Consider the following 454,146-nt stretch of genomic DNA (forward strand, 5'->3'; position numbering starts at 1 on the left):
AACAACGAGCGCGTCGACGAGGCCCTCTCCCTCAACCCGGACATCGTCTCCACCGCCTGCCCGTTCTGCCTCGTCATGCTGACCGACTCGGTCAACGGCAAGAAGAACGAGGGCAAGGCCAAGGAGTCCGTCACGGTCGTGGACGTGGCCCAGCTGCTCCTCGAATCGGTGAAGACCCCGGCGGAGCCGGAGCCGGAGCCCGCGCCGGAACCGGAGCCGGAGCCCGCGCAGTAGTCACAGGGGTACGTACACGAGGACGGCCGTCCCGCGGAAACGCGGGGCGGCCGTCCTCGTTCCGTCTCACACGGTCTTCTGCGCGGTGTACTTCTCGATCAGCTTGCCCTGGAAGTCGTAGACCCAGCTGTTCGCGCCCTGCTTCGGGGTGTCGATCGCGGCGAGCTTGTAGTGGTGCTTGCCGGCGTCGACGAGCTTGTAGGTCCAGCCGTGGTGGGCGGCGGTGGGGTGCTTCAGGTCGAGGGTGCCGACGGCGGGCCCGTCGGGCCGGTCGATCTCGACGCGGGGCCAGGTGTTCTGGCCCTTGCTCTTGAAGAACCTGGCGGTGTTGCCGTCGGGGAGGGTGACCTTGGCGTACGCCTGCTGCACGGACTTCTGGTGCGGGGTGGGCTTGGGCGCGGGCTTCGGGATCGGCTTGGGGGTCGGCTTCGGGGTCAGCTTGGGGGTCGGGTCCGGGGTGGGCTTGGGGGTCGGGTCCGGGGTGGGCTTGGGGGTCGGGTCCGGGGTGGGCTTGGGGGTCGGGTCCGGGTTCGGGGCGGTCTCCAGCCAGGAGGTCACGGTGCCGTCCGGCTGGAGGGTGACGTGGAGGCCGTTGTTCTGCCCGTAGGCCGGCTGCCCGGTGGTGGTGAGGGTGTCGATCAGGGACCCGCCCGCGTAGATCTCGGCGGAGAAGCGGCCCGGGCCGTCCTGGTAGACCTTGGCGAGCGAGCCGTCGGCGAGGTCGACGTTCCGCCACAGGACCGACTGGTCGCCCGCGGGCTCGTCGCTCGCGGTCCGGTCGCTCGCTGTCGGGGCCGGGTCCTGGGCCGGACCGTCGGCGGCGAAGGCCCCGGCGGCCGGCAGGAGGAGGGCGGCGACGGCCCCGGTGGCGACGGCGGCGGTACGGGCGGAACGACGGGTGACACGCATCGGAAGAGCTCCTTGCTCGGGTCGCTGACATCTCCGAAGCTACGAGGCCGAGATTGAGGTGATACGTCGGATTTGTAACAGCGGCCGCGCGTCTGACCGCCGACCGTGTCACGGCCCCGGCGGCCCCCTAGGGGTCCCTTAGGGGATGTCACAGCTCAGTGGCAAGGACCGGCCGGACGAGCGCCTCCACAGCCCGAGCGGGTACGTTCAAGGCGTGGCTGGATTCAGGAACGGACGCGGCCGGGACAACAACCGCCCCCCGCAGCAGCAGCAACCGCAGCAGGCGCCCTACGGGTACAACGCGGCCCCGCCGCCGTACCCGCAGCAGCAGTGGCCCCCGCAGAGCGGTCAGTACGGCGGTCAGGGCCAGTACGGCGGACAGCAGGGCCCGCAGCAGGGCGGCGGCCAGTACGGCCGCCCGCAGGGGCAGCCGCAGCAGCCGTACGGAGAGCCGGAGTACTTCGGGGACCCCTACGGCCAGCAGCAGCCGCAGTCCCAGCAGTCGCACCCGGGCACGGCGAACAACCCGGGCCACACGCAGATGTTCAGCGTCGACGACCCGTACGGCGACGCCGGGGGCTACCAGGCCGCCCCCGTCCCCACGGGCCCCCGCCTTCCCTGGAAGGGCCTCCTGAGCGGCATCGTGCTGCGCCCGGCGGACACCTTCCTCCGGATGCGGGACCACGCCGTCTGGGGCCCGGCGCTGATCGTCACCTTCCTCTACGGCCTGCTCGCGATCTTCGGCTTCGACACTGCCCGCGACGAGGCGATCAACGCGACCCTGTCGACGGCGATCCCGTACGTCCTGATGACGGGCCTCGGCTTCGTCGTCGGTGGACTGATCCTCGGCTCGGTCACGCACACGCTCGCGCGCCAGCTCGGCGGCAACGGCTCCTGGCAGCCGACCGTGGGCCTGTCGATGCTGATCATGTCGATCACGGACGCGCCCCGGCTGGTCTTCGCGCTCTTCCTGGGCGGCGAGAACGGCCTCGTCCAGGTCGTCGGCTGGGTGACCTGGCTGGCGCTCGGAGCCCTCCTCACCCTGATGGTGAGCCGCTCGCACGACCTGCCGTGGCCGAAGGCGCTGGGCGCGTCGGCGATCCAGCTGGTCGCGCTGCTGAGCCTCATCAAGCTGGGCACGCTGTGACCCCGTAGCCCCCGCACGCACGGGCAAGGGCCCCTCACCGCACGGCGGTGGGGGGCCCTTCCGCCTGCTCAGCGGCCCCCTGCTCAGCGGCCCCCTACTCAGCGGCCCCCCTGCTCAGCGGCCCCGGCCGATGCGCCACCAGTCCTTGTGGTCCGTCGTCCCGTCGTCGGCCCAGAACTCCAGGAGGTCGCCCGGTGCGAGCCCGAGGGCGCGCTCGATCTCGCCGGGCGTGAGGCTGCGCAGGGAGTCCGACAGCGACCTGGTCAGGTCGAACCAGTAGCCGCGCAGCGTCGACTCGCTCACGAACAGCTCCCTCGCGACCTGGGCGTAGCTCAGCCCGCGGGCACGCCCGTGCAGGATCTGACGCTGCCGCTCGCTCAGCAGGGTGATGCAGTCGCGCCGGACGAGCACTTCGAGGATGCCGACGACCGGCTGCGGCACGGCGGTGCCGCCGGCGGCGACGTCGAGGAAGAGCTCCTCGGCCCGCTCGCGCGGCAGCGCCTTGGAGACGATGCCGCTCGCGCCGGCCGCGACGCACGCCGCCAGCACGAACCGGCGCTCCTCCTGGCTGTAGACGCAGACGCGGTGGCCGCGGCCGGTCAGCGTACGGATGGCGGCGATGCCCTGGCGGACGTCGGGCTGCTGTTCGAGGTTGGCGAGGTGCAGGTCGAGCAGGACGAGGTCGACGACGGGGTCGCGGCGCACCAGCTCCTCCACCGTCGCGACCGCGGCGACGACGTCGAGACCGGGCATGAGCAGGCCGATCGACTCGCGGATCAGCGACGCGTCGTCGACGACCGCCACCGCGGGCCTCATGGCGCGTCCGCGAAGGCGGCCCACACCGTCGGACGCGTGGGCCCCGCCGGACCGGCCTCCGGTCCCGGGCGGGACCGGACCGTCACCGTCGTCCCCTCCCCCACCGCGGACGCGATCCCGACGCCGAGGCCCCGTCGGCGCAGCTCGCCGACGACCACCTCGCGCAGCCCGACTCCTGCGGCCACCGAGGCCGGCTCAAAACCGACGCCGTCGTCGTGCACGGTCAGCGTCCAGCCCACGGCCCGGCGCCCGGCCCCGTCCCCGACCCCGGCCCTGGCCTCACCCGCGCCCGCGCCCTCGCCCGCGCCCTCGTCGAGGTGCACCACCACCTCGTTCGCGTGGGCGTGCTCCCGGACGTTCAGCAGCAGGCTCTCCAACGCGCGCTCCAGCGCCTCGGCCCGCGCGGCGGGGATCCGCAGGCCGGTGCCGAGATCGAGCGAGGCGACGACGTTCAGGTCGGCGAAACGGTCGCACACCCGCTTGACCATCGGAACCAGCGGAACCGCCGGAGCCGTCGGAGCCGTTCGAGCCGTCGGAGCGAGCCCGTCCGAAGCACCGCTCTCCGAAGCGCCGCCGCGCAGATACGACCGCATCCGCCGCAGCTCCACCTCGGCCTGGCCGACGAGCCGGGCCCGCGAGACGTCGTCCCCCTGCTCGGTCAGCAGGCGCATGACGGCGACGCCGTTGTGCATCATCACCTGGGCCCGCCGTTCCTCCTCGCGCCGCGCAAGCTCGGCGGCACGCGCGCGTGAGGCGTCGGCGTCCCGCGCGATGCGGCGGGTGTACCCGAAGAACATGCGGGCGACCAGCGCGTACACCACGTACGTCAGGACGTTCCCGATGGCGGTCGAGGTCATGTCGCTCCCGACCTCGCCGCCGAGATAGACCCAGTAACAGACGGAGACGGCGAGCAGGCCGGCCGCCCAGACGCCGAGGCCGCGCACACCGCCGGCCGTGATGATGACGCACAGCGCGTATCCCGGCTGGAAGGCGGTCCACGTGCCGAAGCGGTCCCAGGGCGCGAGCACCAGGGGGCCGAGGAGGAGCAGGGCGCAGGCGAGTGCGAAGTCGAGCACGGACACGGCCGTGCCCAACGGCCGCCGGCGCACCAGCGTCACCACGCTGACCGCGACCGACGCCAGGGCGGCGGCGCCCCAGCACGCGAGGTAGGCGGCCTCGTGCGGCGACCGGTCCGCACCGAGCTGCACGGCGGGAACCATCTGGGCGACGGTGCCGAGACGGACCCCGGCGGTGAAGTACGAGAAGGCCCTCTCGACACCGGCCCGGGTCGTGGGCAGTTCGGCGACCCGCCACAGCCCGCTACGGCTCGTCATCGTCCTCCTCGGCTCCGGGGCAGCCTTGTGACACGCAACGATGAAGATAGTTGAGCAAGACCGGCCGGGGGAGGCCTGATGACGGAAGAGTGCAGGTCCGGCGAACTCTCGCGAACCTCGGCCGCGGAGACGGACCCGGACCCGAACCGGCCCTCGGAAACGACGAAGGGCAGGGCCTCGGTCGGAGGCCCTGCCCTGGTGGAGTCGGAACGTGCCGGCTCAGACGAGCCTGGCGAGCGCCGCCCAGGTGTTGGTGCCGGGGACGCCGTCGACCGGGCCCGTGTAGCCGCCGAGCTGGGCCATCCGCTGGAGCGCGGAGTACGTGGCGTTCCCGGGCACGCCGTCGATCGGACCGGTGTACCCGTAACCGGAGAGCAGCTTCTGCGCGCCCTTCCACGACATGGTGCCCAGCACGCCGTCGGCCGGGCCGGTGTAGCCGCCGAGCTTGGCCATCCGCTGGAACGCTGCCCAGGTGTTGGTGCCGGGAGCGCCGTCGATCGGGCCGGTGTAGCCGAAGCGGCGCAGGACGGTCTGCACGCCCTTCCAGGAGTTGGTGCCCATCACGCCGTCGACCGGGCCGGTGTAGCCGCCCTTCTGCGCGAGTCGCTGGAGTGCGGAGTACGTGTTGCCGCCGGGCGCGCCGTCGAGCGGGCCGGTGTACCCGTACCCCTTCATGACCTGCTGCACGCCCTTCCAGGTGTTCGTGCCCGGCACGCCGTCGAGGGCCCCGGTGTAGCCGCCGGCGCCGGCGATCTTCTGCAACGTCAGCCCCTCGCCCTGGACGGGGGGCGTACCGCCGCCCGTGACGGAGAGCGGGTTGACCCGGACGCCGCTCGCGTTGATGACGTGCCAGTGCAGGTGCGGCCCGGTCGAGTTGCCCGCGCCGTCGGCGCCCGCGGCTCCGCCGGAGAGCCCGACGACCGTCCCGGCGGCCACGGAGGCGCCGTTGGCCAGCAGGAACCTCGACAGGTGCATGTACTGGCTGCGGTATCCCTCGGCGTGGTGGATGGTGACGGTGTGGCCGCCGGTGCCGTTGTAGGGGATGTTCTCGATCGTTCCGGCGCCGCAGGCCGGGAGTGAAGTCCCCACGGCCATGCCGAAGTCGACGCCGTTGTGGTTCGGCGGGTCCCACGGGCCGGTGATGGCGTACGCGCCGAACGGGTTGTAGAGCGCGGGGACGGCGTACGCGCTCGTGGGCAGGACGAGCCCGCCGGCGGCCAGCGCTCCGCCGCCCACCACCGCTCCACGCAGCAGGGTGCGCCGGCTCATGCCCGCCGGGACGTGATGGTCGTCCTGGCCGCCGCCACAACGGTGCCGTGCCTCGTTCTCGGTCAACGCTTCTCCCTGAGCTGTCTCGACTAGCGGGTCATCTGACGGGTCATCAAGCAGGGTGTTACGGAAGATCACGAGCCCGCTCATCCCATCGGGCCGCCCCGACGCCGACAACCCAACGAATGCGCGGAATCGGGGGCTCGACTTCCGCGCGTTCGTTGGGTTGTCGGCGTACGGGCGATGGGGTGGTCTTGACCGGTCCGAGGTTCGGCCGGCGGCACAGGGGATTCCAGGAGGTCAGATGCCTGAGCGGGTTGACGGCGAGGGGCGGGGACCCGAACCGGGTCCGGGCATGTCCCGGCGGTCCGTCCTGCGGACGGCCGGCGCGCTGCTGCCGGGACTGGTCCTGGGGGTGGGCGCGGGCGGTACGGCCTCGGCGGCGAGCGTCCCGGAGGCCGCCACCGCCGCCGGCAGCGGCATCCGGGGGGCGTTCTCGGCGCCCGGCTACGGCTGGCCCGCCACGACACCACGGGCTCCCGCCGCGGCCCCGGCCACCGGCGTGCTGTTCGTCCTCACCTCCGCGCACGGCCGACCGCTGGCCGGCCGCCGGGTGCGGTTCTCCCTCGGCTCGTTCCACGCCGCCCGTCCCGGGCTCTGGTTCGAGGTGTCGGAGGGGCGGAAGTCCCCGGGCCGGCACGGATATCTGGACCTCGACACGGACGCGCAGGGGACCGTCTTCCTGGACCGCTGGCTCCGGTACGGCGCGGTGCCGACGGCCGCGGCGGGGGCGCGACCGGTCGTACGGGCCCAACTGGTCGGATCCGAGACGATCCTCGCCGCGGCCCACCTGTCCGTTTCCTGACACGGACACCTGACACCGACCTGAGGGGCGCGAGTTGACGAGAACGGTCGCCGGGGCTGAGCAGTGGGCTCGCCTGCACGTCACCGACGGTGGTGACGCCGGCTTCGACAACGGCTACAACTGGTCCGACATGTGCCAGTCCCTGATGTTCCGGGCCTGCGACCTCAGCAGCTCGCGGGGCACGGCGTACGACGCCTGGGAGGCGTCCGGAGAGGGGCACCCCGACTACTCGGCCGCACCCCGCGGGGCCTTCCACTGGTGGGCCAACGCGGTGCGGCTCACCCCCGGCCACGTGGCCCTGGACCTCGACGGCGGCGGCACCCGCTGTCTGATGGCGACGGGCCACCTGTCGGGCGGGGAGGACTTCGCCCCCGGCGGCTACCGCATCGGGACCCAGTCCGTCGCCCGGTACAACGCGCTCGCCGGCCTGGTGTACCTGGGCTGGACGCTGGACAACGTGGGTGCGCGGATGGCCGACGTGGGCACGCCAGGGCCGGGGGGCTCCACGTACGTCCTGACCGCGGACGACCAGCGGGTCCTGCAGACGCTCGCCCAGCGCGGCGGCTACACCGGACCGGTCGACGGCGCGATCGGCGTCAACGGCTGGAAGGGCGTGCAGACCGCCGTCCGCGGCTACGGCTACACCGGCCCGATCGACGGCGTGCCCGGCTCCGCGACGTACAAGGCCGTCCAGGCGCTCGCCCGGGACGGCGGCTACACCGGACCGATCGACGGCCTCCTCGGCCCGAACACCATCCTCGGCGTCTCGGCCTGGCTGTCCGCGCACCCGCCGTCCACGCCACCGGCGCCGGGCCCGGCGCCGACCCCCTCACCTACGGACGCGGTGTACGGGATCGACGTCGGCACCAGCCAGGCCGACCTGGACTTCCTGGCCGCGCGCAGCGCCGGATTCCGGTTCTGCGTCGTGAAGTCCGGCGGCTCCAACGACGGCACCCACCAGCCCTACACCTCGCCCCACTACGTCCGGCAGGTCGACGAGGCCAGGGCCGCCGGGTTCCTGGTCGGCCACTACTGGATGACCGGGTGGGGAGCGGCGGCCACGGACGCCGAGTACTTCCTCGCCCACCTGCGCGGCTACCGCCCCGGCGAGCCGCTGATGGTCGACGTCGAGGGCGTCGACCAGAGCCCGGTGTGGACGGACGCCCAGACGGCGGAGTTCATCGGCATCGTGAAGGCCCGCCTGGGCACGACCCCCTTCCTGTACACGTACTCCTCCCTGCTCACCTCGCGGTCCTGGCCGCTGACCCGGGCGACGGGGGCGAAGCTCTGGATCGCGGACTACGGCGCTCCGGCGGGCAGCCCGCGGATCGGCACCGCGTATCCGGACTGGGCGATCCACCAGTTCAGTGACTCGGGGTCGGTCAAGGGCGTCGCCGTCGACCTGAACCAGGCGAAGCCGGACGCGTTCGGGTCGGCGGTCCTGCCGCCCCCCGGGCCGAACCCGATACCCGACCCGGCGCCGGACATCCCGCTCGCCGACGGAGTGACCCTCCAGCGGATCGCGCAGCTCGGCGGGTACACGGGCCCGCTCGACGGCGTCCTCGGCCCGAACAGCTGGAAGGGCGTCCAGACCCTCCTCACCCAGCTCGGGCTGTACGGCGGCCCGGTCGACGGCGTGCCCGGCACGAACACGTACAAAGGCCTCCAGCAGCTGGCCCAGCGCGGCGGGTACACGGGTCCGATCGACGGCGTCATGGGCCCGAACACGTACGCCGGGCTGCGCGGCTACCTCACGCAGACCGGCGGGACGGGCGTGACGATCTCGACGGAGGACGCGAAGACGCTCCAGCAGGTCGCCCAGCGCGGCGGCTACACGGGCCCGGTCGACGGCGTCATGGGCACGAACAGCTGGAAGGGCGTCCAGACCGTCCTCGCACAGGGTTACTCCGACGGCCCGATCGACGGCACGCCCGACCCGGACACGTACAAGGGCCTCCAGCTGCTGGCCGCCGACTACGGCTACACCGGCCCGATCGACGGCGTCCCCGGCCCGAACACCTTCGCGGCGCTCCGCACCTACCTGAGCGTGACGAGCGGCGGCCCCGGCCCGATCTCGACGGCCGACGGAACGACCCTGCAGAAGATCGCCAAGGCGGGCGGCTACACGGGCCCGATCGACGGGGTCCCCGGGACGAGCAGCTGGAAGGGCGTCCAGACGGTCCTGCGCGGCTACGGCTACACGGGCCCCCTCGACGGGGCGCCCGGCACGAACACGTACAAGGGTCTGCAGACCCTGGCGACCGCCGGCGGCTACACGGGCCCGATCGACGGCGTCATGGGGGTCAACGGCTGGAAGGGCGTCCAGACCGTGATGCGCCGCTTCGGCTACACGGGCCCCCTCGACGGCGCCCCGGGCACACAGACGTACGCGGCGATGCAGCGGATGGCCGCGCTCGGCGGCTACACGGGCCCGGCCGACGGGGTGCTCGGCTCGTACAGCTGGAGCGGCATCCAGGCCTGCCTGCGCGGCTGGGGCTACTCCGGCCTGATCGACGGCGCCCCCGGCACGGCGACGTACGTGGCGCTCCAGCGGCTGGCCCAGACGGGCGGCTACACGGGCCCGCTGGACGGAGTGCCCGGCACGAACACGTACCGGGCACTGGGCAACCTGGTCACCTGAGCCGACTCGGGTGACCGGGTGCGGCACGCAAGGGAAAGGGCCCCGTCGACCGAAGTCGACGCGGGCCCTCTCCTCCACCGCGATGGTGCCCTCAGGCGTCGAGGACCTGGCCCTCACGCCTCACGACGGGCGGCTCGACCGACCAGGGGAAGTTGATCCACTCGTCGGTCTTCTTCCACACGTACTCGCACTTCACGAGCGAGTGCGACTTCTCGTAGATGACGGCCGAACGGACCTCGGCGACGTGGTCGACGCAGAAGTCGTGGACGAGCTTCAGGGTCTTGCCGGTGTCGGCGACGTCGTCGGCGATCAGGACCTTCTTGTCGGAGAAGTCGATCGCGTTCGGGACGGGCGCCAGCATGACCGGCATCTCGAGAGTGGTCCCGACCCCGGTGTAGAACTCCACGTTCACGAGGTGGATGTTCTTGCAGTCGAGCGCGTAGGCCAGACCGCCGGCGACGAAGACGCCGCCCCGGGCGATGGAGAGCACGACGTCCGGCTCGTAACCGTCGTCGGCGATGGTCTGCGCCAGCTCGCGGATCGCGTTCCCGAAGCCCTCGTACGTCAGGTTCTCTCGTACTTCACTCATGCCGGCTACCGCCTCACACCTGGGTCCGATGGAAGTTCATGAACGAACGGGAGGCCGTCGGCCCACGCTGGCCCTGGTACCGCGAGCCGTACCGCTCGCTCCCGTACGGGAACTCGGCGGGCGAGCTCAGCCGGAACAGGCACAGCTGGCCGATCTTCATGCCAGGCCAGAGCTTGATCGGCAGGGTGGCGAGGTTCGACAGCTCCAGGGTCACGTGCCCGGAGAAACCGGGGTCGATGAACCCGGCGGTCGAGTGGGTCACCAGACCGAGCCGCCCCAGAGAGCTCTTCCCCTCCAGCCGCGACGCGATGTCGTCCGGCAGGGTGATGACCTCGTAGGTCGAGGCGAGCACGAACTCGCCCGGGTGGAGGATGAACGCCTCGTCGCCCTCCGGCTCGACCTCGCGCGTGAGGTCGAACTGCTCGACGGCGGGGTCGATGTGGGGGTAGCGGTGGTTCTCGAACACCCGGAAGAAGCGGTCAAGCCTCACGTCGATGCTCGAGGGCTGCACCATGGATTCGTCGTACGGGTCGATGCGCACCCGACCGGCATCGATCTCGGCCCGGATGTCCTTGTCTGAGAGAAGCACGCCCCCACGATACGCAGAGGGCGCGGACCTGCCCCAATCGGCAGGGCTCCGCGCCCCCGGCACCCTCAGCGCTGTCCGAGCACCACGGGCACCGCATGCCGCAACCGCGCACACCGCGGACACCGAATGAGCCGCCCGGGCCCGATCCGCCCGGCCCCGAGCTGCTGAAGCGGGAACGAGGCGGTACTGAACACGTGCCCTTCGGCACAGCGGACGACGGTGCGCTCCATGGAACCCATCAAGTCCCTTCCCCTACACATGCGGTGGACAAGACAGCCACATTAGGGGATCAACAGGACACCCTCCAGGCGGCACTCCGCACACGCGGAGGCGTGAGCTTCGCCTCAAGTGGCGCATGGGGTACAGTGTGCAACGATGCGGCACGGATCATCCGGCCGCTGTGCGGATGTAGTTTAATGGTAGAACATGAGCTTCCCAAGCTTATAGCGCGGGTTCGATTCCCGTCATCCGCTCTTCCACGAAGCCCCAGGTCAGAGACCTGGGGCTTCGTCGTTGTCTAGACCTCTCGGCCCTCGCCAGTCTCGCGTCGCGAGACGCGTTCTCGATGCCCTGCGTCACACCGCTGCCTCCGTCGCGTGAATTCGCTTTCAAAAGGGGGCGGTTGGCCGGAGGGGTTGACTCCGACCCTCGGGGCCACCTAGTCCTCCTTCCCCGCCAACACGCGATCGGCGGCGCAGTGCGGGCAGGAAGGGAGGTGCCACGTCACCGTCACCCGGCGCCGGTCGGCGGCGATGGTACGGGCCTGCCCAGTGGCCGGGCAGGCCGCACAGTGCGGGCAGACGACGGTTTCGAACTTCAGCTCAGCCATCACCTACGCCACCCTCCCCGCCAACGGTGCTCGCGACGAGGATGCCACGTCTCCCAGCGGGACGGGCTTCACACACCGGTCCCCACTGGCTGCACGTCGCAACTGGCGGACGCCTTGCTACCGGAACGCTGCTCTCGGGGGGAATCAATATCTATCCCCGCGATCAGAGAGTTTAATGGACCCCGCAGGGAGAGTTTTTCCGAACCGCACACGATGGAGATATTCCACGCACACAAACCGCTGCAGCGTGCTACTGTCGATCTCGGTTGCAGTTTTGGTACCCAAAAACTTCAGGCGCTCCAGTCGGCCTCCGTGCCACATTCGAGCGCTTTATATTTCCGGTCATTTTTCCGGCGGGGCATCATCGCGGCGACACGGTGTCCGTACAGTGCGGATGCTGGTGTACTGCCCCAAAGGAGATATGACATGGCATCTGGCACCGTGAAGTGGTTCAACGCGGCAAAGGGTTTCGGCTTCATCGAGCAGGACGGTGGCGGCGACGACGTCTTCGCCCACTTCTCGAACATCGCCGCCCAGGGCTTCCGCGAGCTGCTGGAAGGCCAGAAGGTCACCTTCGACATCGCGCAGGGCCAGAAGGGCCCGACGGCCGAGAACATCGTTCCCGCCTGACGCTGACGCGCATTTCGTAGCTGGGGCCCGCATCCTTGGGGTGCGGGCCCCAGCTGCACGCATTTCCCGCAGTGGTGTCACCTGCGTGACGAAGTATTCAGGGTCACAGCCTGCTCGGCGCTTCACACCCTAGATTTTTCTTGGTTTCGCGTCCACATGACGCCACCCCATCTCAGCGCATGCGCCCGTACAGAATCTCTGTAGGCCAGAGTCGCTTTCGCATTCCATTCGGCCCGTTCTTGTGATTCCCCGCGCTGCGTTTCTGCTGCCGGAATTCCTTGATATGTGCCGCATCAAGGAAGGTTCTGAATGAACCGCACACGTACGAACGACCGTTCCTCTCGCACCCGCAGCCGCACCGGCGGCCCCGCTTTCGGCGCTGCCACCGGTTCGGAGCGGGGCAGCCGCTTCGGCTCGTCGGCCCCGAGCCGTTCCGGAGGTCCGAGCCGCTCCGGCGGCTACGGCCGCCGGCCCGCCGCGATCCAAGGCGAGTTCGCCCTGCCGAAGACGATCACTCCCGCTCTGCCCGCCGTCGAGGCTTTCGCCGATCTCGACATGCCGGCCGAGCTGTTGGCGGCCCTTGGCGCGCAGGGCCTGAGCGTGCCGTTCCCGATCCAGGGAGCCACCCTGCCCAACACCCTCGCAGGCCGCGACGTCCTCGGCCGCGGCCGCACCGGCTCCGGCAAGACTCTGGCCTTCGGCCTCGCCCTGCTGGCTCGCACCGCCGGGCATCGCGCCGAGCCCCGCAAGCCGCTGGCCCTCGTCCTCGTCCCCACCCGCGAGCTGGCCCAGCAGGTGACCGACGCCCTCACGCCGTACGCCCGCGCCGTGAAGCTGCGTCTGACCACGGTCGTCGGCGGCATGTCGATCGGCAAGCAGGCCGGAGCGCTGCGCGGAGGCGCGGAGGTCGTCGTGGCCACGCCCGGCCGGTTGAAGGACCTCATCGACCGTGGTGACTGCCGGCTGAACCAGGTCGCAATCAGCGTCCTGGACGAAGCCGACCAGATGGCCGACATGGGCTTCATGCCGCAGGTCACCGCTCTCTTGGACCAGGTGCGTCCCGAGGGGCAGCGGATGCTGTTCTCCGCCACCCTGGACCGCAACGTCGACCTGCTGGTGCGCCGATACCTGACCGACCCGGTCGTGCACTCGGTGGACCCCTCGGCCGGTGCGGTCACCACGATGGAGCACCACGTGTTGCACGTCCACGGCTCCGACAAGCACCGGACGACGACGGAGATCGCGGCGCGCGAGAGCCGGGTGATCATGTTCCTGGACACCAAGCACGCCGTCGACCGGCTGACGCAGGACCTGCTGAACAGCGGTGTCCGGGCCGCCGCCCTTCACGGCGGGAAGTCGCAGCCGCAGCGCACCCGGACCCTCGCGCAGTTCAAGACCGGACACGTCACCGTGCTGGTCGCCACGAACGTCGCCGCCCGCGGCATCCACGTCGACAACCTCGACCTCGTCGTGAACGTCGACCCGCCGACCGACCACAAGGACTACCTCCACCGCGGCGGCCGCACCGCCCGCGCGGGCGAGTCCGGCAGCGTCGTCACCCTCGTCACCCCCAACCAGCGCCGCGACATGACCCGCCTCATGCAGGCCGCCGGCATCACCCCGCAGACCACCCAGGTCCGCTCCGGCGAAGAGGCCCTGAACCGGATCACCGGCGCCCAGGCCCCCTCCGGTGTCCCCGTCGTCATCACCACACCGGTCGTCGAACGCGCCAAGCGCGGCGCGGCCTCCCGTGGCAGGCGTCGGCCCGCTTCGACCGTCCGGCGCGTGAGCGTGCGGCAGTCCGCCTTCGATGCGGCGGCCTGAGAACCACGTGATCAGGAAACTGACCCATCTCTGCAGGAGGCACGTTTTGACGCTGGTCCAGATGCAGCCCCGCTCGGCGAACACCAACCCTGTGCACCGGACGGTGGACGACGCGATGGAGGCGGACGGTCCACAGATCTGTGACGACATGACGGTCGAGGTGGCCCTGGCCGTCATGGCCGGCGCCCGCGTGGGTCATCTGCTCGTCTGCGACGAGGACGGCCTGTGCACTGGGCTGGTCACGCAGGCCCAGCTCACCGCCATCCGCGACAGCACGGCGTACACCGACCGGGTCCGTCTCCGCGACCTGCTGGGGGACCGCGGGCCGGTCGCCTCACCCGTGACCACGATGGCCGAAGCCGAACACGCGATGCGCTACCGCCGGCTCGATGCCCTGCCGGTCATCGATGACCAGGGCAGTGCTCGGGGCGTCCTCGCCCTTGCCCGCTGAACAGCCTCACCACGGCACGACCGTCCCCCTTTTCTTCTTCCTGTGAGGCAACATGCGCTGTGTCATCGCCCGTTTCCCGTTCGACCTGACCAAGAGCGGTGTCCTGGAGTCGATGAAGGGCATCAAGCCCGAGCAGGTCGTCGGCGAGTCAGTGATCATCGGCCGCCGTACCTACCCCGTGAAGCAGGTCGGCCAGGTCATCACTCGGCAGGACCGCCGTGACTTCAGCGCCGGTGAAGTCCTCCGGGCCATGAACCAGCTCGGGTTCACCTGCCGCGGCCTCCCCCGGGCCGCCGTGCCCACGCGCGTCCTCGGCCCGCTCCAGCAGGCCTCCGCGATGCTCGGCACCCCGGTGACCGTCTGACGGACAGGACCGGCGCAAGCCGACACCCGAACAGCGAGGAGGGCCCGACCGGCACGCGCCGGTCGGGCCCTCCCGTATACCGGGGGTTACGCGAATGTCGGGTCAGTGGTCGGAGTAGCTGAAGTCGCCCATGGTCCAGGCACTGACAGCCGCGATCGAGACGCGATACATCCCACCCGTCTCCGGGATCCCCACCGTGCCCTGAAGGATGCGGGCCACATGGAAGTGCAGATGAGTGGGCGGCCCCTCTTGGGGTGTCGTGGCGGTGAAGACGGCGGAGAACTCGCCCAAGCGGGCCGAGTCCGTCAGGACCTCCGACACCCGCTGCCTCCACACGGCTTCGGGAGCCAGCCGACCGGTGATGACAGCACCACCGGTGACCACGGTCAGGGACATCTGATTGCTCTGCCCGGACTCCACCAAGGCAGCGACGTCAACGAGCAGCTCGTCAGGCTTCGACATGAGAGCCGATTTTATGCACCGGTCGTCCCGCTTCTCTCGACCGGGAGGACTACCGGTCGAGAGAAGCACTCACCGTCTTCTTCCCGCCGGAGGCCCGACGGGGGACAGCGGCCGCTCGGGCGAGGCGGTTGACCATGGGCCAGCCGGATCCACCGGTACCGCCGTACAGGTCAGGGGTGCGCATACGCGGCGCGTACGAGCTGGAGTCGTGAACGGCCACTTCGATGCTCTCCGCGTGGGCCCGTCAATTCCAAGGGCTCTCCTCGGCGGGCACGAAAATCTATGACGGCTGGAGTAGACATTGCATGGTGGCGTGGTTATGGTTTCTCTCGTAGCCCAGAGAGACCGCAGGGCCTGGCAGAGACGAACTGCCGGGCAGCAGTACCCGCAGTCGCAGTTCGCAGGACGGTGCGGTGGTGGAGTTCCGAAGCCAGGGTTGTTGCAGGACGGCGACGGGACTGACGACCGGACCGGGTGGCCCGCAGTGATCAGGGGCCGCCGTGAGCAGTACGCAGCAGTGAAGTAAGTGAGCAGCACCTCGGTGAAGGCGTCGGCTGCGGACGCGCGCACCGGGAAGTTCGGCAGTGGGGTTCCAAGCCAGAGCAGACGCAGGACGGGCAACGGGGCTGGCTGCCGAAGAGTGGCGCTGACGCAGGCCACCAGCAGTACGCAGTAGAGCAGTACCAGCAGTACGCAGTTGATCACCGAGGGAAGAACGGAGGAGCCGAACACCATCAGGATCGCCCGGGCGGAAGCCTTGAGCCCGGGTACCGCAGGACATCGATAGTGAGGTGGTCTCCGGTCAAGCAACCGCGATCCCCGCACTCCCGGCAGCATCTCGGTCGGGTCGGCGGAAACACAGGGTCGGCGCAGTATCAGGGCCGACAGATGGTGTAGTAGTTCCTTCGGGGCCCTGGTGCCGTACGGCACCAGGGCCCCTCCACGCGTTCCATGAGAGAGGTTCAATGACAGCAGACGACTCGTTCGGCCGTCTTGACGACGACGATTACCCCGCCTACACCATGGGCCGGGCGGCAGAAATGCTCGGCACCACCCAGGGCTTCCTCCGTGCCCTCGGAGAGGCCCGCCTGATCACCCCGCTCCGCTCAGGCGGCGGCCACCGCCGCTACTCCCGCTACCAGCTGCGCATCGCCGCCCGCGCCCGGGAACTCGTCGACCAGGGCACCCCCATCGAGGCCGCCTGCCGCATCATCATCCTCGAAGACCAGCTCGAAGAAGCCCAGCGCATCAACGCCGAGTACCGCCGCGCCGCCGAGTCATCCCCTCCGCCGCCCTCGGCCTGAACCGAGCGTGCCCGTCCGGATCGGCGGGCCTCGGTCGTCGAAAGAGTGCTATTCGGGCGCGGACGCCTCCGCCAGGTCCGCCCCGGCGTCAGCGCTGCTGTGACCTGGTGGGTACCGTGCCAGTCCAGGCACATGACCGTCGCGTCGTCCTGGAGACGGCCGCCGTGGGCGTGAAGAATCTCCGCGACCAGAGCGCGGGAGGCCTCGCGGGGGTGGAGATCGCCCGTACGCACGATTGTGAGCGGTGTGTGGATGTACGTGCAGGACAGCGGCTACACGTCCCGGCAGACACTGGTGGGGTTCACGGTTGAGGCGGCTGACGGAACCATCGGGCACGTGGACCGCCAGCAGGACCAGCCCGGCATGCAACACCTGGTCGTCGACACCAGCGTGTGGATGTTCGGCAGGAGCATTCTGATCCCGGCCGGCGCCGTCGCCGGTATCGACACCGAAACACGGACGGTAAAGGTGTCAGGGACCCGGGAAGAGATCAAAGCCGCTCCCGGTTCACCACCGACAGCGAAATGGCTGACCACCGCTTCCGCCGTCGGCAACTACTACCTCTCCCTGCGCCGCCCCCTCGCACCCTGACCCGAAGCCAGCAAGGCAACTCGCCCGCCCCAGGGCGACAGCAGCCCCCGGGCAGAACATTGCCGTGCTCAGTAGACGGTGAAGGAGATGGCGATGTAGTGCGCGGTGAAGGCTGCGACGGTCAGGGCGTGGAACACCTCGTGGAAGCCGAACCAGCGGGGTGAGGGGTTGGGGCGCTGGAGGGCGTAGACGACCGCGCCCGCGCTGTAGAGAAGCCCGCCCGTCACGATCAAGGAGACTACGGCCGCCCCGCCGTTGTGCAGGAAGTCGGGCAGGTACCGCACGGGCGCCCAGCCCAAGGCCAGGTAGCAGGGGGTGTACAGCCAGCGGGGAGCTCCGACCCACAGGACACGGAATGCGATGCCGACCAGAGCGCCCGTCCACACGATCCACAGCAGGACGGTCCACTGGTCGCGGGAGAGCAGGAGCACGGCGAGTGGGGTGCACGTGCCGGCGATGATCAGGAAGATGTTGGCGTGGTCGAGGCGACGCAGAACGGCCTCGCCGAGTGGTCCCCAGGAGCCGAGGTGGTAGACAGCGCTGGTCCCGAACAGCAGCCAGGCCGTGACGGAGTACACGGTGCAGGCCAGCACGGCCTGAGGCGTCCCTGCCAGGCGGATGAGGACGATGCCCGCGGCCAGCGATGCGGGAACCATGCCGGCGTGAAGCCAGCCGCGTAGCCTCGGCTTGACGGGTTCCACCAGATCGGCCGCCCGCTCGACCAGGTCGGCCACCGGGCGGGAGTTCTCGGCGGCCCCGTCGCGTTGCGATCCCGAAGACAGGCCGGTCGAGTCGCGTCCCTTGATCGTCGGTGGGGAAGAAACACTGCAGGCTTCGGCGTCGTCTCGGGACACTGCTTCCCCTCCCGCACCGGACTGCTGGGTATCACGGGCAACCATGCCTACATGCTAGGAACCTGCCCGCACCGAAATCCCAGAGGCCCACCTCATCGCTGCCGCCGCCTCGGCCGGCGTGGCACCGCGGTCCGCAAACAGCGGGCGTGCCAGGGACGCCGCCGGACACCGGCTCCGACCCGCGACGCCCGCCCCGGCCGACGGTTCGCTGTGTAGTGGGGTCCGGCCCATGGAGGTGCAAGACATGGAGCGCAGTCAGGACAGTGCGGCTCAGCCCAAGTCGCGGGGGCGGCGTCTGGCCGACAGTCGTGTGGTGGAGGTCGCGTCCAGGGTTGGGCTCTGTGCCCGGGGAGTGATCTACGTACTGGTGGGGATTCTGGCTGTGCGGATCGGCCTCGGCAGCGACAGCGGCCAGGAGGCCGACCGGTCCGGGGCGGTGGAGACCCTCGGCGAGCAGCTGTTCGGCCAGGCTCTGCTGTGGGCGCTGGTGGTGGGGCTGGCGGCGATGACGCTCTGGCGGCTGCGCGAGGCGGCGTTCGGGCAGACGGTGGAGGACGGGGAGAAGTGGTCTCGTCGTCTGGGTTCTTTGGGGATGGCGGTGCTCTACGCCGTGATCTGTGTCGGCGTGGTGCAGACGGCGCTGGTCGGCGGTTGCGCCGGGGGGCGCCCCGGTGACGAGACGTCGAAGGAGTACACCGCCAGGGTGCTGGACTTGCCGGGCGGCCGGGTGATCGTCGGCGTGTTCGGGGCCGTCCTGATCGTCGTGGGCGCGGTGATACTGATGCGGAGGTTCGAGAAGGATCTCCGGACGGAAGAGATGCGCCCGGCGACGCGGCGGGTCCTAGCAATACTGGGCATCGTCGGCGGCGTGGCATGCGGCGTGGTCGCGACCGGGGCCGGCCTGTCCGTCCTGTTGGCCGCGGTGCGGTACGACCCCAGCCAGGCGAAGGGCCTGGACGAGACGTTGCGTTCGTTCGCCGCCACGCCCGCGGGGCCTGTCCTGTTGATCGCCGCCGCTGTGGGTCTCGTGCTGTTCGGCCTCTACTCGTTCTGCGAAGCCCGCTGGCGCAAAGCCGCTGCGCACGAGACTCCGGCTGAACAGCCGGCCGGGTCTGCGGACTCGGGGACACGCCCCGGTGCGTCCTAGCAAGGAGAACTCGTCCGGCGGCGTGGGCCGTTCATCTCTGTTCGGGCGGTTGCGCCGCACGTCCCGCCGTGTGGGGGCCGGGTGCCGACGGATACCCGGCAGTTGACGTTCGCGGGCTCCACCGCCGCCGCCCGGGAATCGACGCCGCGGCCGGGCGCGTCCACGAAGGCGCCTCGGCTCTGCGGCCGTGCCCCCTGGCACCGTGCCCCATCCGTGCCCTTCGGAACGGTGAACAGCGGTCAACACGGGTATCGGCGGACCACCGGAACGAGCCGCGAGAAGGCGCGTTTCCGCAGGTCGGACACCCTATGACCGACGTCAGCGGCGGTGATTCCCAAGCTTATAGCGCGGGTTCGATTCCCGTCATCCGCTCTTCCACGAAGCCCCAGGTCAGCGACCTGGGGCTTTGCCGTTGTCTCGAATCAAGGGAGGAGTAATCCGCCCCCGCTTCCCGGCTCCGCCGCCTGTCGACTTGACGAGGAAGCCCCCGGAACGGATACGTGAGCGGCAGCACACCGATCCCCCGCCCTCCTGGCTAAGCCCCAGGTCAGGGCGGCCTCGGGGCTTTGTCGTCGCCCCCCTCCCCGCGTAGCGACCGCCCCCCGATCCACGCGCCTCGCCCACTAAGGTGAACAGCCGCACACGGGAACACACGCACGAACGGCGCGACGAGCGGGGGCTCATGATGCTGAACGCCGATCTGGACGTCTCGGGGGACGCTCTCACGAGGCTGGCGAACGATCTCGACGAGATGCAGCGCTACCTGGAGCAGCAGACCCGTGCCATGGACGGGGTCGTCGACAGGGTCGCCGCGGGCTGGCAGGGCCCCACCGCCGCCGCGTACCGCTCCTTGCACCGCGGTGTCGCCGAGGACGCCGTGCGCATCCGGCAGGTGATGGTCCTCCTCGAAGCGGCCATGCGTGCTTCGCGCGACGGCTTCACTGAGCAGGAGCTCGACACCCTGGCCCGGATACGGCGGATGCAGGACGGCGAGGACGTGTCCGCCGCCGCCCGCGACCTCACCGTGCCCGACCCGGCGTCCGGTCCGGGCACCGGCCAGCCTCAGAGCCGCATTCTGGACGTCTGAACCACGGGGGATCAACACCATGTCGGACGAAGACCGGATCACCGTCGACTTCGCCACCCTGCAGCGCCTTTCGGGGGACCTGGAGGACATCCTCCGTACCCTCAACGAGAAGCTGGACACGCTGTACGGGCGGGCCACCAAAGTCGTCCTGAGCTGGGACGGCGAGGCCCGCGAAGCCTTCATCGACGAGCTGGACACGTGGAGCCGTTCCGCCGACGACCTCAAGGCCGCCCAGGCCTGGCTCCACGAGGTCGTGGTGAAGGGGCACCTCAACTACGCCGCCGCCAACAGGTCCGTGCTCGAAGGCTGGGGAGGCGGTGCCTGATGGCCGGCCCCTCCACCCCCGCCCAGTCACCGGGCGGCAGCGGCACCATCGACGTCAAGCCGAGCGACCTCTGGTCGGTCTCCGGCCGGGTCGCCGCGCAGCAGGACTTCCTGATGCGCGGCGCCAACAGACTCCTGGAGGAGCTGGGCACGTACCCCGACGCCGGAGGCGCCGGCACCGAGGCCCAGAAGTTCGCCCAGGCGTACAAGAAGATCGGCGACCGCTGGCTGGAGGTCTGGGGCCGGTCCGTACTCAGTGTCGGCGGCGTCGCGGTCGGGTTCACCGAGACGGCCAACGCCTACACGCAGGCGGACGCGGCAGCCCACCCCCAGCCGGGGAAGACAGCCGAACAGCGACCCCGGCCCGCGGTCATCGACAAGGACCCGGCCTTCGGCTCGATACCCGACATCAAGTGGGGCGACGACGACGGCGGCGACGACATCCTGCGCGGCCTGATGGAGGGCATCCCCGAGATCGTCCGCGACGTCCTCCAACCGCTGTGCAAGCACGTGTTCCGGATCGGAAGGGTGGCGGACGTCCACCCCTTCCCTCAGCAGCACTACCTCAACTCCCTGTGCCACAGCTGGATGAACGTCTCCATCGTCGCCACGACGGGGGCGGACCAGCTCACCCAGGCGGTCGGCGCCATCACCAACCACCAGCAGGCCGACTGGGAAGCCGCCATGCGGACCTTCTGCAGCGCGCTGTGGGGCGCGACGGACTGGGGAAGGCCGCTGCACGGCTACCAATGGGCACACACCGCCGACTCCGGGCCGGGCACACCCAAGGCGCCGACGGGCAGCGAGCCCGTCATGGCCGTACTGAAGGACACGGCCGACACCATCGCCACCCTCCTGCGCGAGTACGCGGAAGCCGCCGTCGACCTGAACCGCGACGTCGAGGACGAGCTCCACCGCGCCATGGCGAAGGCCGCCAAGGAGATCATCGAGGACCTGGCCAAGCCCAAGGACGCCAAGAGCGCCCTCAGCGCCGTCACGAACGTGATCGGCAAGGGTGTGGGTCTGGTCCTGTCCTTCGAGGTCAAGACCGTGCTGAACTTCGACACGGCCAAGCTGAACCGGATCGTCAACACGTACACCGGCATCCTGGACGGGCTGACCACCCGCATGGAGGCCCAGAAGGGGCCGCTGGACGAGGCATACCTGAGCGCCCCCAAGTTCGAGGCAGGCGTCGCCCGTGCCCACGGCTTCGGCGCCCGGGCCCTGAACGAGTTCAAGCACGAGCAACAGTGGACCGAGGCCGGCTCACAGGGCAATCACGCGTTCGACCTGGCGAGCAGCGAGTACCTGGGTGGCGGGCACACCTTGGACAAACACGTCGGCAAGACGGACGAGCAGCTCGCCCAGCGGCTGCGCGACCAGGCCGACGACAACAACAACTGGCCAGAGCAGCGCAAGCCCTCGATCGGCGGCTCGTCGTCCTTCAAAGACATGGCCAGTGCACAGAGGCTGACGGAACACAACCTGCGGACCAGACAGTCCGATATCGACGCGTGGCTGGCCACCAATCCGCCAGAGGGGAGAACGCAGTCGTTCACGAGTCCCGCACCCAATGACGAGGTCAGCGGCACCTACGTGAAGAAACAAAGCGTTCCCGATCCGAGCAACCCGGGTCACAACATCCCGGGGATCGGGTACAAGGACAACGGGCTCAGCGCGAAGGCGGTCGACGTCAAGAACATCAAAACGGTCCTGAAGTACGATTCCAGGCTCGATCCGCCCTACATCATCTACACGTCCATGCCCGCCCCGTGACCGACGGACCGGAAGCCGAATGCATCCCGACGACAGCATTGACATCAATGGCCGCCCTGTCTGGTGCGCCGCACTGGAGCGGCTCCTCGACGATGTGTACACCTTCGCGATGGCCGGGCCTCGACTGCACGACGACTGGGGACGGGACGTCCTGGCTGTCATGGACCGGTCGGTCGCCGATCCCCGGGGCTGGCGGACATTGGAGTGGCAGATCGACAAGGAGGGGCGCGAGAACGTCCGTCCCTCTTATCCGTTCCTGCCGCTCACAGCCGAGCAGGTGCACGCATGGACGTATCCCATCACGGCCAGTGCCGCCGCCGAACTGCTCGCCTCTCTGACCCAGGAGTGGTTCTTCGAGGACCGCCCCGTCCGGACGCGCCTCGACCGTGAGGACGTGCTGACCGATGCCCGGACGCTGCTCGGCCGTTTCGGTACCGAGGCCGTCTTCCGCACCTCCTCGGATCTGGCCCGGACCTCCGAGTCGCCGGACTTTCTCGCCGATGAACTCGCCGGTGGCCGGGCCTTCACCGACTACTTGATGGACCTCGGACTGATCGTCGTGGGCACGGACGAAGTCGGAGTCTTCTGGTCGTTCAACGCGCAGTGAGAACACGCTGAGCCGGAAACCGGCCGCTCCCCCACACATGGAAGTAGGTGACCATGCTGACGCGATCCGCCACTTATCCCGACCGGGAGACCGCCCACTGGGCCACCCAGCAGGTGGTGACCGCCAACGAGCAGGTCATCCACCGCTGGCTCGCCCAGAAGACCCGGGCCCGCCTCACCATCGAGGCCGCCTGGCCCTCCCGTGAGGAGCCCGTGGGCCGGGTCCAGTTGGAAGCCGAGCTGCTTGCGGGCCGCGGGCCCGTCGAGGTCCGCGCGGCGCGGGTGGTGCTGCGCCGCGAGCCGTCGAGCCCGTACGGCTTCGTCGTCCACACGACCGTCCCGTTCTACCTGTAGGGGTCGCACGCACATGCCCATGAAGCCCCTCGAACACGACCGCCGGTACGGCGAGCTGGACCAGGTGATGCGCGCGTACCTTGGGCAGCCGGCCGATGACACCCCGGAGCGGCGCAGCCGCGCCCTTGATGCGTATCTCCGTCACACCTGGCACACCCGCCCCTCGGCCATCGCGGAGGCGGAGCGCCAGCTGCGCGAGTACAGCCGCAACCCTCCGGGCCGCATCCGGCAGGAACTGGGCGAGTTCTACGCGATCCCCGACACCGGCATGCCCCAGTCCGAGATCGGCGACTGGCTGATGGTCCTGGCCGACCACCTGAAGAAGAGCGTCGAGGAGGGCGACGCACCGGAACCGTCGTCCCCGCAGACGCACTGGGAGTGGCACGCGCGCTTCCCCGAGACCGCGCAACTGCTCGGCGGCTGGTTCTCACAGGACATCGTCGACGAGTTCCCCGACCATCACGCCGCCGTCGCCGACTACGCCGCCACCACCCACCCCCAGCTGATCGCCCGGCTCGTGGGCGAACTCCATGAGCTGCTCGCTCTCCCCCTGGACGAGGGCGACTACGCCCTGGCCGCCGCCGAACTCGGCATGGAGGTCGGCCCGCCCGAGCCGTTCTCCCACGGCGCATGGTTCCAGTCGCTGGCGACGACGCTGTCCGACGTCTGATCCGTTCCGGACTCGTGCCCCGGCCGTGCCCTTCAGAGCGGACAACAGCGGTCGACAGGGGCGTTCACGGGCTTGCGGGATTAGGCGCCACCCGAGTGCGTTTCCGCAGGTCAGCGGCGAGATGACCGGGCTTGGTGTCGGTGATTCCCAAGCTTATGGCGCGGGTTCGATTCCCGTCATCCGCTCTTCCACGAAGCCCCAGGTCAGCGACCTGGGGCTTCGTCGTTGTCCAGACCTCTCAGGGCTCGGGCCGCCCACGCCTCGGTGGCCGCACCCCGTCGACTGGATTGCCCCCTCCTTGGATACAACGCCGTTTGCGACCATCGGCACCGAATGTCGCCGTGAAGCGGATAACTCCCCCTTAAAGGCACCCGGGCGCACTCCGCCCACAGCGCCAAGATTGAAGAAGAAACCGCTCGACGGGGTATTTGCTACACGCAATAAGCGGAATCAGAGATACCGTTAATTCACATCCTCGGGTCCGAGATACCGTACTCGACCTGCCAAGTCCACAAAATCCTCCACCTCACGATCATTGCGGCAGGTCGGAATCAGTAGCGGCGTATCTCAGATGTACCTCAATTCACTTCCGTTGCTCATGGTCCGGATGTTTTGCTCAGGCGAAGCATTCGACCAAGGGGGGCGAATGCAAACGGGAGGGAACATCATGCGTAGCTTCATACGCGGGGGAGCGTTCGCCGGATCATTGGCGCTCAGTGCCGGTCTGCTGCTGGCACCTACGGCATCGGCCGGCGTGCAGGCGCCGGAGGCGTGTCCGCCGGACGTCTGGTACAAGGTCGTCGCCTACCCGGCCACGCACGAGGGGATCGGCAGCACCGCCGGTAAACGCAACGCCGGTTCGGCGTCAGCGACTCTCCGCTACGACATGTCGACCACGACGGCGAAGCAGTCCACGTGGACGGACGAGCTGGGTGGGTCCATCAACTTCGGTATCGCCGAGGTCACGGCCAAGACCAGCCACGAGATCACGAAGTCGACCACGAAGGGTGTGACGGTCTCCAACACGATGAACGTCCCGGGTCGCCAGTACGGGTACACCACCCCCAAGATCGAGCGCCGGACGTTCATCGTTGAGAAATGGCAGGACACGTCGACCTGCGGAGCCAGGAAGCTGGGCAACATGGGGAAGTTGTGGGCCATCACCGCCTACCCGTTCTTCTCCGAGTGCGTCGCGACCGGGCCCTGCACGCCAAAGCCCTGACAAGCTGTGGTGGGGGGCGGCACGACCAACCGCCCCCACCCCACAGTCACGACCTCTACCAACCCACTGGGGGATACGGGATGGCCACAGCACAGGGCTCCCTACGAGACACCCGTCACCGCCGCCTCGTGGTTGTCTGCGCCGTCACAGCGCTGGCCGCCGTCGGGGCCTCCGGCTGCTCGCAGGACGCCGCCGACGAACAGCCCTCCCAAGGCGTCGTGGTGAACCTTGGCGGCGAGATCGCCGTCCTCAAGGGCATAGACGGCAAGCCCGAGATCGTGGGCCAACGGCCAGACGGCACCGAGACGTTGGACACGTATCGGCTCACCGCTCCACGCCAATTGAACACCGGTGACATCGTCGGCATCCGCGATGGTGGGGCCGTGGCCATCTCACCCGACGATCCCGTTAAGGCAACCTTGCTCGGACAGGCGACCGCATGGTTTCCCAGCGTTGACAAGGGGAAGGTGTGGACGGTTACCGAGCAGACCGCTGCGGCCTGCGAGGGCCAGGGACTGCCCACAACGGTGCGCGCGAAGTACACCATCGCCGAGCACGAGACCTCTGGCCGCCCTGCGCGCCGAGTCGTCTCCATGCCCTGCGGCATCGAGCCTGCGGCTCAGACGTCCCAGGGCATCGTCGCCCACCAGACCACGGGTGATGTCCCTGGCTCGGGAAACGCCTCTCGGGCCCGGACATCGGTTGTCCTACTCGACAAGAACGGTGCTGTCAGTTCGGTTGTCGCGGAAGCGGCCACCGTCCTTGCTGCAGACGCGGATCAGGTCGTGTGGCGAGCCGACGAATGCCCCACAGGCACCTGCACCAAGATCTACGACGCACAGGCCAAGAAGTCGAGGAACGCACCCGCCTGCGAAGCCGGAGACCCTGTCGGAACGGGCACTCTCGCCCCCGGCGGGCGCTGGTACGCCACAGCCGTTCGTGCTGACAACGGCACCCACCTGGCAGTTCTGGACCTCGGCGAGAACTCGTGTCGCGACCTCGGCGCATTCGCAGCCCTGGACAAGACCACGGACCTGGACGAGAGCCTCGCGGCGACATGGTCCCGAGCCAATCTCCTCATGATCGACCAGGGAACGGGGGAGCTCATCGAACACAACGCCCCCACCGGGCGTGTGGAGCGCAGGCGCGAGGCACTGCCTGTAACCAACGGAGCGCAAGTGTGGGGCGCTCACAACGCGTAGCTGTGTCCGGGCCGGAGTTTCCAGGCTGCCGTCCGGCCGGGCAAGCCGTGCGATCTCCCTCGGGCCTCTCGTCCTGCACTTGAGTGAGCGCTCTGCCTGTGGAACGAACAGCCCTTGGGGTCGTAGGAGACCTCCGCCGCTACGTGCCTTCGGTGGGTGGCGGCGGAGGTACAACGCTCTTCCGCGAAGCCCCAGGTCAGCGACCTGGGGCTTCGTCGTTGTCCAGATCTGTTCAGCGGCCTCTCCGAGGACCGGCCGATGCCGGCGGCTACGAGCGGGTGCCGGTGCGCTTCGACAAGCGGGTGGACAGCACCTGGCCCAGCGCCAGCACGCTCAGGGCGAACATCAGGATGCCCAGGGGGACGTGGAGCGACGGCATGTGTGCGATGCCCAGCACCACCTGCACCGAAGCGAGTACGAGGAAGCCGGACGCGTACAGGATGGGGCGGGGCGACCCGCCGCCCGGCCGCCACGCCAGGATCGCGGCGAGCACGTACAGCATCGACGCGCCGTACATCACGCGCGATCCGATGTCGTGCATGCGGTAGCCGAGGGACGAGGACAGCAGCAGTCCGGCGGTGGACGCCTGGAAGAAGAGGGCCAAGGTCTGCAGGACTATCGCGACCTGCAGGAACGTGAACCGGCCCCGTACTGGCGTCGTCTGTGTGGCCATGGCGCGGCCCCCTCTTCTGCCTCGCGGCGTTGGATCGTCGGTGTCTCGACAGTCCGACGAAGTGGGCCCGCGAAATGTGAGGCGCGGCGTGGAGCCCACCATCCGGTGCGGCGTTTCGTCGCCCGTTCAAGCCCGGCGCGGCCAGGCAGGCCACGGGGACCTTTGAAAGGGTGTGGCGCAGGTCACATTCCGATCCTGTCAGGGAACGGGGGGCTGTCCGGTTCAAGGTGCGGAACCACGCCGGACAACGGCAGCAGCCCCCGCCCAGACAGGAGCACGGACATGCAGCACCGCATCGTCGTCCTCGGAGCCGGATACACCGGCGCCGTCGCCGCCGGCCGCCTCGCCAAGCGGCTGCACCACGAGGACGTGACCATCACCCTCGTCAACCCCGAGCCCGACTTCGTCGAGCGCGTCCGGCTGCACCAGATCGCGGCCGGCCAGGACCTCAGGCCCCGCCCGTTCGGCGAGATGTTCGCGGGCACGGGCGTGGAGCTGAAGCTCGCGAAGGTCACCGCCGTGGACGTGGACCGCAGGACGGTGACGGTCACCGCCGCGAGCGGGCCCGAGGAGCTGGCGTACGACACTCTGGTCTACGCCCTCGGCAGCGGCTGGAACGACGGGGGCGTCCCCGGTACCGCCGAACACGCGCACGAGATCTCCAGCCGCCCCGGCGCCCTCCGCCTCCGCGATCGCCTGGCCGCCCTGGACGCCGGCCGGCCCGTGGTCGTGGTCGGCGGCGGTCTGACAGGCGTGGAGGCCGCGACCGAGATCGCCGAGGCCCGCCCGGACCTCGACGTCGCCCTGGCCGCCCACGGCGCCCTCGGCGACTGGCTCTCGGAGAAGGGCCGCGCCCACCTGCGGAAGGTGGTGGACAAGCTCGGCATCACGGTCCACGAACACACCGCCGTCAACGCCGTTGAGGCGGACGGCGTGACGACGGCCGACGGCCTGACCATCGCCGCCGAGGTCACGGTCTGGACCACCGGCTTCGCCGTCCACCCGATCGCCCGGGCCACCGCCCTGGAGGTCACCGACCGCGGCCAGATCGTGGTCGACACCACGATGCGCTCGGTCTCCCACCCGGACGTGTACGCCGTGGGCGACGCGGCGATGGCGATCGGCCCGGGCGACAAGCCCCTCCGTATGTCCTGCGCCTCGGGCGTCCCCATGGCCTGGCAGGCCGCCGACGCCATCGCCGCCCGTCTCGCCGGCACCAAGGTCCCCCACGTCTCCATCCGTTACGCCCAGCAGTGCATCTCCCTCGGCCGCAAGGAGGGCCTGATCCAGTTCGTCACCGACGACGACCGAGCGGTCGACCGCGCCCTGACGGGCCGCGTGGCCGCCCGCTACAAGGAACTGATCTGCAAGGGCGCGGCCTGGAGCGTCGCCAACCCGACCGTGGGCATGCCGTCCCGGCGCCGCCGTGTCGTACAGCAGGAGACTCGGAGCGCCGCACGGGCGGAGGCCGCAGCCTGACCTCGCCACGGCCGTCGAACCCGGCATGGAGGCCGGCCCGCCCGAGCCGTCCTCCCTCGGCGTCTGGGCCCTGATCCGGTGCGGCGGGTCACCGGACAGGGCGGCGGTGGGTGGAGCGGCGCATGCGCAGGGCGATGTAGATGAGGTCCGCCACGAGCAGCAGGATGCCGATGATCAGCAGGAAGAGCAGTCCGTCGGCGGTGGCGCCGATGATGCCCAGCACGATCGCGACGATGATCAGGGCCAGGAAGAGCGTCATGAGGGCTGCCCCCTCGGTCGGTCGGGGAGTTCAGCGGCGGGCCAGCTGGCGTTCGCCGTTCGCCCCGGGCTGGTAGGGGAGGTCGTAGTACCGGAAGACCGCTTCCTCGTCCTCGGCGGGAAGTACGTCGTCGGTGCCGACCGAAGGGCCCCGTTTCACCAGCGCCTTGTCGTGGGCGACCCTCACGTAGCCCGGTCCCACCGTCGCGCCGTCCAGGGGGACGAACACCAGACGGTGCCGGGTGGGCAGGCCGACGCGGACCGTGGCCATGGCCGGCTCGTCGGTGCTGGTGTCGACGTAGACCGCCTCCAGCTCACCGATCCTGTGGCCCCGCGTGTCCACCACGTCGTGGGTCCGCCACTCGCGGATGTCCGCCATCTGGATCATGCCGACTCCCGGTGGCCCGGCACTGGTTCGGGAAGATGGGCGACCAGGATCTCGGCGGCCCGGGTGACGTTACCGGCGTCGACCGCACGGGCCATGGCGTCACGTGCCGCGTCGGGCGCCGTGTCCGGGGGCACCGCCAGGAGGGCGAAGTGGTCGTTGTCCCCACGGGTGATGAGGACGGTGTCGTCGCCGACGGGGAAGGAGTCGAGGTGGACGACCCGGTCGTCGACGACCACGCGCGTCGGGACCTCCTCCCAGGCATCGACGTCCAGGCCGACCCGCGTGATGGGGCCGAGGTGCGTGGTGAGCGCCCGGATCAGCTCGGGCAGTTCGGTCGCGACGTCCCGGGAGCGGGGCCACCACGCGCCGTCGAGGACGCCTTCGCGGGAGTGCGTCGTCTGGAGCCTGAGCAGGGCCGTGCCGGGTTTCACCGCTCGGTGGATCTCGTCCGGAAGGAGCTTCCTGGGGGTGGGAGTGTCAGATTCGGCCATGGTGGTCCGCCTGCCTACGCGGGGACGCCGATACCTCATGGGCGGCGGGATACCGCCGTGGTCTCACGGTACTCCGCGAGCCTGCGGTCCTGCCCGCGGCCATCGGCCGGGCGGTGGCGCCGGGGGAAATCAGCTGGTCAGAACGGCTCGTCCGACCACGGGTCGGAGTAGGCTGGTGATACCGGGAGTAACTCGAACACCCGCTCCCACGCGGACGTCGTTTCCGGCGATCAAGACACTGGGCCGTCCTGCAGGACGGCCCGGGGACGGGTCCGCGATCATGACCACCGCCTACGCACCCCCGCTCGCGGCGCGCCTGTCGCTGACTCCGAAGACCACACTCGCCGGCCTGCTGGACGGCGCCTGGTGGCCTCGTTCGCGTGACCTCGCCGTCGAGCTTCCGCCCCTGGTCGACGCGCTGGAGGAGCCCTGCGGACGCATCACACGCGTCGCGGTGAACCCCACCCGCTGGCCCGTCGTCCCGCACAAGGTTCCCGCCACCGGGCACACCGTGCACGTGGGCTGGTTCGACGAACAGGATCCCGACAAGATGATCCTGCTCTCCTACACCGTGGGCCGTTGCGACCTGCTGGTGATCCCGCCCGAGACCGAACCCGCCGCAGCAGCCCGGCTCATGGCCGCCGCAACCATCCCCGGCAGCGTTCTGGCCGCCGGTGTCCTGATGTCCGACGAGGCCGCGACCGGCCGCCGTATGCGGGACGCCCGGAGCAGCGAGGACGCCCGGAGCGGCGAGGACGCCTGGGAGGCCGACGGCGGGTCCGCCCCGCCACCGCTCCGGCACCCGGTCGTGGGCTCGCGGATGATCCCCCTGCCGGGGAACGCGCGGCGGAGGAGGTGACGTCATGGAGACCTTGATCGCGCTTGCGGCAGTCGCCCTGTTGATCGCGCTCGGCATGCGCCTGATCCACCGGCTCAACGCCCAGCACGACGCACGCATCGCGGCCCACCACTTCAGCGACCCGTACCCGGCCATCTTCCGGCCGCCCGACCACAGCCACCACACGCCGACGGGGCAAGCCTCCCGCCGACAGGTCACGGGCACCTGGCCCTGACCACTCGGACCACTCCTCCGACCGAAGGCCGCGGGTGGGGCACCCGACACCCGGGACAACCCACCCGCCGGCTTCTCGCACGCCCGTGGAGGGAGGACGCCCCTTGCACCCCACCGACGCCGCGACCCTGCCCTCGGCCGGACACGCCGAGATCCGCATCGTCGCCGCCACCCCCGAAGCCGCCCGCGCCGTCGCCGAAGCGATCCGCCGTTCCTTCGCCGGGACGGAGCAGCGCAGCTACCCCGTCTCCGAGGGCGGCACCCGGCTCCACCTCACCGTCGACACCGAGGCCGCCGCGGAACCCGCCCACTCCTGGCTCACCACCAGCAGACCGTCCACTCGCACCGGCACCCACGTCGACGAGGTCTGAGACGCATCGGGCCCTCACACGACGAAAGGACTCGGTCATGGCGACACTCCGCGAGCGACAGGGCTTCCGCGAACGGGTCCTGACCGCCCTCTACGAAGCCACCGAGGGCAACCGCCTTCTCGGAGTCCCGGGGCGGAAGCTGCGGAACGACCTGCGCATCCCGGAGGACGACCTGGCCGCCGCCTGCACCTACCTCGCCGGCGAGGGTCTGATCACCGTCGACTGGGAACCGGGCAACACACCCTCGATGGTCTCCCTGACCCACCAGGGAATCCGCCGTATGGAGACCGAGGAGGAAGAACGCGGCTGAGTCGGCCGGCCGGACCGCCCGATGGCCGCTCTGCCTCGCAGCCTGTCCGCTCTGCCTCGCAGCCTCTCCGGCTGCCTCCCAGTCCGTCCGGCTGCCTCCCAGCCTGTCCGGGCCCGCAGTCGTACAATGGGAAATGGATCGAGCACGCTCACGTGTGGCGATCCGGAAGGGCGGCCTCGGCGGAGTGAATGCGCTGGGGCCGTTGTGACGCCCGCCTCCATGAGCCCGGCGCACCCGCGGATCGGCCCCCCTCCCGGGCGACCACGCCCAGACGCCCCAGGAGCCCAGGCGCCGCCCCGGGGCCGTGCCTGATCCACCTCCTCGCCTCCGAAACGCTCCACTCGGGGTGAATGAATACCTGTGTTCGCGATCTGAGAATTTAACCGCCCTCGCAGTGAGGGTTTTTGCCGCGGCGCGCAGGGCGGGATTATTCTGCGCGCAGAAGCCACCGCAGCATGCTACTGTCGAACTCAGTTGCAGTTTTGGTACCCAAAAACTTCAAGCACCTCCGGTCGGCCTCCGTGCCGTATGGAAGTGCTTCGTATTTCCGGTCATATTCCGGGCTGGGCATCATCGCGGCGACACGGCTTCCGTAAAGTACGGAAGCCGGTGTACTGCCCAGAGGAGATATGACATGGCTGCTGGTACCGTGAAGTGGTTCAACGCTGAAAAGGGCTTCGGCTTCATCGAGCAGGACGGTGGCGGCCCCGACGTGTTCGCCCACTACTCGAACATCGCCGCCCAGGGCTTCCGCGAGCTGCAGGAAGGCCAGAAGGTCACCTTCGACATCGCGCAGGGCCAGAAGGGCCCGACGGCCGAGAACATCGTTCCCGCCTAAAGCTGACGCGTAGTTCGTAGCTGGGGCCCGCATCCCTCGGGGTGCGGGCCCCAGCTACACGCATTTTCCGGCAGCGGTTTCATCGTGCAGGACGACCGCCGATGACCGCCGACGACTGCCGCCCACGGACCCTCCAGGGACGCCTACCGCTTCGAACTTGTGTCCCGCCGTTGTCCTGGATTTCGACGTTCGTTTGACGTCACTTCATTTCAGATTTCAGCGCCTGCGCCGACACGGATTCCATGCGGGCGAGATTCGCTTTCGCATTCTCTCAGGCCCGTTCTTGTGGTTCCCCGCGCAGCTCCACCGTTGCGGGAATTCCTTGATGACGTGCCGTATCAAGGAAGGTTCCGAATGAACCCCACACGTACGAACAACCGCTCCTCCGGCAACCGCCGTCGCACCGGCGGCTCCGCTTTCGGCGCCACCGCCGCTCCGGTCCGGACCGGCCGCTTCGGTTCGTCCGCCCCCAGCCGCGCGGGAGGCCCGAGCCGTTCGGGTGGCCACAGCCGCCGGCCCGCCCCGGTACAGGGAGAGTTCGCCCTCCCGAAGACGATCACCCCCTCGCTGCCCGCCGTCGAGGCGTTCGGCGAACTCGACATGCCCAGGGAGCTCCTGGCCGCCCTCACCGCGCAGGGCGTGTCCGTGCCGTTCCCGATCCAGGGCGCGACCCTGCCGAACTCCCTCGTGGGTCGTGACGTGCTGGGCCGCGGCCGGACCGGCTCCGGCAAGACCCTCGCCTTCGGCCTGGCCCTCCTGGCCCGCACCGCCGGGCAGCGCGCCGAGCCCCGCCGGCCGCTCGCCCTCGTACTCGTCCCCACGCGCGAGCTGGCCCAGCAGGTGACCGACGCCCTCACGCCGTACGCACGCGCCGTCAAGCTGCGCCTGGCGACCGTGGTCGGCGGCATGCCCATCGGACGCCAGGCCGGCGCCCTGCGCGGGGGCGCCGAAGTCGTCGTCGCCACCCCCGGTCGCCTCAAGGACCTCATCGACCGTGGTGACTGCGCGCTGAACCAGGTCGCGATCTCCGTCCTGGACGAGGCCGACCAGATGGCCGACATGGGGTTCATGCCCCAGGTCACCGCCCTCCTGGACCAGGTCCGCCCCGAAGGCCAGCGGATGCTGTTCTCCGCCACCCTGGACCGCAACGTCGACCTCCTGGTCCGCCGCTACCTCACCGACCCCGTCGTCCACTCCGTCGACCCCTCCCAGGGCGCGGTCACCACGATGGAACACCACGTCCTGCACGTGCACGGCACCGACAAGCACCGGGTGACGACGGAGATCGCGGCGCGCGAGGGCCGGGTGATCATGTTCCTGGACACCAAGCACGCCGTGGACCGGCTCACCCAGGACCTCCTCGACAGCGGGGTCCGCGCCGCGGCACTCCACGGCGGGAAGTCCCAGCCCCAGCGCACCCGTACCCTCGCCCAGTTCAAGACCGGACACGTCACCGTCCTGGTCGCCACGAACGTCGCCGCCCGTGGTATCCACGTCGACAACCTCGACCTCGTCGTCAACGTGGACCCGCCGACCGACCACAAGGACTACCTCCACCGCGGCGGACGCACCGCCCGTGCGGGCGAGTCCGGCAGCGTCGTCACCCTGGTCACCTCCAACCAGCGCCGCGGCCTGACCCGCCTCATGGCCGCCGCCGGCATCGCCCCCCGGACCACCCAGGTCCGCTCCGGCGAGGAAGCACTCCACCGGATCACCGGTGCCCGGACCCCCTCCGGCGTCCCCGTCACCATCACCGCGCCGGCGGCCGAGCGGCGTAAGCGCGGCCCGGTCTCCCGGGGCCGGCGCAGTGCCGCTTCGGCTGCCCGGCGCGGGGGCGTGCGCCGGCCCGCCTTCGACGCGGCGGCCTGAGCGCCACATGACCGGGAAGCCGACCCAACTCCGCAGGAGGCACCTTTTGACGCTGGTCCAGATGCAGCCCCGCTCGGCGAACGCCACCCCCGCGCGCAGGTCGGCGGCCGACGCCGTGGACACGGACGCACCGCGGGTCTGTGACGACATGACCGTCGAAGTGGCCCTGTCCGTCGTGACCAGCGCCCGCGCGGGACATCTGCTCATCTGCGACGACGACGGCCTGTGCACCCACCTGGTCACCCGGGCGCAGCTCGCCGCCGTCCGTGACGGCGCCGCGTACACGGACCGAATCCGGCTGCGCGACGTCCTCGTCGTCGACGGACGAGGCAGCGCTCCGGACATCCTCGTCGTCGACGGACGAGGCAGTGCTCCGGGCGTCCTCGCCCTCGCGCGCTGAACCGCCTCACCGCGGCAGACCCCTTCCCCTCTTCTCCCTGTGAGGCATCGTGCGCTGCATCATCGCCCGTTTCCCGTTCGACCTGACCAAGAGCGGTGTCCTGGAATCGATGAAGGGCGTCAAGCCCGAGCAGGTCGTCGGCGAGTCCGTGATCATCGGCCGACGCACCTACCCCGTCAAGCAGGTCGGGCAGGTCATCACCCGCCAGGACCGCCGAGACTTCAGCGCCGGCGAAGTCCTCCGGGCCATGGCCCAGCTCGGCTTCACCTGCCGCGAAGCTCCCGGGACCGCCGCGCCGACGGCCCACCTCAGCCCGCTCGAGCAGGCATCCGCGATGCTCGGCGTCCCGGTGACCGTCTGACCCTCCGGCCGTCTGACCGACGGGAGCGGCGTTCGAGCCGACAGCAGAACAGCAGCACAACTTTGAGGGCCCGACCGGCATGCCGGTCGGGCCCTCACCGCGTACCGGCGGGTTCTTCCGAGCGGCGCCGGGTCAGTGGTCGGAGTAGCTGACGTCGCCCACGGTCCAGGCGCTGACGTCCGCGATCGAGACGCGGTACATCCCGCCCGTCTCCGGGATCCCCACCGTGCCCTGCAGGATGCGGGCCAGGTGGAAGTGCAGGTGCGTGGGTGGTCCGTCCCGGCGTGCAGTGGTGGTGAAGACGGCGGAGAACTGGCCCAGGCGGTCGGAGTCCGTCAGGACCTCCGACACCCGCTGCCTCCACACCGGTTCGGGAGCCAGCCGACCGGTGATGACAGCACCACCGGCGACCACGGTCAGGGACATCTGATTGCTCTGCCCGGATTCCACCAGGGCGGCGATGTCAACGAGCAGCTCGTCAGGCTTCGACATGGGAACCCATTCTATTCACCGACCGTCCGGGTCGTGCGTCCTCGACCGCCCGCCCAGGTCTACCTCACCTCAGGGCCCAAAAAAATCTATCTCGGCCAGAGTAGACATTGGGCTGTGGCGTGATTATGGTTTCTCTCGTAGCCCAGAGAGACCGAAGGCCCGGGCAGAGATGAACTGCCGGGCAGCACTACCTGTAGTCGCAGTTCGCAGGAGGGTGCGGTGGTGGAGTTCCGAAGCCAGGGTTGTTGTCGGACGGCGACGGGACTGACGACCGGACCAGGTGGCCCGCAGTGATCAGGGGCCGCCATGAGCGGTACCGCTGTCATGGCAGTCGCGGTACCCGAAAGTGCAGTACGCAACCAGTTGGCAGGTGGTTGATCACCGAGGGAAGAACGGAGGAGCCGAGCGCCATCAGGATCGCCCGGGCGGAATCGTCGATGCCCGGGTACCGCAGGACATCGATAGTGAGGTGGTCTCCGGTCAAGCAACCGCGATCCCCGCACTCCCGACCCCATATCGGTCGGGTCAGCGGAAACAGAAGGCCGGCGCAGTACCAGGGCCGGCAGATGGTGTAGTAGTTCCTTCGGGGCCTTGGTGCCATACGGCACCAAGGCCCCTCGACGCGTTCACCAGAGAGGTGCAAGTGACAGCAGACGACTCCTTCGACCGTCTCGACGACGACGACTACCCCGCCTACACGATGGGCCGGGCCGCCGAGATGATCGGCACCACCCAGGGATTCCTCCGCGCCATCGGCGAGGCCCGCCTCATCACCCCGCTCCGCTCCGGCGGCGGCCACCGCCGGTACTCGCGTTACCAGTTGCGCATCGCCGCACGCGCCCGCGAGCTCGTCGACCAGGGCACCCCCATCGAGGCCGCCTGCCGCATCATCATCCTCGAAGACCAGCTCGAAGAAGCTCAGCGCATCAACGCCGAGTACCGCCGCGCCGCCGAATCGTCGAACCCGACGGACGCTGCGTGAGGAGGCCGGGAACGGTCGGCTCGCGAGAGGCTCCGCGGCGGCCGCTCACCGGCCTCGCGCCCTGACGCACTCCCCCGACCGCCGGAGCGACGCACCGTGGTCGGGCGTGGGCCGCCCTCGGTACGGCCCGCCCTCGGTACGGCCCGCCCTCGTACGGCCGCCGGCCCGCACGGAGACCCGTGTGGCGTACCCGGCCGCCGAGGAGCACCCTTGAAGCGCACAGGGGTACGGCCCGCCACCAAGCCGTTTCGGCGACGAAGGGCGGCGACAGGGCCGGGGAACCACGTGCGGGCATCGGGTCGGAGAAACGTTGCCGCACAGTCGGGCCGACACGTGCGGCGGCACCTGACGAGGGCCACGCCGCCGGCCCGCCGCCCGGTCGGAGGTAACTGGATGGCAGCCGGACAGCGCGGGGATCCAGACCGCTCCGAGAGCTTCGGGGAGGAGCTTCTGGGCGGGTTCCTGGACGGGGCACACGAGCTGCCGCCTCATCTGGTCGCGCCGCACGTCGCCGGCACCGTGGCACGGCTGGGGGCCCGCGACCCGCAGATCCTGCTCCAGGACTACGGACAGCAGCGACTGGTCCCCCTGCCCGGCGAGGGCCTGGCGGCCGGCGATCCGCAGCCCATCGACAGCTCCGAGGCCGGCCGGTGCTTCCTCGACTCGCGTCCTGTCGAGCTCGCGCTGGCCGACGGCGTACGGATCCACCTGCCGCTGCTGCACGGCGGCGATCCGGCGGGGGTCCTGTCCGTCACCCTGGATCGGGTCGACGACGACGACCGCCGCATCCTGCGCAGGATCGCCGGCCTGGTGGCCGACATGATGATGATCAAGAACGGTTACACCGACCTGTTCTTCCGCACCCGTCGCACCGAGCCGATGAGCGTCGCCGCGGAGATCCAGTGGTCCCTGCTGCCGCCCCTGGCCATGGTGATGCCCCGCGTCGCGGTCGCCGGGGTCCTGGAGCCCGCCTACGACGTGGCGGGCGACAGCTTCGACTACGCCTACAACGGGGACACCCTCCACCTCGCCATGATCGACGCCATGGGCCACGGGCTGGACGCGGCCACGATGGCCACCGTGGCCATCGGCGCCTACCGGCACGCCCGCCGGACCAGCATCGAGCTGTCCGAGATCTACGCCTTCATGGACCGGGCCGTGGCCGACCAGTTCGCCCCCGACCACTTCGTGACCGCGCAGATGATGCGGCTGGACACGAACACCGGGAGCCTCCAGTGGGTCAACGCGGGGCACCCCGCTCCGCTGCTGATCCGCGGACACCGCGTCGTACGCCGGCTGGACAGCCCGACGACCCTCCCGGTCGGCTTCGGAGGATCGGAACCCCAGGTCAGCGAGCTGCCGCTGGAGCCCGGTGACCGCGTTCTGTGCTTCACCGACGGTCTGGTCGAGGAGCACGAGAGCGGGCAGGAACCGTTCGGCGAGGAGCAGCTGATCGACCTGGTGAACCGGCTGGAGGAGACGGACCAGGGGGTCCGCGCGGTGGCCCGGGACCTGTCCCACACGCTCAGGCGGGCCCGCGGCGAGGCCACCACGGACGACGCCACGCTCCTCCTGGTCGAATGGCGCGGATGACCACCGGGGTGAGTGCCGCGTGCTTCCCGGGCTCGTGGCGCGGTTTCGGTTCCCGTCGTCCGCTCCCCCGCGAGCCCGGGTCGGCGACCCGGGCTTTCGTGTTGTCCGAATCTCTCCACGAGGTCGCTCGGTGGCGGCTACGCTGGGTCACATTCACAGGTCAGCGACCCTGTGGGGCTGTTCCGTCCGGGCCTTTCCGCGGCTCGCGGACATGATCCGTACCGAAGAGCGGGGGCCGACGGCCATCGCGAACGGAGAAGCCGGGCGCATACTGGTCTCAATGACGAATCCAGCTGCACCGAAGCGCTATCTGCCTACCAGTCCCTTCAAGGCCCCCGTCGCGCTGCCTCCCAAGCAGTTCGCCGTGGGCGACCAGGTCACCCACGACATGTACGGTCTTGGCCGAGTGATCGGCATCGAGGACGGAATCGCGGCGCTCGTCGATTTCGGTTCGGTGCGACAGCGGATCCTTAGCCCGTACAACAAGATGAGCAAGCTGTAGGCGGCCCCACGCAAGGGAAGCCGACTGCTCGATGAAGGCCCAGGTCAGTGACCTGGGCCTCTGTCGTTTCCCGGGCCCTGGCGAGGTCTCGGGTCCCTCCCGGGAACTGCGGGAGCGCGGCTCGCGCGACGGCCCGCTGCGGATGCGGAATCTCCGGACGGCCGGGATGCTGGGGACGTCGACTTTTCACGAGGAGGACGGTTATGTCCATGCTCGACAAGCTCAAGGGCATGCTCAAGGGCCATGAGGACACCACCCGTCAGGGCGTCGAGAAGGCGGGCGACGCCATCGACGCGAAGACGGGCAACAAGTACCAGAGCCAGGTCGATACGGCCCAGCAGAAGCTCAACGAGCAGCTGGGCAAGCAGGAGCAGCCGCCCCCCAACCCGTAGCCCTCCCGTCGAACGACGCCATCGAACGACGCCGTCGAACGACCGACCGACGAGGCCCCGGGGGAAGCCCCCGGGGCCTCGGGCGTTCCCCGATCCGGCCCGATCCGGCCCGATCGACAGGACGTCTCCGGACAGGCCCTAGCGCGGCGCCGTGTCGTCCGCCGGGAACGCCGGGCCGTGGCCGGGGACGATCACGTCCGCGGCGGCGAGCACCCGGAGCCGGGAGTCGCGCAGGATCGTGTGGTCCGGGGCGACCGGGTCGTCCACCGGGCCGTTGGGGCGCCACCAGAGGTCGCCCACGAAGGCGACGACGTCCGTGTCGGTGCCGGCGAGCAGGGTGATGTCCTCGCGGCTGTGGCCCGGCGTGCGGATCAGCTTGAGGGACGGGGTGAGTTCGTAGCCCTCGGCGTCCCGGTCGGTCCACTGGTCGTTCTCGTAGATCGCCTTGTGGTCGTGGACGCGGGCCCGGCCGAAGAGGCCGACGTTCATGGTGTTGTCCGGGTGGTGGTGGCTGAGCACCACGTCGGTGATGTCGTCGGGGCCGAGGCCCAGTTCGGCGAGCGGGCCGAGGATCCGGTCGCGGCCGGCCACCATGCCCGGGTCGACGATCACGTGCCGGTCGCCGTCGTGCACGTAGGAGACGGTGGCGGCGACCCCGGGGCCGGTGGAGAGGGTGTAGCCGGTGGTCAGGATCGTGTGGCGGGCGGTGCGGCCGCGAGGTACGTCGTCGTTGTCCATGCCCCAAGTCTTCGCTTTCGGCAGGGCCTTCACGAGTGGCCGTGCTGCCACCGATCGCGTGAATCGTGCCATCGCCGTACCCGTCGTCGCGCTCTCGCCGCGCCGTCGCCATGCCGTCGCCGCGCCGTCGCTGCTCACGGCCGGCCCGGTCCCGCGTGCCACACTCCTTCCGTGCCGCCCTTCGTGACCGTCGCCGCCTACGCCCCGCACAGGGTCGGCATGCTCGGAGCCGGCATCGTCTCCGAGGTGTTCGACGCCCGCGGACAGGGCCTGCCCCTCTTCGACTTCGCCCTCTGCACCGACCGGCCCGGCCAGGTCCGCACCGATGTCGGGCTGCCGCTCGTCGTCGAGCACGGCCTGGACCGGCTGGCCTCGGCCGATCTGGTCATCGCCCTGCCGTGGGCCGACTTCCGTACGCCCCCGGCCCCCGCCGTCCTCGACGCGCTGACCGCCGCCCACGAGCGCGGCGCGCTGGTCGCGGCCCACTGCGTCGGCGCCTTCGCGCTCGCCGCGGCCGGGCTCCTCGACGGGCGGCGGGCCACCACCCACTGGCGGTTCGCCGGGCTCCTGGCCGAACGCCACCCGGAGGTCACCGTCGACCCCGACGCCCTGTACGTCGACGAGGGCAGCGTCGCCACGGGCGCGGGCGCCGCCGCCGGCTTCGACCTGTGCCTGCACCTCCTGCGGCGCGAGTACGGCGCCACCACGGCCAACGCCATCGCCCGGGACCTGGTGCTCCCCTCCCACCGGGACGGCGGGCAGGCCCAGTACCTGGCCACCCCCGTACCCGAGGACAGTCAGGACGAGCGGCTCTCCGAGGTCCTCGCCTGGGCCCGGGAGCATCTGCACGAGCCACTGCCGGTCGCGGAGTTGGCGCGCCGGGCCCTGATGAGCCGGCGCTCCTTCGCCCGCCGCTTCGCCGCCTCCACGGGCACCACCCCGCACGCCTGGCTGCTCGGGCTGCGGCTCAGCCGCGCCGAGGAGCTCCTGGAGACCACGGACCTGCCGGTCGAGGAGGTCGCCCGCGCGGTGGGCTTCGGCAGCGCGGCCGTCCTGCGCGCCCAGTTCGTCCGCCGCCGGGGCGTGCCGCCCCGCTCCTACCGACGCTCCTTCGCCCGCACCCCCCGCTGACGGGGGGCCTGCCGCGCGTCGGACCAGGGCGAAGGACGGCTGGGGGGCCGACACGCCGAGGACGGCGAACACCCGCCGGACAGGCCCTAGCCCGTACGGGTGTCTCCGGTTGCCGGTGCCCGCGGGCCGATCGAGCCTGAGGTGATCGTGTGACCTACGGGAGGGCCCATGAGCAGCATCGACAACCCGGCCGACGTGCCACAACCCCGGGCGGCGGTGGCCAGGGTCGCCGCACCGAGCACCATGACCTGGGTGACGCTCGCCCTGATGACGACCGCGTCGGTGGCGAGCCTGCGGGCCGCGCCCACCATGGCCGTCTACGGTCTGGCCTGCGTCTTCCTCTACCTCGTCCCAGCCGTCGTGTTCCTGCTTCCGACGGCGCTGGTCTCCGCCGAACTGGCCTCCGGCTGGAACGGCGGCGTCTACCGCTGGGTCTCCGAGGGGCTCTCCAAGCCGCTCGGATTCCTCGCGGTCTGGTGCCAGTTCGCGATGACGATCTTCTACTACCCGAGCCTGCTGGCCTTCGTGGCCTCCACCATCGCGTACGTCATCGACCCGTCCCTGGCCTCCAACGGCGTCTACACCGCGATCGTCATCATGGTCCTGTACTGGACCGGTGTCTGGGTCTCCTCACGCGGGACGAAGGCCCTCGCGGGACTGTCCAGTTGGGGCCTGGTCATCGGGACGCTCGTGCCGGGCACGCTCCTCGTCGTCCTCGGCATGATCTTCCTCGGTCAGGGCAACCCGTCGGCCGCCCCCATGAACGCCGACCACCTGCTGCCGCAGTGGACGGGCCTCGCCAGCCTCGTCCTGATCGTCAACAACTTCCTCTCGTACTCCGGCATGGAGATGAACGCCGTCCACGTCTCCTCGCTGAAGAACCCGGCGAAGGAGTACCCGAAGTCGATGTTCCTGGCCGTGTGCCTGGTGCTGCTGATCTTCATCCTGCCCGCGCTCGCGATCAGCTGGGTCGTCCCCGCGGACCAGCTCAGCCTCACCGCGGGCGTGATGCAGGCGTTCGACGCCTTCTTCTCGTACTTCGACATCGGCTGGATGACGCCGATCGCCGCCGTCATGCTGATCTCCGCCTCGCTGGCCGGCATGCTGACCTGGCTCGCCGGCCCGTCCAAGGGCCTCCTGGAGATCTCCCGCAGCGAGGGCTACCTGCCGCCGTTCCTGCAGCAGCTCAACAAGTTCGGCGTCCAGCAGAACATCCTGGTCACCCAGGGCGTCGTGACCTCGGTCATCGCCCTGATGTACGCGCTCATCCCCAACGTGTCGAGCGTCTACTGGATCTTCTCCACCATCACCACGCAGGTCTATCTCATCGTCTACCTGCTGATGTTCGCCGCCGCGATGCGACTGCGGAAGACCCACCCCGACCATCCGCGCGGCTACCGGGCACCCGCCCTGGGGCTGATCTGCACGGTCGGCCTGCTCTCCTCGCTGGCGGCCCTCGCCATCGGCTTCGTACCGCCCTCCCAGTTCGGCGGCGGCAGCGTCTGGGGATACGTCCTCTTCATCGGCAGCGGCCTGTTCATCCTGGGGCTGCTCATCCCGTGGCTCTTCCTGAAGTTCCGCAAGCCGGGCTGGCGCACCGCCGCCGCCACCGCTTCGACCGAGGGAGGCCGGTCATGAGCCCCACCCGTTTCGCCTCCGAGCACAGGTGGCTCTACGTGGGCGCCATCGTGATCCTCGTCGGCCTCGCCGTGGCCGGGGTGATCAAGTACAACAAGGTGACGACGAACAGCCAGACGCTCTCCAAGGCCAACCAGCTCCAGGAGGAGCTGGTCCGGGCCGGCTACCCCTCCCCCGACACCGACACGGTCGAGGAAGTGCTCGGCACGGACGGCGGCCCGGTCTGCGAGGACCCGGGCAACGCCCTGAAGACGGCCCTCTGGAAGATCCACCAGTCGAACGGCGCCACCGGCCCCGGCCAGCGGCCCGTCATCTCCGACACGAGGGCCGTCGAGGTCGAGCGGATCGTGCTGGAGGTCTACTGCCCCGACGAGCTCGACGATTTCCTCGAGGACCTGGACGACCTGAAGACGGATGACACCGTACGGCGCTGACACCGCCGTACGGCGCTCGTACCGAGCTGATCCCGCTGCTCACGAAGAGGGGGCCTCCATCGGAGGCTCCTTCTTCTCGTGGGGCCCGTGGGGCTTGTGGGTCTCGTTCGACTGCTCCGCCAGGAAGGCCACCACCGCCAGCGCGAAGAGCAGGGCGAGGGCGAGGCCCAGCACGACCCAGCCGGTGGGGTGGGGCCAGAAGACGCAGGCCACGGCCGCCGCCGCGACGAGGATCCAGGTGATCCAGGTGCGGTACCGGCGGACGAAGGGACCCACCGGGCCCGTGCGCAGGCCCGCGCGGTCCGCGGTGGCGCGGGTCGCGGAGATGCCCGAGTCCCAGAGGCCCCGGACGAGGGTCGCCGGGCGGCTCGGTCCCGAGAGCCAGGCGGCGAGCGCGATCAGCACGCCCAGGGCCGCGAACACCCGTACCGAGGTGCGGAGGTAGCGGACCAGGGTGTCGTAGACGGCTCCGGCGGCGGCCGGGGAGACCCCGGACGGCAGGGCGTTGAGGTAGACCGTACGGAAGACGGTGAGCGCGATGCCGAGGAAGAGGGCGGCCGCCGCGATGCCGAGGGCCCCGGCGATCAGGGTGCGGCGCCTGCGCGTGGCCAGCAGGACACCGCCGGCGACCAGCAGCACCGAGATCACCGGCAGCCACACGCCCATCGCCTGGAGCAGGGAGAAGCCGGTCTTCACCTTGCCGATGTCGTCGGCCTGGAGAACCGTGAAGCTGGTGTGGATCTCGGGGATCTTCCCCGCGACCGTCAGGCCCGCGTCGACGAGCCGTTCCTTCACCCGGTCGATCACGGGCGCCAGGTCGATCGTGACCGTGTCCGTGTTGATCCGCACGGCCCCCTCGTCGCTGCCGGTCAGGGCCCGGTCGAGCGAGGTGTGGATCGCCCTGTTGGCATCGATCCAGATCGTCTTGAAGGCGGAGGAGGCCACCACGTCCTGCGCCCGGTCGTGGACGAAGCTGGAGACCGCCCCCTCCAGGGAGTTCCCGAGCTCGCCGAGGGCCTTCTCGAGCAGCGGCCGCTGCTCCGGAGCCACCCCCTCCAGGAGGGATTTCAGGTCGATGTGCTCCATCACGGCGCCCGTCACCCGGGTCGCGACGGCTTCCTGGACGGCCGGGTCGGAGGCGAGCGGCGTCACCGTCTGCACGTACCGGTCGGTGTCGCCGACGATGTCCGCGGTCCAGGAGGCGACGAGGCCCAGCGGCGTCAGGACGCAGCCGATGACGACGAGCAGGGCGGCGAAGAACGAACGTAGGCGGTGGCGGGGTGGCCGGGCCGTCGCCGCGCTCGCCTCCAGGGCGGCGATCCGGGCCCGGAGCGCCGCCAGTTCGTCCCTGTCGGAACCCGCGTCGTTGGCGTCCACGGCACCCACTCCTCACAAAGAGAGACAAGTCAGGGCAATTCTCCGTGGGGTGGGCGGCTCTGTCGCTCCGAGCGTGGCGTACGTGGGTACGCGGGTAGGGATGCAGGCGCCTCCGCACCTACCTGAGTACGCACGCGTGCGCGATCATGCGGTCATGAAGCTGCGCTGTGCCGTACTGGACGACTACCAGGGCGTCGCCCTCTCCTCCGCCGACTGGAGCCCGCTCGCCGACCGCGTCGAGGTCCGCGTGGTGCGCGAGCACCTCACCGACCGGGACGCGCTCGTCGCCGCCGTCGAGGAGTGCGAGATCCTCGTCGTCATGCGGGAGCGGACCCCCGTCGACGCCGCTCTCCTCGCCCGGCTCCCCCGGCTCCGGCTGATCGTCACGTCCGGGCTGCGCAACGCCTCCGTCGACGTCTCCGCCGCCCGCGCCCGGGGGATCACCGTCTGCGGCACCACCAGCAGCTCCGCGCCGCCCACCGAGCTCACCTGGGCCCTGCTCCTCGGTCTCGCCCGGCACGTACGGACCGAGGCGCAGGCGCTGCGCGAGGGCGGGCCCTGGCAGTCCACCGTCGGCGCGGACCTGGACGGCCGGACCCTCGGTCTCGTCGGCCTCGGCAAGATCGGCGGCCGGGTCGCGCGGATCGGCCTCGCCTTCGGCATGGACGTCCTCGCCTGGAGCCCGAACCTGACGGAGGAGCGGGCCGCGGAGCACGGCGTACGGCTCGCGAAGGACCGGCGGGAGCTGCTCGGGGACAGTGACTTCGTCTCCCTGCACCTGGTGCTCTCCGACCGCACGCGGGGCCTGATCGGGGAGCCCGAGCTGCGGGCGATGCGCCCGTCCGCGTACCTGGTCAACACCTCGCGGGCGGGTCTCGTCGACGGCGGGGCGCTGCTGCGCGCGCTGCGCGAGGGGTGGATCGCGGGGGCCGGGCTCGACGTCTTCGAGACGGAGCCGCTGCCGGCCGGCGACCCGCTGCGCACCCTGCCGAACGTGCTGGCGCTGCCGCACCTCGGCTATGTGACGGAGGGAAACTACGGGCGGTACTTCGGGCAGGCCGTCGAGGACATCGAGGCCTTCCTGGCGGGCGCCCCGGTGCGCGAGCTGGGCTGAGGGGCGGCGCCTTCCCCGTACGCGCCACGTCTACGGGGAAGGCACCACTCCGGAAGGCGCCACTCTGGAGGGCACCACGCTCGAAGGCGCCATGGTGCAAGGCACCACGCTCGAAGGCGCCATGCTGCGAGGCGCCACGCGGTGCCTCAGGCCGGGACCGTCTCCGCGACCGCGGGGCGGGGTGCGGCCGGGGCGAGCAGTCGCTGGGCCAGGGAGCCGAAGGCGACCGCGAACACCGCCCACAGGACCGCCTGGATCCCGAGGGTGGCGAGCCGGAACTCCCAGAGCACGGCGGCCGGGAAGCCGGCCTGTACCGCGTCGTCGTTGCCCGGCAGGAACGCGCAGGCGACGGCGACGGCGACGACGAAGCCGGCCCCGGCGACGAGGGTCGCGTTCCAGTTGCCCAGGCGGGGGGCGAGGCGGCGGCCGGCGACGACCGCGGCGACGCCGAGCAGCACGCTCAGCAGGATCATCAGGAAGAAGAGCGTGGTGCGCTGCCCGATGGTGTCCGGGTTGCCGACGGCCGGCGGGGTCGCCGGGTACTTCAGGAACGGCACCAGGTAGACGGTCGTGAAGGCGGCGGCCGCGACGAGCGCGGCGGTCGCCTTCGGCGTGAACCGGCCCACGCGTCCCAGGACGAAGGCGAACGCGAGGGAGGCGATGCCGCCGAGCGCGACACCGTAGACGAGGACGCCGGTGGCCAGGCCGGCCGTGGACTGGACGCCCCGGCTGACCAGTTCCTCCTCTTCGGCTTCCCCGGCGGCGGCCGCGCCGTGGCCCGCGTGCTCGGCCTGTGCGGCGGCCTCCTCGACGGCGATCGAGGCGTCGACGGACGGCTCACCGACGGCGTACGCGACGGCGAAGGCGAACAGTCCGGCGATCAGGCCCGCGAGCATGCCGCGGACCAGCAGTCTCCTCACGGTGGAGGACGTCGTGTCGTACATGTGCGTGAGCTCCTCTACCGCGATCAGTGGCAGGGGAAGCCGAGCAGATGACGACCGTCGTGGACCCACTCGTGCACGTCGCTGCCCGCGAAGACGGACAGGGCGCCCTGCTCGGCGCCGACGAAGTAGAGCGCGACCACCGCCAGGAGCCCGGCGAACAGGGCCCAGGGCAGCACGGTGCGGACCGGCAGGGAAACCGGCAGCGCGACAGGGGTGGTGGGGGTGACGGACGGGGCGACGGCCTCGGCCATGGCGGTACCTCCTCGGGAACTCGCGTCCCAGTACGGTGGTGCGCGACGACGGTCGTCGGGTCTGACTCGCCGTGTCCCGGGGGTGCCGGGGCGGCTCACAGTGGCGCGACCGTGCCGGTTTTCCACCGGACTTCCGTGTCGCCGTCGTCGGTCTCTGGAATTGTCGCCGTGACCGTACCGCGCCCGCCGTGCCGCGCCAAGGGCGCATGGGCGGCCAATCGACCACTGAGGGAAGAATCACCTGTGAACGCGCCCCCGCCGGAACGGACCGTACGGCTCGTCCTCGTCGCCCCCGCCATGAACGCGGCCCTGCGCGAGGCCCGGTTCGACGACGGCTCCCCGGTGGAGCCGGTGAGCACCGACCCGGTCCGCCTCGGACGGTCGGCCCGGGTGCTCACCTCACCGTCCCCGCGCTGCCGGGGCACGGCCGAACTCCTCGGCCTGACGGGGGCCGAGGAGGTGGCGGCGCTCGCGGGCTGCGCGATGGGCCGGTGGCGGGGCCGGCGCCTGGACGAACTCGTCGCCGAGGAGCCGGAGTCGGTGGCTGCCTGGCTCTCCGACCCGGACGCCGTCCCGCACGGCGGCGAGTCCCTGAGCTCCCTCTGGGCCCGGGTCGCCGCCTGGGCGGACGCCCTGGAGCCGGGCACCGTCTGGGCCGTCGCCGAGCCGGACGTGATCCGGGCGGCCGTCGCGCACGCCCTCGGCGCGCCCGGGGCGGCCTTCTGGCGCCTCGACGTGCGCCCCCTGTCGTACGTGGAGCTGACGGGCCGCTCCGGCCGCTGGAACGTCGGGATCGGCTCCCGCCTCAGCTGAGGCTGGTACGGGCGAGCTCCAGGAACTCCGCCTCCGTCAGGCCCAGTTCGCGGGCCTCGGCCGCCGCCTCCCGCAGCCGGGAGACCAGCCGGGCGCGGTCGGGGGCGGCGGCGCCGGGGACGATGACGGCGCCCCGGCCGCGGCGGAGTTCGATCAGGCCCTCCTCGCGGAGCCGCTGGTAGCCGCGGAGGACGGTGTGGACGTTGACGCCCAGGGAGTCGGCGAGCTCCCGGGCGGCCGGGAGGCGTTCGCCGGGCTCGGCGGAGCCGTCGGCGAGCGCCCCGCGGACGCAGGCGGCGATCTGGTCGCCGAGCGGGACGGAGGAGGCCGGGTCGACGCGGAAGAGCACGGTCAGACCTTCCCATGCCGCTCGGCCAGCGCGTTCAGGAGGGCGGCGGCGGTGCGCGCGTCGGGCACGGTGACCGCGAACTCGCGGCCGCTCTCCCGCCGTACGACGAGGGCCTCGCCGGAGCGCAGCACCACGCCCGTGCGGTGGGCCCGGACCCGGTAGCCCCAGCCGCCGAAGTCCGCGAGGGCGTCGACGTCCCGGACGCTCGCGGCCTCGACGGCGTCGAGCGGGACCCGGACGCGGGGGCGGGGGACGAGGGCCGAGCGGACGGTGAGGCCGTGCCGGTCGACGGTGACCCGGACCCGGGCGAGCGCCAGCCCGGGCACCCCGATGACGAGGCCGAGCAGGCCCAGCAGGGCGCCGGGCCAGGTGGCGAGGAGCAGGGTGAAGGGGGCGGCGGCGAGGGCGAGCACGGCGAGGGCGGTGAGCAGCCGGGAGCCGGTGTCGCGGGACCAGCCGGCGACCTCGCCCGCGGCGAGCGGGAGCCGCGGGTCGTCCGCCGCGGGGCCGGGGCCGGCGGCCGGCTCCTCCTGGGGGACGAGCGAGGTGAGCGCCCAGCCGGCGGCGCCGGCCACGGCAGCGGCCGTGAGGGCCACGCCGAGGTCCATGCCGGGGGAGAAGACCTGCACCTCGAACTCGTCGCCGACGTTGGCGCGGAGGAGCTGGACGAAGAGCCCGCCGGTGAAGCCCGCGGTGGCCCAGGCGCCCCACAGCCCGCGGCGCCGCACGGTCGTGGCCCAGCCGGCGGCGAGGGCGAGGAGCAGGCCCGTACTGATGAGGACGTAGGCCGTCGGGCCGGTCCAGCCGTCGGCCCGTCCGTCGTCCCCGAGCGAGAAGTGGGTGGCGAGTTCGGCGGGGAACTCGTCCCGCCAGCGGGCGAAGAGGAGCAGGTGGACGGCGAGGGCGAGGACGAAGGGGAGCGCGGCGAGCGCGCGGAGACGCGGCGTTGCACGGTTCATGAAAACCTCCTTGTTTGCACTCTACTAGAACAATGAGATTTGTCATCGGGTCTTCGAGAGGGGTCTTCGAGATGCGAGCCCGCGGTACAGGTTGTTGACTGGGCCGAACGCAGACACATAGGGAGACTTCATGCGCCGCCGGTCCACCGGTCGTCGACGCGGCGGCGGCGAAGGTCGCGAAGGACAAGTGACGGTGACCCTCGCCTGTGGGACGGTGGAGACATGCCCGTACCTGTGATCCTCGACTGCGATCCCGGTCACGACGACGCCTTCAACATCCTGCTGGCCGCCGCCCACCCCGCCGTCGACCTGCTCGCGATCACCACCGTCGCGGGCAACCAGTCGGTGGAGAAGACCACCCTCAACGCCCGCCGCGTGTGCGAGGCCGCCGGGATCCGGGGCGTGCCGATCTCGGCGGGCGCGGCGGGGCCGCTGCACGCCCGGCCGCAGGGCGCGCCGCTCATCGCGGAGAACATCCACGGCGGCTCCGGGCTCGACGGCCCGAGCTGGGACCCCACCTTCGGCGAGGCCGACCCGACCGTGCCGCAGGACCCGCGCGACGCGCTCACGCTCCTCCACTCCACCCTGACCACCCACCCGGCCCCGGTGACGCTCGTCCCGACGGGCCCGCTGACCAACATCGCGACGCTGCTCCTCGCGTACCCGCGGCTGACGGCCAGGATCGAGCGGATCGTCCTGATGGGCGGGTCCGTCGAGCGCGGAAACACCACCCCCGCCGCCGAGTTCAACGTCCTCTGCGACCCGGAGGCGGCGGACATCGTCTTCGGCTGCGGTGTGCCGGTGACGATGTTCGGCCTCAACGCCACCCATCAGGTGCGGGCCACCCCCGCGGTCGTCGCCCGGCTCGCCGCGCTCGGCACCCCGCTGAGCCGGCTCTGCGTCGAGCTGCTCACCTACTTCGCGTCGACCTACCGCGAGGTGTACGGCTTCGACGCGCCCCCGCTGCACGACCCGCTGACGGTGGCCCATCTCATCGACCCGTCACTCGTCAGCCTGGTCCGGGCGGCGGTGCGGGTGGAGCTGGCGGGGACGTGGACGCGAGGCGCGACCGTCGTCGACCTGGACGGGGTGACGGGGCTGACGCCCAACGCGGAGGTGGGCATGGAGGTCGACGCGGACGGCTTCTGGGACCTGATCGTCGAGGCGGTACGGGTGCTGGGCGGCGCCCCGCGGACGCCGTAGCGCCCGCACCAGACCCGCGGCGGCGCCGGCGAGCAGTACGCCCCCCGGACGCGGGCGCGGTGCGGGCCCCCGCCCGGGTCGGAGTGCTCCGCCAGGAGACGGCCCCGCCCACCGACCCCCGTACGGTGAGCGAGGCCGCGCTCGCGGAGTACCGGGGCACGCGGATCGTGGTCAGCCACGACCGGCGGCTCCGGGAGGGCTTCCGGGGCCGGCGCCTCGAACCGGCACCGGCCCGGGAGCAGGTGACGGGCTAGCCCTCGTCGCCCTCGTCGTCCGAGGATCCTTCGAGGTCGCCCTCCGTCTCCAGGAACACCTGGCGCAGGGCGGCCAGGGTCTCCGGGTCCGGCTTCTCCCACATGCCGCGCGACTCGGCTTCGAGGAGCCGCTCCGCGATGCCGTGCAGGGCCCACGGGTTGGCCTCCTTCAGGAAGGCCTGGTTCTCCGCGTCGAGCACGTACTCCTGCGTCAGCTTGTCGTACATCCAGTCGGCCACGACGCCCGTGGTGGCGTCGTACCCGAAGAGGTAGTCGACCGTCGCCGCGAGCTCGAACGCGCCCTTGTAGCCGTGGCGGCGCATCGCCTCGATCCAGCGCGGGTTGACCACGCGGGCCCGGAAGACCCGGGAGGTCTCCTCGACCAGCGTGCGGGTGCGGACCGTCTCCGGGCGGGTGGAGTCGCCGATGTACGCCTCGGGGGCCGTGCCCTTCAGCGCGCGGACGGTCGCCACCATGCCGCCGTGGTACTGGAAGTAGTCGTCGGAGTCCGCGATGTCGTGCTCGCGCGTGTCCGTGTTCTTCGCCGCGACCGCGATCCGCTTGTACGCGGTCTCCATCTCCTCGCGCGCCGGGCGGCCTTCGAGCCCGCGGCCGTAGGCGTAGCCGCCCCAGACCGTGTAGACCTCCGCGAGGTCGGCGTCCGTGCGCCAGTCGCGGCTGTCGATCAGCTGGAGGATGCCCGCTCCGTACGTGCCCGGCCGGGAGCCGAAGATCCGGGTCGTGGCGCGCCGCTCGTCGCCGTGCTCGGCGAGGTCGGCCTGCGCGTGCGCCCGTACGTAGTTCTCCGAGGCGGGCTCGTCCAGTCCCGCGACCAGCCGTACGGCGTCGTCGAGGAGGCCGATGACGTGCGGGAACGCGTCCCGGAAGAAGCCCGAGATGCGGAGCGTGACGTCGACGCGCGGGCGGCCGAGCTCCGCGAGCGGGATCGGCTCAAGGCCGTTCACCCGGCGGGAGGCGTCGTCCCAGAGCGGGCGGACGCCCAGCAGGGCGAGCGCCTCGGCCACGTCGTCGCCGGCGGTACGCATCGCGCTCGTGCCCCAGAGGGAGAGCCCGACGGAGGTCGGCCACTCGCCGTTGTCCGTGCGGTAGCGCTCCAGGAGCGAGTCGGCGAGTGCCTGGCCGGTCTCCCAGGCGAGCCGGGACGGCACGGCCTTCGGGTCGACCGAGTAGAAGTTCCGGCCGGTCGGCAGGACGTTGACCAGGCCGCGGAGCGGGGAGCCGGACGGGCCGGCCGGGACGAAGCCGCCGTTCAGGGCGTGCACCGCGTGGGTGAGCTCGTCGGTGGTCGCGGCGAGCCGCGGCACGACCTGCTCGCAGGCGAAGCGGAGGACGTCCCGGACCTCGGGGCCGTACGCGGCGGCGACCGTCGCGACGGCCTCCACCGACCAGTCGGCGGCCTCCATCGCCTCGACCAGCTCGCGCGCCTTCGCCTCCGCCTCGTCGGCGGTGGTCCGGGTCGCGGCCGACTCGTCGAGACCCAGGGCCTCGCGCAGGCCGGGCAGCGCCTGCGTACCGCCCCAGATCTGCCGGGCGCGCAGGATGGAGAGGACCAGGTTGACCCGGGCCTCGCCCTCCGGCGCCCCGCCCAGGACGTGCAGACCGTCCCTGATCTGCGCGTCCTTGACCTCGCACAGCCAGCCGTCGACGTGCAGCAGGAAGTCGTCGAAGCCGTCGTCCTCCGGCCGGTCCTGGAGCCCCAGGTCGTGGTCGAGCTTGGCCGCCTGGATCAGCGTCCAGATCTGGGCGCGGATCGCGGGCAGCTTCGACGGGTCCATGGAGGAGATCTGCGCGTACTCGTCGAGGAGCTGCTCCAGGCGCGCGATGTCGCCGTAGGAGTCGGCGCGCGCCATCGGCGGCACCAGGTGGTCGACGAGGGTGGCGTGCACGCGGCGCTTGGCCTGCGTGCCCTCGCCCGGGTCGTTGACGAGGAAGGGGTAGATCAGGGGGATGTCGCCGAGGGCAGCGTCCGGGCCGCAGGCGGCGGACAGGCCGGCGTTCTTGCCGGGCAGCCACTCCAGGTTGCCGTGCTTGCCCAGGTGGACCATGGCGTCGGCGCCGAAGCCGCCGTCCTCGGCACGGGCGGCGATCCAGCGGTAGGCGGCCAGGTAGTGGTGGGACGGCGGCAGATCGGGGTCGTGGTAGATCGCGATCGGGTTCTCGCCGAAGCCGCGCGGCGGCTGGATGAGGATCAGCAGGTTCCCGCGGCGCAGGGCGGCGAGCACGATGTCGCCCTCCGGGTTGCGGGAGCGGTCCAGGAACATCTCGCCCGGCGGCGGCCCCCAGTGCTCCTCGACGTCCGACCGCAGCTCGGCGGGGAGTTCGGCGTACCAGCGCTTGTAGTCGGCGGCCGGGATGCGGACCGGGTTCCGGGCGAGCTGCTCCTCGGTCAGCCAGTCCTGGTCGTGGCCGCCGGCCTCGATGAGGGCGTAGATCAGCTCGTCGCCGTCGCCCGACACCAGGCCGGGGAGCTCCTCGACGGGACCGAAGTCGTACCCCTCTTCACGAAGGCGGCGGAGGAGGGAGACGGCGGAGGCGGGGGTGTCCAGACCGACCGCGTTGCCGATGCGGGAGTGCTTCGTCGGGTACGCGGAGAGGACGAGCGCCAGCTTCTTCTCGGCGTTCGGGATGTGCCGCAGGCGCGCGTGGCGGACCGCGATCCCGGCGACGCGGGCGGCGCGCTCGGCGTCCGCGACGTACGCGGGCAGACCGTCCGCGTCGATCTCCTTGAAGGAGAAGGGGACGGTGATGAGCCGGCCGTCGAACTCGGGGACGGCGACCTGGCTGGCCGCGTCCAGCGGCGACAGGCCCTCGTCGTTCTCCTCCCAGTTCGCACGCGAACCGGTCAGGCAGAGCGCCTGGAGGATCGGCACGTCGAGCGCGGCGAGCGCGCCCGCGTCCCAGGCCTCCTCGTCGCCGCCGGCCTGCGCCTCGGCGGGCTTGGTGCCACCGGCGGCGAGGACGGTGGTGACGATCGCGTCGGCCCCGCGCAGCCGGTCGAGCAGCTCGGGCTCGGGGGCCCGCAGGGAGGCCACGTACAGCGGGAGCGCCTGGGCGCCGGCGTCCTCGATCGCCTCGCACAGGGTGTCCACGAAGGCGGTGTTCCCGCTCATGTGGTGGGCGCGGTAGTAGAGCACCGCGATCGTCGGGCCGTCCGTACGCCTCGGGGTGCGCGCCAGCGGGCCCCAGGTGGGGGCGGCGGCCGGGGCCTCGAAGCCGTGGCCGGTGAGGAGGACCGTGTCGGAGAGGAAGCGGGCCAGCTGCTCCAGGTTGCCGGGGCCGCCGTGCGCGAGGTAGGCGTGCGCCTCGGTGGCGACGCCGACGGGGACGGTCGAGGTCTCCATCAGCTGGGCGTCGGGGGCCTGTTCGCCGCTGAGGACGACGACCGGCTTCCCGGTGGCGCGGATCGCGTCGATCCCCTCCTCCCAGGAGCGGAGGCCGCCCAGGAGGCGGACGACGACGAGCTCGACGCCGTCGAGGAGGCCGGGCAGGTCGGCGAGGGGCAGCCGGGCGGGGTTGGCGAAGCGGTACTCCACCGGCCCTTCGGCCGAGACGGCGTTCGCCGCACGGGCGCTGAGCAGGTCGGTGTCGGAGTGCGACAGCAGCAGAAGCATGGCGTGCGCAGGCCCTTCCTCGGGGTTGTCCGCGCCCCGGGTGGTCGTGTGGACGGCGGGAGTTCCTGACTCACCGGTCCCGTCGCCGGGGCCGGCTCACAGTGGCGGGACCGCGCCGGATTCTCACCGGGCTTCCTCCCCGGGGTCCTGGAACCCCATGCCGATCTGCATAGTAGATCGTGCCGTCGGCGGGGCGGGGCGGGCCGTGGAGTCGGCCGGATCACACCCGGTGGCGGGCCGGTTCCCCGTGGGTATGCTCGCCGCCATGCCGCCCACCCCACCCTCTGCGCCCGAACGGGGCGAAGCTCGCATACGGGACCGTGGCGACGCCTGCCCCGGGGCGCTGCGCCTGCACACCGCCGACGACGGCCGGCTGGCCCGACTGCGGCTGCCCGCAGGGCGGTTGACGGCACGTCAGATCGAGACGCTCGCGCACGCGGCGGAGTCCCTCGGCGACGGGCGGATCAGTCTCACCTCCCGGGGGAACGCGGAGCTGCGCGGCCTCGCGGAGGGCTGCGGCGCCGAGCTCGCCGCGCTTCTCGCGGAAGCGGGCCTGCTGCCCTCCCCCACCCACGAGCGCGTCCGCAACATCGTGGCCTCGCCCGCCGCCGGCCTCGACGGACTCGGCGGCCCCGAGGTCCAGTTGTGGGCCCGTGAGCTCGACGAGCTGCTCTGTGCCGAACCCTGGACCGCGGCGCTTTCCGGCCGTTTCCTCTTCGTCCTCGACGACGGACGCGGTGACGTGGCGGGACTCGGGGGCGATGTGACCTTGGTCGCAGTGGAGCGGGGTTCCTCCTCTGTCTCCTCCGCCTCTTTCTCCTCCTCCGCGCTCCTGTACGTCGGCGGGCGGGCCTTCCGGGTCGGCGGAGCCGACGCGCCGCGGGCCGCGCTCGCCGCCGCCGGGGCGTTCCTGGACGCCGCCCGCGAGGCCGGGAACGGGGCCTGGCGGGTGCGGGAGCTGCCGGCGGAGTGCGCCCCGGACGTGGCGGGCGCCCTCGACCGCGCCGGGATCGCGGCGGAGCCCGTACCGGCGGCGGAGTCCCTGCTGGTCCTGGGCCCGCCGCCCGCGCCCGGTCCGCTCGGCCCCACCGCCCTGTACGTCCTGGCCCCCCTCGGCCGCCTCACCGCCGCCCAGCTGCGCGCGCTGCTGCCCGCCGAGGAGGTGCGGCTGACGCCGTGGCGCGGAGCGGTCGTGGTCGGGGCGACAGCGGAAGCCGGCAGGCTCGCGGGCCTCACCTCGTACGGGCTGATCACCCGCCCCGACTCCCCCTGGGCGGGCGTCACCGCCTGCACGGGGCTGCCCGGCTGCGCCAAGTCCCTCGCGGACGTCCGCGCCGACGCGCACCCGGGGGCCCTTGGACTCCCCGTCCACTACTCCGGGTGCGAGCGCCGCTGCGGCCACCCGCACGGCACCTGGGTCGACGTCGTCGCCACCGCCGACGGCGCCTATCTGGTGGACGGCGCCCCCATCCCCCGTACCGCCCTGCCCGAAGCGGTGACCACGGCCCGCACCACCACCCCCGCCACCACGACGACGAGATGAGCGAGAGCAACAGGATGTTCGATTACGAGAAGGACGGGACGGAGATCTACCGCCGGTCCTTTGCCACGATCCGCGCCGAGGCGGAGCTCGCGGGCCTGCCCGCCGACGTCGCCCAGGTGGCGGTCCGGATGATCCACGCCTGCGGCATGACCGACCTCGTCCAGGACATCGCGTACTCCCCCCAGGTCGTCGCGAACGCCCGCGAGGCCCTGCGCGCCGGAGCGCCGATCCTCTGCGACGCGCAGATGGTCGCCAGCGGCGTCACCCGCAAGCGGCTGCCCGCCGACAACGAGGTGATCTGCACGCTCTCCGACCCGGCCGTGCCGGGCCTCGCCGCCGAGCTGGGCACCACCCGCTCCGCCGCCGCGCTCGAACTGTGGCGGGACCGCCTCGAAGGCTCCGTCGTCGCGATCGGCAACGCCCCCACCGCCCTCTTCCACCTCCTGGAGATGATCGCGAAGGGCGCTCCCCGCCCCGCCGCCGTCCTCGGCATCCCGGTCGGCTTCATCGGCGCCGCCGAGTCCAAGGACGCGCTCGCGGAGCAGACGCTCGGCCTCGACTACCTCGTCGTACGGGGCCGGCGCGGCGGAAGCGCGATGACCGCCGCCGCGATCAACGCCCTCGCCCACGAAGCGGAGATCCAGCAGTGACCGGAAAGCTGTACGGGGTCGGGCTCGGCCCCGGCGACCCGAACCTCATGACGGTCGCGGCCGTGAAGGCCATCGCCGGAGCCGACGTCATCGCCTACCACTCCGCCCGCCACGGCCGCTCGATCGCCCGCTCCATCGCGGCCGAGCACATCCGCGAGGACCACGTCGAGGAGCGGCTCATGTACCCGCTCACGGTCGAGACCACGGACCACCCCGGCGGCTACCGCGGCGCCCTGAACGACTTCTACGAGGAGGCGGCGGCCCGCCTCGCCGCCCACCTCGACGCCGGCCGCACGGTCGCCGTCCTCGCCGAGGGCGACCCGCTCTTCTACGGCTCGTACCAGCACATGCACAAGCGGCTCGCGGACCGCTACGACACGACCGTCATCCCTGGTGTCACCTCGGTCAGCGCAGCCGCCGCCCGCCTCGGCGAGCCGCTCTGCGAGGCGGAGGAGGTCCTCACGATCATCCCCGGCACGCTGCCGGAGGACGAGCTGACGGCCCGCCTCGCCGGGACCGACTCGGCCGTCGTGATGAAGCTCGGCCGCACCTTCCCCACCGTGAAGCGGGCCCTGGAGCGGGCGGGCCGGCTCGACGACGCCCGGTACGTGGAGCGGGCGTTCATGGCGGGCGAGCGGACCGGCGACCTCGCCGGCATCGACCCGGACTCCGTCCCGTACTTCTCGGTCGCGGTCCTCCCCTCCCGCGTCGACCAGGAGCCCGTCGTACGGGAGCGGGGCGAGGTCGTCGTCGTCGGCACCGGCCCGGCCGGCGCGCCCTGGCTGACGCCCGAGTCGCGCGGCGCGCTCGTCAACGCCGACGTCCTCGTCGGCTACACCACCTACCTGGACCGGGTGCCGGTGCTGCGCCCCGGGCAGATCCGGCACGGCTCCGACAACAAGGTCGAGTCCGAGCGCGCCGAGTTCGCCCTCGACCTGGCCCGGCGCGGCCACAAGGTCGCGGTCGTCTCCGGCGGCGACCCGGGCGTCTTCGCCATGGCCACCGCCGTCCTGGAGGTCGCCTGCGAACCGGAGTACGCGGACGTGCCGGTGCGGGTCCTGCCCGGTGTGACCGCCGCCAACGCGGCCGCGGCCGCCGCGGGCGCCCCGCTCGGCCACGACTACGCCACCATCTCGCTCTCCGACCGGCTCAAGCCCTGGGACGTCATCGAGGCCCGGCTGCGCGCCGCCGCCGGCGCCGACCTGGTCATCGCGCTCTACAACCCGGGCTCCAAGTCCCGCACGCACCAGGTGGCGGCCGCCCGTGACCTCCTCCTCGACCTCCGCTCCCCCGAGACGCCGGTGGTCGTCGCCCGTGACGTGGGCGGCCCCGAGCAGTCGGTCCGGGTGCTGACCCTGAAGACCCTGGACCCGTCCGAGGTCGACATGCGCACCCTGCTGCTCATCGGCTCCTCCCAGACGCGCGCGGTCGAGCGCGCCGACGGCCGGACGATCGCCTGGACGCCGCGCCGGTACGCGTAGGAGTCCGGGGATTCCCGGTGGACAGGGGGGCAACCTTCGCCGCACCTCATCGGTCACACAGGTGTCCGAAGGGCGGGAAGGTCCGCCCTCCTGTCTCCACCCGAGGACTCCTGGGGGATTCGTGGCACGTCTCCGTGCAGCTCTGGTCACCGCGACCGCACTCGTAGCCGGCGTCGTCCCGGCCACCGTGGCGGCCGCCGCCCCGGTCACGGCCGGATCGCTTCCGGCCGGATCGGTGACCGCCGGCACGACCGAGGCCACCGAAGCGGGCACGGTGGTCCAGGAGGGCGGCCCGCTGGTCGTCCGCACCGGCGAGGCGGCGGTGACCACCCGGATCACGGTCACGCTGCCGGAGTCCGTCACGGGCACGGTGACCCCCAAGTTGGACATCGGCCTGCCCCTTCCCTCGGCCGGTGACGAGTACGTGCCCGACACCTCCTGCTCGGTCAACCGCGAACCGTTCGAGGACTGCGGCTGGGGCTGGTGGAACCCGGAGAACGTGACGCCCCTGCCGGCCACCATGGCGCAGAGGACGATCACCTACGACATCCGTGTCAGCGCCCTCGCCTACTACGCCCACGCCGGAAAGCGCGACGGCAAGCTGGAGATGAGGGACGAGAACGGCACCGTGGTCGCGAGCGGGCCGGTGGGCTTCCACTTCGTCCGCGGCACTCCGGAGGCTGGGGACCGCACGACGCTGCACGCCCGCGACAAGGACGGTGTCCTCTGGCAGTACGAGAGCACCGCCGACCCCGCCCACCCCCTCAAGCCGCGGACGCGCGTCGGCGGCGGCTGGAACGGCTACACCGCCCTCACCAAGCTCTACTACACCACCGCGTCCGGCCACGGCAGCCTGGTGGCCCGGGACAAGGACGGTGTGCTCTGGTACCACGAGGGCTCCGGCAATCCCGCGGCCCCGTTCAAGCCGCGCGTCCGCGAGGGCGGCGGCTGGAACATCTACACCTCGATCTCCGCCGGCTACCACGGGCTGATCGCCCGTGACCGCGACGGCGTCCTCTGGAACTACCCATACGAGAACGGAGACAGCACCGGTGCTCCGCTCAAGCCCCGCGTGCGGGTCGGCGGCGGCTGGAACGCCTACAACCTGATCAGCACCATCGGCAACAGGGTCGTGGCCCGCGACAGCGCCGGAGTGCTCTGGTCGTACGAGCCCAAGCCGTGGGCGGCGCCGGGAGTGGACAGCGCCCCGTTCAAGCCGCGCGTCCGCGTCGGCGGCGGCTGGAACACGTACAACGCCGTCCGCGGCACCGGCGACCTCGACGGCTGGAGCTCCACGGACGGCGTCGCCCGCGACGCGGCCGGCAACCTCTGGCTCTACAAGGACTCCCCGACCGCCGCCCGCACCAAGATCGGCTGGAACTGGCAGATCTACAACGCGATCGTCTGACCCGCGCTCACACGTTCACGCGTTCACGCGCTCATCGGGTGCGGGTGAAGGTGCCGAGGCCCTCGCCGTCCAGGTACTCGACGCGGACGGACTTCCCGTCCGGGGAGAACGTGACGCCGGTCGGACCGACGGCGTTCTCCCCGCGCGTCGTGAAGCTGAACGTGTTCCCGTCGTAGTGGGTGAGCCGGTACGTCTGGGGCTCCGGCCCCAGCCGCAGGACCAGGCCCCCGGCCTCCGCCGCCACCGTCAGCGTCAGCGGACCGTAGTAGTCGCTGGTGTACGTGCCGACGTAGGCGTCGTCGGCCTTCGCGGGAGCGGCGCCGGCGGGCGGGTGGGCGTAGTCCGTCTCGGACCGGCCCGCATCCTCCTGCTGCTGGTTCGAGGCGGCCGACCGCCCGGTCCACGTCCGCCCGGTCGAGCACGGGAGGCGGCTGCGGCGGGGGCGGGTCGGGGGTGGGGGTGGGGGTGGGGGTGGGGGTGGGGGTGGGGGTGGGGGATCGGCGCGGCGCCCAGCAGCGCCACGAGCCCCGCCGTGACCAGCCAGCGGACGGTACCCACCACCCCATTGAACGCCGGGCGGAATCCCCTGTCGCGCGGAAGGAACACGCCGGTAGAGTCGCCCACCGGCGAACCCGCACACGCATGCGAACCCACGCCGTTTCCCTCAGGGCAAGTCCCAGGTCCGGAAAGGGCCCTTCTCTCTGTGATGACTCGTATCCGACTGAGCGCGCTGGCCACGACGGCCGCCCTCGTCGCATCCGGCGGTCTGCTGACCGCCACCCCGGCGGTCGCGGCCGTCACCTGCGTCTCCCCCGTGTGGAAGGCGGAGTACTTCGCCAACTCCACCTTCACCGGCACGCCCAAGCTGACGTCCTGCGACAGCGTCATCGCCGAGAACTACGGCTATGGCGACCCGGCCGGCGGCCGGCTTCCCAAGGACAACTTCTCCGTCCGCTGGACCGTCACCCGCGACTTCGGCTCCGGCGGCCCCTTCACGCTCGCCGCCGAGGCGCAGGACGGGCTGCGCGTCCACGTCGACGGCGTCCGCAAGATCGACCTGTGGAGGGACGTCTCCACGACGCAGAAGAAGACGGTCAGCGTCACGATCCCGTCCGGACGCCACACCATCAGCGTCTACTACGCGGCCTGGACGGGCGCGGCGAACGTCAAGTTCGCCTACACGCCGAACACTTCGGCGACCGTGGACAAGGTCCGCCCGCTCGCGCCGACCGGCGCCACCGTCGCGTACGACCGGACCCTGAACAAGGTCGACCTGAAGTGGGCGGCCAACAAGGAGATGGACCACGCCGGTTACCGCCTCTACCGGCGGCTGCCCACCACCGCCTGGGCGAAGGTCAGCAGCGCCACCGCTCTGATCACCGGCACCTCGTACGTGAACTACCCGCCGCCCACGGGCCAGACGTACCTCTACGAGCTCCGCGCCGTCGACAGGGCCGGCAACGAGTCCTGGGGCGGCACCGACCTCACGGTGGCCTCCGTGGACCGGACGGCCCCGGGCGCTCCGACGGGCCTGAAGGCGGTGGAGAACGACACCTCCGGCGCCGTCCTCACCTGGACCGCGCCCACCGCCACGGACGTGGCCGCATACCGCGTCTACAACGGCTCCACGCTCCTCGACACCGTCTCCGGCACGCAGTACACCCAGGCCGCGGTCACCCCCGGCACGACGTACAACTACACGGTCAAGGCCGTGGACCGGGCCGGCAACGTCTCCGCCGCCGCCGCGGTCTCGCTCACGACCGAGGGCGATCTCGTCGCCCCCGCGCCGGTCGCCGGCCTCACGGCCACCCCGCGCGAGGACGGCGTGCTCCTGGAGTGGACGCCGAACGCCGAGCCCGACGTCAAGCTGTACGAGGTCTACAAGGCCGTGCAGGTCGACGACGGCGACGGCAACCTCGTCTGGGTCGCGCACCGCGTCGAGTACCTCACCGCCGGCGCCTCGTCCTACCTCCACGGCAGCGCGGCGGACGGCGAGACCGTGCTCTACGGCGTCATCGCCATCGACACCTGGAACAACCAGATCTTCTGGAACGACCCGGAGTTCGACTGGGTCGAGGTCACCGAGCTCGGCACCCCCGAGACCGGCTGACGCACCCCGGGGTCTGCTGACGCGCCCGGGGCCGGCTGACGCGCCCGGGGCCGGCGACACGCCCCGAGGCTCAGCCCCGCAGCACCAGGGCGGCGGCCTCCTCGGGGGTCGTCGCCACCGGGACGCCCTCCGGGACCGGCGGGCGGCGGACCACCACGACCGGGACGCCCGCCTCGCGGGCGGCGGTCAGCTTCGGGGCGGTCGCCGCGCCGCCGCTGTCCTTCGTCACCAGCACGTCGATCCGGTGGCGGGCGAGGAGTTCCCGCTCGCCGTCCAGGGTGAAGGGGCCCCGGTCGAGGAGGATCTCGGCGCGGGCCGGCACCGGCGCCTCCGGGGCGTCGACCGAGCGGACCAGGAACCACTCGGGGCGGGCCGCGAAGGCCGCGAGGCCCATCCGGCCCGTGGTCAGGAAGACCCGGTCGCCGAGGCCGGTCAGGGCCCTGGCCGCGTCCTCGAGGGACGCCACCTCGCGCCAGTCGTCACCCTCCACCGGGACCCAGCCGGGGCGGCGCAGCGCCAGCAGGGGAACATGGGCGGTGGCGGCCGCCCGGGCCGCGTTGAAGCTGATCCGCTCGGCGAAGGGATGGGTGGCGTCGATGACCGCGTCCACGGCGTGCTCGCGCACCCACTCCACGAGCCCCTCGACGCCGCCGAAGCCGCCGATCCGCACCTCGCCCGCGGGCAGCCGCGGCGAGGCCACCCGCCCGGCGAGGGAGCTGGTCAGCCGGGTCACCCGTCGGTCGGCGTGCAGCAGTCCGGCGAGCGCGCGGGCCTCGGTGGTCCCCCCGAGAATGAGTATGTGCACAGGAGCCTCTTCGTGATGTCGGGCGGCGGGCGCGAGGCCCAACTCAAGCACACCGGTCTGCGCCCGGGGTGGACGACCGGTGCCTGTGCGACGGCGGCGACGACCGCCGCGTACACGGCCCTCCTCACCGGTGATTTCCCGGACCCGGTGACGATCACGCTGCCGAAGGGGCAGACGCCGGCGTTCGCGCTCACCGCCGAGTCCCTGTCGGACGGATCGGCCATGGCCGCCGTGGTGAAGGACGCGGGCGACGACCCGGACGTCACCCACGGGGCGGTGATCCGCTCGACGGTACGGCTCCTGCCGCCGGGCTCGGGCGTGGTGTTCCGGGCGGGCGAGGGCGTCGGCACGGTCACCCTGCCGGGCCTCCCCCTCGACGTGGGCGAGCCGGCGATCAACCCGGTGCCCCGGCAGCTGATGCGCGAGCACGTCGCCGAGGTCGCCGCCCGGCACGGGGCGCCCGGGGACGTCGAGATCACCGTCTCCGTCGACAACGGCGCCGAGATCGCCCGCTCCACCTGGAACCCCCGGATCGGCATCCTCGGCGGTCTGTCGATCCTCGGCACGACCGGGGTCGTCGTCCCCTACTCCTGCTCGGCGTGGATCGACTCGATCCGCCGGGGCGTGGACGTGGCCCGCGCGGGCGGCCTCACCCATGTGGCGGGCTGCACCGGATCGACCTCCGAGCGCACGATCGCGGGGATGTACGAGCTTCCGGAGATCGCCCTGCTCGACATGGGCGACTTCGCGGGCGCGGTCCTCAAGTACATCCGCCGCCACCCGGTGGACCGGCTCACGATCTGCGGCGGCTTCGCCAAGCTCTCCAAGCTGGCCGCGGGCCATCTGGACCTCCATTCGGCCCGCTCCCAGGTCGACAAGGGCTTCCTCGCCGACCTGGCCCGCACCGGCGGCGCCTCCGAGGCGCTCGCCGCCGAGATCGCGGACGCCAACACGGGCCTCGCCGCGCTCCGGCTCTGCGAGGCGGCCGGCGTGCCGCTGGGCGACCTCGTCGCCGCCCGCGCCCGCGACGAGTCCCTCGCGGTCCTGCGCGGCGCGCCGGTCGCGGTGGACGTCGTCTGCATCGACCGCGCGGGCACGGTCGTGGGGCGCTCGTCGGTACGGGGCCCGGGCGGCGCGTGATTCGCCTTTCCCGGACGGCGCGGAAATCGCCGCGACAGCGCGTGGCGCGGCCGTCGAGAATCCGGGGATGACCGACTTCTCGTACAAGCCCACCCTCACCGGTGACCTGGTGGTTCTCCGTCCCGTCACGGAGGAGGACGTGCCTGCGCTGCTGCCGCTCTTCGAGGACGCGGAGGTGGCCCGGCTGACCGGGTGCCACACCCGGTTCGACGAGCCGGCGCTGCGGAAGTGGTACGGCTCCCGGGGCACGCAGGACGACCGGCTCGACCTCGCCGTCGTGGAGCGGGCGACCGGCCGGGTCGTCGGCGAGGTCGTCCTCAACGACTGGGACGAGGAGAACGAGAGCTGCTCCTTCCGCATCGTCTTCGTCCCGGACGCGGTCGGGCGGGGCCTCGGCACGGAGGCGACCCGGCTGATCGTCGGGTACGGCTTCGAGGCGCTGGGCCTGTACCGGATCCACCTGGAGGTCTACGCCTTCAACCCGCGCGCCCGCCGCGCCTACGAGAAGGCGGGCTTCACGCCCGAGGGCGTCCTGCGCGGGGCGCTGCTGTGGGAGGGCGAGCGGGTGGACGCGACGGTGATGTCGATCCTGGCGCCGGAGTACCGGGCGGGACAGCGGACCCGCTCGCTCGCCGTCCTCCCCTCAGGCCGGGTAGCGGACCCGCTCGCCGCCCTCCCCGCTCAGGCCGGGTAGCCGATCTCCCGTACGTCCTCCGCGAGGCCGTCGGGGTCCGTCTCCGGGTTGAGGGCCGCCACGATCTCCGGGGTCAGGGGGCGCAGGGCGAGGACGTGCCGTACGGCTTCGAGGTCGACGGGACGTTCGTAGTAGTCCGAGGCCCACTCCGCGTACGCCTCCGCCGAGCGGTCCGTGAGCAGGTGGAGGAGGCGACCGGAGCCGTCCGGGTCCGCGTGGCCGTCCAGGTCCGGGAAGTCGACCGGTCCCGTCCGCCAGGCCGTGTCCGCGGGCTCGCGCCAGAGGCAGGCGGTGGTCACGTGCACCCCGTCCTCGTCCGTGAACGCGGGCTCCGTCAGGTACTCCCGGAAGGCATCCGGGACCCCGTCGAGGACCCCGGGCCAGGTCTGCCCGTCCGCGAGCGGCCCGTACGGGCTCAGCGGCGACTCGTGGTCGAAGACGCGCGCGTACGCCCCCGCCGGAGAGAGGACGATCGTGTACTCACCACCGGAGCCGTCCCGCATCGACGCCAGCTGCTCGGTCTCCGACCAGTGCGCGTCGAAGGAGTAGTACCGGCCCTCCCACTCCGGGCTCAGCACGGCGTCCAGCATCGCGAGCCCCCGGGAGTGGTCGCGCAGTTCCTCGATACCCGGCAGCGCCCGGGCCACGTCGTCGACGGTCATAGGTCCATGACACAGCACGGCGCCGACAGCCGACATGCGACCCCCCTGCCGCGAACCTAGGCTTACCAGCACATACCCCCCATGAGTGAGAGGGAGTCCCATGGCGAAGCGAGGCAACAAGCGTCGGGCCCGCAAGAAGAAGAACGCGAACCACGGGAAGCGGCCGAACGCCTGAGCCGTGGTGGTGGCATGGCCGTGATGACGGTGGCCGGGCCCTGAGGGCCCGGCCACCGTCGTGTCCCGGAAGGATCAGCCGGGGATCAGCTGGGGATCGGCAGGGGATCAGCCGGGTATCGGCGGGGGATCGGCCGGGGATCGGCCGGGGATCGGCCGGGGATCCCCGGAGGTTCAGCAGACGTGGCGGTCGCGCGCCGGGTCGTAGAGGTGGCTGTCGCGGAACTGCGAGGCCGCGAGCGTACGGCCGACCAGGATCACCGCCGTCTTGGTGATGCCGGCCTCCTTCATCTGGGCCGCGATGTCCTCCAGCGTGCCCCGCAGGACGATCTCGTCGGGGCGGCTGGCCATCGCCACGACGGCGGCCGGGCAGTCCGCGCCGTAGTGCGGGACGAGCTCGCCGACGACCCGGTCGACGTAGCGGGCGGCGAGGTGGAGGACGAGCAGGGCGCCGCTGCGGCCGAGCGTCGCGAGGTCCTCGCCCTCGGGCATCGGGGTGGCCTGCTGGGCGATCCGGGTGAGGATCACGGTCTGGCCGACCGTCGGCACGGTCAGCTCCCGCTTGAGCGCGGCGGCGGCCGCCGCGAACGCCGGGACGCCCGGCACGACCTCGTACGGAATGCCCACCGCGTCGAGCCGGCGCATCTGCTCGGCGACGGCGCTGAAGACGGACGGGTCGCCGGAGTGCAGCCGGGCCACGTCCTGGCCGTCCTCGTGCGCGCGGACGATCTCGGCGACGATCCGGTCCAGGTCGAGCTGGGCCGTGTCGACGAGCCTGGCGTCCGGCGGGCACTCGGCGAGCAGCTCGGTGGGGACGAGGGAGCCGGCGTAGAGGCAGACCCCGCACTTCGCGAGGGTGCGCGCGCCCCGCACGGTGATCAGGTCGGCCGCGCCCGGGCCCGCGCCGATGAAGTAGACGGTCATGCTTCCTCTTCCTGGGCTTCCTTGGTGGCTTCCGCGGTGGCTTCCGTGGTGGCTTCCTTGGTTACGGACCACTGCGTGACCGGCATCGCCTGGCGCCAGCCGGTGAACCCGCCCACCGGGACGGCGGCGGCGACGGCGAGGCGGACCAGTTCGCCGCCGTGCCGGCGGTAGCGGTCGGCGAGCAGCGCCTCGGACTCCAGCGTCACGGTGTTGGCGACGAGCCGGCCGCCGGCCGGGAGCGCGTCCCAGCAGGCGTCGAGCAGGCCGGGGACGGTGAGGCCGCCGCCGATGAAGACGGCGTCGGGGGTGGGCAGGGCGGCGAGTCCCTCGGGCGCGCGGGCGGTGACGACCCGCAGGCCGGGGACGCCGAGGGCGTCGGCGTTGCGGCCGATGCGCGCGGCCCGCTCGGGGTCCTTCTCGACGGCGATCGCCCGGCACGAGCGGTGGGACCGCATCCATTCGATGCCGATGGAGCCGGAGCCGCCGCCGATGTCCCAGAGGAGTTCGCCGGGGGCGGGGGCGAGCGCGGCGAGCGTGGCGGCGCGGACGTACCGCTTGGTGAGCTGCCCGTCGTGTTCGTACGCCTCGTCGGGCAGGCCGGGCGTGGCACCGAGCCGCAGGGTGCCCGGGTCGCGCACGCAGTCGAGGGCGAGGACATGGAGGGCGTCGGTCCGCTCGTACGGCCAGTCGGCGGCGGTGGCGTCGAGGATCCGCTCGGCGGGGCCGCCGAGCTGTTCCAGGACCCGGACGCGGGTGGCGCCCCAGCCGGTCCGGCGCAGCAGCGCGGCGACCTCGGCGGGGGTGCCGGGGCCCTCGCCGAGGACGAGGAGCCGGCGCCCGGGGTGGAGGGCGGCGGAGAGCGCGGCGAGGGGCCTGGCGACGAGGGAGACGGTCTCGACGGCCTCCAGGGGCCAGCCGAGGCGGGCGCAGGCGTACGAGACGGAGGACGGGTGCGGGTAGACGCGGAGAGCGGCGCGGCGGTCGGCGCCGACGGTCTCCGTGAGGGTGCGGCCGATGCCGTAGAAGGACGGGTCGCCGCTGGCGAGGACGGCGAGCGTGCGGCCCTCGTGGGCGGCGAGCAGGCCGGGGACGGCGGGCCGCAGGGGCGAGGGCCAGGCGATCCGCTCGCCGGGGCACTCGGCGGCGGGCAGCAGGTCGAGCTGGCGGGGGGCGCCGAGGAGGACCTCGGCGGCGCGGAGGACGCGGCGGGAGGTCTCGGGGAGCCCGTCCCAGCCGTCCGCGCCGATTCCGACGACCGAGATCGCTATCGCACCGTTCACGCCGCCGAACTTTACGGGAGTGGCCGGTGGGGGCTACCGCACGGTCACTTCCGGGCGGTCACCGGGCCGTCACTTCTGGGCGTTCTGACCGACGTAGAAGAGGATCCAGACGAAGCCGGCGAAGGCGTGCGTGGCGAAGACGTACACGAAGACGCGGAGCATCACGCCGCGCTCTTTCCAGCGCTCGATGTCGGTCTCGGGTTCGGTCTCGGGTTCGGACTCGGACTCGGACTGGGACTCGGTCATGCGATCCAGAGTACGGGCGGCCGGGTCCGGGCCACGGCGGCCGGGTCCGGGCCACGGGCGGCCGGAATAGAGGGGAGGGGTGCGTCGTTGGACGTGACAGTTTAAGATTCAACCACTGGCTCGGGAACGGACCCGGGGACAGGAAACGCGAGAGGTGAGCACGATGCAGTTCGGGATCTTCACCGTCGGCGACGTGACGACCGACCCCACGACCGGCCGCACCCCCACTGAGCACGAGCGGATCAAGAACACCGTCGCCATCGCGCTCAAGGCCGAGGAGGTCGGACTCGACGTCTTCGCGACCGGCGAGCACCACAACCCCCCGTTCGTGCCCTCCTCCCCCACCACCCTCCTCGGGCACATCGCCGCCCGCACCGAGAACCTGATCCTCTCCACCTCCACGACCCTCATCACCACCAACGACCCGGTGAAGATCGCCGAGGACTACGCGACCCTCCAGCACCTCGCCGACGGCCGCGTGGACCTGATGCTGGGCCGCGGCAACACCGGCCCGGTCTACCCGTGGTTCGGGCAGGACATCCGCCAGGGCATCCCGCTCGCCATCGAGAACTACTCGCTCCTCCACAAGCTGTGGAGGGAGGACGTGGTCGACTGGGAGGGCAAGTTCCGCACGGCCCTCCAGGGCTTCACGTCCACCCCGCGCCCGCTCGACGGCGTCCCGCCGTTCGTCTGGCACGGCTCCATCCGCTCCCCCGAGATCGCCGAGCAGGCCGCCTACTACGGCGACGGCTTCTTCGCGAACCACATCTTCTGGCCCAAGCAGCACACCGAGAAGATGGTCCGGCTCTACCGGCAGCGGTACGCGCACTACGGCCACGGCACCCCCGAGCAGGCGATCGTCGGCCTCGGCGGCCAGATCTTCATGCGGAAGAACTCGCAGGACGCGGTACGCGAGTTCCGCCCGTACTTCGACAACGCGCCGGTCTACGGCCACGGCCCCTCCCTGGAGGAGTTCTCCCGGGAGACCCCGCTGACCGTCGGCTCGCCGCAGGAGGTCATCGAGCGCACCCTCTCCTTCCGCGACTACGTGGGCGACTACCAGCGCCAGCTGTTCCTGGTCGACCACGCCGGACTGCCCCTCAAGACGGTCCTGGAGCAGCTCGACATCCTCGGCGAGGAGGTCGTCCCGGTCCTGCGCAAGGAGTTCGAGAACCTGCGCCCGGCCGGCGTCCCCACCACCGCCCCGCTCCACCCCGCCGTCATTCGCACCGCCAAGGAGGCATGAGTCATGCAGACCCTGAAGCTGGTCGCGGTCTCCGCCGGACTCAGCTCCCCCTCCTCCACCCGGCTGCTCGCCGACCGGCTGCTCCAGGCGACCCGGTACCGGCTGGCCGAGCAGGAGTACGCCGTCGACGTCCAGGTCGTCGAGCTGCGCGACCTGGCCGTCGACATCGCGAAGAACCTCGTCACCGGCTTCCCCTCGGAGAAGCTCCAGGACGCGATCGACGCGGTGACCGGCGCGGACGGGGTCATCGCCGTGACCCCGGTCTTCACCGCCTCGTACAGCGGCCTGTTCAAGTCCTTCTTCGACCTGATCGACCCGGCCGCGCTGACCGGCACCCCGGTCCTGATCGGGGCGACCGGCGGCACCGCCCGCCACTCCCTCGTCCTGGACCACGCCCTGCGGCCGCTCTTCGCCTACCTGCGGGCCCTCACGATCCCGACCGCCGTCTACGCGGCCTCGGAGGACTGGGGCTCTGGCGGCGACGCCTACACGGACGGGCTGCCGTCCCGGATCACCAGGGCCGGGCACGAGCTCGCGGACGCGGTCGCGGCCCGGCCGTCCCGGGAGACCGACGAGGACGAGATCGTCCCCTTCGAGAAGCAGTTGGCCGATCTGCGCCTGGATTGATCCGTTTGTTACGTTGTCGGGGAGCTTCCCTGCGTGTCCCCGGGGTCGCCTGGGGCTGCCCGGGGTTCCCGACAACGAACGGAGGTCGGCGATGGCCGGCGGCAGGATCGTGGTGGGCGTGGACGGATCGGCGCCCTCCCTGAAGGCGCTGAAGTGGGCGGCCGCGCAGGCCGCCCTGACCGGGGACTCCGTCCAGGCGGTGATCAGCTGGGAGTACCCGGCCTCCTGGGCGACGATGATGCCGGGCGTCCCCCCGGAGTTCGACCCCGAGCGGCTCGCCAAGCAGATCCTGGACGAGTCCCTGGACCAGGCCCTCGACCCGAAGACGGCCGCGGCGGCCACCCGCACGGTGGTCGGCGGCAACGCCCCGCAGGCCCTGCTCGACGCGGCGAAGGGCGCGACCCTCCTCGTCGTCGGGGACCGCGGCTACAGCGGCTTCAAGGCGGCGGTCCTGGGCTCGGTCTCGTCCCACGTCACCCAGCACTCCCCCTGCCCCGTCGTCGTCGTCCGAGGAGAGTGAGCGCGATGGACATCAAGCTGGAACTGATCGGCGTCCCCGTCACCGACATCGACCGGGCCAAGGCCTTCTACGAGCGGGTCGGGTTCCACGCCGACCACGACATCCCGGTCGGCGACGACATCCGCTTCGTCCAGATGACCCCGCCCGGCTCGGCCTGCTCGATCGCCTTCGGCAAGGGCATCACGGAGATGGCCCCGGGCTCCCTCGACAACATGCAGGTCGTCGTCGTGGACATCGAGGAGGCCCACGCCGACCTCACCGCCCGCGGGATCGAGGTCAGCGGGATCGACGACCAGCCCTGGGGCTCCTTCGTCTACTTCGCCGACCCCGACGGCAACCGCTGGGCGGTCCAGCAGACCACCCCGCGCACGGCGGCCTAGGGTCTGTCCGGCGGGATCAGGGCCGGACAGACCCTGGAAATCCCCTAGACGACGTCCGCCACCACGCACGACACGTTGTCCGGGCCGCCCCGCCCGTCGGCCTCGGCCAGCGCCAGGGCGGCGAGCGCCCGGACCGTGTCCTCGGGACCGGAACCCGCCGCGAGGACGGTGTGGAGCTCCGGCTCCGGCACGACCGCCGAGAGGCCGTCCGTGCACAGCAGCCAGCGGTCGCCGGGCCGCCCCTCGTACAGGCTCAGATCCGGTACGGGGCTGCCGCCCGCGCCGTCGAGGGCCCGCAGGAGCAGCGCCCGGTCCGGGTGCGCCGCCGCCTCCGCCGGGTCGAGCTCACCGGCCTCCACCCGCTCCTGGACGACGGTGTGGTCCCGGGTGAGGCGCCTGAGCTCCCCGCCCCGCAGCAGATACGCCCGCCCGTCCCCGACATGGGCGAGCGCGAGCCGGTCGCCCGTCCACACCCCGGCCGTCAGGGTCGTCCCCGAGCCGGGCGCCGCCGCCCCGACCGCCGCGTCCGCGCGGCGGACGCCGTCCTCCAGAGCGTTCAGCAGGTCCCCGGCCCGGTCGGGCGCCGGGAGCAGCGCCTCGATCTCCGCGAGGGCGGCCGTCGCGGCCCGCTCCCCCGCCGCCCCGTAGCCGTCCGCGACGGCCAGCAGCCGCGGTCCGGCGTGCGCCCGGTCCTGGTTCGTCTCCCGCACCCGTCCGCGCTCCGAGAGCGCGGCGGAGCGCAGCCCGTAGGGCCGTGCGTGCGTCGTCGTCATCGTCGTCGTCATGTCCGTGGGTCCTCCCAACCGGTCCACCAGGGAGGCCGCCAGATCCCGCCGCGCCGCCGTCTCCGCCTCGACCCGCGCCCAGTAGGCGCGGACCGTGCGGGCCGCCGCCCCCGGATCCGTACCGTGCAGCACGCACACGTCCCGGACCTCGACGAGCGGCATCCCGATCCGCCGCAGCCAGGCCACCAGGCGCGCCCGCTCCACCTGCGCCCCGGCGTAGTACCGGTAGCCGGTGTACGCGTCGACGCGGGCCGGCGTCAGCAGGCCGAGCTCGTCGTAGCGGCGCAGCGCCTTGGCGGAGAGCCGGGACGCGCGGGCGAACTCCCCGATCGTCATGAGCCGTTCCACCGGCGTGCCACCTCCCCGTACCGGACGCCCCGTCGGCCTCCGGCACCGCCGATGCTGGGCCTTCCCCCGCGGGGAAGGTCAACCGGCCCACTACTTGCGGTTGTACAGCCGCATCGTGAACCAGCCGAAGACCAGCACGAACAGGGCCGACCAGCCCAGTGTCCAGGCGATGTCCACGCCCGGCCAGCGGCCCGCCATCAGTTCGCGGACCGCGGTCGCGAGGTGGGTCACCGGGTTGTTGTTCACGAAGGCCTGGAGCCAGCCCGGCATCGTCTTCGGGTCGACGAAGACGTTGGAGAGGAAGGTGAGCGGGAAGATCACCATCATCGAGACGCCCATGACGGACTTCTCGCTGCGCAGCAGCAGACCGAACATCGTCCAGATCCACGAGAACGCGAACGAGAACACCAGCAGCAGCGCGACGCCGAGCAGGACGCCGGCGATCCCGCCGTCCGGCCGGTAGCCGATGATCACGCCGACCGTGAGCATGACCGCCGAGGCGATCAGATAGCGGACGACGTCACCGAGGAGATAGCCGACCATCGGCGCGGGCCGCCAGATCGGCAGGGTCCGGAAGCGGTCGAAGACGCCCTTCTCGATGTCGGTGTTGACCGAGACGCCCGTGTACATCGTGATCATCACGACGCTCATGACGAGGATGCCCGGCAGCAGGAACTGGATGTACTCCGAGACCGAGCCGGCCAGCGCGCCCCCGAAGAGGTACGTGTACATCAGCACCATCATGATCGGGAACGCCGTCACGTCGAACAGCTGCTCCGGCACGTGCTTGATCTTGAGCATGGCCCGCCAGCCGAAGGTCAGCGACGCGGAGAGCGCGCTGGGGCGCGGCGGACGGGACCGTCCCACGAACAGCGCCGCGAGCTCGTCCGCCTTCGGGGCGACGAAGTCGAGGGCCTCGGTCGTCTGCGTGTCCTTGCCGGTGGTGACGGTGGTCATGCCGTCGTTCCCTTCCGGTCGGTGAGGGCGAGGAAGACCTCGTCGAGGCTGGGCTGCCCGAGCCCGAAGTTGTCGACCGTGATCCCGGACCTCGCGAGTTCGGCGAGGGCGCGCGCGGCCTGTTCGGAGGCGCCCAGGTCCGTCCCGTGGCCGTTGACGGTGGCGGTGAGCGCGACCGGGTCCGCGTCGAGCTGGACGGTGGCGTTCAGGGCGCCCCGGAGGACCCGCTCGGCCGCCGGGCGCTGCTCGGGATCCCGGAGCCGTACGTGCACCGAACCCGAGCCGACGGAGGCCTTCAGCTCGCCCTTGGTGCCCTCCGCGATCACCTTTCCGTGGTCGATGACGGCGATACGGGACGCCAGCTGGTCCGCCTCGTCGAGGTACTGGGTGGTCAGCATGACCGTGGTGCCCTGGGCGACCACCGCGCGGACGATGTCCCAGACCTGGTTGCGGCTGCGCGGGTCGAGCCCGGTCGTCGGTTCGTCGAGGAAGAGCAGGTCGGGGGTGTTGAGGATGGACGCGGCGATGTCGATGCGGCGCCGCATGCCTCCCGAGTAGTTCTTGATCTGCTTGTCGGCGGCGTCCGCGAGCCCGAACGCGCCGAGCAGCTGCGCGGAGCGCTCGCGGGCGTCGGGGCGGGTGTGGCCGAGCAGCCGGCCCAGCAGGACCAGGTTCTCGGTGCCGGTCAGGTCCTCGTCGACGGAGGCGTACTGGCCGGTGAGGCTGACCCGGCCGCGCACGGTGTCGGCGTCCCCGACGACGTCCTTGCCGAAGACGCTGGCCCGGCCGCCGTCGGGGCGGAGGAGGGTGGCGAGCATCTTGACGACGGTGGTCTTGCCGGCGCCGTTGGGGCCGAGGACGCCGTAGACGGTCCCGGCGGGGACGTGCAGGTCGATGCCGTCGACGGCGCGGTTCGTGCCGAAGACCTTGACCAGGCCCTCGGTCTCGATGGCGAGGTCGGTCATGCCGTTCCTCCGCGGCTGTCCGGGGCTACGGGACTACGGGACTACGGGACTATCGGAAAGAGAGCGCTCCTCCCAGTCTCCGTCGCACCGCGCGGGATCGCCAGGCCGGCGGGGCGGCTGGAAGAGGCGGGGGCGGGTCGGGAAGGGGGCGGGCGGAGGAGCCGGGGCGTCGGGCGGAGGAGCCGGGGCGTCGGGCGGAGGAAGCGGGCGGGAGTCGGACGGAGGAGTGTCTCTCCGCCGCGCGGCGGAGGAGGACCGGCCGCCGGGGCGACGCCCCGCCCCGGGGGGCGGCGGGACGCTGGACGCATGCTGAAGATCAAGGCCCTTCCCGACGTGCCCCGCTGGGCCGTCCTCGCCGCCCACGCCGTCCCGCTCGTCACCCTTCCCTCCGGGCTGTGGCGCCTCGCCCTCGTCGCCGGGCTGCCGGTCACGCAGGACGCCGAGCTGGGCTCGATGAACTTCGGCGAGTCCGTGTACGTCGTCTCGCTCAGCGTCGTCTCCGAGCTGCTCGCCTTCCTCACCCTGGGGCTCGTCCGCTCCTGGGGCGAGGTCTTCCCCCGGTGGATGCCCTTCCTGGGCGGGCGCCGGGTGAACCCGGCCGCCGCGACGGGCGCGGCCTTCGCCGGCGTGGCGGGGCTGTGCGCGATCGCCGGGTGGGGCGTGTACGCCTCGTACGCGGACCTGGGGCCCGGCATCCCCGCCTCCGCGGCCCAGGAGGCCCTGCTCGTCGCCTGTTACGCGCCCCTGCTCGCCTGGCCGGTGCTCGTCGCCGCCGTCGCCGCCTCGTACCACCGGCGCCGCCGGGCCGCGGGGCGCCGTCAGTACGGCGCGGGCCGGCCGACGGCGTCCTCGTGGGTGTAGTACACGTAGTAGGCGCCGAGCGTGTTGACCGCGGCGACGGCCAGTCCGAGCCCGCTCGACGACAGGATGCTGGCGTCGGACAGGCTGAAGAGGAAGCCGACGGCGATCCCCGACAGGGAGCCCCACGCGGCAGCACGCAGCTCACGGGGGAGGGCGCGGCCGAAGCGGTGGAGCATGTGGATCGCCACGGCGAGGACGATGGCGGAGACAAGGCCGAGCCACAGCTGTCCGAGGGTGGTCGGACCGCCCTGGCGCGCGACCGTCGAGGCGTAGAGGCCGTACAGGACACCGATCGTGACCGGGAATCCCCAGCCGTGCGTACTGAACCGGCGCCCGGTGGACACCGCTGCGTGTGCGGCCATGGCAGGAGCTCCTTCGTCTCTCGCCCCCCTGGTTCCCGCACCCTCCAGGGCACACCCCCGCCGGGCGCCCCGCAAGTGGATCAGGCGCCCCGAGGTGTCTCCTCGGCCGGGCGTACGGCGACGGCGTCGATCTCGAAGAGCATGCCCGGCAGGGCGAGCGCAGCGACCCCGCTGAGGGTCTGCGCGGGCAGCCGCTCGCCGAAGTGCGCGTGCAGGGCCCTGCCGAGGACCTCCAGCTTGGCGAGGTCGTGCTCGACGACGTACGAGCCGAGGCGGACGACGTGGGCGAGACCGAGGCCGGCCCCCTCCAGGGCGTGCCGCAGGTTGGTGAGGGAGAGCTCGACCTGGGCGGCGAAGTCCCCGGGGACGGGGGCTCCGGCGGCGTCGGAGGCGTACTGGCCGGCGATGAAGACGAGTTCGCCGGGCGCGGAGACGGCGTGGCTGTAGCCGAAGGGGGTGGGGTCGTGGAGCGTGGCGGGGTTGGTGATGGTGCGCCGGTCGGCGGTGGAAGTGCGGTCGTCGGCGGAGGTGAGGTCGTCGGCGGAAGTGTGGTCGTTCATGGGCGTGCGGTCGTTCATGAGGGGGCGTTCCTTCCGGAGAGTGCGGCCACCGGGGCGGCGGCCAGGGTGAGCGCGGCGCCCGCCAGGAGCACCGCGGTGAGGTCGTACGCGTCGGCCGGCAGCCCGCCGAGGAGGGCGCCGAGGGCGATCGCGAGGCAGAAGACGCTGACGTTGAGGCCGGTGGCGGCCTCCAGGTCGTCGGGGGCCGCGGCCATGAACCAGGACTGGAGCGCGACCGGGACCCCGCCGTAGGCGAGCCCCCAGAGGAGCAGCAGCCCGGCGCCGGCGGTGGTCGTGTCCCCGACGGCGACGGCGGCGACGAGGCCGGGCACGGTCACCATGAGGGCCGCGGCGCCCTCGGTGACGGACAGGTCGGCGGCGGCCGGGGTGAGCCAGTCCGACCGGCAGCAGTTCGGCGGTCATGACGGTGAAGATGCCGAGTGTGACGGCGGCGACGGCGGGCCCGCCGGACCCACGACCGGCCCTACGACCGACCTCGCGATCAGACCCCTTAACCTGGATATCTAACATCCAGAATAACCCCCTCGAAGGCCCTCCCACGCGGGGAGGACGCTTGTGTCAGACGTTGGCGAACCAGCGGCGGAGCCGGTCGGGCGCGGCCGGCGCCTGGAGCTCCGCCCGCTCCCGGACGCCGTCCAGGGTCTGGGCCATGAGCTCCCGCCGCCAGGCCAGTTCGGCCCGCCCCATCGCCCCGGCGATGGCACACTCGGCGGCGTACGACTCCGACGGCCCCGCCCCCGGACCCTGCTGCCGGATCTCGGTGCAGCGGAAGGCCTCATCAGGGCCTTCGACCGCGGCGACGACATCCATGAGCGTGATCCGGTCCAGGGCCCGCGCCAGCCGGAAGCCGCCCTTGGGGCCGGAGACCGAGGTGACGATCCCGGCGCGGGCGAGCGCCTGGAGCTGCTTGGTGAGGTAGGCGGCGGGCAGCTCGTGGTAGGCCGCGAGCCGCGCGGCGGTGACCGCCCGCTCCGGCCCGATCCAGGCCAGGTTCAGGCAGCTGTGCAGCGCCCACTCCACGCCTTCGCTCATCCTCATGATCCTGGACTCTACATATCCAGAATAAGGGAGGCAAGGGTAAGAGGCCCCCGCCCCGACCGGGGCAGCGGGGCACCCGCGGGCTCAGGCCCCTTCGGCGGCCAGCGCCGCGAGACGGGCGAGCGCCCCGTCGAGCACCGCGCGGGGCGGTGAGGCGAGGCCCACCCGGATCGCGTCCGGGGCCGATCCCGGGCCCACCGCGAAGGCGCTCCCGGGGGTGACCGCGACCCCCGCGCGCTCGGCCGCCGCCGCCGCGAAGGTCTCCGCCCGCCAGGGCGCGGGCAGCTCCCACCAGCAGTAGTAGGCGTGCGGGGAGGTCCGTACCGCGTATCCGCCGAGGTGGCGCCGGACCAGGGCGTGCCGGGCCTCCGTCTCCGCGCGTTTGACCGCGACGGCCTCGGCGACCGTGCCGTCCCCGGCCCAGCGGGTGGCCGCCGCGAGCGCGAGCCCGCCCGCCGTCCAGGCCCCGGAGCGCAGCGCCTCCGCCACCGCCGTACGCAGCCGCCCGGGCACGACGAGATAGCCGACGGTCAGCCCGGGGGCGAGCCGCTTGGAGAGGCTGTCCACCAGAACGACCCGCTCGGGGGCGTACGCGGCGAGGGGCGCAGGCGCGCCACGCGGGGCGGATGCGCCGTGCGGGGCGGATGCGCCGTGCGGGGCGGATGCGCCGTGCGGGGCGGGCGCGCCGTGCGGGGCGGGCGCGCCATGCGGGGCGGATGCGCCATGCGGGGCGAGTGCGCCATGCGGGGCGAGTGCGCCATGCGGGGCGAGTGCGCCATGCGGGGCGGGCACGCCGTGCGGGGCGGGCCCGGACGGCGGCACCGGTGCGGCCCGCGGGTCCGGTGCGCCGCGCCGCACGGGCCCGGGCGGCAGCAGGAACGCCCAGGTGGTGTCCTCGACGGCCGTCAGCTCCAGGCGGCGCAGCAGTTCGGCCAGTTCGGTCCGCCGGCCCTCCCCCGCGGTCACGGAGAGCGGGTTGTGCAGGGTCGGCTGGAGGTATACGGCGGCCAGCGGGGTCGCCCGGTGGGCCGCCGCGAGCGCCTCCGGCCGTACCCCCTCGTCGTCGAGGGCGAGCGGCACCAGCCGGATCCCGAGCCGTTCGGCCACCGCCTTGACCAGCGGATACGTAAGCGTCTCGACACCCAGGCGGCCGCCGGGCGGGACGAGCGCGGAGAGTGCCGCCGCGATGGCCTGGCGGCCGTTCCCCGCGAAGAGGACGCTCTCGGGGTCCGGCGCCCAGCCCGGCCGGGCGAGGACGGACACCGCCGCCTCCCGGGCCTCCGGGGTGCCGGTGGCGGCGGCCGGTCCCGAGACGGCCTCGGCCAGCACGTCGGGCCGGGAGAGCGCCGCGAGCGCGCGGGCCATCAGCTCCGACTGCCCCTCCGCGACCGGGTAGTTGAGCTGGAGGTCGACGGGCGCGGCCCCGGTGGCCTCGGCGAGCGCGGGCCCGGGCAGCGGCGGCGCGGCCCGGACGAAGGTGCCGCGCCCGACCTCCCCGACGACCAGGCCCCGGCGGGCCAGCTCCCCGTAGACGCGGATCGCCGTCGAGTTCGCGATCCCGTGGCGGCGGGCGAACACCCGCTGTGGCGGCAGCCGGTCACCGGGGCTCAGCCGACCGTCCCGCACGGCGGCCTCGACCCGGTCCGCGATCCTGCGGTACTCCTCCATGGCGACCCCTCCCCCTATTGCACCGAGAGCAAAGATCTCATTGCACCGAGCAGTTGGCCACGCCTAGCCTCCGACCATGGACTTCGCACAGATCGACGACACCCCGATCGCCTACGAGGAGCGCGGCTCCGGCCCCGCGCTCCTCCTCGTCCACGGCCATCCGTTCGACCACTCCATGTGGCGGCCGCAGCTCGACCGCTTCTCCCGCACGCACCGGGTGATCGCCCCCGACCTGCGCGGCTACGGCATCACCCCGCTCGGCGCGTACCCCGCCTCGACGGGCCCCGCCTCCACCGGCCCCGCCTCCACCGACCTCGGCGTCTTCGCCGAGGACCTCGTCGGCCTCCTCGACCACCTCCGCATCGACGAGTGCGTCGTCGCCGGCCTCTCCATGGGCGGCCAGATCGCCATGGAGCTCCACCGCCGCCACCCGGAGCGCGTCCGGGGCCTCGTCCTCGCCGACACCTTCCCCGCCGCCGAGACCGAGGAGGGCAGGGCCGCCCGGAACGCCATGGCCGACCGGCTGCTCGCCGGAGGCGCGGACGCGATGCGGGAGTACGCCGACGAGGTCCTGGACCGGATGGTCGCCCCGTACAACACGCATGCCGCGCCGCACGTCCACCGCATGATGTGCGCGACCGACCCGGTCGGCGCCGCCGCCGCCCTGCGCGGCCGGGCCGAGCGGCCCGACTACCGGGAGTCGCTCACCACGGTCGCCGTGCCCGCGCTCGTCGTGGTCGGCCGGGACGACACGTACACCCCGGTCGCGGACGCGGAGGAGATGCACGCGCTGCTCCCGCACGCCACGCTCGCCGTGATCGAGCGGGCCGCGCACCTGCCCAACCTGGAGCGGCCCGAGGAGTTCGACGCCGTACTCGACTCCTACCTCCGCTCACTCGTTCGGCCCAGCTGAAAGTTCGGAATCGTACGAACGCTCCCACGATGGGGTCATGAGCCAGAACACCGCACCCCGCAATCCGAGCACCTCCGGCGCCTGGGCCACCGGCGGCACCCTCTTCGCCGGTGTCCTCATGCTGGTCACCGGATTCCTGGACGTCTTCCAGGGCATCGCCGGTATCGCCAAGGACGACGTCTACACCCGGGTCGGCGACTACGTCTTCAAGTTCAACCTCACCACCTGGGGCTGGATCCACCTGATCCTCGGCGTCATCCTCACCGTCGCCGGCTACGGCATCCTCAAGGGCGCCGAGTGGGGACGGGTCACCGGCATCGCGCTGGCCTCCCTCAACGTCCTCCTCCAGTTCCTCTTCCTGCCGTACCAGCCGTGGTGGGCGCTCTTCTCCATGGCCATCTCGATCTTCGTGATCTGGGCCCTGGCCACGGACGAGGCCTACGGCCGCGCCGAGACGTTCTGAGGCGGCCGCCCATGAGAGCACAGCACCCGCGCCGACGCGCCACGGGAAGCGCGCAGCACCCGCGCCGACGCGCCACGGGAATCGCCCTCGCCGCCTCCGCACTCCTCGCCGTCACCGTCACCGGCTGCGACGCCGCGAAGGAGACGGCCGGTGACATCGTCTCCTCCGCCACGGCCGCCGTCGCCTCGGCCGCCGAGGAGAAGATGAACGAGGTCAAGGACGGGGTGAACGCCACCGGCGACGTGAAGGCCGGGGCGACGAGCATCGACGGGGACCGCACGGTCGCCGAGATCACCGCGACCAACCCGCAGGACAAGAACGCCGACTACACGGTCATGGTCAACTTCCGTGACGGCGAAGGGAATCTCCTCGACGCGGTCGTCCTCAGCATCGACGGCGTCGAGCCGGGAGGGTCCAAGTCCGGCACGGCACGCAGCAATCGGACGCTCTCGGGCGCCACGACGGCGGAGATCGCGCAGGCCCTGCGACACTGAAGGGCGTGGACCGAGCCCCTGCCCCAGCCGCACCCGTGACGAGCACGAGCACGAACACTCCTTCGCCCGAGAAGCCCGACGAGCCGCCCCTCCGGCACAGGCACCGCCTCACCGCCTGGGCCGCGGGGCTGCTCCTCGTCGTGCCCGCCCTGATCAGCGGCTGCCGGATCTTCGACACGGACGGGGTCACCCCCGTACCGCAGCTGCTCTCCCTGCTGCCCTGGCTCGCGGTGCCCGCCGGGCTCGGGGTGCTCCTCGCCGCCGCCGCCCGGCGCCGCGTCCTCGCCTTCACGGCCGTCGTGGTCCTCGCCGCCACCGGCTGGAGCTCCCTGCCCTACATGCCGCAGCTCGTCATCTCCAACGGCCTGCCCCTCGCCCGGGTCCGGGTGCTCGCCGCCAACGTCGAGTTCAGCCAGGCCACCGGCACCCTGATCGAGGCGGTCCGGCGCGAGCGCCCCCAGCTCGTGTTCGTGTCGGAGTGCGACCGCGCGTGCGGCCGCGCCCTCACCACCGCCTTCGCCGCCGAACTCCCCCACCACGCCTCGGTCGACGCCGACGGATCCGTCGGCTCCGTCCTGCTCAGCGCCTACCCGCTGACCGACGAGCGGGTCATCCCGGCGGCCATGGGCATGCCGGGCGCCACCGCCGAGATCGCCGGAGTGCCCGTACGCCTGCAACTCGCCCACCCGCTGCCGCCGATGCCGGGCCAGGTGGGCCCCTGGAAGCGGGAGCTCGGCCGGATCGAGGCCGCCGCCGCCCGGCCGGACCCCGGGCCGCTGCTGATCGCCGGAGACTTCAACGCCTCCCAGGACCACGCGGCCTTCCGCGCGATCCTCGACGCCGGGTACCTCCAGGACGCCGCCCGTCTCGCGGACGCGAGCCGCACCCCCACCTGGCCGATGGAAGGCCCCCTGCCGCCGTTCGTCCAGATCGACCACGTCCTGGTCAGCCGGGACTTCAGCGTCCGGGGCATCCGCTTCCTCGACCTCGTGGGCTCCGACCACCGGGCCGTCCTCGCCGATCTCGACCTGCGCGGCGAGCGCTGATCGGCCACGCTGGAAGGCATGGACAACGAGGAGATCCTGGACGACATCGGCGCCCTCGTCGAGGAGGAACGCGTCCTGCGGCAGCGCACGGGCGGACTCCTCCCGGAGGAGCGCGACCGGCTCGCCGAGCTTGAGGTCCGGCTCGACCAGTGCTGGGACCTGCTGCGGCAGCGCCGTGCCAAGGCGGAGTTCGGCGAGGACCCGGACACGGCGGCCGTCCGCCCGGCCTCCGAGGTCGAGTCCTACCGCAACTGACCTCGTCGTGGGCGGCCGGAGCGGCTGACCGGTGCGGGCAGCCGGAGCGGCTGACCGGAGCGGCTGACCCGAGCGGGCAGCCGGAGCGGCTGACCCGAGCGGGCAGCCGGAGCGGGTGAGCCGAGCGGCTGACCCGAGCGGGCAGCCAAAGCGGGTGACCGGAGCGGGCACCGCGTCCCCCGGCCGGGCCAGTACGTTGGAGGGCATGGCACGCCCCGCTCGGCCCGTACGGCTCACCCCGCCCACCTGGCTCACCGCCGGGCTCCGCCCCGCCCCCGCCCCCATCCCCTGGGCCGCCGTCGTCCGCGCCTCCGTCGCGCTCTCCGCACCGCTCGCCGTCGGGCTCGCCGTCGGACAGCCCGCCTACGGGGCCCTCGTCTCCATGGGCGCCCTCTCCGGAGTCATCGGCGACACCGCCGACGCCTACCGGATGCGGGTCTTCAACATCGCCGTGCCGCAGCTCTTCGGCGCCCTCGGCGTCACCCTCGGCACCCTCGTCTTCGGCCACGGCTGGTTCGCCGTCGCCGCCCTCACCCTCGTCGCGCTCGTCTCCGGGATGATCTCCTCGATCGGCGCGGTCGCCTCCGTCTCCGGTCTCCTGCTCCTCCTCAACTGCGTCATCGGCGCGGGCCTCTCCGTGCCGGGGCCGTGGTGGAAGGCGCCCCTGCTCCTCACCCTCGGCGGGCTCTTCGTCCTCCTCCTCGCCCTCCTCGGCTGGCCCCTGCGCCGCGCCGCCCCCGAACGCACCGCCGTCGCCGCCACCTACCGGGCCGTCGCCGAGCTCTACGAGGCCACCGGCACCGCCGCGTACGACGAACAACGGCAGGCCGTCACCGCCTCCCTCAACCACTCCTACGACCTGATCCTCGCCCGCCGCACCCGACAGCACGGCCGCGCGCCCAACCTGGTCCGGCTGCTCGCCCAGCTCAACGTCCTCGTCCCGCTCCTGGAGGCCGCCCCCGCCGCCCACCTCCGCGCCCGGCTCATCGGCCCGCTGCCCGCCGCGATCCCGGCCGCCGTACGGGAGCTCGCCGACGCCGTCGAGGAGGGCCGCACCGGCACCCCCGTCCTGGACCTGCCCGCCCCCGAACGGCCCGCCGAGAAGGCCGTCGACCACGCCCTGCGCCACGCGGCGACCGTCGTCCACAAGACGGAGCCCGACCCCTACAACGTCGACGACCGGCTCGGCCGCCCCGCCGCGCTCCGCGTCCGGGCCCGCCGGGCCGGCCGCGCCGTCCTCCTCTCCGAGGCGTCCTGGCGGTACGGGCTGCGGCTCGCACTCTGCATCGGCCTCGCCCAGGCCTTCGTCTCGCTGATCCCCGTGCCCCGCTCGTACTGGGTGGCGCTCACCGTCACCTTCGTCATGAAGCCCGACTTCGGCTCGGTCTTCTCCCGGGCCGTGCTCCGCGCCCTCGGCACCGCCGCGGGACTCGTCCTCGCCGCCCTCGTCCTCGCCGAGGTCCCGAGAGGCTGGTGGGACGTGCCCGTGATGATGGCGCTCGCGGCCCTCATCCCGGCCTTCTCCGCGAAGGGGTACGCCTTCCAGACCGCGGCCATCACCCCGGTCATCCTGCTGCTCTCCGACACCCTCAACCAGCAGGGCTTCGACCTCGTCATGCCCCGCCTCTACGACTCGCTCATCGGCTGCGCGATCGCCCTGATCGCCGGCTACCTCCTCTGGCCCGAGTCCTGGCACACCCGGATCGGCGACCGGCTCGCCGACTCGGTCGCCGACACCGCCGCGTACGTGCGCTGCGCCTTCGCCCCCGGGACGGAGGACGGGCAGGCCGTCCGCCACCGGGCCCGCCGGAAGCTCTACCGGGACCTGTCGACCGTCCGCTCCGAGTTCCAGCGCGCACTGACCGAACCGCCGCCCACCGGCCCCCGGGCCGCCGCCTGGTGGCCGCTCGTCGTCGCCGTCGAGCGGATCGTCGACGCGACGACCGCGGCCCGGATCCGCGTCAGCCACGGCGCCCCGCCCCCCGACGCGGCGGAGGTCACCGCCGTGGAGCGGGAGTTGCGCGAACTCTCCGAAGGACTGCGCTCCACCGACACCCTCGTGGGGGTCCGCACCGAGCTCCCCGGCGACGAGAACGGAGTCCTCGAACCGCTCCGCCAGGAGGTCCGCGCGGCCCGCGCCATCGCCGGTCCCGACCTGCGGTAAACCCTCCCCGGGGGGCGTACGGGAGAACTTACCGGCGGTCACGGAACGGAACCCTCCCCACCACCGTTACCGGAAGCCACCCGGGCGACTACGATGCGCTCGATTCACCGTGATTCACCGTGATCCGCGCCCGCCGCCGTCGGCAATCGGCACGGCGGACGGGCCACTTCGCCCTGCCTCACCCCCCCGCCCCGAGGACCCGCCATGCGCACCATCCACAGCAGAGGGCTCCAGCCCAATGTCCTCGGCACCTTCGACACGATCGTGATGGCCGTGGCGGGCAGCGCGCCCGCCTACTCGCTCGCCGCCACCACCGCGGTCCTCTTCGGCGCCGTCGGCTACGCCGGGCCCGCCGCCCTGCTCTACTGCGCGATACCCATGCTCGGCATCGTCCTCGCCTACGCCCGTCTCGGCCGGATCGACGTCAACGCCGGCGCCGGATACTCCTGGGTGGGCCGCACCCTCCACCCCTTCCTCGGCTTCCTCTCCGGCTGGGCGCTCGTCTTCGCCGCCACCGTCTTCATGGTGGCCGGCTCCCTGCCCGCCGGCTCCCTCACGCTCTCCCTGATCGACCCGGACCTCGCCGACCACACCCCGCTCGCCGCGGCCGTCGGCGCCGGCTGGTTCCTGATGATGCTGCTCGTCGTCCTGGGCGGCGCCCGCCTCACCGTGCGGGCCCAACTCGTCATGTCGGGCGTCGAGATGCTGATCCTCGTCGGCTTCGTCCTCGCCGCCGTCCTGCACCGGGGGCGGGCCACCGCCTTCGACTGGTCCTGGTTCGGGTTCGACCAGTTCGGCGGCCCGCAGGGCTTCGCCGCCGGCGCCCTGATCGCCGCCTTCTACTACTGGGGCTGGGACGTCACCAGCAACCTCAGCGAGGAGACCCGGAACAGCCGCCGCACCGCCGGACTCGCCGCGCTCGTCGGCGTCGGATTCGTCTTCGTCCTCTTCGAGGCCTTCACCGTCGCCGTGAACGTCCTGCTGACCGCCGACGAGATCCGTACCGCGGGGCCCAACGTCCTCGCCGTCCTCGGCCAGGAGATCTGGCCGGGCATCGGCGGGAAACTCCTCGTCGTGGCCGTCGTCCTGTCGACCGTCGCCACCCTGGAGACCACCCTCCTCCAGGTCACCCGCTCGCTCTTCGCGATGGGCCGCGACCGCACCCTGCCCGCCGCGCTCGGCACCGTGCACCGCCGCTGGAACACCCCGTGGGTCGCGATCGCCGCCGTCGGCGGCGCCGCGCTCCTCATGTTCGTGGCCGCCGCGGCCGCCGAGTCCGTCCAGCGGATCCTCAGCGACGCCGTCGCCGCGATCGGACTCCAGATCGCCTTCTACTACAGCCTCGCGGGCATCGCCGCCGTCGTCGCCTACAAGTCGCTGCTGCTGCGCTCCGTACGGAACCTGGTCCTCGGCGGGCTGTGGCCGCTGCTCGGCTCCGGCTTCATGCTCTGGTGCTTCGTCGAGTCCCTCGGCGAACTCTCCACGACCGCCCTCACCATCGGCCTCGGCGGACTGCTCCTCGGCGTCGTGCCGCTGCTCGTGTACTGGCGGAAGGGCAGCGACTACTACCGCCCGGCCCGCCTGGACGCCGTCCGCGCGCTCGCCGCCACCGAGGACTCCGGCCCGGCCACCCCGCACGCCCGCACGGGCGCCCACGACAAGAGCTACGCCACCGACTTCTGACCCGTCGTTCCGAATGCAGAGAACGCAGCGACTTCTGACGGCAGCCGAACCGAAGGAGGCCCCATGGCCGTACGCCGCCGCTCCGCGCGCTCGGCACGAGCGGAGCGCTTCGCGCCCGACTTCGACCCGGACTTCGGCGACCGCGCCCTCACCGAAGCCCGCCACGACATCGTCATAGGCCGCTGGCAGGGCGTACGGAACCTGCTCGCCGCGACCGGCGACGACTGGGCGCGCCGCACCCACCGGCTCCGGCTCCTCTCGCACGCCGCCGCCGGCAGCTCCACCGTCGAGACCTGGCGGGCCGCCGAGCCCGGCAACCCCGACGCCGCCGTGCTGCGCGCCGCGACCGAGGTCGTCCGGGTCTTCGACGCGGCCATCGCGGCCGGCCGGGGCGCCGCCCTCGAACGGGGCCGGATCGACGCCGCCGTCGACGCCTGCCGCGGCGCGGCAGAGGCGGCCCCCGCCGACCCCATGCCGTGGGTGTCGCTGCTCTCCGTGGCCCGGCTGTACGAGGGCGGGGTGGCGCGCCGCGAACTACGGCACTGGTTCGACGAGTTGCGGCGTCGCGACCCGTACAACACGGAAGGGCACATCCAGGTGCTGCGCTACTGGTCGGCGCGGTGGCACGGCACGCACGGCAGCATGTACGACTTCGCGCGCGACGCGGCGGGCGTGGCCCCGCCCGGCTCCCCGCTGCCGGTGCTCGTCCAGGTGGCCCGGGTCGAGGAGTACCGGTACATCGCGGACGGGGCGCTCGGCCGGGGTCCGGTGCGGGGCTTCGACCAGCACTGGAAGCACGAGCTGGCGGTCACGGAGCTGCGCCGCACGTACGCGCGGTGGATCGGCGGCCGGGACCCGGAGCGCCCGGTGGCCCCGGAGGAGGTCGCGGACCTCAACTTCCTCGGCCACGCGGCCTGCTACGCGGGCCAGGTGGAGATCGCGCGGGCGGTGCTCGGGATGCTCGGCACCCGGGCGGCGTGGGTGCCGTGGGCGTACACGGGGGACCCGGAGGAGCAGTTCGTGAGGTTCAGGGAGGGCCTGGGGGTGGAGTGAGGCTCTCCACCCCCGGGCCGTCCCGGCGTCATCAGACGCCGATGTCGCGGCCGTCCGTGCGCCAGACGGAGACGACCGACGGGCGGACGATCTTCCCGGGGCCGTCGGGCCACTCCGACTTCGGGTTCTCGACGGAGGCGCCGTCGAGCTCGCCCGGGTGCTGCACGGCGACCAGGACGCGGCGGTCCTGGATGATCGGGCCGCAGGTCTCGGCGCCCCTCGGCACGGTCAGGAACTGCTTGAGCTCACCGCGGCGCTCGCCGTGGGTGGCGACGCCGAACAGGCCGTCGTGCGAGCCGAGCTGGTTGCCGTCCGTGGAGATCCACAGGTTGCCGTGCGGGTCGAAGGCCACGTTGTCCGGGCAGGAGATCGGGGAGACCTTCTCCTTGGGGTAGCCGGCGAAGTAGGTGGCCGGGTCGTTCGGGTCGCCCGCGACGAGGAAGAGACGCCAGGCGAAGCCGTCGGCGGCGGGGTCGTCCCAGTGCTCGGCGAGCTCCAGGATCTGCCCGTGCTTGTTGAGGTTGCGCGGGTTGGCCTCGTCGGCGGGGGCGTAACCGGCCTTGCCGCGGTTGGTGTTGTTGGTGAGCGCGACGTAGACGCGGCCGCTGCGCGGGGACGGCTCGACGTCCTCGGGGCGGTCCATCTTGGTGGCGCCGACCTTGTCACCGGCGAGGCGGGTGAAGACGTACACCTCCTCGGCGGTCATGCCGGGGACGTGCGAGACGTCGCCGGTCGCGAGCGGGATCCACTGGCCGGAGCCGTCGAACTCGCCGTCGTTCGGGAGCTTGCCGGTGCCGTCGATCTCGACGGCCGGGGAGTCGCCGGTCAGCTTGGCGACGTACAGCGTGCCCTCGTCGAGGAGCGTGAGGTTGTGCTCGCGGGCGGCCCGCGAGTTCCCCTTCTTCATCCGCTTCGAAGACACGAACTTGTAGAAGTAGTCGAAGCGCTCGTCGTCGCCCATGTAGACGACCGGGCGGCCGTCCTCGGTGAGACGGGGCTGCGCGGCCTCGTGCTTGAAGCGGCCGAGCGCGGTGCGCTTGCGGGGCGTGGACTCCGGGTCGTACGGGTCGAGCTCGACGACCCAGCCCTGGCGGTGCACCTCGTTGGGCTCCTGGCGGAGGTCGAAGCGCTTGTCGAACCGCTCCCACTTGCGCTCGGAGGCACCGGTCCCGACCCCGTACCGCTTGTCGGTGGCGGAGCTCCCGTACGCGAAGTACTGGTTGAAGTTCTCCTCGCCGTGGAGGGTGGTGCCCCACGGGGTGGTGCCGCCGGCGCAGTTGTTGAGCGTGCCGAGGACGGTACGGCCCTCGGGGTCGACGCTCGTCTTCAGCAGGTCGCTGCCGGCGGCGGGGCCGGTCAGCTCGAACTCGCTGGTGGTGTGCAGGCGCCGGTTGAGGTGGTGGCGGGTGACGGGCGTCAGCTTGCCGGAGCGGTGCTCCTCCTGGACGACGACGACCGACAGGCCGTGCGCGGCCCAGGCGATCTCGACCTGCTCGCGGGTCGGGTTCTCGGAGTCGTAGCCGCGGAACATCAGGACTTCGTCGGTGTACTCGTGGTTGGCGACGAGGACCTGGCGGTGGTGCTCCCCGCGCAGCGGCAGCAGGGAGAGGAAGTCGTTGTTGTAACCGAACTGGCCGGCCTGGGCCTTCGCGGTCTGCTTCTCCGAGTCGAAGGCGGGGGTGCCGCGGAGGATCGGCTCGCCCCAGCGGATGACGACGTTCTGGGAGTAGCCGGCGGGGACGGTGACCTGGTCGGCCGTGTTGGGCGCGACCGGGGCGAAGCGGAGGCCGCGGGCGCCGTCGGCCTTGCCGGAACCGGGCTTCTGCGGACGGGCGACGGCCTCCGGCGCGCTGCCGAGGACGACGGCACCACCGGCGGCGGAGGCGACCGTCACGACGGCGGCGGCGCGCAGGGCGGAACGGCGGGAGAGCACGCCGGCTATGACGTCGCCGACGTACTCGTTGTCGCTGGTGTTGGGCACCTCGTGGAAGCAGGCGTCACCACACCGGAACCGACAGGTGAGAGCGGAACGGCCGCCTCCGTGGGGGTTCGTGCTCAGCAGCGGCAGCAGTTTGCGCACTTCGTCCTCCTCCGGCGCAACGCTGCGCCGACATGGTGTCGGGAATCCTTCGGCGGTGACGCTATGTGCGCACACCTGCACAGGGGCGGCGGCGGAGTGAACGCCGGATGAATGCACGGCAAGCGGAGGCGACCGGGTCACGGAGGAGGGAGGGGGTGGCCGCTAACCTTACGTGTCCGCCCTGGCCAGGGATGAACGTCCCGAAACGCCCAGTACGGACATTCACACTGCACCCCACTCATGCGAAAGGGTTCGCCCATGGGTATTCGGAGCATGCTGCGCAAGGTATTCGGCCGGGACCGCGAGGACTCCCCGGCGACCTCCGTCCCGCCCCAGACGCGTGAGGCCTCGTCCGCGGACACGTCCGCGTCTCTGGACACGTCCACGTCCCCGTCCGGTGACACCGAGGAAGCCGCGGCCCGCCGCGCGGCGGACGACCTGGTGGCGGCGTCGTTCGACAACCCGCAGGTGCCGAAGGCGCGGAGCGGGGGGACGTCGCAGACGGCGGTCGAGACGGCAGTCGAGGCGTCGGCGGAGACGTCGGACACGGCGACGGTGGTCGGGGCATCTCAGACGGCGACCGAGACGGTCGAGGCGCCGGAGGCGGAGGCGCCCGCCGCTGCGGTCGAGGCTGCCGAGCCGGCCGCCTCCGCGGCCGAGGCCGAGGCCGAGGAGCGGACGGAGCCGGAGGCAGTGACCGCTGACGCGCCTGCCGCCACGGTCGAGACCGCCGAACCGGCCGCGCCCGAGGGCGAGGTGGAGCCGGAGGCGGAGGCAGTGACCGCGGAGGCGCCCGCCACCGAGACCGCCGAGCCGGAAGCGGCGCCGGCCACGGTGGCCGACACGGACCCGGCCACCCCGGCGGAGCCGGAGGCGGCAGCCGTCGCGGAGGACGCCGCCGCGTCCGACACCGCCCCGCAAGAGCCGGAGCCGGAGCCGGAGGCGGAGGCTGCCGCCGAGGCCGAGCCGGCCGAGGTCGCCGCCGAAACCGCCCCGCAGGAGCAGGAGGCGGAGGCCGAGCCCGAGGCGGCCGTCACCGTCGACGCTCCGGAGGAGCAGGAGGGCGCGGCGGAGCCCGCGACCTCCGAGGCGACCGACACCCCGGCGGAGCCGGAGGCGGTGACTGCCGTCGAGGCGGCTGCCTCTGAGGCCGAGCCGGTGGAGACGGACGCCGACGACACGAACCCGGCCGCCGCTGCGGCCGACGCTCCGGAGGAGCAGGAAGCCGCGGCGGAGCCCGTGGCCGCCGAGGCGACGCCGCAGGCGGACGCGCCCGCCACCCCGGCGGAGCCGGAGGCGGTCGTCGCGGCCGACGACGCGAGCCCGGCCGAGGCCGAGGTCGAGGCCGAGGCCGAGGCCGAGGCCGTCGCCGCCGAGGCGCACGTCGGCGAAGCCGACACGGCCACGGCCACGGCCACGGACGCCGACACCGACACGGACGCGGACGCGGACACCGATTCCGCCGCCGTGCCCGCGCTCCCCCTCACCCAGGTGAAGGCCGTCGCCCCGCACCTCACGGACGCCTACAAGGCCGCCGGGGCCGTGCTCAAGAAGCAGGGGCTCACCGGGGCGCGGGCCGCCGTGTACCTCGTGGTGGACCGGTCCGGTTCGATGCGCGGGTACTTCAAGGACGGCTCCGTGCAGCGTCTCGCCGAGCAGACCGTGGCGCTCGCCGCGCACCTCGACGAGGACGCCACCGTCACCACGGTGTTCTTCTCCACGGACATCGACGGCACCGTCGAGCTCACCCCCGCCGACCTCACGCCCACCCGCGTCGAGGAGATCAACGGCACCCTCGGGCGCCTGGGCCGGACCAACTACCACCGCGCCGTGGAGGAGGTCCTCGCCCACCACGAGAAGGCCGACCCGACCCGGCCCGCCCTGGTCGTCTTCCAGACCGACGGCGCGCCGGAGTCGAAGACGGCGGCCACGCAGGCGCTGGGCGAGGCGGCGGACCGTCCGCTGCACTGGCGGTTCGTGGCCTGGGGCGAGGAGGACAACAAGGCCTTCGACTTCCTCCGGAAGCTCGACGGCACGCCTCGTACGGCCGCGTACTTCCCCGGCGCGACCCCGGTCGAGACGGCGCACCCGGCGTTCTACCGCGGGCTGCTCGACGGCCTGGAGTTCTAAGCGGCAGCAGGGGTGACGGTGACCGGCAGGGTCACCGTCACCACCAGCCCACCACCCGCCTCCGCGCCCCGCGCCACCGCCGTCACGGCGCCGCCGTGCGCGGTGGCGATGGACCGCACGATGGAGAGGCCGAGCCCGGCGCCCGGCCCCATCCGGTCCCGGCCCTCGCCCCGCCGGAAGGGTTCGAAGAGCCCGGCGACCTGGTCCGGAGGGACGGCGGGCCCGGTGTTGACCACGGTCAGCACCCCGCCCCCGACGCGTACGTCGACGGTCCCGCCCTCCGGCAGGTTGTACGCGACCGCGTTCGCGACGAGGTTCCGGACGAGCTGCCCGAGCAGCACCCGGCTCCCCCGTACGACACCCCCGTCGAGGACCACCTGCGCGTCCTCGTACGCCTCCGCGACGACCTCTCCCAGCGGCACGTCCTCCCGCTCCGCGAGCCCCCGCTCGCTCCGTGCGAGGAGCAGCAGCCCGTCGATGAGCCGTTCGCTGCGGCGGTTGGTGTCGAGGAGCAGTTGCCGGACCTCGCAGTCGTCGTCGAGCCCCACCTGGATGGCGGCGCGCTGCGTGGCCAGTGGGGTACGCAGTTCGTGCGAGGCGTTGGCGATGAAGCGGCGCTGGCTGTCGAAGGCCGTCTCCAGGCGGCCGAGGAGCGCGTCGATCGTGTCGCCGAGCTCCTTCAGCTCGTCGTCAGGTCCGGTCACCGCGATCCGCTCGTGCAGGTTCCGCTCGGAGAGCCGCCGCGCCCGGGCGGTCATCTCGTGCACGGGCCGCAGGACCCGCCCGGCGGTCCACCAGCCGACGACGACGGCGCCGCAGGCCATGATGACCAGGGCCAGGCAGGACCACATGAGCATCTGGTCGCCGGCGGCCGCGCTGATGTCGTCGCCGAGCCGGTACGCCTCCACGACGGCGACCTCGTCGGCCCGCGCGACGATCGCGTCCGCCTCCCCGTCCGTACCGGCCCTGACCAGCAGGTTCACAAGGAGGAGCAGGAGGGCCCCGAGGACCAGGAAGACACCGCCGTAGACGAGCGCGATCCGGGTCCTGATGGTGGACCCCGACCCCAGCAGAGGCTCGCTCACAACACATACCCCACGCCCTGCACGGTCCGGATCAGCCCTGGCTCCCCGACCTTCGCGCGCAGCTTGCTCATGCAGACCCGTACCGCTCCGGTGAAGGGGTCGGTGTGGACGTCCCAGGCGCGTTCGAGGAGCTCTTCGGCGGAGACGGCCGCCCCGTCGGCCTCCAGGAGGAGCTGGAGGACGGAGAACTCCTTGGGGGAGAGGTCGAGGTCCCGGCCGTCGCGGGTGGCGGTCCGCCGGACGGTGTCGACCCGCAGTCCGTCCCGCTCCAGGAGCGGCGGCAGCGGCGGGCGGGCGGAGCGGCGGCGCAGGGCTCGTACGCGGGAGACGAGCTCGGGGAACTCGAAGGGCTTGCCCAGGTAGTCGTCGGCGCCCAGGTCGAGGCCGTCGACCCGGTCCTCGACGGCGGTGGCGGCGGTGAGCATGAGGATCCGGGTCGGGGAACCGGCGGCGACGAGCCGCCGGGCGACGTCGTCGCCGTGGACTCGGGGCAGGTCGCGGTCGAGGACGAGGACGTCGTACGCGTACAGGTCGAGCCGCTCCAGGGCGTCGTCGCCGCCGTGGACGGTGTCGACGGCGAATCCGGCCCGGCGCAGGCCGACGGCGACGAGCCGGGCGAGGTCCCGCTCGTCCTCGGCCACGAGTACACGCATGCCCCCATCCTCCCCACCCCCGCCCCGCCACCGGCTGCCGGGGTTTATCGATGTGAGTGGATCTTCGTACGACCGTTAGGATTTCGACCATGGCGGCCACTGGATCCGAGAAGCAGGGGGCGAAGGCGTTCTACGTCACGACCCCCATTTACTACGTCAACGACGCTCCTCACCTGGGCCACGCCTATACGACCGTCGCAGGCGACGTGCTCACGCGCTGGCACCGTCAGCGCGGCGAGAAGGTGTGGTACCTCACCGGCACGGACGAGCACGGTCAGAAGATCATGCGCACGGCCGAGGCGAACAACGTCACGCCCCAGGCCTGGTGCGACAAGCTCGTCGAGGAGGCGTGGAAGCCCCTTTGGGAGCACCTGAACATCGCGAACGACGACTTCATCCGCACCACGCAGAAGCGTCACACGGACCGCGTCCAGGAGTTCGTGCAGGACCTGTTCGACAAGGACGAGATCTACAAGGGCGGGTACGAAGGCCCGTACTGCGTGGGGTGTGAGGAGTACAAGCTCCCCGGCGACCTCATCGAGGCGGAGGACGGCACCAAGCTGTGCGCCGTCCACAAGAAGCCGGTGGAGATCCTCAAGGAGGAGAACTACTTCTTCAAGCTGAGCGAGTACGGCCCGAAGCTCCTGGAGTTCTACGAGGCGAACCCGGGCTTCATCCAGCCGGAGTCGGCCCGCAACGAGGTCGTGAACTTCGTCAAGCAGGGCCTGGAGGACCTCTCCATCTCGCGCTCGACGTTCGACTGGGGCGTTCCGGTCCCGTGGGACGACAAGCACGTCATCTACGTGTGGATCGACGCGCTCCTGAACTACGCGACGGCCGTCGGCTACAACGAGAACCCGGCGAAGTTCGACGAGACCTTCCCGGCGAACGTGCACCTCATCGGCAAGGACATCCTGCGCTTCCACGCGGTGATCTGGCCCGCGATGCTGATGGCGCAGGGCCTGCCGGTACCGGGGCGCGTGGCCGCCAACGGCTGGCTGATGGTCGGCGGCGAGAAGATGTCGAAGTCGAACCTGACGGGCATCAAGCCGCAGGACCTGACCTCGCACTTCGGCGTGGACGCGTACCGCTGGTACTTCCTGCGGGCGATCGCGTTCGGCCAGGACGGTTCGTTCTCGTGGGAGGACTTCTCCGCCCGCTACACCTCCGAGCTGGCCAACGACTACGGCAACCTCGCCTCGCGCGTGGCGGCGATGGTCGGCAAGTACTTCGGCGGCGAGCTGCCGGCCTCGGCGGCCGACGGCGACGCGGAGAAGGCGATCCAGGACGGCCTGGCCAAGGCGGTCGCGACGGCCGACGCCAAGATCGGCGAGGAGCTCGACTTCCAGGGCGGCATCCTGGCGATCTTCGACTTCGTGAAGCAGGTCAACGGCTACATCACGGAGCAGGAGCCCTGGAAGGTCGCCAAGGACGAGTCTCCGGAGGGCCAGGCCCGCCTGGCCACGATCCTCTACACGGCCGCCGAGTCGCTCCGCGCGGTCGCGGTCCTGCTCAACGCGATCATGCCGGAGACCTCGCAGGCGCTCTGGGACTCGCTGGGCGCCGAGGCGTCCCTGGGCGCGCTGGCCGCGCAGCCGGTCCAGACCGCCGCCACGTGGGGCCAGCTCCCGGCGGGCGCGACGGTGACGAAGGGCGCGGTGCTCTTCCCGCGCCTGGAGGAGCCGAAGAAGGACTGACACCGGTCCCTCTCCCGTACGCACACGGCCGGTGGCTGCCGTCCCTCCTGGGAGGCGGCCACCGGCCGTTTCGACCCACCACGCCCGGCTGCGAGCTCGTCGGCGTCAGCTGTCGGCGACCGACAGTTCCGTGGCGGCCGACTGGAGCCAGGCACCGTACGAATGAGGGGCCGGCGGTGCCACCTCCATGCCGAGTTCGGCGGCGGCCAGGGCGTAATCGGACTCGTCGAGAGGGAGGGCGAGGAGTTCGTTCAGCTCGCCGCAGAGCCGGGCGACCAGCTGGGGGTCGGTGGTGGCGCGGTAGTCGGCGAGCGCGGCGGCGTGGTCGGCGAACTCGTCCACGATGTCCTGGGAGAACCAGCCGCCCAGCAGCTGCGCCGTCTCCGGGAAGCGGGCGTGCCACTCCCAGTGGGTCCGCGGGGACGAGGGCGGGGGGACTTCGCCGCCCTCGACGCTCTGCTTGAGGTGGTCGGCGAGGACCAGAAGCCAGTCCTGGATCGCGGACTCCGGTATTCCGGTGTCGGGGACGGCGTAGAACTCGCCCATGCTCAGGCGCAGCCGGCCCGGGGGGTTGCGGCTGTACTCGCGCAACTGGCGCTCCGCCTCGGAGATGGCCCACGAGCGGGTGTGCCAGGTGTGGCGGAGGTAGGCCTCCAGGGCAGCGCTGCGCTTCTCCGGGGTGTCGTCGGCCGGCTGCCCGAGGTACGCGCGCATCACCTGGTCGAGCTCGCCGTAGCGGTGGTCGTGCTCAAGGGGCTTCATGGACACGGTCGTGAGCCTCTACAGATAGAAAGGGAGGGTGGTCTGGACGACGAACCCGTGCGGGCTCGTCGGCTCCCGGCGCAGCACGACGCGGGCCGCCCGGACGTCCACCGGCTGCAGCCCGGCCAGCGCCATCGCTTCCAGGAGCACCCGCCCTACGGGCTCCGCACGGGACGGCCAGGCGGCCTCGATGGTGAGCCGGGCGCGGGTGCCCTGAGCGAGCCAGCGGTGGATGACCTGCTCGTTGGCGGTCACGACCTGCTGGGTGGCCCACTGGGCGGTCTCCCGGTCGGGGTAGGTGGCGGAACGGGTCAGCATGAGGGCATTCTCTCGCGGTCGGTCGGCACGGTCGGTCCGGAGTTCCGTACGGTTCCGTACGGTCAGTAGTCGGCGAAGGTCCAGAACACGCCGACCTCGGCCTCGGAGAGGACCACGAGCCCGATGTCCTCGGAGTACACGGACATCTGCGTCCAGCCCCGGCTGCTGGAGAAGTAGTCAGGGGTCCTGTTGTCACGCGCCTCGGTGACGTTGGTGAGGCAGACGGGCGAGGCGCCGAAGCGGGCGAGCACGGTACGCGCCCGCTCCATGAGCCCGTCGAGACGCTCCGGGCGGTCCTTCAGGACCTTCGGCAGCATGCAGCCGTCGTCAGTCATGGCGACGAGCTGCTGGGCGGCGGACTCCGGGGCGATCTCGTAGAGACGTCCTCCGAGCTTCTCCAGGTCCGGCGGCTGGAACGGGTGGGCCGGCTCGTCCGCCCCGGGCGAGCCCACCCACTCGTCCAGGACCGCCCAGCCCCGGGGATCGGCCACCGACCGGTTCATGACGGCCAGGACGTCGAGGCGCCAGTCCTCGTGGCGGCGCGGGCCGGTGGCCATGTAGGCGAAGGAATCCTCGTGCAGGTACCGGAGGGCACCTTCCCAGTCCGTCTGTTCCACGTGCTCGGGCGTCATGTGCGGGGGCCTTTCTACGGAGCCGGCATGGAGGTGAGGACAGTGAACTCCGGATCAAGACCGGGCGTGTACTTGATCCTGGTCTCGACGAACTTCACCTGCTCCACCGTGGCGTTCATGCCGTTGTTCTGATAACCACGGCCCGGAATGGGCGGCACGTTGTCGTCCTTCTTGGACACGCTCGTCCCGCTGTACCCGTCGTTGGGTGCCTTCGACCGGAAGAGCTCCGTCGCGCCGGGGTCCGGGGGCGGCGGTCCCTTCAGCCACGCCTTGATCGCGGCCGAGTTGTCGTTGATGGTGTGCTGGGTGAGCTCCTGCGCCCGGTCGTACGTCGGGAACGAAGACGACCCGCTGATCCTGGGATTCCCGTAGGGCCAGGTGGGCGTGGTGTGACCGGGATTGTTCTGCTGGTCCCGCAGCCGCTGTTTCAGCTGCTCGTCCGTCTTGCCGACATGCTTGTCGAGCGTGTGACCGTTGTTCAGCCACTCGTTGCTCGCAAGGTCCAACGTGTAGTTCCCGTTGGCGTCTTCCTTGATCCAGCGCTGAGGGTCCTTGAACTCGTCGAGCGCCCGCGCGCCGAAACCGTGCGCCCGGGCCACCCCGGCCTCGAACTTCGGTGCGCTGAGGTACGCCTCGTCCAGCGCCGGCATCATCGCGTCGAACCGGGCGGTGAGTGCGTTCAGCGTCGACTGGTACTTCCCGACGATGCGGTTGATGTCCGCGGTGTCGAGTTTGAGGACGATCTGGATGTCGAACTCGGCCAGCGCGCCCACACCCTTGGCGGCGCCCTTGCCGATGGTCTTGAAGAAGCCGCCGACGTCCTTCATGCCTACGCCGTCCTTGAGGTTCAGGTCCTTGTCGACGACGTCGAGGACCTCCTTCGCCGACTCCCTGACGGCCTCCACGAACTCGTCCCAGATGTCGCCGTTCAGCTCCACTGCGGCCTCGGCGTACTCCCGCAGGATGTCGCTGATCTTCTTCGCGGTGTCGAAGAGGACCGTCATCACCGGCTGACTGCCGGTCGGCGGCCCGTGCCCGTTGTTGCCGCCCTTCTGTGCCCACTGATAGCCCTCCCGGGAGTGTCCCCAGGCCGTGGCGCCCCACACCGCGCTGCAGAACACCTTCATGGCGTCCTGCCACTCCGTCTGCTGCGGGTTGGTGATGGTGGAGACCTCGCCCGTCAGCGTGCCCGACACCACGCTCAGACAGATCGTCGTGTCCGACCAGCACTGCGAGAGCGAGTTGAGGTAGTGCTGCTGCGGGTACGGGTAGACGTCGGCCAGCTTCCCGATCCGGAGTGCCTTCTTGAGGAGCGGTTGCAGGACGGTCCGTACGACCGGGGGTATGAGTTCGAGCAGCCTCCGGATGAAGTCGTCGCCACCGTCGTCGTCGCCCCACTTGAGGTCGGGGATCTGCCCGTAGTCCGGTTGCTTGTCGACGACCGAGGGCACCGGCATCTGCTGGGCGGACTGGCCGGGCTTGGGGTGCGCGGCGGCGTCCGCTTTCGCGTACGCGTTGGCCGTCTCCGTGAAGCCGACGGCGACGCCGCCGACGCTGAGGACGCTCTTCGCCCAGACGTCCAGCCAGCGGTTGCCGACCTTCATGTACGCCTGGGAGAACTCGCGGGCGTCCGTGCCGGCCCCACCGGCGTCCGGGTACTTCCGCAGCCCATCAAGGAGTTTGTTCGCACCGGAGTTCAGCGCCGACTGCTGGCTCGCCACCCGGCCCGAGACCCGCCACAGGTCGCTGGGCTTGACGTCGATGGTGCCGCCGCCGCCCGGCGGCTGCGCGGGGGTCGGCCCGGCCATCAGGCGCCGCCCCAGCCCTGAAGCACGGAGCGGTGCGCCGCGTCGTAGTTCAGGTGGCCTTTGACGACCACCTCGTGCAGCCACGCCTGGGCGGCCTTCAGGTCCCGCGCCGAGCGGTCCCACTTGTCGAGCTCGTCGATGAACGCCTCGCGGGCCTCCCCGTCCCAGCTCAACACGGCTTTCTCCGTACGGGTGTAAAGGCTGTCGAGCTTCTCGTTCAGGATGCGAAGGACGTCCTCCAGCTCTCCCGACAGTCGTCGGAGCGTGGCGAAGTCGACGGTGATGCGCTCGTCTTCAGACATCGTGCTGCTGCCCCCCGTGGTCAGATGCCCAGAATGCGGCTCTGCGGCCGCGACGGTACCGAATCGGGAACGGGGGCGGGGTCGGGCGATCCCCAGGCCCGGGCCGTCGCCGGCACGTCCGTACCTTCCTGCAGCTTCCTGATCCGGCCAAGAGTGTCCAACTCCTGCTGCGTGAAGCCGTCACGGCTGAGCCGAGTGGCCTCCTCCAGCAGGATCATGACGTTCCGGATCCGCACGGCGTCCTCCGCGACCTCCTGGTGCAGACTGCGGTACGCCTTCGCCGTCGGCCCTTGCCAACCCGCGGCGATGCTGTCCACGATGGCGTCCATCCGCCGTGTCTGCTGCTCCAGGTACCCCTGCATCGCGTCGAGGTCGCCGGCGAGCTTCGTCAGCTCACCCTCCGACACATCGAGATCGGCGTTCTGCATCCCGGACCCCCGCCCGTCGTCACGTACTTCCGTTCACGCGTTCACTCGAGCGTACTCGCGAACTCCGGTGCCCTCGCCGGGAGGACGGCTCAGCGGCCCGTCGCACACCTCACGAAGCCCGCCCGCGCGGCGGGTGAGCGCGAGCGGGCCCGCGCGGTCTCCTCCGCGAGGAGATCCGCCTTGCCGACGGAGTGGACGTCCGGCGGCGCCCATAGCGCCGCAGGGATACGACTTCGTCCTCTCGCACACGCAGGCGCACGTCCCTGTGGACGTGTACCGCTGGTACTTCCTGCGGGCGATCGCGTTCGGCCAGGACGGTTCGTTCTCGTGGGAGGACTTCACCGCCCGGTACGCCTCCGAGCTGGCGAACGACTACGGCAACCTCGCCTCGCACGTGGCGGCGATGGTCGGCAAGTACTTCGGCGGCGCCCTGCCGGCCTCCGCGGCCGACGGCGACGCGGAGAAGGCGATCCAGGACGGCCTGGCCAAGGCGGTCGCGACCGCCGATGCGAAGATCGGCGAGGAGCTGGACTTCCAGGGCGGCATCCTGGCGATCTTCGACTTCGTGAAGCAGGTCAACGGCTACATCACGGAGCAGGAGCCGTGGAAGGTCGCGAAGGACGAGTCGCCGGAGGGCCAGGCCCGCCTGGCGACGATCCTCTACACGGCCGCCGAGTCGCTCCGCGCGGTCGCGGTACTGCTCAACTCGATCATGCCGGAGACCTCGCAGGCCCTCTGGGAGTCCCTGGCCGCGCAGCCGGTCCAGGACGCCGCCACGTGGGGGCAGCTCCCCGCGGGCGCGACGGTGACGAAGGGCGCGGTGCTGTTCCCGCGCCTGGAGGAGCCGAAGAAGGACTGACGTCCACTGACGTACGAAAGAAGTCCGCCACCCCTGCTCACAGGGGTGGCGGCCTTTTCCTTGCGGTTCACCAGGTCAGGGCGAGGACGGCGACGGCGGGGGCCATGTAGACCAGCGGGAAGGGCACGTGGGCGTACGAGCGGGCGCGGACGATCGTGATCACGGCACCCGCGAAGTACAGAATCAGCCCGATCGCGGCGAGGGTCCCGATGACCGGCACGAAGAACCCGACGACGAGCCCGACGGCCCCGGCGGCCTTGGCGGCCCCGAGCCAGTTCCACCACGACCGCGGCACGCCGTACGCGGCGAGGGGCTCGACGACGAACGCGGCCTTGAAGAAGATCGCCGCGGCGGAGAACCCGGCCATGAAGGCGGCGACGGCGGTGACGACGACTGCGGTGGTGGACATCTCGGTGAACATCGCGACGGCTCCTTCAGCCTCTCCCGTGTCCGCCTCGACCGAGCCGGACACAGCACTGACGGATCCCGAACGGGATGTGTGACAGCCCGCGCGAAAAACTTCAGTGGACCCAGTTCTTCAAGGGTTCCGTGTCCAGCTCCATCCCCACCGGCTCCGGCAGCGTGACCGTCTTGCCGAAGGGCACCGTCACGACCATCTCGTACCGCTCTCCGTCCGGCTGGGAGTGGACCTTCACCTCGCCGACGGTCCTGTCGATCAGCAGGTAGACCGGAATCCCCGTCTCGGCGTAGGCGTGCGGCTTCTCGACGCGGTCGCGCTGCCCGGTGTCCGAGTCGCCGGAGGTGACCTCGACGGTCATGAGGACCCCGTCGGCACTGGCCCATTCGCCCTGACCGACGAAGGTGTCGCTCGGCGCGAGGCAACCATCGGGACGAGCATTGCCCTTGCGGTACTTCTCGATCCTCAGCCCCTGATCGGGATAGAGCCACCAACCGGCGTCGACCTGAATGCACAGGCGCGTGAGCCACTCGATGATCCGCCCGTGGTCGCCGTCCGGCAACGCCTTCTCCTCGATCTTCCCGTTGATGAATTCAAGGCGCAGGGATTCGTCCACACGTTCGCCAAGACGGGCGAGTTCCTCGAACCCCTCCTGAGTCAGGACGCTCACGGCAGACTCCTCCTGGATCGGTGGTGCCTTCCACGGTACGTGTTCCCCGGCCCGCCCGACCGGGTTCGTCTCTGTCGCCATGGCAGGCATGGTGGCATATGCCAGCGTCCTGGGATCAGGGAATCCGGAGCCTTCACCCTTGTGGGTGACACAGCCGACCCACAGGCCGACCCGAGGAAACGCCCAGGTCCGGTGCCTAGCGTGCGCGGCATGGTCGTGACGCGTGAGGACGAGGGGCTTGCCCGGGCCGCTGTGGAAGGGCTGCTGGCGGGGGTGGAGTTGACGCCCAAGCCGGGACTTCCGGATGCCCGGGAGGCGGATCTGTCGGGGCTGAGGTGGTCCGCGCTGGCGTTGGAGCCGGGGCTCGCCGCGATGGCGGCGGCCGCGCGGCGGACCGGGGAGCCGGGGAAGGGACTTCGGGGTGAGCTCGGTGCCATCGGCCGGTCCACGGAGCGGGACATGGCGCGGGCCGACGGGGGTGCGGCGCTGCACCACGGGGCCGTGTGGCCGCTGGGGCTGCTGGTGGCGGGGGCCGCGCTCGCGCCCGGTGGGACCGCGGAGGAGATCACCGGGCTCGCGGGGCGGATCGCCGCGCACCCCGACGGGCGGGCTCCCCGCCGTCCCTCCCCCGGCTCCGCCGTCTCCGTCCGGTACGGCGCCGCCGGCGCGAAGGGCGAGGCGCGGGCCGGGTTCCCGCACGTACGGCGGGCGTTGGCGGCCCTGCGTACCGCCCGGGACGGCGGGGCGCGCGAGGCGGATACGCGGATCGCCGCGCTGCTCACCGTGATGACGACGCTCCAGGACACCGGCCTGCTGCACGCGGCGGGGCCGTACGGTCTGCGCGAGGTGCAGGACGGGGCCCGGGAGGTCGTCGCGGGCGATCTCCCCCTGGACGCCTTCGACCGACGGCTCCGCGAACGGGACCTGCACCCGAGGGGCAGCGGCCACCTGCTCGCCGCCGCCCTGTTCCTGGACGCCCGCTAGGGCGTGTGTCGAAAGTAGCGCCGTCTGCCCGAAGGGCAGGCCCGGCGGTGTCCGGTGCGTGCGATCGCAAGGCGGAGGGTCGCCCCGATACTGGATGTATCGGGGTGATCCCGACAACGCGGCGAGCGTGCGTGCCGGGCGCCGCCGGGCAGGCGGGACTTTCGACACACGCCCTAGGGCGTGCGGCGCCGCACGGCAGGCGGGACTTTCGACACACGCCCTAGGGCGTGCGGCGCCGCACGGCAGGCGGGACTTTCGACACACGCCCTAGGTGTTCTGTCCCGGGAGGTTGTGGACGGGTGAGCCAGGTCTCGGCTGAGGGATCTTGAAGGGGTGTGACCCCGATACGCCAGAAACCCGCCAGAACTTGATCTTGGCCTGCTGAGTGCCTGACGGTGTCGGGGATCTTGGCGATGACGGTCGGCCATGCCCTCGACATCTCAGTCTCCAAGATCCCCGACCTCGTCACCCGCGATCAGCTCTGCGTCTCCTCGCGGCGTCCAATAGCGGCCGCATCGGGTACGACGAGCAGCTTGCCGGTGGTACGCCGAGCCTCCAGATCGCTGTGGGCCTGGGCGGCCTCGGACAATGCGTAGCGGCCCGTTACGGTGACCTCAAGCGCCTTGGAGCGCACCCACTCGAACACATCGGCGGCCCGTCGGAGCAGTTCGGACCGATCGGCGATGAAGTGCCCGAGGCTGGGCCGGATCAGGGTCAGCGAACCGCCGTGGGCGAGCCGAATCGGATCAAACGGCGGCACGGCACCACTTGCCGCGCCGAAGAGCACGAGATGGCCGCGGGTTCGCAGGCTGGCGAGGCTCGCATCGAAGGTGTGCGCGCCGACGCCGTCGAAGACAACCGGCAGTCCCTGACCGCCGTTGAGCCGCCTCACCTCGGCTGCGAGATCGTCGACTGCGGAGGAAAGGATCACCTCGGCGGCCCCGGCACGCTTCGCCAGCTCGGCCTTCGCCGTGGTCGACGTCGTGCCGATCACCCTGCCGCCGAGATGGGTGATGAGCTGGGTCAAAAGCAGCCCCATGCCACCAGCAGCCGCATGCACGAGCACCGTGTCGCCCCCCTGAACCGGGTAGGCGTCCTTGACGAGATAGTGCGCGGTCATGCCTTGGAGGAGCACGGCGGCGGCTGTCTCGAAGCCGATATCGTCGGGCAGCGGCACCAGCCGGGAGGAGTCCACGACGGCCCGCTCGGCATACGTGCCGGGAATCTCCACCCAACCGACCCGGTCCCCGACCGCGACGTCAGCGACGCCGGGTCCAACTTCGACGACCGTGCCGGCGCCCTCAGCGCCCGGGGTGAAGGGCAGCGGGAGGCTGTACCGGCCCTCGCGGTGGTAGACGTCGAGGAAGTTGACCCCGGATGCGGCGACCTCCACGACCGCCTCGCCCGGACCCGGCCGCGGCTGGTCCACCTCGGCCTCCTGCAGCACCTCGGGACCGCCCACTTCGTACACCTGAATCGCTCGCATGACCCCTCCAATAACGGCTCATCCCCCACCAACCCCGTTGATGGCGATCCGATTCCCGGCAAGCAGACAGCCCGCCGCCCCCGCCTAGGCGGTCCGACGAACGACCACGGTGTCATCAGCCGCCCAGGAAGATGCCGCCGGTCACGACGACGACCAGGGCCACCACGCCGAGACCGGCGAGGAGAAGCCCCAGGGCGAAGACCATGTCCCAGGCGACCTTGAACGGCGAGTAACACACCGCCCTCCTGTCCGTACCGGACGTCTCATAGGCGACGTAGGGGGTCCCGCTGATGCTCTTGCCGCTGATGTGCCGCCTCGTGCCGTCCAGCTCCGTGTACGCGTAGGACGCGGTCCCGTTGTAGGTGTACTCCACGGCCTTCTCCGCCTCGACGGTGATGCCGTACCGGGGCAGGTACCACTGCAGGTACGCGAGGTAGACCATGACGGCGCCGAACGCGGAGAGCCCGAGGCCGAGGGGAGCGACGAGCAGGGCCATCAACACGCCGAGCCATTCACCTTGGAGCCCGACGGCCAGGGCGAGGGCGAGCGATACGCCGCCGATGGCGATCGCCACGTTCCTCAACATGCGCTGCCACGGATCGTCCTCGGGCTCGGGCACGGTGTGGGTGGACACCAGCGTCGAGCCGTCGACCGTCTCGTCCTCCTCGGCGCGCACGGGCAGGGCCGCGGTGACGGCCGGGACGAACAGCGCCGCGGCGGCCTCGCTCACGCCGTCGACACGGTGCACGGCGGGCGCCGTCCCGGACGGGGCGACGAGCTCGACCGTGACGGTGCGCCCCTCGGCGCGGACGTGTGCGATCGCCTGGAGGGGGATGCTCACCTCCTCGGCGTTCCGGCTCCACATCAGCACGTCGCCGGTGAACTGGAGCACGGTGCCGTGGGAGCCACGCAGGACGGGTATGGACGACGGGTTCGACATGCCGGAGATCGTAAAGGCCTGACGGGACCGTCGGTCGCTTCGCGAGGAATCCTGGTCCACCCGCCCGGGGGCAGCGGCCACTTGCTCGCCGCCGCCCTGTTCCTGGACGGCCGCCGTCAGGCGGAGGTCCCCGTGTGGGTCTCGTCCGGGTCGACGCCCAGGGTGAGGGTGGCGACGACCCCCTTCACGATCTTCCCCTTGGGGTACTTGAGGGTGAGCAGGCCGCCCTCGGCGCCGTTGCCGGGGTAGATGGTGTCGGCGTCGAGCGTGGTGCGCTCCGTGGTGCTCGTGGAGTACGGAGCGACCTTCGCGGAGTCGAGGACCGCGCTCTCGGCGAAGAAGAGCTGGCCGGTGTGGCAGGTGTGCCCGCCCTCGTAGCCGGTCGCCGTCATCTTCCCGCCGACGTGCACCTTGGTGTGGACGTGCACGCAACGCCCCCGGTACCAGCCGGGGAAGACCGTCCGGAACTCCACGTACCCGTGCTTGTCGGTGAGCTGGGTGCCGCGCAGGTACCGCTTGTCGTCGGTGGGCTCCTCGTGCCCGCCGCCGCCCGGGCCGCCGGGGCCGCCGGTCGGGGGCGTGCCGGTGGGCGGGGTGCCGGTGGGGGCGTCCGTGGGCGGCGCACCGGTCGGCGGCGTACCGCCCCCGGGGGCACCGCCCCCACCGCCGGTGCTCAGGCTCTCGTAGCCGGAGTAGATGCCGAGGGCGTCGCAGTGCCAGATGTCGACGGCGGCGTTCCGCAGCGGCTTGCAGGTGTCGGAGTCGATCACCTTGAGGCGCACGGTGAGCGGGATGCCCTCGCGGTCCTCGGTGATGTCCTTACGGATCTTGTCCGCGTCGATGTAGTACGGGCCTTCGGTCGTCTCGGACGTCAGCCGGTAACAGGCCTCGCCCGCCGTGGGCTTCGCGGCCGGCTTCGTCCCGGACGCTCCGTCCGCCGAGGCGGTGGAGACGACCCCGGCGCCGATCCCCGCCGCGACCACGACCCCACCACCCGCGACGAGTGCCCGCCGCCGGGTCATGTCCCGCCTGTGCTTCTGGTTTTCGCTCATGGGCGAGGACCCTAGGAAGCAGGCCTGTCAGGAACGTGGGAGCGGGCTGTGGGTTCCTGTGTACGTCAGTTGCGGACGGCGTACGAGACGAAGCCCGCCCAGGCGGTCGGCGTCAGCGCGAGCTGGGGGCCGCCGAGGTTCTTGGAGTCACGGACGTGGACGGTGGCGGGGGTGGTGGCGACCTCGATGCAGGAGTCGCCCTCGCTGCTGCTGCTGTAACTGCTCTTGAACCACGCCAGTTCGGAGGCGTCCCCGGCCGAGGTGTTGCGGATCATGTCTCTCCCAGCAGTTGCTCAATGAAGGCAATCGACTCACGCGGAGTGAGGGCCTGAGCCCGGATGATGCCATATCGCAACTCCAGGATATGGAGCTGTTTCCGCTCGGTCACCGGCCGTCCGTTGGCCACAGCCGCAGAGCGTCCCACCGCCGCTCCGTCATCGAACTTCAGCACCTCGATACCGCCCGCCAGTCCGGCGTGCTCCTCGCGGTCCATCGGCATCACCTGAAGCTCAACGTTCCGCAACTGCCCGACCTCCAACAGGCGCTCCAGCTGAGTCCGCAGCACCATCCGCCCGCCCAGCGGGCGGCGCAGCGTCCACTCCTCCAGGACGAAGCTGATCTCTGGGGCCGGGTCCCTCTGAAAGACGCTCTGCCGTGCCACGCGGCCAGCCGCCATCCGCTCCACCTCGTCCTGCGTGTACGCCGGCCGCCGCATCAACAGCAGCCCGCGCGCGTACTCCGGCGTCTGCAAGAGGCCGTGGATGTTGAGCGGGTCGTAGAGCTGGATCTCGACCGCCCGCTCCTCCATCTTCGCCAAGGCCCGTACCTTCTTCGGGTACCGGACCTTCGCCACGTCCTCCTTCATCGCCGAGATCAGCCCATCCGCTCCCAGGACCTCGTCCGCCTTGTCCAGGAACTCGGGACGTGGAATCCGCTTCCCCGCCTCGATCTTGTAGATCATGTCCTCGCCGTAACCGGTGGCCTCTCCAAGCTCGGCGGCGCGCATGCCCACAGCCTCCCTCCGCAGCCTCAACTGCCGTCCCACGGTGGCGACTACGGCCACCCCCCAGTCGTCGTCCGGGTCGACCTCCCACCCCGGCTCGTCCGCCTCGGTCTTGAGCCGCTGCGCCCCACCGTCCACCGACATACCGCACCCTTCCCTCGCCCCTTCGTGGCGCGACACCTCCCCCGGAAGGGCTCCGGACAGGCCGGACAGCAGTGGACAAGCCCCGGACAGTCACCCTACGCATCGGCGTCGTCACTGTTCACGGTAGACGGGGACGGCCACGCTCGGTGACATGAATCAGCAGAACACCACCCAAGTCCTTTCGCCCGCACGCCACTTCACCGTCCTCCTGTCCCCCACGCCACGCGGGGCCCGGCTCGCACGCCTGCTCGCCGTCGAGTGGATGCGGGATCACGAGGTGCCGTACGGCGTGACGGAGGCCGCAACCCATGTCGTGGCCGAGCTCGCCGCAAACGCGGCGACGCACGGCCGGGTCGCCGGCCGGAGCTTCCGGCTCGCGCTTCTGTCGCAGCCGGACGTCCTGCGTATCGAATTGACGGACACGCGGGGCGAGGACCTCCCACGCGTCCAACCACCGTGCCCCGAGGGCGACTCCGGACGCGGACTGCTCCTCGTGGAGGCGCTGGCCGACCGGTGGGGCGTGGGGCTCGGTCCCGTACCCCGGAAGACGGTATGGGCCGAACTCGACCTGCCACGCCCCTGACCTGCGGAGAAGGTGCAGTCACCGAACCCCGGAAAAGCGGGCTTCGGTGGGGCGGACGGTCTCCCCAAGGACGACCACAGAGAGAAAGAACCCCAACCAAGCCCCACCCCTCCGCCCCGCTCGGGCGGACTCACTCACTCGGGTGAAAAACACCAAGCCGGCTGGCTTTGGGGAGGGTTGCTTGATCTACGCTCAGCGCGACACACCACATCACTGCTGACATGCGTCGGCCCCCGCCGGGACGGCAATCCCAATGCGAGGGCCTGACCACCGAGGAAGCGAACCCTTCCCGATGGATAACCAGAACACTAGCGCGCGCCCGCGCGCCAAGGCCCGTAACGACGGGAAAAACCACCCTTCCCGGGGCGCCCGTGGGGCCACGCGCCACGGCGGCGTCGTCCACGACAACGCCCGCCACACCACCCGCTTCACGGTGGTCGGCAACCACCTGGCCCAGCATGTCGAGCTGTCGCTGATCGCCATCGGCCTGGCCGTCCACATCCAGTCACTGCCGAGCGGCGCACAGGTAGACATCGACAGCCTCGCCGCCCGCTTCCCCGAGGGAAGGACCCGGATCGCCGCAGCCCTGCGCGAGCTGGAGGCCCACGGCTATCTGCGTCGCACCCGCGTACGCACCGACCAGGGCCGCATCGTCACCCGTACGGTCTCCTGCAACCAGCCGGGCCGGACAGGCGGCGGGGACGAGCCGAGTCCCCGGCCGCAGCCCCGGCGGGCTGCCGAGAAACCACCGCGCCGCCGTGCGCTCCCCGCCGTACCGCAGCCCGTGTACCCCACCCCGGACCTCCTCCGAACCGCCCTCGGTGTCCTCTCCGGCCTCCGCCGCGAGGACGCCCGCCTCCTGATCTCCGCCACGGACGCCGAACACCTCGTCCCGGGTGTCGCCGCCTGGCTCGAACGCGACCTCACCCCCGAGGCCGTCCACCGCGCCCTGACCGCCGACCTGCCGCCGGAGCCCCTGCACCGCCCGGCCGCCCTCCTGGCGCACCGCCTCACCGCCCAGCTCCCGCCCCTGCCGCCGTTCCGTACCCCCGAGGACCCGGCCGCCCGGTACCCCCTCCAGAACTGCGAGACCTGCGACCACGCCTACCGAGCCCCCGAACCGGGGAGCTGCCGCGACTGCACAGCCGACTGAGGAAAGGCTGCCGAGCATGAAGGTGCTGACTCGGCCCGATGGGCACAGACGAGGAGCCACAATGACCGACGCCCCGAACGACTCGCGGCCCAGCAGCCTCCACTACCGGATGCTGCGCGACGCCGTCGAGCGCATGGGGGACAGCGTTCCGGGAAGGGTCGAGATCACCAAAGAAGGACTTGTACACGACATGAGGTCGCCGGGGCGTCCCCACGAGCTGACCACGGTGCACCTGCGGCGGCGCCTTGAGCGGGTGATGCCCGAGGAGCTCGTCGCCCACACCGGTGAACCCGACGTCGAGGACGCGTCCCAAAGCATCATGCGGCGACCCGATGTGATGGTGATCGCCCTCGCGGACATGGAGGGCGACGGCTCCTTCGACGCGCGCACGCTCGTCGCCGCCATCGAGGTCGTCTCCCGCTCCAACCCGGACAACGACTGGGTGGGCAAAGTGCGGGACTACGCCCTGATCGGCGTGCCTGTCTACGCGGTCTTCGACCCCCGCACCGGCACCGGGGCCGTCCTCACCGACATCCACCCCACGCCCGACGGCCCCCGCTACGCCACCCGCATGGACTTCGTGTACGGCGAGGACGTCACCATCGCCGAATGGACCATCTCGACGGACGGCCTGCCGCGTTACAAGGATGCCCCTGACGGATGATCGGACAAGGACTCCGGTGGCCATGGACCTCTGCTTCTACGAGTCCTGCCTCGCCGGAGAAATCCGGGCGGAAGTCCGGGACCCGTGCCGTCACCGCAGCCTCGGCCGAAGAGATCTTCGTGGACGAGTAGAACCGGCGGGGAGTATGGAAGGGGCCCGGGGACGACATCTGTCCCCGGGCCCCTGCGCGTCGACCGCCCGACCTGACGGGGTCGGATCTTTGTTCGTTGCTCGTGTGAACGGGTGCGTGGCAGCATGCGTGAGTGACTGGGAACGGGGACGACGTACCGGAGCCTCAACGGATTTCGAGGCTGGCTGAGTTGGCGGACGGTTCAGTTCCGGTGACAGTGCCGGAACCGGAGGCGGCTCCAGCGCCCCCGACCGCACGGACCGTGCCGGAGCCTGAGGCCGGGCCTGGTCCGGAGTCCGAGGCCGGCGACGAGGTGGCGGTGGCGCGGCGGGAGTTCGCGCGATTGCTGGGGGAGTTCCGGCGTACCGCCGTGCTGGTGCCGTTCGACGACTCCGAAAGCATGTGGACCGCGGACTTCAACGGGGTCCGGTGGATCTGCGCGTTCTCGGACGAGGATGCGCTGGCGCGGTTCGCGGTCGCGCGGAGTGAGGCGGGGCGCGAGTGGACGTACCGGACGGTTCTGGGCGCTCGGCTGCTCGACGTGATGGTGCCGATGCTGCCCGGGCCCGGCGGGGTCGCGCTCGACGCGGGCAGTGCGGACGGAGCGCTGTTTCCGCCGGTGGCGGGGATCGTCCCGGATGAGGTGGCGGTCGATCTCGGGGAAGACGGGGAGGCGGGGGCACGATGAGCGGGAATGAGCCGGATCTCGCGGCGCCGGCGGCAGCGCTGGCGGCGATAGCGAAGGGCATCGACCTGGCCCATGCCGAGCTGAAGGAGCTCGGCTTCGTCGGCCAGGCGTCGGCGGGCCGCGGGTTCTCCGATCTGGCCTTGTCCGGGCTTGAGCTGGGGCATGGCGGCCTGACGTCGGAGTTCGAGACGTTCTGCGAACGGTGGGAGTGGGGCGTCCGTGCGCTGACCCTGCAGGGGAACGGGTTCGCGCAGGCGGTCGGCCTGTCCGCGGGCTCGTTCGCGGAGCAGGAGCAGTACATCAAGGACTCGATCAAGATCGGCGTGAACTCCCTCAACGGGAACCCGCACCTGTCCGAGGACGACGTCAAGAAGATGCGCTGGGACACGATCCGTGACCAGCACATGTGGGACAACGCGAACTGGGACCCGGAGTCGTTCAGCGACGCCCATCAAGAGGTCAAGCAGACCTGGCAGAACACCACGTACGACGTCGAGGACTCCATGCTCGACGGGCTGGAGCGCTCGGGTGTGCTGGACCCGAAGCAGCGGGACGGGATGACCGAGGAACTCAAGGAGCTGCTCGATCCCGACCAGGCGACCATCGACCAGGCCGAACAGCCGCGTCGGGGGACGAACGACTGATGGGGATCGACTGGGGCGGTCTGGCCGACAAGACGATCGACAAGATCGGTGACGGCATCGACAAGGCCAAGGAGGGCCTCGGCGAGGGCGTCGACTATGTGACCGACAAGACCGGCCAGGGCCTGGAGAGCCTGGGGGCGCGCGACTGGGCGGACGCGGTCGAGGACTGGGGTGACCAGACCGCTTCCTCCCTCGGTGCGGAGATCGGGGAGCAGCAGCTCGGGCAGACCGAGGATGCGGACGAACTCGTCCACGGCAAGCCCGAGAAGATCGCCGAGGCAGTGAAGAACCTGCGGGACTTCCAGAGGGCGTTCGACCTGGTCGGCGGCGGGATGAAGAAGCTGGACGCCAGTCACTGGAAGGGCGAGGCGGCCAACGCGTTCCGGGAGAAGTTCCACACCCTGCCGACCGACTGGCTGCACGCGGCGGACGCCATGGAGAACGCGGCCAAGGCGCTGGAGACGTACTCCAAGGCGATCGTGAGCGCGCAGGGCAAGGCGCGTGAGGCGATCGCGCTGTACAAGGAAGGCGACCAGGACTCCAAGTCGGCCGTCGACACGTACAACAAGAAGGTCGACGCCTACAACGCGGCACGCACCGGCGACAGCCCGCTGCCGGATCCCGGGGTCTTCACCGACCCCGGCAAGGCCAAGCGGGCCCGGGCCCGCGAGATCCTGAACGACGCGCGGACGGCACGCAACGAGGCCGGGGAGACCGCGAAGGCAGCGGTCAGCGCCGCGCTCGCCCACGCGCCCAAGGAGCCGACGGGCCGTGAGAAGGCCTTGCTCGAGTTGGCGGACTACAGCCTGGGCCAGAGCATCGAGCTGGCCCACGTCGGCGGTGGCGTCGTCAAGGGCGCGGCGGGTCTGCTCAACTTCGTCCGCTCGGTCAACCCGGTGGACCCGTACAACCTGACCCATCCGGCCGAGTACTACAAGGGCGTCAACATGACGCTCGCCGGCCTGGTGTCCACGGTGGCGAACCCGGACAGGGCGCTGAAGAGCGCCTGGGACGCGGCGAAGGGCGACCCGTCGGAGTTCATCGGCCGGCTGCTCCCCGAGCTGATCGGTACGAAGGGCGCGGGGGTGGTGCGGAGCGGCCTGCGCGCCGGGCTGAACGGCACCAAGCACCTGCCCGACGGGAAGACGCCGGACGGTGGCAGCCGTGGGGATCAGGAGAAGAACCCGCCCAGCACCTGCAAGACGGGCAAAGAGACGCGGTGCGAGCGGGATCCCATCGACATCGCCACGGGGCGGATGCTGCTGCCGCAGACCGACATCGCCCTGCCCGGCTCGCTCCCTCTCGTCTTCCGGCGCGGCTTCGACTCCTCGCGCCGCTCGGGACGCTGGTTCGGTCCGACGTGGTCGAGCACGGTGGACCAGAGGCTGGAGATCGACTCGGAGGGCATCGTCTTCAGCTGCGACGAGGGCAGCCTGCTGGCCTATCCGCACCCGGCGCCCGGTGTCCCGGTCATGCCCACGCACGGCCGTCAGTGGCCACTGGACCGGGTCGAGGACGGCTACACGATCACCGACCCCGACACCCGCACGGTCCGGCACTTCACCGACCACGGCGACGAGCTCGCGCTCCTGGCCCAGATCGACGACCGCAACGGCCGCTGGATCACCTTCGAGTACGACGAGTCGGGCGCCCCGACGGCGATCGTCCACCACGGCGGCTACCACCTGAAGCTGACGACGAGCGAAGGACGGGTGACCGCCCTCGCCCTCGCGGGGGCGGCGACGGACGGCTCCGACCAGGAGATCCTGCGCTACGGCTACACGGACGGCCATCTGACCGAGGTCACCAACTCCTCAGGCCGCCCCCTGCGCTTCGGCTGCGACGAGCACGGCCGCATCACCTCGTGGACCGACACGAACAACAGCCGCTTCGACTACGTCTACGACGACCAGGACCGCTGCACCTACCAGTCAGGCACGAACGGACACCTCGAAACCACCTTCACCTGGGACGACGTCGACCCGGCGACCGGGCTCCGCGTCACCACCCTCACCGACGGCCTGGGGCACACCTCACGACACCTGATCAACGAGCGCTCCCAGGTCGTCGCCGAGATCGACGCACTGGGCGCGGTCACCCGCTTCGAGCACGACCGCCACAACCGACTCCTGTCCCGCACGGACCCGCTGGGCCACGTCAGCCGCACCACCTATGACGAGCAGGGCCGCGTGACGGTGGTGGAGCGCCCGGACGGGCGGCGGGCGCGGGCCGAGTACGACGAGGACGGGTTCCCGATACGGATCGTCGGCACCGACGGCAATGTCACCCGCCAGACCTTCGACGAGCGCGGCAACCGCACGTCGGTGACGGACCCCTCGGGAGGCCGGACGGAGTTCGCGTACGACGAGTCGGGCCGACTCACGTCGGTGACGGACCCGCTCGGCGCCACGACCCGCCTGGTCCTGGACGCCCGCGGCCTCCCCGTCGAGATCACCGATCCACTGGGTGCCACGACCCACTACGAACGAGATGCTTTCGGCCGTACGGTCCGCGTCACCGACCCCCTCGGCGCGGTCACCCGCCTGGAGTGGACGGTCGAGGGCCGGCCGTCCCGGCGTACCGCGCCCGATGGCACGGTGGAGTCCTGGACGTACGACGGCGAGGGCAACTGCCTCAGCCACACGGACGCGCTGGGCGGCACGACCCGCTTCGCGTACACCGACTTCGACCTGCTGACGTCCCGCACAGGCCCGGACGGAGTCCGCTACGAGTTCTCCCACGACACGAACCTGCGACTGACGCGGGTGACCGACCCGCAGGGCTTGACGTGGGACTACGCCTACGACCCGGCCGGCCGACTGGTCACGGAGACGGACTTCGACGACCGGACGCTGGGATACGCCTACGACGCGGCGGCCCGACTGACGTCCCGCGCGAACGGACTCGGCCAGACGATCCAGCTGGAGCGCGACAGCCTCGGCCGAATCGTCCGCAAGGACGCCGCCGGCGCGGTCAGCACGTACGAGTTCGACGTCTTCGACCAACTGGCGACGGCGACGGGCCCGGATGCGACCCTGCAGCGCCTCCGTGACCGCTACGGCCGCCTCGTCTCCGAGACGGTGAACGGCCGCACGCTCTCGTTCACGCACGACGAGGCGGGCCGCCGGGTGGGGCGGACGACGCCGGGCGGTTCGACGAGCAGCTCGGCTCCCTGGCCGAGCCGGAGATGGTTGCGCCGCTACGGACCCTCGATGTCGAAAAACTTCCGGGAGAGCTCGGCGACTACGTTATGGACATCCTCGGAGGCTGAGGACATCCGCGAGCCCGTCGGGCCCGGCCGAGGCGCACGTCGACGGCGGTACCACGTCAGCCCACCGAGACCGGCCTCGCCGGCACACGGCGAACGGGCGAGCGGAGACCTGGCGGAGCTTCTGGACCGGGTGTTCATGGTGCTTGAGGACTACACACCCGACCCTGAACTCAGAGAGGCCGGCGAACTGACGGACAGCGAGCTGCTGGAGAGGATCCAAAGCTTGGTCCGGAACACGGAGCGAGGCGGCGGAGCGAGGATGATCGCTACTCTCGGCGACGGGATCCCCGGGCGGCTCCTCGACGCGTCTTCGCCGGCGGAGCTGGAACGTTACCTGCTGACGCCTGCGGTCGAGGCCTGGCCGCTGGAGCACTGGGTGCAGTTGAGGGTTCTCGCGGTCGGCCGCATGCAGTCCCCTGCCCTCGCGCGCGAGACCAGGCTCCGCTGGGGACGCCTCGCCCTCTCCGCGATCTCCGGAATGGCGCGGAGCCAGACGCCCCAGCAGACGACGGCCGACTCCGCCCGCGCGCGTGCCTGCATGATCCTGGAGTTCGGGGTGAGCGACTCCGATGCGGCGCGGGACCTCCCCGCCCTCTGCTCGGAGATCCTGCGGAACCTGGGAGTCTCGCTGGAGGCGGCCGAGCGGCTCACCGAGGATTGGCGGTCAGCACCCCGGGAGCGGATGCTCCAACTACGCCGGATCAAGAACATGCTGACTCCGCTGCTTCCCCTTCACGCGCTCCTGAAAGAGGGTGACCCCGTGTTCCAGGAGACTCGAGCCTGGATGAAACTCCTTCCACACCTCCCTTGATAGGCCTACCCATCAGATGGACGATAAGGAACTCGACAAGCTCCAGATCCATTCCGTGGAGCAGGTCAGCCCCCTTACGGAGGGGTCTGCATCGCTCGGGTCATCGGGGGCATCGTCCGGACCGGGCAGTCATTCGTCCTCGAAGAGGGCGACGATCCGCAAAGGTTCACAGTGGACCGGATCGAGAAAGGGCGACCCGTGGAGTTCATGGACGCCCCGCACTCCGTGCTGCTCCACCTGTCCGGCGGCCCCCTCACCGGGCTCGGGTCCGGGGATGTCCTGGTGTGCCGCCCTGGCGGTCACGGTCACGCTCTCTGTGACGGGTGAGGGAAAGGAGATCCGGCCCGTGTCGAAGCTCTTCTACCTGGCCGGGGAGACGCTCAGCGGGCTGGGGTCCTTGAGGTGGCTGCGGGTCAGCGGCGGGCGCCACCCGGAGTACGGGTACCACCAGGTTCCCTTCCTGGGCTGGAGGTTCGAGGAACCGAGCGCCGAGAAGCTCCGGCGCATCGAGCGGGCTGTCGCCACGACTCCGACCCAGTGGACTGGCGCATCGACACGTCGCGACGGAATTGGCTCCTGGCTCCCGCCCGCATCCCGGGGGACGGCGAGGACTCCGCGGCCTCGCCCGGAAATACTGCTTTCCTACCCAACCAAAGAGGGGCGGATCGCATCCACTCCACGACCAACGCCCTTGCGCGTCTTTTCGAAATCGCCCCAGTGCCGAGCGAGGTCCGCCGGAAAGAATGGGACGAGATCGAGCACACCCTTGGGGTTGAGCTGCCAGCCGACTACAAGGAGCTCATTCGTGTCTACGGAGGGAGTAACTGGGACGACTATCTGTACGTACTCGAGCCCGGTTGCCCCAACGAGAACTATGACCTCATCGCATGGGCGGAGCACCAAGCCGAAGACCTGGAAGGCCTATGGGAATTCGAGAAGAAGCCGACGGAATTGCATATCGAGGGGTCCCGAGTCATCCCATGGGCGACCACGGACAACGGAGAATGCCTCTACTGGCTCGTTCGACCCGACCTTGATCCGGACCAATGGACCGTCATGGTGAACGAGGCGCGCGGCGACCGATGGGAGTATTTCTCCGTATCCTGCACGCAATTCCTCGCTTCTTCTCTTGACAGAGAGCTTCAGTCGAACATCCTCTCGTCCTTGTTTCCCCGCGCCACACATGAATTCCGCCGACTCGGCGCGGTATGACGACGCGGCGCTGTGTCGACCCCGAGGCTTCGGCGTAGTCGGATGTGCCGCGTTTCCGAGTGCGTACGCATGACGAAGGGCCCGGAACCGTCGTGCGGTTCCGGGCCCTTTCGCACAACTGCCGGCTTAGCGGGCGGCGTCCGGGTGGACGGCCTCCGTGACCGGGCGGCCGTCGGCCGGCTTCTCCGCGGCCTTCTCGACCGGCTTGCGGAGCTGGATGTTCAGCTCGCGCAGGCGGGACTCGTCCAGCTCGGTCGGGGCGCCCATCAGGAGGTCCTGGGCGTTGCCGTTGAGCGGGAAGGCGATCGTCTCGCGGATGTTGGGCTCGTCCGCGAGGAGCATGACGATGCGGTCGACGCCCGGGGCGATGCCGCCGTGCGGCGGGGCGCCGTACTCGAAGGCGCGGAGCATGCCCGCGAACTCGTGCTCGACCGTCTCGCGCGAGTAGCCCGCGATCTCGAAGGCCTTGAACATGATCTCGGGCTCGTGGTTCCGGATCGCGCCGGAGGACAGCTCGATGCCGTTGCAGACGATGTCGTACTGCCAGCCGAGGACGTCCAGCGGGTCCTGGGTCTCCAGGGCCTCGATGCCGCCCTGCGGCATGGAGAACGGGTTGTGCGAGAAGTCGATCTTGCCGGTCTCCTCGTCCCGCTCGTACATCGGGAAGTCGACGATCCACGCGAAGCGGAAGACGTTCTCCTCGAACTGGCCGGCGCGCTTGGCGGCCTCGACCCGGACCGGGCCCATGATCTTGGAGACCTCGTCGAACTCGCCCGCGCCGAAGAAGATCGCGTGGCCCGGCTCCAGGCCGAGGCGCTCGGTGAGGACCTTGACGTTCTCCTCGGTGAGGAACTTGGCGATGGGGCCGGTGAGGGCGATGGGGGCACCTCCCTCGCCGTCAAGGCTGAGGGGGACCTCGCCGACGCGGACCCAGGCCAGGCCCTTCGCGCCGAGGGAGACCGCGAAGTCGCCGAGCGCGTCGAAGAACTTGCGGGGCTGGTCGCCCGTGTTCGGCACGGCGAGCGCGCGGACGTGCTTGCCGGCGAAGGCCTTGAACTCCGACGCCTCGAAGACGTCCGAGATGTCGACGAGCTCGAGCGCGGTGCGCAGGTCGGGCTTGTCGTTGCCGTACTTGAGCATCGACTCGCGGAAGGGGATCCGCGGGAACGGGGAGGTGACGTGACGGCCCCCGCCGAACTCCTCGAAGATCTCCGTCATCAGCTTCTCGATCGGCTGGAAGACGTCCTCCTGCTCGACGAAGCTCATCTCGACGTCGAGCTGGTAGAACTCGCCCGGCGAGCGGTCCGCGCGGGCGTCCTCGTCGCGGAAGCAGGGCGCGATCTGGAAGTAGCGGTCGAAGCCGGAGATCATCAGCAGCTGCTTGAACTGCTGCGGCGCCTGCGGCAGCGCGTAGAACTTGCCCGGGTTCAGACGGGACGGGACGACGAAGTCGCGGGCGCCCTCGGGGGAGGTCGCGGCGAGGATCGGGGTCGCCATCTCGTTGAAGCCGAGGGCCACCATCTTGGAGCGGATGGAGGCGATGACGGCGGAGCGCAGCATGATGTTGCGGTGCATGCGCTCGCGGCGCAGGTCGAGGAAGCGGTACTCCAGGCGCCGCTCCTCGTTCACGCCGTCGTCGGTGTTGACGGTGAACGGGATCTGCTTGGCCGCGCCCAGGACCTCGACCTCGGCGGCCTCGATCTCGATCTCACCGGTGGGGAGCTCGGGGTTGACGTTCTCCGCGCCACGCGAGACGACCTTGCCGTCGAGGCGGACGACGGTCTCCTTCGTCAGCTTGTCGAGGACCTCGGCCGCGGCGGTGCCGGGGCGGGCGACGAGCTGCGTGATGCCGTAGTGGTCGCGCAGATCGATGAAGAGGATGCCGCCCAGGTCGCGCCGATTGTGCAGCCAGCCGCTCAGCCGGACGTCGGTGCCGACGTCAGAGGCGCGGAGCTCGCCGCAGGTGTGGGACCTGTACCGATGCATCGTCGTTCATCCAGTCTTCGGGATCTTGGGATGGGTGGCCGTCACCGCACGCCGTCACTCACGGGACGTAAGTCACAGGACACGCAGACAGACCCACCCAGGGTACCGGCCTGCCCATGATCCCTTTTCGAATACTCTCGGTGGCGACCTGCTGTCCGATATTCATAAAGTGGGGCAATGCGTACCGAGGACGTCCTGGCCGCGATCGCGACCGGCCTGTGGCGCTGGGACAACGCTTCCGGGATCGTCTCGCTCGACGCCGAAGCCGCCCGGCTGCTCGGGCTGCCCGCCGAGTCCCAACAGCTCACCGAGGCGGCCGTACGCTCCCGTTTTCACCCGGTCGACTGGAACGAGATCGACGGGGTCGTCAACCTGGCCGTCGCCGAGGGCACCCTCGCCGAGGCCCGGCTGCGGATCATGGACGGACACGGGCGGGTGATCCGTACCGTACGGAGCAGGTCGAAGCCGCTCATCGACGGCAACGACTACCAGCTGGTCGGCACCCTCCAGGAGGTCGCCGAGCAGCTCCCCGGCACCGCCGCGCACACCCCGATCACCGGCGACTGGCGCCGCTCCCGCGAGGCCTTCCTGCTCGACGCCGGCCGGGCGCTCGCGGAGGCCCGTTCGACGGCCGAGGTGCTGCGGGTGGCCGCCTCCCTCTCGATGCCCGGCTTCTCCCCGGACGGCCTCGCCGTCTTCGGGGTGGCGGGCGACCGGCTGACCGTCATCGGCCACCACGGGCACAGCCAGGGCGACGAGGGACCGTTCTCGTCGATGGCGCTCGACACCGACTACCCGGCGGCCGAGGTCGTCCGGACCGGGCGCGCGATCTATCTGCCGACGCCGGACGAGTACCTGCGCCGCTACCCCACCACCTGGCCGCTCGCCCAGCGCTTCGGCCGCCGCTCCTGGGCCTTCGTGCCGCTGGTCGTCGCCGGGCGCACGATGGGCGCCTGGATGGCCGCCTTCAAGCACCCGGTGGCCTTCACGCCCGACGAGCGTTCGGTGCTCACGACGGTGGCGCGGATGCTCGCGCAGGCCCTCGCGCGCGCCGGGGTGGCCGAGTCGGAGCGCGAGCTGTCCCTGGGGCTCCAGCGGACGATGATGCCGGTCCTCGGCCCCGGCATCCCCGGCATCCAGGTCGCCGCCCGGTACGTGCCGACCGGCGGCGGGCTCCAGGTCGGCGGCGACTGGTACGACATGATCCGGCTGCCCGGCGGCACCTCCCGCACGGGCGGGCACGGCGCCGGGCGCATCGCCCTCGTCATCGGCGACGTCCAGGGCCACGACGTGCGGGCGGCGGGCCTGATGGGGCAGCTGCGGATCGCCCTGCGCGCGTACGCCTCCGAGGGCCACCGGCCGGACGCGGTGCTCTCGCGGGCCTCGCGCTTCCTGTACGGGATCACGGACGGCGACGACGAGGAGGACGGCGGCCCGCGCTTCGCGACCTGCCTCTACCTGGAGGTCGACCTGGAGACGGGCACGGTCGACATCGCACGGGCGGGACATCCGGACCCGGCGGTACGGATGAACGACGGAACGGTTCTCCTGAGGCCCACGGCCGGCGGCCTGCCGCTCGGCATCGTCCCCGACACCGACTACCCCACGACCCGTCTCACCCTGGACCCCGGCGAGACCCTGATGATCTGCACCGACGGCCTCCTGGAGACCGGCGGACACGACCTGGACAGCGGCTGGGAGCGGGTCAGGAAGCTCCTGGAGTCCCACGACGGCCAGGACCTGGAGCAGCTCGCCGACACCCTCGTCGAGGCCGTCCACGGCCCCGGCTCGCACCACACGACGGGCCCGCTCGCCGACCGCCGCGAGGACGACATCGCGGTCCTGCTGCTCTCCCGCCGGCCCGCAGGCGCGCTCCTTGAGGCCCCGCGCCGCACCCTCATGACGATCGCCCAGGCCGAGCCGGAGCGGATCGCCGAGGCCCGCGAGCAGCTGCGCCAGCTGCTGCACGACTGGTCGGACGAGGAGCAGCTCGACTCGGCGGTCCTGATGGTCTCCGAGATGGTCACCAACGTCCTCGTCCACACCGACGGCGACGCGCTCCTGGTCGCCGAGGTCGCCTGCGCCGAGAAGGCGCGGCGGCTGCGCGTGGAGGTCTCCGACTCGAGCGACGAGCTGCCGCACAAGCGCCACCCGGGCGAGATGGCGTCGAGCGGCCGCGGCCTGGTCCTGATGGAGATGCTGGCGGACGCGTGGGGCGTCGACCCGCGGGGCGACGGCAAGTCGATCTGGTTCGAACTGAACGAGACCCCGTCGGGGAAGGGCTGCTGCGGGTAGGGGGTGTCCGGCGGATCGGGGTCGGACAGGCCCGAGCGGGCGTCCGGCCCTGATCCGCCGGACAGGCCCGAGCGGGCGTCCTGGCCCGGTCCTCGTCGCGCGCCGCACATCCGTACGGCGCAGACTGGTGTCGTACGGCCGCCCGGGGGGACCACGGAGCGTGCCATGGACATCCACAAGGTCGGCAGCGACACCACCGTGCTGGCCGACAGCCTCGAAGCGCCGGGGGTCGGCCACATCCCCGCCAACGCCTTCGTCCTGACCGCCGCCGAACCGGTCGTCGTCGACACCGGCCTCTCCGTCGAGGACCGTGACTTCGTCGCGTCGCTCGGCGAGGTCATGGAACCGGCGGACGTGCGCTGGATCTGGCTCACCCACCCCGACCGCGACCACACGGGCGGGATCTTCGACCTGCTCGACGCGGCCCCGGACGCGCGCGTGGTCACGACCTTCATCGGCTTCGGCATCATGATGACCGAGCGGGCGCTGCCCATGGACCGGGTGTACTTCCTCAACCCCGGCCAGTCCCTCGACGTCGGCGACCGCACCCTGCACGCCTTCCGGCCGCCGCTCTTCGACAACCCCGCCACCGTCGGCTTCTACGACGACCGGACCCGGATCTGCTTCAGCTCCGACTGCTTCGGCGGCCCGATGCCGAGCGCGGAGATCGCGGAGAGCGGGCACGCGAGCGACCTCAAGCCGGAGGACCTGCGGCAGACGCAGCTGCTGTGGGCCTCGATCGACAGCCCGTGGGTGCACATCGTGGACCCGGAGAAGTACCGGGCGACGATCGCGCCGCTGCGGGAGATGAACCCCGAGATCGTGCTGTGCACGCATCTGCCGCCGGCCGTGCGGATGACCGACCGGATGCTGGAGACGCTCGCGATGGCCCCGGACTGCGACCCGTTCGTCGGGCCCGACCAGGCGGCCCTCGAACAGATGCTTGCCTCCTTCGAGCCGGGCGGCATGGCGACGGCCTGACCGGCATGGCGGCCCCCCTAGGGGGTGTCCGGGCGGGGAGCCCCGTACCGCGACCGCAGTTCGCCGAGCACCCCCGTCGCCGCGGCGGTCAGCGGTACGGCGAGCAGCATGCCCAGGATGCCCGCGACGGACGCGCCCGCCGTGATCGCGAGCATGACCGCGGCGGGGTGCATCTGGACGGTCTTGCTCTGGACGAGGGGCTGGAGCACGTTCCCCTCCAGGACCTGGACGGCCAGGACGATGCCGAACACCCACAGCGCGATGACGAAGCCCCGGTCGGCGAGGGCGACGAGGACGGCGACGGCGCCGGAGAGGAAGGCCCCGAGGTAGGGGATGTAGGCGGTGACGAAGACGAGCGCGGCGAGCCCCACCGCACCCGGCACGTCGAGGACGAGCAGTCCGACGCCGATGAGGACGGCGTCGACGAGGGCGACGAAGGTGGTGCCGCGCATGAAGCCCTCGACGGCCTCGAAGGCGCGACGGGCCATGGCCTCGACGAGGTCGCCGGTGGCGCGGGGAGCGAGGGAGCGCAGGGCGCCGGCGGCCCGGTCGGAGTCCTTCAGGAAGAAGAAGATCAGGAGCAGCGCGAGGACGGCGGTGGCGAGCATCTCGCCGACGACGCTCAGCCCGGAGATCACCCCGGAGGCGGCGGTCCCCCCGAACTCCTTGAGGAGGCTCTCGGCGTTCCTGGCGAGGTCGTCGAGCGAGGTCCCGGCCGCTCCGAGGTGCTTGGCGATGTCCTCGGCGGCCTGCCGCAGCGAGGCGACGATCTGGTCGCCGGTGTCGATGAGCGCGAGGACGACGATGTACGTGGCGCCGCCGACGACCGTGACGACCGCGACGACGGTGATCGCGGCGGCGAGCGACTTCCGCACCTTCATGCTCAGCAGCCGCCGGTAGAGCGGGCCGAGGAGGGCGGTGCCGAGGATCGCGAGCAGGACGGGGGTGACGACGGTCTTGAAGACGACGCACAGCCAGATGCCGACGGCGGCGACCCCCGCGGCGAGCAGCAGCACGACACACCAGGCGGCGAAGCGACGGGCGGGTTCGGGGAGGAGTGCTCGGGTCGTCTGCACCCGTCCACCGGACCACGCCCGTCGGCGTGTCGTCGCGCGCTGACGGCCGTACGGGTGACGCCCCGTCAGTGGCCGCTCGGCGCGCGTCCTTCCTGTGCGCCGAGCGGCCGCCGGTCTACTCCCCCATGCCGTGGACGGCCGGGATCGTGCCGAGGCGACCGGCCTGGAAGTCCTCGAAGGCCTGGCGGAGTTCGGCCTGGGTGTTCATGACGAACGGGCCGTAGTGCGCCATGGGCTCGCGGATCGGCTGCCCGCCGAGGAGCACGACCTCCAGGTCGGGGGTGTGGCCGTCCTGCTTCTCGTCCGCGCGGACCGTGAGCACGCCGCCCTTGCCGAAGACGGCGGTCTGGCCCATGTGGACGGGCCGGCGCTCGGCGCCGACGGTGCCGCGGCCGGCGAGGACGTACGCGAGGCCGTTGAAGTCCTCGCGCCACGGCAGGCTGATCTCGGCGCCCGGCCGCAGGGTGGCGTGGATCATCGTGATCGGGGTGTGGGTGATGCCGGGGCCGTCGTGGCCGTCGAGGTCGCCCGCGATCACACGGAGCAGCGCACCGCCGTCGGGGGAGGTGAGCAGCTGGACCTGGCCGCCGCGGATGTCCTGGTAGCGGGGGGCCATCATCTTGTCGCTCGCCGGCAGGTTCACCCAGAGCTGGAGCCCGTGGAAGAGTCCGCCGCTGACGACGAGGGACTCCGGCGGGGCCTCGATGTGAAGCAGACCGCTGCCTGCTGTCATCCACTGGGTGTCGCCGTTGGTGATGGTGCCGCCGCCACCGTTGGAGTCCTGGTGGTCGAAGGTCCCGTCGATGATGTAGGTGACGGTCTCGAAGCCGCGGTGGGGGTGCCAGGGCGTGCCCTTGGGCTCGCCGGGGGCGTACTCCACCTCGCCCATCTGGTCCATCATGATGAACGGGTCGAGGTACTGGTAGTTGATCCCGGCGAACGCGCGTCGCACCGGGAATCCCTCGCCCTCGAAGCCGGACGGGGCCGTGGTCACGGCGAGCACGGGGCGGGAGACGGCGTCGGCCGGGGCGGCGACGCTCGGCAGGGTGAGCGGGTTCTCGACAGTCACAGCGGGCATGGCGGGACCTCCTTGTGCGACCAGTTTAGTTGAACAATGAACTTCCTGCCACTCGGAACGCAGAACGCCCGGGAGGAATTCCTCCCGGGCGCCCCATGGGGTCAAGGATCGGTCAGCCGTACATCCGGCGCATCGCGAAGTCGACCATCTGCTCCACGGCCTTCGCGTCGAAGACCATGCGGTGGTCACCCTCCATGTCGAGGACGAAGCCGTACCCGGTCGGCAGGAGGTCGATCACCTCGGCGCCGGTGATCACGAAGTACTTCGACTCCTTGCCCGCGTACCGCCGCAGCTCCTTGAGCGAGGTGAACATCGGGATGACCGGCTGCTGGGTGTTGTGCAGGGCCAGGAAGCCGGGGTTGTCGCCGCGCGGGCAGTAGACCTTGGAGGTCGCGAAGATCTGCTGGAAGTCCTCGGCCGCGAGGGTGCCGGTCGTGAAGGCGCGTACGGCGTCGGCGAGAGACGGAGGCGAGGGCTCCGGATAGAGCGGAGGCTGCTGCGCGTACCCCTGCTGCGGCGGGGCGTACTGCTGCTGGGCACCCGGATTCGGGTCGTAGCCGTACATGGGCCCTGAGCCTACTGCGTCACAGATTGCCCGGTAGGGGTTGCCCTTATTACCGGTGGGTAGCATCATCGGAGAGAGCGTTTTGCTACTCGCTGGTACGTGTACGAGGAACCTGCCTCCCCGAGCCTTTACGGAGCCGTCGCCATGGGGCACTACAAGTCGAATCTCCGCGACATCGAGTTCAACCTCTTCGAGGTCCTCGGCCGCGACAAGGTGTACGGCACCGGTCCGTTCGAGGAGATGGACGTCGAGACCGCCAAGAGCATCCTCGACGAGATCCGCCGTCTCGCCGAGAACGAGCTCGCGGAGTCCTTCGCCGACGCCGACCGCAACCCGCCGGTCTTCGACCCGGAGACGAACACCGCCCCCGTCCCGGCCTCCTTCAAGAAGTCCTACAAGGCCTTCATGGACTCCGAGTACTGGCGCCTCGGCATCCCCGAGGGCATCGGCGGCACCGTCTCCCCGCGCTCCCTCGTCTGGGCCTACGCGGAGCTGCTCCTCGGCTCGAACCCGGCCATCTGGATGTACTCCTCCGGCCCGGCCTTCGCCGGCGTCCTCTACAACGAGGGCAACGAGGCGCAGAAGAAGATCGCCCAGATCGCGGTCGAGAAGCGCTGGGGCTCCACCATGGTCCTCACCGAGCCCGACGCCGGCTCGGACGTCGGCGCCGGCCGCACCAAGGCGGTCCAGCAGGAGGACGGCTCCTGGCACATCGAGGGCGTGAAGCGCTTCATCACCTCCGGTGAGCACGACATGGAGGAGAACATCCTCCACTACGTCCTCGCCCGCCCCGAGGGTGCCGGCCCCGGCACCAAGGGCCTCTCCCTCTTCCTCGTCCCGAAGTACGAGTTCGACTGGGAGACCGGCGAGCTCGGCGCCCGCAACGGCGCCTACGCCACCAACGTCGAGCACAAGATGGGCCTCAAGGCCTCCAACACGTGCGAGATGACCTTCGGCGACCAGCACCCCGCCAAGGGCTGGCTCATCGGCGACAAGCACGAGGGCATCCGCCAGATGTTCCTCATCATCGAGTTCGCCCGCATGATGGTCGGCACGAAGGCGATCTCCACCCTCTCCACGGGCTACCTCAACGCCCTGGAGTACGCCAAGGAGCGCGTCCAGGGCACCGACCTGGCCAACTTCATGGACAAGGCCGCGCCCAAGGTCACCATCACGCACCACCCCGACGTCCGCCGCTCACTGATGACGCAGAAGGCGTACGCGGAGGGCATGCGCTCCCTCGTCCTCTACACGGCCTCCGTGCAGGACGAGATCGCGATCAAGGAAGCGGCCGGCGAGGACGTCAAGGCGCTGCACGGCCTGAACGACCTGCTGCTCCCGATCGTGAAGGGCTACGGCTCCGAGAAGGGCTACGAGCAGCTCGCGCAGTCGCTCCAGACCTTCGGCGGCTCCGGCTTCCTCCAGGAGTACCCGATCGAGCAGTACATCCGGGACGCCAAGATCGACACCCTCTACGAGGGCACCACGGCCATCCAGGGCCAGGACTTCTTCTTCCGCAAGATCGTCCGCGACCAGGGCGCGTCCCTGAACGCCCTCTCCGAGGAGATCAAGAAGTTCCTCGCGGTCGGCACCGGCGGCGAGGAGCTGGCCGTCGCCCGCGACGCGCTCGCCAAGGCGGCCGTCGACCTGGAGGCCATCGTCGGCACGATGATCACCGACCTCACCGCCACCGGCGAGGACGTGCGGAACATCTACAAGGTCGGCCTCAACACCACCCGCCTGCTGCTCGCCTCCGGCGACGTCGTCGTCGGCTACCTGCTCCTGCGCGGTGCCGCCGTCGCCGCCGAGAAGCTGGCCGCCGGCGCCACCCCCAAGGACGTCTCCTTCTACCAGGGCAAGATCGCGGCCGCGAAGTTCTTCGCCGCGAACGTCCTGCCGGGCGTCTCCGCCGAGCGCGCACTCGCCGAGGCCGTCGACAACTCGGTGATGGACCTGGACGAGGCCGCGTTCTAGTAACGCCCACTCGTCCTGCCGGCACGGCCCGTCCCCGGGGAGGGGGGCGGGCTGTGCTGTTTTTAGGGCTCGGTTCACCTCCGGGGCGCTCAAGCCGGGCTCACATCCCCGACCGTGCTCGCCCCCTCCTTCGTCGGGGGCTCCGCGCGCTCGGGGATGTTCCCCCGGCCGCGCCCCTTCGGCTCACTCGCCGGTGCTCGTGGGCACCGGTCCCGACCGGTTCCGGGGGAGCCGTGCTGCGTAAGGTGGGGCCCATGAGCAGCGCAGCTTCCCGCCCCACGGCCGGCCCTTTCGACCGCGGTCACACCGATGACCTCATGTCCTTCCTGACGGCCTCCCCGTCGGCGTACCACGCGGTGGCCAGCGCCGCCGGGCGCCTGGAGAAGGCCGGTTTCCGGCGCGTCGAGGAGACCGCGGCCTGGGACGGGACGAGCGGCGGGAAGTACGTGATCCGCGGCGGCGCGATCATCGCCTGGTACGTGCCGGAGGGCGCCGCCCCCCACACCCCGTACCGGATCGTCGGCGCCCACACCGACTCCCCCAACCTGCGCGTCAAGCCCCGCCCCGACATGGGCGCCCAGGGCTGGCGTCAGGTCGCCGTCGAGATCTACGGCGGGACCCTCCTCAACACCTGGCTCGACCGCGACCTCGGCCTCGCCGGCCGCCTCACCCTCCGCGACGGCAGCCACCACCTCGTCAACGTGGACCGGCCGCTGCTGCGCGTCCCGCAGCTCGCCATCCACCTCGACCGGGGGGCCAACGACGGCCTCAAGCTGGAGCGCCAGCGCCACATGCAGCCCGTCTGGGGCCTGGGCAAGGTCCACGAGGGCGACCTGATCTCCTTCGTCGCCGCCGAGGCCGGCGTCGACGCCGAGGACGTCACCGGCTGGGACCTCATGGTCCACCCCGTCGAGGCACCCGCCTACCTCGGCCGCGACCGCGAGCTCCTCGCCGGACCGCGCATGGACAACCTCCTCTCCGTCCACGCCGCCGTCGCCGCGCTCGCCTCCCTCGCGGGCCGCGACGACCTCCCGTACATCCCGGTCCTCGCCGCCTTCGACCACGAGGAGAACGGCTCCGAGGCCGACACCGGCGCCCAGGGCCCGCTGCTCGGCAACGTCCTGGAGCGCTCGGTCTACGCCCGGGGCGGCGCCTACGAGGACCGGGCCCGCGCCTTCGCCGGCACGATCTGCCTCTCCTCCGACACGGGCCACGCCGTCCACCCCAACTACGCCGAGCGCCACGACCCGACGCACCACCCGCGCGTCAACGGCGGCCCGATCCTCAAGGTGAACGTCAACCAGCGGTACGCCACCGACGGCAGCGGCCGGGCCGTCTTCGCCGCCGCCTGCGAGAAGGCGGGGGTGCCCTGGCAGTCCTTCGTCTCCAACAACGACATGCCCTGCGGCACCACGATCGGCCCGATCACCGCCGCCCGCCACGGCATCAGCACCGTCGACATCGGCGTCGCGATCCTCTCCATGCACAGCGCCCGCGAACTCTGCGGCGCCGACGACCCGTACCTCCTCGCGAACGCGCTGGTCGCCTTCCTGGAGGGCTGAGGACGTCCGGGGGCCGAGCGAAACATCGGCGAAAGCCCCCGCTCGGCAGGCTCGTCCTCATGCACCGTCACGAGGGCCCGTCCCGGAGGAAGTTCGTCGTCTCGCTCGCCGCCGCCGTCGCGTTCGCGGGGGCGGTGGCGGGGCTGTTGATCGGTCAGTACGACGACCGGCCGCCGTGGGGCACGGACATCGCGTACGAGGGCGGCTTCGTGCAGGCCTCCCGCATCCGCGGCTACGACGTCGACGGCTCGCGCACCAAGGCGCTGCTCGCCGGGGAGTGCGTGCTCATGGAGCGGCAGGGGATGGGCGGCGAACGGGCCGTCCACGACCCGGCGGCGTGGGTGGCCGGGTGCCTGGACGGGGCCGCGGGGCGCCCGTCCAGGAACCAGGGAATCGTGCGCTGAGTCCCGTCAGCCGTCCATGCCCGCGAGGATCAGCGGCAGCCGGGCCGTGCCCGACTCCGTGATCTTCAGCGGGACGCCCCAGTCCTGCTGGTGGACGTGGCAGGCCGGGTACTCGTTGGCGGGGTCGTCGTCGCAGGACGCCGCCATCGCGGAGACGTGCAGGACGCCCTCCGTGAACTCCGGGTTCAGGTCGAGCTCCCGGAAGAGGTCCGTGCCCGTGCCCTCGCCGCCGAGCAGCAGCTCCGGCGGGGTCGAGGAGACCAGGAGGCGGGTCGAGGGGCCGTACCGCTCGTCCAGCTTCTGTCCGGTCGGGGCCTGGAAGACGACGTCGAGCCGGAGCCGGCCGGGGGCGACCTCGGTCGCCTCGCGCCGGGTGCGGTGGGCGACCGCCTCGACCTGGACGGCCTCCTCGGGGAGGCGCAGCCGGGTCAGCCGGTGCCGGGCGGACTCGACGACCACGATGTCGTCGCCGACGAGCACGGCGTCGCTCGGCTCGCGCAGGTCGGTGGCGAGGGTGGTGACCTCGCCGGTGGCGGGGTCGTAGCGACGCAGGGCGTTGTTGTACGTGTCGCTGATCGCGACCGAGCCGTCGGGGAGGGCCGTCACGCCCAGCGGGTGCTGGAGCAGGGCCTGCTCGGCGGCGCCGTCGCGGTGGCCGAAGTCGAAGAGGCCGGTGCCGACGGCGGTGCGCACGGCGTATCCGTCGCCCTCCCGCTCGATCCAGCGCACCGCGCTCGTCTCGGAGTCGGCGATCCACAGCCGGTCCCCGGTGGCGGCGAGCCCGGACGGCTGCGCGAACCAGGCCTCGGCGGCCGGCCCGTCGACGAGTCCCTCGTTGGTCGTCCCGGCCGCGACCTCGACGGTCCCGCTCTCGGGGTCGTAGGTCCAGATCTGGTGGACGCCGGCCATGGCGATCCACACCTTGCCCTGCCACCAGGCCACGTCCCACGGCGAGGACAGGTCGACCTCCAGGGCGGGCCCCGAGGTGGGCGACCCCTGCCACCACTGCTTGCCGGTGCCGGCGACCCGCTCGATCTCCCCGGTGGCCGGGTCGAACACGCGCAGGGCGTGGTTCACGGTGTCGGCGACGACGACCTTGCCGTCGGGCAGCAGCGCGAGGCCCTGCGGCTCCCGGAAGACACCTTCGCCGATGCGCCGCACGACGGTCTCGCCGTCGGCCGCGAGCTCGACGAGCTGGTGCCGGGTGGTGTCGGAGACGAGGAGGTTCCCGGAGGGCAGCAGGACCGCCTTCCCGGGGAACCGCAGGTCGGTGGCGACGGGCTCCGGCGCCACGTACGGCCCGTCCCCGCGCCGTAGCGTCCCCTTGGCCTCGTGCTCGGCCTCCAGCTCCTCGACGAGCGTCCGGATCGCGTTGGCGTGCCCCTCACCGGCGTGCTGGGCGACGATGTACCCCTCGGGGTCGATCACGACGAGCGTCGGCCAGGCGCGGACGGCGTACTGCTTCCAGGTCGCGAGCTCCGGGTCGTCGAGCACGGGGTGGTGCACCTCGTACCGCTCGACGGCGTCGACGACCGACTGGTGCTCGGCCTCGTGCACGAACTTGGGCGAGTGGACGCCGACGATCACCAGGGTGTCGCGGTGCTTCTCCTCCAGATCACGGAGCTCGTCGAGGACGTGCAAGCAGTTAACACAACAAAAGGTCCAAAAATCCAAGATCAATACGCGGCCTCGGAAGTCGGCGAGCTTCAGATCCTTCCCGCCGGTGTTGATCCACCCGCCCCTGCCGATCAACTCGGGGGCACGGACACGGGCACGGCGGGGCGCGGGCGCGGGGGTGGGCGCCGGAGCGGCATCGTTCATGGTTCAAGCTTGCCATCCACGCGCGAAAGGCCGACCACGACGGTTCGACGCGGGTGATCGTCCAGGTGGAACGATCACCCGGTCAGGCTGAACTGTCCGGGCGGGGCCTGTACCGGGTGGGATCTGCGCCATCTCCGCGCACTGCCCAGACCACGCGGCAGCGCTCGTCGCCGTCGAACCTCACGCCGACCTTTCCACGCTGAACCTCTACACGGTCGACAGCGAGACCCAGACGCTCACGACGGCCCACCACCTCGTCGCCTTCCCAAGCCTCCTTCAGACGGCCGACGTCCAGAAACGCGGAGAGGTCGACAGAAGGCATGGGCATCCGCGCGAGATCGGCACGCAGCCCCTCGATCCGATGGCGCAGCCGCGCGGCCATCCGGTCGTACCGGTCGTGCGCATCCGATCCGTCGAACTCTCCCCGGACATACCTGGCCTCCTCCAGGTCTGCCAGCCGGGCCTCCGCGTCTGCGGTCTCCGCCACGACGGCATCCCGTCTCGCGACGGCAACCGGATCCATCCTCTGCTTCCAGCGATCGGCGATCACACCGAGCAGCGGGTCCAGCGGATCCAGCGATGGCAGCCGTGAGAGGAATTCCCCGGTGACGTACGCGTCGAGGCTTTCGACCCGTGCGGAGACTCCTGGGCAGTCCCGCCCCATTCGGTTGTTGGCGCACACGTACGACGTGCCCGCCTTGCTCATCCGGGACCCACAGAGTCCGCAGCGCGCGATTCCGGTGAGCAGCGACGTGCCCTGCTTGCGCCCGTGCCGCTTCCCCGCCATGGGAAAGGTGCGCGCTTGGAGCTGATCGAGGATGAGCTCCCGCTCCCCGACCGTGATGATCCCCTCGCCGATGCTCACGGTTTCCCCCGTCTCCGGGTCCCGGTAGGGGAAGACCTTGTTGCTGTACTTGCGTGTTCCATCAGCCGATTCCTTGTACTCGGTCTCCGGCGTGAGACCCGCGAACGCGGGTGCGCGAAGAAGCTGCATGACGCTGGACGAATTCCACTGACCTCCCCGTGCAGACTCCACCCCGTGCCCGTTGAGCAGCCGGGCGATATGGACAAGCGCCTTCCCGGAAATCGCCTCGTCAGCGATGAGCCGGGCGTAGACCGAGGTCTCGGGGTCATGGACCAGCTTCTTCGTCCCGGAGTCCACCAGAAGCCCATAAGGCGGCCGCCCACCGATCCACTGCCCCCGCTGACGCAGGTACCGCTTGGCGCTGCCGACCCGCATCCCGAGATCGCGTGACTCGTTGTGTGCGAGTTCCGCCAGCATCCCGACGACAGCTCGGGCACTGTCGCTGCTCGTGTCAAGCCCGTCCATTACGGAGATCAGTCGGCCACCGACCCGGTCGATGTCGTCCAGGGCCTTTCCGACCTCTCCGATGCCCTTGCGGGACAGGCGATCGAGTTTCCAGACGACCAACACACCGACGACACCGGCCGAAATCGCCGTGACCGCCGCGTCGAATCCCTTCCGACTGACGTTTTTGTAGCCGGACCGTCCACGGTCGATGTGGACCTTGCGGACGGTCAGCCCGTTTCCCACCGCCCATGCCCGGCAGTCGGCTTCCTGCCGTTCGATCGCGGTCTTGCCGTCCCGGTCGAGGGACAGGCGGAGGTACAGGTCGCAAATCGTCTTCTGATGCACACATTCAGCGTGTCCATGCGGCAGGGAAGCTCCTTCCCTTATCAGTGGATAGGGGGCGGGAATTTGTTTCTCGTGATATAGCAGGGCGCCGTACAAGTGGAAAGCGGGGCCGGCGAGGTGTCCCACTCCCACAGGGTGTCCGAGCACATCGCGACACAGGAGGTGCCGACCCGGCTCCCCAAGCAGCCGCGTGAGCACAGCGATCGCGGGGCAGGCATACCGCCATGAAATACCTCGTACGGGACAAGATCTTCGCGATCGGCGACGACTACTGGATCGAGGACGAGCAGGGCCGCCACGCCTTCCTCGTCGACGGCAAGGCCATGCGGCTGCGCGACACCCTGGAGCTGAAGGACCCCGACGGGCAGGTCCTGGTCACCCTGCGGCAGAAGATGTTCAGCCTGCGGGACGCGATGACGATCGAGCGCGACGAGCGCCCGCTCGCGAGCATCCGCCGCAAGCGGCTCTCGCTCCTGCGCAACCACTACCGGGTGACCCTCGTCGAGGGCACCGAGCTGGACGTCAGCGGCCGGATCCTGGACCGGGAGTTCACCGTCGAGTACGACGGCGAACTCCTGGCCCACATCTCCCGGCAGTGGTTCCACGTCCGGGAGACGTACGCCGTGAACGTCGTCCGCGAGGACGCGGACGCGGCCCTGCTCGTCGCGGTGGCGGTGTGCGTGATCCGCATGGCCGAGAGGGAGCGCGAGGACTGAGGGGCGGGGGGACGGGGGGAGGAATGATGGGCGGGGGGCGAGGAATGGCGGGCGAGGACTGACGGGCCGGGCTGCGGCGGGCCGACTTCGGGCCGACTTCGGGCCGCCGTCAGGCGGCCATCAGGCCGCCTTCGCCAGTGCCTGATCCAGGTCCGTCCACAGGTCCTCGACGTGCTCGATGCCGACCGAGATCCTGACCGTGCCCGGGCCGATGCCCGCCGCCGCCAGGGCCGCCGCGTCGAGCTGGTGGTGCGAGGTGGAGGCCGGGTGCATCACCAGGGTCTTCACGTCGCCGAGGGAGACGCTGAGCGAGGCCACCCGTACCGCCTCGACGAAGGTGCGGCCCGCCTCCCGGCCGCCCGCGAGGTCGACCGAGACCACCCCGCCGCCCCCGTCGGGCAGCAGCCGCTCGGCGATCGCCCGGTCCGGGTGGCTCGCGAGCGCGGGGTGCCGGACGGCCGCGACCGCCGGGTGGGCGGCGAGCCGGGCGGCCAGCTCGGCCGCGTTCGCGCACTGGCGCTCGATGCGCAGCGACAGGGTCTGCATCCCGCGCAGGGTGAGCCAGGCGGCGAACGGGTCGGTGGACGCGCCCTGCTCGACGGTGTGGCGGCGGATACGGCGGAACAGCTCGGGGTCCTTGAAGACCGCGATGCCGCCGAGGACGTCCGCGTGCCCGGCGAGGTACTTGGTGGCGGAGTGGACGACGATGTCGGCGCCGTGGTCGAGCGGCCGGCAGAGCAGCGGCGAGGCGAAGGTGTTGTCGACGACGACCGGGACCCCGGCCTCGCCGGCGACGGCGGCGAGCGTGGGCAGGTCGGAGACGCGGGTGGTCGGGTTGGCGATGGTCTCCAGGTAGAGGAGCCGGGTCTCGGGGCGCAGCGCGGCCCGGACCTCCTCCGGGAGGCCGCGGCCGTGCCGCTGCCGGTGGCGGTCGGGCCCGACGGCCTGGACGTGGCGGAGGCGGTGCGGGTGATGGAACGCCACCGCCCGGCCCTGGCCTATGTCGTGCCCCGCTTCCAGAACCCCACCGGGACCGTCCTCCCGCCGCTCGCCGGCCGTCGGCTCGTCGAGGCGGCGAACGCGCTGGGGGTGCCGCTCGTGGACGACGAGGTCCTCGCCGACCTGGCCTTCGCCCCCGGGCCGCGGGAGCCGTCCCTCTCCGCGTACGGCGAGGTGATCGCGGTCGGCTCGCTGAGCAAGGTGGTGTGGGGCGGCCTGCGGATCGGCTGGGTACGGGGTCCGGCCCCGCTCGTCGCCCGGCTCGCCCGGCTCAAGGCCCTCCACGACCTGGGCAGCGACCTCCCGTCCCAACTGGTGGCGACCCGCCTCCTCGACGACTTCGCCCCGGTCCTGGCGTCCCGTACGGCGGCGGTGCGCGCGGGCCACGACCACCTCCGCGCCGAGCTCGCCCGGCTACTGCCCGCCTGGTCCTGCGCGCCGGCGACCGGCGGCCAGACCCTGTGGGTGCGGCTTCCGCACGGCGACGGCGTCTCCTTCGCCCAACTCGCCCTCCGGCACGGGGTCGCCGTCCTTCCGGGCGCCACGACCGACGCCCTCGGCGGCAGCCTCCGCCACCTCCGGCTCCACTTCCTCGCACCGACCGAGGTCCTCACGGAGGCGGTGCGGCGGCTGGCGGCGGCCTGGGCGGAGTACACCCCGGGCCCGGAGCCGGAGCGCGCGTCCCTCCATGCGATCGTCGTCTGAAGACGACACACGAGGCCGAGGGGGCGCCATGCACACCACCGTCACGCCGTTCACACTGCGCCCGTGGCGCGAGGGCAAGGGGTACGAGCGGAAGGCCGGATGGCGGGGCGCGTCCGTCGAGTTCGGCGAGATCACGGTGGAGGCGCCGCTGCGCCGGACGGTTCCGGAGGTGGTGATGTCGGAGCTGCGGGGCGGGCTGATCCCGCCGGCCTCGTACGAGGCACGGGGCATCCACACCGACGTGATCCGGCTGCCGACCCTGAACCGCGCGACCCTCCGCGTCGGCGACGCCCATGTGTACGTGTCGCGGAACCGTTTCGGCGCGACCGCCCGGCAGCGGGGGCTGAACCTGCGGTACGGCGGCGACCGTTACCGGCTGTGGGCCGTGAACCGGCGCTCCTGGGTGCTCGCCCGGGAGGCGGACGCCGAGGACCCGGGCGTCACCGTGTCCGTACGCGGGAAGCGACGGCAGCTGGACGTGACGGTGGCGGGCCGGGCGGGCGCGGCGGACCTCTCCCTGGCGCTGATCTTCGCGGGGGTGGACCGCGCGGCGCTCACCCGCGGCGGGGCGGTCCGCGCGGGCTTCTCCCGGGTCACCCAGCTGTGGGCGGAGAGCCAGTACTAGCGGAGCCCGTACCGGCAGGGCCCGTACCGGCGGAGTCCGTACCAGCAGGGCCCGTACCGGCGGAGTCCGTACCGGCAGGGCCCTCGTCCTGGTCGTCGGGTTCGTCCGTGAAGGGTGCGAACTCGATGATCTCCAGCGGGTCCTCGCCGGTCCGTACGAGGCGGGGCAGTCCTTCCGTGGCCAGCTCGCCGCGGAGCCAGGCCAGCAGGTTCCCGGTGAGGGTGCCGGTGAGCGGCGGGCCCTGGTCGGCGTGGCGCGGGACGACGACCAGCGGCCAGGCGTCGGGGTCGTCGCCCTCCGTGAGCCAGCACAGCTGGTCGCCGTCGATCGAGTCGGCGAAGGCGAGGAACCCGCCGGGTTCGGGCCAGGCGGCCAGCGGGTGGTACCGGGGGTGTGCGTCCCGTAGTTCGCGGTAGGTCTCGCCGTACCACTCGGCCCAGGGCGCGAGGTCGTACCGACCGGTGCCCAGCGGGAGGCCGAACCGCAGCCACTGGCACCAGCCACCGCCGCCGTAGGTCTCCATCAGGCGTACGTACTCGGTGGGGAGGCGGGTGCCGAGGCGTTCGTACAGCCACTCCCAGTTCCGGTCGCCGAGGCGCGGCGCGGCCGGCGGTGGGAGCAGGGCGGTGAGTGCCTTCAGGCCGCTGCCCTCGGTGAGCGCGGCCCGCTGCTCGGGGGTGGGCTCCGGGCGGCGGGCCGGTGGGGTCCAGGCGTACGCCTCGTCGCCGGCGAGGCCGCTGCGGGCGAGGACCGGGCGCAGGCCGTCGGCGACGAAGCCGGCAAGGGCGGGGAGGAGCGGGGTGCCGAGGCGGAGCCAGGGGTCGCGGCCCGCGTTCGCCGCGTCCTGGAGGTGGACGACGACGGGCCAGAGGTCGGGGTCGTCGGAGGCGGTGGTGTCCCAGTAGAGGGTGTCGGACATGCGGGTGGCGCCGAAGGGCAGGACGCCGGGGGCGTCGCGGCGGCCCGACTCGACGAAGCTGCCGTAGTCGAACCAGCCGCCCTCGCGGTCGAACGGGGTGTGCAGCCAGAGCCGTTCCCCGATGTCCAGGGGGCCGTAGGCGGTGGCTATCGCCTTGTAGTCGGCGGGAAGCCGGAGCCCCGCCCACTCCTCCACGGCGTCCCAGTCGACGGGCACGGCGGGCGCCTCGGGCGGTGCGCCGAAGAGCGCTGCGAAGGCGGCGACGTGATCGGCCGGGAGGCCGCCGGTGGGCGTGGAGTGGTCGGCCGGGAGGCCGCCGGTGGCCGTGGCCCTCTCGTGGTCGGCCGGGAGGCCGGCTGCCGTGGACTTCTCCTGGTCGGCCGGGAGGCCGGTGGCCGTGGACTTCTCGTGGTCGGCCGGGAGGCCGGTGGCCATGGACTTCTCGTGGTCGTTCACACCGACCGCCGTCAGGGTCGGCGGGTGCGCGGCGCCGCGATCCCCAGGACCCGGTCCTTGAGGGCCGGGAACTGTTCGCGGGTCGTCGTGACCTTCGCCGGGTCGAGGACGACCCGCAGGATCTCCTCGTCCGGGCCGGCCTCCGCGAGGACCTCGCCCCAGGGGTCGACGACGATCGAGTGCCCGGCCTGTTCGACGCCCGCGTGGGTGCCCGCGGTGCCGCAGGCGAGGACGTACGCCTGGTTCTCGACCGCCCGGGCCCGTGCGAGGAGCGTCCAGTGCTCGCGGCGGCGGGCGGGCCAGCCGGCCGGGACGACGAAGGCCTGGGCGCCCGCGTCGACGAGGCCGCGGAAGAGCTCGGGGAAGCGCAGGTCGTAGCAGGTGCCGACGCCGAGGGTGAGATGCGGCAGGTCGACGGTGACCAGGTCCTCCCCGGCGGCCATCATCACCGCCTCGCCCTTGTCGAAGCCGAAGCGGTGGATCTTCCGGTAGGAGGCGACGAGTTCGCCGTCGGGGGAGAGGACCAGCGAGGTGTTGTAGAGCGCGCCGCCCTCCGCCTCGACGAAGGAGCCGGCGTGCAGCCAGACCCCGGCGTCCCGCGCGGCCGCCGCCATCTCCCGGTGCGTGGGGCCGTTCAGCGGCTCGGACTCGGCGGCGAAGGACTCGTACGCAAAGGCCCCCATGGGCCACAGTTCGGGCAGGACGACGAGGTCCGCATGGCCGGATTCCTCCCGTACGAGGCGCGCCACTCGGGCGCGACGGGCATCGACCGGTTCGTCCGGGTCTACCGCGATCTGGATCAGCGAGGCGCGCACACTACCACCGTCCTGGCATTCGAGCCGTCAACACCGGCCTACGATCGTCACACGAAAGCACTGCCGGGGTGCCTTCGGGCAGCGTAACTTAGCGTGCGAGCCTCCCACCCAGTCGTGTTTTCAGCCCGCGTACCGAAGAACCGCCGAGGGGTCCCGTGACCGTCCATCCCAGCCTCCAGAACTACGCCGACGCGTGGACCCACTCCATCGAGGCGATAGCCGAGCTGGTGCAGCCGCTCGTGGAGGGCGAGTGGAACCGTCCGACCCCGTGCATCGGCTGGTCGGTGCGGGACATCGTCTCCCATGTCATCGGCATGGAGACGGAGATGCTCGGCGACCCCCGCCCGATCCACTCCCTGCCGCGCGATCTGTACCACGTACGCAGTGACTTCGCCCGATACATGGAGGTTCAGGTCGATGTGCGGCGGCACCACACCGCCCCGGAGATGACCTCGGAGCTGGAGTACATCCTCATCCGCCGGGCCCGGCAGCTCCGCAACGAGAACCGCTCCCCCGAGCACCTGATCCGCGCCCCCCTCGGCGCCGAGCAGTCCCTCGAACTGGCCTACCGGATGCGCGCCTTCGACGTGTGGGTGCACGAGCAGGACCTGCGGGCCGCGCTCGGCGTGCCGGGCAACCTGGACTCGGCCGGTGCGCACGTCACCCGGGACGTGCTCCTGGAGGCGCTGCCGAAGGTGGTCGCCAAGGACGCCGGGGCGCCCGCCTCCTCGGCGGTGGTGCTCGACGTGACCGGTCCGGTGGAGTTCCTGCGGACGATACGGGTCGACGCGGAGGGCCGCGGCTCCGTCGACGGAGCGCCCTCGCTGGGCCCGGCGGTGACGCTCGCGACGGACTGGGAGACGTTCGTCCGGCTCGCCTGCGGCCGTGTCCGCCCGGCCGACGTCGCCGACCGGGTCAAGACCGAGGGCGACGAGGAGCTCGCGCGGGCCATCCTCGACCACTTCGCGGTGACGCCCCGCTAGCTCCCCGGATCCTCTGTCCCCAGCTCCTCGGTCCCCGGCTCCTCGGTTCCCCGGCTCCCTCCTGCCCGGTCACACCGGTACGTGCACGGCCTCCACGCGGCTGGCGACGAGCCGTTCCCGCTCCCGGCGGTGGGTGCGGGCCTTGAGGCGCAGGATCTGCACGAGGCCCAGGGCCTCCAGGACGAAGACGGACGAGAACGCGATCCGGTAGCTGCCACCGGTCGCGTCGAGCAGGACGCCGACGGCGAGCAGCGTCGTCATCGAGGCGACGAAACCACCCATGTTGACGATGCCCGACGCGGTGCCCTGACGCTCCGGCGGATTGGCCGGGCGCGCGAAGTCGAAGCCGATCATCGAGGCCGGTCCGCACGACCCGAGGACCAGGCAGAGGGTGATCAGCAGCCACATCGGGGCGTGGTCCCCGGGGTACACGAGGGTGGTCCCCCACAGCAGGGCGGTGGCCGCGACCGTACCGAGGGCGAGCGGGGCGCGGGCCCGGTGGTGGCGGGCGATGATCTGCCCGTACGCGAGGCCGACGACCATGTTGGAGAGCACCACCAGGGTCAGCAGCTCACCCGCGGTGCCGCGGGACAGGCCCTGCGCCTCGACGAGGAACGGCAGCCCCCACAGCAGCAGGAACACCATGGCCGGGAACTGGGTCGTGAAGTGGACCCACATGCCGAGCCGGGTGCCGGGCTCCCGCCACGACTCGGCGATCTGGCGGCGGACGAACGCTGCGCCCGCGTGCCGGACCGGTTCGGGCTCGTACCCCTCGGGGTGGTCCTTGAGGAAGAGCAGCAGCAGGACGAGGACGAGGACGCCCGCGAGGGAGCTGCCGACGAAGGTGGTCGTCCAGCCGATGCCGTGCAGGGCGCGGGCGATGAAGACGGTCGAGACGAGGTTGCCGGCCATGCCGAAGAGGGCGGCGACCTGGCCGATGAGCGGGCCGCGGCGGGCGGGGAACCAGCGGGTGCCGAGCCGCAGGACGCTGATGAAGGTCATGGCGTCGCCGCAGCCGAGGAGCGCGCGGGAGGCGAGGGCTGTGCCGTACGTGGGCGAGAGCGCGAAGCCCAGCTGGCCGAGGGTGAAGAGCAGGACACCGATGGCCAGGACCTTCTTGGTACCGAGCCGGTCGACCATGAGCCCGACGGGTATCTGCATGCCCGCGTAGACGAGCAGCTGGAGTATCGAGAAGGTGGAGAGCGCGGAGGCGTTGACGTCGAAGCGGTCGGCGGCGTCGAGGCCGGCGACGCCGAGGGACGTGCGGAAGATGACGGCGACGAAGTAGACGGCGACGCCGACGCCCCAGACGAGGGCGGCGCGGCGGCCGCCGGGCGGGTCGCCGGGGAGGGTGACGGCCGAGCCGTAACCGTTCCGGCTGCCGCGGCTCATCGGTCCTCGCCCCGCACCAGGACCTTGACCCAGGTGAGGTGCCGGCGGACGCAGCGGGCCGCGCCCTCCACGTCGCCCGCGCGGATCCGGTCGAGGATCTCGGCGTGCTCGGTGATGTTCTTGGCGATCCGGTCCGGCTGGGACTGCATCACGGCGACGCCCATGCGGAGCTGGCGGTCGCGGAGCTGGTCGTAGAGGCGGGAGAGGATCTGGTTGCCGGCGTGCCGGACGATCTCCGCGTGGAAGCAGCGGTCCGTGACGGCGACCTCGGCGAGGTCCCCGGCCTCCGCGCGCCGCTTCTGCTCCTCCAGGAGCTCTTCGAGCCGTTCGATCAGCGCGGCGGGCGCCGGCACGGCCCGGCGGACGGCGAACTCCTCCACGAGCAGCCGGGTCTCGACGACGTCGGCGATCTCCTGGGCGGAGACGGCGAGGACGAGGGCGCCCTTCTTGGGGTAGAGCTTCAGCAGCCCTTCCATCTCCAGCTTGAGCAGCGCCTCGCGGACGGGGGTCCTGGAGACCCCTACGGCCTGGGCGAGTTCGCCCTCGGTGAGGAGGGTGCCCCCCTCGTAACGCCGGTCGAGTACGGCCTGCTTGACGTGCATGTAGACGCGGTCGGCCGCGGCGGGCACCTTGACTGGGGCGGATGGCATGCGCACAGCATAGATACAACAGAGGTGCAACAGGCAGCCCCGTCCACATCGCGGACGGGGCCGGCCGTGATCGGCGTCCCGGGGCGGCCGCCCCCGCGAGGGGGCGAACCGCGGGCGAACCGGGGGCGAAGCGCGGGGCGAACCGGGGGCGAACCGGGGGCGAACCGCGGGATCAGTTCGCGTTCTTGTAGCGGTAGTCGTAGTAGTTCTCCGCCGCGACGAGAACGGAGGTGAAATGGACCGGAATTCCGTCCGCATTCCGCGGGACCTCCTGCGAGGTCTGCCGCGTGAAGCCGAGCGAGACCCCCGGCACCAGCGGATTCTCCGGATTCTCCGCGTCGACCGTCCAGCCGCGCGCCACCGCCCGCGCCAGGAGTTCGTCGGCCGGGGCGCGGAAGACGTCCTCGCCGTCGAGCAGGACCCGGGTCGAGGTCTCCCGCCCCTCGCCCGGCCACCACAACTCGACCGCGGTGACGGTGTTCTCCTCCTCCAGGAGCACCTCCACGCCCACCTTGTCGCACTTGGCCGAGACGGTCACCAGGACCCGGTTGGGGCGGGTGCGCACCCGGGGTTCGCCCCAGGGCGACACGGCCGCGACCGCCTCGTCGAGCGTCATCCCGAGCCGCACCGGCCCGGCACCGTGCGGGGGTTCGAGCAGCAGGTCCATTCCCCACCCATGCCTTTCTATTTCAGGATGTCGTAATCAATCGTCCAGCCGCGTTCTTCCAGCATCTTCTGGAATTTACGGTTGTGTTGGAGGCTGTCGATCATATCGGCGATATGCGTGTCGTACTTGTCGCCGTAGAGCTCCCGGATCTCGTTGATGTCCATCATCATCGCCTGGTCCCAGCGCCCCGCGTCGATGAGGGCCCGCTGGTCCGCCCGCCACTGGTCCGACTCCTTGCTGGAGCCGGTGCTCGTCACGCCGCGGTGGTCGTCGTACTCCATGCGGATCGCCGGGCCCATGCCCGCGCCGCCGCTCTTCGTCTTCCGGAACCCGGCCTGGTCGAGATGGGAGTAGGAGTCCTTCGCCGGGATGTGGTTGATCTCCATGTCGACGTCGGTGCGCCGCGTCCCGTCGTCGTTCTTGAGGTTCGCGGGCTGGAGTCCGCTGTACCAGCCGCCGTCCTCCGTGCACCCCTTGGCGATCAGGCCCTCGGGGTCCATCCGGACGTGCGGGTTGATCACGTAGGCGACCGGGTTGGGCGCCGGGCCCAGGCCGAGCGGGTCCGGGCTGGTGTAGCGGGCGGTCGCCGGGTCGTAGTGGCGGTGCAGGTTGTAGTGGAGGCCCGTCTCCGGGTCGTCGTACTGGCCGGGGAAGCGCAGCGGTGTGTACGCGACGGCGTCCCTGTTCCAGGTGGTCTGGCCCCACACGGTGGTCCGGCTGTGCCAGGCGACCTCCCCGTCCTCGTCGACGAGTTCGCTCGGGGTGCCGATGAGGTCGGTGACGATCGCGAAGAACCGCGCGTCCGTCTCCGGCTGTCCCGGCAGTGCCTGTCCCGGCCCCGGCTGCCCGTGCCCCGGCTGGCCCGGATCCGGCTCGGGGGTGCGGCGCTCCAGCTGGGCGAGGGGCCGGCGGCCCTCGTACTCCCAGGTGAGCGTGGTGCCGTGGGCCGAGTCCGTCTGCTCGACGAGCCGGCTGCCGTCCCAGGTGAAGAAGACCGACTGGACGACCGACTGCCCGTCCTCCGCCATGCGGTGCTTCGCCGTACGCCGCCCCAGCGGGTCGTACGTGTACGTCCACAGCGCGCCGTCCGGCGTCCGGCAGGCGGTCAGCCGGTCCTCGGCGTCCCAGGTGTAGCGCCAGGTCTCCGGCTTCCGGGAGAGCCGGGTCCGCTGCCGCAGCACGACCCGACCCCCGGCGTCGTACTCGTAGCGGACCGCGCCGGCGGTCAGCAGCCGTGTGCCGCCGTAGCTGCGCGCGCCCCGGCCCTCGTCCCGCAGCGCCCGGTCCGGCCACTCGGCGTGGGTCTGGTTGCCCATGGCGTCGTAGGCGTACCGCTCCGACCAGTTCTCCCCGTTCACCTCGGTCGGGCGGCCCACCACGTCGAGGCCGAAGAGGGTGGTGCGGCCGGTCAGCCGGTCGGTCACCTCCTCCGGGCAGCCGTCGGCCCGGTAGGCGTAGCCGCGGGACCGCAGCTCGCCCCGGGGGCCCGTCAGGGTCTGCCCGGCCAGCCGGCCGGCCGTGTTCCACTCGGAGGCCAGCGTCACGGGCCGGTCGGCCTCGCCGAAGACCCGGCTGAGCTCGCGGCCCCGGGCGTCCCGGCCGAAGCGCAGCGCGTGTCCGCCGCTGACCACCTCGGTGCGCTGCCCGACGAGGTCGTAGGCGAAGGTCGACACCGCGCCCGTGGGTGTCGTGCGGCGCACCACCCGGCCCGCCGCGTCCCGCTCGTACCGCAGGGTGCGCCCGTCGACGGTCTCGGCGAGGACCCGGCCCAGGAGGTCCCGCTCCAGGGTCAGCGTGGAGTCGGGGGCCTCGATGGCCACGAGCCGGCCGGCGTCGTCGTAGGTGTAGCGGGTGGTCCGGCCCGCGACCTCCTTGGTGAGGACCCGGCCGCAGACGTCGTACGTGAGGGCGGTGGTGTCCCCGAGCGGGCCGGTCCGGCCCACGAGCCGGCCGCAGACGTCGTAGGCGTAGCGGACGGTGCGGTCGTCGAAGTCGGTCTCGGCGACCAGCCGGCCGGCCGCGTCGTAGACGTACGTCCAGGTCAGGCCCTGCGGGCCCACGACCTCGGTGAGCCGGAGCTCGGTGTCGTAGCGGAACTCGTAGCGGGCGCCGTCCGCGCCCGTGCGGGCGGTGAGCAGGTCGAAGTGGCCGTACTCGAAGCGGGTGGTGGCGCCGGTCGCGTCGGTGTGGGAGGCGCAGTTGCCCTCCTCGTCCCAGGTCCAGCTCTCGGTGGAGCCGTCCGGGCCGACCAGCCGGGAGAGCCAGCCCTCCGGCGTCCACTCCATGGCGGTGACGGCGCCGGTGGGGTCGGTGCCGCGGACCGGGCGGCCGTAGGCGTCGCGGGCGACGGCGTAGGTGTGGCCGAGGGCGTCGGTGGCGGCGAGGGAGACGCCGGCGTCATCGGTCGTGAACCGCTCGGTGGCCCCGTCCGGTCCGGTGCGTGCGGTGAGCGCGCCGAAGGCGTCGTGGGCGAAGCGGGTCGTGGCGCCGTCCGGGGCGAGGAGTTCGGTGCGGTTGCCGCGCGCGTCGAAGGTCTGGCGCCAGGTCGTACCGTCGGGTCCGGTGACCGCCACCGGCAGGTGCAGGGCGTCGTAGGCGGTGGTGGCCTCGGTGCCGTCGGGGAAGCGGACGCGGGTCAGGTCGGCGTGGTCCTCCCAGGTGAAGTGGGCCTCGTTGCCGAGCGGGTCGGTGCGGGAGAGCAGGTTGTCGTAGCGGTCCCAGGTGCGCAGCACGGTGTTGCCGAGCGGGTCGGTCTCGGCGACGACCTGGCCGAGCGCGTTGAGGTGGACGACGGAGACGGCACCGGTCGAGTCGGTGAAGCGGGTACGGCGGTGGCCGGTCGCCGCGTCGGTCTCGTAGGAGAAGCGGGAGGAGAGGAAGCCGTCGGGGCCGACGGTCTCGACGACCCGGCCGGCGGCGTCGTACACGTACCGGTAGACGGCTCCCTTGCGGTTGGTCCAGGAGGTGACGCGGGCCTGCTCGTCGTAGGTGAACCGGAGCGGGCGGCCGGAGCAGTTGGTGACGGTGTCGAGATTGCCGAAGGGGTCGTACCCGAAGGAGGTGAGGGTCCGGGCCCCCTCGGGGGCGTACAGGGAGAGGCCGGTGATCCGGCCCGCCTCCGGGTCGGTGACGACGAGGGCCCGGTAGCCGCCCTCGTGGACGACCGAGCTGGGCAGCCCGTCGTCGCCGCGCTGGATGTGGACGACGTTGCCCCGGCGGTCCTCGATCGAGCGGAGCCAGTAGTAGAGCGTCCCGCGGAACGGGTTGCCCGTGTAGTGGCGGGTGAGTCCGGCGTGCGGGTCGCGCATCGCGTACGTGACCTCGCCGAGGGCGCCCCGATCGGCGAGCGAGAGCGGCAGCCGGGCCCCCTCGACCGGCCACACCTCCTCCGTCTCGTCCTGCGGGAGCCGCGGGTAGACGAGCACGGAGCCGTCCTCGCGGGCGAGGAGCGCCCCACCCCTGGGGTCGAGTTCGATGCGCTCGTCGAGGGTGGAGGCCCAGCTGCGGCCGAAGAACTGGCCGTAGCGGTAGCCGGAGAGGTGGGTGCGGCGCAGGATCAGGGGCAGGACGCCGGGCAGGGCCAGGTCGGTCTGGGCGATGACCATCTCGCCGGAGGCGATGTCGACCGGGTCGGTCGCGCACCGGCGGGTGTTGATGGGCGTGCCCTTGTCCCGCGGATCGTCCTTCGCGTCCTTCATCGAGTCGGGCTTCACACCCGACGGGTTGCCCCTGTCGTTCCCGCCGGGGCCGGGGCCCCTGCCGTCGCCCTCCTCGTGCCTGCGCCGCTCGTTGGCGAGGCGGGCGCGTACGTCGTCGTCGTTGTTCTTGTGGTCGACGGAGATCTGCTTGACCGCCTTGGGGAGCGTCTTGCCGACGTGGTCCCCCATGGTCGTGGCGGACTTGGCGAGGGCGTCCATCGCCTTGTCGAGGACCGGGTCGAGGGCCTGGGCGATGGAGTCGCGGCCACGGGTGCGGCCGTGGTGCGACTTGGCCTTGGTGAGCTTCCCGGTGGTCTTGCCGTGGATGGCGATGCTGACGCCGTTGAGCTGCGTACCGGCGTGGTCGTGCTCGGCGTGGTCGATGGAGAAGCCCTTGCCGCTCGCGCCGCCTCCGCCTCCGCCGCCCGAGCCGCCGGCCGAGGCGAGGTGCATGGCGTCCTTGGAGGACTGCACGCCATCCTTGAAGCCGTCCGCGCCCGCCTGCTTCGCCTGGTCGAGGCTCACCCCGTCCTGGAGACCGAGGGCGGTGGCGCCGAGCTGGACGACGAGGTCGGCGGCGAGGCTCTCCAGGGCGGCGACGGCCGGCTCGGTCATCGCCGCGACGATGTAGGCGACCGCCTCCTCCATGCACTCCTTGATGAGGCGCTTGACGACCTCCTGGGTGGCCCGCATCGCGCCCGCGCCGATCAGCGCGGAGAGGCCGCCCGTCACGGGGATCGCCGCGATGGCGATACCGGCCTCCGCGGCCAGATAGCCGAGCTGGACGAGGGCCGCGCCCTTCATGACCTCGACGGCCGTCGCGGCGGAGTCGACGCCGCCGGCGATGGTGCGCGCCGCCGAGGCGATCTCCTTGATGTGCTTGTCCTTGACTTTGCCCCAGTGACCGTTGAGGGCGTCGAGGGCCTCACCGTGGCCGGAGGAGAGCAGCCGCTGCACGTGGTTGTTGGCGAGCTGCCCGTCGTCCTCCAGGTCGGAGGCGAACTCCCGCAAGGCATCCGCCATGTCCCGGTAGGCGTCTTCGTCCACGTTGGGCCAGGCGACCCCTATGAGATCGAGAAGTGTGTCCGCCCAGCCGGGCACGGTGACAGCCATGCTTCCCCCTGCGTCTCGTTCGCGATGCGCAACACTCCTACCACGCTTGCAAAGAAGGACGCAGAAAAACATCCGGCGGTGGCAGATGCCACCGCCGGATGTTTCACGTGAAACAGGCGAACCCGCGCACTACGCCCAGGTGATGAGCCGCTTCGGCTGCTCCAGGATCGCGGCGATGTCCGCGAGGAACTTCGAGCCGAGCTCGCCGTCGACCAGACGGTGGTCGAAGGAGAGCGCCAGCGTGGTGACCTGACGCGCCTTCACCTTGCCCTTGTGGACCCAGGGCTGGAGCTTGATCGCACCGACCGCGAGGATCGCGGCCTCGCCCGGGTTCAGGATCGGCGTACCGGTGTCGACGCCGAAGACGCCGACGTTGGTGATGGTGAAGGTGCCGCCCTGCATCGCCGCCGGGGTCGTCTTGCCCTCGCGGGCCGTGGAGACCAGCTCGCTCAGCGACTTCGACAGCTCGGGCAGGGTCTGGGCGTGCGCGTCCTTGATGTTCGGCACGATCAGACCGCGCGGGGTGGCCGCGGCGATGCCCAGGTTCACGTACCGCTTGAGCACGATCTCCTGCGCCGCCTCGTCCCAGGCCGCGTTGATGTCCGGGTTCCGCTTCACCGCGACCAGGACGGCCTTGGCGATGAGGAGCAGCGGGTTGACCCGCAGGCCCGCCATGTCCTTGTCGGACTTCAGCTCCTCGACCAGCTTCATCGTCCGCGTGATGTCGAAGGTCACGAACTCGGTGACGTGCGGCGCGGTGAACGCCGACCCCACCATCGCCGCGGCCGTCGCCTTCCGCACGCCCTTGATCGGGACACGGGTCTCCCGCGCCTCCGAGGACTCGGCGACCGGGGCGACCGGAGCGGGTGCCTGGGCCGGAGCCTGGGCGGCCACGGGTGCCGGCGCCGGCGCCTGAGCCGGTGCTTCGACGACCGCCACGGGAGCGGGAGCCGCCGCCGCGTGGACGTCCTCACGGGTGATGATGCCGTCCGGGCCGGTCGGGACGACCGTCGCCAGGTCGACGCCGAGGTCCTTGGCGAGCTTGCGGACCGGCGGCTTGGCCAGCGGCCGGGCCCCGGCCGGTGCGTGCCCGTTGAGCTGCTCCGGTACGGAACCGAGCACCGGGGCGGCCGGAACAGCCGCCGGGGTGGTGCCCGCCGGGGCCTTGCGCGGGCGGCGCTTGGTGGAGGTCGCGGCCACGCCGTACCCGACGAGGACCGGCTGGCGGCCCTTGGGCTCGTCGTCCTCGGCCGCCGGGGCGGCGGGGGCCGCCACGACCGGGGCGGCCTGGGCCACCGGGGCCTCGGGGGCGTCCCCGCCTCCGACGTTCACCGAGATGATGACCTGGCCGACGTCGACCGTCGTCCCCTCGGGGAAGCGCAGCTCGTGGACCGTGCCGTCGAAGGGGATCGGCAGCTCGACGGCGGCCTTGGCCGTCTCGACCTCGCAGACGACCTGCCCGTCGGTGACCGTGTCACCGGGCTGGACGTACCACTTGAGGATCTCGGCCTCGGTGAGGCCCTCGCCCACATCGGGCATCTTGAATTCGCGGATCGTCACGGTGCTCTCCTCAGTACGCCAGCGAGCGGTCGACGGCGTCGAGCACGCGATCCAGGCCAGGCAGGTACTCCTCCTCCAGGCGCGCCGGCGGGTACGGCGCGTGGTAGCCGCCGACCCGCAGGACGGGGGCCTCCAGGTGGTAGAAGCAGCGCTCGGTGATCCGGGCGGCGATCTCGGCGCCGGAGCCGAAGAACACCGGCGCCTCGTGGACGACGACCAGGCGGCGGGTCTTCTCGACCGAGGCCTGAATGGTGTCGAAGTCGAGCGGGGAGATCGAGCGGAGGTCCACGACCTCGATCGACTTGCCCTCCTCGGCGGCGGCCTCGGCCACCTCCAGACAGGTCTTCACCATCGGGCCGTAGGCCACCAGGGTGAGGTCCGTGCCCTCGCGGGCGACCCGGGCCTTGTGCAGCTCGCCGGGGATGGCCTCGGTGTCGACCTCGCCCTTGTCCCAGTAGCGGCGCTTGGGCTCGAAGAAGATGACCGGGTCGTCGCTCTGGATCGCCTGCTGGAGCATCCAGTAGGCGTCGGAGGAGTTCGCCGGGGTCACGACCTTGAGGCCCGCGACGTGCGCGAAGAGCGACTCGGGGGACTCGGAGTGGTGCTCGACGGCGCCGATGCCGCCGCCGTACGGGATGCGGATGACAACCGGCATCTTCACGGTGCCGAGCGAACGGGCCCGGATCTTCGCCAGCTGGGTGACGATCTGGTCGTACGCCGGGAAGACGAAACCGTCGAACTGGATCTCCACGACCGGCCGGTAGCCGCGCAGCGCGAGGCCGATCGCGGTGCCGACGATGCCGGACTCGGCGAGCGGGGTGTCGATGACACGGTCCTCGCCGAAGTCCTTCTGCAGACCTTCGGTGATCCGGAAGACACCGCCGAGCTTGCCGACGTCCAGGCCCATGATGAGGACCTTGGGGTCGGTCTCCAGGGCCTTGCGCAGCGACTCGTTGAGCGCCTTCGCGAGGGGAAGCTTCTGAACAGCCATGATTACTCGGCCTCTCCGTTCGCGAAGGACGCCTGGTAGGCGACGAACTCCGCGCGCTCCTCGTCGACGAGCGCGTGCCCGTCCGCGTACACGTTGTCGAAGATCGCCATGTGCTCCGGGACGGGCATGGCGCGCACGACCTCGCGGACCTGCTTGCCGAGGGCTTCGCTCTCCGCCTCCAGCTCCTCGAAGAAGGCCGCGTCGGCGTGGCCCTCGTTCTCCATGTACGTCTTGAGGCGCTGGATCGGGTCCTTCGCCTCCCAGGCCTCGCGCTCCTCGTCCCGGCGGTACTTCGTCGGGTCGTCGGAGGTGGTGTGGGCGGCCATGCGGTAGGTGAACGCCTCGATGAGCGTCGGGCCCTCGCCGCGGCGGGCGCGCTCGAGCGCCGACCGGGTCACGGCCAGGCAGGCGAGGACGTCGTTGCCGTCGACGCGGACGCCGGGGAAGCCGAAGCCGGCGGCACGCTGGTAGAGCGGGACGCGGGTCTGCTTCTCGGTGGGCTCGGAAATCGCCCACTGGTTGTTCTGGCAGAAGAACACGACCGGGGCGTTGTAGACCGCGGAGAACACGAACGACTCGTTCACGTCGCCCTGGCTGGAGGCGCCGTCACCGAAGTACGCGAGCACGGCGGAATCCGCGCCGTCCTTGGCGATACCCATGGCATAGCCCGTGGCGTGCAGGGTCTGCGAGCCGAGGACGATCGTGTACAGGTGGAAATTGTTGGTGCTGGGATCCCAGCCGCCGTGGTTCACGCCACGGAACATTCCCAGCAGGTTCGTGGGGTCGACCCCACGAACCCAGGCGACACCGTGCTCGCGGTAGGTGGGGAAGACGTAGTCGTCGTCCCGCAGGGCGCGGCCGGAGCCGATCTGCGCGGCCTCCTGGCCGAGCAGCGAGGCCCACAGGCCCAGTTCTCCCTGGCGCTGGAGGGACGTGGCCTCGGCATCGAAGCGCCGGGTGAGGACCATGTCGCGGTAGAGACCGCGCAGCTCCTCGGCACTCAGGTCGATGTCGTAGTCGGGGTGCTGGACGCGCTCTCCCTCGGGCGTCAGCAGCTGGACGAGCTCAGGCTCCGTCGCTACCGCCTCGGCGCGCGTGCTCGTCTTCTTGGTGGTGCTCGTGCTCGCGCTTGCGGTGCGCTTGGTGCCGCTGCTGCGTCGCGTCGTCTTGCGCGCTGCAGTGCTCTCCACGGTCACTACGTGCTCCTCCGTCGGTCCGGCCTCCGGGTTCGCCGGTAGACCAGTGCGGCTCTCCGCCTTATCCGTAGCCTTCGCACGGGGTGGGTGCGACGCGGCCGGGGTCGGGCGTGACAGGTGCCCCGGCGAGAGCCCTGTCATAGGCACGTTACCCACAGCGCAGCATTCCCGCGAAACCCCACTTGACCTGCGATTTTGCTTGGATTTCCAAGTAAATCGAGAAAATTGGGAACAGCGGCTGGTCAGCGCGTCGGCAACGGCCAGACGGGCCGCCGGAACACCCGGCACGTTATCCCGCGCACCCCGGGCGCGGGAAGAGCCAATATGTGAGACTGACCGGGTGCGCGAAGAAGGAAAAATCCGGGTATTTCTGCTGGACGACCACGAAGTCGTCAGGCGCGGCGTCCACGAGCTGCTCTCCGTGGAGGACGACATCGAGGTGGTCGGGGAGGCCGGGACGGCGGCAGATGCGCTGGTCAGGATCCCCGCGACCCGCCCCGACGTCGCGGTGCTCGACGTCCGACTGCCCGACGGCAGCGGAGTCGAGGTGTGCCGTGAGATCCGTTCGCAGGACGAGAGCATCAAGTGCCTGATGCTCACCTCGTACGCGGACGACGAGGCGCTCTTCGACGCGATCATGGCCGGGGCCTCGGGATACGTCCTCAAGGCCATCCGGGGCAACGAGCTGCTGAACGCCGTGCGGGACGTGGCGGCCGGCAAGTCGCTGCTGGACCCGGTGGCGACCGCCCGCGTCCTGGAGCGGCTGCGCGACGGCAACAACCCGAAGCGCGACGACAAGCTCGCCAACCTGACCGACCAGGAGCGCAGGATCCTGGACCTGATCGGCGAGGGCCTGACCAACCGGGTCATCGGCGAGCGGCTCCACCTCGCGGAGAAGACCATCAAGAACTACGTCTCCAGCCTGCTGTCGAAGCTGGGCATGGAGCGGCGCTCGCAGGCCGCGGCGTACGTGGCGCGGCTCCAGGCCGAGCGCCACTGAGACCACCCGCGCTCCGGCCCGGGCCGTGCCTCACCCGTACGGACCAGGCCGGGGCCGAGTCCGTACGGACCAGGCGGGGGCCGACGGCCCGGATTCGGGACCTACGTCCCCGTGAAACCGGGGCAGGGGCCCCTTTTCCGGCACCCTGCCGGTGGCGGAGAGTGGAAGTCATGTCCACCGAGGAGATCCGCGCCATCGAGTTGCTCGGCCGAGTGTCGTACGGCCGGGTGGCGACGAGCATGCGGGCGATGCCGTTCGTCGCGCCCGCCCGGCACATCGTGACCGACGGACGTGTCCTGCTCCGGATGCACAGAGGGCTCGGCTACCACCGCGCCTGCAACGGCAGCGTCGTCGCGTACGGCGCGGACAACTTCAGCTCCGGAGCGCAGAAGATCTGGTCCGTGCAGTTCACGGGCACCGCGGAGATCGTCGAGCCGACCGAGGAGCAGCTCGCGGCCTTCGGGCCCGAGCCCCGCGTCGTGGACGACGAGCCCTTCGAACCCGTCTACATGCGGATCGAACCGCAGTTCGTGACCGTGCACGAGCTCGACTACTCGACCGGCCGTCCCGTCGAGCTGCATTCTCTGGAGCGACACCTCCACCACGTAGCGTGATCTAACATCTGCGGAGTGCCGCGCTCATCTGCAACCCTCGCTCCGCCCGTCGGCGCTCTCCTGCGCCGCTACACGGCCGTCGGCGAGCCCCTCTCCTGCGAACCCGTGGCCCAGGGCCTGCTCAACCGCGGCTACCGCCTCCGCACCACCCGAGGCGCCTACTTCCTCAAGCAGCACCTGGACGCCCCCACCGCCGACCGCGCCACGATCACCCGCCAGCACCGCGCCACCCAGCGCCTGCACGCCCTCGGCCTGCCCGTGGCCCCACCGCTCGCCGACAGCGGGGGCCGTACGGTCGCGGTCATCGACGGCCTCTGCTACGCCCTGCACCCCTGGATCGACGGCCGCCACCGCGACGGCACCCAGCTCTCCACCGGCGGCTCCCGCCGTCTGGGCGCCCTCCTGGGGCACGTCCACACCTGTCTGGAGCGGGTCATGGAGTCGCCGCCGCCGGGGGACGAGCACCAGAGCGCCCGCCCCGAGGACACCTTCCGCGCCATCGAGGAGCTGATCGGCCTCGCCCGCGCGCACCGGCCGCACGACAGCTTCGACGCGCTCGCCGAGCACCGGCTCAGGGAGCGCCGCCGGCTCCTCGCCCAGCACGCCCACCACCGGCCGCCGCCGGCCGCCGCGTCCGGCTGGGTGCACGGCGACTTCCACCCGCTGAACCTGCTCTACCGGGGCGCGGAGCCCGCCGCGATCGTCGACTGGGACCGGCTCGGGGTCCGCCCGCGGGCGGAGGAGGCGGTCCGGGCGGCCGCGATCTTCTTCGTACGGCCCGGGGGCGAGCTGGCGCTGGAGAAGGTGCGGGCGTACGCCCGCGCGTACCGGCGGGCGACGGGCGCCGACGGCGCCGAGCTGGCCGCGGCGGCACACCGGGTGTGGTGGGAGCGGCTCAACGACTTCTGGACCCTGCGCTGGCGCTACCAGCTGCACGACCGAAGGGCCGACCCGCAGTTTCCCGCGGTGTCGGCCCTGGCGGTCTGGTGGACCCGTGAGTACGACGCCGTGCGCGACGCCTTCGCCGGCTGACGGGCACGAGGCCTCACCGGACGGGATGTCCGACCCGCGAGGCCTCATCGGACCGGATGCCCGTCCCGCCAGGCCTCGGCGGACGGGGTGTCCGACCCGCGAGGCCTCGCCGGAAAGGACGTCCGTCCGGGACCGGCCGTCAGTTGGTCGCGGGGTCGGTGTCGTCGCCCGTCGGCGTGCCCGGGTTGCCGTTGCCCCCGGTGGGCTCGCCCGTCGGGTCGACCGGCGGCTCCGTCGTCTTCGTCGGCTCCGTCGTGTTCGTCGGCTCCGTCGTGTTCGTCGGCGGCTCGGTCGTCGGCTCGGTGGTCGGCGGCTCCGTCGTCGGCGCGGTCGTCGGCGGCGCCGTCGTCGGATCCACCGTGGTCGGCGGCGGAGTCCACGGCTGCTGCGTGGCGCCCCCGTTCGACGAGCCCGGGTCCTGGGTCTGCTCCTCGGTGGGCTCCTCCGAGGGAGTGGGCTCCTCGGAGGAGGTCGACGGCGAGTTGCTGACGCTCGTCGTCGGCTTCACCGTGCCCGGGTCCTTCTCGCGCGCCTTGTCGATGGCGTACACGACGCCCGCGACGACGGCGATCAACGCGAGCGCCACGAAGAGGATCACCTTGCCGCGGCCGCCCCCGCCGCCGTTCGAGCCGTACGACCCGTCCTGGCCGTAGCCGCCGGTGCCGCCCGTACCGCCGTCGTAGCCGCCGTACCCGGCCGCCCCGTCGTCGGGGTTCATCTGCGGAATGATCCGGCCCTGCGCGGTCTCGCCGTGCATCGGGTGACCCATCGCGGTCGTCGCGGCCATGCCGCCGACCGGGGTGTGCCCGCCGTCGTGCATGTCGACCGGCCCGGTGTTCCACGTGCCGGTGTGGCCGCCCTGCTGCTGGAGCATCTGCAGGCCGTACTGGATGAGCCCGCGCATCTCCTCGGCGCTCTGGAACCGGTCGTCCGGGTCCTTCGCGAGGGAGCGCATCACGAGTCCGTCGAGCTCCGGCGGCACACCGGGGGTCACCTCGGACGGCGGGACCGGCGCGTCCTGCACGTGCTGGTACACGACGGAGAGCGGCGTCTCACCCGTGAAGGGGGGCCGCAGCGCGAGCAGCTCGTAGAGCAGACAGCCCGTCGCGTACAGGTCGGAGCGGTGGTCGACGGCCTTGCCGAGCGCCTGCTCGGGGGAGAGGTACTGGGGGGTGCCCATGACCATGCCGGTCTGCGTCATCGTCGACTGCGCGCCGTGCAGGGCGCGGGCGATGCCGAAGTCCATGACCTTCACCGCACCGCTGTGGGTGATGATCACGTTCGCCGGCTTGATGTCGCGGTGCACGATGCCGTGCTGGTGCGAGTAGGCCAGCGCCTCCAGGACGCCCGAGACGATGATGAGCGCCTGCTCGGGGCCCGGCGCGTCGGCGCTGATCAGCAGGTCGCGGATGGTGCGACCCTCGACCAGCTCCATCACGATGTACGGCACGGGCCGGCCGCCCACGAAGTCCTCGCCGGAGTCGTACACGGCGACGATGGCGTGGTGGTTGAGGCCGGCGACCGACTGCGCCTCACGCGTGAACCGGGCCTTCGAGACCGGGTCCTCGGCGAGATCGGCACGGAGCAGCTTGACCGCCACCGTGCGACCGAGGCGCACGTCCTCGGCTGCGAACACCTCGGCCATGCCGCCGCGGCCCAGACGGTGTGTCAGCCGGTATCGTCCGTCGCCGACGACGCCGCCGACGCCCCACGACTCCGCGGCGGGGTCCGGCACACCGCCACCTGCTCCGGATTCGGGTGCCATCAGTCCTCGCCGTCGTCTGTCGTGCCGTGTCCAGTCGTCACGCTACAGGCTCCGTGCGACATCACGGTCCGCGGTTGACCGGCCATCCAACCCCGCCCACGTACACCTGTGCAAATTCGCCGTGTTTCCCCGGACACTTCGGGAACGGTTCGAGGACACCTCCTGTGCGGAGGGTCACGGAACGGGCACTCGGCTTGACGTGTCGGTGCCACCGGGCAGACTTGGCCAGGAAATTCCGGATCAACGCCGCCACGCGCGCGTAGGGGGAAGCACAGATGAGCCAGGACGGCGCACAGGGCCGCTATGCGGGCGGTTCGGTAGCGGGCGGCCGGTACCAGCTGCGCGACCTCCTCGGTGAGGGCGGCATGGCGTCGGTGTACCTGGCCTACGACAGCGCCCTCGACCGCCAGGTCGCCATCAAGACCTTGCACACGGAGCTCGGCCGGGAACAGTCCTTCCGCGAGCGGTTCCGGCGCGAGGCGCAGGCCGTCGCGAAGCTGTCGCACACGAACATCGTCTCGGTCTTCGACACCGGCGAGGACACCCTCGACGGCGCCGTCATGCCGTACATCGTCATGGAGTACGTGGAGGGGCTGCCGCTCGGCTCGGTCCTCGCCGCCGACGTACAGCAGTACGGGGCGATGCCCGCCGACAAGGCGCTCAAGGTGACGGCCGACGTGCTGGCCGCCCTGGAGGTCAGCCACGAGATGGGCCTGGTCCACCGGGACATCAAGCCGGGCAACGTGATGACGACCAAGCGCGGTGTGGTCAAGGTCATGGACTTCGGCATCGCGCGCGCCATGCAGTCCGGGGTCACGTCGATGACCCAGACCGGCATGGTCGTCGGCACCCCCCAGTACCTCTCCCCCGAGCAGGCCCTCGGCCGCGCGGTGGACGCCCGCTCCGACCTTTATTCGGTCGGCATCATGCTCTTCCAGCTGCTGACGGGCCGCCTCCCCTTCGACGCCGACTCTCCGCTGGCGATCGCGTACGCGCACGTACAGGAGGAGCCGGTCGCCCCGTCCTCCGTCAACCGCGCGGTGACCCCGGCGATGGACGCGCTCGTCGCCCGGGCGCTGCGGAAGAACCCGAACGAGCGGTTCCCGAGCGCCGCGGCCATGCGCGACGAGTGCCTCCGGGTGCTCTCCGCCGGTCAGACCGGTGCCCCGATGATCGTCCAGGGCGGTCCGGTCAGCAGCGGTTCGGGCGTCGGCTCGGCGGTCTTCCCGCCCGTCGGCCAGACCCCGCCGCCGGGACCGCAGCCCGGCCCGCACGGCGTGCAGCAGCCGTACCTGCCGCCGACGCCGCAGCCGGGACCGTACGGCCCGCCGACGCCCGCGCCCGCCCAGGCCTACGGCTACCCGCAGCAGGCGCCGACGCCCGCGCCGGTCTACCAGACGGCCCCGACGCCTTCGCCGTACTCCCCGGGCCCGATGCACACGCCTGCTCCCGCCTCCGCTCCGGCGGCGCCGGGCGGCGGCTCCCGCCGGAACACCCCGGTGCTCCTGGGCGCGATCATCGTCGCCCTGCTGGCGGTCGGCGGACTGATCGTGGCGCTCACCCAGAAGGACGACAAGGGCACGGATGCGGGTGGCAACGGCGGCGGCACCGGCGGCACGGAGCAGACCCAGACGACCACCCCCGGCCACAAGGGCCCGGACCTGACCAAGACCATCGACGTGAAGAAGTGCACGCAGCCTTCGGAGTCGAGCGACGACCCCGCCAAGTTCGAGGTCCCCAACTTCACCTACAAGAACATCCAGTCGGTGAAGGACTGCGTCCAGGCGGCCGGGTGGAAGATCACGACCCAGCGACCCGTGGACGAGGCGACCTACGGCGAGGGCACGGTCCTGGAGCAGTACCCGCCGGCCGGTGAGGACATCACGGCCGAGGACGCCGAATTCACCCTCAGCGTCTCGACGGGCAACCCGCCGCAGTAAAGCAGTAGAGGGGAACGGCCTCGGGGCGCGGACAGCACCCGACCGAGGTGGGCGGGCCCTTTGACATGCGGCTGCCTCTTTGACGTGGGGTGGCCTTTGACGGGTGCGGCCCACTACGCCACCGAGACCGTCCCGGATGCCGGAAATGTTCCGGCATGTGACGCTGAGTCGACATCTCGGCGGCTCGGTACGGGAGGGGGTCACCCGGTGACTCCAGCACTCCGCAGGGCACGGGCGCGGGCCCTCGGCCCCGCGCTCACCTGCACGTTCGCCTGCGCGCTCGCCCTGTGTGCCGCGCCCCTCGCGTACGGGGCGGAGGCGCCCGGCGGTACGCGGGTGACCGCACCGTCCACACCCCCGGCGCCGCCCCCGCGGTCCGCCCTGTCCAGCCTGTCCACCCCGTCCAGGACGTCCGGGCCGTCCGGGCCACCCGCGCCGTCCGGGCAGTCCGGGCCGTCCGGGCAGTCCGGGCCGTCCGCGCCTCCCGTCACCAGGCCGCCCGCCACCTCCGCGACGCGACCCGCCACCTCCGCGACACCTCCCGCTCCCCCCGCCTCCACCCCCTCCGGGACCGCTTCCACCCCCTCCCGCACGGCCTCCGCCCCCTCCGGGACGGGCTCCGCCTCTCCGGGGCGCACCGGCGCCCCCGGCACATCCGCCCCGCCCGCGCACGCGCCCCCGCCCGCGCACGCGCCGACCGGCACCGCCTCGTCCTCGTCCTCGTCCTCGTCCTCGTCCGACTCTCCGAGCGCCGAGCCCACCGACGCCCCCGCCCCCAGCGACTCCGCCTCGCTGGCGGGCCGGCCCGCCGGGGAGGGCCGGCCGCGGCCCGGCCGCACCGAGACGGACACCGTCCCACCGAGCGCCACCACCCCGTCCCCCGACCCCTCTCGTACCAAGTCGGCAACAGACTCAGACGCGTTGGAGGCCGCCGAGGAGGAGGACGAGGCGGTACGTGAGGAGGACGAGGCCCTCACCGAGGTGGCGCCCGCGACCCGGCCCGCCGCCGCGCCCGGGACGGCGGGCGAGGCTTCTCCCACCCTCGTCGACCAGCGGATTCCCGTCCTCACCCTGGGCGTGGGGCTGGCTCTGATGGGGCTCGGGATCGGTTTCCTCGGGCTGCGGATGCGCCGCCGCTGAGCCCTCGCGGCCGGCCGGATCCCCCTTGAGTCGGACGCTCCCCTTCCGTCTCAGGAGGGTTGTCCGCGAGGACATACTCGGTATACATACTGAGTATGTCGATCCGTCACGGGCTGCTCGCCCTCCTCGAACGCGGCCCGCGCTACGGCTCCCAGCTCCGTACGGAGTTCGAGTCCCGCACCGGCTCCACCTGGCCGCTCAACGTCGGCCAGGTCTATACGACCCTGAGCCGTCTGGAGCGCGACGGCATGGTCGCGCAGGGGGGCCAGGACGAGGCGGGCCACGCGCTCTACACGATCACCGACGCCGGTCTCGCCGAGCTCAGGACCTGGTTCGAGAAGCCGGTGGACCGCACCAGCCCCGCCCGTGACGAGCTGGCCATCAAGCTCGCCATGGCGGTGGGCGCGCCCTGTGTCGACATCCGCGACGTCATCCAGTCCCAGCGCCGGCACACCGTGAAGGCCATGCAGGACTACACCCGGCTCAAGGCGCAGGCGCTCGTCGCCGTCGAGAGCGGCGGCGCACGGGAACGGGACGACGTGGCCTGGCTGCTCGTCCTGGAACAGCTCATCTTCCAGACCGAGGCCGAGGCCCGCTGGCTGGACCACTGCGAGGCCCGGCTGATCCGACTGTCGACGACCACGGCGAAGGCCACGACGGCCCCGGCCGACCCGAACGCACCGGGCCCGAGCACCTCCGGCCCGGCCACGACCACCCAGGCACCGGCCAAGGGCGGGGCGCGCTGACCGCACGGTCGCGCCCCATCTCGTCCCGTACCGCTGTCGCACCACCTTCCACCGCTCGCTCCGTACCCGGCCGACCGCCGCGTACGTCCAAGGGGGACCCCTCCATGTCCACACAGCAGCCCGTGCTGCAACTCCAGAACCTGGCCCGCGTCCACGGCTCGGGCGCCACCGAGGTGCACGCCCTGCGCGGCATCGACCTCGCCGTCTACCCCGGCGAACTCGTCGCCGTCATGGGCCCGTCCGGCTCCGGCAAGTCCACGCTGCTCACCATCGCGGGCGGCCTGGACACCCCGACCTCGGGCCGGGTGATCGTCGAGGACACCGACATCACCACCGCGAGCGTCAAGGAGCTCGCGGCCCTGCGCCGCCGCAGCATCGGGTACGTCTTCCAGGACTACAACCTCATCCCGGCGCTCACCGCCGCCGAGAACGTCGCCCTGCCCCGCGAGCTCGACGGGACCTCCGCCCGCAAGGCGCGCGTCGAGGCCCTGGCCGCCCTGGAGGAGATGGGGCTGGGCCACCTCGCCGAGCGCTTCCCCGACGAGATGTCCGGCGGTCAGCAGCAGCGCGTGGCCATCGCCCGCGCCCTCGTCGGCGACCGCCGTCTCGTCCTCGCCGACGAGCCGACCGGCGCCCTCGACTCCGAGACCGGCGAGTCCGTGCTCGCCCTGCTCCGCTCCCGCTGCGACGCGGGGGCCGCCGGTGTCCTGGTCACCCACGAGCCGCGGTTCGCCGCCTGGGCCGACCGGGTCGTGTTCCTGCGGGACGGCGCGATCGTCGACCAGACCGTGCGCAGCGAGGCCGACTCCCTCCTCTCGGGCCAGGTGGCGGAGGCGTGAAGACCTGGTTCCACTCCTGGCGGGCCGCGATCCGCATCGCCCGCCGCGACGCCTGGCGCTCCAAGGGCCGCAGCTCCCTCGTCCTCGCGATGATCGCGCTGCCCATCCTCGGTGTCAGCGCGCTCGATCTGACCTACCGCAGCTCCGAACTGTCCCCCGCCGAGCGGGTGGAGAGGGCGATGGGCGCGGCCGACGCGATACTCCGGGACGCCGAGGTCGAGGGCGTGCCGATCTACCAGGACCCGCTGGGCGAGATGCACACGCCGGTCAAGGACTACAAGGACCAGCCGTGGCCGAACGGCCCCACCGACGTCACCAAGACGTTCCCGGCGGGTTCCACGGTCCTCACGGACCGCTCCGGGTCGGCCAAGCTGACCACGGCCCACGGTCTGCTCACGGCCGAGGTGCGTGAGCTGAAGACGTCCGATCCGATGACCCGCGGCATCATGACCCTCCTGTCCGGGCGCTTCCCGGAGAAGAGCGACGAGGTCATGGCGACCTCGCACTTCCTGGAGACCAGCGGTCTGTCGGTCGGCTCGACCCTTTCCGCTCGCAACTTCGACCGTACGTATCGGATCGTCGGCTCCTACGAACTTCCCGACTCGCTCGGCGCCGACCAGGTCAACGCGGTGCCGGGGGCCTTCCTCGCCCCGTACGCGAAGGCGGTCGAGAAGGCCGGTCTGGCCGCTCCCGGTTTCTCCACCACGTATCTGGTGCGGAGTTCCGGTGGTTTCACGTGGAACACGGTCCAGCAGATCAACGCCAAGGGCGTGGCCGTCGTCTCGCGCGCCGTCATCCTCGACCCGCCCGCCGAGTCCGAGGTGCCGCTGTACGTGAAGGACGGCTGGGGCAGGTACGACTCCAGCCCGGGGGCCGACGCCGCCGCGCTCGCCGCCGTCGCCACCGTCGTCGGCCTGGCGATGCTGGAGATCTGTCTCCTCGCCGGACCCGCCTTCGCGGTCGGCGCCCGCCGCTCGCGGCGCCAGCTCGGTCTGGTCGGGGCCAACGGCGGTGCCCGCAGCCACATCCGGGCCATCGTGCTGAGCGGTGGTCTGGTCATCGGCGTCGCCGCGGCCGTCATCGGCACCGTCCTCGCCGTGATCCTCACCCTGGTGCTGCAGCCCGTCCTCGAAGACACCATGAAGCAGCGCTTCGGCTCCTTCGACGTCCGGCCGCTCGAACTCCTCGGCATCGCGCTGCTCGCCGTCCTGACCGGTCTGCTCGCCGCCGTCGTCCCGGCGATCACCGCTTCCCGGCAGACCGTCCTCGCCTCCCTCACGGGCCGGCGCGGTGTCCGTCGCAGCAGCCGGGTCCTGCCCCTGGTCGGTCTCGCGGCCATCCTGGTGGGTGGCGCCATCGCGCTCTTCGGCTCCCTCGTCAGTGAGCAGTTCGTCATCGTGGCGGGCGGCTCCGCCATCGCCGAGCTGGGCGTCGTCGCCATGACCCCGGCCCTGGTGGGGCTCTTCGGGCGCACCGGGCGCTGGCTGCCGCTCTCGCCGCGGCTCGCGCTGCGCGACGCCGTCCGGAACCGGGGGCGTACGGCTCCCGCCGTCGCCGCCGTCCTCGCCGCCGTCGCGGGCACGGTCGCCGTCTCCACCTTCATGGCCAGCAGCGAGGCGCAGAACAGGGCCGGATACGAGGCCCAGCTGCCGCACGGTGCGGTCTCCGCCTTCGTCACGGAGGAGGGCGGCCGGGACGTCCCCGCGGTCCGCGAGGCGGTCCAGCGCTACCTCCCCGTCGACGTCCGCGCCGATGTCCAGCGCGTCTCGGTCGGCAAGCCCGGCTGTGCCCCCTGGGGCGGCGGAGCGGGCTGCGGCCGGTACGAGGTCGTCATCCCCCGGGCCAACGAGTGCCCGCTGTACGCCTTCCTCCCCGACGGCAGTGACCCCAGCGAGAAGTACACCCCCGAGCAGCGCCGGAAGCTGATCGCCGAGGACTGGCGGTGCGACCAGTCCTCCCGAGGCGGGGGCATCCACGTCGACGGCGGCCTCCTCGTCGGCGACGCGAAGGTCCTCCACGTCCTCGGCATCGACGACCCGGGAGCTGCCAAGGCCCTCGCCGAGGGCAGGATCGTCAGCTTCTCCCGGCAGCCCATCGACAAGAACGGCACCATCGGGATCAAGCAGATCACCGACCTCGCCGCCGCCGAGAAGGCCGCCGCGGAGAGCCGGCCCGTGCCCGGGAAGATCAGCTCCGTTCCCGCCTACCTGGTGCCCGGGGACCCGAAGTCCTACGGCCTCCAGGGGCTGATGTCCCCGGCCGCCGCCAAGGCCGCCGGCCTCTCCACCCTGCCGGCGGGCTCGTACTTCAGCACCGAGCGGATGCCGGACAGCGAGCAGCGCCAGAAGCTCGACGGCGAGCTCGCCAAGCTCGGCAGCAACGTCGAGCTGCACGTGGAGGAGGGCTTCGTCAACGACGACAGCCTCGTCGTGCTCGCGCTGGCCGTCTTCGCGGGCCTCGTCACCATCGGCGCCGCCGGTATCGCCACCGGTCTCGCCCAGGCCGATGCCGAGGCCGACCTGAAGACGCTCGCCGCCGTGGGGGCCCCGCCCCGGGTCCGCCGCACGCTCAGCGGCTTCCAGTGCGGAGTCGTCGCGGCGATGGGCGTGACCCTCGGTTCGGCGGCCGGAGTCCTGCCCGCGATCGGGCTCCGTCTCACCGAGGAGCGCGAGATGATCCGCTTCTACGAGGAGTCCGTCGCGCAGGGCTGGGGCACGTCCTCGAGCCCGCCGTACGTGCCGATCGTCATCCCCTGGGAGACCCTGGCGGGCCTGCTGATCGCCGTACCGCTCGGCGCCGCGCTCCTCGCCGCCCTGGTGACCCGCTCCCGCGGTGCGCTGGCCCGGCGCGAGGCGACCTGACAGATACGGTCCGCGACGGTTCGTTGCCTTCCTGTGCCCCTGTACGAGGGTGATCACCCTCGTACAGGGGCACACCGTGTGATGAGGCATGTGTGCGAGAGAATGGCGGCATGGAGATGCCGAGGAATGACAGGTCGCAGGAGAGCCCCCAGGTCCTCATCGTGGGACAGGACGGAACGGCGCTCGGCGGCACTCAGGGTGACGACGAATCCCGCGAGGTCCCGGTGACGGAAATGGTCGAGCAGCCTGCGAAGGTCATGCGGATCGGCAGCATGATCAAGCAACTCCTGGAGGAAGTAAGGGCGGCACCTCTCGACGAGGCCAGCCGTGTCAGGCTCAAGAACATCCACGCCAGCTCCGTGAAGGAGCTGGAGGACGGGCTCGCGCCCGAACTGGTCGAGGAACTGGAGCGGCTCTCCCTGCCGTTCACGGACGAGGCGATCCCCTCCGAGGCGGAACTGCGCATCGCGCAGGCCCAGTTGGTGGGGTGGCTGGAAGGCCTCTTCCACGGTATCCAGACGGCGCTGTTCGCCCAGCAGATGGCGGCCCGCGCCCAGTTGGAGCAGATGCGCCGGGCGCTGCCGCCGGGTGCCTCGCACGACGATGACGACGACGACCGCGGCCACGGCCACGCGGTCCGCTCGGGGCCGTACCTGTAGTCCCGGAGACGGTCGTTCATGGAGGAGGGGCCCGGCGCATCTCGTGCGCCGGGCCCCTCCTCCATGTCCCGCGGGTCAGCCCTGCGGCGCCAGCAGCAGCACCTTGCCGACGTTGTCGCCGGACTCCAGCACCCGGTGCGCCTCGGCGGCCTCCGGCATCGGCACCGTACGGTCGACGACCGGCCGGACCGTGCCCCCGCCGATCAGCGGCCAGACGTGCTCCCGGACGGCGGCGACGATCGCCGCCTTCTCGTGCGGCGGGCGGGAGCGCAGCGTGGTCGCCATGACCGCCGCGCGCTTGGCGAGCAGCGCCCCCAGGTTCAGCTCGCCCTTCACACCGCCCTGGAGGCCGATGATCACCAGGCGGCCGCTGACGGCCAGCGCCTTCACGTTCCGCTCCAGGTACTTGGCGCCGACGATGTCGAGGATGACGTCCGCGCCGGCCCCGTCCGTCGCCTTGTGGAGCTCCTCGACGAAGTCCTGCTCGCGGTAGTCGATGAGGATGTCCGCGCCCAGCTCGGCGCAGCGCGCCAGCTTCCCGGGACTCCCGGCGGTGACCGCGACCCGCGCGCCGACCGCCTTCGCCAGCTGGATCGCCATCGTGCCGATCCCGCTCGCCCCGCCGTGCACGAGCAGCGTCTCGCCCGGACGCAGGTGGGCGATCATGAAGATGTTGGACCAGACGGTGCAGGCGACCTCGGGGAGCGCGGCGGCCGTGGCCAGACCGACGCCCTCCGGCACGGGCAGGAGCTGACCGACCGGGACGACGACCTTCTCGGCGTAACCGCCACCGGCGAGGAGCGCGCACACCTCGTCGCCGACGGACCAGCCGGAGACCCCCGGTCCGAGCGCGACGATCCGCCCCGAACACTCCAGCCCGGGGTACGGGGAGCTGCCCGGCGGCGGGTCGTAGAAGCCCTGCCGCTGGAGCAGGTCGGCTCGGTTGACGGCGCTCGCCACCACCTCGACGAGGACTTCGCCCTCGCCGGGCACGGGATCGGGCGCCTCGGCCCAGACGAGGGCCTCGGGACCGCCGGGTTCCGGAATCGTGATCGCATGCATGGCCGCGAGGCTACTCCGGCGGCCGGGGCTCAGTCCCGCACTCTCAGTCCTGCGGCGGCGTGGTGAGCGGGGTCACCGCCGTGGCGCGCACGATGGTGATCACCCGGTCGGTCGGCTGGAGCGGGCTGGCGGCCTTGTCGTCGTAACTCAGCAGCCGGTGGCCACGGAGCACGCTCACCACCAGGTCCTCGGTCTCCCGCACGCTCTTGCCCGCCTCGGCCTTGGTCACCGGGCGCTCGACGAGGTCGAGGCCGGAGCCCTGCTGGATCAGGTCCTCCATCACCGTGCCGGCGCTGGGGCTCAGTACGGAGAGGCCGAGCAGCCGGCCGGCGGCGGAGGCGCTGGTGATGACGGCGTCCGCGCCGGACTGGCGCAGCAGCGGCGCGTTCTCCTCCTCACGGACCGCGGCGACGATCTTCGCGCCCCGGTTGAGCTGGCGGGCCGTCAGGGTGACCAGCACGGCCGTGTCGTCGCGCTGGGTGGCGATGACGATCTGACGGGCCCTCTGCACCTCGGCCCGGAGCAGCACGTCACTCCGCGTCGCGTCGCCGATGACCCCGACGAAGCCGTCCGCGTTGGCGGTCTCGATCACCTTGTTGGAGGGGTCGACGATGACGATCTGGTCCTTGCGGAGCCCGGTCGCGCAGAGGGTCTGGATCGCGGACCGCCCCTTGGTCCCGAAGCCGACGATGACGGTGTGGTCGCGCAAGGTGGACCTCCAGCGATTCAGCCGGAACTCCTCCCGGGTCCGCTCCGTGAGGACCTCGAGAGTGGTGCCGACCAGGATGATCAGAAAGAGCACGCGCAGGGGCGTGACCAGCAGGATGTTGGCGAGCCGCGCCGTGTCGCTGTACGGGACGATGTCGCCGTATCCGGTGGTGGAGAGCGTCACGGTCGCGTAGTAGACGCAGTCGAGGAAGTCGAGCGTCTCGTTGGCGTTGTCGTGGTAGCCATCGCGGTCGACGTAGACGATGAGCACCGTCAACAGCAGCACGCCGAGGGCCATGAGCAGCCGCTTGCCGACCTGGCGCAGCGGCTTCTCGACGACCCGGCGGGGCAGCCTGATCTGCGGACCCGAGATCCTCTCGTCCGCGTGGCGGGCCATCACGTCACGGCTGGGAAGTTTCACGTGAAACACACTCCTTGGGCCGGGGCGGACCCCGCCGCCGTCGGCCAGGGAAGTTCGAGGATCTCCAGCGCTTGGCCCGGACGGGCACCGCCGGGCGGGACGACGGCCAGGCCGTCCGCCGCGGCGATGCCGCGGAGCATGGCCGGGCCGTTGTAGTGCAGCGGGGCGACCCGGTCGGCGCGGCGCACCACCGGGACGAGCCGCGTGTCATGGGGATGCCCCTGCACCTCGTCCTGGACCGGTACGCCGGGCGCGTGGTGGGGCTCCCGTACGCCCCCCAAGAGGGCGACGAGCAGCGGCTCGGCGAGGGTGAGGAGCCCGGAGACCGCGGCGAGCGGATTGCCGGGCAGTCCGACGAGATGACGGGGGCCGGCGCCGTCGAGACGGGCGAGGAGCATCGGGTGGCCGGGGCGGACCTTCACCCCGTCGACGAGGAGGGTGGCACCCGCCGCGTCGAGCACGCGGTGCAGATGGTCCACGGGCCCGGCGGCAGTCCCGCCGGTGGTGATCAGCAGGTCGGCGGGGGAGCCGGTGACGGCCGCGTACAGCTCCTCGGCGTCGTCGCCGACCCGGCGGGTGGCGAGCACCTCGGCGCCGAGCGCCTCCAGCCAGGGGCCGAGCATCGGGCCGAGGGCGTCACGGATGAGCCCCTCGTGGGGGAGACCCGCCGCCAGCAGCTCGTCGCCGAGGACGAGGATCTCCACCCGGGGGCGGGGCAGGACGGGAAGCTCGTCGTATCCCGCGGCCGCGGCGAGGCCGAGAACGGCGGGGGTCACGGCGGTGCCCGCGGGAAGCAGTCGGTCTCCGGCGCGGCACTCCTGGCCCCGGGGGCGGATGTCCTGCCGGGGCGGCACCTCACGCAGGGCGTGCAGCAGCAGGCCACCGGACATCGCACCGCTCGGCCCGGTACGGGAGATCTCGGAGCCGGAGAGCTCGGTAGGGGAGTGCTCGGAGCCAGAGGGCTCGGTACGGGAGAGCTCGGAGTCGGAGAGCTCGGTACGGGAGTGGCCAGGGCCGGAGAGCTCGGTACGGGCATGCTCGGAACGGATGACCGCCGTGGTCCCGGTCGGGACGCGGGCGCCCGTGGCGATGCGTACCGCCTCGCCGTCGGCCAGCACCGCGGCGGGTGCGTGACCCGCGAGGACGGCCCCCTCTTCGCGGACCGTCCAGGGCCCCGCCCCCGCGACGGCCCAGCCGTCCATGGCGGAGGTGTCGAAGGAGGGCAGGTCGGTGAGGGCGAGGAGCGGCCCCGCGAGGTTCCGCCCGAGCGCCGCACCGAGCGGCACGGTCAGCGGCTCCCGGGCGGACTGGCCGGCCCGGGCCGCGGCCCCGGCCCCGGCGGCGGTGGCGCGCGCCTCGGGCCAGGCAGTGGCGCGGTGCGGCTGCCCGGCCTGCGGGCGGGGAACGGTCTCTGGGGCCACGGGGGACTCCTTGAGGGTCATCCGGCCTCGTCCTGCTCGGCCGCCCAGCGCTTGGCGAGCGCGGCGGCCTTGCGGGCGGCCTCGGCAACGGCCTCCGGGCCGCCCTCGGCGCCCGCGCGCGCCGCGGCATAGCCGACCAGGAAGGTCGTCAGGGGCGCGGCGGGGCGGGCCACCCCGTGGGCGGCGTCACGGGCCAGGTCCAGCAGCACGCCGGTGTCGACGTCCAGCTCGATGCCCAGCTCGTCCTTGACTGCGGTGATCCATTCGTCCAGCACGGACCCATGCTCCCTGATGCGGGCCCGGGCCGTGGCGATGTCCTCCCAGGTGTCGCAGTCGAAGGAGGCGAGAGGGCCGGCGGCGACCCGGGTCAGGCGCAGCGCCTCCGTGAGGGCGCGCAACGGGAGGTGGGCGAGACCCCGGAAGTCGTGCGTGAGCCGGGTCAGTTCGCGAACCAGCGGCCCGGTCCGGTACGCGGCGACGAGCGGCTGGTCCCGGCCCTCGGCGTCGGTGAGAAGGACCGCCTCGGCGTCGGGGGCCTCGGCGAGCGCCGCCAGGAGGCGCCGGACGGTGTCCCGGTCGAGGAAGGGCAGGTCGGCGGAGAGGACGAGAAGGACATCGGCCTCCGTCTCGCGCGCCCCGGCGCCGAGGGCGGCCAACGGGCCCTGGCCGGGCGGATCCTCCCTGGTCCAGCGGACGGGGCGGGTGGTCGGGCGGGGATCCCCGACGACCACGGTCCGGCCGGCGTCGGGGCAGGCCGCGAGCACCCTGTCGAGGAGGGTCCGGCCCCCCACCCGTACCCCGGGCTTGTCGGAGCCGCCGAGGCGCCTGGCGGCGCCCCCGGCGAGCACGACGGCGTCGTATGCGGTGGTCACCCCAGCAGTATGGGCTGCCGGGCACCGCGGGCGTCCGGCCCGTCCCACCAAGAGAGACGGAGCGGGCCGGAACCGCGGGGCGTCAGACCGTACGGAGCAGGACCGCCGGCTGTTCGACGCAGTCCGCCACGTACCGCAGGAAGCCGCCCGCCGTGCCGCCGTCGCAGACGCGGTGGTCGAAGGTGAGCGAGAGCTGCACCACCTGCCGGACGGCCAGTTCGCCCTGGTGGACCCAGGGCTTGGGGATGATGCGGCCGACGCCGAGCATCGCGGCCTCGGGGTGGTTGATGATCGGGGTCGAGCCGTCGACGCCGAACACCCCGTAGTTGTTCAGGGTGAACGTGCCGCCCGTCAGGTCGGCCGGGGTGAGCGTCCCCTGTCGGGCGGACTCGGTGAGCCGGGCGAACTCCGCCGTCAGCGACTCGGCCGACCGCGTGCCCGCGTCCCTGACCACCGGGACGACCAGACCGCGCGGGGTCTGGGCGGCGAACCCGATGTGCACGGCCGGCAGCCGGACGATCTCCCGGGCGGCCGTGTCCACCGTCGAGTTGAGCTCGGGGAACCGGGCCAGGGCGTGGGCGCAGATCCGGGCGAGGAGCGCGAGCAGCGAGATCTTCGGCCCGCCCGCCGCGTTCATCGCCGTCCGCGCCGCCATCAGCTCGGTCGCGTCGGCGTCGACCCAGCAGGTCGCGTCCGGGATCTCCGTACGGCTGCGCGAGAGCTTGTCCGCCACCGCACCGCGGAGCCCGCGCAGCGGAACCCGCTCGCCGACCGCCGCGGAACCCGCCGGAGCGGACACGGCAGCGGGCACCGGGGCCGGCGCCGGAGCGGCGACCGGCCGGTCCAGGGCCGCGAGGGCGAGCTCCACGTCCGCCCGAAGGATCAGCCCCTCGGGCCCCGAACCGCGCACCTCCCGCAGGTCGAGCCCACGGTCCCGGGCGAGCTTCCGTACGAGCGGTGAGATGACCGGCACCGGCCCCGCGTGCCCGGCGAAGGGCACGGAGACCTGAGCCGGGGCCGAGACCGGGGCCGGAGCCTGGGCCCGGGCTGCCTGCGCCGGAGCGGCGACCGCCACCGGGGCCTGGGCCGGGGCCGCGGCCGGGTTCTCGCGAAGTACCCGGCGGCGCCGGGCGGCGGGCCCCGCCGTGCCGTACCCGACGAGCACGTTGCCCGAATACTCAGACGACACAGCCGACACAGCAGACGCAGCGGAATCGGCGGATGCTGCGGAAGCGCCCGACTCGGCGCCCCCCGTCGCGGTGGGCGCGGAAGCAGGTTCCGTACCGCCCACGGCGACCGTCAGGAGCGGCGCCCCGACGGGCAGTTCGGTGCCCTCCTCGCCGTACCGGGCGGTGACGACACCGCCGTAGGGGCAGGGCACCTCGACCATCGCCTTGGCCGTCTCGACCTCGACGACCGGCTGGTCGATGGCGACGACGTCGCCGACGGCGACGAGCCAGCGGACGATCTCCGCCTCGGTGAGTCCCTCACCGAGGTCGGGCAGCTTGAATTCGAGCACCTGGGCCATCAGCTCTGCGCCTCCCACTGCAGCCGCGCCACCGCGTCCAGGATCCGGTCCACGCCGGGCAGATGGTGCCGCTCCAGCATCGGCGGCGGGTACGGGATGTCGAAGCCCGCGACCCGCAGCACCGGCGCCTCCAGGTGGTGGAAGCAGCGCTCCATGACGCGCGCGGCGATCTCCGCGCCGGGGCCGGCGAAGCCGGTCGACTCGTGGACCACGACCGCGCGCCCGGTGCGCCGAACCGAGGCGCAGACGGTCTCGTCGTCGAACGGCACGAGCGAGCGCAGGTCGACGACCTCCAGGTCCCAGCCCTCGGCCTGGGCCGCCTCGGCCGCCTCCAGGCAGACCGGAACCGACGGGCCGTAGGTGATCAGGGTGGCGCCGGTGCCCCGCCGCCGCACGACCGCCTTGCCGATCGGCTCGACGGGCGCGGGCGCCTCGGGGGACCAGTCGGACTTGGACCAGTAGAGCCGCTTGGGCTCCAGGAAGACCACCGGGTCGTCGGAGGCGATGGCCGCGCGCAGCAGCCCGTAGGCGTCCTCGACGGTGGCCGGGGTGACGACGTGCAGGCCGGGGGTGGCCATGTAGTAGGCCTCGGAGGAGTCGCTGTGGTGCTCGACCCCGCCGATCCCGCCGCCGTACGGGACACGGATGACGATCGGCATCGGCATCGCGCCGCGCGTGCGGTTCCGCATCCGCGCCACGTGCGAGATCAGCTGCTCGAACGCCGGGTAGGCGAAGGCGTCGAACTGCATCTCGACGACCGGCCGCAGGCCGTACATGGCCATGCCGACGGCCGCGCCGAGGATGCCCGCCTCGGCCAGCGGGGTGTCGGTGCAGCGGTCCTCGCCGAACTCCTTGGCGAGCCCGTCGGTGACCCGGAAGACACCGCCCAGGGTGCCGACGTCCTCGCCCATCACATGGACGGTCGGGTCCTCGGCCATCGCGTCGCGCATGGCGCGCTGGAGCGCCTGCGCCATCGTCGCGGGCTTCGGCTTCCCGGCGGCACCGGCCGCCCTGGCCGCCGCCGTCCCGGTCGTCGCGGTCGTCATCACGCCTCACCCTCGGCATCGAGCTCGGCGCGCAGCTGCGCCGCCTGCTCCCGCAGCTGCGCGGTCTGCTCCGCGTACACGTGGGAGAACAGGTCCATCGGATCGAGCACCGGGTCGGCGTTCATCCGTTCGCGCAGCTCCGCCGCCATCGTCTCGGCGGCCTCGGCCGCCGCACGCCGGCCGTCCTCGTCGAGCAGGCCACGCTCCGTCAGCTCCCTTTCGAGGAGCAGGATCGGGTCGTGCGCCCGCCAGGTCTCGACCTCGCCGGCCGCGCGGTAGCGGGTGGCGTCGTCGGCGTTGGTGTGGGCGTCGATCCGGTACGTGACGGCCTCGACGAGGGTGGGGCCGCCGCCGCGCCGCGCGCGGGCCACGGCCTCGGTCAGCACCTGGTGGACGGCGACCGCGTCGTTGCCGTCGACCAGCCGGCCCGGCATCCCGTATCCGACGGCCTTGTGGGCGAGGGAGGGGGCGGCGGTCTGCTTGGCCAGCGGCACGGAGATCGCGAAGCCGTTGTTCTGCACGAAGAAGACCACGGGGGCCTTCCAGACGGCCGCGAAGTTCAGGGCCTCGTGGAAGTCGCCCTCGCTGGTGCCGCCGTCGCCGACCATGGCGAGCGCGACCACGTCGTCGCCCTTGAGGCGGGCGGCGTGGGCGAGGCCCACCGCGTGCGGGAGCTGGGTGGCCAGCGGGGTGCAGAGCGGCGCGATGCGGTGCTCGTGCGGGTCGTACCCGGTGTGCCAGTCGCCGCGCAGCAGCGTCAGGGCCTGCACGGGGTCGAGGCCGCGGGCGACCGCCGCCAGGGTGTCGCGGTACGAGGGGAAGAGCCAGTCCCGCTCCTCCAGGGCGAGGGCGGCGCCGATCTCGCACGCCTCCTGGCCGGTGGTGGACGGGTAGACGGCGAGCCGGCCCTGCTTGGTGAGCGCGGTGGCCTGCGTGTTGTACCGGCGGCCGCGGATCAGCTCCGCGTAAAGCCGGAGCAGCAGCGCGGGGTCGGCGTCGGCCGCGGCCTCGGTGCCGAGCACGCGCAGCGGCTCGGCGTCGGGCAGCAGCGGGGCGGGGTCGGTTCGCGGCTGCCATGCCGGTGGCGGGGTGGGCCGGTGGGCGTGGGCGGCACCGGGCGGCTCTTGGACTGTCGAACTGCGCTGTTGCAACGAGTCCACCTCCTCGTGGGAGCGGGCATAAGACCCGAAGGCGGGTGGCGCGGTGTGGTGCGCCTCACCTACCGATTGTTCGGTCGTGGAGGCATTTTGGCTACAGGCACCTCCAGCCTGTGGACAAACGGTTCTCCACAGCCTGGGATAGAAGCAGGTCGTCCAGCGGAGAGAGGCGGGGGGACATGGCGGATGAACAAATGGCCGTCGACCGGAGCGGGGTTCCGGGCGACACCACGGGCGGAGCGCCGGCCGAGGCGCCGGACGGGGCACTCGGCGGGGCGCTCGACGCCTCCGAGGGCGAGGTGCCCGGCGAGGCCCTGAGCGCACCGATCGGCGCGCCGACGGGCGCCCTGCCGGCGCGCCCGCTGGACGCGATCGACCGCGACATCCTGCGGTTGCTGCAAACGGACGGTCGCGCCTCGGTACGCTCCGTGGCCGAGCGCGTGCACGTCTCCCGGGCCAACGCCTACGCGCGCATCAACCGGCTCATCGACGACGGCGTGATCCGCGGCTTCAGCGCCCGGGTCAACCACGAGCGGGCGGGGCACGGCGCCTCCGCGTACATCACGCTCAAGATCGTCCAGAATTCGTGGCGCACGGTCCGCGAGCAGCTCAGGGCGCTGCCGGGCGCGACGCACATCGCCCTGGTCAGCGGCGATTTCGATGTGCTGCTGCTCGTACACACCCCGGACAACCGGACGCTGCGCGAGCTGGTGCTCACCCGGCTCCAGTCGATCCCCGAGGTGCTGTCCACCCGCACCCTGCTGGTCTTCGAGGAGACGGACCTCAACACCGACCACCGCCCCTGACCACCCGAGGAGCCGGACGGGCCCGCAGAGGGCCGTCCGTAGGCTCCGGGCCGGGCGTCCGTACTTCTCCCGCCGGGCGTCCGTACGTTCCGGGCCGGGCGTCCGTACTTCTCCCGCCGGGCGTCCGTACGTTCCGGGCCGGGCGTCCGCACTTCTCCCGCCGGGCGTCCGTACGTTCCCGTCAGGCCCGCCCCCACGCTCCCGCCGGGCCGTCCGTACGGCCTTGGGCGGCGGACCGGCGCCCATGGGCCCTCAGCGGGCCGTCCGCAGCCCGTCGAACGCGAGGTGGGCGACGGTCTCCGCGAGCTGCTCCCGCTCCGCCACCGCGTCGGGATGCGGCCGGTACCACTCCACCAGCGAGTTGATCATGCCGAAGAGGAGCCGGGTCGCCAGCCGGATGTCCACGTCCGCCCGCAGGTCGCCCTCCGCCACGGCGGCCTTCAGCAGCTCGGCCACCCTGTGGTCGAACTCGCGCCGCCGCTCCATCGCCCACCGCTCGGTCGCGGTGTTGCCCCGCACCCGCAGCAGCAGCGTCACGTACGGCAGCTCCGCTATCAGCACCTCGACGGTGCGGCGCGTCACGTACTCGACCCGCTCGACGGCCCGGCCGCGCACCGCGCCCGGCTCGTCGAGCACCGCGAAGAGCCCGTCGAGCGCCCGGCTGACCGCGCGCCGCAGCAGCTCCTCCTTGCCGGAGACGTGGTGGTAGATCGACGACTTGGAGATCCCCGCCGCCTTGGAGAGGTGCTCCATGGAGGTGCCGTCGTAGCCGCGCTCGTTGAAGGCCCGCACCGCGACCGTGAGCAGCGTCTCCGGGGTGTACGTGTCGCGCTTCGCCGTCGTCATCGGGCGTCCTCCGCTTCCTCGACGTATCCGCGGCGGACGAGGCCGAGGCTCGGCGCGTACCGCCCCGCCGGGTAGCGCTCCTCCAACGCCCTGAGCAGCGAACAGGCCCGCCGGTACCCCACCTTCCCGGCCCACTCCAGAGGGCCGGCCGGGTAGTTCACCCCGAGCCGCATCGCCGTGTCGACGTCCTCGGCGGTGGCGACGCCCCGGTCGACGGCGTCGGCGGCGAGGTCCGCGAGCATCGCGACCGTACGGGCGACGATCATGCCGGGCACGTCGCCGATCACGGACACCCGCTTGCCGAGCGCCTGGAAGAGGCCCACGGCCTCCGCGAGGGTCTCGGGATCGCCCCCCTCCCTGGCGGAGAGGACGATCCGGCTCGCGCGCGCGTAGTCGAGCGCGAGATCGAAGTAGACGATCTCCTCGTGGCCGTACTCGAAGGCGGTCTCGCCGTCCGCGAGGCTCAGCTGGCCGCCCCCCGGGAGCTCGATGAACCCGTTGCCGCCCTTGCGCCGCACCTTGACCCCCGCCTCCTCGAAGAGCCCCACCAGCGGCTCGGCGGGCCCCAGGTCGCCCCGGACGACGATCTTCGCGGGCGCCTCGGCGGGCGGCGCCGTGTGCGGCTCGGGGCGGGCCGCCCCGTCCTCGTACGAGAACCAGCCGTGGCCCGACTTGCGGCCGAGCCGTCCCGACTCCACGAGCCGGCGCTGCGCGAGCGAGGGGGTGAACTTGGGGTTCTGGTGGAAGGACTCCCAGACGGAACGGGTGACGGCCTCGTTCACGTCCTGGCCGATGAGGTCGGTGAGCTCGAAGGGCCCCATGCGGAAGCCGCCGCACTCGCGCAGGGCGGCGTCGATGGTGGCGGGGTCGGCCGCGCCCTCCTCGTAGACCCGCAGCGCCTCCGCGTAGAAGGGGCGCGCGAGCCGGTTCACGATGAAGCCGGGGGTGTCCGCGCAGCGCACCGGCGTCTTGCCCCAGCCCTTCATCGTCTCGTACGCGCGCGTGGCCACGTCCGCGTCGGTGGCGAAGCCGCTGACGACCTCGACGAGCGGGAGGAGCGGCGCCGGGTTGAAGAAGTGGAGTCCGACGAACCGGCCGGGCAGCCGCAGGCCTCCCGCGATCGCGGTGACGGAGAGGGAGGAGGTGTTCGTGGCGAGGACCGTGTCGTCGCCGACGACCTTCTCCAGGTCGGCGAAGAGCTGCTGCTTGACGGGGAGGTGCTCGACGACCGCCTCGACGACGAGCGCCGCGTCGGCGAGCTCCTCGAGCTCCTCGGCCGCGTGCAGCCGTGCGACGGCCGCCTCGCGCGCGGCGGCGTCCAGGCGCCCCTTCTCCACGAGCCGGTCCAGGCGGGCGGTGAGGGCGGCCACGGCCTCCCCCGCGCGGCCGGGCGCGCTGTCGTAGAGCCGGACCGGATGACCGGCGACCAGCGCGACCTGGGCGATGCCCTGGCCCATGGTGCCGGTGCCGACGACGGCCACGGTGCGGTCCTGTGCGATGGCGGCGGGCTCACTGGCGGTCACGTCGTCGCTCCCCCTGACGGTCACGTTGGCGCTCATAGGAGTGATCCTCCCCGATGGGTTTTCCACAGGATCGACGGACCCCCTTGTCCCGACCGATCGTTCGGTTACTCTAACTCCGTACGCGTCTCCCTGCCCAGCTCGACGAGGAGTTGGTCCATCCATGGCCACCGCTCTGCCGACCACCGACCGTCTGGCCGAGAAGCACCGGTCCACGCTCGATCAGGCACTCGCCACGATCCGCACCCGCGCCTACTGGTCGCCGCACCCCGAGCACCCGAAGGCGTACGGGGAGGACGGCTCGCTCGACGCGGCGGCCGGTCTCGCCGCCCACCAGGCCCTGCTGAACACCCGCTTCGAGCTCGACCAGCCCGGCACGGACGGCTGGACGGGCGGCGAGGTCTCGCCGTACGGCCCGGAGCTCGGCATCGAGTACCCGCACGCCGACATCGACGTCCTGCTTCCCGCGATGCGCGCGGGCACAGTCGCCTGGCGCGACGCCGGGGCCGAGACCCGCGCCCTCGTCTGCCTGGAGATCCTGTCCCGGATCTCGGCCCGCACCCACGAGTTCGCCCACGCCGTCATGCACACCAGCGGACAGGCGTTCATGATGGCGTTCCAGGCCGGCGGCCCGCACGCCCAGGACCGCGGCCTGGAGGCCGTGGCGTACGCGTACGAGGAGCAGACCCGCACCCCCGCGGGGCGCACCGTCTGGTCCAAGCCCCAGGGCAAGCGGGACCCGCTGGAGCTCTCCAAGGAGTTCACCCCGGTCGGCCGCGGCATCGCCCTGGTCATCGGCTGCAACACCTTCCCCACGTGGAACGGCTACCCGGGCCTGTTCGCCTCGCTGGCCACCGGAAACCCGGTCCTGGTCAAGCCGCACCCGCGCGCCGTCCTGCCGCTCGCGCTCACCGTCCGCGTCGCCCGTGAGGTGCTCGCCGAGACCGGCTTCGACCCGAACCTGGTCGCGCTCGCCGTCGAGCGCCCGGGCGAGGGCATCGCCAAGACCCTGGCCGTGCGCCCCGAGGTCCGGATCATCGACTACACCGGCTCCACCGCCTTCGGCGACTGGCTGGAGACCAACGCCCGCCAGGCGCAGGTCTACACCGAGAAGGCCGGCGTCAACACGGTCGTGGTCGACTCGACCGACGACTACAAGGGGATGCTCGGCAACCTGGCCTTCTCCCTGTCGCTGTACAGCGGCCAGATGTGCACCACCCCGCAGAACCTGCTGATCCCCCGCGACGGCATCGCCACCGACCAGGGCCCCAAGTCGTACGACGAGGTCGTCACCGACCTCGCGGCGGCGGTCGGCGGTCTGCTCGGCGACGACGCCCGGGCGAACGGTCTGCTGGGCGCGCTGGTCAACCCGGACGTGAAGGCGCGTCTGGAGGCCGCCGCCGGCCTCGGTGAGGTGGCGCTCGCCTCCCGCGAGGTGGTGAACCCGGACTTCCCCGACGCCGTGGTCCGCACCCCGGTCATCGTGAAGCTGGACGGTTCCAAGCCGGACGCCGAGGCCGCGTACTTCTCCGAGTGCTTCGGCCCGGTCTCCTTCGCCGTCTCGGTGGACTCCACCGCCGACGCCCTGGAGCTGCTGCGGCGCACGGTCCGCGAGAAGGGCGCGATGACGGTCGGCGCGTACACGACCTCGGCCGAGACCGAGCGCGCGGTGGAGGAGGTCTGCCTGGAGGAGTCGGCCCAGCTCTCGCTGAACCTCACGGGCGGGGTGTTCGTCAACCAGACGGCGGCGTTCTCCGACTTCCACGGCTCCGGCGGCAACCCCGCGGCGAACGCGGCCCTGTGCGACGGAGCCTTCGTCTCCAACCGCTTCCGGGTGGTGGAGGTCCGCCGCCAGTCCTGACCCACCGGTACCGCGGGGGCCCCACGGGGCCTCCGCGGAGCCTGGACCTCAGTGGGCCTGGGCCTCCACGGGCCTGGGCCTCAGCGAGCCTGGAGCTCCGGGGACCTGGGGCTCGCCGGCCCCGGCCTCCGCGGGTCGTCAGGCGGGGGTGTCGATCTCCGCGTACCGCTGCACCCACGCGTGCATGGCGATCGCGGCGGCGGCCCCCGCGTTGATCGACCGGGTCGAGCCGAACTGGGCGATCGAGCAGACCATCTCCACGTGCGCGCGTGCCTCGTCCGTGAGCCCCGGACCCTCCTGGCCGAAGAGCAGCACACAGCGGCGGGGCAGCACCGTCCGCTCCAGCGGCACCGCGCCCGGGAGGTTGTCGATCCCGATGATCGGCAGGCCCTCCGCCGCCGCCCAGGCGGTCAGCGACTCGGTGTCCGGGTGGTGACGGACGTGCTGGTAGCGGTCGGTGACCATGGCGCCCCGCCGGTTCCAGCGCCGTCGGCCCACGATGTGGACCTCCTTCGCCAGGAAGGCGTTCGCGGTCCGCACCACCGAGCCGATGTTGAAGTCGTGGCCCCAGTTCTCCACCGCCACGTGGAAGTCGTGGCGCCGGGTGTCCAGGTCGGCGACGACCGCCTCCCGCGTCCAGTACCGGTAGCGGTCCACGACGTTGCGCCGGTCGCCGTCGGCCAGCAGCTCGGGGTCGTACCGCTCGCCCTCCGGCCACGGCTCCGGGTGCGGCCCGACCCCGATCTCGGGGCCGAAGCCCTCGTCGTACTGAACGGGCTCGGCCGCTTCCGCCGCCGCCGGCGCCCCGTCTGCGGGCTTCTCTTCGGTGGTGCTCACCCGACGAGGGTACGGGGACCGTGCTCCTCACCCGTACGGCGCTGCTCGGGCAGTACCCCGGCGGGCCGCCGCCCCAGCAACCGGTCCCTGCCGCGCACCACACGCGCGCCGAGGGCCACCAGGAAGGCCGTCGGCAGGAAGACAGCGTCGGCGGAGATCATCGCGAGCGAGAAGACCGGCAGCCCGAGGAGCACGGCGATCCCGGCGTGCTCCAGCATCATCGCGACGAGCAGGACGTTCTTGACCTTGCGGTGGAAGAGCGTGAAGGGGAAGGCGACCTGCACGATCACCGTGCCGTAGGTCAGCAGCATCACCATGACCCCGCTGGAGCCCAGGAGCTCGGAGAGGGCCGGCCAGGGCGAGAAGTAGTCCAGGTGGAGCGGGTAGTACAGCGCGGTGCCGTCCTGCCAGCGCGAGCCCTGGATCTTGTACCAGCCGGCCGTGGCGTAGATCAGGCAGACCTCGGCCATGATCACGACGAGGGCGGCGTTGTGGGCGAGGTTGGCGAGGACGTCGAGCAGGGTGCGCGGCTCCCCGGGCGCGTACCGGCACACCAGCCACCACAGCCCGTGCCCGAGCCACAGCACCCACAGCAGCACCGGCAGCCACCACTCACCGGTGACTTCGCTGAACCAGGTGGCGGCGAGCAGGAAGCCGCCGAGCACGGTCCACAGCAGCGGCCCGACGAGGTCCCGGCGCGCGGGCTCCCCGGCGCCCGCGTCATCAGCCTCACGGGCCTCGCGGACCTCACGGACGGCCCGTCGCGCGTCGAGGGACCAGACCTGGCCGCAGCGGGTCAGCACGAGGTAGATCGCGGCGAGGTGGAGGACGTTGTCGCCGCCGTCACCCAGGAAGACGGAGCGATTCTGCAGCGAGAGGACCCCGACCATGAAGACCACCGACACGGCCCGGGTGCGCCAGCCGACGAGGAGCAGGACCGCGGAGAGCACCGCGAGCCCGTAGACGAGCTCGAACCAGAGCCGCCCGTCCGACCACATCAGCACGGTGAAGGCCCGGTTGTCGGCGATCAGCCGGCGCGCCATCTCCCAGGACCAGGGGCCGTCGGGCCCGTACAGCTCGTGCCGGTGCGGCAGCTCGCGCAGCAGGAAGACGAGCCAGGTCAGCGAGAACCCGATCCGCACGATCGCGGTCTGGTGGGGGCCGAGCGCGCGGCCCGTGACGGCCTGGACGGCGCGGGCGATCCGGCGGTCGAAGGGCTCCCGCACACGCGCCGGCGGGGGCGGGGGTGTGGGCGGGGACGCGGGCATGGCGGTGGGAGTGCTCATCGGCCGGCCTCCGTACGGCTCCGGTCGCCGGCATCGGTCCGGTCGCCGGCATCGGTCCGGTCGGCCGCATCGGTCCGGTCGGCGTCGGTCACCTTCCACCAGGGGAGGTCACGGTAGGAGGGGGTGACCTCGTTCTTCTCGGTGCTCCACCGGGGGGCGGGCAGGGGCCGGGTGACCGTGCGGAGCTGGACGCGCCGCACGGCGGAGCCGTCGAGGGAGTCGTCGGCATCGAGGCGGAGCACCGCGATCCGGCGCATGTACTCCTCCGAGAGGTGGCCGCGCAGTCCGTTGGGGCTGTCGTCGTCGGAGTGCGAGTTGAGGTAGAAGTCCACGGCCCTGCGGAGCTCGTTCTGCTGCGTGTGGCTGGGCATCGGGTTGTGGCGGATCGCCGCGGCGTCCTGGGCGGTGAGGTCGATCCAGCCGGTGGTGCGGCGGCCGCCGCCGGCGGTGGCGAGCTCGGCGCGGACCTCGACGGAGATGTTCTGCTGGAGCGGGTTGGGCGCGAAGAGCTTCCAGTTCTGTTCGAACTCGGGGTAGACCCAGTCGTCGACGGCCTGGCCGTGCCGCTTGGTGAGCGTGTTGGACGGCGCGACGTGCAGGAACACCATCGCCAGGTGGACGCAGACGAAGACCCCGGCGACGGCGAGGGCCACGGCGGCGACGACCTGGTAGGGCAGCGACAGCGCCATGATCCCGCCGCCCGCGGGCTCCGAGGGCCCCGCGGGACCGGCCGGGGGCGACCCGGCACCGGTCACGACCGGGGGCGGGCCGTCACTCGTCCCGACCGGGGATCGGCCGTCTCTTTCCTCGGCCGCGGGGGGGCCGTTTCTCACCTCGTCCGCGTCCTTTTCGACGTCCGCGTCCATCCCGCCCCGATCCCGATCGGCCCACCTCGGTTATCCACAGGGTTGACACCATACGGGCCGCCGACTCACCATTGAAGTCATTCAACCGAACGATCGGTCGGTAGGGAGTCCGATGACCGCAGTGACGGCAGGGACGGCAACAACCACGGGCGCGCCCGGCGTGTCCGACGCGGCCGCGGCGGCGACACAGGCCGCCTACGAGGCCGTGTTCGACGCCGCCGTGGCCGCCGACGAGCGAATCGAGCCGCGCGACTGGATGCCCGAGGCCTACCGCGCCTCGCTCGTCCGGCAGATCGCGCAGCACGCCCACTCCGAGATCATCGGCATGCAGCCCGAGGCGAACTGGATCACCCGCGCGCCCTCGCTGCGCCGCAAGGCGATCCTCATGGCCAAGGTCCAGGACGAGGCCGGCCACGGCCTGTACCTGTACAGCGCGGCGGAGACCCTCGGCACCAGCCGCGACGAGCTGCTCGACAAGCTCCACTCCGGCCGCCAGAAGTACTCCTCGATCTTCAACTACCCCACGCTGACCTGGGCCGACGTCGGCGCCATCGGCTGGCTCGTGGACGGCGCGGCGATCACCAACCAGGTCCCGCTGTGCCGCTGCTCCTACGGCCCGTACGCCCGCGCGATGGTCCGGGTCTGCAAGGAGGAGTCCTTCCACCAGCGCCAGGGGTACGAGGCCCTCCTCGCCCTCTCGAACGGCACCGAGGCACAGCACGCCATGGCGCAGGACGCCGTGGACCGCTGGTGGTGGCCCTCGCTCATGATGTTCGGCCCGCCGGACGACGAATCGACCCACACCGCCCAGGCGATGGCCTGGAAGATCAAGCGCCACTCCAACGACGAGCTGCGCCAGCGCTTCGTCGACATCGCCGTGCCGCAGGCCGAGGCGCTCGGCCTCACCCTCCCCGACCCCGACCTCCGGTGGAACGAGGAGCGCGGGCACCACGACTTCGGCCCGATCGACTGGACCGAGTTCTGGGACGTCCTGAAGGGGAACGGCCCCTGCAACGACCAGCGGCTGAGCAAGCGGCGCCAGGCCCACGAGGACGGCGCCTGGGTCAGGGAAGCAGCCGCGGCCTACGCGGAGAAGCACACCGGCAAGCACGGGGAGGCACAGGCATGACGAGCGACGGTTGGCCGCTGTGGGAGGTGTTCGTGCGCTCCCGCCGCGGACTGTCCCACACCCACGCGGGCAGTCTCCACGCACCCGACGCGGAGATGGCCCTGCGCAACGCCCGCGACCTGTACACCCGCAGGAGCGAGGGCGTCTCGATCTGGGTCGTACCCTCCGCGGCGATCACCGCCTCCTCGCCCGACGAGAAGGACCCCTTCTTCGAGCCGGCCGCGGACAAGCCCTACCGCCACCCGACCTTCTACGAGATCCCGGAGGGGGTGAAGCACCTGTGAGCGCCCCGGACACCCACGAGGCCGCCGCGATCACCGGCGCCGCCCTCGCCCTCGGCGACGACGCCCTCATCCTCTCCCACCGCCTGGGGGAGTGGGCGGGCTCCGCCCCCGTCCTGGAGGAGGAGGTCGCCCTGGCCAACATCGCACTCGACCTCCTCGGCCAGGCCCGCGTCCTGCTCTCCCTCGTCGGCGACGAGGACGAACTGGCCTACCTCCGCGAGGAGCGCTCCTTCCGGAACGCGCAGCTCGTCGAGCAGCCGAACGGCGACTTCGCCCACACCATCGCCCGGCAGCTGTACTTCTCCACCTACCAGCGACTCCTGTACGGACAGCTGGCGGCCGGCGAGAGCCCGTTCGCCGGACTGGCGGCCAAGGCCGTCAAGGAGGTCGCCTACCACCAGGACCACGCCGAGCACTGGACCCTGCGCCTCGGCGACGGCACCCCCGAGAGCCACGAGCGGATGCAGCGGGCCTGCGACGCCCTCTGGCGGTACACCGGCGAGCTGTTCCAGCCCGTCCACGGGCTCGACGTGGACCACGCCGCCATGGAGAGCGCCTGGCTGGACTCCGTCACGGACGTCCTCGGAAGGGCCACGCTCACCGTGCCCTCCGGACCCCGCACCGGCGCCTGGACCGCGGGCGCAGGCCGACAGGGCCTGCACACCGAGCCCTTCGGGCCGATGCTCGCCGAGATGCAGCACCTGCACCGCAGCCACCCGGGGGCGACATGGTGACCATGACGGCCCTGGAGGAGGAGCTGAGCCGGATCGCCGGCGCCGTCCCCGACCCTGAGCTGCCCGTCCTCACCCTGGAGGAGCTCGGCGTCATGCGGGGCGTCCAGGTCACCGGACCCGGCCGGGTCGAGGTCTCCCTCACCCCGACGTACACGGGCTGCCCCGCGATCGAGGCGATGTCCGACGACATCGAGCGCGCCCTCCACGAGCACGGAGTGCCCGACGTCTCCGTCGTCACGGTCCTCGCCCCCGCCTGGTCCACCGACGACATCAGCGACGAAGGCCGGCGCAAGCTCGCCGAGTTCGGCATCGCCCCGCCCCGCCCCCAGGGCCCGGCCGGCGGCCCGGTAGCGCTGACCCTGGCGATCCGCTGCCCCCACTGCGGCTCCACCGAGACCGAACTCCTCAGCCGCTTCTCCTCCACGGCATGCAAGGCACTCCGCCGCTGCACCGCCTGCCGCGAACCGTTCGACCACTTCAAGGAGTTGTAGATGGTGTCCTCAGGCGCCGGACGGGCCGGGTTCCATCAGCTCCGGGTGAGCGAGGTCGAGGTACTCACGGACGACTCCGTGGCCGTCACCTTCGCGGTCCCGCCCGAGCTCCACGAGACGTACCGGCACCTCCCCGGCCAGCACCTCGCCCTGCGCCGCGCGGACGAGCAGGGGGAGGAGATCCGGCGTACGTACTCGATCTGCGCCCCCGCCTCCCCGGCCGGCGAGCCCCCCGTCCTGCGCGTGGGCATCCGGCTCGTCGACGGCGGCGCGTTCTCGACGTACGCGCTCAAGGAACTGGCCGCCGGCGACCTCGTCGAGGTCATGGAGCCGATGGGCCGCTTCACACTCGCCCCGCGCCCCGGTCACTTCGCCGCCGTCGTCGGCGGCAGCGGCATCACCCCGGTCCTGTCGATGGCCGCCACCCTGCTCGCCCGGGAGCCCGAGGCCAGGTTCTGCCTGATCCGGAGCGACCGCACCGCCGCGTCCACGATGTTCCTCGACGAGGTGGCCGACCTCAAGGACCGCTACCCGGAGCGCTTCCAGCTGGTCACCGTGCTCTCCCGGGAGGAGCAGCAGGCGGGCCTGCCCTCCGGCCGCCTCGACCACGAGCGGCTGGCCGAACTGCTGCCCGCGCTGCTGCCGGTCGGCGAGATCGACGGCTGGTTCCTCTGCGGCCCCTTCGGGCTCGTCCAGGGCGCCGAGCAGGCGCTGCGCGGCCTCGGAGTCGACCGCGGCCGGATCCACCAGGAGATCTTCCACGTCGACGACGGCTCGGCGCCCACGCCGGTCGCCGCCGCCGACACCCCCGCGCACGCGACCCTCACCGCGACCCTCCACGGCCGCTCCGGCACCTGGCCGGTGGACCGGGGCGAGACGCTCCTCGACACCGTGCTGCGTGCCCGCGCGGACGCCCCGTACGCCTGCAAGGGCGGGGTGTGCGGCACCTGCCGTGCCTTCCTCGTCGGCGGAGAGGTGCGGATGGACCGGAACTTCGCGCTGGAGCCGGAGGAGACCGAAGCCGGATACGTACTGGCCTGCCAGTCCCATCCCGCCACCCCGGACGTGGAGTTGGACTTCGACCGCTGACGAGTCCCGGCGCCGCCATTCCCTTCCGCTAGAACCTGTTCTATCTTGACGGCTCGTCAGGGCAGAGGGACATCAGGGGCAGCAACGGGAGGGCAGGACAGTGGACTTCACCTTCACCGAAGAACAGCAGGCGGCCGTCGAGGCGGCCAGGACGGTCTTCTCGGGCGTCGCGCCCGACGCGGTACCCAGCCCGGCCCTCACCCCCGGAGCCGTCGCCGAGGACCTCGACCGACCGCTCTGGTCCCGCCTCGCCGCCGCCGACCTGCTCGGCCTCGGCCTGTCCCCCGAGCACGGCGGCGCCGGACTCGACGCCGTCGCGCTCTGCCTCGTCCTGCGCGAGTCCGCCCGCGTCCTCGCCCGCGTACCCCTGCTCGAGACCTACGCCGTCGCCACGACCGTCGAGCGGTACGCGGACCGGCACACGGCCGCCGCCCTGCTCCCCCGGGTCGGCCGCGGCGAACTCGTCCTCACGGCCGCCTCGCACGGACGCACCGGCCACGACCCGGCCGACCGCGCCGTCAGCGCCCACCACGACGGCACCACCTGGATCCTCGACGGACTCCAGAGCGCCGTCCCCTGGGCCCACGGCGCCGACCTCGTCGCCGTCCCCGCGCACACCGCCGAGGGCCGCACCGTCCTCGCCCTGGTACCCCGTGCCCACGAGGGCCTCACCCTCACCGAGCAGTACTCCACGAGCGGCGAACTCCTCGCCGAGCTCCACCTCGACGCCGTACGCCTCGACGACACCGACGTCATCGACGCCGAAGGCGCCTGGGAGTCGCTGCGCGAACTCCTCACCACCGGCACCTGCGCGCTCGCCCTCGGACTCGGCGAGGCCGTCCTCGCCATGACCAGCCAGTACACCGGCAAGCGCGAACAGTTCGGCCACCCCGTGGCCACCTTCCAGGCCGTCGCCGTCCAGACCGCCGACCGCTACATCGACCTGCGCGCCATGGAGGCCACCCTCTGGCAGGCCGCCTGGCGCGTCTCCACCGGGGCCGACGGGGCGCTCCCCGCCGCCGGCGACATCGCCGTCGCGAAGATCTGGGCCTCCGAAGGGGTCCGGCGCGTGGTGCAGACGGCCCAGCACCTGCACGGGGGCTTCGGCGCCGACACCGACTACCCACTGCACCGGTTCCACGCCTGGGCCAAGCAGCTCGAACTGTCCCTCGGCCCCGCCGCCGCCCACGAGGAGGCGCTGGGCGACCTCCTGGCCGCCCACCCCCTCGGCTGACGCGACCCGGCTTCGGACCAGCCCGGCCCGAGTCAGCCCAGCCCAGCTCAGCCCGGAGGAGCTCAGCTCAGAGGACGAAAGCCGGGCTGCCGTTCCCCGTCACCATCGGGCGCCCGGCACCGTCCCAGGCGAGCATCCCGCCCTCGACGTTCACCGCGTCGAAGCCCTGCTGCACCAGATACTGCGTGACCTGCGCCGACCGGCCACCCACCCGGCACATCACATAGGCGCGGCCGCGATCGGCCACCGCCTCCGTCACCTCACCGAAGCGCGCCACGAAGTCGCTCATCGGCACGTGCAACGCGCCTTCGACATGCCCGGCCTCCCATTCGTTGTCCTCCCTGACGTCCAGCACCAGGGCATCGGCCGGCACGGAAGCCGCGTCCACCGAGGGCAGCGGGGAGAAATTCATGGGACTGGCCTTCTCTCGTCAGAACCGCCCGAGCGAATTCGAGCGCACGGAAAAACCTACTGCACCAGTTCGGCCAGCTCGGTCTCACGCTCGGAGACCTGCGCGAGCAGTTGCTCCGCGATCTCCTCCAGGAGCCGGTCCGGGTCTTCCGGAGCCATCCGCAGCATCGCGCCGATCGCGGACTCCTCCAGCTCGCGGGCGAGCACGGACAGCATGTCCTTGCGCTCCGCCAGCCACTCCAGTCTCGCGTACAGCTCCTCGCTCTCGCTGAGCCGCTCCTCGGCCGGCACCGGTCCGGCCTCCCATTCGGCGGAGAGCTCGCGCAGCTGGGCCTCGTCGCCCCGGGCGTAGGCGGCGTTCACCCGCGTGATGAACTCCTCGCGCCGCTGCCGCTCGTCCTCCTCCCGGGCCAGGTCGGGGTGGGCCTTGCGGGCCAGCTCGCGGTAGAGCTTGCGGGCCTCCTCGCCGGGCCGTACGCGCTTCGGCGCCTGCACCGGCCGCTCGTTGAGCATCGCCGCGGCCTCGGGGGAGAGGCCGTCGGAGTCGATCCAGTCGTGGAACAGCTCGTCCACCCCGGGCATGGGCATGACCGCGGCCCGCGCCTCCTGTGCCCGCCGCAGATCCTCCGGATCCCCGGTGCGCGCCGCCCGCGCCTCGGCGATCCGCGCGTCGAGCTCGTCGAGCCGCGTGTACATGGGGCCGAGCTTCTGGTGGTGCAGCCGCGAGAAGTTCTCCACCTCGACCCGGAAGGTCTCGACGGCGATCTCGAACTCGATCAGCGCCTGCTCGGCAACCCGCACGGCCCGCTCCAGCCGAGCCTCGGGCCGCTCGTCCCCAGCCCGCTCGGCACCGTCGGACGGCTCGCCACCGTCAGGCCGCACGCCTTCGGACCACTCGCCATCCTCGGGCCGCACGCCCTCGGGCCGCACGCCATCGGCCTGCGCGTCCTCGGACTGCTCACCGTCGGACCGCTCGCCCTCGGGCTCCTCGTTCGCACCATGGTTCACGCTCACGTTCACGCCCGCCCACGTCCTCGTTCCGGCTCGTCCCACCCAGCCTACGGTCCTCTCGGGGGGGCCTCCCCCCTCCCTCCCCCTCCCCTCCCTCCCCGGTGTGAGCGTTCGGCCGGCGCGCCGAGGCAAGCGTCCTCGGTCCCTGCCCGGGCCCTGCCCAGTGCTCGTGCGCGGGCGTCGGTCAGACGCCCAGTTCCGCCGCTATGCGCCCCGCTCGTACGGCGGAGAGCAGGTCGGCGTGGTCCGCGGTGGTGCGGTCCGCGTACGTGACGGCGAAGGACGCGACGGCCTCGTCCAGCTCCTCGTTCTTGCCGCAGTAGCCGGCTATCAGGCGCGGATCGGCGCTGTGGGCGTGCGCCCGGGCCAGCAGTGCCCCGGTCATCCGGCCGTAGTCGTCGACCTGAGCGACGGTGAGCGCGGCGGGGTCGACGCTCCCCTTGCGGTTGCGGAACTGACGCACCTGGAAGGGGCGCCCGTCGACCGTGGTCCAGCCGAGCAGGATGTCGCTGACGACCTGCATCCGCTTCTGCCCGAGCACCACGCGCCGCCCCTCGTGGCCCGGGTCCGGCACCGTGAAGCCCGCGCCGGGCAGATACGGCAGCAGGACCGAGGGTCTGGCCTCCTTCACCTGGAGCACCAGCGGCTCGCCGCGGTGGTCGAGCAGCAGCACGACATAGGAGCGGGTACCGACGCTTCCGGTGCCGACGACCCGGAAGGCCACGTCGTGGACGGCGTACCGCGCGAGGAGCGGCAGCCGGTCCTCGGACACGGTCTCCAGGTAGGCGCCGAGGGAGGCGGTGACGGCCGCCGCTTCGGCGTCGGGGACTCTGCGCAGCACCGGGGGAGCGTCCACGAACCTGCGGCCGCCGCCGTCCGCCTCGGCCACGGACTCGGTCGACCGGGCGGCGAAGCGGGCGCTGGTGTTGTTGCGGGCCTTCGCCGAGACCCGCTCCAGGGTGCCGAGGAGGTCTCGGGCGTCGGTGTGCGAGACGAGCTCCTCGTCGGCGATCGCGTTCCAGGCGTCGAGGGCGGGCAGCCGGGCCAGGAGGCGCATGGTGCGCCGGTAGGCGCCGACGGTGTCGAAGGCGGCCGCCCGGCAGGCCTCCTCGTCGGCGCCGACCTCCCGCCCGGCGAGGACCAGGGAGGTGGCGAGCCGCTTGAGGTCCCATTCCCAGGGGCCGACGATCGTCTCGTCGAAATCGTTGAGGTCCATGACGAGCCTGCCCCGCGCGTCGCCGTAGAGGCCGAAGTTGGCGGCGTGCGCGTCGCCGCACAGCTGGGCGGCTATCCCGGTGACGGGGGTCGTGGTGAGGTCCTGGGCCATCAGCCCGGCGGATCCGCGCAGGAAGGCGAAGGGGCTGGCCGCCATCCTGCCGACGCGTATCGGCGTGAGCTCGGGGACCCGTCCTCGGCTGGACTCCTCGACGGCGCGGACCGCGTCCGGCCGGTCGGCGGCGAGGGCCGGCCGGTCGTGCGCGGAGCGCGGCACCCGGTCGCGCAGCTTCTTGCCCGCGTCCCTCGGGGAGACCACCCCGGCGTCGGCTACGGCGGCGCGGCTCGCGAAGCCCGGCACGTGCGGGATGCGCTCGCCGTCCGCCACTCCGTCAGTACCGCGCTGTCCCGGCACGACGGACCGAATCTCGTCCATGGGACGCCCTCCCCCGATGCGATGTCCAACATCATCCGGCCCTGACCGTACAGCCGCGCCTGATCGGCCGTCTCCCCCTGTGGACAACGCCCTGTGGACAACCTCAGACCGCGACCGCCTCCTCCATCTCCTCCTCCCTTTCCTCCTCCGTCTCCTGCTTGGTCGACTCCTCGGCGCCGGCCCCGCCCAAGGCCTTGCCCGAGGCCTCGCCCGAGGTCCCACCCGAGGTCCTCGCGGCCTCCACCATCCCGGCGGCGACGACGAGGGCCGCTCCGGCGAGGAGCCACAGGGCGAGGACGAGGACGTGTCCGCCGAGCGCGTGACCGTCGAAGTACACATGGCCGCGGACGCCCTCGACGAAGCCCGCCCCGTTCCAGAAGGCGTGCAGCGAGCCGAAGAATCCGGGCTGGAGCTCGGGGCGGTAGATGCCGCCGGAGCTCGTGAAGTTGAGCATCACGAAGAGCACCATCACGCCGAGGGTGGTCCAGCGGCGCAGGAAGGTGTGGAGGCCGACGCCGACGAGCAGGATGCCCGCCGCGTACAGCCAGGACAGTGCCCAGACTCCGCCGAGGCCCTGGTCGACCAGGTGGAAGACCGGTCCTGCGAAGAGGGCGCCGACGAGGCTGACGACGAGGGACATCCCGGCGGCGAGGAGGACCCTGATCCGCATGGGCAGGACCGCGCCGGCCCCGCCGATGACGGCGACGGAGGCGTAGGCGCCGATGCTGAGGGCGACGAGCAGGAAGAAGACGCCCTGGCCGGTGGGGTCGCCGGAGGAGACGGGGGCGACGTCGGTGACCTTGAGCGGGGCGCCCTGCGCGGCGGCGACCTTGGTGAAGACCTTCTCGACGGCCATGGCGCTGGTGTCGGAGGAGGCCGAGGCGACGAGGAGTTCGGGCTTCTCACCGGGGATGTACGCCCCGAAGCTGCCCTGCTCGCGCAGCGAGGCGACGGCCGTCTCCCGGTCGGCGACGGTACGGACGTCGAGCGCGCCGGCTCCCTTGTCGTGGAGCGTCTGCGCGAGGACCTGGGCGGTGGACCCTGAGCCGACGACGTCGACGCGCAGGTCGTGGGGGGCGGGGGCGTGGAAGGCGCCGAGGTAGGCGAGGCCCATGCCGACACACATCAGCAGGGGAGTGAGCAAGTGCCCGAGGACATGCCTCAACGCGCCGGTGGTCTTCGGTCCTGCGGACACCGATACCTCCATGGTTGGCTTTTACAACTAAAGAACCGTTGTACTATACAACCGAAACGTCGTACCGAACCACCGACTGCCGAGCGACGACAGCAAGCCACACCGGTGAGCGACGGCGGCGACGAGCGACGAGCGACGAGCGACGACAAAGGAGCGCACCATGACCGGCGGCGCAGAAGTACCGCGCGAGGCGTCCGTGGACGTCATCCAGCGCGAGCTGACGGCCTTCGCGCGCCGGGCCCGCGCCGCGGCGGCCCGGGTCCACCCGGAGCTCCCGCTCGTCTCCTACACGCTCCTCGCCCACATCGAGGAGCAGCGGGGCTGCCGCGCCACGGACCTCGCGGCCCACTACCTGCTGGACAAGTCGACGGTCAGCCGCCAGGTCGCCGCCCTGGAGAAGCTCGGGCTGATCGAACGGCGCCCCGCCCCCGACGACCACCGCGTCCAGGTCCTGCATCCCACCGCGGCGGGCGCCGGCCTGCTCGCGACGGCCCAGACGAGCCGCCTCGCCGCTTACCAGGAGCGCCTCAAGGACTGGTCGGCCGACGACCTCGCCCAGTTCGCCGCGTACCTGCTCCGCTACAACACCGCGAGCACGACCGGCCTCCCGGACGGCCCCCGGCGCTGACCCGGCCCGCGCGCCGCCGCCGGGCCATCTGCCGACCCAGCCCACACGCTGACCCCGACCCCGCGATCCGGCCCACACGCCCGACCCGGCCCACACGCCCGACCCAAACCCCGCCGACCCGGGCCACGCCCAGGCAGGGGCCTACAGCCCCGCGTCCCGCGCCAGCAGCGCCGCCTGGACGCGGTTCTCGCAGTCCAGCTTGGCCAGGATCCGGCTGACGTAGGTCTTCACCGTGGCCTCGCTCAGGTGCAGCCGCCGCCCGGCGTCCGCGTTGGACAGCCCTTCCCCGAGCACCGCCAGCACCTCGCGCTCCTTCTCGCTCAGCCCCGCCACCCGTACGCGCGCCTGCTCGGACCGCGCCGCCTCCCGGCCCGTCGCGAGCCGCTCGACCACGTGTCTGGTCGCGGCGGGCGAGAGGTACGCGTCTCCCGCAGCGGCCGCCCGCACCGCCCGGATCAGCTCGGCCGGTGCCGTGTCCTTGAGCAGGAACCCGGCGCCCCCGTGCTCCAGCGCCCGCAACACGTTCTCCCGCTCACCGAAGGTCGTCAGGACGATCACCCGGGCCGCCGGCGCGGCCCGGCGCAGTTCCGGCAGCGCGGAGAGCCCGTCGAGCACCGGCATCTGGATGTCGAGCAGCACCACGTCGGCGGCGTGTGCCCGCGCCGCCTCGACCGCCGCCCGCCCGTCGGCCGCCTCGCCGACCACCTCGATGTCCGGGTCCGAGATGAGGATCATCCGGATCCCGGCCCGGATCAGAGGCTCGTCGTCGGCGATCACGACCCTGATGGGCTGCCCTGCCACAGCTACTCCCCCACGACTCCGGTAGGGCCGGTTCAGCACTACCGCTGCTCGACCACGTACGACTTCTTCTCGATCAGCTTGCCGTCCTTGAAGCAGAACCGGAAAACGGGCTCCTGGTCGAAGGTCTCGCCCATCTCCGAGGACATCAGCACCAGGCACTCGGCCCCGGCCGGCCGCTCCGGCCCCGTGCCGCCCAGGCCCGTGGTGGCGATCGTGTCGCCCGAGGGCAGCTGGTCGCGGACCTCCCGCTCGGACATGCCGACCTTCACCGCGTCGTACTGCACGGGGTCGATCATCCCCTCCTTGACCGAACCCATCAGGAAGAACAGACCGAAGCCCGCGGCCACCACCAGCAGGACGAGCGCCGCGAACGCGATGCCGCAGCCCAGGGCGATCCCACCGCCCGTGCTTCTGCCCCTGCCCCCGCGCACCGCCATCGCCAGCTCCCGCTCCGTGAACGTCCAGTCGGCCTGTCCGACCACGACCGGACGACCATCGCCCACCAGCGGCTTCGTCGACTGCTGCCGGAAGTCGTCGGCCGCATCGACCAAAGGCGCCGCCTCGGCGACGGGCGCCGCCCCGTACGGCAGCATCCCGGCGACCCGGAAGCCACCGCCGTCGGCCGGACCCGCGTGGCACATGCCGCCGACCAGCCGGGCCCGCTCGGCGAGCCCGGTCAGCCCCTGCCCGCCGCTCACCACGTCCTTCGCGGGCCCGTCCACCGGCGGCTCGTTGAGGACCTCGACGACGAAGGTGTCCGGCTCGTACCGCAGCTCGACGCCGATCGGCGCCCCCGGCGCGTACTTGTAGGCGTTGGTCAGCGCCTCCTGCACGATCCGGTACGCGGCGTGGTCCGCGGCCGGCGCCAGCGGCCGCTCCTCCCCGAGCCGTCGCAGCCCGACCGTGGTCCCGGCCGCCCTGGCCGCCGTCACGAGCCCCTCGATGCCGGCGGTCCCCCGCGCCGCCCGCCCCGTCTCGTCCCCGGCCCTCGCGGGCGCCGACGCCGTGCCCTCCGTCGCCTCGATGCCGTCGCGCAGTATGCCGACGACCTCCCGCAGCTCGTGCATCGCCGTCACCGACGCGTTCCGCAGGACGCCGACCACCTCGCGCTGCCGCTCGCTCAGTTCCCGGTCCACCTCCAGGGCGCCGGTGTGCACGGCGATCAGTGCCAGTTGGTGCCCGAGGCTGTCGTGCATGTCCTGGGCGATCCGCTGCCGCTCCCGCAGCCGCGCGTGCCAGGCCACCATGGTCCGCTCCCGCAGCAACTGCGCGTTGTGCTCCTGGAGGGCGTGCAGAAGGGTCCGCCGCTGGGTCCAGTAGCGGTGGGCGAGGCCCGGAGCCAGGGTGGTGCCCAGGTAGTAGAGGGTCGCGAGGAAGGCGACGGTGAGCAGCCGCTGCCGGTCCCAGGTCTCCAGCACCGTCCCGCCGACGTTCAGGACGAAGGAGGCCATGAAGGCGGCGAGCGCCTGCCCGGCGCCCGCGATGTACCGGCCGGCCGACCAGCTGACCACGATCAGCAGCGGTCCGAAGCCCGGCAGGAAGGGGACGAGGCCCGCGGCCACGACGAGGACGCTCGCGGGCAGTCTGCGCCGCAGCAGCGACAGCGCGGCGGCACCCGCGGCGACGCCGGCCAGCCGCCAGCCCTCCCCGCCCAGGAGCTCCTCGGTCCCGGCGGCGAGCACCGCCACGACCACGGCGAGCGCGATCTCACCGGCGGTTCTGCGTCGGGACCAGTGGCCCGGCACCGCGAACCATCCCCACCAGGCGGCGAACCTTGCCCCCGTTCCGGTTCCGTTCCCGGTTCTGTTCCCGTTCCCGTTCCCGGTTCCGTTCCCGTTCCCGATCCTGCTCCCGGTCTCCGTCCCGCTCGCGCTCCGGGCCCCCGACTTCGACATAGCGTCCACGCTCGCACCCTAGGCAGCGGACCCACCCACGGGCATCCGTCTTTCGTCTCGCCCCGCAACGACAAAAGTCGCGAACCCGCGCCCCGATCAGCCCCGTAACGGCGAGCGCATGAGCGTCGCGGACGCCGACGACAAGGCCGCAGCCCTCGGAAGCGGGACATCAGGTTGCGCGTCGGGGCCACCCCCTCGGATGCGGACGAAGGAGGTGGCACCGAGACGCAAGGGACAGCAAGGGACATCAAGGGACATCAAGGGACAGTATCGATATCAGCCTGCCGGCACGGGGGTGGACTCGGTGCTCAGACTGCGCGCGTCCCTGCTCAGCGCCATGGTGACACCGACCACAAGCATCGGCAGGGCCGCCATGATGAAACCCCAGCGGACGCCGACAGTGACCAGGAGGCCCATGAGGGCGAACGAGACCGGCTCAAGGACGACCCTCGGCAAGCTCATGATGCTGTTGGTCCGGCCGAGGAATTCGGTCGGCGTCCGGGTCTGGATGAAGGTCGGCAGCGCCACGTCGCTGGAGTAGGCGACACCGACGCCGAGCACCGCGAGCAGGGTGGCCGCGGCCCACGGCGTGGGAAGGAAGCCCAGGGTGGCGAAGGCCAGGCCCTCGCACAGGGTCATGCCGATGATCAGCAGGCCCCAGCGGCGCGGCAGACCGGTGACGGCCGCGGCGATGGTGCCGGCGAGCTGGCCGAGGCCCCAGGAGGAGATGAGCAGACCGAGCGTGAGCGCGCTGTCCGAGAAGCTCTTCGAGAGAGCCGGCAGGCCGACCGCGAAGAGCCCGCTGTAGCTGAGCGCGGCCGCCGAGATGAGCAGCAGGATGGAGCGCACCTCGCGGCTCCGGCGGGCGTAGCGCAGGCCCGAGGCGATCTCCGAGCGGATCTGCGCGATCGACGGCGACGCGGCGTCGGGGTCCGCCGGCCGGGCAGGGACCGCGCGCAGGCTCAGGGCTGCCAGGAAGAAGGACGCCGCGTTGAAGAAGATCGCGGTGGTGGCACCCGCCGACGCGACGAGGACGCCGCCGAGGACCGGGCCGAGGAGCCGCGCGCCCTGCTCGTTGAAGCCGGTCAGCGCGTTGGCACGGGGCAGGTCCTCCTTGTCCACCAGGGAGGGCACGATGCTGTCGCTGGCCGGCCAGAAGAAGGCCTCGGCGACGCCCATCACGACGGCGATCGCGTAGAACTGCCAGGTCTGCACGCCGTCGAAGAAGCTCACCAGGCCGAGGGCCACCACGGCGGTGCCTCGCGACAGATGGGTCGCCAGCATGACCGTACGGGGGGACAGCCGGTCGACGAGCGCCCCGCCGATCAGCATCAGGACACCCCGCGGGATGGCCTGGGCCAGCACGACGCCGGCCAGCGTCGCGGCCGAACCGGTCTCCTGGAGCACCAGCCAGATGAAGGCGACCTCGAAGCTCAGGTCGCCGAGGATCGAGATGCCCTCCCCCGCCCAGACCAATCGGAACCGCCGGGAACGCAGCGGCTGCCGCAGCTGATCCAGCATCACTTGCCTTTCTGTCGCGGCACGCCCGGCGCACCGTCGGTGTACGGGGCCGGCCGGTGCGGCCCGCCCCGGGTCGTCGTCAGACCGCGTTCCGGTACGTGGCGACAAAGGTGCGCGCCACCTGGCCCACCAGGTTCCGCATGCCGGTGTGATCGGGCGCGTGGCCGTGCACGAGACCGAGCATCTGGTTGCCGATCCGCCAGTCGACCGGCTGGCCCGGGCGGGCCAGGACGTCGACGGCGGTGATCCCGTCGAGGGCTCGCACCTCGTCCACTCCGTCGAGCCCGGTCAGTTCGCGCGCCTCGACGGGCGGGAGGAGCACCCATTCGAAGGTGACGCCGGAGAAGTCGAAGGAGGGGTCGGCGGGCCGCCGGCCGAGCGCGAGGTCGAGCGCGAAGCGCACCAGGCTGTCCTTCGAGGCCCTCGGGAGAAGGTCCACCACGTGGCCTCCGACGCGGCCGTTCACCTCGATGATCCGGGGGCCCGCCGGGGTCAGCTTCACCTCGGTGTGGGTCACCGAGTCGCGGATGCCGAGCGCCCGCACCGCCGCGGCGGCCAGGGTCCGCACCTCCTCCGCCAGCGCCGGGGACAGCGTCGAGGGGAGGAAGAAGCCGGTCTCGCGGAACGGCTCCGCCAGCGGCAGCTTGCCCGACACGCAGGAGGCCAGCACCTCCCCCCGGTACACCAGGCCCTCCACCGACACGTAGTCGCCCCATCCCTCACCGGCGGCCGAGGGATCGCCGACGAGGCACTCCTCGACCACGAACACCCGGTCCTGGCCGATGTCGCCCGACATCACGGCGGGCAGCTCGCGGACGGCCTGCTCGGCGGAGTCCAACCTGACGGTGTTCCGGCTTCCGGCCCCGGTCCTGGGCTTGACCACGATCGGGTAGCCCAGCTCCGCGGCCGCCTCCAGCACCTGTTCGGGGGAGTCTGCCAGCCGGCATCCGGTGGCGTCCACGCCCGCGGCGGCCAGCGCCGCGCGCTGCGCCAGCTTGTCGGTGAGCAACCTCGTGGTCTCGGCGCCGTGGTACGGGAGGCCGAGCCGTTCCGCGAGTTCCGCGGTCAGGCCGAGGCAGTACTCGCTGAAGGTCACGATGGCCTCGGGCGCTTCCCGGCTCACCGCCGCGGCGGCCTCGTCCGGGCTCAGACCGGTGATGTCGCAGACCGTGGAGCGCCGGCGCAGTCCGCGGAGCAGCGGTGCGACCCCCGGCCTGGCCGCGTCGCACACGAAGATCACCTCGCACAGGCCCTCGGCGTCGGCGAGCACCGTCCCCGGCCCGACCGAGCCGTCGGCGTACACCACCGCGACGCGGGGCAACGGCTGATCGGTCATCGGGCCACTTCCACCTCGGACAGCGACCACTGGGGCCTGCCCGGGACGGGGACGGTGTCCGTGTCCGAGAACCTCAGCCCGGCGGCCGACAGCAGCACGGCCAGCTCCGAACGGCTGCGCAGCTTCCCGCCGAAGTGGACGAGGGCGTGCAGGTCGCCGATGGGGGCGAAGGAGCCGGCCGAGACGCGCTCCGGCATGTCGGCGTCCACGATGAGCAGCCGAGCCTCCGGGGTCATCGCGGCGGCGCAGTGGCGCAGGATCCGCAGGGCGTCGTCGTCGTTCCAGTTGGGCAGCACCCGGACCAGCAGATAGCGGTCCGCCCCCGGGACGATGCCGTCGAGGAAGGATCCGGTCACCGTCCCGGCCCGGCCCTCCAGCGCGGGATCGGAGAGTCGCCGGCGGGCCTCTTCGATCACGTGCGGGATCTCCTGGAGGGTTCCCTCCAGGTGCGGGCGGGCGAGGAGGAGTTCGGCGAGGGTGGTGCCGTTCCCGCCGCCGATGTCCGCGACCGAACCGGACGTGGTGAAGTCGTACGCCTCGGCCAGCGCGTCGCCGAGGCCGTCGACCGCGATGACGGTGTTGTAGTGGGCCGCCAGCTCCGGGTGCGCGTCGAGGAACCCGTAGAAGTCGGTGCCGTGGCGGTGCTGGAAGCCGCTGCCGTCCGTACAGAGGAGGTCGTGCAGCGTATCGAACGACGGTGCGCTCACTGCCCCGAAGTAGACGGCGGCGCTGTGCAGAGAGTCCGGCACGTTCGTGCGCAGCGGCTCGGCGAGCGGGGTCAGCCCGAACGTTCCGCCGGGGTGGCATTCCAGCAGGCCGACCGCGACGAGCGCCCGCAGGATCTGGAGTAGGCGGTCGGGCCGCGTGTCGGTCAGCTCGGCCAGTCGGCCGAGCGTGACCGGCCGCTCCGCGAGGAGGTCGGCCAGGCCCAGCCGGGCGGCGGTGGTCACCAGGGCGGTGGCCCGGTAGCCACCGATCATCTCCAGGAGCCCGGAGCGGGCTTCGTCGGCATCCATGTGTGCGTTCCTCTCTTGGGTCGGGTGGGCCGGGGTCAGGACCGTGCGGCCCGGACCGACCTGGGGGTCATGTCCGTCCACTCGTCCTCGATCCGCAGCAGGCACTTCTCGCGGCTGGCCGGGGCGCCGCTGGTGCGCCAGCCGAGCGGGACCTCGTGGTAGGTGGGCCAGATCGAGTACTGCTCCTCGTCGTTGACGACGACGTGGAAGAGGTCCTGGGACGGGTTCATCGGGTGACTCCTTCGTCGGTGATGAGCGCGGGCAGGCCGTGCCGGGCCACGGCGGCCTGGTAGACCTCGCGCAGCAGCGGATCGCGGACCCTGCCGCGCTCGTAGTGGGAACGGAAGGTGATGTCGTACTTCTCGAACCAGTCCTGACGGCTGTTCAGGAAAAGCACGTCGTGCGGCGCCATCCGACGCATCGCGAGCAGGCCGATCGGCGCCAGTGAGACGCGGAAGCCCGTGTTGCGCGCGGCTCGTTCGTCACAGTTCGGGTGGAACTGGCCGATCATCAGGCCGGCGTCCACGGCCAGGTTCTTCAGCGACTCGTAGGCGTCGTCGAGGCGCTGCCAGCCGTCCGGCCCGGTAAGCGGCATGACGACGAGCCGGCATTCGAGCGAGGCACCGGACTTGGGCTGGGGTTCCATCGTCAGGGTGAAGTCGACGAGCTCCTCGGTGAGCGCCTCGGTGATGCCCGCCGTGGTGGAGCCGTCCACGTCGTAGCGGAAGTGGAACTGCACGGCTTGGTCGTTGAGGGCCGGCGGGACGAACGGGCAGACCGGACCGGTCCTGCCGAGCTGTTCGTGCGAGCCGCCCACGTAGTCGCGCAGCCAGGCGTCCACCACGGCGAGGTCCGCGGCGAAGACGTGGCCGGGCGGCTCGGTGCGGATATGGAGACGGCGACGCTCGGGCGGCACTCTGCGGGTGGTCGTGGCGGGGGCGGCCGATGTCGTCATGCGGCGGCCTCCGCACCCAGCCGGTCCTCGACGAGACCGGCCAGCTCGCCGTACGACTCCAGGGCGTAGACGTCGGCGAAGTCCAGTTCCACGCCGAGTCCGGTGCGGACGTCCTCGACCAGCCGCATCAGGTCGAGCGAGCTGCCGCCGTCGGCGAAGAAGTCGGAATCGACGTCGGGCTCCACTCCGGTGTGCCGCTGCCAGAAGGCAGCCAACAGGGGGAAGGGCAGGCCGGTGTCCTTGGCCGAGTCGGGGCGGTCCTCCGGCGCGGGACGGTTCTCGTGCTCCTGGGGGGCCTCCGGCTCGGGACGGCTCTCCGGCTCGGGACGGAAGGCGGTCTGCGCCAGTTGACGCAAGGCCCGGCGATCCACCTTCCCGGTCGGACCCAGTGGGAGGGTTTCCAGGGCGAGGATCCGCTCGGACACCAGATGGCGCGGCACCCGCAGGCAGGTCCGCTCGCGCAGGGCCGCCGTGTCGAGACCGGCCGGGGTGACGAAGCCGACGAGGGTCGCCCCCTCCTCGGTCCGCTGGGCCAGCACGGCCGCGTCCGTGACCTCCGGGTCGGCGGCGAGCACTGCCCGCGCCTCGGCGAGGTCGACCCGGAAGCCGCGGACCTTCACCTCGTCGTCCGCCCGGCCCAGGAACTCCAGCGAACCGCTCGGCAGCAGCCGGGCGCGGTCGCCGGTGCGGTACATCCGGGCGCCGGGATCCTCGGCGAAGGGGTCGGGCAGGAACCGCTCGGCGGTGGCGGCCGGACGGTCGAGGTAGCCGCGGGCCAGCCGGTCGCCGCCGACGAACAGCTCGCCGGGCTGACCGTCCGCCACCACGTCCAGCCGCTCGTCCAGGACGTAGCAGAAGGTTCCGGGGTAGGCGAACCCGATCGGCAGCGAGTCGGACTCCGTCCGGTCGCGTCCGGCGACCGGGCCCAGCGTGCTGAAGGTGGTGTTCTCGGTGGGCCCGTAGCCGTTGACGAGGGTCGTTCCCGGGTACGCGGCGGTGAAGGCGTCGGCCACGTCGGGCAGGACGACGTCTCCGCCGACGACCAGTCGCCGCAGGGTGCCGAGGGCCGCCGCATGATGAAGGGCCATCAGGTGGAAGACCGCGGCGGTGAGCCAGGCCGTGGTGACCTCTGGACGGTGCAGCTGCGCGGCGAGTTCGTGCAGCGCCTGCGGATGGTGCGGTACGGCGACCACCCGGGCGCCCGCGAGCAGGGCGTTCCAGATCTCGAAGGTGGAGGCGTCGAATGCCAGGGTGGAGTGCAGCAGGGTGCCGTCCTCCGGGCCGAGCCGCAGCTCCCCGCCACCGAGGGCGAGGCCGGTGACACCGCGGTGGGTCACGCCGACCGGCTTGGGCTCGCCGGTGGTCCCGGAGGTGAACATCACGTACGCGAGGTCGTCCGGGCCGGCGTCCGTGGCGGACAGCGGACCGCCGGCCTCCATCAGGCCGAGCTCGCCCACCGCCCGGGTGGCCAGGCCCGGCACGGCCGGGGCCCGGTCGTCGGTACTCAGCTGAAGCACCGCGCCGGAGAGCCGCGCCATCAGGGCGGCGCGCTCGGCCGGGAAGGAGGGGTCCACCGGTACGTAGTAAGCACCGGCGAACAGGACCGCCAGCATGCCCAGTACCGCCGGCCGGCCGCCGTGGCCGGTGAGCAGCACGGCGTCGCCCCTCCGGACACCCAGCCGGCCGAGCTCCGCGGCGGCGGCGCGGGCCCGGGTCAGCAGCCCGCCGTAGCTGTACACGCCGTCCCCGTCCACGACCGCGGGACTGTCCGGCTGCCGTTCCGCGACGGCGGCGAAGGCGTCTTCGACGCGTCGGCCGGTCGGGCTGGTCATCGGGTGTGCTCCTGTCCGTGGGCGGTGAAGACGGCCTGGGGGTTCGGGTCGGGGGCGAGGGCGATGTGCGGGCGGAGCGTGGTCACCGGCTCCGGGTCGAGCAGCTCGACCAGGCCGTGACGGAGCACGGTGGCGGCGACCAGCTGTGCCTCCAGGAGGGAGAACTGGCGGCCCAGGCACTGGTGCGGGCCCGCTCCGAAGGGGAGGTACTGCTGGGCGGGCGGGCGGTCGCCGAGGAAGCGTTCCGGGCGGAACTCCTCGGGCGCCTCCCAGAGTTCGGAGTCGTGGTGCATGACGTAGGTGGCGGTGAGCACCACGTCCCCCGGGACCAGCTCGATCCCTGCGGCCTCCAGCGGCTCCTCGATGGTGCGGACCAGGGCCCAGGCCGGCGGGGTGAGCCGCAGCGACTCCTCGACCACGGCCCGCAGGTAGGGCAGGGCGCCGTTCGGGGCCGCGGGCTGCGCGGCCAGCGCGTCGAGGTCCTCGGCGCGGACCTCCGCCAGGCTCCGGCTCAGTGCCTCGGGGCGGTGCGCCAGGTTGTGGAAGATCCAGGTCAGCAGGGTTCCCATGGTCTCGACGCCCGCGACGAAGACGGAGAGCAGCTCCTCGCGCAGCACCTGGTGGGGGTCCTCGCCCGCCGCGGCCTCCTCGCCGAGCGCGGCGACGATCTCGGCCAGCACGCCGGGCTCGGAGGCGGGGCAGCCGAACTGTCCGGCCCGCCCGGAGATGAAGGTCTCCAGGGCCTCCCGGCGCTTGAGGAAGGCCTCGTAGTCGCCGTCGTCGACGGTGTCGGGGAGGAACAGCCGGTGGTCCAGGTACTCCACGGCGTCCTGGAGCGCCTCGGTGAGTTCGAGGAATTCCGGTCCGTCGAGCGCCGGGTCGACCGAGCGCAGGATGACCTGGACGCTGAGCCGCTGCATGGTCGCCGCGAGGTCCATCGGCTGCCCGGCGCCGGCCAGCAGCTCGCGCCGGACGAAGTCCTCGGCGGCCTTCAGGATGACGCCGTGCCCGGCCGCGACCGCACGCGGGGTGAACATCGGGCGGAGCAGGTTCCGGCGGCGGCGCCAGCGGTCACCGGTGGCGGCCACGAACAGACCGCTGCCGACGAGTTCGCGCAGCAGTGCCCGGTGCGTGCGCAGGCCGTGCACCAGGGCGGCGTTGGCGAGCGCGGGCTCGGTGGTGATGAGGATGCGCTGCTCGCCCTTGCCCTCACCCTCGTCGTACGGGATGACGCAGACCGTGCCCTCGGCGCGTATCCGGGTCAGGGTGCCGAGCGGGTCGCCGCGCATCCCCTTGTTGAACCCGTCGAGATCGACGGGGCTGGGCGTGATCGTCGCCATGTCAGCCACGCTCCCCGGCGATGTCCTCGGCGGCGTCCTGTGCGGTGTCCTCGGCCGACGGGATGATCTGCTGGGCGTACTCGCTCATGACCCAGCCCTCCTCGGTCCGCACCGAGGTCCGCTGCCGCTCCTTGAAGCCGCCGTCGTTCTCCTGGTGCCAGGCGAACGGCGGGCGGAGCAGGCGGCGCTCGACCGGCGTCCAGTCGTCGAAGTCGGTGTCCTCGGGCACCGGGGCCGGCGAGGTGTGCTGGACCATCCCGGCGGTGTAGCGGCAGAAGACCACGCGCCGCTCGAAGTCGGCGGCCCAGGGCCAGCTGCCGTGGGTCGCGGTGTCCGCGAAGAGGACCACCGAACCGGCCTTCACCGGCACCCGGCTGACGAAGTCGCCGGTCTTCTCCCAGGCGGCGTACTCGTCCGGCATCGGGAAGTGCGACTTGTGGCTGCCGGGGACGACGGCGAAGCCGCCCTGGTCGGCGAGGGCGTCGGTGAGGCAGAAGGCCACGATCAGGTGGCCGGCGTAGATCTGCCCTTCGCGGACCTGGTAGCTCAGCGGCGGGTACTCCCAGGGGGTGTTGCCGTTGTGCAGGACGAGCGCACCGGCGCCCTTGCGGGCGAAGAGGACCTGCCCCTCGTCGTACCGGAGGTCGGCGCCGAGCAGCTCCTCCAGGTAGGGCAGCACCTTGGGGTGCGCGAGCAGGTCGCGGACCGGACGCTCGGTCTCGTGCAGGGGGCCGGCGTTGGCGATGAAGGGGTTGTACTGCTTGAGCAGCCCGAAGTCGTGCTTGTTCTCGCCCTCCCAGAGTCCGTGGCCGTCCAGAGCGGAGTTCACCGCGGCGAGCTCCTCGGCGCCGAGCACGTCCTCCAGGACGAGGTAGCCGTTCAGGTCGAAGCGGTACTTCTCTTCCTCGTTCATGTCTCTCCTCGAAAAGTGGTGTCTGGTTTCAGGGGGCCCAGCGGCCGAGGGACTCGGCGAGCTCGGTCATGGCGTCGCGCAGAGCGATGAGATCGAACAGCCGTACGTCTCCGGAGAGCAGCAGGCTCCTGGCGCCGTCCGGCCCGGGCTCCACGTGGAGCACCAGGTCGAGGTCGGACCAGTGCTCGGGCACCGCGTGGCCGGGGCCGGAGCCGGGTGCCGCGTGGCCGGGGCCGGAGCCGGGTGCCGCGTCGCCCGGGCCGGGGCCGGGAGTCGGCGCGGGCGCCGTCTCCGGGACGCCGTCGTAGTCGTGCGTCAGCAGGGCCGCCGCGCAGACCGGCGGACGCAGCGCCGGGTCGACCGGGTCCACGAGCTCGGCGATCCGCTCCAGCGGCAGGTCGGACCGGCCGAGTGCGGTGAGCAGGGCCCGGTGGGCGTCCTTCGGGTCGCCCCCGGCAGCCAGGACCACCGGGAGCATGTCCACCGCCCGGCCGACCAGGCCGGCCTCGGCGGTGCCGGACCGGTGCCCGACCGGCGTGCCCACGGCCACCGTGTCCGCCCCGGCGATCCGGGCGACCAGACCGCCGAGGGCGGCCAGGAAGGGGGCGGCCGGGGCCACCCCGAGCTCGGTGCCGCGGGCCCGCAGCCGGGCGTCGAGCTCGGCGGGCAGGGTCCAGCGGATCCCGCGGTTGCGGAACCCGCGGCCGTGCTCCCGCAGCTGGGCGAAGGGGTCGTGGGGCAGCGGGGCCAGGGTGTGCGTCCAGTACCGCTCCAGCTCCTCGCGGTCGCGGGCCCGGCGACGGGCGCGCTCCCGGAGGTGCTGCCGGTAGCTGGGCGCCCGCCCGGCCGGTTCCCGCCCGGCGAGCAGCAGGGACAGCTCCTCGGCGAGCACTCCCGCCGAGGGGCCGTCGGCCCGGTTCCGGGCCAGGAGCAGCAGCAGCCGTGTCGTCCCGGCGGCCCCGCGCAGCAGGACGGCCTGCAGACCGGGGTGGCCGTGGGGCAGCCGGCGCTCGATCAGCCCGGCCGGCCAGTCGAGCAGTTCGGGCTCGGCCGGCAGGGCCTCCGTCACGCAGGGCTGCCAGCCGTCGGGGGTGGTCGCACCGGGCAGCGGCCGGAGCGCGTCGTGGCGTTCGACGAGCCGGCGGACGGCGTCCGCCACCCGCTCGGGCCCGGGATCGGCCGGGAGGTCGAGCAGGACCGGGACCGGCGGGGCCGGGTGGCCGAGCAGCCGCTCCAGCGCCAGCACCTGCCGCTGCTCGGGCCCGGGCTCCCCGTCGTCCGTGAGCGCCCCCTCGTCCGTGAGCGCCCCGTCGCCCGTGAGCGCCCCGTCGCCCGTGAGCGCTTCGGGCTCACCGGCGTCCGGCGCGTCCGGGGCGGCCGCGCGCCGGTTGCCGAGCGCCGCGGCCAGGTCGCCCGCGCGCGGGTTGCCTAGTACGAGGCGGACCGGGACCTCGGTGCCGAGCCTCGTGGTCAGCTCGGCGGCGATCCTGGCCGCGCCGAGCGAGGCCCCGCCCAGGTCGTAGAGGTCGTCGTCGGGGGCGGCTGAAGGAAGTTCCAGTACGGCGGTGAAGGCGTCCAGGACCGCGGCGAGCACCGGGTCGTCCGCCCGGGCGCCGTCCGGCCGACCTGCGGGGCGGCTGCCGGCCAGCTCCGTGAGCCGGCGCCGGTCGGCCTTGCCGTTGGCGGTGGTCGGCAGCACGGGCAGGATGCGCAGCTCGGCCGGGACCATGTACGCGGGCAGAGTGCCGGCGAGCCGCTCCCGTACGTCCTGCGGGCTCAGGTCCGGTTCGCCGGCGAGGAAGCCGACCAGCCGGTGGAAGCGCTCGCCCACCACCACGACCGCGGCCTCCCGTACACCGGGCACCGCGAGCAGCGCCCGGTCCACCTCCTCCAGCTCCACCCGGTGACCGCGGATCTTCACCTGGTTGTCGGCGCGGCCGAGGAACTGAAGGGTGCCGTCCGGGTTCCAGCGGGCCCGGTCCCCCGTGCGGTACATCCGGGCGCCGGGCGGGCCCGCCGGCTCCGGCAGGAAGCGGGCGGCGGTCTCGGCGGGACGCCCCGCGTAGCCCCGGGCCACGCCGAGCCCGCCGATGTACAGCTCGCCGGGCACGCCGACCGGGACACGCCGCAGCGCGGAGTCGAGGACGTGCAGCCGGACGCCGCCGATGGGCCGGCCGATCGGCACGGTGCCCTCGGCCGCCGGCCCCTCGTCGTACCGGTGGGAGGTGGCGTCGATACAGGTCTCGGAGGGCCCGTACTGGTTGAACAGGGTTCCGGAGCCCAGCCTGGCGTAGCGCTCGGCCTGCGCGGCCGGCAGCGGCTCGCCGCCGCAGAACACCACCCGGGCGGGCAGCCGGCGCAGATCCTCGTCGTCCAGCGCCGCGAGGAGGGAGGGGACCAGGTCGACCACGGTGGCGCCGTGGGTCAGCGCCAGGTCCACCACCGCACCAGGGGTGGCGTCCGGGTCCGCGTCGGGGAAGACCACGCCCGCACCGGCCGCCAGCGGGCCGAAGCACTGCCAGAACGCCGGGTCGAAGGCCAGCGGGATGGTCTGGAGGACACGGTCCCGCCCGTCCAGGCCGATGGCGGCCCGCCGCCAGGCGAGCTCGTTGGCCAGCGCTCCCTGCGGCACGGTCACGCACTTGGGCGTCCCGGTCGTGCCCGAGGTGAACACCGCGTAGGCGAGATCGGCCGGGCGGAGCGCGGCCGGGTGAAGGACGGTCTGCGGCACGGACCGGCCCTCGCGGGTGAGTTCCTCGACGGCGAGTTCGGCCACGCCGGGCAGCTCCACGGCGAGGGCGTCGGCGCGCCGTACCAGGAAGGCCGCCCCCGCGCCGGTCAGAAGGCTGCGCAGCCGGTCCCGCGGGTCCTTCACGTTCAGGGGGACGGTCCAGCCGCCGAGGTGCCAGACCGCGAGGGTGACCGCCAGGTAGTCGGTGGACCTCGGGAGGCAGACCGCCACCGCACCGCCGCGCCGCACCCCGGCCTCGTACAGACCGGCGGCGAAGGACTCCACCCGGTCGGCGAGCTCGCGGTAGCCGAGCCGGGTCCGGTCCGCGTCGGCGGCGGCGAAGGCCTCCGGGGTCCGCTCCACCCAGTGGCGGAACGCCTCGTAGGGCAGGCCGAAGGCCGGTGCGGCCGCCGCCTCGGCCGAGGCGGCGAGCAGGCTCCGCTCCTCGTCGTCCAGCAGGTCCGCGGCGGCCAGCGGCGCGGCCGGATCGGCCAGCAGCGTGTCCAGGCACCGGAGGTACGCGCCGCTCAACCGGTCCAGGCCGGCACCGCTGTAGCGGCCGGGGGCGGCCGTCAGGACGCCCGAAAGGCCGCCGGGACGCTCCACCAGCTGGACGGTGAGCTCGTTCTGGCTGCCCTGGACCCGGATCGGCAGGGTCTCCACGGTGAGCCCGCCGGGCACCTCCAGGCAGCCGCCCTCCCCGGTGAGGACGAACATCGCGGCGGGCGCCGCGAGCGCCGGGCCGTCGAGCGGCACCACGGCCTGTCCGGAGCCTTCGAGGAGCGCCTCCGTCGCCTGGCGCACCAGATCGGTGAAGCTCTGCGCCGGGTGGACCCCCAGCACCAGCGGCAGCGTGGCGACGAAGGCACCGACCGCGCCGTCCCACCGCGCCTCGGCCCGGTTGGCCGCGGGCACCCCGATCGGGACGGCGCGGGCCCCCGTGGCCAGGTGCCAGGTCGCCGCGAAGCCGGCGAGCCAGACGGCGTGCGGCGTCGCCCCGGCCCGCCGGGCCAGCTCGGCGACCCGCTCGCCGAGGCCGGCGGGCGGCTCGAAGGCCGACACCCGGTCGGCGCCACCGTGCTGCGGCCCGCCCGCGAACGGGAGTTCCGGCAGGTCCGTCAGGGCGTCGTGGTGGTCCGCCCAGTACGCGGCGTTCCGGGCGAGCCGGTCACGGCCGGCGGCGGAGTGCTCCCACCGGGCGTAGTCGAGGTGCTGCGCGGCCGGCGCGGCGGGCAGGGCGGGGGCGCCCGGCGCCCCGTACGCCTCGAAGAGCTCCCGGATCAGGACCTCCAGGGACCAGCCGTCGCAGAACGCGTGATGCAGCGTCAGGACCAGGACCAGGGCGTCCGGGCCGGTGCGCAGCAGCACCGCACGCAGGTGCGGCGGCCGCAGCAGCGAGAAGGAGCGCGCGGCCTCGTCCTTCAGGGCCCGGTCGAGCGCGGCCTCGCCGCCGTCGAGCGACCGCTCCTCCAGCGGGATCCGCGCGGGCAGGTCGAAGCGCTGCCGGGGTGCCCCGTCCTCCTGGACGATCCGGGCGCGCAGCGCCAGGTGGCGTACGGCGAGCAGGTCGAGGCACGCCTGGAGGCGTCCGGTGTCCAGCGGGCCCTCGATGCGCAGGGCCAGCGGCACGGTGAAGGCGGCCGAGGGGCCGTGGGCCTGCTCGGCGAGCCACAGGCGGTACTGGGTGTCGGAGAGCGGGTGGCTTCCGGCCGGGTCTGCCTGGGCCGAGGTCGAGGTCGAGGTCGAGGTCAGAGCCTGAGCCGGGGCCGAGGCCAGGGCCTGAGCCGGGGCCGAGGTCTGAGCCGGGGCCGAGGCCAGGACCGGGGCCGAGGCCAGGGCCTGAGCCGAGGCCAGGGCCTGGGCGGTGTCCTGCTCCGGGAGCGGGGCGGACCTGCGGCCGGCCAGCCGGCGGCTGAGTTCGGCCCGCTGATCAGGGGTCAGTCGGGCGAGACGTGCGGTGTTCACAGGGCCCCCTCGGCCTCGGCTACCAGCTGCTGGATCAACAGGTCCTCGACCAGCGCGACATGACCGTCGACCGTCCGGGCGGCAAGGAGCTCGCGCACCGGCACGTCCACCCCGAACACCTGGCTCATCCGGCGTGCGAGGCGGGTCACGGTCAGCGAGTCGCCGCCGAGTTCGAAGAAGTCCGCCCCGTCCCGTATCCCGTCGAGTCCCAGCGCCTCGCACCACAGCTCGCAGACCAGCTCCACCGGACCGCGCGCCTCCTCCGGCCCGGTCGCGGACGACTGCTCCGGGACCGGGTCGGCGTACGAGACGGTGGCCGCCTGGCCGGCCGCGGCGGTGACACGCCGTACGGGCAGGGGCCAGCGCGGCCCCTCGAAGGGGTAGGTCGGCAGGTGGCGGGCCCGGCCCCGGCCGGCGAGCCGCTCCACGGCCACCGGCTGGCCCGTGGTCCACAGGCGGCCGAGCGCGGCGGACACCGATGCGGCCGCGCCCTCGGCGGACACCGCCGGGCAGAGCGGCACGGCATCCAGACCGGCGGCCTCGGCGAGCGCGGACAGCACCCGTCCCGGGCCGACCTCCACCGCGAGCGCGCCCGGGAACGCGGCCGCCAGCGTGGTGAGCCCGTCGGCGAAGCGGACCGGCCGGCGCAGCTGCTCCGCGAACCGGTCGGCCGTCACGACCGCGCCGGCCGGGACGAGCACCCCATCGGTGTTGCCCGCCCACGGCACCTCGGCGGGCGCGGGCCGGATCCCGGCCAGCACCTCCCGCAGCCCGGCGGCGGCCGGGTCCATCAGCGCCGAGTGGAAGGCGTGGCTCGTACGCAGCCGACGGCTGCGGTACCGGCCGTCCAGCTTCGCCGCGAAGGCGTCGATCTCCACGACGGGCCCGGTGAGGACCGTGTCCACGGCGGTGTTGACGGCCGCGATCTCCAGGCCCGCGCCGGACTCGGCGAGCAGCTGCTCGGCCTCCTCGACCGAGCAGGTCACGGCGAGCATCGCGCCCGGATCGCACTCCTGCATCAGCCGGCCCCGGTGCTCCACGAGCCGGGCCGCGGTCGGCAGATCGAGGGAACCGGCCAGGCAGGCCGCGGTCAGTTCGCCGAGGCTGTGCCCGATCAGCGCCGAGGGCCGCAGGCCGAGCCCGATGAGGGCGGTGGCCGCCGCGTACTCCACGGCGAACAGGGCAGGCTGGGCGAGCCGGGTGGCCTCCAGCCGCTCGGCGGGGAAGGCCTCGTCGTACAGCGCGTCGCCCAACTCGGCGGCGAGCGAGGTCCCGAAGGCCCGCAGGCAGCTCTCCAGGGCCTCGGCGCAGCCCGGCAGCGCCCGGGCGACGGGCAGCGCCATGCCCGGCTTCTGGGTGCCCTGGCCGGGCAGGAGGAAGACCAGCGGAGCCGGTACGCGCTCGGCGGCCACCGCCTCCGGGGCCGCCGCGCGCAGCCCGGCGGAGAGTTCGGCGGCGGTCGAGGCGACGACCGTGCAGCGGTACGGGAGCACCGCCCGCCGGGCGAGGGTACGGGCCACGTCGGCGACCGTCTCGGGGGCGGCGTCCAGGTGGTCCGCGAGCCGGGCCCTCGCTCGGCGCAGCGCGGCCGGGTCGGCGGCCGACAGCACGACCAACCGGTCCTCGCCGGACGTCCCGTCGGCCCGGGCGGCGGCCGGTGCCGCCGCTGGCGGCTGCTCCACCAGCACATGGGCGTTGGTGCCGCCGATACCGAAGGAGCTCACGGCCGCCCGGCGGGGCTCGGGGCCGCGCCAGGGGCCGGCCGCCGTCGGCAGGGCCAGCGGTGAACCGTCCTGATCGAGCAGCGGGTTGGGGCCCGTGAAGCTCGTGAGCGGGGGTACGGTTCCCCGGCCGACCACCAGGAGGGCCTTCACCAGACCCGCGAGGCCGGCGGCGGCGTCGAGGTGGCCGATGTTCCCCTTGACCGCGCCCACCTGGATCTGGCCCGGGGCGGCCCCGAGTTCGCCCAGTACGGCCGAGGCCGCGGACCACTCGATCGGGTCGCCGACAGGGGTCCCGGTGCCGTGCGTCTCCAGGTATCCGAGGGAGGAGACGTCGACGTCGGCGGCCGCGAAGGCCTCCCGGATCACACGCTCCTGGCCCGCCGCCGCCGGCGCGGAGAAGCCGGGTTTGCCCGCTCCGTCGTTGTTGACGGCCGAGCCGAGCAGTACGCCGTGCATCGGGGCACCCTCGTCGGCGGCGTCCTGGAAGCGGCGCAGCACGATGCCGACCACGCCCGAACCGCCGACCGCGCCGTCGGAGCCCGCGTCGAAGGGACGGCAGACGCCGGAGCCGGAGAGGATGCCGCCGGGGATGTGGAGGTGGCCGGCCTGCGGCGCGTTGGCGGAGGCGGCGACCACGAGCGCCTGGTCGCACTCGCCGTTGTTCAGCGCCTGCATGGCGAGGTGCACGGCGACCAGCGAGGACGAACAGGCCGTCAGAACGGCCATCGCGGGGCCGGTGAGACCGAGCTTGTAGGCGATCCTGGTGGCCAGGAAGTCCCGCTCGTTGGCGACGATCGCCTCGTCGAACTCGGGGTCGTCGAGCTCGCCGCCGGCCAGCAGCGTCCGTAGGTGTTCGCTGCTGCTGGCGGCCGCGTACACGCCGGTCCGCCGGGTGTCCGGCTCGCGCAGCCGGTGCCCGGCGTCCTCGAGGGCGGACCAGGCGCACTCCAGCATCAGGCGCTGCTGCGGGTCGAGCAGCCGGGCCTCCCGGGGGCTGACCCCGAAGAACTCGTGGTCGAAGCGGTCGGCGTCGGCGAGCCGGCCGTGTACCGGCACGTAGGCCGGGTCGTCGGCGAGCTCGGCCGGGACTCCGGCCTGCTCCAGCTCCTCCGGGGTGAGCCGGTGGAACAGGGGGCGGCCCTGCTCGATCGCCTCCCAGAGCCGGGCCACGTCCGGGGCGCCCGGGAATCGGCCGGCCATCCCGGTGACGGCGATGTCCAGCGAACGGTCGCGGCTCATCGGTTTCCTTCCTGGGCTTCTCGGGGCGCCTCGGGCCGGGCTCGGCGCAGGCGCAGCTGCCGGGAGGCGTCCCGACGGGAGAGGGTGGGGGGTTGGGCGGGGGGTTGAGTGGGGCTCTCGGCAGCGGGCCCGGCGGGCTCCCCGGGCTCCCCGAGGGGCGCCGGGCGCAGCCGGGCCGCCATGTCGGCGACGGTGCTGTGCCGGAAGAGGTCGAGGATCGGCACCCGGACACCCGTGCGCCGGTGCAGCGCCTCCTGGAGCAGCGGCATCAGGAGCGAATGGCCGCCCACGTCGAAGAAGTTGACGTCCACGGGCACGTCCGCGACGCCCAGCACCTCGCACCAGGCCGCGACCACCTCGGCGTGTTCCGGGCGCACCCGAGCGCCGGGAGCGGCCACGGGTACGCGGCGGTCCGCCTCCTCCGCGAGCCGCTTGCGGTCGACCTTGCCGTTGGTGGTGAGCGGCAGCCGCTCGATCACGTGCACCGCACCGGGGACCATCACGGCGGGAAGCCGGTCGACGGCCTCCTGGCGGACCCCGGCCGGGTCGGCGCCGCCCGTGACGAAGGCGGCGAGCCTGCCCTGGCCGTGGGCGACGACCGCGGCCTCGCGGACCCCGGGGGCCTCGCGCAGCACGGTCTCGATCTCACCCGGCTGGATCCGGTGACCGCGGATCTTGAGCTGGTCGTCGGCCCGGCCGAGGAAGGCCAGGCCGCCGTACCCGGTCAGGCGGACGCGGTCACCGGTCCGGTACATCCGCGCACCGGGCCGCCCGGCGAAGGGGTCCGGCAGGAAGACCGCGGCGGTGTCGGCGGGCCGGCCGAGGTAGCCGCGGGCCACGCCGGGCCCGCCGACGTACAGCTCGCCCGGGACGCCCGGCGGCACCGGCCGGAGCGTGTGGTCGAGCACGTAGAGGGAGTAGCCCGGCACGGGACCGCCGATGTCGATCGCTCCCGGTGCCCGGTAGCGGCGGTAGCTGGACCAGACGGTGGCCTCGGTCGGTCCGTACTCGTTGACCAACTCCACCCCGGGGAGCAGCTCGAAGTGGAGGTCCATGACCTGCTCCGGAAGCGGCTCGCCGGCCACCACGGCCCGGCGCAGCGAGCGCAGCGCGGCGGAGCCGGCCCGCCGGGCCTCGCCCAGCACCACCCCGTGCAGCGAGGGCACGCACAGCAGGTCGGTGACGGCGTGACGCTCGATCAGGCCGAGCAGCCGGCCGGGGTCGCGGACGTCGTCCGGCCCGGCGACGACCAGCCGCCCGCCGGCCGTGAGGGTGCCCCAGATCCCGGCCACGGAGGAGTCGAAGGCCAGCGGGGAGAGCAGCAGGAACACCGGCTCGCCCGGGTAGACCGCGCGCCGGGCGGCGGTCGAGGCCGCGAGGCCGCCGTGCTCGACGACGACGCCCTTGGGCCGGCCCGTACTGCCCGAGGTGAAGATCATGTAGGCGGCGTCCCGCTCCCCGCGGGACGGGAGGGCCGGGGTGACGGCCGGCTCCGGGAGGGCGGTCACGTCCAGTGCGACGAGCCCCAGGGCCCGGCCACGGGCCACCGTCCCGGCCGTGCCGAGCAGCACCGTGGCGCCGCAGTCCGCCAGCGCCTGCGTCAGCCGGGCGTCCGGGTGGTCCACGTCGAGCGGGACGGCGACCGCGCCGGCCAGATGGGCCCCGAGCAGGGCCGTGATCATGGCCGCCGAGCGCGGGGCGACGACGGCCACCCGGTCGCCCGGGGCGACTCCCGCCTCGGCGAGGGCGGCCACCGCGGCCAGTGCGCCCGAGCGCAGCCGGCCGTAGCTCAGCCGCTCCTCGCCGCAGACCACGGCCTCGCGGTCCGGGTCCGCGTCGGCGATCCGCTCGAACAGCCGGCCGACCTGGATGTACGCCTCCGGCTCCGCCGCGGGGCGGTGGAGTACCGCGCCGTCTTCGAGGGGCACGCGCGCCGGGGCGTCCGGTTCGGTCGCGAGCAGGACCAGGGTGTCGCGCAACGCGGCGGCCAGCCGGGCGGCCTGGGCTTCGCTGTACCGGCTGTGGCGGAAGGCGATCTCGACCTCCGCGCCCGTCCCGCTCTCGCCGCTCTCCCGCAGCACGATTTCCAGGTCGTACTTGGCCACCTCGGCCGGGATGTCGACCGGCCGCACGCCGAGCCCGGCCGGGGCCGCGGCCCGGGCGGTCGGCTCGTAGTCGACGAGCGCCTGGAAGAGCGGGGTCCGGCCGGGCTCGGCGCGCAGGCCGAGCTCCCGGATCAGCTCGTCGAAGGGCGTGTCACGGTGGGCGTGGGAACGCAGCAGCGCCTGGTGGGCCCGGCCGAGCAACTGACCGCCCGACAGCTCGGGGTGGACCCGCAGCCGGACCGGCACCGGGTTCACGAACAGCCCCACCACGTCGTCGAAGCCGGGCAGCCGGACGTCCATGGTGGTGCCGACCACGACATCGCCTGCGGCGCCGTGGCGGTCCGCCGTCAGGGCGAAGGCGGAGAGGGCGAGGACCAGCGGGGTGGTGCGGTGGGTGCGCGCCGTCTCCAGCGCTCGCGCCCAGTCGGCCGGGGCGACGGCCGCCCGCACCGAGCCGACCTGCTCCCCGTGCCCCGAGTCGGCCGGCAGCCCCGTACCGCCGGGCCCGCCCAGGTCGATCGCGGGCGCCGCCACCGCCTCCGCCAGCTCGGCCGACCAGAACGCCCGTGCGCTCTCGGTCCGTTCGGGCGTCCGGACCGGAGCCTCGTGGTAGCCACGCCGGGGCGCCGCCACCGGTCGGCCGTCCAGACGGGCGTAGAGCTGGTCGGTGATCAGCTCCACCGAGCGCCGGTCGAGGACGAGGTGGTGTCCCGTAAGGAGGAGGACGTGCTCGTCCGGGCGGTCGGAGAGGGAGATCAGTTCAAGGGCGGCCAGCGGCTCGCCGAAGATGTCGAAGACCTGCCGGGCCGCCGCGCGGAGCTCCGCTTCGAGCTCGGCCTCGGGCAGCGTCCGGGTGCGGAGCGCGAACTCCTCGGCCGGCCAGGCCGCCCGGCCGGGTTCGCCCGCGTCGTCCAGCACCCGCAGCCGCAGCTCTCCGTGGTTCTCGACGGCCTCCCGCCATGCCTCCGCGAGCCGGTCCCGGTCCAGCGCGCCGCACAGCCGCACGGCCCAGTAGACGGTGAACTCGGAGCTCTTCGGGTCCAGCAGGTGCATCAGCCACAGCCGCCGCTGGGCGGGGGAGAGACCGTCGGCGGGAACATCGCCATCCGCCGCACCCGTGGAGATCTCCAGCTGGTGCCGCAGTCCGCGCAGGGTCGGCTCGGCGAAGAACGCCGCGAGGTCGATCTCCGCCTGGTACGCCTGGTTGACCCCGGCCACAAGGCGGGCGGCGTCCAGCGAGCTGCCGCCGCAGGCGAAGAAGTCCTCGTCGTCCGAGCCCGCCGCCGCGCCCGCCGCCTCCTGCCACAGCCGCGCCACGTCGTCCTGCGCGGGTTCGGCTCCGGGGCCCGTCGGGGACGGTCCGGGCAGGACCCGTTCGTCGAGCTTGCCGCCGGCAGACAGCGGGAACGCGTCGAGGACCAGGATGTGGGCCGGTACGGCCGCGGGGGCCAGCCTGCGGGCGCAGGCCGCGCGCAGCACGGCCGTGTCGAGGGGCCGGCCGTCCCGCTCGGGCAGCACGTAGGCGAGCAGCCCGTTGGCGGTGCCGGGCGCCCGGCGCGCCACGTACGCGTCCCGTACTCCGGGCTGGTCGCGCAGCACGTTCTCGACCTCCACCGGGTCGACCCGCTGGCCGCGGACCTTCAACTGGTGGTCGGCGCGCTCCAGATAGACGAGGCAGCCGTCCTCCTCCATCCGCACCCGGTCGCCGGTGCGGTACATCCGCGCACCCGGCACGGTGGAGTACGGGTCCGGCAGGAAGCGGTCGGCGGTGAGTCCCGGCGAGCCGAGGTAGCCCCGGGCCAGCTGCGGGCCGGCCACGTACAGCTCGCCGGCCACACCGGTCGGCACCGGCAGCAGGTCGGGCCCGAGGACGTACGCCGAGACGCCGTCCAGCGGCCGGCCGATGCCCGGGGTGTCCCGGTCGCCGAAGGCGCCGGCCGTGACACAGATGGTGGCCTCGGTCGGCCCGTAGGCGTTGACCCCCTCGACGCCGAGGTCCCGCAGCAGCTGCCAGGTCGGCTCGTCCAGGGCCTCGCCGCCGAGCAGCAGACCGAGCCTCCCGCGCCGCAGCACGTCCTCGAAGCCGAAGTTCCGCATGGCACCGAACATCGAGGGTGTGAGACCCAGGAAGCGGAGGTCGTGCTTCTCGACCCAGTCCACGAGGGTCTGCGGATTGCGGTACGTGTCCTCGTCCGCGACCACCAGGCAGGAGCCGGTGAAGAGGTGCAGGAACTGGAGGTAGAACAGGTCGAAGGAGACCGAGCTCACCAGGCCGTGCCGGGCCGCCCCACGACCTGCCGGGGACACCTCGGCGAAGGCCGCGTACGAGGCGTGGTCGATCATCACGCCCTTGGGGAGACCGGTGGTGCCGGAGGTGTGGATGACGTAGGCGAGCCGTCCGGCCTCGGGCTCGGGCGCACGGAACCCGTCCGCGCCGAGGGTGGTCGTCTCCCGCCCGGCGGGCAGGTCGAGGACGCGGACCGTACCCGTGCCGTGCTCCCGCAGGGAGGGGCTGCGCAGCACGACCCGGGCTCCGGTGTCGGCGAGGGTGTACGCGATCCGGTCCTCGGGGTGGAGGGGATCGAGAAGCACCGTGCAGCCGCCCGCCCGCCACACGGCGAGGACGGCGGCGACCAGGGCCACCCCGCGCTCCGCGAGGATGCCGACCGTGTCGCCGGGCGCCACTCCGTCTGCGGCCAGCCGGGCGGCGAGCCCGTCCGCCGCGGCGTCCAGTTCGGCGAAGCTGGTGTCCCCGGCCGGGCAGCTGACGGCCGTACGGTCCGGATGCTCGCGGACGAGCTCGGCGAACCGTTCCATCACCAGCGGTACGGGGCCGGGCGCCGGTGCGGCGCGCAGCACCGTGGCGGACTCGACCGCGTGCAGTGGCCCGGAGCCCAGGAGCGGGGCGCCCGGGTCGCCGGCCAGCCGCAGCAAGGTCGCGCGGTAGTCGGCGAGCAGCCGGGCGCCCGCCTCCGCCGTGGTGCCGCCGGCCAGTCGGCGGGTCAGCGCCAGCTCGCCGCCGTCCGGGCGCAGATAGAGGTCGAACTCCAGGTCGTTGCGTACCGTCCCCGAGCCGTCCTCGGACAGCGCCCGCACGTCGACACCCGCGAGGCCGGGCGCGGGCAGCGGGCCGTGCGCCTGGAAGGCGACGGTGACCCCGGGCTCGACCGGGCTGAACAGGTCGGCCGCCTCCCGGATCGGCTCGGCGAGGTGCCCCAGCGCCCCGGCCATGGTCCGGCGGACGGCGGCGACCAGGGCCGCGCCCGTGTCACCGGCCGCCCAGCGCTGGCGCATCGGCACCACCCGGGCCAGGCAGCCGACCGCCTCCGCCGTGTCGGGCGTGCGGCCCGCGAAGGGCGTGGCGACCATGACGTCACGGCGGCTGCCGTGCGCGGCGAGGGTGCCGTACAGCGCGGCCAGGCCGAGCACGTGCGGGGTGGCCCGCAGGCTCCGGGCGGCCGTCCGGAGCAGCTCGGTCTCCGCCCCGGTCAGCGGCAGCACGAGGGTCTCGGCCTCGGGGGTGCGCGCCCCGGGTGTACGCGGCAGTGACCCCAGCCACTCGGCCTCGGCCAGCTGCTCCGTCCAGTAGCCCGTCGACGCGGCGGGAGCGGACGCGGGACGGTCCGCGGCCGCCGGCGGCAGGGCGGGGCCACCCGCCGTCCGGCAGGCGTAGGCCGTCGCGATCTCCGCGAGGAGGATCTCCAGGGACAGCCCGTCGCAGGCGACATGGTGGATCAGGAGGGAGAACAGGTACCGCCCCGGAGCCCGTCGCAGCAGCCCGGCCCGTACGGGGCACTCGGCCGCGAGGTCGAAGCGGTGGGCGCCCTGTTCGGCGCGCCAGACGGTCTCGTCCGGCGCTCCTTCGTCGGCCGACCAGACCGGTACGGCCTCCCCCGCCGACCAGGAGGGGCCGTCGGCGCCCTCGTGCAGCCGCCGGCCGAAGACCCGGTGGCGGCCGACCACTTCGGCCACCGCCGCCCGCAGCGCCTCCTCGTCCAGGCTGCCGTCGATCTCCCAGACGCGGTGGATGTTGTACGCCTCCGGGTGCCGGCGGCTCGCCAGCCAGATCCCGAACTCGGAGGAGGTCAGTTCCTCATGACGTGTGGTCTGCCGCATGGTCACGCCTCTGCCGTCCCCTGCTCGAATGTCCGCGGCCGTCTGCGCGACCGTCTCCGCGGCCGTCTGCGCAACCGCCTCCGCGACCGTCTCCGCGGCCGTCCCCTGCCCGCCGGTCGTCACCGCGCCGCCTCCAGGTGCCAGTCCGCGAGGAGGCGCGGGTAGTGGGCGTCCAGGAAGAAATGGCCGCCCGCCAGTTCCGTGACCGTCGCTCCCGCTCCCGCCACGTCGGCCCAGTCCGCCACCGCCTCCGCGCCGACCAGCGGGTCCTCGCTGCCGTGCAGCACGCTCAGCGGGGCCCGCAGCAGCCCGCCCGAGCAGCGGTGACCGGCGATCATCCGCAGGTCCGCGCGCAGGGCCCGGGTCACGATCTCCAGCAGCTCCGGCGAGTCGAAGACCTCCTGCGGGACTCCTCCGAGCAGCCGCATCAGGTCCTCCGGCCCCCGGGACGCCACCGCCGACCAGCCCGCGCTCCGCGGGGCGGCCGTTCCGGCCACCACCACGCGCAGCGGCCGCCTGGCCCCGAGGTCGTCGAGGCGGAGGGCGGCCTCGTAGGCGAGCAGCCCGCCCATGCTGTGTCCGAGCAGGACGTACGGCGTGTCGTCCCCGGCCAGCAGCGGAAGAAGTTCCTCGGCCACCGTCCCGACGACCCGGTCCAGGTCGGTCGCGCACGGCTCGCCGATCCGCGCCTCGCGTCCCGGCAGCAGCACGGTGGTCACCGCGGTGTCCCCGCCCGCCGCCCTGCGGAGCGCGGAGAACGAGCTCGCCGCGCCACCGGCCGGCGGGAAGCAGACGACGTTCAGCCTCGGCATTTCGTGCGCACCGCCCACGCGCAGCCAGCGACTGGGCGCGATGGGGCGCGCCTGACTCGCAGCGGAAACGCTCACAGGCCCGGACCTTCCTCGAAAAAGCCCGCGGAGAAGCGCCCTCGCAATTGAGGGAGCAGCCGCCGGGAAAGCGGAAACTACAGGGATGAGGCCCAGGAGATCCGGGCCGGTAACGGGTACGGAGATGTCACGTACCCGGGAGAGGAATCAGTTCTCGATTCCCCGTGAGAGGGCTCCGCCGCTCTCTTGGTTCAATTCCGTTCCGTACACGCACGGCACACGGGATACGGAATACCGCATACCGTCTGCGGCAAGGGCCGGCGGCAGGCTGCCGCCATGACCGAGGAGGCTCACGGGCCCCAGGTGATGTCGTTCACCGACGCCGTCTCGGTCACCGTTCCGGACGGCGCCTCGGCGGCCTCGACCCGCAGCTGCGGCGCGGTCCCGCCGAGCTCCGCCGCGACGACCGGAGCGGTCGTTCCGAACAGGCCGGCACCCACCAGAAGGGCGGTGGCGGCGAGCTTCGCGACAGACGTTCCGAGCATGGTTTCTCCCCCGAGGAGCACACCGGGAAGAGCGCTGGCCAGGGTTCTCCGACCCCGCCCTTCCCGTTGGTCGACTTGATGCTCATCAGTCTGTCCACGGCTCAGAAGTCGAGGAAGGGGTTTCCGCTGTCATGATCCGGCCTTGGCATAACCCGTCCAGCGGGAGCCCAGCCGAGCAGCCGGTCGAAGTACGGGCCGACCAGTCGGCCCTCACAGCCGAGCAGCAGGAAGCCGCTCAGCTCCGCGCGGGTCCGCAGCGCCCGCCCGCACACGGTCGCCCCGATCTCCTCGGCGTCCTCCAGGGAACGGGCGAGCAGGAACAGACCGACGACCGGGCCGACCGGCGTATCCGGATGAACGACCACGTACTCGACGGATTCACCGGGCATTGCGCATCCCCGGAAGATTTCCGATGCGTCGCCGGGCAGCGACTCACTTGTTCTCCCGGCGAGTTGAGCGTGAACCATATACATGGATCCAGGCTTGCATCTCCGGTGAACACTGCAGGACAGGGCGGATCGGCCGCTTTATGCCATTGCCTGAACCTGCACGCTCGGTGATACTTGCGTTCGACTCGGTCAGAGGGAAACACCGGTTAGTTCAAGGGGGAACGGTGCTCGAGCCACTGGGCCTGGATTCCGCGGCGGAACAGCTCTACAAGTCCATGCTGGCCTATCCGCAGGAGGACTTGGCCACGCTGTCCGCCCGCCTCGGCGTCGACGAGCGGGACGCCCACCGGAGTCTGGACGCGCTCAGCACCCTCGCCCTGGTCCGGCCGGCCCTCCAGGAGGGCGGCGGTTACCGTGCGGTCAGCCCGGAGATCGCCATGGACCTGATCCTCTCCCGGCAGCAGGCGGACCTCGCCGCCCAGCAGCTGCGGATCGAGACCTCGCGCGCCGCCGCCGCCCAGCTCATCGCCGAGTGCTCGGCCCTGACGAGCACCGCGGCCGCCTCCGGCGAGGACGCGGAGCGGCTCATCGGCGTGGACGTCATACGGGAGCGGCTGGCCGCCCTGGCCGCCCAGGCCGAGCAGGAGATCACCACCTTCGCTCCTGGCGGCGCCCACCCCGCGGCCGACCTGGAGGCCAGTCGCCGGCCGAACGGCGCCCTGCTCGACCGGGGCATCCGGATGCGGACGATCTACCTCGACAGCGTGCGCAACCACGCCCCGACGCTGGAGCATGTGAACTGGCTGAGCTCCCGTGGCGGTCAGGTGCGCACCGCCGCCACCCTGCCGGTCCGCATGGTCATCATCGACCGCCGCCAGGTGGTCCTGCCGCTGGACACCTCCGACGCGCGGACGGGAGCGGTCCTGCTCAAAGGCGAAGGCATCGTCACCGCACTCTCCGCGCTCTTCGAGAGCACCTGGGCCGCCGCGACTCCGCTGGGCAACCCCCCGGTGGTCGGCCGGCACGACCTGAGCAACCAGGAGGTCGAGATACTCCGCCTCCTCGACACCGGCCTCACCGACGAGGTCATCGCGAGGCGCCTGGGCGTCTCCCCCCGGACCGCCCGCCGTCTCAGCGCCCTTCTCATGGAGCGGCTGGGAGCCCGCAGCCGCTTCGAGGCCGGCGCCAACGCCGTCCGCCTCGGCTGGCTCCCTCTCACCCGTTGACGCGGTCCCTGCCCGCTACCGCGAGCTCACCCAGGACCGCCGGAGGTCAGTGACCGCCCCCACCTCGCCGAACGCCCCGTGCCCGCTCTGCACGGATCACCTCACTCACTCCGGGAGGGTGCGATGGACACGGACCTTGCACGGCGTCGGGGAGTTGACCGCGACGGCGGCCGCGTGACCAGGGCCCACGGAGAGGTCGGTGAGTTGCCACCCCTCGACCGCGCCTCGGACGTCGTCTGCCGCGAGGTCGCGACCGAGGCCGGTGCCAAGCCCCTTGAGGTACGCCTCCTTACGGGCCCACAAGCGGGCGAAGATCGCCGGCCGGTCCTTCGGAAGTGCGGCCTCGACCTCGTCACGCTCCGCCGGATGCAGCACATTCGCGAGTTGCTCCGCGACACCGGGCGCCGGCACGGGCTCCGCGTCAACGCCGATCGGAGTCGGCGCAATGCCGATCAGGACCAGATCCCGGCTGTGGGACAGCGAGAACTCCCCTGACGCAGAAGTGAGGACGGGCCGCCCGTGCGGCTTGTCACAACACGGACAGAGGGCTCGGGTGAAGCGAAGCACGCCGGGCGCCACGCCGGTCAGGGTAGACAGGATCGTTCGGAGCGCGACGTGGGCGAAGCCGTAGAGGACGCGGTCCCTGTCTCGGACGAAGGCAGCCATACGGCGGCGCTCTCCCTCGTCCAGGATGGTCAGGTCGAGCGTGGCCTGCGAGGCTCCCGCCGGGGCCGGCAGGGCCCATACCTGCACGTCAATCATGTCGTACCGCTCCGGTGCCCCTTCGGACAGTCAGTGCCGTTCCCATGACGGTCATGCTCCCAGACATCGAGCCGAACCCGATGGGGCACCCCACGCCCCTGTCCGACGAAACCGAGACGACCGCGTAATACAGGTCACACCCCCAGCAGGCCGACCGAAGACGCGGAACCCGACTGCCCGGCGGCTCCCCGGCTGCCGGGCAGTCACGCGTGCAAGCGCCACACCCCAACCTGACCAGCGGGGAAAAGCGAGACGGTCGGCATCGTGATCACGATGCCGACCGTCTCGTCGGTGCTACAAGGACACCTTCGTCGGTGTCCCCATGGTGCGCGAGGGGGGAGTTGAACCCCCACGCCCTTTCGGGCACTGGAACCTGAATCCAGCGCGTCTGCCTATTCCGCCACCCGCGCATTGGGTGGTCTCCGTGCCCTCTCACCTTTCGGTGCGAGCGCCTGGCGACATCTGAAGATTAGCACGTCGCAGACCGTGGATTCACATCCGTTGTTTCGCCCCCACTCCCGGAGAACAAGGAGAGAGAGGGGCCACGGCGAGAGCGTCGAAGGGCATGACCGCGGGACGAGTGAGGAAGGACGGGAAGGAGAGGCAGGAACGCGATGGAGACGGAAGAAGAGGGAAGGAGGGGGAGGAAGGTGACGTACCGCACGCGGAGCCGCGGGGCCGCGCCCCCGCTCTCACCGCCGGGTGCGGGACACTGTCCACAGGCCGCCTCTACGATCCGGGGTGAAGGTCTGTGAGAGGTGACACTCGTCCACAGGGCAGAGAAGGGGAACCAGCCGATTTCCCGACGCGTGGATACGATCAGTAAGCAGTACCAGGACGACAACGACGGAGGAGGTGCCCCATGGGAGTCCTGAAGCGTTTCGAGCAGCGTCTCGAAGGTCTGGTCAACGGCACCTTCGCCAAGGTCTTCAAGTCCGAGGTCCAGCCCGTCGAGATCGCCGGCGCGCTCCAGCGCGAGTGCGACAACAACGCGACGATCTGGAACCGCGAGCGGACCGTCGTCCCCAACGACTTCATCGTGGAGCTGAGCGCGCCGGACTACGAGCGCCTCAGCCCCTACTCGGGCCAGCTCGGCGACGAGCTCGCCGCCCTGGTCAGGGACTACGCGAAGCAGCAGCGGTACACCTTCATGGGCCCGATCAAGGTCCATCTGGAGAAGGCCGACGACCTCGACACCGGTCTGTACCGGGTGCGCAGCCGCACTCTCGCGTCGAGTACGTCACAGCCGCAGCCGCCCGCGGGCGGACACCTGCAGAACCAGCAGCAGCAGGGCCAGGCGCAGGGCCGCGGCGGTTACGGGTACCCCCCGGCCGGCGCCCCTCCCATGCCCGCCGCCCCGCCTCCCGGCGCCCCCGGCCACCGTCCGACGGCACCCGCCGGACGCCCGGCGGGCGGCCCCGTGGCCGTGCCCGGCACGGGCTCCGGAGCGGGAGCGGGCTCGCAGGTCCGCCGCTGGATCGAGATCAACGGCACCCGCCATCAGATCTCCCGCCCGACCCTGGTCCTCGGCCGCAGCACCGACGCGGACGTGAGGATCGACGATCCCGGCGTCTCCCGCCGGCACTGCGAGATCCGGACCGGAACGCCCTCGACGATCCAGGATCTGGGATCCACCAACGGCATCGTGGTGGACGGGCAGCACACCACCCGCGCTACGCTCCGCGACGGCTCGCGGATCGTCGTGGGCAGCACCACCATCGTTTACCGGCAAGCCGAAGGGTGAAGCGGGGGCAATGTCAGAGCTGACCCTGACGGTCATGCGGTTGGGTTTCCTGGCCGTTCTGTGGCTGTTCGTCATCGTGGCCGTTCAGGTCATCCGCAGCGACCTGTTCGGAACACGGGTGACGCAGCGCGGTTCGCGGCGCCAGGACGCCCGGCCGCAGCAGAACGCGCGCCAGCAGGCCGCCGCGCCTCCGCAGCAGCGCGGCCAGCAGCAGAGCACGGGCGGGCGGCAGCGCCGTGGTGCCCCGACGAAGCTGGTCGTCTCCGAGGGCACCCTCACCGGCACGACCGTCGCCCTCCAGGGGCAGACGATCACGCTGGGCCGGGCGCACGATTCGACGATCGTGCTGGACGACGACTACGCGTCCAGCCGGCACGCCAGGATCTACCCGGACCGGGACGGCCAGTGGATCGTCGAGGATCTCGGGTCCACCAACGGCACCTATCTCGACCGGACCCGGCTCACCACCGCCACGCCGATTCCGCTGGGCGCGCCGATTCGCATCGGCAAGACCGTCATCGAGCTGCGGAAGTAGTACGACAATGAGCGGAGCGACCGGAGGGTGGGCAGTGTGGGTCGAGACCGGCTGTACCCCGATGCAGCGTCGACAGGGCAGGTGCGCATGAGTCTGTCCCTGCGTTTCGCCGCGGGCTCCCACAAGGGCATGATCCGCGAGGGCAACGAGGACTCCGGCTACGCCGGCCCCCGGCTGCTCGCCATCGCCGACGGCATGGGCGGCCAGGCCGCCGGTGAGGTCGCCTCCTCCGAGGTGATCTCCACCCTCGTCACGCTCGACGACGACGTCCCCGGCTCCGACATCCTCACCTCGCTCGGTACGGCGGTGCAGCGCGCCAACGACCAGTTGCGGATGATGGTCGAGGAGGACCCGCAGCTGGAGGGCATGGGCACCACGCTCACCGCCCTGCTGTGGACCGGCCAGCGCCTCGGCCTCGTGCACGTCGGCGACTCGCGCGCGTACCTGCTCCGTGACGGTGTCCTCACCCAGATCACGCAGGACCACACCTGGGTCCAGCGGCTCGTCGACGAGGGCCGGATCACCGAGGAAGAGGCCACCACCCACCCGCAGCGCTCGCTCCTCATGCGCGCGCTCGGCAGCGGCGACCACGTCGAACCCGATCTCTCCATCCGTGAGGTCCGGGCCGGCGACCGCTACCTGATCTGCTCCGACGGCCTGTCCGGCGTGGTCTCCCACCAGACCCTCGAGGACACCCTCGCCAGCTACCAGGGCCCGCAGGAGACCGTGCAGGAGCTGATCCAGCTCGCGCTGCGCGGCGGCGGCCCCGACAACATCACGGTGATCGTCGCCGATGTCCTCGACGTCGACGGCGGCGACACCCTCGCCGGCCACCTCAGCGACACCCCGGTCATCGTGGGCGCGGTCGCCGAGAACCAGGCCGCCCAGCTGAACGACGGCGGGGCGATGCAGACCCCGGCCGGCCGCGCCTCCGGGCTCGGCCGCCCCGCGCCGCACCAGCAGCCGCCCGCCGGAGGCTTCGGCCCGCCCGGCAGCGGTGACGACCACGGCTACGGCGGCATGCCCCCGCAGGGCTCCTTCGAGTCGTACACGGACGACGACTTCGTCAAGCCGCGCACCGGCCGCAAGTGGCTCAAGCGCTCCTTCTTCCTCGTCCTGGCCCTCGCCGTCGTCGGCGGCGCGCTCTACGGCGGCTGGCGGTGGACGCAGACGCAGTACTTCGTGGGCTCCAAGGACCAGCACGTGGCGCTCTACCAGGGCATCAGCCAGGACCTGGCCTGGGTCTCGCTGTCGAAGGTCGAGAAGGACCACCCCGAGATCGAACTCAAGTACCTCCCCGCCTACCAGCGGAAGCAGGTCGAGGACACGATCGCGGGCGGCAGCCTCGGCAAGGCCGAGACGAAGATCGCCGAGCTGGCCGCGCAGGCCTCGTCCTGCAAGAAGACCGAGCAGCGCCGCGCCGCCGCCGAGAAGGCCGCCGACCAGGCGAGCAAGCCGCCGGCCACGGACGGCACCGCCACGCCCGACTCCAAGCCCACCACAGCCGCTCCCTCCCCGGGTCCCACCCTCACCGCGGAGGAGCAGAAGCTGGCCTCGAACTGCGGCAAGCAGTAAGCACCCGTAGGGGGCCTTTCACCACCATGAGCGTTGTCACCAACACGACCACCATCGGCGCGATCGAGGCGCCGAGCCGCCGCAACACCGAGCTGGCGCTGCTCGCGTTCGCCGTCGTCATCCCGGTGTTCGCGTACCTCAACGTGGGCCTGGCCATCGACGGCGAGGTCCCGGCCGGCATGCTCGGGTACGGGCTCGGTCTCGCCCTGCTCGCGGGCGTCGCGCACCTCGTGGTGCGGAAGTGGGCGCCGTACGCGGACCCGCTGCTGCTGCCCCTCGCGACCCTGCTCAACGGCATGGGCCTGGTGCTGATCTGGCGGCTGGACCAGTCGCCGCGGCTGATCGCCCTGGCGAAGCTCCAGTACGGCGCGTTCAGCCCGTCCGCACCGAACCAGATGATGTACTCCGCCATCGGCATCGCCATGTTCGTGGGCGTGCTGCTGCTCCTGAAGGACCACCGTGTCCTCCAGCGGTACACGTACATCTCCATGGTCGTGGCGCTCGTGCTGCTGCTGCTGCCGCTCGTCCCCGGCCTCGGCGCGGACGTCTTCGGCGCCAAGATCTGGATCCGCGTCGGCGGCTTCTCCATCCAGCCCGGTGAGTTCGCGAAGCTGGTCCTGGCGGTGTTCTTCTCCGGCTATCTGATGGTGAAGCGGGACGCGCTTGCCCTGGCCAGCCGCCGCTTCATGGGGCTCTACCTGCCGCGCGGCCGTGACCTCGGCCCGATCCTGACGATCTGGGCGGTCAGCCTCCTCATCCTGGTCTTCGAGAACGACCTGGGTACGTCGCTGCTGTTCTTCGGCATGTTCGTGATCATGCTGTACGTGTCGACCGAGCGGACCAGCTGGATCGTCATGGGTCTGCTGATGGCCGTCGCCGGTGCGGTGGTCGTCGGCTCCACGGCGAGCCACGTGCAGTCCCGTGTGGCGGCCTGGCTCGACCCGTTCGAGTGCCTGAAGACGGCGCCCCCCGGCACCAACATGGCGTACGCCTGTGACCAGATGACCCAGGTACTGATGTCCTTCGGCTCCGGCGGCATCCTCGGCACCGGTCTCGGCCAGGGCAACTCCGACCTGATCCAGTTCGCCGCCAACTCCGACTTCATCTTCGCCACGGTCGGCGAGGAGCTCGGGCTCGCCGGAGTCATGGTCTTCCTGCTGTTCTACGGGCTGATCGTCGAGCGCGGTGTCCGCACCGCCCTCGCCGCGCGCGACCCGTTCGGCAAGCTGCTCGCGATGGGCCTCTCCGGCGCCTTCGCCCTCCAGATCTTCGTCGTCGCCGGCGGTGTGATGGGTCTCATCCCGCTGACCGGTATGACCATGCCGTTCCTCGCGTACGGCGGATCCTCCGTGATCGCCAACTGGGCTCTGATCGGCATCCTGATCCGGATCAGCGACACCGCGCGGCGCCCGGCGCCCGCGCCCGCCCCGTCCCCCGACGCCGAGATGACCCAGGTGGTCCGTCCGTGAACAAGCCGCTGCGCCGGGTCGCGATCTTCTGCGGCCTGCTCATCCTCGCCCTGCTGGTGCGCGACAACTGGCTCCAGTTCGTCCGTGCCGACGAGCTGAACGCCCACCCCAAGAACCGCCGGGTACAGATCGAGCGCTACGCGAACGAGCGCGGCAACATCATCGTCGACGGCAAGCCGATCACCGGCTCGGTCGACTCCGGGGACGAGTACTTCAAGTTCAAGCGCACCTACATTGACGGCCCCATGTGGGCCCCCGTCACCGGTTACGCCTCGCAGGCCTACGACGCCAACCAGATCGAGAAGATCGAGGACGGCGTCCTCACCGGCAACGACGACAGGCTCTTCTTCGACCGCACCCTCGCCATGTTCACCGGCGAGAAGAAGAAGGGCGGCGACGTCATCACCACCCTCAACGGCGCCGCCCAGAAGGCCGCCTTCGAGGGACTCGGCAAGAACACCGGTGCCGTCGTCGCGATCGAGCCGTCCACCGGCAAGATCCTCGCGCTGGCGTCCACGCCCTCGTACGACCCCTCCTCCTTCGCCGGCTACTCCGGCAAGGACGAGAAGGCCTGGGTCGCGCTGGAGAACGACAAGAGCAAGCCGAAGCTGAACCGCGCGATCCGCGAGATCTACCCGCCCGGCTCCGTCTTCAAGGTCGTCACCGCCGCCGCGGCGCTGGAGGCCGGCAAGGTCACCGACATCAACGCGGCGACCGACACCCCCGACGGCTGGAAGATCCCGCTCTCCACCAAGGAGATGGTCAACCACGCCAGTGGCTGCGCCAACGCCAGCCTCACCAGGGCGCTGGAGATCTCCTGCAACTCGGTCTTCGCGAAGCTCGGCGACGACGTCGGCCGCGACAAGATGGCGGAGATGGCCGAGAAGTTCGGTTTCAACGCCGAGCAGTTCACCCCGGTCCGCTCCGCCGCCTCCGTCTACGACAAGAAGATGGACCGCGGCGGCAACGCGCTCTCCTCCATCGGACAGTTCAACACCGCGACGACCCCGCTCCAGATGGCGATGGTCGCGGCGGCGATCGCCAACGACGGCAAGCTGATGAAGCCGTACATGATCGACGAGCTGCGCGCTCCGAACGTCGACCTCATCAAGAAGAACGAGCCGGAGCAGATGAGCCAGCCGGTCTCGCCGGAGAACGCCCAGCTGCTCCAGCAGATGATGGAGAACGTCGTCACGAAGGGCACCGGCGGCAAGGCCGACCTGAACATGGACGGCGTCAAGGTCGGCGGCAAGACGGGTACCGCGCAGCACGGTGACAAGAACGCCAAGCGTCCGTACGCCTGGTTCATCTCGTACGCCAAGACCGCGAAGGGCTCCCCGGTCGCCGTGGCCGTGATCGTCGAGGACTCCGCGGGCACCAACCGCGAGGACATCAGCGGTGGCGGCCTGGCCGCCCCGATCGCCAAGGCCGTCATGAAGGCGGTCATCAAGACCCAGGGCTGACCCCGGCCCGGAACGGACCGGGTACCCGCCGGGAACGGACCGGGTACCGGCCCGGCACGAACCACGTACCGGTCGCGTACGAACCAGGTACCGGTCAGGTATCAGCTACCGGCCCCGGGCGGAACGCCTTCCCGGGGCCGGTAGCGTATGCGCGAACAGCACACACCGCCGGACCACCCATGGGTGCGGTCGGGACAGACGGAGAGGGCTGGATTAGCTATGGAAGAGCCGCGTCGCCTCGGCGGCCGGTACGAGCTGGGCCCGGTGCTCGGCCGTGGTGGCATGGCCGAGGTGTATCTCGCCCAGGACAGCCGGCTCGGCCGCACCGTCGCCGTGAAGACGCTGCGGGCCGACCTGGCCCGCGACCCGTCCTTCCAGGCCCGGTTCCGCCGTGAGGCACAGTCCGCCGCCTCGCTGAACCACCCGGCGATCGTCGCGGTCTACGACACCGGCGAGGACTACGTCGACGGGGTCTCCATCCCGTACATCGTGATGGAGTACGTCGACGGGTCGACCCTGCGTGAGCTGCTGCACTCCGGGCGCAAGCTGCTGCCCGAGCGCACCCTCGAGATGACGGTCGGCATCCTCCAGGCGCTGGAGTACTCGCACCGCGCCGGCATCGTGCACCGTGACATCAAGCCGGCGAACGTCATGCTGACGCGCACCGGCCAGGTCAAGGTCATGGACTTCGGCATCGCGCGCGCCATGGGCGACGCGGGCATGACCATGACCCAGACCGCCGCCGTCATCGGCACCGCCCAGTACCTCTCCCCGGAGCAGGCCAAGGGCGAGCAGGTCGACGCGCGCTCCGACCTGTACTCCTCGGGCTGCCTCCTGTACGAGCTGCTCACCGTCCGGCCGCCCTTCGTGGGTGACTCGCCGGTCGCGGTCGCGTACCAGCACGTCCGCGAGGAACCGCAGCCGCCGAGCAACTTCGACCACGAGATCACGCCCGAGATGGACGCGATCGTCCTCAAGGCGCTCGTCAAGGACCCCGACTACCGCTACCAGTCGGCCGACGAGATGCGCGCGGACATCGAGGCCTGCCTCGACGGTCAGCCGGTCGCGGCCGCCGCCGCGATGGGCATGGGGATGGGCATGGCGGGCGCGCCCGCGTACGGCGGGGGCTACGGCGGTTACCAGTCGGAGGACCAGCCGACCACGGCGCTGCGCCAGGCCGACCCGGGCGGTCAGACCTCGATGATGCCCCCGATCAACGGGGACGACGGCGGCTACGGCTACGACGACCGTCCGGACCGCCGCCGCGGCGGTGGCCAGAAGAAGTCGAACACCTCGACGATCCTGCTGGTCCTCGCGGGCATCCTGGTGCTCGTCGGCGCGATCTTCATCGGCGTCTCGCTGATGGACAAGAAGGAGGGGCCCCAGCAGGTCACGGTCCCCCAGCTCGTCGGCCAGACGCTGAAGGCGGCGGAGGGCCTCGCGGCCAACGCCCAGGTGAAGGTGGTCCAGGCGGGCACCGAGCGCTGCGCCGAGCCCAAGGGCTCCATCTGCCGCCAGTCGCCGGTCGCGGACACCGTCCAGAAGATGGAGACCGACGGCACGATCCAGGTGTACGTCTCCGAGGGCGCCCCCCTCGAAGAGGTCCCGGACGTCAAGGAGAAGTCCCGGGAGAGCGCCGAGGAGATCCTCAAGGGCAAGGGCTTCAAGGTCAAGGTCGAGCAGGAGGAGTCCGAGGAGGACCCGGGCACGGTCCTGCGGCAGAACCCTGACGGCGGCACCAAGGCGGAGAAGAACGCCGAGGTGACGATCACCGTCGCGAAGCAGCAGCTGTCCGAGCTTCCCGACCAGAAGGGCCGGACCTACGACCAGGCCGTCCAGCAGCTGGACGCCGTCGGCTTCAAGAACGTGGCCAGGCAGGACGTGGACTCCGACCAGCCCAAGGACACGGTCATCGACATGACCCCGCAGGGCGGCACGGACCAGCCGAAGGACGTCCAGATCACGCTGAAGGTCTCCAAGGGCCCGCAGCAGACGCAGGTCCAGATCCCCGCGGACATCGGCGGCAAGCAGTTCAAGGACGTCAAGGCGCAGCTCGAGGCCATGGGTCTGATCGTCGTCCAGCAGGGCTCCGACAAGGAGGACGCCACGGTCCTCGGCTCGAACCCGCCTGCGGGTTCGATGATCAACACCGGCGAGACCGTCACCGTCGTCACCATGGGTGGCGGAGGCGGCGGCAACCCGGGCGGCGGGGACGGCAACGGCGGCGGCGGCTTCTTCGACTGACGGCCGTACCCGTACCCGCGCACCGCGCGCATCACGACCGAGCCCCGGCATCCCTGTGGATGCCGGGGCTCGGTCGTCGTGGTCCGGAGTTCAGCGCAGCTCCGCCGGCGGGGTGCGGTCGCGGTCGACCTTCTCCGTGCGTTCCAGTTCGCCCCAGACGATGTAGCGGTAGTCCGAGGTGTACATCGGGGTGCAGGTCGTCAGCGTGATGTAGCGGCCCGGCTTCTTCTTGCCGGACTCCTCCGGGACGGGCTGGAGGACGTCCACGTTGTACTTCGTCGTCTCCGGCAGCGTCTTGTAGACCTTGTAGACGTACCAGGTGTCCTTGGATTCAAAGACGATCGCGTCGCCGGTCTTCAGCTTGTGGATGTTGTGGAACTTCGCGCCGTGCCCGTCCCGGTGCGCGGCCAGCGTGAAGTTGCCCTTCCGGTCCTGCGGGAGGGCGGACTTGATCGGGTCGGTGTAGTAGCCGGCGACGCCGTTGTTGAGGATGCCGCTGCCGGTGCCCTGCTTGACCAGGACCTCGCCGTTCTTCATGGCCGGCACGTGCAGGAAGCCGATGCCGTCCTTCGTGTCGAGCGCGCCGGGGCCGTCGGCCCAGCGGTCGCGGACCTGGGCGCCGTCCTGGTCGGCCGCGCGGTCCGCGAGGACGTTGGTCCACCACAGCGAGTAGACGACGAAGAGTCCGAGCACCAGGCCGGCTGTGATGAGGAGTTCGCCGAAGACGCTGATGATCCCGGCGATCCGGTTGCGCGCGCGTGCCACTAGGTCGTCCCGTCGTCCCGTCCGGAGGTGTGGGGTCTCAGCCTACGAGTGCGGCCGGCTTCCCCTTGCTGCGCGGGCGTTCCTCGACCATCCTGCCCCAGACGATCATGCGGTACGTGCTCGTGAACTCGGGCGTGCAGGTGGTCAGCGTGATGAACCGGCCGGGCTTGGTGAAGCCCGAGCCCTTCGGGACGGGATCGATCACCGCGATGTTCGACGGCGCGGTCTGGGGCAGGATGCTCGCCATCTCGTACGTGTAGTACGCGTCCTGGGTCTCGACGACGATCGGGTCCCCGGGCTTGAGCTGGTTGATGTACCGGAACGGCTCGCCGTGCGTGTTGCGGTGTCCGGCGACCGCGAAGTTGCCCTGCTTGTCGGCGGGCATGGCCGTCTTGAGCTTGCCCTCCGCGTAGTGGCCGACCATGCCCTTGTCGAGGACCTTGGTCTTGTTGATGCCCTCGGCGACGGGCACGACGACGTCCAGCTTGGGGATGTACATGATGGCGAAGCCCTCGCCGGGCTCGAAGGCCTCCGGCTTGCTGTCGCCCTTGGCCCAGGTGTCCTCGATCTGCTCCTTGGCCTGGTCGGTCTCCTGGCCGGCCAGGACGTTCGTCCACCACAGCTGGTAGGTGACGAAGAGGAGCATGACGACGCCGAAGGTGATGAAGAGTTCGCCGACGATCCGGCTGGCGACCACGCCGACGCTGTCCTTGGCCGCGCGGGCGGCCCGCCGGGCCTCGACGCGGGAGAGGGGCCGGTCCTCGGGCGTGCTCGGCTCGGGGGCGGTGGGGGCGCCGCCGCGGCTCCTGCCCCGGCCGCCGCCCTTGGCGGCCCGGCGTCGCTCGGCCCGGCCGGGGCCGGGAACCGTCTCAACGGCCGGCTTCAGGGGCGTCTCCACGGCCCGTAGGGCCACCGTCTCGTCCCGCGGGACCCGTGGGGGCTCCTCCGCCTCGTACGCCCCGTACGCGGGCTCGTACGGGGCTTCGGGGGCCTGCCCGTACGGGGCTCCCCCGGTCCGCTCGTACCCGGAGTCGTGGACCGGCTCGTACACCGGCTCCTGCGTGGCCCCGTAGACCGGCCCGTGCACCGGCTCGTGCACCGGCTCGTGCAGGAGCTCGCGGGCCGACTCGTACACCGGCTCGTACGGTGCCGCGTAGGGGGTCTCGTAGGCGGGTTGCCGGGCGGGCTCGTACGGCAGTTGTTCCCCGGGCCCGTACGGGTCCTGGGGTATCGGCTCGGGCTCCGGCCCGCCCGACTCCCGGAACCACGGCGAGCCCGTCGTCACGCGACGGCCTTGCCCACCACCGGCGCGAGCCCCGCCGACCGACCGACCGCCCCCTTGTCGCCGCACTGCTCCAGCCAGTTGGCGAGCATCAGGTGGCCGTGCTCGGTGAGGACCGACTCGGGGTGGAACTGCACCCCTTCGACGGACAGGTCGCGGTGGCGCAGCCCCATGATGATGCCGTCGTCGGTCCGCGCGGTGACCTCGAGCTCGGCCGGCAGGGCGGCGGGCTCGGCGGCCAGCGAGTGGTAGCGGGTCGCCGTGAAGGGCGAGGGCAGACCGGCGAAGACGCCCTGCCCCTCGTGCGTGACGAGCGAGGTCTTGCCGTGCAGCAGCTCGGGCGCGCGGTCGACGACACCGCCGTACGCCACGGCCATCGACTGCATGCCGAGGCAGACGCCGAAGACGGGCACGCCGGTGTCGGCGCAGTGCCGGACCATGTCGATGCAGATCCCGGCCTGCTCGGGCGTGCCGGGCCCGGGCGAGAGCAGGACGCCGTCGAAGCCGTCCTGGGCGTGGCTCAGCTCGACCTCGTCGTTGCGGAGCACTTCGCACTCGGCGCCGAGCTGGTAGAGGTACTGAACGAGGTTGAAGACGAAGCTGTCGTAGTTGTCGACGACGAGAATTCGCGCGCTCACTGGCCGTCCACCGTCACATCGTTGAACGGAAGCAGAGGCTCCGCCCAGGGGAACACGTACTGGAAGAGGGCGTAGACGACCGCGAGGACCAACACGACCGAGATCAGCGCCCGTACAAACGCGTTGCCCGGCAGATGCCGCCAGATCCAGCCGTACATGACGTGACCGCCCCTTCCGTTCGTTACGGGGACCAGAGTACGGGGCGAGGGGGCCCGTGGGGGGTCAGCTGCCCAAAGCCTGTGGACGACCGTCGTCGAGAGCCTGTGGACGACCTTCGGTCACCGGCTGTGTGGCGTCGAGGTGCGCCCAGACGATCAGCCGGTGGCTGCTGCCCCACTCGGGCTCGCAGGTGGTGAGGGTGAGGTAGCGGCCGGGTCCGTCGAACCCCGACTTCCTCGGTACGGGGGCGACGACCCCGACGTCGGTGGGCACGGTCCGGTAGGGGCCGCGGTCGATCCGGTACGTGAACCAGGTCGTCCCGTCGGTGAGGACGACGGCGTCGCCGGTACGCAGCCGCGGGAAGTCCTTGAAAGGGTCGCCGTAGGTGCGGCGGTGGCCGGCGACGGCGAAGTTGCCGGTCCCGCCGAGCCGGGCGGTGGCGGTGTAGTGCCCGAGGCCCTTCTTCAGGACGTCGGCCCCGGTGCCTTCGAGGACGGGCCACTTCCAGTCCCCGCCGAGCCGGGGGACGTACATGACGGCGATCCCCTTGCCGGGGACGTAGGGGCGGGCCCTGGGGGCGGGTGAGGGCGAGGGGCCCGCCGCGGGCGGCGCCGTGACCGGGGTGCTCACCCACTCCCGCTGGAGGGTGTCGATCTGGCCGGCGCTCGCGCTCTCGGCCTGGACCCCGGTCCAGTACAGGACGTACACGACGAAGAGGACGATCAGGGTGCCGACGGTCAGACACAGCTCGCTGAAGGTCCGTACGACGAGACGCAAGCCCCCCAAGCGCTCCTCCCGCGGTCGCGCCGGTCAGCCCACCGGCTTCGCGTAGTGGAGGTCCACTGTGCCCGAGTAGCCGGGAAGAGTCACCGCCCTGTGCTCGTCGACTTTCCAGCCGAGCCCGTACGCCTTGACGTAGAGCTGGTAGTTCTGGATGGCCGGGGATTCGTTGAGCGCCTTGCTCAGCTTTCCCCGGTCGCCGACGGCCGTGATCTTGTACGGGGGCGAGTAGACGCGGCCCTGGAGGATCAGGGTGTTGCCGACGCAGCGGACGGCGCTGGTGGAGATGAGCCGCTGGTCCATGACGCGGATGCCCTGGGCGCCGCCCTGCCACAGGGCGTTGACGACGGCCTGGAGGTCCTGCTGGTGGATGACGAGGTCGTTGGCCTGCGGTTCGGGGTAACCCGGGGCGGCCTGGGCGTTCGGCGGGGCGTCGTCGAGGGTGACGGTGAGGCCGGCGCCCTCGACCTCCTTGGTCCCCGCGGTCGCCTGGAGTGCGTCGAACCTCTCGTCCTCCGCTCGGGTGGATCCGTCGTCGCGGGCGGCGAGGGTGTCGACCTGGGAGCGGAGGGCGGCGGTGGACTCGTCGAGCCCGGCGTTCTTGTGGCTGCGTTCCTCGATCAGGTCCGAGAGCCTGAGGAGTGAGGCATCCGTGCGGATGTTGGTGCCCTTGGCGGTGTTGAAGCTGGTGACGAAGATCAGTCCGGCGAGGGCGAAAACGGCAAGGGTGAGCACCCGGACGGGGCGCCACCTCGTGGTGCGGCCCGGCCCTGCGGGAGTGTCGGCGGAATTGCTCAACGTACCCTGATCCCCTTCGGTGCCGCGGAACCACTACGCTAACGGACGCCCGGGGGACGCAGTCTTCCTCCTACGTCACATCCCGGCGCCAGCCACAGTTCCCTGCGCGGTCACGCAGCGCATCGACAGGAGAGTCCCTCGTGCCGAAGTCACGTATCCGCAAGAAGGCCGACTTCACGCCTCCGCCCGCCAAGCAGGCCACCAATATCAAGCTGACGAACCGCAGCTGGGTGGCGCCCGTGATGCTGGCGCTGTTCGCCATCGGACTGGTGTGGATCGTGGTCTTCTACGTCACCGACGGCTCCATGCCGATCGAGTCGATCCGCAACTGGAACATCGTGGTGGGCTTCGGCTTCATCGCGGCCGGCTTCGGCGTCTCCACACAGTGGAAGTAGCACGCCCGTAAGCGCGGGTCGCGGACAGGCTCACGAGCCCTCGTGAGCCTGTCGTGGCCTGTCCTGAGCCTGTCCGCGAGCCTGTCGTGAGCAGGGGACGGCGGCTGAGCTATCGGCTGGACCGGTGGCTCGTCAAGCTCTCCCCTGAACTTATCCACAGCGTTGTACACAGCACTGGATAACTTACGAAGATCTGTGGATAACTCACACCACGTTGACGCCGGTATGACCGCTTATATGGCCTTGGTCACCCTCGGCGGAATGTGAAACGCCCCTCGTCTCCCTGGAGAAACACCAGGTCAGAGGCGAGGGGCGCCGTCTTTCCCCATAGAGCGGGGGAGATCCGCCACACACTGTGGATAACTCTGGGGAAAGCTCACCGAAGAGCTCGTCCACAGCCTTCCGCGCTCAGGTGAGCGCTGCGGAGCGGGCGAACACCATCCCCAGGTCGATCAGGAGCACCAGTCCACAGGCCCCGTACTGGACGAGGTCCCGGCGCGTCCTCGGCGCGTGCACCAGCGCGTACGTCACCAGGGCGCCCGCGACGAGACCGCCGACGTGGGCCTCCCAGGAGATCCCCGGACGGGTGAAGGTCATGAGCAGCGACAGGGCCACGAAGAGGACCACCGGCCGCATGTCGTGCCGCCGGCGGCGGGCCAGCACGACCCAGGCGCCGATCAGGCCGAAGACGACGCCGGAGGCCCCCAGCGAGGGCTGGTTCGGCTCGGCGACGAGATAGGCGAGCACGGAGCCGGAGAGCCCGGAGAGCAGGCACAGGGCCGCGTACCGGATCCGGCCGAGCTCGGGCTCGACGATCCCGCCGATCACCCACAGGCCCAGCACGTTGAAGAGGATGTGCCAGACCTCCTGGTGCAGGACGGTCGAGCTCAGCAGCCGGTACCACTCGCCGTCCGCCACCCCCACCACCTCGCCGAGCCCCGGGCTGAAGGCGTAGCCGATGAGCACGAGCTCGTCGACGAACCGGTCCCCGAGCACCAGGACCAGGAGGTAGACCACGAGGTTGATCCCGATCAGGATCTTGGTGACGAGGCGGTCGTCGGCCGCCACCTTGCCGCCCGCGAGCGTCCGGGGCTGGTTGGCGTCGGCGGCGTGGCCGGTCCCCGAACCGCCCCGCACACAGTCGGGGCACTGGAAGCCGACGGAGGCCGAGATCATGCACCGATGACAGATGGGCCTGTCGCAGCGGGCACAGCGGATGCCGGTCTCGGCCTCCGGGTGGCGGTAGCAGCGCGGCAGACCGGGGTGCGGGTCCATGGGAGGTTCCGTCCCTTCAGCCTCAGCGCTTCTCGATCACCACGGACTCGACGACCACGTCCTGGAGCGGGCGCTCGGTGTGCGGGTCCGTCGCGACGGCCGCGATCGCGTCCACGACCTTGCGGCTCTCCGCTCCGGCGACCTCGCCGAAGATCGTGTGCTTGCGGTTCAGCCAGGTCGCGGCGCCGACCGTGACGAAGAACTGCGAGCCGTTGGTGCCCGGGCCGGCGTTGGCCATGGCCAGCAGGTAGGGACGGTCGAAGAAGAGCTCCGGGTGGAACTCGTCGGCGAACTCGTAGCCGGGCCCGCCCGTGCCGTTCCCCAGCGGGTCGCCGCCCTGGATCATGAAGCCCTTGATGACCCGGTGGAAGACCGTGCCGTCGTAGAGCGGGTCCGAGGAGACCTTGCCGGTCACGGGGTGGGTCCACTCGCGCTCGCCCGAGGCGAGCTCGACGAAGTTGCGCACCGTCTTCGGGGCGTGGAACGGCATCAGCCGCACCTCGATGTCACCCAGGCTGGTCTTGAGGATCGCGTACAGCTGCTCGGCCACGGTCGCCTTCCGTCCACGTCATGTCGTGTCGCGTGATGTCACGTCTGTCACGTCTGTCTCTTGGCGTGTCCGATCCTCGCATGCCCCGGATGCGCGATCCGGATCTCCGTCCACATGCCCCGGATGCCCGCCCCGCATGCCGGACTTCGTTCCGGCGGGCATGATTCCGAAAAGGATGGAAAGGTGAAAAACCGACATCGTCGCCACCCAGGAGGAGGAATCCCGTGACCCGCATGGACAGCGTGCGCGCCGCGACAGATTCGGCGAAGGAGAGCGTCCTGCACGCCGCGGAAGTGGTGGCGCCGTACGCCGAAACAGCCAAGGACCAGGCCACGCACTATGCGCAGGAAGCGCGCGTGCGGATCGCGCCGAAGGTCTCGAAGGCCGCTCGACAGGCCCGAGTGCAGGCTCGTGCGCAGTACGACTGCTACGTCGCACCGCATGTGCCGCCGCGGGTCGACGCGGCCGCGCAGCGCGCGGCGGTCATGACCCGCTCAGCCGCCCGTCAGGCGACCGACTACACCGTTCCGCGTGTCGAGCACGCGGTCGCCGCGACCGTTCCCGTCTTCGACGAGGCCGGGGCGCGTTCCGTCGCCGCCTGGGCCGCGCTCCGCGGACAGGTGACGCCGAAGGACATCCGGAAGATCGTGAGGAAGCACGAGCGTCGGGCCAGGGCCGGACGCCTCGCCAAGGGACTCGTGGTCCTCGGCTTGCTGGCCGGCGGCGCTTACGCCGCCTGGAGGTGGTGGGACAAACAGGCCAATCCCGACTGGCTGGTCGAGCCGCCCGCTCCCACCGAGGTGGAGGAGGATTCCACGCTGTCGTCCGTCGACGGCAGTGGAGCATTCCTCGATCCGGAGGTGGAGGCCAAGGAGACCGAGGCCGAGGCCAGGGCCGCCGCTGAGGCTGCCGCCGAGACCGATACCGATACGACGGATCGCGACGAGCGTCGCTGACCGCTTCGGTCCGGAGACGAGGGTCTGAGGGTCTTACGGGTGCTGCGGGTCTTGCAGGGCTTGCGGGTCCTGCGGGGCCTGCGGTCCTGCGGGTCCTGCTGGTCCTGCTGGTCCTGCGGGTCCTGCTGGTCCTGCTGGTCCTGCGGATCACACGGGCCTAGGGCTCACGCGGTCGAACAGGGTCTTACGTGTCCTGCGGTCGTACAGGGCTTGCGGTTCTACGGGTCCTGCGGTCGTACAGGGCTTGCGGTCTTGCAGGTCCTGCGGTCTTACAGGTCCAACGGGGGCGTGGGGAGTACGAGTGCGTCGGCTCCCCGCGCCCTACGCCGCCGCCGCCGTCGCGGCGAGCGCCAGCTCCGTCAGCGCGGCCGGGTCGCTCTCGGCCGCGCCACCCGTGTGGCGGTGGCGTACGGAAGGGGAGGAGCCGTGGGCCTCGGCGCCGATGCGCTGCTTGATGGTGGGCGGCAGCGAACGGTCACCGGCGAGGGGCCACCGATGCGTCCGCTGTGCCGGTACGGAGGCGAGGGCGCGCTCCCCGGTCGCGGCGACGGCGGCAGCGGAGCCGGCGGCCGGCTCCTCGGACTGCTGGACGGCGGGCTGCTGGGCCGCGGTGGCGGTGCTCGCCAGGCCGACGGAGGCGAGCAGGGCGAAGAGGACGGAGATGAAGGCGGTCCAGAACTGCTTGACCTTGGCGGTGGCCATGACCCCTCACTTTCGTGATGTTCTCGGATGGTTTATTCCGAGTTGCGGGTTTTGCGTACTTTCCACATGATGTGGATGCGCCCCGGGATTCCGCGGAACGACGCCGCCGCCGCACAGTTCTTCCGACGAACACCACTCGTACGGATCAATGGCCACCGCCGGCCTCGCCGGGGGGCCGCCGGCCCCGGCCCGCGGGCCTCAGCTCACCGCCTTCTTCACCAGCTCGGCGATCCGCGCCTCGTCGGCGGCCGTCAGCTCCTTCAGGGCGTAGGCGGACGGCCACATGGTGCCGTCGTCGAGGTTCGCCACGTCGTTGAAGCCGAACGTCGCGTACCGCGCGTTGAACTTCTGCGCGCTCTGGAAGAAGCAGACGACCTTGCCGCCCTTGGCGTACGCGGGCATCCCGTACCAGAGCTTCGGCGCGAGTTCCGGTGCGCTCTCCTTGACGACGGCGTGGATGCGCTCCGCCATCTCCCGGTCCGAGTCCTGCATCTCGGCGATCTTCGCGACCACGGCGGCCTCCTCCTCCGCCGCCTTGTCGGCGCGGGTTCCCCGGCGCGCGGACGCCTTCACCTCCTTGGCGCGGTCCTTCATCGCGCTGCGCTCCTCGGCCGTGAATCCCTCGGAGGTCGTGGTGGTCTCGGCGGCGCGCTTGGCGGGCTTCTGCGTGTTGCTCGTCATGGTGGGTCGTTCCTTCCGTCGTGCGGGTTGTCGGTGGCGTCTCGTACCGGGAGGGCAGGGCGGGGGCGCGTCAGCCCCGGGCCCCGGCGGCCTGCCGGGTCGTGGCGTTCAGTCGGTTGAACAGGTTGGTGACGCCGATCATCAGGATGATCGCGGCCAGTCCCCGCTCGTCGAAGTAGGTGGCGGCCGTGTCCCAGACCTCGTCGGTCACCGCGTCGGGACGGTCGGCCAGTCGCGTGGCGGCCTCGGCGAGACCGAGGGCCGCCCGCTCCGCCGCGGTGAAGTACGGGGCCTCCCGCCAGGCGGCGACGGCGGCCAGCCGCTCGGCGTCCACGCCTGCCCCACGGGCCGACCGGGCGCCGCTGTCGACGCAGGCGGCGCAGCCGTTGATCTGGCTGACCCGCAGATGGATCAGCTCCAGCGTCTGCCCGTCCACGCCGCCGGAGCGCACGGCCCCGAGGAGCTCCTGGACGGGCCGCATCGCGTCGGGCAGTACGGCGACGGGGTTCCGCATGCGGGATCGCACTTCGCTCTGCACCTCTTCCGGGTCGGTGCCCCGTTCCCTCGGGGCGTGACTCCATGACAGCCGTTCCAGCCCGCCGCGACCACGGCGGTGGGACACCGTGGGACAGGTGAAGCAGCCTTGACCTGCGGCGAGTTGGCTCGGAAGACTTCCACCGGAGCGGAACAGATCGCCGTGGATCAGCGCTGAGCAGCACGGGCCGACACCGAGCAGCACGGGCCGACACCGAGCGGCACGGGCCGACGCCGAGCAGCACGGGCCGACGCCGAGCGGCACGGACCAGCACGGACCGAAGCGGACCAGCGCGCAATGCGGCAAGACGGGGACGGTGCACGGTGAACGAACGACCGACCGAGACAAGAACTGACGCACGAGGACGGGGGACGGCCGCGGCCGGGGAGGCCCGCGCCACCCCGCAGGACGAGCTGGCCGCGCGGCTGCGCCTGCTCCACGAGCTGTCCGGGCTCGGCGTCCGGGCCCTCGCGCGGGACACCGGTCTCAGCTCCTCGTCGCTGTCGCGCTACCTCAACGGCCGGACCGTGCCGCCCTGGCCCGCGGTGGTCGCCCTCTGCCGCCTCGTCAAGCGGGACCCCCGCCCCCTGCGGCCCCTGTGGGAGCGGACCTCGAACCCCCTGCCGGCGCCCCCGAAGAGCAGCCGGCAGATCCGGCCGCTGCCCCGGAACGACCTGCCGCGCGACGTGCCCGACTTCACGGGGCGCGAGGAGCGGCTCGCCGCCGTGTTCGCCGCCGTCGAAAGCCACCGGGCGGTCTCCGTCGACGGCATGGCGGGCGTCGGCAAGACCTGTCTCGCGGTGCACGCGGCGCACCGGCTGGCCGCCGACTTCCCGGACGCCCAGCTCTACGTGGACCTGCACGGGTTCACCGAGGGCCGGCCGCCGCTCGATCCGGACTCCGCGCTGCGGATGCTGCTGGCGGCGCTCGACGTGCCGTCAGAGAAGGTGCCGCGGGAGGGTGTCGAGCAGCTGGCCGCCTGCTGGCGGTCGGAGCTGGCCCGCCGGCGGGTCGTCGTGGTCCTCGACAACGCCGCCGACGCCGAACAGGTCCGTCCGCTGCTGCCCGGCGCCGGCCCGTCCGTCGCGCTGGTCACCAGCCGCAACCGCCTCCTCGGCCTGGACGAGGTGCCCCCGGTCTCCCTCGACGTGCTGAGCCCGCGGGAGAGCGCGGAGCTGCTCGCCCGGGCCAGTGGTGACCCCGGCGGCCCCGACAGCAGGCTGGGCCGCGATCCGGAGTCCGCGGCGGAGGTGCTGCGGCTGTGCGGCCGTCTGCCGCTGGCCCTGCGGCTGGCCGCGGCCAGGCTGCGGCACCGGCCGGGCTGGACGGTGGGCATCCTCGTCGAGCGGATGAGCGAGGGGGCGAGCGAGGGCGCGAGCGAGTTCGACGCCGAGTTCGGTGCGGCGTTCGCCATGTCCGTACGGCAGCTCGACCGGGCCAGGGCCCGCCTGTTCCGGCTCCTCGGCCTGCTGCCCGGGGAGTCCTTCGACGCGTACGTGGTGGCGGCGCTGGCGGACCTGCCGCTGCGCGAGGCCCGGGCGATGCTGGAGGACCTGCTCGACGCGCACCTCGTCCAGGAGCCGACGGCGGGCCGCTACCGGCTGCACGACCTGGTGCACCAGCACGCGCGGCGCGCCGCGGCGGAGCAGGACGCGGCGGCCGAGCGGGAGCGGGCCCTCCACCGCGTACTCGACTACTACGTCCACGCGACGGCGGCGGCCGATGCCGCGATGCCGTTCCTGGCGCCCGGCCGTCCGGCCTCGGCGGGCCGGCCGCCCGTCGAGCTGCCCCGGTTCGCGGACAAGAACGCGGCCTTCGGCTGGCTCGTCACCGAGTACGGGAACCTGCTGGCCGCCTTCGAGACGGCGGCCGCCGTCGGCGCCGACGTGCACGTGTGCGAGCTGCCGCGCTTCCTGCGGGCGTACTTCGCACGCCGCTGCGGCACGTCCCACCTCAACTACCTCTTCGAGCGGTCGCTGGCCGCCGCCGAGCGCCTGGGCGACCCGCTGCAGCTGGCCGAGGCCCTCAGCGACCTGGGTTTCGCCCGCTACAACGCGGGGCGGATGGCCGAGGCCGAGGCCGCGTACGAGGCGGCCGGCGTCCAGGTCGCCCGGACGGGGGACACCCGGGCGGAGGCCGAGCTGGCCCTGCGCCGCGGTTACCTGAGCTGGGACGCGGGACACGTCGAGGAACCGCTCGGCCTCTTCCGGCTGGCGGGGGAGCTGTACGGGAAGGCCGGCAGCCCGACGGGCGCGGCGCACGCGGCCGCGTCGGAGGCCTGGGCGATGCTCCAGCTCGGGCACCGGGAGGAGGCGGCGCGGCGGGCCCGGGAGGTGCTGGGCGTCCCCCACACCGACCCCACGTGGCCGCCCGCGCTGACGGCCCGGATCACCCTGGGCGTGGCCGTCGCGCGGGAGGAGCCCGACGAGGCGGCGGAGCACCTGCGCCGGGCGCTCGCCGGGGCCCGTGACGACGGGCACCTCCACAACCAGGCGTGGTGCCTGAACTGTCTGGGGGTCGCGCTGCGGCAGATGGGCCGGTACGAGGAGGCCCTGGCCGGCCACCGGGAGGCGTTCGCGCTGCTCGACGAGGTCTTCGAGGAGCACTGGAAGATCCATTTCCTCGACGGTTACGCCGAGACCTGCCGCCTCGCGGGGCTCCCGGAGGAATCCCTGCGCCTGCACCGGCAGGCGCTGGAGCTGGCCCCGAGGCTGGGGAACCGGCAGGCGGAGGCGCTGGCCCACGAGGGGATCGCGGTCCTGCTCGCCGAGACGGATCCGGTGGGGGCCGCCGAGCACCGCGCGAGGGCCGCCGAACTGCGCGCTCAGGTTCTGTAGAGGTCTTCCAAAACCCTTAGGGTGGGGGCATGGCCAGGCCCCGAGAGTTCGACGAGGACCGTGTCGTCACCGCGGCCATGGAGACGTTCTGGCGGCACGGTTACGAGGGCACGTCGACCCGCGACCTCTGCGAGAGCACGGGTCTCGGGCCTTCGAGCCTCTACAACGCCTTCGGCGGCAAGCGCCCGCTCTACCTGCGCGCCCTCGACCGCTACTACGAGACGAGCACCGCCGAGCAGGTCGCGCTCCTCCGTGGCCCCGGCCCGGTCAGGGACCGCCTGCGCGCGATGATGGTCCACGCCGTCGACGCCGACCTCGGCACGGATGTCGGCACGGACCTCGACGCCGACCTCGGCACGGACGGCGGCACTGACGGCGGCACGGACCCCGACGCGAACCCCGACGCGGACCCCGACGGGGGCGACCGCCGCGGCTGCTTCGCGGTCAACGCCGCCATCGAGTCCACCGCCCCGGACGAGGACGTCAGGGAAGCGGTCCGGCGCAGCTTCGACCGGGTCGAGAGCGAGCTGTACGCGATCCTCACCGCCGGCCGCCACTCCGGCGAGATCCGTGCCACCGGCGACCTCCACGCCCTCGCCCGCCGGATCCAGAGCACGTACTACGGACTGCGCGTCCTCGGAAGGATCCAGCGGGACCGGCAGGCACTCCTGGACACCGTGGAGAGCACCCTCGCCGACCTGTGAGCCCGTCGGTCGCGGACCGACGCGGCGGCACGTCGCAGGAAGTTGAGTTGCAGTCACGAACGGCGGTGCGAGGGAGAAGCGCGTCCGCGTCCCCGCCGTACGCCCCTTTCCGAGACGGCCGGTGACACCGACCCGCGTTGATCGGCTTCTCCGGGACATGGCAGGCTCTTCGCACACGCGTTCTGTGAATTGCTTTGCGCACGGGGGGATTTCACATCATGGCTGTCACGGTGCCGGACTGGGCGGACACACTGCTGGACCTGGTGGGGGTGAACTGGCCGAACGTGGACGAGGACGCCTACCGGGAAATGGCGGACGCGCTGCGGGAGTTCGCGGACGACCTCGCCGACGACGGCCAGCTCGCCAACAACCACATGGAGCGTCTGCTGTCGTCGGGTCACGGCGAGGCGATGGACGCGCTGAACGAGCACTGGAACAAGGTCAAGGGCAGGCACCTGAAGGACCTGGTCTCCTCGGCCCGGACGATCGCGGGCGCGCTGGACATGGCGGCGGGCGCGATCGAGGCCATGAAGTGGAAGGCGGTCGCGGAGCTCGGGATCCTGGCGGGCCAGACCGGTCTGGCGATGGCGCTGATCCCGGTGACCGGTGGTCTGTCGGCACTCCTCGGCGCCGGTGCGATCGCGTTCACGAAGAAGCAGCTGCTGAAGCTCATCACGGGTGCGATGGAGGAAGCGGTCGGTCACATCGTCGGTGTGATGACCGAACCGGCGGTGGCGGCCCTGGAGAACATGGCCGCCGATCTGGTGGTCCAGCTGGGCGCGGACGCGCTGGGGATGCAGGACGGGGTGGACCTCGGCCAGACGCGGCAGGCCGGCAAGGACGGCTTCGACGAGGGCGTACAGGGCGCGAAGGAGGGCCTCAACCTCGCCTCGGCCGGCACCGGCGCCGGCACCGGCGGCGGCGGCGGTCGCCCGGGGGGCAAGGGCTTCCACATCGAGCACGACGAGCACGACAACGCCGGTACGAAGCTGAACGGTGTGAGCGCCGGGATCCACGGCAGGACCGCCGGGAAACTGACGAAGGCGAAGACGGCCCAGGGCCGCAACAAGGGCCGGGACAGCATCGCCGACGCCCTGGACCCGGTCATCGAGAAGGCCATGGGCGCCCTCGCCAAGTCCGCCACGACCATGGGCGACCACGTCGGCAAGACGCTGCCGAAGGTCGTCAAGCAGATCTCCGTCGACCACAAGAACAACGACGACGCCATCCGCGACCGGCTCGCCCGCCAGCGCAAGAGCGACGACGACACGGGCGGCCCGAACGGCGGGCAGGGCACCGGCAACCGCAAGGGCGGCGACCTCGACACGGCACAGGCGAAGCCGGTACCGCTGAAGGACGCCGCCACCGATCCGCGCCGCCACTCCGTCCCCCTCGACAAGAAGAAGTGCGAGAACGACCCGGTCGACGTCGCCACCGGCGAGATGACCCTCACGCAGACGGACCTGTCCCTGCCGGGCACCCTGCCCCTGGCCCTGTCGCGGACCCATCTGTCGGAGTACCGCCACGGCCACTGGTTCGGCCGCGGCTGGGCCTCCACCCTCGACGAGCGCCTGGAGGTCGACCCCGTCCTCCAGGAGGCCGTGTGGGCCCGTGAGGACGGCTCCCTCCTCGTCTACCCGGCCCTGCCCCTCCCCGGCGGAGAGCCCGTACTCCCCCTGGAGGGCCCGCGGCTGGCCCTCGCCCACGGGGGCCAGGACGGGGACACGGGGACGTACACCGTCACCGACCCGCACACCGGGGTGACCCGCTCCTTCACCGGCAGCCCCTACCGCACCTCCTCCGCCCACTGGCTCACCGAGATCCGCGACCGCAACGACCACGCGATCACGTTCTCCCGCCGCCCCGACGGAGCCCCCACCGCCGTCACCCACTCCGGTGGCTACACCGTCCAGGTCACCGTCGAGGACGCCCGCGTCCGCACCCTCGCGCTGCGCACGCCCCAGGGCCCGGTCACCGTCATGACCTACGGCTACGACCGGCCGGGGCATCTCGAAGCCGTCACCAACTCCTCCGGCCGGCCCCTGCGCTTCGGCTACGACCCGGAGGGGCGGATCACCAGCTGGACCGACCGGAACGACTCCACGTTCCGGTACGTGTACGACGCCGCCGGCCGCGTCGTACGCACCATCGGCCCGGACGGCTTCCTCTCCTCCACCTTCGACTACGCCGTCCACCCGGACACCGGCGACCGCGTCACCCGCTACACCGACTCCACCGGCGCCACGACCGTCCACCAGCTCAACCACCGGCTCCAGTCGGTCGCGGAGACGAACCCGCTCGGCCACACCGTCCGGCGCACCTGGGACGCGTACGACCGGCTGCTGACCGAGACGGACCCGCTCGGCCTGACGACGACACACGAGTACGACGCGGCGGGACGCCGGACCGCGGTCGTCCACCCCGACGGGCACCGCTCCCTCGTCACGTACGACGACGCCGGCCGGCCGGTCACCGTCACGGCCCGCGACGGATCCCACTGGCACCTGAGCCACGACGACCGGGGCAACCGGACCTCGGTCGCCGACCCGCTCGGGACGGTCACCTCGTACGCCTACGACGCGGCGGGACGGCTCGACGCCGTCACCGACGCCACGGGCCGGACCGTGCGCATCGCCTCGGACCGGGCGGGCCTGCCCCTCGCCGTCACCCAGCCGTCCGGCGAGGTCGCCCGCTTCGACCGGGACGCCTTCGGCCGCCCCGCGACCACGACGGACGCAGAGGGCCGCACCACGACGATGAGCTGGTCCACGGAGGGCAGGCTCCTCACCCGGACCGGCCCCGACGGCGCCGAGGAACGGTGGACCTACGACGGCGAGGGCAACTGCACCTCCACGACCGACGCCTCGGGCGCGGTCACGCTCTTCGAGTACACCCACTTCGATCTGCCCGCGGCCCGGACCGAACCCGACGGCGCGCGCCACGAGTTCCGTTACGACACCGAACGACGGCTCGTCGGCGTCGTCGGCCCGCAGGGACGGACCTGGACGTACGAGCACGATGCCGCGGGCCGGCTGAGCTCCGAGACGGACTTCGACGGGCGCACCGTCACCTACGCCTACGACGAGGCCGGCCGGCTGATCGCCCGGACGAACGGCGCGGGCCAGACCATCCGCTTCGAGCGCGACCCGATGGGCCGGGTCGTCCGCAAGGAGGCGGCCGGCGCGGTCACCCGCTTCTCGTACGACCCCGAGGGCAGGCTCCTGCACGCCGTCGGTCCCGACGCCGAGCTCAGCTGGCGGCGCGACGCCCGGGGCCGGGTCCTCGACGAGACCTGCGACGGCCGGACTTTGCGCCTCGCCTACGACGAGCTGGGGCGTCCGACCCGGCGGACCACTCCGGCGGGCACGACCAGCGAGTGGAACCACGGCCCGTCCGGCTGGGACGGTCTCGTCACCGCGTCCGGCCACGGCATCCGGTTCGCGCACGACGCCGCCGGGCGGGAGGCCTCCCGCCACGTCGAGGGCGTCGCGACCCTCGACCACGTGTGGGACACGAGCGACCGGCTGCTGGGCCGGCGGGCGGTCACCCGCGACGGCACGGTCCAGGCGCGCCGGTACGCCCACCGGCCCGGCGGCGGGCTCACCTCCGTGGACGACCGGCTCTCCGGCACCCGGCACTTCGAGCTGGACCCCGCCGGCCGGGTGACCGCGGTCAACGCGAAGGGCTGGACCGAGCGGTACGCCTACGACGGGTCCGGCAACCTGACGGAGGCCACCTGGCCCGCGCGGCACGGGGGCGGGCACGCCACGGGGACACGCCGGTACGACGGCACCCGGATCCGGCGGGCCGGCGACGTCTCCTACGAGTACGACGGCCAGGGGCGGACGGTCGTGCGCCGGGTGGACCGCGCGGACGGCTCCGCCGAGGTGTGGACGTACGCGTGGGACGCCGAGGACCGGCTGACCGCCGTGGTCCGGCCCGACGGCAGCCGCTGGAGCTACGGCTACGACCCGCTCGGCCGCCGGGTGTCCAAGGTGGGCGTCGACGCGGACGGCGCCCGGATCCTGGAGCGCACGGAGTTCACCTGGCACGGCGACCTGCTCGTCGAGCAGGTGTCGGGCGGTTCCGAGGGCGGCACGCTGACCTCCCTCACCTGGGACTACCGCGGCCGGCACCCGGTGGCGCAGACCGAGCGGAAGTCCCTGGCGACAGCGCCGTCGGAGGAGATCGACCGGCGGTTCTTCGCCCTCGTCACCGACCTCGTCGGCACCCCGACCGAGCTCATCGGCGAGGACGGCTCCGTCGCCTGGCGGGCCCGCTCCACCCTGTGGGGTCTGACCTCATGGAACGCGGACGCGACCGCGTACACGCCGCTGCGCTTCCCCGGGCAGTACTTCGACGCGGAGAGCGGACTGCACTACAACGTGCACCGCTACTACGACCCCGAGACGGCGCGCTACCTGTCGCCGGACCCGCTCGGGCTCGTCCCGGCGCCGAACCCCGCGGCCTACGTGTCCAACCCGCACGTGCTGATCGATCCGCTGGGGCTCGCCCCCTGCGACGAGGAGGAGACCGGCCACACCCCGGCCCCTCCGACCTATCCCGTGGTCGTGTTGGGCGTCAATCCGCCGTCCGACGAGCTGATGAAGTACCTGCGGGCGCACGGCCTCCCCGAGGCGACCACCTTCAACGGCCGGGCCTTCGCGGACGTGGAGGCGGGCAGCCCGGTGTGGATGACCAACGTCATGGCCGCGGTGTCCGACCCGCGGGTCGACCTGCACATCACGCTCGACGGCATGCCGGGCGCGGGCAGCACGCCGGAGTCGATCGCGGCGGCGTTCGACACCGCCGTGGAGCGCGGCCAGCCGTTCGGCACCGGCCAGGGCCAGAAGCACCCGCCGGAGAACTACGGAACGGCCTGGGAGATGAGCGTCGTGGCCCGGAACGTGGTGGCCTTCAAGGCCGGTGAGGAGGACGGGGTAGATTACGGCGGCAGGTCGTGGGAATCGATCTCCTGGCACTCGGACAACAAGCCGGTCGACGACGTTCCCGAGCCGAATTCCGTCCAGCCTCCCGAGCCGCCCAAGAAATCGCGACGCTGAGACACCGGCCCTTTCACCGCACTGAATCCGAGGGACACCCATGACGTTCTCCGAGCCGGAGCGCCTGTTCAAGCTCTGGAGCTACACCGTCTCGCACAAGACGCTGCTGCTGCGCAGCGACACCGATCTGAAGCTCGCTCCGGCGCCCCGGATCGAGATCTACGTCGGGCACGTGGACACGATGCTCGTCCATTCCCTGCTGTACGGCCTGGAGATCCGCAAGGCCACCGAGCGGGAGACGGACGAGATCTCCGAGCGGCACCAGGTCGAGAACGACCCGACCGCCACCTACCTGCTCACCTCGCGCGACAAGAAGGGCTTCCTCATCTCGGGCAGGCCGTCCTGGCGCAAGGCCGTCCGCGAGATCGACGACCCCACCCTCTTCGACTTCTCCCAGCCCTGGCCGCCCGGTCCGGACGTGACCTGGGGGGACGTGGACTGAGGCGCCCCCGCAGCCTCATGGCCAAGGCCGACAAAAACACCCCTCTGGACTGCGTCATCGCAGGTCAGAGGGGTGTCATCGAGTGGAGCCTAGGGGAGTCGAACCCCTGACATCTGCCATGCAAAGACAGCGCTCTACCAACTGAGCTAAGGCCCCGGAACGAGAACAGCGTACCGGGTCTCCCCCCCTGTCCGGCAAAAGGATTGGGACTCCCGGTGGACGACCACGCTCCGTAAGATGCTGATCGAGGTTCGCAGTGGCGAACCTAAGGGATGGGGAGAAGTGATGGACGCAGCGCAGCAGGAAGCCACGGCAAGAGCCAGAGAGCTTCAGCGCAGTTGGTACGGGGAGCCGTTGGGGGCGCTCTTCCGTCGGCTGATCGACGATCTCGGGCTCAACCAGGCCAGGCTCGCGGCCGTGCTCGGGCTCTCCGCGCCCATGCTGTCCCAGTTGATGAGCGGCCAGCGGGCGAAGATCGGCAACCCGGCCGTCGTCCAGCGCGTCCAGGCGCTCCAGGAGCTCGCCGTCCAGGTCGCCGACGGCAGCGTCAGCGCCGCCGAGGCCGCCGACCGGATGGACGAGGTCAAGAAGTCGCAGGGCGGCTCCGTCCTCACCAGCACGGCGCAGACCACGACCGGATCCGGCGCCCCGACCGTGCGCCGCGTGGTCCGTGAGATCCAGTCGCTGCTGCGGTCCGTGGCGGCGGCGGGCGACATCATCGACGCGGCCGACTCCCTCGCCCCGGCCCACCCGGAACTGGCAGAGTTCCTCCGGGTGTACGGCGCGGGGCGCACCGCGGACGCGGTCGCCCACTACGAGTCGCACCAGAACTGACGCGGGACCGGCCGTCGGCCGGAGTCCCGGAGAGACGACGCACACGGGGAGCGGGCGCAGCACGATGGGTGAGGTCTTCGCTGGTCGGTACGAGCTGATCGACCCGATCGGGCGGGGTGGGGCGGGCGCGGTGTGGCGTGCCTGGGACCACCGGCGCCGCCGGTACGTGGCGGCCAAGGTGCTCCTGCAGAGCGACGCGCACACGCTGCTCCGCTTCGTCCGCGAGCAGGCGCTGCGGATCGATCATCCGCACGTCCTCGCCCCGGCCAGCTGGGCCGCCGACGACGACAAGGTCCTCTTCACCATGGACCTGGTCGCCGGCGGCTCCCTGGCGCACGTCATCGGGGACTACGGCCCGCTGCCGGCCCGGTTCGTCTGCACCCTGCTCGACCAGCTGCTCTCGGGTCTGGCGACGGTGCACGCGGAGGGCGTCGTCCACCGGGACATCAAGCCCGCCAACATCCTCATGGACGTCACCGGAACCGGGCGGCCGCACCTGCGGCTGTCCGACTTCGGCATCTCCATGCGCAAGGGTGAGCCCCGGCTCACCGAGACCAACTACGTGGTGGGCACGCCGGGTTACTTCGCTCCCGAGCAACTCCTCGGCGCCGAGCCGGACTTCACAGCCGACCTGTTCGCCGTCGGCCTGGTCGCGCTCTATCTTCTCCAGGGCCGCAGCCCGGACTCCCAGGCCCTGATCTCGCACTTCCTGACGTACGGCACCCCGAGCGCCCCCGAGGGCATCCCGGAGCCGCTGTGGCAGGTGCTCGCGGGGCTGCTCCAGCCCGATCCGCAGGCCCGTTTCCGGACGGCGACGGGCGCGCGCAAGGCGCTGAACGCCGCCGCGGAGATGCTGCCCGAGCCGGGTCCCGACGAGCAGCCGGTCGAGATCTTCGACCAGATCGGCCCGCTGCCGGCCGGCTTCGGCCCCCAGGGCCCCACGGGCCCCATGGGTTCCGCCGGGCACGGCGGTCCGGGAGCTTCGGCCGTACAGGGCGTCGCGTCCGACTCCGTACCGACGCCGACCCCCACCGCCATGTCCGCGCCCACCCCCGCGCTCGCCCCGACGCCCGTACCGCCGCACCGGCCGTCGATGCCGAGCGCCTCCGAGACGGGCAGCTTCCACCTGCCCCCGCCGGTCACGCACACGCCGGTCGCGCACCCGACGGCGCCCGCCTTCGACCAGGCCCCCACTGCCGCGGCGCTGTACGGACAGGCCGCTACTCATCCCTACACCGCTCGCCCCGATCAGGTTCCCGCTCACCCCACCGGGTCGACGCAGCCGCCCCGGCCCGCGCCCCTCGCCCCCGAACGCCGACCGGGACCGCCCCCGAAGGTGGCGGTCCCGGTGCTGCTGCTGGCGCTGGTCTGCCTCGCGGTGGGTTTCTGGGCCCTCGCCCAGACCTGAGCCACAGAGGGGCCCGGCACCGCCCCCGCAGCGCCGCCCTACGCGGCCCTGCGGGGCCCTGCCCGGCCCTGCGCGCCCCTGCCCGGCCCTGCTCGGCCCTGCCCCGGCCTTACGCCGCCCGTCGCCGCGCGAGCAGCGTCCACGCGCCGAGGCCGAGCAGCAGCACGCTCCCGGTGCCGATCCCGGCCACCGCGACGAGCCGCATGGAGTCGCTCCGCTCCGCCGCCCGGGCCCCGCTCGCGCCGCTCGCCGCCGCCTCACGGTCGTCGGCGGTCACCGCGAACGGCCCGGGGTCGCCGTCGTACCCCGGCCCGGGATTCGCCGTGCCCGTGACGTTCACCCGCAGCGTCAGCGGCAACGGCCCGTCCCCGTACTCCTCGGCGACGGCCGGGTTGAGCGTGGCCGACAGGTAGTACCAGCCGGCGAAGCGCATGCCGCTCGTGGCGTCGTTGTACGAGGTGCGGTTCTCATAGGCCACCGGCCGCAGCGGGTCGAGCGCGAGCGTCGCGGGCTTCCCGTCGTAGCTCCCGCTGTTCTCGTCGACGTGGCCGAGCGCCGGGTTGTCCACGGAGAGCACCAGGGCCTGGCCGATGTACTCGTCGCCGGCGGTGCTGCTGCCGAGCTCGGCGGTGGCGAAGAGCTGCTGCCCCCAGTCGACGGGCACCCGGAAGAACAGCGTCTGGCCGGGCCGGATGTCGGACCGCCACTCGCCCTGCTTCAGCGAGACGGCGTCGTGGAAGCCGGCGCCGCCCTGGCGCTTCTGCGGGCCACCTGTCGGCGGTGCGGGCGTGGCGGAGGGCCAGGCCTCGGGGAGTTCGGTCGGCCCGGCCTTCTTCACTCCCGGCTCGGAGAGGTGCCGGATCTCCAGCTCCCAGTCGTCCGGGGCGGAGGTCGCCTTCGAGTTCCGCTCGACGAGCACGTAGAAGGCTCCGGCCTTCTGGCAGGAGGAGCTGTCGGGGTTGATGAGGCGGCGGGCGTACGCGGCCAGGGGCCGTGCGTACTCGGCCGAGAACGAGGCCTGCTGGTAGCCGCACTCGGTGCCGGAGCCGTCCTGCATGCTGACCTTGAAGCCGTCGCCGTACTCGGCCTTGCCGCCGGGCTTCGGCACGGCGACCACGGAGACGTAGCTGTTCTGCTTGTCGTCGAGGTCGACGCGGTAGTAGACCTTGCCGTCCTTCTTGAGCGTGTCGCGGTAGGTCTGCCCGGTCTTCAGCTGCGCCGCGTCCGAGCTCGAAGCGGCCCCCTTGACCGGCTGGGCCGTGGTGTCGAAGGTGTACGGCGGGAGCTCGCCCCCGGCTGCCGCCCGGGCCTGGCCCGGCAGCGCCGTCACCGCGCCCACTGCCGCGACCGCCGCGATCAGGGCCCCCGCCCTCCGGCCGATGCCGGCCTGCGTCTTCACGCGCTTCTCCTCTTTACTTAAGCAAGCCAATGATTTGCTCAGGCAAAGCAAAGCCCCGGCCCGCTCACGCGCGGCCGGGGCTCCACCCACAGACGGTCTTCGTCTCAGACACCCGAACCTGCGGGCACGGAGTCGGTCGCCTCCGTCCACAGATCCTGCTCGGCGCGATCCGCCTGGATCTGGCGGTACACGAGGAGCCCGCCGATGGCGGCCAGTGCGACCAGGAGAAGCTTCTTCACCGCGCGACCTCGTCTTTCGTTGACGTAGGAGACTTCTGACGCCCACTCTACACATCGACCGATACCGATCGGTGACCTGTACGAGCTTCAAACCCCCGACGCGCCCTCGATTTTCCCCGGAAAAAAGATCGACCCGGACGGAGGAACCGTCCGGGTCGATCGATACTGTGGGGCTAACAGGATTTGAACCTGTGGCCTCATCCTTATCAGGGATGCGCTCTAACCAACTGAGCTATAGCCCCGCCGCGCTCTGCGGTGTGTGTCCCGCGCGCTGACTCCTGAAGATTAGCGCACGTGGGGGCCAGTCCCAAAATCGGTTCCGCCCCGGCCCCCTCGCAGGTCATCCGGCAGCCACCCGAAGGTCACTCGTCCTCGGCGAGCGTGAGCTCCACACCGCCGACGAAACCGGCCGACAGGTTGTAGATGAACGCGCCCAGCGTCGCCAGCGCGGTCATCAGGACCACGTCGATCACGGCGATCACCGAGGTGAACATCAGGACCCGCGGCAGCGACAGGAACGACTGCAGATCGAAGCCGTTGGACTCGTTCGAGCCCGTCGCCTCGCTGATCGTGCCGCCGACGGTCGAGAAGACGCCCATGGCGTCCATGACCATCCACAGCACCGCCGCGGCCACGACCGTGCAGATGCCCAGCGCGATGGAGAGCAGGAAGCTCACCTTCATCACCGACCACGGATCGGCCTTCGCCACCCGCAGCCGCGCCTTGCGCGTACGAGGCGTGGTGCGCGCCCCCGTACGCGGCCGGCGCACCGCTCCGGCGCCCGTCTGGCCGCCCAGCGTCCCGCCGGCCGTACCGCCCGCCTGGCCGCCCGACGCCGGAGCGCCGTACGCCTGCGGCGGGTGGTACGGGCCGCTCTGCTGCTGCGTGCCCGCACGCTCGCCGGGCAGCGGCCCGCTGTAGGTCTCGTACGAGGGCTGCTGCCCCCGGTTGTCCGTCACCGCAACCCCCTGGGAGTCCGTGGCGGGGCCACGGGCGCCGTTCGCTCCAGCACCAGCAGAAGCTCCGGCAGCCGCCGATCCGGCGCCCGTGGCTCCACTCACGCTCTTACTCCTCGTGCTCCCCGGCCGAGGGCTCGGTGCCCTCGACTGCCTCGGCCTCGACCACTGCGGCCTCGGTCACCTCGACAACGCCCTCGGCATCGTCGTCGACATCTTCGTCGTCGCTGCCGGCCTCGGCGTTCCGTGCGATGCCGACGACGGCATCGCGCTTGCCCAGGTTGATCAGCTGGACGCCCATGGTGTCACGGCCGGTCTCCCTGACTTCGTTGACTCGCGTACGAATCACACCGCCGGACAGCGTGATGGCGAGGATCTCGTCGGTCTCCTCGACCACCAGCGCGCCCACGAGCGAGCCGCGGTCCTCCACGATCTTGGCGGCCTTGATACCGAGGCCGCCACGGCCCTGGACGCGGTACTCGTCGACGGGGGTGCGCTTCGCGTACCCGCCGTCGGTCGCGGTGAAGACGAACGTACCGGGCCGGACGACATTCATCGAGAGCAGTTCGTCGTCCGCGCGGAAACTCATGCCCTTGACGCCCGAGGTGGCACGTCCCATCGGGCGCAGCGCGTCGTCCGTGGCCGTGAAGCGGATCGACTGCGCCTTCTTGCTGACGAGGAGCAGATCGTCCTCGGACGAGACCAGTTCGGCCCCGATCAGCTCGTCGTCGCCGCCGGCCTCGGTCTCCCGGAGGTTGATCGCGATGACACCGCCCGAGCGCGGCGAGTCGTAGTCCTTCAGCGCGGTCTTCTTGACCAGGCCGGCCTTGGTGGCGAGCACCAGGTACGGCGCGGCCTCGTAGTCGCGGATCGCCAGGATCTGGGCGATCTGCTCGTCCGGCTGGAAGGCGAGCAGGTTGGCCACGTGCTGGCCGCGCGCGTCCCGTCCGGCGTCCGGCAGCTCGTACGCCTTGGCCCGGTAGACCCGGCCCTTGTTGGTGAAGAAGAGCAGCCAGTGGTGGGTGGTGGAGACGAAGAAGTGGTCGACGATGTCGTCCTGCTTCAGCTTCGTCCCGCGCACGCCCTTGCCGCCGCGCTTCTGCGAGCGGTAGTCCTCGGTCTTCGTCCGCTTCACGTACCCGCCGCGCGAGATCGTGACGACGATGTCCTCCTCGGCGATCAGGTCCTCGATGGACATGTCACCGTCGAAGGGCACGAGCTTGGACCGGCGGTCGTCGCCGAACCGCTCGACGAGCGCCGCGAGCTCCTCGCTGACGATGGAGCGCTGGCGCTCCGGCGAGGCCAGGATCGCGTTGTACTCGTTGATCTTGGCCTGGAGCTCGTCGTGCTCGGCGATGATCTTCTGGCGCTCCAGGGCGGCGAGCCGGCGGAGCTGCATCTCCAGGATCGCGTTGGCCTGGATCTCGTCGATCTGGAGGAGGTCCATCAGGCCGCCGCGGGCGATCTCGACCGTGTCGCTGCGCCGGATGAGGGCGATGACCTCGTCGATCGCGTCGAGCGCCTTGAGCAGACCGCGCAGGATGTGGGCGCGCTCCTCGGCCTTCCGCAGCCGGAACTTCGTCCGGCGGACGATGACCTCGATCTGGTGCGTCACCCAGTGGCGGATGAACGCGTCGAGCGAGAGGGTGCGGGGCACGCCGTCGACGAGCGCCAGCATGTTCGCGCCGAAGTTCGTCTGCAGGTCGGTGTGCTTGTAGAGGTTGTTCAGCACGACCTTGGCGACGGCGTCGCGCTTGAGCACGATGACGAGGCGCTGACCGGTACGGGACGAGGTCTCGTCGCGGACGTCGGCGATGCCGCCGACCTTGCCGTCCTTCACCAGGTCGGCGATCTTCTGCGCGAGGTTGTCGGGGTTGGTCTGGTACGGAAGCTCCGTGACCACCAGGCACTGGCGGTTCTGGATCTCCTCGACCTCGACGACCGCGCGCATCGTGATCGAGCCACGGCCGGTGCGGTACGCCTCCTCGATGCCCTTGCGGCCGACGACGAGCGCGCCGGTCGGGAAGTCCGGGCCCTTGATCCGCTCGATGAGCGCGTCGAGGAGCTCCTCGTGGCTGGCGTCCGGGTGCTCCAGCGCCCACTGGGCACCGGCCGCGACCTCGCGGAGGTTGTGCGGCGGGATGTTGGTCGCCATGCCCACCGCGATACCGGCGCTGCCGTTGATCAGCAGGTTCGGGAAGCGGGCCGGCAGGACCGTCGGCTCCTGGTTGCGGCCGTCGTAGTTGTCCTGGAAGTCGACGGTCTCCTCGTCGATGTCCCGGAGCATCTCCATCGACAGCGTCATGAGCTTGCACTCGGTGTACCGCATGGCGGCGGCCGGGTCGTTGCCCGGGGAACCGAAGTTGCCGTTGGAGTCGACGAGCGGCATCCGCATCGACCAGGGCTGGGCGAGACGGACGAGCGCGTCGTAGATCGAGGAGTCGCCGTGCGGGTGGTACGTACCCATGACGTCACCGACGACGCGGGCGCACTTGTAGAAGCCCTTCTCGGGCCGGTAGCCGCCGTCGTACATCGCGTACAGCACGCGCCGGTGGACCGGCTTGAGGCCGTCCCGTACGTCGGGCAGCGCGCGGGACACGATGACGGACATCGCGTAGTCGAGGTACGAGCGCTGCATCTCGGTCTCGAGCCCGACGGGCTCGATCCGCAGCACGGGCTCCTGCTCTTCGGTGGTGCCGGGAGTGTTTTCGTCGGCCATTGCTGGTCGTCAGTCCTTTCGTACGGTCAGCTGAGACCGACTCAGATGTCGAGGAAGCGAACGTCCTTGGCGTTGCGCTGGATGAACGAGCGGCGTGCCTCGACGTCCTCGCCCATCAGCACCGAGAACAGGTCGTCGGCCTGGGCCGCGTCGTCCAGGGTGACCTGGCCGAGCACACGGTGCTCGACGTCCATGGTCGTGACGCGCAGCTCCTCGGCGTTCATCTCGCCGAGGCCCTTGAAGCGCTGGATCGAGTCTTCCTTGATCCGCTTGCCGTTCTGCTTGCCCAGCGCGACGAGCGCGTCCCGCTCGCGGTCCGAGTACGCGTACTCGAAGTCGTCCCGGCCCCACTTGATCTTGTAGAGCGGCGGGCGCGAGAGGTAGACGTGACCGGCCTCGACCAGCGGACGCATGAAGCGGAAGAGGAAGGTCAGCAGCAGGGTGTTGATGTGCTGACCGTCGACGTCGGCGTCCGCCATCAGGATGATCTTGTGATAGCGGAGCTTCTCGATGTCGAAGTCCTCGTGGACTCCGGTACCGAAGGCCGAGATCAGCGCCTGGACCTCGGTGTTCTGAAGGATCTTGTCGATCCGGGCCTTCTCGACGTTCAGGATCTTGCCGCGGATCGGCAGGATGGCCTGGTACATCGGGTTACGGCCGGACTTGGCCGAGCCACCGGCGGAGTCACCCTCGACGATGAAGATCTCGCACTTGGCGGGGTCGTTCGACTGGCAGTCGGAGAGCTTGCCCGGCAGCGACGCCGACTCGAGCAGGCCCTTACGACGGGTCAGGTCGCGCGCCTTGCGGGCGGCCACGCGCGCGGTGGCGGCCTGGATCGACTTGCGGATGATGTCCGCGGCCTCGACCGGGTTGCGGTCCAGCCAGTCGTTGAGGTGCTCGTAGACCGCCTTCTGGACGAAGGTCTTCGCCTCCGTGTTGCCCAGCTTGGTCTTGGTCTGGCCCTCGAACTGCGGCTCGCTCAGCTTGACCGAGATGATCGCGGTCAGACCCTCGCGGATGTCGTCACCCGTGAGGTTGTCGTCCTTCTCGCGAAGCAGCTTCTTGTCGCGCGCGTACTTGTTGATCAGCGAGGTCAGCGCCGCACGGAAGCCCTCCTCGTGCGTGCCGCCCTCGTGGGTGTGGATGATGTTGGCGAAGGAGTACACGCCCTCGCTGTAGCCGCTGTTCCACTGCATCGCGACCTCGAGGGACAGGGCCTTGTCCTTGTCCTCCGCCTCGAGGTCGATCACGGTGGGGTGGACCAGCTCGCCCTTGCGCGAGTTGAGGTACTTCACGAAGTCGACGATGCCGCCCTCGTAGTGGTACTTCACCGTGCGCGCGGTCGGCTCCGCGGCCTCCGCCTCCGGGTCGTCCGCGCCGACCGTGGCCTTCGCCGACTCGCGCTCGTCCGTGAGCGTCAGGGTGAGGCCCTTGTTGAGGAAGGCCATCTCCTGGAAGCGGCGCGCGAGCGTCTCGAAGGAGTACTCGGTGGTCTCGAAGATGTCCGGGTCGGCCCAGAAGGTGACCGAGGTGCCGGTCTCGTCGGTCGCCTCGTGCTGCGCGAGGGGCGCGGTCGGGGCGCCCATCTTGTAGTCCTGCGTCCAGCGGTGGCCGTCCGTCCTGATCTCGACGGCGATCCTGGTGGACAGGGCGTTCACGACCGACACACCGACACCGTGCAGACCGCCGGAGACGGCGTAGCCGCCGCCGCCGAACTTGCCGCCCGCGTGCAGCACGGTCAGCACGACCTCGACGGCCGGCTTGCCCTCGGAGGCCACGATGCCCACCGGGATGCCGCGGCCGTTGTCGACGACGCGGACGCCGCCGTCGGGCAGGATCGTCACGTCGATGGTGTCGGCGTGGCCGGCCAGGGCTTCGTCGACCGAGTTGTCGACGACCTCCTGCACCATGTGGTGCAGACCGCGCTCACCGGTCGAGCCGATGTACATGCCAGGGCGCTTGCGCACGGCATCCAGGCCTTCGAGGACCTGGATGTTGCTGGCGGTGTACTGGTTGTTCTCGTTGGGGTTGCCGGAATCGGCCACGAAGCGCCCTTTCTGGCACAGCACAAGCCGTTCTCCGGGCATACGGGAGCGGCTGCGTCGTTCGACATGTTCCGCAGGGTGGCGGGATTGTCGCCCAGTCTACCGGTAGCGCCGACAGTCATGGGGGTTTGCCGGTGCCTGAGTCCGCATGTGCCGCCCTGAGCGGGAGCGAGACGACTCCCCATATCCGGACAGGGTCTCCAGAGCCCTCTGACGGCCACCTAGCGCTTCGAGTCGTAGCGCGTTGTGGGCAGCCGTTCCGCCCCGTCAGGGGAGGGCGTCCCGCCGCGTTGTGGGCGAGCACCCCGCCGCGTTGTGGGCGAGCACCCCGCCGCGTTGTGGGCATGCGTTCCGCCGGGGCTGGGGGTCCCCCCTCCGGGGGAGGGTGGGCACAACGCCACCCGCGCGGCGCCCCTCTTGCTGGACCCGCACCACGAGAACGGGGCGCGCCAGGGCCTCGCGTACACATGCCAAGGCCTCGCGTACAAGGGAACCCGGCCGCCCGGCGCTCTAGCCGTACGTGTCCCCGGGCCCGACACTGCCGGGCGCCCTGAGCGGCCCGTAAGCCCGCCTGGGGGCACCGGGCCCCAGCACCTTGATGACCCGCACCGTCCCGTGCCCCAGGTCCTCGTTCAGCCGCGCCACCAGCCGCGGCGCGAGCAGCCGAAGCTGCGTCGCCCACGCCGTGGAGTCGCACTGCACGGTGAGGACCCGCGCGTCCGGCTCGTCGTCGAACTTCAGCGGTACGCAGTGCTTCGCCAGGTCCTCGCCGACGATCTGCGGCCAGCGCCCCATGACCCCGCCGACCGCCGCCGGCGTCTCCCAGCCCCGCTCGGTGATCAGCCGGTTGATCGCCGCGCCGAGCGCCATCGGGTCGCGCCCGTCGGCCCGCGCGCCGGAGCGCAGTCCGCCCCCGCGCCGGGCCTGCTTCTTCTGCTGGGCGGCGGCGCCCCGAGCCTTCGCCTGTTCCTTGGCCGCGCGGAGCGCGACCCGTGCCAGGTCGACGCCGGAGCTCTCGGGGATCTTGGGGGCCGTCGGCTCCGGGGAACCGGCCCCGTCGGCCCCGAGAGACTGCTGCTCGCTCATACCCGCTCCACCGCCCCGCCGGCCACCTCGTACCGGGCCCCCGCGAGGACCCCCGGCACGTCGTCGTCCACCGCGGCCGTCACGAGGACCTGCTCGCCGTGCGCCACGAGCTCCGCGAGCCGCTCGCGCCGCCGCGCGTCGAGCTCGGCGAAGACGTCGTCGAGGACGAGGACCGGCTCGTTGCCCTCGGAGCGCAGGAGGTCGTAGGAGGCGAGGCGCAGGGCCAGCGCGTACGACCAGGACTCGCCGTGGCTCGCGTATCCCTTCGCGGGCAGGTCGCCGAGCTTGAGCAGCAGCTCGTCCCGGTGCGGCCCGACGAGGGTGACGCCCCGCTCGATCTCCTGCTTACGGACCTCGGCGAGCGCGGCGATGATCTGCTCGTACAGCTCTTCGCGGGTGTGTCCGGCGCCCGGCGCGGAGGGCCGGTACTCCAGCAGAATCGGTCCGCCGCCCGGCGCGAGCTGCTCGTACGCCTTGTCGGCGAGCGGCTGCAGGGTGTGGATGAGGTCGAGGCGCTGGGCGAGCAGTTCGGCCCCGGCGCGGGCGAGGTGCTGGTCCCATACGTCGAGCGTGGAGAGGTCCATGCCCCGCCCGCCGTGCCGCCGGGCCATCGCCGCCGACTTCAGGAGCGTGTTGCGCTGCTTGAGGACGCGCTCGTAGTCGGAGCGCACGCCCGCCATGCGCGGCGTGCGCGCCGTGATCAGCTCGTCGAGGAAGCGCCGGCGCTCGCCGGGGTCGCCCTTCACCAGGGCGAGGTCCTCCGGGGCGAAGAGCACGGTCCGGACGATTCCCAGGATGTCGCGCGGTCTGACCTGCGAGGACCTGTTGATACGGGCCCGGTTGGCCCGGCCCGGGTTGAGTTCGAGCTCGATCAGCTGCGAGCGCTCGCCCTGGGTGACCGCGGCCCTGATGACGGCGCGCTCCGCCCCCATCCGTACGAGCGGGGCGTCCGAGGCGACGCGGTGGCTGCCGAGGGTCGCGAGATAGCCGACGGCCTCGACGAGATTGGTCTTGCCCTGGCCGTTGGCGCCCACGAACGCGGTGACGCCCGGGTCGAGGGGAACCTCGACCCGGGCGTACGAGCGGAAGTCGGCCAGCGAGAGATGCGTGACGTGCATGGTGGGCGCCGACCTTCCCCCGACGGCTGTGCACCGCCCGGTGCACAGCCTGTGGATTACTTCTTGGACTCGACCGCGTGGCCACCGAACTGGTTGCGCAGCGCGGCGATCATCTTCATCTGCGGCGAGTCGTCCTGACGGGACGCGAACCGCGCGAACAGCGACGCGGTGATCGCCGGCAGCGGTACGGAGTTGTCGATGGCGGCCTCGACGGTCCACCGGCCCTCGCCGGAGTCCTGTGCGTAGCCGCGCAGCTGGTCCAGGTGCTCGTCCTCGTCCAGCGCGTTCACCGCGAGGTCCAGCAGCCAGGAACGGATGACCGTGCCCTCCTGCCAGGAGCGGAAGACCTCGCGCACGTCGGTGACGGAGTCGACCTTCTCCAGGAGCTCCCAGCCCTCGGCGTAGGCCTGCATCATCGCGTACTCGATGCCGTTGTGGACCATCTTCGCGAAGTGGCCGGCGCCGACCTTGCCCGCGTGGACCGAGCCGAACTCGCCCTCGGGCTTGAGCGCGTCGAAGATCGGCTGGACCTTCGCCACGTCCTCGGCGGAACCGCCGTACATCAGCGCGTAGCCGTTCTCCAGGCCCCACACACCGCCGGAGACGCCGCAGTCGACGAACCCGATGCCCTTGGCGGCGAGCTCCTCGGCGTGCTTCTCGTCATCGGTCCAGCGGGAGTTCCCGCCGTCCACGACGATGTCGCCGGGGGAGAGCAGGTCGGCCAGCTCGTCGATGGTGGACTGGGTCGCGGCACCGGCCGGAACCATGACCCACACGACCCGCGGACCCTTGAGCTTGCCCACAAGCTCTTCGAGGCTGTGGACATCGGCGAGGTCCGGGTTGCGGTCGTATCCGATGACGGTGTGGCCTGCGCGGCGGATGCGCTCGCGCATGTTGCCGCCCATCTTGCCGAGACCGACGAGACCGAGCTCCATCAGAGATTCCTTAAGCGTCGTGTGCGGTTTACCCGGGTCCGAGCCTACGCCCGGACCCGTGTGCACACCTGTGGGGTCGGCCGCTCAGTCGACGCCTTCCCGGAGGCGGGTCAGCAGCTGAGGCGCACCGGCATTCTGTGCCTTCCCGGCCTGTGACATCTGCGGCTGGCGCCGCGGGCCCCCGGACCCCGGCATGAACCGCAGGCCGTCAGCCGCTGAGGCGCACCGGCATGATCAGGTACTTGTAGGCCTCGTCCGCCTCGGCGTCCAGGGCCGGCTTGCCGCTGAGCAGCGCCGGCTTGGTGGAGGTCGTGAAGGAGAGCTGGGCGACCGGGGAGTCGATCGCGCTCAGGCCGTCCAGGAGGAAGGTCGGGTTGAAGGCGATCGAGATGTCGTCGCCGTCGAGCTGCGCGTCGACCCTTTCCACAGCCTGTGCGTCGTCGCTGGAGCCGGCCTCCAGGATGAGCACGCCCTGCTCGAAGCTGAGCCGGACCGGGGTGTTGCGCTCGGCGACCAGGGCCACGCGCTTGACGGCCTCGACGAAGGGGGCGGTCTCGATCACCGCGACCGAGTTGAACTCGGTGGGGAAGAGCGTCCGGTACTTCGGCAGGTCGCCCTCGAGCAGCCGGGTGGTGGTGCGGCGGCCCGCGCCCTCGAAGCCGATGAGGCCCTCGCCCTTGCCGGAGCCCGAGAGCGCCAGGGTGACCGTGTCGCCGCTGGTGAGCGCCTTCGCGGTGTCCAGGAGGGTCTTGGCGGGCACCAGGGCGACCGCGGAGGCGTCCGGGGACTCCGGCTTCCACAGGAACTCGCGGACCGCGAAGCGGTAGCGGTCGGTGGAGGCCAGGGTGACCGTGTCGCCCTCGATCTCGATGCGCACACCGGTGAGGACGGGCAGCGTGTCGTCGCGGCCGGCGGCGATGGCCACCTGGGCGGCGGCGGAGGCGAAGACCTCACCGGGGACGGTGCCGGTCGCGGTGGGCATCTCCGGCAGTGCCGGGTACTCCTCCACAGGCAGGGTGTGGAGGGTGAAGCGGGAGGAGCCGCAGACCACGGTCGCCCGTACACCGTCTGTGGAGATCTCCACGGGACGGTTGGGGAGGGCGCGGCAGATGTCGGCGAGCAGCCGGCCGGAGACGAGAACCGTGCCGTCCTCCTCGACCTCGGCCTCGACCGACACCCGGGCGGAGACCTCGTAGTCGAAGCTCGAGAAGCTCAGCGCGCCGTCCTCGGCCTTCAGGAGAAGGCCCGCGAGTACGGGCGCCGGCGGACGGGCCGGGAGGCTGCGGGCCACCCAGGCCACCGCCTCGGCGAGTACATCGCGCTCCACCCGGATCTTCACCGGAACCGCCTCCTGCTGTTGCTGGCTCTTCGTCGACTGCGGGAACCAGTCTGACGTACGCCGCCGACACTCGGTGCTGCTCGGGGTCAAGTCGCGACGAGAGCGCGTCGGAGCTCCGGCGCCGAGTTGTGCACAGGTCCCACTTCGAAGCGAATTCCGGGCTAACTCTATGTGGGAGTAGTAGTAGGGCCTGTGGAAACGGTGGATAACGTCGTTTTCGCAGGTCAGACCCGTTTTTTTGTCCACCGACCCTGTGGGTGGAACCCGTGGACAACCGGGGTTCTCTGTGGACACCGAAAAGTTCTGCACACCCGGTACACAGGCCATGGGGAGTTCTCCCCAGCGCTGTCCCCAGCTTTACCCACGTTCCCCACAGCCCAACCGTCTCCCTTGGTGTGACGGCTTTCACTCGACGCGGTGAGCGGGGACGATTCGTTGCCGAACAGTGGACAGGGGTGTGGAGAAGCTGTGGGCAACCGACGGCCCCCTGTGGGCAGCCAGTGGACAACTTTCCCGGCCCCCTGTGGACGAAAATTCTATCCACAGGCTGTGGAGAGTGGTTGCCAACAAATCCACAAGCGCTTGACCTGGGGTGATGACCTGTCAGTAGGTCGTCCTGTGGACAGGATCCGGATAACTCGACAGTCCCCACCCTGTGGACGGGAGATCATCCCCCAATCTGTGGAGAACCCGCCACCGGAACGGGGTAATCGAACACCCCGCGCTCGTACACAGCTGTGCACAGCGAACTGAGGCACCCCCGGGAGTGGCTCGGAGCAGCCTCGGGAGGGGTCCGGAGCGGCCTCGGGAGCGGGCGGAAAGTGCGTCGGAAGCGGTTCAGGACCGGCATCCGGGAACGCCGAAGGGCGCCCCAGGAGGTGTCCCGGGGCGCCCTTCGGTCGCTGTCGTGCGGGCTGTCGCGGCGCTCTGCCGCGGTGGTCCGTCAGCCGTCGTCGCGGCGGTCCGTCAGCCGTTCTTGATGCGGTTGGTGAGCTCGGTGACCTGGTTGTAGATGGAGCGCCGCTCCGCCATCAGGGCGCGGATCTTCCGGTCCGCGTGCATCACCGTCGTATGGTCCCGGCCGCCGAACTGCGCGCCGATCTTCGGCAGCGACAGGTCCGTCAGCTCACGGCACAGGTACATGGCGATCTGCCGTGCCGTCACCAGGACGCGGCTGCGCGAGGATCCGCAGAGGTCCTCCACCGTCAGCCCGAAGTAGTCGGCCGTGGCCGCCATGATCGCGGGAGCGGTGATCTCCGGCGAGCTGTCCTCGCCGCCGGGGATCAGGTCCTTGAGGACGATCTCGGTGAGGCCGAGGTCCACCGGCTGCCGGTTGAGGCTCGCGAAGGCCGTCACCCGGATCAGCGCGCCCTCCAGCTCGCGGATGTTCCGCGAGATCCGGGAGGCGATGAACTCCAGCACCTCCGGCGGGGCGTTCAGCTGCTCCTGCACCGCCTTCTTGCGGAGGATCGCGATACGCGTCTCCAGCTCGGGCGGCTGCACATCGGTGGTGAGGCCCCACTCGAAGCGGTTGCGGAGCCGGTCCTCCAGGGTCACCAGCTGCTTGGGTGGCCGGTCGGAGGAGAGCACGATCTGCTTGTTGGCGTTGTGCAGCGTGTTGAAGGTGTGGAAGAACTCCTCCTGCGTCGACTCCTTGCTCGCGAGGAACTGGATGTCGTCGACGAGCAGGATGTCCACATCGCGGTAGCGCTTGCGGAAGGCGTCGCCCTTGCCGTCGCGGATCGAGTTGATGAACTCGTTGGTGAACTCCTCGGAGCTCACGTACCGCACGCGGGTCCCCGGATAGAGGCTCCGCGCGTAGTGGCCGATGGCGTGCAGCAGGTGGGTCTTGCCGAGCCCCGACTCCCCGTAGATGAAGAGCGGGTTGTACGCCTTCGCCGGCGCCTCGGCCACCGCGACGGCGGCGGCGTGCGCGAAGCGGTTCGAGGAACCGATGACGAAGGTGTCGAAGAGGTACTTGGGGTTCAGCCGCGCGTGCTGCTCGCCGGGCGCGCCGGAGCCCTGGCCGGTGGAGGAGCCGGAGCCGCCGCCCGGACCGCCCGGCCGCGGGCCGGGACGGGCGCCGTGGCCCTGCGGGTCGGGCAGCTCGGCTCGCTCGGGCCGCCGCGGCTGCTCGTACCCCCGGGGAGGCTCGTCGTAGCGGGACTGCCGGGACTGCTCCGGACCGGTGTACGGGGCGCGCTCCTGGTAGCCGCCGAGCCGAGGCTGCTGCCAGGACAGGTCCTCCTGGGTGCGCGGCCAGGCGCCGGGGTCGGGCCGCTGCGGCTGCTGGTAGTCCGGATAGGCCGGGCGCGCGGTGGGCAGCCCGTCGTCGGACATCGGACGGTGTCCGTAGCCTTCGTACTTCTCGTACGGGTCGGGCTGCGGGCGCTCGTCGTAGCGCGGCTGCTGCGCGGGAGGCGCGGGCGGCGTCGGCTCGCCGACGGAGTCGTCGACGGTGATCGCGATCCGGATCGGGCGACCGCACTCGCGGCTGAGGGTCTCGCTGATCAGCGGGGCCAGCCGGCCCTCGAGGACGCGCTTGCCCCACTCGTTGGGTACGGCGAGGAGAGCGGTGTCGGCCACCAGGGCGAGCGGCTGGCAGCGCTCGATCCACTGCTTGTCCTTGGGTTCGATCCCCTGCTGGCCTTCGCCGAGGAGGTGCTCGAGGACGCGTGGCCACACTGCGGCAAGATCGGCAGGTACGTCAGCCACGGGGCACGCTTTCTCGCAGGTCCCACGATGGTGTGGTTCTCGGGGACGGTGGGTCGAAGTCCGTAGAGGACGGGTCCGTGAGGACAGGTGAGGACAGAACGGAAAAGACTGTGGAGTCTCACCACGGTAGTCGGGGCGGCTGACGTGGTTCAAGTTGTTGTCCACAGCCTGTGCATAATGGACCATGGCAACAGGTCGGTTTGACCGGATGGCGTAGCCGCGCGTACCGTGACCAGGTCGAGTTGTCGATGGCTGCTGCCGCCTGCCTCCGATGGGCAAAGATCACATTTTGTGGTCGCGAAGCGGTGCTATCGGGCGTTACGAGCTACTCGTGGGCGCACGGTGACAGCCAGGCGATGTCCCGCCACCACCCGAATCATTTCTGGAGCCCCCGAGTGAGCAAGCGCACCTTCCAGCCGAACAACCGTCGTCGCGCGAAGACCCACGGCTTCCGCCTGCGCATGCGCACCCGTGCCGGCCGCGCCATCCTGGCGAACCGCCGTGGCAAGGGTCGCGCGAGCCTGTCCGCCTGATCCACTTAAACAGGTCATGACGTGCTGCCTACCGAGAATCGGCTGAGGCGGCGCGAGGACTTCGCAACCGCGGTACGCCGAGGTCGCCGGGCCGGTCGCCCGCTCCTCGTCGTCCACCTACGCAGCGGTGCAACGGACCCGCACGCGCCTGGGGAGAGCGCTCCCCCGACGCGTGCGGGTTTCGTCGTGAGCAAGGCCGTGGGCGTTGCGGTCGTACGCAACCAGGTGAAGCGTCGCCTGCGCCATCTTCTCCGAGACCGTCTCACCGAGCTGCCCCCCGGTAGCCTGGTGGTCGTACGGGCGTTGCCCGGAGCCGGTGACGCCGACCACGCACAGCTGGCCCGAGACCTGGACGCCGCTTTTCAGCGGCTGCTGGGAGGGGGCACGCGATGAAGTACCCGCTGCTGGCTCTCATCAAGCTGTACCAGTGGACGATCAGCCCTCTTCTGGGCCCCGTCTGCCGGTACTACCCGTCGTGTTCCCACTACGGATTCACGGCCATCGACCGGCATGGCGCGATCAAGGGCACGGCCCTGACCGCCTGGCGCATCCTGCGGTGCAATCCGTGGTCGCCCGGCGGAGTGGACCACGTCCCCCCGCGTAAGCGTCCTCGCTGGCACGAAATGCTGAGGAACGCGTTGCGCGGCGACAAGGGCGGGTCCACCGCCGAGACGAGCCCGGCCGCAGAGACCTCGCCCAATGCTCAAGGAGCCTGATTAGTGGACACGATTGCCAGTCTGTTCAGCTTCATCACCACCCCTGTCTCATGGGTGATCGTCCAGTTCCACAAGGTGTACGGGGCGATCTTCGGCCCTGACACGGGCTGGGCCTGGGGCCTGTCCATCGTGTCCCTCGTGGTGCTGATCCGTATCTGCCTGATCCCGCTGTTCGTCAAGCAGATCAAGTCGACCCGGAACATGCAGGCGCTCCAGCCGAAGATGAAGGCGATCCAGGAGCGCTACAAGAGCGATAAGCAGCGTCAGTCCGAAGAGATGATGAAGCTGTACAAGGAGACGGGTACCAACCCGCTCTCCTCGTGCCTTCCCATCCTGGCGCAGTCGCCGTTCTTCTTCGCGCTGTACCACGTGCTCTCCAACATCGCCGAGGGCGACACGGTCGGCGTCATCAACCAGTCGCTGCTCGACAGCGCCCGTCAGGCGCACATCTTCGGCGCCCCGCTGGCCTCGAAGTTCACGGACTCCGCCGCCGAGGTCGCCGCTCTCGACGCCTCGATCACTTCGGTCCGCATCGTCACCGCGATCATGATCGTCATGATGTCGGCCTCGCAGTTCTTCACCCAGCGCCAGCTGATGATGAAGAACGTCGACCTCTCGGTGAAGACCCCGTACATGCAGCAGCAGAAGATGCTCATGTACATCTTCCCGGTGATCTTCGCCGTCATGGGCATCAACTTCCCCGTCGGTGTTCTCGTCTACTGGCTGACCACCAACGTGTGGACCATGGGCCAGCAGATGTACGTGATCAACCAGAACCCGACCCCGGGCAGCAAGGCGCAGGACTCCTACCTCCAGCGCCTCCTGAAGAACGTCACCACGCATGGCGAGGTCCGCGGCCGCCGTCGGAAGAACATCGTCAAGGTCATCGTCGCCAAGGGCAGCGACCGCAACGAGAACGAGCGCCGCTTCTTCGCGGGCCTGACCAAGGCCGGCTTCGCGGCCCAGGCCGACGGCACCGTGATCAAGAGCGACACGATCGTGGCCGAGGCCGAGGGCGGCGTCGCCGGCAAGCGCCAGCAGCCCAAGCGCCAGACCAAGGCCCAGCGCCAGGCCGCCGCCGCGCAGCAGGCCGCGGCGAAGGATGCCGAGGAAGTCTCCGAGCCGGCCGCCGAGCAGGCGACCACCTCGCTGGAGAAGAAGCCGCAGGGTTCGGCGAAGGCCGACGCTGAGGTCGAGACGAAGGACGAGGCGAAGGACGAGGCGCAGGGCGACAAGCCCACGCGCCCGAGCCGTGCCAACTCCGGGGGCTCCCGTCAGGGCAAGTCCGGTCAGCGCAAGGGCCAGCAGCGGCCCAAGCACCCGTCGTCCAAGAAGTAAGAAGGAGACCATCCGTGACGGAAGGCATCACCTCCGCCGCCGCCGAGGGTGGCGACACCCTGACCCGCCTGGAGCAGGAGGGTGAGATCGCGGCCGACTACCTCGAGGGTCTGCTCGACATCGCCGACCTCGACGGCGACATCGACATGGACGTCGAGGCGGACCGCGCCGCGGTCTCGATCGTCAGCGACTCCAGCAGCCGCGACCTGCAGAAGCTCGTCGGCCGTGACGGCGAGGTCCTGGAGGCTCTCCAGGAGCTGACCCGCCTGGCCGTGCACCGTGAGACCGGTGACCGCAGCCGGCTCATGCTCGACATCGCCGGTTTCCGTGCCCAGAAGCGAACCGAGCTCGCCGAGCTGGGTGCCAAGGCCGCGGACGAGGTGAAGTCCACCGGTGAGCCGGTCAAGCTGGACCCGATGACCCCGTTCGAGCGCAAGGTCGTGCACGACGCGATCGCCGCCGCCGGTCTGCGCAGCGAGTCCGAGGGCGAGGAGCCGCAGCGCTTCGTCGTCGTACTCCCGGCCTGATCCCTCTCGTAGTGTCGGCCCCGTCTGTCCGCAGGCGGGGCCGATCTTTGTCAGCCTGATAGTCAGCCACCACAGTGCGCCCGCAGAGAATGCGTGCGGTACGGAAGGACGGTTCCCGTGACGGAGGCAGCGGAGCTCCCGGAGGCGCCGGAGCAGGCGCGGACAGTCTTCGGTGAGCACTTCCCGGAGGCTGTGCGGTACGCGGAGCTCCTCGCGGACGCGGGTGTGAAGCGCGGCCTGATCGGCCCGCGTGAAGTCCCGCGGCTGTGGGAGCGGCACCTGCTGAACTGCGCAGTCCTCTCCGAGGTCGTCCCCGAGGGCGTCACGGTCTGCGATGTGGGCTCGGGCGCCGGTCTTCCCGGCATCCCCCTGGCGCTGGTCCGGCCCGACCTCAAGATCACTCTCCTGGAGCCGCTGCTGCGCCGGACGAACTTCCTCCAGGAAGTCGTCGAGCTGCTCGGCCTCGACCATGTGACCGTGGTCCGCGGTCGCGCGGAGGAGATGCTCGGCAAGATCACGCCCGTCCATGTGGTGACCGCTCGCGCGGTGGCTCCGCTGGACCGGCTGGCCGGCTGGGGCGTTCCTCTGCTCCGTCCCTACGGCGAGATGCTCGCCCTCAAGGGCGACACCGCGGAGGAGGAGATCAACGGTGCTCGCGCCGCGCTCGCCAAGCTCGGTGTGGTGGAGACCGAGGTCCTACACGTGGGTGAGGGGATCGTGGATCCGCTGTCGACGGTCGTCCGGGTAGAGGTCGGGGAGAGCCCGGGCGGGGTACGGTTCGCGGCCAAGCGTGCCAAGGCCGCCCGGACGAGCAAGACCCGACGACGCCGCTGAGCGTCGCATACGTACCATTTCGGAGTGTCGAACGGTCCCGGCCGGGCAGCAGGGGCATGGTGTTTCACGTGAAACGTCGCTCCCTGCTGCAGGGGATCTTCAGCCGCGGTCGCGAGGCTGCCACGCCCCGGGACCGTAAGCCTCGCATGAATCCATTCGCGAGGGTTACGGAGTTGTCCACAGAGGTGGATTCACCCACAGAACCCCCGGTCTCGCTGGTTCACGACCCCGAAAGCATGGCAGGCTCTGCTCATCGCGAGCCTGAAGCTGAGGAGAGTGAATCCTTGCGGTCCGACGCCAACATCGCGGGACCGATGACCGATCCGGTCCCCGGTCCCCGAACCGAATCGGTGGGGGAGGATGTTTCACGTGAAACACCGCCCCCGATGGACGACACCCCCATTGGTCGTGCTGCCCAACTGGCAGTAGAAGCCTTGGGTCGTGCCGGTGAGGGACTTCCCCGACCGGCTGAGACTCGCGTGATGGTGGTCGCCAATCAGAAGGGCGGCGTGGGCAAGACGACCACGACGGTCAACCTTGCCGCCTCCCTGGCACTGCACGGCGCCCGGGTCCTGGTCATCGACCTGGACCCGCAGGGCAACGCCTCCACGGCGCTCGGTATCGATCACCATGCCGAGGTCCCCTCGATCTATGACGTCCTGGTGGACAGCAGGCCGCTCTCCGAAGTGGTGCAGCCCGTCATGGACGTCGAGGGTCTCTTCTGTGCCCCCGCCACCATCGATCTCGCCGGTGCGGAGATCGAGCTGGTGTCGCTCGTGGCACGTGAGAGCCGCCTGCAGCGGGCGATCCAGGCTTACGAGCAGCCGCTCGACTACATCCTGATCGACTGCCCGCCCTCGCTCGGACTGCTCACGGTCAACGCCATGGTGGCGGGAGCCGAAGTGCTGATCCCGATCCAGTGCGAGTACTACGCACTGGAGGGCCTCGGCCAGCTCCTGCGGAACGTCGAACTGGTTCGGGGACACCTGAACCCGGGGCTCCACGTCTCGACGATCCTGCTCACCATGTACGACGGCCGGACGAGGCTTGCCTCCCAGGTCGCCGACGAGGTGCGCACCCACTTTGCCGAGGAGGTGCTGCGGACCAGCATCCCGAGGTCCGTCCGCATCTCGGAGGCGCCGAGCTACGGCCAGACGGTCCTTACCTACGATCCGGGCTCCAGCGGTGCGCTGTCGTACCTCGAAGCGGCCCGCGAGATCGCGCTGCGGGGTGCCGCCGTGCACTACGACCCGCAGCACGCCCATGCAGGGCACCAGAACAACCAGCGCAGCATGTCGGAGGGGATCCAGTGAGTGAGCGACGTAGGGGATTGGGGCGTGGGCTCGGTTCGCTGATTCCCACGGCTCCCCAGGAGCGGCAGGCGCCGATGGTCGGCGTCGGAGCGGAGGCGACCTCCTCCGGTGCCGGCCCCGTCCTGACCTCGGAGCGGGGTGTGGCCGCGGCGAAGCTGGCGAGGCTTCCGCACAGCACCCAGTCCCCCGAATCGACGGCGGCCTGGAGCGAGGCCGAGGCGGTGGCCCTGCCGGAGGCTCCGACCGGGGCCTACTTCACCGAGCTTCCGATCGACGCCATCGTTCCCAACCCGCACCAGCCCCGTGAGGTGTTCGACGAGGACGCCCTCGCCGAGCTCGTCGTCTCCATCAAGGAGGTCGGCCTTCTTCAGCCCGTGATCGTGCGCAAGGTCGGTGACGAGCGCTACGAGCTCGTCATGGGTGAGCGTCGTCTGCGGGCCTCGACGACCGCCGGTCTTGAGCGGATCCCGGCGATCGTCCGGGACACCGACGACGAGAAGATGCTCCTGGACGCCCTCCTGGAGAACCTCCACCGGGCCCAGCTGAACGCGATCGAAGAGGCTCACGCCTACGAGCAGCTGCTCAAGGACTTCGGCTGCACCCATGACCAGCTCGCGGAGCGGATCGGGCGTTCGCGCCCGCAGATCTCCAACACGCTGCGTCTGCTGCGTCTCTCTGCCCCGGTGCAGCGGAGGGTCGCCGCCGGCGTGCTCTCCGCCGGCCACGCGCGGGCCCTGCTCGGAGTGGAAGACCCCGAGGCCCAGGATCAGCTGGCCTACCGGATCGTCGCCGAGGGCCTCTCCGTGCGTACCGTCGAGGAGATCGTGAGCGTGATGGGCTCCGAGGAGCCCACCGCCGCGGTCAAGACGAAGGGCCCGCGTGCCGGGGGGCGTGTCTCGCCCGCGCTGACCGACCTCGCTTCGCGGCTCTCGGATCGCTTCGAGACCCGGGTGAAGGTCGATCTGGGGCAGAAGAAGGGAAAGATCGTCGTCGAGTTCGCCTCGATGGACGACCTGGACCGGATCCTCTCGACCCTGGCCCCCGGCGAGGGGAAGGTCATGGACCACAAGAACACCGAGCAGAGCGAGCAGGTCTGACGTTCGCGCTTCTCTGAGGCCGCCCAGGGCGGGCCGAGCTCCGGTCTTACCGGAACACGGCCCGCCCTTTGCCTGTGAGCGGTATCCCCTTGATCGGCCGGTCGATACGATTCTGAGAGGCGTATCCGTGCTCGATGGCGAGGGAAGCGAGGGGAAGCCGTGGGGCGTCGGCTCGTACCGCTCACGCTGGACAACCTTTCGGATCTTCCCCAGCGATGCCGCTCCTGTGTCTTCTGGGAGCTCGACCCGGTGAGCGGAGAGGCCGCCGTGAAGGCGGGGCGTCCGGAGGTGGAGAAGGAAGCCTGGATCTCCGCCGTCCTGCTCGAATGGGGATCCTGCGGCCGGGTGGTCTACGTGGACGAGGTGCCCGTCGGCTACGTCCTCTACGCTCCCCCGGCCTATGTGCCGCGGTCGACGGCCTTCCCCACCAGTCCCGTGGCGGCCGACGCCGTCCAGCTGATAACGGCCTGGATCATGCCGGGCTATCAGGGACAGGGCCTGGGCCGCATGGTCGTACAGACCGTGGCCAAGGACGTGATGAGGCGGGGCTTCAAGGCGATCGAGGCATTCGGTGATGCCCGGTGGAAGGAACCGGCCTGTGTACTGCCGGCCGACCATCTTCTGGCCGTGGGCTTCAAGACGGTCCGGCCGCACCACGCCTTCCCCCGGCTGAGGCTGGAGCTCCGGACGACGCTCTCCTGGAAGGAGGACGTCGAGATGGCTCTGGACCGCTTGCTCGGCGCCGTGAAGAAGGAGCCCGCCCTGCGGCCTCTCTGAAGGGTGTCCTGCGGAGACAGACGAACGGCCCGCCCCCGGAGGGGCGGGCCGTTCGTGTTTCACGTGAAACAGAGAGCGTGTCAGCCCTTCGCGGGCTCGACGAAGCCTTCCAGGTCGCGCAGGATGGCGGCCTTCGGCTTGGCGCCGACGATCGTCTTCACGACCTCGCCACCCTGGTAGACGTTCAGCGTCGGGATGGACATGACGCCGTACTTGGCGGCCGTGGCCGGGTTCTCATCGATGTTGAGCTTCACGATCTCGATCTCGCCGTGCTCCGCGGCGATGGCCTCCAGCGAAGGGGCGATCTGGCGGCACGGGCCGCACCACGCCGCCCAGAAGTCCACCAGCACGGGCTTGTCGCTCTTGAGGACGTCCTCTTCGAAGGAAGCATCGGTCACAGTCTTCAGGGCCACGGCGGCCTCCTTGTTTTCGCGGGGTGTGGGGTGAGGAAGGACGAGGGTCAGACCGCGGGGGTCTCGGCCAGCTTCTCGCTGTCGGCGAGGGCGGCCAGGAAACGCTCGGCGTCGAGCGCGGCGGAGCAGCCGGTGCCGGCGGCCGTGATGGCCTGACGGTAGGTGTGGTCGACGACGTCGCCCGCACCGAAGACACCGGTGACGTTCGTGCGGGTCGACGGGGCGGCCACCTTCAGGTAGCCCTCGTCGTCCAGCTCCAGCTGGCCCTTGAAGAGCTCGGTCCGCGGGTCGTGGCCCACGGCGATGAAGAGGCCGGTGACGGGCAGCTCGCGAGTGGCGCCGGTCTTCGTGTCGCGCAGGGTCAGACCGCTGAGCTTCTGCTCGCCGTGGATCTCGGTGACCTCGCTGTCCCAGGCGAACGAGATCTTCGGGTCGGCGAAGGCGCGCTCCTGCATGGCCTTCGAGGCACGCAGGCTGTCGCGGCGGTGGACGATCGTGACGGACTTGGCGAAGCGCGAGAGGAAGGTGGCCTCCTCGATCGCGGTGTCACCACCGCCGACAACGGCGATGTCGTGGTCCTTGAAGAAGAACCCGTCGCAGGTGGCGCACCAGGAGACACCGCGGCCCGAGAGCGCGTCCTCGTTGGGGAGGCCGAGCTTGCGGTGCTGGGAGCCCGTGGTGACGATGACCGCCTTGGCGCGGTGCACGGTGCCGGCGGTGTCGGTGACGGTCTTGATGTCGCCGGACAGGTCCACGGCGATGACGTCGTCGGGGATCAGCTCGGCGCCGAAGCGCTCGGCCTGGGCCCGCATGTTGTCCATCAGGTCCGGGCCCATGATGCCGTCACGGAAGCCGGGGAAGTTCTCGACCTCGGTCGTGTTCATCAGAGCGCCACCGGCAGTGACAGCGCCCTCGAAGACCAGGGGGTTCAGCGACGCTCGGGCGGTGTAGAGCGCAGCGGTGTAACCCGCGGGCCCGGAACCAATGATGATCACATTACGGACGTCGCTCACGGGTTTCTTCCTCGTCTCTGCAGACTGCCACTGCCTACGGGGGCGGTTGTCTCGGTCACTCTCACCCCACCCAACGGATCCTAAGGGGCGTCCATTCCCGGGATTGCCGCGCGGCACGGTGAGAGGGGCAGGGAACGAGGTCAGGAGCGCGGGTACGTCTCGCTGAGCAGGAGATCTGCTGCGGGGCTTCCGGTGCTTGTCGGCCGGTCGGCACAGGAGGCATCGAGGACGTAGGCCTGGACCCGGGTGCTGTCCGCGGGGTCCGCCAGGACGAGCAGATAGGCGGCTGTTCCCCGGTATTCGCCCCGCTCGTGGGCGAGGACGGCGTCGGTGCGGCCGGTGCCGGCCAGGACACAGCCGGGAACGGCGCTGTCCCTGTTCCGCTGGGGGGTGGTGGTGCCCTCGGCGGACATCGATTCGGGTGCGATTCCCTGAGGGGTCTTGGGGGCCACGGAGTCTCCGGCGAGGAGCGTGTGGACGCGGTCCTCGACCGGTTCCCCGGAGAAGGGGCTCACGGCCGCCGCGGCGGGGGCGTCCGCCTTCCTGGTGTCGCCCGCGCTGCCGGCGGTCGGGACGCCGGTCTGGCTGAGGTAGAGGCTCGTCCCGAGGGCGAGGGCCCCGAAGGCGGCACCGAGTGTGGAGAGCAGGGCGATCCGGCGTCGACGGGGCTTTCCGGGGCGACCGGGGCCGGTGGCCGCCGTGGGCCGGCCGGCGGGGCGCTCCGCGACAGGGGAGGGCCTGCCGGAGGGAACCGGTGCGGTCGGGGTGGGCGATGTTTCACGTGAAACAGGGGTGGAGCTCTCGGGCGCGGTGGCCTGGAGGAGGGCTTCGGCGGCGAGCGCGGCGTCGATCCGGCCGGCGATCTCGGCGGGCATACGGGGCGGCCCGGGCAGAGTGCCCAGGAGGCCCCTGATCTCCTCCAGGGAGGCCCGTACGTCCGCGCAGAGGGGGCAGCCGTCCAGATGGCGGCGCACGGCGGCGGAACGGGTCGGTGAGAGGAGCCCTTCCGTGAGATCGGAGATCTCCGAGACGTCCGGGTGCTGTGTCGTGTCGGCCTTGCCGGTCGTGGAAGTCACGCGCGCCCACCTCCGCCCTTCACAGCAGCTGGATCTGTCGGTCCGGTATCCGTCGGCCCCGGCACCGGTGGGACGGATGCCCCCGGCGTCCGGTTCCTTCCCCCTTCGGTGGCCTCGTTACCCACTGTGTCGGCGCGCAGATGAGTGACCATCGGGAGGAGGCGTGCCCGCCCCCGTGCGCAGCGGCTTTTCACGGTTCCGGTGGGGACGCCAAGGATACGTGCCGCCTCCGCGACCGGGTATCCCTGCATGTCGACGAGGACGAGGGCGGCGCGCTGGTCGGCGGGGATCCGGGCGAGGGCGGCAAGGAGCTCGCGATGGAGATCCTGGCGCTCCGCAGGGGCCTCAGCCGACTCGTGGGGGTCGAGGAGCTGCTCGAAGCGGTCGGTGTCGTCGACGGGTGAGGTGCGGCGGGAGGCGGTCTTGCGGGCGCGGTCGAGGCAGGCGTTCACCGTGATGCGGTGGAGCCAGGTCGTGACGGCCGACTGGCCGCGGAAGGTGTGGGCGGACCGGAAGGCCGACAGCAGGGCGTCCTGGACGGCGTCGGCGGCCTCCTCGCGGTCCCTCAGGGTTCGCAGGGCCACCGCCCACAGGCGGTCGCGGTGACGGCGCACGAGCTCACCGAAGGCGTCCGGGTCCCCGGCGACATGGCGCGCCAGGAGTTCCTCGTCCGCCGCCGCCCGGAGGTCGTCCTTCGCAGACGCCACGATTCCCCTCTTCGCTCGGCAGCCGTGCAGGCATTCAATCCGGTCCGTGCCCGGAAGTAAATGAGCGCCGAGCTGGGCTCGGCGCTCATCGGGTTGCCTCGTCGCGACTAGGGGGTGGTCCCCTGGAAGGAGACGTTCGTGATGGCCTGCTTGTAGCCGGATCCGAAGAACTGGTCGCCGTTGGAGTACGGCACGGAGGTCAGCCAGAGCAGCACGTAGCGGGTCTTGACGGGTGTCTTGGTCTCCGGCTTCGCCGTCGAGTCCGAGCTCTCGACCGTGGCGATCTCCTTCATGGAGTCCGGGGTGCCGGAGGGGGACAGCGAGTCCGCCGCGTACAGGGTGACCGTGGTGTGCGGGCCGCCGTAGCGGAACGCTATGGACGCGGACGAGACGTTCTGCTCGCTCCCGAGGTCGTAGACGATGCCGACGCCCTGCTTGTAGGGCGCCAGCACGGGACCGTCGACGAAGGTCTTCGTGCGCCAGTACGTGGAGCTGTCGCTGTCGTAGGTCTCGCCGACCCCGTCGGAGTGCTGGGGCAGCCCGTCCGGGGCGTACTCCTCGGCCGACCGGATCGCGAGCGGCTTGGGAGGCTCCGGCTTCTCGTCGTCGATCGTCGGAGACGTGTTCGGCGTCTTCGAGGTGGTGTCCGGGGCGAGGAGCCGGTCCGCGATCTGCCAGCTGCCGAGTCCCAGCGCGGCGATCAGCAGCGCCGAGACGGCCCACTTCAGTGCCCTGCCGGTACGGCTCTGCAGCGGCGGCGGTGGGACGACGACCGGCTGGGTGACGGCCGGCCGTGCCTGGGGGCGCCCGTAGGTGCCCTGCTGGTACGTCGTGCGCTGGTAGTCGGGCGGGGCGGGGAACTCCGGCTCCGGCGGCTTGACGCGGGGCATCGCGGCCACGGCCTTGGCGAGCTCGTCCGGGGTCGTGCAGGGCGGCTCCTGGCGCGAGGCGGTGGCCCCGTCGTTGGCGAGGGCGCGCATGGCGATCTCGGAGAGGCCGCGGTGGACCCCGGCCCGCACCTGGTCGGGCGGGAGCAGCCCCACGCCCTTGGGGAGCCCGGAGAGCCCGTAGGCGTCACTGTCGTACGGCCAGCGCTGGGTGAGCGCCGCGTACAGCAGGGCGCCGATGGCCTCGGTGTCGGTGCGCTGCGGACGCTCGGCCGTGATGCCGCGCAGGGCGGCGTTCACGGCGAGGCCGCGGATCCGGTACTGGCCGGTGGAACTGCGCAGCACCGCGCTCGGGGTGAGCCGGAGGTGCGCGAGGCCCTCGCGGTGAGCCGCGGCCATGGCCTGGGAGACCTGGCTGACGAGCTGATAGGCGTCGTGCGCCTCCATCGGGCCGGTCGCGAGCAGCGCGGTCAGCTCGGTGGAGTCGGGCAGCCACTCGTGCACGACGTACACGAGGTCGTTCTCCTCGACGGCGTCGAGGACTTGGACGAACCGGGGGTCGCCGAGCAGCGCCGCGGAACGGGCCGCGGCCAGGACCGAGCGGGCCCGCGGGTGGTCGGCGGGCAGCAGGTGGACTCCGACGGCACGCCGCAGTTTCTCGTCCACGGCACGCCAACTGCTGAAGCCGTCCAGACGGGTGACGCACTCCTCCAGCCGGTAACGTCTGGCCAGTTTGTGCCCGCTGTGCAGCTCCGGTGCCGTGATGGAGGGCTGTTCGCCGCTCTGTCGTTCGACCGCCTTGTTGTTCGTGGACTCGGCGGGCTTCCCCGCCGCCTTCTGCGTTTTCGCCACCCCGTCGGTCGCGGCCTTGTCCGCCTTGGCGGTCAGCGGGTCGTCACCGCTGTTGTCGGCCACGTCGACGGCAGCCGTGCTACGTTCCGCCACCGTCGTTCCTGCCTCCCCATCCGTTGCGCCACATCCAACAGCCATGCCAATTGTGCCCACAGTCCGGCGCTATGCACGACACGCGGTCCCCGCCGATGGTTGTGCGGGGGCACCGAATCAGCGTCCCAGGCGTCCGCGCACCATGCCGACCAGGGTGTTCAGCTCCGCGATCCGCATCCGCTTGGCCGCGACGAAGAAGACACCCAGAAGCACCGCACCGCCGACGACCAGGGCGACGAGCGAGCCCAGGGCGTCCTCGCCCAGGAGCTTGAGGAGCCCGAAGCCGACGCCGCCGGCGACGATCGCGGCCGGCACGGAGGCCATGCAGAGGCGCGCGTAGGTCCGCAGCACATGGGTGCCGTCCAGGTCGCCGCCCAGGCGGTTGCGCAGGCGGCGCCAGGCGATGCCGACACCGACGGCGTAGGCGAGCCCGTAGGAGGCGGCCATGCCGACGACGGCCCACTGCGCGGGCAGGAGCACGTAACAGAGCGCCGAGGCGGCCGCGTTGACGGCGGCGACGATGACGGTGTTGTAGAACGGCGTCCGGGTGTCCTCGTAGGCGTAGAAGCCGCGGAGCACGACGTACTGGACCGAATAGGGGATCAGGCCGAGGCCGAAGGCCATCAGGATGAAGCCCATGCCCTGGGCCGCCTCGACGCCGCTGGAGGCGTAGAGCAGGGTGCACATCGGGACACCGAGCGCCAGGAAGGCGAAGGAGACCGGGACGATCGCGACGGCCGAGTTGCGCAGGCCCTGCGAGATGTCGTCGCGGACGGCGCCGGCGTCGTCGTCGTGGGCGGCGCGGGAGATCCGCGGCAGCAGGGCGGCCATGACGGAGACGGTGATGATGGCCTGCGGCATGCCCCAGATCAGCTGGGCGTTGGAGTAGGCCAGGAAGCCGGCACCGTTCTTCCCGGACTCCTGACCGGCGGCCGTGGCGAGCTGGGTGACGACCAGGACACCCGCCTGGTTGGCGAGGACGAAGAGCACGGTCCACTTGGCGAGCTTGACCGTCTTGCCGAGCCCGTGGCCCTTCCAGTCGAAGCGGGGCCGGAAGCGGAAACCCGTCTCGCGGAGGTACGGGATCATCGCCAGCGCCTGCACGACGAGCCCGAGGAGGGTGCCGATACCGAGCAGGCGGATGCCCTCGTCGGGAATCGTCTGGACACCCATCTGGGACTCGGCGGAGGTGCCGTAGACCCAGATGAACAGGCCGAACGTGACGATCATGACGATGTTGTTGAGGACCGGCGTCCACATCATCGCGCCGAACTTGCCCCGGGCGTTGAGGATCTGGCCCATCACCACATGCACGCCCATGAAGAAGATCGTGGGCAGGCAGTAGCGGGCGAAGGTCACGGCCACGCTGTTGGCCGCGGCGTCGTCGGCGATCGTGTTCGACATCAGCCGGACCAGGACCGGTGCGGCGAGGACGGCCGCCACCACGATCAGGCCGAGCGCCACCATCACGAGGGTGAGCAGGCGGTTGGCGTAGGCCTCGCCGCCGTCCTCGTCGTTCTTCATCGAGCGGACGAGCTGGGGGACGAAGACCGAGTTGAGGCCGCCGCCGACGGTGAGGATGTAGATCATCGTCGGCAGCGTGTAGGCGATGGTGAAGGTGTCACCGAGCAGGGCGGCGCCGAGCGCACCGGTGATCACCAGGCTGCGGACGAATCCGGTGAGCCGGGAGACCAGGGTGCCGGCCGCCATCACGGCGCTCGACTTGAGCAGCCCGGAGGCGCGGCCGGACTTCTTGGGGGCGGGGGCGGGGGCAGGCATGGGGTCCGGCTCCGTGGCGGGCGGGGGCACCTGGCCCGGCATCTGCTGGTCCCGGTAGAGGTGCGCGAACGCGTCCGCTTCCGGCTGCTCCTCGCTCGCACGGGTCACCAGGTCGTCGACACCGGTGAACTGGACTGTGCGCGCGTCGTCGCCGTACGGGAGGTGGCGTGAGGTGCCGTCGGGCTCGGGTGCCGGGGTCTGCGCCCACACGCGGGGGTCCGGGGCGTGCTGGGGCGCGGCGGGCTGCTGGTAGAGCGGCTGGGGCTCCTGGTAGGTGCCGGGCGGGGGCGGCGGGTGCGCGGCGCGGTCGTAGAGCGCCTCGGTCACCGGGTCCTGCGCGGACAGGTCCTGGGCCAGGTACGGGTCGTGGGCGAAGGCGTCCTGGACGTACGGATCCTGGGCGTAGGGGTTCTGCTCGTAGGGATGCTGCCCGTGCGGGTCAGGGGCGCCCTGCTGCGGGGACGGCGGCACCGGTGGGTACCCGGAACCGGGGGGTGTCGCGGGCGTCCCACCGGACGGCGCCGGGCCGCCCGCGCCCTGGCCGCGGTCACCGTCGTACGGCGCGTTCATGGTTACCCCACCTCATCGTCCCCGGCCGACCGGCCACGACATCGCTCAACGGTCCACTTTCTCACCCGTGCCGGACGGGCTGCCGCTTTCGGGCCCGGTGTCCGGTGTCGGGTCACTCGGCTGCTCGGGTTCGTCGGCTTCGACGTCCTCCGGCTCCGTCCCGCCGTTCGCCCCGGAGTCCTGGGCCTCCTGAGCCTCCTCAGCTTCCGCAGCCTCCTCGGCTTCCTCGGCCTTTTCGGCTTCGGCTTCGGCTTCGGCATCGGCTTCGGCGTTCCTGGCGGCGACCCGCTTGCGCTGGCTGTACATCCGGACTCCGGCGAGGACGAGGAGCAGCACGCCACCGGCGATCACGAGCATCACCGTGGCGGTGATCTCGGAGACCTTCACGTTGAAGGTCATCGGCTGCCCGTACGGGGTGCCGTCCTCGGTGTAGAGCTGGGCCGTCATCGGGACCTGGCCGTTGACATTGGCCGTGGCGGTGAACTTCACCGACTGGCTGTGGCCGGCGTTGATCTTCACCGGGAGCTCGGCGTAGCCCTCGCCGTTCAGCTCCAGCCGGTTCTTGTTGCCGGAGGTGAGGCGCAGCACCAGGTGATCCACACCCTGCAGCAGCTGGTTGTGCACGGTCACGGGGATCGTCGCACTGCGGCCGGACAGCGTCAGGTCCGACTTGTCGACCAGCTGGACGCTCTCGGTGAGGTCCTGGAGGTACTCCAGGACGTCGTTCCGGTAGACCGCGGCCGCTCTGGCCTGACCGCGCCAGGAGGTGGACATCTCGCGGTTGATCGCGTTGCCGAACGGGGTCACGACGCGGTCCGGCAGGGTCAGGATGACCCTGAAGTCGTCCAGCTCGTCGCGTGTGGTCTTCATGTCCCGGAAGGCCTGGACCGGCAGCTCCCGGTCGCGCAGCTTCTTCGGGTACCTGGAGCTGCTGGGGACCGTGGTGGAGGCGTCCGGGTCCGGCTTGGCCGCGGCCGCCGCGAGGAGATCCAGCGGCTCGCTCCAGCGCCGGGCGGAGAGGCCCCGCAGGGCGGTCGCCATGGTCTGCGCCTGGGAGGCGGTCGGCACCCGCTGCGGAGCGACCACGACGCTGCGCTGCTGCTCCGGCTGCTCCAGGGTGATCGCGAGCGACTGGGCGAGGAACTCCTGGACCGCGAGGGTGGAGTTCTCCGCGCGGACCATGTCGCCTTCGAAGGCGGTGGACAGGAGCGCGTCGCTCACCACGGCCGTGGTGCTGCCGTTGCCGAGGGGGCGCGCCGCCGTCGGCGTGTAGGAGAGGTCGTCGCGGACGCTGTCGCTGCGCGCGATCACCTTGTCGGCGCCGGCCGAGGTCGCGACGGCCACGATGGACGGGTCGACGGCGCCGTCGGCGGGCCAGGCGAAGTCGGTGGACGCCTGTACGTGGAGGACGGTCTCGACGGTCATCGCCGCGAGGGAGGTCGCCGACTGGAGGTGTCCGAGGGAGCCGGGGACGTCCTTGCCGCGGTGGGCCAGGGAGGCGAGGTCGGGGTCGGCGAACGGCAGGGCGACGACCTTGTGCCCCTGGATCGCCTTCTCCAGCCCGTCCAGCCATTGCTCGGCCACGGCCTGGTTCGGACCCGGGACGTGGACGGTGCCGTCCTTGACCCGGTAGCCGTTGGCCATGGCGTCGACGGAGGCCAGCAGGTCGGGGTCGATCACCCAGGTGACCGGCAGGTTCTTGCCCAGCGAGACCATCTGGTCCAGGCGCCCGCCCGGACGGAGCTCGGCGGCCAGGTCGTCGTCCTCGAAGACCGGGGTCTGCTGGTCGTCCGTGCCCGTCTCCGCCGAGACGTGGGCCGAGGAGATCAGCGGCCAGAGGTAGGTGACCTGGGTCTTCTTCTCGCTGGCTTCCGGCTGGTACGGCAGGAAGGTCCGCTCGATGCCGAGCACCCGGTCGTAGCGCTGGTCCGAGGTCTGGCCGGTGAGGGAGACGCCCAGCTGATACACGCCCGACTCGTCGAGGCCGAGTTCGGAGACCGGGACCGAGAGGGAGAACTCCGTACTGAGGCCGGCGCCGAGCCGAGGGATCTCGATGCTGGGGGCTTCGCCGAGCGGGGCCGGGTCGCTGTCGCTCCGGAAGCCGGTGCGGTTCGACACCTGGTCGATCTCGCTGCGGCTGGTCATCTGCGGGCCGACGCGCAGGTTCACGGTCGCGTCGGTGACGGTCTTCTTGCCCCGGTTGGTCACCGTTCCCGAGACGGTGACCGTGTCACCGTCCACGGGGGCGCTCGGCGTCAGGGTGTCGAGAGACACATCGACCGTCTTCGAGCCGGTGGCGTCCTCAGCGGCCGCCGCCGGCGAGGCGGACGGGGCCTGGAGGAGTCCGGCGAGGAGCGGCGCCCCGACGGCGACCGTGATCGTGCGCCGCAGCCATCGGCGGGCAGGTGAGGGACCGGTTCCCTGAATGTCTGCCGCCTCGCCCACGCGTTCGCCCGTCCTCGTCGTTGTCTGCGGTGCCAGTGGTGTGGATGGTTCCCGGTTGCTGTGTCCAGGCATGGTAACGAGGCACGCTGGGAGCAAGTGCCGGGGACTGCTCCAGCCGATGGGGCCGGAGGCCCGGCCCACGGAAAAACGGGGACGTCGTGGTGGACCGGGGCACGTACCCTTTTCTGTTGTGCCGAACGCCAACGAAGACACCCCGACTGCACTGAGCCAGGTGCAACGCCGCGCGGTCAGCGAACTGCTGCGTGTGTCCCCTGTCGCCGACGACCTCGCCCGCCGCTTCCAGGATGCCGGGTTCAGCCTCGCGCTGGTCGGTGGCTCGGTACGGGATGCCCTGCTCGGCCGGCTCGGCAACGACCTGGACTTCACCACCGACGCCCGCCCCGAGGACGTTCTGAAGATCGTCCGCCCGTGGGCCGACTCCGTCTGGGAGGTCGGCATCGCCTTCGGGACCGTCGGTTCCCAGAAGGACGGTTACCAGATCGAGGTCACCACGTACCGCTCCGAGGCGTACGACCGGACCTCACGCAAGCCCGAGGTCTCGTACGGCGACTCCATCGACGAGGACCTCGTCCGGCGTGACTTCACCGTCAACGCCATGGCCGTGGCACTCCCCGAGAAGGAGTTCATCGATCCGTACGGTGGCCTGGAGGATCTCGCCGCGCGGATCCTGCGCACGCCCGGCACGCCCGAGGAGTCCTTCTCCGACGACCCGCTGCGCATGATGCGCGCCGCGCGCTTCGCCGCCCAGCTGGACTTCGAGGTCGCTCCCGAGGTCGTCACGGCGATGAAGGAGATGTCCGGCCGGATCGAGATCGTCTCCGCCGAGCGGGTCAGGGAGGAACTCAACAAGCTGCTGCTCTCGGCCCACCCCCGGAAGGGTCTCGGCCTGCTCGTGGACACCGGGCTCGCCGACCACGTCGTGCCCGAGCTGCCGGCGCTGCGCCTGGAGAGCGATGAGCACCACCGGCACAAGGACGTCTACGAGCACTCGCTGACCGTGCTCGACCAGGCGATCGACCTGGAGGAGGACGGCCCCGACCTGGTGCTGCGCCTCGCGGCCCTGCTCCACGACATCGGCAAGCCGCGCACCCGTCGCTTCGAGAAGGACGGCCGGGTCTCCTTCCACCACCACGAAGTGGTGGGCGCGAAGATGACCAAGAAGCGCATGACCGCGCTCAAGTACTCCAACGAGATGATCAAGGACGTCTCGCGGCTGGTGGAGCTGCACCTGCGCTTCCACGGCTACGGAGACGGTGAGTGGACCGACTCGGCGGTGCGCCGCTACGTCCGCGACGCGGGGCCGCTGCTCTCCCGCCTGCACAAGCTGACCCGCTCGGACTGCACCACGCGCAACAAGCGCAAGGCGGCGGCGCTCTCCCGCACCTATGACGGTCTGGAGGTCCGTATCGCCCAGCTCCAGGAGCAGGAGGAGCTGGACGCGATCCGTCCCGACCTGGACGGCAACCAGATCCAGGAGATCCTCGGTATCGGGCCGGGCCCGGCCATCGGCCAGGCGTACAAGGTCCTGCTGGAGCTGCGGCTGGAGAACGGGCCGATGGAGCACGACCAGGCGGTCGCGGCCCTCAAGGAGTGGTGGGCGGCGCGCGACTGAGGTGAGCCGCGACGGGTGGGTCGATGTTTCACGTGAAACACCGACCCCCTCGACGTCGAGGCGGCGATGGAGCGGAGGGGTGATGTTTCACGTGAAACATCACCCCTCCGTGCGTTCCTTTCGCAGAGCAACCGCGATCGCCCCGTAGACCACGGCCACCAGAATCACCAGAAGGGGGGAGCGGCCGTCGGGCGGCAGCATCAGCGCCGCCACACCCGCCGCGCCCACGAAGGCGACGTTGAACAGCACGTCGTAGAGCGAGAAGATCCGCCCTCGGTAGGCGTCGTCCACGGTCGTCTGCACCACCGTGTCCGTCGCGATCTTGGCTCCCTGGGTGGTGAGCCCGAGGACGAAGGCGGCGACGAGGAAGGGGACGGGGTCGAAGAAGAGGCCGAGGGTGGGTGCCAGGACGGCAGCGACCCCCGCGCAGAGGGTCATCCAGCCGAAGGGGCCCAGCCGTCCCACCGCCCAGGGGGAGAGGACGGCGGCCGCGAAGAACCCCGCTCCCGAGGCGGCGACGGCGATCCCCAGGAGACCCAGCCCCTCGGACTCCGTGGAGCTCCAGGCGTAGCGGCAGAGCATCAGCACGGTGACGAGCAGGGCGCCGTAGCAGAAGCGCATCAGGGCCACCGCGGTCAGCGCCCTGGCGGCAGGCCGTCGCTCGGCCAGGTGCCGCAGCCCCTCGGCGAGCCCCCGGCCGGTCGAGGCCAGGGCCGAGGAGAGGCGCTGGGGAACGAGCTCCGGATCGGGACCGAGGAGCGCCCGCGGCATCCGCAGGGAGGCGAGGGCGGACAGTAGGTAGAGGGCGGCGCCGAAGGCCACCACCACCGCGTCGGACTCGTCGCTGATCAGCCGGACACCGAAGGCCAGACCACCCCCGAGGGTGGCGGCGAGGGTGCCGGCCGTGGGGGAGAGCGAGTTCGCCACGACGAGCCGTTCCTCGTCGACGACGTGCGGGAGCGAGGCCGAGAGCCCCGCGAGCACGAAGCGGTTGACCGCCGTGACGGAGAGCGCGGAGGCGTAGAAGAGCCAGTCGGGGACGGAGGCGACGATGAGCAGGGCGGTCCCGCACGCGAGCAGGGCGCGCAGGAGGTTCCCGTACAGGAAGACCTGGCGGCGCTGCCAGCGGTCGAGGAGGACGCCGGCGAAGGGCCCGACGAGCGAGTACGGGAGCAGGAGCACGGCCATGGCGGAGGCGATGGCGGTGGGCGAGGTCTGCTTCTCGGGGGAGAAGACGACGTACGTGGCCAGGGCCACCTGGTAGACGCCGTCGGCGGACTGGGAGAGCAGCCGGACGGTGAGCAGGCGGCGGAAGTTCGTCAGGCGCAGGAGTACGCGCAGATCACGTACGACGGACATGGCAGCAAGACTCACATACGAAGAGGGCCCCCGGGGCGGTGCCGCGGGGACCCTCTTCGACAAGCGTGCGGAGCTTAGCGCTCGACCTCACCCTTGATGAACTTCTCGACGTTGGCCAGGGCCTCGTCGTCGAAGTACTGGACCGGCGGGCTCTTCATGAAGTAGCTCGACGCGGAGAGGATGGGGCCGCCGATGCCGCGGTCCTTGGCGATCTTCGCGGCGCGCAGGGCGTCGATGATGACACCCGCGGAGTTCGGGGAGTCCCACACCTCGAGCTTGTACTCAAGGTTCAGCGGAACGTCACCGAAGGCGCGACCCTCGAGGCGGACGTACGCCCACTTGCGGTCGTCCAGCCAGGCCACGTAGTCCGACGGACCGATGTGGACGTTCTTCTCGCCCATCTCGCGGTCGGGGATCTGCGAGGTGACGGCCTGCGTCTTGGAGATCTTCTTCGACTCGAGGCGGTCACGCTCGAGCATGTTCTTGAAGTCCATGTTGCCGCCGACGTTGAGCTGCATCGTGCGCTCAAGGCGGACACCGCGGTCCTCGAACAGCTTCGCCATCACGCGGTGCGTGATGGTCGCGCCGACCTGCGACTTGATGTCGTCGCCGACGATCGGGACACCGGCCTCGGTGAACTTGTCCGCCCACTCCTTGGTGCCGGCGATGAAGACCGGGAGAGCGTTGACGAAGGCGACCTTGGCGTCGATGGCGCACTGCGCGTAGAACTTCGCAGCGTCCTCGGAGCCCACCGGCAGGTAGCAGATGAGGACGTCGACCTGGCGGTCCTTGAGGATCTGGACGACGTCGACCGGCTCCTCGGCGGACTCCTCGATGGTCAGGCGGTAGTACTTGCCCAGACCGTCGAAGGTGTGACCACGCTGAACCGTGACGCCCCTGTTCGGGACGTCGCAGATCTTGATGGTGTTGTTCTCGCTGGCGCCGATGGCGTCGGAGAGGTCGAGGCCGACCTTCTTCGCGTCGACGTCGAAGGCGGCGACGAACTCGACGTCACCGACGTGGTAGTCGCCGAACTGGACGTGCATCAGGCCGGGCACCTTGGCCGCCGGGTCGGCGTCCTTGTAGTACTCGACGCCCTGCACCAGCGAGGCGGCGCAGTTGCCCACGCCGACGATGGCTACGCGAACCGAACCCATTCCGGTTGCTCCCTGTGTAATCGTGGAAGCCCTGCTGTGCGCAGGGTTTCACTTGGCGGTGTCGTCGGACGGATCCGGCCGGGTACTGCCCCCGTGCCGGGGCAGGCCGCCCGTTTCTCCAGAATCGTTGTCGTGCAGAGCGGGGGCGTCGGGGCCGGATCGCTGATCCCGCCCTGCCCGCTCGCTCTCGATGAGCTCGTTCAGCCAGCGCACCTCGCGCTCCACGGACTCCATACCGTGGCGCTGCAGCTCAAGCGTGTAGTCGTCGAGTCGCTCGCGCGTCCGGGCCAGGGAGGCGCGCATCTTCTCCAGGCGCTCTTCCAGGCGGCTGCGGCGGCCCTCCAGCACCCGCATCCGTACTTCGCGCTCGGTCTGGCCGAAGAAGGCGAAGCGGGCGGCGAAGTGCTCGTCCTCCCAGGCGTCGGGGCCGGTGTGGGAGAGGAGCTCTTCGAAGTGCTCCTTACCTTCCGGCGTCAACCGGTAGACGATCTTGGCCCGGCGTCCTGCGAGTGAAGCGGCCAGGGCCTCCTCGGGTGCGCTGCCCGGCTCCTCGATCAACCAGCCGTTGGCGACCAGCGTCTTGAGGCAGGGATACAGCGTCCCGTAGCTGAAGGCCCGGAAGACCCCCAGCGAGGTGTTGAGGCGCTTCCGCAGCTCGTACCCGTGCATCGGGGCCTCGCGGAGCAGGCCGAGAACGGCGAACTCGAGGATGCCTGAGCGCCTGCTCATCCGTCGCCTCCTCCGCTTCTCGGGACCCTTATGCCGTGCTGATGTATCGACTCGATACATCAGCACGATAGAACGGCCGCACTGTTGCGACAAGTGGGACCACCGTGACCGGCGTCACATCGTCAATTCACAGCGTTCGACTTGCCTGATTTGGGGTGAACTCCGGCCCTACGTGGGTTTTGGTCGTGCGTAGTCTGTGCGGCATGCAGACCACCGGGAACCAAGGGATGCCGCGGGGCGTCAGTGCTGCGGGTGACCGGCTGCGGTACGGAGGGGCCTCCGATGGGGCTCAGTCCGTGCGCATTTCGGGGGGACCGGAACTCAACTGCCGCTTCCAGGCGTACGCGCCTGCCCGAGGAGTAGTCGTTCGATGAGCGAGCATCGTCGCAAAATGCCGCCGCAGGAGCCGCCGACGGGTGGCCGCGCGGCGGCACGACGCGCTGCCCAGCAGCCGGTGGGCCGCAGGTCGGCCCCGGTTCAGGATGCCGGTAGCGGGGCCCCTTCGGCCTCGTACGGGCCGCCTTCTTCCCATGGGGAGGAGTCGCGGCCCTACGGCGGTCGCGCGGAGGCCCGACGGGCCGCCCAGCGCGGCAGTCGCCGGAGGGGTGCCGAAGCCGGACCGGGGGGCCCCGGTGATCCCGGCGGTCCCGGTGGAGGACGGCGCGGTGGTGGTGGCGGCGGTGGCCGCGGCAGCGGCCCGGGGCGTGGTCCCGGTGGCCGCCCGCCGGGCAAGAAGCGGCTGATCGACTACCCGCGCCACAACAAGTACGGCTGGCGTCGCTGGATGCCCTCGTGGAAGCTCGTGACGGGCACCTTCCTGGTGTTCGTCGGCGTGCTGATGGGCGGCGCGGTCTTCGCGTACTCCAAGGTGGCCGTCCCCGAGGAAGACGCGACCGCGAAGTCGCAGAACAACATCTACTACTGGAAAGACGGCTCGCGCATGGCCGCGACCGGTAGTGGCACCAACCGCCAGATCGTCGGCATCGAGCAGATCCCGAAGGTCATGCAGGAGGCCGTGGTCTCGGCCGAGAACAAGACCTTCTGGGACGACTCGGGCATCGACCCGATGGGTATCGGCCGCGCGGTGTGGAACATGGCCAAGGGCGGCGAGACCCAGGGCGGTTCGACGATCACCCAGCAGTACGTGAAGAACAACCGCCTCAACGACCAGTCGCAGACCGTCACCCGGAAGGTGAAGGAACTCTTCATCTCCATGAAGGTCGGCAACGACTACGACAAGCCGACCATCATGGCCGGCTACCTGAACACCGCGTACTACGGGCGCGGTGCCTACGGCATCCAGGCGGCCTCTCGCGCGTACTTCAACAAGGACGCCAAGCACCTCAACGCCAGTGAGTCGGCGCTGCTCGCCGCCGTGCTGAAGGGCGCCACGTACTACGACCCGGGTGGCTACCCGGAGATCGACGCCGAGGCCACTCCCGATAAGAACCTCGACCGGGCCACCAGGCGGTGGAGCTGGATCCTCGACGAGATGGTCAAGGACCAGAAGATCTCGGCCGAGGAACGCGCCAAGTACACGACGTTCCCCAAGGTGCAGAAGCGCAAGCAGGACGCCCAGCTGACCGGCCAGATCGGCTACCTCGTCAGCACGGCCAAGGCGAACTACATCAACAGCAACACCGACGGCATCGGCGCCAAGGAGCTGGAGCGCGGCGGCTACGAGATCTACACCACCTTCGAGAAGAAGAAGGTGGACGCGCTCGAGAAGTCGGTCAAGAAGATCTACGACGAGTACATCGACCCCGAGAAGCGGCCGAAGACGGACACCAACGTCCAGTTCGGCGGCGCGTCCGTGGACGCGGAGACCGGTGCGATCGTCGCGCTCTACGGCGGCACCGACGCCACCAAGCACTTCACCAACAACGCCGACACGACCGGTGCCCAGGTCGGTTCGACCTTCAAGCCCTTCGTGCTGGCCGCCGCGATGCAGTACGGCGTCCGGGACAAGGAGCTCGGTCCCATCCAGGACGAGTCCTCCCGCACGATCGTGGACCCGGACAAGAGCCGCTACTCCGGCAAGAACGGGTTGAAGGTCCGGAAGTACGACGGCGAGATCTGGCACAACGAGAAGGGGGATGAGTGGCTCCAGACCAATGACGACGACGCGAGCTACGGAAACATGACCCTTCGCGAGGCCATGATCCGCTCGGCCAACTCGCCTTACGTGCAGCTCGGCATGGACATCGGCATCGACAAGGTCCGCGCGGCCGCCGTCAGCGCCGGTCTGCGCGAGAACTCGCTCGTCAAGGGCGAGGTGCCCTCCTTCTCTCTCGGTATCTCCAGCCCGAGCGCGATCCGGATGGCCGGCGCCTACGCGACCTTCGCCAACAACGGCGAGCAGAACGACCCGTTCTCGGTGACCAAGGTCGTCAAGGGCGGACAGACCGTCTACCAGCACAAGGCCGCGGCCAAGCAGGCCTTCACACCGGCCATCGCCGGCAACGTGACCGACGTCCTCCGGGACGTCGTGGAGAACCCGAAGGGCACCGGCCGCAAGGCCGCGATCCCGGGCCGCGACGTGGCCGGCAAGACCGGTACGACCGACGGCAACAAGTCGGCCTGGTTCGTGGGCTACACCCCGCAGCTGTCGACCGCCATCGACATGTACCGCTTCGACGACGACGAGACGAAGAAGAACCGCGAGTTCGAGGAGATGTACGGCACGGGTGACCAGCCGCAGATCCACGGTTCGTCGTTCCCGTCGCGGATCTGGAACGACTACATGACGGACGCCGTGGCGGGCATGGAGAACCTGAAGTTCCCCGAGCCCGAGGACCTGGAGAACGCCGAGCCGGTCTTCGGCGGTGGCGCCACCAGCCCGACGCCGAAGCCCACCGAGACCACGCCGACGCCCACCCCGGACCCGACGACGACGGCGCCGACGACGACTCCTCCGGCCACCGCGACGACGACTCCCCCGCCGACCAGGACGCCGAAGCCGGGCAAGACGACCTGCGACATCTGGGACTGGGACTGCAACAACCCGGGCGGAGACCCGGGCGGCAACACCGGTCAGCCCACGACCACGGCGCCCACCACGACCGGAACACCGACGCCGACGGGTACGCCGACGACGGAGGATCCGGGCAACGGGAACGGCAAGCCCGGCGGGACCGCGGAAGAGGCCTGGATTCCCTGATCCCCCGGCCCCTCCCAACAGGGCACGCGCTGAGGGCCGCCGCGTCCGTCCGTACCTTCCGTACGGACCGGACGCGGCGGCCCTCGTCGTTTTCCCGGAGACGTACGGCAGGATGTCCCCCATGCCGAGCCTCCAGAAGACGCGCGCGCCGCAGGACCGGCCGCAGGGCCCGCCGGCGGTCATCCCCACCCACCGGGACGAGGTGGCCGCCGCGGGCAGTGAGCTGATCGGCGGCCCCTTCGGCCGCCGTGCCCGGACCGGCGGCGGCCAGTTCACACCGGTGCGGGTGATCGCCCTCGTGGCCATCGGGATGTTCGCCCTCGGCATGGTGCAGAAACTGCCCTGCTACAACTGGGCCTGGTTCCGGGGCACCACCTCCCAGTACACCCACGCCTGTTACTCGGACATCCCGCACCTCTTCTCCGGGCGGGGCTTCGCGGACGGCCTGGTCCCCTACTTCGACCGGCTGAGCGGCGACATACCGTTTCTGGAGTACCCCGTCCTGACGGGCCTCTTCATGGAGGTCGCGGCCTGGATGACGCCCGGCGGCGGCGACATGAACCACCGCGAGCAGACGTACTGGATGGTCAACGCGGGCCTGCTGATGGTCTGTGCGGCCGTTCTGGCGGTCTGTGTGACGCGGACGCACCGCCGACGCCCCTGGGACGGTCTCCTGGTCGCCCTGGCGCCCTCCGTCGCGCTCACCGCCACGATCAACTGGGACATACTGGCCGTCGCGCTGACCTCGGCCGCGATCCTGATGTGGTCGCGCGGCCGGCCGCTGGGCTTCGGAATCCTGCTCGGCCTCGCCACCGCCTCGAAGTTCTACCCGATACTGCTCCTGCTCCCGCTGCTGCTGCTCTGCTGGCGCGCGGGGAAGTGGCGGGAGTATGGGACGGCGGTGCTCGGCGCGGCCGGCGCGTGGCTGGCCGTGAACCTGCCCGTGATGCTGCTGGCTCCCGAGGGCTGGAAGCAGTTCTACCTCTTCAGCCGGGACCGGAACGTCGACTTCGGTTCGGTCTGGCTGCTGGTCAGCCAGCGGACGGGGACCTCGATCCCGCCGGAGAAGGCCAATCTGTACGCGCTGATGCTGATGGTGGCGGCGGTGGTGGCCCTCGGCTTCCTGGCGTTCAACGCGCCCCGCAGGCCCCGCTTCGTACAACTGGCCTTCCTGGTCGTCGCCGCGTTCGTCCTGACCAACAAGGTCTACTCGCCGCAGTACGTGCTGTGGCTCGTCCCGCTGGCGGCCCTCGCCCGGCCGCGCTGGCGCGACTTCCTGATCTGGCAGGCCTGCGAGGTCATGTACTTCCTGGGCGTCTGGATGTACCTGGCGTTCACGACCAGCGGCAACAAGCAGGGACTGCCGGTCGACGGCTACCAGTTCGCGATCGTCCTGCACCTGCTCGGCACGCTGTACCTGTGTGCCGTGGTCGTACGCGACATCCTCATGCCCGAGAAGGACCCGGTCCGGCAGGACGGCTCCGACGACCCCTCGGGGGGCGTCCTGGACGGCGCGGAGGACGTGTTCGTCACCGGCAGGGCGGCGCACCCGGCCCGGCACGCCGCGTCGGCGGTGGAGGGGCCGCGGGTGGAGTGGGGCACCTCCGGGGGGAGCGACTCCTCGCGGGACACCCCCGGAGCGAAGGACTCCTCGTGGGGCACTGTCGAGGAGAAGGGCTCCTCGCGGGACACCCCCGGAGAGCAGGGCCCCCGGGGGTGAGCGGTTCCGGCCGGCTCAGCGCTCGACTAGCCGGTCGAACTGCGTCGTGGTGTGGCGCAGATGCGCCACCAGCTCGTCGCCCACGCGGGGCTCCTGGGCGTCGGAGGGCACGAACAGGATCGACACCTGCATGTGCGGCGGCTCGGCGAACCAGCGCTGCTTGCCCGCCCAGACGAAGGGCGACAGGTTCCGGTTGACCGTGGCCAGACCGGCCCGTGCGACGCCCTTGGCGCGCGGCATGACGCCGTGCATCGCCTTGGGGGCCTCCAGACCCACGCCGTGCGAGGTGCCGCCGGCGACGACGACCAGCCAGCCGTCCGAGGCGGCCTTCTGCTGGCGGTAGCCGAACCGGTCGCCCTTGGCGACCCGGGTCACGTCGAGGACGGCGCCCCGGTACTCGGTGGCCTCGTGGTCGCCCAGCCAGAGCCGGGTGCCGATGCGGGCACGGAAGCGGGTCTGCGGGAACTGCTGCTGGAGCCGGGCCTGTTCCTCCGCCCGCAGGTGGCTCACGAACATGGTGTGCAGCGGCAGCCGGGCGGCCCGCAGCCGGTCCATCCAGGCGATGACCTCCTCGACCGCGTCGGTGCCGTCCGGGCGGTCCAGCGGGAGGTGGAGGGCGAAGCCCTCGAGCCGCACGTCCTCGATGGCGGAGTGGAGCTGGTGGAGCTCCTCCTCGCGGACGCCGTGCCGCTTCATCGAGCTCATGCACTCGATCACGACCCGGGCGCCCACCAGGGCGTGGACGCCGTCCACCGAGGAGACGGAGCGGACGACCCGGTCCGGCAGCGGAACCGGTTCCTCACCGCGGCGGAACGGGGTCAGGACGAGCAGGTCGCCGCTGAACCAGTCCTTGATCCGGGCGGCTTCGTAGGTGGTGCCGACCGCGAGCATGTCGGCGCCGAACCGGGCGGCCTCGTCGGCCAGGCGCTCGTGCCCGAAGCCGTAGCCGTTGCCCTTGCAGACCGGGATCAGACCGGGGAACTGGTCGATGACGGTCTTCTGGTGCGCGCGCCAGCGAGCGGTGTCGACGTAGAGGGAGAGCGCCATGGCCGGCCCGGAACCTTTCTGGTGGCAGCGGTGTATCAAAGATATGTACGAGACTACGGAACCGTCGCCGAAGCGACGCGGCTCAGCGGCGCGACATGTAGATGTCGAGCGCCTTGTGCAGCAGCTTGTTCAGCGGGAAGTCCCACTCGCCGACGTACTCGACGGCCTCGCCGCCCGTGCCCACCTTGAACTGGATGAGTCCGAAGAGGTGGTCGGTCTCGTCGAGCGAGTCCGAGATGCCGCGCAGGTCGTAGACGGTCGCGCCCATCGCGTAGGCGTCGCGCAGCATCCGCCACTGCATCGCGTTCGAGGGCCGGACCTCGCGGCCGATGTTGTCGGAGGCGCCGTAGGAGTACCAGACGTGCCCGCCGACGACGAGCATGGTCGCGGCGGACAGGTTCACGCCGTTGTGGCGCGCGAAGTAGAGGCGCATGCGGTTGGGGTCCTCGTTGTTGAGGACGGTCCACATGCGCTGGAAGTACGAGAGCGGGCGCGGCCGGAAGTGGTCGCGGACGGCCGTGATCTCGTAGAGCCGCTGCCACTCGGCCAGGTCCTCGTAGCCGCCCTGGACGACCTCGACACCGGCCTTCTCGGCCTTCTTGATGTTGCGGCGCCACAGCTGGTTGAAGCCCTTGAGGACGTCGTCGAGCGAGCGGTTCGCGAGGGGGACCTGGAAGACGTAGCGGGGCTGGACGTCGCCGAAGCCGGCGCCGCCGTCCTCGGCCTGCTGCCAGCCCATCTTCCGGAGCCGGTCCGCGACTTCGAAGGCGCGCGGCTCGACAAGGGTGGCCTCGACGTCCTTGAGGCGCTTGACGTCCGGGTCCTGGATGCCGGACTTGATGGCGGCGGCGTCCCAGCGTCGGATGACGACCGGCGGGCCCATCTTCACCGAGAACGCGCCCTGCTGCTTGAGGTGCGCCAGCATCGGCTGCAGCCAGTCGTCGAGGTTGGGCGCGTACCAGTTGATGACCGGGCCCTCGGGCAGATAGGCGAGGTAGCGCTTGATCTTCGGGAGCTGACGGTAGAGCACCAGTCCGGCGCCGACGAGCTCGCCGTTCTTGTCGAACCAGCCGAGGCTCTCCGAGCGCCACTCGGTCTTCACATCAGCCCACGCCGGGACCTGGCAGTGGCTCGCAGCGGGCTGGCTCTGGATGAATCCCAGATGCTGCTCACGGCTGATGGTCCTCAGGGTCAGGCTCATGCGGGGCGCTCCTCGGCAGGTGTGTCCCCATCGGTCAGGGGCTCCGGCTCTCGCGCCGAAGCCTACTGTGACCGGGGAGCGCCCCGGATGGGCGTGTACGCCCTGACGTGCCGCCGGGCTCAGCTGCCTATGACACTGCCGAAGAGACCGCCGTGGGCCATACCGATGTAGAAGCCCAACGCCGACAGGCCGAGTCCGACGACCAGCGCGAAGCGCTCGCGGGTCGTCACGGAGATGAACTGTCCGTAGGCCCCGGTCAGGATGCCGATCAGCCCCGACCAGGAACTCAGCAGGTGGAGGCTGTCGAACTGGGCGGTGACGAACGAGAGGACGCCCAGCACCAGGGTCACGGCGAGCAGCGTGTCCTGGAGCGGGTGTGGCTTGCCGTCGGTTGCGAAGAGGGAATGGCCGGGGTCGGGTCGCATTGCCTGTGCCATGAGGGCACCTCCTGGCGTGCCTGCCGGACGGCGGCGCATCTTAGCGCCGCCGACATCCGATGTGTACAGATTGCGTCCCCCCACCGGTGAATTTCAACCGCAGGCCGATGTGCAGGTACTCTGTACGGTCTGCACCGGTGTCTGCCCTGGTCCGTCCTGGATCTCGACGGTGCCCCTCGTTCGTCGAGGGGGATTGTCAGTGGTGGCGGATACCGTTGTTTACGCATCACGACCCTCCTGCCACGGAACGACCGTGGCCGCTGAGTCCAAAGGAGGTGGGTTCCACATGCGTCACTACGAGGTGATGGTCATCCTCGACCCCGATCTGGAGGAGCGCGCTGTCGCCCCCCTGATCGAGAACTTCCTCTCCGTCGTCCGTGAGGGCAACGGAAAGGTCGAGAAGGTCGACACCTGGGGCCGTCGTCGTCTCTCGTACGAGATCAAGAAGAAGCCCGAGGGCATCTACTCGGTCATCGACCTGCAGGCCGAGCCTGCGGTCGTCAAGGAGCTCGACCGCCAGATGAACCTGAACGAGTCGGTCCTCCGGACCAAGGTCCTCCGCCCCGAGACCCACTGAGCTTCTAGCTCAGAGGTCATCGGGTTCGAGTAGCTACAAGCAGCCAGAAGCAATCCCGCCGAGAGGTTCCCCCATGGCAGGCGAGACCGTCATCACGGTCGTCGGCAATCTTGTCGACGACCCCGAGCTGCGCTTCACCCCGTCCGGTGCGGCGGTCGCGAAGTTCCGTATCGCGTCCACCCCCCGCACCTTCGACCGTCAGACCAACGAGTGGAAGGACGGCGAAAGCCTCTTCCTCACCTGCTCGGTCTGGCGTCAGGCGGCGGAGAACGTCGCCGAGTCGCTTCAGCGAGGCATGCGCGTTGTCGTGCAGGGCCGGCTGAAGCAGCGGTCCTACGAGGACCGTGAGGGCGTCAAGCGCACGGTCTACGAGCTGGACGTCGAGGAAGTCGGCCCCAGCCTCAAGAACGCCACGGCCAAGGTCACCAAGACCACCGGTCGCGGCGGTCAGGGCGGCTATGGCGGCGGTGGCCAGCAGCAGGGCGGCGGCAGCTGGGGTGGAAACTCCGGCGGCGGTGCCCCGCAGGGTGGCGGCGGTGCTCCCGCCGACGACCCGTGGGCGACCGGTGCTCCTTCCGGCGGTTCCGGCGGCCAGCAGGGCGGCGGAGGCAGCTGGGGTGGAAACTCCGGCTCCGGCGGCGGCTACTCGGACGAGCCCCCCTTCTAGGGCGCACGCCCTCGAAGTGGCTCGTACTCCCACTTCTTGATCACACAGGAGAAACACCATGGCGAAGCCGCCTGTGCGCAAGCCTAAGAAGAAGGTCTGCGCGTTCTGCAAGGACAAGACCCAGTACGTGGACTACAAGGACACGAACATGCTGCGGAAGTTCATTTCCGACCGTGGCAAGATCCGTGCCCGCCGCGTGACCGGCAACTGCACGCAGCACCAGCGTGACGTCGCCACGGCCGTCAAGAACAGCCGTGAGATGGCGCTGCTGCCCTACACGTCCACCGCGCGATAAGGAAAGGGTGACCGAAAAATGAAGATCATCCTGACCCACGAGGTCTCTGGCCTCGGCGCTGCCGGCGACGTCGTCGACGTCAAGGACGGCTACGCTCGCAACTACCTGGTCCCGCGTGGTTTCGCGATCCGCTGGACCAAGGGTGGCGAGAAGGACGTGGCGCAGATCCGCCGCGCCCGCAAGATCCACGAGATCGCGACCATCGAGCAGGCCAACGAGATCAAGGCCCAGCTCGAGGGCACGAAGGTGCGCCTGGCCGTTCGCTCCGGCGACGCCGGCCGCCTCTTCGGCTCCGTGACCCCGGCCGACATCGCCTCGGCGATCAAGACCGCGGGTGGCCCCGACGTCGACAAGCGTCGCGTCGAGCTCGGCTCGCCGATCAAGACCCTGGGCTCGCACCAGGTGTTCGTGCGTCTGCACCCCGAGGTTGCCGCGAAGCTCGGCGTCGAGGTCGTCGCCGCGTAACGCTGCCCTTGGCAGTCTGCGCTCAGCAGTGAGGAAGGGCCGCACCCCTCGGGGTGCGGCCCTTCCGCCGTTTCACGTGAAACAGTCAGCGTGTGGCGCCCGTGACGATCCAGCGGCCGGAGCGCGACCGGAGCCAGAGCGTCACCATCCGGACCGTCATCATCAGCGTCATCGCCCACCAGAGGGCGGTCAGCCCGCCGCCGAACACCGGGACGAGCAGGGCGACCGGGGCGAAGACCGCGAGCGTCAGCAGCATGGCCCAGGCCAGATAGGGGCCGTCGCCCGCGCCCATGAGGACGCCGTCGAGGACGAAGACGACCCCGGAGATCGGCTGCGAGAGCGCGACCACCAGCAGGGCGGGGAGCAGGGTGTCCTGGACGGTGATGTCGTTGGTGAAGAGCGGGACGAAGAGGGGGCGGGCGACGATGAGGAGTGCGCCCAGGACCACTCCGGAGAGCACGCCCCAGTGGACCATGCGGCGGCAGACCTGACGTGCGCCGTCTCCGTCGTCCGCACCCAGATAGCGGCCGATGATGGCCTGGCCCGCGATGGCGATCGCGTCGAGCGCGAAGGCCATCAGGCTCCACAGGGAGAGGATGATCTGGTGGGCGGCGACCTCGGCGTCACCCATCCGGGCCGCGACGGCGGTGGCGATCAACAGGACCGCGCGGAGCGAGAGCGTACGGACCAGGAGGGGGGCGCCGGCCTGGGCGGAGGCACGGATACCGGCCGCGTCGGGGCGGAGGGAGGCGCCGTGGTGTCGGGCGCCCCGTACGACCACGACGAGGTAGGCGATGGCCATGCCGCACTGGGCGATGACCGTGCCCCAGGCCGAGCCCGCGATTCCCAGACCGGCTCCGTAGACCAGCCCGAGGTTGAGCGCAGCGTTGGCCGCGAAGCCGCCGATGGCCACGTAGAGCGGTGTGCGGGTGTTCTGGAGGCCGCGCAGGACACCGGTGGCGGCCAGGACGACCAGCATGGCGGGGATGCCGAGGCTGGAGATCCGCAGATAGGTCACGGCGTAGGGGGTGGCGGTGTCGGAGGCGCCGAAGATGCCGACGAGCCATGGCGCGGCGGGCAGGGTGAGGACGACGACCGCGGCACCGAGCAGAAGCGCGAGCCAGATGCCGTCCATACCCTGCCGGATGGCGGCCTGGAGATCGCCCGCGCCGACCCGCCGGGCGACGGCGGCCGTGGTCGCATAGGCGAGGAAGACGAAGATGCTGACGGCGGTGGACAGCAGGGCGGCGGCGATCGCGAGACCCGCGAGCTGGGGTGTGCCGAGATGGCCGACGATGGCGCTGTCGACCATGAGGAAGAGCGGCTCGGCGACGAGAGCACCGAAGGCCGGCAGGGCGAGGGAGACGATCTCGCGGTCGTGCTGTCGGCGGACGGCCTTGGAGGTCACGGGGGCCTGGGTCATGGGGTCAATCTAATCTTCCACAGGTAAGAGATGCAATGCATCACTGACTATTACTTCTCGATGGCGCGGGGCTTCGGGTGTGGGCCGTTTGTTCTGATCTTGATCCAGGGGGAAAAGTTTTTCTCCCCCACAGCCCGTGGATGGAAAAGGTGCAGGTCAGGTGAGTGGAGGTGGGGCGTCTATGAGTTTGTCCACATGGCTGTCCCCCGCTCCGTGCACAGGATCCGGGGAGTTCTCCACAGCATCTGGCCCTTCACCCACAGGGCCTGTGGATAACCAGATTGGCTGACGCTCCCCGCGGGCCTACCGTGGTCCGGCGCCCGACGCGCCAGCAGCGGTCGCAAAGCCACTCGTTGATCAAGGCCGTGGCGTAAGAAAGAGTGGCACGGCGAGGTCCGCGGAGCGGACGGGAGGAGGTGGCTTGGTGAGCGTTCCCGAGCCCCTGGACGACCCTTGGGCCGACAGCGGACCGAGCGACCGGCTGCCCACCCGTACCAGAGGAGAGGGACGCGGCCGGGGCCGCGGGCGCGACGACCAGCACGAGCGCGGCAGCGACGGCCCGTGGGACGGTGGACTCTCCGGCTTCGAGCGCGTCCCCCCGCAGGACCTCGACGCCGAGCAGTCCGTCCTGGGCGGCATGCTGCTCTCCAAGGACGCCATCGCGGACGTCGTGGAGATCATCAAGGGCAACGACTTCTACAAGCCCGCCCACGAGACCGTCTACGCGGCGATCCTCGACCTCTACGCCAAGGGCGAGCCCGCCGACCCGATCACGGTCGGCGCCGAACTCACCAAGCGCGGTGAGATCACCCGTGTCGGCGGCGCCTCCTACCTCCACACCCTGGTCCAGTCGGTACCGACCGCGGCCAACGCCTCGTACTACGCGGAGATCGTCCACGAGCGCGCCGTACTGCGCCGCCTCGTGGAAGCCGGCACCAAGATCACGCAGATGGGCTACGCGGCCGACGGAGACGTCGACGAGATCGTGAACTCGGCCCAGGCCGAGATCTACGCGGTCACCGAGCAGCGCACCACCGAGGACTACCTGCCGCTCGGCGACATCATGGAGGGGGCGCTCGACGAGATCGAGGCGATCGGCTCCCGCAGCGGTGAGATGACGGGTGTGCCGACCGGCTTCACCGACCTCGACTCGCTCACCAACGGACTGCACCCCGGCCAGATGATCATCATCGCGGCCCGTCCCGCCATGGGTAAGTCGACCCTCGCCCTGGACTTCGCCCGGGCCGCCTCCATCAAGCACAACCTGCCCAGCGTCATCTTCTCCCTCGAAATGGGCCGTAACGAGATCGCGATGCGTCTGCTCTCGGCTGAGGCCCGGGTCGCGCTCCACCACATGCGCTCCGGCACGATGACCGACGAGGACTGGACGCGCCTCGCCCGCCGTATGCCCGACGTCTCCCAGGCGCCCCTCTACATCGACGACTCCCCGAACCTGTCGATGATGGAGATCCGGGCGAAGTGCCGCCGGCTCAAGCAGCGCAACGGTCTCAAGCTCGTCATCATCGACTACCTCCAGCTGATGCAGTCGGGCGGCTCGAAGCGGCAGGAGAGCCGTCAGCAGGAAGTCTCCGACATGTCGCGAAACCTCAAGCTCCTCGCCAAGGAGCTGGAGCTGCCGGTGATCGCGCTCTCCCAGCTGAACCGTGGCCCCGAGCAGCGCACCGACAAGAAGCCGATGGTCTCCGACCTGCGTGAGTCCGGCTCGATCGAGCAGGACGCCGACATGGTCATCCTGCTGCACCGCGAGGACGCCTACGAGAAGGAGTCCCCGCGGGCGGGCGAGGCGGACATCATCGTGGGCAAGCACCGTAACGGCCCGACGGCCACGATCACCGTCGCCTTCCAGGGTCACTACTCGCGCTTCGTGGACATGGCCCAGACCTGACCGGCTGCCCCCCGGGTGGTCAGACGGCGGCGGGGCGGGCCGCGGCGAGGGCGCGTACGCCGGTCAGGCTGTCGTCGTGGGTGGGGGACCAGCCGAGCTCCCGCTCGGCCCTGCTCGTGTCGAGGCGCAGCTGGCTGCTCATACCGGTGTGGGCCAGGGGAGCCGGCCTGAGCAGCCAGAGCGGGACCCGCAAGGGCTTGGGGGCACCGAAGGCCGCGGCGACCTCCTGAAGATGCCTGCCGAAGGGGAGCGGGGTGCGGTCGGCGATGTTGTACGCACGGCCCGGGGTGCTGCTCTCGACGGCGAGGACGACCGCTCGTGCCGCGTCGTCGACGTCCACCCAGGAGAGGGCGCGTCCGTGGTCGGCGACCGCGGGCAGGGAACGCCTGCGCAGCTGGGGGAGCACGTCGTCGTCGGTGACACCGGCGCCGTAGAAGAAGCCGAAGCGCAGGCTGATCGCTTTGAGTCCTTCCGCTGTGAAGGCCAGGCGCTCCTTGGTGCGCATGGCGCCGACATGGCGCTCCAGCCAGGCGTTGGTGCCGCGCGGACCGAAGGGGGTGTTCTCCTCGGTGATGAGGCCGGTGCCGTGGTCCCCGTATCCGTAGCCGAACATCATCGACTCGACGACGAGCCGGCGGGCGCCGGTGGCGCGGGCGGCGGCGAGCAGGTTCTCGGTGCCGCGGGTCCGCAGGGCGTTGGTCGCCACCATGCTCCGGTGGCCCGCCATCGACTCGCCCTGGAGTGCGGTCGCCGCGTGGACGACCACGTCGAAGGTGAGCCCGTCCACGGCCCTGAGGACCGCGTCGGCGTCCAGGAGGTCGGCGCGCAGGGTGTTCGTGGCGCTCCGGCCGAGCCCCGAGACCTCGTGTCCGGCAGCGGTCAGCTGCCGGGTGGCGCTCCGGCCCAGTACGCCGCTCGCTCCTGCCAGCAGAACCTTCATGTCCGTGCTCCCTTCCGAACCGGTGATGTCCATGGGACGAAACGGGAAGCTTCGAATGTGACATCGCGTTGGAAGGGTTCTATGACGACATCATTCGAACCCTTGCTGCCCGGTACCGAGCGTGCGCTCCTGCACCGCGTCGCGGTCGCCCAGTCCGAGGGCCGCTCGCCCTCCTTCGTCGGGGCGGTGGTCCGTGACGGAGCGATGGTGTGGAGCGGTTCGCGCAGCTGCGTGGACGGTCACGCACCGGACGCCGACACGCAGTTCAGGATCGGCTCCCTCACCAAGGTGTTCACCGCCGTGCTGGTGATGCGGCTGCGGGACGAGGGGCTCCTCGGCCTCGACGATCCGCTGGAGCGGCATCTGAAGGGCACGGGCGTCGGCGAGGTGACGATCGCTCAACTCCTCGGCCACAGCGCTGGTCTCGCGGCCGAGACGCCCGGAGAGTGGTGGGAGCGGTCCTCCGCCACGCTACGGCCGGAGCTGTCCGACGTCCTGGGGGAGCGGCCCGTCCTCCAGGCCCCGGGACGCCGCCATCACTACTCCAACCCGGGCTACACGCTGCTCGGTTCACTGGTCGAGGCCGCGCGTGGGGTCTCCTGGGAGGAGGCGCTGCGGCGCGAGATCCTGGAACCGCTGGGGATGAGCCGTACGACGGTCGATCCGGTCGCCCCGCACGCCGGCGGCTGGGCGGTGCACCCCTGGGCCGACGTGATGCTGCCCGAACCGTCCGAGCATCTGGGACTGATGGCGCCGGCCGGGCAGCTGTGGTCGACCGCCGCCGACCTCGGCCGGTTCGCCGCGTTCCTCGCGGCGGGCGACGAGCGGGTGCTCGGTGCGGCCTCCGTCGAGGAGATGCGGGCTCCGGGCTCCCCCGCCGGTGAGGGCGACTGGGAGGGTAGCTACGGGCTCGGGCTCCAGTTGCTGCGCAGGGACGGCCGGACCCTGATCGGTCACACCGGCTCGCTGCCGGGCTTCGTCGCCTGTCTGTGGGTGAGCGTGGAGGACGGCGTGGCGGCGATCGCTCTCGCCAATGCCACCTCGGGGCCGCCGACGGCGGCTGTGGCGGCCGATCTCGTACGGATCGTGGCGGAGGCCGAGCCGCGGTTCCCGGAGCCCTGGCGCCCCCTTCCGGCGGCCGAGGTCGACGAGGAGCTGCTGTCCCTGACGGGGCCCTGGTACTGGGGCACGTACGCGTACGGGCTCCGGCTCGGCCCCGAGCGGTCCGTGGTGCTCGAACCGCTGCGGGGGGCCGGGCGGCGGGCCAGTTTCCGTGCGCTGCCCGAGGGCGGCTGGATCGGGCTCAACGGCTACTACGCGGGGGAGACGCTCCAGGTGGTGCGGCGCCCCGACGGCGGCGTGAGCCACCTCGACCTGGCGTCCTTCGTCTTCACCCGGGAGCCGTACGGGCCGGAGGCGGACGCGGTGCCGGGCGGGGTGGACGAGGCGGGCTGGCGCGGCCTCTAGGGGAGGTGCCCTCGCCGATCAGGCCGGGCTCGCCCCAGGGGTGCCTTGCCCTCCCTCCGGCGGTGGCCTCCGAGTTCGCCACCTCGTGTTTCACGTGAAACAAGCACGCCGGGACGATCCCGGCGTGCTCTCCGCCCTGGTGGCTCAGAGGTTCTTCTTGAAGCCCACGTGGGAGGCCTCGAAGCCGAGCCGCTCGTAGAAGCGGTGGGCGTCGGTGCGGGTGGCGTCAGAGGTCAACTGGACCAGCCGGCAGTCCTGGCGGCCGGATTCCGCCACGGCCCATTCGATGAGCTGGGTCCCGAGGCCGCTGCCGCGCTCGTCGGAGTGGATGCGGACGCCTTCGATGATCGAGCGGGTGGTGCCCCGGCGGGAGAGCCCGGGGATGACCGTCAGCTGAAGCGTGCCGACGACCTTCTCCCCGCGAACGGCCACCACGACGTGCTGGTGGGGGTCTGCGGCGAGGCGCTCGAAGGCGGCGAGGTACGGGGCGAGGTCATCGGGGGACTCGCGCTGGGCTCCCAGCGGGTCGTCGGCGAGCATCGCGACGATGGCCGGGAGGTCGTCGGCCACGGCGGGGCGTATCTCAAGATCACTCATGCCCCGCAGCGTACGCACGACCGGCCGGCCCCCGACCGGGCCCCGCCCTACCCTCGTGCGGACTCCGGCCCGGCGTCCGCGTCAGACGGTGACGCCCACGCCCTCCACGACCTGGACCAGAGGAGCCAGCTCGGGGTTCTTGGCGGCCTCGTCGAGGGCCTCGCGCAGCGCGCTGTCGTTGGTGGGACGGGCCTCTTCGAGAAGCTTCTGGCCGGCCTCGGTGACATCGGTGTAGATGCCGCGCCGGTCGGTGGCGCAGAGGTACCGGGTGAGCAGGCCGCGGTCCTCCAGCCGGGTGACGAGCCGGGTGGTGGCGCTCTGGCTGAGCACGACGGCGTCGGCGACCTGCTTCATCTGGAGGTGGCCGCCGGGGCCGCTGTGCTGGCGGCTGAGGACGTCGAGGAGCGAGTACTCGCGGACGCTCAGACCGTGCCGGGACTCCAGGGCGCGCTCGATGTGGGACTCGATCCTGCCGTGGAGCAGGGAGAGGGCGCACCAGCGCTGGGAGAGCGCGGTGAGTGCGGGGTCCGTCGCGGTCATGGTCTCTCCTCGGTCTCTGACTCGGCGCCCGGGCGGCTCACGAACCAGGGTAGACGATGCAACGCAATAATGCGCGTGTGCAAGTAAATCTTCCCTCGGGCGCACCTCGGGCCCGCTCCGGGCGCCTCCAGGGCCGGGCGGCGCCGGGCTTACCCCGCCGCGACGGTCAGGGGTGCGAAGCGGCGGCGCCAGTCGCCAGGGAGATCCGGGAGAGAGCGGACCATGAGGGCGGTGGTGGCGATCGAGTCGATGCCGTTCTCCTTCGCCCAGCTCAGCAGGGTCGTGTGGCGTGTGTCGATGTCCGTGCGCAGCGGCCGGTCGGTGGCCGCGGCCAGGGAGGCGATCAGCGCCTTTGCCGTGGCCGGGTCCTTGGCGATCAGCGGTCCGACCACGTGGGTGTCCATGTTGGGCCAGGCCGCCGCGAAGCCCGTGATCTCCCCGTCCTCCTCCGCGACCCGCAGGTGGTCCGCGAACGCGGGGAGTCGCGTGATGATGTGCGTGCGGTCGAGGCCGAAGACCTCGCGGTCCAGCCGGAGGATCGCCCGGAGGTCCTCCGCGGTCGCCGGGCGGACGGGAACGTCCGGGGCGGGCGTGGTGAAAGTGAACCGCCCGCACACCATCTCGGCCCGGCTTGTCTCCACGAAGCCCAGCTGCTCGTAGAGAGGCTGGCCGTTGGCCGTGGCGTACAGGGTGAGCGGGGTGTCGCCGGTCTCCGCCAGGATGTGCCGCATGAGGCGGCGTCCCACCCCTTGGCGTGCGTACTGCTCGGCGACGAGCACCATGCCGATGGCGGCGAGCCCCGGGCCGTACGAGGTGACCACGCAACAGGTGAGCAGTCCGCTGCCGGTCGGGTCGTCGATGCCGTAGCCGGTGCCCGCGGTGAGCAGATGGCCCCACTTGTGTTCTTCGCGCAGCCACCCCCGGTTCTCGGAGAGGTCGGCGCAGGCGAGGAGGTCGTCCGCGGTGAGGCGCCGGATGGGGAGCTGAGCGAGAGAGGAGGGGAGAGTCGGCATCCTCTCAGGCTGTCCGACGGGGTGATCTTCCGTCCACCGCTTTACGGGATCTGGCCGATGTCCTGAGGCGGCGTTGCTTCCATCCCATGGGATGCGGACGATGTTTCACGTGAAACCGAGAGAAACCGTGGAACCCCGACCCCGGCCCCGAGACGGCAGACTGCACCTCTTCGATCTCGACGGCACGCTGATCCGAGGTTCGGCTGCCGCTGTGGAGATCTCCCGGCAGCTGGGTCTCGCGGAGGAGATCGCCGCACTGGAGGAAGGGTTCCTACGGGGGCTCACTCCGGACGAGTTCGCCGTGCGGGCCCGCGAGCTCTGGACCGCGCTCACCCCCGAGCAGGTAGGGGCGGCCTTCGAGGGGGCGCCCTGGCTGGCAGGCATCCGCGAGGTCTGGGCCGACATCCGCGGCCGGGGCGAGCGCTGTGCGGTCATCTCCCTCTCGCCCGACTTCTTCGTCGAGCGGCTGCTCGACTGGGGCGTCGACACGGTGCACGGTTCGCGCTGGCCCGTAGTCCCCTTCACCGAGCCGATCCACCGGCCCGGCATCCTCGACGCGGCGGCGAAGGTGCGGATCGCCCGAGAGCTCTGCACGGAGTACGGGGTGGAGTGGGCCGACTGCGTGGCCTACGGGGACTCGATGTCCGATGCCGCGCTCTTCGCGGTCGTGCGAAACACCGTGGCCGTGAACGCGGACCACCATCTTGCCGGGCTCGCCCGGCACAGCTACAGCGGAGGAGACCTGCGCGAGGCCTACGAGTTGGTCCGAAACGGCGCAGCTTAGCCAGAAAGCCGACCCTATGTCCCCGAGAACGCCTCTTTCCGTCCGAAGCGGGGCTCGGGGCGTCATGCTGCGAGCACGGAAGCCGGCCAGCGCGAGGCGAGGCACATGATGGATGCTCCGAGCAGCACGACGGACGGGACGGAGGCCCGAATACCCGCAGCGGCGTCTCCCGAGCAGGTCTCCCCCGGACACGCCTCCCCCGAACACACCTCCCCCGACGCGCTTCTCGTCCGCCGCACCCTGGCCGAGATCGCCCCCGTCGCCGACCGGATGACCTCGTACTTCTACGCCCTGCTCTTCGTCCGGCACCCGGAGCTGCGCGAGATGTTCCCCGCGGCCATGGACACCCAGCGGGACCGGCTTATGAACGCCCTCCTGACGGCGGCCGAGCATCTGGACGACGTACCGGTCCTCACCGCGTATCTGGAGAACCTCGGCCGGGGGCACCGCAAGTACGGCACCAGGGCCGCCCACTACCCGGCCGTCGGCGAGGCCCTCATCGGGGCGCTCGTCCGGTACGCCACGAAGAGCTGGGACGAGGAGACCGAAGCGGCCTGGGTCCGTACGTACACGACGATCTCCCAGGTCATGATCGACGCGGCGGCGGAGAACGAGCAGCACGCGCCCGCCTGGTGGCAGGCCGAGGTCGTCTCCCATGACCTGCGCACCCCCGACGTCGCCGTCGTCACCCTCCGGTCCGACCGGCCGTACCCCTTCCTCGCGGGGCAGTACACGACGCTGGAGACCCCCTGGTGGCCGCGGATATGGCGCCATTACTCCTTCGCCTCGGCGCCCCGGCCCGACGGGCTGCTCTCCCTCCACGTGAAGGCGGTCCCGGCGGGCTGGGTGTCCAACGCGCTGGTCCACCGGGCGCGCCCCGGGGACATCCTGCGCCTCGGCCCGCCGGCCGGCTCCATGACGGTCGACCACTCCACCGACAGCGGCCTGCTCTGTCTGGGCGGTGGCACCGGGATTGCGCCGATCAAGGCCCTGGTCGAGGACGTGGCCGAGCACGGGGACCGGCGCCGGGTCGACGTCTTCTACGGGGCGCGCAGCGATCACGACCTCTACGACATCGACACGATGCTGCGACTCCAGAAGACCTTCCCCTGGCTCGCCGTCCATCCGGTCACGGAAGAGCAGGGGCGCCTCCCGGACGCCGTCTGCCGCTACGGGTCCTGGGAGGAACGCGACGCCTATCTCTCGGGCCCGCTGGGCATGGTGCGCCGCGGGGTCGACGCCCTGCGCGGCGCGGGTGTCCCCCCGGACCGCATCCGGCATGACTTCCTGGCGGAGCTCGGCTCCACGAGCCCCGATCAGCCCAGGTCGGGGGCGTGCATGGCGCGGACTCCCTCGATGTTGCCGTCCAGGTAGTGGCGTAGGGAGAGCGGGACGAGATGGACGGCGGCGATGCCGACCCGGCTGAACGGCACCCGGACGATCTCGTACTCGCCGATCGGCTCGTCGATCTCGGGGCCGTGCCGCAGGGACGGGTCCATGGATTCGAGCCGGCACACGAAGAAGTGCTGGACCTTTACCCCGGAGACCCCGCCGTCGACGATGTGCTCGATGGTGTCGACGAAGCAGGGCACCACATCGGTGATCTTGGCGCCGAGCTCCTCGTGCACCTCGCGGTGCAGGGCCTCGACGACCGTGGTGTCGGTGGGTTCCACGCCGCCGCCGGGCGTGAGCCAGTAGGGATCCATCCCCGGCTTGGTGCGCTTGATGAGGACGAGGTCGTCCCCGTCGAGCAGGATGGCGCGTGCGGTGCGTTTGATCACGGGCCGTTCGTTCATGGGAAGAAAATGGCCCGTACGCGGTGTCCTGAAACTCACCAGTCCACTGCGGCTCGCAAGAGAGCCTCATGGGCCCGCGCGATGTGCGAGAGCGAGAGGGTGCCGGTGCGCACGACCAGGAAGTAGGTCCGCAGCGGAGGCACCGGGGGATCGAGCAGTGCCACGAGCCGCTCCTGTGCCAGTGCCTCCTCGCACAGATAGCGCGGCAGGACGGCCAGCCCGGCCCCGGAGGCGGCGGAGTCCCGTACGGCCCGCAGGTCGGGGGCGATCACCGTCGCGGCCGCCGCCGGCTTGGTCTCGAAGACCGCCGCCCAGTAGCGGGAGACGAACGGCAGGGACTCGTGGACCTCGACCACCGGGAGCTGTTCCAGGACCACCGCCCTCTTGCGGAGCAGTACTTCCGGGGAGAGCCGGGCCGCCCAGCGCGGGGCCGCGACCAGGACGTGCTCCTCGTCGCAGAGCGGGGTGGCGACGAAGAGGCCGCCGCGCGGGCGGGCGGGGGTGAGGGCCAGATCGTGATGGCCGGCGGCGAGCCCGTCGAGGATCTCCTCCGCGTTGCCGAGGAAGGTGGCCCGTACGGCGAGCCCCTGGCCGACCAGCGGGGTGAGGGCGGGCAGCGCGCGGAGCGCGGTGAACTCCGGGGGCCCGGCGACATGGAGGGTACGGACACCGCTCTCCTCGTCGAGGCCGGTCTCGGCGATCTCGACCAGGGCGTCCAGATGGGGCGCGGCCCGGTGGGCGAGCTCGTCGCCGATCGTGGTCGGCGTGACCCCCCGGGCCTGTCTGAGGAAGAGCGGCCTGCCCAGTTGCCGCTCCAACGTCCGGATCTGGCTGGTGACGGCGGGCTGGGAGAGGCCCAGAAGTGCGGCGGCGCGGGTGAAGGAGCCGGCCCGGTGCACCGCGACGAACGTGCGCAACAGGGCCAGATCCATGTCCGCCCCCTCCCGGCCGTGCGGCCGTTCGACTCAGGCGGTCGGCTGACTGCGCCTCAGGACCGTCCAACTATAAATAAGTCGATAGGTCTCTGTCGCTACCGTGATTGGACACTGACGCACAGTCAACTAGCCTTGTTCAGGCGGTCTCCGCGCGTGGAACCGAGGCGTTCCGAGCCACGAGGGGGGAGGCTCGGAGCGCCCCGTTCCGCGCGCCCGGTGCCGACCAGGCGCGACCCGTGAGGCGCGACCGACCAGGAGCGACCGACCAGGCACGATCGGCCCGGTCTCAGCCGGCGGCCGCGGCCTCGTCGAGGGCCCGCAGGACGTCGGCGATCAGATCCTCCGGATCCTCGGCTCCCACCGAGAAACGGATGAAGCCCTCCGCGACCGCGTCCCCGCCCCAGCGTCCGCGCCGCTCAGCCGTGGAGCGCACGCCGCCGAAGCTGGTGGCGTCGTCCACGAGCCGCAGCTCCTCGAGGAACCGCTCGGCCCGCTTCCGGTCCGCCAGCTCGAAGGAGACCACCGGCCCGAAGCGCCGCATCTGCCGGGCGGCCACCGCGTGAGAGGGGTCGCCGGGCAGTCCCGGGTAGCGCAGCCCGGTCACGTCGTCGCGGTCCGCCAGGACGTGCGCGAGGGCCAGGGCGGTGGAGCACTGACGGTCGATCCGAAGCTGGAGCGTGGCCAGCGAACGGTGGGCGAGCCAGGCCTCCATGGGGCCGGGGATCGCGCCGACGACCTTGCGCCAGCGCCGTACCTCCGCCGCCCGCCGGGGGTCGCGGCAGCTCACGTGCCCGAGCAGGACGTCGCCGTGCCCCGTCATGCCCTTGGTGTCGCTGGCGACGGAGAAGTCCGCGCCCAGCGCGAGGGGCCGCTGGCCGAGCGGGGTGGCGAGGGTGTTGTCGACGGCCACGAGCGCGCCCACGGCGTGCGCCTCGCGCACCAGGCGGCGGATGTCGCAGACGTCGAGCCCGGGGTTGGACGGGGTCTCGATCCACAGCAGCCGGGCTCCTTCGAGGACGGCGAGCTGTCCGTCGCCGGCGGTCGGCGCGGTGCGGACCTCGACGCCGTACGCCCTCAGCTGCTCGTGCAGCAGGGGCAGGGCCTGGTAGCCGTCGGTCGGCAGCACCACCGCGTCGCCGGCCTTCAGCTGGGAGAGGAGGACGGCGGAGATCGCCGCCATGCCGGAGGCGAAGACCAGCGTCTCGACGCCCTCCTCCCCCGGTGCCTCCAGCTCGCCGATCGCCCGCTCCAGATGGGTCCAGGTGGGGTTCTCGTCGCGGCCGTAGGTGTACGGGCCGGTCGGCTCGCCCGGCAGATGGAAGTGGGCGGCGAAGACCGGGCCCGGCAGGGTCGGTTCGTACTTCACCGGCTCGGGAAGCCCGGCCCGCACCGCGAGAGTGCCGTCCCCGAGCCCGCCGGCCCCGGTCCTGTCGGCCGTCGGCCGCTCGGGGCCCTTCGCCTGGTCGGTCACGTTGTCCGTTCCTCCACTTCCGTACGTACGGCCGCGAGCAGTCCCTCGCTCGCGGCCTCCACCATCTCCAGGCACTCCTCGAAGCCCTCCCGGCCCCCGTAGTACGGGTCGGGGACGTCGAGTCCGTCCCGCGCGGCCGGGTCGTAGGAGCGCAGCAGTCGTATCTTCGCCGCTTCCTCCGGGGTGCGGGCGAGCGCCCTGAGCTCCCGGACGTGCCCTTCGTCCAGCGCGATCACCAGGTCGAGGGCGGGGAACCAGGAGGCCCGGAACTGCCGGGCCGTATGCGTCGAGGTGTAGCCGTTGTCCTCCAGGACGGCGACCGTCCGGGGGTCGGCGCCGTGGCCCTCGTGCCAGCCGCCGGTCCCGGCGCTGTCGACCTCCACCGCTCCACCGAGCCCGGCCTCCTCCACCCGGCGGCGGAAGACGTGCTCGGCCATGGGCGAGCGGCAGATGTTGCCGGTGCAGACGAAGCAGACGCGGTAGGGCGGGGTCCTCACATCGGTTCCCAACTCAGTCGCCGTCGGGGAGGACGACGTTCAGCGCCCACGAGACGACGGAGATGATCAGGCCGCCCACGACCGCGGTCCAGAAGCCCTCCACGTGGAAGCTGAGGTCGAACTGCTCGGCCAGCCAGGACGTGAGGAGCAGCATCAGGGCGTTGACCACGAGGGTGATCAGGCCGAGCGTCAGGACGAAGAGCGGAAGCGTCAGCAGCTTGACGATCGGCTTGACCACTATGTTCACAAGACCGAAGACCAGGGCGACGAGAATGAGGGTCAGGGCCTTCTTGCCGGTGCTCTCACCGGTCAGGGTGATGTCCTGGAGCAGCCAGATGGCGACTCCCAGGGCGCCCGCGTTGGCGAGCGTCTTGACTACGAAATTCATCATGTGTCTGATCGTGGCAGACATGATCGGGTCAATGGCAGGGGCGGACAGGCGATGAAGGCATTCCGGCTGGACGAACTGGAGGCGGAGCGTGCCGCGAACCAGGGCGCCTATCTGCAGTTCCTGCGGGAGCGGAACATGTCGGTGGGCCTGTACGCGCTCGATGCCGGCGAACTCGACCCTCAGCAGCCGCACGGCCAGGACGAGGTCTACTTCGTGGTGAGCGGCCGTGCGGCGATCACGGTCGGGGACGAGACGACGCAGGTGGCGCGGGGCAGTGTGGTCTACGTGCCGGCCGGGGTGGCGCACAAGTTCCATCACATCAGCGAGGACCTGAGGGTCCTGGTGGTCTTCTCCCCTCCGGAGGGCTGACCCTCCTGAGGGCTGAGTCCCGGGGGGAGCCCGTCTCGGGAAGCCGAGACCCGCAGAGCCGAGACCCGGAGAGCTGAGCCCTGACGAGGAGGCGACCCCCTAGGGGGCGGATCAGGGGAGAGCGGGGGCCGCAGGGCCCCCATGAGCCATCTTCCGCCCCTAGCCTTGAGGGTGTTCGGCGCGGAGTGCGCGGAACGGATCATCGAGAGCGAGGTAGGGACCATGGCCGTACAGGAGATTCTCGCGGGGATGCCCTGGTGGGTGAAGTGGGTCGCCATACCCGCCCTCGCCCTGCTGGTCTTCGGCGGACTGATCACCAGCGTCCTGACGATCGTCGTCGCGCTGCTGTTCAAGGTGCTGCTCTTCGTGGCCCTCGTCGCCGGACTGATCTACGTCGTGCGGAAGTTCAAGGCCTCCGCCGGCTCGCGTGAGGACTGGTAGCACAAGCTACCGAGCGGTACGAAGCCGACAGGCGGGCATTAGCCCGGGCGGGGGAACGCAGGGGCGGAATCAGGGCGGTGCCCCAAGGCCTGCCACTACAGTGGAATCCCTCCGCCGTGTTGGGGACTACAGGCGTAGACCTCCCTACTGACCAGCGGTTTCCCAGGCCCGGCGGGCGCGCGGGGGCGGCCCCCGCGGGCGGGTGCAATGCATCCGTCGTCACGCCTGGGGGTGACCTTTGGCCACGGCTACGCAAGCGGCTGCGCCTACCCTGATCGGTTCGGTTCAGCGAGCGCTGAGACTCCTGGAGGCCGTCGCCTCCCATCCGGACGGAGCCCCGGCCAAGCAGCTCGCCCGTGAGACGGGCCTTCCGCTGCCCACCACGTACCACCTGCTTCGCACCCTGACGCACGAGGGCTATCTGCTCCGCGAGAAGGGTGTGTTCGTCCTTGGCGACGCCGCCGTCCGACTGGCCGGCGGCGGAGCTGTGCAGAATCGTCGCATCAAGGTTGAAGACTCCCTTGCCCGTTGGCGGGACGAGATCGGTGTGCCGGTGTACTTCGCCCTCTATCGCGAGGGGGAGATCGAGCTCGTCGCTGTCGCGGACACTCCCTCGGCCCCCGCGGTGGAGGAATGGGCCGACTTCCGCGAGACCGCGCACGCCCATGCGATCGGGCAGTGCCTGCTGAGCCAACTCGATCCGAAGTCTCGTCAAGACCACCTTGACCGCCACCCGGTGGAAGCCATTACTCCGTACACGGTGCGTAATCGCCGTGTCCTTTTGGATCGTTTGGGCGGTTTGGGGCGAATGGAGCCCCTGGTGGAGCGTCAAGAATATGCGCTGGGCACGGTCTGTGCTGCTATCCCCATCACAGCGGGCTCCGCGGCGGCCGCGATGGCCATTTCCCTCCCCCTTCACCAGGAAGAACGGTTGCTCCCAGCAGTCGAGCGGCTACGTACGGAGATCGGAAGGCTCTTCAGTTCACTCGCGTTCTCTATCAGTATCTGAAAAATCACTCCTTGTGATCTGCTAGCGCTTACAGCACGATTGCGTCAAGAGGGCCACGAGGGATCATTCCTGGCCGTTTCGGTCACAGCTTTCAGCAGCTGTGTTTACACAACTGCTTCATCTACTGCGGGGTACATGATGCGAGAGTCGGTTCAGGCCGAGGTCCTGATGAGCTTCCTCGTCTCCGAGGAGCTCTCCTTCAAGATCCCAGTCGAGCTGCGATACGAGACCCGGGATCCTTACGCGGTGCGGATGACCTTCCACCTCCCCGGGGACGCGCCTGTGACCTGGGCGTTCGGCAGGGAACTGCTGCTCGACGGGATCAACAGGCCGAGCGGTGACGGTGATGTGCACATCGCTCCGACGGACCCCGAGGGGCTCTCGGACGTCTCCATCCGGCTCCAGGTGGGCGGCGACCGCGCCCTGTTCCGGGCCAGTGCGCCGCCGCTGGTCGCGTTCCTCGACCGCACGGACAAACTGGTTCCGCTTGGTCAGGAACGGACACTCGGTGACTTCGAGGACAACCTGGAGGCGGCACTCGGCCGGATTCTGGCAGAGGAGAACGCCGGCTGACCTCAGTCGGCAGGGCGACCGGAGCTACACCGAGCACGAGCACGGGCACGACTGCGAGTACGGGCACGGGCACGAGTACGAGTACGGGCCCGGGCATGACTACGAGCACGCATACGGGTGCGGGGTGCGGGTGCGGTACGAACCCGCCCTCACCCGGACCCTGTGCCGGGAGCCACTCACTTCGCGCGACGGCGCCGACCACCCCGTGTCGCCGCCCGCGGCTTCATGTCGCCGGTGTCGGGCTCCGGCCGGTCGGCGGAGACCACCAGCGCCGCGAGGGCCGTCGTGACCGGTACGGCGGCGACCAGGCCGATCGAACCGACCAGCGTTCGGACGATCTCCATGGCGACCAGCTCGCTGTTGGCCACCGTGCCCATGCTGCTCCGCGCGATGGAGAAGAGCAGCAGCAGCGGCAGTGCGGCACCCGCGTAGGCGAGGACCAGCGTGTTCACGACCGAGGCGATGTGGTCGCGGCCGATACGGATCCCGGCCCGGTACAGCGCGCGCGGCCCCATGCGCGGGTCGGCCTGGTGCAGTTCCCAGACCGCGGAGGTCTGGGTGACGGTCACGTCGTCGAGCACGCCGAGCGAACCGATGATGATGCCCGCGAGCAGCAGCCCGGACATGTCGATCTCCGGGTACAGGCCGTGGATCAGGCCGGTGTTGTCGTCGGTGTTGCCGCTGAGCGAGGCCCACTCGATGAAGAGCGAACCGAGCAGACCGATCAGCAGCAGCGAGATCACCGTGCCGAGGACCGCGACCGAGGTGCGGGCCGAGAGCCCGTGGCACATGTAGAGCGCGATCAGCATGATCGCACTCGACCCGACCACCGCCACGACCAGCGGGTTCGAGCCCGCCAGGATCGCCGGCAGGATGAAGAGCGTCAGCACCAGGAAGCTCACGGCGAGCGCGATGAGCGCCATCACGCCCCGCATCCGGCCGACGGCCACGACCACGAGGGCGAAGATCCCGGCGAGCACCGCCATCGGGACCTTCCGGTTCACGTCCGTCACCGAGTACTGCAGGTCGCGCGGGGCGTCGGGGGCGTACGCCACCACCACGCCCTGCCCCTCGTCCAGTTGGCGCGGCGCGTCGGGCTGCACGATCTCGATGAACGTACGCCCCTTCTCCGGGCCACTGGTGACCTCGATCGTCGCCTTCTCGCACTGCCCCTGCTGGGCGTTGACCGCCTCGCGGCCCTCCGGCGTGGAGGTGTCGCCGGTCGGCGGGACCTGGCCGGCGTTCACGTCCTTGCAGTCGACCTGCTCGACGGAGACGACCTTGCCCTGCTCGGTCTGCCGGTCGAAGCCGACGCCGGTGCGCTCGTGCGCCGGGGTGCCGCCTGGCCACAGGACCACGAGCCCGACCACGACGGCGGTGGCGAAGGGGATCAGGATCGCGGCGATGACCCTGCGCAGATGCCGGGAGACGGGGGCCGCGGGGCCGTGGCTGTGGCTGTGCCCGTGCCCGTGGGAGGGACCGGAATCGTGCCCGTGCCCGTGGTCGGGACCGGGGACGTGGCCGTGCGGCTCGGGGGGCTGCTGGGGGGAAGTCACCGACCGATCATCGCAAGAACGGTGGGGGGCCCACTGTTCAGCACGCCAGGGATGACGCTAGCGTGGTGACACCTTTGCACACGCGGGAGCTCGGAGCACCGGGCTGAGAGGGCGCTGATCACCGTACGCACGTACGGGAAGAGGCTGCGCCGACCGCCGAACCTGTTACCGGGTAATGCCGGCGTAGGGAGATCGGTCTCATGACCATTCAGGATGCACGCACGCCTGCCTCCGACCAGGAAGGCCGCACGCCGGGCTGGCACAAGGGGTACGTCGAGGGCTCGCGCCCCGACCTCCTGGTGCCGGTCCGACAGGTGCACCTCACCAACGGCAAGGACGTGACGCTGTACGACACGTCCGGTCCGTACACCGACCCCACCATCGACACCGACGTACGGCGTGGCCTGGCGCCGCTGCGCGAGAACTGGATCATCTCGCGCGGCGACACCGAGGAGTACGCGGGCCGTCCCGTCCGCCCCGAGGACGACGGCATCAAGCACACCTCGCCCCGCGGCGGTGGGCTGAAGAACCTCGACGCCGTCTTCCCGGGTCGCCCGCGCCTGCCGCGCCGCGGCCGCGACGGCCAGGCGGTGACGCAGCTCGCGTACGCCCGCCGCGGGGAGATCACCCCGGAGATGGAGTACGTCGCGATCCGCGAGAACGTCTCCCCCGAGGTCGTACGCGAGGAGATCGCCGCGGGCCGCGCCGTGCTCCCGGCGAACGTGAACCACCCGGAGATCGAGCCGATGATCATCGGCAAGCGGTTCCTGGTGAAGGTCAACGCCAACATCGGCAACTCCGCCGTCACCTCCTCCATCGAGGAGGAGGTGGAGAAGATGACCTGGGCGACCAAGTGGGGCGCCGACACGGTCATGGACCTGTCCACCGGCCGCAACATCCACACCACCCGCGAGTGGGTGCTGCGCAACTCCCCCGTCCCGATCGGCACCGTGCCGCTCTACCAGGCCCTGGAGAAGGTCGACGGCCGGGCCGAGGACCTGACCTGGGAGATCTACAAGGACACGGTCATCGAGCAGGCCGAGCAGGGCGTCGACTACATGACGGTCCACGCCGGCGTGCTCCTGCCGTACGTGCCGCTCACCGCGCGCCGCAAGACCGGCATCGTCTCGCGCGGCGGCTCGATCATGGCCGCCTGGTGCCTCGCGCACCACAAGGAGAACTTCCTCTACACGAACTTCGAGGAGCTCTGCGAGATCCTCGCGGCGTACGACGTCACGTACTCGCTCGGCGACGGTCTGCGCCCCGGCTCGATCGCGGACGCCAACGACGAGGCGCAGTTCGCGGAGCTGCGCACGCTCGGCGAGCTGAACACGATCGCCAAGCGCCACAACGTGCAGACGATGATCGAGGGCCCGGGCCACGTCCCGATGCACAAGATCAAGGAGAACATCGACCTCCAGCAGGAGATCTGCGAGGAGGCGCCGTTCTACACCCTCGGCCCGCTGACGACGGACGTGGCGCCCGCCTACGACCACATCACCTCCGGCATCGGCGCGGCGATGATCGCCTGGTGGGGCACGGCGATGCTCTGCTACGTCACGCCCAAGGAGCACCTGGGCCTGCCCAACAAGGACGACGTGAAGACGGGCGTCATCACGTACAAGATCGCGGCGCACGCGGCGGACCTCGCCAAGGGGCACCCGGGCGCCCAGGAGTGGGACGACGCGCTCTCGGACGCGCGGTTCGAGTTCCGCTGGGAGGACCAGTTCAACCTGGCGCTCGACCCGGTCACGGCGCGGGAGTTCCACGACGAGACGCTGCCGGCGGAGCCCGCCAAGACCGCGCACTTCTGTTCGATGTGCGGTCCGAAGTTCTGCTCGATGAAGATCTCCCAGGACATCCGGCGTGAGCACGGCGGAACGCAGGAGGAGATCGAGGCCGGTATGGCGGAGAAGTCGAAGGAGTTCGCGGCGAGCGGGAGCCGTGTCTACCTGCCGCTGGCGGAGTGACCTCGGCAGCCACTGAACCGGTAACGGCCCGCGACCCACGGGGGAGTCGCGGGCCGTTGCCGTTGTCAGGGGCCGGGCGGATCCGTGGGGCCGGACTGCGGCACGGCCTGGGGTCCGGACTGCGGTCCGATCGTTGGTGCGCCGGGTGGTGTGCTCGGTGGTGTGATGGCGGCGAGTGCGTCGCGGAGGAACGGGAGGACGCCGCGTTCGAGCAGGGCGCGGCGCCAGGCCTCCCGGGCGCGGGACAGTTCGTCGTCCGGCTCGGTCGTGGGCGCATAAGCCGAGACCGTCGCGGTCGGGCTGTTGCGCAGGGCCGTCCGGAGGAGACCGGCGGCCGCGCAGAGCAGGCCGGCGGCGGCGACCGCACCGAAGACCAGACCGGCCGTCAGCAGCGTCGCGCCGAACGCCACGGTGGGCGCCATGGCGTGCAGCACCGCGCCGACCAGTACGAAGATGAAGGCGGCCGCCCCCGCGAGGACGGGCACCATCACGGTGACGATCGCGACGATCCCCGCGCCGGAGCCGTCCTGCGGGGCGGGGACGCGGGTGGCGACGGCGATACGGCTCTGCTCGCGGACCTTCACGAAGTGGTCGTACTCGCTCGACGCCGCTGAGGTGATCAGCGCTGTCGCGTTCAGGGCCATGGAGCGCAGTTGCGCGACCGTGAGCCGTGTCCCGGCTCCGGCGAGATCAGGACGTGCGTGGGCGGTGCTCAGTGCGTCGTCGAGGACCCGCTCGTACTCGGCGCGGTCCTCGGTCAGCAGGTACGGAGCCACGTTCATGTGCATCCCCCGATGCTCCGCAGGCCCGGATCAACCGTGGAGAACGGCTGGTCGGGCGGAAACGGAGGAGAGCCTGCTACGGATGGTCCGATGGTATTGCGGTGACGCCACGACCTGACAGGGTGTTTCCGGAAATCGCCTTCCCCGGATGCGCAGGGTTATGCGTCAGCCGTTCAGGGGGAGTTGGACGACCAGCAACTTTCCGGCCATCGTCACGCCGCCGTCCATGGCGATCGCGAGCCCGTCCGCGTACACATGGGGTCCGTCGACGATCGGGCCACCGTTGCCCTCGCTCTCCTCCGTGCCGACCTGGCCGAGGAGGTACGGGATGGGGCTGTGGCCGTGCACGATCCGGTGCCCGCCGTAGGTGGAGAGGAGCTCCTGGACGGCCTGCGGACCGCCCTCGTCGCGGAAGGCGAAGCGCTTGGTGAACTTCCGGAACACGTCCCAGACCTCGTCGGCGTCGCTCCGGTTGAGGATCTCGTGGACCGTGTCGTTGACGTCCTCGATCGTCTCGCCGTATTCGAGGTACGCGGTGGTGTCGGAGTGCAGGAGGAGGTGGTCGTCCTCCAGGACCACGGCGTCGAGCCGGGACATCCACTGGAGGTGGACGTCCTGCAGCCGGTCCATGTCGTGCTTCTGGCCGCCGTTGAGCAGCCAGGCGGCCTGGAAGGTGGCCGTGCCCGCGCCCGAGTTGACCGGGGTGTCGCCGAAGCGCTTGGCGCCGATGAGCAGCAGCTCGTGGTTGCCCATGAGGGCCTTGCAGTAGCCGCCGGCGGCGGCGGCCTCGGCGGAGAGGCGCATGACGAGGTCGATGACGCCGATGCCGTCGGGACCGCGATCGGTGAAGTCGCCGAGGAACCACAGCCGGGCGTTGCCCGCGGCCCAGCCGCCGTTCTCGTCGACGAGGCCCTGGGCGCGCAGGGCGGCGACGAGCTCGTCGAGGTACCCGTGGACGTCGCCGACGACGTAGAGGGGCCCCGGTCCTTCGCCGGTCGCGGCGGCGGGCTCGGCCGCGGTGGAGGCGGCGGTGACCTGGACCTGGAGGGTGTCGCCGCGGTTGATGACGGGGAGGTCGCGCTCGGTCGGGGTGTAGCCCTCCGGGAGCCGGCCCTCGGGGAAGGCGCTGCCGGGGTGGCCGGTGGCGACGGAGACGATGGAGGAACCGGCCGTACCGGGGTACGCGGGGGCGACGCGGCGGCCCAGGAGCAGGGTCGGGTCGGCGGGTACGGGCGCGGGGGCGGGTGCGCCGACGACGGGGAGAGCCCCGCTCGGTGCCGTCTCGACGGCCTGCGCGGGTGCGGTGGTCGGCATGGGCGGGGCCACCAGGGCCTCGACCGGCACGGTTTCGACCGGCGACGGTGCGACGGGCACGGTTTCGACCGGCGACGGTGCGACGGGGGGAAGGTGCTCGGCGGCCGACGGGGGCGTCGGCGACGGCTCCGTGGACGACGGTTCGGTGGCATGGCCCTGTACGGGCACGCGGGCGTACGGCGGTACTCGGAAGTCACGCAATGTCGCCGTGCGCGCCACGGGCTCCTGCCCGGCCCCCTGAGTCATGGACCCCTCCACCACCGTCGCGATGCCCTGCACATCGCGGACCGGCCTGGTCGGGGTGGTCCGCGGTGTCGTCCGCCCATCATAGGAATGAGCGTCCTCCTGTGTGACGCACCAGGGGTGGTGAATCCGGGTCCACTCCGGGTTCACCGGTTGTTTCGCCCGAATTGAGAAGGTCCAGTCCAGGGTTGGGCCCGTGTGGTGCTCGGTTTCGCCGCCTCCGCCCACGGGCAGGGGCGAAGGCGGCGAGGGGCGGCGAGCCCTCGGTCGGTCCTCGGCGGGTCCTCGGCAGGTCCTTTGTCGGACCTCTCTCAGTCCTTCGCGGGTGAGCGCGGCGGGCTGACCGTGGTGCGCGGCGAGCGCCGCTGGGAGGAGGTGCGGACGATGAGTTCGGTCGGTATCACCTGCTCGACCGGACCGTCGGTGTCGATCCCCTCGATGGCGTCGATGAGGAGCTGGACGACGGCCGTGCCGATCCTGCGTGGCTTGAGGGAGAGCGTCGTGATGGGCGGTTCGGTGGTGGCGTAGACGGTGGACTCGCTGCAGCAGACCAGCAGCAGGTCCTCCGGTACGCGCAGCCCGTAGCGGCGCGCGGCCGCGAGCAGATCGGTTCCGTTGGGGTCGAAGAGGCCGTACACGGCGTCGGGTCGGTCCGGGCGGGCGAGCAGCCGGTCGGCCGCGACGGCGCCCGCGCACGGATCGTGCGCCGGATAGGCCTCGTAGACGGGATCCTGGCCCACCCGCTCGCACCAGTTGAGGTACGCGGTGGTGGACAGGCGGGTGTACGTGTCGGTGGTGGTTCCGGTGAGGAGGCCGATGCGGCGGGCGCCGGCGTCGGCGAGGTGGTCGAGCAGATCGAGGACGGCGGCTTCGTGGTCGTTGTCGACCCAGGCGGTGACCGGAAGGGTGCCGGCGGGGCGTCCGTCGGAGACGACGGGGAGGCCCTGCCGGACCAGTTCGGTGACGACCGGGTCGTGGTCGGAGGGGTCGATGACGACGGTGCCGTCGAGGGCGACGTTCGACCAGACGTCATGGCGGGAGGTTGCGGGGAGGATGACCAGGGCGTAGCCCCGGGCGAGTGCGGCCGATGTGGCGGCTCTGGCCATCTCCGCGAAGTAGGCGAATTCGGTAAAGGTGAAAGGTTCATCCCCGTACGTGGTCACGGTCAGGCCGATGAGTCCCGACTTACCCGTACGGAGCGTGCGGGCCGCCGCGGATGGGCGGTAGCCCAGCCGGTCGGCGACCTCGCGGACGTGGCGGCGGGTGGCGTCCGGGAGTCGGCCCTTGCCGTTGAGCGCGTCGGAGACAGTCGTGATGGAGACCCCGGCGGCGGCGGCCACGTCCCGGATGCCTGCCCGGCCCTGCCGGCTTCCCCGGGTCTGTGCCCGGCTCACCTGGTGCTTCCCTGCTGCTGTCATGGCGAGCCGATAGTAGGGCGATGAGGGGTGGTCGGGACGGCCGCATATGCAGGCATTGACAGGCACGTTTCTGCATGATCGAAAACGCCCAATGGGCAAGGAATCCAAGGTAGTTGCAGGTTCTGCCATGCGACCTGTGGTTGTCGAACCGCATAGGCCTGGCGAGGGTGCGAGGTCTCGAAGAGGTCTCAACTCACCTCTACGGGGGATGCGCGCCACGGCGCCCGCCACCGGCGCGCGCCACCCAGCCCCGCGCTCCCCCTCCCCAGGGCCTTTCTCGCGGCCCTCCTCATGCCCTTTCTCATGATCTTCCTCATGACCTGCCGCGCGGCCTTCCCCACGGGACGGATCGGGGCGGTGTCCACAGCGTGTCCCTCCTGTTGTCCACAGGCCATTCGCAGCGGAGGCGAATCCTCATAAGGTGAGGAGTATTGGCGGTACGTACGGTCGAGGAGGCCACACTGTGAGCGAGACCAGCGGGACGAGCACCAGCAGCCCCAAGCTGCGCGCCGAGCTGGACGGCGTCCCCACCTACAAGCCGGGCAAGCCGGCCGCGGCGGGCGGACCCGTGGCCTTCAAGCTGTCCTCCAACGAGAACCCCTACCCGCCGCTGCCCGGGGTCATGGAGAGCACGCTGGCGGCCGCCGCGAACTTCAACCGCTACCCGGACATGGCCTGCACCGGCCTGACGCAGGAGCTCGCCGACCGCTTCGGCGTGCCCGTCTCGCACGTGGCGACGGGCACCGGCTCGGTGGGGGTGGCGCAGTCCCTGCTCCAGTCCACCTCGGGCCCGGGCGACGAGGTGATCTACGCCTGGCGCTCCTTCGAGGCGTACCCGATCATCACGCAGATCAGCGGTGCCACCTCGGTGCAGGTGCCGCTCACCGACGGCGAGGTGCACGACCTCGACGCGATGGCCGACGCGATCACCGACCGGACCCGGCTGATCTTCGTCTGCAACCCCAACAACCCCACGGGCACCGCGGTCCGCAGGGCCGAGCTGGAGCGCTTCCTCGACCGGGTGCCCTCCGACGTCCTGGTCGTGATCGACGAGGCGTACCGGGAGTTCGTCCGCGACGCCGATATCCCCGACGGCATCGAGCTCTACCGCGACCGGCCGAACGTCGCCGTGCTCCGTACCTTCTCGAAGGCGTACGGCCTGGCGGGGCTGCGGGTCGGCTTTGCGGTGGCGCACGAGCCGGTGGCGGCGGCGCTGCGCAAGACGGCGGTCCCGTTCGGGGTGAGCCAGCTGGCGCAGGACGCGGCGGTGGCCTCGCTGCGGTCCGAGGACGAACTGCTCGGGCGGGTCGGCTCGCTGGTGGCCGAGCGCGAGCGGGTCCGTGCGGGGCTCGTGGCCCAGGGCTGGACCGTGCCGGACACCCAGGCGAACTTCGTCTGGCTGCGGCTCGGTGAGCGGACGCTGGACTTCGCGGCGGAGTGCGAGCGGCACGGCGTGATGGTGCGGCCGTTCGCGGGCGAGGGCGTGCGCGTCACGATCGGTGAGACCGAGGCGAACGACCTGTTCCTGAAGGCGGCGGAGGGCTTCCGCCAGGGCTAGGGCGTGTCCGGCGGATCAGGGTCGGATAGGCCCTGGTCCACCGGGTGGGTCGGCCGGCGACCGGGTCGGTCAGTCGACGAGCTCCACGCGGATCGGGTCGCCGTCCCTGACGGTGGCCAGGATCCGGGGGTCGCCGTCCAGTGCGCCCAGGAGGTTGCAGGGGCTCGCGAGCCGGCACTCGTCACCCCGGGAGAACGGGGTCGGGCCGTAGGGGAGGGCTTGGGGTCTCCCCAGCGAAGCGAGGGGAAGCGTCGCCGTCCGTCCAGAAGGCCACCGTGCCCGGGTCCACGACCTGGCGGGCGCCGTCCTCGACGGGGACGGAGACCGGTGTGTCGAAGTAGACCTCCTCGCCCCAGGTCCGGGCGGTGGAGGAGATCGGGAGAACCCCCGCGAGCGCCGTGCTCGTGGGGGTTTCCTCAAGGGTGGCCGTGGTGTGTCCGGCCGGCCAGGAGATGAGTATCCGAAGGGCCATGCCCCGGATTCAACAATATGTTGAAGATCCCGGGAAGGGGTGACCCTCGGCGGGGGGACCCCGACTGACGGTACGGATTTCGTATGAGCCATAATGCTTGTGAATGTGAACGCGTTCACAAGCGTGTCCCGGTTCATCCCTTAATTGGTGGGATTAACGGGGCAAACTGCCGATGTGACCACGGCGATGTAAGGAGAAAACGACGTGGACCTCGCTCTTGCGCCAGAGACCCTGGCGCGCTGGCAGTTCGGCATCACCACCGTCTACCACTTTCTCTTCGTCCCGCTGACGATCTCCCTCGCCGCGCTCACTGCCGGTCTCCAGACCGCCTGGGTACGGACCGAGAAGGAGAAGTACCTCAGGGCGACGAAGTTCTGGGGCAAGCTCTTCCTCATCAACATCGCCATGGGCGTCGTCACCGGCATCGTGCAGGAGTTCCAGTTCGGCATGAACTGGTCCGACTACTCCCGGTTCGTCGGCGACATCTTCGGTGCCCCGCTCGCCTTCGAAGCGCTCATCGCCTTCTTCTTCGAGTCCACGTTCATCGGCCTGTGGATCTTCGGCTGGGACAAGCTGCCGAAGCGGATCCACCTCGCCTGCATGTGGATGGTGTCGATCGGCACCATCCTCTCCGCCTACTTCATCCTCGCGGCGAACTCCTGGATGCAGCACCCCGTCGGGTACCGCATCAACGAGGAGCGCGGCCGGGCGGAGCTCACCGACTTCTGGCAGGTGCTCACCCAGAACACCGCCCTCACCCAGTTCTTCCACACCATGACGGCGGCCTTCCTGGTAGGCGGCGCGTTCATGGTCGGCATCTCCGCGTTCCACCTGGCGCGCAAGAAGCACATCCCGATCATGCGGACCTCGTTGCGGCTCGGCCTGATCACGCTGATCATCGCCGGCCTCGGCACCGCCATCAGCGGTGACCTGCTCGGCAAGGTCATGTTCAAGCAGCAGCCCATGAAGATGGCCGCCGCCGAGGCGCTCTGGGACGGCGAGGCGCCGGCTCCCTTCTCGATCTTCGCCTACGGCGATGTCGACAAGGGCCACAACAGTGTCGCCATAGAGATCCCGGGACTGCTGTCCTTCCTCGCGAACGACGACTTCAGCTCGTACGTCCCGGGCATCAACGACGTCAACAAGGCCGAGCAGGAGAAGTACGGCCCCGGCGACTACCGGCCCAACATCCCCGTCGCGTACTGGGGATTCCGCTGGATGATCGGCTTCGGCATGGCCTCGCTGGGCATCGGGATGCTCGGCCTCTGGCTGACCCGCAAGAAGTTCATGCTGGCGCCGGGGATGCGGACCGGTGAGGACGAGGTGCCGAACCTGGTCCTGTTCAAGCGGAAGGCGCTCAGCCCCCGCTTCACCAAGTGGTACTGGATCATCGCCCTCTGGACCATGGTCTTCCCGCTCATCGCCAACTCCTGGGGCTGGATCTTCACCGAGATGGGCCGTCAGCCCTGGGTCGTCTACGGCGTGCTGCGCACCCGGGACGCGGTCTCCCCCGGTGTCTCCCAGGCCGAGGTGCTCACCTCGATGATCGTCTTCACCGCCCTCTACGCCGTCCTCGCAGTGATCGAGGTCAAGCTCCTCGTCAAGTACGTCAAGGCGGGAGCGCCGGAGCTCACCGAGGACGACCTCAATCCGCCCACCAAGATCGGCGGGGACTCCCGTGACCCCGACCGGCCCATGGCCTTCTCGTACTGAGGCTCAGGAGATCGAGGCATGGAACTCCACGACGTCTGGTTCGTACTCATCGCCGTCCTCTGGATCGGCTACTTCTTCCTCGAAGGCTTCGACTTCGGGATCGGCATCCTGACCAAGCTGCTCGCCCGTGACCGGGTCGAGAAGCGGGTCCTCATCAACACGATCGGTCCCGTCTGGGACGGCAACGAGGTGTGGCTGCTCACCGCCGGCGGCGCGACCTTCGCCGCCTTCCCCGAGTGGTACGCGACGCTCTTCTCCGGCTTCTACCTGCCGCTGCTGATCATCCTGGTCTGCCTGATCGTCCGGGGTGTCGCCTTCGAGTACCGGGCGAAGCGGCCCGAGGAGAACTGGCAGCGCAACTGGGAGCAGGCCATCTTCTGGACCTCCCTGATCCCCGCGCTCCTCTGGGGCGTGGCCTTCGGCAACATCGTCCGGGGCGTGAAGATCGACGCGGAGATGGAGTACGTCGGCACCCTCTGGGACCTCCTCAACCCGTACGCGCTCCTCGGCGGTCTGGTCACGCTCACCCTCTTCACCTTCCACGGCGCGGTCTTCGCCTCGCTCAAGACGGTCGGTGACATCCGGGTGCGGGCCCGGGCGCTCGCGCTCAAGCTGGGCCTGGTCACGGCCGTGCTCGCCCTCGTCTTCCTGATCTGGACCCAGGTCGACACGGGGGACAGCTGGAGCCTCGCGGCGATGCTGGTCGCGGTGGTGGCGCTGGTCGGTGCGATCGGTGCCATCAAGGTGGGGCGCGAGGGCTGGTCGTTCGCGCTCTCGGGGGTGACGATCGCCGCCGCGGTGGCGATGCTCTTCCTCGCGCTCTTCCCGGACGTCATGCCGTCTTCGCTCAATCCCGAGTGGAGCCTTACCGTGACGAATGCGTCGTCGAGCCCCTACACGCTCAAGATCATGACCTGGTGCGCGGCGATCGCGACCCCGTTGGTGCTGCTCTACCAGAGCTGGACCTACTGGGTGTTCCGTAAGCGCATCGGTACGCACCACATCGCCGACGCTCACTAGAGGGGCATGTTTCACGTGAAACCGATCGATCCGCGTCTGCTCCGGTACGCCCGGGCCACCCGTTTCTTCCTTGGCGCGGTGGTCGTGCTCGGTCTGGCCGGGGCGGCGCTGGTCATCGCCCAGGCGATGCTCATCGCCGAGATCGTGGTGGGGGCCTTCCAGAAGGGCCTGGCGGTTTCCGATCTGACCACCCCTCTGCTGCTGCTCGCGGGAGTCGCGGTGGCGCGGGGGGCGGTCTCCTGGCTGACCGAGCTCGCCGCCCACCGGGCGAGCGCGGCGGTCAAGTCCGAACTCCGTGGCCGGCTCCTCACCCGGGCGGCCGGACTCGGGCCCGGCTGGCTGAGCGGTCAGAAGGCCGGTTCGCTGATCGCGCTCGCCACGCGGGGCGTGGACGCGCTCGACGACTACTTCGCCCGCTATCTGCCGCAGCTGGGCCTCGCGGTGGTCGTCCCGGTCGCGGTGCTTGCCAGGATCGTCACCGAGGACTGGATCTCGGCGGCCATCATCGTCGTCACGCTGCCCCTCATCCCGGTCTTCATGATCCTCATCGGCTGGTACACCCAGGCGCGGATGGACCGGCAGTGGAAGCTGCTCTCCCGACTCTCCGGCCACTTCCTGGATGTCGTGGCGGGCCTGCCCACCCTCAAGATCTTCGGCCGGGCGAAGGCCCAGGCCGAGTCGATCCGCGCGATCACCTCGGAGTACCGGCAGGCGACGATGCGCACACTGCGGATCGCCTTCCTCTCCTCCTTCGCCCTGGAACTCCTCGCGACCCTCTCGGTCGCGCTCGTCGCCGTGACGATCGGCATGCGGCTCGTCCACGGCGAGCTCGACCTGTACACCGGGCTCGTCATCCTGATCCTGGCGCCCGAGGCGTACCTCCCGCTCCGGCAGGTGGGGGCGCAGTACCACGCGGCGGCCGAGGGGCTCGCGGCGGCGGAGGAGATCTTCGAGGTCCTGGAGCAGCCGGCCCGGGACGGCGGCACCGGGGCGGTCCCGGAGTCCGTACGGCTGGAGCTCGACCGGGTGACGGTTCGGCACGCGGGGCGCGCCGAACCGGCGCTCGACGCGGCGACGCTGACGGTCGAGCCGGGCGAGACGGTGGCCCTCGTCGGGCCGAGCGGCGTCGGGAAGTCGACCCTCCTCGATGTCGTGCTCGGCTTCGTGGCGCCGGAGGAAGGGAGCTCCGTCCGCGTCGGCGGCGAGGATCTCGCGGGGATCGACCTGGAGGCGTGGCGGTCGCGGATCGCCTGGGTGCCACAGCGCCCGTACCTCTTCGCGGGGACGGTCGCCGAGAACGTACGGCTGGCCCGCCCGGACGCCTCAGACGAGGCGGTACGGGAGGCGCTGCGGGACGCCGGGGCGGACGGGTTCGTCGCGGGGCTCCCGGAGGGGCTCGACACCGCGCTCGGCGAGGACGGCGCCGGGCTCTCGGCTGGTCAGCGGCAGCGTCTGGCACTCGCCCGGGCGTTCCTCGCGGACCGGCCGCTGCTGCTGCTCGACGAGCCGACGGCCGCGCTGGACGGTGAGACGGAGGCGGGCGTGGTCGACGCGGTCCGCCGCCTCGCGGCCGGCCGCACGGTTCTGCTCGTGGTCCATCGCCCGGCGCTGCTCGCGGTCGCGGACCGCGTGGTGACCTTGGTGCCTTCGGCCGGGTCGCCCGGCGCGAACAGCCGGGCAGGAGCCGTGGCAGGGGCCGACGCGGGATCGGGGACGGGGGCTCGGTCCGGTGCTGACGGGGGTGTCGCCGGAGAGTCCGACGGCGTTTCCGGCGGCGTTTCCGGCGGTGTATCCGGCGGCGCGCCCGGCGGTGTGTCGGCCGAGGTGACCGGAGCGGGCTCCGGGCGGTCGGTTCTCGGGCGGGTTCGGGACATGGCCGGTGAGCTCAAGGGGCGCATGGCGCTCGCGCTGCTGCTCGGGAGCCTGGCCCTCGGCTCGGCCGTCGGGCTCATGGCCGTGTCCGGCTGGCTCATCTCCCGCGCCTCCGAACAGCCGCCCGTGCTCTATCTGATGATGGCCGTCACCGCCACGCGCGCCTTTGGTATCGGCCGGGCCGTCTTCCGGTACGCCGAGAGGCTCGTCTCGCACGACGCCGTGCTCCGGATGCTCGCCGAGCTCCGGGTCTCGGTCTACGGGCGCCTGGAGCGGATCGCCCCCGCCGGGCTGCGCCGCACCCGGCGCGGGGACCTCCTCTCCCGGCTCGTCCAGGACGTCGACGCGCTCCAGGACTACTGGCTGCGCTGGCTGCTCCCCGTGGGCGCCGCGCTCGTCGTGGGCGTCGCCTCCGCCGGGTTCACCGCCTGGATGCTGCCCGAGGCCGGTGCCGTCCTCGCCGTGGGCCTGCTGGTCGCGGGTGTCGCCGTACCGGCGGCCGGCGGAGCCCTCGCCCGCCGGGCCGAGCGCCGACTCGCCCCCGCGCGCGGTGCGCTGGCGACCGCCGTGGCCGATCTGCTCCGCGGCTGCGCCGAACTGACGGTCGCCGGCGCGCTGTCCAGCCGGGTCGAGCGGACCCGGACGGCCGACCGGCACCTCACCTCCATCGCCTCCCGGCAGGCCACGGCCACCGCGCTCGGCGCCGGTCTCTCCGCGCTGGTCTGCGGACTGACGGTCGCGGCCGCCGCCCTCGTCGGCGTCCAGGCCGTACGGGACGGACGGCTCGACGGGGTGGCCCTCGCCGTGGTCGTCCTGACGCCGCTCGCCGCGTTCGAGGCCGTCACCGGGCTGCCGCTAGCCGTCCAGTACCGGCAGCGCGTGCGCCACAGCGCCGAGCGCGTCTTCGAAGTGCTCGACGCCCCCGTCCCCGTACACGAGCCGGCCCGATCCGAGGCTCCCCCGGTGAGTCCGTTCCCGCTGGAGCTGGCCGGGCTCTCCGCCCGGCACGCCGGGCAGAGGCGGACGGCGCTCGCCGACTTCGGGCTCACCCTGGAGGCCGGGCGCCGGGTCGCGGTCGTCGGCGCCTCCGGTTCCGGGAAGACCACCCTCGCCCAGGTGCTGCTGCGCTTCCTCGACGTGGAGAACGGCATGTACCGCATCGGTGGCGTGCCCGCCTGGGAGCTCGACGGCGACGCGGTCCGGCGGTTCGTCGGCCTCTGCGCCCAGGACGCCCACATCTTCGACAGCTCCGTCCGGGAGAACCTGCGGCTCGCCAAGGTCGGGGCGAGCGACGAGGAGCTGCGCGACGCGCTGCGCCGGGCCCGGCTGCTCGACTGGGTGGACGGGCTGCCGGCCGGCCTCGACACCCTCGTGGGCGAGCACGGCTCCCAACTCTCCGGCGGCCAGCGGCAGCGCCTCGCGCTCGCCCGCGCCCTCCTGGCCGACTTCCCCGTCCTGGTCCTCGACGAGCCCGCCGAACACCTCGACCTGGCCACCGCCGACGCGCTCACCGACGACCTGCTTCGGGCCACAGAGGGCCGCACCACCGTCCTCATCACCCACCGGCTGCACGGACTCGACGCCGTCGACGAGGTCGTGGTCCTGGACGAGGGCCGGACCGTGCAGCGCGGACCGTACGCCGAACTGGCAGCGGCGGAGGGGCGGCTGCGCCGGATGCTGGAGCAGGAGCGGGAGACCGATCTGCTCGCCGTCGCCGCCGTGTCGAACCGGGCCGCGGCCGGGGCGTGAGCAAGGCGGCCGACGCCCGTCCGACTTTTCTCGCCAAATGGGACTAACTAGGCTCAGGCCATGACCGCCGCCGCGTCCGACGCCTCGGACCCCCTGGAAGCCGCCACTCAGGCCACCCGCAGCCTCCAGGGGCTGTCCACGGAACTCACCGCCCGCGTACCGCAGCTCCTGGAGGCGATGCGCTCGGTCGGAACAGGGCTCGAACTCCACTCCACCCTCGACCGGATCTGCGAGACCGCCGCCGAACTCGCCGACGCCCGCTACGCCGCGATCGGGGTCGTCGACGACGAGGGCGAGGGACTCTCCGACTTCGTCACCTTCGGCGTCGGCGAGGACGTGGCCCGCCGCATCGGGCGCCTCCCCGACGGCCACGCCGGGCTGCTCGGCGCGCTGATCCGCGACCCGCAGACGATCCGCCTCGCCGGCCTGTCCGCCGATCCGCGCTCGGCCGGATTCCCGCCGGGGCACCCGCCGATGCGGACGTTCCTCGGTGTCCCCATCAAGGTCCAGGGCGAGATCTTCGGCAACCTCTACCTCGCGGAGAAGCGCGGCGGCGGCGAGTTCAACGACTACGACGTCCACATGGTCAGGGTGCTCGCCACCGAGGCCGGCATCGCCATCGGCAACGCCCGCCTCTACGAGGCCGCGCGCCAGCGCGAGCGGTGGATCGACGGCTCGGTCGCCGTCACCACCGCGCTGCTCTCCGGCGGCGACGCGGACGACGCGCTCACGGTCGTCGCCGAACAGGCCCGTCGGCTCGCCGACGCGGACGCCGGAATCGTGCTGCTGCCCGCGGAGGAGGGCGGCCTGGAGATCGTCGCCGTCTCCTCGCCCCGCCCCACCAAGTCGCTGGGTGTGGTGATCCCGCCCGAGAGCGCCGTCGTGGAGCAGCTCCTGGACGGCGAGGCGGTCTTCGTGGCGGACGCCTCGAAGGACCCGCGCATGATCAGCCGGCTGACCTCCCCGTACGGCCCGAGCATGATGCTGCCGCTGCAGAGCGGCGGGCGGGTGCTCGGTGCGCTCGCCACGCCCCGGGTGCGGGGCGCGCGTCCGTTCACGGAGGCGGAGCGGACGCTCGCCACCCAGTTCGCTTCACAGGCGGCGCTCGCCCTGATGATGGCGGACGCGCAGCGGGACCGGGAGCGGCTCGCGGTGTACGAGGACCGCGACCGGATCGCCCGTGACCTGCACGATCTGGTGATCCAGCGGCTCTTCGCCACCGGCATGATGCTGGAGAGCGCCCAGCGGAAGTCGATCGTGCCGGCCGTGCGCGAGGGCGTCGGGAAGGCCGTGGACGAGCTGGACGTGACCATCCAGGAGATCCGTACGGCGATCTTCGCGCTCCAGCAGGGCCCTGCCGAGGCGCCGTCGGGGCTGCGCACCCGTGTCCTGCGGGAGATCAACATGGCGGCCGTGCCGCTCGGCTTCAAGCCCGCGCACCGCTTCCTCGGCGTGATCGACTCGGCGGTCGGTGACCTCACCGGCAAGAACCTCATCGCCGCGCTGCGCGAGGCGCTCTCGAACGCCTTCCGGCACGCGGAGGCGACCCGGATCGAGGTGGTCGTCGACGCCACGGTCACCCTGCTCGACGGCTCGGCCGGGGTACGGCTCTCGGTCGCGGACGACGGTATCGGCATCCCGGAGGGCGGGCGGCGCAGCGGCCTGCGCAACCTGGCCCGACGGGCCGAGTCGCTCGGCGGCGCGAGCTGGTGCGGACCGGGCATCGGGGAGGACGGCGGCGGTACGACGGTGGTGTGGGAGGCCCCGCTGTGAGGGCCGCCCGGGCTGTGAAGACGCCCGGGCTGCGAGGGCCAGGCCGCCCTCCCTGACAGGCCCGTCGGGCAGGCGACTGGTCAGGCCGACTGATCGGGCCGGGCCTCCAGGGCCTCCGCCACGAGCTGTTCGATGACGACGGCCACCCCGTCCTCGTTGTTGCCGACCGTGCGGCCGGAGGCGGCGGCGATCACATCGGGGTGGGCGTTGCCCATCGCGTACGAGCGGCCCGCCCAGCTGAGCATCTCGATGTCGTTGGGCATGTCGCCGAAGGCGGCGACCTCCTCGGCGGCGATGCCGCGCTCGGCGCAGCACAGGGCGAGGGTGGAGGCCTTGGAGACGCCGAGGGCGCTGATCTCGATGAGCGCGGTGGGGCTGGACCGGGTGAAGGAGGCCAGGCCGCTCGCAGCCTCCTTGGCCAGCGCCAGGAACGCGTCCGGGTCGATCTCGGGGTGCTGGGCCAGCAGCTTGATCACGGGGGCGGCCGCGCCCGGGGCCTCCTCGAAGAGGAGCTTCTCGGCGGTGGCGACGGTGGCGCCGGGGTCGAGGAAGAAGGGCGGGTACTGCGGCTCGTAGTGGATGCCGGTGGTGAGCTCGACCGCGAAGGAGGTGCCGGGCGCGGCAGCGCGCAGGGCCCGGACGACTTCGAGGGCGATGGGCCGCTCCAACGGGCGGACCTCCAGGAAGGTGCCTCCCGCGTGGAGGTCGACGACGGCGGCACCGTTCGCGCAGATCGCCAGACCGTGGCCGTGGACGTGTTCGCTGACGACGTCCATCCAGCGGGCCGGGCGGCCGGTGACGAAGAAGACCTCGATACCGGCCCGCTCTGCCGCGGCGAGGGCGGCGATCGTGCGCTCGGAGACGGACTTGTCGTCGCGCAGGAGCGTGCCGTCGAGATCGGTGGCGATCAGTCGGGTCGCCGGGGCGGAGGGATACGGGGAGCGGGGAGAGGTCACCGCACCATTCTTCCGCACAGAACGCACGGGCGTGCGAGGAGGTGCACATATGAGTAGGGAATCCGGCGAGGGCCGGAGCGTCCCGATGTGGCCGTAAAACGCTCGTTCGGTTCCGTGGAGCGTGGGGAAGATCCTCTGGGAGAGCCGACGCGTCTCCAGGGGGTGGGGCATGGTCTCGGGCCGGAGGTCCGACGAGTGTGAGGCCTGCGGTGCGCCGTACGGCATATGGGTCGTGAGTCTCGGGATGGCGCTCTGCGGGAGCTGCGAGCAGGCCGGGGCGGACCATCCGGCGCGTGAACCGGTGCTGGTGGGCGAGGTCCTGGCCGGGGTGGCCGACGCCGTGACGCACGCGGCCCGCTCCGGGAGGGCCGTGCCGGACGCGCGGCGTCCGCCGGCCGCGACCTGCGACGGGTGCGGAGCGAGTACCGAGTGGCACCGCACGCTGCGAGGGCGCTGGGTGATGATCGAGCCGGGGGAGCTGGCGGCCCGGGTCGTTCCGGCGGGCAGACGCTGGCGCATCGCGGGCGACGGTACGGCGGTCAACCTCGGCCCCGCCGTACCGTCCGACACCTGTCGTGTCAGTCACTTCGACGTCTGCCCGGCACGCCCCGAGCCGGTCGGCGCACCGGTCCTGCTGGCGCTGTGGCGCGGCCACGCCCGGCGCGGTACCTGACGGCACGCGCCGGGCGCCGCGTCGTACGGCCCGGGGTTCAGCCCAGCTGGGCGAGCGCCTCGGTGGCGATCCGCTCGAAGACGGCCTGGTCGGCGGCGAAGTCGGAGTCCGCGATCGGCCAGTGGATCACGATCTCGGTGAAGCCGAGGTCGCGGTGGGTGCCGGCGAAGTCGACGAAGGCGTCCAGGGACTCCAGCGGGCGGCCGCGGTCCGGGGTGAAGCCGGTCAGCAGGACCTTGTCGAGCTCGGCCACGTTCCGGCCGGTCTCGGCGCACGCCTTGCCGAGCTTCTCGATCTGGCCGCGCAGCGCCTCCACCGACTGCTCCGGGGTCCCCTCTTCGAAGATCTTCGGGTCGCCGGTCGTCACCCATGCCTGCCCGTACCGGGCGGCCAGCTTCAGCCCCCGCGGCCCGGTCGCCGCCACAGCGAACGGCAGGCGCGGGCGCTGGACACAGCCGGGGATGTTCCGGGCCTCCTCGGCCGCGTAGAACGTGCCCCGTTCCGTCACCGAGCTCTCGGTGAGGAGCCGGTCGAGCAGCGGCAGGAACTCTTCGAACCGGTCCGCCCGCTCCTTCGGCGTCCATGCCTCCTGGCCGAGCGCGGTGGCGTCGAAGCCGTTGCCGCCCGCCCCGATGCCGAGCGTGATCCGGCCCCCGGAGATGTCGTCGAGCGACATCAGCTCCTTGGCGAGGGTCACGGGGTGCCGGAAGTTCGGGGAGGTCACGAGGGTGCCGAGGCGCAGCCGCTCGGTCGCCGTCGCGGCGGCGGTGAGCGTGGGGAGCGCGCCGAACCACGGGCCGTCGCGGAAGGTCCGCCAGGACAGGTGGTCGTAGGTGTACGCGGTGTGGAACCCCAGCTCCTCGGCGCGCCGCCACTTCTCGCGGCCCCCCTCGTGCCAGCGGTCGACGGGCAGGATGACGGTGCTCAGACGCAGGCTCATGGACCCGAGCCTACGGCGGTCCGCAGGGGATCAGCGGACTGGATCAACGCAGCGGATCCGCGGACCGGGTCAGCGGACCGGGCCAGAAGATCGGGTCAGCGGACCCTGCTGCTCATCCAGGGCGTGAGCGAGGCCCCCGGGACGAGCTCCTTGTGCGTCGTGTCGCCGGGCAGCGGGACGACCAGCCAGTAGCCGGGCGGGAAGAACCGGCCCTTCACGTGGGCGAGGCCGCCGAGGACGGAGCGGAGGAAGGCGGGGACGGTGTCGCGGGGGAGGTCGGCGAACTCGATGCCGTCCACGGTGATCCTGGCGTCGTCCTCCGGGAAGACCTGGACGGTGAGCACGGGGGAGCCGCCCAGCTCGACGTAGGCCTCGTGCGGCAGGGAGCCGTCCGGGTCGAGGACGGCGAACGCGCCGGAGGAGGTGCGCCGGGAGGTCTGGTCCGCGCCGATGTCGTCGGTCACCGTCATCTCCAGGTTGAACTCCCGGGCGATCTCGCGGATCGCGGTGACGGCTGCTTCGGTGGTGGGCAGGTGCGGGTGTGCCATGGGGACGATCATGCCGCAGTCGTTCGACCGAGAGGGCGACGGGCCTCAGGAGGGCAGGCGGAGGAACTCCGGCGGGACGGCGTCGGTCAGCCAGACCCCGTTGGCGCTCACGCGGAAGACGTGTCCGGCCCGGTGCATCGCGCCCGCGTCGACGCTCAGCACGATCGGCCGGCCGCGGCGCGCCCCGACCCGGGTCGCGGTCTCCCGGTCGGGGGAGAGATGGACATGGTGGCGGGCCATGGGGCGCAGGCCCTCCGCCCGGATCGCGGGGAGCCGGTCCGCGACCGTACCGTGGTAGAGGTACGCGGGCGGTTCCGCGGCGGGCAGGTCCAGGTCCACCTCGACGGTGTGGCCCTGGCTCGCGCGGATGCGGGTGCCCTCGATCGCGAAGCGCTTCTTGTCGTTGGTCGCGACGACGTGGTCGAGCTCCTCGCGGGTGATCGGGAAGCCGTGCTCGGCCGTCGCACGGAGCAGGGTGTCGATCTCGGTCCAGCCGTGCGCGTCGAGCACGAGGCCGATGAGCTCGGGCTGGTGACGCAGATGCTTGGAGAGGTACTTCGACACCTTCACCGTGCGTCGTTCGTCCATCGGTTGGCGGGTCATGCCGTCAGGATGCCGGAGCTCGGATCGCCGGACCAATGAATTGACGTGGAGAGGTTTGATCCACAGCCAAAGCTGGTTATCCACAGGCAAGTTGATGATTCTGTGGACAACGGTCCAGTGAAATATGGCTAATTGGGCAAGTTAGCCGGTTATGTGATGACTTGAGGTGAGCACATCCAATGTCCTTTTATGGACTTCGCGTTCGGTGGCAGCCGCGACGAAGGCGGCGACCCCCTCCGCGCCAACCAGGTCCTGCACGGCCTGAATCGTGCCCGCCGGCAGGGCGACCGGGCGGGGGTCGTCGTCCCTCGCGGGCTGTGCGTCCGGGGACAGATGGAGCTGGAGGTGCCGGGTGGCCAACAGGCGCATCGCCCGAGCCAGTTCGGCGTCCACCGTCTGCTGGGCGAGCGGCCGCAGCCGCCGCACCATCGTCGCCGCCTCGGCCGCGTCCGCGTCCGTCGGCGGCCGGTGCTCCAGATAGCGGGCGAACACGTGCTCCGTGGTGAACTCCAGGAAACGGGAGGCGATGTGCTCGACCTGATCGCGAAGTTCCCTGAGATGCCCCGTGATTGCCGGGAGCGGCACCCCGGCCGCGTACAACTCGGCGGCCACGGCGAGCTCCTGTGGGCTCGGGACGAGGTACTCCTCCGTCTCCCGGTCCGGGAGTCGCTCCAGCACGCCGAGCTCGACGGCCTCCCGGATGGCGTCCTCGTCCGGCGTGCCGCCGAAGCGGGCGTCCAGCTCCTCCCGGGAGATCCGGTCCGCCTCCTCGTCCGTCCACGGCCCGTGGACCTCCGCGACCAGGCCGAGCACCCCGCCGAGGCCGCGTCCGGTGTCCCAGGCCTCCAGGAGCTCCTTGATCGAGGCCAGGGTGTAGCCGCGGTCGAGGAGGTCGGCGATCTGCCGCAGCCGGGCGAGGTGCGCGTCCCCGTACACGTTCGACCTGCCGCGCCGCTCGGGGCGGGGCAGCAGACCTCGGTCCTGGTAGGCGCGGATCGTCCGGACCGTCGCCCCGCTGTGATGCGCGAGATCCTCGATCCGGTACTCCGGCTGTGCTGACTGCTCGGACAAACCCGCTCCCACCGGCCGCTTCCCGCACCCCGTCGCCGCGGTGCCCCTCCTGGGAGGGATCGTACGACCGCCGACCCCTCCCGTTCCCTCCGCGTGTGGCGCCTACGCGGGCGGCTGCCAGCGGGCGAACGCCCGCAGCACGCCCGGGCTCAGCCGGGACAGGGCGTGTATGCCCCGGGCCTCCGGGGTCACGGGGACGACGGCCCGGTCGTGCAGGACCGCCCCCAGGATCGCGTCCGCGACCTTCTCCGGCGGGTAGTTCCGCAGACCGTAGAGCCGGGACGCCTTCTTCTGCCGTCGCTTCTCCTCCGCCTCGTCCGTGACCCCCGCGAACCGCGTCGTCGCGGTGATGCCGGTGTTGACGATGCCGGGGCATATCGCGGACACCCCGATGCCCTGGCCGGCCAGTTCGGCGCGCAGGCACTCGCTGAGCATCAGCACCGCCGCCTTCGACGTGCTGTACGCGGGCAGGGCCCGGGAGGGCTGGAAGGCCGCGGCGGAAGCGGTGTTCACGATGTGGCCGCCCTGGCCGCGCGCGGTCATCTGCGCGCCGAAGATCCGGCACCCGTGGATCACGCCCCACAGGTTGACGTCCAGGACCCGCTTCCACTCCTCGCTCGTCGTCTCGAAGAAGGAGCCGGTGAGCCCGATGCCCGCGTTGTTGACCAGCACGTCGACGATCCCGTACTCGCTCGCCACCTTCGCGGCCAGCTTCTCCATCGCCTGCTCGTCCGCGACGTCGACGGTCTCGCCCCAGGCCTCGGGAGCCCCGATCAGCCGCGCCATCTCGGCCGTACGGGCCACGCCCTCGACGTCCCGGTCCACGGCCACGACCCGGGCGCCGGCCTCCGCGAACGCGAAGGCGGTGGCCCGCCCGATGCCACTGGCCGCCCCGGTCACCAGGACCAGCTGGCCGCCGAACCGCTCCGCGTACTCCGGCTTCACCCCGCTCTTCGCCGACGTCGCCGCGACGGGCCAGCGGGGACCCGACGCCTTCGTCGCGGGGTCCTCGTTGGCCCGGACGAACTCGGAGATCCAGGCCGACAGCTGGTCCGGCCGGGTGCGCGGCACCCAGTGCTTGGCGGGCAGGGTGCGCCGGGTCAGGTCCGGCACCCAGGTGGCCAGGTCGTCGTAGAGCCGCTCGGAGAGGAAGGCGTCACCGGTCGGCGTGATCAGCTGCACGGGCGCGTGCGCGTACGCGTCGGGGCGCGGCCTGCCCAGCCGGGCGCGGACGTTGTCCCGGTAGAGCCAGGCGCCGTGCGCAGCGTCGCTCGGCAGCGACGGCGTCGGGTAGTCGCCGGCCGGGACCTTCTCGATCCGCTCCAGGATCTTCGGCCAGCGCTTGCCGAGGGGCCCGCGCCAGGCGAGCTCCGGCAGCACGGGCGTGTGCAGCATGTACACGTACCAGGACTTGGCGCCCTGGCCGAGGAGCTGACCGACCCGGCGCGGGGTGGGCCGGGCCATCCGCTGCTTGATCCAGTGCCCGAAGTGGTCGAGGCTCGGCCCCGACATCGAGGTGAAGGAGGCGATCCGCCCCTCGGTGCGCGGGACCGTGGCGAACTCCCAGGACTGCACCGAGCCCCAGTCGTGGCCGACGAGGTGGACCGGCCGGTCCGGGCTGACGGCGTCGACGACCGCGAGGAAGTCGTCCGTCAGCTTCTCCAGGGTGAAGCCGCCGCGCAGCGGGGCCGGCGCCGTCGACCGGCCGTGGCCCCGGATGTCGTACAGCACCACGTGGAACTCCTCGGCCAGTCGGGCCGCGACCTCCGACCAGACCTCCTTGGAGTCCGGGTAGCCGTGCACGAGCACCACCGTCGGCCGGTCCGTGTCGCCGAGCTCGGCGACACACAGCTCGATCCCGCCCGTCCGGACCCAGCGCTCCCGCGCGTCGATCCCAGCGATGCCTGCCATCAGACCGTCCCCTCGTTCCAGCGCCGCACGTGCGGCAGATCGTCGTCCAGCCAGAACGCGCTCTGCTCGGGATCCTTCGAGTCGGTGACGACCAGGATCTCCTCGAACTTCGCGCCCGTCCCCCGGAATCCGAGGTGCGGCTCGACCGCCCACAACCCTGGCACGGGCGGGTGGTCGGAGAACGTGTAGGGCGACCAGAGCGGCGACCAGCCGTCCCGGTGGCCGTGGACCGCGTCGCTCGCCAGGCCCTTGATCGCCTGTGTGCCGAAGCCGAAGAGCGTCGGTGACCAGCGGCGCTCCTTCACCCGGTCGATCTTGTGGGCGATGACGCCGAAGGGGTAGGCCCGGTGCCGGTTCGCGTACCCCTGGCGGACCATGAGCCGGTCCACGTCCTCGTATATCTCGCGCAGTGTGCGGCGCTCGCGCACCTCGCGCAGGATCAGCTCGCGGTGGTCGCGGAGATCGGCGAGCAGCTTGTCGTGGAGGGGGTTGAGGCCCAGGCAGCCGCTGTAGCCGATGTCGGCCGTGTGTCCCTTGTAGACCGGCGCCATGTCGAGGATGAACGGCATCCCCGCCTCCAGGCGGCGGTTCGTCGGGAAGAACTGCAGGGGGATCTTGAAGTCCACGAAGGCCGTGCGGTCCCCGAACCAGGCGAACGGCCGGTGGAACCAGTCCCGCACACCGCGCTCGTACAGCCACTCCCGCTGCATCCGGGCGGCCTCGCGCTCGGTCACCCCCGGCCTGAGCTGCGCCGCGACGGCTTCCGCGCACTCGTACGAGAGCCGCTGCACTTCCCTGAACCCCCGCAGCTCTGCGGAGAGTTCGCCTTTCAGTGCTGAGGCCATGCCATCCGCCGTCCCGTGTGAGCGTCCGATCGCACTACGCGTCCGTAACTTGACACCGATGAATGTGACAATGCTCGACGGCTGAGTCAAGGGGTCGGACACCAGCCTGTGGACAAGGCCGGACACCCGCCTGTGGACAAGGCCGGGGGCCGACCTGGGAAAACGCCGTGCGAGGGCCTGTGGAAAAGACTTTCGTCGCGACTCCCCTACGGGCTTGTACTCCTCTGGTCGGAGAAGGATCGAGCCGTTGGGCTGACGACCGCTGTGGTGCACGCCACTACGGTCGTACCGTGACTGTGATCGCGACCGAAAGCCTCAGCAAGCGGTACCCCCGGGTGACCGCTCTTGACCGGCTCTCCCTGGACATCGGGCCCGGTGTGACCGGACTCGTGGGTGCCAACGGAGCCGGCAAGTCCACCATGATCAAGATCCTGCTCGGACTCGCCCCCGCCACGGAGGGCCGCGCCGAGGTGCTCGGCCTCGACGTCAGCACCTCCGGCGCCGAGATCCGCGAGCGGGTCGGATACATGCCCGAGCACGACTGCCTGCCCCCGGACGTCTCGGCCACCGAGTTCGTCGTCCACATGGCGCGGATGTCGGGCCTGCCCGCGACCGCCGCCCGGGAGCGGACCGCCGACACCCTCCGCCACGTCGGCCTGTACGAGGAGCGCTACCGCCCCATCGGCGGCTACTCGACGGGCATGAAGCAGCGGGTGAAGCTCGCGCAGGCCCTCGTCCACGACCCGAAGCTGGTCCTCCTCGACGAGCCGACGAACGGCCTCGACCCGGTCGGCCGCGACGAGATGCTCGGGCTGATCCGCCGCGTCTGGACCGACTTCGGCATCTCCGTCCTCGTGACCTCGCACCTCCTCGGCGAGCTGGAGCGCACCTGCGACCACGTCGTCGTCATCGACGGCGGGCGGCTGCTCCGCTCCAGCTCCACCAGCGACTTCACCCGGACCACCACGACGCTCGCGGTCGAGGTCACCGACTCCGACACCCACCCCGACGGCACGGCGGCGCTCCGCTCGGCCCTCACCGACGCGGGAGTCACCCTCCACGCGGGCGTGGAGGACGGCCTGCCCGGCGCCGGCCACATCCTGCTCCTGGAGGCGGCCGGCGAGGAGACGTACGACCTCGTGCGGGACACCGTCGCCGGTCTCGGCCTCGGTCTCGTCCGCATGGAGCAGCGCCGTCACCACATCGCCGAGGTCTTCCGGCCCGAGACGCCCCCGCGGCACGAGGAGGTGCCGGCCCGATGAGCACCCAGCTGCCCCACCCCTCCCAGGCCGCTCCCGACACGACGCAGATCCACAACATCGGCTACCGGTCGTACGGCGGACCGCGCCTCGGCCGGGCCTACGCGCGCCGGTCGCTCTTCTCGCAGTCCCTGCGCGGTGCCTACGGCCTCGGCCGCAGCGCCAAGTCGAAGGTGCTGCCGATGCTGCTCTTCGCGGTGATGTGCGTCCCGGCGCTGATCATCGTCGCGGTCGCCGTGGTCGGGAAGCAGTCCAAGCTCTCGATCGAGTACACCGAGTACGCGATCTACCTCCAGGTCGTCATCAGCATCTACCTGGCCTCGCAGGCGCCCCAGTCCGTATCCCGGGACCTCCGGTTCAGGACGGTGCCGCTGTACTTCTCCCGCCCGATCGAGCACGCGGACTACGTCCTCGCCAAGTTCGGCGCGATGGCCTCGGCGCTCTTCGTCCTCACCGCCTCGCCGCTGCTGATCCTCTGGATCGGCTCGCTGCTGGCCAAGATGGACTTCGCCGATCAGACGGCGATGTTCGGCCAGGGGCTCGTCTCGGTGGCGCTGCTCTCGCTGCTCTTCGGCGGCATAGGACTCGTCATGGCGGCCCTCACGCCGCGCCGGGGCTTCGGCGTCGCCGCCGTGATCGCCGTACTGACGGTCTCGTACGGCGCGGTCTCCACCCTCATGGGCATCGCCTACGCGACGGAGAACGAGGGCGCCATCCAGTGGCTCGGGCTCTTCTCGCCGATGACTCTCATCACCGGCGTGCAGACCGCCTTCCTCGGCGCGCCCAGCGCCTTCCCCGACGGCGCGGGCCCGGGCGCCGGTGTCGGCGTGATCTACGTGCTGGTCGTCCTCGCGCTCATCGCCGGCTCGTACGGCATCCTGATGCGCCGCTACCGAAAGGTCGGGCTGTGACCACGCTCCACATCGACCACGTCTCCCGCTGGTTCGGAAACGTCGTGGCCGTGAACGACGTCACGATGGCGGTGGGCCCTGGCGTCACCGGCCTCCTCGGCCCCAACGGCGCCGGAAAGTCCACCCTGATCAACATGATGGGCGGCTTCCTCGACCCCTCCACGGGCAGCGTCACGCTCGACGGACAGACGATCTGGGGGAACGAGTCCGTCTACCGCCAGATCGGTGTCGTCCCCGAGCGGGAGGCGATGTACGACTTCCTCACGGGCCGCGAGTTCGTCGTGGCCAACGCGGAGTTGCAGGGCCTCGGCGCCAAGGAGGCCCAGGAGGCCCTGGCCACGGTCGAGATGGAGTACGCCCAGGACCGAAAGATCTCCACGTACAGCAAGGGCATGCGGCAGCGCGTGAAGATGGCCTCGGCCCTCGTGCACCAGCCGTCCGTGCTCCTCCTGGACGAGCCGTTCAACGGCATGGACCCGCGTCAGCGCATGCAGTTGATGGACCTGCTGCGGCGGATGGGCGCGGAGGGACGCACCGTCCTGTTCTCCTCGCACATCCTGGAGGAGGTCGAGCAGCTCGCCTCGCACATCGAGGTGATCGTGGCCGGACGGCACGCGGCCTCCGGCGACTTCCGCAAGATCCGCCGGCTCATGACGGACCGGCCGCACCGCTATCTCGTCCGCTCCAGCGACGACCGGGCGCTGGCCGCCGCGCTCATCGCCGACCCGTCCACGGCCGGGATCGAGGTCGACCACGTGGAGGGCGGACTGCGCGTCCAGGCGGTGGACTTCGGGCGGTTCACGGAACTGCTGCCGAAGGTCGCCAAGGAGCGGGGGATCCGTCTCCTGACGGTCTCGCCCTCGGACGAGTCCCTCGAATCGGTCTTCTCGTACCTCGTCGCGGCCTGAAAGGAGTCTGACCGATGTACAACCCCACAGTCGCCCGGCTCACCTACCGGGCCCTCCTCGGCCGCCGGCGGGCGATGATCCTCTTCCTGCTCCCCGCCATGCTGGTGCTCATCGCCGCGGCGGTGCGCGGCTTCAACGGGGCGGACGACCAGGTCGCCGCCGATGTCCTGGGCGGCTTCGCGCTGGCCACGATGGTGCCGCTGATCGGAGTGATCGCGGGCACGGGCGCGATAGGGCCCGAGATCGACGACGGCTCGATCGTCTATCTGCTCTCCAAGCCGGTGAAGCGGCCCACGATCATCTTCACCAAGCTCATCGTGGCGATCGCCGTCACCATGGTCTTCTCGGCGGTGCCGACGCTGATCGCCGGCTTCATCCTCAACGGCAACGGCCAGCAGGTGGCGGTCGCGTACACGGTGGCGGCACTGGTGGCCTCCATCGCCTACAGCGCGCTGTTCCTGCTGCTCGGCACGGTCAGCCGGCACGCGGTGGTCATCGGGCTCGTCTACGCCCTGGTCTGGGAAACCCTCTTCGGCTCCCTGATCTCCGGCGCCAAGACCCTGAGCGTCCAGCAGTGGGCGCTCGCCCTCGCGGAGAAGGTCACCGGTGACGGCCTGATCGACTCCGAGGTCGGCCTCACCACGGCGACGGTGCTCCTCGTGGCGGTCACGGTCGCGGCGACCTGGTTCGCCGGCCACAAGCTGCGGACGCTGACCCTGGCGGGCGAGGAGTAGGACGACACGACGGCGGTACGGCTCCGAGGCTCGTCGCCCGGCCCCGGGAGCCCCCTCCCGGAGCCGTACCGCCACCCCCACTCCCCCACCGCACGCCCCCGGCCAGGTCCCGGACAGCGCGGTCCCGGACGGGTCGCCCCGGCCTGAGGCAGCGCGGCTCAGGCCAGGGCGGACCGGTCTGAGGCCGCGCACCACCGGCCAGGTCGGACCGGTCTCAGACCGTGCGGTTCCGGGCCGCCGGCAGGCCCACGGCGAGGGCCGCCGCGCAGACGCCCAGGACGAGCGAGACCGGCAGGTCCCAGGAGCCGGTGGCCTGGTGCAGGGCGCCGGCGGCCAGCGGGCCCGCCGCTGCGAGCAGATAGCCGACCGTCTGCGCCATCCCGGACAGCCGGGACGCGGTCACCGCGTCCCCCGAGCGCAGCACGATCAGCGTCAGGGCGAGGCCGAGCGCGCCACCCTGGCCGACCCCGAGCAGCGCCGCCCAGAGCCAGGCGCCCGCGACCGGCGCGACGAGCAGGCCGGCGTAACCGGCCGCGACCAGCGTCGTGACCAGGACGATCAAGGGGCGCTGGCTCCGCATCCGGCCGGCGAGCAGCGGCACGGCGAAGGCGCCCACGATCTGGGTGAGCGTATTGAAGGCGAAGATCACTCCGGCCGCGGAGCGGCTCATCCCGTGGTCGGTGAAGATCGTCGGCATCCAGGCGATCAGGACGTAGGACCAGAGCGACTGGCAGCCCATGAACAGGGTCACCTGCCAGGCCAGCGGTGAGCGCCAGACGCGCACCGGGCGGGCGCCGCCGGCCGGGGCGGCCCGTACCGCGTGGCCCGTACGGCCGCGGGCGATCAGTACCTGCGGCAGCCAGGCCAGGGCCGCGACCCCGGCGAGCAGCGACCAGAAGCCGAGCGAGGCCTCCCAGCCGCCGCCGAGAGCCTCCTCCAGCGGTACCGCGGCCGCGGCCGCCACCGTCGCGCCCGCGATCAGGGCGCCCGTGTAGACGGAGGTCATCGCCGCGGCCCGGTCCGGGAAGTCCCGCTTGATCAGGCCCGGCATCAGCACGTTGAGCAGGGCGATCGCCGTACCGACGAGGACCCCGCCGCCGTACAGCGCGTACACGGACGGCAGCACGCGCGCGAGGATGCCGACGGCGAGCAGGAGGAGCGCGGCGAACAGCACCCGCTCGGCGCCGAAGCGGCGCCCCAGCCACGGCGCGACCAGCGCGCCCACGCCCAGGCACAGCACGGGGACCGAGGTGACGAGCGAGCTCGCCGTCGAGGAGAGACCGAAGGCGGCGGAGATCTCGCCCACCAGGGGTGCCACGCTCGCCAGCGCGACCCGCATGTTCAGCGAGGCCAGCACGATGCCGATCAGGAGCACCGCCGGGTGCGCGAGCAGCGCCCGCCGGGCCGCGATGCCTCCGGCCGGCCGAAGGACCCCGGCCTCGGCGTCGACCAGCAGGCGAGCTGGTCCCACGGGTTCGACCAGCAGGCGGGCCGGGCCCTCGGGTTCGACCAGCAGGTCGGCCGCCGCTCCCTCGGCGCCGGCCGGCAGGAGGGCCGCCCCCTCGGTGCGGGGCCCGTCCGCCGTACGTATCTCCGTGCTCACCGGTTCCGGCCCGTCCCGTCCGTCAGCGCGGCGACCGTCTCCATCGGGAGTCGCAGCAGTTCCCGGGCCTGGCGCTCGGCCGCTTCCGGGTCGCCCGCCTCGACGGCCGCCACCAGCGCCTCGTGGGCGTCGATGTCGACCGGTGGCATCTCGCGGTCGCCGAGCGCCTCCACGAGCACCTCGTGCACCTGCGTGGAGAAGAAGCGGTAGACCTCGACGAAGGCCGCGTTGTGCGTCGCGCCCACGATCGCCAGATGGAAGGCGAGGTCCGCGTCCGCGTCCCGGTCGCCCTCCTCCCGCAGGGTGGTCAGGGCCGCCCGCAGCCGCAGCAGGTCGTGGGTGTCCCGGCGTACCGCGGCGAGCCGGGCGGCCTCCGCCTCCAGGGCGACCCGCAGTTCGAGCACGTCCGCCGCGCCCGCGTGGCGTACGCCGTGGAGCACGGCGGCCGGATCCGCGGTCGACCTGACGAAGGTGCCGTTGCCCTGACGGGACTCCAGGAGGCCGGCGTGGACGAGGACCCGGACGGCCTCCCGGACGGTGTTGCGGCCCACGCCGAGCTGCTGCGCGAGCTCGTGCTCGGTCGGGATGCGGTCGCCGACCGCCCACTCCCCGTCCGCGAGCTGCGCACGCAGCTGCTCCACGACGGAGTCCACCAGCGAGGTCCGTCCCGCCGCCTTGAGTGCCATGCTGTTCCGACCTCTCGATTCGCCCGGTTGCCCAGTCATCCTACAACTGAGCATTCGAGGGGCACCGGACTACTGTGGGGCCGTACGCGGACCGAACACCCTCACCACCCTCGGGAGTCAGTCATGTCAGACCGCTTCGACGTCGTCGTACTCGGAGCTGGCCCCGGCGGCTACGTCGCCGCCATCCGCGCCGCCCAGCTGGGCAAGCGGGTCGCGGTCGTCGAGGAGAAGTACTGGGGCGGTGTCTGCCTGAACGTCGGCTGCATCCCCACCAAGGCGCTGCTGCGCAACGCCGAACTCGCCCACATCTTCAACCACGAGGCCAAGACCTTCGGCATCAAGGTCGACGGCACCGTCACCTTCGACTACGGCGACGCCTACCGCCGCAGCCGCTCGGTCGCGGACGGCCGGGTCAAGGGCGTCCACTTCCTCATGAAGAAGAACGGGATCACCGAGTTCAACGGCCGGGGTACCTTCCTCGACGCGAACACCCTGCAGGTGGCCAAGGCGGACGGCACCTCGGAGACGATCACCTTCGACAACTGCATCATCGCCACCGGCGCGACCCCGCGGCTCCTGCCGGGCACCGCCCGCAGCGAGCGCGTCGTGTCGTACGAGGAGCAGATCCTCGCCGAGGACGCCCCGAAGTCGATCATCATCGCCGGCGCCGGCGCGATCGGCATCGAGTTCGCGTACGTGCTGAACAACTACGGCACCAAGGTCACGATCGTCGAGTTCCTCGACCGGATCGCCCCGCTGGAGGACGAAGAGGTCTCCAAGGAGCTGGCGAAGCAGTACCGCAAGCTCGGCATCGACGTCCTGACCTCCACCCGCGTCGAGGCCATCGACGAGTCCGGCCCGCAGGTCCGCGTCACCGTCACCGGCAAGGACGGCGTCCAGAAGGTCCTTGAGGCCGACAAGGTCCTCCAGGCCATCGGCTTCGCCCCGAACGTCACCGGCTACGGCCTGGAGGCCACCGGTGTCGCGCTGACCGAGCGCGGCGCGATCGACGTCGACGGCCGCTGCCGCACCTCCGTGCCGCACATCTACGCCATCGGCGACGTCACCGCGAAGCTGATGCTCGCGCACACCGCCGAGGCCATGGGCGTCATCGCGGCCGAGACCATCGGGGACGCCGAGACGATGGAGCTCGACTACCCGATGATCCCGCGCGCGACCTACTGCCAGCCGCAGATCGCCAGCTTCGGCTGGACCGAGGCGCAGGCCCGCGAGAAGGGCTTCGACGTCAAGGTCGCCAAGTTCCCGTTCGTGGCGAACGGCAAGGCGCACGGCCTCGGCGACGCCACCGGGTTCGTCAAGATCATCGCCGACGCGAAGTACGGCGAGATCATCGGCGCCCACCTGATCGGTCCCGACGTCACCGAGCTGCTGCCCGAGCTGACGCTGGCCCAGCAGTGGGACCTCACGGTCCACGAGGTCGCGAGGAACGTCCACGCGCACCCGACGCTGGGCGAGGCCGTGAAGGAAGCGATCCACGGCATTGCCGGACACATGATCAATTTCTGAGGTTTCTCCCACCTTGGGGTGATAGGCACTGAAAGGTGCCGAATAAAATCCCTCCGGGGAGCCACCCCTCACCGGGCAACGACACCTCTCCAGGTGGCGAGAGCCTTCCGGGTGGCGAACCGTCCCGACCGATCCGGTCGTGGGTGTGTTCGTCACCCGGTACGCATGTCTGGCTGCTGGTCATCGCGATCACCAGCCTCGTCATCGCGCTCTCCCCGGACGGTCTGGAGACCTATCTCCTCCACCGCAACAGCTCCAACCTCTACCAGCTCGCGCACCACCCGATGCGGGCCCTGCTCGGCAGCGCGTTCTGGATCGAGAACCCGGCCGACCTGGTGCTCTACGCGCTCCTCTTCGAGATCTTCCACGCCCCCGTGGAGCGGTGGCTGGGCACACCGAAGTGGCTTCTCACCGTCGCCCTGGCGCACATCGCGGCGACCCTCATCAGCCAGCAGGTCGTCCTGGTGGCCATCCGGGACCACGACGTGCCGCGCAGCATGGCGCACGTCGTCGACATCGGGGTCAGCTACGGGCTCGCCGCCGCGGCGGGCATCCTGACCTACCGGCTGCCCCGCCCCTGGCGCTGGTTCTACCTCGCGGGAGCGGTCGCCTTCTTCCTCGTACCGCTCGTGACGGGCCGCACGTACACCGACCTCGGGCACGCCATCTCGCTGGCGATCGGTCTCGCCTGCTATCCGCTCACCCGCGGAAAACCAGTCGCTCACGAACAGCGACCCGGCGCACACTAGTCGTGCGGGGGAAACGGGGGATCTCCCGGAAGCGGCCGCTTCGAGCGCGTGGGCATGCGTCCGCGCGAGGCCGTGAACGTCGAAGGCCCGCTCCCTCAGGGGAGCGGGCCTTCTTCGGTGTCCAGGAAGCCTTCGGTGTCCAGGAGGCTCAGGCGGACAGGAGGCTCAGGCGGACAGCAGGCGTTCCAGGACGACCGCGATGCCGTCGTCCTCGTTCGACGAGGTCACCTCGTCCGCCACCGCCCGCAGCTCCTCGTGCGCGTTGCCCATCGCCACGCCGTGGGCGGCCCAGGCGAACATCGGGATGTCGTTGGGCATGTCGCCGAAGGCGATCGTCTCCGCGGCCTTCACACCCAGCCGGCGCGCGGCCAGGGAGAGCCCCGTCGCCTTGCTCAGGCCGAGCGGGAGGATCTCCACGACCCCCGGTCCCGCCATGACGATGTCCACGAGCCCGCCGACCGTGTCGCGGGCGATCCGCGTCAGTTCGTCGTCGCTCAGCGTCGGGTGCTGGAGGTAGAGCTTGGTCAGCGGCGCCGCCCACAGCTCCGCCGGGTCCTCGTAGGGGACGTACGGCAGGCGCCCCTCGTGGACCTGGTAGCCGGGGCCCATCAGGACCTCGCCCTCCAGGCCGTCGCGGCTGGCGGCCAGCGAGAGCGGGCCGACCTCCGCCTCGATCTTGGAGAGGGCGAGCCCCGCGAGCTGCCGGTCCAGGGTCAGCGAGGTCAGCAGCCGGTGCTCACCGGCGTGGTAGACCTGCGCGCCCTGTCCGCAGACCGCGATCCCCTCGTAGCCGAGGTCGTCGAGGATGTGCCGGGTCCAGGGCACCGCCCGGCCGGTGACGACGATGTGCGCGGCACCCGCCTCGGTCACGGCGGCGAGCGCGTCCCGCGTGCGGTCCGAGACCGACTCGTCGGCGCGCAGCAGCGTGCCGTCGAGGTCCGTCGCCACCAGGCGGTAGGGGAAGGGGCTCACTTGGCGATCGGCTCCAGGACCTCGCGCCCGCCCAGGTACGGCCGGAGCAGCTCCGGCACCCGGACCGAACCGTCGGCCAGCTGGTGGTTCTCCAGGATCGCCACGATCGTGCGCGGTACGGCGCACAGCGTGCCGTTCAGGGTGGCCAGCGGCTGCACGGTCTTCTTGCCGCCCTGCTCGTCGCGCATGCGGACGGAGAGGCGGCGGGCCTGGAAGCTGTTGCAGTTCGAGGCGGAGGTCAGCTCGCGGTACTTGCCCTGGGTCGGGATCCAGGCCTCGCAGTCGAACTTGCGGGAGGCGGAGGAGCCGAGGTCACCGGTGGCGACGTCGATGACCTGGAACGGCAGCTCCAGGCCGGTCAGCCACTGCTTCTCCCAGTCCAGGAGCCGCTTGTGCTCGTTCTCCGCGTCCTCGGGCGCGACGTACGAGAACATCTCGACCTTGTCGAACTGGTGGACGCGGAAGATGCCGCGGGTGTCCTTGCCGTACGTGCCGGCCTCGCGGCGGAAGCAGGGCGAGAAGCCCGCGTACCGCAGCGGCAGCTTGTCGGCGTCGATGATCTCGTCCATGTGGTACGCGGCGAGCGGCACCTCGGACGTACCGACGAGGTAGTAGTCGTCCTTCTCCAGGTGGTACACGTTCTCCGCGGCCTGGCCGAGGAAGCCGGTGCCCTCCATGGCGCGCGGGCGGACCAGCGCCGGGGTCAGCATCGGGATGAAGCCGGCCTCGGTGGCCTGGGCGATCGCCGCGTTGACCAGGGCGAGCTCCAGGAGGGCGCCCACGCCGGTCAGGTAGTAGAAGCGCGAGCCGGAGACCTTGGCGCCCCGCTCGACGTCGATGGCGCCGAGTGCCTCGCCCAGCTCCAGGTGGTCCTTGGGCTCGAAGCCCTCGGCCGCGAAGTCGCGGATGGTGCCGTGCGTCTCCAGGACGACGAAGTCCTCCTCGCCGCCGACCGGGACGTCCGTGTGGACGATGTTCCCGAACTGGAGCAGGAGCCGCTTGGCCGTCTCGTCGGCCTCGTTCTGCTCGGCCTCGGCGGCCTTGACGTCGGTCTTGAGCTGCTCCGCCTTCTGCAGGAGCTCGGCGCGCTCCTCGGGGGTGGCCCTGGGGATCAGCTTGCCGAGCGCCTTCTGCTCGGATCGGAGCTCGTCGAAGCGGACGCCGGACGACCTGCGCCGTTCATCGGCGGAGAGCAGGGCGTCGACGAGCGCGACGTCCTCTCCACGGGCGCGCTGGGAGGCGCGAACACGGTCGGGGTCCTCACGGAGCAGGCGAAGGTCAATCACCCCACCAGGCTACCGGTGCCCGCTTGCGCGACCCCACCGGATAACGTCACGCGTGTTGTTTTGCCCGAATTGGGGCCCTGGGAAAGATGGCCGGCGAGGCGCCGCATTCAGTTATCCACAGGCTGTGTGGAAGTTCTGTGGATTACGGGGAAGACCGTGCGGATTCCCCGCCCCGGGCCTGGCAATTCCGTGATCAAACACCATTTGCCCACTCATTTGGGTGGGAATTACTCGCTCCAAAGAGTTGATTTCGGGAATGGCGGTGACGAGGGCGTCCTCGGTGCACTGTGAACGGATGTGGAGTGAGTGGGCCGATTTGTCGACCATGTCGGACTGTGATGTCGACTTGTCCCCAGGTCGAGCCGAGCCCTGTGGATAACCTCTGTGGGTAACTGAAAAGTATGCAGGTAGGACTAGTTGTTCGTACCTGTGGACGACCGCCCCCGGCGGCGGGAGCGGTCGGTCAGTATCGGGTCAGGCCCGACCGTCCTGGGCCCTCGCCAGCCAGTCGGAGGCCGCCATGAACTCCCCGTCCGAAGTCCCGCGCCGCAGCGCCGCCACGTCCTCGACCTCGACGCCCGCCCTCGGGTACGAGCCGAGGAAGCGGACCTTGGGGCAGATCCGCTTGAGCCCCATCAGCGCCTCGCCCACGCGGCGGTCCGAGATATGGCCCTCGGCGTCCACGGCGAAGCAGTAGTTCCCGATCCCCGCTCCCGTGGGACGGGACTGGATCAGCATCAGGTTCACGCCGCGCACCGCGAATTCCTGGAGCAGTTCGAGGAGGGCACCCGGATGATCGTCACCCAGCCACAGCACCACGGACGTCTTGTCCGCACCGGTCGGAGCCGCCGGACGGGCCGGCCGGCCCACGAGCACGAACCGGGTCTCGGCGTTCTCGGCGTCGTGGATCTCGGTGACCAGCGGCTCGAGACCGTACGTCGCCGCCGCGAACTCACCCGCGAAAGCGGCGTCGAAGCGGCCCTCCTGGACCAGCCGGGCGCCGTCCGCGTTGGACGCCGCCGACTCCCACACCGCCTCGGGCAGGTGCGCCCGCAGCCAGTTCCTGACCTGCGGCTGGGCCACCGGGTGGCCGGTGACGGTCTTGATCCCCGACAGCTTGGTCCCGGGCCGCACGAGCAGCGCGAAGGCGATCGGCAGCAGCACCTCGCGGTAGATCATCAGCGGCTCGCCGGAGGCGAGCTCGTCCAGGGTCGCGGTCACCCCGCCCTCGACCGAGTTCTCGATCGGTACGAGCGCGGCGGCGGCCTCCCCGTTCCGTACGGCGTCGAGCGCGGCCGGGACCGAGACCATCGGGACGAGCTCCCGCGTCGCGGCCTCGGGCAGCGTGCGCAGCGCGGCCTCGGTGAAGGTGCCCTCGGGGCCGAGATACGTGTACCGGGTGGCGGACATACCGTCACCCTAATGGTCGCCGGTGGCCCGGGCCGCCCGCCCGAGCCACCTGCTCGAACGGGGTTACGACTCCAGAAGCCGCTGTCCCACGTACTCGCCCTCGGCGGGTCCGCCCGGGACCGCGAAGAGGCCGCTGGACTCGTGGCGGATGAAGGTGGACAGCGCGTCGCCCCGGTCGAGCTTGCGCTGCACCGGGACGAAGCCCCGGAGCGGGTCGGCCTGCCAGCAGACGAAGAGCAGCCCGGCGTCCGGCGTCCCGTCCGGCCCGATCCCGTCGTGGAAGGAGAAGGGCCTGCGCAGCATCGCCGCACCGCCGTTCTGTTCGGGGGCGGAGATCCGGGAGTGGGCGTTGTCCGGGATCACCGCCTTCCCGTCCGGCCCGAGCTTGTTCAGGTCGAGTTCGGTGGTCTCGCTGCCGCCCGTGAGCGGGGCGCCGTCGGACTTCCGGCGGCCGATCACCTTCTCCTGCCGGTCCAGCGGCAGCTTCTCCCAGTCGTCGAGCAGCATCCGGATCCGCCGCACCACCGCGTACGAACCGTCGGCCATCCACTCCCGGACACCACTGGCACCCGAGGGGACGAAGATCCGCCGGTCGAAGTCGGCGTCGGTGGGCTTCGGATTGCCCGTCCCGTCGACCTGGCCCATGAGGTTGCGCGCAGTCATCGGCTTCGCGGTGGCACCGGCCGAGCGGTTGAAGCCGTTCATCTGCCAGCGCACCCGCGCCGCGTCGCCCGCGTCCTTCTGCAGGGCCCGCAGCGCGTGGAAGGCGACGAGGGCGTCATCGGCACCGATCTGCACCCACAAGTCGCCCTCGGAGCGCCGGGGGTCCAGGGCGTCGGAGGAGAAGGCGGGCAGCGGGTCGAGCTCGGAGGGCCGGAGCGGGACGAGTCCGGTGCGGTCGAAGAAGGTACGGCCGAAGCCGAAGGTGACCGTGAGGGAGGAGGGACCGGCGTCGAGCGCGATGCCCGTGTCCTCGGCCGGGGGCTTCCCCGCCATCAGCTCCTTCGCCGTGGCCGACCAGCGGCGCATCAGGGCGACGGCCTCCTTGCGGCCGGCGCCCGGAGCGAGGTCGAAGGCGATCAGATGGCCGCGGGACTGGAGAGGGGTGGTGATGCCGGCCTGATGTTTCCCGTGAAACCTCACCTCGGTCGCGCCGACGGTGGTCAGGGCCTGCGGGCCGCCGGCGCCGGCGGCGGAGCCGGAATCCCCGCCCGACACGGCCCCGGCGATGCCGGCGCCGCCGGCCGCGCCGATGACGAGTCCGGCCGCGCCCGCCGCGCCGACGGTGCCGAGCAGGCGCCGCCGGGAGATCTCTACGTTGTCGCTCTCGGTCACGAGGGTCAGCCGATCTTCACGTTCTTGTCGATGGTGGTCTGGTCGATGTCGGAGGTGCGGACGGTCACCTGGATCTTCCACTCCCCGGGCATCGGGATCTGGACGCCGCTCGCGCTCCAGTGTCCGGTCTGGATGCGGTCGGGGGCGACGGGCAGCGGGCCGACGTCCTTGGCCTCCAAGGTGAAGGCGACCTTGATCTCGGGCACGTCCAGCGGCTTGCCGTTGGGGCGCTCGACGAAGAGGTGGAGCGCGTTGGCCCCGGTGCGACCGGGGTCGAGGCTGAGACGGACGACGCCCTTGCCGTCGACGCCGCCGGTGTCGAAGGGCAGCCGGATGTCGACGGGCCGGTCGGGTACGGCGGCCGAGCCGGAGGTGGAGCCGGTCCGGCCGGCCTCCTCCTCGGTGCGGCCCGGCTCGGTGGAGGTGAGGACGGTGGTCACGGCGAGGAGGACGACGGCGACGGCGGCCTCGGTCAGCACCGAGCGGCGCAGACCGGCCCGCTCGGGGTCGGCGTCGCGCTCCCGCTTGCGCCGGGCGGTGGCGACGGCGGCCCGCTGCCGGGCGAGCTGGGCGGCCCGCTCGGGGTCGGGCTCGGGGTCGGGCTCGGAGTCGGATGTGGTGTCGGATGTGGTGTCGGGTGTGGCGTCGGCGTCGGAGTTGGCGTCGGCCTCGGCGTTGGCATCTGCGTCGCGGTCGGCGCGGTCGGCGCGGACGGCCACGAGAGCCTCCGCCTCGCCCGCCTCGCCCGCCTGGCTCGCCTCGTCCGCCTGGCTCGCCTTCTCCGGCTCGCCCGCGTCCTCCGTCGCGTCCGGCTCCTCGGTACGTGTCGGGTCGGCGAGGCGCTGGGTCCAGCGGCGCGAGACCCAGGCGATGCCGAGGAGCACGGCCATCAGACCGATCTTGACGAGCAGCAGCTGCCCGTAGCGGGTGTCGGTCAGCGCGGACCAGGAGCCGACCTGGCGCCAGGACTGGTAGACACCGGTCGCCACGAGGACGACGACGGAGCCGAAGGCGACCTTCGAGAAGCGTTCGACCGCCGAGCGTTCCACGGAGGGAGCCCGGTAGAGGGCGACGAGCAGCACCGTGAGTCCGCCCAGCCAGGCGGCGACGGCGAGCAGGTGCAGGATGTCGACGGGCATGGCGATGCCGGGCTGGATTCCGGTCGAGGCGTGTTCCGCCAGCGCCCAGGTACCGGCGATCCCGGCCGCGACGACGGTGCCGCCGAGGCCGAGTCCGAAGGCGAGGTCCTTCTTCTCCTTCGGGTCGGTGCGCCGGGCGTAGGCGCCGAAGAGGACGGCGACGAAGAGCGCGGCGGCGCCGAGCAGCAGCAGACGGGAGGTGAGCGCGGCCCCGGTCTTGGTCTCCAGGACGGACTTCAGGCCCGCCAGGTCGAAGGCGTCGGAGAGCTCGCCGGAGCCGGTGTACGGGTTGCGCAGGAGCAGCATCACCAGCGTGGCGCCGGTGAGGGTCAGCCAGCCCCGGACCACGGTCCGCTGGACCGGGCGGACGCTCGCGCCGCGCGGCCAGCAGGCCAGGACGAAGGCGGCGCCGCCGACGAGGACGGCGAAGGAGGCGTACGAGAGGTAGCGCGCGATGCCGTAGAGGGCGCCGACGAGTCCGCCGCCGGCGTTCGGCTCGGGCAGGGCGACGGAGGTGGCGGAGGGGGCGCCGATGGAGAAGGTGAAGGCGCCGGCGATCGGGTGGCTGTCGGCCGAGACGGTCTGCCAGGCCACGGTGTACGTGCCGTCCGGCAGTCCGGCGCGGAGCCCGACTCCGTACCGGACGACGGAGCCGCTGCACAGGTCGCGTATCTCGCCGGTGTCGGCGCGACGTCCCGCCGGGTCGAGGACCCGGATCGAGTCGGCGCTCATGGCGACCTGCTCGGAGAAGGTCAGGTTGACCTCCCTGGGAGCGGTGGCGACCACCGCCCCGTCCTTCGGGTCGCTTCCGGTGAGCGCCGCGTGCGCGGAGGCGGGGGCGGCGCCGGCGAGCAGCGTGCCGAGCAGCGCGGCCGCGAGGATCAGCAGCCGGGCGACGGCGGTGCCGAGGCGCGGGGCGGTGGTTGTCATCTCTGGGTCACTCCGTCAACGAGCTCAGTGCTGCTGCGGGTTGTGGGTGGCGGCCTCGACGGGAACGTCGACCTTGATGGGGTCGGCCTTCTCGAAGTGGAGCTCGATGCTGACCTTCTCGCCCTGCTTGGGCTTCTTCTTCAGCTCCATGAACATGATGTGGTTGCCACCGCGTTCGAGGGAGAGCTTGCCGTTCGCGGGGATGTCGAAGGACTTCACCTCCTGCATCTTCTGGTTCTTCGTCTCGTGGATCGTGACGTCGTCCGAGATGGAGCTGGTGACGGAGGTGAGCTTGTCCGCCGTGTCGCTGTCGTTGGTGATGGTGAGGAAGCCACCGGCCATGTCCATCACCGGCTGGGGCATGAACGCGCCGCTGACCTTCAGCTCGGGCTTGTCGCTGTCGGACGAACACCCCGTCAGCGCGAGCGAGGCGGCGAGCGCCACGGCGGCGGTCAGGGCGGTGGTGCGGCGGTTCACGGGTTCTCCCCCTTGATGAGCTTCGGCAGGTCCTTGGCGTAGTCCTCGATGGTCGTGTCCTCGCCGTACAGGACGTAGCCCTGGTCGGTGGTGGGCGAGAAGGCGATCACCTGGGCGCCGTGCATGGAGACGACCGAGCCGTTCTTCTCCTTCTTCGGCGGGTCGATGCCGATGCCGATCTGGCGGGCGCCCGCCTGGATCGCGGAGAACTCGCCGGTGAGACCGGTGAAGGAGGGGTCGCCGGCGGCGGGCAGCCACTTGGCGAGCTCGGCGGAGGTGTCCCGCTCGGGGTCGGTGGTGACGAAGACGACCTGGAGCTTGTCCTGGTCGGCCTTGGGGAGCTGCTTCTTGGCGATGGCGATGTTGCTCATCGTCATGGGGCAGACGTCGGGGCAGTGCGTGTAGCCGAAGTAGATGAGCGTCGGCTTGCCCTTGGTCCGCTCACGCAGGTCGTACTTCTGGCCCTTGGTGTCGGTGAGGACGAGCGCGGGCTTGATGAACGGCCGGTCGAGGACGGTGGCCGCCTTGGTGGAGTCGCTGCCGCCGGAGATCTCGGCGACCGAGCTGGAGCCCGAGCCGGAGGTCTTGTCGTCGTTGCCGCCGAGGCCGACGGCCGCGGTGATGCCGAGCGCGGCGACGATCGCGACCGCGGCGACGATCAGCGGGGTGCGCCGCCCGGGGCGGTCGGTGCCGCCCTCGGGCCGCGGGGTGGGTGTCTTCTCTGCAGACATGGTGTTTGTTCGGATTCTCTCGGAGTGCGTGGGGTGGGGTGCGGCCGTCAGGCCGAGCGGCGGCGGCCGGCGAGGACACCGAAGGCGACGCCGGCGATGCCGACGAGGATGCCGATGACGCCGAGGATCCGGGCCGTGGTGTCGGAGGAAGAGGAAGAAGAGGAGGTGGCGGCCGTCTTCTCCTCGTGGCCGCCGGCCTTGTCGTCGTGCCCGCTCTTCGCATCCGTGGTGGCGGAGGCGGACGGCGTGGCGGCGCCGCCGCCGTGGTGGTCGGCGCTCGCGGCGGAGAGCTTCAGGACGGGGGCCGGGTTCTGCGGCTCGTCCGCGCCCTCCTTCGGCTCCTCGATCCAGCGCACGACCTCCTTGTTGTCGTACGTCTGGATGGCCTTGAGCACGAGCTGGTCCGTGTCCTCGGGCAGCCGGCCGAGGGAGAGCGGGAACTGCTGGAACTGGCCGGGGCCGATCTTCGAGCCGTCGGCGGTCCAGGTGACCTTGGAGACGGCCTCGTTGATCTTCTTGCCGTGCAGCTCCAGGGGCTTGCTGAGCTTGCTCTTCGTCACCTCGGCCTTCCAGCCGGGGACGGGCTGCGGCATGACGGAGGCCAGCGGGTGGTCGAGCGGGAAGTTGACCTCCAGCTTCACGGTGGAGGCGTTGTCGCGCTCGTTCGGGACCTTGATGTTGACGGTCGCGTAGCCGCCCTTGGCGGCCTCGCCCTGCGGCTGCACGCTGACGTGCGCGAAGGCCGTGCCGGACAGCAGCACGACGGAGGAGAGGGCGATGCCGCCGGCGAGGGCGACACGGGTGGCGGCGCCGTGCGAAGCGGTGCGACGGGAAACGCTCATGGCAGAAGACACTCCAGCTCGGAGGAGGACGGCGGGATCCGGCGCGCCGAGGGGGCGTACCCCTGCTGAGGCGTGCGGACGTACGCGGCCCGCTCCTGGTGAGCGGTCCGCGTCAGGCTGCGAGGACGCAGTCGGCGGCCGGCGGGCCGCGCCTGATCACCGTGTCCCCGAGCACCTCGGTCACCGGTGTCGGCGAGGTGTCGAAGGCCGTACGGGCGGGCTGTCGGGGTCCGCTGTGCGGGGCCGAGGACAGTCCGGCGAGCAGGTTCCGGACGAGGCGGAGCGCGGCCCGCAGCGAGCGCACGAGGGCGTACTCGGCGAGCTCCGTCGCGCCCTGTTCGGAGAGTTGTACGAGCCGGACGAGGGCGCGGTCGCCGCGGCGCAGCAGCCAGCCCGTGGCGAGGGCGGCGAGCAGGTGGCCGAGGAGCATGGGCAGGCCGGGCAGCAGCCCGCCGGTCGGTGCCGCCGCGGCCGTCGCGTGACCCAGGTGGGTGTGGGCGGCGGCGGGGTCGAGCCCGGCGTCGGTGACGATCCTGGCGGCGTCGGCGGGGCTGAGGGCCCCGGTGCCCGCGCCGCAGACCAGCTTGGCGGCCATCCGTACGAGGGCGTCGTCGGCCTGTTGGCTCAGCGCGAGTTGGCGCTGTCCGAGGCTGAAGAGGGTGTGCAGGCCGAGCTGCCCGCCCGCGAGTGCGCCGACGACGAAGGCGAGGGAGCGTTCGCGTCCGGTGAAGAGGACGGTGATCCCGAAGACGCCGAGGAAGCCGGCGAGGAGGGTCCACAGGGCGATCCCCGCACAGGCGGCGAGGGTGTGTCCCAGCGCGGACAGCACGACGCAGACCGCGGTGAACACCGCGGCCCTCAGCAGCCGTGGAGCGAGCGCGGGGGCAGTCATGGCGGGCCCATCATCGCACCAGGGGCACCTGCGCCATGAGGCAGGTCCGGAAGGTCGTTCTTGGGGGTCTTCGGGCTGACATACACCGGGGTACCGGGGTGGTGCATCCGCCGAACGAGCGCTCTTGTCGGCTTCGGGGGCTTACGAAGGGGTCCGTCCGGCAATAGGTATCGGTATGTCGAGCCGCTGCCTGGAGGCTGGAGCATGAGCATCTGGTGGTCACTGCATCTGCGCCGCGAGGCTGCGAGCGTGCCGCTGGCCCGTCGGCTTCTGCTGGGCACGATGGAGACGGCGGGTGTCGATCCCGACGTGTCGTACGAGCTCTCGGTCGCGCTGACCGAGGCCTGTGCGAACGCGGTCGAGCACGGCGGTGGCGGCGAGCCCGGAGGGACGGGCAGGGCGTACCGGGTGACGGCGTACCTGGACGGCGAGACCTGTCGTATCGAGGTGGCGGACTCGGGTCCGGGCTTCCCCGGCGCGGGTCCCGGCCACTTCGGTCCCGGCCGCGCCGGTGCCGAGTCGGCTCCGGCGCCGACGGCCCCCTCGGACGACGCCGAGCACGGCCGGGGTATGCGCCTGATCGAGGAGCTCGCCGACCACGTCCAGTTCGGCAACCGCTCCGGCCGGGGCGGCGCGGTGGTCAGCTTCGACAAGATGCTGAAGTGGAAGGACGGTCCGTCCCTGCTGATGGTGTGAGCCTCCACGCAGGTGCGTACGGACTTCCTCCACGCAGATGCGTACGGACACCCGCCGCCACCCAGGCACGTACGGACACGGGGAAGGGCCCCCGCCGGTCGGTCGGCGGGGGCCCTTCGTCTCCAACGTACGCGTACGCGCGCAGGTCAGCCCTTCAGTCCGGCCATCCAGGCCTCGACCTCGTCCGAACGGCGCGGCAGCGCGTCCGAGAGGTTCACGTTCCCGTCCTCGGTGACGAGGATGTCGTCCTCGATCCGGACGCCGATGCCGCGGTACTCCTCCGGCACGGTCAGGTCGTCGGCCTGGAAGTACAGCCCCGGCTCGACGGTCAGGCACATGCCCGGCGCGAGGGTCGTGTCGACGTACGCCTCGGTGCGCGCGGCGGCGCAGTCGTGGACGTCCATGCCGAGCATGTGACCGGTGCCGTGCAGGGTCCAGCGGCGCTGGAGGCCGAGCTCCAGGACGCGCTCGACCGGGCCCTCGACGAGGCCCCACTCGACGAGCTTCTCGGTGAGGACGCGCTGGGCGGCGTCGTGGAAGTCGCGGTAGGCGGCGCCGGGCTTCACCGCGGCGATGCCGGCCTCCTGAGCCTCGTACACGGCGTCGTAGATCTTGCGCTGGAGCTCGGTGTACCGGCCGTTGATCGGCAGGGTGCGGGTGATGTCCGCGGTGTACAGCTCGGTGGTCTCCACGCCGGCGTCGAGCAGCAGCAGGTCGCCGGAGCGGACGTCGCCGTCGTTGCGCACCCAGTGCAGGGTGGTGGCGTGCGGGCCGGCGGCGCAGATGGAGCCGTAGCCGATGTCGTTGCCCTCGACGCGGGCGCGCAGGAAGAAGGTGCCCTCGATGTAGCGCTCGCTGGTCGCCTCGGCCTTGTCGAGGACCTTGACGACGTCCTCGAAGCCGCGGGCGGTGGCGTCGCAGGCCTTCCTGAGCTCGGCGATCTCGAAGTCGTCCTTGATGAGACGGGCCTCGGAGAGGTAGACGCGCAGCTCCTCGTCGCGCTCGGCGGTGACCTTGTCGGTCAGCGCGGCCTCGATGCCGGCGTCGTGGCCGCGGACGGCGCGGACGGGGCCCGTGGCCTCCTTGAGCGCGGCGGCGAGCTCGCGGACGTCCTTCGCGGGGACGCCGAGGAGCTGCTCGGCCTCGGTGAGGGAGTGGCGGCGGCCGACCCACAGCTCGCCCTGGCCGTCGAGCCAGAACTCGCCGTTCTCGCGGTCGGAGCGGGGCAGCAGGTAGATCGTCGCCTCGTGGCCGCTCTTCACCGGCTCCAGGACGAGGACGCCGTCCTGGGTCTGGTCGCCGGTGAGGTACGCGTACTCGGTGGAGGCGCGGAAGCCGTACTCGGTGTCGTTCGACCGGGTCTTCAGCTTCCCGGCCGGGATCACCAGGCGCTCGCCCGGGAAGCGGGCGGAGAGCGCGGCGCGGCGCGCGGCGGTCTTCTCGGCCTGGGCGATGGGCGCCAGGTCGTGCAGCTCGGTGTCGGCCCAGCCGGACTTCATGTTCTCGGCGAGCTCGTCGGACACGCCCGGGTACAGGCCGTTCTTCCGCTGCTTGATCGCCTGCTCTTCGGTCGTCTCTTCCGGGGTCTCCGGCGTGAGCTCCTCGGCCACGGGTCTGCCTCCTCTTGGTACGACACTGAACCCCCACCATCGTACGGTCGTACGGAAGGGGGCCCAGGGCCGGAAGGCCTATTACCGGAGCGTCACGTTCCGCTCACGCGCGCGTGCCGCAGAGCCCACTCGGAGCAGGCGACGAGAGAGCCCACTCGAAGGGGGGCGGCGCGAGAGCTCACCCGAAGTGGGGGCGAGAGCTCACTCGAACCGGGCGGCGAGCAGGACCACGTCCTCCTCGTCGTCGGCGGTGCCGAGCCCTTCGGGCAGCAGGGTCCGCAGGACGTGGTCGGCGATCGCGCCCGGGTCGCCCCGGTCTGCCTTCGGCACGCCTGCGGCGGCCGCGTGGAGCCGGGCGAAGGCCCGGTCCATGGGGTCGCCGGTCCGGCGGAGCAGCCCGTCCGTGTAGAGAAGCACCGTTTCTCCCGGGGCGGGAGACAGCTCGACGCTCGGCGCCTCCCAGCAGGAGAGCATCCCGAGGGGAGCGGAGAGCGAGGTCTCCACGTACTCGGTGCGGTGGTCGCCGATGATCAGCGGCGGGGCGTGTCCGGCTCCGGCGAGGACGATCCGGCGCTGCGCGGGCTCGGCGTACGCGAAGAGCGCGGTCGCCGAGCGGGCCGGCTCGGTGAGCCGGAGCAGCAGCTCCAGGTCGGAGAGGACGGCGACGGGGTCCTCGCCCTCCATCACCGCGTACGCCCGGAGCGAGGCGCGCAGCCGGCCCATGGCGGCGAGCGCGCTGGGCCCGGTCCCGGAGACGGAGCCGACGGCGAGCCCGAGCGCGCCCTCGGGCAGCGGCAGGGCGTCGTACCAGTCGCCGCCGCCGCGGGGGCCGGTGCGGTGGCGGGCGGCCAGCTGGACGCCGGGGACCCGGGGGAGACGGCTGGGGAGCAGCTCCTCCGCGATGGTGGAGACCTGGGCGCGGGCGCGCTCGACCTGGAGCAGCCGCGCGAGGTGTTCGGTGGCGAAGCGGCCGTAGAGCCCGATGAGGTGGCGCTGGCGCTCGGAGGGCTCGGCGGGCTCGTCGTAGAGCCAGACTGCCGCGCCCAGCCGGCCGGCCTCCGCGGTGGCGAGGGGGAGGGCGTAGCTGGCGGCGTAGCCGAGGCGGGCGGCGACCTCGCGGTGGCGCGGGTCGAGGCCCTCCTCCGTACGGACGTCGGGGATGGCGATCGGATCGGGGACGCGGGCCGGGTCGGCGGGATCGGGGAGGCCGTCGAGGAGGCGGCCGTAGCTGGTCGCGCCGCGCGGGACGGTCTCGATGGTTCCGAGCTCCGCGTGGGCGAGCCCGAGGCCGATGGTGGTGGCGGGGCCGAGGCCGTCGGCGGGTTCGAGGACGGCCATGCCGCGGCGGGCGCCGACGAGCGCGGCGCCGGCGCCGAGGACCTCGGGGAGGGCCTCGTCGAGGGAAGAGGTCCTGATGAGGCGCTCGGTGAGTTCGTGGAGGGTGGTGAGGTCGGAGACCCAGCCGGCCAGCCGGTCCTGGATCAGCGCGCCGGGCGGCAGGGCCGCGTCGGCGGGCGTCGCCGCCGCGGGTACCCCGGGAAGGGGCGCCGTAGTGTGCGGTGGGTGGGGAACCGTGGAATCGATTCCGGCCACTTTCGGCATGTGTGGGGCGCTCATGTCAGTCGGCTTTCCGACCGGTGCGTTTGACGCCATAGCATCGCAAACCCCCATGTCATTCTGCGCCGCTCGATGCATCCACATGTACACGCACTGGAGGAGCGATGTCCAGCATTGTCCCCATGGGACTTGTGGTGTCCGTGAGGTTGGACGCAGGGGTTGAAGTGCGCGGGAAGTTGGCCGAAAATTGCCCTCGGTGTGCACCTTTTGCGGTCGACTGGCGTCGTTTGAAAGCGCGTCATTCGGAGCGTGCTGGGTACGTAATCGATGACAGGCAGGGGCAGTTGGAGCTGCCCCGGAACGTGCCGCGGAACCCCGGCGTCTTTAGTTCCGCAGGCCGCAGCCCGTCCCCCAGTGGCGGGGAACGTGTTCTGACCCGGCTTGGATCTGGCACCGATACGGAACGACCCGGCTCGACCTGGTTCCGACCTGGCTCCACCTGGTTCTGACCTGCTCCACCGGTTCCTACCTGGCTCCACCGGTTCCTGACCTGGCTCCACCCGGTTACCACCTGGCTCGACCCGGTTTCTCCCTGGCTCCACCTGGTTCATACCTGGCCGTCGGCCCCGCTTCGGCGCGGGGCGTGACGCCATCGACCTGGTACGCGCTGATACGCACAGTGAAGAGATCTGCACATGGTGTGATGTGGATTCGGCGTTCAACGGAAAGGAACGAGCGCTCATGCGCGAGATCCTCGGAAGGCGACGCAGGCTCCGGTTCCGGCGCAAGGCGAGGACCGCCCGGCTCGAAGCGGCGGTCACCTTCGCGGTCGAGTGGGACTGGCCCGTCCTCCCGGGCGTGGGCCTGAAGACGACGACCCGTACGGCCGCGCGGGCGGCCTGTGCCTGCCCCGACCCCGAGTGCGCGGTGCCCGGTGCGCACCCGTACGACCCCGGGCTGCTCGCGGCCACCACCGACGAGCGGATGATCCGCTGGTGGTGGACCAGGCGCCCGGACGCCCCGGTGGTGCTCGCCACGGGCGGCGGCGCGCCCTGCGCGGTGAGCCTGCCCGCGGTGGCGGGGGCCCGGGCGCTGGCCGCGCTCGACGCGACGGGCATGCGGCTCGGCCCGGTGGTGGCGACCCCGACGCGGTGGTCGATCCTGGTCGCCCCGTACGGCCTCGAACGGCTGGGCGAGCTGCTGTACGCGAAGGACAGCGTGCCCAGTTCGCTGCGGTTCCACGGCGAGGGCGGCTATCTGCTGCTGCCGCCCTCGGTCGCGGGGAGCGGGCAGGTGCGGTGGGAGCGGGCGCCGCTCGCGGGCTCGGCCCGGCCGTGGCTGCCGGACGTGGAGGCGGTGGTGGACGCCCTGGTCGAGGCGAGCACGGGCGCACCGGGCGGCGGGAGCCGGCTGACGTACTGACGGCTGGTGCTCGGTGCTCGGTGGCCTGATGGCTGGTGCCCGGTGGTCGACGGCCGGTGCTCGGCGGTTGACGGCCGGTGGCCGGCCTGGTGGCCGGTGGGCGGCGGGTCGTTCACCCGAACGGGTGTGTCCGGGGCCGACTTGCAGGGAAAACGGGCGTGCGGCCGACCGGGCGCCCGTCGACCGCCGATATGTTCGCCCCACCGGTCGAAGATCCCGGGCGAAAGAGCAGGTGGGTCGCATGAGTCCGGTGATGAGCCCGGCGAAGCTCCGCATGATCGGACTCGGCACCGCCGTCGCGGTCGCCGTCCTGCTGCCGATCGTCGCGGTGGCGGGCCCGACGGGGCCGACGGGTGATCCCGTACGGCCGGCCGGCTCGGGCGACGCGAAGCCCGGGAACGGGGATGGGGACAAGGACCTGCTGTCGGGCCTGGGGCTCGGCCCCCGCACTCCGGCCCCTCCCGGCGTCGGTCCTGCCGCCGGCCCCGCTCAGGCCCCCGCTCCTGGCGCCCCCTCCGTCGCTCCGGCCTCTCCCGTCGCTCCGGGCGGCGCGGATGCGCCATCCGCTCCGGAGCGGATCACGAACTGTGGGCCGGAACTCGCCTCTCCCGAGGGGGTCGAGGCACAGACCTGCGTCCTGTCCGAAGGGCCCGACATCTGGGCGCGTACGTACTACCGGAACGCGACGGGCCAGGAACTCGACGCGTTCCTCACTCTGATGGCGCCCGGCGGGCGGACCGTACAAGTGCGTTGCCCGGTCATGGCGCAGGACGAACCGGGAAGCTGTGAAACGCCCAGGGAGCGCGGTCGGGGCACGGCCACGGCGTATACGGCAGTGGCGGAATTCGCGGGGACCGGCGAGGGGGACAACACCCCGCTGTTGCTGCGATCGGGCAGCAACACGACAGACACCGAAGGAAGTTGAGCGCCGGACGCCCCGGCACGGCCTGGGGCGGGCATGGAAACGCCCGGTCGCTGGCGACGGGGGATGCACCAGCGACCGGGCTTCCAGAACGGTAACAAGAGATCTGCTGTTCGCAAATTCGATCTCAGTTATTCGGACAGGGAATTACTGCCCGTAGACCGGGCTGTGGTGGAAGTCACCGACTGGCCGGTCTGTCAGTCACCGATACCACCCGGGGTATCAGCTGAGAGTCACCTGACGGTTCGTGAGGCCGCCGCGCGCCCGGCGCTCATCGGCGGTGAGCGGAGCGTCCGAGGCCAGCGCCCCGGCGAGCCGCTCGGCGAACTCGGCGGCCGGCTTCTCGCACTCCTCGGCGGTCATGGAGGTCGGCAGGTCCCACACCGGCACCATCAGGCCGTGGGCGCGGAAGGAGCCGACGAGCCGGGTGTCCGGGCCGAGGGAGGTGCCCTCGCCGGCCTGGAGACGGGCGAGCGCGTCGAGGAGCTTCTCCTCCGGGTACGGCATGACCCAGCGCAGGTGGTTCTTGTCCGGGGTCTCGCACCAGTACGCGGAGTCGACACCGGTCAGCTTGACGGTCGGGATCGCGGCGGCGTTGGCCCGCTCCAGGGAGGCGGCGACCTCGGGGTCGGCGCCCTCCGCGGACTGCGGGATCCAGAACTCGAAGCCCGAGTGGACCTCCGGGGCGAACGGCGCGTCCGCGTCGAGCAGCTCCTGCAGGCGGGGGCCCTCGGCCGGCACGCGGCGCGGCGGAACCGGGGTGCCCGGCTCGGTCGCCAGGGCGCGCTGCAGGGTGTCGGCGAGGTCGCGGGCGAGGTCACCGGAGGAGGAGTCGTTCTGCAGGGCGAGCAGGACGGAGCCGTCGTCGCGGCGCAGCGCCGGCCACGCCATCGGCAGCACGGTCGCGAGCGTCACGGACGGCACGCCCTCGGGCAGCCCGCCCTTCAGGGTGAGCGGCACGGTGGCGGCGGGCACCAGCTCGCGGAGCGCGACCCAGTCGCACTCGCCGGGCAGGCCCTCGAAGGGGCGCTGCACGAGCTCGGTCACGGCGTGCGCGGCGGTCCGGCCGTGACACGCCTTGTAGCGGCGGCCCGAGCCGCACGGGCACGGCTCGCGCGCGCCGACGACCGGGATCTCCCCGCTCGTGACCTGTGCCTGGCCGGCCTTGCCGGCCTTCGTCTGGGGGCGCTTCTTGGCCATGGTGTGGCTTTCTCCCGATCGCGGCGGTGCTGTGTGCGTGCTGTATCGGGCGCGAGCCTAGCCGTACCGGGCACCCCGGGCCCTCAGGCGGGGCGCGGCCCTGCCGGAGGTACGCCGGACCTGAAACGGGCGACGGTCCCTGTCCGCATCGTCGTACGCACGTCGGGAAACCGTCGACCGTCTCCGTCCGGTTCGGCCCACGGGCGTACGCGGTCGGGAAACGGACGCGGGCGTGCGGTTCGGCGTACGCCGGTCGGGAAACGGCCCACGGTCGCCGTCCGGTTCGGCCCACGGCGGTCGGGAAACGGCCCACGGTCGCCGTCCGGTTCGGCGTACGCCGGTCCGGAGAACGGGCGGGGCCGTCGGTCCGGATCGTCGTACGCCGGTCGGGAGAACGAGCGCGGGTCTCAGTCCATGTCGTCGTACGCGTCGAGGAACTCGAAGCCCGAGCCGCCGCCGACGCGCGCCGCGAAGTCCTCGCGGCGATGTCCCTCGGTGACCACGACCCAGACCGTGACCTCGCCGGTCGCGCTGTCCCGTACGCCCCAGTCCTGGGCGAGCGCGCTGATGATGTTCAGCCCGCGTCCGCCGCGTGCGGTGACCGAGGGGGTGGACGGCACGGGCCTCGTCGGGCCACCGCCGTCCGTCACCTCGACCCGCAGGCCTCCCTGCGGGTCGACCCGCCAGGCCGCCCGGACATCGCCGTCGCCCCGCTCCGCCCTTCCCAGCGGCCTGCCGTAGCGACAGGCATTGCTGAGCAGCTCGGAAAGGATCAGTACCGCGTCGTCGACAACCGATTCGGACACCCCGCTGCGGTACAACTCGTCCCGCATCCGGTGTCTCGCCACACCCACGCCCGCAGGGCCATGGGGTACGGCCATGCTCGACGACGTGGGCACCTCCTGTGCCACCACCAACGCCACCCCCGAGACCTCCTTTGCCCCACGCCACGGTGTGGATGCCCCTCTGGACTGGACCGGAAACCGGCCAAGCCACGTGGCGTGTCGCACTCGTGACGATCGCGTACGCGCCGTACGCGCCGGTGCACTCCCCTTACCCCCGTGAAACGGGTGAAACCTGTGATGAACCGAGACGAACGGGGCGGTGGTCGGTGGGATCAGGCGCGGCCCAGCTGGGAGAGCACCTGCTTGGGGCGGTTGGTGATGATCGCGTCCACCCCCAGGCGCTCGCAGAGCTCGACGTCCTCGGGCTCGTCCACCGTCCAGACGTGGACCCGGTGACCGGCCTTCTGGAGCCGCAGGATCACGGCGGGGTGGTGGCGGACGATCCGGATCGAGGGGCCCGCGATGCGCGCGCCCGCGGGGAGCCGCCCGTCGCGCAGGCGCGGGGTGACGAACTGGGTGAGCGAGACGGTCGGCAGCGTCGGCGAGGCGGCTGCGATCCGGTGCAGGGACCGGGCCGAGAAGCTCATGACCCGTACGGGAGAGTCGGCGGGGGAGGCCGGCGCGTCGAGGCCGAACCGCTTCAGGAGCTGGAGGAGGCGCTCCTCGACCTGGCCCGCCCAGCGGGTGGGGTGTTTGGTCTCGATGGCCAGCTCGACCCGGCGCCCGGCGTCGGAGACGAGCTCCAGGAGGCGCTCCAGGGTCAGGACGGAGGTGTACTCGGGGTCGCCCCAGTCGGGGCTCTCCGAGGTGTTGTCCCGCTCCTCCCGCTCCTTCCACACGCCGAAGTCGAGCGCGGCGAGGTCGGCGAGTTCCAGGGCGGACACGGCGCCGCGACCGTTCGACGTACGGTTGACGCGTCGGTCGTGGACGCAGACGAGGTGGCCGTCGGCGGTGAGCCGGACGTCGCACTCCAGGGCGTCGGCGCCGTCCTCGATGGCCTTCACATAGGCGGCCAGGGTGTGTTCCGGGGCGTCCTCGGAGGCTCCGCGGTGGGCGACGACCTGGACGGGGGCGCTGTTCGGGTGCTGCCGTGCGTGAGTCACGGCGTCATGGTGCCATTGGCGGGGCGGGGCGGGCACACCGGAAGCTGTCCGTTCTGTCCGTATATAAAGGATGGGGTGCGGATGCACAGCTCCGCCTTACAGCGGCCTGACGCCCTATGGGAAAAGCTGGTGACAACAACCCTTGAGTCAGACATGACCATGACCGTGACCATCAACCAGGCATGACCACCCGCGCAGTGATCGAGCAGTCAACGAGGAGAGCGAGCTGTGAGCACCGAGAACGAGGGCACGGCGGTTCCGGAGGACCCGACTGCCCCGTCCGCCCCTCCGACGCCTCCGACGCCTCCCGTACCTGCGGCACCCCCGGCCGCGCCTGAGCCGGCGACGGCGGAGATCCCGGCGGCGGCTCCTGCCGCTCCGGCGCCTCCGGCGGCCGAGCCCGCGCCCCCGGCGGCGGCACATCCGGCCCCGGCCCCGCCCCCGGCACCGGAGCCCGAGCCGACGACGGTGCCGGTGACGGCAGCGGCGGCGGGGGCCGGTGGCTGGCCCCCGCCCCCGCCGGCCGTCCCGGCCTGGGGCGCGCCCGTCCCGCCCGTACCCGTCGCTCCCGAGGCGCCCCGCAAGCGGGCCGGCGGCATGCTCGCGGCCGTCCTGGTCGCGGCGCTCGTCGCGGGCGGGGTCGGCGGCGGCATCGGCTACTGGGCGGCCGAGCGCAGCGACAGCGGCAACGGATCGACCACGGTCTCCTCGGGCCAGGCACCGGCCTCCTTCAAGCGTGACCCCGGCACGGTCGCCGCGGTCGCGGCGAAGGCGCTGCCGAGCGTGGTCACCATCCAGGCGAAGTCCGGCGGAGCGCAGGGCGGCGAGAGCGAGGGCGGTACGGGCACCGGCTTCGTGTACGACCAGGAAGGCCACATCGTCACCAACAACCACGTGGTGGCATCGGCGGCGGAGGGCGGCACCCTCTCCGTGACCTTCTCCGACGGCAGGACGTACGACGCGGAGGTCGTCGGCCGTGCCCAGGGCTACGACGTGGCCGTCCTGAAGCTGAAGAGCGCCCCGAAGGGGCTGAAGCCGCTGCCCCTCGGCAACTCCGACCAGGTGGCGGTCGGCGACTCGACGATCGCGATCGGCGCGCCCTTCGGCCTGTCGAACACGGTGACGATGGGCATCATCAGCGCCAAGAACCGCCCGGTCGCCTCGGGTGACGGCTCGGGCGGCGGCAACTCGTACATGAGCGCCCTGCAGACCGACGCCTCGATCAACCCGGGCAACTCGGGCGGTCCGCTGCTCGACGCGAGCGGCGCGGTCATCGGTATCAACTCGGCCATCCAGTCCACCGGAAGCGGCTTCGGTCAGTCCCAGGCGGGCTCGATCGGCCTCGGCTTCGCGATCCCGGTCAACCAGGCGAACAACGTGGCTCAGCAGTTGATCAAGACGGGCAAGCCGGTCTACCCGGTGATCGGCGCGACCGTGAACATGACCGAGCAGGGCGAGGGGGCCACGATCGCGGCCCAGGGCTCGGGCGGCACCGCCTCGGTCACCCCGAACGGCCCGGCCGCGAAGGCGGGTCTGAAGGCCGGGGACGTGATCACGGGCTTCGGGGGCCACCAGATCGACAGCGGGCCCACGCTCATCAGCGAGATCTGGACCCACAAGCCGGGCGACTCGGTGAAGATCACGTACGAGCGGGACGGCAAGACGAACACGGCCACGGTCGTCCTCGGCGAGCGCACGGGCGACAGCTAGACGGCCGGCCGCACGGAAACGGCCTCGGAAGGGGGGAGGGGAGCACCGAACACCGGTGCTCCCCTCCCCCTTCCCGCCGATCCCCACGACGGCCCCCCAGCCGGTACTCTGTAGCCCGCTCCATCCCAGGTGGGCCGGGGCGAAGGTGGGTTGCCCGAGCGGCCTAAGGGAACGGTCTTGAAAACCGTCGTGGCAGCGATGTCACCGTGGGTTCAAATCCCACACCCACCGCTTTGCAGGTCAGAGAATTAGCAGGTCAGAGGGCGGGCCCCGGATGCCGGGGCCCGCCCTCCCTGCTCCCCCCGTCTCCCCCGTCTCCCCTCGTCTCACCCTGGAATGGCCGGACCGGGCCTTGAGCCGCGCCGCGTCCCACGGCGTGCGGTACTTCGTAAGACCGCACCCGTCCGCCCATGGCCGCGCGGAACAGCCGGCCGTCGTCGGCCACTCTTCCGATTCGGGTGTTTCTTCGGTCTGCGCCATCCAGGGGGCATTCACTGCCCGCCTGCCCAATTCCGCAACAACCGCATTTCAGCTGAGGCAGATTACTGCTGTGGCGAATTGCCGGTGGTGGGCGGCGACCGACGAAAGGCGTGACAGGAGGGATTGACTGAATTGGCGGTGGATGGTCACACGGATGGGGGGCAGTCAGTCGGCTCAATGTTTATCGTACATTCCTTGATGCATATTGGTTGATTCCAGTGACATGGCCCGAGTGAATCGTCGCCGAGGTCGGATGCCTGCGTAATATGCCGCCGACAGAAGAGGCGATTCCGTTTGACGAGGAACGCCGGACGCCACCACCCCATTCAGGAGTTGGCTCCTCGATGACACTGAACATCCCTGATGCGCCGCAAAGGCGCACAATGACGGCCTGGATCGCGGGTGTACTCACCCTGCTGGTCGCTGTGGCCGTCGTGGCAGTGACGCCTACACGAGCAAATGCAGCAACAGCTGTTCCGTTGGGTACTGCGCAAAGCTTCGCGGTACTGGCCGGTTCGACGGTCACCAACGAAGGTAATTCTGTGATCACCGGAGATATCGGTGTGTCCCCGGGAACAGCCATTACGGGATTCCCGCCCGGGACGGTGGTTGACGGGACGATCTACGCAGGCGCGGCGGCTGCAGGAGCGAAGGACGATCTTGCCACGGCGTACGACAACGCCTTCGGCCAGCCCACGGAATTCAACCTTTCCCCGGCGCCCGTGACTCCCACGCTGGTTCCGGGCACCTACGCCGTCGAGTCCGGTCTCCTGGTCAACGGGACGTGGACCCTGGATGCCCAGAACAACCCCGATGCCATCTGGGTGTTCAAGGTTCCTGCGGGACTCACCACGGCAACCGGGAGCAGCATCGTCCTTCAGAACGGCGCTCAGGCCTGCAACGTGTTCTGGGTGACCGACGAATCGGCCACGCTGGGATCCGGCTCAACCTTCGTGGGCACCCTCATGGCGCTCACCGCGATCACTGTCAACAGTGGGGCGACCATCGAGGGCCGTGTGCTGGCCCGCACCGCGGCCGTGACGCTGAACAACAACGTGATCACCAGGCCGGAGTGTGAAGACACCACCACCACGACCACCGGCGACGCCGCGACGGGTGATACCGCTACGGGTGACGCCACGACGGGTGATGCCGCGACCGGCGACGCTGCCACGGGTGATGCCGCGACCGGTGACGCCGCCACGGGTGACGCCGCTACGGGTGACGCTGCGACCGGTGACGCTGCTACGGGTGATGCCGCTACGGGTGACGCTGCGACCGGCGATGCCGCCACGGGTGACGCCGCGACCGGTGACGCCGCTACGGGTGACGCTGCGACCGGCGATGCCGCCACGGGTGACGCTGCCACCGGTGACGCCGCTACGGGCGATGCCGCGACCGGTGACGCTGCGACCGGCGACGCTGCCACGGGTGACGCTGCGACCGGTGACGCCGCCACGGGTGACGCTGCGACCGGTGACGCCGCCACGGGTGACGCCGCGACCGGCGACGCTGCCACGGGCGATGCCGCCACGGGTGACGCTGCCACCGGTGACGCCGCTACGGGTGACGCCGCGACCGGTGACGCCGCCACGGGCGGGCACGACACGGGCGGGCATGACACTGGCGGGCACGACACGGGCGGATACGGCGACTGCGCGTGCGACTCCCCCGTGAAGCCGGGGAAGCCGGGCCACCACGACGGGCCGGGCCACCACGACGGGCCGTACCACCACGTCGGGCCGTTCCTCCACAACGTGCACGAGGCGCACGTTCCGCACTGAATGTGAGACGGGTGGTGCGCGGCGGAGCGTCGTCAGTTCCGTCGCGCGCCGCCCGCGGAAGCAGGAGCAGCAGGTGCGAACAGTCAGGATGGGAAGGACCGGGTGGGGCCGTGCTGAGCGGTGCTGAATCGACAAACGTGGAGTCTCCGCAGCGGGACGGCGCTGAGCCGGCAGCGCAGGACAGCGGCGGGGGACCGGGTGGCACCCGTGAGACCTCAGGGCCACCCCGCCCGCTGAGCGCTGGAACAGGAGCCGCGGTAGCCCTGTGCCTGGCAGTGACCCTGGTTCATGTACTCCTGGTGTTCCTGTACGTGGCGCCTCCGAACGCCATCTCGAAGGCGTACAGCCAGCAGGTCAACGCATGGGTCCGGCCCGTGTTCGAGCAGAACTGGCGGCTCTTCGCCCCGAATCCCCAGTCCGTCAACCGGCAGATCTCGGCGAGGATCAAGCACACAGCACCGGACGGCACCGCACAGGTGAGTGGCTGGATCGATCTGACCGCTGCGGACGACTCCGCCGTCAAGCACAACGTCTTCCCGAGCCATACGGCACAGAACATGCTGCGCCAGGCCTGGAACTCGTACCTCAAAACGCACGGCAGCGACAACCGGCCGCGCTCGGAGCGGGCTCTGATGATCGAGAAGTATCTGCGCAACATCGCAGCAGATCGCGTCGCCGCCCAACACAGCGGCACCTTCGAATCCATCCAGCTGCGGGTGATCTCGCGGCATATCGCCGCGCCCGGCGAGGCGGTTGAACCCCGCCCGGCCGCAGCGGCACCGACGCGGTCCGAAACCCGGTATCTGCCCTGGTGGAAGGTGGCCTCGCATGGAACGGACTGAGCGCGAACCGGTCGTGGCGCCGAAAGTGGTCGTGGCGCCGAAAGTGTCGGAACGTACCGCCGAGCGGGCAGTCGTACGCATGCCGCAGCGCGTACTCGACCGGGTCCATGCGTTCCTCGTCCTTCTGACCGAGCGGCCGGTGTCTCTTTATGCGGCGGCGGTGCTGCGCATCGGGTACGGGCTGCTCTATCTCGTCTTCCTGCTCCGTGAGTTTCCCCACCGCGACGAGATGTGGGGCCCCGGGTCACCGTGGACGCCCACGCTGGCCAGGCAGTTGTTCGACCAGAGCGGGTGGGCCAGCATCCTCACCCTGTCCGACAGCCGGGTGTACTTCGAGGTCTGCTACGCCGCGGCTCTGGTCACGTGTGCGCTGTTCCTGCTGGGCTGGCGGACGCGGGCGGTGTCCGTGCTGTTCGCGGTCGTGGTGGTGTCCTTCCACGCCAGGGCGCTCTTCATGGCGGACGGCGGGGACAATCTCATGGTCCTCATGGCTGTCTACCTGGTCTTCACCGCGTGTGGCCGGCGCTGGTCCCTCGACGCCCGCAGGGCCCGGCTCCAGGCGTCGGCGGGCAGGACGGCAGACCCGCGGGGCGACGGTCTCCGGCGCCATCTCGGCGACGCACGCATCGTCCTGACCACGGTGCTGCACAACTGCGGCATGTTCGTCATCGCCGCCCAGGTCTGCTTCCTCTACGGATGCGCGGGCCTGTACAAGGTCCAGGGCCCCAAGTGGGGTGATGGGACCGCCCTCCACTACGTCCTGAACATCGACCTGTTCCGGCCCTGGCCCGAGCTTTCCCAGATGGTCGCCGGCCAGCACATGCTGATTGCCGTCGTCGGCTATCTGACGGTGCTGGTGCAGGTCGCCTTTCCGTTCGTCCTGTTCGGCAGGCTCAAATACCCTGTTCTGATCCTGCTGTTGGGCATGCACCTGAATATCGCGGTGCTCATGGGACTGCCACTCTTCTCCGGCGCGATGATCGTCGCGGATGCCGCATTCCTGCCGGACCGCTTCTACCTCGCCCTGGGAAGGCTGTGGCGGCGTACTTTCCAGCGCACAGGGGGCACGGGAGCGGCAGCCCCGGTCGGGACAGCACCCGCGGTGGTGCCGCCGCAGCCCTCATCGGAGTAGGGGTCAGCGGTCCGGATTCCCTCGCATGTGGGCTGGGAGAGAGCAGGTGGCCGTGCCGCCCGGCAGGCGATGGCGGTTCTTCGCGACAACCCGGTAGACGCCGTGTGCCATCCAGTTGACGGGTGGCACCCGAAGAGCAAGCCCGAGCCACCGCCAGCGCCTTCGTCCGCACATCAGCACGGCGGAGAGGGCGCGTGGTCCACCGTGGACCTTGCCGCCGACCGGGCTGATCCAGAGGACCTCGCGGTCGGCTCTGGCTTCGGTGACGTCCAGGGCGGCGAGGTCGGCGTACTGCCAGGGGACGAATTGCACACGCGGCTGAACGATGCGCCGAACGATCTCGATCGTTCTGCCGCAGAAACCGCAGTCTCCGTCAAACAACAGAATCGGCTGGCTGGCCATCTGGGCTCCATTTCTCGACGTGCTGCGCTGAAGAACTTCAGTGTGCGGCGATCAAAAGCCGATCGACGGGCAACACGACCTACGGAGCGCCGATCAGAAGGGCGCCTCTCGCCAAGGGCGCCCCTCTCGCCAAGGGCGCCTCTCACCAGGGGCGCCCTTCGTCGTGGGGGCCGGAGGGGCGGGGATATCCGCGTGCTGGTGGCGTTCGCTCGCGCGTAGGGTCCGGGGAATCATCGTTGGAAGGGGTTCTTGGCGTGGTGCGGATCGTGCTCGTTCAGGGGGACATCACCGCCGAGGCGGTGGACGCGGTGGTCAACGCCGCGAACTCGTCGTTGCTCGGGGGCGGCGGCGTCGACGGGGCCATTCACCGCAAGGGCGGTCCGGAGATCCTCGCCGCCTGCCAGGACCTGCGCCGCTCGCACTACGGCAAGGGGCTGCAGACCGGCCGGGCCGTCGTGACCACGGCGGGGCGGCTGCCGGCCAGGCATGTGATCCACACCGTCGGGCCGGTCTGGTCGCGCGACGAGGACCGGTCCGCGCTGCTCGCCTCCTGCTACCGCGAATCCCTGCGGGTAGCCGACGAGTTGGGTGCCCGTACGGTCGCGTTCCCGGCCATCTCCACCGGGATCTACGGCTGGCCGATGGAGGACGGCGCCCGGATCGCCGTGGAGACCGTACGGGCCGCCCCGACCGAGGTGGAGGAAGTGCGGTTCGTGCTGTTCGACGCGGCGGCGTACGCGGCCTTCGAGGCCGCGGTGGGCAGGCGGGACGTTCCGTAGAACGTTTATGCCCGGTGCGTGAAGGTGCTCGATTTCGCCGCGCCGGAGACTCGCCGTGCCGTCTTTCCGAGAGAAGGATTGGCGGAAAATCTGCCGGAACGCTTCCTCCCTTACCGTGCACGGATTTCCCCGGCCACGCCCCCTCTCCGACCGTGTGAGCTGCGCCGTTCCCGCTTCGCCGGGGTTTATCGACCTGTCCTCACGCTTGCGGGGGAATAAGCCGCTCCGGGGTGGTTCGCCGGGGATTCGGTGGGCAACTCTGGATTCGCGACGTCGAGCACAACGATCGAGGCGGTCGGCCAACTGCCTTGGTAATAGCCGTAGTTCAGAGCAGTTCTCTCGGTATTTCTCTGCAGTTCCGTGCAAAGCACCAGTTTCAGTTCCCGGAGGAACAGACATGGCAAGCATCCGTACCGCCCGCGTCCTCGCCGCTGCCGCCGCCCTGCCCCTCGCCGCCGCGCTCTTCACCGGGGTGGCACAGGCCGACAACGGTGGGTTCGCGGACGACGGATCGAACACGAGCGTCGCCACGATCATCGGCAGTGGTGTGGGCGGGGACAACAACGGAAACTCGACCACCACTCAGCAGGTGGCGACCGGTTCCGGTGCCTCCAACCAGAACAACACGGCGAGCGTGAACGGCTCCGCGTTCACCCACATCGACCAGTCGAACGCGGTGGTGAACTTCTACCCGTGGTGGTAGTCGGCAGCAGCACGGGAGCCGGCCCGATGGGGGGCACGACCGCGGTGTGAACGACGGCCCGCACGCCGGTACTTCGGTACCGGGGTGCGGGCCGCGTCGCGTTCGCGACGGGCCGTGGGCGCGAGAACCGCGGGGTGTGCGTCCGTGGCATGCCGCCGCGCGGCGTGCGGTCGCCGACCTTGACAGAGGTCCTGAATCTGACGGACAGTCAGAAACCTCAGTCGTCCCACGGGAGGCCGTCGCCGTGCACCTCGCCCCGACCGAGCGGCAGCTGCGGCTGCGCGCCGAACTCCGCGCGTACTTCCGCGAGGTGATGCCCGACGGCCCGCCTCCCCCCGACGACACCGCCGCCCAGCGACGGCTGCTCCGCCGGATCGGGGCCGACGGGCTGCTCGGGCTCGGCTGGCCCGAGGAGTACGGCGGCCAGGGGCGCGGTCCCGACGAGCAGTTCGTCTTCTTCGACGAGGCCTACCGGGCGGGCGCCCCCGTCTCCATGGTCACCCTCAACACCGTCGGACCCACCCTGATGAGGTACGGGTCCGAGGAGCAGAAGGCCTCGTTCCTGCCCCGGATCCTGCGCGGCGAGATCGTCTTCGCCATCGGCTACAGCGAGCCCGAGGCCGGCACGGACCTCGCCTCCCTCCGGACGCGCGCGGTGCGGGACGGGGCGGACTGGCTGATCGACGGGCAGAAGATCTTCACCTCCAACGCCCAGAACGCGGACTGGATCTGGCTCGCCTGTCGCACCGACCCCGACGCGCCGCCGCACCGGGGCATCTCCATCGTCCTGGTCCCCACCGACGCCCCCGGTTTCTCGTGGACCCCGATCGCGACCGTCGGCGGGCTGACGACGACGGCCACCTACTACGACGGGATACGCGTCCCCGCCGGGAACCTCGTCGGGCCGGAGCACGGCGGCTGGGGGCTCATCACCGAGCAGCTGAACCACGAGCGGGTCGCGCTCGCCGCGATCGGGATGCAGGCCGAGGACTTCTTCGCGGCCGCGCTCGATCGCGCACGTACCCCCGATCCGGTGACGGGCGGGCGGCGCATTGACGAGCCGTGGGTACGGATTCGGGCCGCCGAGGCGCATGCCCGTCTGGCGGCGACGCGCCTGCTCAACTGGCGTCTGGTGGGGGACGTGGGGGCCGGCCGACTGGCCCCGGGGGACGCGAGCGGCGTGAAGTTCGCGGGAACCGAATCGGCGGTCGAGGTGTATCGAATATGTCAGGAGATCGCGGGCGGGGCGGGGACGGTACGGGCGGGGTCGCCGGGGGAGTTCGACGGCGGCGAGCTGGAGCGCATGAACCGGGCCGCGCAGATCAACACCTTCGGGGGAGGGGTGAGCGAGGTGCAGCGCGAGATCGTCGCGAGGATGCGGCTCGGCATGAAGGGGAGGGGGCGGCGATGAGCGGTACGGAGCGGGGGGCGACGAGCGGTGCGGAGCGAGGTGCGCAGCGGCCCGAGGACTCGCTGTACGAGCGGCTCGCCGCCTACGCGGGGCGGTCCGCCGCCACCGCTGGCGTCGGCAAGGACCCGGTCAACCTGCCCATGATCAGGCACTGGTGCGAGGCCATGGGAGACGCCCACCCGGCGTACGAGGGGCCGGACGCGGTCGCGCCCCCGACCATGCTCCAGGCCTGGACGATGGGCGGGCTCTCCGGGCACAGCGACCGCTCCGAGGCGTACGACGAGCTGTTCGCGCTCCTCGACGGCGCCGGGTACACCTCGGTGGTCGCGACCGACTGCGAGCAGGAGTACCTGCGACCGCTGCGGCCCGGGGACGCGATCACCTTCGACGCCGTCATCGAGTCCGTGTCGCCGCGCAAGACGACCAAGCTCGGCACCGGGCACTTCGTCACGACCCGGATGGACGTCCGGGCGGACGGCGAGCTCGCGGGGACCCACCGCTTCAGGATCCTCAAGTACGCCCCCGCCGGACGCCCCCCTGAGCGCGCGGCACCGGCCCCGAAGCCCGCCGCCGGCGCGCCCCGGCGGCCCCGCCCGGTGATCAACCGGGACAACGCCGGGTTCTGGGAGGGCGTGGCCGCGCACCGGCTGCTCGTCCAGCGCTGCGGCGACTGCGCGACCCTCCGCTTCCCCTGGCTGCCGGGGTGCGCCGACTGCGGCTCGCGGGAGTGGGACACGATCGAGGCGAGCGGCGCCGGGACCGTCTTCTCGTACGTGGTGATGCACCACCCGCCCTTCCCGGCCTTCGACCCCCCGTACGCGGTCGGGCTGATCGAACTCGCCGAGGGCGTGCGGATCGTGAGCAACGTGGTGGGTGTGCCGTACGACAAGGTCCGGATCGGGATGCCGGTGCGGCTGGAGTTCCTGCGGGCCGACGAGGAGCTGGAGCTCCCCGTCTTCCGTGCGGAAGGGGAGGGCTGACATGGACTTCACCCCCACCGAGGAGCAGGAGGCCGCCCGGGACCTGGCCGCGCGGATCTTCGGCGACCTCGCCACCCACGAGCGGCTCGCGGCAGCGGGCAGCGGCAGCGACGCCGAGCTGTGGAAGGCGCTGTGCGGGGCCGGCCTGCCCGGCGCCGTCGAGGAGATCGGACTGCTCGGGCTCGTCCTCCTCCTGGAGGAGCAGGGGCGTACGACGGCCCAGGTGCCGTTCGCCGCGAGCTGTGCGTACGGGATCCTCGCCGTCTCCCGGCACGGCTCCGACGAGCAGCGCGCCCGGCTCCTGCCGGGCCTCCGCGACGGTACGACGGTGGTGACGGGCGCCTTCCCGGCGAGCGGCTCGGTCATTGTGACCGGTTCGGTCGAGGCGCGCGAGGGGCGGCTCAGCGGGGTCGTCGACTGGGTGCCGTGGCTCCGGGACGCCACCCACGTCCTCGTACCGGACGCGGAGCGCGGACTGTGGCTCGTCCGTACCGAGGACGCGGCCCGGATCGAGACCGTCGAGCTCACCGCGCCCTGGTCCGCGGGGCGGCTCGTGCTCGACGGCGCGGCGGGGGAGCGGCTGGGCAGCGGCCCCGGCGCCTACGCGGACGTGCTGGCCGCCGCCCGGGTCGCCTTCGCCGGGCTTCAGGCCGGGGTCTGCGCCGGGTCCCTCGCCAGGGCCGTGGAGTACACCTCCGTACGGGAGCAGTTCGGGCGGCCGCTCTCCACCCACCAGGCGGTCCAGCTGCGCGCCGCCGACGCCCACATGGACACCGAGGCCATCCGGGTCACGGCCTACGAGGCGGCCTGGCGCCACGACGAGGGCCTGGACGCCACCGGTGCCGCGCTGACCGCCGCCTGGTGGGCCTCGGAGGCGGGGAAGCGCGTCGTGCACGCAGGGCAGCACCTCCACGGCGGCATGGGGGCCGACCTCGACCACCCCGTCCACCGGCACTTCCTGTGGGGCCGACAGCTCGACGCCTACCTGGGCTGCGGCACCGAACTCCTCGCCGAACTGGGCGACCTCCTCGCGAAGGGAGACCTGTCATGAGGCCCGGGGACGAGCTGCCGCCGCTGACGATCCCGATCACCCGCACCCTGATCGTCGCCGGGGCCGTCGCCTCCCGCGACTACCAGGACGTGCACCACGACGCCGAACTGGCCCGGGAGAAGGGCTCCCCGGACATCTTCATGAACATCCTCACGACCAACGGGCTCGTCGGCCGGTACGTCACCGACCACTTCGGCCCCCGGGCCGTCCTCCGCAAGGTCGCGATCCGGCTCGGCGCCCCCAACCACCCCGGGGACACGATGACCCTGAGCGGCACGGTCACCGAGGTGGCCGGCGAGACGGCCACGGTCCGGGTCGTCGGGGCCAACGGCCTGGGGAACCACGTCACCGGGACGGTCACCGTGGACGTGGAGGTGGCGCGATGAGCGTCCGTACCAGGGACAGCCTCGGCGGGCGGGCGGCCGTCGTCGGCATCGGGGCGACGGAGTTCTCCAAGGACTCGGGCCGCAGCGAACTCTCCCTCGCGGTCGAGGCGGTCCGGGCGGCCCTCGACGACGCCGGGCTCGCCCCCGGCGACGTCGACGGCCTGGTCACCTTCACCATGGACACCAACCCCGAGATCACCGTCGCCCAGGCCTCCGGCATCGGCGAGCTGTCGTTCTTCTCCCGCGTGCACTACGGGGGCGGGGCCGCCTGCGCCACCGTCCAGCAGGCCGCGCTCGCCGTCGCCGCCGGGGTCGCCGAAGTCGTCGTCTGCTACCGGGCGTTCAACGAGCGCTCCGGGCGCCGCTTCGGCTCCGGCGTCCAGCAGCGCGAGCCCTCCGCCGAGGGCGCCGCGCTCGGCTGGCAGCTCCCCTTCGGGCTGCTCACTCCGGCGTCCTGGGTCGCCATGGCCGCCCAGCGATACCTGCACACCTACGGACTGACCCCGGACGCCTTCGGCCATGTCGCCGTCACCGACCGGCGGCACGCGGCCCGCAACCCCGCCGCGTACTTCCACGGCAAGCCGATCACCCTCGCCGACCACGCCGCCTCGCGCTGGATCGTCGAGCCGCTGCGGCTCCTCGACTGCTGCCAGGAGACCGACGGCGGTCAGGCGATCGTCGTCACCTCCGTCGAGCGCGCCCGCGACCTGCCCAGGCCGCCCGCCGTGATCCTGGCGGCGGCGCAGGGCGCCGGACGGAAGCAGGAGGCCATGACCAGCTTCTACCGGGACGAGTTGACCGGGCTGCCGGAGATGGGCGTGGTCGCACGGCAGCTCTGGCGGACCTCCGGGCTCGCACCGGACGACATCGACGTCGGCATCCTCTACGACCACTTCACCCCGTTCGTACTGATGCAGTTGGAGGAGTTCGGCTTCTGCGGACCGGGGGAGGCGGCGGACTTCGTCGCCGCCGACGCCCTCCCGCTGAACACCCACGGAGGTCAGCTCGGCGAGGCCTATCTGCACGGCATGAACGGCATCGCGGAGGCGGTGCGGCAGCTCCGCGGCACCTCGGTGAACCAGATACCCGGCGCGGCCCGGACCTTGGTCACGGCGGGTACCGGGGTTCCCACGTCCGGGTTGATCCTGGGCACGGACGGCTGAGACGACGGCCCCAGCGGTGGCCGGGCGGCGCGGGCGGCCCTTCACTCGCGCCATGAGCACAAACGCACCACCCTCGCCGACACCGACACCGACACCGACACCGACACCCGCACGGTCATTGCCGCCGTCGCCGCCGCCGGTGTCCGCCTGTCCGCCGCGCTCGCGGTCCGCGCCGCCTCCCGGGGCGCGGGCCGTGGTCACCGCCCTGGTCGTGGCGGCGGCCGGCGCGGCCCTCCTCGCCGGCCCGGCCGCGGCCGCTCCCGCCTCGGCTCCCGCGGCCTCACCTCCCGCCGCTCCCGCTCCGATCGCTCCCGCTCACGCCCCCGCTCCGATCGCCCCCGCTCACGCCTCCGCCGCTCCCGCGCCGCACTTCGCGGGCAAGGCCTTCGACACCTGCGAGGCGCCGTCCCTCGCGGTGATGAAGGCCTGGCGCAGCTCCCCGTACGGGGCGGTCGGGGTCTACTTCGGGGGCCGGGGCCGGGGCTGTCCGACGCAGAAGGAGCTGAGCCCGGCCTGGCTCGCCTCGGTCCACGCCATGGGCTGGCGGGTGCTCCCGCTCTTCGTCGGCTCCCAGGCGCCGTGCGTCCACGCCGCCGCCAAGCGGCCGTACGCCATCGGCCGAGAACCCTGGAGCCAGGGCACGCGGGAGGCCGGCGAGGCGGTACAGGCGGCACGGGCCCTGGGGATCGGCACGAGCAGCCCGCTCTACCTCGACATCGAGTCCTTCCGGGTGGAGGACGCGGGCTGCGCCGCGACGACCCTCTCCTTCGTCCGCGCCTGGAACCGGGAGGTGCGGCGACTCGGCTATCTGCCCGGCTACTACAGCAGCGCGGAGACGGGGGTGCGGCACATCGAGGAGGAACGCAGGGCGGGTACGGAGGACCTGCCGTCCGTGATGTGGTTCGCGCGCTGGCGCGGGAGCCCCGCGCTGTACGCGGAGGCGGTGCTGCACCCGCAGGCCTGGATGCCGCACGGCCGGATCCATCAGTACGCGGGCAACGTCAGCGAGTCGTACGGTGGACGCCGGATGGTGATCGACCGCAACGCGGTGGACGCACCCGTCGCCCGCGTCACGACGACCTGAACCCGCCGCCGAACCCCACCGCGCCCCTGGTTCGACCCGGTATCGACCCTGACACCGTCTTGGGGCGACTCCACCCAGAGGAGGTGCGTCCGTCGCCGTTCCTCCAACCTGAGGCGGACCCCGGGTCGGGACCTGGGGCCGATTTGCCGGGCACGGTCCGCTTCTAGCGTGGAGGCATGACTCCGCCACCCTCTGGCCCCGTCTGCGCCGGCGCCTCGACGGCCGCCCTCGGCCACGTGCCGTACCCGTCGTTCTCCTCGTACGTACGGGCCCGCGGTCCCGTGCTGCTGCGCACGGCGCGCTCGCTGACCGCCAACCCCTGCGACGCCGAGGACCTCCTCCAGACCGCGCTCGCCAAGACCTTCGTCGCCTGGGAGCGCATCGAGGACCACCGCGCCCTGGACGGCTACGTCCGCCGCGCGCTGCTGAACACCCGTACGTCGCAGTGGCGCAAGCGCAAGGTCGACGAGTTCGTCTGCGAGGAGCTGCCGGAGCCCGCCGGTCTCCCGGAGCCGGACCCGGCCGAGCGCCAGGTGCTGCACGACGCGATGTGGCGCGCGGTGATGAAACTGCCGGAGCGCCAGCGCCAGATGGTGGTCCTCAGGTACTACGAGGACCTCAGCGAGGCCCAGACCGCCGAGGTGCTCGGTGTCTCGGTCGGGACGGTCAAGAGCGCGGTGTCCAGGGCGCTCGGCAAGCTCCGGGAGGACCCGGAACTGACCCCCGTACGGTGAGATCCCGGTGAGGAGCCGGGACGAAACCGCAGGAAGAGCGACTTCCGCCAGCGATCACTGGCAATTTACGTACTCCCGGGTAGTGACATACCGCGCGGTACGTGCGCAGAATCTCCACACCCTTTCTGCCACGTAGCGCCCACCGGGAGGACGCCCCGTGTACAGCACCATGCAGGACGTACAACTGACCGTGAGCCGCATCCTCAAGCACGGGATGACGATCCACGGGAAGTCCACCATCACCACCTGGACGGGCGAGCCCGAGCCGCAGCGCCGCACGTTCGCAGAGGCCGGAGCCCGCGCGCACCAGCTGGCCAACGCCCTGCGCGACGAACTCGGGGTCACCGGCGACCAGCGGGTCGCCACCCTCATGTGGAACAACTCCGAGCACGTCGAGGCGTACTTCGCGATCCCCTCCATGGGCGCGGTCCTCCACACCCTCAACCTCCGGCTTCCCCCCGAGCAGCTGGTGTGGATCGTCAACCACGCCGCCGACCGGGTCGTGATCGTCAACGGCTCCCTGCTCCCCCTCCTCGTCCCGCTGCTCCCGCACCTGCCGACGGTCGAGCACGTCGTCGTCGCGGGCCCCGGGGACCGTTCCGCGCTGGAGGGCGTCGCGCCGCGCGTGCACGACTACGAGGAGCTGATCGCCGGCCGCCCGACCACGTACGACTGGCCCGAGCTGGACGAGCGCTCCGCCGCGGCCATGTGTTACACCTCCGGCACCACCGGCGACCCGAAGGGCGTCGTCTACTCGCACCGCTCGATCTACCTGCACTCCATGCAGGTGAACATGGCCGAGTCGATGGCCCTGACGGACAAGGACACGACCCTTGTCGTCGTGCCGCAGTTCCACGTCAACGCCTGGGGCCTCCCGCACGCCACCTTCATGACCGGCATCAACATGCTCATGCCGGACCGCTTCCTCCAGCCGGCCCCGCTCGCCGACATGATCGAGCGCGAGCGGCCGAGCCACGCGGCCGCCGTCCCCACCATCTGGCAGGGCCTGCTCGCCGAGGTCACCGCGAACCCCCGCGACCTCTCCTCGATGACCCAGGTGACCATCGGCGGCGCGGCCTGTCCGCCCTCCCTCATGGAGGCGTACGACCGGCTCGGCGTCCGTCTCTGCCACGCCTGGGGCATGACCGAGACCTCGCCGCTGGGCACGATGGCCCACCCGCCGGCCGGTCTGAGCGCCGAGGAGGAGTGGCCGTACCGGGTCACGCAGGGACGTTTCCCCGCCGGTGTCGAGGCGCGGCTCGTCGGCCCCGCCGGCGAGCACCTGCCCTGGGACGGCGAGTCGGCGGGTGAGCTGGAGGTGCGCGGCACCTGGATCGCGGGCTCGTACTTCGGCGGCGCCGACGGCGAGGAGATCCGGCCGGCCGACAAGTTCAGTGAGGACGGCTGGCTGAAGACCGGCGACGTCGGCGTGATCAGCCCCGACGGCTATCTCACGCTCACCGACCGGGCCAAGGACGTCATCAAGTCCGGCGGCGAATGGATCTCGAGCGTCGAGCTGGAGAACGCCCTCATGGCGCACCCGGAGGTCGCCGAGGCCGCCGTCGTCGCCGTGCCGGACGAGAAGTGGGGCGAGCGGCCGCTCGCGACGGTCGTCCTCAAGGACGGCGCCACGGCGGACTACGAGACGCTGCGGTCCTTCCTCGCCGCAGAGGGCGGCATCGCCAAGTGGCAGCTGCCGGAGCGGTGGGCGATCGTGCCGGCGGTGCCGAAGACGAGCGTCGGCAAGTTCGACAAGAAGGTCATCCGCAGGCAGTACGCGGAGGGCGAGCTCGAGGTGACCGAGCTCTAGCACCAGCCGAGGGACACGCGTACGGGGAGGGCCTGGCTCAGGCCCTCCCCGTACGCGTGTCCTGCCATCCGGCCATCCGGCCGGCTAGTTGGTGCCGATCTTCGCGAGCAGGTCGACGATCCGGGCCTGGACCTCGGTGCTGTTCGACCGCTCGGCGAGGAAGAGGACCGTCTCACCGGAGGACAGCTTCGGCAGCTCCTCCTCGTCGAGGTCGGCCGAGGTGTAGACGACGAGCGGGGTGCGGTTCAACTGCCCGTTCGCGCGCAGCCAGTCGATGATCCCGGCCCGCCGGCGGCGCACCTGCATCAGGTCCATCACGACGAGGTTCGGCCGGGTCTGCGTGGCCAGCGTGACCGCTTCCGTGTCCGTGGCCGCCCGCGCGACCTGCATCCCGCGCCGCTCCAGGGTGGCGGCGAGCGCCTCCGCGATGTCGTCGTGCTCCTCGATCAGCAGGACCCGGGACGGATGCTGCTCGCTGTCGCGGGGCGCGAGCGCCTTGAGGAGTACGGCCGGATCGGCACCGTACGCGGCCTCCCGGGTCGCCTGCCCGAGGCCGGCCGCGAGCAGCACCGGCACCTCGGCGGCGACGGCGGCCTGGCGCAGCGACTGGAGTGCGGTCCGGGTGATGGGCCCGGTCAGCGGGTCGACGAAGAGCGCGGCCGGGAAGGCGGCGATCTGGGCGTCGACCTCCTCGCGGGAGTGCACGATCACCGGGCGGTAGCCGCGGTCGCTCAGCGCCTGCTGGGTGGAGACGTCGGGCGCGGGCCAGACGAGCAGCCGGCGCGGGTTGTCGAGCGGCTCCGGGGGCAGTTCGTCGTCGACGGGCCGGGGCGCGGGCCGGTTGGCGACCTCGACCGCGCCGCCGGGACCGTCGAGCGGCTCGGGTCCCTCGGCGGAGCCCTCGGCGGGCGCTCCTATGGCGTAGGCGCGGCCCTCGGGGGCGGCGGGGGCGAGCCCGAGGGCGGCCTCCGCAGAGGACTGCGGGTGCGGCCTGGCCTCGCTCTCGGCCCCGGCCTCGGCCGGTACGGGGAGAGCGGCCGGGACCGGCGGGTCGACCTCCGGCGGGGTGGCGAGCTTGCGCCGCCGCCCGGAGCCGTTGGAGGGCGCGGGGGCAGAGGGTGCCGCCGGGGCGATGGGGGCGGCGGGGGTGTTGGGGACGGAAGTGGCCACAGGGGTCTGGGAGGCCTGAGAGCCCACAGAGCCCTGCGGGGCCTGCGGGGCCTGGAGAGCCTGTGGGGCCTGGGAGGCCGAGGGCGGCACGAAGGGGACGCCCTGCCCGAGCGTGCGGACGCTGAACGCCCGCCCCTGGGTCGAGTCCTTCGGCATGGGCAGCTCGGGCGGCAGCGGCACGGAGCCGGTGCCCGTCCCGGAACCGGTACCGCTCTGCGGCGCGGCGGGCGGCATCGCCAAGGGCGCCGGGGGCGCGACGGCCCGGCGGCGACCGCTCGGTTCGGGCTGCGGCAGGGGAAGCGGCTGCGGTGCGAGGTGCGGATGGGGCTGCGGGGGCGTGTGATCGGCGCCCGGGACGCCCCGTACGGCCTCGTGCTGCCCCTCGTCGGAGACCGGCAGTACCGCGGAGGCCGGAACGGGCACGGCGGCCTCAACAGGCGCATGAGCCGGAGCCGGAACCGGAGCCGACACGGGCGCGGGCATAGACACGGACCCGGACGAGGACACGGTCTCGGCCTCGGGCCGGTCGGCGTCGGCGGGCGGCAGCGCGAACGGCGTCCGGGGCCCGGCCTCGGCCGCGGCGGCCCGCTCCTGCGCGGCGGCGAGCGCCCGTCGGCGGCGCCCGCTCGGCCGGTCGGCGGGTACGTCACCGCCGGAGGCGACGGCGGGCAGGGCAAGGGCGGGACCGGGTACGGACGCGGGCGCCGGTGCGGCCGGGTACTCGGCGGCGGAGACCCCCTGCGGCGGCACGGCGGCCCCGAGCGCGGCCCGCCCCTGAGCGCCCTCGGCGGCGGTCACCACGGAGCCCTCGGCCGGACGGCCCCGGCGGCGCCCGGTGGGCTCGACGGCGGGACCGGAAGGAAGGGAGGGAGGCAGAGCGGCCACCGCGGAGCTCTCGGCGGCACCGTGCTGCTGGGCGGGGATCAGCTCGGCGTGACCGGACGCCTCTCCCGTACGGGCACGGCGACGCCCGCCGGCCTCGACGCCCTCCGGGGCGACCGAGCTCTCCAGGAACGCGTCCGTGGAAGCGCGCCGGGCCCGCCGGCGCCCGCCGCCCGAGGTCTCCGCGCCCGTGGCCTGCGCGGGCAGCGCCGGAACCTCCCGTACGCCGTCGCCCTGCGACTGCGACGGGAGCTGGTTCCTCGGCTCGGCGGGCGCGAGTGCGGGTGCGAGTGCGGGAGCGGACGTGGGCGCGGACGTGGACGTGGACGTGGGAGCGGGCGCGGGCGCGGGTGCGGGGACCGTGCCCCGCCCGGCCCCGAGCGGGACTTCGAGGACGTATGCCCCGCCGCTCGTCCCCGGCACCTCGTGGGTCTGCACGACACCGCCGTGCGCCGCCACGATCCCGCGCACGACCGGCCCGTGGACCGGGTCGCCGCCCGCGTACGGGCCGCGGACCTCGATGCGTACGACCTCACCGCGCTGTGCGGCGGCGACGACGATGGTGGAGTCGCCCGGCCCCGAACCCTGCGCGGCGGCCCGGTTCTTCCCGGTCGCGTCGACACCGGCGACATCCGCGACCAGGTGCGCGAGAGCCGTCGCGAGCCGGTCCGGGTCCACCTCGGCCTCGATGGGCGGCGCGTGCACGGCGAACTGCGCCCGGCCGGGCCCGATCAGCTCGACGGCCCCGTCGATGCCCGCCGTCACGACCCCGTCGAGGAGCGCGACCCGCCGGTCGAGCTCCTCCGCGCCCGCGTCCAGGCGCTGGTAGCCGAGGACGTTGTCCACGAGCGCCGTCATCCGGGCGTATCCGGCGGTCAGGTGGTGCAGCACCTGGTTGGCCTCGGGCCACAGCTGTCCGGCGTCGTCGGCGGCGAGCGCGCCCAGCTGGGTGCGCAGCTCCTCCAGGGGCCCGCGCAGCGACTCGGCCAGGACGGCGGTCAGCTGCTCGTGACGGGCGGCCAGCGAGGCGTACCGCTCCTGCTGCGTCTCCCGCTCCGCCGCGTGCCGTTCGGCACGGTCGGCGAGCTCGGCGGCGTGCTCCTCGGCGAGCTGCTCGTACGGCCTGCGGTCGGTGAAGGTCATCACCGCGCCGACGAGCTGGTCCCCGTCCCGTACCGGCGCGGTCGTGAGGTCGACCGGCACCCGGTCGCCCTTCTTCGCCCACAGCACCTGCCCGCGGACCCGGTGCTTGCGCCCGGACTTGAGGGTGTCGGCGAGCGGCGACTCCTCGTACGGGAAGGGCTCGCCGTCGGCGCGGGTCGCGAGGATCAGCGGGTGCAGCTCCTGGCCGCCGAGCTCGCCGGCGCGGTAGCCGAGGATCTGGGCGGCGGCGGGGTTGACGAGGACGACCCGGCCGTCGGTGTCCGTGCCGACGACCCCCTCGGCAGCGGCGCGCAGGATCATCTCGGTCTGTCGCTGCGAGCGGGCGAGTTCGGCCTCGGTGTCGAGGGTGCCGGTGAGGTCCCGGACGACGAGCATGAGCAGTTCGTCGCCGGTGTAGCCGCTGTACGAGTCGTAGGCCTCGCGGCCGTCCTCCAGGCTGGCGCTGGTCACCTCGACGGGGAACTCGCCGCCGTCCGTGCGGCGGGCGATCATCCGGGTCGGCTTGGTGCGGCCGCGCTCGTCGGTGCCCTCGGGGCGGCGCATGGAGCCGGGGATGAGGCGCGAGTCGAAGCCGGGCAGCAGATCGAGCAGGCCGCGGCCGACGAGTGCGGTGCCGGGGGTCTCGAACATGCCGAGGGCGATCGTGTTGGCGTTGACGACCGTGCCGTTGCAATTGACGAGCACGAGGCCGTCGGGGAGGGCGTCGAGTATGGCTGCGAGGCGAGCAGCGCCTCGGGATGGCCTGCTGCTCACGACGACGGTTCCTCCCTGACCCACTGCACGTGCTTGCCTGGCGGCAGGCGGGCCCCATCTTGCCCCTCGGGGCCGCGGCCTGTCACTGAGGGAGTCTAAGGGAGCCGCCGCCCGCCGTACCTGCGGTCACCCTCGCAAGCGTCGTCGCGAGCTCTTCGCGGCCGACCGCGGGGTTCACCGCCCGAGGATGGGGAGGACCGGCTGAAGGTTGTTCCAGCGGTCGATCTCGCAGCCGTTGACGCGGGAGAAACGCGCGTCGATCTTGCGGCCCTGCCAGGTACCGGTGACCTCCGCGACGGCGGCACCGCCGTACACCTGCGTGCAGAACGCGTCCCGGGGAACCGCCTTGAACGGGTTCGCGCCCTCCGTCGCGAGCTGCTCCAGCCGCCGACAGGCGTCCTCGGCGGCGGGGTGCGTCCCGCCGGCCTGGCCGTCGCAGGTCAGCTCGAAGGTGCCGTCGGCGGTCCGATAGCCGCTCTCGGAGATCGTCACGGTCAGCGCGTCGGGCGGGGAGAGCAGGGGCAGCGGCGGCAGGGAGCCGAAGCCGGCGGTCCCGGCGGCGGCGGTGGCGAGGGTCGCGAGGGCGAGTCGGCGCAACATACGGATCTCCAGGAGCAGGGGGTACGACGGGACGGCGGGCACGGGCACGGGCTCGGGGCTGGTGCGGGCACGAGCGCACGGTGCGTCCCGCCTCCTCTAACGCTCCGGGCGCCGAGGCGTTGCGCAAGCGGGGTGCGCCGGGTGGGCGGTGGCGTGCCCGGCAGGCCGGCGGGCGGCGCGGCCGGACTGACCCGGCGGGCGGCGCGGCCGAGCTGACCCGGCGGGCCCGGCAGACCCGCCGGACGGCTCGGCCGGGGCACGCCGGGCTTTGCCCTGGACCCCGGAGGGCTAGTACGGTGAGAATCGATTGGTGACAGCCGGTTCGCCTGTGTCATCATCTGCACGCACCACACGCGTAAGCGCGGGGTGCATGGAGGCGTCGCCTAGTCCGGTCTATGGCGCCGCACTGCTAATGCGGTTTGGGTCTTAAAGCCCATCGAGGGTTCAAATCCCTCCGCCTCCGCCCCTACCGAAGCCCCGGCCCACAAGGCCGGGGCTTCGGCCGTTCCCGGGCCCGGCCCCGCGCACGGCCGCGCACATCCCGGGCCCTTCCTGGCACCTCCCGGCCCGGCCCCGCGCACATCCCGGACCCTTCCCGGCCCTCTGCGCTCCTGCTGTGTGACCCCGGTCTCTTTCCCCGCGTTTTCGCCCCGGCCTGCCTCTCGGCGGCCCCTCGGCCACGGACTCCCCGATCGCCCTCGGTGGGGTGTTTTCGCAGGTCACAAGGGGTGTGGTGAATGGATTTCACAGGACGGCGGCAGTCATGTAATGTTCTTCCTGTCGCCGCGAGCGGGTCGAAAGGCCGGGGAGCGAAGACGGAAAACAAAACAAGCACTCGTAGCTTAACGGATAGAGCATCTGACTACGGATCAGAAGGTTGCAGGTTCGAATCCTGCCGAGTGCACACAGGTGAGAGGCCCGGACGAGAGTCCGGGCCTCTTGCGTTTCCTGGTCGTACAGCAGCGAAGTACAGCAACCGGCCCAGAGGCAGCCCGGTCCTACCCCGCGGGTAGCGTGTCCGCTCATGTCGCGTCGGCGGTGGGGACAAGGCGGCGCGTCCGATCGGGAGGGGCCATATGAGGTTCAAAGCTGGAGTCGCGGGCCTGACCGCTGTAGTGATGTCGGCCTTGGCGGGGTGCGGGACCCAGGCAGCCGCGGGTCCGGAAGGCACGGAACGAGTGGCGCCGGCTCGCACCGCTCCGCCGAGCACCGCTCCGGTGAGGGAGAACGTGCAGCTCGGTTCTGCGGAGCTGCAAGGCCGATGGTGGACGTGGGCAGCCTCGGAGCCCGAAGCGACCAACCCTGTCGCCGACACGGACGGAAGCGCGTGCGGACGCAATCAACCGCACGACGTGTGGTTCCTGGCCGGAACCTTCGGCGGTCAGGTCAAGCGCGCGTGCGAGGTTCCCAGCGGGCGTCCGATTGCTGCGCCTGTCGTCAATCTCGTCGGAGACCGTCAGAACTGTGAGGCCTACATGAGCAGCGCGCAGGGGACCGTGCTTCTCGACGGCAAGGTGGTCGAGCCGGAGACCTACAAAGGCGACTCGATCACGGTGGAAGGCGCTCAAGGTAACCCGCTCACCGGGGAGGAAGGGCGCTTTACAGCTACAGGGTGCGGCCTATGGGTGCAGTTGCCGCCCCTCGCTCCCGGGGCGCACTCCCTGAAGATCCGTGGACGGTCAGGCGACTTCTCGACCGGTGTGGACTACGCGTTGACCGTCGCCGCCTCGTCGGCCTAGGCGAGCCGGTCAGTCGTGCTGTGGAGCAGCCGGAGCCCCGGCAGGCGAGCGCTGAGGAGGCGTCGCTCCTGGGTATCCAGAAGGGCGCACTCGTGACGCACATCCGGCGGACGTTCTACAGCGATCAGGGGCAGCCTGTGGAGACGGCGGACATCGTCGTGCCGGCAGCACTGTGCGAGATCGTCTACGAGGTCCCCATCCAGCTGAGGAAGGTGAGAGGGGGGTGGGGTCCGAGCTGAGGGTCCCGAAGCGTGAAAGTTCAGGGGACCCCTGCCGTGCCACCCCCCCTTGGCCGCCGTGTTCCCCGCAGGAACATCGAACCGGCTCAACCTTGACTACGACGCTATAGCCGACCACTGACAACGCCCGCGACAGGTTGCATGCCATGGCTGACTCGCCCCTTCACTGCCCCGAGTGCGACCGCCCTATGGAGTCGAAGGGGTACGTTCTCTGCCTGCGCGAGGAGGACGGGGAGCGAGTCTGTCGCTACCTGTGGCGTTGCCCGGAGCGAGTTCTCTGGTGGCACTGGGCCGACCGCCAGGACGAGCTGCTGGAGCGCTGCCCCTTCCCCAACCTGGTCCGCTGACATTCGTGCGGCCTCTGACGAACCCAGGCTACTCGGCGGACAATGGCCGTATGACGTTGACGATCTGGGTCGATGACTGGCAGATCCAGTGCTGCGGAGAGAGCTTCGCGCCAGGGGATGTTGTCTCGTGGACGCTCCTGGAGGTCGATCCGGAGGACTACGCCGACATGGTCGGTGGTGAGCGCGCGGCGAGGATCGACTTCTGCGAGGAACACCACGGGCGGGACGAGGGGCATGCGCCCGTCCGGCTGGAAGTGTTGTCGGTGGATGAGGCGCACTGCCATTACGAGGTGCCCGAGGGCAGTACGTCCAACATCTACCATCCCGTGCCGGGCACGACCGTTCTGGTTCCGATCGAGGCGGCGGACGGGTGGGCGAAAGCGCAGCCGGGGGTGCGTTTCGTGGGATATCTGGTGACCGCCCGACGTGCCACAGACGTGCCAGGCGGTGCAGCTACCCGTCATGGTCAATGAAGGGCCGGAGGGACAGGCTTCTCGCCTGATTGCTGTACAGCAGCTCCGTACCGCAACCCCAGCAACCGTCCCCGTCCGATAGGCCCTCTCCGAGGACTCAGAACGGCCGGTATGGCCCCCGCTGACCGATCCGGCTAGAGCTACGGATCAGAAGGTTGCAGGTTCGAATCCTGCCGAGTGCACACAGGTGAGAGGCCTCGGACGAGAGTCCGGGGCCTCTTGCGTTGGCGGGTCAGGCCGGGAGCTCGGTGGCCGGGGTTGAGGTCGGGGTCGGGGCCGGCTGGGGATGGGGGCGGAGGACGTGGCGGCGGCGGGTCGGGATTCCGATGGTCGGGTTGGCCACGCCCCAGGCCGCGCCCTTGCAGATCAGCTCCTTGTAGACGGCGGCGAGCCGTCCCGTCAGGGCCGAGCGGACGGCGCGGTCGTCGGCGGTGACGTACTGGATCAGGCCGTCCCCGCGGCCGAGCGAGACGCACTGGTTGAAGTAGCGCATGGGCGTCTCCGGGACCTTCCCGCCGGTCAGGCGCGCCGCGATGGCGTCCGCGGCCTGCCACGCCATGGGGGTGCCCGTGGCGCACGACATCCGCAGCGGCTTCTCGCCGGGGCCCAGCGCCATGGCGGCGTCGCCGACGGCGTACACGTCGGGGTGCGAGACCGAGCGCATGGTCCTGTCGACCACGATCTGGCCCGTGTCGGCGATCTCCAGTGCGGTCGCCCCTGCGATCGGGTGGACCGCGAAGCCGGTGGTCCACACGGTGACCTCGGCCGGGACGGACCTGCCGTCGGCTGTGGTCACGCGGTCGGCCTCCACCGCGGTGACGGCGGCCTGTTCGTGGACGGTGATGCCGAGCCTGTCGACGGTCTTCCGCAGGTGTGCGCGGCCCTTGGGCGAGAGCCAGTCGCCGAGGTCGCCGCGGGCGGCGAGGGCGACGTCGAGGTCCGGGCGGGCCTCGGCGATCTCGGTCGCGGCCTCCAGGCCGGTGAGCCCGCCTCCGACCACGACCACGGACCCTCCGGCGCCCAGGCGGGCGAGGCGCTCGCGCAGCCGGAGCGCTCCGGGGCGGCCCGCGATGTCGTGGGCGTGCTCGGCGGTGCCGGGGACGCCCCGGCTGTCCCAGCCGCTGCCGAGGGCGTACACGAGGGTGTCGTACGGCAGTTCCTCGGTCACGGAGGCTTCCGCGGAGGTCTCCGCGGCGTGCTCGGCGGGCGTCGCTTCGGTCACCGTGACGGTCTTGCGGTCGACGTCCACACCGGTGACCCTCGCCAGCTTCAGTTCGACGCCGGTGCCCGCGAACATCTCGCCGAAGGGCCGGGGCCTGAGGTCCTGGCCGACGGCCAGCTGGTGCAGCCGGACACGCTCGACGAAGTCGGGCTCGGCGTTGACGAGGGTGATGGCGACGTCTTCGCGGTGCAGCCGCTTGGCGAGGCGCCCGGCCGCGATGGCACCGGTGTATCCGGCTCCGAGGACGATGATGCGGTGCTGCATGTCCGTGCTCCTGTCTTCCGCGGCTTCGTCCCTTGAACCGGGCAGCCCGACGTTTCCTGACAGGAGTGCGGTGTGACGTGGATCACATGAGATCAGAAGGCGTGGAGGAGCGGGGCCTCGTGCTCGGTGGCCGCCCACCGCCGGGTCGCCCGTTCGAGCTTGTCGGGGTTGACCTGGCTGCGGAACGCGGCGATGCCCTCGGCGTCGACCTCCAGGCACATGACGCCGACCACCCGGCCGTCGACGGCCACCACGACGGCGGGGGCGCCGTTGGCGGTCGTCGCCCACATGTCGGCGGAGCCGCCGACGAGGGCGCGCTTGGCCTCGCTGGGCTTGAACAGGCCCCGCATGAACTTCGCGACCGCGAGGGCGCCCTCGAACGCCTTGGCGCGGGCCGGGACCTTCCCGCCGCCGTCGCCGATCGCGACGGCGTCCTCGGTCAGCATCCGCACGAGCAGATCGGTCTGTCCGCTGGTGGCGGCCGCGAGGAACTCCTCGACGATCCGCCGGGCGGCGGCCTCGTCGATCTCGGTGCGGGACCTGCCGTCGGCGACGTGCTTCTTGGCGCGGTGGAAGATCTGCTGGCTGGCGGCCTCGGTCAGGTCGAGGATCTCGGCGATCTCCCGGTGCGAGTGGCCGAAGGCCTCCCGCAGCACGTACACCGCCCGCTCGTTGGGGGTGAGGCGTTCGAGGAGGGTGAGGACCGCGTACGAGACCGACTCGCGCTGTTCGGCGGTGTCGGCGGGCCCGAGCATCGGGTCTCCGGCGAGCAGCGGCTCGGGGAGCCACTGGCCCACGTAGGTCTCGCGCCGGGCGCGGGCCGAGGTGAGCTGGTTGAGGCACAGGTTGGTGAGGACCTTCGTGAGCCAGGCCTCGGGCACGTCGATGCGGTCCACGTCGGCGGCCTGCCAGCGCAGGAAGGTGTCCTGCACGGCGTCCTCGGCTTCGCTCGCGGAGCCGAGGAGACGGTAGGCGATGGCCTCCAGGCGGGGCCTGGCGGCTTCGAACCGGTCCACGTCGGTCATCGTCAGGGCCATGGCGGGAATCCTAGTCCGAGGGGGCCTGGCGGGCTAAGGTCTGATGATCGTTCTTTCTCTTCGCATGGTGGGGGCTGTGGCATGGCACTTTTCGGGAACGCGCACGCGATCGATCCGGCACAGGCGCAGCAGGACTTCGCGCGGCTGCTCGGGCAGGGGGAGCAGGTGCACGCCGCGTACCTGCTGATCCGCGACACGATCTTCTTCACCGACCGTCGCCTGGTGCTCGTCGACAAGCAGGGCATCACCGGCAAGAAGGTCGAGTACCACTCGATCCCGTACCGGAGCATCACGCACTTCGCCGTCGAGACCGCCGGCACCTTCGACCTGGACGCCGAGCTGAAGATCTGGATCTCGGGCAGCCCGGTGCCGGTGCAGAAGACCTTCACCAAGGGCGTCGACATCTACGAGGTGCAGGCGATCCTGACGCAGTTCGTCGCGAAGTAGTCGACGGCGGATCAGGCGTGAAGTAGGCGGCGAAACACGCAGGGTGGGAGGGCGGAAGGCCCCGGGGATTCCCCGGGGCCTTCCCCTTTTGGGTGAACCTGTCTGATTTGCATGTCAGTTGAATATGCCTTCGGTCTAACTTGCGAGTGGAGGTGATGTTCGATGGATGCGATCGACATCGATGACATGGTGTATGTCGCCACCGGCGCGCGGCTGCGCCGGCTGACCGCGCCGGACGGGACGCACTGGTTCCCGGTCGTGGACGTGGCGAAGCGGCTGGGGTACGCAGGGACGCGGGAGGCGCTGCGGACGGTGGAGCTGCCCGAGGAGTGTCTGGCGACGGCCGGGGAGCTCGCCGGGAGCGCCGCGATACTCGCCCGCAACGGGGTCCGGGCCTCGGTGCGGATGGTGAACGTTCCGGGGCTCGTCCAGCTCGTGGGCGCGTGCCGCAGACCTGAGGCCGGGCCGTTCCGGGCGTGGGTCGCGGAGGTCGTGGCGGCGGTCCAGCGGGACGGCGGCTACGGGCTCGAACCCTCGCCGGTCCGCCCCGGGTTCCTCCTGCCGCCGGACCTCGTCGACGTCCTCGTACGGCTGGAGGGGGAGTTCGACGAGCAGGCCGCCATGTACGCCGCCTGCGAGGAGTACACCGACCGGGCGGAGCTCCTCCGCGAGGCACGCGAGAACCTGGCAAGGGTCGCCGACTCCCTTGCGCGGCTCTCGCTGCCCCGCCAGCGCTCCGACTCCGCGGTCGTCACGCTCACCCCGCAGCAGCTGGTCGAGTCCTGGGCCATCACCGGTGACACGCGGACGGTCGCCTGCTGTCTCGCGCCCGCCCTCGTCCGTGGCGGGGTCCGCTACCGGCCCCAGGACGTCACCCTCCGCACCGGCCTGTCGGGCGAGCGCGTCCGGGACTGCGTGCGGATCCTCCTGGAGCGCGGCTGCATGCGGGAGGTCGGGCCCCCGGACCCGGACGGAGCCCGGATCTACGTCCTGCCCTGATGGGTTCTGCCCTTGGCCGGTCCTGCCCTTGGCCGGTGGGGCCGGCGGGGCCGGTGGCGGGAGTGGGGCTGGTGGTGGCGGTGGGGTTACCGGCCCCATCGCCACCACCCGGCAGGCCTCGGCGTACACGATCCCGCCCGGGGGCGGGGTCGGGGACCGGAAGCGGATGTGGCGGAGACTGGACACCACAGCAGCGCAGGGAGGCGTGGGTCGGTGGAGTGGTGGTGTCGGGGGATCGGCTGGGCCGGTGGCGTGCCGGGGCTGCGCTGGCGTGGCGGGCGCGTGAGCACCCTCGTGTACGGGCAGGAGCTCGGCTTCCGGGCCGTCGGGGTACGGCGGTGTCCCGGGGCCCGGGGCAACCCCTGCCCCCTGGAGGCCACCGTGTCCGGGCGGGCCGCCGGAGGGCGGTGCGGTGAGTGCGCGCGCCTCGACCGGGCGCACTCGGTCGCGGCGGACACCCTCCTGGACGATCCGCAGCCGTACCGCGTGTACCTCGCCTGGTTCGGGCCCGGGATGACCAAGGTCGGGATCACCGCCGAGGCCCGCGGCGAGGCCCGGCTCCTGGAGCAGGGGGCCGTCGCGTTCAGCTGGCTCGGGCGGGGGCCGCTGATGGCCGCGCGCCGGACCGAGGAGGTGCTGCGGCAGGCGCTCGGAGTCCCCGACCGGATCGCGTACGAGCGGAAGCGGGCCGTACGGCACGCCCTGCCGCCCGTCGGGGAGCGCGCCGCGGAGATCGAGGCACTGCACCGGCGCGCGGGGGAGGTCGGCGGGTGGACGGAGACCCTGGAGCCGCTGGAGTTCGCCCCGCGCGACCACGCCGGGGCCTTCCACCTCGACGGGCTGCCGCCGCTCGACGGGACGGTCACCGAACTCGTCGACGGAGGTGTCGTCACGGGGCGGCTGCTCGCCGCCGCGGGTCCCGATCTGCACCTCCTCGACCCCGGCGGGCGCTGTCTCGCCCTCGACACCCGGCTCATGGGGGGCTGGGCGCTCCGCGCCGCCGGGGAGGGGAAGGCGGAGGGAAAGGCGGAGGGGAAGGCTGCGGGGGAGACAGGGCGGGAGGTGTTCTCGGTGCCCGTGACGCCGGTGGCCGCCGTGGAGCCCGAGAGTGCCCAGGGCGAGCTCTTCTGACGCTTCGTAAAGTCTTGGATCCCTTTCCCCTGCTGCCGTGGACATCCCCGGCCGGCCCCCGCGAGGGTGATCACATGACTCCGAAGCTGGTGGCGGGCCTGGAACCGCCCTACTACACCGCCGTGTTCACCTCCGTCCGTCCCGAGGCCCCCGAGGGCTACGCCGAGACCTCCTCCCGTATGCAGGAGATCGTCAAGGAGATCCCCGGGTTCCTCGGCTACGAGTCCGCCCGCAGCCCCGGCGGTATCGGCATCACCGTCGCCTACTTCCGTGACCTGGAATCGCTCGACTCCTGGCGGCTCGACACCGAGCACCAGGCAGCCAAGGCGTACGGGCGGGAGCACTGGTACGAGAGCTACAGCGTCCACATCGGCAAGGTCGAACGGAGCTACAGCTTTGAGCGAGAGTGACATCCCGGCGCTGATCGAGCGCCTCGGGATTCCCGGGCTCGTCGACGTGCACACGCACTTCATGCCGCAGAACGTCCTCGACAAGGTCTGGGCCTACTTCGACTCCGCCGGCCCCCTCACCGGCCTGGAGTGGCCCATCACCTACCGCGAGGAGGAGGACCGCAGGCTCGCCATCCTGCGCGGGTTCGGGGCCGTCGCCTTCACCGCGATGCTCTACCCGCACAAGCCCGGCATGGCCGTCTGGCTGAACTCCTGGGCCGTCGACTTCGCCGCCCGTACGCCCGACTGTCTCCACACCGCGACCCTCTTCCCCGAGCCAGGCGTCGACACGTACGTCCGCGAGGCGCTCGACGCCGGTGCCCGCGTCTTCAAGGTCCACCTCCAGGTCGGCGGGTTCGACCCCACGGATCCGGCCCTCGACACCGCGTGGGGGATGCTGGCCGACAGCGGTACACCCGTCGTCGTCCACTGCGGCTCCGGGCCCACCCCGGGGAAGTTCACCGGGCCCGAGCCCATGGAGCGGCTGCTCGCCCGGCACCCCCGGCTGCGGGTGATCGTCGCGCACATGGGGATGCCCGAGTACGGCGACTTCCTCTCCCTCGCCCAGCGGTACGAGGGCGTCCGCCTCGACACGACCATGGCCTTCACCGACTTCAGCGAGCAGCTCGCGCCCTTCCCCACGGCGGAGCTCGGGCGGCTCGCCGACCTCGGCGACCGGATCCTCCTCGGCTCCGACTTCCCTAACATTCCCTATCCGTACGGCCATCAGCTCCACGCCCTCGAACGCCTCGGGCTCGGGGACGACTGGATGCGGAGGGTCCTCTACGAGAACGGGGCCGAGTTGTTTCACGTGAAACACCCCTGAGGGCCGCTGAGGCCCTCTGAGGCCCCCCTGAGGCCCCCTGAGGACCTCTGAAGCCCTTGCGATCTCCCCTGAGATCCCCTGAGATCCCCTGAGATCCTTTCTCAGGGAATTCACAGGAAAGGGAAAGAGGGCTCTCAGCGGCGGCGGAGAGCGTGGTCCCATGACCGTCACCACACGCCGCCCCGGCACCCGCGCCGACATGCTCCGTGCCGACGGCACCGCCGTCCGCGTCCTCGTCGTCGACGACGAGGCCTCGCTCGCCGAGCTCCTCTCCATGGCCCTCCGCTACGAGGGCTGGCAGGTGCGGAGTGCCGGTGACGGCGCCGCCGCCCTCCGCTCCGTGCGCGAGTTCCGGCCCGACGCCGTGATCCTCGACGTGATGCTCCCCGACGCCGACGGGCTCAGCCTGCTCGGCTCGATCCGGCGCGAGCTGCCGGACGTTCCGGTGCTCTTCCTGACGGCGAAGGACGCCGTCGAGGACCGGATCGCCGGGCTCACCGCCGGCGGCGACGACTACGTCACCAAGCCCTTCAGCCTGGAGGAGGTCGTCGCCCGGCTGCGCGGCCTCATCCGCCGGTCAGGGGCGGCGCAGGCGCGCAGCGAGTCGCTGCTCACCGTCGGGGACCTGACCCTCGACGAGGACAGCCACGAGGTCACCAGGGGCGGGGACTCGATCCACCTCACCGCGACCGAGTTCGAGCTGCTGCGCTACCTCATGCGCAACCCGCGCCGGGTGCTCAGCAAGGCGCAGATCCTCGACCGGGTCTGGTCGTACGACTTCGGCGGCCAGGCCAACGTCGTCGAGCTCTACATCTCCTACCTGCGCCGGAAGATCGACGCGGGCCGCTCCCCGATGATCCACACCCGGCGCGGGGCCGGCTATCTCATCAAGCCGGGGGAGTAGCGTCCCGTGCGCGTACGACGTCGGCGGCCGTGGTCGCTGCGGACCCGGCTCGTCGTCTCCGCGGTCGCGCTGATCGCGGTCGTCGCGGCCGTGATCGGGACGGTGACGACCATCGCGTTCCGCTCGTATCTGTACGACCAGGCCGACGAGCAGGTGCACACCGTTTCGAGCCGGGCGGCGGGCCCGCCGGCCGCCATGGGTTCCCTGCCCGGCCTGCCCGACCCGAACCGGGTGAAGGACCCGCTCGCGTTCGTCCAGGCGCCCGGCGCCCCGATCGGCACCCTCGGCGCGGTCCTGGTGGACGGCGAGCTGACCTCGGCCGGGTACTCGGCGGAGGCCGAGTCCGAGGACGGCGGGGCGTACGGGCGGAACGTCCGGACCACGACGCTCGACGCGGCCCAGCGGGCCGCGCTCGCCGCCGTCCCCCGCGACGGCGAACCGCACACCGTCGAGCTGCCCGGCGGCCTCGGCTCCTACCGGGTCGAGTACGCCTCCGGGGCCCACGGCTCGTTCCTCACCGGCATCCCGCTCACCGAGGTCGAGGACGCCCTCTCCACCCTCGTCCTCGTCGAGCTGAGCGTCACCGGCGCCGGGCTCGTCGCGGCCTCGATCGCCGGGACCGTCCTGGTCCGGGTGGCGCTGCGCCCGCTGCGGCGGGTCGCCGCCACCGCCGGTCAGGTCGCCCAGCTCCCGCTGCACAGCGGCGAGGTGGCGCTCCATCAGCGGGTCCCGGAGACGGAGGCCGATGCGCGGACCGAGGTCGGCCAGGTCGGCGCGGCCATCAACCGGATGCTGGACCACGTCCATTCGGCCCTCGACGCCCGCCAGCAGAGCGAGACCCGGGTCCGGCAGTTCGTCGCGGACGCCAGCCACGAGCTGCGCACCCCGCTCGCCTCGATCCGGGGGTACGCGGAGCTGACCCGGCGCGGCCGGGAGGAGTGCGGGCCCGACACCCGGCACGCGCTCGGCCGGATCGAGTCCGAGGCGACCCGGATGACGGGTCTTGTCGAGGACCTCCTGCTCCTCGCGCGGCTCGACGCCGGACGGCCGCTCTCGTACGAGAGCACCGACCTCGTCCCCCTCGTCGTGGACGCCGTGAGTGATGCCCGCGCCGCCGGGCCCGAGCATCACTGGCGCCTCGAACTGCCCACGGACGGCGAGGCCGTGACCGTACGGGCCGACGGCGCCCGGCTCCAGCAGGTGCTCGTCAACCTCCTCGCCAACGCCAGGACCCACACCCCGCCCGGTACGAAGGTCACCGCCCGCGTCCGTGGGGACGGGCCATGCGCGCTCGTCGACATCGAGGACGACGGGCCCGGCATCCCGCCCGAGCTCCTGCCCTCCGTCTTCGAGCGGTTCGCGCGCGGCGACGCCTCCCGCTCCCGGAACGCCGGATCCACCGGCCTCGGCCTCGCCATCGTCCGCGCGGTCGCCCTCGCCCACGGCGGCGAGGTCACCGTCACGAGCGCCCCCGGCCGCACCGTCTTCACCGTCCGGCTCCCCGCCGACGGGGACGCGCGGCAGGGCGTACGGCGGGACGCGCAGCCGGGTGTACAGCAGGATGCACAGCGGGACTCACAGCGAGCGCACAGGCTCATCACACAGCCGTGACAGCGGCCCCGGCGAGTGTCGGTGTCATGCGAACCCCAACGATCGCGGGTCCCACGTCCGGCGCCCTCCCCGCCCGGGAGCACCTGCCGGTGAACATCGCCGGACGGCCCGTCCTGGACGTGGTGATTCCCGTCTACAACGAGGAGAAGGACCTGGAGCCGTGCGTCCGCCGGCTCCACGAGCACCTCCTCCGGACCTTCCCGTACGGCTTCCGCATCACCGTCGCCGACAACGCCTCCACCGACACGACCCCCGACGTCGCCGCGGCCCTCGCCGACGAGGTGCCCGAGGTGCGCTCCGTACGGCTGGAGCAGAAGGGGCGCGGCCGGGCGCTGCGCACGGTGTGGTCGGGATCGGACGCGCCCGTCCTCGCCTACATGGACGTCGACCTGTCCACCGACCTGAACGCGCTGCTTCCGCTGGTCGCGCCGCTCATCTCGGGCCACTCGGACCTGGCGATCGGCTCCCGGCTCGCCCGCTCCTCGCGGGTGGTGCGCGGGCCGAAGCGGGAGTTCATCTCACGTGCGTACAACCTGATCCTGCGCGGCTCGCTCGCCGCGCGCTTCTCCGACGCCCAGTGCGGATTCAAGGCGATACGGCGGGACGTCGCCGAGCGGCTGCTCCCGATGGTGGAGGACACCGGCTGGTTCTTCGACACCGAGCTGCTGGTCCTCGCCGAGCGGGCCGGTCTGCGCATCCACGAGGTGCCCGTCGACTGGGTCGACGACCCCGACTCGACCGTGCACATCGTGAAGACGGCCACCGACGACCTGAAGGGCGTGTGGCGGGTCGGGCGGGCGCTGGCGACCGGCTCGCTGCCCCTCGACCGGCTGGCCCGGCCCTTCGGGGACGACCCCCGGGACCGTGACCTCAGCGGTGTGCCGGGCGGTCTCGCGCGCCAGCTCGTCGGCTTCTGCGTGGTCGGCGCGCTGTCCACGCTCTTCTACGTCGCGCTGTACTCGGCCTTCCGGCTCGGCCTCGGGCCGCAGCTCGCCAACGCCGGGGCCCTCCTCGTCTCGGCCGTCGCCAACACGGCGGCCAACCGGCGCCTCACCTTCGGCGTACGGGGCCGGGACCGGGCCGTCCGCCATCAGGCGCAGGGACTCGTGGTCTTCGCCATCGGCCTGGCCCTGACCAGCGGTTCGCTCGCGGCCCTGGGCGCGGCGACCGGCGATCCGGCGCACTCCACCGAGCTCGCCGTCCTGATCGTCGCCAATCTCGCCGCGACCGTCCTGCGCTTCCTCCTCTTCCGGCTCTGGGTCTTCCCCGAGCGGCCCACCACAAGGAACGACCGATGACTTCGACCTCTCCGGCGGCGACGTTCCCGGCGGCGCCGGGCGGCGCGGCCCACGCCGCGCCCCGCGGCGGCCCCCTCGTCCGGCTCTGGCGCGGGCGCCCCGAGGACGCCCCCTGGGTCCGGCCCGCCTTCCTCGGCCTGCTGGCCGTGACCACCGCGCTCTACCTCTGGAACCTGAGCGCCTCCGGCTACGCCAACTCCTTCTACTCGGCGGCCGTCCAGGCGGGCGGCGAGAGCTGGAAGGCCTTCTTCTTCGGCTCGCTCGACGCGGCCAACGCCATCACCGTCGACAAGCCCCCGGCCGCGCTGTGGCCGATGGCGCTCTCCGTCCGCCTCTTCGGACTCGGCTCCTGGCAGATCCTCGTGCCCGAGGTGCTGATGGGCGTGGCCACGGTCGCCGTGCTGTACGCGGCCGTCCGGCGCCGGTTCGGCGCGGGCGCGGGCCTGATCGCGGGTGCGGTCCTCGCGCTGACGCCCGTCGCCGCGCTGATGTTCCGCTTCAACAACCCGGACGCGCTGCTCGCCCTCCTCATGACGGTCGCCGTGTACTGCGTACTGCGCGCCCTGGAGCAGGAGAAGGGCGCGGCGAGGTGGCTGGTGTGGGCCGGGGTGGCCTTCGGCTTCGCGTTCCTCGCGAAGACCCTGCAGGCCTTCCTGATCCTGCCGCCGCTCGCGCTCGTGTACGGGGTCTGCGCGCCGGGCGCGATCGGCCGCCGCATCGGCCGGCTGGCGCTCGCCGGGCTCGCGATGATCGTGTCGGCGGGCTGGTGGGTGGCCCTGGTCGAGCTCTGGCCGGCGGCCTCGCGCCCGTACGTCGGAGGCTCGCAGAACAACAGCTTCCTGGAGCTGACCTTCGGCTACAACGGCCTCGGCCGGATCAACGGCAACGAGACCGGCAGCGTCGGCGGCGGCGGTCGTGGCGGCGGCCAGGGCGGCGGCTGGGGCGAGACCGGGATCGGCCGGATGTTCAACGACTCGGTCGGCGGTCAGATCTCCTGGCTGCTCCCGGCCGCGCTGATCCTGCTCGTCGCGGGGCTCGTCGTCACCTGGCGGGCGCCCCGGACGGACACGGCGCGCTCGGCGTTCCTGGTGTGGGGCGGTTCGCTGCTGATCACGCTCGCCGTCTTCAGCTTCATGGCCGGCATCTTCCACGAGTACTACACGGTGGCCCTGGCCCCGTACCTCGCGGCGCTCGTCGGCATGGGCGCGGCGGTGCTGTGGGAGGAGCGGACGCGGTGGCTCGCCTCGGCGGCCCTCGCGGTGACGGTCGCGGCGACGGCGGTGTGGGGCTGGACGCTCCTCGGCCGGACACCGGACTGGCTGCCGTGGCTGAGCTGGGCGGTCCTGGTGGCGGGCGCGGTGGCCGCGGTGGCGCTGCTGTTCGCGGGCCGGATCGACCGGCGGCTCGGGCTCGCGGCGGCGGGCCTCGGCCTGGCGGCGGGGCTCGCCGGCCCGTTCGCGTACACGCTGGAGACGCTGGGCTCCGGGCACCAGGGCTCGATCGTGACGGCGGGTCCGGCGGGCGGCGCGATGGGCGGCCGCGGACCGGGTGGCGGCGGCCGGATGTTCGAGATGGGAGCGATGCCCCAGGGTGGTCAGGGTGGTCAGGGCGGTCAGGGTCAGATGCCCGGTGGTCAGATGCCCGGTGGTCAGGGCCAGGGTCAGATGCCGGGCGGCACCGGCGGCGCCACCCCGCCCCAGGGACTGCCCCAGGGACTGCCCCAGGGACTGCCCCAGGGCATGACGCGGGGTGAAGGCCGCGGCGGTGGCATGGGCGGTGGCGGCGGTATGGGCGGTCTCCTCAACGGCGCCAGCGTCGGTACGGAGGCGAAGACCGCGCTCCTCGCGAACGCCGGCGACTACACCTGGGTCGCGGCCACGGTCGGCGCCCAGAACGCCGCCAGCTATCAGCTCGCCACCGAGAAGCCGGTGATGGCGATCGGCGGCTTCAACGGCAGCGACCCGTCCCCGACGCTCGACCAGTTCAAGCGGTACGTCGCCGAGGGGAAGATCCACTACTTCATCGGCAGCGGCGAGAGCGGCACCGGTGAGGACGGCGGCCGCATGGGCGGTGGCGGCATGGGCGGCGGTCCCGGCGGCAACTCGGAGATCTCCACGTGGGTCTCGGAGACCTTCGAGAAGGTCACGATCGGCGGCGCCACCTTCTACGACCTGACGCGAACCGCATAACCGCTATACAGCGTACGAGAGCCCTTGTACGGTGTACGAGACCCAGTCCCGTACACCGTACAAGGAGTCCTGCCATGACGGCGTCGACCGCGCCCACCGGTGGCCACCCACAGCGCTGGCTGATCCTCGGCGTCATCTGCCTCGCCCAGCTCACCGTGCTGCTCGACAACACCGTGCTCAGCGTCGCCATCCCCTCGCTGACCTCCGAACTCCACGCGACCACCACCGACATCCAGTGGATGATCAACGCGTACTCGCTCGTCCAGTCCGGCCTGCTGCTCAGCGCGGGCAACGCCGCCGACCGGTACGGCCGCAAGAAGCTCCTCGCCCTCGGTCTCGCGCTCTTCGGCCTCGGCTCGCTCGCCGCCGGCCTCGCCGACTCCACCGCGCAGCTGATCGCCGCCCGCGCGGGCATGGGCGTCGGCGGCGCGCTCCTCATGACCACCACCCTCGCCGTCGTCATGCAGATCTTCGACGACTCCGAGCGGGTCAAGGCCATCGCGCTCTGGTCCACGGTCGCCTCGCTCGGCTTCGCCGGCGGGCCGCTGATCGGCGGCGTGATCCTCAACCACTTCTGGTGGGGAATGATCTTCCTCATCAACATCCCGGTCGCGGTCGTCGCCCTCGTCGCCGTGCTCAAGCTGGTCCCCGAGTCCAAGAACCCGCAGGGCGACCGCCCGGACCTGCTCGGCGCGCTGCTCTCCACGATCGGCATGACCGCCGTCGTGTACGCGATCATCACGGGCCCCGAGCACGGCTGGCTCTCCACCGAGGTCCTGATCCCGGCCGCCATCGGTCTCCTCGGCCTCGGCGCCTTCGCGCTGTGGGAGCTGCACACCCCGTACCCGATGCTCGACATGCACTTCTTCCGCAACCAGAAGTTCGTCGGCGCCATCGGCGGCTCGATCCTGGTCGTCTTCGGCATGGGCGGTTCGCTCTTCCTGCTCACCCAGCACCTGCAGTTCGTGCTCGGCTACGAGCCGCTGGAGGCGGGTCTGCGGATGGCGCCGCTCGCGCTGACCATCGTCGCCCTCAATCTGACCGGCATCGGCCCGAAGATCGTCATGAGGCTGGGCACCCCGCCCACCGTCGTCCTCGGCATGACCCTGGTCGCCGGCGGCCTCACCTCGATCTCGCTGCTCGGCGGCGGTACGGACGGCAGCTACGGGGGCATGCTGCTCGGCCTGGTCCTGATGGGCGGCGGCATCGCCGTCTCGTCCCCGGCCATGGCCAACGCGATCATGAGCTCGATCCCGCCGGAGAAGGCGGGCGTGGGCGCCGGTATCAACGGCACCCTCGCCGAGTTCGGCAACGGCCTCGGCGTCGCCGTCCTCGGAGCCGTGCTCAACGCCCGCTTCGCCGCTCTGGTCGCCGTCACCGCGACCTCGCTCCCGGCCGCGCTGGCCGCCGCGGGCGGCGAGGCCGAGCGTCAGGAGATCTCCGACGCCTTCGCCTCCGGCCTCCAGACCAGCCAGCTGGTCGGCGCGATCGCCGTCTTCGTCGGCGGTCTGGTCGCCGCGGCCCTCCTCGCGCGGGCCGAGCGGTCGGAGGCCAGGGCCGCGCGGGCGGCGGAGTCGGCCGGGACGGAGCAGGTGGAGACCGCGGCCTAGCCACGCTGCTTAGCATGGTGACGGTCACGGACAGACGGAGGAGCGCGATGGTCAAGGCAGCCGATCGGGCCAAGAACCCGGCGCGTTCCAGCGTCTGGCTGGAGAACCGGGCCGCCCGCAGCGGCGGCGGCCCGGCGGGGCTCGACCGGGACCGGATCGTCGCCGCCTCGATCCGGATGCTCGACGAGGAGGGCCTGGCCAAGCTGTCGATGCGCAAGCTCGCGACCGAGCTCGGCGTCACGGCCATGTCCCTCTACTGGTACGTGGACACCAAGGACGACATCATCGAGTACGCCGTGGACACCGTCTACGGGGAGGTCGACCTCGAAGCGGTCGATGCCGCCGGGGACTGGCGGGAGCGGATCCGGGTGCTCGCCCTGGAGTACCGGCGGATGCTGGTCCGGCACGCGTGGATGTCGCCGAGCGCCGGCCAGTACCTGAACATCGGCCCGCACGCGATCGCCGCCGGCTCCAAGATCCACGAGGCGATCCGGGACACCGGCCTCTCGCTGGACCGCCAGCCGAGCGCGATGTCGGCGGTCTTCCAGTTCGTGTACGGCTACGGGACGATCGAGTCCCAGTTCGGCCGACGCGCGGCGGAGGCCGGCATGTCGCAGGACGAGTTCTACGTGGACGCGATCAAGGGGTTCCGGGAGGACCCGGAGTTCCAGGGGCGGGTCGAGAGCATGAAGGAGATCCTCGACGAGCGGGCCTCGCACGGCAGCGTCAGCGCCGTCTGGGACCGCGACTTCGCTTACGCCCTGGACGTCCTGGTCGCCGGCATCGAGGTCATGGTCGCGCGCGAGGCCGAAGAGCCACGCGGCACGGAGAAATGACGGAGCGGCGGGGGAGACGACCGACCCGCGGGGGAGATGACCGAGCGGCGGGGGAGATGACCGAGCGGCGGGGGAGATGACGGACCCACGCAGAAATGACGGAGCGGCGGGCCGTCCCCTGCCCGCCGCTCCGTTCCCGACCCGGCCGCGCCTCCGCTCGAAGCGCGGCCGGGAGCTTTTCTAGCTCTCCTCCGAGGGCGTCACCGTGCTGCTCTTCAGGGCGACTTCCTTGATGAACAGGGTCACCACGAAGGCGAGCAGCGCGAACGGCGCCGAGTAGAGGAAGACGTCGCCGACGCCGTGTCCGTACGCGCTCTCCATGACCGTACGGATCGGGGCGGGCAGCTTGTCCATGTCCGGGATGCCGCCGCCCGAGCCGCCCTGGCCCATGGCGCCCGCGGCCTTCGGACCGAGCTCGGCCAGGCCCTCCTTGACGTAGTCCGTGACCCGGTGGGCCATGACCGCGCCCAGCGCCGAGACACCGATCGCACCGCCGAGGGAGCGGAAGAAGGTGACGACGGAGGAGGCGACGCCGAGGTCGGCGGGGGCCACCTGGTTCTGGGTGCAGAGCACGAGGTTCTGCATCATCATGCCGAGGCCGAGGCCGAGGACGGCCATGAAGATCGCGATGTGCCAGTACGTCGTGTCGTAACGGATCGTGCCGAGCATCCCGAGTCCGCCGGCGGCCAGGGCGCCGCCGCTGACCAGCCACGCCTTCCACTTGCCGGTCTTGGTGATGATCATGCCGGAGGCGGTGGACGAGACGAACAGGCCCGCGATCATCGGGATCGTGAGGACGCCGGACATCGTCGGCGACTCGTTCCGCGCCAGCTGGAAGTACTGGCTGAAGAAGACCGTGCCGGCGAACATCGCGACACCCACGAAGAGCGAGGCGAGCGAGGCCAGGGTGATCGTGCGGTTGCGGAAGAGGCGGAGCGGGATGATCGGCTCGCTCGCCTTCGACTCGACGAGCACGAAGATCCCGCCGAGGGCGACCGCGCCGAGCACCATGACGGCCGTCTGCCAGGACATCCAGTCGTACTTGTCACCCGCGAAGGTGACCCAGATGAGGAGCAGGGAGACGGCGGCGCTGATGAAGAAGGCACCCGCCCAGTCGACCTTGACCTGACGCTTCACGACGGGGAGGTTCAGGGTCTTCTGCAGGACGATCAGCGCGATGATCGCGAACGGCACGCCGACGTAGAAGCACCAGCGCCAGCCGAGCCAGTCGGTGTCGGTGATGACACCGCCGAGCAGCGGACCGCCGACGGTGGCGACGGCGAAGGTCGCGCCCAGGTAGCCGCTGTACCGGCCGCGCTCACGCGGGGCGATCATCGCGGCCAGGATGATCTGGGAGAGGGCGGTCAGACCGCCGACGCCGATGCCCTGGACGACACGGCAGACGATGAGCATGCCGGTGCTCTGCGAGAGACCGGCGACGACCGAGCCCGCGACATAGATGACCAGGGCTATCTGGACGAGCAGCTTCTTGGAGAAGAGGTCGGCGAGCTTGCCCCAGAGCGGGGTGGTCGCGGTCATCGCCAGGAGCGCGGCCGTGACCACCCAGGTGTACGCGGACTGGCCGCCGCCCAGGTCGGTGATGATCTGGGGGAGGGCGTTGGAGACGATCGTCGAGGACAGGATGGCGACGAACATGCCGAGCAGCAGCCCGGAGAGCGCCTCCATGATCTGCCGGTGCGTCATCGGGGCGCCGCCGGTGGCGGTGTCCCCCTGTTGGGCGCTCCCGCCGCGCACACCGGTGGCAGGTGTGGTGGTAGCCATCAACTTCCTTCGTTCTCAAGCGTGGTGGGCCCGGCAGTCCCCGAAGGAGTCGCGGAGGCGGGCAAGCAGGTCGGTGAGGAGTTCGACGTCTTCGTCGGACCACTCGACGAGGGTGCGGGCGAGCATGTCGGTCAGCCGTCGGTCGAGGACGGCGAGCATGGACTCGCCCGCGGCGGTCAGGTGCAGGATGCGGGAGCGCTTGTCGGCGGGGTCGGGCAGTCGCTCGACCCAGCCGCGGTCCACGGTGTGGGCCACGTGGCGGCTGCTGACCGACATGTCGACGGCCATCAGCTCGGACACGCGGCCGATCCGCATGTCTCCGTGGTGGTGGAGCAGAGCGAGGACGATCGCGGATCCGCCGGGGCATTCGGCGGGCAGGGTCCGCGCGAGTCCGCGCTTCACCGCTCCGATCGCGCTCACCTGGCGGGCGAGGTTCTCGTAGCGCTTGCCTCTGTCCATCGGATCCATCGGGCACTCCATGGATGTTGTTGCTTAGGGCAACCATAGAGATGGATGGTTGCTTCAGGCAAACTAAATCGGTCAAACGGCGCTAAAGAATCGGCAAAGGGCGATCGGGGGTGGTGGGGCTTGGGCCGCCCACCCGCACCCCGCTAGGGTCCTGGCTCATGGCACACAACCCCCAAGCACCGTACGGCCAGGGCCAGGGCCCCGAGGGCTCCTACGACCCCGCCGGCAACACGCAGATGTTCCGCGCCTTCGTCGACGAGGGCGCTCCGCAGCGGCAGCAGCCGCAGACCGCGGCTCCCGCGACCGGGCCGCGCGTCGGCCTGATCGTCGGCGTGGTCGCGGTGATCGCCGTCCTGGCGGCCGTCGCCTGGCTGGCCCTGGGCTGACCGCCCGACTCCTCCGCACACTCCGGGTGGGCCGGGTCCGCATCGAGCGGACCCGGCCCACCTCTGCTTTACGGCCTCTGTTCTAGAACGTCTCCCGGTCCAGGGCGGGAGCGAGCAGCGCGAAGGCCCGGCCGATGAGGGCCGTCGGGTCCTCGGCGCCGTGCGAGTCCCCTTCGGCGCTCCAGTGGTGCAGCACCGTGTCGAACGCGGCGATGGCCATGCCCGCCGCCAGCCGCGGATAGAGCTCGACCCCGGGGTCGACCCCCAGCCGCTCCGCCAGCTCCTCGGTGAGCTCCTCCCGCCACCGTGCCTCGTGCTCCAGGAAGCGGGCGAGCAGCGCGGGCGTCCGCAGGATCAGCCGGACCACCGGCAGGGCGCGCTCGGCGTGGTCGCCGCAGACGGCCAGCGGTACGGAGACGGCGTGCAGCAGCGCCTCGGAGGGGCGCTCTCCGGCGGGCCGGGCGGCGAGCCCCGCACGCATGTCGGCGCCCATGTCGGCCAGGAACTGGACGACCACGTCCTCCTTGGACGCGAAGTACCGGAAGAACGTGCGCTTGGAGACGCCGGCGGTGGTCGCGATCTCGTCGACGGTGACCGCGTCGAAGCCGTTGAGGGCGAGCAGTTGGAGTGCCGCCTCGGTCAGCTCGGTCGCGACGAGCTGTCGTTTGCGCTGGGCCAGGCTGAGGTCGGGGCGGGTGCTCACGAGGAGATGGTAACGCGGTGCCTTGTCTGACACCAGGGCGCGCCTATGGCACTAAGAGCACTGCTTGACACTCGGTGACACGAACGGCAACGTGTGTCGTATGACCAAGAAGCAGCGCTGGACCGCCGACCGCGTCCCGGACCAGACCGGACGGGCCTTCGTCGTCACCGGAGCCACCAGCGGCCTCGGCCTCGCGACCACCCGCGCGATCGCCCGTCGGGGCGGGCGCGTGATCCTCGCGGTACGGGACGAGGAGAAGGGCCGCGAGGTCGTCGAGGGCCTGGTGGCACCGGGGGCGGGAGACCGCCCGCCGGACGCCCGCCTCCTCGACGTGCGGCGGCTCGACCTCGCCGACCTCGACTCGGTACGCGCGTTCGCCGCCCGGCTGCGCGAGGAGTACCCGCGCCTCGACGTGCTCGTCAACAACGCGGGAGTGATGGCACCGCCCCGCACCCTGAGCGCCCAGGGGCACGAGCTCCAGTTCGCCACCAACCACCTCGGCCACTTCGCGCTCACCGGGCTGCTCCTCGACCTGCTCGCCGCCGGGCGGGATCCCCGGGTGGTCACCGTCAGCTCGATCAACCACCGCCAGGGCAGCCTCCGTTTCGACGACCTGGACGGCGAGCGCGGGTACGCCCCCATGGCCTTCTACAACCAGTCGAAATTCGCCAACGCCGTCTTCGGCCGGGAGCTCCATCTGCGCCTGACCGGGGCCGGAAGCCCGGTCCGCAGCGTGCTCGCCCACCCCGGCTACACCGCGACGAACCTCCAGACCCGGGACACGCGCGGCCTGACACGGCTGGTCTTCGGGCGCATCGGCAACCCGCTGCTGGCCCAGTCCCCGGAGCGGGGTGCGCTGCCCCAGCTGTACGCGGCGACCGACCCGTCCGTGGAGGGCGGCGAGTTCATCGGCCCGGACGGCCCGGCAGAGCTGCGGGGCGCCCCGACCCGCGTACGCCTCTCCGACGCGGCGGCCGACGCCGACACGGGGCGCCGGCTGTGGGACGTGTCGGAGGACCTGACGGGGGTGCGCTTCCCGGTCACTGCCAGCTGACGGTGACCCGCTGGGTGTCGATCCGCATGCCCAGCGGCACCCGCCAGGAGTCCACGCACACGTCGTACGTCTGCGTCCGCGCCGTCCCCGCGGCGATGGGCGCGGGCAGGGGCTGACCGGAGGTGATCGTCGCCCAGTCGACGCCGAGGGCGCCGATGACGTGTGTGGCGAAGGAGACCGTGCCCGAGCGTGCCGCCGTGCCGTCGGTGTTGCGGAAGGTGACGGTCACCCGCTCGCACCACCGCCGGTCGCCGTCGGCCAGGACGGGCGCGGAGACGGTCAGCGAGGCGGGTGCGGGCGCGGGCGTGGGAGAAGGGGAGGGTGAGGGGGCCGGGGGCGCGGTGGACGACGGGTCCGGGGCGCCGCTGCCGGGCGCGGGCCGCGGGGGAGCGGAGGGGGTACGGGGCGGGGTGCCGCCGTCGGAGCCCGGCGCCGTATCGCCGGGACGGGTGCCAGGGGCCGTTCCGCTCCCGGAGCCGCCGGTCCCGGAGGTCGCCGGAGCCGTACCCGATCCCGTACCGGAAGAGCCCGGGCCGCCCGGGCCGCTCGATCCGCCAGGGGAGCCGGAGGAGGGCGCCGTGCTCCCGCCCGCCGTGGAGGGCGCGCCGGAGCGCCCCGCGTCCGCGTCCGCGTCCGAGGAAGACGGCGTGGGCGCCGGTAACGACGTACTGGAGGCGGTCCCGCTCGCCGTGGGGCTCTCCAGGGGGACCAGCGTGACCGCGCCCGAGGGGGCGACCGCGCCGTTCGGTGAGGGGCCGGCGCCCACCGCCGCGTACCCCTCGCCGTCTCCTCCGCCACCACAGGCGGTCAGCGCCCCGCCGAGGCAGAGCGCCACCGCCACGAGTCCCGGCTTCCTTCGCCTCATGGGCACCAGTCTGGCTGACGCATCGTCAGAAAAACCGGGTTTTCGGGAAGTCGGTCCGGAGGTCAGTCGGAGATGAGGCCCTCGCGCAGCTGGGCGAGGGTGCGGGTGAGCAGCCGCGAGACGTGCATCTGGGAGATGCCGACCTCCTCGCCGATCTGCGACTGGGTCATGTTGGCGAAGAAGCGCAGCATGATGATCTGCCGCTCCCGGGGCGGGAGTTTGGCGAGCAGCGGCTTGAGCGACTCGCGGTACTCGACGCCTTCGAGCGCCGTGTCCTCGTAGCCGAGGCGGTCGGCGAGCGAGCCCTCGCCGCCGTCGTCCTCGGGCGAGGGGGAGTCGAGGGAGGAGGCCGTGTAGGCGTTGCCGACCGCGAGGCCGTCGACGACGTCCTCCTCCGACACTCCCAGCACGGCGGCGAGTTCGGGGACGGTCGGGGAGCGGTCGAGCTTCTGCGCGAGTTCGTCGCTGGCCTTGGTGAGGGCGAGCCGCAGCTCCTGGAGCCGGCGCGGGACGCGCACGGACCAGGAGGTGTCGCGGAAGAAGCGCTTGATCTCGCCGACGACCGTCGGCATGGCGAACGTCGGGAACTCCACGCCCCGTTCGCAGTCGAAGCGGTCGATCGCCTTGATCAGGCCGATGGTGCCGACCTGGACGATGTCCTCCATCGGCTCGTTGCGCGAGCGGAAGCGGGCCGCCGCGTACCGCACGAGGGGGAGGTTGAGCTGGATGAGGGTGTCGCGGACGTAGGTCCGCTCCGGGCTGTCTGCGGCGACGCCTTCCGTGTCGAGGGCGCGCAGTCGCAGGAACAGGGAGCGCGAGAGGGTGCGGGTGTCGAGGGCGCCCGACGTGACGGGCAGCGGCGGAGCCGCGGTCTCCGCGCCGGTGGGGGCACTGTCGACGGCGCTCACCACGGCGGTTCCGGCGGCGCTCGCCGCGGAACTCTCGGTCGCGGTCGGAGCCGTCGTCTGCGTGGGCACGGGAACGGGCGTGAGCGTGAGCACCTTCGAGCTGCCCAGTTCTGTGGACATGCCACCCCCTTGAGGTCGCGGACGGTCGCGGTGGCCGCGACCATCTGAGGAACGCAGCCTCCACCTGAATACCGGCGGGGGGGCTGCGGCAAACTCGGTTCCAGCAGAATGTCACATGTCGGCAACACGCTGTAGTGACTTGTCGACAAGCCGAGGATGCATATCCGCAGGAAACAAGGGGTGTACGGCATTTGGGGTGCCGCAGAACTGCTCCGAACCGGTCTACCCGTTTCGGTTACGCCTCGATTCTGTTTGCGGATCTCAAACGCGCGAAGCTGCGGGCGAGGAGTCTTGACACATGCATCTGGGAGACGCCGAGTTCCTGGCTGATCTGGGACTGCGTCAGATTGCTGTAGTAGCGCAGCATCAGGATTCGCTGCTCCCGCTCGGGCAGTTGTACGAGCAGGTGCCGGACGAGGTCCCGGTGCTCGACCCCGGCGAGCGCGGGGTCCTCGTAGCCGAGCCGGTCGAGCAGCCCGGGCAGCCCGTCGCCCTCCTGCGCCGCCTCCAGGGAGGTCGCGTGGTACGAGCGGCCGGCCTCGATGCAGGCGAGCACCTCGTCCTCGCCGATCCGCAGCCGCTGGGCGATCTCCGCGGTCGTGGGGGAGCGGCCGTGAGCGGTCGTCAGGTCCTCGGTGGCGCCGTTCACCTGGACCCACAGCTCGTGCAGCCTGCGGGGCACGTGCACGGTCCGGACGTTGTCGCGGAAGTACCGCTTGATCTCGCCGACGACCGTCGGCATGGCGAAGGTCGGGAACTGCACGCCCCGGTCGGGGTCGAAGCGGTCGATGGCGTTGATCAGGCCGATGGTGCCGACCTGGACGACGTCCTCCATGGGCTCGTTGCGGGAGCGGAAGCGGGCCGCCGCGTACCGCACGAGCGGCAGGTTGGCCTCGATGAGGGCCCCGCGCACCCGGTCGTGCTCGGGAGTGCCCGGTTCCAGGTGCTTGAGCTGCCCGAAGAGCACCTGCGTGAGGGCCCGGGTGTCGGCGCCGCGGGTGCTCTGGGGGCGGGGGCGCGGGGTCTCCGTCCCGCCTGCCTCGTGCTGGGGCGGGACCTGAGGCGCTGTACTGGCCGGCACGTTCACGCCACCCCTTTGGCTGGGCTTGCTGGTCGACTGGGTCAACTACGGTCAACTCATCCGTCAAAAGCGGTCATAGCATCACAAGACATGTCCACTGTGTGCAAGCACCGCATAGCCACGTGTTGAGGGCATGGTGGCGGAAAAAGGGGAGGCCAGAAACCCATGAGGCCCCCCGCCATGACGGCGGGGGGCCTCGAAGGCGGTGTGACTAGAAGGCGTAGTCGGCGATCACCCAGGTGGCGAACTCGCGCCACTGGGCGACACCCGCCTGGTGGGCGGGGTGCTCCAGGTAGCGCTGGAGGGCGTCCGTGTCCTCGACGGCCGAGTTGATGGCGAAGTCGTACGCGATCGGCCGGTCCGTGATGTTCCAGTCGCACTCCCAGAACGTCAGCTCCGGAATCTGCTCGCCGAGCGCGCGGAACGCCTCGACGCCGGCGACGACGCGCGGCTCCTCGCGGGAGACGCCGTCGTTGAGCTTGAAGAGGACCAGATGGCGGATCACGGAGGGACTCCTACTTGATGAGTTCGGTCATGAACTGGCCGACTCCCTGGGCGGCACTGGCAATGCCTTCGAACCCTACCTGCACGAGATCGGCGGACCGCTCCGGAGACGTGACGATCGTGTAGAGCACAAAGACCCCGATCGCGTACAGCGCGATCTTCTTCGCTTCCACCACTGCTCAGCCCCTCCCCTGTCCCCCGCCGTACGACCGCGCCACTCTAACCGAGGCTTTATGGACCAAGGACCCGGAGATCGAGGCCTTTTGCCGCCCCCCGGAAGGGTGACGGGCAAGCAGGATGGATGTCGAGCCCGGAGGATCTGGCAGGAATCCGAAGGGCTTCAGGAACCGGCCCGCACTGCGGGGTCCGCGCCGCAAGCTTCCCCCCTGACTGCGGCGCAGGACTTGCAGGTCCGGTTCTTCATCGGGGGGAACGGCTTGTCCCCCCGATGCCGTTCCCCCCGTCCTACGGAGAAGGGCCCCGGTCCGCGCCACGAGCGCGGACCGGGGCCTCTCCCGTACGCGGGGGCATCCGGGGGCCTGGGCGGGGCGCACGCCGAAGAGCAGGGGCACGCGTCGAAGAGGGGCCGGACATACGCCGAAGGGCCCGGCGCTGATGCGCCGGGCCCTTCGATCGAAGCGGTAGCGGAGGGATTTGAACCCTCGGTGACTTGCGCCACACTCGCTTTCGAGGCGAGCTCCTTCGGCCGCTCGGACACGCTACCGAGAGAGAGCTTAGCCGAAACTGGCGCTGCGATGAAATCCGTATCGACGCGCAGGTCGTGAGGGGCGTCAGCGGGTGCGAGGGAAGGCCGTCAGCGGGTGCGGAAGAAGGCCGTCAGCTGCTCCGCGCACTCCTCGCCGAGCACGCCGTGGATCACCTCGGGACGGTGGTTGAGCCGCCGGTCCCGTACGAGGTCCCAGAGCGAGCCGGCCGCGCCCGCCTTCTCGTCGAGCGCGCCGAACACCACCCGCTCGACCCGCGACTGGACGAGGGCACCCGCGCACATCACGCACGGCTCCAGGGTGACGACGAGCGTGCAGCCCGTCAGGCGCCACTCACCGGTCGCCGCGGCCGCCCGGCGCAGGGCGAGGACCTCGGCGTGCGCGGTCGGGTCACCGGCGGCCTCCCGCTCGTTGTGCGCCCGGGCGAGGACCGTCCCGTCCGGGGCCAGCACGACCGCGCCGACCGGTACGTCACCGGCCGGCAGGGCCGCGTCGGCCTCGGCCAGGGCGAGCCGCATGGCGTCCCGCCAGGGGTCCCGCACGGGATCGGCGCCGGGCGCCGGCGCGGGGTCGCCCCGGAGGCCGGCCCCGGGGTCGCTCCCGGGGTCTGCCCCGAGTCCGGTCCCGAGGTTTGCCCCGAGGTCGGTCCCGGGCGTCGATACGGGGTCGGGCCCGGGGTCGGGGACAGGTACCGCGCGTGCCACTAGCGGACGGCCTCCAGGATCTCCGTGGCGCCCAGGGCGTCCGCGATCACCCCGAGCGCGTCGCCGTCGAGCGCCCGGAGCTCGCGCTCCGAGAGGCCGAGGTCCGCGAGGACCAGCCCGTCGCCCACGGGGGCGGAGGGGACGGCCACGGACTCGGCCGCGTCGGCCGATTCGTCGCCCTCGGCCGCGTCGTCGGCGAGCGGCTCCCCGTCCTCCGTGCCGTCCAGGTCCAGCGACTCCAGCTCGTCGAGCTCGGCGTCGAGGTCGGCGCCGAGGATCTCCCGGGTGAGGATCTCCCCGTACGAGGAACGAGCGGCGGCGGCGCCGTCCGAGACGTAGATCCGAGGGTCTTCCTCACCCTCGATCCGGACGATCCCGAACCACGCGTCCTCCTGCTCGATGTAGACGATCACCGTGTCGTCGTCCGAGGCCTCGCGGGCCAGCTCGGCCAGATCCGACAGGGTCTCCACGTTGTCGAGCTCCGTGTCGCTCGCTTCCCACCCGTCTTCGGTGCGCGCGAGCAGTGCGGTGAAGTACACCTGACTCTCTCCCACTGATCAGAGGTGTGACGTTCCGGCGGTGCGCTCCTGGTGCCCCGCCCAATCGGCATCGTGACAGAAACAGGGCGTTCAGGAGAGGTCTTCGGCTCTTGCGTCGTGCATCAGTCTGAAGGGCACCGCCATCGGGCGGGCGTGCGACCCCGGCGCACACAGGGGGCGCGCGGCGGGCCGCGCCCGGCGGTCTCACCAGCGGAAGGTCCGCATGCGCATGGCCTGGCGCATCCGGGCGGCCCGGGCGCGTCGCGGCTGCACGCGCTCGCGCAGCGCCTTGGCCTCGTTCAGCTCGCGAAGGAACTGGGCGCGGCGCCTGCGGCGCTCCGCGTCGGTCTCCGGTGCCGGTCGATCGGCCGCCCCCTCGGCGGCTTCCTCGGCCGGTTCTTCCAGGTCGGGCATCGGCCACACCACCCCATCGCTGGGTCCCTGTGCCCCCACCTTCCCCCAGCGGCGTGGGTCGACGCCAGTGCGGGGCGGGCTACTGTTGAGTCATGCGTCTCCACGTCGTCGACCACCCTCTGGTCGCCCACAAGCTCACCACCCTGCGCGACAAGCGCACGGACTCCGCGACCTTCCGTCGGCTCGCCGACGAGCTGGTCACCCTGCTCGCCTACGAGGCCACCAGGGACGTGCGGACCGAGCTGGTCGACATCGAGACCCCCGTCACGCCGACGACCGGTGTGAAGCTCTCGCACCCGCGTCCGCTGGTGGTCCCGATCCTGCGCGCCGGGCTCGGCATGCTCGACGGCATGGTCCGTCTGCTCCCGACGGCCGAGGTCGGCTTCCTGGGCATGATCCGCAACGAGGAGACGCTGGAGGCGTCGACCTACGCCACGCGGATGCCGGAGGACCTTTCGGGCCGCCAGGTGTACGTCCTGGACCCGATGCTGGCGACCGGCGGCACGCTGGTCGCGGCGATCCAGGAGCTGATCAAGCGCGGCGCCGACGACGTGACCGCGGTCGTGCTCCTCGCCGCCCCGGAGGGCGTCGAGGTCATGGAGCGCGAGCTCGCGGGCACCCCGGTGACCGTCGTGACGGCCTCGGTCGACGAGCGTCTCAACGAGAACGGCTACATCGTCCCGGGCCTGGGCGACGCGGGCGACCGCATGTACGGCTCCGCCGAATAGAGCACTGCCGGCTCCGCCGAATAGAGCACTGCCGGCTCCGCCGAGTAGGGCACTGCCGGCTCCGCCGAGCAGGGGACTGCCGGCTCGGCGGAGTAGTCCAGTCCCGCTGAGCGGTCCTTCAGGAGGACGCTCAGCGGACCCTCAGACCCTCAGCACTTTCCGGTGGGTACGGGCGCGGGCTTGGTCAGCGCGACCAGGGCCGCGTCCGCCGTCGCCTTCGGGGACAGCGTCTTGAACGCGGTCCCGATGATCAGGTCCACGTCCGCCGTACCCCGGGTGTCCGTCTTGGTCGTGGCGCCCTTGAGCTGGGTGCCGAGGACCGGGAAGACGCCCTTGGTGGCCGTGGTGGCGCCGAGCAGCAGCCCCGCGCCGGGGACCTTCTTGTCGTAGGCGGCGGGCGCGTTCCCCACCTTGCCGATCTTGAAGCCGCGTTTCTTGAGCTCGTCCGCGGTCGTCTTCGCGAGACCGCTGCGCGGGGTCGCGTTGTAGACGTTGACCGTGATCTGGCCGGGCTTCGGGAGGGTCGACGCCGGCGGGGTCGTCGCCTTGGCGACGGGTTTGCAGTCGGTCTGCTTCCCGGCGGTCGTCTTCGTACCCTCGTCGCCCGAGAAGACGTCGACGAGCTGGAGCGTGCCCCAGCCGGCCGCGCCCAGCACGACCACGGAGGCCGCGGCCGCGAGGATGATCCTGCGCCGGCGGTGGGGGCGGCGCAGGCGCGGGTAGACATCCCCCGTGATGCGGTACTTTCCGCCCATTCCGGGGGGAGTGAGCATGCTCATGAACGCAGCGTAATGCCGCCCGTCGGCGATGCCTACTTGATGATCATGTGATCGCGTCCGGATGGGGGCGAACTGACCCCGAAAGGGTCAGTGGAAACGGCGAGCCCGACGCCGTCTCCCTCGGTTCCGCCGTCTCGTTTCCGCCGTCTCAGTCCATTTCGAGGACGCGGGCGTGCAGCACCTGGCGCTGCTGGAGTGCCGCGCGGACGGCGCGGTGCAGTCCGTCCTCGAGGTAGAGATCGCCGCGCCACTTCACGACGTGCGCGAAGAGGTCGCCGTAGAAGGTGGAGTCCTCGGCGAGCAGCGTCTCCAGGTCCAGCTGGCCCTTGGTGGTGACCAGCTGGTCGAGACGGACCGGGCGCGGCGCGACGTCCGCCCACTGCCGGGTGCTTTCCCGGCCGTGGTCGGGATACGGCTTTCCGTTTCCGATGCGCTTGAAGATCACACGGAAAGCCTACCGGGCGAGCGGCCACCGGCGCAGCCACGCGAGGCCAGTGGGATGCTGGTGCAAACCGTGACAGAACCGAAATTGGGGTGTCGTCATGACCGCCGCCGAGATCGCCGCCGGGTACGCCTTCGACGGAGCCGCACTCGATCTGGGGGCGTTGCTCTGGGAGGGCGCGTGTCACCCGGACGCGGCGATCCGCATCCCGCTGCCGATGCTCAACCGCCACGGTCTGGTCGCCGGCGCCACCGGCACGGGCAAGACGAAGACGCTCCAGCTGATCGCCGAGCAGCTCTCGGCGCAGGGGGTGCCGGTCTTCCTCGCCGACATCAAGGGCGACGTCTCCGGGATCTCGGCGCCCGGCGAGGACGGCGAGAAGGTCCGCGAGCGGGCCGCCCAGGTCGGGCAGGAGTGGCGGGCGACGGGCTTCCCGTGCGAGTTCTACGGGCTCGGCGGCACCGGCCCCGGCATCCCGGTGCGCGCCACGGTCACCAGCTTCGGCCCCGTACTGCTCTCCAAGGTGCTCCAGCTCAACCAGACGCAGGAGCAGTCGCTCGGCCTGATCTTCCACTACGCCGACGGCAAGGGCCTCGAACTGGTCGACCTCAAGGACCTGCGGGCGGTGGTCGCCTTCCTGGTCTCGGACACCGGGAAGGCCGAGCTGAAGGGGATCGGCGGGCTCTCGACGGCGACGGCCGGGGTGATCCTGCGGTCGATCACGGCCTTCGAACAGCAGGGTGCGGGCGGCTTCTTCGGGGAGCCGGAGTTCGACACGGGCGAGTTCCTGCGGACGGCGGCGGACGGGCGCGGGATCGTCTCGGTCCTGGAGCTGCCGGCCGTGCAGGACAAGCCGCAGCTCTTCTCGACCTTCCTCATGTGGATGCTGGCGGACCTCTTCAACGACCTGCCGGAGGTCGGCGACCTGGAGAAGCCGAAGCTGGTCTTCTTCTTCGACGAGGCGCATCTGCTCTTCAAGGGGGCGTCGAAGGCGTTCCTGGAGTCGATCACGCAGACGGTCCGGCTGATCCGCTCGAAGGGCGTGGGCATCTTCTTCGTGACGCAGACCCCGAAGGACGTTCCCTCGGACGTGCTGGCCCAGCTCGGCAACCGGGTGCAGCACGCGCTGCGCGCCTTCACCCCGGACGACGCGAAGGCGCTCAAGGCGACGGTGCGGACCTTCCCGAACTCCGCGTACGACCTGGAGGAGGTGCTCACGGGGCTCGGTACGGGCGAGGCGGTGATCACCGTACTGAGCGAGAAGGGCGCCCCGACCCCGGTGGCGGCGACCCGGCTGCGGGCCCCGGAGTCGCTCATGGGCCCGATCGACGCGGCCGCTCTGGAGGCGGCGGTGAAGGGCTCGCCGCTGTACGGGCGGTACGCGGAGGCGGTGGACCGGGAGTCGGCGTACGAGCGGCTGACGGCCGAGCAGCGGGCGGCGGAGGCGGCGGCGATGGAGGCCGCGGCCGCGAAGGAGGCCGCGAAGGAGGCCGCGAAGGAAGCCGAGAAGCAGGCCGGGAAGCAGGCCGGGAAGCAGGCCGGGAAGGCTTCGGAGTCCTCGCAGCAGGAAGCGAGGGCTCCGAAGCCGGAGCCCTCGCTCGCCGAACAGGTGGTGGGCAGCGGGATCTTCACGTCCCTGGCCCGGTCGATCGGCACCCAGCTGGGCCGGGAGATCAGCCGCTCGATCTTCGGCACCGCCCGCCGCCGGAAGTGATTCCGGAGCGGCGGGCGGTGCCGGCAGCGACTACTCGGTGACCTCGTGGTGGTCGTCGTGCAGGCCGCCGCCGCTGCCCGCGTCGCCCGTGGTCGGGACGGAGACGACCGGCTTGCGGAGCGAGGAGATGTCGTGGGCGTAGGTGCCCACGGCGTTGGCGATGACGTCGATGTTGACGTCGAAGGCCCGCATGTTGACGTTGCGGATGTCGTCGCCCTTGGCGTGGTAGTTCACGTCGTACGCGACGCCCGCCTCGCCGCCGAACTTGGCTGCCTGGGCGGCGGTCTTGATGCCCTCGGCGCCGGTGAAGGTGCCACCGGAGGGGATGCCGACCCCGATGAACGGGCCGTAGTCGGAGCGGCCGGTGAAGTCGGTGCCCTCGTGCGGGACCCCGCTCTTGTCCATGAAGTCGGTGATGTCACGCTCCAGCTGGGCCGAGCCCTCCGGGCCCGCGCCGGCACCGACGTTGTCGGAGTTGTCACCGTCGTACACGAACAGGCCGTAGTTCGGCGAGGCGATCATGTCGAAGTTGAGGTAGAGCTTGATCTCGCTCTTGTCCAGCGCGGTCAGGTTCTTCACGTAGTGGGCGGAGCCGAGGAGGCCGTTCTCCTCCGCGGACCACCAGGCGAAGCGGACCTTGTTGCGGACCTTGTCCTTCGACTTGGCGAGCTCCAGGGCGGCCTGGAGGAGACCGGCGGAGCCGGAGCCGTTGTCGTTGATGCCGGGGCCGGCGGTGACCGAGTCCAGGTGGGAGCCGAGCATCACGGTGTTGGCGGCGTTGCCGCCCTTGGTCTCCGCGATGACGTTGTTGGTGGTCCGCTTCTCCTGGAGCTGGCGGATCTCCAGGGAGAGCGAGACCGGGCCGTTCGCGAGGTCGGCGGTGAGCTGCGCGCCCTCGGCCTTGGTGAGACCGCCGGTCGGGATCTTGCCCGCGGCGGGGTCGCCGAGGGTGCCGGAGAGGGCGCCGTCGACGTTGTTGTAGATGGCTGCGGCGGCGGCTCCGGCCGCGGCGGCGTTCTCCTGCTTGATCGCGAAGGCGCAGCCGCCGCGCTGGATCAGGGCGATCTTGCCGGTGAAGGTGCCGGCGGCGAAGTCGCCCGGCTCGCAGCCGGTGGTGCCGTCGGCGTCGACGGGCACGGCCGCGAGGGGCGCCGTGATGCCGCCGACCGGGGTGGACTTGGTGTACGTCATCGCCTTGATGTCGAGCGTGCGGGGCGCGGGGGAGACGACGGAGGCCTTCTCGGCGAGCGTCTCCGTGTAGATGAACTCGAACTTCTGGTACGAGACGTTGTAGCCGGCCTTCTTGAGCTGCGTGTACACGTACGCGGCCGAGGCGTCGTGTCCGAGCGAGCCGGCCGCGCGGTGACCGCCGGCCGAGTCGGCTATCGCCTGGAACTTCTGCAGGTGCTTGAAGGCGTCCTGCGCGGAGGTTTCGCGGACCAGCTTCTTCGCCAGCTTGGCGGCATCGCGGGCCGGCGCGGCCGTGGGGTCCTGGCCGGCGGTGGCGGGAGAGGCGAGCACCAGCGGGGTGGCGAGGGCGGCGGCGGCCAGAATGGCCGCGGCACGGCGCTGGGTTGCGTTCACAGAAGTCCTTCCCGGTACGGACGAGGTTGAGGGGAAGTTAGCGATCTCAAGGGCGTTCTGTGAACAGGTTCTGCGTAATTCCTCTCACCTTGAGCATGATTGACATCCGGAGTTATCAATTCCCGGATGTTTTGGCCTCCTTGGTGGCTTTCGCCGCTTTCGCCGCCGCCTTCATCTCCTGCTTGTGGGCGCGCACCTTGGCGAGCGACTCGGGGCCGGTGATGTCGGCGGCCGATCGGTACGAGCCCTGCTCGCCGTACGGGCCCGCCGCCTCACGCCAGCCCGTGGGCCGCACCCCGTACTGCTTGCCGAGCAGGGCCAGGAAGATCTGCGCCTTCTGCTTGCCGAAGCCGGGCAGCGCCTGGAGCCGCGCGAGCAGCTCCTTCCCGGTCGCCGCGTCCGCCCAGACGGCCTCGGCGTCGCCCCCGTACTCCTCGACCAGGAACCGGCAGAGCTGCTGCACGCGCTGGGCCATCGAGCCCGGGAAGCGGTGCACGGCCGGCTTCTCGGAGAGCAGCGCGGCGAACTCCTCCGGGTTGCGGGCGGCGATCTCGTGTGCGTCGAGATCGTCCGCGCCGAGCCGCGAGGCGATGGTGTACGGGCCGGAGAACGCCCACTCCATCGGAACCTGCTGGTCGAGGAGCATGCCGACGAGCGCGGCGAGCGGCGAACGGCCGAGGAGCGCGTCGGCCTCCGGCTGCTGGGCGAGGTGGATGTCGGGGGGCGTGGCCTTGGTGCTCATGAACCGATCATGACGCTTCGGCGGAGCGTCCGCTTGGTGGATTCACCTGCGGGGTGCATGCCTGGTGGGTTCGCCTGCGGGGTGCACGCCCGGTGGGTTCGCCCGCGGGGTGCACGCCCGGTGGGCTCACCCCTTCGCGAAGCGGTCGAGGGCCGCGAGGATCAGGTCCCCGGTCTCCTCCCCGCCCAGGTGCCCGGCGCTCCCGACCACGTGCAGCTCGGCGTCCGGCCAGGCGCGGGCCAGCTCCCAGGCGGTGGTGAGCGGGCCGCCCATGTCCAGCCGGCCGTGGATCAGGACGCCGGGGATGCCGGCGAGCCGGTGCGCGTCGCGGATCAGCGCGCCCTCCTCCAGCCAGGCGCCGTGCGCGAAGTAGTGCGAGCAGATCCGGACGAAGCCGAGCCGGGTGTCGTCGACGCGGTCGGTGTACGGGGTGCCCATGCCCTCCAGGGAGAGGACCGCGTCCTCCCAGGCGCACCAGTCCGCGGCGGCCTTCTCCCGTACGGCCCGGTCGGGGTCGTTCATCAGGGCGGCGTAGGCGCCCACGAGGTCGGAGGCCCCGTCGGCCCCGGCCCGGAAGCGCTCGTGGGCCTCGGGGAAGAAACGGCCGACGCCCTCGTACAGCCAGGCCGTCTCGGAGCGGCGGGTGGTCGTGACGGCCGCGATCACGATCTCCGTCACGCGCTCGGGGTGCGCCTCCGCGTACGCCAGGATCAGCGTGGAGCCCCAGGAGCCGCCGTACAGCAGCCAGCGGTCGATCCCGAGGTGCTCGCGCAGCCGCTCCATGTCGGCCACCAGGTGCGCGGTGGTGTTCACGGACATGTCGGCGGCCGGGTCGCTCGCGTGCGGGGTGGAGCGCCCGCAGCCGCGCTGGTCGAAGAGGACGAGCCGGTACTTCTCCGGGTCGAAGAACCGGCGGCTGCGGGGGGAGGAGCCGGAGCCCGGCCCGCCGTGCACGACGAGCGCGGGCCTGCCCTCCGGGTTGCCGGAGACCTCCCAGTGGATGCGGTTGCCGTCGCCCACGTCGAGCAGGCCCTGGTCGTACGGTGCGGTCTCGGAGTACATCCGCACGAGACTAGGGGGCGTCCGGGGCCTCCTGGCGGCCCTTGACCCGTAGCGCCGGCCTCCTGCCGGCCCTTGACCTGTAGCGTCGGCCTCCTACCGGCCCGTGACCCGTACCGCAGGGTCCTCGCACCACTCCAGGAGCGAGGGCCACTCCCCGTACCCCGAGTCGGGGTTGAGGTGCGCGCCGCCCGGGACGTGGTCGAGGTCGAGGCCGAGCGGGGTGCCGTAGTGGACGTCGGCGCCCTCGGGGCAGTACGGATCCCCGTCCCCGTACACGAGCCGCGCCCGCACCCCGGCCTCCGTCGGGTCGAGCCCGTCGGCGAACGCGGCGATCGCGGGGATCGACGCGGTCACCGGCGGTGAGGGCGGGGCGACGAGCAGCACCCGGTCGGCGTCCGGGCGCCGCTTCCCGGCCCGCAGCCACAGCAGCACGGACAGGCTGTGGGCGAGCACCACGAACTCCCCCTCGGCCGGCCGCTCCCCGTGCTCCTCCAGGGCGGCGAGCCACGCGTCGAGGACGGGCGCGTCGGCCTCGGGCAGCTGCGGATACCGGACCTCGTGCCCGCGCGCCCGCAGCTCCCCGGCGAGCCAGTGCTGCCAGTGACCCGGCGGACGGTGGTTCTGGAAGCCGTGGAGGATCAGATACGTGGTCATGCCACGATCCTGCGACCGGAGCCCGCTCCGGGTCCACCGCCGTCCACGGAGCGGTCAGGCGCCCCCGTACCCGTCCTGTCCCCGGCCCCGCAGGGTCAGCAGCTCCCGTACCCCGGCCTTGAACCGCTCGCTCGACAGTTCCTGTTCGACCGTCAGGTGGTGCATGACGTCCGGGGAGAACGGCGCGAGCAGCAGGTGCGCGAGGAGCGTCGCGTCGGCGCCCGGCCTGAGCTCCCCGATGAGCAGGCTGACGTGGGTGTGCATCACCCGGTACGCGCCGCTGTGGTAGCGGGCGCGGGGCGCCGCGGAGTGGGCGGCGAGCAGGATCTCGCGCTGCTCGCCGACCCGGTCGACGAGCGCGTCGAGGAAGGCGTCGATCCGTTCGGCGGCCGGCGCGCCGGGTCCGAGCGGCGGCGGGCCGCTCATGTACGCCTCCTGGAACTGGCGCTCGCGGTCGTCGAGCAGGGCCCACAGGAGCTGGGAGACGTCGCCGAAGCGGCGGTAGACCGTGCCGACGCCGATGCCGCTGGCGTGCGCGACCTGGTTCATGGTGACGGCCTCGGGGCCGTCCTCGGCGACGATCCGGGCTGCCGCGTCGAGGATCTTCCGCCGGTTGCGGGCGGCGTCGGCCCGCTCGGGGGCGGGGCCGCCGCCGACGGTGGGGAGCAGGCTGAGCATCGGCGCCGCCCCGTCTCCGGCCTGCGGTTCTCTCGCGCTCATCTGCCGACTCCTGCCCTTCGTCCGGGGTCCCCCTCGATCGCTCCTCGATGTGAGCATACCCGTTCCCCTTGCGAACCGGATAGTGATCCGCTTAACCTCGGGGCATCGAAGCGGAAAAGAATCCGGTTGAGGAGAGTTCGCCATGTCCGTCAAGGTCGCCGTCATCTACTACTCGGCCACGGGTGCAGTCCACCAGCTCGCCCGGGCCGTCGCCGAGGGCGCGGAGAAGGCCGGTGCCGAGGTGCGCCTGCGCCGGGTGCCCGAGCTCGCCCCCGACGCCGCCATCGACGCCAACCCGGCCTGGCGCGCCCATGTCGAGGCCACCGGCGACGTGGAGACGGCGGCGCTGGAGGACCTGGAGTGGGCCGACGCGTACGCGCTCGGCTCCCCGACCCGCTTCGGCAACGTCGCCGCCCAGCTCAAGCAGTACGTCGACACCTCGGGCGGCCTGTGGCAGCGCGGCGTCATGGCGGACAAGCCCGCGACCGCCTTCACCAGCGCCCACAACGTCCACGGCGGCAACGAGTCGACGCTGCTCGCGCTCTACAACACCTTCCACCACTGGGGCTCGGTCATCGTCTCGCCCGGCTTCACCGACCCGAGCGTCTACGCGGCCGGCGGAAACCCCTACGGCACCTCGCACCCCGGCGCCAACGGCGCCCCGGAGGAGAACGTCCTCCAGGCCGCCCGCTACCAGGGCGAGCGGCTGACGCGGATCGCGAAGCGCCTGAAGGGCCTCGCGGTCGACTGATCCGCGGCGGCGCCGTTCCGGTGCGGAAGTGCCACCGTTCCAGCGTGGAAGTACCCCCGGGGGATGCGCCCCCGGGGGTACTTCTGTCAGGGGCGTCCGCCCCAGGGAGATGTAAGGGCCGGGTGGGGGAGGCGTAAGGGACAGGCCAGGGGCAGGGTGGTGCCGTAAGGGTCAGGCCGGGGCAGGGTGGTGCCGTAGGGGTCAGGCCGGGGGCAGAGTGGTGCCGTAAGGGCAGGTCAGGGGTGGGGCGGTGTGACGGTCAGGCCAGGGACAGGAAGAGCTTCTCCAGGCGGGCCCGCATCGCGTCCCGGTCCTCGCCGTTCTTGCGGCCGTCATCGATGTCGGTCAGACACTGCTGGAGCCCGGTCGCGATGATCGCGAACCCGGCCCGGTCGAGGGCCCGGGAGGCGGCGGCGAGCTGGGTCACGACCTCCTCGCAGTCCCGTCCCTCCTCGATCATCCGGATCACTCCGGCGATCTGGCCCTGGGCCCGGCGCAGCCGGTTCAAAACCGCCTTGAGCTCCGCGCCCGCGAGGTCGAGTTCCACTGTTCACTCCTCCGCAGATACCCCAGGGGGTAATTTACTCCCCAGCACGGGGCTCCGTCGAAGACCAAGGATGACACCTGCCATGAACGCACCCCTCTCGCTCGATGCCGACCAGGCCCGCACGCGGCTGGCGGAGCTGACCGTCGTCGACGTCCGCACCCCGGGCGAGTACGCCTCCGGGCACGTGCCCGGAGCACTCAACGTCCCGCTCGACCAGCTCGGCCGTGCCGTGCCCGAGCTCCGGGAGGCGGCGGCCCGCGGTGAGCTGCTCGTCGTCTGCCAGTCCGGCAGCCGCTCGGCCAACGCCTGCGCCCAGCTCGCCGCGCACGGTATCGCCGTGATCGACCTCGACGGCGGTACGAGCGGCTGGGCGGCCCGCGGCCACGGCCTCGACCGCCCGGCGGGAGCTCCGGCGAAGCCGGTCTGGGCGATGGACCGGCAGGTCCGGCTGGTGGCCGGCTCCCTCGTCCTGCTCGGCCTCGCGCTCGGACTCCTGGTCCACCCCGCCTTCCAGCTCCTCTCGGCGGGCATCGCGGGCGGGCTCGTCTTCTCGGCGCTCACCAACACCTGCGGCATGGCCCTGATGCTCGGGAAGCTCCCGTACAACCGGACGGCGGGGCGCGGGGCGGGCGGCCTGGACGCGACCCTCGCGCGGCTGCGTCAGGAGGCGTAGCGCGGCTCAGGGGGCGTTGCTCGGGGGCGCGGCTCGGGGGGCGCACAAGGGGCGGGGCGTGACGAGGCTCAGGGGCGCACGAGGGGCGGGGGCGTGGCGCGGCTCAGGGGGCGTAACGGCGGAGGAACATCTCGACCCCGTCCGTGACGAGGCGTTCGCCCAGCTCCTCGGTGAGTTCCGTCCCGTACTGCTCGAAGACCATCTGCGGGAAGACGAGCAGCGAGTAGAGCTGGAGGACCGCGACCTCCAGGTCGGGGATCTCCAGGAGCCCCCGGTCGGCGAGGGTGCGCAGGGCGTCCGCGACGGCGGGGTGGTGGCCGGCCGGGCCGTGGGCGCGCCAGGCGCGGCCCAGCTCGGGGAAGCGGTGCAGTTCGGTGGCGACGAGGGTGCGCAGCGCGCGGGCCTCGTCGTCGGCGCGTACGGCCCGGGCCCAGGCGCGGCCGGCGTCGGTGAGGGCGGCCTTGAGCTCGGCGGGCCCCTCGGCGGCGACGAGCAGCGCGAGGTCCGGGCCCTCCGTCCGCTCCCCGCCGGCCAGGGGTTCGTCGAGGGCGCCGGCGACGACGGCGGTGAAGAGGGCTTCCTTGCTGCCGAAGTGGTTGTAGACGGTCACCTTGGAGACGCCCGCCTCGGCGGCGATGGCGTCCATGCCGACACCGAAGCCCTCGCGGAGGAAGAGGTCGCGGGCGGCACGCACGACGGCCTGCCGCTTGCGGGCGGCACGGGCTCCGGTGGGCGCGGTCTTGGGAGCGGCGGGCTGCGCGTTCATACCCCGAACCGTACCAAGCCAACTGTACCGTTGAGTTCAACTGTACTGTGCCGTACAGTTCAGTTATGACGGCTCACCCTGACGAGCAAGCCCCCACCCCTGCCCACCGACACCAATCCCAGCACTCGAACCCCCACCCCCACCCACAGCCCCACCCCCGCCGCTGGACGGCCCTCGCGCTGATCTGCGCCGCCCAGTTCATGCTGATCCTCGACGTCACCGTCGTGAACGTCGCCCTGCCCGCCCTCGCCACCGACCTCGATCTCGGGCGCACCGCTCTGACCTGGGTCGTCACCGCGTACACCCTCTGCTTCGGCGGGCTCATGCTCCTCGGCGGCCGGCTCGCCGACGCCCTCGGCGCCCGCCGCGTCCTCCTCGCCGGACTCGCGCTCTTCACCGCCGCGTCGCTGGCCTGCGGACTCGCGGCGAACGCCCCCGTCCTGCTCGGCGGCCGCATCGCCCAGGGCGTCGGCGCCGCGCTCCTCTCCCCGGCCGCGCTCGCCCTCGTCACCACCGCCTTCCACGGCGCCGAACGGGCCAAGGCCCTCGGCGCCTGGGCGGCGATCGGCGGCACGGGCTCGGCCGTCGGCGTCCTGCTCGGCGGAGCCCTCACCGAAGGCCCCGGCTGGCCCTGGGTCTTCTACGTCAACGTCCCCGTCGGCCTGGCCCTGCTGGTCGCCCTGCCGAAGGTCCTTCCGCCGCACGACCCGGCCCGCCCCCGTACGGGAGGGGCCCGGCTCGACGTCCCCGGCGCGCTCCTCGTGACCACCGCCACCGGCGCGCTCGTCTACGGACTCGTACGGGCGGGCGACTCGGGCTGGACCTCCGCCGCCACCCTGCTGCCGCTGCTCGGCGCGCTCGCCCTCTACGGGATCTTCGCCGCGGTCGAGCGGGCGAGCCGCGCCCCGCTGATGGACCTCAGGATGCTCACCCGTCGCCCGGTCGTCGCGGGCTCGCTCCTGATGCTGGTCGCGACCGCGCTCCTGATCTCCTTCTTCTTCCTGGGCTCGATGCGGCTCCAGCACGTCCACGGCCTCGGGGCCCTCCGTACCGGGCTGCTCTTCCTCCCGATCGCCCTCACCACCGCGATCGGCGCCCACCTCGGCTCCCGCCTGGTCCCGACGGCCGGCCCGCGCGCCTGCGCGACCGGCGGCCTGGCCCTCGCGGCACTCGGCTGTCTGCCGCTGACCTTCCTCACCCCGGACGCCAACCCCTGGACGACCCTGCTTCCCGCCCTCGCCACGGCCGCCCTCGGCCTCGGCGCGGTCTTCGTCGCGGCGACCACGACCGCCCTCGGCCTGATCTCCCCGCACGAGGCGGGCCTCGCCTCCGGCATCGTCAACACCTTCCACGAGGTCGGCGGCTCCATCGGCGTGGCCGCCGTCTCCTCCCTCGCCCTCACCGCCACCACCGCCGAAGCGTTGCCGGACGGCTTCACGGCGGCCTTCACCCTCTGCACGGCCACCGCGGCGACGGCGGCCCTGGCGGCCCCCTTCCTCATCCCCCGAGGCACCCCCCGCCCGACGGGCGGCCCCCACGGGGTGCACTGAGGGATGACGACGGACCGGGACACCGCCGGGACATCAGGACACCGGGACACCGGGGCCTCACCGAGCACCAATGCTCGGTGAGGCCCCGGCTCAGTCCCGGCTCACCTCCGGCTCAGTCCCGGCTCACCTCCGGCTCAGTCCCGGCTCACCTCCGGCCCGGCCCCGGCTCAGTCCGCTCCGGCCCGGCCCCGGCTCAGTCCTGGCTCGGGCCCGTCTCGTCGACCGGGCGGATCACCACCGCGTACTCCGGGGATCCGGGCGGAACGGGGCAGCGGGCCACCTGGGCGGCGATCTCCGTGACGCGGTCCAGGGAGGCGCAGTCGAGGAGCCAGTAGCCCGCGAGGACCTCCTTGGTCTCCGCGTACGGGCCGTCCGTGACGACCGGCCTGCCCTCGCCGTCCACCGTCACGAAGCGGGTCTTGGAGGGTGCGGCGAGGCCCTGGGCGTCGAGCATCTCGCCCTTCGCGGTCACCTCGGTGTTGATCGCGTTCATGTGCTCGAACATCGTCTTGAGCTGCGTCTTGTCCCAGGCGGGGCTCCCGGCGGAGCCTCGGCCCACCATCGCCTCGTAGTCGGCCTCCGAGCCCTGCACCATCACCAGGTACTTCATGACGTCCTCCTCACATCCGGTGTCGTATTGCCTCTCGCAGGAGAGTCGGATCCGGGGGACGGTTCTCGACACCGCGCGGGGATCGGTCGGAAAAACGGGAGAAATCACTCGACCGTCCCATGATTCCCGAGTGGACGTATTCAGCTTCTCCGCCGCCTTCATCACCTTCTTCTCCGTCGTCGGCCCGCCGAAGGTGCTCCTCGCCTTCGCCGGCCTCGCCCAGGTCCATCCCGCCCGCCAGCTCCGCACCATCGCCCTCATCTCCTCGGGCGCGGCCGTCCTCGTCGGCCTGGTCACCGGCATCACGGCCCCCTGGCTGCTCGACCTCTTCCACATCAGTACGCCCGCGCTCCAGCTCGCGGGCGGCGTCATCTTCTTCCTGTACGCCGTCGGCCTCGTCCTCGGCCTCCACCTGGGCTCCGACGGCCCCCAACAGGACGCCCCCGACCTGGTCAGCGGGGTGCGCGAGCTGCTCATGCCGTACGTGGTGAGCCCGCTCGCCATGACGGCGGTCCTCATCGAGGCGGCCGCCCGTGACTCCTTCAGCTGGCGTTCGACCGTCGTCGGCGCGTACGTGTCGGTCATCGCCCTCGATCTCGTCTGCGTCCTGCTCCTCGCCCGGATCCTGCGCCGCACCCACCACGCGACCATCGAGCTCCTCGGCCGTCTCCTGGGTCTGCTCCTCGCCGCCGTCGGCGTCGACCTGGTCCTCGACGGCCTCTCCGATCTGGGCGTCCCCGGCCTCGGCGACCGCCACTAGGGCACCGCCACCAGGGCACCGTCACCAGGGGGTGTCCGGGGGCGTCTTGTCGATCAGGTCGGCCGGATCAGGGCGCGGCGAGCTCCCGCTCCAGCGGGGTGCGGAACCGGGGTGTCACCCGTACCTCCCCCACCCAGGCGGCCAGCCGCGCCGCCTCCGCCCCGATCGCCCGCTCCGCCTCCCCGCCCACGTCCGCCAGGAGCCGGTGGACGATCGCGCCGTCCGGGCGCTGCGCCCAGACGCCGACGATCCGGCCGTTCCACCACACCGTCGGCGCGATGTTCCCGCTGCGGTCGTACAGCGCGGCCCGGTGCTCCGGGTCCTGGTACCAGTCCCGGGCCTGCCAGCCCATCGCCGTCGGATCGAGCGCGGGCAGCAGCGCCGCCCAGGGCTCCGGTTCCGGTACGGGGTCGAGGTCGTCCGGCAGGACGAACCCCGTCCCCCCGGCCAGCGTCACCGGCGCCGCGCCGACCGCGGCGAGCGCCCCGCGCACATCCGTGACCTTCCACCCCGTCCACCACTTCAGATCCGCCTCGCTCGCCGGACCGCAGGCCGCCAGCCACCGCCGGATCAGCTCCGCCCGTGCCTCCGCCGCCGCGACCGGCGGGTGCTCCCCGGCGAGCGCCCAGCGGAAGCGGCTCGACGTCCACGTCCCCTGCGGCCGCCCCCGGACGATCCGGCCCTCCATGCCGAGGACCCGCAGCACCCGGCTCGCGACGGACTGGACGCCCTCCTGCCGGGTCCCCGGCCCGTACACGTACGTCTCCCGCAACCTCGGTACGGCGGCGCCCAGTTCGGTGCCGGTCGCCTCCCCGCGTACGGCCAGCTCGGCGAGGACCAGACGCTCGGTCTCCGCCAGCCAGGCCGCGTCGAAGGCGCTGCCCTCCACCAAGTGCCGCAGGAGAACGGCCCGTTCGCGGACGGCGGCCGGATGGGTGGTGGAGGAGTGCACGGCCGGCGCGAGGGAGGACGGGAAGACGAAGACCGTGTGCCGCATGCCGTGCATCCGGACCAGGGACCGGTCCTCGTACAGGGCCCGCTCGACGGTCGCGACCGGTCCGGCGCCGCCGGCCAGCCGCGCCCCCACCGCGAGGAACACGCTCGCCGGATCGGTGCCGTGCAGCGCCACGAGGGCGTTCCCGACCTCCTCGGCCGTCGCGGCCCGCGCGGACCCGGCCAGCCGGTGCCGCACCGCGAGCCGGGCCCTGCGCTCGGCGTCGCCGATCGTTCTCGTACGCGTCTCACTCATGGGGCCAAGCATGGAGCCGGGCGCGAGCGGAGGCGAGGAGATCCGCCACCGGCCCACCGAGCGAATCCACCACTGTCCCGCCCCGCCCCCGGATCTGCTCAGCCCGCCGCCCGCTCCTCCAACGGCCGTCGCCGCAGCGCGGGTTCGGTCAGGGCGCGGGGACGCCAGACACCGTCCGGCGGATAGAGGTTCGTGCCCGGCGGCACGATCGCGTCGATCCGGTCCAGGACCTCGTCCGTGAGCACGACCGGCGCGCCCTTCAGCAGGCCGTCCAGCTGCTCCATCGTGCGCGGGCCGATGATCACGGACGTCACCGCCGGGTGCGCGGTCACGAAGGCGATCGCCAGCTCGGGCAGCGTGCAACCGATCTCGTCCGCCAGCGCGACGAGCTCCTCGACGGCGTCGAGCTTGGCGGCGTTGACGGGCAGCGACGGGTCGAAGCGGTGCGGGGTGAGCGCGGGCCGGCCGCTGGTCAGGTCGATCGGCGCGCCCTTGCGGTAGCGGCCGGTGAGGAAGCCGGACGCGAGCGGGCTCCAGGTCAGCACCCCCATCCCGTACCGCTGGGCCACGGGCAGCACGGACGTCTCCACGCCCCGGGCGAGCAGCGAGTACGGCGGCTGCTCGGAGCGGAAGCGGCGCAGTCCGCGCCGCTCGGCGACGGCGTGCGCCTCGACGATCTCCTCGGCGGGGAAGGTGGAGCAGCCGAACGCCCGGATCTTCCCCTGGGTGACGAGGTCGCCGAGGACGTCGAGGGTCTCCTCGATGTCCGTACGGGGGTCGGGCCGGTGGACCTGGTAGAGGTCGATCCAGTCGGTGCCGAGCCGCCGCAGGCTGTTCTCGACGGCGAGGGTGATCCAACGACGGGACGAACCGCCCTTGTTGGGCCCCTCACCGCCCATGGGGAAGTACACCTTGGTGGCGAGGACGGTCTCCTCGCGGCGCCTGGGGTCGCGCAGCGCCTTGCCGACGATCTCCTCGGACTCGCCGGCCGAGTACATGTCTGCGGTGTCGACGAAGTTGATGCCCCGGTCCAGGGCGGAATGGATGATCCGTACGGACTCCTCATGATCCGGATTGCCGACGGCACCGAACATCATGGTGCCGAGGCAGTACGTGCTGACGTCGATCCCGGTCCCGCCGAGTACCCGATAGCGCATGCGCCGCACTCTAGGAATTGGAGTGCACTTCAAGGCAAGGGCCGAGGAAGCCCGTCACCAGGTCGTGCAGGAGCTCCGGCCGTTCGAGGTGGACGTCGTGTCCGGCGCCGGGCACGCTCGCCCCGTACAGGCCGGGAAGGAGCCGGGCCATCTCCGCGTACTCCTCGTCCCCGACGATCCCGCCCTCCGTGCCCTGCCCGAGGACGGCGAGGGTGGGGCAGGTGATCGCCGCCCACTCGTCCCAGAAGGCGCGGGTGGCGTTCTCGGGCCGCCGCTCGCTGTGCCCGTGCCCGCGCTGGTCGAGGGCGAGGACCCGGTGCCCGGCGTCCCGCAGGGCCCGGGCGGTCGCGTCCCACTCCCCGGCGTGCCCGGCGAGCCCGTGGAGGAGGACGTCGGGCCCGGAGCCGCCCCAGTCGCGACAGGAGAGGCGTACGCCGTCGCGCACGACGACCCGCTCGGTCCAGGAGGGGGAGTGGGACGAGGCCCCGGAGAACGTAGTCATCCCGAGATCCTCCCGGATCCCCGCCCTCCCCGATCTTCCATTCCCCATCCCCAGCCCCAGCCCCATCCCCATCGCTCCTCCCTCGTCCCCCTCCCCCCATCCCTCATCCCCCGACCTTCCCTAGGGGTTGAGGAGCTGGTCGGCGACGGCGGTCCGGGCGTAGAGGACGGAGCGTCCGCTGCGGTGGGCGGTGACCAGGCCGGCGTTGCGCAGGGCGATGAGGTGCTGGGAGACCCCGGCGGCGGACATCCCGCAGTGCGTGGCGAGCTGAGTGGTCGAGGCCGGGGTGTCGAGCTCGGTGAGCAGCAGGGTGCGGGAGCGGCCGAGGACGGCGGCGACGGCGTCCGTGGCACCGGTGGTCCGGGGTTCCCACAGGGTGCCGATGCCCCGGGCCGGGTAGGCGAGTTGGGGCGGGTCGGGGTGGACGGAGCGGGTGAGGACCTTGGGCCATGCGAAGGCGGAGGGGATGAGCAGCAGCCCGGAGCCGCCCTGGTCGCGGGTGAGGGCGCAGTGGCGCCGTAGGAGCCGCAGGGTGCCGTCGTCCCACCGTACGGTCTCGTGGAGCTCGCTCAGGACCCGGGCCGAACCGTGCTCGGCGACCTGGCGGGCCCGGTGGAAGACATCGGCCTCCAGGAGCTTCTGGAGCCGGGCCCAGTAGGGGGCGAGGGCGAGCTCCCAGTAGGTCTCGACCTCGTCGGAGACCTTGCGGAGGGCGGCTTCGGGGGCCTCGTGCAGCAGCCGGAGCCGGGGGCCGGCGACGCCCTCGACGCCGAGCCGCCGGAGGTCGTCGCGTACCTGCTCGGGCGGGGTGCGGCGGATGGCGTCGAGCTCGCCGTCGAGGGTGGGGAAGGGGCCGGTGGGGGTGGGGTTGAGGAAGTCGGCGAGATAGCCGTGGGCGGGGACGAGGGCGGCGAGCCAGCCCCGGTCGAGCCCGGCGCGGACGATGCGGGGGCGGACCTGGGCGGCCCAGCGGCGGTGCGGGGAGGCGCCGGTGGTGTCGGGCTGCCGGGAGAGGAGGCGGAAGCTGGTGACGACCTCCCACATGGGGGAGACGGCGAAGCGCGTCTGGGCGAGGTCGGCGGCGGAGAAACTGAGCCCGGATTCCATGAGCAGGCGCTCCTCGTCATCTCGCTGGGCTGGGCTGGACTGGGCTGGGCTGGGCTGGGCCGAATGGATTCGTACTGAGCTTAATCATTGGAGTAGAGAGGGGAGCCGCCCACAAGATCCCCTCATGCCTCCCTCTCCGTCTTCCTTCCTCCCTTCCTCCTTCCGCGGCCTCCCGCCCGTCGTCTGGACGATCTTCGCGGGAACGATCGTCAACCGCCTCGGCTACCTCGTCACCCCGTTCCTGGTCTTCTTCCTCGCCTCGCGCGGAGTGACCGGCGCCGACACCTCGTACGTCCTCGGCGCCCTCGGCGCGGGCAACCTCATCGGCCCGGCCGTCGGCGGCATCCTCGCCGACCGCATCGGCCGCCGTCCGACGATGCTCATCGGCCTGACCGGCGCGGCGGTGGCGCAGGGCGCGCTGTTCCTCGCACCCGGGGTGTGGACGATGGCGGCGGCGTCGCTGCTGATCAGCGCGGCCGGCAGCACGGTCTCGCCGGCGGCGTACGCGCTGCTGGCCGACGCCGTCGACAGCGAACGCCGGCAGCGCGCGTACGCCCTCTTCGGCTGGGGCGTGAACATCGGCACCGCCGTCGCGGGCATCCTGGGCGGCTACCTGGCGGCGCACGGCTACTGGCTGCTGTTCGCGGTGGACGCGGGTTCGATGCTGCTGTACGCGCTGGTCGTGGTAGTGCGCCTGAAGGAGCCGGCGCGAGCGAAGACCCCGGCGGCCAGGGAGGAGAAGGGACAGAAGGAGGAAAAGAAGGACGGCATCGGCTACGGAGTCGTCCTCCGCGACCGCCTCGCGCTGCTCCTGCTGCCGCTCTTCGGCATCCAGCTCTTCGTCTACTCGCTGACGGAGGTCGCCCTGCCGCTCGCGGTCCACGACAGCGGCCTCTCCCCGGCGGTGTACGGAGCGATGGCGGCGGTCAACGCGGTCCTGGTCGTCGGGCTCCAGCCCTTCGCGACCGCCCGGCTGGCCAAGCTGCCGCAGCTCGTGGTGCAGAGCGCGGGCAGCGTCCTGATCGCCGTGGGCGTCGCGCTCACCGGCCTCGCCGACGGGATCGTCGGCTACACGGTGTCGGTGATCGTCTGGTCGCTCGGCGAGGTCGTGGTCGCCGGCATCGCCGCCGGTGTCGTCGCCAACCTGGCCCCGGCACACGCCCGAGGCCGCTACCAGGGCGCCTTCAGCTGGACGTGGGGAGTGGCCCGCTTCGCGGCGCTCACGCTGGGCGTCGCCACGTACACGACACTGGGCCCGGCCGCCCTCTGGTGGACGGCCCTGGTGGCGGGCACGGCCGCGGCGGCGGCGACGGCGGCCCTGACGGCGAGGGTGCGGCGCCGCACGACCCACGAACTGGCGGCCTGACGCCAACCCTCACCACCTCACTACTTCCCCTCGGCGAGGGTGTGCGCGACGAGGGCGTTGGCGTGACCGTGCCCGAGCCCGTGCTCGGCCTTCAGCCAGGAGACGAGCTCCATGTGCTTGGTGAGCGGCGAGGACCGGATGAGCTCCTGCCACTCGGAGATCGGCCGCCCGTACTTCTTCTCGATGGAGGGGAAGTAACTGGCGGGACCCTTGACGGTGTTCTCGGACATGGTCGTCTCCAAGCGAGGCGGTCGGCACGGCAGCAACAACAACAACCATGACTCCCGCCCCGCCGGAAACTCATCGCCGCCGGCGGGATCAATCCCGCCGGATGTGCTCGGGGTCGATGTGCCGGCGGACCATGGGCACGGAGGCGAGGGCGGCCGCGAACAGAACCCCCAGGGCACAGGCGAAGAGCAGCGGCAGCCCTTCCCAGTCCCAGTGCACCGCGCCACCCCCGGTGATCAGGTAGCTGGACTCGGCGAGCCACCCGGTGACGATCGCGGCACCCAACCCCACCACCAGGGGCAGCACGACCTGCACGACCTGCACCACCCGCAAGGTCCCGGCCCGAGCCCCCAACAACGCGAGCGCGGTCACCTGCCCCCGCCGCTCCATGGCCCGATCGGCAACGGACACGACGAACGCGGCGACCCCGATGACCAGCCCGAGCACCATCCCGACGGCCAGCAGACTCCGGATGACGGTGAGCTGCGCGAGCGAATCGATCACGATCCCGACGGGCTCGACGGAGGCGGTGGGCGCGATGGCCCCGACGCCGTCGAGGACGGAACGGATGGTGGCGGGGTCGGCGTCGCTCACGAGGGTGAGGGCGCCCGCAGAATCCACCAGGTTCGGGGGGACGAGGGAGGGGGGTACGAGCAAGGCGCTGGTCCGGATGACGGACGGCTGGTACGCCCGCATGCTGATCCGATCAGGGGGGACCGTGAGGATGATCTTTCGACCGCCGCGTGCCTCGAAGGGGAATCGGTCACCAGGCTGAGGGTCCTCCGGGTACGCCGAGTTGGCGTCGTACAGCTGCATAGTTCTTCCGTCCACACAGCCCTTGGCCCACTGAGTCGTTACGGTGAGCTGGGCGCAAGTGGCGACCACTAGGTTGACGTGCGGCCGCAGGTTGCCGTCCAGCGGATCCCATGAGTCGTACGCGATCACCTGCATCCGCACACCAGGGACCTGTGCGAGCTGCTGCCTTTGCTTGGGATTCAGCTCGCTGAGGCTGATCTTGTACTCCTGGACGGGCGCTGTCCGCCGACTGACCTGGTCCAGTTCGACGAGCACTCCTTGCGTGAGCGATGCCCCAAAGACCAGCAGCACGAGTCCGGTGACCACCCGCAACGATGACCCCGGATCGACCTCCGTACGCCGCATCGCCAACGCCACCGGCAGCGACTTCGCCACCCCGCCCAGTCGTCGGGCGAGCCATGCGGTGATCGGCGCCAGACCGAAGACGAGCCCGGCGCCGGTCAGCAACACGGCACCGGGCACGAGCATGGAACTGGCCGAACCCCCGGACGGGTCACGCCCCATCACACTGAGCACGCAGTATCCGCCGATGACCCCGAGCCCGGGGATGAGCAGCAGCGTCCCGTACTTCTTCGGAGGCTTGCGCTCCCCGGTCCGCCGGACGCTGATCGGCGACAGGGCGGCCCGCCGTGCACTGAACTGCCCCACGACCCATGCGAGCGCCGGACAACCGAGCAGACACACGGCAACCGTCGAAGCCTCGGGCCGCCCGTCCGCCGGATACCAGTGCAGCCCTGGCAACCCGACGCGTGCCATGACTTCGTTAACCCCCAGGTACCCCACGACCCCGAGCACGGATCCGACGAAGGCGGCGACCACGCTCTCCCCGGCGTTGACCCGCAGGGTGTCTTTCACGCTGAGCCCGACGAGCCGGAGGGCGGCGAGCCGGCGGGCGCGGGACTCACCGGAAAGCCGGGCACAGACGGAGAGGAAGATGACGAGGGGGAGCAGCACGATGCATCCGAGGGTGAACCGCAAGATGTCGAGGGTCGACGGGTCGACGATCTGGCGCCACGACCGGCCGGTGCCGAAGCTACCAAGCGCCTCAGCTTCGGTCAGCTTGGCCGGAGTGGTGCCGATGTAGGCGTACAGATCGTCGGAGTCGCCCAATCCCTCCGGCGCGATGGTGCCGGTTACGCGCCCAGGGACAAGACCGGCTGCCCTCGGATTGGCTGCCAGGATCTCGCCCAGCTTCGGCGAAACGACCGCCTCGCCAGCTTCGGGAAGCTTGTTGATACCCGGTGGCACCGGGGTCTTCCCGGGGTTGGTGCGAGCGACGAAGACCCGATGGAGTGGCTGCGATCCGTACGGATCCCGGAACTCGCGATAGGCCACGTTGCTATTGCCTGGTCGTGGCTCCCGGGCAGCCGTGCGAGCGTCATGAGCCGTGAGGATCGACGGAATGGTGAGTACTGCGGCAAGGCAGGCAACCCCGAGCGCAGATCCGAGTGCCATCAAGAGGAAACGAACCCGTCCCCTTCGCCCACTGCCCCACAGCAGGCGAAGGCCGAGGAGAAACGCGTTCACACCACCACCCGCTGGGCCAGCAGACCATCTGACATCGTGTATTGCGTATCGGCCTTCGCGGCGACGTCGGCGTCGTGCGTGACAATGACCACGGCCGTCTTCTGTCTCCGCGCCAGCTGGAGGAACTCCTCCAGCACAGCAGCTGCGTTGGTGCTGTCGAGGGCCCCGGTCGGCTCATCGGCGAACACCACGTCCGGCCGGTGCACCAGAGCCCGAGCAACAGCCACACGCTGACTCTGACCACCCGACAATTTCGAGGTCCTGCGCCGCAACAGGTCGCCCATCCCGAGCCGTCCCAGCACCTGGCCGGCCATTGCATGGGCATGCGTTTTACTGATTCCGGCAAGCCGGAGGGGGAGCGCTGCGTTTTCCTCGACGGTCAGCTCCGGCAGTAGTTCCCCGTACTGGAAGACGAACCCCAGACGAGTGCGACGTAGGGCGCTCAGCTCTCCGTCGGGGAGGGAGGACAGCTGCACGCCGTCGAAGGTCACGGTGCCACTAGAAGGTGGCAACACTCCGGCAAGGCAGTACAGAAGGGATGACTTCCCCGAGCCGCTGCTACCCATGATGGCGGCCACCTCGCCGCGCTTTAGCGTGAAATCAGCACTGCTGACCGCCAGATGCGTGCTGTAGAAGAGATCCACGCCCTCGGCGCGGAGGATGACGTCCATCGTGGTGTGCTCCCTGCATGATTGGGAGCCGCACATCGGCGGCTCCCAGAGCCGTCGACTATCGCCGCGAGAACAGCCGCTCCGGGGAGCAGTTGTCCGGTCGCAAGGAGCCACGGTCGCGGCACACCTGCAGTCGGACTTCCTTCGTCTTCAGAACCGCGCCGTCGAAGAAGACTTTGTCGACCTTGACGTTCTTCCTCTGGGTGCCCGGAATGCGGCCCCACGGATAGCTCTCAACCCTCGTGCGGAGGTAGACGTTGTGGCCGTCTTCATGGGCGTCGTCCCTCAGCTCGCCCTTCACATGAAGTCCGCTTGGCACCTTGTTTGTGGACTGCCACTGGTACGTACCGGCGAACACAACGCCTGGGTCCGTCAAGAGCAGCTGGTGCTCCGAGTCCGCCACCGCCACCCCCATCCCCCCGAAGAACAGCCCCGCGGCCACCACCGCTGTCGCCAACTTCCTCATCGATAACCCCTGTTTGCTCGGAACGAACTGGTCATCACAGAAAGTATCGGCATCACTACACACCGGCATAACGCAGGAACGTCCCTCCCTCCGATCACCCCCCTAACCGGTGAACGGACCCCTCACGGCACCAGCAGCACCTTCCCCCGCACGCCCCCGGCCTCGCTCAAGTCGTGCACCTTCGGTAGCTCCTCCAGCGGGCGGGTCTCGGTGATGTCCAAGCTCACCGCGCCCCCGTCCACCAGGGCGATCAGCTCCTTTAGTTGCGTCACGTCGTTCCTGGCCACCATGTGCTGGGACGTCACCGACCTCCCCGTGTCCGCCGGGATCGGGGTGGCTATCGAGACGATGTGGCCGCCCGGGCGGACCAGGCGGTTCAGGTGTGCGGCCTCCTCCGGTGGTAGCGGGACCAGATTCAGCAGGAGGTCGACCGGCGTCCGGACGCCCTCCTCCAGTGGTGTCGTCGTGTAGTCCACGACCCTTCGCGCGCCCTGGCGCAGGACCGTCGCCGTGCTGCGCGGGCTCGCCGTGGCCGTGACGTCCGCGCCCGCGTGGGCCGCGAGTTGGGTGGCGAAGCCGCCTACCCCTCCGCCCGCACCGTTCACGAGGACCCGCTGCCCCTCCCTCACCCGGCCGTGCTCGAACACGGCCTGCCAGGCCGTGAGGCCGGCCACGGGCAGCGCGGCGGCGTGCGCGAGCGGTACGGACGTGGGTGCTGCGGCCAGCAGCTTCGCCGGCGCCGCCACGTACTCGGCCCCGGCCCCGCCGTCGAGGCGGCCCACGACCCGGTCGCCTGCCGTGAACTCCCTTACCCCCAGCCCTACTTCCGTGACGATTCCCGACACGTCCCAGCCGAGGGTGAACGGCAGCTCCACCGGCAGGAAGTCGTGCAGCAGGCCCGCCCGCAGGGCCGTCTCCGTGGGGTTGAAGGAGGTCGCGGCGACCCGCACGAGCACCTCGCCGACGCCCGGCCGGGGGCGGGGGGCGTCCTCGTACCGGATCTCGGAGGCGTCGCCGTACCGATGGATCCGGGCGGCCTTCATGGAACGGGGGATGTGTGCCGCGATCGTTGTTGTCGTTGTCATGGGGGGAATCTAGAAGCCGGGGGACGAGACGATCCATGTGTCTGAGTGGCTCATTCATACGCGTTCGTCTCGCTAGGCTCCACCCATGGATGTCCTGAGCGATGTGATCGCCGTGATGCGGACCGGTCGGCCCCGGTCGGCCTCCGTCCGCTGGCACGCGCCCTGGGCGCAGAGCTTCGCCTCCGTGCCGGGATCGGCGGGGTTCCAGGTCGTCCTGGAGGGCACCTGCGTGCTGCGGCCGACCGGCGCCGGGGGAGTCGGCGAGCGCGGCGAGCTCGAACTCGTCGCCGGTGACGTGGTGTTCCTGCCCCACGGCGCCGGACACCTGCTCGCCGACTCCCCCGAATCCGGGGACGCTCACCGGGAGTCGATCGCCACGCGAACAGGGGAGGGCTGTGCTCCCGCCTCCAAAGCAGAAGCCGAAGCCGGAGCCGAAACCGCGTACGTGTCCGACCGCGTCGATCCGACCGGCCGCGGCGGCCCCGTCACCGCGCTGCTCTGCGGCACGTACCAGCTCGACCCCGCCCGTACCCACCCCCTGCTGCACGGCCTCCCCGGCCTGATCCATCTGCCCGCCCGGCCCGGTCGCGCACCCGAGCTGGCCGCGGCCGTGGAGCTGCTCGCCGCCGAGCTGCGGCGGCCCCGGCTCGGGACGGACGCGGCGGTGCCCGCCCTTCTCGACACCCTGCTCCTCTACATCCTGCGCATCTGGTTCGCGGAGCAGGCCGACTCGGCCGGGCCCGGGGCCTCCGGCTGGGCCGCCGCCCTCGGCGACCCGGCGGTCACCGCGGCGCTGCACGCGATGCACCGGTCACCCGCCGCACCGTGGACGGTCGAGAGCCTCGCGGCGGAGGCGGGGCTCTCCCGGGCGCCGTTCGCCCGTCGCTTCGCCGCGCTCGTCGGCCGGCCGCCCCTCGCGTACCTCACCTGGTGGCGCATGACCCTCGCCGAGCGGCTGCTCCGGACGACGGACGCCCCGCTCCGCACCGTGGCCGAACAGGTCGGATACGGAACGGAGTTCGCCTTCTCGGCGGCCTTCAAGCGCATCCACGGCTCGGCCCCCGGCGGCTACCGGCGCGGCGTTCGCCGCCCCGGTGGCCAGGATCTGTCCGGACACTGACGCCGTGTAGCCGGATGACGAGGGCTGCTGCTGCCCGCTGCCGGGCGGGCGTGACGGCTCTGCCCCCTGGCCGAAACAAGTTGGCCAGAAGGAACCTCTCACGGGTGTCGAGCGGTGTCGGCCGGCTCCGACTACAGGGCGAGAGCGGGCCGCAGGGGCGGCACGCGACACCGGAAGGCAGGACCCCATGGGCCGGATCATCCACTTCGTGCACCAGTCCCTCGACGGCTTCATCGCCGGGCCGAACGGCGAGTTCGACTGGCCGGCCATGGGCGCCGAGCTCTCCGCGTACACCGCGGAGCTGACCGCCGGTGACACCGTCTTCCTCTACGGCCGCAAGGTCTGGGACCTGATGTCCGGCTTCTGGCCGAACGCCGAGCAGTACTCGCAGGACCCGCACGACCTGGCCTTCGCGCCGGTCTGGCGGGAGGCCCCGAAGGTCGTGGTCTCCCGGACCCTCGCCGGCCAGGACCTCGGCTGGAACACCAGCGTCGTCTCCGAGAACGTCGCCGAGCAGCTGACGGCGCTCGCGGAGGCCGGCAAGACCCTGGTGCTGTTCGGCGGCGCCGAGCTGGCCGCCCACCTCGGCGCGCACGGTGCCGTCGACGAGTACCGGGTCGTCGTCCACCCCGTGCTCCTCGGTGGCGGCACCCCGGCCTTCCACCCCGCGGAGCGGCGTACGGTGCTGGAGACCGTGGAGACCCGGACGTTCGACGGCCGCTCCGTCCTCCTCCGCCACCGTGTCGTACGCGAGGCCTGAGAGCTCACCTCGGCTGGTCCTGCCGTGCGCGAGGCCCAGGAACTCACCCCGGCTGGTCCTGACGTCCGCGAGGCCCAGGAACTCACCTCGGCTGGTCCTGACGTCGGCGGGCCGCCTCCTCCAGGGCGCGGTCCAGTGGGGCGAAGAGGGTCTCCTCGGCCGGGATGATGCCGCCGGGGCCGAGGTCCTCGTCGAGCCCGGTGGCCTTGAGGGTCCGTACGAGGCCGGGTTCGGCGCCCGCGATGACGAGCCGACCGCCGTGCCGCCGGAGCTCCGCCACATGGCGGCGGAGCAGTTTGACGACGGTCGAGGACGGGACGTCCGGGACGCCGCGCATCACGAGGACGAGGACCGAGCCCGGAGCGTCGTCGGCGCTCGGCAGCGTGGCCTCGATGTGGGGGAGTTCGGCGAAGAAGCCGATGCCGTCGTAGTAGAGGACGGTGACCTCGCCCGCGGTGAGCCGCCGCGGCGGCTCGGCCGTGTGCCAGCGGCCCTCCGCGTCGCGGACGAGGGCGACGAGATGGGCGCGGCGGGCGGCCTGGGTGCAGTAGAGGAGCAGGGAGAGGACCGCGCCGAGCACGATGGCCTGCTGGAGCGGGAGCTGGGTGGTGGCGAGGAAGGTCAGGATCATCGCCGCCGACGACAGGCGCGAGGTGCGGAGCACCAGCAGGATGTCGTGGCGCTTTCCCCGGATCAGCTCGCCGCCGACGACGAGGATCAGCCCGCCGATGACGGGCATCGGGATGCGTTCGGCGAGCGGGGCGCAGATCAGGACGATGACGGCGAGCAGGACGCCGGAGAGGATGCCGGCCCAGCGGGTGCGGGCCCCGGCGGAGACGGCGACGCCGGTACGGGAGAGGGAGCCGCCGGCGGGCAGCGACTGGAAGAGGCCGCCGGCCAGGTTGGCCAGGCCCTGAGCGGCGAAGTCGCCGTTCACGGAGGAGCGGGAGCCGTCCGGGTTGGGCACGGAGGGGCCGATGCTCGCTGCCTGGGCCAGGGCCACGAGGGCGACGGCGACGGAGCCGCCGAGCAGTTCGGGGACGACGGACAGGTCGGGTGCGGAGAAGCCGGGGAGCGCCGCCGGGATGTGGGCGATGTCGCGGACGAGCTCGACGTCCGTACCGAGGACGGCCACGGCGACGCTCGCCAGGACCATGGCGACGAGCAGTGCGACGGGTTCGAGGCGTTTCACGAGCCTGGTCACGGCCCAGATGGCGATCGTGGCGACGGCGACGAGGGTCGCGCCGAGCGCCCAGTCCCCGATGTGGGCCAGCCAGCCGCCGAGTTGGTGGAGGCGGTTGTGGCCCTGGGGCTTGTAGCCGGTGGCGTCCTTGAGGACGCCCGTGACGATCTGGAGCGCGATGCCGGTGGAGAAGCCGGTCATGACGGCGTTCGAGACGAAGCTCATCACCGCCCCGAGCCGCAGCACGCCCATCAGGAGCATGACGAGCCCGGCGAGGAGCGTGAGGGTCGCGATGTTGCCGGAGTCCTTGGGGTCGAGACCCGCGTCGGACAGCACGCTCTGGGAGGTGAGGGCGATGGCACTGGTGAGGGTGGTGACCATGAGGACGGTGCGGGCGGTGAGGGAGCCGACGATCGCGGGGACGACGCCGGCGTAGAGGCCCGCGACCGGGTTGAAGCCGGCGATGGCCGCGTACGCCATGCCCTCGGGGATCGAGAAGAGGCCGGTGACGAGACCGGAGCCCACGTCGGCGGGCTGGGGGCGCCCGAGCCGGCCGAGCCGACGCCCGGGTCGGCCGAACCGCCCGAACCACCCGGGTCGTCCGAACCGCTCTGATTTACGGGCCTGTCGGAGCCCGCTTCCCTGGTCCGGACCCTGCTCCGGGCCCTCTTCCGCCCCCCTCTTCCGCCCCCTCTTCCGCTCCCTCTTCGGGTCCCTGTCCCCGCCCCCGTACGGTCATCCGGCCGGCCCGCTCAGGGCATCACCCACGTACTTCGCCCCGAGGACCACGAGCAGCGTCGTCATGATCGCCGCGTTGTGCCGGGACATCCAGGTCTTCCAGCCGCCCAGCGTCTGCGCGGACCGCTCGCCGCCGAGGAGGTAGACGGCGAGCGGCGCCAGGGTGCAGAGGGAGCCGATCAGCACCATCAGGACGGCCGCGACGGTCTTGCCGCCGGTCGAGGCTCCGCTGCCGGCGATGGAGACGGCGCCGCCGACCGCCAGGACCAGGTTCTTCGGGTTGGCGACCGCGAGGGCCGCGGCGAGGCCGGCCGCCTTGCCGGGCGTGAACCGGTCGATCGCCTTCATCCAGCCCGGCGGCTCGGGTTCCTGCCCCTCCCGTGGGCGGTCCTTCCACTGCTTGGCGCCCATCAGGAGGAACAGCAGACCGAGCCCGAGTTTGAGCCACAGCGTCCAGTCGGCGGGTCCGTCGTCGCCGGTGGCGTCCGCGCTCGAACCGAGCAGGACGACGGCGGTCACCACGACGGCGAGCGAGACGACCCAACTCACCGTGAAGGCGATGCCGTTGCCGCGGCCGCGTGGGGTCGCCAGCATCAGGACGACCGCGATCAGAGGGACGGGGCTGATGGCGATACCGACGGCCGAGGCCAGCATCTGTCCGACGGCATCGCCCATGGGGGCCCTTCCTTCCGATCGGTCGTACGGGACGAGGGCGACGCGCCGAACTCGCCTCAGCCCGCGAAGACTTCGCGGAGCTTGGCCTCCTTCTCGCTGTCCAGGTTGGACTGGATCAGCTCGGCGTGACCACCCGGGAAGGCGTCCTTGACGCGGTCGACCACGGCATCGGCGGAGAGCAGGAAGAGCGCTGAACTGCCCGGTGTGACCTTCGACTTGACCGAGTCGATGAAGTCGTCGTCGATGCCGACGTCGGCCATCTTGCCGCCGAGCGCACCGGCCGCGGCGCCGACCGCCGCGCCGAGCAGCGGCATGAAGAAGAGGAGGCCGAAGAGCATGCCCCAGAAGGTGCCGGACAGCGCGCCGGCGCCGGTGAGGTTGTTCAGCTGTTTCGTCTTCGGCTTGGTCGCCCCCTCCGGCCAGCTGACCGTGGCCGCGTCGATGATCTTGATCAGCTGCTGTTTCTGCAGCTGGAGCAGGGTGTCCTCCACGGCCTCCGCACCCTCGGGCGCATCGAATTTCCACACGGTCAACGTGGCCACGTCCAGCCTCCAGAAGCTCGCCGTTCGGCGCTCGGCAACAGGTAGCCCCCAGTAAATGCGGTGATCACGAATGGCGCATCTCGGGCATATGGGCGAGGTGTCGGGGGATTGGGGCGGGTCTCGGGGTTCCCCGTAGGAGTGATCATCGGTGCGCCTGCGTGAAGGGGTTCCGCACCCTCGCCAAGGTGACGCGCATGCACTCTCAGTACGCCCCTCCCTCCCCTTCATCCCCGTCCTCGTCCTCCTCCCCTTCCTCCTCCTCGCGTCTTCTGCGGCGGGCGCTGCTCCCGTTCGTGGCCGCGGTCGCCCTGTTGGGTACGGCCGGCACCTCCGTGGTCACGGCGGCGGAGTCGTGCGGATCGATCATCACGGCGCCCCTCGCCCCGCCCGCCCCCGCCGATGACCCCTGTCCCAGCACGGACCCGGTCGTCTGCCGGATCCGTGTCCTGCCGATGGACGAGAAGGTCGAGGCCCAGCGGGTCCGGATGCAGTACCACGGCCTCCTGGAGGACATGCACCGCACCGAGGCCAACATGCGGGAGGCGGGCTTCACCGACGAGGAGATCGCCAGGGAGCTGGTCGCCATGCGGAACCAGGCCAAGGAGATCACCCGCGCGGGCATGAGCCCGGAGGAGGTCCGCGTCCTGGAGGAGCGGAACATCGCCAAGTACGGCAACCCGCTCGGGCCGACGGCGGACCAGCTGTACGCCAAGTACGGCTCCTGGCAGCAGGTGATCGACGCCTCGATGCGTACGAGCTACGCCGTCGACCGCGAACTCGGCCTCGAGTACCGCCCCTGCCCCGTGTAGCAGCAGCGGCCCCTGCCCGGCGCGGGGGGAGCACGCGCCACGAACGACGAAGGGCCCCACCGCGCACGAACGGTGGGGCCCTTCGCTGTGTGCCGCCGCGCGGTGGGCGGGTCAGGAGGCGTCGGTTCCTGCGGGGGTGACCCCCGAGGCGGCGCACGTCTTCGATCTCCTGGAGAGCGCCCTCGGCGACTTCCCGGCCCAGGCGGCGTGATCGAAGAGGCGAAGAGAGAAGAGACGAAAAGACGAGGCGATCGAGAGGTTCGAGAGGTTCTCCACACCACGAGGGGAGGGGCGCATCGGCTGCCGCGCCGCACCGTCAAGTGCTGTTGCGCTGTCGTAGATTGGGCCCTCATCACAGTGATCAACAGGAGAGTCGATGCACCTCTTTTCCCTGATCGGCGGGGTTGGACATCACCAGGGCGCGTGGCGCCGTCCCAACAGCCGTGCCGAAGGGGCCACTTCGCTGGACTACTACGGTGACATCGCGGCACTGGCCGAGCGCGGCACGATCGACGCCCTGCTCATGGCCGACGGACTGTCCCTGAACAGCACCCACTTGGCGAGCGGCTGCTTCCCGCACATAGAACCGCTGACCATGCTCTCCGCCCTCGCCGCGCGCACCAGCCGGATCGGCCTGGTGGGCAGCGTGTCGACGACCTTCAGCGAGCCGTACAACGTCGCCCGCCAGTTCGCGACCCTCGACCACATCAGCGCGGGCCGCGCCGCGTGGAACATCGTCACCTCCGGGCACGGCGAGGTGAACTTCGGCGGCCGGCCGCTGCCGCAGCACTCGGACCGCTACGAGCGAGCGGACGAGTACGTCGACGTCGTGACCGCGCTGTGGAACAGCTGGGAGCCCGGCGCGATCGTCATGGACCGCGCGAACGGGGTGTACGCCGACGCCGCGCATGTCCACAAGATCAACCACGTGGGCAAGCACTTCACGGTCGAAGGACCGCTGAACGTCCCCCGGAGCCCCCAGGGGCGGCCCGTGCTCGTCCAGGCCGGTTCGTCGGGCACCGGCCGGTCGTTCGCCGCACGTCACGCCGAGGTGGTCTTCACCGCCCAGCAGACGCTGGCCGGCTGTCAGGACTTCTACAGCGACATGAAGGCCAGGGTCCGCGCCGCGGGCCGCGACCCCGAGCAGGTGAAGATCCTTCCGGGGGTCCACCCGCTCCTCGGCAGCACCGAGGCCGAGGCGCTGCGGATGGAGGACGAGCTTCGCCACCTCATCCGGATGGACATCGGACTGGCGTGGCTGTCCAAGCAGCTGGGCGGCGTCGACCTCTCGGGACTCGACCCGTCGAAGCCCGTTCCGGAGGAACTCCTGCCCGCCGTCGAGACGGTCCAGGAGCGCAGGAGCAGGTACGAGGTCTTCCGGCAGCTGGCCGTGGAGGAGAAGTACAGCATCAACCGGCTGATCGAGGCCGAGGTGGTGTCCCAGGGGCACCTCATGATGGTGGGCACCCCGGAGCAGATCGCCGATCGCTTCGCGAAGTGGGTGGCGGAAGGCGGCGCGGACGGCTTCATGATGCTTCCGTCCTACCTGCCGGAGGGCCTGGAGCTGATCGTGGACGGGGTGATTCCGGAGCTGCGGAAGCGGGGGCTGTTCCGCACCGAGTACACCGGTACGACCCTGCGCGACCACCTCGGACTCGAGCCGCTCGCCGGGCCGGACGGGCAGTAGCGCCGCAGCGGTGCCGTGGGCGCACGGGACGGCGTGCGTCGTACGCCGTTCCGTTCAGGCAGCCGCCCGACGGCCCCGGCCCGTCAGCGCCGCGGCGTGTGGAAGTCGCGCTGGTACCACACGAGCGGCGCGGCGGACGTGCCGGTGTGGATCTCCATGAGTTCGCCGAGGACGAGGTCGTGGTCGCCGGCCGGAACCACACCGGCGCGCCGGCAGCGGAACGCGGCGGTCGCGCCGGGCAGGTACGGGAGACCGGTGCCCGGCCACGTTTCGAAGCCCCCTGCGGCGGCGAAGCGGTCGGTGTCGCGGGTGGCGAAGGCCCGGGCGGTGGCGCGGTGTTCCTCGCCGAGGAGGTTGACCACGAACTCGTCGGCGGTGGTCAGCGCCGGGTGGCAGCTGGACTCACGGCCGATGCCGACCAGCAGCAGCGGCGGCTCCATGGAGACGGAGGTCACGGCGCTCGCGGTGAAGCCCAGGCGGCGTCCGGCCGCGTCGAGCGTCGTGACCACGGTGACCGGGGCAGCCAGGTGCGCCATGGCGTCCCGGAATTCCGCCGGTCCCACGGAGGCCGGCGCCGTCCCGGTGGACAGGGTCATGGGGTGTTCCTCTTTCTCTGGTCTGTCCGCTGACAGAGCCCGCAGCTCACGGGCGCAGGCGTTCTCGCTGTGGACCGGACGCGGCGGGGCCGTGCGCGCGCCGGTGAAGCGGCGCACGCGGCACGTTCGGGGCCTTGTCGCAGGGCATGGGCACATGGACGACCGGCCCCGACGGTCCCGCCGCAGTGAAGTGACGTGAAGTGAAGTGACGTGACGTGATGGGAAGTGACGTGACGCGAGGCCACGTCACGTCATGGGCGACTTACGAGGAGTTACGCGAAGCCGTGGGAAGTGAACCGGCGTGACGGCCCGGCCACCCGGTCAGGCCACCCCGTCCCGCATCTCGCGCAGCACGTCGGCGAGCCGGTGGACGCCCTCGGTGATCACCTTCTCGTCGGCGCTCAGGCTCAGGCGGAAGCACCGGGTCGCGTGCTCGGCGAGGCCGGGGGTGCGCAGCGGGTCCACGAAGAAGTGCCGCCCCGGTACGACGAAGACCTTCCGGTCCTTGAGCCGCTGGTACAGCGTGGTGTCGTCGAACCACGGGTGGTCCACCCACAGCCAGCAGAACATGCCGCCGTCCCCGGAGTGCATGCGCCAGTCGACGTCCGCCGGCAGCAGTTCGCCGAGCAGTTCCTCGACGAAGCGCTTCTTCTCGCGGTAGTACGGCGTGATCGCGGTGCCGGTGGTGGAGTCCAGACGCCCGTCGGCCATCACCCGGGCGAGGGCGTGCTGGGCGAGCTGGGGCGCGTGCAGGACGGAGTTGGACATGAACGAGGCGAGCGGCCCGATGTACTTCGGGTGGCCGATCGCGAAACCGATCCGTTCGCCGGGCAGTCCGGCCTTCGACGCGGAGAAGCAGTTGACGACGTTGTCGTTCAGCACCGGCTCGGTGTGCGTCTCCGCGATCCGGGGGAAGGGCGCGCCGTAGGCGTTGTCGACGAACAGGGGCACTTCACGCTCGGCCGCGAGCGCCGTCAGCGCCTCCAGGTCGGTGCGGGTCAGAGCGCGCCCGGTGGGATTGCCCGGACTGGAGACCAGCATCATGCCGATGTCCGTGCGACGCCGCAGCGCTTCGATGTCGAGGGCGTAGCGGAAGCTGTGGCCTTCCTCACGGCGGATCAGCGGGGCGACGCCGGCGATGCCGTCGTCGTGCATGCACAGTCCCTGGTAGCCGGTGTAGTCGGGCACCATGGGGAGCACGATCCGTCGGTCGCCGTGCACGCCCGGGCCGGCGAAGAGGGCGGCCGCGGCGAAGCAGACCATCTGGCTGCCGGGGCCGACGACGATGTTCTCGGGGCCGAGCTGCCAACCGTACTTCCGGTGGAAGTAGTCGGCGATGGCCTCGACAAGGGCGTGGCTGCCACGGGAGGGGCCGTAGCGGCAGCCGGCCCCGTCGAAGTCCTCGGCGGTCGATTCCGTCAGGGCGGCCCGCCACATGTCACGCGCCGCGGGGATGGGGGCGGGGTTGCCCACGCTCAGGTTGAGCCATTCGTCGGCCGATGCCCCGGCCGCGCTCGCGGCGACGTCTTCCATGATGCTGCGCAGGCCGGAGAGTCCGGCCATCTTGGTACCACTCAGCGACAACGGCACAGCTTCTCCTCAACACCGAGTGGAATGGCCCATGGCCATGCGTCAGGAAGGGCCGGAGCCGGGTGCCGCAGGCGGTGTTGTGCCTCCCGGCCGGTCACCGCGGTTCTCCGGCGGCTGCGAGAGGCGACGACCGGTCGGGCTCGCGGTCGTCCAGATCCGGCCAGCCGTACAGTTCGCCCTTGCCGGTCTGCCGGAGCTGACGGACGCGCGATACCAGCAGCACGATCGCCACACCGGCCACGACGAACGCGAGCGCGAGCTCCAGCGTCCTGGTCACTCCGATCGCCTCGGCGAGCGGGCCCGCCGCCGCGTATCCGAGCGGCGCCACCGTGAAGGAGATGAGCCAGTCGTACGACGACACACGGGACAGCACCTCCTCGGGAATCAGCTTCTGGACCGCCGTCGACCAGAGGCTGTTCAGGAGGGCCACCCCTGCCGCGCTGATCAGGGCCGCCCCCGCGATCACGGCCGTGGGGGACGGCCCGGCCAGCGCGGCGAGCTGCAGCACGGTCAGCAGCAGCGCGAGATGTGCGGCGACGAGGGGCCTGCGCGGGCGGTACCGCATGCTGACGGCGGCACCGATGAGGGCACCGGTGGCCATACTCGCGCTCACCAGGCCCCAGTTGGCGGCACCGCCCGCCTGACGGACGACGATGACCGGCCCCAGGACGACGAACGCGCTGGAGCCGACGTTCCAGATGGCGTGGCCGCACAGGGTCACCCAGTACCAGGGCCGGCGGACGACCTCACTCCACCCGGCGGCGATCTCCGCGAAGATGTGGGTACGGTCGCCGCGCTTCGCCGGCGGCGCGAGCGGGAGGAGCACCAGGGCGATGGCGCTGACCAGGAAGGTCGCCGCGTCGAGCAGGTACACCCAGCCGGGAGAGGCGATCGCCACCACCGTACCGGCCAGGCCCGGTCCCATCACCTGTGCCGCGCTGCGTGACAGCTCCATCAGGCCGTTGGCCTGCTGCAGCTTCTCCTTGCTGATGGTCTGCGGCACCAGGCCGGTGAGGGTCGGCTGGGTGACGGCCGAGGCGGCGCCGTAACAGACCGCCGTGCTCAGCAGCAGGGTCACGCTGCCGTGGCCGGTCAACAGCAGGACGCCGGCGGTCACCTGCACCGCGCACAGGAAGAGGTCACTGCCGCCGAGCAGCAGACGCCTGGGCAGCCGGTCGGCCAGTGCGCCGCCGACCAGCAGCAGCAGCGTGCGGGCGACCATGATGGCGGCGATGACGAGCCCGATGTCGGCCGCGCTGCCGCCGGCCGACAGAACCGCGAACGCCAGCGTCACCGGCATCAGCGCGTCGCCCAGTGACGATGTCGTACGGCCGATCCACAACAGGCGGAAGTTGCGCTCGGCGAGGGCGCCGAACTTGTCGGCGAACTTCATTTCGCGCACCAGAGCGCGGGCGAGGCGTGGGCAGGAACTCGCATCGGGGCACCACCGGTTCAGATGTCACGTCAACTGTTCACACCGAGACGCCGGTTACGCCTCAGGTCGCCATCATCATGAAGAGCGGCGGCTTTGCCCTCGCAACTCCACAAGGCGGGAACGGGGGATACGGCACCCAACTCCGGCCTGAGGCAGGGTAACTGTACACACGCCCGTCGAATGCGCATCCGATCGCTTCCGACCGGCCGGCGCGGACGGTGGAGGGGTTGTGGGAGGGGCGCCACAACCGTGAGGCCGGCCCACCGACGGGAGCGTAGGGGCGCCGGGCGCGCCCGACAAAACTCCGTTACGTCAGCAATGCGGGCCCGGGAGGCAGTTGGGCTGCGCAAGAGGCGGAATTTCCGCTCCACTTCTTAACTACGCCGTCGAGCAGGGTGGCGTCAAGATCTTTTGCGATCCTACAAACTGTCGTATCGTCCCCCGTACGTTCGCCCAAAGGGGCCCTCCCGGCCATGACCAGCGTCCGGGACCGGCGTCGGTCACCGGGCCCCACCGGACGAGCACCGAACAACAGCAGTGCATCGCCACCATCGACGGCTGAGGCGCCACCGCGCCGATCCAAGAGGCGATCACTCGACAGGCAGATCGATCCTGTTCAACCGCATCGGGGGATGTTCCATGCTTCTTTTCATCGAGTCCATACGGACCGGCACCGGAATGTCCCATGTGAAGTGGGCGGTTGAGAACGGCATCGACACCGCCTACATCACCGACCAGCCTCTCGAGGCCGCGAAGGCGCGATTCTGCGGCGAGGTCGTCGAGGAGCTCGAACGCCGGGGACGGGTCTTCCGTGTCCCCTCCACCATGACCGCCGACGTTCCCTCCGACCTCGTCGACCGGATCCGCGAGGCGGGCGGTCCGACCGGTGTCGTCTGCCTGCTGGACCGGAGCGTGGAGTTCGCCGCGGTCCTGGCCGAGCAGCTGGGGGTCCCGTACCCCAGCCCGGACGCGGTCCGCACCATCCGCGACAAGCGCTCGGCGCGCCGGTTCTACAGCGAGGCCGGGGTCCCGAACCTGCGCTGGTGCGCCCCCGAGAGCCCGGAGGAACTGGTCGACTTCGTCGAGCAGCTGGACGTCCCGGTGGTGCTCAAGAACAGCCGCGGGGCCGGCAGCTTCAACGTCACGCTGGTCCGCGACGCGGAAGAGGCCGTCACCGCCTTCGCCGAGCTGAGCGAAGACGTCCCGTTCTTCGGTGGCGGGCTGCTGGCCGAGGAGTACGTCCGCGGCCCCCTCTACAGCCTGGAAACCCTGATCACGGACGGCCGCTGCCACCACCTGGGGGTCACGGACCGCCAGATCGGACCCAACCCGGCCTTCTGCGAGATTTCCTACAGTTTCCCCGTGCAGGTGCCGGAGCCGGTCGAGGCCCGCATGCGGCAGACCGTCGAGACGTGTGTGGCAGCCCTGGACATCCGCCAGGGAATGCTCCACACCGAGTTCGCCGTGATGAGCGACGACGACATCGTGATCATCGAGATCAACATCCGGCCCCCCGGCGCCGCGATCCCGCTGATGATGAACGACTGCCTGGACAGCCCGCTCACCAAGATCCTCGCCGCCTCGGCGCTCGGCACGGAGCTGCCGTCGCTGAACCAGAACGGCCGGGCGTCCACCACCATGACGGTCTACCCGACGCAGCGGGGCAAGCTCAGCGCCCTGTACGGGGTCGAGGAGGCCGTCCGGGCGCCGTTCGTCGCACAGGTCCTGCCCGGCGCGCAGATCGGTGAAGAAGTCTTCCCGCCCGTGGACTACCGGGGCGCGCTGTGCCAGATCCGGACGGTCGCCGACTCGGTGAACCTGTCCTACAACGCGGCCGTGGCAGCCGCCCGGGACGTCTGGGCGGAGGTGGAGTGATGACGGAGCAGATCGTGATCACATCACCTGCCGTCCAGCACTCCCGAAGAGCCGGCTGACACCGGTCCGCGAGGCACCCGGCCCGGGTCGGGTGCCTGCCGCAGGAGATCTCCGGCCGCTGTGCGGAAGCCGGACGACCGGGCGTACGGGTACGACCGGACGCACCGGTACGGACGGAGACCGCCGGACCGGCTCCCGGCGCGTACGGCGCATCGTGACGGGGCGGCCCTGCCGCCGAGCGTGACGACCGCCCCGGGACCCGAGGCCGAACGCCCGGCCGGGACCGGGCCGGCCGCAAGCGGTCCGTCTCCGGCCGTCGAGCACGCAGGCCTGCGCCGTGTCCGGAGCCGCGAGCCCACCCGTACTGACCGCCGGCCGTTCAACTACGCCTGGACCAACACGAATTGAGATCCGTCGCGCCATCGGGCGCGACACGAACGACAAGGGTGAACCATGTCGCAAACGCCAACCGCAACCAAGCTGAACGTGCGCCCGGCCGCGGGCTACATCGGCGCGTACGTCGACGGCATCGACCTGAAGGCCGACCTCGACGAGACCACCGTCGAGGAGCTGCGCCAGGCCCTCTACAAGCACAAGGCGCTGTTCTTCCGCGACCAGCACCTGGACCACGCCTCGCACGTCGCGTTCGCGGGGCGCTTCGGCCCGCTCGCCGTACGCGCCCGGATCCAGGACACCGAGGAACTCAACCCGTTCCCGCAGATCCTGACGATCTCTCCGCAGCTCGACAAGAAGCTGGTGGGCGCCGACTACGAGGCGGTGTTCCGCGCCAAGTGGGTGACCAGCATCAGCGGCTGGCACGTCGACGCCTCGCAGGTGGTGAACCCGCCGGCGATCGCGTTCCTGCGCGCCGACGAGGTCCCGCCGTTCGGCGGCGACACGCACTGGACGAACCTGGTGGCCGCCTACGAGGGGCTGTCGGAGCCGATCCGGAAGATGATCGACGGGCTGCAGGCGCTGCACACCTTCTGGCCCGCCCAGCAGCTGGACCCGCGGGACCCGGTCGAGAAGAAGGCCCTCGACATGATCGGGAACGAGCGGGAGGCAGTGCACCCGGTGGTGCGCGTGCACCCCGAGACCGGCGAGAAGGCCCTGTTCGTCAACCCGTCGCGTACCGCTCGCATCCTGGGGATGAACCCGGTCGAGAGCCGCAAGCTCCTGGAGCTGCTGTTCGAGGAGCTGACCCGGCCGCAGTACACCTGCCGGTTCGCCTGGGAGCCGGGTTCGTTCGCGGTGTGGGACAACCGGACCACCGCGCACCTGGCCGCCGCCGACATCGACCACCTCACCGAGGAGGGCCACGTCCGCATCATGCACCGGACGTCGACCGTCGGTGACATCCCCGTCGGCCCGGACGGCTTCACGTCGTACGCACTGGCGGGCGTGCCGCTGGTCGCGCCGAAGACGGACGACGACGCGGCCCCGCACGAAGCCCGGTGAGCGCGGCCCAGCCCATGGTCGCGGCCGCGGCTCCGTCGGTCGTGCCCGGGTCGCTGACCCGGGCGGCCGACGCCGCCGCGGTCGTCGACCGCTACCCGCAGTACCAGGCCGGAATGCGCTGGGTGACGGAGTTCGTCACTCAGCCGCACCCCGACCTGGGCCGGTCCGGGGCGGTCTGTCCACGGCTCGAGCCCGCCATCCGCGCCAACACGGTGTGGCTGGTCGCGCTGACGGTGCACGGGACGACCCCCGCTGATGCCGCAGATGCCGGGCGGTTGCTGCTCGACCTGTTCGAGGAGGTTGCCGCCGGGCCGCACCGGTCGTCCACCGCGCTGCTCGGGTTCTTCCCCGGCCTGCCGGGCGAGCGGGCGGCCGACTTCATCGACGGCGGCCACGGCCTCCTGCGGCCCGAGTCCGTCGAACGCGGCCTGATGCTGGGGGAGTTCCACGCGGACAGCACCGTCGGCGGTGTGCACAACCGGGCGTTCCCGGTGATGCAGTGCCCGGAGCCGATGTTCGCCGTCCGCGCCATGACCCCCCACGACCTGCTATTCGCCGACCAGCCCGGCACCCCGCCGGCCGACCGGCTCAGCTACCTCCTGGCGTATCAGCGGCACATCGGCCCCCGGCTCAGCCCGGCGGCGCGGGAAGGCCTCGAGGCCAAGGTGAGTGCCGCCCGTCAACTCTTTCATCGGGAGAGTCATCGTGACCCTGCATACCCCGGCCGCTCTCACTGAGCTGACCCTCGCCGCGGCGCTGGAGACTGCCTACCACGAACACCGGACCTCGGACGCGGTCGTCACCGCGTCCGGGGCGCTGACCTACCAGGACCTGGCCGAGAAGGCACACACCGTCGCCGCCGGCGTGCGGGCCGCGTGTCCTGACACGCCGGGTTCCGCCTCATCGGGCAGTGCCCGGGTCGTGGCCGTGGTCATCGAGCGCTCGCCCGAGTTCGTCGCCACCGTGCTGGGGGTGCTCGCCGCCGGGGCCGTGTACCTGCCGCTCGACCCGGACGCGCCGGACGCCTTCCTGCGCGACGTGTTCACCGAGGCCCGGCCGGCGCTGGTCATCACCACCGCCGACCGGGCCGCCCGGCTGCGGGAACACACGACCGCGCCGGTGCGGTCGTACCAGGACCTGGCCGCGCACGAGCCGACGACTCCGGTCGCGGACGGGGCGGTGGACCCCTCTCAGCCGGCGTACGTCATCTACACCTCGGGGTCGACCGGCGCGCCGAAGGGCGTGCTGGTCCCCCACTCCGCGCTGCTGAACTCCACGGCGGCGCGCACCGACCGGTTCGGCGAGGCCGGCCGGGTGCTGCTGCTGCACTCGCCGGCGTTCGACCTCACCACCGGTGTCCTGTTCTGGACGCTGCTGACCGGCGGCACCCTGATCATCGACCCGGCCGGGCTCACCGACGTCGTCCGCACCGTCGACCTGGTGCACGAGCACGGCGTCACGCAGCTGATCTACCCGGCGTCGCTGTACAGCGTCTTCCTGGACCGTGCCGCGAGCCGGCCGCCCACCAGCCTCAAGGCTGTCGGAATCGGCAGCGAGCGGTGGAGCCCCGCCGTGATCGAGCGGCACGCCCGCCTGCTGCCGGACACCACCCTGTTCAACGAGTTCGGTCCGACGGAAGCATGCGTCGTCTCCAGCTACGGCCGGGTCTACGACGCCGAGACCGGGCAGCGGACGCCGATGACCATCGGTCGGCCGGTGCGCAACACCGGCTACCTCCTCCTCGACGCCGACGGCCGGCCCACCACCGGAACCGGCGAACTGGTCATCACCGGCGCCAACCTCGCGCTCGGCTACCTCAACCGCCCGGAACCGACCGCCGAGCGGTTCGTGACCGTCGACGGCGAGCGGGCGTACCGGACCGGTGACCTCGTCCAGCAGGACCCCTCGGGCGACTTCGTGTTCCTGGAGCGCGCCGACCGTCAGGTACAGGTCGGCGGGCACCGCGTGGAACCGGGCCACGTCGAGTCCGTCCTGATGGAGCACCCCCGGATCCTCGCGACGCACGTCACCGGACGTGCCGTCGCCTCGGTCTCCGGGTCGACCTCTCTCGTCGCCTACCTGGTTCCGGTCCCGGACGCGGACCGTGAGCCGTCGGCCGCCGGGCCCGACGCGGACCGCGCGGGCGAGGCGTCGTTCATCGCCGACTGCGACCGCTATCTGCGCGCCCGGGTTCCGGGGTACCTCGTCCCCTCCGCGTACGTCGTGATCCACGAACTGCCCCGGACCGCGGCCGGGAAGATCGACCAGGCACGGCTGCCCGACCCGTCCTCGGCCGGCGCCGCGCCCGCGGACGCCCTCGAAGAGCACCTGGCGGCCGCGGCCGCCACCATCCTCGGCCTGACGGACGTTCCGGTGGACCGGTCGCTGCTGATGCTGGGCGCCAACTCCCTGGCGCTGATCCAGCTCGCCGCCATCGTCGCCGGCGACCACGCCGTCGACCTTCCGGTCAGCGCCCTGTTCGCGACCCCGACCATCAGGGACATCGCCGCCCTCGTCCGCGCCGGGGCCCCGTCCGACCGTCCGCGGATCCAGCCCGGCACGGCCCCCACGGAGACCGGGCCGGACGGCGCGGCCGGCTTCCCGCTCAGCGGTCAGCAGGAGCAGATCTGGGTCCTGACCCAGCTGACCGCGGACGCGCTCGCGTACAACACCCAGTTCTCCCTGCGGATGCACGGCCCGGTGGACATCACCGCGCTGCAGCGGGCGCTGTCGCACATCGTGACCCGGCACGAGATCCTGCGCACCACCTTCCACGACGGCACCAACGGGCCGGTCCAGGTCGTCCACGAACCCTGGCAGGCGAAGGTCGAGGTCGTCGACCTCACCGGCCTGCCCGAGCAGGACCGCGCCGCGGAACTCGCGGCCCGGATGCGTGCCGAGGTCGCCGTCGGCTTCGACGTGGCCATCCTGCCGCTGGTCCGCTGGCAGCTGTTCCGCCTCGCCCCCGACGAGTGGCGGCTGCTGCAGGTCGAACACCACTTCGCGCACGACGGCTGGTCCGCCCAGCTGTTCCTGGCCGAACTCCGCGACGCGTACGACGCGATCGCCGCCGGCCGCCGGCCGGAGCTGCCGGCGCTGCCGGTGCAGTACCGCGACTTCGCGGCCTGGCATCACGCCTGGCGGGAGAGCGGCGACTACGACGGTCAGGTCGCGTACTGGTGCGACGAACTGTCCGGCTGCCCCCGCGACGGCGCGACGTTCGCGGCGGACCGGCCCCGGCCGGTGGCCCGGTCGTACCGCGGCGGCCGGCTCAGCGCCCACATCCCGGCCGAGGTCATGCACGGCCTCGACGACCTGGCCGCCCGGCACGGGGTGAGCCGCTTCGCGGTGTTCCTGTCGGCGTTCGCGCTGCAGGTGTGGCAACACACCGGCGAGGAGGACATCGTTCTCGGGTCGGCGCTGGTCAACCGCCGCCAGCCCGGCACCGACCGGCTGCTCGGGATGTTCGTCAACGCACTTCCGCTGCGGGTGCGCATCGACCCGGCCGGCTCGCTGAGCGAGCTGCTGCGCGCGACGATGAACGTCGTGCTCGGCGCGCAGGACCACCAGGAACTGCCGCTGCTCGACCTGCTGGCGCGCCTGGACCTGCCGCGCGACCCGGGCCGGAACCCGCTGTTCAACCTCATGTTCGCGTTCCACGACACGCCGCGGCCGTATCTGCGGATGGGGCCGGTGCAGGCCAGCCTGGTCATCGAGCACAACGCGTCCGCCAAGGGCGACATCAACGTGGTGTGCGTCCCCGACCCCCGCCACCCGGACGGGAGCGGACAGGGCGGGATGACCATCCTGTGGGAGTACGACACCGACCTGTTCGACGCGGACACCGCCGAAGAACTCCTCGGCGGGTTCGAAACGGTCCTGAGCCTGCTGTCGCGCGCGGCCGACGAGCCGGTCCGCGAGCTGGACCTGCTGGGTGCCGACGAGACGGCACGGGTCCTGGCCATGAGCACCGGCCCGGCCGACCGGGTTCCGCACGGCACACTGCACGCCGGCTTCGCGGCCGCGGTGGCCGCGCACCCGGACGCGGTCGCGGTCGAGCACGCCGGGTCCTCGTGGACGTACCGTCAACTCGATCTGCACGCCCGGGATCTCCAGCGGCGGCTGGCCGACGCGGGCCTGCAGGCCGGCGCGGTCGTCGCGCTCACCTGCACCGCCGGCGTCGGCCTGGTCGCGGCGATCCTGGCCGTGTCGCGGTCCGGCGCGGTCTACGTGTGCATCGACCCGGCGCAGCCCTCGGCCCGCACCGCCGCGATGTACGAGGACGCCGCCCCGAGCGTCATCGTCGCCGACCGCGCCGCCCTGGCCGGTGCGGCGCCGTCCGGGGCACCCGCGGGCGTGCCCGTGGTGTACGCCGACGACCTGCCCGTCGGCACGGCACCGGACACCGGCGCCCCGGCCGACGGAGACGTCGGTCCGGCCGACGGCGCGTACCTCGTCTACACCTCGGGCTCCACCGGAACCCCGAAGGCGGTGCTGACCAGCCACGCCAACGCATGCGCCGCGGTGCACGGCCGCACCAGGTACCTGGAGGCGGCGGGCACGGAGCCCGGCGCGCCGGTCAAGACCCTGGTCACACTGCCGGTGATCTTCGATGTCGCACCGCACATGATGCTGTGGACGCTGTGGTCGGGCGGCACCATCGTGGTCCCGGACACCGCCGACGACGCCCGGGACCCCGACCGCATCCGTTCTCTTGTCGAGCGGTGCGAGGTCACGCACGTCAACTTCACCGCGTCGTTCTACCGGCAGCTGGTGCGGACGCTCCCGGTCGGATGGACCCCGAAGCTGCGGGTCGTGGCCATCGGCGGCGAGGCGTGCAGCCCGGATGACATCCGCGAGCACGCCGTCCGCGTGCCCGGTGCGGCCCTGGACAACGAGTACGGCCCCACCGAGGGCACCGTCTGGAGCTCCGCGCAGCGCCTGTACCCGGCACCCCCGGGTGCGGGGACGCGAGTGAGCGTCGGTGGCCCGCTGGCCAACTACCGCATGGTGGTGCTGGACCCGGACGGGCGCCTGCTGCCCGCCGGCGCGGCCGGCGAGCTGTACATCGGCGGCCCCGGGGTGGCTCTCGGCTACCACCGCCGCCCCGAGCTGACCGCCGAGCGGTTCCCGGTCCCGGCGGGCGGACCGCTCGCCGGGCAGCGCCTGTACCGGACCGGGGACCGGGTCCGGCTCCGGTCCGGGAGCTTCGAGATTCTCGGACGTCTCGACGACCAGGTGAAGGTCCGCGGGTTCCGGGTGGAACTCGGGGAGGTCACCGCCTGTCTGCTGAAGCAGCCGGACGTCGCCGACGCCGCGGTGCTCCTGCGGGGATCCGGTGACGCGGCGCGACTGGTCGCGTACGTCGCCGCCCCTGCCGACAGCGCCGTCCGTCCGGAGCACATGCGGGAGTGGGCGGCCCAGCGGCTGCCCTCGTACATGCTCCCGACCAGCTTCGTGATCATGGACCGGCTTCCCCGTACGTCCACCGGGAAGATCCAGGCGTCGCAGCTGCCGGAACCGCCGGAGCAGACCGGTACGGGTCCGGCGGCCGAGCCCGAGACGCCCCGTCAGCAGCTGCTGCTGCAGGTGTGGCGGGACACGCTCCAGCAGCCGCGCATCGGCCTCGACGACGACTTCTTCGCATGCGGCGGCGACTCGCTGCAGGCGATCCGGGCCGCCGCACGGGCCCGGGCCCTCGGCGTGGACGTGAGCATCGCGGAACTGCTGACCGCACCGACCGTCCGTGCCCTGGACCACCTGATCACCCACCGCCCCGACAGCGACGTCGTCGCGGTGACCGAACGCCGTCCGGGCGGGACCGCCCTTCCGCTCACCGCGATCCAGGGCTGGTTCTTCGACCAGCGGTTCGCCGACCCGGACCACTTCCACCAGGCGCGCCTGTTCGAGTTCGCCGACGACGGCGACCCGGACACCCTGCGCGCGGCGCTCGCCTGGGTGATCCGCCGGCACGACGCGTTCCGCACCCGGTTCACCCGCGACGGGGACACCTGGACCGCCGTCCTCGACGAGGAGCCGGCCGGCGACCTGCTGAGCGAGCACACGGTGCCGGACGGCGATCAGCCGCTCGCGCAGCGGCTTGAGGCCCGACTGCGCGGCCTGCACCGGCAGATCGTCATCGACGGCGGCCGGCTGGCGGACTTCGCGATCGTGCGCGACCCGGGCGGCACCCGAACCTGGGTGTACCTGATCGCGCACCATCTGATCGTCGACGTGGTGTCCTGGCAGATCCTCACCGACGACATCGCGTGGGCCCACCGGGCCCTGCGCGACGGCCGGGAGCTGCCCGACGGCGCGGCACCGGGCATCCCCGACCGGGCCACCGAGGCACCCGCCCCGGACACGCACTGGGAGACGCTCGCCAAGGCGCAGAAGCCGGTCCTCTCCGGTGCCGGAACCGCCGCATCGACCTCCGCGGCCGGGGACCGGATCCGGGTGAGCTCCCGCCTGTCGCAGCGGGTCGCCACGTACCTGGGTCAGGAGACCCGCCGGCTGCACGACATCAGCGCCCAGGCCGTCCTGCTGGCAGCGCTGCACCGTGCGCTGGCCCCGCACAGCGACGGTTCGGACCTGTACGTGTGGCTGGAAGGGCACGGCCGGACCCAGGCCGGCGACGGCCGCCTCGAGAACGTGGTCGGCTGGCTGACCTCGCTCTACCCGGCGCTGCTCACCGACCTCGACGCGGATCCGGCTCGCCTCGTCGACGCCGCGGCCGCCGTCGACCGGCAGCTCGCCGCGGTCCCGGACGCCGGTACCGGCTTCGGCCAGGCGCGTTACCTGCACCCGGAGTCGCCGCTCGGGATGCAGTTGGGCTCTGTCGCCTCGCCGCAGATCACGTTCAACTACCTCGGCGGGCACCAACTGCCCACCGGTGAGCGTGTGCTGAGGCCGGTCGCGGCTCCGGAGGCGGCGACCATCTCCGCCGCCAACGTGCTGCCGACACCGCTCGACGTGACGGTTGCCCCGGCCACGGACGGCACCGTGGTCTGCCACCTCTCCGTCGATCCGGCGCTGCTGTCGGCCGAGGAGGCGGAGCAGGTCGCCGACCGCTTCGCCGCCGAGGTGGAGAGCGCCGCCCGGACGGTCCCGCTGACCACCGCGCCGGTGGACCGCCCCGCGCGCACGCTGTTCATGATCCACCCGGTGGACGGGCGGATCGACTGGTACGCGCCGATGGCCGGTGTGCTCGGCCGCGGCTGGGACTGCTACGGCCTGCCGCACGACCACACCTGCGAGAGCACGACGATGAGCGCGCTCGCCCGCGGTTACCTGGACCAGATCCGGGCGGCGAAGCCCTCCGGCTCGTACACCCTGGCCGGTTGGTGCATGGGCGCGCCGCTGATCTACGAGATCGCCCGCCAGGCGTACGCGGACGGCGACGGCGATCGCATCGACGACCTGATCGTGATGGACCCGACGCCCGCCGACCCGCCGGCGAACCCGGACGCCGCCCTGGTCGACCACGCGCACGTCGAGC

The 454,146-nt window shown here is 71.5% G+C and carries 410 protein-coding genes, 8 tRNA genes, 5 pseudogenes and 3 riboswitches (2 of these 426 only partly in view); of the genes and pseudogenes, 203 read left to right on the forward strand and 220 right to left on the reverse strand.

Annotation, left to right across the window (positions count from 1 at the left end; genetic code table 11):
- Positions 1–234, forward strand: partial view of a (Fe-S)-binding protein gene (locus OG361_RS19020; protein WP_405855099.1) — the 3' portion only. It extends 2,028 nt beyond the left edge of the window; the window shows 234 of its 2,262 coding nt (coding positions 2,029–2,262); the start codon falls outside the window, past its left edge; its stop codon occupies positions 232–234.
- Positions 235–300: 66 nt separating this feature from the next.
- Here the strand turns inward: OG361_RS19020 and OG361_RS19025 are convergent, their stop codons facing one another.
- Positions 301–1,143 (reverse strand): hypothetical protein, encoded by an 843-nt coding sequence (locus OG361_RS19025; protein ID WP_405855101.1) that lies wholly within the window; start codon positions 1,141–1,143, stop codon positions 301–303.
- Between the two features lie 214 nt (positions 1,144–1,357).
- Here OG361_RS19025 and OG361_RS19030 point away from each other — a divergent pair, with 214 nt between their 5' ends.
- Positions 1,358–2,290: a Yip1 family protein gene (locus OG361_RS19030; RefSeq protein WP_405855103.1), complete on the forward strand. Its 933-nt coding sequence runs from the start codon at positions 1,358–1,360 to the stop codon at positions 2,288–2,290.
- A 114-nt stretch (positions 2,291–2,404) separates the two neighbouring features.
- Here the strand turns inward: OG361_RS19030 and OG361_RS19035 are convergent, their stop codons facing one another.
- From OG361_RS19035 to OG361_RS19045, 3 genes are all read right to left on the reverse strand, one after another.
- Positions 2,405–3,106: a LuxR C-terminal-related transcriptional regulator gene (locus OG361_RS19035; RefSeq protein WP_405855104.1), complete on the reverse strand. Its 702-nt coding sequence runs from the start codon at positions 3,104–3,106 to the stop codon at positions 2,405–2,407.
- Positions 3,103–4,440 carry an ATP-binding protein gene (locus tag OG361_RS19040; protein ID WP_405855106.1) on the reverse strand — a complete coding sequence of 446 codons (1,338 nt, stop codon included), beginning with the start codon at positions 4,438–4,440 and terminating at the stop codon, positions 3,103–3,105. The genes OG361_RS19035 and OG361_RS19040 overlap by 4 nt, the downstream gene beginning before the upstream one ends.
- A gap of 219 nt (positions 4,441–4,659) precedes the next feature.
- On the reverse strand, positions 4,660–5,775 hold the full coding sequence (locus tag OG361_RS19045) for a peptidoglycan DD-metalloendopeptidase family protein (protein WP_405855108.1): 1,116 nt from the start codon (positions 5,773–5,775) through the stop codon (positions 4,660–4,662).
- A gap of 238 nt (positions 5,776–6,013) precedes the next feature.
- On the opposite strand from OG361_RS19045, the gene OG361_RS19050 reads away from it, so the two are divergent.
- Both OG361_RS19050 and OG361_RS19055 read left to right on the forward strand, forming a co-directional pair.
- Entirely contained in the window at positions 6,014–6,574 is a 561-nt protein-coding gene (locus tag OG361_RS19050) for a hypothetical protein (RefSeq protein ID WP_405855110.1), read from the forward strand.
- A 34-nt stretch (positions 6,575–6,608) separates the two neighbouring features.
- Positions 6,609–9,215 carry a GH25 family lysozyme gene (locus OG361_RS19055; RefSeq protein WP_405855112.1) on the forward strand — a complete coding sequence of 869 codons (2,607 nt, stop codon included), beginning with the start codon at positions 6,609–6,611 and terminating at the stop codon, positions 9,213–9,215.
- Positions 9,216–9,306: 91 nt separating this feature from the next.
- On the opposite strand, the gene OG361_RS19060 is transcribed toward OG361_RS19055, so the two are convergent.
- Positions 9,307–9,804, reverse strand: a complete 498-nt coding sequence (locus tag OG361_RS19060) for a phosphoribosyltransferase (protein ID WP_384560496.1) — start codon at positions 9,802–9,804, stop codon at positions 9,307–9,309.
- Positions 9,805–9,817: 13 nt separating this feature from the next.
- Positions 9,818–10,393: a dCTP deaminase gene (dcd, locus tag OG361_RS19065; RefSeq protein WP_351895094.1), complete on the reverse strand. Its 576-nt coding sequence runs from the start codon at positions 10,391–10,393 to the stop codon at positions 9,818–9,820.
- 402 nt (positions 10,394–10,795) lie between these two features.
- On the opposite strand from dcd, the gene OG361_RS19070 reads away from it, so the two are divergent.
- The 5 genes from OG361_RS19070 (at position 10,796) to OG361_RS19090 (ending at position 14,491) form a co-directional block, all read left to right on the forward strand.
- Positions 10,796–10,866 (forward strand) — tRNA-Gly (locus OG361_RS19070).
- A gap of 782 nt (positions 10,867–11,648) precedes the next feature.
- A complete protein-coding gene (locus tag OG361_RS19075) occupies positions 11,649–11,852 on the forward strand; it encodes a cold-shock protein (protein WP_030647895.1) in 204 nt (67 codons plus the stop codon).
- A gap of 309 nt (positions 11,853–12,161) precedes the next feature.
- The gene (locus OG361_RS19080) at positions 12,162–13,676 is read left to right on the forward strand and encodes a DEAD/DEAH box helicase (protein ID WP_405855115.1); all 1,515 of its coding nucleotides are present in this window, start codon (positions 12,162–12,164) and stop codon (positions 13,674–13,676) included.
- A gap of 46 nt (positions 13,677–13,722) precedes the next feature.
- Positions 13,723–14,127, forward strand: a complete 405-nt coding sequence (locus OG361_RS19085) for a CBS domain-containing protein (RefSeq protein WP_376397326.1) — start codon at positions 13,723–13,725, stop codon at positions 14,125–14,127.
- 52 nt (positions 14,128–14,179) lie between these two features.
- Positions 14,180–14,491 carry an SCO5918 family protein gene (locus tag OG361_RS19090; RefSeq protein WP_376397331.1) on the forward strand — a complete coding sequence of 104 codons (312 nt, stop codon included), beginning with the start codon at positions 14,180–14,182 and terminating at the stop codon, positions 14,489–14,491.
- Between the two features lie 102 nt (positions 14,492–14,593).
- Here the strand turns inward: OG361_RS19090 and OG361_RS19095 are convergent, their stop codons facing one another.
- Positions 14,594–14,953: a hypothetical protein gene (locus OG361_RS19095; RefSeq protein ID WP_405855117.1), complete on the reverse strand. Its 360-nt coding sequence runs from the start codon at positions 14,951–14,953 to the stop codon at positions 14,594–14,596.
- Positions 14,954–15,002: 49 nt separating this feature from the next.
- A pseudogene (locus OG361_RS19100) lies at positions 15,003–15,194 on the reverse strand (ATP-binding protein); the annotation flags it as partial.
- A gap of 724 nt (positions 15,195–15,918) precedes the next feature.
- Here OG361_RS19100 and OG361_RS19105 point away from each other — a divergent pair.
- Positions 15,919–16,257, forward strand: a complete 339-nt coding sequence (locus OG361_RS19105) for a helix-turn-helix domain-containing protein (RefSeq protein WP_405855119.1) — start codon at positions 15,919–15,921, stop codon at positions 16,255–16,257.
- Positions 16,258–16,509: 252 nt separating this feature from the next.
- A complete protein-coding gene (locus tag OG361_RS19110; protein WP_405855121.1) occupies positions 16,510–16,848 on the forward strand; it encodes a PRC-barrel domain containing protein in 339 nt (112 codons plus the stop codon).
- A gap of 68 nt (positions 16,849–16,916) precedes the next feature.
- Here the strand turns inward: OG361_RS19110 and OG361_RS19115 are convergent, their stop codons facing one another.
- Positions 16,917–17,702, reverse strand: coding sequence for a hemolysin III family protein (locus OG361_RS19115; RefSeq protein WP_405855123.1), 786 nt, complete (start codon positions 17,700–17,702; stop codon positions 16,917–16,919).
- A 244-nt stretch (positions 17,703–17,946) separates the two neighbouring features.
- On the opposite strand from OG361_RS19115, the gene OG361_RS19120 reads away from it, so the two are divergent.
- From OG361_RS19120 to OG361_RS19160, 9 genes are all read left to right on the forward strand, one after another.
- Positions 17,947–18,849 (forward strand): DUF1206 domain-containing protein, encoded by a 903-nt coding sequence (locus OG361_RS19120; RefSeq protein ID WP_405855125.1) that lies wholly within the window; start codon positions 17,947–17,949, stop codon positions 18,847–18,849.
- 628 nt (positions 18,850–19,477) lie between these two features.
- On the forward strand, positions 19,478–19,936 hold the full coding sequence (locus tag OG361_RS19125; protein WP_405855127.1) for a WXG100 family type VII secretion target: 459 nt from the start codon (positions 19,478–19,480) through the stop codon (positions 19,934–19,936).
- 19 nt (positions 19,937–19,955) lie between these two features.
- Positions 19,956–20,261 (forward strand): WXG100 family type VII secretion target, encoded by a 306-nt coding sequence (locus OG361_RS19130; RefSeq protein ID WP_405855129.1) that lies wholly within the window; start codon positions 19,956–19,958, stop codon positions 20,259–20,261.
- Positions 20,261–22,036: an RNase A-like domain-containing protein gene (locus OG361_RS19135; protein WP_405855131.1), complete on the forward strand. Its 1,776-nt coding sequence runs from the start codon at positions 20,261–20,263 to the stop codon at positions 22,034–22,036. Before OG361_RS19130 ends, OG361_RS19135 begins: the two co-directional genes overlap by 1 nt.
- Positions 22,037–22,055: 19 nt before the next feature.
- Entirely contained in the window at positions 22,056–22,643 is a 588-nt protein-coding gene (locus OG361_RS19140) for a hypothetical protein (protein WP_405855133.1), read from the forward strand.
- 53 nt (positions 22,644–22,696) lie between these two features.
- Positions 22,697–22,996, forward strand: coding sequence for an RNase A-like domain-containing protein (locus OG361_RS19145; protein ID WP_405855135.1), 300 nt, complete (start codon positions 22,697–22,699; stop codon positions 22,994–22,996).
- Positions 22,997–23,009: 13 nt separating this feature from the next.
- Positions 23,010–23,666: a contact-dependent growth inhibition system immunity protein gene (locus OG361_RS19150; protein WP_405855137.1), complete on the forward strand. Its 657-nt coding sequence runs from the start codon at positions 23,010–23,012 to the stop codon at positions 23,664–23,666.
- Positions 23,667–24,333: 667 nt separating this feature from the next.
- Positions 24,334–24,888 (forward strand): hypothetical protein, encoded by a 555-nt coding sequence (locus OG361_RS19155; protein WP_405855139.1) that lies wholly within the window; start codon positions 24,334–24,336, stop codon positions 24,886–24,888.
- Between the two features lie 80 nt (positions 24,889–24,968).
- Complete coding sequence (locus OG361_RS19160) at positions 24,969–26,090, forward strand: hypothetical protein (protein WP_405855141.1); 1,122 nt, start codon at positions 24,969–24,971, stop codon at positions 26,088–26,090.
- A gap of 268 nt (positions 26,091–26,358) precedes the next feature.
- Here the strand turns inward: OG361_RS19160 and OG361_RS19165 are convergent, their stop codons facing one another.
- Positions 26,359–26,763, reverse strand: coding sequence for a hypothetical protein (locus OG361_RS19165; RefSeq protein ID WP_405855143.1), 405 nt, complete (start codon positions 26,761–26,763; stop codon positions 26,359–26,361).
- Positions 26,764–27,045: 282 nt separating this feature from the next.
- Here OG361_RS19165 and OG361_RS19170 point away from each other — a divergent pair, with 282 nt between their 5' ends.
- Positions 27,046–28,242 carry an NAD(P)/FAD-dependent oxidoreductase gene (locus OG361_RS19170; protein ID WP_405855145.1) on the forward strand — a complete coding sequence of 399 codons (1,197 nt, stop codon included), beginning with the start codon at positions 27,046–27,048 and terminating at the stop codon, positions 28,240–28,242.
- An 88-nt stretch (positions 28,243–28,330) separates the two neighbouring features.
- On the opposite strand, the gene OG361_RS19175 is transcribed toward OG361_RS19170, so the two are convergent.
- Genes OG361_RS19175 through OG361_RS19185 form a run of 3 tightly spaced genes read right to left on the reverse strand, consistent with a single transcriptional unit; the run spans position 28,331 to position 29,379 of the window.
- The gene (locus OG361_RS19175) at positions 28,331–28,501 is read right to left on the reverse strand and encodes a hypothetical protein (RefSeq protein ID WP_405855147.1); all 171 of its coding nucleotides are present in this window, start codon (positions 28,499–28,501) and stop codon (positions 28,331–28,333) included.
- 30 nt (positions 28,502–28,531) lie between these two features.
- On the reverse strand, positions 28,532–28,888 hold the full coding sequence (locus tag OG361_RS19180; protein ID WP_405855149.1) for a PRC-barrel domain-containing protein: 357 nt from the start codon (positions 28,886–28,888) through the stop codon (positions 28,532–28,534).
- A complete protein-coding gene (locus tag OG361_RS19185; RefSeq protein WP_405855151.1) occupies positions 28,885–29,379 on the reverse strand; it encodes a DUF5994 family protein in 495 nt (164 codons plus the stop codon). The genes OG361_RS19180 and OG361_RS19185 overlap by 4 nt, the downstream gene beginning before the upstream one ends.
- 280 nt (positions 29,380–29,659) lie before the next feature.
- Between OG361_RS19185 and OG361_RS19190 the strand changes: the two genes are divergently transcribed.
- The 8 genes from OG361_RS19190 (at position 29,660) to OG361_RS19225 (ending at position 34,600) form a co-directional block, all read left to right on the forward strand.
- Positions 29,660–30,238, forward strand: a complete 579-nt coding sequence (locus OG361_RS19190; protein WP_405855153.1) for a DUF5994 family protein — start codon at positions 29,660–29,662, stop codon at positions 30,236–30,238.
- 4 nt (positions 30,239–30,242) lie between these two features.
- A complete protein-coding gene (locus tag OG361_RS19195) occupies positions 30,243–30,452 on the forward strand; it encodes a hypothetical protein (RefSeq protein WP_405855155.1) in 210 nt (69 codons plus the stop codon).
- A gap of 103 nt (positions 30,453–30,555) precedes the next feature.
- Positions 30,556–30,822, forward strand: a complete 267-nt coding sequence (locus OG361_RS19200) for a hypothetical protein (protein ID WP_405855157.1) — start codon at positions 30,556–30,558, stop codon at positions 30,820–30,822.
- Positions 30,823–30,859: 37 nt separating this feature from the next.
- A complete protein-coding gene (locus OG361_RS19205; RefSeq protein WP_405855159.1) occupies positions 30,860–31,132 on the forward strand; it encodes a hypothetical protein in 273 nt (90 codons plus the stop codon).
- 634 nt (positions 31,133–31,766) lie between these two features.
- The gene (locus tag OG361_RS19210) at positions 31,767–31,970 is read left to right on the forward strand and encodes a cold-shock protein (protein ID WP_020133169.1); all 204 of its coding nucleotides are present in this window, start codon (positions 31,767–31,769) and stop codon (positions 31,968–31,970) included.
- 354 nt (positions 31,971–32,324) lie between these two features.
- Positions 32,325–33,839 (forward strand): DEAD/DEAH box helicase, encoded by a 1,515-nt coding sequence (locus OG361_RS19215; protein ID WP_405855162.1) that lies wholly within the window; start codon positions 32,325–32,327, stop codon positions 33,837–33,839.
- A 46-nt stretch (positions 33,840–33,885) separates the two neighbouring features.
- Complete coding sequence (locus OG361_RS19220) at positions 33,886–34,239, forward strand: hypothetical protein (RefSeq protein ID WP_405855164.1); 354 nt, start codon at positions 33,886–33,888, stop codon at positions 34,237–34,239.
- Between the two features lie 49 nt (positions 34,240–34,288).
- The gene (locus OG361_RS19225) at positions 34,289–34,600 is read left to right on the forward strand and encodes an SCO5918 family protein (protein WP_405855166.1); all 312 of its coding nucleotides are present in this window, start codon (positions 34,289–34,291) and stop codon (positions 34,598–34,600) included.
- A 132-nt stretch (positions 34,601–34,732) separates the two neighbouring features.
- On the opposite strand, the gene OG361_RS19230 is transcribed toward OG361_RS19225, so the two are convergent.
- Positions 34,733–35,092: a hypothetical protein gene (locus tag OG361_RS19230; protein WP_405855168.1), complete on the reverse strand. Its 360-nt coding sequence runs from the start codon at positions 35,090–35,092 to the stop codon at positions 34,733–34,735.
- Between the two features lie 643 nt (positions 35,093–35,735).
- Between OG361_RS19230 and OG361_RS19235 the strand changes: the two genes are divergently transcribed.
- From OG361_RS19235 to OG361_RS19250, 4 genes are all read left to right on the forward strand, one after another.
- The gene (locus OG361_RS19235) at positions 35,736–36,074 is read left to right on the forward strand and encodes a MerR family transcriptional regulator (protein WP_384560547.1); all 339 of its coding nucleotides are present in this window, start codon (positions 35,736–35,738) and stop codon (positions 36,072–36,074) included.
- Between the two features lie 393 nt (positions 36,075–36,467).
- On the forward strand, positions 36,468–37,667 hold the full coding sequence (locus tag OG361_RS19240) for a PP2C family protein-serine/threonine phosphatase (protein WP_405855171.1): 1,200 nt from the start codon (positions 36,468–36,470) through the stop codon (positions 37,665–37,667).
- Between the two features lie 280 nt (positions 37,668–37,947).
- Positions 37,948–38,169 carry a hypothetical protein gene (locus OG361_RS19245; protein ID WP_405862333.1) on the forward strand — a complete coding sequence of 74 codons (222 nt, stop codon included), beginning with the start codon at positions 37,948–37,950 and terminating at the stop codon, positions 38,167–38,169.
- 203 nt (positions 38,170–38,372) lie between these two features.
- Positions 38,373–38,561: an antitoxin gene (locus OG361_RS19250; protein ID WP_405855173.1), complete on the forward strand. Its 189-nt coding sequence runs from the start codon at positions 38,373–38,375 to the stop codon at positions 38,559–38,561.
- Between the two features lie 138 nt (positions 38,562–38,699).
- Here the strand turns inward: OG361_RS19250 and OG361_RS19255 are convergent, their stop codons facing one another.
- On the reverse strand, positions 38,700–39,299 hold the full coding sequence (locus tag OG361_RS19255) for an MBL fold metallo-hydrolase (protein WP_405855175.1): 600 nt from the start codon (positions 39,297–39,299) through the stop codon (positions 38,700–38,702).
- A gap of 219 nt (positions 39,300–39,518) precedes the next feature.
- Here OG361_RS19255 and OG361_RS19260 point away from each other — a divergent pair, with 219 nt between their 5' ends.
- The 3 genes from OG361_RS19260 to OG361_RS19270 all read left to right on the forward strand — a co-directional run bounded on the left by OG361_RS19260 (position 39,519) and on the right by OG361_RS19270 (position 42,502).
- Entirely contained in the window at positions 39,519–40,430 is a 912-nt protein-coding gene (locus OG361_RS19260; RefSeq protein WP_384560872.1) for a GlxA family transcriptional regulator, read from the forward strand.
- Positions 40,431–40,598: 168 nt separating this feature from the next.
- A complete protein-coding gene (locus OG361_RS19265; protein WP_405855177.1) occupies positions 40,599–42,068 on the forward strand; it encodes an APC family permease in 1,470 nt (489 codons plus the stop codon).
- Positions 42,065–42,502, forward strand: a complete 438-nt coding sequence (locus tag OG361_RS19270) for a hypothetical protein (protein ID WP_405855179.1) — start codon at positions 42,065–42,067, stop codon at positions 42,500–42,502. The genes OG361_RS19265 and OG361_RS19270 overlap by 4 nt, the downstream gene beginning before the upstream one ends.
- 39 nt (positions 42,503–42,541) lie before the next feature.
- Here OG361_RS19270 and OG361_RS19275 read toward each other — a convergent pair whose 3' ends face one another.
- Positions 42,542–43,879 carry a hypothetical protein gene (locus tag OG361_RS19275; RefSeq protein WP_405855181.1) on the reverse strand — a complete coding sequence of 446 codons (1,338 nt, stop codon included), beginning with the start codon at positions 43,877–43,879 and terminating at the stop codon, positions 42,542–42,544.
- Between the two features lie 154 nt (positions 43,880–44,033).
- Between OG361_RS19275 and OG361_RS19280 the strand changes: the two genes are divergently transcribed.
- Positions 44,034–44,993: a D-2-hydroxyacid dehydrogenase family protein gene (locus OG361_RS19280; protein WP_405855183.1), complete on the forward strand. Its 960-nt coding sequence runs from the start codon at positions 44,034–44,036 to the stop codon at positions 44,991–44,993.
- A gap of 146 nt (positions 44,994–45,139) precedes the next feature.
- On the opposite strand, the gene OG361_RS19285 is transcribed toward OG361_RS19280, so the two are convergent.
- Both OG361_RS19285 and OG361_RS19290 read right to left on the reverse strand, forming a co-directional pair.
- Positions 45,140–45,937 (reverse strand): CbtA family protein, encoded by a 798-nt coding sequence (locus tag OG361_RS19285; RefSeq protein ID WP_405855185.1) that lies wholly within the window; start codon positions 45,935–45,937, stop codon positions 45,140–45,142.
- A gap of 23 nt (positions 45,938–45,960) precedes the next feature.
- The gene (locus OG361_RS19290) at positions 45,961–46,188 is read right to left on the reverse strand and encodes a CbtB-domain containing protein (RefSeq protein WP_405855187.1); all 228 of its coding nucleotides are present in this window, start codon (positions 46,186–46,188) and stop codon (positions 45,961–45,963) included.
- Positions 46,189–46,247: 59 nt separating this feature from the next.
- A riboswitch (cobalamin riboswitch) is annotated at positions 46,248–46,323 on the reverse strand.
- Between the two features lie 108 nt (positions 46,324–46,431).
- On the opposite strand from OG361_RS19290, the gene OG361_RS19295 reads away from it, so the two are divergent.
- A complete protein-coding gene (locus tag OG361_RS19295) occupies positions 46,432–47,001 on the forward strand; it encodes a histidine phosphatase family protein (protein WP_405855189.1) in 570 nt (189 codons plus the stop codon).
- Here the strand turns inward: OG361_RS19295 and OG361_RS19300 are convergent.
- Together OG361_RS19300 and OG361_RS19305 are read right to left on the reverse strand one after the other, a co-directional pair.
- Complete coding sequence (locus OG361_RS19300; protein WP_386291585.1) at positions 46,994–47,350, reverse strand: GntR family transcriptional regulator; 357 nt, start codon at positions 47,348–47,350, stop codon at positions 46,994–46,996. The two genes, OG361_RS19295 and OG361_RS19300, sit on opposite strands and share 8 nt — an antisense overlap.
- Positions 47,351–47,352: 2 nt before the next feature.
- Positions 47,353–48,309, reverse strand: coding sequence for a hypothetical protein (locus tag OG361_RS19305; RefSeq protein ID WP_405855191.1), 957 nt, complete (start codon positions 48,307–48,309; stop codon positions 47,353–47,355).
- Between the two features lie 222 nt (positions 48,310–48,531).
- Between OG361_RS19305 and OG361_RS19310 the strand changes: the two genes are divergently transcribed.
- A complete protein-coding gene (locus OG361_RS19310; RefSeq protein ID WP_405855193.1) occupies positions 48,532–49,512 on the forward strand; it encodes a nucleoside hydrolase in 981 nt (326 codons plus the stop codon).
- A 59-nt stretch (positions 49,513–49,571) separates the two neighbouring features.
- Positions 49,572–49,766, forward strand: coding sequence for a hypothetical protein (locus OG361_RS19315; protein WP_405855195.1), 195 nt, complete (start codon positions 49,572–49,574; stop codon positions 49,764–49,766).
- Here the strand turns inward: OG361_RS19315 and cobN are convergent.
- Positions 49,763–53,398, reverse strand: coding sequence for a cobaltochelatase subunit CobN (gene cobN / locus OG361_RS19320; RefSeq protein ID WP_405855197.1), 3,636 nt, complete (start codon positions 53,396–53,398; stop codon positions 49,763–49,765). The two genes, OG361_RS19315 and cobN, sit on opposite strands and share 4 nt — an antisense overlap.
- 40 nt (positions 53,399–53,438) lie before the next feature.
- Positions 53,439–53,572: riboswitch (cobalamin riboswitch) on the reverse strand.
- Positions 53,573–53,651: 79 nt separating this feature from the next.
- On the opposite strand from cobN, the gene OG361_RS19325 reads away from it, so the two are divergent.
- The 4 genes from OG361_RS19325 (at position 53,652) to OG361_RS19340 (ending at position 58,480) form a co-directional block, all read left to right on the forward strand.
- A complete protein-coding gene (locus OG361_RS19325; RefSeq protein ID WP_405855199.1) occupies positions 53,652–54,941 on the forward strand; it encodes a cobalamin biosynthesis protein CobG in 1,290 nt (429 codons plus the stop codon).
- 14 nt (positions 54,942–54,955) lie between these two features.
- A complete protein-coding gene (locus tag OG361_RS19330; RefSeq protein ID WP_405862336.1) occupies positions 54,956–55,591 on the forward strand; it encodes a precorrin-8X methylmutase in 636 nt (211 codons plus the stop codon).
- Positions 55,588–57,072, forward strand: coding sequence for a precorrin-3B C(17)-methyltransferase (gene cobJ / locus OG361_RS19335; RefSeq protein WP_405855201.1), 1,485 nt, complete (start codon positions 55,588–55,590; stop codon positions 57,070–57,072). Before OG361_RS19330 ends, cobJ begins: the two co-directional genes overlap by 4 nt.
- 121 nt (positions 57,073–57,193) lie before the next feature.
- Positions 57,194–58,480, forward strand: a complete 1,287-nt coding sequence (locus OG361_RS19340; RefSeq protein ID WP_405855203.1) for a hypothetical protein — start codon at positions 57,194–57,196, stop codon at positions 58,478–58,480.
- Between the two features lie 31 nt (positions 58,481–58,511).
- On the opposite strand, the gene OG361_RS19345 is transcribed toward OG361_RS19340, so the two are convergent.
- Positions 58,512–59,120 (reverse strand): DUF3471 domain-containing protein, encoded by a 609-nt coding sequence (locus OG361_RS19345; RefSeq protein ID WP_405855205.1) that lies wholly within the window; start codon positions 59,118–59,120, stop codon positions 58,512–58,514.
- Positions 59,121–59,186: 66 nt separating this feature from the next.
- On the opposite strand from OG361_RS19345, the gene OG361_RS19350 reads away from it, so the two are divergent.
- A complete protein-coding gene (locus OG361_RS19350; protein WP_405855207.1) occupies positions 59,187–60,590 on the forward strand; it encodes a fibronectin type III domain-containing protein in 1,404 nt (467 codons plus the stop codon).
- A gap of 70 nt (positions 60,591–60,660) precedes the next feature.
- Here the strand turns inward: OG361_RS19350 and OG361_RS19355 are convergent, their stop codons facing one another.
- Positions 60,661–61,395 carry a cobalt-precorrin-6A reductase gene (locus tag OG361_RS19355; protein ID WP_405855209.1) on the reverse strand — a complete coding sequence of 245 codons (735 nt, stop codon included), beginning with the start codon at positions 61,393–61,395 and terminating at the stop codon, positions 60,661–60,663.
- A 15-nt stretch (positions 61,396–61,410) separates the two neighbouring features.
- Here OG361_RS19355 and OG361_RS19360 point away from each other — a divergent pair, with 15 nt between their 5' ends.
- Positions 61,411–62,535 (forward strand): cobalt-precorrin-5B (C(1))-methyltransferase, encoded by a 1,125-nt coding sequence (locus tag OG361_RS19360; protein ID WP_405862338.1) that lies wholly within the window; start codon positions 61,411–61,413, stop codon positions 62,533–62,535.
- 67 nt (positions 62,536–62,602) lie between these two features.
- Complete coding sequence (locus OG361_RS19365) at positions 62,603–63,229, forward strand: GNAT family N-acetyltransferase (RefSeq protein WP_405855211.1); 627 nt, start codon at positions 62,603–62,605, stop codon at positions 63,227–63,229.
- Here the strand turns inward: OG361_RS19365 and OG361_RS19370 are convergent.
- A complete protein-coding gene (locus OG361_RS19370) occupies positions 63,217–63,891 on the reverse strand; it encodes a hypothetical protein (RefSeq protein WP_405855213.1) in 675 nt (224 codons plus the stop codon). The two genes, OG361_RS19365 and OG361_RS19370, sit on opposite strands and share 13 nt — an antisense overlap.
- Before the next feature lie 100 nt (positions 63,892–63,991).
- On the opposite strand from OG361_RS19370, the gene OG361_RS19375 reads away from it, so the two are divergent.
- Entirely contained in the window at positions 63,992–64,066 is a 75-nt protein-coding gene (locus OG361_RS19375; protein WP_015034725.1) for a 50S ribosomal protein bL37, read from the forward strand.
- Positions 64,067–64,239: 173 nt separating this feature from the next.
- Here OG361_RS19375 and cobM read toward each other — a convergent pair whose 3' ends face one another.
- The 3 genes from cobM to OG361_RS19390 all read right to left on the reverse strand — a co-directional run bounded on the left by cobM (position 64,240) and on the right by OG361_RS19390 (position 66,458).
- On the reverse strand, positions 64,240–64,989 hold the full coding sequence (gene cobM, locus OG361_RS19380) for a precorrin-4 C(11)-methyltransferase (RefSeq protein ID WP_405855215.1): 750 nt from the start codon (positions 64,987–64,989) through the stop codon (positions 64,240–64,242).
- Complete coding sequence (gene cbiE, locus OG361_RS19385; protein WP_405855217.1) at positions 64,986–66,269, reverse strand: precorrin-6y C5,15-methyltransferase (decarboxylating) subunit CbiE; 1,284 nt, start codon at positions 66,267–66,269, stop codon at positions 64,986–64,988. The genes cobM and cbiE overlap by 4 nt, the downstream gene beginning before the upstream one ends.
- 69 nt (positions 66,270–66,338) lie before the next feature.
- Positions 66,339–66,458, reverse strand: coding sequence for a DUF6126 family protein (locus tag OG361_RS19390; protein ID WP_405862340.1), 120 nt, complete (start codon positions 66,456–66,458; stop codon positions 66,339–66,341).
- Positions 66,459–66,678: 220 nt separating this feature from the next.
- Between OG361_RS19390 and OG361_RS19395 the strand changes: the two genes are divergently transcribed.
- The 4 genes from OG361_RS19395 (at position 66,679) to OG361_RS19410 (ending at position 69,288) form a co-directional block, all read left to right on the forward strand.
- A complete protein-coding gene (locus tag OG361_RS19395; protein WP_405862342.1) occupies positions 66,679–67,761 on the forward strand; it encodes an LLM class flavin-dependent oxidoreductase in 1,083 nt (360 codons plus the stop codon).
- A 3-nt stretch (positions 67,762–67,764) separates the two neighbouring features.
- Complete coding sequence (locus OG361_RS19400; protein WP_405855219.1) at positions 67,765–68,388, forward strand: FMN reductase; 624 nt, start codon at positions 67,765–67,767, stop codon at positions 68,386–68,388.
- Between the two features lie 91 nt (positions 68,389–68,479).
- Entirely contained in the window at positions 68,480–68,908 is a 429-nt protein-coding gene (locus tag OG361_RS19405; protein WP_405855221.1) for a universal stress protein, read from the forward strand.
- Positions 68,909–68,913: 5 nt separating this feature from the next.
- Positions 68,914–69,288, forward strand: a complete 375-nt coding sequence (locus OG361_RS19410; protein ID WP_384560604.1) for a VOC family protein — start codon at positions 68,914–68,916, stop codon at positions 69,286–69,288.
- 44 nt (positions 69,289–69,332) lie between these two features.
- Here the strand turns inward: OG361_RS19410 and OG361_RS19415 are convergent, their stop codons facing one another.
- The 3 genes from OG361_RS19415 to OG361_RS19425 all read right to left on the reverse strand — a co-directional run bounded on the left by OG361_RS19415 (position 69,333) and on the right by OG361_RS19425 (position 72,343).
- A complete protein-coding gene (locus OG361_RS19415) occupies positions 69,333–70,409 on the reverse strand; it encodes a MerR family transcriptional regulator (RefSeq protein ID WP_405855223.1) in 1,077 nt (358 codons plus the stop codon).
- Between the two features lie 102 nt (positions 70,410–70,511).
- Complete coding sequence (locus OG361_RS19420; RefSeq protein WP_384560608.1) at positions 70,512–71,378, reverse strand: ABC transporter permease; 867 nt, start codon at positions 71,376–71,378, stop codon at positions 70,512–70,514.
- A complete protein-coding gene (locus OG361_RS19425; protein ID WP_405855225.1) occupies positions 71,375–72,343 on the reverse strand; it encodes an ATP-binding cassette domain-containing protein in 969 nt (322 codons plus the stop codon). The genes OG361_RS19420 and OG361_RS19425 overlap by 4 nt, the downstream gene beginning before the upstream one ends.
- A gap of 306 nt (positions 72,344–72,649) precedes the next feature.
- On the opposite strand from OG361_RS19425, the gene OG361_RS19430 reads away from it, so the two are divergent.
- Positions 72,650–73,204 carry a hypothetical protein gene (locus tag OG361_RS19430; RefSeq protein ID WP_405855227.1) on the forward strand — a complete coding sequence of 185 codons (555 nt, stop codon included), beginning with the start codon at positions 72,650–72,652 and terminating at the stop codon, positions 73,202–73,204.
- Here OG361_RS19430 and OG361_RS19435 read toward each other — a convergent pair.
- From OG361_RS19435 to OG361_RS19455, 5 genes are all read right to left on the reverse strand, one after another.
- Positions 73,162–73,566, reverse strand: a complete 405-nt coding sequence (locus OG361_RS19435) for a hypothetical protein (protein WP_405855229.1) — start codon at positions 73,564–73,566, stop codon at positions 73,162–73,164. The two genes, OG361_RS19430 and OG361_RS19435, sit on opposite strands and share 43 nt — an antisense overlap.
- An 80-nt stretch (positions 73,567–73,646) precedes the next feature.
- Entirely contained in the window at positions 73,647–74,126 is a 480-nt protein-coding gene (locus OG361_RS19440) for a RidA family protein (RefSeq protein WP_405862344.1), read from the reverse strand.
- 14 nt (positions 74,127–74,140) lie between these two features.
- On the reverse strand, positions 74,141–74,467 hold the full coding sequence (locus tag OG361_RS19445) for a hypothetical protein (protein WP_405855231.1): 327 nt from the start codon (positions 74,465–74,467) through the stop codon (positions 74,141–74,143).
- Between the two features lie 238 nt (positions 74,468–74,705).
- Positions 74,706–75,179 (reverse strand): RrF2 family transcriptional regulator, encoded by a 474-nt coding sequence (locus OG361_RS19450; protein WP_405862346.1) that lies wholly within the window; start codon positions 75,177–75,179, stop codon positions 74,706–74,708.
- 90 nt (positions 75,180–75,269) lie between these two features.
- Positions 75,270–76,853, reverse strand: a complete 1,584-nt coding sequence (locus OG361_RS19455; protein WP_405855233.1) for a PLP-dependent aminotransferase family protein — start codon at positions 76,851–76,853, stop codon at positions 75,270–75,272.
- A 76-nt stretch (positions 76,854–76,929) separates the two neighbouring features.
- On the opposite strand from OG361_RS19455, the gene OG361_RS19460 reads away from it, so the two are divergent.
- From OG361_RS19460 to OG361_RS19495, 8 genes are all read left to right on the forward strand, one after another.
- The gene (locus OG361_RS19460; protein ID WP_405855235.1) at positions 76,930–77,766 is read left to right on the forward strand and encodes an alpha/beta fold hydrolase; all 837 of its coding nucleotides are present in this window, start codon (positions 76,930–76,932) and stop codon (positions 77,764–77,766) included.
- A 37-nt stretch (positions 77,767–77,803) separates the two neighbouring features.
- On the forward strand, positions 77,804–78,229 hold the full coding sequence (locus tag OG361_RS19465) for a hypothetical protein (protein ID WP_405855237.1): 426 nt from the start codon (positions 77,804–77,806) through the stop codon (positions 78,227–78,229).
- A gap of 11 nt (positions 78,230–78,240) precedes the next feature.
- The gene (locus OG361_RS19470; RefSeq protein ID WP_405855239.1) at positions 78,241–78,723 is read left to right on the forward strand and encodes a hypothetical protein; all 483 of its coding nucleotides are present in this window, start codon (positions 78,241–78,243) and stop codon (positions 78,721–78,723) included.
- Positions 78,724–78,728: 5 nt separating this feature from the next.
- On the forward strand, positions 78,729–79,769 hold the full coding sequence (locus OG361_RS19475) for an endonuclease/exonuclease/phosphatase family protein (RefSeq protein ID WP_405855240.1): 1,041 nt from the start codon (positions 78,729–78,731) through the stop codon (positions 79,767–79,769).
- 18 nt (positions 79,770–79,787) lie between these two features.
- On the forward strand, positions 79,788–80,024 hold the full coding sequence (locus tag OG361_RS19480) for a DUF2630 family protein (RefSeq protein ID WP_405855242.1): 237 nt from the start codon (positions 79,788–79,790) through the stop codon (positions 80,022–80,024).
- A gap of 205 nt (positions 80,025–80,229) precedes the next feature.
- Complete coding sequence (locus tag OG361_RS19485) at positions 80,230–82,188, forward strand: FUSC family protein (RefSeq protein ID WP_405855244.1); 1,959 nt, start codon at positions 80,230–80,232, stop codon at positions 82,186–82,188.
- A gap of 204 nt (positions 82,189–82,392) precedes the next feature.
- Complete coding sequence (locus OG361_RS19490) at positions 82,393–83,871, forward strand: APC family permease (protein ID WP_405855246.1); 1,479 nt, start codon at positions 82,393–82,395, stop codon at positions 83,869–83,871.
- Positions 83,872–83,934: 63 nt separating this feature from the next.
- A complete protein-coding gene (locus OG361_RS19495; protein WP_405855247.1) occupies positions 83,935–84,924 on the forward strand; it encodes a hypothetical protein in 990 nt (329 codons plus the stop codon).
- A 31-nt stretch (positions 84,925–84,955) separates the two neighbouring features.
- On the opposite strand, the gene OG361_RS19500 is transcribed toward OG361_RS19495, so the two are convergent.
- Entirely contained in the window at positions 84,956–87,004 is a 2,049-nt protein-coding gene (locus OG361_RS19500) for a PhoX family protein (protein WP_405855249.1), read from the reverse strand.
- A 258-nt stretch (positions 87,005–87,262) separates the two neighbouring features.
- Between OG361_RS19500 and OG361_RS19505 the strand changes: the two genes are divergently transcribed.
- Complete coding sequence (locus tag OG361_RS19505) at positions 87,263–89,134, forward strand: VWA domain-containing protein (RefSeq protein WP_405855251.1); 1,872 nt, start codon at positions 87,263–87,265, stop codon at positions 89,132–89,134.
- Here OG361_RS19505 and OG361_RS19510 read toward each other — a convergent pair.
- Together OG361_RS19510 and OG361_RS19515 are read right to left on the reverse strand one after the other, a co-directional pair.
- Positions 89,131–90,219 (reverse strand): sensor histidine kinase, encoded by a 1,089-nt coding sequence (locus OG361_RS19510; RefSeq protein ID WP_405855253.1) that lies wholly within the window; start codon positions 90,217–90,219, stop codon positions 89,131–89,133. The genes OG361_RS19505 and OG361_RS19510 overlap by 4 nt on opposite strands.
- The gene (locus tag OG361_RS19515; RefSeq protein WP_405855255.1) at positions 90,216–90,872 is read right to left on the reverse strand and encodes a response regulator transcription factor; all 657 of its coding nucleotides are present in this window, start codon (positions 90,870–90,872) and stop codon (positions 90,216–90,218) included. Before OG361_RS19515 ends, OG361_RS19510 begins: the two co-directional genes overlap by 4 nt.
- A gap of 89 nt (positions 90,873–90,961) precedes the next feature.
- Here OG361_RS19515 and metG point away from each other — a divergent pair, with 89 nt between their 5' ends.
- On the forward strand, positions 90,962–92,569 hold the full coding sequence (metG, locus tag OG361_RS19520; RefSeq protein ID WP_405855257.1) for a methionine--tRNA ligase: 1,608 nt from the start codon (positions 90,962–90,964) through the stop codon (positions 92,567–92,569).
- A 105-nt stretch (positions 92,570–92,674) separates the two neighbouring features.
- Here metG and OG361_RS19525 read toward each other — a convergent pair whose 3' ends face one another.
- The 6 genes from OG361_RS19525 to OG361_RS19550 all read right to left on the reverse strand — a co-directional run bounded on the left by OG361_RS19525 (position 92,675) and on the right by OG361_RS19550 (position 96,819).
- Complete coding sequence (locus OG361_RS19525) at positions 92,675–93,337, reverse strand: contact-dependent growth inhibition system immunity protein (protein ID WP_405855259.1); 663 nt, start codon at positions 93,335–93,337, stop codon at positions 92,675–92,677.
- Between the two features lie 12 nt (positions 93,338–93,349).
- On the reverse strand, positions 93,350–93,649 hold the full coding sequence (locus OG361_RS19530) for an RNase A-like domain-containing protein (RefSeq protein ID WP_405855261.1): 300 nt from the start codon (positions 93,647–93,649) through the stop codon (positions 93,350–93,352).
- A gap of 62 nt (positions 93,650–93,711) precedes the next feature.
- Positions 93,712–94,281, reverse strand: a complete 570-nt coding sequence (locus OG361_RS19535) for a hypothetical protein (RefSeq protein ID WP_267044578.1) — start codon at positions 94,279–94,281, stop codon at positions 93,712–93,714.
- 14 nt (positions 94,282–94,295) lie between these two features.
- Complete coding sequence (locus tag OG361_RS19540) at positions 94,296–96,089, reverse strand: RNase A-like domain-containing protein (RefSeq protein ID WP_405855263.1); 1,794 nt, start codon at positions 96,087–96,089, stop codon at positions 94,296–94,298.
- A complete protein-coding gene (locus OG361_RS19545) occupies positions 96,089–96,391 on the reverse strand; it encodes a WXG100 family type VII secretion target (RefSeq protein WP_267044580.1) in 303 nt (100 codons plus the stop codon). The genes OG361_RS19540 and OG361_RS19545 overlap by 1 nt, the downstream gene beginning before the upstream one ends.
- A gap of 20 nt (positions 96,392–96,411) precedes the next feature.
- The gene (locus OG361_RS19550; RefSeq protein WP_405855266.1) at positions 96,412–96,819 is read right to left on the reverse strand and encodes a WXG100 family type VII secretion target; all 408 of its coding nucleotides are present in this window, start codon (positions 96,817–96,819) and stop codon (positions 96,412–96,414) included.
- A gap of 253 nt (positions 96,820–97,072) precedes the next feature.
- Here OG361_RS19550 and OG361_RS19555 point away from each other — a divergent pair.
- Positions 97,073–97,678: pseudogene (locus OG361_RS19555) on the forward strand (class I tRNA ligase family protein); the annotation flags it as partial.
- A gap of 67 nt (positions 97,679–97,745) precedes the next feature.
- On the opposite strand, the gene OG361_RS19560 reads toward OG361_RS19555, so the two are convergent.
- Both OG361_RS19560 and OG361_RS19565 read right to left on the reverse strand, forming a co-directional pair.
- On the reverse strand, positions 97,746–98,099 hold the full coding sequence (locus OG361_RS19560) for a DoxX family protein (RefSeq protein WP_405855268.1): 354 nt from the start codon (positions 98,097–98,099) through the stop codon (positions 97,746–97,748).
- A 100-nt stretch (positions 98,100–98,199) separates the two neighbouring features.
- On the reverse strand, positions 98,200–98,766 hold the full coding sequence (locus OG361_RS19565; protein ID WP_405855270.1) for a Uma2 family endonuclease: 567 nt from the start codon (positions 98,764–98,766) through the stop codon (positions 98,200–98,202).
- A 210-nt stretch (positions 98,767–98,976) separates the two neighbouring features.
- On the opposite strand from OG361_RS19565, the gene OG361_RS19570 reads away from it, so the two are divergent.
- Entirely contained in the window at positions 98,977–99,750 is a 774-nt protein-coding gene (locus tag OG361_RS19570; RefSeq protein ID WP_405855272.1) for a triphosphoribosyl-dephospho-CoA synthase, read from the forward strand.
- Between the two features lie 475 nt (positions 99,751–100,225).
- Here the strand turns inward: OG361_RS19570 and OG361_RS19575 are convergent, their stop codons facing one another.
- The 5 genes from OG361_RS19575 to OG361_RS19595 all read right to left on the reverse strand — a co-directional run bounded on the left by OG361_RS19575 (position 100,226) and on the right by OG361_RS19595 (position 104,375).
- On the reverse strand, positions 100,226–101,236 hold the full coding sequence (locus OG361_RS19575; protein ID WP_405532919.1) for a quinone oxidoreductase family protein: 1,011 nt from the start codon (positions 101,234–101,236) through the stop codon (positions 100,226–100,228).
- A gap of 115 nt (positions 101,237–101,351) precedes the next feature.
- Entirely contained in the window at positions 101,352–102,176 is an 825-nt protein-coding gene (locus OG361_RS19580; protein ID WP_405855274.1) for a hypothetical protein, read from the reverse strand.
- A gap of 116 nt (positions 102,177–102,292) precedes the next feature.
- Positions 102,293–103,228 (reverse strand): intradiol ring-cleavage dioxygenase, encoded by a 936-nt coding sequence (locus OG361_RS19585; RefSeq protein WP_405855276.1) that lies wholly within the window; start codon positions 103,226–103,228, stop codon positions 102,293–102,295.
- Between the two features lie 65 nt (positions 103,229–103,293).
- Positions 103,294–103,503 (reverse strand): DUF397 domain-containing protein, encoded by a 210-nt coding sequence (locus tag OG361_RS19590; protein WP_405855278.1) that lies wholly within the window; start codon positions 103,501–103,503, stop codon positions 103,294–103,296.
- Entirely contained in the window at positions 103,500–104,375 is an 876-nt protein-coding gene (locus tag OG361_RS19595; RefSeq protein ID WP_405855280.1) for a helix-turn-helix transcriptional regulator, read from the reverse strand. The genes OG361_RS19590 and OG361_RS19595 overlap by 4 nt, the downstream gene beginning before the upstream one ends.
- 151 nt (positions 104,376–104,526) lie before the next feature.
- Here OG361_RS19595 and OG361_RS19600 point away from each other — a divergent pair, with 151 nt between their 5' ends.
- The 6 genes from OG361_RS19600 to OG361_RS19625 all read left to right on the forward strand — a co-directional run bounded on the left by OG361_RS19600 (position 104,527) and on the right by OG361_RS19625 (position 112,319).
- Positions 104,527–104,958, forward strand: coding sequence for an ATP-binding protein (locus tag OG361_RS19600; RefSeq protein ID WP_405855282.1), 432 nt, complete (start codon positions 104,527–104,529; stop codon positions 104,956–104,958).
- A gap of 292 nt (positions 104,959–105,250) precedes the next feature.
- Positions 105,251–106,111: a helix-turn-helix domain-containing protein gene (locus tag OG361_RS19605; protein ID WP_405855284.1), complete on the forward strand. Its 861-nt coding sequence runs from the start codon at positions 105,251–105,253 to the stop codon at positions 106,109–106,111.
- A 61-nt stretch (positions 106,112–106,172) separates the two neighbouring features.
- Complete coding sequence (locus tag OG361_RS19610; RefSeq protein WP_405855286.1) at positions 106,173–106,775, forward strand: Uma2 family endonuclease; 603 nt, start codon at positions 106,173–106,175, stop codon at positions 106,773–106,775.
- A gap of 263 nt (positions 106,776–107,038) precedes the next feature.
- The gene (locus OG361_RS19615) at positions 107,039–107,593 is read left to right on the forward strand and encodes an SseB family protein (RefSeq protein ID WP_405855288.1); all 555 of its coding nucleotides are present in this window, start codon (positions 107,039–107,041) and stop codon (positions 107,591–107,593) included.
- Positions 107,590–108,237, forward strand: a complete 648-nt coding sequence (locus OG361_RS19620; protein ID WP_405855290.1) for a hypothetical protein — start codon at positions 107,590–107,592, stop codon at positions 108,235–108,237. Before OG361_RS19615 ends, OG361_RS19620 begins: the two co-directional genes overlap by 4 nt.
- Positions 108,237–112,319: a putative T7SS-secreted protein gene (locus OG361_RS19625; RefSeq protein ID WP_405855292.1), complete on the forward strand. Its 4,083-nt coding sequence runs from the start codon at positions 108,237–108,239 to the stop codon at positions 112,317–112,319. Before OG361_RS19620 ends, OG361_RS19625 begins: the two co-directional genes overlap by 1 nt.
- 360 nt (positions 112,320–112,679) lie before the next feature.
- Here OG361_RS19625 and OG361_RS19630 read toward each other — a convergent pair whose 3' ends face one another.
- Entirely contained in the window at positions 112,680–112,844 is a 165-nt protein-coding gene (locus tag OG361_RS19630) for a hypothetical protein (protein ID WP_405855294.1), read from the reverse strand.
- Between the two features lie 12 nt (positions 112,845–112,856).
- Here OG361_RS19630 and OG361_RS19635 point away from each other — a divergent pair, with 12 nt between their 5' ends.
- Positions 112,857–113,531: an SMI1/KNR4 family protein gene (locus OG361_RS19635; RefSeq protein WP_405855296.1), complete on the forward strand. Its 675-nt coding sequence runs from the start codon at positions 112,857–112,859 to the stop codon at positions 113,529–113,531.
- 126 nt (positions 113,532–113,657) lie between these two features.
- Here OG361_RS19635 and aspS read toward each other — a convergent pair whose 3' ends face one another.
- Positions 113,658–115,517 (reverse strand): aspartate--tRNA ligase, encoded by a 1,860-nt coding sequence (aspS, locus tag OG361_RS19640; RefSeq protein WP_405855298.1) that lies wholly within the window; start codon positions 115,515–115,517, stop codon positions 113,658–113,660.
- A gap of 177 nt (positions 115,518–115,694) precedes the next feature.
- Between aspS and OG361_RS19645 the strand changes: the two genes are divergently transcribed.
- Together OG361_RS19645 and OG361_RS19650 are read left to right on the forward strand one after the other, a co-directional pair.
- Positions 115,695–117,812, forward strand: a complete 2,118-nt coding sequence (locus tag OG361_RS19645; RefSeq protein ID WP_405855300.1) for a SpoIIE family protein phosphatase — start codon at positions 115,695–115,697, stop codon at positions 117,810–117,812.
- Between the two features lie 165 nt (positions 117,813–117,977).
- Positions 117,978–118,793 (forward strand): MBL fold metallo-hydrolase, encoded by an 816-nt coding sequence (locus tag OG361_RS19650; protein WP_405855302.1) that lies wholly within the window; start codon positions 117,978–117,980, stop codon positions 118,791–118,793.
- 17 nt (positions 118,794–118,810) lie between these two features.
- On the opposite strand, the gene OG361_RS19655 is transcribed toward OG361_RS19650, so the two are convergent.
- The 3 genes from OG361_RS19655 to OG361_RS19665 all read right to left on the reverse strand — a co-directional run bounded on the left by OG361_RS19655 (position 118,811) and on the right by OG361_RS19665 (position 121,512).
- On the reverse strand, positions 118,811–119,869 hold the full coding sequence (locus tag OG361_RS19655; protein ID WP_405855304.1) for an AI-2E family transporter: 1,059 nt from the start codon (positions 119,867–119,869) through the stop codon (positions 118,811–118,813).
- A 115-nt stretch (positions 119,870–119,984) separates the two neighbouring features.
- Entirely contained in the window at positions 119,985–120,947 is a 963-nt protein-coding gene (locus OG361_RS19660) for a pirin family protein (RefSeq protein WP_384560685.1), read from the reverse strand.
- A gap of 112 nt (positions 120,948–121,059) precedes the next feature.
- A complete protein-coding gene (locus OG361_RS19665) occupies positions 121,060–121,512 on the reverse strand; it encodes an SseB family protein (protein ID WP_384560686.1) in 453 nt (150 codons plus the stop codon).
- A 144-nt stretch (positions 121,513–121,656) separates the two neighbouring features.
- On the opposite strand from OG361_RS19665, the gene OG361_RS19670 reads away from it, so the two are divergent.
- The 3 genes from OG361_RS19670 to OG361_RS19680 all read left to right on the forward strand — a co-directional run bounded on the left by OG361_RS19670 (position 121,657) and on the right by OG361_RS19680 (position 125,452).
- Positions 121,657–123,486 carry an acyl-CoA dehydrogenase gene (locus OG361_RS19670; protein ID WP_405855307.1) on the forward strand — a complete coding sequence of 610 codons (1,830 nt, stop codon included), beginning with the start codon at positions 121,657–121,659 and terminating at the stop codon, positions 123,484–123,486.
- A 254-nt stretch (positions 123,487–123,740) separates the two neighbouring features.
- Positions 123,741–125,048: a M18 family aminopeptidase gene (locus OG361_RS19675; protein WP_384560690.1), complete on the forward strand. Its 1,308-nt coding sequence runs from the start codon at positions 123,741–123,743 to the stop codon at positions 125,046–125,048.
- A 59-nt stretch (positions 125,049–125,107) separates the two neighbouring features.
- Complete coding sequence (locus OG361_RS19680) at positions 125,108–125,452, forward strand: hypothetical protein (RefSeq protein WP_405855309.1); 345 nt, start codon at positions 125,108–125,110, stop codon at positions 125,450–125,452.
- Between the two features lie 6 nt (positions 125,453–125,458).
- Here the strand turns inward: OG361_RS19680 and OG361_RS19685 are convergent, their stop codons facing one another.
- Both OG361_RS19685 and OG361_RS19690 read right to left on the reverse strand, forming a co-directional pair.
- Entirely contained in the window at positions 125,459–127,273 is a 1,815-nt protein-coding gene (locus OG361_RS19685) for an NHL domain-containing thioredoxin family protein (protein WP_405855311.1), read from the reverse strand.
- An 82-nt stretch (positions 127,274–127,355) separates the two neighbouring features.
- Positions 127,356–128,930 carry a recombinase family protein gene (locus OG361_RS19690; protein WP_405855313.1) on the reverse strand — a complete coding sequence of 525 codons (1,575 nt, stop codon included), beginning with the start codon at positions 128,928–128,930 and terminating at the stop codon, positions 127,356–127,358.
- A 224-nt stretch (positions 128,931–129,154) separates the two neighbouring features.
- Between OG361_RS19690 and OG361_RS19695 the strand changes: the two genes are divergently transcribed.
- Positions 129,155–129,646: an LURP-one-related/scramblase family protein gene (locus OG361_RS19695; protein ID WP_405855315.1), complete on the forward strand. Its 492-nt coding sequence runs from the start codon at positions 129,155–129,157 to the stop codon at positions 129,644–129,646.
- Positions 129,647–129,766: 120 nt separating this feature from the next.
- On the opposite strand, the pseudogene OG361_RS19700 reads toward OG361_RS19695, so the two are convergent.
- Positions 129,767–130,546, reverse strand: a pseudogene (locus OG361_RS19700) (trans-sulfuration enzyme family protein); the annotation flags it as partial.
- A 72-nt stretch (positions 130,547–130,618) separates the two neighbouring features.
- On the opposite strand from OG361_RS19700, the gene OG361_RS19705 reads away from it, so the two are divergent.
- Positions 130,619–131,350: an aminotransferase class I/II-fold pyridoxal phosphate-dependent enzyme gene (locus tag OG361_RS19705; protein ID WP_405855317.1), complete on the forward strand. Its 732-nt coding sequence runs from the start codon at positions 130,619–130,621 to the stop codon at positions 131,348–131,350.
- Positions 131,351–131,378: 28 nt separating this feature from the next.
- The gene (locus tag OG361_RS19710; protein WP_405855319.1) at positions 131,379–131,975 is read left to right on the forward strand and encodes a hypothetical protein; all 597 of its coding nucleotides are present in this window, start codon (positions 131,379–131,381) and stop codon (positions 131,973–131,975) included.
- On the opposite strand, the gene OG361_RS19715 is transcribed toward OG361_RS19710, so the two are convergent.
- Positions 131,944–133,350 (reverse strand): SMI1/KNR4 family protein, encoded by a 1,407-nt coding sequence (locus tag OG361_RS19715; protein ID WP_405855321.1) that lies wholly within the window; start codon positions 133,348–133,350, stop codon positions 131,944–131,946. The two genes, OG361_RS19710 and OG361_RS19715, sit on opposite strands and share 32 nt — an antisense overlap.
- Positions 133,351–133,361: 11 nt before the next feature.
- Positions 133,362–134,165 (reverse strand): carbon-nitrogen family hydrolase, encoded by an 804-nt coding sequence (locus tag OG361_RS19720; RefSeq protein ID WP_405855323.1) that lies wholly within the window; start codon positions 134,163–134,165, stop codon positions 133,362–133,364.
- Positions 134,166–134,320: 155 nt separating this feature from the next.
- On the opposite strand from OG361_RS19720, the gene OG361_RS19725 reads away from it, so the two are divergent.
- Positions 134,321–135,148 (forward strand): maleylpyruvate isomerase family mycothiol-dependent enzyme, encoded by an 828-nt coding sequence (locus OG361_RS19725; protein WP_384560712.1) that lies wholly within the window; start codon positions 134,321–134,323, stop codon positions 135,146–135,148.
- A gap of 69 nt (positions 135,149–135,217) precedes the next feature.
- Here the strand turns inward: OG361_RS19725 and OG361_RS19730 are convergent, their stop codons facing one another.
- The 7 genes from OG361_RS19730 to pdhA (OG361_RS19760) form a co-directional block, all read right to left on the reverse strand.
- Complete coding sequence (locus tag OG361_RS19730; protein ID WP_405855325.1) at positions 135,218–136,540, reverse strand: nitrate/nitrite transporter; 1,323 nt, start codon at positions 136,538–136,540, stop codon at positions 135,218–135,220.
- Entirely contained in the window at positions 136,537–137,190 is a 654-nt protein-coding gene (locus OG361_RS19735) for a GntR family transcriptional regulator (RefSeq protein ID WP_405855327.1), read from the reverse strand. The genes OG361_RS19730 and OG361_RS19735 overlap by 4 nt, the downstream gene beginning before the upstream one ends.
- A gap of 172 nt (positions 137,191–137,362) precedes the next feature.
- Positions 137,363–137,857, reverse strand: a complete 495-nt coding sequence (locus OG361_RS19740; protein ID WP_405855329.1) for a hypothetical protein — start codon at positions 137,855–137,857, stop codon at positions 137,363–137,365.
- A 17-nt stretch (positions 137,858–137,874) separates the two neighbouring features.
- Positions 137,875–142,668: an RHS repeat-associated core domain-containing protein gene (locus OG361_RS19745; protein WP_405855331.1), complete on the reverse strand. Its 4,794-nt coding sequence runs from the start codon at positions 142,666–142,668 to the stop codon at positions 137,875–137,877.
- 129 nt (positions 142,669–142,797) lie between these two features.
- Positions 142,798–144,207 carry a dihydrolipoamide acetyltransferase family protein gene (locus OG361_RS19750; RefSeq protein WP_405862348.1) on the reverse strand — a complete coding sequence of 470 codons (1,410 nt, stop codon included), beginning with the start codon at positions 144,205–144,207 and terminating at the stop codon, positions 142,798–142,800.
- Between the two features lie 31 nt (positions 144,208–144,238).
- Positions 144,239–145,219 carry an alpha-ketoacid dehydrogenase subunit beta gene (locus OG361_RS19755; protein ID WP_405855333.1) on the reverse strand — a complete coding sequence of 327 codons (981 nt, stop codon included), beginning with the start codon at positions 145,217–145,219 and terminating at the stop codon, positions 144,239–144,241.
- A gap of 2 nt (positions 145,220–145,221) precedes the next feature.
- Positions 145,222–146,415: a pyruvate dehydrogenase (acetyl-transferring) E1 component subunit alpha gene (gene pdhA, locus OG361_RS19760; RefSeq protein ID WP_405855335.1), complete on the reverse strand. Its 1,194-nt coding sequence runs from the start codon at positions 146,413–146,415 to the stop codon at positions 145,222–145,224.
- 340 nt (positions 146,416–146,755) lie between these two features.
- On the opposite strand from pdhA (OG361_RS19760), the gene OG361_RS19765 reads away from it, so the two are divergent.
- The 3 genes from OG361_RS19765 (at position 146,756) to OG361_RS19775 (ending at position 149,061) form a co-directional block, all read left to right on the forward strand.
- Complete coding sequence (locus tag OG361_RS19765) at positions 146,756–147,415, forward strand: response regulator transcription factor (protein ID WP_189803035.1); 660 nt, start codon at positions 146,756–146,758, stop codon at positions 147,413–147,415.
- Between the two features lie 170 nt (positions 147,416–147,585).
- Positions 147,586–148,029, forward strand: coding sequence for a pyridoxamine 5'-phosphate oxidase family protein (locus OG361_RS19770; protein ID WP_384560727.1), 444 nt, complete (start codon positions 147,586–147,588; stop codon positions 148,027–148,029).
- Between the two features lie 15 nt (positions 148,030–148,044).
- Positions 148,045–149,061, forward strand: a complete 1,017-nt coding sequence (locus OG361_RS19775) for a phosphotransferase (protein WP_405855337.1) — start codon at positions 148,045–148,047, stop codon at positions 149,059–149,061.
- 139 nt (positions 149,062–149,200) lie between these two features.
- On the opposite strand, the gene OG361_RS19780 is transcribed toward OG361_RS19775, so the two are convergent.
- Positions 149,201–150,826: a protein kinase domain-containing protein gene (locus OG361_RS19780; protein ID WP_405855339.1), complete on the reverse strand. Its 1,626-nt coding sequence runs from the start codon at positions 150,824–150,826 to the stop codon at positions 149,201–149,203.
- A gap of 275 nt (positions 150,827–151,101) precedes the next feature.
- Here OG361_RS19780 and OG361_RS19785 point away from each other — a divergent pair, with 275 nt between their 5' ends.
- Positions 151,102–152,766, forward strand: a complete 1,665-nt coding sequence (locus tag OG361_RS19785) for a protein kinase domain-containing protein (RefSeq protein WP_405855341.1) — start codon at positions 151,102–151,104, stop codon at positions 152,764–152,766.
- A 200-nt stretch (positions 152,767–152,966) separates the two neighbouring features.
- Here the strand turns inward: OG361_RS19785 and OG361_RS19790 are convergent, their stop codons facing one another.
- The gene (locus OG361_RS19790) at positions 152,967–153,617 is read right to left on the reverse strand and encodes a hypothetical protein (RefSeq protein ID WP_405855343.1); all 651 of its coding nucleotides are present in this window, start codon (positions 153,615–153,617) and stop codon (positions 152,967–152,969) included.
- Positions 153,618–153,687: 70 nt separating this feature from the next.
- On the opposite strand from OG361_RS19790, the gene OG361_RS19795 reads away from it, so the two are divergent.
- The 5 genes from OG361_RS19795 to OG361_RS19815 all read left to right on the forward strand — a co-directional run bounded on the left by OG361_RS19795 (position 153,688) and on the right by OG361_RS19815 (position 159,011).
- Positions 153,688–153,906, forward strand: a complete 219-nt coding sequence (locus OG361_RS19795; protein WP_405855345.1) for a hypothetical protein — start codon at positions 153,688–153,690, stop codon at positions 153,904–153,906.
- Between the two features lie 95 nt (positions 153,907–154,001).
- Positions 154,002–154,652: a PadR family transcriptional regulator gene (locus tag OG361_RS19800; RefSeq protein ID WP_405855347.1), complete on the forward strand. Its 651-nt coding sequence runs from the start codon at positions 154,002–154,004 to the stop codon at positions 154,650–154,652.
- A gap of 104 nt (positions 154,653–154,756) precedes the next feature.
- Complete coding sequence (locus OG361_RS19805) at positions 154,757–155,491, forward strand: ABC transporter ATP-binding protein (protein WP_405855349.1); 735 nt, start codon at positions 154,757–154,759, stop codon at positions 155,489–155,491.
- A complete protein-coding gene (locus tag OG361_RS19810) occupies positions 155,488–158,352 on the forward strand; it encodes an FtsX-like permease family protein (RefSeq protein ID WP_405855351.1) in 2,865 nt (954 codons plus the stop codon). Before OG361_RS19805 ends, OG361_RS19810 begins: the two co-directional genes overlap by 4 nt.
- 110 nt (positions 158,353–158,462) lie before the next feature.
- A complete protein-coding gene (locus OG361_RS19815; RefSeq protein WP_405855353.1) occupies positions 158,463–159,011 on the forward strand; it encodes a bacterial proteasome activator family protein in 549 nt (182 codons plus the stop codon).
- Positions 159,012–159,086: 75 nt separating this feature from the next.
- On the opposite strand, the gene OG361_RS19820 is transcribed toward OG361_RS19815, so the two are convergent.
- The 7 genes from OG361_RS19820 to pdhA (OG361_RS19850) form a co-directional block, all read right to left on the reverse strand.
- Positions 159,087–160,073 carry an NAD(P)H-quinone oxidoreductase gene (locus tag OG361_RS19820; RefSeq protein WP_405855355.1) on the reverse strand — a complete coding sequence of 329 codons (987 nt, stop codon included), beginning with the start codon at positions 160,071–160,073 and terminating at the stop codon, positions 159,087–159,089.
- Positions 160,074–160,116: 43 nt separating this feature from the next.
- Positions 160,117–161,178, reverse strand: a complete 1,062-nt coding sequence (locus OG361_RS19825; protein ID WP_405862350.1) for a potassium channel family protein — start codon at positions 161,176–161,178, stop codon at positions 160,117–160,119.
- 20 nt (positions 161,179–161,198) lie between these two features.
- Complete coding sequence (locus OG361_RS19830) at positions 161,199–162,644, reverse strand: molybdopterin molybdotransferase MoeA (protein ID WP_405855357.1); 1,446 nt, start codon at positions 162,642–162,644, stop codon at positions 161,199–161,201.
- Positions 162,641–163,495, reverse strand: a complete 855-nt coding sequence (locus tag OG361_RS19835) for an NTP transferase domain-containing protein (RefSeq protein WP_405855359.1) — start codon at positions 163,493–163,495, stop codon at positions 162,641–162,643. The genes OG361_RS19830 and OG361_RS19835 overlap by 4 nt, the downstream gene beginning before the upstream one ends.
- 82 nt (positions 163,496–163,577) lie before the next feature.
- A complete protein-coding gene (locus tag OG361_RS19840) occupies positions 163,578–165,023 on the reverse strand; it encodes a dihydrolipoamide acetyltransferase family protein (RefSeq protein WP_405855361.1) in 1,446 nt (481 codons plus the stop codon).
- Entirely contained in the window at positions 165,023–166,069 is a 1,047-nt protein-coding gene (locus OG361_RS19845) for an alpha-ketoacid dehydrogenase subunit beta (RefSeq protein WP_405855363.1), read from the reverse strand. The genes OG361_RS19840 and OG361_RS19845 overlap by 1 nt, the downstream gene beginning before the upstream one ends.
- The gene (gene pdhA / locus OG361_RS19850; RefSeq protein WP_405855365.1) at positions 166,069–167,229 is read right to left on the reverse strand and encodes a pyruvate dehydrogenase (acetyl-transferring) E1 component subunit alpha; all 1,161 of its coding nucleotides are present in this window, start codon (positions 167,227–167,229) and stop codon (positions 166,069–166,071) included. Before pdhA (OG361_RS19850) ends, OG361_RS19845 begins: the two co-directional genes overlap by 1 nt.
- Before the next feature lie 176 nt (positions 167,230–167,405).
- Here pdhA (OG361_RS19850) and OG361_RS19855 point away from each other — a divergent pair, with 176 nt between their 5' ends.
- On the forward strand, positions 167,406–168,032 hold the full coding sequence (locus OG361_RS19855) for an Lrp/AsnC family transcriptional regulator (protein ID WP_405855367.1): 627 nt from the start codon (positions 167,406–167,408) through the stop codon (positions 168,030–168,032).
- Between the two features lie 252 nt (positions 168,033–168,284).
- On the opposite strand, the gene OG361_RS19860 is transcribed toward OG361_RS19855, so the two are convergent.
- Positions 168,285–168,878 carry a TetR/AcrR family transcriptional regulator gene (locus OG361_RS19860; RefSeq protein WP_405855369.1) on the reverse strand — a complete coding sequence of 198 codons (594 nt, stop codon included), beginning with the start codon at positions 168,876–168,878 and terminating at the stop codon, positions 168,285–168,287.
- Positions 168,875–170,437 (reverse strand): 3-hydroxyacyl-CoA dehydrogenase, encoded by a 1,563-nt coding sequence (locus OG361_RS19865; RefSeq protein ID WP_405855371.1) that lies wholly within the window; start codon positions 170,435–170,437, stop codon positions 168,875–168,877. The genes OG361_RS19860 and OG361_RS19865 overlap by 4 nt, the downstream gene beginning before the upstream one ends.
- A gap of 124 nt (positions 170,438–170,561) precedes the next feature.
- Here OG361_RS19865 and paaN point away from each other — a divergent pair, with 124 nt between their 5' ends.
- On the forward strand, positions 170,562–172,259 hold the full coding sequence (gene paaN / locus OG361_RS19870) for a phenylacetic acid degradation protein PaaN (protein WP_405855373.1): 1,698 nt from the start codon (positions 170,562–170,564) through the stop codon (positions 172,257–172,259).
- A gap of 138 nt (positions 172,260–172,397) precedes the next feature.
- Here the strand turns inward: paaN and OG361_RS19875 are convergent, their stop codons facing one another.
- From OG361_RS19875 to OG361_RS19885, 3 genes are read right to left on the reverse strand one after another with little or no spacing between them, the layout of a single operon-like run.
- Positions 172,398–173,096, reverse strand: a complete 699-nt coding sequence (locus OG361_RS19875) for a TrmH family RNA methyltransferase (RefSeq protein WP_405855375.1) — start codon at positions 173,094–173,096, stop codon at positions 172,398–172,400.
- On the reverse strand, positions 173,093–174,382 hold the full coding sequence (locus OG361_RS19880; protein WP_405855377.1) for an HTTM domain-containing protein: 1,290 nt from the start codon (positions 174,380–174,382) through the stop codon (positions 173,093–173,095). The genes OG361_RS19875 and OG361_RS19880 overlap by 4 nt, the downstream gene beginning before the upstream one ends.
- The gene (locus tag OG361_RS19885; protein ID WP_405855379.1) at positions 174,379–175,248 is read right to left on the reverse strand and encodes a DUF5819 family protein; all 870 of its coding nucleotides are present in this window, start codon (positions 175,246–175,248) and stop codon (positions 174,379–174,381) included. The genes OG361_RS19880 and OG361_RS19885 overlap by 4 nt, the downstream gene beginning before the upstream one ends.
- Before the next feature lie 112 nt (positions 175,249–175,360).
- Between OG361_RS19885 and paaA the strand changes: the two genes are divergently transcribed.
- From paaA to OG361_RS19915, 6 genes are all read left to right on the forward strand, one after another.
- On the forward strand, positions 175,361–176,377 hold the full coding sequence (gene paaA, locus OG361_RS19890; protein WP_405855381.1) for a 1,2-phenylacetyl-CoA epoxidase subunit PaaA: 1,017 nt from the start codon (positions 175,361–175,363) through the stop codon (positions 176,375–176,377).
- On the forward strand, positions 176,374–176,661 hold the full coding sequence (gene paaB / locus OG361_RS19895; RefSeq protein ID WP_399223620.1) for a 1,2-phenylacetyl-CoA epoxidase subunit PaaB: 288 nt from the start codon (positions 176,374–176,376) through the stop codon (positions 176,659–176,661). The genes paaA and paaB overlap by 4 nt, the downstream gene beginning before the upstream one ends.
- Positions 176,658–177,395, forward strand: a complete 738-nt coding sequence (gene paaC, locus OG361_RS19900; RefSeq protein ID WP_384560770.1) for a 1,2-phenylacetyl-CoA epoxidase subunit PaaC — start codon at positions 176,658–176,660, stop codon at positions 177,393–177,395. Before paaB ends, paaC begins: the two co-directional genes overlap by 4 nt.
- Positions 177,389–177,886 carry a 1,2-phenylacetyl-CoA epoxidase subunit PaaD gene (gene paaD / locus OG361_RS19905; protein ID WP_405855384.1) on the forward strand — a complete coding sequence of 166 codons (498 nt, stop codon included), beginning with the start codon at positions 177,389–177,391 and terminating at the stop codon, positions 177,884–177,886. The genes paaC and paaD overlap by 7 nt, the downstream gene beginning before the upstream one ends.
- A complete protein-coding gene (locus OG361_RS19910; RefSeq protein WP_405855386.1) occupies positions 177,887–178,975 on the forward strand; it encodes a 2Fe-2S iron-sulfur cluster-binding protein in 1,089 nt (362 codons plus the stop codon). It abuts the gene before it with no gap.
- Between the two features lie 100 nt (positions 178,976–179,075).
- Entirely contained in the window at positions 179,076–180,209 is a 1,134-nt protein-coding gene (locus OG361_RS19915; RefSeq protein ID WP_405855388.1) for an acyl-CoA dehydrogenase family protein, read from the forward strand.
- Positions 180,210–180,276: 67 nt separating this feature from the next.
- Here OG361_RS19915 and OG361_RS19920 read toward each other — a convergent pair whose 3' ends face one another.
- The 4 genes from OG361_RS19920 to OG361_RS19935 all read right to left on the reverse strand — a co-directional run bounded on the left by OG361_RS19920 (position 180,277) and on the right by OG361_RS19935 (position 184,489).
- Positions 180,277–180,621, reverse strand: a complete 345-nt coding sequence (locus OG361_RS19920) for a rhodanese-like domain-containing protein (RefSeq protein ID WP_405855390.1) — start codon at positions 180,619–180,621, stop codon at positions 180,277–180,279.
- 56 nt (positions 180,622–180,677) lie between these two features.
- Positions 180,678–181,502 carry a hypothetical protein gene (locus OG361_RS19925; RefSeq protein WP_405862351.1) on the reverse strand — a complete coding sequence of 275 codons (825 nt, stop codon included), beginning with the start codon at positions 181,500–181,502 and terminating at the stop codon, positions 180,678–180,680.
- A 313-nt stretch (positions 181,503–181,815) separates the two neighbouring features.
- Positions 181,816–183,282, reverse strand: coding sequence for a DUF2252 domain-containing protein (locus tag OG361_RS19930; RefSeq protein WP_405855392.1), 1,467 nt, complete (start codon positions 183,280–183,282; stop codon positions 181,816–181,818).
- A gap of 103 nt (positions 183,283–183,385) precedes the next feature.
- Complete coding sequence (locus tag OG361_RS19935) at positions 183,386–184,489, reverse strand: hypothetical protein (protein ID WP_405855394.1); 1,104 nt, start codon at positions 184,487–184,489, stop codon at positions 183,386–183,388.
- 148 nt (positions 184,490–184,637) lie between these two features.
- Between OG361_RS19935 and OG361_RS19940 the strand changes: the two genes are divergently transcribed.
- Positions 184,638–185,105 (forward strand): MarR family winged helix-turn-helix transcriptional regulator, encoded by a 468-nt coding sequence (locus tag OG361_RS19940; RefSeq protein WP_405855396.1) that lies wholly within the window; start codon positions 184,638–184,640, stop codon positions 185,103–185,105.
- Positions 185,106–185,246: 141 nt separating this feature from the next.
- On the opposite strand, the gene OG361_RS19945 is transcribed toward OG361_RS19940, so the two are convergent.
- The 16 genes from OG361_RS19945 to OG361_RS20020 all read right to left on the reverse strand — a co-directional run bounded on the left by OG361_RS19945 (position 185,247) and on the right by OG361_RS20020 (position 212,355).
- The gene (locus tag OG361_RS19945) at positions 185,247–185,906 is read right to left on the reverse strand and encodes a response regulator (RefSeq protein WP_405855398.1); all 660 of its coding nucleotides are present in this window, start codon (positions 185,904–185,906) and stop codon (positions 185,247–185,249) included.
- A 38-nt stretch (positions 185,907–185,944) separates the two neighbouring features.
- Positions 185,945–187,651 (reverse strand): sensor histidine kinase, encoded by a 1,707-nt coding sequence (locus OG361_RS19950; RefSeq protein WP_405855400.1) that lies wholly within the window; start codon positions 187,649–187,651, stop codon positions 185,945–185,947.
- A 426-nt stretch (positions 187,652–188,077) separates the two neighbouring features.
- Positions 188,078–189,322: an MFS transporter gene (locus OG361_RS19955; RefSeq protein ID WP_405855402.1), complete on the reverse strand. Its 1,245-nt coding sequence runs from the start codon at positions 189,320–189,322 to the stop codon at positions 188,078–188,080.
- Between the two features lie 79 nt (positions 189,323–189,401).
- Positions 189,402–190,658 carry an acetyl-CoA carboxylase biotin carboxylase subunit family protein gene (locus tag OG361_RS19960; RefSeq protein ID WP_405855404.1) on the reverse strand — a complete coding sequence of 419 codons (1,257 nt, stop codon included), beginning with the start codon at positions 190,656–190,658 and terminating at the stop codon, positions 189,402–189,404.
- On the reverse strand, positions 190,655–191,674 hold the full coding sequence (locus tag OG361_RS19965) for a methyltransferase (protein ID WP_405855406.1): 1,020 nt from the start codon (positions 191,672–191,674) through the stop codon (positions 190,655–190,657). The genes OG361_RS19960 and OG361_RS19965 overlap by 4 nt, the downstream gene beginning before the upstream one ends.
- Before the next feature lie 35 nt (positions 191,675–191,709).
- Complete coding sequence (locus OG361_RS19970) at positions 191,710–191,904, reverse strand: MbtH family protein (protein WP_405855408.1); 195 nt, start codon at positions 191,902–191,904, stop codon at positions 191,710–191,712.
- Positions 191,901–192,629 carry a DUF6875 domain-containing protein gene (locus OG361_RS19975; RefSeq protein ID WP_405855410.1) on the reverse strand — a complete coding sequence of 243 codons (729 nt, stop codon included), beginning with the start codon at positions 192,627–192,629 and terminating at the stop codon, positions 191,901–191,903. The genes OG361_RS19970 and OG361_RS19975 overlap by 4 nt, the downstream gene beginning before the upstream one ends.
- Positions 192,626–194,461 carry a non-ribosomal peptide synthetase gene (locus tag OG361_RS19980; protein WP_405855412.1) on the reverse strand — a complete coding sequence of 612 codons (1,836 nt, stop codon included), beginning with the start codon at positions 194,459–194,461 and terminating at the stop codon, positions 192,626–192,628. The genes OG361_RS19975 and OG361_RS19980 overlap by 4 nt, the downstream gene beginning before the upstream one ends.
- Positions 194,458–195,801, reverse strand: a complete 1,344-nt coding sequence (locus tag OG361_RS19985) for a cytochrome P450 (protein WP_405855414.1) — start codon at positions 195,799–195,801, stop codon at positions 194,458–194,460. The genes OG361_RS19980 and OG361_RS19985 overlap by 4 nt, the downstream gene beginning before the upstream one ends.
- 1 nt (position 195,802) lies before the next feature.
- The gene (locus OG361_RS19990) at positions 195,803–196,714 is read right to left on the reverse strand and encodes a phytanoyl-CoA dioxygenase family protein (RefSeq protein WP_405855416.1); all 912 of its coding nucleotides are present in this window, start codon (positions 196,712–196,714) and stop codon (positions 195,803–195,805) included.
- Positions 196,715–196,742: 28 nt separating this feature from the next.
- Positions 196,743–201,410 carry an amino acid adenylation domain-containing protein gene (locus OG361_RS19995; RefSeq protein WP_405855418.1) on the reverse strand — a complete coding sequence of 1,556 codons (4,668 nt, stop codon included), beginning with the start codon at positions 201,408–201,410 and terminating at the stop codon, positions 196,743–196,745.
- Positions 201,407–204,373, reverse strand: coding sequence for a type I polyketide synthase (locus tag OG361_RS20000; RefSeq protein ID WP_405855420.1), 2,967 nt, complete (start codon positions 204,371–204,373; stop codon positions 201,407–201,409). The genes OG361_RS19995 and OG361_RS20000 overlap by 4 nt, the downstream gene beginning before the upstream one ends.
- Complete coding sequence (locus OG361_RS20005) at positions 204,370–210,594, reverse strand: amino acid adenylation domain-containing protein (RefSeq protein ID WP_405855422.1); 6,225 nt, start codon at positions 210,592–210,594, stop codon at positions 204,370–204,372. The genes OG361_RS20000 and OG361_RS20005 overlap by 4 nt, the downstream gene beginning before the upstream one ends.
- 119 nt (positions 210,595–210,713) lie before the next feature.
- Positions 210,714–211,406: a thioesterase II family protein gene (locus OG361_RS20010; RefSeq protein WP_405855424.1), complete on the reverse strand. Its 693-nt coding sequence runs from the start codon at positions 211,404–211,406 to the stop codon at positions 210,714–210,716.
- Between the two features lie 365 nt (positions 211,407–211,771).
- On the reverse strand, positions 211,772–211,966 hold the full coding sequence (locus tag OG361_RS20015) for a hypothetical protein (protein WP_405855426.1): 195 nt from the start codon (positions 211,964–211,966) through the stop codon (positions 211,772–211,774).
- Positions 211,967–212,067: 101 nt separating this feature from the next.
- Positions 212,068–212,355: a hypothetical protein gene (locus tag OG361_RS20020; RefSeq protein WP_405855428.1), complete on the reverse strand. Its 288-nt coding sequence runs from the start codon at positions 212,353–212,355 to the stop codon at positions 212,068–212,070.
- Between the two features lie 224 nt (positions 212,356–212,579).
- Between OG361_RS20020 and OG361_RS20025 the strand changes: the two genes are divergently transcribed.
- Positions 212,580–213,581, forward strand: coding sequence for a LuxR C-terminal-related transcriptional regulator (locus OG361_RS20025; protein WP_405855430.1), 1,002 nt, complete (start codon positions 212,580–212,582; stop codon positions 213,579–213,581).
- Between the two features lie 105 nt (positions 213,582–213,686).
- On the opposite strand, the gene OG361_RS20030 is transcribed toward OG361_RS20025, so the two are convergent.
- The gene (locus tag OG361_RS20030; RefSeq protein WP_405855432.1) at positions 213,687–214,343 is read right to left on the reverse strand and encodes a 4'-phosphopantetheinyl transferase family protein; all 657 of its coding nucleotides are present in this window, start codon (positions 214,341–214,343) and stop codon (positions 213,687–213,689) included.
- Between the two features lie 323 nt (positions 214,344–214,666).
- Positions 214,667–214,753: transfer RNA gene (locus tag OG361_RS20035), tRNA-Leu, on the reverse strand.
- Positions 214,754–215,205: 452 nt separating this feature from the next.
- Between OG361_RS20035 and OG361_RS20040 the strand changes: the two genes are divergently transcribed.
- The 6 genes from OG361_RS20040 to pknB all read left to right on the forward strand — a co-directional run bounded on the left by OG361_RS20040 (position 215,206) and on the right by pknB (position 223,373).
- Complete coding sequence (locus tag OG361_RS20040) at positions 215,206–216,087, forward strand: FhaA domain-containing protein (RefSeq protein ID WP_405855434.1); 882 nt, start codon at positions 215,206–215,208, stop codon at positions 216,085–216,087.
- A 10-nt stretch (positions 216,088–216,097) separates the two neighbouring features.
- Entirely contained in the window at positions 216,098–216,622 is a 525-nt protein-coding gene (locus OG361_RS20045) for an FHA domain-containing protein (RefSeq protein WP_384560815.1), read from the forward strand.
- A gap of 87 nt (positions 216,623–216,709) precedes the next feature.
- A complete protein-coding gene (locus OG361_RS20050; protein ID WP_384560817.1) occupies positions 216,710–218,197 on the forward strand; it encodes a Stp1/IreP family PP2C-type Ser/Thr phosphatase in 1,488 nt (495 codons plus the stop codon).
- A 26-nt stretch (positions 218,198–218,223) separates the two neighbouring features.
- Entirely contained in the window at positions 218,224–219,666 is a 1,443-nt protein-coding gene (locus OG361_RS20055) for an FtsW/RodA/SpoVE family cell cycle protein (RefSeq protein ID WP_405855437.1), read from the forward strand.
- Positions 219,663–221,129: a peptidoglycan D,D-transpeptidase FtsI family protein gene (locus OG361_RS20060; RefSeq protein ID WP_405855439.1), complete on the forward strand. Its 1,467-nt coding sequence runs from the start codon at positions 219,663–219,665 to the stop codon at positions 221,127–221,129. The genes OG361_RS20055 and OG361_RS20060 overlap by 4 nt, the downstream gene beginning before the upstream one ends.
- 219 nt (positions 221,130–221,348) lie before the next feature.
- Positions 221,349–223,373, forward strand: a complete 2,025-nt coding sequence (pknB, locus tag OG361_RS20065) for a Stk1 family PASTA domain-containing Ser/Thr kinase (protein WP_405855441.1) — start codon at positions 221,349–221,351, stop codon at positions 223,371–223,373.
- Between the two features lie 90 nt (positions 223,374–223,463).
- On the opposite strand, the gene OG361_RS20070 is transcribed toward pknB, so the two are convergent.
- The 6 genes from OG361_RS20070 to OG361_RS20095 all read right to left on the reverse strand — a co-directional run bounded on the left by OG361_RS20070 (position 223,464) and on the right by OG361_RS20095 (position 227,795).
- Entirely contained in the window at positions 223,464–224,138 is a 675-nt protein-coding gene (locus tag OG361_RS20070; protein WP_405855443.1) for a class E sortase, read from the reverse strand.
- Positions 224,139–224,175: 37 nt separating this feature from the next.
- A complete protein-coding gene (locus tag OG361_RS20075; RefSeq protein ID WP_405855444.1) occupies positions 224,176–225,423 on the reverse strand; it encodes a class E sortase in 1,248 nt (415 codons plus the stop codon).
- The gene (locus OG361_RS20080; protein WP_405855446.1) at positions 225,420–226,058 is read right to left on the reverse strand and encodes an aminodeoxychorismate/anthranilate synthase component II; all 639 of its coding nucleotides are present in this window, start codon (positions 226,056–226,058) and stop codon (positions 225,420–225,422) included. Before OG361_RS20080 ends, OG361_RS20075 begins: the two co-directional genes overlap by 4 nt.
- The gene (locus tag OG361_RS20085) at positions 226,055–226,216 is read right to left on the reverse strand and encodes a hypothetical protein (protein ID WP_384560827.1); all 162 of its coding nucleotides are present in this window, start codon (positions 226,214–226,216) and stop codon (positions 226,055–226,057) included. Before OG361_RS20085 ends, OG361_RS20080 begins: the two co-directional genes overlap by 4 nt.
- Positions 226,217–226,280: 64 nt before the next feature.
- Positions 226,281–226,994 (reverse strand): class E sortase, encoded by a 714-nt coding sequence (locus OG361_RS20090; RefSeq protein WP_405855449.1) that lies wholly within the window; start codon positions 226,992–226,994, stop codon positions 226,281–226,283.
- A 33-nt stretch (positions 226,995–227,027) separates the two neighbouring features.
- The gene (locus tag OG361_RS20095) at positions 227,028–227,795 is read right to left on the reverse strand and encodes a DUF881 domain-containing protein (RefSeq protein WP_405855451.1); all 768 of its coding nucleotides are present in this window, start codon (positions 227,793–227,795) and stop codon (positions 227,028–227,030) included.
- 140 nt (positions 227,796–227,935) lie between these two features.
- Here OG361_RS20095 and crgA point away from each other — a divergent pair, with 140 nt between their 5' ends.
- Complete coding sequence (gene crgA / locus OG361_RS20100; protein ID WP_306329356.1) at positions 227,936–228,190, forward strand: cell division protein CrgA; 255 nt, start codon at positions 227,936–227,938, stop codon at positions 228,188–228,190.
- A gap of 408 nt (positions 228,191–228,598) precedes the next feature.
- On the opposite strand, the gene OG361_RS20105 is transcribed toward crgA, so the two are convergent.
- A complete protein-coding gene (locus OG361_RS20105) occupies positions 228,599–229,465 on the reverse strand; it encodes a rhomboid family intramembrane serine protease (protein ID WP_405855453.1) in 867 nt (288 codons plus the stop codon).
- A gap of 22 nt (positions 229,466–229,487) precedes the next feature.
- Positions 229,488–230,015, reverse strand: coding sequence for a peptidylprolyl isomerase (locus OG361_RS20110; protein WP_384560834.1), 528 nt, complete (start codon positions 230,013–230,015; stop codon positions 229,488–229,490).
- A 224-nt stretch (positions 230,016–230,239) separates the two neighbouring features.
- Here OG361_RS20110 and OG361_RS20115 point away from each other — a divergent pair, with 224 nt between their 5' ends.
- A complete protein-coding gene (locus OG361_RS20115; protein WP_405855456.1) occupies positions 230,240–230,971 on the forward strand; it encodes a DUF5324 family protein in 732 nt (243 codons plus the stop codon).
- Between the two features lie 321 nt (positions 230,972–231,292).
- On the opposite strand, the gene OG361_RS20120 is transcribed toward OG361_RS20115, so the two are convergent.
- The 3 genes from OG361_RS20120 to OG361_RS20130 all read right to left on the reverse strand — a co-directional run bounded on the left by OG361_RS20120 (position 231,293) and on the right by OG361_RS20130 (position 232,868).
- Positions 231,293–231,673, reverse strand: coding sequence for a DUF6344 domain-containing protein (locus OG361_RS20120; RefSeq protein WP_405855458.1), 381 nt, complete (start codon positions 231,671–231,673; stop codon positions 231,293–231,295).
- A gap of 198 nt (positions 231,674–231,871) precedes the next feature.
- A complete protein-coding gene (locus OG361_RS20125) occupies positions 231,872–232,354 on the reverse strand; it encodes an iron chaperone (protein WP_405855460.1) in 483 nt (160 codons plus the stop codon).
- Between the two features lie 70 nt (positions 232,355–232,424).
- Entirely contained in the window at positions 232,425–232,868 is a 444-nt protein-coding gene (locus tag OG361_RS20130) for a carboxymuconolactone decarboxylase family protein (RefSeq protein WP_405855462.1), read from the reverse strand.
- 344 nt (positions 232,869–233,212) lie between these two features.
- On the opposite strand from OG361_RS20130, the gene OG361_RS20135 reads away from it, so the two are divergent.
- From OG361_RS20135 to OG361_RS20150, 4 genes are all read left to right on the forward strand, one after another.
- A complete protein-coding gene (locus OG361_RS20135; RefSeq protein WP_405855463.1) occupies positions 233,213–235,726 on the forward strand; it encodes a helix-turn-helix domain-containing protein in 2,514 nt (837 codons plus the stop codon).
- A gap of 29 nt (positions 235,727–235,755) precedes the next feature.
- A complete protein-coding gene (locus OG361_RS20140; protein WP_405855464.1) occupies positions 235,756–236,430 on the forward strand; it encodes a TetR/AcrR family transcriptional regulator in 675 nt (224 codons plus the stop codon).
- A 218-nt stretch (positions 236,431–236,648) separates the two neighbouring features.
- Positions 236,649–241,493, forward strand: coding sequence for a DUF6531 domain-containing protein (locus OG361_RS20145; RefSeq protein ID WP_405855465.1), 4,845 nt, complete (start codon positions 236,649–236,651; stop codon positions 241,491–241,493).
- A 40-nt stretch (positions 241,494–241,533) separates the two neighbouring features.
- Entirely contained in the window at positions 241,534–241,935 is a 402-nt protein-coding gene (locus OG361_RS20150; RefSeq protein ID WP_358472023.1) for a hypothetical protein, read from the forward strand.
- 83 nt (positions 241,936–242,018) lie between these two features.
- On the opposite strand, the gene OG361_RS20155 is transcribed toward OG361_RS20150, so the two are convergent.
- Positions 242,019–242,091, reverse strand: a tRNA-Ala gene (locus OG361_RS20155).
- A 129-nt stretch (positions 242,092–242,220) separates the two neighbouring features.
- On the opposite strand from OG361_RS20155, the gene OG361_RS20160 reads away from it, so the two are divergent.
- Both OG361_RS20160 and OG361_RS20165 read left to right on the forward strand, forming a co-directional pair.
- Positions 242,221–242,769, forward strand: a complete 549-nt coding sequence (locus OG361_RS20160) for a helix-turn-helix domain-containing protein (RefSeq protein WP_405855467.1) — start codon at positions 242,221–242,223, stop codon at positions 242,767–242,769.
- 64 nt (positions 242,770–242,833) lie between these two features.
- Positions 242,834–244,177, forward strand: a complete 1,344-nt coding sequence (locus tag OG361_RS20165; RefSeq protein ID WP_405855469.1) for a protein kinase domain-containing protein — start codon at positions 242,834–242,836, stop codon at positions 244,175–244,177.
- 109 nt (positions 244,178–244,286) lie between these two features.
- Here OG361_RS20165 and OG361_RS20170 read toward each other — a convergent pair whose 3' ends face one another.
- From OG361_RS20170 to dnaA, 11 genes are all read right to left on the reverse strand, one after another.
- Positions 244,287–245,576, reverse strand: coding sequence for a hypothetical protein (locus tag OG361_RS20170; RefSeq protein WP_405855471.1), 1,290 nt, complete (start codon positions 245,574–245,576; stop codon positions 244,287–244,289).
- A gap of 104 nt (positions 245,577–245,680) precedes the next feature.
- Entirely contained in the window at positions 245,681–245,815 is a 135-nt protein-coding gene (locus OG361_RS20175) for a DLW-39 family protein (protein ID WP_003958712.1), read from the reverse strand.
- Between the two features lie 168 nt (positions 245,816–245,983).
- A tRNA-Ile gene (locus OG361_RS20180) sits at positions 245,984–246,057 on the reverse strand.
- A gap of 120 nt (positions 246,058–246,177) precedes the next feature.
- On the reverse strand, positions 246,178–246,774 hold the full coding sequence (locus OG361_RS20185; protein WP_384560856.1) for a DUF3566 domain-containing protein: 597 nt from the start codon (positions 246,772–246,774) through the stop codon (positions 246,178–246,180).
- Positions 246,775–246,880: 106 nt separating this feature from the next.
- A complete protein-coding gene (gyrA, locus tag OG361_RS20190) occupies positions 246,881–249,490 on the reverse strand; it encodes a DNA gyrase subunit A (RefSeq protein WP_405855473.1) in 2,610 nt (869 codons plus the stop codon).
- Between the two features lie 41 nt (positions 249,491–249,531).
- On the reverse strand, positions 249,532–251,559 hold the full coding sequence (gene gyrB / locus OG361_RS20195; protein WP_384560860.1) for a DNA topoisomerase (ATP-hydrolyzing) subunit B: 2,028 nt from the start codon (positions 251,557–251,559) through the stop codon (positions 249,532–249,534).
- Between the two features lie 486 nt (positions 251,560–252,045).
- Positions 252,046–252,621 carry a DUF721 domain-containing protein gene (locus tag OG361_RS20200; protein WP_405855476.1) on the reverse strand — a complete coding sequence of 192 codons (576 nt, stop codon included), beginning with the start codon at positions 252,619–252,621 and terminating at the stop codon, positions 252,046–252,048.
- Positions 252,618–253,739, reverse strand: a complete 1,122-nt coding sequence (recF, locus tag OG361_RS20205) for a DNA replication/repair protein RecF (RefSeq protein WP_405855478.1) — start codon at positions 253,737–253,739, stop codon at positions 252,618–252,620. The genes OG361_RS20200 and recF overlap by 4 nt, the downstream gene beginning before the upstream one ends.
- A gap of 56 nt (positions 253,740–253,795) precedes the next feature.
- Entirely contained in the window at positions 253,796–254,674 is an 879-nt protein-coding gene (gnd, locus tag OG361_RS20210) for a phosphogluconate dehydrogenase (NAD(+)-dependent, decarboxylating) (protein ID WP_405855480.1), read from the reverse strand.
- Between the two features lie 208 nt (positions 254,675–254,882).
- Positions 254,883–256,013, reverse strand: a complete 1,131-nt coding sequence (dnaN, locus tag OG361_RS20215; RefSeq protein WP_041130169.1) for a DNA polymerase III subunit beta — start codon at positions 256,011–256,013, stop codon at positions 254,883–254,885.
- A 966-nt stretch (positions 256,014–256,979) separates the two neighbouring features.
- Complete coding sequence (dnaA, locus tag OG361_RS20220; protein WP_405855482.1) at positions 256,980–258,728, reverse strand: chromosomal replication initiator protein DnaA; 1,749 nt, start codon at positions 258,726–258,728, stop codon at positions 256,980–256,982.
- Between the two features lie 395 nt (positions 258,729–259,123).
- On the opposite strand from dnaA, the gene rpmH reads away from it, so the two are divergent.
- From rpmH to OG361_RS20265, 9 genes are all read left to right on the forward strand, one after another.
- Positions 259,124–259,261, forward strand: coding sequence for a 50S ribosomal protein L34 (gene rpmH, locus OG361_RS20225; protein WP_006381191.1), 138 nt, complete (start codon positions 259,124–259,126; stop codon positions 259,259–259,261).
- 21 nt (positions 259,262–259,282) lie between these two features.
- On the forward strand, positions 259,283–259,654 hold the full coding sequence (rnpA, locus tag OG361_RS20230) for a ribonuclease P protein component (protein ID WP_384577287.1): 372 nt from the start codon (positions 259,283–259,285) through the stop codon (positions 259,652–259,654).
- Positions 259,651–259,977: a membrane protein insertion efficiency factor YidD gene (yidD, locus tag OG361_RS20235; protein ID WP_015034858.1), complete on the forward strand. Its 327-nt coding sequence runs from the start codon at positions 259,651–259,653 to the stop codon at positions 259,975–259,977. Before rnpA ends, yidD begins: the two co-directional genes overlap by 4 nt.
- Positions 259,978–259,980: 3 nt before the next feature.
- A complete protein-coding gene (gene yidC, locus OG361_RS20240; RefSeq protein WP_405855485.1) occupies positions 259,981–261,315 on the forward strand; it encodes a membrane protein insertase YidC in 1,335 nt (444 codons plus the stop codon).
- 14 nt (positions 261,316–261,329) lie between these two features.
- Positions 261,330–261,842 (forward strand): protein jag, encoded by a 513-nt coding sequence (locus tag OG361_RS20245; RefSeq protein WP_384577292.1) that lies wholly within the window; start codon positions 261,330–261,332, stop codon positions 261,840–261,842.
- A gap of 117 nt (positions 261,843–261,959) precedes the next feature.
- Positions 261,960–262,676 (forward strand): 16S rRNA (guanine(527)-N(7))-methyltransferase RsmG, encoded by a 717-nt coding sequence (gene rsmG, locus OG361_RS20250; RefSeq protein ID WP_405855487.1) that lies wholly within the window; start codon positions 261,960–261,962, stop codon positions 262,674–262,676.
- Positions 262,677–262,912: 236 nt separating this feature from the next.
- Positions 262,913–263,989, forward strand: coding sequence for a ParA family protein (locus OG361_RS20255; RefSeq protein ID WP_405855489.1), 1,077 nt, complete (start codon positions 262,913–262,915; stop codon positions 263,987–263,989).
- Positions 263,986–265,086: a ParB/RepB/Spo0J family partition protein gene (locus tag OG361_RS20260; RefSeq protein WP_405855491.1), complete on the forward strand. Its 1,101-nt coding sequence runs from the start codon at positions 263,986–263,988 to the stop codon at positions 265,084–265,086. The genes OG361_RS20255 and OG361_RS20260 overlap by 4 nt, the downstream gene beginning before the upstream one ends.
- Before the next feature lie 159 nt (positions 265,087–265,245).
- Positions 265,246–265,863 (forward strand): GNAT family N-acetyltransferase, encoded by a 618-nt coding sequence (locus OG361_RS20265; RefSeq protein WP_405855493.1) that lies wholly within the window; start codon positions 265,246–265,248, stop codon positions 265,861–265,863.
- Between the two features lie 80 nt (positions 265,864–265,943).
- Here the strand turns inward: OG361_RS20265 and trxA are convergent, their stop codons facing one another.
- From trxA to OG361_RS20300, 7 genes are all read right to left on the reverse strand, one after another.
- Positions 265,944–266,276: a thioredoxin gene (gene trxA, locus OG361_RS20270; RefSeq protein WP_323182571.1), complete on the reverse strand. Its 333-nt coding sequence runs from the start codon at positions 266,274–266,276 to the stop codon at positions 265,944–265,946.
- 47 nt (positions 266,277–266,323) lie between these two features.
- A complete protein-coding gene (gene trxB / locus OG361_RS20275) occupies positions 266,324–267,289 on the reverse strand; it encodes a thioredoxin-disulfide reductase (RefSeq protein ID WP_384577300.1) in 966 nt (321 codons plus the stop codon).
- Between the two features lie 140 nt (positions 267,290–267,429).
- Complete coding sequence (locus OG361_RS20280; protein ID WP_405855496.1) at positions 267,430–268,365, reverse strand: zf-HC2 domain-containing protein; 936 nt, start codon at positions 268,363–268,365, stop codon at positions 267,430–267,432.
- Positions 268,362–269,072: an RNA polymerase sigma factor SigM gene (gene sigM / locus OG361_RS20285; RefSeq protein WP_405855498.1), complete on the reverse strand. Its 711-nt coding sequence runs from the start codon at positions 269,070–269,072 to the stop codon at positions 268,362–268,364. Before sigM ends, OG361_RS20280 begins: the two co-directional genes overlap by 4 nt.
- A gap of 107 nt (positions 269,073–269,179) precedes the next feature.
- On the reverse strand, positions 269,180–270,904 hold the full coding sequence (locus OG361_RS20290; protein WP_405855500.1) for a protein kinase family protein: 1,725 nt from the start codon (positions 270,902–270,904) through the stop codon (positions 269,180–269,182).
- A gap of 117 nt (positions 270,905–271,021) precedes the next feature.
- Positions 271,022–273,253: a murein biosynthesis integral membrane protein MurJ gene (gene murJ / locus OG361_RS20295; RefSeq protein ID WP_405855502.1), complete on the reverse strand. Its 2,232-nt coding sequence runs from the start codon at positions 273,251–273,253 to the stop codon at positions 271,022–271,024.
- Between the two features lie 45 nt (positions 273,254–273,298).
- A complete protein-coding gene (locus OG361_RS20300) occupies positions 273,299–275,698 on the reverse strand; it encodes a DUF6049 family protein (RefSeq protein ID WP_405855504.1) in 2,400 nt (799 codons plus the stop codon).
- A 190-nt stretch (positions 275,699–275,888) separates the two neighbouring features.
- Here OG361_RS20300 and OG361_RS20305 point away from each other — a divergent pair, with 190 nt between their 5' ends.
- Positions 275,889–277,331: a CCA tRNA nucleotidyltransferase gene (locus OG361_RS20305; protein WP_384577312.1), complete on the forward strand. Its 1,443-nt coding sequence runs from the start codon at positions 275,889–275,891 to the stop codon at positions 277,329–277,331.
- Positions 277,332–277,430: 99 nt separating this feature from the next.
- On the opposite strand, the gene OG361_RS20310 is transcribed toward OG361_RS20305, so the two are convergent.
- The 3 genes from OG361_RS20310 to OG361_RS20320 all read right to left on the reverse strand — a co-directional run bounded on the left by OG361_RS20310 (position 277,431) and on the right by OG361_RS20320 (position 280,576).
- Positions 277,431–278,690: an MFS transporter gene (locus tag OG361_RS20310; protein ID WP_405855507.1), complete on the reverse strand. Its 1,260-nt coding sequence runs from the start codon at positions 278,688–278,690 to the stop codon at positions 277,431–277,433.
- Positions 278,691–278,764: 74 nt separating this feature from the next.
- Complete coding sequence (locus tag OG361_RS20315; RefSeq protein WP_405855509.1) at positions 278,765–279,847, reverse strand: inositol-3-phosphate synthase; 1,083 nt, start codon at positions 279,845–279,847, stop codon at positions 278,765–278,767.
- A gap of 48 nt (positions 279,848–279,895) precedes the next feature.
- Entirely contained in the window at positions 279,896–280,576 is a 681-nt protein-coding gene (locus OG361_RS20320) for a helix-turn-helix transcriptional regulator (RefSeq protein ID WP_384577317.1), read from the reverse strand.
- 784 nt (positions 280,577–281,360) lie between these two features.
- Here OG361_RS20320 and OG361_RS20325 point away from each other — a divergent pair.
- Together OG361_RS20325 and OG361_RS20330 are read left to right on the forward strand one after the other, a co-directional pair.
- A complete protein-coding gene (locus OG361_RS20325) occupies positions 281,361–283,736 on the forward strand; it encodes a transglycosylase domain-containing protein (RefSeq protein ID WP_405855511.1) in 2,376 nt (791 codons plus the stop codon).
- 121 nt (positions 283,737–283,857) lie between these two features.
- The gene (locus OG361_RS20330) at positions 283,858–285,456 is read left to right on the forward strand and encodes a glycosyltransferase family 87 protein (RefSeq protein WP_405855513.1); all 1,599 of its coding nucleotides are present in this window, start codon (positions 283,858–283,860) and stop codon (positions 285,454–285,456) included.
- A gap of 15 nt (positions 285,457–285,471) precedes the next feature.
- On the opposite strand, the gene OG361_RS20335 is transcribed toward OG361_RS20330, so the two are convergent.
- The 3 genes from OG361_RS20335 to OG361_RS20345 form a co-directional block, all read right to left on the reverse strand.
- Positions 285,472–286,503 carry an alanine racemase gene (locus OG361_RS20335; RefSeq protein ID WP_405855515.1) on the reverse strand — a complete coding sequence of 344 codons (1,032 nt, stop codon included), beginning with the start codon at positions 286,501–286,503 and terminating at the stop codon, positions 285,472–285,474.
- Between the two features lie 82 nt (positions 286,504–286,585).
- Positions 286,586–287,704, reverse strand: coding sequence for a lipid II:glycine glycyltransferase FemX (locus OG361_RS20340; protein ID WP_384569249.1), 1,119 nt, complete (start codon positions 287,702–287,704; stop codon positions 286,586–286,588).
- Positions 287,705–287,823: 119 nt separating this feature from the next.
- Complete coding sequence (locus tag OG361_RS20345) at positions 287,824–288,141, reverse strand: hypothetical protein (RefSeq protein ID WP_405855518.1); 318 nt, start codon at positions 288,139–288,141, stop codon at positions 287,824–287,826.
- A 286-nt stretch (positions 288,142–288,427) separates the two neighbouring features.
- On the opposite strand from OG361_RS20345, the gene rpsF reads away from it, so the two are divergent.
- From rpsF to rplI, 4 genes are all read left to right on the forward strand, one after another.
- Positions 288,428–288,718, forward strand: a complete 291-nt coding sequence (rpsF, locus tag OG361_RS20350; RefSeq protein ID WP_005482942.1) for a 30S ribosomal protein S6 — start codon at positions 288,428–288,430, stop codon at positions 288,716–288,718.
- A gap of 73 nt (positions 288,719–288,791) precedes the next feature.
- Positions 288,792–289,385, forward strand: coding sequence for a single-stranded DNA-binding protein (locus OG361_RS20355; RefSeq protein ID WP_405855520.1), 594 nt, complete (start codon positions 288,792–288,794; stop codon positions 289,383–289,385).
- A gap of 58 nt (positions 289,386–289,443) precedes the next feature.
- Entirely contained in the window at positions 289,444–289,680 is a 237-nt protein-coding gene (gene rpsR / locus OG361_RS20360) for a 30S ribosomal protein S18 (protein WP_003967857.1), read from the forward strand.
- 18 nt (positions 289,681–289,698) lie between these two features.
- Positions 289,699–290,145: a 50S ribosomal protein L9 gene (rplI, locus tag OG361_RS20365; protein ID WP_056653714.1), complete on the forward strand. Its 447-nt coding sequence runs from the start codon at positions 289,699–289,701 to the stop codon at positions 290,143–290,145.
- A gap of 85 nt (positions 290,146–290,230) precedes the next feature.
- Here rplI and OG361_RS20370 read toward each other — a convergent pair whose 3' ends face one another.
- Positions 290,231–291,568: an MATE family efflux transporter gene (locus OG361_RS20370; RefSeq protein WP_405855523.1), complete on the reverse strand. Its 1,338-nt coding sequence runs from the start codon at positions 291,566–291,568 to the stop codon at positions 290,231–290,233.
- Between the two features lie 424 nt (positions 291,569–291,992).
- Here OG361_RS20370 and dnaB point away from each other — a divergent pair, with 424 nt between their 5' ends.
- Entirely contained in the window at positions 291,993–293,474 is a 1,482-nt protein-coding gene (gene dnaB / locus OG361_RS20375; protein ID WP_405855525.1) for a replicative DNA helicase, read from the forward strand.
- A gap of 19 nt (positions 293,475–293,493) precedes the next feature.
- Here dnaB and OG361_RS20380 read toward each other — a convergent pair whose 3' ends face one another.
- On the reverse strand, positions 293,494–294,414 hold the full coding sequence (locus tag OG361_RS20380) for an NAD-dependent epimerase/dehydratase family protein (RefSeq protein ID WP_405855527.1): 921 nt from the start codon (positions 294,412–294,414) through the stop codon (positions 293,494–293,496).
- Positions 294,415–294,495: 81 nt separating this feature from the next.
- Here OG361_RS20380 and OG361_RS20385 point away from each other — a divergent pair, with 81 nt between their 5' ends.
- A complete protein-coding gene (locus tag OG361_RS20385) occupies positions 294,496–295,881 on the forward strand; it encodes a serine hydrolase domain-containing protein (protein ID WP_405855529.1) in 1,386 nt (461 codons plus the stop codon).
- 144 nt (positions 295,882–296,025) lie between these two features.
- Here the strand turns inward: OG361_RS20385 and OG361_RS20390 are convergent, their stop codons facing one another.
- The 3 genes from OG361_RS20390 to OG361_RS20400 form a co-directional block, all read right to left on the reverse strand.
- The gene (locus tag OG361_RS20390; protein WP_405855531.1) at positions 296,026–296,478 is read right to left on the reverse strand and encodes a GNAT family N-acetyltransferase; all 453 of its coding nucleotides are present in this window, start codon (positions 296,476–296,478) and stop codon (positions 296,026–296,028) included.
- Between the two features lie 81 nt (positions 296,479–296,559).
- Positions 296,560–297,018, reverse strand: a complete 459-nt coding sequence (locus tag OG361_RS20395; protein ID WP_317597235.1) for a MarR family transcriptional regulator — start codon at positions 297,016–297,018, stop codon at positions 296,560–296,562.
- A 149-nt stretch (positions 297,019–297,167) separates the two neighbouring features.
- Positions 297,168–298,031: a GNAT family N-acetyltransferase gene (locus OG361_RS20400; RefSeq protein WP_405855534.1), complete on the reverse strand. Its 864-nt coding sequence runs from the start codon at positions 298,029–298,031 to the stop codon at positions 297,168–297,170.
- A gap of 100 nt (positions 298,032–298,131) precedes the next feature.
- Between OG361_RS20400 and OG361_RS20405 the strand changes: the two genes are divergently transcribed.
- Together OG361_RS20405 and OG361_RS20410 are read left to right on the forward strand one after the other, a co-directional pair.
- The gene (locus OG361_RS20405; protein WP_405855536.1) at positions 298,132–298,815 is read left to right on the forward strand and encodes an HAD family hydrolase; all 684 of its coding nucleotides are present in this window, start codon (positions 298,132–298,134) and stop codon (positions 298,813–298,815) included.
- 108 nt (positions 298,816–298,923) lie between these two features.
- A complete protein-coding gene (locus OG361_RS20410; RefSeq protein WP_405862353.1) occupies positions 298,924–300,189 on the forward strand; it encodes a globin domain-containing protein in 1,266 nt (421 codons plus the stop codon).
- On the opposite strand, the gene OG361_RS20415 is transcribed toward OG361_RS20410, so the two are convergent.
- The 5 genes from OG361_RS20415 to OG361_RS20435 all read right to left on the reverse strand — a co-directional run bounded on the left by OG361_RS20415 (position 300,132) and on the right by OG361_RS20435 (position 303,905).
- On the reverse strand, positions 300,132–300,611 hold the full coding sequence (locus OG361_RS20415) for an NUDIX domain-containing protein (protein ID WP_384569218.1): 480 nt from the start codon (positions 300,609–300,611) through the stop codon (positions 300,132–300,134). The two genes, OG361_RS20410 and OG361_RS20415, sit on opposite strands and share 58 nt — an antisense overlap.
- Positions 300,612–300,646: 35 nt before the next feature.
- Positions 300,647–301,543, reverse strand: a complete 897-nt coding sequence (locus OG361_RS20420) for a LysR family transcriptional regulator (RefSeq protein ID WP_405855538.1) — start codon at positions 301,541–301,543, stop codon at positions 300,647–300,649.
- 289 nt (positions 301,544–301,832) lie between these two features.
- Positions 301,833–303,017 carry a cystathionine gamma-lyase gene (locus OG361_RS20425; protein WP_405855540.1) on the reverse strand — a complete coding sequence of 395 codons (1,185 nt, stop codon included), beginning with the start codon at positions 303,015–303,017 and terminating at the stop codon, positions 301,833–301,835.
- On the reverse strand, positions 303,014–303,514 hold the full coding sequence (locus OG361_RS20430) for a low molecular weight protein-tyrosine-phosphatase (RefSeq protein ID WP_405855542.1): 501 nt from the start codon (positions 303,512–303,514) through the stop codon (positions 303,014–303,016). Before OG361_RS20430 ends, OG361_RS20425 begins: the two co-directional genes overlap by 4 nt.
- A 13-nt stretch (positions 303,515–303,527) precedes the next feature.
- Positions 303,528–303,905, reverse strand: a complete 378-nt coding sequence (locus OG361_RS20435; RefSeq protein ID WP_384569207.1) for a phage holin family protein — start codon at positions 303,903–303,905, stop codon at positions 303,528–303,530.
- A 51-nt stretch (positions 303,906–303,956) separates the two neighbouring features.
- On the opposite strand from OG361_RS20435, the gene OG361_RS20440 reads away from it, so the two are divergent.
- The 4 genes from OG361_RS20440 to OG361_RS20455 all read left to right on the forward strand — a co-directional run bounded on the left by OG361_RS20440 (position 303,957) and on the right by OG361_RS20455 (position 306,297).
- Positions 303,957–304,274: a cupin domain-containing protein gene (locus OG361_RS20440; protein WP_384569204.1), complete on the forward strand. Its 318-nt coding sequence runs from the start codon at positions 303,957–303,959 to the stop codon at positions 304,272–304,274.
- Between the two features lie 222 nt (positions 304,275–304,496).
- The gene (locus OG361_RS20445; RefSeq protein ID WP_405855545.1) at positions 304,497–304,715 is read left to right on the forward strand and encodes a DUF5326 family protein; all 219 of its coding nucleotides are present in this window, start codon (positions 304,497–304,499) and stop codon (positions 304,713–304,715) included.
- Positions 304,716–304,953: 238 nt separating this feature from the next.
- The gene (locus OG361_RS20450) at positions 304,954–305,724 is read left to right on the forward strand and encodes an IclR family transcriptional regulator (protein WP_405855547.1); all 771 of its coding nucleotides are present in this window, start codon (positions 304,954–304,956) and stop codon (positions 305,722–305,724) included.
- A gap of 138 nt (positions 305,725–305,862) precedes the next feature.
- Positions 305,863–306,297, forward strand: a complete 435-nt coding sequence (locus OG361_RS20455) for an SsgA family sporulation/cell division regulator (protein ID WP_405862355.1) — start codon at positions 305,863–305,865, stop codon at positions 306,295–306,297.
- Between the two features lie 176 nt (positions 306,298–306,473).
- Here OG361_RS20455 and OG361_RS20460 read toward each other — a convergent pair whose 3' ends face one another.
- The gene (locus OG361_RS20460) at positions 306,474–307,853 is read right to left on the reverse strand and encodes a YibE/F family protein (protein WP_405855549.1); all 1,380 of its coding nucleotides are present in this window, start codon (positions 307,851–307,853) and stop codon (positions 306,474–306,476) included.
- Positions 307,854–307,925: 72 nt separating this feature from the next.
- Positions 307,926–308,060: riboswitch (TPP riboswitch) on the forward strand.
- On the opposite strand from OG361_RS20460, the gene thiC reads away from it, so the two are divergent.
- Positions 308,054–309,823, forward strand: coding sequence for a phosphomethylpyrimidine synthase ThiC (gene thiC / locus OG361_RS20465; RefSeq protein ID WP_405855551.1), 1,770 nt, complete (start codon positions 308,054–308,056; stop codon positions 309,821–309,823). (Overlaps the previous riboswitch by 7 nt.)
- Positions 309,824–309,888: 65 nt before the next feature.
- Here thiC and OG361_RS20470 read toward each other — a convergent pair whose 3' ends face one another.
- The 3 genes from OG361_RS20470 to OG361_RS20480 form a co-directional block, all read right to left on the reverse strand.
- Positions 309,889–310,611 carry a hypothetical protein gene (locus OG361_RS20470; RefSeq protein ID WP_405855553.1) on the reverse strand — a complete coding sequence of 241 codons (723 nt, stop codon included), beginning with the start codon at positions 310,609–310,611 and terminating at the stop codon, positions 309,889–309,891.
- A gap of 159 nt (positions 310,612–310,770) precedes the next feature.
- Positions 310,771–312,165: a metallophosphoesterase gene (locus OG361_RS20475; RefSeq protein WP_405855555.1), complete on the reverse strand. Its 1,395-nt coding sequence runs from the start codon at positions 312,163–312,165 to the stop codon at positions 310,771–310,773.
- Between the two features lie 308 nt (positions 312,166–312,473).
- Entirely contained in the window at positions 312,474–313,580 is a 1,107-nt protein-coding gene (locus tag OG361_RS20480) for a LacI family DNA-binding transcriptional regulator (protein ID WP_055642419.1), read from the reverse strand.
- Between the two features lie 463 nt (positions 313,581–314,043).
- Between OG361_RS20480 and hisC the strand changes: the two genes are divergently transcribed.
- Positions 314,044–315,138, forward strand: coding sequence for a histidinol-phosphate transaminase (hisC, locus tag OG361_RS20485; protein WP_384569183.1), 1,095 nt, complete (start codon positions 314,044–314,046; stop codon positions 315,136–315,138).
- Positions 315,139–315,207: 69 nt separating this feature from the next.
- On the opposite strand, the pseudogene OG361_RS20490 reads toward hisC, so the two are convergent.
- Positions 315,208–315,610: pseudogene (locus OG361_RS20490) on the reverse strand (cyclophilin-like fold protein).
- A 204-nt stretch (positions 315,611–315,814) separates the two neighbouring features.
- Here OG361_RS20490 and OG361_RS20495 point away from each other — a divergent pair.
- From OG361_RS20495 to OG361_RS20510, 4 genes are read left to right on the forward strand one after another with little or no spacing between them, the layout of a single operon-like run.
- Positions 315,815–317,323 carry a cytochrome ubiquinol oxidase subunit I gene (locus tag OG361_RS20495; protein WP_405855558.1) on the forward strand — a complete coding sequence of 503 codons (1,509 nt, stop codon included), beginning with the start codon at positions 315,815–315,817 and terminating at the stop codon, positions 317,321–317,323.
- 18 nt (positions 317,324–317,341) lie between these two features.
- Positions 317,342–318,343 carry a cytochrome d ubiquinol oxidase subunit II gene (gene cydB / locus OG361_RS20500; protein ID WP_405855560.1) on the forward strand — a complete coding sequence of 334 codons (1,002 nt, stop codon included), beginning with the start codon at positions 317,342–317,344 and terminating at the stop codon, positions 318,341–318,343.
- A 6-nt stretch (positions 318,344–318,349) separates the two neighbouring features.
- Positions 318,350–321,964, forward strand: a complete 3,615-nt coding sequence (cydD, locus tag OG361_RS20505) for a thiol reductant ABC exporter subunit CydD (protein WP_405855562.1) — start codon at positions 318,350–318,352, stop codon at positions 321,962–321,964.
- A 60-nt stretch (positions 321,965–322,024) separates the two neighbouring features.
- Positions 322,025–323,737 (forward strand): GAF domain-containing sensor histidine kinase, encoded by a 1,713-nt coding sequence (locus OG361_RS20510; protein ID WP_405855564.1) that lies wholly within the window; start codon positions 322,025–322,027, stop codon positions 323,735–323,737.
- An 80-nt stretch (positions 323,738–323,817) separates the two neighbouring features.
- Here the strand turns inward: OG361_RS20510 and OG361_RS20515 are convergent, their stop codons facing one another.
- Positions 323,818–324,693, reverse strand: coding sequence for a Cof-type HAD-IIB family hydrolase (locus OG361_RS20515; RefSeq protein WP_405855566.1), 876 nt, complete (start codon positions 324,691–324,693; stop codon positions 323,818–323,820).
- Between the two features lie 232 nt (positions 324,694–324,925).
- Here OG361_RS20515 and OG361_RS20520 point away from each other — a divergent pair, with 232 nt between their 5' ends.
- Positions 324,926–325,366, forward strand: coding sequence for a DUF6083 domain-containing protein (locus OG361_RS20520; RefSeq protein ID WP_405855568.1), 441 nt, complete (start codon positions 324,926–324,928; stop codon positions 325,364–325,366).
- A gap of 37 nt (positions 325,367–325,403) precedes the next feature.
- Here OG361_RS20520 and OG361_RS20525 read toward each other — a convergent pair whose 3' ends face one another.
- From OG361_RS20525 to OG361_RS20550, 6 genes are all read right to left on the reverse strand, one after another.
- Complete coding sequence (locus OG361_RS20525) at positions 325,404–326,306, reverse strand: LLM class flavin-dependent oxidoreductase (RefSeq protein ID WP_405855570.1); 903 nt, start codon at positions 326,304–326,306, stop codon at positions 325,404–325,406.
- 95 nt (positions 326,307–326,401) lie between these two features.
- Positions 326,402–326,854: a hypothetical protein gene (locus tag OG361_RS20530; RefSeq protein WP_405855572.1), complete on the reverse strand. Its 453-nt coding sequence runs from the start codon at positions 326,852–326,854 to the stop codon at positions 326,402–326,404.
- A 45-nt stretch (positions 326,855–326,899) separates the two neighbouring features.
- Entirely contained in the window at positions 326,900–327,442 is a 543-nt protein-coding gene (locus tag OG361_RS20535; RefSeq protein WP_405862357.1) for an RNA 2'-phosphotransferase, read from the reverse strand.
- A gap of 156 nt (positions 327,443–327,598) precedes the next feature.
- Complete coding sequence (locus OG361_RS20540; RefSeq protein WP_405855574.1) at positions 327,599–328,528, reverse strand: MerR family transcriptional regulator; 930 nt, start codon at positions 328,526–328,528, stop codon at positions 327,599–327,601.
- A 102-nt stretch (positions 328,529–328,630) separates the two neighbouring features.
- Positions 328,631–330,439 carry an SDR family oxidoreductase gene (locus OG361_RS20545; protein WP_405855576.1) on the reverse strand — a complete coding sequence of 603 codons (1,809 nt, stop codon included), beginning with the start codon at positions 330,437–330,439 and terminating at the stop codon, positions 328,631–328,633.
- Entirely contained in the window at positions 330,439–331,284 is an 846-nt protein-coding gene (locus tag OG361_RS20550; RefSeq protein ID WP_405855578.1) for a M24 family metallopeptidase, read from the reverse strand. Before OG361_RS20550 ends, OG361_RS20545 begins: the two co-directional genes overlap by 1 nt.
- A gap of 296 nt (positions 331,285–331,580) precedes the next feature.
- On the opposite strand from OG361_RS20550, the gene OG361_RS20555 reads away from it, so the two are divergent.
- From OG361_RS20555 to OG361_RS20570, 4 genes are read left to right on the forward strand one after another with little or no spacing between them, the layout of a single operon-like run.
- Positions 331,581–332,546, forward strand: a complete 966-nt coding sequence (locus OG361_RS20555) for an ABC transporter ATP-binding protein (RefSeq protein WP_405862358.1) — start codon at positions 331,581–331,583, stop codon at positions 332,544–332,546.
- Entirely contained in the window at positions 332,543–333,454 is a 912-nt protein-coding gene (locus tag OG361_RS20560) for an ABC transporter permease (protein ID WP_405855580.1), read from the forward strand. The genes OG361_RS20555 and OG361_RS20560 overlap by 4 nt, the downstream gene beginning before the upstream one ends.
- The gene (locus OG361_RS20565; protein WP_405855582.1) at positions 333,451–334,362 is read left to right on the forward strand and encodes an ABC transporter ATP-binding protein; all 912 of its coding nucleotides are present in this window, start codon (positions 333,451–333,453) and stop codon (positions 334,360–334,362) included. The genes OG361_RS20560 and OG361_RS20565 overlap by 4 nt, the downstream gene beginning before the upstream one ends.
- 14 nt (positions 334,363–334,376) lie before the next feature.
- Positions 334,377–335,096, forward strand: coding sequence for an ABC transporter permease (locus OG361_RS20570; protein WP_405855584.1), 720 nt, complete (start codon positions 334,377–334,379; stop codon positions 335,094–335,096).
- Between the two features lie 214 nt (positions 335,097–335,310).
- Here OG361_RS20570 and OG361_RS20575 read toward each other — a convergent pair whose 3' ends face one another.
- Both OG361_RS20575 and OG361_RS20580 read right to left on the reverse strand, forming a co-directional pair.
- Positions 335,311–336,549, reverse strand: coding sequence for a CynX/NimT family MFS transporter (locus OG361_RS20575; RefSeq protein ID WP_405862360.1), 1,239 nt, complete (start codon positions 336,547–336,549; stop codon positions 335,311–335,313).
- Positions 336,550–336,695: 146 nt separating this feature from the next.
- On the reverse strand, positions 336,696–337,385 hold the full coding sequence (locus OG361_RS20580) for a FadR/GntR family transcriptional regulator (protein WP_405855586.1): 690 nt from the start codon (positions 337,383–337,385) through the stop codon (positions 336,696–336,698).
- Between the two features lie 123 nt (positions 337,386–337,508).
- Between OG361_RS20580 and lpdA the strand changes: the two genes are divergently transcribed.
- Positions 337,509–338,912 carry a dihydrolipoyl dehydrogenase gene (gene lpdA / locus OG361_RS20585; RefSeq protein WP_405855588.1) on the forward strand — a complete coding sequence of 468 codons (1,404 nt, stop codon included), beginning with the start codon at positions 337,509–337,511 and terminating at the stop codon, positions 338,910–338,912.
- Between the two features lie 143 nt (positions 338,913–339,055).
- On the forward strand, positions 339,056–339,661 hold the full coding sequence (locus tag OG361_RS20590; protein ID WP_405855590.1) for a rhomboid-like protein: 606 nt from the start codon (positions 339,056–339,058) through the stop codon (positions 339,659–339,661).
- Between the two features lie 165 nt (positions 339,662–339,826).
- On the opposite strand, the gene OG361_RS20595 is transcribed toward OG361_RS20590, so the two are convergent.
- The 9 genes from OG361_RS20595 to OG361_RS20635 all read right to left on the reverse strand — a co-directional run bounded on the left by OG361_RS20595 (position 339,827) and on the right by OG361_RS20635 (position 349,675).
- Entirely contained in the window at positions 339,827–340,633 is an 807-nt protein-coding gene (locus tag OG361_RS20595) for an HAD family hydrolase (RefSeq protein ID WP_384569129.1), read from the reverse strand.
- Positions 340,630–341,919 carry a serine--tRNA ligase gene (gene serS / locus OG361_RS20600; protein WP_405855592.1) on the reverse strand — a complete coding sequence of 430 codons (1,290 nt, stop codon included), beginning with the start codon at positions 341,917–341,919 and terminating at the stop codon, positions 340,630–340,632. Before serS ends, OG361_RS20595 begins: the two co-directional genes overlap by 4 nt.
- Before the next feature lie 474 nt (positions 341,920–342,393).
- Positions 342,394–343,329 carry a prephenate dehydratase gene (gene pheA, locus OG361_RS20605; RefSeq protein ID WP_405855594.1) on the reverse strand — a complete coding sequence of 312 codons (936 nt, stop codon included), beginning with the start codon at positions 343,327–343,329 and terminating at the stop codon, positions 342,394–342,396.
- Positions 343,330–343,392: 63 nt separating this feature from the next.
- Positions 343,393–344,664: an iron uptake transporter deferrochelatase/peroxidase subunit gene (gene efeB, locus OG361_RS20610; protein ID WP_405855596.1), complete on the reverse strand. Its 1,272-nt coding sequence runs from the start codon at positions 344,662–344,664 to the stop codon at positions 343,393–343,395.
- 5 nt (positions 344,665–344,669) lie between these two features.
- Positions 344,670–346,733: a copper resistance CopC/CopD family protein gene (locus OG361_RS20615; RefSeq protein ID WP_405855598.1), complete on the reverse strand. Its 2,064-nt coding sequence runs from the start codon at positions 346,731–346,733 to the stop codon at positions 344,670–344,672.
- 24 nt (positions 346,734–346,757) lie between these two features.
- Complete coding sequence (locus tag OG361_RS20620) at positions 346,758–347,210, reverse strand: copper chaperone PCu(A)C (protein WP_384569114.1); 453 nt, start codon at positions 347,208–347,210, stop codon at positions 346,758–346,760.
- A complete protein-coding gene (locus tag OG361_RS20625; RefSeq protein ID WP_384569111.1) occupies positions 347,207–347,941 on the reverse strand; it encodes an SCO family protein in 735 nt (244 codons plus the stop codon). The genes OG361_RS20620 and OG361_RS20625 overlap by 4 nt, the downstream gene beginning before the upstream one ends.
- Positions 347,942–347,988: 47 nt before the next feature.
- Positions 347,989–348,783, reverse strand: a complete 795-nt coding sequence (locus OG361_RS20630) for a YcnI family protein (RefSeq protein WP_405855601.1) — start codon at positions 348,781–348,783, stop codon at positions 347,989–347,991.
- Between the two features lie 112 nt (positions 348,784–348,895).
- Positions 348,896–349,675, reverse strand: coding sequence for a hypothetical protein (locus OG361_RS20635; RefSeq protein ID WP_405855603.1), 780 nt, complete (start codon positions 349,673–349,675; stop codon positions 348,896–348,898).
- Between the two features lie 204 nt (positions 349,676–349,879).
- Between OG361_RS20635 and OG361_RS20640 the strand changes: the two genes are divergently transcribed.
- Entirely contained in the window at positions 349,880–350,371 is a 492-nt protein-coding gene (locus OG361_RS20640) for an ATP-binding protein (protein WP_405855605.1), read from the forward strand.
- A 146-nt stretch (positions 350,372–350,517) separates the two neighbouring features.
- Here the strand turns inward: OG361_RS20640 and OG361_RS20645 are convergent, their stop codons facing one another.
- Positions 350,518–351,981, reverse strand: coding sequence for an aminopeptidase P family protein (locus OG361_RS20645; protein ID WP_405855607.1), 1,464 nt, complete (start codon positions 351,979–351,981; stop codon positions 350,518–350,520).
- Positions 351,982–352,182: 201 nt separating this feature from the next.
- Positions 352,183–353,634 (reverse strand): PP2C family protein-serine/threonine phosphatase, encoded by a 1,452-nt coding sequence (locus OG361_RS20650; RefSeq protein WP_405855609.1) that lies wholly within the window; start codon positions 353,632–353,634, stop codon positions 352,183–352,185.
- 645 nt (positions 353,635–354,279) lie between these two features.
- Here OG361_RS20650 and OG361_RS20655 point away from each other — a divergent pair.
- Together OG361_RS20655 and OG361_RS20660 are read left to right on the forward strand one after the other, a co-directional pair.
- Positions 354,280–354,960, forward strand: coding sequence for a bifunctional DNA primase/polymerase (locus OG361_RS20655; protein WP_384569094.1), 681 nt, complete (start codon positions 354,280–354,282; stop codon positions 354,958–354,960).
- Between the two features lie 241 nt (positions 354,961–355,201).
- Complete coding sequence (locus OG361_RS20660) at positions 355,202–355,885, forward strand: hypothetical protein (RefSeq protein WP_405855612.1); 684 nt, start codon at positions 355,202–355,204, stop codon at positions 355,883–355,885.
- Positions 355,886–356,104: 219 nt separating this feature from the next.
- Here the strand turns inward: OG361_RS20660 and OG361_RS20665 are convergent, their stop codons facing one another.
- The 3 genes from OG361_RS20665 to OG361_RS20675 all read right to left on the reverse strand — a co-directional run bounded on the left by OG361_RS20665 (position 356,105) and on the right by OG361_RS20675 (position 359,030).
- The gene (locus OG361_RS20665) at positions 356,105–357,082 is read right to left on the reverse strand and encodes a DUF5926 family protein (RefSeq protein ID WP_405855614.1); all 978 of its coding nucleotides are present in this window, start codon (positions 357,080–357,082) and stop codon (positions 356,105–356,107) included.
- Between the two features lie 407 nt (positions 357,083–357,489).
- The gene (locus tag OG361_RS20670) at positions 357,490–358,092 is read right to left on the reverse strand and encodes an ATP-binding protein (protein ID WP_405855616.1); all 603 of its coding nucleotides are present in this window, start codon (positions 358,090–358,092) and stop codon (positions 357,490–357,492) included.
- Positions 358,093–358,199: 107 nt separating this feature from the next.
- Entirely contained in the window at positions 358,200–359,030 is an 831-nt protein-coding gene (locus OG361_RS20675) for a glycerophosphodiester phosphodiesterase (protein WP_384569082.1), read from the reverse strand.
- Between the two features lie 228 nt (positions 359,031–359,258).
- Between OG361_RS20675 and OG361_RS20680 the strand changes: the two genes are divergently transcribed.
- The 5 genes from OG361_RS20680 to OG361_RS20700 all read left to right on the forward strand — a co-directional run bounded on the left by OG361_RS20680 (position 359,259) and on the right by OG361_RS20700 (position 364,978).
- A complete protein-coding gene (locus tag OG361_RS20680; RefSeq protein WP_405855618.1) occupies positions 359,259–360,740 on the forward strand; it encodes a S1C family serine protease in 1,482 nt (493 codons plus the stop codon).
- Between the two features lie 144 nt (positions 360,741–360,884).
- A tRNA-Ser gene (locus OG361_RS20685) sits at positions 360,885–360,971 on the forward strand.
- 593 nt (positions 360,972–361,564) lie between these two features.
- Positions 361,565–363,004, forward strand: coding sequence for an ice-binding family protein (locus OG361_RS20690; protein ID WP_405855620.1), 1,440 nt, complete (start codon positions 361,565–361,567; stop codon positions 363,002–363,004).
- A 299-nt stretch (positions 363,005–363,303) separates the two neighbouring features.
- Entirely contained in the window at positions 363,304–363,846 is a 543-nt protein-coding gene (locus OG361_RS20695) for a DUF5819 family protein (RefSeq protein ID WP_405855622.1), read from the forward strand.
- A 79-nt stretch (positions 363,847–363,925) separates the two neighbouring features.
- Positions 363,926–364,978 carry an HTTM domain-containing protein gene (locus OG361_RS20700; RefSeq protein ID WP_405862362.1) on the forward strand — a complete coding sequence of 351 codons (1,053 nt, stop codon included), beginning with the start codon at positions 363,926–363,928 and terminating at the stop codon, positions 364,976–364,978.
- Positions 364,979–364,981: 3 nt separating this feature from the next.
- Here the strand turns inward: OG361_RS20700 and OG361_RS20705 are convergent, their stop codons facing one another.
- Positions 364,982–365,380 carry a thiol-disulfide oxidoreductase DCC family protein gene (locus tag OG361_RS20705; protein WP_405855624.1) on the reverse strand — a complete coding sequence of 133 codons (399 nt, stop codon included), beginning with the start codon at positions 365,378–365,380 and terminating at the stop codon, positions 364,982–364,984.
- A gap of 254 nt (positions 365,381–365,634) precedes the next feature.
- Between OG361_RS20705 and OG361_RS20710 the strand changes: the two genes are divergently transcribed.
- The 10 genes from OG361_RS20710 to OG361_RS20755 all read left to right on the forward strand — a co-directional run bounded on the left by OG361_RS20710 (position 365,635) and on the right by OG361_RS20755 (position 375,481).
- Positions 365,635–366,159: an O-acetyl-ADP-ribose deacetylase gene (locus tag OG361_RS20710; RefSeq protein ID WP_405855626.1), complete on the forward strand. Its 525-nt coding sequence runs from the start codon at positions 365,635–365,637 to the stop codon at positions 366,157–366,159.
- A 397-nt stretch (positions 366,160–366,556) separates the two neighbouring features.
- Complete coding sequence (locus tag OG361_RS20715; RefSeq protein ID WP_055642378.1) at positions 366,557–366,862, forward strand: hypothetical protein; 306 nt, start codon at positions 366,557–366,559, stop codon at positions 366,860–366,862.
- Positions 366,863–367,106: 244 nt separating this feature from the next.
- Positions 367,107–368,273 carry an acyl-CoA dehydrogenase family protein gene (locus tag OG361_RS20720; RefSeq protein WP_405855629.1) on the forward strand — a complete coding sequence of 389 codons (1,167 nt, stop codon included), beginning with the start codon at positions 367,107–367,109 and terminating at the stop codon, positions 368,271–368,273.
- Positions 368,270–369,253: a bifunctional MaoC family dehydratase N-terminal/OB-fold nucleic acid binding domain-containing protein gene (locus OG361_RS20725; RefSeq protein WP_405855631.1), complete on the forward strand. Its 984-nt coding sequence runs from the start codon at positions 368,270–368,272 to the stop codon at positions 369,251–369,253. The genes OG361_RS20720 and OG361_RS20725 overlap by 4 nt, the downstream gene beginning before the upstream one ends.
- Before the next feature lies 1 nt (position 369,254).
- A complete protein-coding gene (locus OG361_RS20730; RefSeq protein WP_405855633.1) occupies positions 369,255–370,304 on the forward strand; it encodes an acyl-CoA dehydrogenase family protein in 1,050 nt (349 codons plus the stop codon).
- Positions 370,301–370,690 carry a MaoC family dehydratase gene (locus tag OG361_RS20735; protein ID WP_405855635.1) on the forward strand — a complete coding sequence of 130 codons (390 nt, stop codon included), beginning with the start codon at positions 370,301–370,303 and terminating at the stop codon, positions 370,688–370,690. Before OG361_RS20730 ends, OG361_RS20735 begins: the two co-directional genes overlap by 4 nt.
- Positions 370,687–371,853: a lipid-transfer protein gene (locus OG361_RS20740; RefSeq protein WP_405855637.1), complete on the forward strand. Its 1,167-nt coding sequence runs from the start codon at positions 370,687–370,689 to the stop codon at positions 371,851–371,853. The genes OG361_RS20735 and OG361_RS20740 overlap by 4 nt, the downstream gene beginning before the upstream one ends.
- Before the next feature lie 193 nt (positions 371,854–372,046).
- Positions 372,047–372,937, forward strand: coding sequence for a DUF1906 domain-containing protein (locus tag OG361_RS20745; protein ID WP_405855639.1), 891 nt, complete (start codon positions 372,047–372,049; stop codon positions 372,935–372,937).
- A gap of 176 nt (positions 372,938–373,113) precedes the next feature.
- Complete coding sequence (locus tag OG361_RS20750; RefSeq protein WP_405855641.1) at positions 373,114–373,671, forward strand: SigE family RNA polymerase sigma factor; 558 nt, start codon at positions 373,114–373,116, stop codon at positions 373,669–373,671.
- Positions 373,672–373,828: 157 nt separating this feature from the next.
- Positions 373,829–375,481, forward strand: coding sequence for a long-chain fatty acid--CoA ligase (locus tag OG361_RS20755; RefSeq protein WP_405855643.1), 1,653 nt, complete (start codon positions 373,829–373,831; stop codon positions 375,479–375,481).
- A gap of 84 nt (positions 375,482–375,565) precedes the next feature.
- Here OG361_RS20755 and OG361_RS20760 read toward each other — a convergent pair whose 3' ends face one another.
- Together OG361_RS20760 and OG361_RS20765 are read right to left on the reverse strand one after the other, a co-directional pair.
- Complete coding sequence (locus OG361_RS20760) at positions 375,566–379,450, reverse strand: PAS domain-containing protein (RefSeq protein WP_405855645.1); 3,885 nt, start codon at positions 379,448–379,450, stop codon at positions 375,566–375,568.
- A gap of 174 nt (positions 379,451–379,624) precedes the next feature.
- Positions 379,625–380,050 (reverse strand): SSI family serine proteinase inhibitor, encoded by a 426-nt coding sequence (locus OG361_RS20765; protein WP_405862364.1) that lies wholly within the window; start codon positions 380,048–380,050, stop codon positions 379,625–379,627.
- A 372-nt stretch (positions 380,051–380,422) separates the two neighbouring features.
- Between OG361_RS20765 and OG361_RS20770 the strand changes: the two genes are divergently transcribed.
- The 6 genes and pseudogenes from OG361_RS20770 to OG361_RS20795 all read left to right on the forward strand — a co-directional run bounded on the left by OG361_RS20770 (position 380,423) and on the right by OG361_RS20795 (position 382,848).
- Positions 380,423–380,513, forward strand: a tRNA-Ser gene (locus tag OG361_RS20770).
- 368 nt (positions 380,514–380,881) lie between these two features.
- A tRNA-Arg gene (locus OG361_RS20775) sits at positions 380,882–380,954 on the forward strand.
- Positions 380,955–381,267: 313 nt separating this feature from the next.
- On the forward strand, positions 381,268–381,789 hold the full coding sequence (locus OG361_RS20780) for a signal protein (protein WP_405855647.1): 522 nt from the start codon (positions 381,268–381,270) through the stop codon (positions 381,787–381,789).
- A pseudogene (locus tag OG361_RS20785) lies at positions 381,789–382,028 on the forward strand (UTRA domain-containing protein); the annotation flags it as partial. The gene OG361_RS20780 and the pseudogene OG361_RS20785, both read left to right, overlap by 1 nt.
- A gap of 146 nt (positions 382,029–382,174) precedes the next feature.
- Positions 382,175–382,375 (forward strand): dehydrogenase, encoded by a 201-nt coding sequence (locus OG361_RS20790; RefSeq protein WP_405855649.1) that lies wholly within the window; start codon positions 382,175–382,177, stop codon positions 382,373–382,375.
- Positions 382,376–382,425: 50 nt separating this feature from the next.
- On the forward strand, positions 382,426–382,848 hold the full coding sequence (locus OG361_RS20795; protein ID WP_405855651.1) for a DUF6578 domain-containing protein: 423 nt from the start codon (positions 382,426–382,428) through the stop codon (positions 382,846–382,848).
- Between the two features lie 232 nt (positions 382,849–383,080).
- On the opposite strand, the gene OG361_RS20800 is transcribed toward OG361_RS20795, so the two are convergent.
- Both OG361_RS20800 and OG361_RS20805 read right to left on the reverse strand, forming a co-directional pair.
- Positions 383,081–384,334 carry an NAD(P)/FAD-dependent oxidoreductase gene (locus OG361_RS20800; RefSeq protein WP_405855652.1) on the reverse strand — a complete coding sequence of 418 codons (1,254 nt, stop codon included), beginning with the start codon at positions 384,332–384,334 and terminating at the stop codon, positions 383,081–383,083.
- Between the two features lie 92 nt (positions 384,335–384,426).
- Complete coding sequence (locus OG361_RS20805; protein ID WP_405855654.1) at positions 384,427–385,371, reverse strand: RNA polymerase sigma-70 factor; 945 nt, start codon at positions 385,369–385,371, stop codon at positions 384,427–384,429.
- 81 nt (positions 385,372–385,452) lie between these two features.
- On the opposite strand from OG361_RS20805, the gene OG361_RS20810 reads away from it, so the two are divergent.
- From OG361_RS20810 to OG361_RS20860, 11 genes are all read left to right on the forward strand, one after another.
- Positions 385,453–385,818 (forward strand): PH domain-containing protein, encoded by a 366-nt coding sequence (locus OG361_RS20810; protein ID WP_384569037.1) that lies wholly within the window; start codon positions 385,453–385,455, stop codon positions 385,816–385,818.
- Between the two features lie 162 nt (positions 385,819–385,980).
- Positions 385,981–386,817 carry a BRO family protein gene (locus OG361_RS20815; protein ID WP_405855657.1) on the forward strand — a complete coding sequence of 279 codons (837 nt, stop codon included), beginning with the start codon at positions 385,981–385,983 and terminating at the stop codon, positions 386,815–386,817.
- Between the two features lie 213 nt (positions 386,818–387,030).
- On the forward strand, positions 387,031–387,948 hold the full coding sequence (locus OG361_RS20820; RefSeq protein WP_405855659.1) for a DUF2797 domain-containing protein: 918 nt from the start codon (positions 387,031–387,033) through the stop codon (positions 387,946–387,948).
- A 74-nt stretch (positions 387,949–388,022) separates the two neighbouring features.
- Positions 388,023–388,358 (forward strand): antibiotic biosynthesis monooxygenase family protein, encoded by a 336-nt coding sequence (locus OG361_RS20825; RefSeq protein ID WP_405855661.1) that lies wholly within the window; start codon positions 388,023–388,025, stop codon positions 388,356–388,358.
- Entirely contained in the window at positions 388,345–389,223 is an 879-nt protein-coding gene (locus OG361_RS20830) for an amidohydrolase family protein (RefSeq protein WP_405855663.1), read from the forward strand. The genes OG361_RS20825 and OG361_RS20830 overlap by 14 nt, the downstream gene beginning before the upstream one ends.
- 160 nt (positions 389,224–389,383) lie before the next feature.
- Entirely contained in the window at positions 389,384–390,127 is a 744-nt protein-coding gene (locus tag OG361_RS20835; RefSeq protein ID WP_405855665.1) for a response regulator transcription factor, read from the forward strand.
- Positions 390,128–390,133: 6 nt separating this feature from the next.
- Positions 390,134–391,738, forward strand: a complete 1,605-nt coding sequence (locus tag OG361_RS20840; protein WP_405855667.1) for a sensor histidine kinase — start codon at positions 390,134–390,136, stop codon at positions 391,736–391,738.
- A gap of 26 nt (positions 391,739–391,764) precedes the next feature.
- Entirely contained in the window at positions 391,765–393,036 is a 1,272-nt protein-coding gene (locus OG361_RS20845) for a glycosyltransferase (RefSeq protein WP_405855669.1), read from the forward strand.
- Complete coding sequence (locus OG361_RS20850) at positions 393,033–395,225, forward strand: ArnT family glycosyltransferase (protein WP_405855671.1); 2,193 nt, start codon at positions 393,033–393,035, stop codon at positions 395,223–395,225. The genes OG361_RS20845 and OG361_RS20850 overlap by 4 nt, the downstream gene beginning before the upstream one ends.
- A gap of 74 nt (positions 395,226–395,299) precedes the next feature.
- Positions 395,300–396,835 carry an MFS transporter gene (locus OG361_RS20855; protein ID WP_405855673.1) on the forward strand — a complete coding sequence of 512 codons (1,536 nt, stop codon included), beginning with the start codon at positions 395,300–395,302 and terminating at the stop codon, positions 396,833–396,835.
- 47 nt (positions 396,836–396,882) lie between these two features.
- Complete coding sequence (locus OG361_RS20860; RefSeq protein ID WP_405862366.1) at positions 396,883–397,671, forward strand: TetR/AcrR family transcriptional regulator; 789 nt, start codon at positions 396,883–396,885, stop codon at positions 397,669–397,671.
- 180 nt (positions 397,672–397,851) lie between these two features.
- On the opposite strand, the gene OG361_RS20865 is transcribed toward OG361_RS20860, so the two are convergent.
- Entirely contained in the window at positions 397,852–399,453 is a 1,602-nt protein-coding gene (locus tag OG361_RS20865) for an MDR family MFS transporter (protein WP_405855675.1), read from the reverse strand.
- A gap of 15 nt (positions 399,454–399,468) precedes the next feature.
- Positions 399,469–399,912: a MarR family winged helix-turn-helix transcriptional regulator gene (locus OG361_RS20870; RefSeq protein ID WP_405862368.1), complete on the reverse strand. Its 444-nt coding sequence runs from the start codon at positions 399,910–399,912 to the stop codon at positions 399,469–399,471.
- 167 nt (positions 399,913–400,079) lie between these two features.
- Here OG361_RS20870 and OG361_RS20875 point away from each other — a divergent pair, with 167 nt between their 5' ends.
- On the forward strand, positions 400,080–400,307 hold the full coding sequence (locus tag OG361_RS20875; RefSeq protein WP_405855677.1) for a hypothetical protein: 228 nt from the start codon (positions 400,080–400,082) through the stop codon (positions 400,305–400,307).
- An 82-nt stretch (positions 400,308–400,389) separates the two neighbouring features.
- On the opposite strand, the gene OG361_RS20880 is transcribed toward OG361_RS20875, so the two are convergent.
- Positions 400,390–401,010, reverse strand: a complete 621-nt coding sequence (locus OG361_RS20880) for a TetR family transcriptional regulator (RefSeq protein WP_405855679.1) — start codon at positions 401,008–401,010, stop codon at positions 400,390–400,392.
- A 100-nt stretch (positions 401,011–401,110) separates the two neighbouring features.
- Here OG361_RS20880 and OG361_RS20885 point away from each other — a divergent pair, with 100 nt between their 5' ends.
- Positions 401,111–402,064 carry an oxidoreductase gene (locus OG361_RS20885; RefSeq protein ID WP_405855681.1) on the forward strand — a complete coding sequence of 318 codons (954 nt, stop codon included), beginning with the start codon at positions 401,111–401,113 and terminating at the stop codon, positions 402,062–402,064.
- On the opposite strand, the gene OG361_RS20890 is transcribed toward OG361_RS20885, so the two are convergent.
- The 9 genes from OG361_RS20890 to OG361_RS20930 form a co-directional block, all read right to left on the reverse strand.
- Positions 402,051–402,929 (reverse strand): hypothetical protein, encoded by an 879-nt coding sequence (locus OG361_RS20890; protein WP_405855683.1) that lies wholly within the window; start codon positions 402,927–402,929, stop codon positions 402,051–402,053. The two genes, OG361_RS20885 and OG361_RS20890, sit on opposite strands and share 14 nt — an antisense overlap.
- Before the next feature lie 62 nt (positions 402,930–402,991).
- Entirely contained in the window at positions 402,992–403,957 is a 966-nt protein-coding gene (locus tag OG361_RS20895) for an RNA polymerase sigma factor SigF (RefSeq protein ID WP_405855685.1), read from the reverse strand.
- Between the two features lie 235 nt (positions 403,958–404,192).
- Positions 404,193–405,038 (reverse strand): RNA polymerase sigma factor SigF, encoded by an 846-nt coding sequence (locus tag OG361_RS20900; RefSeq protein WP_384568997.1) that lies wholly within the window; start codon positions 405,036–405,038, stop codon positions 404,193–404,195.
- Between the two features lie 211 nt (positions 405,039–405,249).
- Positions 405,250–405,543, reverse strand: coding sequence for a Dabb family protein (locus tag OG361_RS20905; RefSeq protein WP_384568995.1), 294 nt, complete (start codon positions 405,541–405,543; stop codon positions 405,250–405,252).
- Positions 405,544–405,553: 10 nt separating this feature from the next.
- On the reverse strand, positions 405,554–405,715 hold the full coding sequence (locus OG361_RS20910; protein ID WP_384569273.1) for a hypothetical protein: 162 nt from the start codon (positions 405,713–405,715) through the stop codon (positions 405,554–405,556).
- A 466-nt stretch (positions 405,716–406,181) separates the two neighbouring features.
- A tRNA-Ser gene (locus OG361_RS20915) sits at positions 406,182–406,266 on the reverse strand.
- 90 nt (positions 406,267–406,356) lie between these two features.
- The gene (gene tadA / locus OG361_RS20920) at positions 406,357–406,785 is read right to left on the reverse strand and encodes a tRNA adenosine(34) deaminase TadA (RefSeq protein ID WP_384571528.1); all 429 of its coding nucleotides are present in this window, start codon (positions 406,783–406,785) and stop codon (positions 406,357–406,359) included.
- Between the two features lie 185 nt (positions 406,786–406,970).
- A complete protein-coding gene (locus OG361_RS20925; protein ID WP_405855687.1) occupies positions 406,971–407,510 on the reverse strand; it encodes a hypothetical protein in 540 nt (179 codons plus the stop codon).
- Positions 407,511–407,714: 204 nt separating this feature from the next.
- Positions 407,715–407,924 carry a hypothetical protein gene (locus OG361_RS20930; protein ID WP_055646140.1) on the reverse strand — a complete coding sequence of 70 codons (210 nt, stop codon included), beginning with the start codon at positions 407,922–407,924 and terminating at the stop codon, positions 407,715–407,717.
- 92 nt (positions 407,925–408,016) lie between these two features.
- Between OG361_RS20930 and upp the strand changes: the two genes are divergently transcribed.
- Positions 408,017–408,652 carry a uracil phosphoribosyltransferase gene (upp, locus tag OG361_RS20935; protein ID WP_384571533.1) on the forward strand — a complete coding sequence of 212 codons (636 nt, stop codon included), beginning with the start codon at positions 408,017–408,019 and terminating at the stop codon, positions 408,650–408,652.
- 149 nt (positions 408,653–408,801) lie between these two features.
- Here upp and OG361_RS20940 read toward each other — a convergent pair whose 3' ends face one another.
- Complete coding sequence (locus OG361_RS20940; RefSeq protein WP_405855690.1) at positions 408,802–409,431, reverse strand: LytR C-terminal domain-containing protein; 630 nt, start codon at positions 409,429–409,431, stop codon at positions 408,802–408,804.
- 148 nt (positions 409,432–409,579) lie between these two features.
- Positions 409,580–409,876: a type II toxin-antitoxin system VapB family antitoxin gene (locus tag OG361_RS20945; protein ID WP_017240525.1), complete on the reverse strand. Its 297-nt coding sequence runs from the start codon at positions 409,874–409,876 to the stop codon at positions 409,580–409,582.
- A 97-nt stretch (positions 409,877–409,973) separates the two neighbouring features.
- Between OG361_RS20945 and OG361_RS20950 the strand changes: the two genes are divergently transcribed.
- On the forward strand, positions 409,974–411,587 hold the full coding sequence (locus tag OG361_RS20950; protein WP_405855692.1) for a helicase HerA-like domain-containing protein: 1,614 nt from the start codon (positions 409,974–409,976) through the stop codon (positions 411,585–411,587).
- A gap of 30 nt (positions 411,588–411,617) precedes the next feature.
- On the opposite strand, the gene OG361_RS20955 is transcribed toward OG361_RS20950, so the two are convergent.
- The 5 genes from OG361_RS20955 to OG361_RS20975 form a co-directional block, all read right to left on the reverse strand.
- Entirely contained in the window at positions 411,618–413,171 is a 1,554-nt protein-coding gene (locus OG361_RS20955) for a M28 family metallopeptidase (RefSeq protein ID WP_405855695.1), read from the reverse strand.
- 115 nt (positions 413,172–413,286) lie between these two features.
- Positions 413,287–413,913, reverse strand: coding sequence for an HhH-GPD-type base excision DNA repair protein (locus OG361_RS20960; protein WP_405855697.1), 627 nt, complete (start codon positions 413,911–413,913; stop codon positions 413,287–413,289).
- A gap of 126 nt (positions 413,914–414,039) precedes the next feature.
- Positions 414,040–414,975, reverse strand: coding sequence for a prolyl aminopeptidase (gene pip, locus OG361_RS20965; RefSeq protein ID WP_405855699.1), 936 nt, complete (start codon positions 414,973–414,975; stop codon positions 414,040–414,042).
- Between the two features lie 93 nt (positions 414,976–415,068).
- On the reverse strand, positions 415,069–415,629 hold the full coding sequence (locus OG361_RS20970; RefSeq protein WP_405855701.1) for an RBBP9/YdeN family alpha/beta hydrolase: 561 nt from the start codon (positions 415,627–415,629) through the stop codon (positions 415,069–415,071).
- 54 nt (positions 415,630–415,683) lie between these two features.
- Entirely contained in the window at positions 415,684–416,349 is a 666-nt protein-coding gene (locus OG361_RS20975) for a TetR/AcrR family transcriptional regulator (protein WP_405855703.1), read from the reverse strand.
- Between the two features lie 142 nt (positions 416,350–416,491).
- Between OG361_RS20975 and wrbA the strand changes: the two genes are divergently transcribed.
- Positions 416,492–417,100, forward strand: a complete 609-nt coding sequence (gene wrbA / locus OG361_RS20980; RefSeq protein ID WP_405855705.1) for an NAD(P)H:quinone oxidoreductase — start codon at positions 416,492–416,494, stop codon at positions 417,098–417,100.
- A gap of 259 nt (positions 417,101–417,359) precedes the next feature.
- On the opposite strand, the gene OG361_RS20985 is transcribed toward wrbA, so the two are convergent.
- A complete protein-coding gene (locus tag OG361_RS20985) occupies positions 417,360–417,647 on the reverse strand; it encodes a metal-sensitive transcriptional regulator (RefSeq protein WP_056653994.1) in 288 nt (95 codons plus the stop codon).
- Positions 417,648–417,729: 82 nt separating this feature from the next.
- Between OG361_RS20985 and OG361_RS20990 the strand changes: the two genes are divergently transcribed.
- Entirely contained in the window at positions 417,730–418,320 is a 591-nt protein-coding gene (locus OG361_RS20990; RefSeq protein WP_405855708.1) for a rhodanese-like domain-containing protein, read from the forward strand.
- A 103-nt stretch (positions 418,321–418,423) separates the two neighbouring features.
- Here the strand turns inward: OG361_RS20990 and OG361_RS20995 are convergent, their stop codons facing one another.
- The gene (locus OG361_RS20995; RefSeq protein WP_384571553.1) at positions 418,424–419,086 is read right to left on the reverse strand and encodes a TetR/AcrR family transcriptional regulator; all 663 of its coding nucleotides are present in this window, start codon (positions 419,084–419,086) and stop codon (positions 418,424–418,426) included.
- 65 nt (positions 419,087–419,151) lie between these two features.
- Between OG361_RS20995 and OG361_RS21000 the strand changes: the two genes are divergently transcribed.
- Positions 419,152–420,636: an MFS transporter gene (locus tag OG361_RS21000; protein WP_405855710.1), complete on the forward strand. Its 1,485-nt coding sequence runs from the start codon at positions 419,152–419,154 to the stop codon at positions 420,634–420,636.
- A 193-nt stretch (positions 420,637–420,829) separates the two neighbouring features.
- On the opposite strand, the gene OG361_RS21005 is transcribed toward OG361_RS21000, so the two are convergent.
- Entirely contained in the window at positions 420,830–421,246 is a 417-nt protein-coding gene (locus OG361_RS21005) for a YciI family protein (protein WP_405855712.1), read from the reverse strand.
- A gap of 130 nt (positions 421,247–421,376) precedes the next feature.
- On the opposite strand from OG361_RS21005, the gene OG361_RS21010 reads away from it, so the two are divergent.
- Positions 421,377–422,006: a MarC family protein gene (locus OG361_RS21010; RefSeq protein WP_405855714.1), complete on the forward strand. Its 630-nt coding sequence runs from the start codon at positions 421,377–421,379 to the stop codon at positions 422,004–422,006.
- Positions 422,007–422,073: 67 nt separating this feature from the next.
- Here OG361_RS21010 and OG361_RS21015 read toward each other — a convergent pair whose 3' ends face one another.
- The 4 genes from OG361_RS21015 to OG361_RS21030 all read right to left on the reverse strand — a co-directional run bounded on the left by OG361_RS21015 (position 422,074) and on the right by OG361_RS21030 (position 426,021).
- A complete protein-coding gene (locus OG361_RS21015; RefSeq protein ID WP_405855716.1) occupies positions 422,074–423,255 on the reverse strand; it encodes a winged helix DNA-binding domain-containing protein in 1,182 nt (393 codons plus the stop codon).
- A gap of 98 nt (positions 423,256–423,353) precedes the next feature.
- Positions 423,354–424,412, reverse strand: coding sequence for an aldo/keto reductase (locus OG361_RS21020; RefSeq protein ID WP_405855718.1), 1,059 nt, complete (start codon positions 424,410–424,412; stop codon positions 423,354–423,356).
- Between the two features lie 10 nt (positions 424,413–424,422).
- The gene (locus tag OG361_RS21025) at positions 424,423–424,914 is read right to left on the reverse strand and encodes an alpha/beta fold hydrolase (protein ID WP_405855720.1); all 492 of its coding nucleotides are present in this window, start codon (positions 424,912–424,914) and stop codon (positions 424,423–424,425) included.
- Between the two features lie 120 nt (positions 424,915–425,034).
- On the reverse strand, positions 425,035–426,021 hold the full coding sequence (locus OG361_RS21030; protein WP_405855722.1) for a DUF5937 family protein: 987 nt from the start codon (positions 426,019–426,021) through the stop codon (positions 425,035–425,037).
- A gap of 124 nt (positions 426,022–426,145) precedes the next feature.
- Here OG361_RS21030 and OG361_RS21035 point away from each other — a divergent pair, with 124 nt between their 5' ends.
- Positions 426,146–427,387 (forward strand): MFS transporter, encoded by a 1,242-nt coding sequence (locus OG361_RS21035; protein WP_405855724.1) that lies wholly within the window; start codon positions 426,146–426,148, stop codon positions 427,385–427,387.
- A 20-nt stretch (positions 427,388–427,407) separates the two neighbouring features.
- Here the strand turns inward: OG361_RS21035 and OG361_RS21040 are convergent, their stop codons facing one another.
- From OG361_RS21040 to OG361_RS21060, 5 genes are all read right to left on the reverse strand, one after another.
- On the reverse strand, positions 427,408–427,617 hold the full coding sequence (locus OG361_RS21040; RefSeq protein WP_405855726.1) for a DUF4287 domain-containing protein: 210 nt from the start codon (positions 427,615–427,617) through the stop codon (positions 427,408–427,410).
- Positions 427,618–427,705: 88 nt separating this feature from the next.
- Positions 427,706–429,958, reverse strand: a complete 2,253-nt coding sequence (locus tag OG361_RS21045) for an FtsX-like permease family protein (protein WP_405855728.1) — start codon at positions 429,956–429,958, stop codon at positions 427,706–427,708.
- Positions 429,955–430,629 (reverse strand): ABC transporter ATP-binding protein, encoded by a 675-nt coding sequence (locus tag OG361_RS21050; RefSeq protein ID WP_405855730.1) that lies wholly within the window; start codon positions 430,627–430,629, stop codon positions 429,955–429,957. The genes OG361_RS21045 and OG361_RS21050 overlap by 4 nt, the downstream gene beginning before the upstream one ends.
- 58 nt (positions 430,630–430,687) lie before the next feature.
- Positions 430,688–431,095, reverse strand: a complete 408-nt coding sequence (locus OG361_RS21055; protein WP_405855732.1) for a hypothetical protein — start codon at positions 431,093–431,095, stop codon at positions 430,688–430,690.
- A gap of 122 nt (positions 431,096–431,217) precedes the next feature.
- Positions 431,218–432,180, reverse strand: a complete 963-nt coding sequence (locus OG361_RS21060; RefSeq protein WP_405855734.1) for an NADP-dependent oxidoreductase — start codon at positions 432,178–432,180, stop codon at positions 431,218–431,220.
- Positions 432,181–432,265: 85 nt separating this feature from the next.
- Between OG361_RS21060 and OG361_RS21065 the strand changes: the two genes are divergently transcribed.
- Together OG361_RS21065 and OG361_RS21070 are read left to right on the forward strand one after the other, a co-directional pair.
- On the forward strand, positions 432,266–433,300 hold the full coding sequence (locus OG361_RS21065) for an AraC family transcriptional regulator (RefSeq protein ID WP_405855736.1): 1,035 nt from the start codon (positions 432,266–432,268) through the stop codon (positions 433,298–433,300).
- A gap of 187 nt (positions 433,301–433,487) precedes the next feature.
- Entirely contained in the window at positions 433,488–434,060 is a 573-nt protein-coding gene (locus OG361_RS21070) for a dihydrofolate reductase family protein (protein ID WP_405855738.1), read from the forward strand.
- Positions 434,061–434,142: 82 nt separating this feature from the next.
- Here the strand turns inward: OG361_RS21070 and OG361_RS21075 are convergent, their stop codons facing one another.
- The 3 genes from OG361_RS21075 to OG361_RS21085 form a co-directional block, all read right to left on the reverse strand.
- Complete coding sequence (locus OG361_RS21075; RefSeq protein ID WP_405855740.1) at positions 434,143–435,768, reverse strand: SulP family inorganic anion transporter; 1,626 nt, start codon at positions 435,766–435,768, stop codon at positions 434,143–434,145.
- A gap of 210 nt (positions 435,769–435,978) precedes the next feature.
- Positions 435,979–436,656, reverse strand: coding sequence for a GAP family protein (locus OG361_RS21080; protein WP_405855742.1), 678 nt, complete (start codon positions 436,654–436,656; stop codon positions 435,979–435,981).
- A gap of 56 nt (positions 436,657–436,712) precedes the next feature.
- Entirely contained in the window at positions 436,713–437,198 is a 486-nt protein-coding gene (locus tag OG361_RS21085; RefSeq protein WP_405855744.1) for a DUF1269 domain-containing protein, read from the reverse strand.
- Between the two features lie 194 nt (positions 437,199–437,392).
- Between OG361_RS21085 and OG361_RS21090 the strand changes: the two genes are divergently transcribed.
- Together OG361_RS21090 and OG361_RS21095 are read left to right on the forward strand one after the other, a co-directional pair.
- Positions 437,393–438,007, forward strand: a complete 615-nt coding sequence (locus OG361_RS21090) for a hypothetical protein (protein WP_405855746.1) — start codon at positions 437,393–437,395, stop codon at positions 438,005–438,007.
- A 376-nt stretch (positions 438,008–438,383) separates the two neighbouring features.
- Positions 438,384–439,694, forward strand: a complete 1,311-nt coding sequence (locus OG361_RS21095) for an LLM class flavin-dependent oxidoreductase (RefSeq protein WP_405855748.1) — start codon at positions 438,384–438,386, stop codon at positions 439,692–439,694.
- A gap of 83 nt (positions 439,695–439,777) precedes the next feature.
- Here the strand turns inward: OG361_RS21095 and OG361_RS21100 are convergent, their stop codons facing one another.
- From OG361_RS21100 to OG361_RS21110, 3 genes are all read right to left on the reverse strand, one after another.
- Entirely contained in the window at positions 439,778–440,290 is a 513-nt protein-coding gene (locus OG361_RS21100) for a flavin reductase family protein (RefSeq protein WP_405855750.1), read from the reverse strand.
- 321 nt (positions 440,291–440,611) lie between these two features.
- Positions 440,612–441,874, reverse strand: coding sequence for a valine--pyruvate transaminase (locus OG361_RS21105; RefSeq protein WP_405855752.1), 1,263 nt, complete (start codon positions 441,872–441,874; stop codon positions 440,612–440,614).
- A gap of 100 nt (positions 441,875–441,974) precedes the next feature.
- On the reverse strand, positions 441,975–443,273 hold the full coding sequence (locus tag OG361_RS21110) for an MFS transporter (protein WP_405855754.1): 1,299 nt from the start codon (positions 443,271–443,273) through the stop codon (positions 441,975–441,977).
- A gap of 681 nt (positions 443,274–443,954) precedes the next feature.
- On the opposite strand from OG361_RS21110, the gene OG361_RS21115 reads away from it, so the two are divergent.
- The 4 genes from OG361_RS21115 to OG361_RS21130 all read left to right on the forward strand — a co-directional run.
- Complete coding sequence (locus tag OG361_RS21115) at positions 443,955–445,190, forward strand: ATP-grasp domain-containing protein (RefSeq protein WP_405855756.1); 1,236 nt, start codon at positions 443,955–443,957, stop codon at positions 445,188–445,190.
- A 453-nt stretch (positions 445,191–445,643) separates the two neighbouring features.
- Positions 445,644–446,648 (forward strand): TauD/TfdA dioxygenase family protein, encoded by a 1,005-nt coding sequence (locus OG361_RS21120; RefSeq protein ID WP_384571608.1) that lies wholly within the window; start codon positions 445,644–445,646, stop codon positions 446,646–446,648.
- Entirely contained in the window at positions 446,645–447,385 is a 741-nt protein-coding gene (locus OG361_RS21125) for a DUF6875 domain-containing protein (RefSeq protein ID WP_405855758.1), read from the forward strand. Before OG361_RS21120 ends, OG361_RS21125 begins: the two co-directional genes overlap by 4 nt.
- Positions 447,354–454,146, forward strand: partial view of an amino acid adenylation domain-containing protein gene (locus OG361_RS21130; protein WP_405855760.1) — the 5' portion only. Its footprint extends 383 nt past the window's final position; 6,793 of the gene's 7,176 nt are visible here — the first part of the coding sequence; the start codon lies at positions 447,354–447,356; its stop codon lies off the right edge, out of view. Before OG361_RS21125 ends, OG361_RS21130 begins: the two co-directional genes overlap by 32 nt.

It is taken from the genome of Streptomyces sp. NBC_00090 (assembly GCF_045160815.1).
Classification (GTDB): domain Bacteria; phylum Actinomycetota; class Actinomycetes; order Streptomycetales; family Streptomycetaceae; genus Streptomyces.

What these genes read in the sequence shown, in the direction of transcription:
- OG361_RS20255 (WP_405855489.1), top strand. Translation starts at nt 262,913, where the DNA reads ATGGCAGGCTCTGCTCATCGCGAGCCTGAAGCTGAGGAGAGTGAATCC.
- OG361_RS20740 (WP_405855637.1), top strand. Translation starts at nt 370,687, where the DNA reads ATGAGCGTCCGTACCAGGGACAGCCTCGGCGGGCGGGCGGCCGTCGTC.
- OG361_RS20860 (WP_405862366.1), top strand. Translation starts at nt 396,883, where the DNA reads ATGGTCAAGGCAGCCGATCGGGCCAAGAACCCGGCGCGTTCCAGCGTC.
- OG361_RS21040 (WP_405855726.1), bottom strand. Translation starts at nt 427,617, where the DNA reads ATGTCCGAGAACACCGTCAAGGGTCCCGCCAGTTACTTCCCCTCCATC.
- OG361_RS19290 (WP_405855187.1), bottom strand. Translation starts at nt 46,188, where the DNA reads ATGGCCGAGGCCGTCGCCCCGTCCGTCACCCCCACCACCCCTGTCGCG.
- OG361_RS20340 (WP_384569249.1), bottom strand. Translation starts at nt 287,704, where the DNA reads ATGAGCCTGACCCTGAGGACCATCAGCCGTGAGCAGCATCTGGGATTC.
- rplI (WP_056653714.1), top strand. Translation starts at nt 289,699, where the DNA reads ATGAAGATCATCCTGACCCACGAGGTCTCTGGCCTCGGCGCTGCCGGC.
- OG361_RS19325 (WP_405855199.1), top strand. Translation starts at nt 53,652, where the DNA reads ATGCTCGCCGCCATGCCGCCCACCCCACCCTCTGCGCCCGAACGGGGC.
- OG361_RS20410 (WP_405862353.1), top strand. Translation starts at nt 298,924, where the DNA reads ATGGATGCTCCGAGCAGCACGACGGACGGGACGGAGGCCCGAATACCC.
- OG361_RS21025 (WP_405855720.1), bottom strand. Translation starts at nt 424,914, where the DNA reads ATGACTACGTTCTCCGGGGCCTCGTCCCACTCCCCCTCCTGGACCGAG.
- OG361_RS20800 (WP_405855652.1), bottom strand. Translation starts at nt 384,334, where the DNA reads ATGCAGCACCGCATCATCGTCCTCGGAGCCGGATACACCGGTGCCATC.
- OG361_RS20085 (WP_384560827.1), bottom strand. Translation starts at nt 226,216, where the DNA reads ATGTACGGCTGGATCTGGCGGCATCTGCCGGGCAACGCGTTTGTACGG.
- OG361_RS19645 (WP_405855300.1), top strand. Translation starts at nt 115,695, where the DNA reads ATGCGTACCGAGGACGTCCTGGCCGCGATCGCGACCGGCCTGTGGCGC.
- OG361_RS20380 (WP_405855527.1), bottom strand. Translation starts at nt 294,414, where the DNA reads ATGAAGGTTCTGCTGGCAGGAGCGAGCGGCGTACTGGGCCGGAGCGCC.
- gnd (WP_405855480.1), bottom strand. Translation starts at nt 254,674, where the DNA reads ATGGAGCTCGGTCTCGTCGGTCTCGGCAAGATGGGCGGCAACATGCGC.
- OG361_RS19410 (WP_384560604.1), top strand. Translation starts at nt 68,914, where the DNA reads ATGGACATCAAGCTGGAACTGATCGGCGTCCCCGTCACCGACATCGAC.
- OG361_RS20940 (WP_405855690.1), bottom strand. Translation starts at nt 409,431, where the DNA reads ATGAGCATGCTCACTCCCCCCGGAATGGGCGGAAAGTACCGCATCACG.
- OG361_RS19285 (WP_405855185.1), bottom strand. Translation starts at nt 45,937, where the DNA reads ATGTACGACACGACGTCCTCCACCGTGAGGAGACTGCTGGTCCGCGGC.
- OG361_RS21000 (WP_405855710.1), top strand. Translation starts at nt 419,152, where the DNA reads ATGACGGCTCACCCTGACGAGCAAGCCCCCACCCCTGCCCACCGACAC.
- OG361_RS20040 (WP_405855434.1), top strand. Translation starts at nt 215,206, where the DNA reads ATGGGAGTCCTGAAGCGTTTCGAGCAGCGTCTCGAAGGTCTGGTCAAC.
- OG361_RS20705 (WP_405855624.1), bottom strand. Translation starts at nt 365,380, where the DNA reads ATGGCCAGCCAGCCGATTCTGTTGTTTGACGGAGACTGCGGTTTCTGC.
- OG361_RS20795 (WP_405855651.1), top strand. Translation starts at nt 382,426, where the DNA reads ATGACGTTGACGATCTGGGTCGATGACTGGCAGATCCAGTGCTGCGGA.
- OG361_RS19755 (WP_405855333.1), bottom strand. Translation starts at nt 145,219, where the DNA reads ATGGCTGTTCAGAAGCTTCCCCTCGCGAAGGCGCTCAACGAGTCGCTG.
- OG361_RS20700 (WP_405862362.1), top strand. Translation starts at nt 363,926, where the DNA reads ATGCCGCAGCGCGTACTCGACCGGGTCCATGCGTTCCTCGTCCTTCTG.
- OG361_RS19230 (WP_405855168.1), bottom strand. Translation starts at nt 35,092, where the DNA reads ATGTCGAAGCCTGACGAGCTGCTCGTTGACATCGCCGCCCTGGTGGAA.
- OG361_RS19310 (WP_405855193.1), top strand. Translation starts at nt 48,532, where the DNA reads ATGCCCGTACCTGTGATCCTCGACTGCGATCCCGGTCACGACGACGCC.
- OG361_RS19240 (WP_405855171.1), top strand. Translation starts at nt 36,468, where the DNA reads ATGGCAGCCGGACAGCGCGGGGATCCAGACCGCTCCGAGAGCTTCGGG.
- OG361_RS20870 (WP_405862368.1), bottom strand. Translation starts at nt 399,912, where the DNA reads ATGGACAGAGGCAAGCGCTACGAGAACCTCGCCCGCCAGGTGAGCGCG.
- OG361_RS20765 (WP_405862364.1), bottom strand. Translation starts at nt 380,050, where the DNA reads ATGTTGCGCCGACTCGCCCTCGCGACCCTCGCCACCGCCGCCGCCGGG.
- OG361_RS19450 (WP_405862346.1), bottom strand. Translation starts at nt 75,179, where the DNA reads ATGAGCGAAGGCGTGGAGTGGGCGCTGCACAGCTGCCTGAACCTGGCC.
- OG361_RS21100 (WP_405855750.1), bottom strand. Translation starts at nt 440,290, where the DNA reads ATGACCCTGTCCACCGGGACGGCGCCGGCCTCCGTGGGACCGGCGGAA.
- OG361_RS21115 (WP_405855756.1), top strand. Translation starts at nt 443,955, where the DNA reads ATGCTTCTTTTCATCGAGTCCATACGGACCGGCACCGGAATGTCCCAT.
- OG361_RS19785 (WP_405855341.1), top strand. Translation starts at nt 151,102, where the DNA reads ATGAGCCAGGACGGCGCACAGGGCCGCTATGCGGGCGGTTCGGTAGCG.
- OG361_RS19025 (WP_405855101.1), bottom strand. Translation starts at nt 1,143, where the DNA reads ATGCGTGTCACCCGTCGTTCCGCCCGTACCGCCGCCGTCGCCACCGGG.
- OG361_RS20125 (WP_405855460.1), bottom strand. Translation starts at nt 232,354, where the DNA reads ATGACGAGCAACACGCAGAAGCCCGCCAAGCGCGCCGCCGAGACCACC.
- OG361_RS19920 (WP_405855390.1), bottom strand. Translation starts at nt 180,621, where the DNA reads ATGAATTTCTCCCCGCTGCCCTCGGTGGACGCGGCTTCCGTGCCGGCC.
- OG361_RS19825 (WP_405862350.1), bottom strand. Translation starts at nt 161,178, where the DNA reads ATGGCCCGCCACGCGGACGAGAGGATCTCGGGTCCGCAGATCAGGCTG.
- OG361_RS19365 (WP_405855211.1), top strand. Translation starts at nt 62,603, where the DNA reads ATGACCGACTTCTCGTACAAGCCCACCCTCACCGGTGACCTGGTGGTT.
- OG361_RS20475 (WP_405855555.1), bottom strand. Translation starts at nt 312,165, where the DNA reads ATGACTCAGGGGGCCGGGCAGGAGCCCGTGGCGCGCACGGCGACATTG.
- OG361_RS20725 (WP_405855631.1), top strand. Translation starts at nt 368,270, where the DNA reads ATGAGCGGTACGGAGCGGGGGGCGACGAGCGGTGCGGAGCGAGGTGCG.
- OG361_RS19600 (WP_405855282.1), top strand. Translation starts at nt 104,527, where the DNA reads ATGAATCAGCAGAACACCACCCAAGTCCTTTCGCCCGCACGCCACTTC.
- OG361_RS19170 (WP_405855145.1), top strand. Translation starts at nt 27,046, where the DNA reads ATGCAGCACCGCATCGTCGTCCTCGGAGCCGGATACACCGGCGCCGTC.
- OG361_RS19585 (WP_405855276.1), bottom strand. Translation starts at nt 103,228, where the DNA reads ATGAGCGAAAACCAGAAGCACAGGCGGGACATGACCCGGCGGCGGGCA.
- OG361_RS19440 (WP_405862344.1), bottom strand. Translation starts at nt 74,126, where the DNA reads ATGAACGACCACACTTCCGCCGACGACCTCACCTCCGCCGACGACCGC.
- yidD (WP_015034858.1), top strand. Translation starts at nt 259,651, where the DNA reads ATGAAGTACCCGCTGCTGGCTCTCATCAAGCTGTACCAGTGGACGATC.
- OG361_RS20030 (WP_405855432.1), bottom strand. Translation starts at nt 214,343, where the DNA reads ATGATTGACGTGCAGGTATGGGCCCTGCCGGCCCCGGCGGGAGCCTCG.
- OG361_RS19960 (WP_405855404.1), bottom strand. Translation starts at nt 190,658, where the DNA reads ATGACCGATCAGCCGTTGCCCCGCGTCGCGGTGGTGTACGCCGACGGC.
- OG361_RS20810 (WP_384569037.1), top strand. Translation starts at nt 385,453, where the DNA reads ATGGCACTTTTCGGGAACGCGCACGCGATCGATCCGGCACAGGCGCAG.
- OG361_RS20320 (WP_384577317.1), bottom strand. Translation starts at nt 280,576, where the DNA reads ATGAGCAGGCGCTCAGGCATCCTCGAGTTCGCCGTTCTCGGCCTGCTC.
- OG361_RS19305 (WP_405855191.1), bottom strand. Translation starts at nt 48,309, where the DNA reads ATGAACCGTGCAACGCCGCGTCTCCGCGCGCTCGCCGCGCTCCCCTTC.
- paaD (WP_405855384.1), top strand. Translation starts at nt 177,389, where the DNA reads ATGGTGACCATGACGGCCCTGGAGGAGGAGCTGAGCCGGATCGCCGGC.
- OG361_RS21035 (WP_405855724.1), top strand. Translation starts at nt 426,146, where the DNA reads ATGCCTCCCTCTCCGTCTTCCTTCCTCCCTTCCTCCTTCCGCGGCCTC.
- OG361_RS19840 (WP_405855361.1), bottom strand. Translation starts at nt 165,023, where the DNA reads ATGGCCCAGGTGCTCGAATTCAAGCTGCCCGACCTCGGTGAGGGACTC.
- OG361_RS19605 (WP_405855284.1), top strand. Translation starts at nt 105,251, where the DNA reads ATGGATAACCAGAACACTAGCGCGCGCCCGCGCGCCAAGGCCCGTAAC.
- OG361_RS20015 (WP_405855426.1), bottom strand. Translation starts at nt 211,966, where the DNA reads ATGCTCGGAACGTCTGTCGCGAAGCTCGCCGCCACCGCCCTTCTGGTG.
- OG361_RS19265 (WP_405855177.1), top strand. Translation starts at nt 40,599, where the DNA reads ATGAGCAGCATCGACAACCCGGCCGACGTGCCACAACCCCGGGCGGCG.
- OG361_RS20120 (WP_405855458.1), bottom strand. Translation starts at nt 231,673, where the DNA reads ATGGCCACCGCCAAGGTCAAGCAGTTCTGGACCGCCTTCATCTCCGTC.
- OG361_RS19710 (WP_405855319.1), top strand. Translation starts at nt 131,379, where the DNA reads ATGCACACCACCGTCACGCCGTTCACACTGCGCCCGTGGCGCGAGGGC.
- OG361_RS21070 (WP_405855738.1), top strand. Translation starts at nt 433,488, where the DNA reads ATGGGCCGGATCATCCACTTCGTGCACCAGTCCCTCGACGGCTTCATC.
- aspS (WP_405855298.1), bottom strand. Translation starts at nt 115,517, where the DNA reads ATGCATCGGTACAGGTCCCACACCTGCGGCGAGCTCCGCGCCTCTGAC.
- OG361_RS20480 (WP_055642419.1), bottom strand. Translation starts at nt 313,580, where the DNA reads ATGACAGCAGCAGGGAAGCACCAGGTGAGCCGGGCACAGACCCGGGGA.
- OG361_RS19460 (WP_405855235.1), top strand. Translation starts at nt 76,930, where the DNA reads ATGGACTTCGCACAGATCGACGACACCCCGATCGCCTACGAGGAGCGC.
- OG361_RS19735 (WP_405855327.1), bottom strand. Translation starts at nt 137,190, where the DNA reads ATGCCATCCGCCCCAGTCAAGGTGCCCGCCGCGGCCGACCGCGTCTAC.
- OG361_RS19780 (WP_405855339.1), bottom strand. Translation starts at nt 150,826, where the DNA reads ATGGCACCCGAATCCGGAGCAGGTGGCGGTGTGCCGGACCCCGCCGCG.
- OG361_RS19195 (WP_405855155.1), top strand. Translation starts at nt 30,243, where the DNA reads ATGGAGACCTTGATCGCGCTTGCGGCAGTCGCCCTGTTGATCGCGCTC.
- OG361_RS19540 (WP_405855263.1), bottom strand. Translation starts at nt 96,089, where the DNA reads ATGGCCGGGCCGACCCCCGCGCAGCCGCCGGGCGGCGGCGGCACCATC.
- OG361_RS19515 (WP_405855255.1), bottom strand. Translation starts at nt 90,872, where the DNA reads ATGCGTGTACTCGTGGCCGAGGACGAGCGGGACCTCGCCCGGCTCGTC.
- OG361_RS19595 (WP_405855280.1), bottom strand. Translation starts at nt 104,375, where the DNA reads ATGTCGGTGGACGGTGGGGCGCAGCGGCTCAAGACCGAGGCGGACGAG.
- OG361_RS19625 (WP_405855292.1), top strand. Translation starts at nt 108,237, where the DNA reads ATGGGGATCGACTGGGGCGGTCTGGCCGACAAGACGATCGACAAGATC.
- OG361_RS19745 (WP_405855331.1), bottom strand. Translation starts at nt 142,668, where the DNA reads ATGGCTGTCACCGTGCCCGGCTGGGCGGACACACTTCTCGATCTCATA.
- OG361_RS19530 (WP_405855261.1), bottom strand. Translation starts at nt 93,649, where the DNA reads ATGCTGACCCGTTCCGCCACCTACCCCGACCGGGAGACCGCCCAGTGG.
- lpdA (WP_405855588.1), top strand. Translation starts at nt 337,509, where the DNA reads ATGTCAGACCGCTTCGACGTCGTCGTACTCGGAGCTGGCCCCGGCGGC.
- OG361_RS19150 (WP_405855137.1), top strand. Translation starts at nt 23,010, where the DNA reads ATGCCCATGAAGCCCCTCGAACACGACCGCCGGTACGGCGAGCTGGAC.
- OG361_RS19060 (WP_384560496.1), bottom strand. Translation starts at nt 9,804, where the DNA reads ATGAGTGAAGTACGAGAGAACCTGACGTACGAGGGCTTCGGGAACGCG.
- OG361_RS20835 (WP_405855665.1), top strand. Translation starts at nt 389,384, where the DNA reads ATGACCGTCACCACACGCCGCCCCGGCACCCGCGCCGACATGCTCCGT.
- OG361_RS19965 (WP_405855406.1), bottom strand. Translation starts at nt 191,674, where the DNA reads ATGGATGCCGACGAAGCCCGCTCCGGGCTCCTGGAGATGATCGGTGGC.
- OG361_RS20855 (WP_405855673.1), top strand. Translation starts at nt 395,300, where the DNA reads ATGACGGCGTCGACCGCGCCCACCGGTGGCCACCCACAGCGCTGGCTG.
- OG361_RS20735 (WP_405855635.1), top strand. Translation starts at nt 370,301, where the DNA reads ATGAGGCCCGGGGACGAGCTGCCGCCGCTGACGATCCCGATCACCCGC.
- OG361_RS19415 (WP_405855223.1), bottom strand. Translation starts at nt 70,409, where the DNA reads ATGACGATCGGGGAGTTCGCCCGCGCGTCCCGGCTCTCCGCCAAGGCG.
- OG361_RS19455 (WP_405855233.1), bottom strand. Translation starts at nt 76,853, where the DNA reads ATGGAGGAGTACCGCAGGATCGCGGACCGGGTCGAGGCCGCCGTGCGG.
- OG361_RS19610 (WP_405855286.1), top strand. Translation starts at nt 106,173, where the DNA reads ATGACCGACGCCCCGAACGACTCGCGGCCCAGCAGCCTCCACTACCGG.
- OG361_RS20535 (WP_405862357.1), bottom strand. Translation starts at nt 327,442, where the DNA reads ATGGACGAACGACGCACGGTGAAGGTGTCGAAGTACCTCTCCAAGCAT.
- OG361_RS19680 (WP_405855309.1), top strand. Translation starts at nt 125,108, where the DNA reads ATGCACCGTCACGAGGGCCCGTCCCGGAGGAAGTTCGTCGTCTCGCTC.
- OG361_RS19970 (WP_405855408.1), bottom strand. Translation starts at nt 191,904, where the DNA reads ATGAACCCGTCCCAGGACCTCTTCCACGTCGTCGTCAACGACGAGGAG.
- OG361_RS20310 (WP_405855507.1), bottom strand. Translation starts at nt 278,690, where the DNA reads ATGTCCGTCGTACGTGATCTGCGCGTACTCCTGCGCCTGACGAACTTC.
- OG361_RS20815 (WP_405855657.1), top strand. Translation starts at nt 385,981, where the DNA reads ATGGATGCGATCGACATCGATGACATGGTGTATGTCGCCACCGGCGCG.
- OG361_RS20530 (WP_405855572.1), bottom strand. Translation starts at nt 326,854, where the DNA reads ATGGCACACCCGCACCTGCCCACCACCGAAGCAGCCGTCACCGCGATC.
- OG361_RS20660 (WP_405855612.1), top strand. Translation starts at nt 355,202, where the DNA reads ATGAGTCCGGTGATGAGCCCGGCGAAGCTCCGCATGATCGGACTCGGC.
- OG361_RS20390 (WP_405855531.1), bottom strand. Translation starts at nt 296,478, where the DNA reads ATGAGTGATCTTGAGATACGCCCCGCCGTGGCCGACGACCTCCCGGCC.
- OG361_RS20890 (WP_405855683.1), bottom strand. Translation starts at nt 402,929, where the DNA reads ATGAGGCGAAGGAAGCCGGGACTCGTGGCGGTGGCGCTCTGCCTCGGC.
- OG361_RS19560 (WP_405855268.1), bottom strand. Translation starts at nt 98,099, where the DNA reads ATGTTCACCGAGATGTCCACCACCGCAGTCGTCGTCACCGCCGTCGCC.
- OG361_RS19425 (WP_405855225.1), bottom strand. Translation starts at nt 72,343, where the DNA reads ATGACCGACCTCGCCATCGAGACCGAGGGCCTGGTCAAGGTCTTCGGC.
- rpsF (WP_005482942.1), top strand. Translation starts at nt 288,428, where the DNA reads ATGCGTCACTACGAGGTGATGGTCATCCTCGACCCCGATCTGGAGGAG.
- OG361_RS19270 (WP_405855179.1), top strand. Translation starts at nt 42,065, where the DNA reads ATGAGCCCCACCCGTTTCGCCTCCGAGCACAGGTGGCTCTACGTGGGC.
- OG361_RS19430 (WP_405855227.1), top strand. Translation starts at nt 72,650, where the DNA reads ATGCTGAAGATCAAGGCCCTTCCCGACGTGCCCCGCTGGGCCGTCCTC.
- cobN (WP_405855197.1), bottom strand. Translation starts at nt 53,398, where the DNA reads ATGCTTCTGCTGCTGTCGCACTCCGACACCGACCTGCTCAGCGCCCGT.
- OG361_RS20105 (WP_405855453.1), bottom strand. Translation starts at nt 229,465, where the DNA reads ATGGACCCGCACCCCGGTCTGCCGCGCTGCTACCGCCACCCGGAGGCC.
- OG361_RS19980 (WP_405855412.1), bottom strand. Translation starts at nt 194,461, where the DNA reads ATGACCAGCCCGACCGGCCGACGCGTCGAAGACGCCTTCGCCGCCGTC.
- OG361_RS19330 (WP_405862336.1), top strand. Translation starts at nt 54,956, where the DNA reads ATGTTCGATTACGAGAAGGACGGGACGGAGATCTACCGCCGGTCCTTT.
- OG361_RS20560 (WP_405855580.1), top strand. Translation starts at nt 332,543, where the DNA reads ATGAGCACCCAGCTGCCCCACCCCTCCCAGGCCGCTCCCGACACGACG.
- OG361_RS19075 (WP_030647895.1), top strand. Translation starts at nt 11,649, where the DNA reads ATGGCATCTGGCACCGTGAAGTGGTTCAACGCGGCAAAGGGTTTCGGC.
- OG361_RS19490 (WP_405855246.1), top strand. Translation starts at nt 82,393, where the DNA reads ATGCGCACCATCCACAGCAGAGGGCTCCAGCCCAATGTCCTCGGCACC.
- OG361_RS20990 (WP_405855708.1), top strand. Translation starts at nt 417,730, where the DNA reads ATGAACGCACCCCTCTCGCTCGATGCCGACCAGGCCCGCACGCGGCTG.
- OG361_RS20550 (WP_405855578.1), bottom strand. Translation starts at nt 331,284, where the DNA reads ATGGCCTCAGCACTGAAAGGCGAACTCTCCGCAGAGCTGCGGGGGTTC.
- OG361_RS20160 (WP_405855467.1), top strand. Translation starts at nt 242,221, where the DNA reads ATGGACGCAGCGCAGCAGGAAGCCACGGCAAGAGCCAGAGAGCTTCAG.
- OG361_RS20615 (WP_405855598.1), bottom strand. Translation starts at nt 346,733, where the DNA reads ATGACAACCACCGCCCCGCGCCTCGGCACCGCCGTCGCCCGGCTGCTG.
- OG361_RS19260 (WP_384560872.1), top strand. Translation starts at nt 39,519, where the DNA reads ATGCTCGGAGCCGGCATCGTCTCCGAGGTGTTCGACGCCCGCGGACAG.
- cydD (WP_405855562.1), top strand. Translation starts at nt 318,350, where the DNA reads ATGTTTCACGTGAAACCGATCGATCCGCGTCTGCTCCGGTACGCCCGG.
- OG361_RS19685 (WP_405855311.1), bottom strand. Translation starts at nt 127,273, where the DNA reads ATGAACGATGCCGCTCCGGCGCCCACCCCCGCGCCCGCGCCCCGCCGT.
- paaA (WP_405855381.1), top strand. Translation starts at nt 175,361, where the DNA reads ATGACCGCAGTGACGGCAGGGACGGCAACAACCACGGGCGCGCCCGGC.
- OG361_RS19580 (WP_405855274.1), bottom strand. Translation starts at nt 102,176, where the DNA reads ATGTCGAACCCGTCGTCCATACCCGTCCTGCGTGGCTCCCACGGCACC.
- OG361_RS20045 (WP_384560815.1), top strand. Translation starts at nt 216,098, where the DNA reads ATGTCAGAGCTGACCCTGACGGTCATGCGGTTGGGTTTCCTGGCCGTT.
- OG361_RS19935 (WP_405855394.1), bottom strand. Translation starts at nt 184,489, where the DNA reads ATGGAGGTATCGGTGTCCGCAGGACCGAAGACCACCGGCGCGTTGAGG.
- OG361_RS20525 (WP_405855570.1), bottom strand. Translation starts at nt 326,306, where the DNA reads ATGAGCCTGCGTCTGAGCACCGTCATCCTGCCCGTCGACCGCTGGCAC.
- OG361_RS21005 (WP_405855712.1), bottom strand. Translation starts at nt 421,246, where the DNA reads ATGAAGTACCTGGTGATGGTGCAGGGCTCGGAGGCCGACTACGAGGCG.
- OG361_RS19650 (WP_405855302.1), top strand. Translation starts at nt 117,978, where the DNA reads ATGGACATCCACAAGGTCGGCAGCGACACCACCGTGCTGGCCGACAGC.
- OG361_RS19535 (WP_267044578.1), bottom strand. Translation starts at nt 94,281, where the DNA reads ATGACGCCCGAGCACGTGGAACAGACGGACTGGGAAGGTGCCCTCCGG.
- OG361_RS19120 (WP_405855125.1), top strand. Translation starts at nt 17,947, where the DNA reads ATGGAGCGCAGTCAGGACAGTGCGGCTCAGCCCAAGTCGCGGGGGCGG.
- OG361_RS20420 (WP_405855538.1), bottom strand. Translation starts at nt 301,543, where the DNA reads ATGGATCTGGCCCTGTTGCGCACGTTCGTCGCGGTGCACCGGGCCGGC.
- OG361_RS21120 (WP_384571608.1), top strand. Translation starts at nt 445,644, where the DNA reads ATGTCGCAAACGCCAACCGCAACCAAGCTGAACGTGCGCCCGGCCGCG.
- OG361_RS20020 (WP_405855428.1), bottom strand. Translation starts at nt 212,355, where the DNA reads ATGCCCGGTGAATCCGTCGAGTACGTGGTCGTTCATCCGGATACGCCG.
- OG361_RS19205 (WP_405855159.1), top strand. Translation starts at nt 30,860, where the DNA reads ATGGCGACACTCCGCGAGCGACAGGGCTTCCGCGAACGGGTCCTGACC.
- OG361_RS20850 (WP_405855671.1), top strand. Translation starts at nt 393,033, where the DNA reads ATGACTTCGACCTCTCCGGCGGCGACGTTCCCGGCGGCGCCGGGCGGC.
- OG361_RS19185 (WP_405855151.1), bottom strand. Translation starts at nt 29,379, where the DNA reads ATGGCCGAATCTGACACTCCCACCCCCAGGAAGCTCCTTCCGGACGAG.
- OG361_RS20435 (WP_384569207.1), bottom strand. Translation starts at nt 303,905, where the DNA reads ATGATGAATTTCGTAGTCAAGACGCTCGCCAACGCGGGCGCCCTGGGA.
- OG361_RS20165 (WP_405855469.1), top strand. Translation starts at nt 242,834, where the DNA reads ATGGGTGAGGTCTTCGCTGGTCGGTACGAGCTGATCGACCCGATCGGG.
- OG361_RS20010 (WP_405855424.1), bottom strand. Translation starts at nt 211,406, where the DNA reads ATGCCGAGGCTGAACGTCGTCTGCTTCCCGCCGGCCGGTGGCGCGGCG.
- OG361_RS20655 (WP_384569094.1), top strand. Translation starts at nt 354,280, where the DNA reads ATGCGCGAGATCCTCGGAAGGCGACGCAGGCTCCGGTTCCGGCGCAAG.
- OG361_RS19990 (WP_405855416.1), bottom strand. Translation starts at nt 196,714, where the DNA reads ATGAACGAGGAAGAGAAGTACCGCTTCGACCTGAACGGCTACCTCGTC.
- OG361_RS19090 (WP_376397331.1), top strand. Translation starts at nt 14,180, where the DNA reads ATGCGCTGTGTCATCGCCCGTTTCCCGTTCGACCTGACCAAGAGCGGT.
- OG361_RS19955 (WP_405855402.1), bottom strand. Translation starts at nt 189,322, where the DNA reads ATGCTGGATCAGCTGCGGCAGCCGCTGCGTTCCCGGCGGTTCCGATTG.
- OG361_RS20140 (WP_405855464.1), top strand. Translation starts at nt 235,756, where the DNA reads ATGGCCAGGCCCCGAGAGTTCGACGAGGACCGTGTCGTCACCGCGGCC.
- OG361_RS19665 (WP_384560686.1), bottom strand. Translation starts at nt 121,512, where the DNA reads ATGTACGGCTACGACCCGAATCCGGGTGCCCAGCAGCAGTACGCCCCG.
- OG361_RS20345 (WP_405855518.1), bottom strand. Translation starts at nt 288,141, where the DNA reads ATGGCACAGGCAATGCGACCCGACCCCGGCCATTCCCTCTTCGCAACC.
- OG361_RS19660 (WP_384560685.1), bottom strand. Translation starts at nt 120,947, where the DNA reads ATGCCCGCTGTGACTGTCGAGAACCCGCTCACCCTGCCGAGCGTCGCC.
- OG361_RS20130 (WP_405855462.1), bottom strand. Translation starts at nt 232,868, where the DNA reads ATGCGGAACCCCGTCGCCGTACTGCCCGACGCGATGCGGCCCGTCCAG.
- metG (WP_405855257.1), top strand. Translation starts at nt 90,962, where the DNA reads ATGGCGGCCACTGGATCCGAGAAGCAGGGGGCGAAGGCGTTCTACGTC.
- OG361_RS20690 (WP_405855620.1), top strand. Translation starts at nt 361,565, where the DNA reads ATGACACTGAACATCCCTGATGCGCCGCAAAGGCGCACAATGACGGCC.
- OG361_RS19145 (WP_405855135.1), top strand. Translation starts at nt 22,697, where the DNA reads ATGCTGACGCGATCCGCCACTTATCCCGACCGGGAGACCGCCCACTGG.
- OG361_RS20545 (WP_405855576.1), bottom strand. Translation starts at nt 330,439, where the DNA reads ATGGCAGGCATCGCTGGGATCGACGCGCGGGAGCGCTGGGTCCGGACG.
- OG361_RS19180 (WP_405855149.1), bottom strand. Translation starts at nt 28,888, where the DNA reads ATGATCCAGATGGCGGACATCCGCGAGTGGCGGACCCACGACGTGGTG.
- pknB (WP_405855441.1), top strand. Translation starts at nt 221,349, where the DNA reads ATGGAAGAGCCGCGTCGCCTCGGCGGCCGGTACGAGCTGGGCCCGGTG.
- OG361_RS20510 (WP_405855564.1), top strand. Translation starts at nt 322,025, where the DNA reads ATGACCGCCGCCGCGTCCGACGCCTCGGACCCCCTGGAAGCCGCCACT.
- OG361_RS20730 (WP_405855633.1), top strand. Translation starts at nt 369,255, where the DNA reads ATGGACTTCACCCCCACCGAGGAGCAGGAGGCCGCCCGGGACCTGGCC.
- OG361_RS19865 (WP_405855371.1), bottom strand. Translation starts at nt 170,437, where the DNA reads ATGAGCGCCAACGTGACCGTCAGGGGGAGCGACGACGTGACCGCCAGT.
- OG361_RS19590 (WP_405855278.1), bottom strand. Translation starts at nt 103,503, where the DNA reads ATGATCCGCAACACCTCGGCCGGGGACGCCTCCGAACTGGCGTGGTTC.
- OG361_RS20635 (WP_405855603.1), bottom strand. Translation starts at nt 349,675, where the DNA reads ATGACTGCCCCCGCGCTCGCTCCACGGCTGCTGAGGGCCGCGGTGTTC.
- OG361_RS20315 (WP_405855509.1), bottom strand. Translation starts at nt 279,847, where the DNA reads ATGGGTTCGGTTCGCGTAGCCATCGTCGGCGTGGGCAACTGCGCCGCC.
- pip (WP_405855699.1), bottom strand. Translation starts at nt 414,975, where the DNA reads ATGTACTCCGAGACCGCACCGTACGACCAGGGCCTGCTCGACGTGGGC.
- OG361_RS19215 (WP_405855162.1), top strand. Translation starts at nt 32,325, where the DNA reads ATGAACCCCACACGTACGAACAACCGCTCCTCCGGCAACCGCCGTCGC.
- OG361_RS19140 (WP_405855133.1), top strand. Translation starts at nt 22,056, where the DNA reads ATGCATCCCGACGACAGCATTGACATCAATGGCCGCCCTGTCTGGTGC.
- OG361_RS21030 (WP_405855722.1), bottom strand. Translation starts at nt 426,021, where the DNA reads ATGGAATCCGGGCTCAGTTTCTCCGCCGCCGACCTCGCCCAGACGCGC.
- OG361_RS20845 (WP_405855669.1), top strand. Translation starts at nt 391,765, where the DNA reads ATGCGAACCCCAACGATCGCGGGTCCCACGTCCGGCGCCCTCCCCGCC.
- OG361_RS20200 (WP_405855476.1), bottom strand. Translation starts at nt 252,621, where the DNA reads ATGAGCGAGCAGCAGTCTCTCGGGGCCGACGGGGCCGGTTCCCCGGAG.
- OG361_RS21020 (WP_405855718.1), bottom strand. Translation starts at nt 424,412, where the DNA reads ATGCGCTATCGGGTACTCGGCGGGACCGGGATCGACGTCAGCACGTAC.
- OG361_RS20400 (WP_405855534.1), bottom strand. Translation starts at nt 298,031, where the DNA reads ATGCCGACTCTCCCCTCCTCTCTCGCTCAGCTCCCCATCCGGCGCCTC.
- paaB (WP_399223620.1), top strand. Translation starts at nt 176,374, where the DNA reads ATGACGAGCGACGGTTGGCCGCTGTGGGAGGTGTTCGTGCGCTCCCGC.
- OG361_RS19435 (WP_405855229.1), bottom strand. Translation starts at nt 73,566, where the DNA reads ATGGCCGCACACGCAGCGGTGTCCACCGGGCGCCGGTTCAGTACGCAC.
- OG361_RS21060 (WP_405855734.1), bottom strand. Translation starts at nt 432,180, where the DNA reads ATGACAACGACAACAACGATCGCGGCACACATCCCCCGTTCCATGAAG.
- OG361_RS20625 (WP_384569111.1), bottom strand. Translation starts at nt 347,941, where the DNA reads ATGTCTGCAGAGAAGACACCCACCCCGCGGCCCGAGGGCGGCACCGAC.
- OG361_RS20640 (WP_405855605.1), top strand. Translation starts at nt 349,880, where the DNA reads ATGAGCATCTGGTGGTCACTGCATCTGCGCCGCGAGGCTGCGAGCGTG.
- OG361_RS20570 (WP_405855584.1), top strand. Translation starts at nt 334,377, where the DNA reads ATGTACAACCCCACAGTCGCCCGGCTCACCTACCGGGCCCTCCTCGGC.
- OG361_RS19820 (WP_405855355.1), bottom strand. Translation starts at nt 160,073, where the DNA reads ATGCATGCGATCACGATTCCGGAACCCGGCGGTCCCGAGGCCCTCGTC.
- OG361_RS19695 (WP_405855315.1), top strand. Translation starts at nt 129,155, where the DNA reads ATGAAATACCTCGTACGGGACAAGATCTTCGCGATCGGCGACGACTAC.
- OG361_RS19550 (WP_405855266.1), bottom strand. Translation starts at nt 96,819, where the DNA reads ATGCAGAACGCCGATCTCGATGTGTCGGAGGGTGAGCTGACGAAGCTC.
- OG361_RS19815 (WP_405855353.1), top strand. Translation starts at nt 158,463, where the DNA reads ATGGAGATGCCGAGGAATGACAGGTCGCAGGAGAGCCCCCAGGTCCTC.
- OG361_RS19360 (WP_405862338.1), top strand. Translation starts at nt 61,411, where the DNA reads ATGTCGGGCGGCGGGCGCGAGGCCCAACTCAAGCACACCGGTCTGCGC.
- OG361_RS20055 (WP_405855437.1), top strand. Translation starts at nt 218,224, where the DNA reads ATGAGCGTTGTCACCAACACGACCACCATCGGCGCGATCGAGGCGCCG.
- OG361_RS19930 (WP_405855392.1), bottom strand. Translation starts at nt 183,282, where the DNA reads ATGGACGAGATTCGGTCCGTCGTGCCGGGACAGCGCGGTACTGACGGA.
- OG361_RS19620 (WP_405855290.1), top strand. Translation starts at nt 107,590, where the DNA reads ATGAGCGGGAATGAGCCGGATCTCGCGGCGCCGGCGGCAGCGCTGGCG.
- cobM (WP_405855215.1), bottom strand. Translation starts at nt 64,989, where the DNA reads ATGACCGTCTACTTCATCGGCGCGGGCCCGGGCGCGGCCGACCTGATC.
- OG361_RS19805 (WP_405855349.1), top strand. Translation starts at nt 154,757, where the DNA reads ATGTCCACACAGCAGCCCGTGCTGCAACTCCAGAACCTGGCCCGCGTC.
- OG361_RS20355 (WP_405855520.1), top strand. Translation starts at nt 288,792, where the DNA reads ATGGCAGGCGAGACCGTCATCACGGTCGTCGGCAATCTTGTCGACGAC.
- OG361_RS20440 (WP_384569204.1), top strand. Translation starts at nt 303,957, where the DNA reads ATGAAGGCATTCCGGCTGGACGAACTGGAGGCGGAGCGTGCCGCGAAC.
- thiC (WP_405855551.1), top strand. Translation starts at nt 308,054, where the DNA reads ATGACCATTCAGGATGCACGCACGCCTGCCTCCGACCAGGAAGGCCGC.
- OG361_RS19750 (WP_405862348.1), bottom strand. Translation starts at nt 144,207, where the DNA reads ATGCCCGATGTGGGCGAGGGCCTCACCGAGGCCGAGATCCTCAAGTGG.
- OG361_RS19705 (WP_405855317.1), top strand. Translation starts at nt 130,619, where the DNA reads ATGGAACGCCACCGCCCGGCCCTGGCCTATGTCGTGCCCCGCTTCCAG.
- OG361_RS19040 (WP_405855106.1), bottom strand. Translation starts at nt 4,440, where the DNA reads ATGACGAGCCGTAGCGGGCTGTGGCGGGTCGCCGAACTGCCCACGACC.
- OG361_RS19080 (WP_405855115.1), top strand. Translation starts at nt 12,162, where the DNA reads ATGAACCGCACACGTACGAACGACCGTTCCTCTCGCACCCGCAGCCGC.
- OG361_RS20995 (WP_384571553.1), bottom strand. Translation starts at nt 419,086, where the DNA reads ATGAACGCGCAGCCCGCCGCTCCCAAGACCGCGCCCACCGGAGCCCGT.
- OG361_RS21050 (WP_405855730.1), bottom strand. Translation starts at nt 430,629, where the DNA reads ATGGACGTCATCCTCCGCGCCGAGGGCGTGGATCTCTTCTACAGCACG.
- recF (WP_405855478.1), bottom strand. Translation starts at nt 253,739, where the DNA reads ATGCACGTCACGCATCTCTCGCTGGCCGACTTCCGCTCGTACGCCCGG.
- OG361_RS19420 (WP_384560608.1), bottom strand. Translation starts at nt 71,378, where the DNA reads ATGACCACCGTCACCACCGGCAAGGACACGCAGACGACCGAGGCCCTC.
- OG361_RS19830 (WP_405855357.1), bottom strand. Translation starts at nt 162,644, where the DNA reads ATGACCCTCAAGGAGTCCCCCGTGGCCCCAGAGACCGTTCCCCGCCCG.
- OG361_RS19985 (WP_405855414.1), bottom strand. Translation starts at nt 195,801, where the DNA reads ATGGCGACGATCACGCCCAGCCCCGTCGATCTCGACGGGTTCAACAAG.
- OG361_RS19485 (WP_405855244.1), top strand. Translation starts at nt 80,230, where the DNA reads ATGGCACGCCCCGCTCGGCCCGTACGGCTCACCCCGCCCACCTGGCTC.
- OG361_RS19675 (WP_384560690.1), top strand. Translation starts at nt 123,741, where the DNA reads ATGAGCAGCGCAGCTTCCCGCCCCACGGCCGGCCCTTTCGACCGCGGT.
- OG361_RS19135 (WP_405855131.1), top strand. Translation starts at nt 20,261, where the DNA reads ATGGCCGGCCCCTCCACCCCCGCCCAGTCACCGGGCGGCAGCGGCACC.
- OG361_RS19175 (WP_405855147.1), bottom strand. Translation starts at nt 28,501, where the DNA reads ATGACGCTCTTCCTGGCCCTGATCATCGTCGCGATCGTGCTGGGCATC.
- OG361_RS19255 (WP_405855175.1), bottom strand. Translation starts at nt 39,299, where the DNA reads ATGGACAACGACGACGTACCTCGCGGCCGCACCGCCCGCCACACGATC.
- OG361_RS21090 (WP_405855746.1), top strand. Translation starts at nt 437,393, where the DNA reads ATGCACTCTCAGTACGCCCCTCCCTCCCCTTCATCCCCGTCCTCGTCC.
- OG361_RS20325 (WP_405855511.1), top strand. Translation starts at nt 281,361, where the DNA reads ATGCCCTCGTGGAAGCTCGTGACGGGCACCTTCCTGGTGTTCGTCGGC.
- OG361_RS20715 (WP_055642378.1), top strand. Translation starts at nt 366,557, where the DNA reads ATGGCAAGCATCCGTACCGCCCGCGTCCTCGCCGCTGCCGCCGCCCTG.
- OG361_RS21095 (WP_405855748.1), top strand. Translation starts at nt 438,384, where the DNA reads ATGCACCTCTTTTCCCTGATCGGCGGGGTTGGACATCACCAGGGCGCG.
- OG361_RS20650 (WP_405855609.1), bottom strand. Translation starts at nt 353,634, where the DNA reads ATGGCGTCAAACGCACCGGTCGGAAAGCCGACTGACATGAGCGCCCCA.
- OG361_RS19155 (WP_405855139.1), top strand. Translation starts at nt 24,334, where the DNA reads ATGCGTAGCTTCATACGCGGGGGAGCGTTCGCCGGATCATTGGCGCTC.
- OG361_RS21015 (WP_405855716.1), bottom strand. Translation starts at nt 423,255, where the DNA reads ATGAGTGAGACGCGTACGAGAACGATCGGCGACGCCGAGCGCAGGGCC.
- OG361_RS19470 (WP_405855239.1), top strand. Translation starts at nt 78,241, where the DNA reads ATGAGAGCACAGCACCCGCGCCGACGCGCCACGGGAAGCGCGCAGCAC.
- OG361_RS19370 (WP_405855213.1), bottom strand. Translation starts at nt 63,891, where the DNA reads ATGACCGTCGACGACGTGGCCCGGGCGCTGCCGGGTATCGAGGAACTG.
- OG361_RS19445 (WP_405855231.1), bottom strand. Translation starts at nt 74,467, where the DNA reads ATGGTGACCGTGCCCGGCCTCGTCGCCGCCGTCGCCGTCGGGGACACG.
- OG361_RS19570 (WP_405855272.1), top strand. Translation starts at nt 98,977, where the DNA reads ATGGTCGTGACGCGTGAGGACGAGGGGCTTGCCCGGGCCGCTGTGGAA.
- OG361_RS19575 (WP_405532919.1), bottom strand. Translation starts at nt 101,236, where the DNA reads ATGCGAGCGATTCAGGTGTACGAAGTGGGCGGTCCCGAGGTGCTGCAG.
- OG361_RS19350 (WP_405855207.1), top strand. Translation starts at nt 59,187, where the DNA reads ATGACTCGTATCCGACTGAGCGCGCTGGCCACGACGGCCGCCCTCGTC.
- OG361_RS19110 (WP_405855121.1), top strand. Translation starts at nt 16,510, where the DNA reads ATGTACGTGCAGGACAGCGGCTACACGTCCCGGCAGACACTGGTGGGG.
- OG361_RS19740 (WP_405855329.1), bottom strand. Translation starts at nt 137,857, where the DNA reads ATGGACCTGCTGCTCGAACCCCCGCACGGTGCCGGGCCGGTGCGGCTC.
- OG361_RS19245 (WP_405862333.1), top strand. Translation starts at nt 37,948, where the DNA reads ATGACGAATCCAGCTGCACCGAAGCGCTATCTGCCTACCAGTCCCTTC.
- OG361_RS20805 (WP_405855654.1), bottom strand. Translation starts at nt 385,371, where the DNA reads ATGGCCCTGACGATGACCGACGTGGACCGGTTCGAAGCCGCCAGGCCC.
- OG361_RS19545 (WP_267044580.1), bottom strand. Translation starts at nt 96,391, where the DNA reads ATGTCTGAAGACGAGCGCATCACCGTCGACTTCGCCACGCTCCGACGA.
- OG361_RS19405 (WP_405855221.1), top strand. Translation starts at nt 68,480, where the DNA reads ATGGCCGGCGGCAGGATCGTGGTGGGCGTGGACGGATCGGCGCCCTCC.
- OG361_RS20970 (WP_405855701.1), bottom strand. Translation starts at nt 415,629, where the DNA reads ATGACCACGTATCTGATCCTCCACGGCTTCCAGAACCACCGTCCGCCG.
- OG361_RS20405 (WP_405855536.1), top strand. Translation starts at nt 298,132, where the DNA reads ATGTTTCACGTGAAACCGAGAGAAACCGTGGAACCCCGACCCCGGCCC.
- tadA (WP_384571528.1), bottom strand. Translation starts at nt 406,785, where the DNA reads ATGCGGCTCGCCCTGGCCGAGGCCGACGCGGCCCTGCCGGCCGGTGAC.
- OG361_RS19465 (WP_405855237.1), top strand. Translation starts at nt 77,804, where the DNA reads ATGAGCCAGAACACCGCACCCCGCAATCCGAGCACCTCCGGCGCCTGG.
- OG361_RS20865 (WP_405855675.1), bottom strand. Translation starts at nt 399,453, where the DNA reads ATGGCTACCACCACACCTGCCACCGGTGTGCGCGGCGGGAGCGCCCAA.
- OG361_RS21080 (WP_405855742.1), bottom strand. Translation starts at nt 436,656, where the DNA reads ATGGGCGATGCCGTCGGACAGATGCTGGCCTCGGCCGTCGGTATCGCC.
- OG361_RS19095 (WP_405855117.1), bottom strand. Translation starts at nt 14,953, where the DNA reads ATGTCGAAGCCTGACGAGCTGCTCGTTGACGTCGCTGCCTTGGTGGAG.
- OG361_RS19770 (WP_384560727.1), top strand. Translation starts at nt 147,586, where the DNA reads ATGTCCACCGAGGAGATCCGCGCCATCGAGTTGCTCGGCCGAGTGTCG.
- rpsR (WP_003967857.1), top strand. Translation starts at nt 289,444, where the DNA reads ATGGCGAAGCCGCCTGTGCGCAAGCCTAAGAAGAAGGTCTGCGCGTTC.
- OG361_RS21055 (WP_405855732.1), bottom strand. Translation starts at nt 431,095, where the DNA reads ATGAGGAAGTTGGCGACAGCGGTGGTGGCCGCGGGGCTGTTCTTCGGG.
- OG361_RS19210 (WP_020133169.1), top strand. Translation starts at nt 31,767, where the DNA reads ATGGCTGCTGGTACCGTGAAGTGGTTCAACGCTGAAAAGGGCTTCGGC.
- OG361_RS19280 (WP_405855183.1), top strand. Translation starts at nt 44,034, where the DNA reads ATGAAGCTGCGCTGTGCCGTACTGGACGACTACCAGGGCGTCGCCCTC.
- cydB (WP_405855560.1), top strand. Translation starts at nt 317,342, where the DNA reads ATGGAACTCCACGACGTCTGGTTCGTACTCATCGCCGTCCTCTGGATC.
- OG361_RS20930 (WP_055646140.1), bottom strand. Translation starts at nt 407,924, where the DNA reads ATGCCCGACCTGGAAGAACCGGCCGAGGAAGCCGCCGAGGGGGCGGCC.
- OG361_RS21065 (WP_405855736.1), top strand. Translation starts at nt 432,266, where the DNA reads ATGGATGTCCTGAGCGATGTGATCGCCGTGATGCGGACCGGTCGGCCC.
- OG361_RS19880 (WP_405855377.1), bottom strand. Translation starts at nt 174,382, where the DNA reads ATGAGCACTCCCACCGCCATGCCCGCGTCCCCGCCCACACCCCCGCCC.
- OG361_RS20790 (WP_405855649.1), top strand. Translation starts at nt 382,175, where the DNA reads ATGGCTGACTCGCCCCTTCACTGCCCCGAGTGCGACCGCCCTATGGAG.
- OG361_RS19975 (WP_405855410.1), bottom strand. Translation starts at nt 192,629, where the DNA reads ATGACGACATCGGCCGCCCCCGCCACGACCACCCGCAGAGTGCCGCCC.
- OG361_RS20875 (WP_405855677.1), top strand. Translation starts at nt 400,080, where the DNA reads ATGGCACACAACCCCCAAGCACCGTACGGCCAGGGCCAGGGCCCCGAG.
- OG361_RS20335 (WP_405855515.1), bottom strand. Translation starts at nt 286,503, where the DNA reads ATGGCGCTCTCCCTCTACGTCGACACCGCTCGCTGGCGCGCGCACCAG.
- wrbA (WP_405855705.1), top strand. Translation starts at nt 416,492, where the DNA reads ATGTCCGTCAAGGTCGCCGTCATCTACTACTCGGCCACGGGTGCAGTC.
- OG361_RS20005 (WP_405855422.1), bottom strand. Translation starts at nt 210,594, where the DNA reads ATGCGGCAGACCACACGTCATGAGGAACTGACCTCCTCCGAGTTCGGG.
- OG361_RS19885 (WP_405855379.1), bottom strand. Translation starts at nt 175,248, where the DNA reads ATGGACGCGGACGTCGAAAAGGACGCGGACGAGGTGAGAAACGGCCCC.
- OG361_RS19035 (WP_405855104.1), bottom strand. Translation starts at nt 3,106, where the DNA reads ATGAGGCCCGCGGTGGCGGTCGTCGACGACGCGTCGCTGATCCGCGAG.
- OG361_RS20050 (WP_384560817.1), top strand. Translation starts at nt 216,710, where the DNA reads ATGAGTCTGTCCCTGCGTTTCGCCGCGGGCTCCCACAAGGGCATGATC.
- OG361_RS19910 (WP_405855386.1), top strand. Translation starts at nt 177,887, where the DNA reads ATGGTGTCCTCAGGCGCCGGACGGGCCGGGTTCCATCAGCTCCGGGTG.
- OG361_RS20825 (WP_405855661.1), top strand. Translation starts at nt 388,023, where the DNA reads ATGACTCCGAAGCTGGTGGCGGGCCTGGAACCGCCCTACTACACCGCC.
- OG361_RS19940 (WP_405855396.1), top strand. Translation starts at nt 184,638, where the DNA reads ATGACCGGCGGCGCAGAAGTACCGCGCGAGGCGTCCGTGGACGTCATC.
- OG361_RS19165 (WP_405855143.1), bottom strand. Translation starts at nt 26,763, where the DNA reads ATGGCCACACAGACGACGCCAGTACGGGGCCGGTTCACGTTCCTGCAG.
- OG361_RS19800 (WP_405855347.1), top strand. Translation starts at nt 154,002, where the DNA reads ATGTCGATCCGTCACGGGCTGCTCGCCCTCCTCGAACGCGGCCCGCGC.
- OG361_RS20330 (WP_405855513.1), top strand. Translation starts at nt 283,858, where the DNA reads ATGCCGAGCCTCCAGAAGACGCGCGCGCCGCAGGACCGGCCGCAGGGC.
- OG361_RS20950 (WP_405855692.1), top strand. Translation starts at nt 409,974, where the DNA reads ATGACCGCCGCCGAGATCGCCGCCGGGTACGCCTTCGACGGAGCCGCA.
- gyrA (WP_405855473.1), bottom strand. Translation starts at nt 249,490, where the DNA reads ATGGCCGACGAAAACACTCCCGGCACCACCGAAGAGCAGGAGCCCGTG.
- OG361_RS20665 (WP_405855614.1), bottom strand. Translation starts at nt 357,082, where the DNA reads ATGGCCAAGAAGCGCCCCCAGACGAAGGCCGGCAAGGCCGGCCAGGCA.
- OG361_RS20370 (WP_405855523.1), bottom strand. Translation starts at nt 291,568, where the DNA reads ATGACCCAGGCCCCCGTGACCTCCAAGGCCGTCCGCCGACAGCACGAC.
- OG361_RS20975 (WP_405855703.1), bottom strand. Translation starts at nt 416,349, where the DNA reads ATGAGCGCGAGAGAACCGCAGGCCGGAGACGGGGCGGCGCCGATGCTC.
- OG361_RS19130 (WP_405855129.1), top strand. Translation starts at nt 19,956, where the DNA reads ATGTCGGACGAAGACCGGATCACCGTCGACTTCGCCACCCTGCAGCGC.
- OG361_RS20630 (WP_405855601.1), bottom strand. Translation starts at nt 348,783, where the DNA reads ATGAGCGTTTCCCGTCGCACCGCTTCGCACGGCGCCGCCACCCGTGTC.
- OG361_RS20445 (WP_405855545.1), top strand. Translation starts at nt 304,497, where the DNA reads ATGGCCGTACAGGAGATTCTCGCGGGGATGCCCTGGTGGGTGAAGTGG.
- OG361_RS19480 (WP_405855242.1), top strand. Translation starts at nt 79,788, where the DNA reads ATGGACAACGAGGAGATCCTGGACGACATCGGCGCCCTCGTCGAGGAG.
- OG361_RS21110 (WP_405855754.1), bottom strand. Translation starts at nt 443,273, where the DNA reads ATGAAGTTCGCCGACAAGTTCGGCGCCCTCGCCGAGCGCAACTTCCGC.
- OG361_RS19190 (WP_405855153.1), top strand. Translation starts at nt 29,660, where the DNA reads ATGACCACCGCCTACGCACCCCCGCTCGCGGCGCGCCTGTCGCTGACT.
- OG361_RS20145 (WP_405855465.1), top strand. Translation starts at nt 236,649, where the DNA reads ATGGCTGTCACGGTGCCGGACTGGGCGGACACACTGCTGGACCTGGTG.
- OG361_RS20150 (WP_358472023.1), top strand. Translation starts at nt 241,534, where the DNA reads ATGACGTTCTCCGAGCCGGAGCGCCTGTTCAAGCTCTGGAGCTACACC.
- OG361_RS20580 (WP_405855586.1), bottom strand. Translation starts at nt 337,385, where the DNA reads ATGGCACTCAAGGCGGCGGGACGGACCTCGCTGGTGGACTCCGTCGTG.
- OG361_RS19395 (WP_405862342.1), top strand. Translation starts at nt 66,679, where the DNA reads ATGCAGTTCGGGATCTTCACCGTCGGCGACGTGACGACCGACCCCACG.
- OG361_RS20455 (WP_405862355.1), top strand. Translation starts at nt 305,863, where the DNA reads ATGCGAGAGTCGGTTCAGGCCGAGGTCCTGATGAGCTTCCTCGTCTCC.
- OG361_RS19505 (WP_405855251.1), top strand. Translation starts at nt 87,263, where the DNA reads ATGGGTATTCGGAGCATGCTGCGCAAGGTATTCGGCCGGGACCGCGAG.
- OG361_RS19670 (WP_405855307.1), top strand. Translation starts at nt 121,657, where the DNA reads ATGGGGCACTACAAGTCGAATCTCCGCGACATCGAGTTCAACCTCTTC.
- OG361_RS20395 (WP_317597235.1), bottom strand. Translation starts at nt 297,018, where the DNA reads ATGACCGCGACGGACCCCGCACTCACCGCGCTCTCCCAGCGCTGGTGC.
- OG361_RS20415 (WP_384569218.1), bottom strand. Translation starts at nt 300,611, where the DNA reads ATGAACGAACGGCCCGTGATCAAACGCACCGCACGCGCCATCCTGCTC.
- OG361_RS20470 (WP_405855553.1), bottom strand. Translation starts at nt 310,611, where the DNA reads ATGCACATGAACGTGGCTCCGTACCTGCTGACCGAGGACCGCGCCGAG.
- OG361_RS19855 (WP_405855367.1), top strand. Translation starts at nt 167,406, where the DNA reads ATGGCGGATGAACAAATGGCCGTCGACCGGAGCGGGGTTCCGGGCGAC.
- OG361_RS20960 (WP_405855697.1), bottom strand. Translation starts at nt 413,913, where the DNA reads ATGAGCACCAAGGCCACGCCCCCCGACATCCACCTCGCCCAGCAGCCG.
- murJ (WP_405855502.1), bottom strand. Translation starts at nt 273,253, where the DNA reads ATGAACGCGCCGTACGACGGTGACCGCGGCCAGGGCGCGGGCGGCCCG.
- OG361_RS19730 (WP_405855325.1), bottom strand. Translation starts at nt 136,540, where the DNA reads ATGAGCCGCGGCAGCCGGAACGGTTACGGCTCGGCCGTCACCCTCCCC.
- OG361_RS20885 (WP_405855681.1), top strand. Translation starts at nt 401,111, where the DNA reads ATGACCAAGAAGCAGCGCTGGACCGCCGACCGCGTCCCGGACCAGACC.
- OG361_RS20750 (WP_405855641.1), top strand. Translation starts at nt 373,114, where the DNA reads ATGACTCCGCCACCCTCTGGCCCCGTCTGCGCCGGCGCCTCGACGGCC.
- OG361_RS20385 (WP_405855529.1), top strand. Translation starts at nt 294,496, where the DNA reads ATGACGACATCATTCGAACCCTTGCTGCCCGGTACCGAGCGTGCGCTC.
- OG361_RS19105 (WP_405855119.1), top strand. Translation starts at nt 15,919, where the DNA reads ATGACAGCAGACGACTCGTTCGGCCGTCTTGACGACGACGATTACCCC.
- OG361_RS19845 (WP_405855363.1), bottom strand. Translation starts at nt 166,069, where the DNA reads ATGACGACCGCGACGACCGGGACGGCGGCGGCCAGGGCGGCCGGTGCC.
- OG361_RS19250 (WP_405855173.1), top strand. Translation starts at nt 38,373, where the DNA reads ATGTCCATGCTCGACAAGCTCAAGGGCATGCTCAAGGGCCATGAGGAC.
- OG361_RS20895 (WP_405855685.1), bottom strand. Translation starts at nt 403,957, where the DNA reads ATGTCCACAGAACTGGGCAGCTCGAAGGTGCTCACGCTCACGCCCGTT.
- OG361_RS19400 (WP_405855219.1), top strand. Translation starts at nt 67,765, where the DNA reads ATGCAGACCCTGAAGCTGGTCGCGGTCTCCGCCGGACTCAGCTCCCCC.
- upp (WP_384571533.1), top strand. Translation starts at nt 408,017, where the DNA reads ATGCGTCTCCACGTCGTCGACCACCCTCTGGTCGCCCACAAGCTCACC.
- OG361_RS19050 (WP_405855110.1), top strand. Translation starts at nt 6,014, where the DNA reads ATGCCTGAGCGGGTTGACGGCGAGGGGCGGGGACCCGAACCGGGTCCG.
- OG361_RS20000 (WP_405855420.1), bottom strand. Translation starts at nt 204,373, where the DNA reads ATGAGCCGCGACCGTTCGCTGGACATCGCCGTCACCGGGATGGCCGGC.
- OG361_RS19495 (WP_405855247.1), top strand. Translation starts at nt 83,935, where the DNA reads ATGGCCGTACGCCGCCGCTCCGCGCGCTCGGCACGAGCGGAGCGCTTC.
- OG361_RS19860 (WP_405855369.1), bottom strand. Translation starts at nt 168,878, where the DNA reads ATGACGACGGCGAAGCGCGACACGTACACCCCGGAGACGCTGCTCACG.
- pheA (WP_405855594.1), bottom strand. Translation starts at nt 343,329, where the DNA reads ATGTCCGCCACCCGGTACACGTATCTCGGCCCCGAGGGCACCTTCACC.
- OG361_RS19160 (WP_405855141.1), top strand. Translation starts at nt 24,969, where the DNA reads ATGGCCACAGCACAGGGCTCCCTACGAGACACCCGTCACCGCCGCCTC.
- paaN (WP_405855373.1), top strand. Translation starts at nt 170,562, where the DNA reads ATGGCCACCGCTCTGCCGACCACCGACCGTCTGGCCGAGAAGCACCGG.